The organism is Pseudomonas fluorescens (assembly GCF_000730425.1).
GTDB classification, from domain to species: Bacteria; Pseudomonadota; Gammaproteobacteria; order Pseudomonadales; family Pseudomonadaceae; genus Aquipseudomonas; species Aquipseudomonas fluorescens_X.
Map to the genome: position 1 here is coordinate 2574312 of NZ_CP008896.1, position 461373 is coordinate 3035684.

The 461373-nt window shown below is 60.5% G+C and carries 416 protein-coding genes, 5 tRNA genes, 1 other RNA gene, 10 pseudogenes and 1 riboswitch (1 of these 433 cut by a window edge); of the genes and pseudogenes, 197 read left to right on the plus strand and 235 right to left on the minus strand.

Going from position 1 to position 461373, the window contains the following annotated elements; genetic code table 11:
• From HZ99_RS11310 to HZ99_RS11320, 3 genes are all read left to right on the plus strand, one after another.
• Window positions 1-669: the 3' end of a TonB-dependent receptor gene (locus tag HZ99_RS11310; RefSeq protein ID WP_038443058.1), read on the plus strand. Its footprint begins 1350 nt before the window's first position; the window shows 669 of its 2019 coding nt (coding positions 1351-2019); its start codon lies off the left edge, out of view; the stop codon is at window positions 667-669.
• Between the two features lie 314 nt (window positions 670-983).
• A complete protein-coding gene (locus HZ99_RS11315) occupies window positions 984-2321 on the plus strand; it encodes a carbohydrate porin (protein WP_038443060.1) in 1338 nt (445 codons plus the stop codon).
• A 100-nt stretch (window positions 2322-2421) separates the two neighbouring features.
• Window positions 2422-4833, plus strand: coding sequence for a glucose/quinate/shikimate family membrane-bound PQQ-dependent dehydrogenase (locus tag HZ99_RS11320; protein WP_038443062.1), 2412 nt, complete (start codon window positions 2422-2424; stop codon window positions 4831-4833).
• 84 nt (window positions 4834-4917) lie between these two features.
• On the opposite strand, the gene HZ99_RS11325 is transcribed toward HZ99_RS11320, so the two are convergent.
• The 8 genes and pseudogenes from HZ99_RS11325 to HZ99_RS11360 form a co-directional block, all read right to left on the minus strand.
• Complete coding sequence (locus HZ99_RS11325; protein WP_038443063.1) at window positions 4918-7254, minus strand: putative bifunctional diguanylate cyclase/phosphodiesterase; 2337 nt, start codon at window positions 7252-7254, stop codon at window positions 4918-4920.
• Window positions 7255-7455: 201 nt separating this feature from the next.
• Window positions 7456-8631 (minus strand): ABC transporter substrate-binding protein, encoded by a 1176-nt coding sequence (locus HZ99_RS11330; RefSeq protein WP_038443064.1) that lies wholly within the window; start codon window positions 8629-8631, stop codon window positions 7456-7458.
• Window positions 8628-9608, minus strand: a complete 981-nt coding sequence (locus HZ99_RS11335; protein WP_038443065.1) for a CobW family GTP-binding protein — start codon at window positions 9606-9608, stop codon at window positions 8628-8630. The genes HZ99_RS11330 and HZ99_RS11335 overlap by 4 nt, the downstream gene beginning before the upstream one ends.
• A 125-nt stretch (window positions 9609-9733) precedes the next feature.
• Window positions 9734-10021 (minus strand): annotated as a pseudogene (locus tag HZ99_RS11340) (hypothetical protein); the annotation flags it as partial.
• Between the two features lie 13 nt (window positions 10022-10034).
• Window positions 10035-10784: an SDR family NAD(P)-dependent oxidoreductase gene (locus HZ99_RS11345; protein WP_038443066.1), complete on the minus strand. Its 750-nt coding sequence runs from the start codon at window positions 10782-10784 to the stop codon at window positions 10035-10037.
• Window positions 10785-10851: 67 nt separating this feature from the next.
• Entirely contained in the window at window positions 10852-11613 is a 762-nt protein-coding gene (locus HZ99_RS11350) for an SDR family NAD(P)-dependent oxidoreductase (protein ID WP_038443068.1), read from the minus strand.
• Between the two features lie 11 nt (window positions 11614-11624).
• A pseudogene (locus HZ99_RS11355) lies at window positions 11625-12965 on the minus strand (MFS transporter).
• A 26-nt stretch (window positions 12966-12991) separates the two neighbouring features.
• Window positions 12992-13870, minus strand: a complete 879-nt coding sequence (locus tag HZ99_RS11360; protein ID WP_010212857.1) for a polysaccharide deacetylase family protein — start codon at window positions 13868-13870, stop codon at window positions 12992-12994.
• A gap of 408 nt (window positions 13871-14278) precedes the next feature.
• Between HZ99_RS11360 and HZ99_RS11365 the strand changes: the two genes are divergently transcribed.
• From HZ99_RS11365 to cmoB, 6 genes are all read left to right on the plus strand, one after another.
• Window positions 14279-15268: a GntR family transcriptional regulator gene (locus HZ99_RS11365; RefSeq protein ID WP_038443070.1), complete on the plus strand. Its 990-nt coding sequence runs from the start codon at window positions 14279-14281 to the stop codon at window positions 15266-15268.
• 154 nt (window positions 15269-15422) lie between these two features.
• The gene (gene lon / locus HZ99_RS11370) at window positions 15423-17843 is read left to right on the plus strand and encodes an endopeptidase La (protein WP_038443072.1); all 2421 of its coding nucleotides are present in this window, start codon (window positions 15423-15425) and stop codon (window positions 17841-17843) included.
• Between the two features lie 190 nt (window positions 17844-18033).
• Window positions 18034-18426 (plus strand): protease inhibitor I42 family protein, encoded by a 393-nt coding sequence (locus HZ99_RS11375; protein WP_038443074.1) that lies wholly within the window; start codon window positions 18034-18036, stop codon window positions 18424-18426.
• A 1-nt stretch (window position 18427) separates the two neighbouring features.
• Window positions 18428-19084, plus strand: a complete 657-nt coding sequence (locus tag HZ99_RS11380; RefSeq protein ID WP_038443076.1) for a lysoplasmalogenase — start codon at window positions 18428-18430, stop codon at window positions 19082-19084.
• A 35-nt stretch (window positions 19085-19119) separates the two neighbouring features.
• Window positions 19120-19863, plus strand: a complete 744-nt coding sequence (cmoA, locus tag HZ99_RS11385; RefSeq protein ID WP_038443078.1) for a carboxy-S-adenosyl-L-methionine synthase CmoA — start codon at window positions 19120-19122, stop codon at window positions 19861-19863.
• Window positions 19860-20816, plus strand: coding sequence for a tRNA 5-methoxyuridine(34)/uridine 5-oxyacetic acid(34) synthase CmoB (cmoB, locus tag HZ99_RS11390; RefSeq protein ID WP_038443080.1), 957 nt, complete (start codon window positions 19860-19862; stop codon window positions 20814-20816). The genes cmoA and cmoB overlap by 4 nt, the downstream gene beginning before the upstream one ends.
• A 99-nt stretch (window positions 20817-20915) precedes the next feature.
• On the opposite strand, the gene tadA is transcribed toward cmoB, so the two are convergent.
• The 10 genes from tadA to lptF all read right to left on the minus strand — a co-directional run bounded on the left by tadA (window position 20916) and on the right by lptF (window position 31390).
• Window positions 20916-21413, minus strand: a complete 498-nt coding sequence (tadA, locus tag HZ99_RS11395) for a tRNA adenosine(34) deaminase TadA (protein ID WP_038443082.1) — start codon at window positions 21411-21413, stop codon at window positions 20916-20918.
• Window positions 21413-22795 carry a multicopper oxidase family protein gene (locus HZ99_RS11400; RefSeq protein WP_038443084.1) on the minus strand — a complete coding sequence of 461 codons (1383 nt, stop codon included), beginning with the start codon at window positions 22793-22795 and terminating at the stop codon, window positions 21413-21415. Before HZ99_RS11400 ends, tadA begins: the two co-directional genes overlap by 1 nt.
• A 202-nt stretch (window positions 22796-22997) precedes the next feature.
• Entirely contained in the window at window positions 22998-23741 is a 744-nt protein-coding gene (gene pdxJ, locus HZ99_RS11405; RefSeq protein ID WP_038443086.1) for a pyridoxine 5'-phosphate synthase, read from the minus strand.
• Between the two features lie 51 nt (window positions 23742-23792).
• Window positions 23793-24482 (minus strand): DNA repair protein RecO, encoded by a 690-nt coding sequence (gene recO, locus HZ99_RS11410; RefSeq protein ID WP_038443088.1) that lies wholly within the window; start codon window positions 24480-24482, stop codon window positions 23793-23795.
• Between the two features lie 166 nt (window positions 24483-24648).
• Window positions 24649-25551 carry a GTPase Era gene (era, locus tag HZ99_RS11415; protein ID WP_029297473.1) on the minus strand — a complete coding sequence of 301 codons (903 nt, stop codon included), beginning with the start codon at window positions 25549-25551 and terminating at the stop codon, window positions 24649-24651.
• Complete coding sequence (rnc, locus tag HZ99_RS11420) at window positions 25544-26233, minus strand: ribonuclease III (protein WP_029297476.1); 690 nt, start codon at window positions 26231-26233, stop codon at window positions 25544-25546. The genes era and rnc overlap by 8 nt, the downstream gene beginning before the upstream one ends.
• A 154-nt stretch (window positions 26234-26387) precedes the next feature.
• The gene (gene lepB, locus HZ99_RS11425; protein WP_038443092.1) at window positions 26388-27242 is read right to left on the minus strand and encodes a signal peptidase I; all 855 of its coding nucleotides are present in this window, start codon (window positions 27240-27242) and stop codon (window positions 26388-26390) included.
• 5 nt (window positions 27243-27247) lie between these two features.
• Window positions 27248-29047 carry a translation elongation factor 4 gene (gene lepA, locus HZ99_RS11430; RefSeq protein ID WP_038443094.1) on the minus strand — a complete coding sequence of 600 codons (1800 nt, stop codon included), beginning with the start codon at window positions 29045-29047 and terminating at the stop codon, window positions 27248-27250.
• 152 nt (window positions 29048-29199) lie between these two features.
• Entirely contained in the window at window positions 29200-30279 is a 1080-nt protein-coding gene (lptG, locus tag HZ99_RS11435) for an LPS export ABC transporter permease LptG (RefSeq protein ID WP_038443096.1), read from the minus strand.
• Window positions 30272-31390 carry an LPS export ABC transporter permease LptF gene (gene lptF, locus HZ99_RS11440; protein WP_038443098.1) on the minus strand — a complete coding sequence of 373 codons (1119 nt, stop codon included), beginning with the start codon at window positions 31388-31390 and terminating at the stop codon, window positions 30272-30274. Before lptF ends, lptG begins: the two co-directional genes overlap by 8 nt.
• Window positions 31391-31671: 281 nt before the next feature.
• On the opposite strand from lptF, the gene HZ99_RS11445 reads away from it, so the two are divergent.
• The 5 genes from HZ99_RS11445 to rlmF all read left to right on the plus strand — a co-directional run bounded on the left by HZ99_RS11445 (window position 31672) and on the right by rlmF (window position 38344).
• On the plus strand, window positions 31672-33162 hold the full coding sequence (locus HZ99_RS11445) for a leucyl aminopeptidase (protein WP_038443100.1): 1491 nt from the start codon (window positions 31672-31674) through the stop codon (window positions 33160-33162).
• Between the two features lie 64 nt (window positions 33163-33226).
• Complete coding sequence (locus HZ99_RS11450; protein ID WP_038443102.1) at window positions 33227-33655, plus strand: DNA polymerase III subunit chi; 429 nt, start codon at window positions 33227-33229, stop codon at window positions 33653-33655.
• A gap of 7 nt (window positions 33656-33662) precedes the next feature.
• Window positions 33663-34046 (plus strand): hypothetical protein, encoded by a 384-nt coding sequence (locus HZ99_RS11455; protein WP_038443104.1) that lies wholly within the window; start codon window positions 33663-33665, stop codon window positions 34044-34046.
• A 206-nt stretch (window positions 34047-34252) separates the two neighbouring features.
• Window positions 34253-37099, plus strand: a complete 2847-nt coding sequence (locus HZ99_RS11460; protein WP_038443106.1) for a valine--tRNA ligase — start codon at window positions 34253-34255, stop codon at window positions 37097-37099.
• A gap of 228 nt (window positions 37100-37327) precedes the next feature.
• The gene (gene rlmF / locus HZ99_RS11465) at window positions 37328-38344 is read left to right on the plus strand and encodes a 23S rRNA (adenine(1618)-N(6))-methyltransferase RlmF (RefSeq protein ID WP_038443108.1); all 1017 of its coding nucleotides are present in this window, start codon (window positions 37328-37330) and stop codon (window positions 38342-38344) included.
• A 77-nt stretch (window positions 38345-38421) separates the two neighbouring features.
• Here the strand turns inward: rlmF and HZ99_RS11470 are convergent, their stop codons facing one another.
• Complete coding sequence (locus HZ99_RS11470) at window positions 38422-38703, minus strand: HU family DNA-binding protein (RefSeq protein ID WP_038443110.1); 282 nt, start codon at window positions 38701-38703, stop codon at window positions 38422-38424.
• 396 nt (window positions 38704-39099) lie between these two features.
• Between HZ99_RS11470 and yejK the strand changes: the two genes are divergently transcribed.
• Together yejK and HZ99_RS11480 are read left to right on the plus strand one after the other, a co-directional pair.
• Entirely contained in the window at window positions 39100-40104 is a 1005-nt protein-coding gene (yejK, locus tag HZ99_RS11475; RefSeq protein WP_038443112.1) for a nucleoid-associated protein YejK, read from the plus strand.
• A pseudogene (locus HZ99_RS11480) lies at window positions 40104-40510 on the plus strand (glutaredoxin family protein). Before yejK ends, HZ99_RS11480 begins: the two are co-directional and overlap by 1 nt.
• 72 nt (window positions 40511-40582) lie before the next feature.
• Here HZ99_RS11480 and HZ99_RS11485 read toward each other — a convergent pair.
• The 5 genes from HZ99_RS11485 to HZ99_RS11505 form a co-directional block, all read right to left on the minus strand.
• Window positions 40583-41512, minus strand: a complete 930-nt coding sequence (locus HZ99_RS11485) for a glutathione S-transferase family protein (RefSeq protein WP_038443115.1) — start codon at window positions 41510-41512, stop codon at window positions 40583-40585.
• An 81-nt stretch (window positions 41513-41593) separates the two neighbouring features.
• A complete protein-coding gene (locus tag HZ99_RS11490) occupies window positions 41594-41878 on the minus strand; it encodes a GIY-YIG nuclease family protein (protein ID WP_038443118.1) in 285 nt (94 codons plus the stop codon).
• A 36-nt stretch (window positions 41879-41914) separates the two neighbouring features.
• Window positions 41915-42385 (minus strand): nuclear transport factor 2 family protein, encoded by a 471-nt coding sequence (locus tag HZ99_RS11495; RefSeq protein ID WP_038443121.1) that lies wholly within the window; start codon window positions 42383-42385, stop codon window positions 41915-41917.
• Window positions 42386-42482: 97 nt separating this feature from the next.
• Window positions 42483-43118, minus strand: a complete 636-nt coding sequence (locus tag HZ99_RS11500; RefSeq protein WP_038443124.1) for a response regulator transcription factor — start codon at window positions 43116-43118, stop codon at window positions 42483-42485.
• 206 nt (window positions 43119-43324) lie between these two features.
• The gene (locus HZ99_RS11505) at window positions 43325-44062 is read right to left on the minus strand and encodes a response regulator (protein ID WP_235205586.1); all 738 of its coding nucleotides are present in this window, start codon (window positions 44060-44062) and stop codon (window positions 43325-43327) included.
• Window positions 44063-44507: 445 nt separating this feature from the next.
• Here HZ99_RS11505 and HZ99_RS11510 point away from each other — a divergent pair, with 445 nt between their 5' ends.
• From HZ99_RS11510 to HZ99_RS11545, 8 genes are all read left to right on the plus strand, one after another.
• Window positions 44508-45137 (plus strand): DUF1120 domain-containing protein, encoded by a 630-nt coding sequence (locus HZ99_RS11510; protein ID WP_038443127.1) that lies wholly within the window; start codon window positions 44508-44510, stop codon window positions 45135-45137.
• A 47-nt stretch (window positions 45138-45184) separates the two neighbouring features.
• A complete protein-coding gene (locus HZ99_RS11515) occupies window positions 45185-45799 on the plus strand; it encodes a DUF1120 domain-containing protein (protein WP_038443129.1) in 615 nt (204 codons plus the stop codon).
• Window positions 45800-45839: 40 nt separating this feature from the next.
• Entirely contained in the window at window positions 45840-46460 is a 621-nt protein-coding gene (locus HZ99_RS11520) for a DUF1120 domain-containing protein (protein ID WP_038443132.1), read from the plus strand.
• A gap of 90 nt (window positions 46461-46550) precedes the next feature.
• Window positions 46551-47177 carry a DUF1120 domain-containing protein gene (locus HZ99_RS11525; protein ID WP_038443134.1) on the plus strand — a complete coding sequence of 209 codons (627 nt, stop codon included), beginning with the start codon at window positions 46551-46553 and terminating at the stop codon, window positions 47175-47177.
• Window positions 47178-47204: 27 nt separating this feature from the next.
• Window positions 47205-47903, plus strand: a complete 699-nt coding sequence (locus HZ99_RS11530; RefSeq protein WP_038443137.1) for a fimbria/pilus chaperone family protein — start codon at window positions 47205-47207, stop codon at window positions 47901-47903.
• A gap of 127 nt (window positions 47904-48030) precedes the next feature.
• Window positions 48031-50460, plus strand: coding sequence for a fimbria/pilus outer membrane usher protein (locus HZ99_RS11535; RefSeq protein WP_181883235.1), 2430 nt, complete (start codon window positions 48031-48033; stop codon window positions 50458-50460).
• Window positions 50461-50470: 10 nt separating this feature from the next.
• Window positions 50471-51613: a DUF1120 domain-containing protein gene (locus HZ99_RS11540; protein WP_051903152.1), complete on the plus strand. Its 1143-nt coding sequence runs from the start codon at window positions 50471-50473 to the stop codon at window positions 51611-51613.
• Window positions 51614-51624: 11 nt separating this feature from the next.
• Window positions 51625-52275, plus strand: a complete 651-nt coding sequence (locus HZ99_RS11545) for a DUF1120 domain-containing protein (RefSeq protein WP_038443140.1) — start codon at window positions 51625-51627, stop codon at window positions 52273-52275.
• On the opposite strand, the gene HZ99_RS11550 is transcribed toward HZ99_RS11545, so the two are convergent.
• From HZ99_RS11550 to HZ99_RS11575, 6 genes are all read right to left on the minus strand, one after another.
• Window positions 52272-53552 carry a CynX/NimT family MFS transporter gene (locus HZ99_RS11550; RefSeq protein ID WP_038443143.1) on the minus strand — a complete coding sequence of 427 codons (1281 nt, stop codon included), beginning with the start codon at window positions 53550-53552 and terminating at the stop codon, window positions 52272-52274. The genes HZ99_RS11545 and HZ99_RS11550 overlap by 4 nt on opposite strands.
• Window positions 53542-54201 (minus strand): FadR/GntR family transcriptional regulator, encoded by a 660-nt coding sequence (locus HZ99_RS11555; RefSeq protein WP_038443145.1) that lies wholly within the window; start codon window positions 54199-54201, stop codon window positions 53542-53544. Before HZ99_RS11555 ends, HZ99_RS11550 begins: the two co-directional genes overlap by 11 nt.
• A gap of 194 nt (window positions 54202-54395) precedes the next feature.
• Window positions 54396-55160 (minus strand): amino acid ABC transporter ATP-binding protein, encoded by a 765-nt coding sequence (locus HZ99_RS11560; RefSeq protein ID WP_038443148.1) that lies wholly within the window; start codon window positions 55158-55160, stop codon window positions 54396-54398.
• An 11-nt stretch (window positions 55161-55171) separates the two neighbouring features.
• Window positions 55172-56269: an amino acid ABC transporter permease gene (locus HZ99_RS11565; RefSeq protein WP_038443151.1), complete on the minus strand. Its 1098-nt coding sequence runs from the start codon at window positions 56267-56269 to the stop codon at window positions 55172-55174.
• Between the two features lie 10 nt (window positions 56270-56279).
• Entirely contained in the window at window positions 56280-57461 is a 1182-nt protein-coding gene (locus tag HZ99_RS11570) for an amino acid ABC transporter permease (protein ID WP_038443154.1), read from the minus strand.
• 72 nt (window positions 57462-57533) lie between these two features.
• Window positions 57534-58565, minus strand: a complete 1032-nt coding sequence (locus HZ99_RS11575) for an amino acid ABC transporter substrate-binding protein (RefSeq protein WP_038443156.1) — start codon at window positions 58563-58565, stop codon at window positions 57534-57536.
• A 345-nt stretch (window positions 58566-58910) separates the two neighbouring features.
• Between HZ99_RS11575 and HZ99_RS11580 the strand changes: the two genes are divergently transcribed.
• From HZ99_RS11580 to HZ99_RS11590, 3 genes are all read left to right on the plus strand, one after another.
• Window positions 58911-59567 (plus strand): alpha/beta hydrolase, encoded by a 657-nt coding sequence (locus HZ99_RS11580; protein WP_038443159.1) that lies wholly within the window; start codon window positions 58911-58913, stop codon window positions 59565-59567.
• 96 nt (window positions 59568-59663) lie between these two features.
• Window positions 59664-61124: an ATP-dependent RNA helicase RhlB gene (rhlB, locus tag HZ99_RS11585; protein ID WP_038443163.1), complete on the plus strand. Its 1461-nt coding sequence runs from the start codon at window positions 59664-59666 to the stop codon at window positions 61122-61124.
• Window positions 61125-61263: 139 nt separating this feature from the next.
• Complete coding sequence (locus HZ99_RS11590) at window positions 61264-62403, plus strand: NAD(P)/FAD-dependent oxidoreductase (RefSeq protein ID WP_038443166.1); 1140 nt, start codon at window positions 61264-61266, stop codon at window positions 62401-62403.
• Between the two features lie 83 nt (window positions 62404-62486).
• Here HZ99_RS11590 and moaE read toward each other — a convergent pair whose 3' ends face one another.
• The 5 genes from moaE to HZ99_RS11615 form a co-directional block, all read right to left on the minus strand.
• Window positions 62487-62936, minus strand: a complete 450-nt coding sequence (gene moaE, locus HZ99_RS11595) for a molybdopterin synthase catalytic subunit MoaE (protein ID WP_038443169.1) — start codon at window positions 62934-62936, stop codon at window positions 62487-62489.
• A 2-nt stretch (window positions 62937-62938) separates the two neighbouring features.
• Window positions 62939-63181: a molybdopterin converting factor subunit 1 gene (gene moaD, locus HZ99_RS11600; protein WP_038443171.1), complete on the minus strand. Its 243-nt coding sequence runs from the start codon at window positions 63179-63181 to the stop codon at window positions 62939-62941.
• On the minus strand, window positions 63178-63651 hold the full coding sequence (gene moaC / locus HZ99_RS11605) for a cyclic pyranopterin monophosphate synthase MoaC (RefSeq protein WP_038443174.1): 474 nt from the start codon (window positions 63649-63651) through the stop codon (window positions 63178-63180). The genes moaD and moaC overlap by 4 nt, the downstream gene beginning before the upstream one ends.
• 104 nt (window positions 63652-63755) lie before the next feature.
• A complete protein-coding gene (locus HZ99_RS11610) occupies window positions 63756-65150 on the minus strand; it encodes a PhoH family protein (protein WP_038443177.1) in 1395 nt (464 codons plus the stop codon).
• Window positions 65151-65497: 347 nt separating this feature from the next.
• On the minus strand, window positions 65498-66622 hold the full coding sequence (locus HZ99_RS11615; protein WP_038443180.1) for a polysaccharide deacetylase family protein: 1125 nt from the start codon (window positions 66620-66622) through the stop codon (window positions 65498-65500).
• A 207-nt stretch (window positions 66623-66829) separates the two neighbouring features.
• Here HZ99_RS11615 and yaaA point away from each other — a divergent pair, with 207 nt between their 5' ends.
• From yaaA to HZ99_RS11680, 13 genes are all read left to right on the plus strand, one after another.
• A complete protein-coding gene (gene yaaA / locus HZ99_RS11620) occupies window positions 66830-67609 on the plus strand; it encodes a peroxide stress protein YaaA (RefSeq protein WP_038443183.1) in 780 nt (259 codons plus the stop codon).
• 868 nt (window positions 67610-68477) lie between these two features.
• Complete coding sequence (locus HZ99_RS11625; protein WP_038443186.1) at window positions 68478-69794, plus strand: nucleotide sugar dehydrogenase; 1317 nt, start codon at window positions 68478-68480, stop codon at window positions 69792-69794.
• A gap of 157 nt (window positions 69795-69951) precedes the next feature.
• Complete coding sequence (gene alg8, locus HZ99_RS11630; protein WP_404942432.1) at window positions 69952-71433, plus strand: mannuronan synthase; 1482 nt, start codon at window positions 69952-69954, stop codon at window positions 71431-71433.
• Between the two features lie 38 nt (window positions 71434-71471).
• Window positions 71472-72641 carry an alginate biosynthesis protein Alg44 gene (locus HZ99_RS11635; protein ID WP_038443192.1) on the plus strand — a complete coding sequence of 390 codons (1170 nt, stop codon included), beginning with the start codon at window positions 71472-71474 and terminating at the stop codon, window positions 72639-72641.
• 17 nt (window positions 72642-72658) lie between these two features.
• The gene (gene algK, locus HZ99_RS11640) at window positions 72659-74170 is read left to right on the plus strand and encodes an alginate biosynthesis TPR repeat lipoprotein AlgK (RefSeq protein ID WP_404942433.1); all 1512 of its coding nucleotides are present in this window, start codon (window positions 72659-72661) and stop codon (window positions 74168-74170) included.
• Entirely contained in the window at window positions 74167-75654 is a 1488-nt protein-coding gene (locus tag HZ99_RS11645; RefSeq protein WP_038443197.1) for an alginate export family protein, read from the plus strand. The genes algK and HZ99_RS11645 overlap by 4 nt, the downstream gene beginning before the upstream one ends.
• On the plus strand, window positions 75654-77243 hold the full coding sequence (gene algG, locus HZ99_RS11650; RefSeq protein WP_038443200.1) for a mannuronan 5-epimerase AlgG: 1590 nt from the start codon (window positions 75654-75656) through the stop codon (window positions 77241-77243). The genes HZ99_RS11645 and algG overlap by 1 nt, the downstream gene beginning before the upstream one ends.
• 11 nt (window positions 77244-77254) lie before the next feature.
• Window positions 77255-78703 (plus strand): alginate O-acetyltransferase, encoded by a 1449-nt coding sequence (locus tag HZ99_RS11655; protein ID WP_038448056.1) that lies wholly within the window; start codon window positions 77255-77257, stop codon window positions 78701-78703.
• A gap of 8 nt (window positions 78704-78711) precedes the next feature.
• Entirely contained in the window at window positions 78712-79821 is a 1110-nt protein-coding gene (locus tag HZ99_RS11660; RefSeq protein ID WP_115284361.1) for a mannuronate-specific alginate lyase, read from the plus strand.
• 232 nt (window positions 79822-80053) lie between these two features.
• Complete coding sequence (locus HZ99_RS11665; RefSeq protein ID WP_038443205.1) at window positions 80054-81586, plus strand: MBOAT family O-acyltransferase; 1533 nt, start codon at window positions 80054-80056, stop codon at window positions 81584-81586.
• Window positions 81587-81597: 11 nt separating this feature from the next.
• On the plus strand, window positions 81598-82788 hold the full coding sequence (locus HZ99_RS11670) for an alginate O-acetyltransferase (protein ID WP_038443208.1): 1191 nt from the start codon (window positions 81598-81600) through the stop codon (window positions 82786-82788).
• Between the two features lie 16 nt (window positions 82789-82804).
• On the plus strand, window positions 82805-83458 hold the full coding sequence (locus HZ99_RS11675) for an alginate O-acetyltransferase AlgF (protein WP_038443210.1): 654 nt from the start codon (window positions 82805-82807) through the stop codon (window positions 83456-83458).
• Between the two features lie 150 nt (window positions 83459-83608).
• Window positions 83609-85060: a mannose-1-phosphate guanylyltransferase/mannose-6-phosphate isomerase gene (locus HZ99_RS11680; protein WP_038443213.1), complete on the plus strand. Its 1452-nt coding sequence runs from the start codon at window positions 83609-83611 to the stop codon at window positions 85058-85060.
• 125 nt (window positions 85061-85185) lie between these two features.
• On the opposite strand, the gene HZ99_RS11685 is transcribed toward HZ99_RS11680, so the two are convergent.
• Complete coding sequence (locus HZ99_RS11685; RefSeq protein ID WP_144243176.1) at window positions 85186-87966, minus strand: dermonecrotic toxin domain-containing protein; 2781 nt, start codon at window positions 87964-87966, stop codon at window positions 85186-85188.
• A 202-nt stretch (window positions 87967-88168) separates the two neighbouring features.
• Between HZ99_RS11685 and HZ99_RS11690 the strand changes: the two genes are divergently transcribed.
• On the plus strand, window positions 88169-88633 hold the full coding sequence (locus tag HZ99_RS11690) for a hypothetical protein (protein ID WP_038443216.1): 465 nt from the start codon (window positions 88169-88171) through the stop codon (window positions 88631-88633).
• 20 nt (window positions 88634-88653) lie between these two features.
• Window positions 88654-89466 (plus strand): SDR family oxidoreductase, encoded by an 813-nt coding sequence (locus tag HZ99_RS11695; protein WP_038443218.1) that lies wholly within the window; start codon window positions 88654-88656, stop codon window positions 89464-89466.
• 103 nt (window positions 89467-89569) lie between these two features.
• Here the strand turns inward: HZ99_RS11695 and HZ99_RS11700 are convergent, their stop codons facing one another.
• From HZ99_RS11700 to HZ99_RS11715, 4 genes are read right to left on the minus strand one after another with little or no spacing between them, the layout of a single operon-like run.
• The gene (locus HZ99_RS11700) at window positions 89570-90430 is read right to left on the minus strand and encodes an HlyD family secretion protein (protein ID WP_038443220.1); all 861 of its coding nucleotides are present in this window, start codon (window positions 90428-90430) and stop codon (window positions 89570-89572) included.
• A gap of 10 nt (window positions 90431-90440) precedes the next feature.
• A complete protein-coding gene (locus HZ99_RS11705; RefSeq protein WP_029297878.1) occupies window positions 90441-90641 on the minus strand; it encodes a DUF1656 domain-containing protein in 201 nt (66 codons plus the stop codon).
• Window positions 90631-92814, minus strand: a complete 2184-nt coding sequence (locus HZ99_RS11710; protein WP_038443224.1) for an FUSC family protein — start codon at window positions 92812-92814, stop codon at window positions 90631-90633. The genes HZ99_RS11705 and HZ99_RS11710 overlap by 11 nt, the downstream gene beginning before the upstream one ends.
• 11 nt (window positions 92815-92825) lie before the next feature.
• A complete protein-coding gene (locus HZ99_RS11715) occupies window positions 92826-94337 on the minus strand; it encodes an efflux transporter outer membrane subunit (protein ID WP_038443226.1) in 1512 nt (503 codons plus the stop codon).
• Between the two features lie 181 nt (window positions 94338-94518).
• Here HZ99_RS11715 and HZ99_RS11720 point away from each other — a divergent pair, with 181 nt between their 5' ends.
• The 5 genes from HZ99_RS11720 to HZ99_RS11740 all read left to right on the plus strand — a co-directional run bounded on the left by HZ99_RS11720 (window position 94519) and on the right by HZ99_RS11740 (window position 98916).
• Window positions 94519-95487, plus strand: a complete 969-nt coding sequence (locus HZ99_RS11720) for a LysR family transcriptional regulator (RefSeq protein ID WP_038443228.1) — start codon at window positions 94519-94521, stop codon at window positions 95485-95487.
• A gap of 85 nt (window positions 95488-95572) precedes the next feature.
• Window positions 95573-96547, plus strand: coding sequence for a 2-hydroxyacid dehydrogenase (locus HZ99_RS11725; protein ID WP_038443231.1), 975 nt, complete (start codon window positions 95573-95575; stop codon window positions 96545-96547).
• Between the two features lie 136 nt (window positions 96548-96683).
• On the plus strand, window positions 96684-97586 hold the full coding sequence (locus tag HZ99_RS11730; protein ID WP_038443234.1) for a chemotaxis protein CheV: 903 nt from the start codon (window positions 96684-96686) through the stop codon (window positions 97584-97586).
• Window positions 97587-97589: 3 nt separating this feature from the next.
• A complete protein-coding gene (locus HZ99_RS11735) occupies window positions 97590-98072 on the plus strand; it encodes a GNAT family N-acetyltransferase (protein ID WP_038443237.1) in 483 nt (160 codons plus the stop codon).
• A gap of 100 nt (window positions 98073-98172) precedes the next feature.
• The gene (locus HZ99_RS11740) at window positions 98173-98916 is read left to right on the plus strand and encodes a YkgJ family cysteine cluster protein (protein WP_038443240.1); all 744 of its coding nucleotides are present in this window, start codon (window positions 98173-98175) and stop codon (window positions 98914-98916) included.
• Between the two features lie 17 nt (window positions 98917-98933).
• Here the strand turns inward: HZ99_RS11740 and HZ99_RS11745 are convergent, their stop codons facing one another.
• The 3 genes from HZ99_RS11745 to HZ99_RS11755 form a co-directional block, all read right to left on the minus strand.
• The gene (locus HZ99_RS11745) at window positions 98934-100508 is read right to left on the minus strand and encodes a PAS domain-containing methyl-accepting chemotaxis protein (protein WP_038443243.1); all 1575 of its coding nucleotides are present in this window, start codon (window positions 100506-100508) and stop codon (window positions 98934-98936) included.
• Window positions 100509-100606: 98 nt separating this feature from the next.
• Complete coding sequence (locus HZ99_RS11750) at window positions 100607-101818, minus strand: transporter substrate-binding domain-containing protein (protein ID WP_051903154.1); 1212 nt, start codon at window positions 101816-101818, stop codon at window positions 100607-100609.
• A 138-nt stretch (window positions 101819-101956) separates the two neighbouring features.
• Window positions 101957-102190, minus strand: a complete 234-nt coding sequence (locus HZ99_RS11755; RefSeq protein ID WP_038443245.1) for a hypothetical protein — start codon at window positions 102188-102190, stop codon at window positions 101957-101959.
• 215 nt (window positions 102191-102405) lie between these two features.
• Between HZ99_RS11755 and HZ99_RS11760 the strand changes: the two genes are divergently transcribed.
• The 6 genes from HZ99_RS11760 (at window position 102406) to HZ99_RS11785 (ending at window position 111989) form a co-directional block, all read left to right on the plus strand.
• The gene (locus tag HZ99_RS11760; protein ID WP_038443248.1) at window positions 102406-103572 is read left to right on the plus strand and encodes an efflux RND transporter periplasmic adaptor subunit; all 1167 of its coding nucleotides are present in this window, start codon (window positions 102406-102408) and stop codon (window positions 103570-103572) included.
• Complete coding sequence (locus HZ99_RS11765) at window positions 103569-106664, plus strand: multidrug efflux RND transporter permease subunit (protein ID WP_038443250.1); 3096 nt, start codon at window positions 103569-103571, stop codon at window positions 106662-106664. The genes HZ99_RS11760 and HZ99_RS11765 overlap by 4 nt, the downstream gene beginning before the upstream one ends.
• A gap of 9 nt (window positions 106665-106673) precedes the next feature.
• The gene (locus HZ99_RS11770) at window positions 106674-107351 is read left to right on the plus strand and encodes a heavy metal response regulator transcription factor (protein ID WP_038443253.1); all 678 of its coding nucleotides are present in this window, start codon (window positions 106674-106676) and stop codon (window positions 107349-107351) included.
• The gene (locus HZ99_RS11775; RefSeq protein ID WP_038443255.1) at window positions 107341-108705 is read left to right on the plus strand and encodes a heavy metal sensor histidine kinase; all 1365 of its coding nucleotides are present in this window, start codon (window positions 107341-107343) and stop codon (window positions 108703-108705) included. The genes HZ99_RS11770 and HZ99_RS11775 overlap by 11 nt, the downstream gene beginning before the upstream one ends.
• 380 nt (window positions 108706-109085) lie before the next feature.
• A complete protein-coding gene (locus HZ99_RS11780; protein WP_038443257.1) occupies window positions 109086-110408 on the plus strand; it encodes an OprD family porin in 1323 nt (440 codons plus the stop codon).
• Window positions 110409-110492: 84 nt separating this feature from the next.
• Window positions 110493-111989: a sensor domain-containing diguanylate cyclase gene (locus HZ99_RS11785; protein ID WP_038443259.1), complete on the plus strand. Its 1497-nt coding sequence runs from the start codon at window positions 110493-110495 to the stop codon at window positions 111987-111989.
• 149 nt (window positions 111990-112138) lie between these two features.
• Here HZ99_RS11785 and lpxC read toward each other — a convergent pair whose 3' ends face one another.
• From lpxC to rsmI, 18 genes are all read right to left on the minus strand, one after another.
• Complete coding sequence (gene lpxC, locus HZ99_RS11790) at window positions 112139-113050, minus strand: UDP-3-O-acyl-N-acetylglucosamine deacetylase (protein ID WP_029297841.1); 912 nt, start codon at window positions 113048-113050, stop codon at window positions 112139-112141.
• 112 nt (window positions 113051-113162) lie between these two features.
• Window positions 113163-114356 (minus strand): cell division protein FtsZ, encoded by a 1194-nt coding sequence (gene ftsZ, locus HZ99_RS11795; protein ID WP_029297839.1) that lies wholly within the window; start codon window positions 114354-114356, stop codon window positions 113163-113165.
• A 65-nt stretch (window positions 114357-114421) separates the two neighbouring features.
• A complete protein-coding gene (ftsA, locus tag HZ99_RS11800; protein WP_029297837.1) occupies window positions 114422-115681 on the minus strand; it encodes a cell division protein FtsA in 1260 nt (419 codons plus the stop codon).
• Window positions 115682-115696: 15 nt separating this feature from the next.
• On the minus strand, window positions 115697-116563 hold the full coding sequence (locus tag HZ99_RS11805; protein ID WP_038443260.1) for a cell division protein FtsQ/DivIB: 867 nt from the start codon (window positions 116561-116563) through the stop codon (window positions 115697-115699).
• 4 nt (window positions 116564-116567) lie between these two features.
• The gene (locus HZ99_RS11810; protein WP_038443261.1) at window positions 116568-117551 is read right to left on the minus strand and encodes a D-alanine--D-alanine ligase; all 984 of its coding nucleotides are present in this window, start codon (window positions 117549-117551) and stop codon (window positions 116568-116570) included.
• Entirely contained in the window at window positions 117548-118999 is a 1452-nt protein-coding gene (murC, locus tag HZ99_RS11815) for a UDP-N-acetylmuramate--L-alanine ligase (RefSeq protein ID WP_038443263.1), read from the minus strand. The genes HZ99_RS11810 and murC overlap by 4 nt, the downstream gene beginning before the upstream one ends.
• On the minus strand, window positions 118992-120062 hold the full coding sequence (murG, locus tag HZ99_RS11820) for an undecaprenyldiphospho-muramoylpentapeptide beta-N-acetylglucosaminyltransferase (RefSeq protein WP_038443265.1): 1071 nt from the start codon (window positions 120060-120062) through the stop codon (window positions 118992-118994). Before murG ends, murC begins: the two co-directional genes overlap by 8 nt.
• Window positions 120052-121275 (minus strand): putative lipid II flippase FtsW, encoded by a 1224-nt coding sequence (gene ftsW, locus HZ99_RS11825; RefSeq protein WP_038443267.1) that lies wholly within the window; start codon window positions 121273-121275, stop codon window positions 120052-120054. The genes murG and ftsW overlap by 11 nt, the downstream gene beginning before the upstream one ends.
• On the minus strand, window positions 121272-122618 hold the full coding sequence (gene murD / locus HZ99_RS11830; RefSeq protein WP_038443269.1) for a UDP-N-acetylmuramoyl-L-alanine--D-glutamate ligase: 1347 nt from the start codon (window positions 122616-122618) through the stop codon (window positions 121272-121274). Before murD ends, ftsW begins: the two co-directional genes overlap by 4 nt.
• Window positions 122619-122624: 6 nt before the next feature.
• Window positions 122625-123707: a phospho-N-acetylmuramoyl-pentapeptide-transferase gene (gene mraY / locus HZ99_RS11835; RefSeq protein WP_038443271.1), complete on the minus strand. Its 1083-nt coding sequence runs from the start codon at window positions 123705-123707 to the stop codon at window positions 122625-122627.
• Window positions 123707-125077, minus strand: a complete 1371-nt coding sequence (locus HZ99_RS11840) for a UDP-N-acetylmuramoyl-tripeptide--D-alanyl-D-alanine ligase (protein WP_038443272.1) — start codon at window positions 125075-125077, stop codon at window positions 123707-123709. Before HZ99_RS11840 ends, mraY begins: the two co-directional genes overlap by 1 nt.
• Complete coding sequence (locus HZ99_RS11845) at window positions 125070-126533, minus strand: UDP-N-acetylmuramoyl-L-alanyl-D-glutamate--2,6-diaminopimelate ligase (RefSeq protein WP_038443274.1); 1464 nt, start codon at window positions 126531-126533, stop codon at window positions 125070-125072. Before HZ99_RS11845 ends, HZ99_RS11840 begins: the two co-directional genes overlap by 8 nt.
• Window positions 126533-128275: a peptidoglycan D,D-transpeptidase FtsI family protein gene (locus HZ99_RS11850; protein ID WP_181883264.1), complete on the minus strand. Its 1743-nt coding sequence runs from the start codon at window positions 128273-128275 to the stop codon at window positions 126533-126535. The genes HZ99_RS11845 and HZ99_RS11850 overlap by 1 nt, the downstream gene beginning before the upstream one ends.
• On the minus strand, window positions 128275-128568 hold the full coding sequence (ftsL, locus tag HZ99_RS11855; protein WP_038443277.1) for a cell division protein FtsL: 294 nt from the start codon (window positions 128566-128568) through the stop codon (window positions 128275-128277). The genes HZ99_RS11850 and ftsL overlap by 1 nt, the downstream gene beginning before the upstream one ends.
• Window positions 128565-129512, minus strand: a complete 948-nt coding sequence (gene rsmH, locus HZ99_RS11860) for a 16S rRNA (cytosine(1402)-N(4))-methyltransferase RsmH (protein WP_038443278.1) — start codon at window positions 129510-129512, stop codon at window positions 128565-128567. Before rsmH ends, ftsL begins: the two co-directional genes overlap by 4 nt.
• A complete protein-coding gene (mraZ, locus tag HZ99_RS11865) occupies window positions 129509-129964 on the minus strand; it encodes a division/cell wall cluster transcriptional repressor MraZ (RefSeq protein ID WP_003171868.1) in 456 nt (151 codons plus the stop codon). The genes rsmH and mraZ overlap by 4 nt, the downstream gene beginning before the upstream one ends.
• A 354-nt stretch (window positions 129965-130318) precedes the next feature.
• Window positions 130319-130672: RNase P RNA component class A (gene rnpB, locus HZ99_RS27460), an RNA gene on the minus strand.
• Window positions 130673-130767: 95 nt separating this feature from the next.
• A complete protein-coding gene (rsmI, locus tag HZ99_RS11870; protein ID WP_038443280.1) occupies window positions 130768-131640 on the minus strand; it encodes a 16S rRNA (cytidine(1402)-2'-O)-methyltransferase in 873 nt (290 codons plus the stop codon).
• A 219-nt stretch (window positions 131641-131859) separates the two neighbouring features.
• On the opposite strand from rsmI, the gene HZ99_RS11875 reads away from it, so the two are divergent.
• The 4 genes from HZ99_RS11875 (at window position 131860) to HZ99_RS11890 (ending at window position 135318) form a co-directional block, all read left to right on the plus strand.
• The gene (locus HZ99_RS11875) at window positions 131860-133671 is read left to right on the plus strand and encodes a penicillin-binding protein activator (RefSeq protein ID WP_038443282.1); all 1812 of its coding nucleotides are present in this window, start codon (window positions 131860-131862) and stop codon (window positions 133669-133671) included.
• A complete protein-coding gene (locus tag HZ99_RS11880; RefSeq protein WP_038443283.1) occupies window positions 133671-134042 on the plus strand; it encodes a YraN family protein in 372 nt (123 codons plus the stop codon). Before HZ99_RS11875 ends, HZ99_RS11880 begins: the two co-directional genes overlap by 1 nt.
• A gap of 104 nt (window positions 134043-134146) precedes the next feature.
• On the plus strand, window positions 134147-134740 hold the full coding sequence (locus tag HZ99_RS11885) for a phosphoheptose isomerase (RefSeq protein ID WP_003171862.1): 594 nt from the start codon (window positions 134147-134149) through the stop codon (window positions 134738-134740).
• Window positions 134737-135318 carry a BON domain-containing protein gene (locus tag HZ99_RS11890; protein WP_038443284.1) on the plus strand — a complete coding sequence of 194 codons (582 nt, stop codon included), beginning with the start codon at window positions 134737-134739 and terminating at the stop codon, window positions 135316-135318. The genes HZ99_RS11885 and HZ99_RS11890 overlap by 4 nt, the downstream gene beginning before the upstream one ends.
• Window positions 135319-135386: 68 nt before the next feature.
• On the opposite strand, the gene HZ99_RS11895 is transcribed toward HZ99_RS11890, so the two are convergent.
• From HZ99_RS11895 to HZ99_RS11930, 8 genes are all read right to left on the minus strand, one after another.
• Complete coding sequence (locus HZ99_RS11895; RefSeq protein ID WP_029297808.1) at window positions 135387-136148, minus strand: OmpA family protein; 762 nt, start codon at window positions 136146-136148, stop codon at window positions 135387-135389.
• A gap of 166 nt (window positions 136149-136314) precedes the next feature.
• On the minus strand, window positions 136315-136959 hold the full coding sequence (locus HZ99_RS11900; RefSeq protein ID WP_038443286.1) for an MBL fold metallo-hydrolase: 645 nt from the start codon (window positions 136957-136959) through the stop codon (window positions 136315-136317).
• Window positions 136960-137116: 157 nt separating this feature from the next.
• Window positions 137117-139318 (minus strand): OsmC domain/YcaO domain-containing protein, encoded by a 2202-nt coding sequence (locus HZ99_RS11905; protein ID WP_038443287.1) that lies wholly within the window; start codon window positions 139316-139318, stop codon window positions 137117-137119.
• A gap of 72 nt (window positions 139319-139390) precedes the next feature.
• Window positions 139391-142129 (minus strand): LuxR C-terminal-related transcriptional regulator, encoded by a 2739-nt coding sequence (locus HZ99_RS11910; RefSeq protein ID WP_038443289.1) that lies wholly within the window; start codon window positions 142127-142129, stop codon window positions 139391-139393.
• A gap of 277 nt (window positions 142130-142406) precedes the next feature.
• Window positions 142407-143771, minus strand: a complete 1365-nt coding sequence (locus tag HZ99_RS11915) for a DUF1329 domain-containing protein (protein ID WP_038443291.1) — start codon at window positions 143769-143771, stop codon at window positions 142407-142409.
• 28 nt (window positions 143772-143799) lie between these two features.
• Complete coding sequence (locus tag HZ99_RS11920) at window positions 143800-145674, minus strand: DUF1302 domain-containing protein (protein ID WP_038443292.1); 1875 nt, start codon at window positions 145672-145674, stop codon at window positions 143800-143802.
• A gap of 335 nt (window positions 145675-146009) precedes the next feature.
• A complete protein-coding gene (locus tag HZ99_RS11925; protein WP_038443294.1) occupies window positions 146010-147692 on the minus strand; it encodes a fatty acid--CoA ligase in 1683 nt (560 codons plus the stop codon).
• A 146-nt stretch (window positions 147693-147838) separates the two neighbouring features.
• Window positions 147839-148468, minus strand: a complete 630-nt coding sequence (locus HZ99_RS11930; RefSeq protein ID WP_038443296.1) for a LysE family translocator — start codon at window positions 148466-148468, stop codon at window positions 147839-147841.
• Window positions 148469-148552: 84 nt separating this feature from the next.
• Between HZ99_RS11930 and HZ99_RS11935 the strand changes: the two genes are divergently transcribed.
• The 3 genes from HZ99_RS11935 (at window position 148553) to HZ99_RS11945 (ending at window position 151393) form a co-directional block, all read left to right on the plus strand.
• Window positions 148553-149518 (plus strand): 2-hydroxyacid dehydrogenase, encoded by a 966-nt coding sequence (locus HZ99_RS11935; protein ID WP_038443297.1) that lies wholly within the window; start codon window positions 148553-148555, stop codon window positions 149516-149518.
• 31 nt (window positions 149519-149549) lie between these two features.
• The gene (locus tag HZ99_RS11940; RefSeq protein WP_038443299.1) at window positions 149550-150548 is read left to right on the plus strand and encodes a class I SAM-dependent methyltransferase; all 999 of its coding nucleotides are present in this window, start codon (window positions 149550-149552) and stop codon (window positions 150546-150548) included.
• Window positions 150549-150599: 51 nt separating this feature from the next.
• Window positions 150600-150719, plus strand: a riboswitch (yybP-ykoY riboswitch).
• An 89-nt stretch (window positions 150720-150808) separates the two neighbouring features.
• Entirely contained in the window at window positions 150809-151393 is a 585-nt protein-coding gene (locus HZ99_RS11945; protein ID WP_038443301.1) for a TMEM165/GDT1 family protein, read from the plus strand.
• A 101-nt stretch (window positions 151394-151494) separates the two neighbouring features.
• On the opposite strand, the gene HZ99_RS11950 is transcribed toward HZ99_RS11945, so the two are convergent.
• Window positions 151495-152310 carry a M48 family metallopeptidase gene (locus HZ99_RS11950; RefSeq protein ID WP_038443302.1) on the minus strand — a complete coding sequence of 272 codons (816 nt, stop codon included), beginning with the start codon at window positions 152308-152310 and terminating at the stop codon, window positions 151495-151497.
• A gap of 1298 nt (window positions 152311-153608) precedes the next feature.
• Between HZ99_RS11950 and HZ99_RS29585 the strand changes: the two are divergent.
• Together HZ99_RS29585 and HZ99_RS29590 are read left to right on the plus strand one after the other, a co-directional pair.
• Window positions 153609-153809 (plus strand): annotated as a pseudogene (locus HZ99_RS29585) (HAMP domain-containing protein); the annotation flags it as partial.
• Window positions 153810-153923: 114 nt separating this feature from the next.
• The gene (locus HZ99_RS29590) at window positions 153924-154667 is read left to right on the plus strand and encodes a methyl-accepting chemotaxis protein (RefSeq protein ID WP_404942457.1); all 744 of its coding nucleotides are present in this window, start codon (window positions 153924-153926) and stop codon (window positions 154665-154667) included.
• A gap of 40 nt (window positions 154668-154707) precedes the next feature.
• On the opposite strand, the gene HZ99_RS11960 is transcribed toward HZ99_RS29590, so the two are convergent.
• Genes HZ99_RS11960 through HZ99_RS11970 form a run of 3 tightly spaced genes read right to left on the minus strand, consistent with a single transcriptional unit; the run spans window position 154708 to window position 155824 of the window.
• Window positions 154708-155328 carry an SOS response-associated peptidase gene (locus tag HZ99_RS11960; RefSeq protein ID WP_038443304.1) on the minus strand — a complete coding sequence of 207 codons (621 nt, stop codon included), beginning with the start codon at window positions 155326-155328 and terminating at the stop codon, window positions 154708-154710.
• Between the two features lie 37 nt (window positions 155329-155365).
• Window positions 155366-155626, minus strand: a complete 261-nt coding sequence (locus tag HZ99_RS11965) for a putative signal transducing protein (RefSeq protein WP_038443305.1) — start codon at window positions 155624-155626, stop codon at window positions 155366-155368.
• 15 nt (window positions 155627-155641) lie between these two features.
• Complete coding sequence (locus tag HZ99_RS11970; protein ID WP_038443306.1) at window positions 155642-155824, minus strand: CPXCG motif-containing cysteine-rich protein; 183 nt, start codon at window positions 155822-155824, stop codon at window positions 155642-155644.
• Window positions 155825-155967: 143 nt separating this feature from the next.
• Between HZ99_RS11970 and HZ99_RS11975 the strand changes: the two genes are divergently transcribed.
• Complete coding sequence (locus HZ99_RS11975) at window positions 155968-157131, plus strand: 1-acyl-sn-glycerol-3-phosphate acyltransferase (RefSeq protein ID WP_181883236.1); 1164 nt, start codon at window positions 155968-155970, stop codon at window positions 157129-157131.
• 63 nt (window positions 157132-157194) lie between these two features.
• Here the strand turns inward: HZ99_RS11975 and HZ99_RS11980 are convergent, their stop codons facing one another.
• Window positions 157195-157452, minus strand: a complete 258-nt coding sequence (locus HZ99_RS11980; protein WP_038443308.1) for a hypothetical protein — start codon at window positions 157450-157452, stop codon at window positions 157195-157197.
• Between the two features lie 183 nt (window positions 157453-157635).
• On the opposite strand from HZ99_RS11980, the gene HZ99_RS11985 reads away from it, so the two are divergent.
• Complete coding sequence (locus tag HZ99_RS11985; RefSeq protein ID WP_038443309.1) at window positions 157636-157845, plus strand: hypothetical protein; 210 nt, start codon at window positions 157636-157638, stop codon at window positions 157843-157845.
• Between the two features lie 57 nt (window positions 157846-157902).
• Here HZ99_RS11985 and HZ99_RS11990 read toward each other — a convergent pair whose 3' ends face one another.
• Window positions 157903-158490: a YajG family lipoprotein gene (locus HZ99_RS11990; protein WP_038443310.1), complete on the minus strand. Its 588-nt coding sequence runs from the start codon at window positions 158488-158490 to the stop codon at window positions 157903-157905.
• 169 nt (window positions 158491-158659) lie between these two features.
• Here HZ99_RS11990 and HZ99_RS11995 point away from each other — a divergent pair, with 169 nt between their 5' ends.
• Together HZ99_RS11995 and mqo are read left to right on the plus strand one after the other, a co-directional pair.
• Window positions 158660-158896 (plus strand): hypothetical protein, encoded by a 237-nt coding sequence (locus tag HZ99_RS11995; RefSeq protein ID WP_038443311.1) that lies wholly within the window; start codon window positions 158660-158662, stop codon window positions 158894-158896.
• A gap of 732 nt (window positions 158897-159628) precedes the next feature.
• Window positions 159629-161137 carry a malate dehydrogenase (quinone) gene (mqo, locus tag HZ99_RS12000; protein ID WP_038443312.1) on the plus strand — a complete coding sequence of 503 codons (1509 nt, stop codon included), beginning with the start codon at window positions 159629-159631 and terminating at the stop codon, window positions 161135-161137.
• A 96-nt stretch (window positions 161138-161233) separates the two neighbouring features.
• On the opposite strand, the gene HZ99_RS12005 is transcribed toward mqo, so the two are convergent.
• The 3 genes from HZ99_RS12005 to HZ99_RS12015 all read right to left on the minus strand — a co-directional run bounded on the left by HZ99_RS12005 (window position 161234) and on the right by HZ99_RS12015 (window position 162651).
• Window positions 161234-161521, minus strand: coding sequence for a PA4642 family protein (locus HZ99_RS12005; RefSeq protein WP_038443313.1), 288 nt, complete (start codon window positions 161519-161521; stop codon window positions 161234-161236).
• A 101-nt stretch (window positions 161522-161622) separates the two neighbouring features.
• Window positions 161623-162090, minus strand: coding sequence for a WbuC family cupin fold metalloprotein (locus HZ99_RS12010; protein WP_038443314.1), 468 nt, complete (start codon window positions 162088-162090; stop codon window positions 161623-161625).
• Window positions 162091-162093: 3 nt separating this feature from the next.
• Window positions 162094-162651, minus strand: a complete 558-nt coding sequence (locus tag HZ99_RS12015; RefSeq protein WP_025856323.1) for a hypoxanthine-guanine phosphoribosyltransferase — start codon at window positions 162649-162651, stop codon at window positions 162094-162096.
• A 163-nt stretch (window positions 162652-162814) separates the two neighbouring features.
• Here HZ99_RS12015 and upp point away from each other — a divergent pair, with 163 nt between their 5' ends.
• Complete coding sequence (upp, locus tag HZ99_RS12020; RefSeq protein ID WP_029291751.1) at window positions 162815-163453, plus strand: uracil phosphoribosyltransferase; 639 nt, start codon at window positions 162815-162817, stop codon at window positions 163451-163453.
• A gap of 2 nt (window positions 163454-163455) precedes the next feature.
• Entirely contained in the window at window positions 163456-164730 is a 1275-nt protein-coding gene (locus tag HZ99_RS12025) for a uracil-xanthine permease family protein (protein ID WP_038443315.1), read from the plus strand.
• A 103-nt stretch (window positions 164731-164833) separates the two neighbouring features.
• Here the strand turns inward: HZ99_RS12025 and hisC are convergent, their stop codons facing one another.
• From hisC to HZ99_RS12075, 10 genes are all read right to left on the minus strand, one after another.
• Entirely contained in the window at window positions 164834-165886 is a 1053-nt protein-coding gene (gene hisC / locus HZ99_RS12030) for a histidinol-phosphate transaminase (RefSeq protein WP_038443316.1), read from the minus strand.
• Between the two features lie 3 nt (window positions 165887-165889).
• Window positions 165890-167206, minus strand: a complete 1317-nt coding sequence (hisD, locus tag HZ99_RS12035; RefSeq protein WP_038443317.1) for a histidinol dehydrogenase — start codon at window positions 167204-167206, stop codon at window positions 165890-165892.
• A gap of 127 nt (window positions 167207-167333) precedes the next feature.
• A complete protein-coding gene (gene hisG, locus HZ99_RS12040) occupies window positions 167334-167969 on the minus strand; it encodes an ATP phosphoribosyltransferase (protein WP_003188599.1) in 636 nt (211 codons plus the stop codon).
• A 154-nt stretch (window positions 167970-168123) separates the two neighbouring features.
• Complete coding sequence (gene murA, locus HZ99_RS12045; protein ID WP_029291769.1) at window positions 168124-169389, minus strand: UDP-N-acetylglucosamine 1-carboxyvinyltransferase; 1266 nt, start codon at window positions 169387-169389, stop codon at window positions 168124-168126.
• 23 nt (window positions 169390-169412) lie between these two features.
• Entirely contained in the window at window positions 169413-169652 is a 240-nt protein-coding gene (locus HZ99_RS12050) for a BolA family protein (protein ID WP_010567702.1), read from the minus strand.
• A gap of 114 nt (window positions 169653-169766) precedes the next feature.
• Window positions 169767-170072 (minus strand): STAS domain-containing protein, encoded by a 306-nt coding sequence (locus HZ99_RS12055; RefSeq protein WP_038443318.1) that lies wholly within the window; start codon window positions 170070-170072, stop codon window positions 169767-169769.
• Entirely contained in the window at window positions 170069-170722 is a 654-nt protein-coding gene (locus HZ99_RS12060; RefSeq protein WP_038443319.1) for an MlaC/ttg2D family ABC transporter substrate-binding protein, read from the minus strand. Before HZ99_RS12060 ends, HZ99_RS12055 begins: the two co-directional genes overlap by 4 nt.
• A gap of 11 nt (window positions 170723-170733) precedes the next feature.
• Window positions 170734-171201: an outer membrane lipid asymmetry maintenance protein MlaD gene (gene mlaD, locus HZ99_RS12065; protein WP_038443320.1), complete on the minus strand. Its 468-nt coding sequence runs from the start codon at window positions 171199-171201 to the stop codon at window positions 170734-170736.
• Window positions 171201-171998, minus strand: a complete 798-nt coding sequence (mlaE, locus tag HZ99_RS12070; protein ID WP_038443321.1) for a lipid asymmetry maintenance ABC transporter permease subunit MlaE — start codon at window positions 171996-171998, stop codon at window positions 171201-171203. The genes mlaD and mlaE overlap by 1 nt, the downstream gene beginning before the upstream one ends.
• On the minus strand, window positions 171998-172807 hold the full coding sequence (locus HZ99_RS12075) for an ATP-binding cassette domain-containing protein (protein WP_038443322.1): 810 nt from the start codon (window positions 172805-172807) through the stop codon (window positions 171998-172000). Before HZ99_RS12075 ends, mlaE begins: the two co-directional genes overlap by 1 nt.
• Window positions 172808-173094: 287 nt before the next feature.
• On the opposite strand from HZ99_RS12075, the gene HZ99_RS12080 reads away from it, so the two are divergent.
• The 10 genes from HZ99_RS12080 (at window position 173095) to HZ99_RS12125 (ending at window position 180105) form a co-directional block, all read left to right on the plus strand.
• Window positions 173095-174069: a KpsF/GutQ family sugar-phosphate isomerase gene (locus HZ99_RS12080; RefSeq protein WP_038443323.1), complete on the plus strand. Its 975-nt coding sequence runs from the start codon at window positions 173095-173097 to the stop codon at window positions 174067-174069.
• Window positions 174070-174594, plus strand: coding sequence for a KdsC family phosphatase (locus HZ99_RS12085; protein ID WP_038443324.1), 525 nt, complete (start codon window positions 174070-174072; stop codon window positions 174592-174594).
• Window positions 174595-174602: 8 nt separating this feature from the next.
• Window positions 174603-175175: an LPS export ABC transporter periplasmic protein LptC gene (lptC, locus tag HZ99_RS12090; RefSeq protein ID WP_038443326.1), complete on the plus strand. Its 573-nt coding sequence runs from the start codon at window positions 174603-174605 to the stop codon at window positions 175173-175175.
• The gene (lptA, locus tag HZ99_RS12095; RefSeq protein WP_038443327.1) at window positions 175162-175695 is read left to right on the plus strand and encodes a lipopolysaccharide transport periplasmic protein LptA; all 534 of its coding nucleotides are present in this window, start codon (window positions 175162-175164) and stop codon (window positions 175693-175695) included. The genes lptC and lptA overlap by 14 nt, the downstream gene beginning before the upstream one ends.
• Window positions 175695-176420: an LPS export ABC transporter ATP-binding protein gene (lptB, locus tag HZ99_RS12100; RefSeq protein ID WP_029291791.1), complete on the plus strand. Its 726-nt coding sequence runs from the start codon at window positions 175695-175697 to the stop codon at window positions 176418-176420. The genes lptA and lptB overlap by 1 nt, the downstream gene beginning before the upstream one ends.
• 184 nt (window positions 176421-176604) lie before the next feature.
• A complete protein-coding gene (locus tag HZ99_RS12105) occupies window positions 176605-178098 on the plus strand; it encodes an RNA polymerase factor sigma-54 (RefSeq protein WP_038443328.1) in 1494 nt (497 codons plus the stop codon).
• Between the two features lie 75 nt (window positions 178099-178173).
• Entirely contained in the window at window positions 178174-178479 is a 306-nt protein-coding gene (gene hpf, locus HZ99_RS12110) for a ribosome hibernation-promoting factor, HPF/YfiA family (protein WP_032860085.1), read from the plus strand.
• Between the two features lie 12 nt (window positions 178480-178491).
• Window positions 178492-178956, plus strand: coding sequence for a PTS IIA-like nitrogen regulatory protein PtsN (ptsN, locus tag HZ99_RS12115; protein WP_038443330.1), 465 nt, complete (start codon window positions 178492-178494; stop codon window positions 178954-178956).
• Window positions 178957-178958: 2 nt separating this feature from the next.
• The gene (gene rapZ, locus HZ99_RS12120; RefSeq protein ID WP_038443332.1) at window positions 178959-179816 is read left to right on the plus strand and encodes an RNase adapter RapZ; all 858 of its coding nucleotides are present in this window, start codon (window positions 178959-178961) and stop codon (window positions 179814-179816) included.
• Window positions 179817-179832: 16 nt separating this feature from the next.
• The gene (locus tag HZ99_RS12125; protein ID WP_038443333.1) at window positions 179833-180105 is read left to right on the plus strand and encodes an HPr family phosphocarrier protein; all 273 of its coding nucleotides are present in this window, start codon (window positions 179833-179835) and stop codon (window positions 180103-180105) included.
• A 76-nt stretch (window positions 180106-180181) separates the two neighbouring features.
• Here HZ99_RS12125 and HZ99_RS12130 read toward each other — a convergent pair whose 3' ends face one another.
• The 6 genes from HZ99_RS12130 to pmbA all read right to left on the minus strand — a co-directional run bounded on the left by HZ99_RS12130 (window position 180182) and on the right by pmbA (window position 185451).
• Complete coding sequence (locus HZ99_RS12130) at window positions 180182-181075, minus strand: ZIP family metal transporter (RefSeq protein ID WP_038443334.1); 894 nt, start codon at window positions 181073-181075, stop codon at window positions 180182-180184.
• Window positions 181076-181106: 31 nt separating this feature from the next.
• Complete coding sequence (locus HZ99_RS12135; protein ID WP_038443336.1) at window positions 181107-181718, minus strand: superoxide dismutase; 612 nt, start codon at window positions 181716-181718, stop codon at window positions 181107-181109.
• A 1-nt stretch (window position 181719) separates the two neighbouring features.
• A complete protein-coding gene (locus HZ99_RS12140) occupies window positions 181720-182163 on the minus strand; it encodes a hypothetical protein (protein WP_038443338.1) in 444 nt (147 codons plus the stop codon).
• A gap of 27 nt (window positions 182164-182190) precedes the next feature.
• Entirely contained in the window at window positions 182191-183567 is a 1377-nt protein-coding gene (locus HZ99_RS12145; RefSeq protein ID WP_038443339.1) for a class II fumarate hydratase, read from the minus strand.
• Window positions 183560-183955 carry a hypothetical protein gene (locus HZ99_RS12150; RefSeq protein ID WP_038443340.1) on the minus strand — a complete coding sequence of 132 codons (396 nt, stop codon included), beginning with the start codon at window positions 183953-183955 and terminating at the stop codon, window positions 183560-183562. The genes HZ99_RS12145 and HZ99_RS12150 overlap by 8 nt, the downstream gene beginning before the upstream one ends.
• Before the next feature lie 149 nt (window positions 183956-184104).
• Window positions 184105-185451, minus strand: coding sequence for a metalloprotease PmbA (gene pmbA / locus HZ99_RS12155; protein WP_038443342.1), 1347 nt, complete (start codon window positions 185449-185451; stop codon window positions 184105-184107).
• A 108-nt stretch (window positions 185452-185559) separates the two neighbouring features.
• Here pmbA and yjgA point away from each other — a divergent pair, with 108 nt between their 5' ends.
• Window positions 185560-186081 carry a ribosome biogenesis factor YjgA gene (gene yjgA, locus HZ99_RS12160; protein ID WP_029291815.1) on the plus strand — a complete coding sequence of 174 codons (522 nt, stop codon included), beginning with the start codon at window positions 185560-185562 and terminating at the stop codon, window positions 186079-186081.
• Window positions 186082-186126: 45 nt separating this feature from the next.
• Here the strand turns inward: yjgA and tldD are convergent, their stop codons facing one another.
• From tldD to mreB, 8 genes are all read right to left on the minus strand, one after another.
• Window positions 186127-187569 carry a metalloprotease TldD gene (gene tldD / locus HZ99_RS12165; RefSeq protein WP_029291818.1) on the minus strand — a complete coding sequence of 481 codons (1443 nt, stop codon included), beginning with the start codon at window positions 187567-187569 and terminating at the stop codon, window positions 186127-186129.
• A 16-nt stretch (window positions 187570-187585) separates the two neighbouring features.
• Window positions 187586-188434, minus strand: a complete 849-nt coding sequence (locus HZ99_RS12170; protein WP_038443344.1) for a carbon-nitrogen hydrolase family protein — start codon at window positions 188432-188434, stop codon at window positions 187586-187588.
• Between the two features lie 48 nt (window positions 188435-188482).
• Entirely contained in the window at window positions 188483-192298 is a 3816-nt protein-coding gene (locus HZ99_RS12175; protein WP_038443345.1) for a YhdP family protein, read from the minus strand.
• A gap of 75 nt (window positions 192299-192373) precedes the next feature.
• Window positions 192374-193831 carry a ribonuclease G gene (rng, locus tag HZ99_RS12180; RefSeq protein WP_038443347.1) on the minus strand — a complete coding sequence of 486 codons (1458 nt, stop codon included), beginning with the start codon at window positions 193829-193831 and terminating at the stop codon, window positions 192374-192376.
• A 69-nt stretch (window positions 193832-193900) separates the two neighbouring features.
• Window positions 193901-194497, minus strand: coding sequence for a Maf family protein (locus HZ99_RS12185; RefSeq protein WP_038443349.1), 597 nt, complete (start codon window positions 194495-194497; stop codon window positions 193901-193903).
• 50 nt (window positions 194498-194547) lie between these two features.
• A complete protein-coding gene (gene mreD, locus HZ99_RS12190) occupies window positions 194548-195036 on the minus strand; it encodes a rod shape-determining protein MreD (RefSeq protein ID WP_038443350.1) in 489 nt (162 codons plus the stop codon).
• A complete protein-coding gene (gene mreC, locus HZ99_RS12195; protein WP_080727708.1) occupies window positions 195036-196121 on the minus strand; it encodes a rod shape-determining protein MreC in 1086 nt (361 codons plus the stop codon). Before mreC ends, mreD begins: the two co-directional genes overlap by 1 nt.
• Before the next feature lie 138 nt (window positions 196122-196259).
• Window positions 196260-197297, minus strand: a complete 1038-nt coding sequence (gene mreB, locus HZ99_RS12200; protein ID WP_002555108.1) for a rod shape-determining protein MreB — start codon at window positions 197295-197297, stop codon at window positions 196260-196262.
• Window positions 197298-197507: 210 nt separating this feature from the next.
• On the opposite strand from mreB, the gene gatC reads away from it, so the two are divergent.
• The 6 genes from gatC (at window position 197508) to HZ99_RS12230 (ending at window position 202740) form a co-directional block, all read left to right on the plus strand.
• Window positions 197508-197795: an Asp-tRNA(Asn)/Glu-tRNA(Gln) amidotransferase subunit GatC gene (gatC, locus tag HZ99_RS12205; RefSeq protein ID WP_038443355.1), complete on the plus strand. Its 288-nt coding sequence runs from the start codon at window positions 197508-197510 to the stop codon at window positions 197793-197795.
• Window positions 197796-197811: 16 nt separating this feature from the next.
• On the plus strand, window positions 197812-199263 hold the full coding sequence (gene gatA, locus HZ99_RS12210) for an Asp-tRNA(Asn)/Glu-tRNA(Gln) amidotransferase subunit GatA (RefSeq protein ID WP_038443356.1): 1452 nt from the start codon (window positions 197812-197814) through the stop codon (window positions 199261-199263).
• A gap of 10 nt (window positions 199264-199273) precedes the next feature.
• On the plus strand, window positions 199274-200719 hold the full coding sequence (gene gatB / locus HZ99_RS12215) for an Asp-tRNA(Asn)/Glu-tRNA(Gln) amidotransferase subunit GatB (protein ID WP_038443358.1): 1446 nt from the start codon (window positions 199274-199276) through the stop codon (window positions 200717-200719).
• A gap of 160 nt (window positions 200720-200879) precedes the next feature.
• Window positions 200880-201251: a septal ring lytic transglycosylase RlpA family protein gene (locus tag HZ99_RS12220; protein ID WP_038443360.1), complete on the plus strand. Its 372-nt coding sequence runs from the start codon at window positions 200880-200882 to the stop codon at window positions 201249-201251.
• A 44-nt stretch (window positions 201252-201295) separates the two neighbouring features.
• The gene (locus HZ99_RS12225) at window positions 201296-202360 is read left to right on the plus strand and encodes a calcium/sodium antiporter (protein WP_038443361.1); all 1065 of its coding nucleotides are present in this window, start codon (window positions 201296-201298) and stop codon (window positions 202358-202360) included.
• Window positions 202357-202740, plus strand: a complete 384-nt coding sequence (locus HZ99_RS12230) for a carboxymuconolactone decarboxylase family protein (RefSeq protein ID WP_038443363.1) — start codon at window positions 202357-202359, stop codon at window positions 202738-202740. Before HZ99_RS12225 ends, HZ99_RS12230 begins: the two co-directional genes overlap by 4 nt.
• A gap of 82 nt (window positions 202741-202822) precedes the next feature.
• Here HZ99_RS12230 and HZ99_RS12235 read toward each other — a convergent pair whose 3' ends face one another.
• Window positions 202823-203764: an AEC family transporter gene (locus tag HZ99_RS12235; RefSeq protein ID WP_038443365.1), complete on the minus strand. Its 942-nt coding sequence runs from the start codon at window positions 203762-203764 to the stop codon at window positions 202823-202825.
• 268 nt (window positions 203765-204032) lie between these two features.
• Here HZ99_RS12235 and HZ99_RS12240 point away from each other — a divergent pair, with 268 nt between their 5' ends.
• Window positions 204033-205190, plus strand: coding sequence for a phosphatidylcholine-hydrolyzing phospholipase (locus HZ99_RS12240; protein ID WP_038443367.1), 1158 nt, complete (start codon window positions 204033-204035; stop codon window positions 205188-205190).
• 317 nt (window positions 205191-205507) lie between these two features.
• On the opposite strand, the gene HZ99_RS12245 is transcribed toward HZ99_RS12240, so the two are convergent.
• The 7 genes from HZ99_RS12245 to rplM all read right to left on the minus strand — a co-directional run bounded on the left by HZ99_RS12245 (window position 205508) and on the right by rplM (window position 210396).
• Window positions 205508-205924, minus strand: coding sequence for a ClpXP protease specificity-enhancing factor (locus HZ99_RS12245; protein WP_038443368.1), 417 nt, complete (start codon window positions 205922-205924; stop codon window positions 205508-205510).
• 17 nt (window positions 205925-205941) lie between these two features.
• On the minus strand, window positions 205942-206559 hold the full coding sequence (locus HZ99_RS12250) for a glutathione S-transferase N-terminal domain-containing protein (protein ID WP_038443369.1): 618 nt from the start codon (window positions 206557-206559) through the stop codon (window positions 205942-205944).
• 150 nt (window positions 206560-206709) lie between these two features.
• Complete coding sequence (locus HZ99_RS12255; protein ID WP_038443371.1) at window positions 206710-207489, minus strand: cytochrome c1; 780 nt, start codon at window positions 207487-207489, stop codon at window positions 206710-206712.
• Window positions 207489-208700, minus strand: a complete 1212-nt coding sequence (locus HZ99_RS12260; protein WP_003188526.1) for a cytochrome b — start codon at window positions 208698-208700, stop codon at window positions 207489-207491. Before HZ99_RS12260 ends, HZ99_RS12255 begins: the two co-directional genes overlap by 1 nt.
• Window positions 208700-209293: a ubiquinol-cytochrome c reductase iron-sulfur subunit gene (gene petA, locus HZ99_RS12265; RefSeq protein ID WP_038443372.1), complete on the minus strand. Its 594-nt coding sequence runs from the start codon at window positions 209291-209293 to the stop codon at window positions 208700-208702. The genes HZ99_RS12260 and petA overlap by 1 nt, the downstream gene beginning before the upstream one ends.
• A 267-nt stretch (window positions 209294-209560) precedes the next feature.
• Window positions 209561-209953 (minus strand): 30S ribosomal protein S9, encoded by a 393-nt coding sequence (gene rpsI, locus HZ99_RS12270; protein WP_003171743.1) that lies wholly within the window; start codon window positions 209951-209953, stop codon window positions 209561-209563.
• Window positions 209954-209967: 14 nt separating this feature from the next.
• On the minus strand, window positions 209968-210396 hold the full coding sequence (gene rplM, locus HZ99_RS12275) for a 50S ribosomal protein L13 (RefSeq protein ID WP_029291908.1): 429 nt from the start codon (window positions 210394-210396) through the stop codon (window positions 209968-209970).
• Window positions 210397-210644: 248 nt separating this feature from the next.
• Here rplM and HZ99_RS12280 point away from each other — a divergent pair, with 248 nt between their 5' ends.
• Window positions 210645-211685, plus strand: a complete 1041-nt coding sequence (locus tag HZ99_RS12280; protein WP_038443374.1) for an NADP(H)-dependent aldo-keto reductase — start codon at window positions 210645-210647, stop codon at window positions 211683-211685.
• 97 nt (window positions 211686-211782) lie between these two features.
• Here the strand turns inward: HZ99_RS12280 and HZ99_RS12285 are convergent, their stop codons facing one another.
• A complete protein-coding gene (locus HZ99_RS12285; protein ID WP_038443376.1) occupies window positions 211783-212919 on the minus strand; it encodes an acyl-CoA dehydrogenase family protein in 1137 nt (378 codons plus the stop codon).
• A 220-nt stretch (window positions 212920-213139) separates the two neighbouring features.
• Here HZ99_RS12285 and HZ99_RS12290 point away from each other — a divergent pair, with 220 nt between their 5' ends.
• Window positions 213140-214060: a GlxA family transcriptional regulator gene (locus HZ99_RS12290; RefSeq protein WP_181883265.1), complete on the plus strand. Its 921-nt coding sequence runs from the start codon at window positions 213140-213142 to the stop codon at window positions 214058-214060.
• A 129-nt stretch (window positions 214061-214189) separates the two neighbouring features.
• Here the strand turns inward: HZ99_RS12290 and zapE are convergent, their stop codons facing one another.
• The 3 genes from zapE to HZ99_RS12305 form a co-directional block, all read right to left on the minus strand.
• On the minus strand, window positions 214190-215284 hold the full coding sequence (gene zapE, locus HZ99_RS12295) for a cell division protein ZapE (RefSeq protein WP_038443380.1): 1095 nt from the start codon (window positions 215282-215284) through the stop codon (window positions 214190-214192).
• A gap of 79 nt (window positions 215285-215363) precedes the next feature.
• Window positions 215364-216722 carry a tryptophan--tRNA ligase gene (locus tag HZ99_RS12300; protein WP_038443381.1) on the minus strand — a complete coding sequence of 453 codons (1359 nt, stop codon included), beginning with the start codon at window positions 216720-216722 and terminating at the stop codon, window positions 215364-215366.
• A 24-nt stretch (window positions 216723-216746) separates the two neighbouring features.
• Window positions 216747-217376 (minus strand): alpha/beta hydrolase, encoded by a 630-nt coding sequence (locus HZ99_RS12305; protein ID WP_038443383.1) that lies wholly within the window; start codon window positions 217374-217376, stop codon window positions 216747-216749.
• Between the two features lie 147 nt (window positions 217377-217523).
• On the opposite strand from HZ99_RS12305, the gene HZ99_RS12310 reads away from it, so the two are divergent.
• Window positions 217524-217961 carry a YhcB family protein gene (locus HZ99_RS12310; protein ID WP_038443385.1) on the plus strand — a complete coding sequence of 146 codons (438 nt, stop codon included), beginning with the start codon at window positions 217524-217526 and terminating at the stop codon, window positions 217959-217961.
• 182 nt (window positions 217962-218143) lie between these two features.
• Here the strand turns inward: HZ99_RS12310 and HZ99_RS12315 are convergent, their stop codons facing one another.
• Together HZ99_RS12315 and HZ99_RS12320 are read right to left on the minus strand one after the other, a co-directional pair.
• Window positions 218144-218704: a response regulator transcription factor gene (locus HZ99_RS12315; RefSeq protein ID WP_029291924.1), complete on the minus strand. Its 561-nt coding sequence runs from the start codon at window positions 218702-218704 to the stop codon at window positions 218144-218146.
• Window positions 218697-219959, minus strand: coding sequence for an ATP-binding protein (locus HZ99_RS12320; protein WP_038443386.1), 1263 nt, complete (start codon window positions 219957-219959; stop codon window positions 218697-218699). The genes HZ99_RS12315 and HZ99_RS12320 overlap by 8 nt, the downstream gene beginning before the upstream one ends.
• A 226-nt stretch (window positions 219960-220185) precedes the next feature.
• On the opposite strand from HZ99_RS12320, the gene HZ99_RS12325 reads away from it, so the two are divergent.
• The 11 genes from HZ99_RS12325 to HZ99_RS12375 all read left to right on the plus strand — a co-directional run bounded on the left by HZ99_RS12325 (window position 220186) and on the right by HZ99_RS12375 (window position 236988).
• Complete coding sequence (locus tag HZ99_RS12325; RefSeq protein WP_038443388.1) at window positions 220186-220896, plus strand: SIMPL domain-containing protein; 711 nt, start codon at window positions 220186-220188, stop codon at window positions 220894-220896.
• 567 nt (window positions 220897-221463) lie between these two features.
• Window positions 221464-224271, plus strand: coding sequence for a hypothetical protein (locus HZ99_RS12330; RefSeq protein ID WP_235205587.1), 2808 nt, complete (start codon window positions 221464-221466; stop codon window positions 224269-224271).
• A 113-nt stretch (window positions 224272-224384) separates the two neighbouring features.
• The gene (locus HZ99_RS12335; RefSeq protein WP_038443389.1) at window positions 224385-225986 is read left to right on the plus strand and encodes an ABC transporter substrate-binding protein; all 1602 of its coding nucleotides are present in this window, start codon (window positions 224385-224387) and stop codon (window positions 225984-225986) included.
• A 258-nt stretch (window positions 225987-226244) separates the two neighbouring features.
• Entirely contained in the window at window positions 226245-227873 is a 1629-nt protein-coding gene (locus tag HZ99_RS12340) for an ABC transporter substrate-binding protein (RefSeq protein ID WP_038443391.1), read from the plus strand.
• A 363-nt stretch (window positions 227874-228236) separates the two neighbouring features.
• Window positions 228237-229781, plus strand: coding sequence for an ABC transporter substrate-binding protein (locus HZ99_RS12345; protein ID WP_404942458.1), 1545 nt, complete (start codon window positions 228237-228239; stop codon window positions 229779-229781).
• Between the two features lie 170 nt (window positions 229782-229951).
• On the plus strand, window positions 229952-231355 hold the full coding sequence (locus HZ99_RS12350; protein WP_038443394.1) for an OprD family outer membrane porin: 1404 nt from the start codon (window positions 229952-229954) through the stop codon (window positions 231353-231355).
• Window positions 231356-231436: 81 nt separating this feature from the next.
• On the plus strand, window positions 231437-233032 hold the full coding sequence (locus HZ99_RS12355; protein WP_038443395.1) for an ABC transporter substrate-binding protein: 1596 nt from the start codon (window positions 231437-231439) through the stop codon (window positions 233030-233032).
• A 73-nt stretch (window positions 233033-233105) separates the two neighbouring features.
• Window positions 233106-234116, plus strand: coding sequence for an ABC transporter permease subunit (locus HZ99_RS12360; protein ID WP_038443397.1), 1011 nt, complete (start codon window positions 233106-233108; stop codon window positions 234114-234116).
• Between the two features lie 10 nt (window positions 234117-234126).
• The gene (locus HZ99_RS12365) at window positions 234127-235038 is read left to right on the plus strand and encodes an ABC transporter permease subunit (protein ID WP_038443398.1); all 912 of its coding nucleotides are present in this window, start codon (window positions 234127-234129) and stop codon (window positions 235036-235038) included.
• 10 nt (window positions 235039-235048) lie between these two features.
• A complete protein-coding gene (locus HZ99_RS12370) occupies window positions 235049-236017 on the plus strand; it encodes an ABC transporter ATP-binding protein (RefSeq protein ID WP_038443399.1) in 969 nt (322 codons plus the stop codon).
• Window positions 236017-236988, plus strand: coding sequence for a peptide ABC transporter ATP-binding protein (locus tag HZ99_RS12375; RefSeq protein WP_029291946.1), 972 nt, complete (start codon window positions 236017-236019; stop codon window positions 236986-236988). The genes HZ99_RS12370 and HZ99_RS12375 overlap by 1 nt, the downstream gene beginning before the upstream one ends.
• Window positions 236989-237085: 97 nt before the next feature.
• On the opposite strand, the gene HZ99_RS12380 is transcribed toward HZ99_RS12375, so the two are convergent.
• The gene (locus HZ99_RS12380) at window positions 237086-237343 is read right to left on the minus strand and encodes a hypothetical protein (protein WP_038443400.1); all 258 of its coding nucleotides are present in this window, start codon (window positions 237341-237343) and stop codon (window positions 237086-237088) included.
• 361 nt (window positions 237344-237704) lie between these two features.
• On the opposite strand from HZ99_RS12380, the gene HZ99_RS12385 reads away from it, so the two are divergent.
• Window positions 237705-239963, plus strand: coding sequence for a TonB-dependent siderophore receptor (locus tag HZ99_RS12385; protein WP_038443401.1), 2259 nt, complete (start codon window positions 237705-237707; stop codon window positions 239961-239963).
• 109 nt (window positions 239964-240072) lie between these two features.
• On the opposite strand, the gene HZ99_RS12390 is transcribed toward HZ99_RS12385, so the two are convergent.
• Window positions 240073-241656, minus strand: coding sequence for a peptide chain release factor 3 (locus HZ99_RS12390; protein WP_038443403.1), 1584 nt, complete (start codon window positions 241654-241656; stop codon window positions 240073-240075).
• A 408-nt stretch (window positions 241657-242064) separates the two neighbouring features.
• On the opposite strand from HZ99_RS12390, the gene HZ99_RS12395 reads away from it, so the two are divergent.
• The 5 genes from HZ99_RS12395 (at window position 242065) to HZ99_RS12415 (ending at window position 247186) form a co-directional block, all read left to right on the plus strand.
• Window positions 242065-242817 (plus strand): ABC transporter permease, encoded by a 753-nt coding sequence (locus tag HZ99_RS12395; protein ID WP_404942434.1) that lies wholly within the window; start codon window positions 242065-242067, stop codon window positions 242815-242817.
• A gap of 20 nt (window positions 242818-242837) precedes the next feature.
• Window positions 242838-243731, plus strand: coding sequence for a glycine betaine ABC transporter substrate-binding protein (locus tag HZ99_RS12400; protein WP_038443406.1), 894 nt, complete (start codon window positions 242838-242840; stop codon window positions 243729-243731).
• A 12-nt stretch (window positions 243732-243743) separates the two neighbouring features.
• Window positions 243744-244397, plus strand: coding sequence for an ABC transporter permease (locus HZ99_RS12405; protein WP_038443408.1), 654 nt, complete (start codon window positions 243744-243746; stop codon window positions 244395-244397).
• Entirely contained in the window at window positions 244394-245551 is a 1158-nt protein-coding gene (locus tag HZ99_RS12410; protein ID WP_038443409.1) for a betaine/proline/choline family ABC transporter ATP-binding protein, read from the plus strand. Before HZ99_RS12405 ends, HZ99_RS12410 begins: the two co-directional genes overlap by 4 nt.
• Window positions 245552-246022: 471 nt before the next feature.
• Window positions 246023-247186, plus strand: a complete 1164-nt coding sequence (locus tag HZ99_RS12415; protein ID WP_032861941.1) for a type III PLP-dependent enzyme — start codon at window positions 246023-246025, stop codon at window positions 247184-247186.
• Window positions 247187-247295: 109 nt separating this feature from the next.
• On the opposite strand, the gene HZ99_RS12420 is transcribed toward HZ99_RS12415, so the two are convergent.
• Complete coding sequence (locus tag HZ99_RS12420; RefSeq protein WP_038443410.1) at window positions 247296-248042, minus strand: tetratricopeptide repeat protein; 747 nt, start codon at window positions 248040-248042, stop codon at window positions 247296-247298.
• A 2-nt stretch (window positions 248043-248044) separates the two neighbouring features.
• Window positions 248045-248725, minus strand: coding sequence for a Fe2+-dependent dioxygenase (locus tag HZ99_RS12425; protein ID WP_038443412.1), 681 nt, complete (start codon window positions 248723-248725; stop codon window positions 248045-248047).
• A 215-nt stretch (window positions 248726-248940) separates the two neighbouring features.
• Here HZ99_RS12425 and HZ99_RS12430 point away from each other — a divergent pair, with 215 nt between their 5' ends.
• A complete protein-coding gene (locus HZ99_RS12430) occupies window positions 248941-251238 on the plus strand; it encodes a TonB-dependent receptor (RefSeq protein WP_038443414.1) in 2298 nt (765 codons plus the stop codon).
• Window positions 251239-251373: 135 nt separating this feature from the next.
• Window positions 251374-253896, plus strand: coding sequence for a PepSY domain-containing protein (locus HZ99_RS12435; RefSeq protein WP_038443415.1), 2523 nt, complete (start codon window positions 251374-251376; stop codon window positions 253894-253896).
• A 105-nt stretch (window positions 253897-254001) separates the two neighbouring features.
• Here the strand turns inward: HZ99_RS12435 and HZ99_RS12440 are convergent, their stop codons facing one another.
• From HZ99_RS12440 to ptsP, 4 genes are all read right to left on the minus strand, one after another.
• Window positions 254002-255543, minus strand: coding sequence for an alkaline phosphatase D family protein (locus tag HZ99_RS12440; RefSeq protein ID WP_038443417.1), 1542 nt, complete (start codon window positions 255541-255543; stop codon window positions 254002-254004).
• A gap of 145 nt (window positions 255544-255688) precedes the next feature.
• The gene (locus HZ99_RS12445; RefSeq protein ID WP_038443418.1) at window positions 255689-257386 is read right to left on the minus strand and encodes a PTS fructose-like transporter subunit IIB; all 1698 of its coding nucleotides are present in this window, start codon (window positions 257384-257386) and stop codon (window positions 255689-255691) included.
• Between the two features lie 11 nt (window positions 257387-257397).
• Window positions 257398-258339, minus strand: coding sequence for a 1-phosphofructokinase (gene pfkB / locus HZ99_RS12450; protein ID WP_038443420.1), 942 nt, complete (start codon window positions 258337-258339; stop codon window positions 257398-257400).
• A complete protein-coding gene (gene ptsP / locus HZ99_RS12455) occupies window positions 258340-261198 on the minus strand; it encodes a phosphoenolpyruvate--protein phosphotransferase (protein WP_038443421.1) in 2859 nt (952 codons plus the stop codon).
• A gap of 283 nt (window positions 261199-261481) precedes the next feature.
• Between ptsP and cra the strand changes: the two genes are divergently transcribed.
• Both cra and HZ99_RS12465 read left to right on the plus strand, forming a co-directional pair.
• Window positions 261482-262477, plus strand: a complete 996-nt coding sequence (gene cra, locus HZ99_RS12460) for a catabolite repressor/activator (protein WP_038443423.1) — start codon at window positions 261482-261484, stop codon at window positions 262475-262477.
• Between the two features lie 2 nt (window positions 262478-262479).
• Entirely contained in the window at window positions 262480-263283 is an 804-nt protein-coding gene (locus HZ99_RS12465; RefSeq protein WP_038443424.1) for a TatD family hydrolase, read from the plus strand.
• On the opposite strand, the gene HZ99_RS27760 is transcribed toward HZ99_RS12465, so the two are convergent.
• From HZ99_RS27760 to HZ99_RS12485, 6 genes and pseudogenes are all read right to left on the minus strand, one after another.
• Complete coding sequence (locus tag HZ99_RS27760) at window positions 263203-263643, minus strand: hypothetical protein (RefSeq protein ID WP_080727709.1); 441 nt, start codon at window positions 263641-263643, stop codon at window positions 263203-263205. The two genes, HZ99_RS12465 and HZ99_RS27760, sit on opposite strands and share 81 nt — an antisense overlap.
• Window positions 263644-263772: 129 nt before the next feature.
• Window positions 263773-264702 carry a methyl-accepting chemotaxis protein gene (locus HZ99_RS29595; protein ID WP_404942459.1) on the minus strand — a complete coding sequence of 310 codons (930 nt, stop codon included), beginning with the start codon at window positions 264700-264702 and terminating at the stop codon, window positions 263773-263775.
• A pseudogene (locus HZ99_RS29600) lies at window positions 264679-265770 on the minus strand (methyl-accepting chemotaxis protein); the annotation flags it as partial. The pseudogene HZ99_RS29600 and the gene HZ99_RS29595, both read right to left, overlap by 24 nt.
• Before the next feature lie 213 nt (window positions 265771-265983).
• Window positions 265984-266820: a regulatory signaling modulator protein AmpE gene (gene ampE / locus HZ99_RS12475; protein WP_038443427.1), complete on the minus strand. Its 837-nt coding sequence runs from the start codon at window positions 266818-266820 to the stop codon at window positions 265984-265986.
• Window positions 266817-267380 carry a 1,6-anhydro-N-acetylmuramyl-L-alanine amidase AmpD gene (gene ampD / locus HZ99_RS12480; protein WP_038443429.1) on the minus strand — a complete coding sequence of 188 codons (564 nt, stop codon included), beginning with the start codon at window positions 267378-267380 and terminating at the stop codon, window positions 266817-266819. Before ampD ends, ampE begins: the two co-directional genes overlap by 4 nt.
• Window positions 267381-267442: 62 nt before the next feature.
• Window positions 267443-269602, minus strand: coding sequence for a DUF1631 domain-containing protein (locus tag HZ99_RS12485; RefSeq protein ID WP_038443430.1), 2160 nt, complete (start codon window positions 269600-269602; stop codon window positions 267443-267445).
• A 269-nt stretch (window positions 269603-269871) separates the two neighbouring features.
• On the opposite strand from HZ99_RS12485, the gene nadC reads away from it, so the two are divergent.
• Entirely contained in the window at window positions 269872-270720 is an 849-nt protein-coding gene (nadC, locus tag HZ99_RS12490; protein ID WP_038443431.1) for a carboxylating nicotinate-nucleotide diphosphorylase, read from the plus strand.
• 67 nt (window positions 270721-270787) lie between these two features.
• Here the strand turns inward: nadC and HZ99_RS12495 are convergent, their stop codons facing one another.
• From HZ99_RS12495 to HZ99_RS12510, 4 genes are all read right to left on the minus strand, one after another.
• Window positions 270788-271093 carry a DUF6388 family protein gene (locus tag HZ99_RS12495; RefSeq protein WP_038443433.1) on the minus strand — a complete coding sequence of 102 codons (306 nt, stop codon included), beginning with the start codon at window positions 271091-271093 and terminating at the stop codon, window positions 270788-270790.
• Window positions 271094-271229: 136 nt separating this feature from the next.
• Window positions 271230-271302 (minus strand) — tRNA-Thr (locus tag HZ99_RS12500).
• Window positions 271303-271341: 39 nt separating this feature from the next.
• Complete coding sequence (locus tag HZ99_RS12505) at window positions 271342-272748, minus strand: O-antigen ligase family protein (RefSeq protein ID WP_038443434.1); 1407 nt, start codon at window positions 272746-272748, stop codon at window positions 271342-271344.
• A gap of 77 nt (window positions 272749-272825) precedes the next feature.
• Window positions 272826-273236: a pilin gene (locus tag HZ99_RS12510; RefSeq protein WP_038443435.1), complete on the minus strand. Its 411-nt coding sequence runs from the start codon at window positions 273234-273236 to the stop codon at window positions 272826-272828.
• A gap of 203 nt (window positions 273237-273439) precedes the next feature.
• Here HZ99_RS12510 and HZ99_RS12515 point away from each other — a divergent pair, with 203 nt between their 5' ends.
• From HZ99_RS12515 to yacG, 4 genes are read left to right on the plus strand one after another with little or no spacing between them, the layout of a single operon-like run.
• A complete protein-coding gene (locus tag HZ99_RS12515) occupies window positions 273440-274660 on the plus strand; it encodes a type II secretion system F family protein (RefSeq protein ID WP_038443437.1) in 1221 nt (406 codons plus the stop codon).
• Between the two features lie 2 nt (window positions 274661-274662).
• Entirely contained in the window at window positions 274663-275535 is an 873-nt protein-coding gene (locus HZ99_RS12520; protein ID WP_038443439.1) for a prepilin peptidase, read from the plus strand.
• On the plus strand, window positions 275532-276155 hold the full coding sequence (gene coaE, locus HZ99_RS12525; protein ID WP_038443440.1) for a dephospho-CoA kinase: 624 nt from the start codon (window positions 275532-275534) through the stop codon (window positions 276153-276155). Before HZ99_RS12520 ends, coaE begins: the two co-directional genes overlap by 4 nt.
• A complete protein-coding gene (gene yacG, locus HZ99_RS12530) occupies window positions 276152-276355 on the plus strand; it encodes a DNA gyrase inhibitor YacG (RefSeq protein WP_038443442.1) in 204 nt (67 codons plus the stop codon). The genes coaE and yacG overlap by 4 nt, the downstream gene beginning before the upstream one ends.
• On the opposite strand, the gene HZ99_RS12535 is transcribed toward yacG, so the two are convergent.
• The 3 genes from HZ99_RS12535 to HZ99_RS12545 form a co-directional block, all read right to left on the minus strand.
• Window positions 276352-276567, minus strand: a complete 216-nt coding sequence (locus HZ99_RS12535) for a hypothetical protein (RefSeq protein WP_038443443.1) — start codon at window positions 276565-276567, stop codon at window positions 276352-276354. The genes yacG and HZ99_RS12535 overlap by 4 nt on opposite strands.
• A gap of 63 nt (window positions 276568-276630) precedes the next feature.
• On the minus strand, window positions 276631-277320 hold the full coding sequence (locus tag HZ99_RS12540; protein WP_038443445.1) for an energy-coupling factor ABC transporter permease: 690 nt from the start codon (window positions 277318-277320) through the stop codon (window positions 276631-276633).
• Complete coding sequence (locus HZ99_RS12545; RefSeq protein WP_038443446.1) at window positions 277317-277784, minus strand: hypothetical protein; 468 nt, start codon at window positions 277782-277784, stop codon at window positions 277317-277319. Before HZ99_RS12545 ends, HZ99_RS12540 begins: the two co-directional genes overlap by 4 nt.
• 102 nt (window positions 277785-277886) lie before the next feature.
• On the opposite strand from HZ99_RS12545, the gene HZ99_RS12550 reads away from it, so the two are divergent.
• The 3 genes from HZ99_RS12550 to HZ99_RS12560 are packed head-to-tail and all read left to right on the plus strand — an operon-like array spanning window position 277887 to window position 280088.
• Window positions 277887-278516, plus strand: coding sequence for a DUF1780 domain-containing protein (locus HZ99_RS12550; protein ID WP_038443448.1), 630 nt, complete (start codon window positions 277887-277889; stop codon window positions 278514-278516).
• 39 nt (window positions 278517-278555) lie between these two features.
• Window positions 278556-278729: a DUF3094 family protein gene (locus HZ99_RS12555; RefSeq protein WP_038443450.1), complete on the plus strand. Its 174-nt coding sequence runs from the start codon at window positions 278556-278558 to the stop codon at window positions 278727-278729.
• A 60-nt stretch (window positions 278730-278789) separates the two neighbouring features.
• On the plus strand, window positions 278790-280088 hold the full coding sequence (locus HZ99_RS12560) for an NAD(P)/FAD-dependent oxidoreductase (protein ID WP_038443451.1): 1299 nt from the start codon (window positions 278790-278792) through the stop codon (window positions 280086-280088).
• 130 nt (window positions 280089-280218) lie between these two features.
• Here HZ99_RS12560 and HZ99_RS12565 read toward each other — a convergent pair.
• The 7 genes from HZ99_RS12565 to rluD all read right to left on the minus strand — a co-directional run bounded on the left by HZ99_RS12565 (window position 280219) and on the right by rluD (window position 285338).
• A tRNA-Pro gene (locus HZ99_RS12565) sits at window positions 280219-280295 on the minus strand.
• Window positions 280296-280391: 96 nt separating this feature from the next.
• A tRNA-Lys gene (locus HZ99_RS12570) sits at window positions 280392-280467 on the minus strand.
• Window positions 280468-280472: 5 nt separating this feature from the next.
• Window positions 280473-280549 (minus strand) — tRNA-Pro (locus HZ99_RS12575).
• A 9-nt stretch (window positions 280550-280558) separates the two neighbouring features.
• Window positions 280559-280634, minus strand: a tRNA-Asn gene (locus tag HZ99_RS12580).
• A gap of 300 nt (window positions 280635-280934) precedes the next feature.
• A complete protein-coding gene (gene clpB / locus HZ99_RS12585) occupies window positions 280935-283499 on the minus strand; it encodes an ATP-dependent chaperone ClpB (RefSeq protein WP_038443453.1) in 2565 nt (854 codons plus the stop codon).
• A 154-nt stretch (window positions 283500-283653) separates the two neighbouring features.
• Window positions 283654-284379 carry a peptidoglycan editing factor PgeF gene (pgeF, locus tag HZ99_RS12590; RefSeq protein WP_038443455.1) on the minus strand — a complete coding sequence of 242 codons (726 nt, stop codon included), beginning with the start codon at window positions 284377-284379 and terminating at the stop codon, window positions 283654-283656.
• Window positions 284376-285338: a 23S rRNA pseudouridine(1911/1915/1917) synthase RluD gene (gene rluD / locus HZ99_RS12595; RefSeq protein WP_029292014.1), complete on the minus strand. Its 963-nt coding sequence runs from the start codon at window positions 285336-285338 to the stop codon at window positions 284376-284378. The genes pgeF and rluD overlap by 4 nt, the downstream gene beginning before the upstream one ends.
• A 149-nt stretch (window positions 285339-285487) precedes the next feature.
• On the opposite strand from rluD, the gene HZ99_RS12600 reads away from it, so the two are divergent.
• Window positions 285488-286513, plus strand: coding sequence for an outer membrane protein assembly factor BamD (locus HZ99_RS12600; protein ID WP_038443456.1), 1026 nt, complete (start codon window positions 285488-285490; stop codon window positions 286511-286513).
• 125 nt (window positions 286514-286638) lie between these two features.
• Window positions 286639-286869: a PP0621 family protein gene (locus tag HZ99_RS12605; protein WP_038443458.1), complete on the plus strand. Its 231-nt coding sequence runs from the start codon at window positions 286639-286641 to the stop codon at window positions 286867-286869.
• 105 nt (window positions 286870-286974) lie between these two features.
• Here the strand turns inward: HZ99_RS12605 and thiO are convergent, their stop codons facing one another.
• The 5 genes from thiO to pilV are packed head-to-tail and all read right to left on the minus strand — an operon-like array spanning window position 286975 to window position 290261.
• Window positions 286975-288075 (minus strand): glycine oxidase ThiO, encoded by a 1101-nt coding sequence (gene thiO, locus HZ99_RS12610; RefSeq protein ID WP_038443460.1) that lies wholly within the window; start codon window positions 288073-288075, stop codon window positions 286975-286977.
• A gap of 59 nt (window positions 288076-288134) precedes the next feature.
• Window positions 288135-288533 (minus strand): type IV pilin protein, encoded by a 399-nt coding sequence (locus HZ99_RS12615; protein WP_038443462.1) that lies wholly within the window; start codon window positions 288531-288533, stop codon window positions 288135-288137.
• A 12-nt stretch (window positions 288534-288545) separates the two neighbouring features.
• A complete protein-coding gene (locus tag HZ99_RS12620) occupies window positions 288546-289037 on the minus strand; it encodes a pilus assembly PilX family protein (protein ID WP_051903155.1) in 492 nt (163 codons plus the stop codon).
• A 34-nt stretch (window positions 289038-289071) separates the two neighbouring features.
• Window positions 289072-289779, minus strand: coding sequence for a PilW family protein (locus tag HZ99_RS12625; RefSeq protein ID WP_038443466.1), 708 nt, complete (start codon window positions 289777-289779; stop codon window positions 289072-289074).
• Window positions 289776-290261, minus strand: a complete 486-nt coding sequence (pilV, locus tag HZ99_RS12630) for a type IV pilus modification protein PilV (RefSeq protein ID WP_038443468.1) — start codon at window positions 290259-290261, stop codon at window positions 289776-289778. Before pilV ends, HZ99_RS12625 begins: the two co-directional genes overlap by 4 nt.
• A gap of 203 nt (window positions 290262-290464) precedes the next feature.
• On the opposite strand from pilV, the gene HZ99_RS12635 reads away from it, so the two are divergent.
• Window positions 290465-291043 (plus strand): GspH/FimT family pseudopilin, encoded by a 579-nt coding sequence (locus tag HZ99_RS12635; RefSeq protein ID WP_038443470.1) that lies wholly within the window; start codon window positions 290465-290467, stop codon window positions 291041-291043.
• Here the strand turns inward: HZ99_RS12635 and ispH are convergent.
• The 6 genes from ispH to murJ form a co-directional block, all read right to left on the minus strand.
• Window positions 290997-291944, minus strand: a complete 948-nt coding sequence (ispH, locus tag HZ99_RS12640) for a 4-hydroxy-3-methylbut-2-enyl diphosphate reductase (RefSeq protein WP_032861885.1) — start codon at window positions 291942-291944, stop codon at window positions 290997-290999. The two genes, HZ99_RS12635 and ispH, sit on opposite strands and share 47 nt — an antisense overlap.
• A gap of 159 nt (window positions 291945-292103) precedes the next feature.
• Window positions 292104-292541, minus strand: coding sequence for an FKBP-type peptidyl-prolyl cis-trans isomerase (fkpB, locus tag HZ99_RS12645; protein ID WP_181883266.1), 438 nt, complete (start codon window positions 292539-292541; stop codon window positions 292104-292106).
• 7 nt (window positions 292542-292548) lie between these two features.
• Window positions 292549-293058, minus strand: a complete 510-nt coding sequence (gene lspA / locus HZ99_RS12650) for a signal peptidase II (RefSeq protein WP_038443474.1) — start codon at window positions 293056-293058, stop codon at window positions 292549-292551.
• The gene (gene ileS, locus HZ99_RS12655; protein ID WP_038443476.1) at window positions 293051-295882 is read right to left on the minus strand and encodes an isoleucine--tRNA ligase; all 2832 of its coding nucleotides are present in this window, start codon (window positions 295880-295882) and stop codon (window positions 293051-293053) included. Before ileS ends, lspA begins: the two co-directional genes overlap by 8 nt.
• 13 nt (window positions 295883-295895) lie before the next feature.
• Entirely contained in the window at window positions 295896-296834 is a 939-nt protein-coding gene (ribF, locus tag HZ99_RS12660) for a bifunctional riboflavin kinase/FAD synthetase (protein WP_038443477.1), read from the minus strand.
• Between the two features lie 118 nt (window positions 296835-296952).
• Window positions 296953-298491, minus strand: coding sequence for a murein biosynthesis integral membrane protein MurJ (gene murJ, locus HZ99_RS12665; protein ID WP_038443480.1), 1539 nt, complete (start codon window positions 298489-298491; stop codon window positions 296953-296955).
• Between the two features lie 253 nt (window positions 298492-298744).
• Between murJ and rpsT the strand changes: the two genes are divergently transcribed.
• Window positions 298745-299023, plus strand: coding sequence for a 30S ribosomal protein S20 (gene rpsT, locus HZ99_RS12670; protein ID WP_016967023.1), 279 nt, complete (start codon window positions 298745-298747; stop codon window positions 299021-299023).
• A 189-nt stretch (window positions 299024-299212) separates the two neighbouring features.
• On the opposite strand, the gene HZ99_RS12675 is transcribed toward rpsT, so the two are convergent.
• The 5 genes from HZ99_RS12675 to rplU all read right to left on the minus strand — a co-directional run bounded on the left by HZ99_RS12675 (window position 299213) and on the right by rplU (window position 302956).
• On the minus strand, window positions 299213-299677 hold the full coding sequence (locus tag HZ99_RS12675) for a CreA family protein (RefSeq protein WP_038443485.1): 465 nt from the start codon (window positions 299675-299677) through the stop codon (window positions 299213-299215).
• Between the two features lie 12 nt (window positions 299678-299689).
• Window positions 299690-300808, minus strand: coding sequence for a glutamate 5-kinase (gene proB / locus HZ99_RS12680; RefSeq protein ID WP_038443487.1), 1119 nt, complete (start codon window positions 300806-300808; stop codon window positions 299690-299692).
• Window positions 300809-300931: 123 nt separating this feature from the next.
• Window positions 300932-302155 (minus strand): Obg family GTPase CgtA, encoded by a 1224-nt coding sequence (cgtA, locus tag HZ99_RS12685; protein ID WP_029292050.1) that lies wholly within the window; start codon window positions 302153-302155, stop codon window positions 300932-300934.
• Window positions 302156-302349: 194 nt separating this feature from the next.
• Window positions 302350-302607, minus strand: a complete 258-nt coding sequence (rpmA, locus tag HZ99_RS12690) for a 50S ribosomal protein L27 (protein ID WP_029292052.1) — start codon at window positions 302605-302607, stop codon at window positions 302350-302352.
• Window positions 302608-302641: 34 nt separating this feature from the next.
• Window positions 302642-302956, minus strand: a complete 315-nt coding sequence (gene rplU, locus HZ99_RS12695; RefSeq protein ID WP_003176051.1) for a 50S ribosomal protein L21 — start codon at window positions 302954-302956, stop codon at window positions 302642-302644.
• Between the two features lie 239 nt (window positions 302957-303195).
• Between rplU and HZ99_RS12700 the strand changes: the two genes are divergently transcribed.
• The 3 genes from HZ99_RS12700 (at window position 303196) to HZ99_RS12710 (ending at window position 305152) form a co-directional block, all read left to right on the plus strand.
• Complete coding sequence (locus HZ99_RS12700; RefSeq protein ID WP_038443490.1) at window positions 303196-304164, plus strand: polyprenyl synthetase family protein; 969 nt, start codon at window positions 303196-303198, stop codon at window positions 304162-304164.
• A 201-nt stretch (window positions 304165-304365) separates the two neighbouring features.
• On the plus strand, window positions 304366-304707 hold the full coding sequence (locus HZ99_RS12705; RefSeq protein WP_038443492.1) for a zinc ribbon domain-containing protein YjdM: 342 nt from the start codon (window positions 304366-304368) through the stop codon (window positions 304705-304707).
• 187 nt (window positions 304708-304894) lie between these two features.
• The gene (locus HZ99_RS12710) at window positions 304895-305152 is read left to right on the plus strand and encodes a hypothetical protein (RefSeq protein ID WP_038443494.1); all 258 of its coding nucleotides are present in this window, start codon (window positions 304895-304897) and stop codon (window positions 305150-305152) included.
• A 153-nt stretch (window positions 305153-305305) separates the two neighbouring features.
• On the opposite strand, the gene HZ99_RS12715 is transcribed toward HZ99_RS12710, so the two are convergent.
• The gene (locus HZ99_RS12715) at window positions 305306-305923 is read right to left on the minus strand and encodes an FKBP-type peptidyl-prolyl cis-trans isomerase (RefSeq protein ID WP_038443496.1); all 618 of its coding nucleotides are present in this window, start codon (window positions 305921-305923) and stop codon (window positions 305306-305308) included.
• A 147-nt stretch (window positions 305924-306070) separates the two neighbouring features.
• Entirely contained in the window at window positions 306071-306559 is a 489-nt protein-coding gene (locus tag HZ99_RS12720; protein WP_029292073.1) for a TIGR00645 family protein, read from the minus strand.
• Between the two features lie 164 nt (window positions 306560-306723).
• Here HZ99_RS12720 and HZ99_RS12725 point away from each other — a divergent pair, with 164 nt between their 5' ends.
• Window positions 306724-308544, plus strand: coding sequence for a hypothetical protein (locus HZ99_RS12725; RefSeq protein ID WP_038443498.1), 1821 nt, complete (start codon window positions 306724-306726; stop codon window positions 308542-308544).
• Window positions 308545-308585: 41 nt separating this feature from the next.
• Here HZ99_RS12725 and HZ99_RS12730 read toward each other — a convergent pair whose 3' ends face one another.
• A complete protein-coding gene (locus tag HZ99_RS12730; protein ID WP_038443500.1) occupies window positions 308586-308909 on the minus strand; it encodes a hypothetical protein in 324 nt (107 codons plus the stop codon).
• A 280-nt stretch (window positions 308910-309189) separates the two neighbouring features.
• Window positions 309190-311628, minus strand: coding sequence for a Lon protease family protein (locus HZ99_RS12735; protein WP_038443501.1), 2439 nt, complete (start codon window positions 311626-311628; stop codon window positions 309190-309192).
• 265 nt (window positions 311629-311893) lie between these two features.
• On the opposite strand from HZ99_RS12735, the gene HZ99_RS12740 reads away from it, so the two are divergent.
• The 4 genes and pseudogenes from HZ99_RS12740 to HZ99_RS12755 all read left to right on the plus strand — a co-directional run bounded on the left by HZ99_RS12740 (window position 311894) and on the right by HZ99_RS12755 (window position 315020).
• The gene (locus HZ99_RS12740; protein ID WP_029292080.1) at window positions 311894-312382 is read left to right on the plus strand and encodes a DUF3015 domain-containing protein; all 489 of its coding nucleotides are present in this window, start codon (window positions 311894-311896) and stop codon (window positions 312380-312382) included.
• Between the two features lie 91 nt (window positions 312383-312473).
• The gene (locus HZ99_RS12745; RefSeq protein ID WP_038443502.1) at window positions 312474-314327 is read left to right on the plus strand and encodes a DUF4105 domain-containing protein; all 1854 of its coding nucleotides are present in this window, start codon (window positions 312474-312476) and stop codon (window positions 314325-314327) included.
• A 34-nt stretch (window positions 314328-314361) separates the two neighbouring features.
• Window positions 314362-314544 (plus strand): annotated as a pseudogene (locus tag HZ99_RS12750) (chorismate mutase); the annotation flags it as partial.
• A 119-nt stretch (window positions 314545-314663) separates the two neighbouring features.
• A complete protein-coding gene (locus HZ99_RS12755; protein ID WP_038443503.1) occupies window positions 314664-315020 on the plus strand; it encodes a hypothetical protein in 357 nt (118 codons plus the stop codon).
• A 103-nt stretch (window positions 315021-315123) separates the two neighbouring features.
• Here the strand turns inward: HZ99_RS12755 and gdhA are convergent, their stop codons facing one another.
• Both gdhA and ettA read right to left on the minus strand, forming a co-directional pair.
• A complete protein-coding gene (gene gdhA / locus HZ99_RS12760) occupies window positions 315124-316461 on the minus strand; it encodes an NADP-specific glutamate dehydrogenase (RefSeq protein ID WP_038443504.1) in 1338 nt (445 codons plus the stop codon).
• Window positions 316462-316811: 350 nt separating this feature from the next.
• On the minus strand, window positions 316812-318476 hold the full coding sequence (gene ettA / locus HZ99_RS12765; protein ID WP_038443505.1) for an energy-dependent translational throttle protein EttA: 1665 nt from the start codon (window positions 318474-318476) through the stop codon (window positions 316812-316814).
• Window positions 318477-318761: 285 nt separating this feature from the next.
• On the opposite strand from ettA, the gene HZ99_RS12770 reads away from it, so the two are divergent.
• Window positions 318762-322613: a bifunctional diguanylate cyclase/phosphodiesterase gene (locus HZ99_RS12770; protein WP_038443506.1), complete on the plus strand. Its 3852-nt coding sequence runs from the start codon at window positions 318762-318764 to the stop codon at window positions 322611-322613.
• A gap of 217 nt (window positions 322614-322830) precedes the next feature.
• Complete coding sequence (glyA, locus tag HZ99_RS12775) at window positions 322831-324084, plus strand: serine hydroxymethyltransferase (protein WP_038443507.1); 1254 nt, start codon at window positions 322831-322833, stop codon at window positions 324082-324084.
• A gap of 189 nt (window positions 324085-324273) precedes the next feature.
• Here the strand turns inward: glyA and yjiA are convergent, their stop codons facing one another.
• The 3 genes from yjiA to HZ99_RS12790 all read right to left on the minus strand — a co-directional run bounded on the left by yjiA (window position 324274) and on the right by HZ99_RS12790 (window position 327663).
• Window positions 324274-325233 (minus strand): GTPase, encoded by a 960-nt coding sequence (yjiA, locus tag HZ99_RS12780; protein ID WP_038443508.1) that lies wholly within the window; start codon window positions 325231-325233, stop codon window positions 324274-324276.
• A 150-nt stretch (window positions 325234-325383) separates the two neighbouring features.
• Window positions 325384-325581 carry a YbdD/YjiX family protein gene (locus HZ99_RS12785; RefSeq protein ID WP_038443509.1) on the minus strand — a complete coding sequence of 66 codons (198 nt, stop codon included), beginning with the start codon at window positions 325579-325581 and terminating at the stop codon, window positions 325384-325386.
• 15 nt (window positions 325582-325596) lie between these two features.
• A complete protein-coding gene (locus tag HZ99_RS12790) occupies window positions 325597-327663 on the minus strand; it encodes a carbon starvation CstA family protein (protein ID WP_038443510.1) in 2067 nt (688 codons plus the stop codon).
• Window positions 327664-327836: 173 nt separating this feature from the next.
• On the opposite strand from HZ99_RS12790, the gene HZ99_RS12795 reads away from it, so the two are divergent.
• Window positions 327837-328205 (plus strand): PilZ domain-containing protein, encoded by a 369-nt coding sequence (locus HZ99_RS12795; RefSeq protein ID WP_038443511.1) that lies wholly within the window; start codon window positions 327837-327839, stop codon window positions 328203-328205.
• Between the two features lie 56 nt (window positions 328206-328261).
• Here the strand turns inward: HZ99_RS12795 and radA are convergent, their stop codons facing one another.
• The 3 genes from radA to HZ99_RS12810 all read right to left on the minus strand — a co-directional run bounded on the left by radA (window position 328262) and on the right by HZ99_RS12810 (window position 331855).
• Window positions 328262-329629: a DNA repair protein RadA gene (gene radA, locus HZ99_RS12800; RefSeq protein ID WP_038443512.1), complete on the minus strand. Its 1368-nt coding sequence runs from the start codon at window positions 329627-329629 to the stop codon at window positions 328262-328264.
• Window positions 329630-329664: 35 nt separating this feature from the next.
• Complete coding sequence (locus HZ99_RS12805; RefSeq protein ID WP_038448061.1) at window positions 329665-330195, minus strand: ankyrin repeat domain-containing protein; 531 nt, start codon at window positions 330193-330195, stop codon at window positions 329665-329667.
• Window positions 330196-330313: 118 nt separating this feature from the next.
• Complete coding sequence (locus HZ99_RS12810; RefSeq protein WP_038443513.1) at window positions 330314-331855, minus strand: catalase; 1542 nt, start codon at window positions 331853-331855, stop codon at window positions 330314-330316.
• Window positions 331856-332144: 289 nt separating this feature from the next.
• Between HZ99_RS12810 and mscL the strand changes: the two genes are divergently transcribed.
• Window positions 332145-332561: a large-conductance mechanosensitive channel protein MscL gene (mscL, locus tag HZ99_RS12815; protein WP_038443514.1), complete on the plus strand. Its 417-nt coding sequence runs from the start codon at window positions 332145-332147 to the stop codon at window positions 332559-332561.
• Between the two features lie 57 nt (window positions 332562-332618).
• Here the strand turns inward: mscL and HZ99_RS12820 are convergent, their stop codons facing one another.
• A complete protein-coding gene (locus HZ99_RS12820; RefSeq protein WP_038443515.1) occupies window positions 332619-333395 on the minus strand; it encodes a ferredoxin--NADP reductase in 777 nt (258 codons plus the stop codon).
• A gap of 295 nt (window positions 333396-333690) precedes the next feature.
• Here HZ99_RS12820 and HZ99_RS12825 point away from each other — a divergent pair, with 295 nt between their 5' ends.
• Entirely contained in the window at window positions 333691-334401 is a 711-nt protein-coding gene (locus tag HZ99_RS12825) for a helix-turn-helix transcriptional regulator (protein WP_038443516.1), read from the plus strand.
• A gap of 165 nt (window positions 334402-334566) precedes the next feature.
• Complete coding sequence (locus HZ99_RS12830) at window positions 334567-335691, plus strand: methyltransferase (protein ID WP_038443517.1); 1125 nt, start codon at window positions 334567-334569, stop codon at window positions 335689-335691.
• Between the two features lie 50 nt (window positions 335692-335741).
• On the opposite strand, the gene HZ99_RS27770 is transcribed toward HZ99_RS12830, so the two are convergent.
• From HZ99_RS27770 to HZ99_RS12840, 3 genes are read right to left on the minus strand one after another with little or no spacing between them, the layout of a single operon-like run.
• On the minus strand, window positions 335742-335909 hold the full coding sequence (locus HZ99_RS27770; RefSeq protein ID WP_065942821.1) for a DUF2474 domain-containing protein: 168 nt from the start codon (window positions 335907-335909) through the stop codon (window positions 335742-335744).
• 12 nt (window positions 335910-335921) lie between these two features.
• Window positions 335922-336929 carry a cytochrome d ubiquinol oxidase subunit II gene (cydB, locus tag HZ99_RS12835; protein ID WP_038443518.1) on the minus strand — a complete coding sequence of 336 codons (1008 nt, stop codon included), beginning with the start codon at window positions 336927-336929 and terminating at the stop codon, window positions 335922-335924.
• A 3-nt stretch (window positions 336930-336932) separates the two neighbouring features.
• Window positions 336933-338372 (minus strand): cytochrome ubiquinol oxidase subunit I, encoded by a 1440-nt coding sequence (locus HZ99_RS12840; protein ID WP_038443519.1) that lies wholly within the window; start codon window positions 338370-338372, stop codon window positions 336933-336935.
• Between the two features lie 345 nt (window positions 338373-338717).
• On the opposite strand from HZ99_RS12840, the gene HZ99_RS12845 reads away from it, so the two are divergent.
• Window positions 338718-339950, plus strand: a complete 1233-nt coding sequence (locus HZ99_RS12845) for an MFS transporter (protein WP_038443520.1) — start codon at window positions 338718-338720, stop codon at window positions 339948-339950.
• A gap of 14 nt (window positions 339951-339964) precedes the next feature.
• On the opposite strand, the gene HZ99_RS12850 is transcribed toward HZ99_RS12845, so the two are convergent.
• Window positions 339965-340411 (minus strand): DUF4879 domain-containing protein, encoded by a 447-nt coding sequence (locus HZ99_RS12850; RefSeq protein WP_038443521.1) that lies wholly within the window; start codon window positions 340409-340411, stop codon window positions 339965-339967.
• A 211-nt stretch (window positions 340412-340622) separates the two neighbouring features.
• On the opposite strand from HZ99_RS12850, the gene HZ99_RS12855 reads away from it, so the two are divergent.
• A complete protein-coding gene (locus HZ99_RS12855) occupies window positions 340623-341918 on the plus strand; it encodes an NCS2 family permease (protein ID WP_029292147.1) in 1296 nt (431 codons plus the stop codon).
• A complete protein-coding gene (trmA, locus tag HZ99_RS12860; protein WP_038443522.1) occupies window positions 341915-342994 on the plus strand; it encodes a tRNA (uridine(54)-C5)-methyltransferase TrmA in 1080 nt (359 codons plus the stop codon). Before HZ99_RS12855 ends, trmA begins: the two co-directional genes overlap by 4 nt.
• 67 nt (window positions 342995-343061) lie before the next feature.
• Here trmA and HZ99_RS12865 read toward each other — a convergent pair whose 3' ends face one another.
• From HZ99_RS12865 to HZ99_RS12875, 3 genes are all read right to left on the minus strand, one after another.
• Entirely contained in the window at window positions 343062-345812 is a 2751-nt protein-coding gene (locus HZ99_RS12865) for a TonB-dependent receptor (RefSeq protein ID WP_038443523.1), read from the minus strand.
• A 184-nt stretch (window positions 345813-345996) separates the two neighbouring features.
• Window positions 345997-346983 carry a FecR family protein gene (locus HZ99_RS12870; protein ID WP_038443524.1) on the minus strand — a complete coding sequence of 329 codons (987 nt, stop codon included), beginning with the start codon at window positions 346981-346983 and terminating at the stop codon, window positions 345997-345999.
• Between the two features lie 62 nt (window positions 346984-347045).
• Window positions 347046-347567 (minus strand): RNA polymerase sigma factor, encoded by a 522-nt coding sequence (locus HZ99_RS12875; protein ID WP_038443525.1) that lies wholly within the window; start codon window positions 347565-347567, stop codon window positions 347046-347048.
• A 271-nt stretch (window positions 347568-347838) separates the two neighbouring features.
• Between HZ99_RS12875 and HZ99_RS28555 the strand changes: the two are divergent.
• Both HZ99_RS28555 and HZ99_RS12880 read left to right on the plus strand, forming a co-directional pair.
• Window positions 347839-347952 (plus strand): annotated as a pseudogene (locus HZ99_RS28555) (type II 3-dehydroquinate dehydratase); the annotation flags it as partial.
• A complete protein-coding gene (locus HZ99_RS12880; RefSeq protein WP_038443526.1) occupies window positions 347949-348797 on the plus strand; it encodes a shikimate dehydrogenase in 849 nt (282 codons plus the stop codon). The pseudogene HZ99_RS28555 and the gene HZ99_RS12880, both read left to right, overlap by 4 nt.
• 82 nt (window positions 348798-348879) lie before the next feature.
• Here the strand turns inward: HZ99_RS12880 and HZ99_RS12885 are convergent, their stop codons facing one another.
• Both HZ99_RS12885 and quiC read right to left on the minus strand, forming a co-directional pair.
• Window positions 348880-349557, minus strand: a complete 678-nt coding sequence (locus HZ99_RS12885) for a TetR/AcrR family transcriptional regulator (protein ID WP_038443527.1) — start codon at window positions 349555-349557, stop codon at window positions 348880-348882.
• A gap of 71 nt (window positions 349558-349628) precedes the next feature.
• The gene (quiC, locus tag HZ99_RS12890; protein WP_038443528.1) at window positions 349629-351524 is read right to left on the minus strand and encodes a 3-dehydroshikimate dehydratase QuiC; all 1896 of its coding nucleotides are present in this window, start codon (window positions 351522-351524) and stop codon (window positions 349629-349631) included.
• A 254-nt stretch (window positions 351525-351778) separates the two neighbouring features.
• Between quiC and HZ99_RS12895 the strand changes: the two genes are divergently transcribed.
• Window positions 351779-353113 (plus strand): MFS transporter, encoded by a 1335-nt coding sequence (locus HZ99_RS12895; RefSeq protein WP_038443529.1) that lies wholly within the window; start codon window positions 351779-351781, stop codon window positions 353111-353113.
• Window position 353114: 1 nt separating this feature from the next.
• Here HZ99_RS12895 and HZ99_RS12900 read toward each other — a convergent pair whose 3' ends face one another.
• On the minus strand, window positions 353115-353993 hold the full coding sequence (locus HZ99_RS12900) for a DMT family transporter (RefSeq protein ID WP_038443530.1): 879 nt from the start codon (window positions 353991-353993) through the stop codon (window positions 353115-353117).
• Window positions 353994-354184: 191 nt separating this feature from the next.
• On the opposite strand from HZ99_RS12900, the gene HZ99_RS12905 reads away from it, so the two are divergent.
• The 3 genes from HZ99_RS12905 to HZ99_RS12915 all read left to right on the plus strand — a co-directional run bounded on the left by HZ99_RS12905 (window position 354185) and on the right by HZ99_RS12915 (window position 356632).
• Window positions 354185-354598, plus strand: a complete 414-nt coding sequence (locus HZ99_RS12905; protein ID WP_038443531.1) for a hypothetical protein — start codon at window positions 354185-354187, stop codon at window positions 354596-354598.
• Window positions 354599-354766: 168 nt separating this feature from the next.
• On the plus strand, window positions 354767-355654 hold the full coding sequence (locus HZ99_RS12910; protein ID WP_038443532.1) for a neutral zinc metallopeptidase: 888 nt from the start codon (window positions 354767-354769) through the stop codon (window positions 355652-355654).
• The gene (locus tag HZ99_RS12915) at window positions 355655-356632 is read left to right on the plus strand and encodes a hypothetical protein (protein WP_038443533.1); all 978 of its coding nucleotides are present in this window, start codon (window positions 355655-355657) and stop codon (window positions 356630-356632) included.
• A gap of 40 nt (window positions 356633-356672) precedes the next feature.
• Here the strand turns inward: HZ99_RS12915 and HZ99_RS12920 are convergent, their stop codons facing one another.
• The 3 genes from HZ99_RS12920 to HZ99_RS12930 all read right to left on the minus strand — a co-directional run bounded on the left by HZ99_RS12920 (window position 356673) and on the right by HZ99_RS12930 (window position 358838).
• A complete protein-coding gene (locus tag HZ99_RS12920) occupies window positions 356673-357260 on the minus strand; it encodes an HAD family hydrolase (RefSeq protein ID WP_038443534.1) in 588 nt (195 codons plus the stop codon).
• Window positions 357257-358126: an acyl-CoA thioesterase II gene (gene tesB / locus HZ99_RS12925; RefSeq protein WP_038443535.1), complete on the minus strand. Its 870-nt coding sequence runs from the start codon at window positions 358124-358126 to the stop codon at window positions 357257-357259. The genes HZ99_RS12920 and tesB overlap by 4 nt, the downstream gene beginning before the upstream one ends.
• 142 nt (window positions 358127-358268) lie before the next feature.
• Window positions 358269-358838, minus strand: coding sequence for a GNAT family N-acetyltransferase (locus tag HZ99_RS12930; RefSeq protein WP_038443536.1), 570 nt, complete (start codon window positions 358836-358838; stop codon window positions 358269-358271).
• 76 nt (window positions 358839-358914) lie between these two features.
• On the opposite strand from HZ99_RS12930, the gene HZ99_RS12935 reads away from it, so the two are divergent.
• The gene (locus tag HZ99_RS12935) at window positions 358915-359835 is read left to right on the plus strand and encodes a histone deacetylase (RefSeq protein ID WP_038448062.1); all 921 of its coding nucleotides are present in this window, start codon (window positions 358915-358917) and stop codon (window positions 359833-359835) included.
• 174 nt (window positions 359836-360009) lie between these two features.
• Window positions 360010-361245, plus strand: a complete 1236-nt coding sequence (locus HZ99_RS12940) for a TIGR03862 family flavoprotein (protein WP_038443537.1) — start codon at window positions 360010-360012, stop codon at window positions 361243-361245.
• Window positions 361246-361365: 120 nt separating this feature from the next.
• On the opposite strand, the gene HZ99_RS12945 is transcribed toward HZ99_RS12940, so the two are convergent.
• Together HZ99_RS12945 and yedA are read right to left on the minus strand one after the other, a co-directional pair.
• Window positions 361366-362697 carry a DEAD/DEAH box helicase gene (locus HZ99_RS12945; protein ID WP_038443538.1) on the minus strand — a complete coding sequence of 444 codons (1332 nt, stop codon included), beginning with the start codon at window positions 362695-362697 and terminating at the stop codon, window positions 361366-361368.
• A gap of 48 nt (window positions 362698-362745) precedes the next feature.
• Window positions 362746-363642, minus strand: a complete 897-nt coding sequence (gene yedA / locus HZ99_RS12950) for a drug/metabolite exporter YedA (protein ID WP_038443539.1) — start codon at window positions 363640-363642, stop codon at window positions 362746-362748.
• Between the two features lie 160 nt (window positions 363643-363802).
• Here yedA and HZ99_RS12955 point away from each other — a divergent pair, with 160 nt between their 5' ends.
• Window positions 363803-364261, plus strand: coding sequence for an Lrp/AsnC family transcriptional regulator (locus HZ99_RS12955; RefSeq protein ID WP_038443540.1), 459 nt, complete (start codon window positions 363803-363805; stop codon window positions 364259-364261).
• 63 nt (window positions 364262-364324) lie between these two features.
• On the opposite strand, the gene HZ99_RS12960 is transcribed toward HZ99_RS12955, so the two are convergent.
• The 3 genes from HZ99_RS12960 to HZ99_RS12970 form a co-directional block, all read right to left on the minus strand.
• The gene (locus HZ99_RS12960) at window positions 364325-364936 is read right to left on the minus strand and encodes a PolC-type DNA polymerase III (protein WP_038443541.1); all 612 of its coding nucleotides are present in this window, start codon (window positions 364934-364936) and stop codon (window positions 364325-364327) included.
• Between the two features lie 25 nt (window positions 364937-364961).
• Window positions 364962-365438: an NYN domain-containing protein gene (locus tag HZ99_RS12965; RefSeq protein WP_038443542.1), complete on the minus strand. Its 477-nt coding sequence runs from the start codon at window positions 365436-365438 to the stop codon at window positions 364962-364964.
• A gap of 119 nt (window positions 365439-365557) precedes the next feature.
• Window positions 365558-366274, minus strand: coding sequence for a DUF2076 domain-containing protein (locus HZ99_RS12970; RefSeq protein WP_038443543.1), 717 nt, complete (start codon window positions 366272-366274; stop codon window positions 365558-365560).
• Between the two features lie 169 nt (window positions 366275-366443).
• Here HZ99_RS12970 and HZ99_RS12975 point away from each other — a divergent pair, with 169 nt between their 5' ends.
• From HZ99_RS12975 to HZ99_RS29610, 7 genes and pseudogenes are all read left to right on the plus strand, one after another.
• On the plus strand, window positions 366444-367106 hold the full coding sequence (locus HZ99_RS12975) for a YciC family protein (RefSeq protein WP_038443544.1): 663 nt from the start codon (window positions 366444-366446) through the stop codon (window positions 367104-367106).
• A gap of 72 nt (window positions 367107-367178) precedes the next feature.
• The gene (locus HZ99_RS12980) at window positions 367179-368267 is read left to right on the plus strand and encodes an endonuclease/exonuclease/phosphatase family protein (protein ID WP_038443545.1); all 1089 of its coding nucleotides are present in this window, start codon (window positions 367179-367181) and stop codon (window positions 368265-368267) included.
• Between the two features lie 508 nt (window positions 368268-368775).
• The gene (pycTIR, locus tag HZ99_RS12985) at window positions 368776-369702 is read left to right on the plus strand and encodes a Pycsar phage resistance system effector protein PycTIR (protein WP_010562503.1); all 927 of its coding nucleotides are present in this window, start codon (window positions 368776-368778) and stop codon (window positions 369700-369702) included.
• An 80-nt stretch (window positions 369703-369782) separates the two neighbouring features.
• Window positions 369783-371327, plus strand: a complete 1545-nt coding sequence (pycC, locus tag HZ99_RS12990; RefSeq protein WP_003127475.1) for a Pycsar phage resistance system uridylate cyclase PycC — start codon at window positions 369783-369785, stop codon at window positions 371325-371327.
• Window positions 371324-372097, plus strand: coding sequence for an E2 domain-associated cysteine-rich protein (locus tag HZ99_RS29605; protein WP_073624886.1), 774 nt, complete (start codon window positions 371324-371326; stop codon window positions 372095-372097). The genes pycC and HZ99_RS29605 overlap by 4 nt, the downstream gene beginning before the upstream one ends.
• A gap of 319 nt (window positions 372098-372416) precedes the next feature.
• Window positions 372417-372590, plus strand: coding sequence for a hypothetical protein (locus HZ99_RS29005; protein ID WP_016712140.1), 174 nt, complete (start codon window positions 372417-372419; stop codon window positions 372588-372590).
• Between the two features lie 75 nt (window positions 372591-372665).
• Window positions 372666-373031: pseudogene (locus tag HZ99_RS29610) on the plus strand (AAA family ATPase); the annotation flags it as partial.
• Between the two features lie 290 nt (window positions 373032-373321).
• Here HZ99_RS29610 and ltrA read toward each other — a convergent pair.
• Both ltrA and HZ99_RS13005 read right to left on the minus strand, forming a co-directional pair.
• Window positions 373322-374590, minus strand: a complete 1269-nt coding sequence (gene ltrA / locus HZ99_RS13000; protein WP_010562502.1) for a group II intron reverse transcriptase/maturase — start codon at window positions 374588-374590, stop codon at window positions 373322-373324.
• 519 nt (window positions 374591-375109) lie between these two features.
• Window positions 375110-375620, minus strand: a pseudogene (locus HZ99_RS13005) (IS5-like element ISPst7 family transposase); the annotation flags it as partial.
• A gap of 342 nt (window positions 375621-375962) precedes the next feature.
• Between HZ99_RS13005 and phnC the strand changes: the two are divergent.
• The 6 genes and pseudogenes from phnC to HZ99_RS13035 form a co-directional block, all read left to right on the plus strand.
• On the plus strand, window positions 375963-376790 hold the full coding sequence (gene phnC, locus HZ99_RS13010; protein WP_003118432.1) for a phosphonate ABC transporter ATP-binding protein: 828 nt from the start codon (window positions 375963-375965) through the stop codon (window positions 376788-376790).
• Entirely contained in the window at window positions 376787-377650 is an 864-nt protein-coding gene (gene phnD / locus HZ99_RS13015) for a phosphate/phosphite/phosphonate ABC transporter substrate-binding protein (protein ID WP_010562501.1), read from the plus strand. The genes phnC and phnD overlap by 4 nt, the downstream gene beginning before the upstream one ends.
• An 8-nt stretch (window positions 377651-377658) precedes the next feature.
• Entirely contained in the window at window positions 377659-378486 is an 828-nt protein-coding gene (gene phnE / locus HZ99_RS13020; protein ID WP_010466252.1) for a phosphonate ABC transporter, permease protein PhnE, read from the plus strand.
• 8 nt (window positions 378487-378494) lie between these two features.
• Window positions 378495-379505 (plus strand): phosphonate dehydrogenase PtxD, encoded by a 1011-nt coding sequence (ptxD, locus tag HZ99_RS13025; protein ID WP_003127732.1) that lies wholly within the window; start codon window positions 378495-378497, stop codon window positions 379503-379505.
• Window positions 379499-380368: a LysR family transcriptional regulator gene (locus HZ99_RS13030; protein ID WP_003127731.1), complete on the plus strand. Its 870-nt coding sequence runs from the start codon at window positions 379499-379501 to the stop codon at window positions 380366-380368. The genes ptxD and HZ99_RS13030 overlap by 7 nt, the downstream gene beginning before the upstream one ends.
• 107 nt (window positions 380369-380475) lie before the next feature.
• A pseudogene (locus HZ99_RS13035) lies at window positions 380476-380781 on the plus strand (IS5/IS1182 family transposase); the annotation flags it as partial.
• A gap of 97 nt (window positions 380782-380878) precedes the next feature.
• Here the strand turns inward: HZ99_RS13035 and tnpB are convergent.
• The 6 genes from tnpB to HZ99_RS13055 form a co-directional block, all read right to left on the minus strand.
• A complete protein-coding gene (gene tnpB, locus HZ99_RS29220) occupies window positions 380879-381214 on the minus strand; it encodes an IS66 family insertion sequence element accessory protein TnpB (protein WP_010562499.1) in 336 nt (111 codons plus the stop codon).
• Entirely contained in the window at window positions 381211-381528 is a 318-nt protein-coding gene (gene tnpA / locus HZ99_RS27775; protein ID WP_010562498.1) for an IS66-like element accessory protein TnpA, read from the minus strand. Before tnpA ends, tnpB begins: the two co-directional genes overlap by 4 nt.
• Before the next feature lie 59 nt (window positions 381529-381587).
• Window positions 381588-382082, minus strand: a complete 495-nt coding sequence (locus HZ99_RS27780) for an inositol monophosphatase family protein (protein WP_017340928.1) — start codon at window positions 382080-382082, stop codon at window positions 381588-381590.
• Window positions 382082-382384, minus strand: a complete 303-nt coding sequence (locus HZ99_RS13045; protein ID WP_003298444.1) for a hypothetical protein — start codon at window positions 382382-382384, stop codon at window positions 382082-382084. Before HZ99_RS13045 ends, HZ99_RS27780 begins: the two co-directional genes overlap by 1 nt.
• A gap of 90 nt (window positions 382385-382474) precedes the next feature.
• Window positions 382475-383875 carry a DEAD/DEAH box helicase gene (locus tag HZ99_RS13050; RefSeq protein WP_003127305.1) on the minus strand — a complete coding sequence of 467 codons (1401 nt, stop codon included), beginning with the start codon at window positions 383873-383875 and terminating at the stop codon, window positions 382475-382477.
• Window positions 383872-384450 (minus strand): hypothetical protein, encoded by a 579-nt coding sequence (locus HZ99_RS13055; RefSeq protein WP_003127304.1) that lies wholly within the window; start codon window positions 384448-384450, stop codon window positions 383872-383874. Before HZ99_RS13055 ends, HZ99_RS13050 begins: the two co-directional genes overlap by 4 nt.
• 104 nt (window positions 384451-384554) lie before the next feature.
• Between HZ99_RS13055 and HZ99_RS13060 the strand changes: the two genes are divergently transcribed.
• Both HZ99_RS13060 and HZ99_RS13065 read left to right on the plus strand, forming a co-directional pair.
• Window positions 384555-384776 carry a helix-turn-helix domain-containing protein gene (locus HZ99_RS13060; RefSeq protein ID WP_010562496.1) on the plus strand — a complete coding sequence of 74 codons (222 nt, stop codon included), beginning with the start codon at window positions 384555-384557 and terminating at the stop codon, window positions 384774-384776.
• Window positions 384777-384933: 157 nt separating this feature from the next.
• Window positions 384934-385911 carry an IS5 family transposase gene (locus tag HZ99_RS13065; protein WP_033902000.1) on the plus strand — a complete coding sequence of 326 codons (978 nt, stop codon included), beginning with the start codon at window positions 384934-384936 and terminating at the stop codon, window positions 385909-385911.
• Window positions 385912-386039: 128 nt separating this feature from the next.
• Here the strand turns inward: HZ99_RS13065 and HZ99_RS13070 are convergent, their stop codons facing one another.
• From HZ99_RS13070 to hrpB, 4 genes are read right to left on the minus strand one after another with little or no spacing between them, the layout of a single operon-like run.
• The gene (locus tag HZ99_RS13070; protein WP_038448063.1) at window positions 386040-387125 is read right to left on the minus strand and encodes a hypothetical protein; all 1086 of its coding nucleotides are present in this window, start codon (window positions 387123-387125) and stop codon (window positions 386040-386042) included.
• A complete protein-coding gene (locus tag HZ99_RS13075) occupies window positions 387122-389050 on the minus strand; it encodes a hypothetical protein (RefSeq protein ID WP_003132543.1) in 1929 nt (642 codons plus the stop codon). The genes HZ99_RS13070 and HZ99_RS13075 overlap by 4 nt, the downstream gene beginning before the upstream one ends.
• Entirely contained in the window at window positions 389047-390513 is a 1467-nt protein-coding gene (locus HZ99_RS13080; protein WP_003132541.1) for a site-specific integrase, read from the minus strand. The genes HZ99_RS13075 and HZ99_RS13080 overlap by 4 nt, the downstream gene beginning before the upstream one ends.
• Before the next feature lie 55 nt (window positions 390514-390568).
• Window positions 390569-393073, minus strand: coding sequence for an ATP-dependent helicase HrpB (gene hrpB / locus HZ99_RS13085; RefSeq protein WP_038443546.1), 2505 nt, complete (start codon window positions 393071-393073; stop codon window positions 390569-390571).
• A gap of 135 nt (window positions 393074-393208) precedes the next feature.
• On the opposite strand from hrpB, the gene HZ99_RS13090 reads away from it, so the two are divergent.
• Together HZ99_RS13090 and HZ99_RS13095 are read left to right on the plus strand one after the other, a co-directional pair.
• Window positions 393209-393628: a hypothetical protein gene (locus HZ99_RS13090; protein WP_038443547.1), complete on the plus strand. Its 420-nt coding sequence runs from the start codon at window positions 393209-393211 to the stop codon at window positions 393626-393628.
• A 15-nt stretch (window positions 393629-393643) separates the two neighbouring features.
• The gene (locus HZ99_RS13095; protein WP_038443548.1) at window positions 393644-394537 is read left to right on the plus strand and encodes a cation diffusion facilitator family transporter; all 894 of its coding nucleotides are present in this window, start codon (window positions 393644-393646) and stop codon (window positions 394535-394537) included.
• On the opposite strand, the gene HZ99_RS13100 is transcribed toward HZ99_RS13095, so the two are convergent.
• A complete protein-coding gene (locus HZ99_RS13100) occupies window positions 394534-395523 on the minus strand; it encodes a DUF6515 family protein (RefSeq protein ID WP_038443549.1) in 990 nt (329 codons plus the stop codon). The genes HZ99_RS13095 and HZ99_RS13100 overlap by 4 nt on opposite strands.
• Window positions 395524-395940: 417 nt before the next feature.
• Between HZ99_RS13100 and HZ99_RS13105 the strand changes: the two genes are divergently transcribed.
• Window positions 395941-396420, plus strand: a complete 480-nt coding sequence (locus HZ99_RS13105; protein ID WP_003176264.1) for an Lrp/AsnC family transcriptional regulator — start codon at window positions 395941-395943, stop codon at window positions 396418-396420.
• A gap of 227 nt (window positions 396421-396647) precedes the next feature.
• Window positions 396648-396857: a DUF2788 domain-containing protein gene (locus tag HZ99_RS13110; RefSeq protein WP_038448064.1), complete on the plus strand. Its 210-nt coding sequence runs from the start codon at window positions 396648-396650 to the stop codon at window positions 396855-396857.
• On the opposite strand, the gene HZ99_RS13115 is transcribed toward HZ99_RS13110, so the two are convergent.
• The 4 genes from HZ99_RS13115 to HZ99_RS13130 all read right to left on the minus strand — a co-directional run bounded on the left by HZ99_RS13115 (window position 396852) and on the right by HZ99_RS13130 (window position 403296).
• Entirely contained in the window at window positions 396852-397487 is a 636-nt protein-coding gene (locus tag HZ99_RS13115) for a pseudouridine synthase (RefSeq protein ID WP_038443550.1), read from the minus strand. The genes HZ99_RS13110 and HZ99_RS13115 overlap by 6 nt on opposite strands.
• 70 nt (window positions 397488-397557) lie before the next feature.
• A complete protein-coding gene (gene amn / locus HZ99_RS13120) occupies window positions 397558-399057 on the minus strand; it encodes an AMP nucleosidase (protein WP_169851182.1) in 1500 nt (499 codons plus the stop codon).
• Between the two features lie 134 nt (window positions 399058-399191).
• A complete protein-coding gene (locus HZ99_RS13125) occupies window positions 399192-400838 on the minus strand; it encodes an acyl-CoA dehydrogenase family protein (protein WP_038443551.1) in 1647 nt (548 codons plus the stop codon).
• Window positions 400839-400926: 88 nt separating this feature from the next.
• Window positions 400927-403296, minus strand: coding sequence for a hybrid sensor histidine kinase/response regulator (locus HZ99_RS13130; protein ID WP_038443552.1), 2370 nt, complete (start codon window positions 403294-403296; stop codon window positions 400927-400929).
• Window positions 403297-403581: 285 nt separating this feature from the next.
• Here HZ99_RS13130 and HZ99_RS13135 point away from each other — a divergent pair, with 285 nt between their 5' ends.
• The 4 genes from HZ99_RS13135 to HZ99_RS13150 all read left to right on the plus strand — a co-directional run bounded on the left by HZ99_RS13135 (window position 403582) and on the right by HZ99_RS13150 (window position 407103).
• Window positions 403582-404379, plus strand: coding sequence for a hydroxymethylpyrimidine/phosphomethylpyrimidine kinase (locus tag HZ99_RS13135; protein ID WP_038443553.1), 798 nt, complete (start codon window positions 403582-403584; stop codon window positions 404377-404379).
• Window positions 404380-404397: 18 nt separating this feature from the next.
• Window positions 404398-405021 carry a thiamine phosphate synthase gene (thiE, locus tag HZ99_RS13140; RefSeq protein WP_038443554.1) on the plus strand — a complete coding sequence of 208 codons (624 nt, stop codon included), beginning with the start codon at window positions 404398-404400 and terminating at the stop codon, window positions 405019-405021.
• Between the two features lie 17 nt (window positions 405022-405038).
• A complete protein-coding gene (hemL, locus tag HZ99_RS13145; RefSeq protein ID WP_038443555.1) occupies window positions 405039-406322 on the plus strand; it encodes a glutamate-1-semialdehyde 2,1-aminomutase in 1284 nt (427 codons plus the stop codon).
• A 226-nt stretch (window positions 406323-406548) separates the two neighbouring features.
• Window positions 406549-407103, plus strand: coding sequence for a tetratricopeptide repeat protein (locus HZ99_RS13150; RefSeq protein WP_038443556.1), 555 nt, complete (start codon window positions 406549-406551; stop codon window positions 407101-407103).
• A gap of 89 nt (window positions 407104-407192) precedes the next feature.
• Here HZ99_RS13150 and HZ99_RS13155 read toward each other — a convergent pair whose 3' ends face one another.
• Window positions 407193-407519 carry a DUF1820 family protein gene (locus HZ99_RS13155; RefSeq protein WP_003215457.1) on the minus strand — a complete coding sequence of 109 codons (327 nt, stop codon included), beginning with the start codon at window positions 407517-407519 and terminating at the stop codon, window positions 407193-407195.
• 132 nt (window positions 407520-407651) lie between these two features.
• Between HZ99_RS13155 and miaB the strand changes: the two genes are divergently transcribed.
• The 5 genes from miaB (at window position 407652) to lnt (ending at window position 413075) form a co-directional block, all read left to right on the plus strand.
• The gene (miaB, locus tag HZ99_RS13160) at window positions 407652-408980 is read left to right on the plus strand and encodes a tRNA (N6-isopentenyl adenosine(37)-C2)-methylthiotransferase MiaB (protein ID WP_038443557.1); all 1329 of its coding nucleotides are present in this window, start codon (window positions 407652-407654) and stop codon (window positions 408978-408980) included.
• A gap of 225 nt (window positions 408981-409205) precedes the next feature.
• Complete coding sequence (locus HZ99_RS13165; RefSeq protein ID WP_038443558.1) at window positions 409206-410210, plus strand: PhoH family protein; 1005 nt, start codon at window positions 409206-409208, stop codon at window positions 410208-410210.
• Window positions 410203-410661 carry an rRNA maturation RNase YbeY gene (gene ybeY / locus HZ99_RS13170; protein ID WP_038443559.1) on the plus strand — a complete coding sequence of 153 codons (459 nt, stop codon included), beginning with the start codon at window positions 410203-410205 and terminating at the stop codon, window positions 410659-410661. The genes HZ99_RS13165 and ybeY overlap by 8 nt, the downstream gene beginning before the upstream one ends.
• 42 nt (window positions 410662-410703) lie before the next feature.
• The gene (locus tag HZ99_RS13175; protein WP_038443560.1) at window positions 410704-411543 is read left to right on the plus strand and encodes an HlyC/CorC family transporter; all 840 of its coding nucleotides are present in this window, start codon (window positions 410704-410706) and stop codon (window positions 411541-411543) included.
• An 8-nt stretch (window positions 411544-411551) separates the two neighbouring features.
• Window positions 411552-413075, plus strand: coding sequence for an apolipoprotein N-acyltransferase (gene lnt / locus HZ99_RS13180; protein WP_038443561.1), 1524 nt, complete (start codon window positions 411552-411554; stop codon window positions 413073-413075).
• 51 nt (window positions 413076-413126) lie between these two features.
• Here the strand turns inward: lnt and HZ99_RS13185 are convergent, their stop codons facing one another.
• Complete coding sequence (locus HZ99_RS13185) at window positions 413127-413888, minus strand: YdcF family protein (protein WP_038443562.1); 762 nt, start codon at window positions 413886-413888, stop codon at window positions 413127-413129.
• An 84-nt stretch (window positions 413889-413972) separates the two neighbouring features.
• Window positions 413973-414290 (minus strand): hypothetical protein, encoded by a 318-nt coding sequence (locus HZ99_RS13190; protein WP_038443563.1) that lies wholly within the window; start codon window positions 414288-414290, stop codon window positions 413973-413975.
• 262 nt (window positions 414291-414552) lie between these two features.
• Between HZ99_RS13190 and leuS the strand changes: the two genes are divergently transcribed.
• From leuS to HZ99_RS13215, 5 genes are all read left to right on the plus strand, one after another.
• Window positions 414553-417159, plus strand: a complete 2607-nt coding sequence (gene leuS, locus HZ99_RS13195) for a leucine--tRNA ligase (protein ID WP_038443564.1) — start codon at window positions 414553-414555, stop codon at window positions 417157-417159.
• Between the two features lie 90 nt (window positions 417160-417249).
• Complete coding sequence (gene lptE, locus HZ99_RS13200) at window positions 417250-417855, plus strand: LPS assembly lipoprotein LptE (RefSeq protein WP_038443565.1); 606 nt, start codon at window positions 417250-417252, stop codon at window positions 417853-417855.
• A 39-nt stretch (window positions 417856-417894) separates the two neighbouring features.
• A complete protein-coding gene (gene holA / locus HZ99_RS13205) occupies window positions 417895-418932 on the plus strand; it encodes a DNA polymerase III subunit delta (RefSeq protein ID WP_038443566.1) in 1038 nt (345 codons plus the stop codon).
• 236 nt (window positions 418933-419168) lie between these two features.
• A complete protein-coding gene (gene arfA / locus HZ99_RS13210; RefSeq protein ID WP_003176285.1) occupies window positions 419169-419333 on the plus strand; it encodes an alternative ribosome rescue factor ArfA in 165 nt (54 codons plus the stop codon).
• A 61-nt stretch (window positions 419334-419394) separates the two neighbouring features.
• Complete coding sequence (locus tag HZ99_RS13215; RefSeq protein ID WP_038443567.1) at window positions 419395-420720, plus strand: lytic murein transglycosylase; 1326 nt, start codon at window positions 419395-419397, stop codon at window positions 420718-420720.
• A gap of 60 nt (window positions 420721-420780) precedes the next feature.
• Here HZ99_RS13215 and HZ99_RS13220 read toward each other — a convergent pair whose 3' ends face one another.
• From HZ99_RS13220 to HZ99_RS13280, 13 genes are all read right to left on the minus strand, one after another.
• Window positions 420781-421701 (minus strand): S66 peptidase family protein, encoded by a 921-nt coding sequence (locus HZ99_RS13220; RefSeq protein WP_038443569.1) that lies wholly within the window; start codon window positions 421699-421701, stop codon window positions 420781-420783.
• 72 nt (window positions 421702-421773) lie between these two features.
• Entirely contained in the window at window positions 421774-422775 is a 1002-nt protein-coding gene (lipA, locus tag HZ99_RS13225) for a lipoyl synthase (protein WP_162473202.1), read from the minus strand.
• A gap of 25 nt (window positions 422776-422800) precedes the next feature.
• Window positions 422801-423448 carry a lipoyl(octanoyl) transferase LipB gene (lipB, locus tag HZ99_RS13230; protein ID WP_038443571.1) on the minus strand — a complete coding sequence of 216 codons (648 nt, stop codon included), beginning with the start codon at window positions 423446-423448 and terminating at the stop codon, window positions 422801-422803.
• Window positions 423448-423723 (minus strand): DUF493 domain-containing protein, encoded by a 276-nt coding sequence (locus tag HZ99_RS13235; protein WP_015886061.1) that lies wholly within the window; start codon window positions 423721-423723, stop codon window positions 423448-423450. The genes lipB and HZ99_RS13235 overlap by 1 nt, the downstream gene beginning before the upstream one ends.
• 85 nt (window positions 423724-423808) lie before the next feature.
• The gene (locus HZ99_RS13240) at window positions 423809-424966 is read right to left on the minus strand and encodes a D-alanyl-D-alanine carboxypeptidase family protein (protein WP_029292257.1); all 1158 of its coding nucleotides are present in this window, start codon (window positions 424964-424966) and stop codon (window positions 423809-423811) included.
• A gap of 183 nt (window positions 424967-425149) precedes the next feature.
• Window positions 425150-426145, minus strand: a complete 996-nt coding sequence (locus tag HZ99_RS13245) for a septal ring lytic transglycosylase RlpA family protein (protein ID WP_038443573.1) — start codon at window positions 426143-426145, stop codon at window positions 425150-425152.
• Window positions 426145-427155: a lytic murein transglycosylase B gene (gene mltB, locus HZ99_RS13250; RefSeq protein ID WP_038443574.1), complete on the minus strand. Its 1011-nt coding sequence runs from the start codon at window positions 427153-427155 to the stop codon at window positions 426145-426147. Before mltB ends, HZ99_RS13245 begins: the two co-directional genes overlap by 1 nt.
• 17 nt (window positions 427156-427172) lie before the next feature.
• Window positions 427173-428276, minus strand: a complete 1104-nt coding sequence (gene rodA / locus HZ99_RS13255) for a rod shape-determining protein RodA (RefSeq protein ID WP_051903312.1) — start codon at window positions 428274-428276, stop codon at window positions 427173-427175.
• Window positions 428277-428307: 31 nt separating this feature from the next.
• Window positions 428308-430203: a penicillin-binding protein 2 gene (gene mrdA, locus HZ99_RS13260; RefSeq protein WP_038443577.1), complete on the minus strand. Its 1896-nt coding sequence runs from the start codon at window positions 430201-430203 to the stop codon at window positions 428308-428310.
• A gap of 15 nt (window positions 430204-430218) precedes the next feature.
• Window positions 430219-430686: a 23S rRNA (pseudouridine(1915)-N(3))-methyltransferase RlmH gene (gene rlmH / locus HZ99_RS13265; RefSeq protein WP_003185785.1), complete on the minus strand. Its 468-nt coding sequence runs from the start codon at window positions 430684-430686 to the stop codon at window positions 430219-430221.
• A 9-nt stretch (window positions 430687-430695) separates the two neighbouring features.
• Window positions 430696-431190 carry a ribosome silencing factor gene (gene rsfS / locus HZ99_RS13270; protein WP_032861691.1) on the minus strand — a complete coding sequence of 165 codons (495 nt, stop codon included), beginning with the start codon at window positions 431188-431190 and terminating at the stop codon, window positions 430696-430698.
• 70 nt (window positions 431191-431260) lie between these two features.
• Entirely contained in the window at window positions 431261-431905 is a 645-nt protein-coding gene (nadD, locus tag HZ99_RS13275; RefSeq protein WP_038443580.1) for a nicotinate-nucleotide adenylyltransferase, read from the minus strand.
• On the minus strand, window positions 431905-433170 hold the full coding sequence (locus HZ99_RS13280; RefSeq protein ID WP_038443581.1) for a glutamate-5-semialdehyde dehydrogenase: 1266 nt from the start codon (window positions 433168-433170) through the stop codon (window positions 431905-431907). Before HZ99_RS13280 ends, nadD begins: the two co-directional genes overlap by 1 nt.
• 177 nt (window positions 433171-433347) lie before the next feature.
• Here HZ99_RS13280 and HZ99_RS13285 point away from each other — a divergent pair, with 177 nt between their 5' ends.
• Window positions 433348-434031, plus strand: coding sequence for a DNA-3-methyladenine glycosylase (locus HZ99_RS13285; RefSeq protein ID WP_038448065.1), 684 nt, complete (start codon window positions 433348-433350; stop codon window positions 434029-434031).
• A 211-nt stretch (window positions 434032-434242) separates the two neighbouring features.
• Window positions 434243-435559, plus strand: a complete 1317-nt coding sequence (locus HZ99_RS13290; RefSeq protein ID WP_038443582.1) for a bifunctional DedA family/phosphatase PAP2 family protein — start codon at window positions 434243-434245, stop codon at window positions 435557-435559.
• Between the two features lies 1 nt (window position 435560).
• Here the strand turns inward: HZ99_RS13290 and HZ99_RS13295 are convergent, their stop codons facing one another.
• The 4 genes from HZ99_RS13295 to HZ99_RS13310 all read right to left on the minus strand — a co-directional run bounded on the left by HZ99_RS13295 (window position 435561) and on the right by HZ99_RS13310 (window position 437561).
• A complete protein-coding gene (locus HZ99_RS13295; protein WP_038443584.1) occupies window positions 435561-435767 on the minus strand; it encodes a hypothetical protein in 207 nt (68 codons plus the stop codon).
• 106 nt (window positions 435768-435873) lie between these two features.
• The gene (locus HZ99_RS13300; RefSeq protein WP_038443586.1) at window positions 435874-436464 is read right to left on the minus strand and encodes an LON peptidase substrate-binding domain-containing protein; all 591 of its coding nucleotides are present in this window, start codon (window positions 436462-436464) and stop codon (window positions 435874-435876) included.
• A gap of 21 nt (window positions 436465-436485) precedes the next feature.
• Complete coding sequence (locus HZ99_RS13305; RefSeq protein WP_038443587.1) at window positions 436486-437202, minus strand: LrgB family protein; 717 nt, start codon at window positions 437200-437202, stop codon at window positions 436486-436488.
• Entirely contained in the window at window positions 437199-437561 is a 363-nt protein-coding gene (locus HZ99_RS13310) for a CidA/LrgA family protein (protein WP_038443588.1), read from the minus strand. Before HZ99_RS13310 ends, HZ99_RS13305 begins: the two co-directional genes overlap by 4 nt.
• Before the next feature lie 205 nt (window positions 437562-437766).
• Here HZ99_RS13310 and HZ99_RS13315 point away from each other — a divergent pair, with 205 nt between their 5' ends.
• The 3 genes from HZ99_RS13315 (at window position 437767) to HZ99_RS13325 (ending at window position 440750) form a co-directional block, all read left to right on the plus strand.
• Complete coding sequence (locus tag HZ99_RS13315; RefSeq protein WP_038443590.1) at window positions 437767-438222, plus strand: MaoC family dehydratase; 456 nt, start codon at window positions 437767-437769, stop codon at window positions 438220-438222.
• 138 nt (window positions 438223-438360) lie between these two features.
• Window positions 438361-440079, plus strand: coding sequence for a C13 family peptidase (locus HZ99_RS13320; RefSeq protein WP_038443591.1), 1719 nt, complete (start codon window positions 438361-438363; stop codon window positions 440077-440079).
• Window positions 440080-440108: 29 nt separating this feature from the next.
• Window positions 440109-440750: an oxidoreductase gene (locus HZ99_RS13325; protein WP_038443592.1), complete on the plus strand. Its 642-nt coding sequence runs from the start codon at window positions 440109-440111 to the stop codon at window positions 440748-440750.
• 117 nt (window positions 440751-440867) lie between these two features.
• Here the strand turns inward: HZ99_RS13325 and HZ99_RS13330 are convergent, their stop codons facing one another.
• The 5 genes from HZ99_RS13330 to HZ99_RS13350 all read right to left on the minus strand — a co-directional run bounded on the left by HZ99_RS13330 (window position 440868) and on the right by HZ99_RS13350 (window position 446807).
• Window positions 440868-441152, minus strand: a complete 285-nt coding sequence (locus HZ99_RS13330) for a YceK/YidQ family lipoprotein (RefSeq protein ID WP_038443594.1) — start codon at window positions 441150-441152, stop codon at window positions 440868-440870.
• A complete protein-coding gene (ubiX, locus tag HZ99_RS13335; protein ID WP_038443595.1) occupies window positions 441145-441774 on the minus strand; it encodes a flavin prenyltransferase UbiX in 630 nt (209 codons plus the stop codon). The genes HZ99_RS13330 and ubiX overlap by 8 nt, the downstream gene beginning before the upstream one ends.
• Window positions 441771-443120 (minus strand): UDP-N-acetylmuramate:L-alanyl-gamma-D-glutamyl-meso-diaminopimelate ligase, encoded by a 1350-nt coding sequence (gene mpl, locus HZ99_RS13340; protein WP_038443597.1) that lies wholly within the window; start codon window positions 443118-443120, stop codon window positions 441771-441773. The genes ubiX and mpl overlap by 4 nt, the downstream gene beginning before the upstream one ends.
• A gap of 266 nt (window positions 443121-443386) precedes the next feature.
• The gene (locus tag HZ99_RS13345; protein WP_144243177.1) at window positions 443387-444496 is read right to left on the minus strand and encodes a hypothetical protein; all 1110 of its coding nucleotides are present in this window, start codon (window positions 444494-444496) and stop codon (window positions 443387-443389) included.
• Between the two features lie 388 nt (window positions 444497-444884).
• Window positions 444885-446807 (minus strand): sigma-54-dependent Fis family transcriptional regulator, encoded by a 1923-nt coding sequence (locus HZ99_RS13350; protein WP_038443598.1) that lies wholly within the window; start codon window positions 446805-446807, stop codon window positions 444885-444887.
• A 291-nt stretch (window positions 446808-447098) separates the two neighbouring features.
• On the opposite strand from HZ99_RS13350, the gene HZ99_RS13355 reads away from it, so the two are divergent.
• From HZ99_RS13355 to HZ99_RS13405, 11 genes are all read left to right on the plus strand, one after another.
• Entirely contained in the window at window positions 447099-448619 is a 1521-nt protein-coding gene (locus tag HZ99_RS13355) for an aldehyde dehydrogenase family protein (protein WP_038443600.1), read from the plus strand.
• A 201-nt stretch (window positions 448620-448820) separates the two neighbouring features.
• A complete protein-coding gene (gene eat / locus HZ99_RS13360; RefSeq protein WP_038443601.1) occupies window positions 448821-450254 on the plus strand; it encodes an ethanolamine permease in 1434 nt (477 codons plus the stop codon).
• Window positions 450255-450306: 52 nt separating this feature from the next.
• Complete coding sequence (locus HZ99_RS13365) at window positions 450307-451701, plus strand: ethanolamine ammonia-lyase subunit EutB (RefSeq protein ID WP_038443603.1); 1395 nt, start codon at window positions 450307-450309, stop codon at window positions 451699-451701.
• Window positions 451698-452537, plus strand: a complete 840-nt coding sequence (gene eutC / locus HZ99_RS13370; protein ID WP_038443604.1) for an ethanolamine ammonia-lyase subunit EutC — start codon at window positions 451698-451700, stop codon at window positions 452535-452537. The genes HZ99_RS13365 and eutC overlap by 4 nt, the downstream gene beginning before the upstream one ends.
• Window positions 452538-452642: 105 nt before the next feature.
• Entirely contained in the window at window positions 452643-453101 is a 459-nt protein-coding gene (locus tag HZ99_RS13375) for a GNAT family N-acetyltransferase (protein WP_038443606.1), read from the plus strand.
• Between the two features lie 283 nt (window positions 453102-453384).
• A complete protein-coding gene (locus HZ99_RS13380) occupies window positions 453385-454041 on the plus strand; it encodes a DedA family protein (protein ID WP_038443607.1) in 657 nt (218 codons plus the stop codon).
• A 6-nt stretch (window positions 454042-454047) separates the two neighbouring features.
• Window positions 454048-454860, plus strand: a complete 813-nt coding sequence (locus HZ99_RS13385) for a zinc-dependent peptidase (protein ID WP_038443608.1) — start codon at window positions 454048-454050, stop codon at window positions 454858-454860.
• A gap of 111 nt (window positions 454861-454971) precedes the next feature.
• Window positions 454972-455499 (plus strand): inorganic diphosphatase, encoded by a 528-nt coding sequence (ppa, locus tag HZ99_RS13390; RefSeq protein ID WP_003176323.1) that lies wholly within the window; start codon window positions 454972-454974, stop codon window positions 455497-455499.
• A gap of 225 nt (window positions 455500-455724) precedes the next feature.
• Window positions 455725-456498 (plus strand): LexA family transcriptional regulator, encoded by a 774-nt coding sequence (locus HZ99_RS13395; RefSeq protein ID WP_038443609.1) that lies wholly within the window; start codon window positions 455725-455727, stop codon window positions 456496-456498.
• A 371-nt stretch (window positions 456499-456869) separates the two neighbouring features.
• Entirely contained in the window at window positions 456870-458111 is a 1242-nt protein-coding gene (locus tag HZ99_RS13400; RefSeq protein ID WP_038448067.1) for a tyrosine-type recombinase/integrase, read from the plus strand.
• A gap of 163 nt (window positions 458112-458274) precedes the next feature.
• Window positions 458275-459288 (plus strand): hypothetical protein, encoded by a 1014-nt coding sequence (locus HZ99_RS13405; RefSeq protein ID WP_038443610.1) that lies wholly within the window; start codon window positions 458275-458277, stop codon window positions 459286-459288.
• Window positions 459289-459491: 203 nt separating this feature from the next.
• Here the strand turns inward: HZ99_RS13405 and HZ99_RS13410 are convergent, their stop codons facing one another.
• Window positions 459492-460970 carry a YfjI family protein gene (locus tag HZ99_RS13410; protein WP_038443611.1) on the minus strand — a complete coding sequence of 493 codons (1479 nt, stop codon included), beginning with the start codon at window positions 460968-460970 and terminating at the stop codon, window positions 459492-459494.
• Between the two features lie 12 nt (window positions 460971-460982).
• Window positions 460983-461318, minus strand: a complete 336-nt coding sequence (locus HZ99_RS29430; RefSeq protein ID WP_327154184.1) for a helix-turn-helix transcriptional regulator — start codon at window positions 461316-461318, stop codon at window positions 460983-460985.
• Window positions 461319-461373: the final 55 nt, after the last annotated feature.

A 461373-nucleotide genomic window follows, 5' to 3' on the forward strand; every position in this document is an offset into this window, starting at 1 on the left:
GCTCACGTCGCCACCGGCACCTATGAAGTGGGCGATGCCAAACTGTCGAAAGAAAAAGCCGTGGCCAGCGACCTGGCCCTGCGCTTTGACAATGGCACCCACAAGGGCAGTTTTGGCGTGTTCTACAGCCACTTCTCCAATTACATCGGCCTGTTGAACAGCGGTCGTACCTTGAATGACGAGGGCGAAGAAGACGCCGATGGCATCCCGGAGTACACCTACTCCGGCGTGCGTGCACGTTTCGTCGGTTTCGAAGCCCAGGATCACTGGAAACTCGGCGAAGGGGCCTACGGCAAGTTTGCCCTGGAGCTGTCGGGCGACTACACCCGCGCCACCAACCTGGAGACCGGTGAAGCCTTGCCACGCATTGCGCCGCTGCGGTTGAACAGTGGTTTGTTGTGGGAGCTGGACCGCTGGCAGGCACGCATTGACGTCGAACATGCTGCCGGCCAGGGCCGTGTACCTCGCAACGAAAGCGGGACTGATGGCTACACCACCTTGGGCGCCAGCGCCGGTTATCGCTTCAATGTGGGCGGCAGCCAGTGGCTGGCGTTCGTCAATGGCGAAAACCTGACCAACCAGACCGTGCGCTATGCCAGCTCGATCCTGCGCGACATTGCCCCGGCACCGGGGCGCAGTGTGCAGGTGGGCTTGCGTACCACCTTCTAACAGACGCTGCTGTTAAACCCTGTGGGAGCGGGCTTGCTCGCGAATGCGTCGGGTCAGCCAATATCTGTGTGGGCTGACCCGACGCATTCGCGAGCAAGCCCGCTCCCACATTGGTTTTGCGGTGCTTGCAGGCACTGTTACCAAATCCGAAAGAATCCATCTTGCGATTAGCCCTTTCTCTCCCCGAGTCAGGGCTTTATGCTTGTCTGCAACAAACTGAAACGTTTCACCTTTCAGCCAAACCTGACGAGCGCCCATCCCCCGGCCTCCGTTTGCGTACTAAAACCAAAAACCATTAAGACCTGCCCTTGCCTATGCCTGCTTTCCCAACACTGCGCCTGTGCGCTGCGCTGCTGCCTTTGTGCCTGATCACCTGTGCCCGGGCCGCCCCTGCCTTTGACCGTGAGTCGCCGTGGATGCTGGGCGATTTCGGCGGGACCCGGACAGCGCTGTCCGAGCAAGGCTACGACGTCAAGATCGACTACACCGGCGAGATGGGCAGCAACCTGCACGGCGGCTCGGACCATGACCGCACCGCCCGCTACAGCGACCAATGGGCCTTCGGCAGTCACCTGGATCTGCAGAAGATCCTCGGCTGGCACGACGCCGAGTTCCAACTGACGATCACCGAGCGCAGTGGCAACAACATCAGCAACGACCGCATCAACGACCCACGGGTCGGCGGCTTCACCTCGTCCCAGGAAGTCTGGGGGCGTGGCCAGACCTGGCGCCTGACGCAGCTGTGGTACCAGCAGAAATTCTTCGACCAGAAGCTCGATATCAAGGCGGGGCGTTTTGGCGAAGGCGAAGACTTCAACAGCTTCCCCTGCGACTTCCAGAACCTGGCGTTCTGTGGCTCCCAGGTGGGCAACTGGGTCGGTGGCATCTGGTACAACTGGCCGGTGAGCCAATGGGCGCTGCGGGTCAAATACCACCTGACGCCTGAGCTGTACGCACAGATCGGCGCCTATGAACAGAACCCGTCCAACCTCGATCGCGGCAATGGCTTCAAGCTCAGCGGCAGCGGCACCCAGGGCGCCCTGCTGCCGGTGGAGCTGGTGTGGACGCCGAAGATCCATGGCCTGGCGGGTGAATACCGTGCCGGTTACTACTACAGCAGTGCCAAGGCCAGCGATGTCTACAAGGACCGCAACGACCAGCCCGCCGCCGTCAGTGGCGAGGCCTATCGCAGCGCCTCCAGCAAGCACGGTGTGTGGCTGGGCGTGCAGCAGCAGGTCACAAGCCTGGCCAGTGACAATAGCCGTGGCTTGAGCGTGTTCGCCAACGCGACGATGCACGATAAGAAGACCAACGCTGTGGATAACTATGTGCAGGCCGGCGTGGTCTACAAAGGCCCCTTCGATGCCCGCGCCCGGGACGATATCGGCTTTGCCGTCGCCCGCGTGCACGTCAACCCGGCGTATCGCAAGAACGCCCAGGCCAGCAACCAGGCCCGCGCGGTCTACGACTTTGACGACGCCGCCTACCTGCCAGTGCAACACACCGAATACAGCGCCGAACTCTATTACGGCGTGCACGTGAGCAACTGGCTGACGGTGCGCCCGAACCTGCAGTACATCCGTCATCCGGGGGCGGTTGCCCAGGTGGATGACGCGCTGGTCGGCGGGATCAAGCTGCAAGCGTCCTTCTGAATCGCAATAAACCCAATTAGCCCTGAACCAAGCCTGCGCGCAAACGTCATCTACAGTGAACAAGCGCGGGACTACCTTAAACGTCACGGAGAATCACACTATGAGCACTGATGGTGCTTCAAGTCCAAGCCGCCTGCTGCCCAGGCTGCTGGGGATCTTGCTGCTGATCATGGGCCTGGCCTTGTTGGCCGGGGGCATCAAGCTGAGCATGCTCGGCGGGTCGCTGTACTACCTGCTGGCCGGTATCGGCATCACCTTGACCGGCGTCCTGCTGCTGGCCACGCGCCGCGCGGCGCTGGGCCTGTACGCAGTGGTGCTGTTCGCCAGTACCGTATGGGCCCTGTGGGAAGTCGGCCTGGACTGGTGGCAGTTGGTACCGCGCCTGGCCCTGTTGTTTGGCTTGGGTATCGTCATGCTCCTGCCGTGGTTCCGCCGCCCCTTGCTGCGTGGGCAACCTGCTCCGCTGGGCACCGGTGCGCTGAGCGTGGCCGTGGTACTGGCCGGTGCAGCGGCGGTGGCTAGCCAGTTCACCAACCCCGGTGAAATCAAGGGCCAGCTGGATCGCGATGCGGTGCCGGGCATGACCAATGCCGCCCCGGCCCAGCCCGATGGCGACTGGAACTCCTATGGCCGCTCGGCCTTCGGTGACCGTTACTCGCCCCTGGCGCAGATCACCCCAGAAAACGCGCACAAGCTGGTGCCGGCCTGGACCTACCGCACCGGCGATCTGCCTGGCCCGGGCGACCCCGGTGAAACCACCGCAGAAAACACCCCGCTGAAAGTCAACGGCATGCTCTATGTGTGTACGCCCCACAGCCAGGTGATTGCCCTTGACCCGGACACCGGCAAGGAAATCTGGCGTTTCGACCCCAAGCTCTCGACGCAAAAAGCCGCGAACTTCAAGGGCTGGGCCCACATGACCTGTCGCGGTGTGTCGTATCACGATGACGCCGCCTATGCCGCCACCGAGCAAAGCCCGGCCACCGACGCCGCTGCGCCGGCGGCCAATGCCTGCCCGCGTCGCATCTTCCTGCCGACTGCCGACACCCGGCTGATCGCCCTGAACGCCGACACCGGCAAGATGTGCGAAGACTTCGGCGACAAAGGCCAGGTCGACCTGGGCGCCAACATCGGCACCTTCGCCCCAGGTGGCTACTACTCCACCTCGCCGCCAGCCGTCACCAAGAACCTGGTGGTGATTGGCGGTCACGTCACCGACAACGTCTCCACCGACGAGCCGAGCGGCGTGATCCGTGCGTTCGACGTACACACCGGCAAACTGGTATGGAACTGGGACAGCGGCAACCCGGACGACACGACGCCGATTGCCGAAGGCAAGACCTACACCCGCAACTCGCCCAACATGTGGTCGATGTTCGCCGTCGATGAAAAACTCGGCATGCTCTACCTGCCGATGGGCAACCAGACCCCGGACCAGTTCGGTGGCTACCGCACGCCTGCGTCGGAACTGCACGCTGCCGGCCTCACTGCGCTGGATATCGACACCGGTAAAGTGCGTTGGCACTACCAGTTCACCCACCATGACCTGTGGGACATGGACGTGGGCGGCCAACCGAGCCTGATCGACATCAAGACCGCCGCCGGCGTGAAACAAGCCGTGATGGCCTCGACCAAGCAAGGCAGCATCTACGTGCTGGACCGGGCGACCGGCGAGCCGGTGGTGCCGATCAACGAAATCCCTGTGCCGCAAGGCGCGGTGGCTGGTGATCACACCTCGCCAACCCAGCCCAAGTCCGACCTCAACTTCATGCCACCGCCCCTCAAGGAACGTGACATGTGGGGCGTGACCCCGTTCGACCAACTGCTGTGCCGGATCGACTTCAAGTCCCTGCGCTACGACGGCCCGTTCACCCCGCCGTCGCTGCAAGGCTCGATCGTCTACCCAGGCAACTTCGGCGTGTTCGACTGGGGCGGCATCTCGGTTGACCCGATACGCCAGATCGCGTTCGTCAACCCAAGCTACATGGCGTTCAAGTCGACCATGATCCCGGCGGAAAAAATCGCCGCCATGGGCCCGCGTGTCAGCGAGACCGAAGGTGTGCAGCCGAACAAAGGCACCCCTTATGGCGTGGTCCTGGAGGCGATGCTCTCGCCGATGGGCCTGCCATGCCAGGCGCCAGCCTGGGGTTATGTGGCCGCCGTGGACTTGACCACCAACAAGACCATCTGGATGCACAAGAACGGCACCGTGCGTGACAGCTCGCCAGTGCCAATCCCCCTGAGCATGGGCGTGCCAAGCCTGGGCGGGACCTTCACCACCGCCGGTGGCGTGTCCTTCCTCAGCGGTACCCTCGACCAGTACCTGCGTGCCTATGACGTGAAAAACGGCAAGCAGCTGTGGGAAGGCCGCCTGCCTGCAGGCGCGCAAACCACCCCGATGACCTACACCGGCAAGGACGGCAAGCAATACGTGCTGGTCGTGGCGGGCGGTCATGGTTCCCTGGGGACCAAGCAGGGTGACTATGTGATGGCGTTCAAGCTGGCCGACTAAGCCTGCCAGCAACAAAAAAGCCCCGGGATTCCGGGGCTTTTTATTGGCAACTGTAGGAGCTGGCTTGCCGGCTCCTACAGGGGGTCACACGATACTGCGCTCGCGCCGCATCCACATCTCAAAGGCCATGGCATTCAATGGCCGGCTGATCAGGTAGCCCTGGGCCGTGTCGCAGTTCCACTGTTTGAGCAGCTTCAGGCTCGGCTCGAATTCCACCCCTTCGGCCACCACCTTGAGCCCCAGGTTGTGGCTCATCTCGATGGTCGAACGCACGATCACCCCATCGCCGCTGGTGCTGTCGAGGTTGCGCACAAACGACTGGTCGATCTTCAGTTCCTGCACCGGCAAGCGCTGCAACTGGGCCAGGGACGAGTAGCCGGTGCCAAAATCGTCCACCGACAGGCTGATGCCACACCCGCGCAGCTGCTCAAGGATTCGCAAGGCCTGTTCCGGGTTGTGCATGATTGCGCTTTCGGTGATCTCGAAGATCAATTGCCCGGCCAACACCCCATGCAGTTCCAGCAACTGCGTCACACGCGGTGCCAGCCCTTCGTCGCCCAGGTCGTCCACCGAAATATTCACCGACAGCTGTACTTGCAGCCCGCGCAGGCTCCACTCCGCCAACTGGCGGATGGCGGCTTCGATCACCCAATGGGTCAGGCTGGCCATGCTGCCGGAGCGTTCGGCCAAGGGGATGAATTCGGCGGGGGACACCAGGCCCAGGGTCGGGTGCTGCCAGCGCAACAGGGCCTCGGCCTGGCGCACATAGCCGTGGCGCAGATCGAGCTTGGGCTGATAGCACAGGAACAATTCGCCTTCGATGGCAGCTCGACGCAGATCGCGGATCAGGCTGATCTGGCGTTGATGGGCCAGGTCGCGGTCCCGTTGATAGATCTGCAGATAGCCGGGCAGCGCGGCGGCATCGTGGCGGGCAATGGCGGCGCGGCTGATCAGTTCTTCGACCTGCTGGCCATCTTCGGGGTAGGCGGCAATGCCCATGCTCACTTCGTGGCGCAGCTCGTCACCGCCGACCCGCTGCGGTTCGGTCAGCAGGCTGTACAGGTGATCGGCGCGGGCCACGGCACTGTCGAGCTGGGTGTTTTCCAGCAGCACGAGGAACTCGCTGCCGGTGATACGCGCCGCCGAATCCCCCGCCTCCAGGCTAGACAGCAGGCAGCGGCTGGCTTCACGCAGCATTTCCTCGACGCCCTGGGGGCCGAAGCCTTCGTTGATCAGCCGGTAGTTTTCAATCCCCAGGTACAGCAACACCACCGGCCGCCGCGCACTGATCGCACTCCCCAGGCGCTCCATGGCCAGGGCGCGGTTGGGCAGCCCGGTCAGGGCATCGTGCAAGGCGTTATGGGCCAGTTGCCGTTCGCGCACGGCGATACCGCCCTGCATCGCATTGAAGGCACGGGCCAGCAGGCCGAACTCATCTTTGCCGCGCACCGTGACCGGCGTGCGGTAATCACCCGCGCCGATGCGCTCGGACGCCTGCACCAGAGCATCGAGCGGGCGCGATACGCGGCGCGCCATCAACAGTGCGCCCACCAGCGAGACCATCAAGGCCGCCAGGGCAATACCGAGAAATTGCCGATCCAGCGGCGCGAATGATTGCAGGGCATGGTCCAGCGGGCTTTGCAGCAAGGCCATGACTTGCCCGCCATCCCCGGTGTTGGCCAGAGGCACGACTTTGCTCAGAAAACGTTGGCCACGAAACTCGATCATCTGCCCCTGCGCGGCGCTGCTGGAGTCTTGCAGCATCTGGATGATGGCCGGGCGATCCCCCAGTGGCTGGGTGCTGAACAAGGTGCCCGGTTGCCCGTTCTCGACGCTCATCAATGACACTTCCAGGTTGCTCAGGGAGCGCAGTTCACTGACAAACGTCTCATTCATGGCAAACCCCATGACCACCCGCGCCACGGGCAACGGATTGAGCACCTCCTCCTCGACCAGCAAGAAAGGCCGGCCAGCCAGGGCCACGATCAGGACTTGCAGGGAGTTGCGCCGGGCCCGGCGCAATGCCTTGGCGTAGGGGAAGGCTTGCTGGCGGGGAACCTCAGCCAGGGTACTGGCAATAACCTGCCCGTCGAGCCCCAGCACAAACACCTCGCTGCCCCGCACGCCCGTGCCATGGCGCTGCAAGACAGCAAGAATCTGTGACGGCTGGCCTGCGGCAACGGCCCGGCGAAACTGTGCGTCCACCGTCAGCCAGTCCAGGCCGTACTGCAGGCGCCGCCCACGCAGGTCCAGAAGGCGCTCGAACACCCGGCTGCCGGTCTCCAGTTGCACTTGTGCCTGGTTCTCCACCGCACGGGTGGTAGCCACTTTCACGGCGAAGTACACCGCACCCACCACCACCAGCAGCAGCAACGCCAACACCCCGGTCAGGCGCGTCTGGAAAGCGTGGCGCCATTTCATCCGCTTGCCTCCTGGCAACGTGCCCGCGCCCCAGCTCAAGCGTCCTTTTGTCATACGCATCCCTCGCGACGGCAGACCCGGCGTCAAAAAAATGCCCTTTCATCAGGGCATTCGGACATCCAGATTAGTCTTCGCAGAGAAGAAGTAAAACCTAATAAATGCGGGAGGTTGGCTGACATTATTTTGACGACAAATCACCGTCTAAACGGCCCGGGCACGCATGAAATCGCCCCAGCGGCGTACCAGGTAGTTGTGCTCGTCCATCACCGAGTTCCACACCGCGATATGTCCCATGCGCTGCTCGTAAGAGCCGCCATCGCGCACTTCGCCAATGTCGATCAGTGGCAGGCCATCGCTGCCCGGCAACTCTTCGCGGGCAGGCAAACCGGCGTACCAGTAGTCCCACTCGGCGCTGCTCAGGTGGTCGCGGCTACGGGCCGGGTTACCGATGTAATAGCCCTGGCGAGCCATCACCGCGCCGGGCCACCCCGACAGCCACCAGTTGAGGTAGGCATAGGCCGCATCCAGCACCGGGCCTTTGGCGTGACGCGACAGCGACAGGCCGCCGAACCAGGCGCGATAGCCTTCACGGGGCACTGCCAGACGGTATTTGACCCCGGCCCGATGCAGGCGCATCAAGGTGGGCGACCACAGGCTCTGGATATCGATACTGGGGCTGAGCATCAATTGCGCCGCTTCCTCGTCGTCGGACCAGAACGCGGCGAAATGGCCTTCCTTCTGCTTGCGCACGAGGATGTCAGCCAGCACATCAATCTCTTCGATGCTCATGTTGCCGATGTCGTTGAAGCGGGCCAGCCCGGCGCCCTGCACTGCCAGCGCCGCATCCAGGGCACCGATGGCGGCGTCGCTCTGCAGTGCGGTGCGGGCGCGCAAGGCGGGGTCCAGCAACCAGCCCCAGCTTTCGTTGCTGCGGCAAAAGCCTTCGGGCAAGCGCTCGGGCCGGTAGGCAAAACTGTCGGCATTGTGGGTCAGGGGCAACATGCTGATGCGCTCGGTGACGTTGCTGCCCAGGCTGCCATCGTGCTGCACGAACAGGCGCTCGCTGGGCACGCTGCCGCTGCCCAGGCGGTCGTTGGCGCTCAGGCGCCCGCGCTTGGGCAGGTCATTGATTTCATGCCACAGGGCGATGCGCCGGGTATCAATCGGCTGGATCGCCCGTGCCGGCCATACAAAATCGACGTTGTGAAACCACTGGTCGTAGAGGTCGTAGCTATCCGGCTGCATCACCGCAATGCGTTGCGCCTGTTCCACATCGTGTACCTGGTACACCAGGCGGATGCCCAGTTCCTGTTCGGCGCGCACGTGCAGGGTTTCAAGCAAGGTGACCGATGTGCCCAGCACACGCAGGGTAATCATGCTGCAAACCGCCGCGAAAAGACTTCAAAGGAGCGGCGCAGCAACGCCGGGTCAAGGCCACGCAGGATAAACACCAGGCGCGACTGACGCTCCGTGCCCGGCCATGCGGGCAAATGAACCGGGGCATGCAGGCAGTGCTGCACACCATGAATGACAATGGGAGCTGAGCTGGCGTTCACGTTGAGCAGTCCTTTGACGCGAAGAATGCGTTCGCCGTGGCATCTTAACAGCATCGACAACCAGACCCCGAACCCCACCCAGTCCAGGGGCTGGTCGAAGGTCAGGCAACAGACTTGCGCAGCGCCGTGGCTCGACGGTGTGGAAGACGCCTGGTGCAACTTCCAGCGCCCGACTTCCAGCGCGGGGGCGGCGCTGCGCAGGCCTTCGCCCAGGAGCAATTGGTCGCCGCTCTGCACCTCGTCGGTCTGGATAATCGGCGTGCCGCTGTTCAGTGCAGCCAGATGCAGGCGCAAGCCATCGCAGCTCTCCACCAGGTCGGTCTTGCTCAGCAACAAGCGATCGGCCGCGGCTACCTGCGCCAGCCATTCCGGATGCAAGCGCTCTTGCAGCGCGGCGTGGCTGGCGTCGACCAGCGTCACCACCAGGCCGATATGAAAGCGCCCACGCAGTTGCACGTCGTTGTTCAAGGTGGCGAGGATCGGCGCCGGGTCGGCCAGGCCGGTGGTTTCCAGGATCACCCGTTTAAAGGCCGGGATCTCCCCGCGCTCGCGGCGTTGCAGCAGGCCCAGCAACGCGTCCTTCAACTCGCCACGAATGGAACAACAGATGCAGCCGCTGGGCAGCAGCACCGTGTCGGGGGCGACTTCTTCGACCAGCAGATGATCGATGCCAACATCACCGAATTCATTGATCAGCAACGCGCTATCGCCGAGGCTTTCGCCCTGCAGCAAACGCTTGAGCAAGGTGGTCTTGCCGCTGCCAAGGAAGCCGGTGATCACATTCAGCGCAATACTCATCGTCAATGCTCGCCCGCAGGAGCCGGCTTGCCGGCGGTGGCGCCCTCAAGGCTGGCGCTAACCCCATGAACGCCATCGCCGGCAAGCCGGGCTCCTACAGGGCAGTGTCGATCTGGCAGATCGTGTTCCAGGTGGTCGAGCAACTTGGGGTCCAGAGGATCCAGCGGGCGGCCGAGCATGCGTTCTGCCGCGCGCCACAACGGGTCCAGGCCGCTGGCCAATTCCTGCTTGCCGGTGGCGCCGAGCAGCAGGTAGGACGCGCCCTGGAAGTCTTCGACCTTGAGCCGGAATACCGCCAGCACCTGGTTGATCGCGGCAATCCGGCGCAAGCGTTCGCGGCGCCTGGGCAACTCGTCGCCCAACGGATCACTCCAGTGCAGGTCTTCGCCCAGCAGTCCACACAGTCCGCACATGGTCAGGCCCCGGTCATGGCATGACATCGCCAGCGTTCGGCCCCAGCGTCTGCCCAACAAACAGATTGCCGCCTGGCTCGCTGGCCAGCAGCACAGCCGTCGGCGCCACCTCATCAGCCAGGCCGAACCGCCCCAGGGGCAACTCGGCAGCCTTGGCGCGCTTCCAGGCCTCGCTGATGCCGCCCACCAAGGGCGTCTCGATGGGGCCGGGCGCGATGGCGTTGACCAGCACGTTGTCCTTGGCCACTTCCAGGGCCAGGGATTTGGTAAAGCCAATCACCCCGGCCTTGGCTGCCGCGTAATGGGAGAGTTCGGCGCCCCCCTTGATTCCCAGTTGCGAGGCAATGTTGATAATCCGCCCCCAACGCTGGGCAAGCATATGGGGCAAGGCGCGCTGGCTGGCGATAAACACGCTGGTGAGGTCCACGCGCAGCATGTCGTTCCACTGCTCGATGGACAGGTCGACACAGCGCGCCTGGGTCAACATGCCAGCGTTGTTGACCAGGATATCGATACCGCCAAAATGCCTGACACAGGCATCGACACTGGCCTGGGCGCCGTCGACAGTGCCGACATCGGCCAGGCATTCGAGTACCTCGGCGCCAAGGTGGCGGCAGGTGGCGGCGGTTTCGGCCAGTGTCGCGGCATCGCGGTCGGCCAGCAGCAGGCGTGCACCTTCGGCGGCATAGGCACGGGCTATGGCGGCGCCGATACCGCTGCCGGCGCCGGTGATGACCGCGCGGCGGTGGGTGAGTTGGGGCATAAAAATCCTCCTGAATTCATTACACACCCCGTGGGAGCCAGCTTGCCGGCACCTGCGAGGCCAGGGATCAATCGGGCCAGCGCACAGTCAGGCCGCCATCGATGACGATGCTCTGCCCGGTCAGGTAGCTGGACGCCTCGCTGGTCAAGAACTGCACCAGCGACGCCACCTCATCCGCCCGCCCGACCCGGCCCAGCGGGATGGCCCGCGCGGCTTTGGCCAGGCCTTCGGGGCCGAGGGAGTTCTTCGCGTCCAGCGACTGCGGCGTCTCGATAAGCCCCGGGATCACTGCGTTGCAGCGAATCCCCAACGGCGCCAGCTCCACTGCCAGCGAGCGGCACAAGCCCGGTACACCCGCCTTGGCTGCGGCGTAATGGGCGTGCTCCTGCCAACCGTACACACCACCGGCAATCGACGAGATCGCCACCAGCGCCCCGCCCTCTTTCATATGCCGGGTGGCCGCGCGAAAAGTGCGCATCACCCCGGTCAGGTCGACGTTGAGCATCTCGTTCCACAGTGCGTCGGTCATCTCCAGCAAGGGCGCGCGGCGCAACAGGCCCGCATTGGCCACCGCATAGTCGAGACGGCCAAAATGCTGGATCGCCTGCGCCGCCAGGTTATCCACAGACGCGCTATCCCCCACGTCCAGCGGCAACATCAGGCATTCGCCACCGGCTGTTTGCACCAGGCCGACGGTGGCTTGCGGGTCATGGGGGTCGGCCGGGTAATACCCACCCACCACCGCCACGCCGCTGCGGGCATAGGCCACGGCAAGGGCTTGGCCGATGCCGCTGGCAGCACCGGTGATCAAGGCAACTTTACGCTTCATCGAAACACTCCTTACTGGACAGTTTCCGGGCGCACATGGCGGGCGGCAAACATCAGCGCGCCGGAGAGGAAGCACGGCAGCGCACCGAAATACAGGGCGGCGGTCTGCCAGTCGCTGCCTGCGGACAACACCTGGGTCGCGCCAAAGCCTGCGACCACCGCACCCAGCGGCCCCATGGCATGGATAATCGCGCCGCCGGTGGCGCGGATGCTGGTAGGGAAACTTTCACTGATAAAGAACAGCGCCGCCGAGTACGGGCCAATCAGGAAGAACAGGCCCAGGCTGTACAGCCCGACCACCATGGCTATATTGCTCGGGCCGTAGAGCATGCCGGCAAACGCCAGGCCGCCGAGCATCCAGCCCAGGCCGATGACATTGCGCCGACCGATCCTGTCGCCCATCCAACCGTGGGCCAGGTAACCGCAATAGCCCACCAGGTTGGACAGCACGAGGATGATCAGCGAGTTCTCGAACGAGATGTGGTGCACGCTGATGATCACCGAGGTGCCAAGCACGCTGAACACCTAGATCGCCGCCCAGTTGAGCAGGATCGCCGCGCCGATCACCAGGGTCGCCCGGCGTGCCGGGCCACGGAAGGCGGCCTTGAGGCCGGCCTTGCTGTGTTCGTCGTAGTCCACGCCGTAGGTCAGCGCAACGTTCTGTGCCTCGCTCACCGCCCCGCTTTTGCGCAGTTGGGTGATGCGCTGGTGGATCTGGAACTGCGGGCTCTCCTTGAGCTTGCGCGCCATGATCGCAATGACGATGGCCGGGATCGCGGCGAAGATAAAGCAGCCCTGCCAGCCGATGATCGGCAACAACAGCGCCGTCAGGCCCGCGGCGATCAGCGCGCCCACCGGCCAGCCGCCTTGCACCAGGCTGTAGATAAAACCACGACGCTTGGCCAGCCTGGGGTCGTCGGAGGCCGCGTACAGTTCACTCAAGTAGGTGGCGTTGACCGTTTCCTCGGCATAGCCCAGGCCGCTCAGGGAACGGATAAGGATCAGCGGTGATTTGCCCCACGCGCCGCCAATGGCAGTCAGGGCCGAGCACACGGCAGAGCCGGCGACGGTGAAGATAATCCCGGTGCGTCGCCCCAGCTTATCCACCAACGGGCCGATGGCCAGGGCGACGACAGCGGTCCCCACCGCCACCCAGGTCGCGATCTCGGCTTGTTCCACCTCGCCCCAGCCAAAATGCCGGCCGATTTCCGGCAGCAGTGTGCCGAACAGGATGAAGTCATACACCGCAAACACCCAGGCAAAAAACGCAATCCAGGTGGCGAAGCGCACTTCCTTGGTAGTCAGTTGCCGGGGTTTCCAGCCAGTCAGGTCGAGCTTGTTATAGATAGACATGGATCGCGCCTCGATGGGGCAAAGGGTCAGGTACGGGGTTGGCGGCGGATAAAGTCGTCGGCGATTTCATCGAAGGTGACGAAGCGCACGCCGGCATGGCTCTGGATGTGTTCGATCAGGCGTTCGAGCATCAGCAGCACTTGCGGGCGACCGGACACGTCGGGGTGGATGGTCATGGTGAACACGGCGTGTTCGTGCTCGCGGTAGACCCAGTCGAACTGGTCGCGCCACATTTCTTCAAGGTGGCGCGGGTTGACGAAGCCGTGGCTGTTGGGCGCCTTCTTGATGAACATCATCGGTGGCAGGTCGTCGAGGTACCAATTGGCGGGGATCTCCACCAGGTCGGTTTCCTCGCCACGCACCAGGGGTTTCATCCAGGTGTCGGGGTGCTGGCTGTAATCGATCTTGGTCCAGCTGTCGCCCTTACGCACGTAGTAGGGGTGGAAGTCGTTGTGCATCAGGCTGTGGTCGTACTTGATGCCTTTTTTCAGCAGCAACTCGTTGGTCACCTTGCTGAATTCCCACCATGGCGCCACGTAGCCTGTGGGGCGCTTGCCGGTGACCTGGGTGATCAACTCGATGGACTTGTCGAGGACGATCTCTTCCTGCTCGGCCGTCATGGCGATGGGGTTCTCATGGCTGTAGCCATGGACGCCGATTTCATGGCCGGCGTCGGCCACCGCCTTCATCTGCTCGGGAAAGGTTTCCATCGAATGGCCAGGGATAAACCAGGTGGTGCGCAGGCCATAGCGCTCGAACAGCTTGAGCAGGCGCGGTGCACCGACTTCACCCGCGAACAGGCCGCGGGAAATATCGTCGGGTGAGTCTTCACCGCCGTAGGAACCGAGCCAGCCGGCGACCGCGTCAACGTCGACGCCAAATGCACAGAGGATGTCTTTAGCCATGGTGTGTCTCCTTGAAGAGTGAGCGCGCGCGTCGCGGCCGCTGGCAACGTCCTCAGCCATCGAAGGGATGCCTGATATCGGGCTCAACAAACGTACATATTAATAAAATGTACATTTAACAGAGGCAGATTCCGTGCCAGCCTTCCAGCGCGCTCAAATCTGGGATCAGACGATATGGCCAAGAGCTACGGGATAGAGGGTGTTGAGTCTGGGAAAAAAATCTTGCACAGCATTCGCGATGAGCCTTCAACCAAATAATGTATATTTTATTAATAAATACATTTTGGTGCAGAAAGGTAACACTCCCCCATTCCAGGCCCCAAAAAAGTGCCGCCGATGTGGCACAGAGTGACAGGCGCATCTATGAGAGAATCCCCGGCCACCGTCCTACATGCCCCAGAGAAAGCAATGAAAGCAGTGTCCGCCCCGGCCTCCCGTTACGCGATGATTCACCAGCTGTTGCGTGATGCGATCGTCAGCGGCACCGCGCGCCATGGGCTGGTCTTGCTGGAGGCGCCGCTGGCCGAATTGTTCGGGACCAGCCGCGTACCGGTGCGCAAGGCGCTGGACCTGCTGCACGGCGAAGGGTTGATCTGCCGTTTCGATGGCCGCGGCTACCTGATCAACCCCGAAGGCCTGGACCTGGAGCCGCTGCGCCTGCCCCTGAGCCATGGGCACCTGGGCCTGAACGGCGACGATGAACTGGTGGACACTCGGCCCCTGGGCGAGCGGATCGTCGAGGAAATCGGTGCGGCGCTGTCCACCTGCATTGCCTTCGGCCATTACCGCCTCGATGAACAGGCCGCTGCCGATCACTATGGCGTCAGCCGCGCGGTGGTGCGTGAGGCCCTGATGCGCCTGCGCGACCGGGGCCTGGTGGAAAAGGAACCGTACTCGCAATGGCTGGCCGGGCCGCTGACGGCCCGGGAAGTCACCGAAGACTATGAACTGCGTGCTTGCCTGGAACCACAAGCCTTGCTCCAGAGCGCGCCTGGCCTGGCGCGCGAGGTGCTCGAAGCCATGTTGCAGCGGGTGATCGACGCGCAAAACAGCGCCCATTGCAGCCTGGAGGAGATTGAGCAATTGGAGGCCGACCTGCACCAGCACTGCCTGGCCGGCCTGCAGAACCGCAAAATCGCCGCCCTGATCCGCCAGGGCCAGAGCCCGATGATCATTAGCCGGATTTTCTACCGTTTGCTGGGGATCGGCGCAGATCCGGCGATGCTCGCCGAACACCGGCTGATCCTGGAGTTGCTGCTGCATGGGGCGTTTGATGCAGCGGCGCTGAACCTGCGCGAGCATTTACAACGGGCGCGCCAACGGATGTTGCAGCGGTTGAAGGTATTGTCGGTGTTGCCCGAGCAACCATTGCCCGCCTACCTGCATAAAATCAGCTGAATACCCCCTGTAGGAGCTGGCTTGCCGGCGCCCACAAGGGGGCGGGCTTATCTGCCGGTAAATATCATGCAATTTGTTGCTAACCACGCCGCGCCATTGAAACCACCGCTCACCCGCCCCATCTAACCTCCATACTTCACTATGCAGGTGCCCCATGAGCGACCAGCAAGAATTCCCCGATATCGACCTCAACGACTACGCCGACCCCGAAAACGCACAAACGTCGTCGTCCAATACCGGCCTGGCCCTGCCCGGGCAGAACCTGCCGGACAAGGTCTATATCATCCCGATCCACAACCGGCCATTCTTCCCGGCGCAAGTGCTGCCGGTGATCGTCAATGAAGAACCCTGGGCCGAAACCCTGGAGCTGGTGAGCAAATCCGACCACCACTCCCTGGCCCTGTTCTTCATGGACACCCCGCCCGAAGACCCGCGGCATTTCGATACCTCCAGCCTGCCGCTGTACGGCACCCTGGTGAAGGTTCATCACGCCAGCCGTGAAAACGGCAAGCTGCAATTCGTCGCCCAGGGCCTGACCCGCGTACGCATCAAGACCTGGCTCAAGCATCACCGCCCACCGTACCTGGTGGAAGTCGAATACCCGCACCAGCCCAGCGAGCCGACCGACGAGGTCAAGGCCTATGGCATGGCGCTGATCAACGCGATCAAGGAACTGCTGCCGCTCAACCCGCTGTACAGCGAAGAACTGAAGAACTACCTCAATCGCTTCAGCCCCAACGACCCATCGCCCCTGACCGACTTCGCCGCCGCGCTGACCTCGGCCACCGGCAACGAGTTGCAGGAAGTGCTGGACTGCGTGCCGATGCTCAAGCGCATGGAAAAAGTCTTGCCGATGCTGCGCAAGGAGGTGGAAGTCGCGCGCCTGCAAAAGGAAATCTCCGCCGAGGTGAACCGCAAGATCGGCGAGCATCAGCGTGAGTTCTTCCTCAAGGAACAGCTCAAGGTGATCCAGCAGGAACTGGGACTGACCAAGGACGATCGCAGCGCCGATGTCGAGCAGTTCGAGCAACGCCTGGAAGGCAAGGTGCTGCCGGCCCAGGCCCAGAAACGCATCGATGAAGAACTGAACAAGCTGTCGATCCTGGAAACCGGCTCGCCGGAGTACGCGGTAACGCGCAATTACCTGGACTGGGCCACCTCGGTGCCGTGGGGTGTGTATGGCGAGGATAAACTCGACCTCAAACACGCACGCAAAGTCCTGGATAAACACCATGCGGGCCTGGATGACATCAAGAGCCGCATCCTCGAATTCCTTGCCGTGGGCGCCTACAAAGGCGAGGTCGCCGGTTCCATCGTGCTGCTGGTGGGCCCGCCGGGCGTGGGCAAGACCAGTGTCGGCAAATCCATTGCCGAGTCCCTGGGCCGGCCGTTCTACCGTTTCAGCGTCGGCGGCATGCGTGACGAGGCCGAGATCAAGGGCCATCGCCGCACCTATATCGGCGCCCTGCCAGGCAAGCTGGTACAGGCGCTCAAAGATGTGGAAGTGATGAACCCGGTGATCATGCTCGATGAGATCGACAAGATGGGCCAGAGCTTCCAGGGCGACCCGGCCTCGGCCCTGCTGGAAACCCTCGACCCGGAACAGAACGTCGAATTCCTCGACCACTACCTGGACCTGCGCCTGGACCTGTCCAAAGTGCTGTTCGTGTGTACCGCCAATACCCTGGACTCGATCCCTGGCCCCCTGCTCGACCGTATGGAAGTGATTCGTCTCTCGGGCTACATCACCGAAGAAAAGGTCGCCATCGCCAAGCGCCACCTGTGGCCAAAACAGCTGGAAAAGGCCGGCGTGGCCAAGAACAGCCTGAGCATCAGCGACGGCGCCCTGCGCGCGCTGATCGATGGCTATGCCCGCGAAGCCGGGGTACGCCAACTGGAGAAACAACTGGGCAAGCTGGTGCGCAAGGCCGTGGTCAAGCTGCTGGACGAGCCGGACTCGGTGATCAAGATCGGCAACAAGGACCTGGAAAGCTCCCTGGGCATGCCAGTGTTTCGCAACGAGCAAGTGCTGTCGGGCACCGGGGTCATCACCGGCCTGGCCTGGACCAGCATGGGCGGCGCCACCTTGCCGATCGAGGCGACGCGCATCCACACGCTCAATCGCGGCTTCAAGCTTACCGGGCAGTTGGGTGAAGTGATGAAGGAGTCCGCCGAAATCGCTTATAGCTACATCAGCTCCAACCTGAAGTCGTTTGGCGGTGATCCGAAGTTCTTCGATGAGGCCTTCGTGCACCTGCACGTGCCGGAAGGCGCCACGCCCAAAGACGGCCCGAGTGCCGGGGTGACCATGGCCAGTGCGTTACTGTCGCTGGCACGCAACCAGCCGCCGAAAAAAGGCGTGGCCATGACCGGTGAACTGACCCTGACCGGGCATGTACTGCCCATTGGTGGCGTGCGTGAGAAGGTGATTGCGGCGCGGCGGCAGAAGATCCATGAGCTGATCCTGCCAGAGCCCAACCGTGGCAGCTTTGAAGAATTGCCGGAGTACCTCAAGGAAGGCATGACCGTGCACTTTGCCAAGCGGTTTGCGGATGTGGCTAAAGTGTTGTTCTGAGAAACCTCTAGCGTCTGTAAGGGCCTCATCGCGGGCAAGCCCGCTCCCACATTTTGATTGGTGAATACATTCAAGTGTGGGAGTGGGCTTGCCCGCGATGGCACCGGTACAAACAACATAAAACCCTGCTGTAACACCTTGTCTCATCTTCGGTTATGCTCGCCCTTCGTCGCCAATAAACGGAGCCTTCATGACCGCTGCCCGCCTGCTTCTTCCGCTAAGTCTCGCCCTGCTCGCGGCTTGCGCCAGTGCACCGAAGCAAAACGTCACCGTCGATCAACAGAGCGCCTGCCCGCTCAAACTCACGACCGGGCAAAGCCTGACCCTGACCTTGCCAAGCAACCCCACCACCGGTTACCGCTGGGCGATCCAGGATTCAGCCGGCGGCGTGCTGCGCAGCCTCGGCCCGGAGGTCTACAGCAACCCCGAGGACGCCGGCGTGGTCGGGGCCGCCGGGCAATCCACCTGGCGCTTCCAGGCCTTTGCCGCAGGCAGTGGCCGCCTGCGCCTGACCTCCCAACAACCCTGGGCCCCGGAAGTGAACCCGGTGGACACCTTTGACTGCGCCATTACGGTGAACTGATATGCCATGGATGATTCTTGCGTTGATGGGTGCTGGCACTTTTATCTACGGCCTGAGCACGCACTCCACCTTGCTCTGCCTGTTGGTCAAGCCGCTGCCGGTGCTGGCACTCTTGGGCTGGCTGCATGATGCGCCGCCCAGCGACTATCGACGCTGGATCAGCCTGGGGTTGATTTTCTCCGTAGTGGGCGATGTGTTGCTGGCCTGGCCCGGCGACCTGTTTATCTTCGGCCTGGGCGCGTTTCTGTTCGCGCACCTGGCGTACCTCAAGGCCTATTTCAGCGACTGTCGCCGCGCAGCCCTGCCGGCCTTGATCCTGGCGCTGGTGGTGGGCGCGATCTTGCTGAGTATCTTGATCTCCCATGGCCTGGGCGACTTGCTGATCCCGGTGGTGGTGTACGCACTGGTCATCAGCGCCATGCTCTGGCGTGCGTTGGCCCGACTGGGCAGCGATGTGCCCAAACGCTCGGCACAGCTGGCGGCAGCCGGGGCGGCGTCGTTTGTGTTTTCCGACACTCTGATCGGGATCAATCGCTTTGTAGTGACCTTTGATGCCGCACCGTATCTGTTGATCATCACGTACTGGTTGGGCCAGTGGGGTATCGCGGCATCAGCGTTCCATCAGACAACCCGCGCATCCACGGACCAAGTTGGCTAAAATGCCGGCCTTTTCCCCTTGTCGCCGGAACAGTCGTGAGCAAAGAACCCGATCGCCTATTCGCCCAGCCCTTGCCCCAGGTGCCGGACTTCGCCTTTAACGAGGACGTGGTGCGGGTATTCCCGGACATGATCAAGCGCTCGGTGCCCGGTTACCCGACCATTGTCGAGAACCTCGGCGTACTGGCGGCGCAGTTTGCCCAGCCGGGCAGCGTGCTCTATGACCTGGGCGCATCCCTGGGCGCTGTAACCCAGGCCTTGCGCCGCCATGTGCGCACGGACGGTTGCCGGGTGATTGCAGTGGATAACTCGGCGGCAATGGTCGAGCGCTGCCGCGAATACCTCAACGGCCAGGACTCGATGTTCCAGGAGCTGTTGCCGGTGGAAGTGATCGAAGGCGATATCCTCGCCCTGCAGTTCCAGCCGGCGTCGGTGGTGGCACTGAATTTCACCCTGCAGTTTATTGCCCCCGACGAGCGCCTGGCGCTGCTCGGACGGATTCGCCAGGCACTGCTGCCCGGTGGAGCGCTGATTCTCTCGGAAAAACTGCGTTTCAATGACCCAGAAGAACATGCGCTGCTCACCGACCTGCATGTGGCGTTCAAGCGCGCCAATGGCTACAGCGAACTGGAAATCGCCCAGAAGCGCAGCGCCATCGAACATGTCATGAAGCCCGACAGCCTCGAAGAACACCGCGAGCGCCTGTTGGCCGCCGGGTTCTCGAAAGTCGTGCCGTGGTTCCAGTGTCTTAACTTTGCCTCGTTGATTGCCTTGCCATGATTGATCTGTCGCCCCTCGCCCGCCATCTGGTCGGCACTCCCCTGGCCGTATGGGCCCAGGGCCTGCAAGCACAACTCGATGCAAAAATGGAAAAAGGCCATGGCGACCTGGCGCGCTGGCAAAGTGCGCTGGACGCCCTGCCCAAGATTCTGCCAAGCGAAGTCGACCTGCTGAACGACCTGACCCTCGACACCGATTGCGATGACGCAACCCGCACGCAGATGCATGCCGCGTTGATGGGCCTGAGCCCGTGGCGCAAAGGCCCGTTCAAGCTGTTCGGGGTACATGTGGACACCGAATGGCGCTCGGACTGGAAATGGTCGCGGGTCGCGCCGCACCTGGACCTTGCGGGCAAACGCATCCTCGATGTGGGCTGTGGCAACGGCTATTACATGTGGCGCATGCTTGGCGCCGGCGCCGACAGTGTGATTGGCGTCGACCCCAACTGGCTGTTTTTCTGCCAGTTCCAGGCGGTGCAGCGCTACCTGTCGGCACCTAACGCCTGGCACCTGCCGTTCCCGTTTGAAGATTTGCCGCCGAACATGGAAGGTTTCGACACCGTGTTCTCCATGGGCGTGTTCTACCACCGCCGCTCGCCTATCGAGCATTTGCTGGCGCTCAAGGACTGCCTGGTCAAGGGCGGCGAACTGGTGCTGGAGACGTTGGTGATCGAGGGCGATCAACAACAGGTGCTGGTCCCCGAGGACCGCTACGCGCAGATGCGCAATGTGTGGTTCCTGCCATCGGTGCCAGCGCTGATGCTGTGGCTGCGCCGTGCTGGCTTCAGCGATGTGCGTTGCGTGGATGTAAGCGTGACCACGGTCGAGGAACAGCGTGGCACGGAGTGGATGAAGTATCAGTCCCTGAGCGACTTCCTCGCCCCTGAGGATCACAGCAAGACGATTGAAGGGCTGCCGGCGCCGATGCGGGCGGTGATCATCGCCAAGAAATAACCCATGTCCTGTAGGGGCCGGCTTGCCGGCGATAGCGGTGATTCAGGCCGCCATCGCCGGCAAGCCGGCTCCTACATTGATTGGTTTTTTACATTGAGATCAGGCGCTGGGCTTGGCCCTTCTGGCCTTGAAGAACTCACTCAGCACCGCCCCGCACTCCTCGGCCAGCACCCCGCCTTCGTACACCACCCGATGGTTCAAGAAGCCCTGGGTAAAGAACTGCCCCTGGCTTTGCGCAACCCCCGCCTTGGGCTCCAACGCGCCGTACACCACCCGGGCAATGCGTGAATGCACGATCAGCCCGGCGCACATGCTGCACGGTTCCAGGGTCACATACAGCGTGCTGCCCGGCAGTCGATAGTTGCTGACAGCCCGGGCCGCCGCGCGGATGGCGACCATCTCGGCATGGGCGCTCGGATCGCTGCCGCTGATCGGGCAATTGAAGCCGCGACCGATGATTTCGCCACCCTGCACCAGCACCGCGCCCACCGGTACTTCACCCAGTGCTGCACCTTGGGCGGCGAGGGCCAGGGCTTCGCGCATGAAGTCCTGGTCACGGCTGCGGTCTATAATCGCCGTCGGGCGAATCTGGCGCATCACGCCACCTCGATGGCGGCCATCAGGCCGGTTTCCATATGGTCGATCACATGGCAATGGAACATCCACACCCCAGGGTTATCCGCCACCAACGCCACACGGGCCCGCTCGTTCTTGCCCAGCAGGTAGGTATCGGTGAAGTACGGCGTGACCTTGTGGCGATTCGAGGCGATGACCTTGAAGCTCATGCCATGCAAGTGGATCGGGTGCTGGTACTGAGTCATGTTCTTGAGTTCAAAAATGTAGCTCTTGCCCAATTGGAGCTTGGCAATCGGGCGGTCGGCGCAGGTCTTGTCGGTGATGTCCCAGGCCTGGCCGTTGATCTGCCACAGGCTCGGCGGCTTGCCGTTTTCGACGTTGACCGAAACCGAGCCGACCCATTCGAAATTGAAGTTGAGTTTCTCGGCAGTGGCCAGGTCCGGCTCGGCAATCGGGTTGGCCGGCAAGGCAGGCGGCCACTCGCCAGGGGCATCGGCGTTGGCCACCGAGCGGAAAGTACCCAGGCGCACCGGGCCGTTGCGAATCGACAGTTCTTCACCGGCCGGCGGGGCCTTGATCGCCAGGCAGATGCGCATGCCCGGGCCCAGCCAGTATTCCTTGCCCAGGGGCCGTGGCTCGATGGGGTTGCCGTCCAGCGCATAGATCTGAGCGTCGACGTTGGGGATATTCAGGCGATAGGTCAGGGTGTTATCGAGGTTGAGCAGGCGTACGCGGGTGATTTGCCCGGCGGGCAGGTCAATCACCGCCTGGGGCACGCCGTTGATGGTCGACAGGCGCCCGGCCGTACCGCCACGGGCGGCTTCGCGGGGGATGCTGAACTCGACAAATTCACCCTGTTCGTCGATATGCCAGTTTTTCAGGCTCAGGGTGCGCTCATGCTTGAAGCCAGTGGGCTCGCGCTCCTCGACAATCAATGGGCCGACCAGGCCACGGCCCAGCTCTTCGCTGCTGCTGACATGGGGGTGATACCAGTAGCTGCCGGCATCGGGCACGCGGAATTGGTAGTCGAAGTACTCGCCGGGCAATACCGGCAGTTGCGAGACATAAGGCACGCCGTCCATTTCCAGGGGCAGGCGGATGCCGTGCCAGTGGATGGTGGTGGCGACCGGCAGGTGGTTGATAAAGCGCACCCGCAGCCATTCGCCCTGACGCACGCGCAACTCGGTGCCCGGCGCCGAGGGACCGAACGCCCAGGCCTGGGTGGTGTGCCCCGGCACCAGTTCCACGTCCAGGGGCGCAGCGATCAACTCGTAATCGCGCCCGGCGCTGGCGTCCGCGACTTTCCCCAGCCAGTAGCGGTAGGCACCACCGGCACCGACGCCCACCACTGCCAGGCCGGCGAGGCCACCAAGGATTTGTCGACGGGAAAAGGATCGGGACACAACAACCTCACGTATCTGCGCGGGCGCAGGGCCCGCAAAGGGCAAATACGATACACCCCCGCAGGCTAAACAGTAAGGCTTCGCATTGCCGCATGTGGGAGCGGGCTTGCTCGCGAAAGCGGTGGGCCAGTCAATATCTCCGCTGACCGACACGCCGTCTTCGCGGGCAAGCCCGCTCCCACAGGGGGATTGCGGTGTGGCTTCAGGCCTTTGCAGCAGCCAGGATCAGCGCTTTCATCTCGGCCACAGCACCTTTGAAACCGACGAACAACGCATGGGCCACCAGCGCGTGGCCGATGTTCAGTTCGTTGATGCCTTTGATCGCAGCCACCGCTTCAACGTTGTGGTAGTGCAGGCCGTGGCCGGCATTGACGATCAAGCCTTCCTTGAGGCCACAGGCCACGCTGTCGATGATGCGTTGCAGTTCGTCGGCAACTTCGGCCGGGGTGGTGGCATCGGCATAGCGTCCGGTATGCAGTTCAATGGCCGGTGCGCCCACGCGGCGCGAGGCTTCAATCTGCCGCTCGTCGGCATCGATAAACAGCGAGACTTCGCTACCGATCTGCGACAGGCGCTCGACCGCCGCTTTGATCCGCGCTTCCTGGCCAGCCACATCCAGGCCACCTTCGGTGGTCAGTTCCTGGCGGGTTTCCGGGACCAGGCAGATATGCGCCGGGCGGATGCGCTCGGCGAAGGCCATCATTTCTTCGGTGATGCCCATCTCGAAGTTCATGCGGGTCTGCAGCACGTCCTTGAGCACCAGCACGTCGCGTTCCTGGATGTGCCGGCGGTCTTCGCGCAGGTGCACGGTGATACCGTCGGCGCCGGCTTCTTCGGCATCCAGTGCGGCCTTGACCGGATCAGGGTAGCGGGTGCCCCGGGCCTGGCGCAGGGTGGCGACGTGGTCGATGTTGACACCAAGAAGAATGCGATTGCTGGTGGTCACGGAAGCGCTCCTGAAAAGGGAAAGAATCGGCGCACAGCATACACGGGGATGTCAGGGCTTTCGAAACAACTCGCGACTGACCAGTGGCCGGCCGCCCAGATGCACGGCCAACGCCTGACGCATCAGGCGCTTGGCAGCAGACAGGGCGCCGGGGGCGCTCCAGTCGGCCTCGGCCATGGCCAGCAACTCGGCCCCCTGGAACAGGCCGGGCTGCAGCAGGTAGACACGCTCAAGGCCAGCATCCACTTGCAGACGATACATGCCGTCACTGGCGATGGGCTCGCCGTGCAGGTCATTGTTCAATTCAAAGCCGTAGCCCAGATCGTCGAGCAGGCGCCATTCAAAGGCTCGCAGCAGCGGCTCCAGGGGGCGGCCTTCAGCCAGGGCCAGCAAGGTGGCCGCGTAGTGATCGAAGACCCCAGGGTGTGGGTCTTCAGCGGGCAGCAGGCGGATCAGCAGTTCATTGAGGTACAGGCCGCTGAACAGCGCCTCGCCATTGAGCCAGGCAGAGGTGCCGACGCTTTCCAGGCGGCCGACATTTTTCAACTCGCCCTTGCCGCGAAACTCCACGTCCAGAGCCACGAATGGCCGCGCCTGCGTCCCCGCCTTGCCCCGCGCACTGCGCAATACCGCGCGCAGGCGGCCTTGGGGCGTGAGGAAGTCCACCAGGGCGCTGGTCTCGCGGTAGGCGCGGCTGTGCAGGACGTAGGCGGGTTGGCTGGGAGGTGGGGATTGGGACATTGGGTTCTCGCTGACGAAACACGGTCTTGAAAACTACGACGATCCAATGTGGGAGCGGGCTTGCTCACGAATGCAGTGGGCCAGCCAACGCATCCGGTGACTGACCCACTGCATTCGCGAGCAAGCCCGCTCCCACATTTTGTCCTGCGATGTGACTGGAAACTGCTTACAGGTCGCCGTAACCCAGGGAGCGCAGCGCACGCTCGTCATCGGACCAGCCACCCTTAACCTTCACCCACAGGTTAAGCATGATCTTGGAATCGAACAGCAATTCCATGTCCTTGCGCGCTTCGGTGCCGATGCGCTTGATGCGCTCGCCCTTGTCGCCAATGATGATTTTCTTCTGGCCGTCACGTTCGACGAGGATCAGCGCATGGATATGCAGGGTCTTGCCCTGCTGCTTGAACTCTTCGATTTCCACGGTGATCTGGTACGGCAGCTCGGCGCCCATCTGGCGCATGATTTTCTCGCGTACCAGTTCGGCGGCGAGGAAACGGCTGCTGCGGTCGGTGATCTGGTCTTCCGGGAAGAAGTGCTCGTTCTCCGGCAGGTAGCCGGCGATCACCCGCTCCAGGGCCTCAAGATTGTGCCCGTGCTGGGCCGAGATTGGCATGATCTGGGCGTTCGGCAGTTGTTCCTGCAACCAGCTCAGGTGCGGCATAAGCTCGGCTTTGTCTTCGATTCGGTCGGTCTTGTTCAAGGCGACGATCAACGGGCCGGTGACGTACTGCACGCGCTCCAGCACCATCTGGTCTTCATCGGTCCACTTGGTGCGATCGACTACGAAGATCACCACGTCGACGTCTTTCAACGCCGCCGAAGCGGTCTTGTTCATATAGCGGTTCAGGGCTTTCTCGCCACCTTTGTGCATACCTGGGGTGTCGACGTAGACCGCTTGCACATTGCCTTCGGTCTTGATGCCCAGCATGTTGTGGCGGGTGGTCTGCGGCTTGCGCGAGGTGATCGCCAGCTTCTGCCCCAGGATATGGTTGAGCAGCGTGGACTTGCCCACGTTCGGGCGGCCGACGATGGCAACATAGCCACAGCGTGTTGCGGTTGAATCAGTCATGGCCATTCTCCACGCCCAGGGCAATCAGTGCTGCAGCGGCCGCTACCTGTTCGGCAATACGACGGCTCACACCCTGACCTCGGCTTTTTTCGTTCAATAAGGTGACTTCGCATTCGACGAAGAACACACGGCAATGCGGCTCACCCTGGATATCCACCACTTCGTAGCGCGGCAGTTCGCAGCCGCGCGACTGCAAAAATTCCTGCAGCCGGGTCTTGGGATCCTTGTTGGTATCCACCAGGGTCAGGCTGTCGATTTCCGACGCCAGCCAGGCCATGACCCGCTCCTTGGCCACTTCCATTCCAGCATCGAGGTAGATCGCACCGATCAGGGCTTCCAGGGCATCGGCCAGGATCGACTCGCGGCGGAAACCGCCGCTTTTCAACTCGCCGGAACCCAGGCGCAGGTATTCGCCCAGGTCGAAGCCACGGGCCAATACGGCCAGGGTCTCACCTTTCACCAGGCGCGCGCGCAGGCGCGACAGCTGGCCTTCACGGGCCAGGGGGAAGCGGTTGAACAGGGCTTCGCCAGCGGCGAAGTTGAGGATGGCATCACCGAGGAACTCCAGGCGTTCGTTGTTGCGCCCGGCAAAACTGCGGTGTGTGAGGGCAAGGACCATCAATTCCTGATCCTTGAAGGTGTAGCCGAGCTGACGCTCAAGACGACTCAAAGAAACGCTCACGGTTTACCTACTTTCAGTACGTGGCGGCAAGGGCCATCGACGATTAACGCTGTGTTCAAATTCAAATCCTGGCAATGCTGCGTGTTGCTCGAGGCCGGACCAATGTCCAAGCCCCAGAAAAGCATTCGGCGCTGTGTTCACAGCGCCGCATGGATTACTTGATCAGCCCCACCCGCGAGAAGTTCGGCAGGTGGCTGAGTTTGGGTTCCGGCCAGCTCATCCAGACCGCGAAGGCCTTGCCGACGATATTCTGGTCGGGAACCATGCCCAGCAGTTCCTTGGGAATGCTTGGGTCATCCCAGTAGCGGCTGTCATTGGAGTTGTCGCGGTTGTCGCCCATCATGAAGTAGTGCCCGGCAGGCACTGTCCACTGGTTGTCGGGCAGCGAACGGTAGCGGCTCATTTCCTTACGGATCTGGTGCTCTACCGCCCCGAGTTTTTCCTGGTACAACTCGGCGCTGCCCAGGGTGTTCGGCTCGGAACCGATGAGTTTCTCGGCCACCGGCTCGCCATTGACGAACAGGCGCTTGTCGCTGGTGTAGCGAATCACGTCACCCGGCAGGCCGACCACACGCTTGATGTAGTTGACGTTCGGGTCGCTTGGGTAGCGGAACACCATCACATCGCCGCGCTGCGGGTCACCCACCTCGATGATTTTCTTGTCGATCACCGGCAAGCGGATCCCGTAGGAAAACTTGTTCACCAGGATGAAGTCACCCACATCCAGGGTTGGCTTCATCGAGCCCGAAGGAATCTGGAACGGCTCGACCAGAAACGAGCGCAGCACCAGCACGATGAACAACACCGGGAAGAACGACTTGCCGTATTCAACCAGCAAAGGTTCTTTGTTCAGCTTCTCGATCACCACGCCATCGGGCTGGCTGACGCTGCCCTGATAGGACGCGATGGCCGCCCGACGGCGCGGGGCGAAGAACAGCAGATCGAGCAGCGCCAAGAGACCACAGACGGCAACGGCGATGACCAGCAACAGCGGGAAATTTAGTGACATAGGACCTAACTATCCAACCTGAGCACCGCAAGGAAGGCTTCTTGTGGAATTTCCACGTTGCCCACTTGCTTCATGCGTTTTTTACCGGCCTTTTGCTTTTCAAGCAGCTTGCGCTTACGGCTTACGTCACCGCCGTAGCATTTGGCCAGTACGTTCTTTCTGAGTGCCTTGACGGAAGTCCGCGCAATGATCTGCCCGCCAATGGCGGCCTGGATCGCGACGTCGAACATCTGGCGCGGTATCAGTTCCTTCATCTTCTCGGTCAACTGGCGACCCTTGTAGTGCGCATTGTCCTTGTGGACGATGAGCGCCAGGGCATCAACCTTGTCACCGTTGATCAATACATCAAGCTTCACCAGATTGGCCGATTGGTAGCGGTCGAAATGGTAATCCAGCGAAGCATAGCCGCGACTGGTGGATTTGAGACGGTCAAAGAAGTCCAGGACCACTTCGTTCATCGGCAAATCGTAGGTCACTTGTACCTGGCTACCAAGGAACAGCATGTCGTGCTGTACGCCACGCTTTTCGATACACAGGGTAATAACGTTGCCCAGGTGTTCCTGCGGCACAAGAATATTGGCCCGCACGATCGGTTCACGCATGTCTTCGATGGACGACAGATCCGGCAGCTTGGACGGGTTGTCGACGTAAATCGTTTCACCGGTTTTCAGCGCCAGCTCAAAAATAACGGTTGGCGCGGTAGTGATCAGGTCCAGGTCGTACTCGCGCTCCAGGCGCTCCTGGATGATCTCCATGTGCAGCATGCCCAGGAACCCGCAGCGGAAGCCAAAGCCCAGGGCGTCGGAGCTTTCCGGGGTGTACTGCAACGAAGAGTCATTGAGGGTCAGCTTCTGCAGGGCTTCGCGAAAGTCCTCGAAGTCATCGGAGCTGACCGGGAACAGGCCGGCGTACACCTGCGGCTGGATGCGCTTGAAGCCTGGCAGCACGTCGACATCAGGCGTCGAGCTCAAGGTCAGGGTGTCACCGACCGGCGCACCGTGGATGTCCTTGATACCAGCAATGATGAAGCCCACTTCACCGGCCTTCAGGTCAACGGTGGCGGTGTGCTTGGGGTTGAATACACCGACGCTGTCCACCAGGTGGATCTTGCCGGTGGACTTGACCAGGATCTTGTCGCCCTTCTTCACCCGGCCATGGCGCACACGTACCAGGGACACAACGCCCAGGTAGTTGTCGAACCAGGAGTCGATGATCAACGCTTGCAGCGGATCTTCGATGTTGCCGGTAGGGGCGGGAATGGTCTTGACCAGGCGCTCGAGTACTTCGTCGACGCCCAGGCCGGTCTTGGCACTGCACTCGACGGCGTCGGTGGCATCAATACCGATGATTTTTTCGATTTCTTCCTTCACCCGGTCCGGATCGGCCTGCGGCAGGTCGATCTTGTTCAGCACCGGCATGACTTCCAGGCCCTGCTCGATGGCGGTGTAGCAGTTGGCCACGGACTGGGCTTCTACGCCCTGCCCCGCGTCCACTACCAGCAGCGCCCCTTCACAGGCCGCCAGGGAACGGCTGACTTCGTAGGTAAAGTCGACGTGGCCCGGGGTGTCAATGAAGTTCAACTGGTACTTGATACCGTCTTTGGCGGTGTAGTACAGGGTGACGCTGTGGGCCTTGATGGTGATCCCGCGCTCGCGTTCGAGGTCCATGGAGTCCAGGACCTGGGCTTCCATTTCACGCTCGGCAAGGCCGCCGCACATCTGGATGAATCGATCGGCCAGCGTCGACTTACCATGGTCAATGTGGGCGATGATGGAGAAATTGCGGATATGACTCAAATCACTCACGGATCAACACTCAAAAAGGCTGCAGGCAGATTGCCCGCTGAAAAATAGCCGGGAATTGTACCTGATGCTCAGGCCAGACGTCATCTTTGACGACCAATAACAAAAATGCCCCGTTCTTGCGAATGGGGCATTTTTTGCTCGACAGGCGCGGATCAACCGGCCCGGCGCAGCAGCCAGAACCCGGCCAGGGCACAGATACCGGTCGGCACCAGCACCGCAAACAGCGGCGAGAAGCCAAATACCAGGCTCGACGGCCCCAGCAAGTCCTGGGCAATGCGGAAGGTGAAACCTACCAACACCCCGGTAAACACGCGCTGGCCCAGGGTCACCGAGCGCAGCGGGCCGAAAATAAATGAAATTGCCATCAATACCAGGGCAGCGGTCACCAGGGGCTGCAATACCTTGACCCAAAATGCCAGCCAGTAGCGGCCATTGTTCAGGCCCTGCTCCTTGAGGTAGTGGATATAGCTCCACAAACCGGAGATCGGCAGGCTTTCCGGGATCATCACGACGGTATTGAGCAGTTCGGGCTTGAGCGCAATGTCCCAGGCCTGCGTCGGCTCATTGATCACCTCGGTGCTGGCCTCGGTGCCTTTGCCGGGATTGCGGAAATGGGTGGTGGTGACATCGCTCAACACCCACTGGTTGTCACTGAACTGCGCGCGCTTGGCAAAGCTCGACGAGAGCATGTGGCGCTCTTCATCAAAGCGATAACGGGTAACACCCACCAGCAAGCCACCGGGTTGCACCGCGTTGATGTGGATGAATTCATCGCCCTGACGGTGCCACAGGCCCCGTTTGGAACTCTGGGCGTCACCCGAGCCCTGGGCCAGCGCGCGGTTGGCCTGGGCCGTGGTTTCTGCCGGTGGCGCCACGTACTCGCCGATCAACACGCTGGCAGCCATCAAGAGCAACATGGGTTTCATCACGGCCCAGACGATGCGGGAAATGGAGACCCCCGCCGCGCGCATGATAGTCAGTTCGCTGTTGCTGGCCAGGCTGCCCAGGCCGATCAGGCAACCGATCAGCGCGGCCATTGGCATCATGTCGTAGAGCCGGCGCGGGGCGGTCAGCGCCACGTAGCTCAGCACGTCGGTGACCGTGTAGGTCTCGGTGACGTTGCCCACTTCATCAATGAAGGCAAACAACGACGCCAGGCCGAGGATGATGCCCAATACCGCCAGGATGGCGACCAGTACACTGCTACCGATGTAGCGATCCAGCTTACCCACGAGCCATCTCCTTCATGCCGCGACGGCTCTGCATTTTCAAACGAACCGGTTCCCAATACAGCAGGCCCAGGCCAATCATCAGGAAGACACCGTGGACCCACCACAGCCCCACGATCGGCGACACTTTGCCCTTCTCCAGGGCGCCACGGGCAGAAATCAGGATGGTCAGGTACGCCATGTACAGCAGGATCGCCGGCAGCAGCTTGAGGAAGCGGCCCTGGCGCGGGTTGACCCGGGACAGCGGCACAGCCATCAAGGTGACGATAAACACCAGCAGCGGCAGGGAGATACGCCATTGCAGTTCGGCGATCGAACGCAACTCCTTGCTGCCGATCAGGGCGCTCGTCGGGATAGCGTCGCGGTCGGTGACCTCATTGCTGACTTCCGGCCGGGCCAGCATGACGCCGTAGGTGTCGTACTTGATGGCGCGGTAGTCGGCCTGGCCGGGGCTGCCATCGTAGCGATAGCCGTTTTCCAGGATCAGGTAGCGACTGCCGTCCGGGCGTACTTCCTGGCGCCCGCTATCGGCCACCAAGACGGAAATGCCACGGTCTTTCTTGTCCTGGCCCAGGCGCTTCTCGGAAATGAACACACCGCCGAGGTTGCTACGGTCGTCGGACATGCGCTCGGTGTAGGTCACGCGGGTACCGTCGTTGAGTGCCTGAAAGCGCCCCGGCTCCAGGGTGTCGAATTCGGTCATCGCGTCCTGTTTGTTGAGCACCAGTTGGAACTGCATGAGGCCCTGGGGCGCCAGGCTCAGGCTCAGCCAGGCCACCACCAGCGCCACGCCGGTGGCCGGAACCATGGTCATGGCCAGAAGACGCTGCTGGCTCATGCCGGTGGCCGACAGCACAGTCATCTCGCTTTCGAGGTAGAGCCGGCCATAGGCCAGCAGGATCCCGAGAAACAGACCCAGGGGCAGGATCAGTTGCAGGAATCCTGGCATGCGAAAGCCCATGATCAGGAACAATGAACTTGGATCCAGGGCCCCCGAGGCGGCCTGGGCCAGGTATTTGACGAAACGACCACTCATGATGATGACCAGCAACACCGCACTCACGGCACTCAGGGTCAGCAGGACTTCGCGGGACAGATAACGGAAGACAATCAAACCAGACACTCCAGGGTTGTCAGGCTAAGGCGGCCAAACAAGCAAGCATATCAAGTCGCCCCGTTGACACGGGCCGGCGAAAAAGATGGCGCATTATCCTGTGATTGTCGGCGCCTGTCACGGAGCTTGCTCACACCGGTGCACAAAGCTGGCGTCAAGGGTTGTCAGGCTCAGGCGGCGCGGTACAAACTGCGGGCTTTGTCGCGCTCGCCCAGGCGAGCCCTGCCTACAGGCCGGAGTACAGACTCCAGGCTCCTTGACCTTATATAAGGGACCCGAACATGGAATTGGTTGTAAAAAGCGTTAGCCCCGAAACGTTGAAGACCGCCACCCTCGTGGTTGCCATTGGCGAAGGCCGCAAGCTCGGCGCGGCCGCCAGACAAGTCGACGAACTGAGCGGTGGCGCCATCAGCGCCGTGCTCAAGCGTGGCGACCTGGCCGGCAAGGTCGGGCAGAGCCTACTGCTGCAAAGCCTGCCTAACCTCAAGGCCGATCGCGTCCTGCTGGTTGGCGTGGGCAAGGAGGCCGAACTGGGTGACCGCCCGTTCCGCAAGATCATCAGCGCCATCCTCGGCACCCTCAAGGGCCTGGGCGGCAGCGATGCGGCACTGGCGCTGGACGATGTCGTGGTCAAGGGTCGCGACAGCTATGGCAAGACCCGCCTGCTGGCCGAAACCCTGCTCGATGGTGGCTACACCTTCGAGCAGTTCAAGAGCCAGAAAGCCGAACCCCGCGCCCTGAAGAAAATCACCCTGCTGACCATCAAGGCCGCCCAGGCCGAGGTTCAGCGCGCCGTCACCCACGCCCAGGCCATCGCCGCCGGCATGGCGTTCACTCGCGACTTGGGCAATATGCCACCTAACATCTGCCACCCAACCTACTTAGGCGAGCAGGCCAAGGCACTGGGCAAAGCGTTCAAGGGTCTGAAAGTCGAAGTTTTCGATGAAAAGAAGATCAAGGAACTGGGCATGGGCTCGTTCTATGCCGTGGGCCAGGGCAGCGACCAGCCGCCACGCCTGATCGTCATGCAATACAACGGCGGCAAGAAAACCGAGAAGCCGTTCGCCCTGGTCGGCAAAGGCATCACCTTCGACACCGGTGGCATCAGCCTCAAGCCCGGCGCCGGCATGGATGAAATGAAGTACGACATGGGCGGTGCCGCCAGTGTCTTCGGTACCCTGCGTGCCGTGCTGGAACTCAAGCTGCCGATCAACCTGGTGTGCATCCTGGCCTGCGCCGAGAATATGCCGAGCGGCGGCGCCTCCCGTCCGGGCGACATCGTCACCACCATGAGCGGCCAGACCGTGGAAATCCTCAACACCGACGCCGAAGGCCGCCTGGTGCTGTGCGATGCCCTGACCTATGCCGAGCGCTTCAAGCCGCAGGCGGTGATCGATATCGCCACCCTGACCGGCGCCTGCATCGTCGCCCTGGGTTCCCATACCTCGGGCCTGCTGGGCAACAGCGACGAGTTGGTCGAGCAATTGCTCAGCGCTGGCAAGGCTGCTGACGACCGCGCGTGGCAACTGCCGCTGTTCGATGAATACCAGGAGCAACTGGACAGCCCGTTCGCCGACATCGCCAACATTGGCGGGCCCAAGGCCGGCACCATCACCGCCGCCTGCTTCCTGTCGCGCTTTGCCAAGAACTTCAACTGGGCCCACCTGGATATCGCCGGTACCGCCTGGACCAGCGGCGGCAAGGACAAGGGCGCTACCGGTCGCCCGGTACCGCTGCTGACCCAATACCTGCTGGATCGCGCCAAGGCCTAAACGCCCTCTGTAGGAGCCGGATTGCCGGCTCCTACGGTTTTTTGCGTGCTTCTCTGGAAATGTAATGACCCAAGTCGACTTCTATATATTGCCCAGCGCCGCCCCGTCGGCTCGCCTGGACTTTGCCTGCAAACTCACGGAAAAGGCCTGGCGCATGGGCCATCGCATCTACCTGCATTGCAGCGATGCCGCCCAGCGTGAAGACCTCGATGCCCGCCTGTGGCACTTCAAGGGCGAGAGTTTTGTGCCCCACGGCCCTGCAGAGTCGGAGCCAGAGGGGCGGGTGGTACTGGGCTTGGGCGACAGTTGTGGGGATCACCATGACCTGTTGGTCAACCTGGACCTGAAAGTGCCAGCCTTCGCCAAGGGCTTTGCCCGCGTGGCAGAAGTGGTGGTGGAAGAACCGGCTATTCGTCAGGCCGCGCGGGAGAGTTTCCGTTTCTACCGCGAACAGGGCTATTCTCTGCAAGATCACCGATTACAGCGACTCTGAGCACATGATGGACACTTCCAATCCGCTAAAACCGTCTGACCACCTGCTGGACGACCTTGAGTCGATCCGCCAGTTGCTGGGTGATGACAACCTGCAACCGCCGCTGCTGACCGATACCGTCGCAGAAGAGGTTCAGATTCCCCTGCTGTTCGATATGGTCGGCGCCAAGCCTGCCGCCGCCGAGCCTGTCGAACCGCCCGTCGTCCAGGCAGAGCCCGCCGCCGAGAAAGCCCCCGACGCCCTGCTGCTGCACCTGGACAACGAACTGCGCGCCGCTGCACAGTTGATCATGCAGGACGTGATCGACGACTTTGCCCCGCATATCGAAACCGAGATCAAGCGCCGGATGGATGCGCGCATGGAGCGGTTGCTCAGCCAATACCAATCCTGATTCCAATCCCCTTGCAGGAGCTGGCTTGCCAGCGATAGCGGTGGATCAGTCAACGATATGCTGACTGACATACCGCTATCGCTGGCAAGCCAACTCCTACAGGGGGCGGCATTAACCTTAAGCCCGTCTTCGTCTCGCCCTCTCCCCTCTCCCCCGTTATACTTGTCGGCTTTCCTGAATAAATGCCAACTAGGGTCCCGCCGCGCATGGATAAGACCTACCAGCCGCACGCCATTGAAACTTCCTGGTACAACACCTGGGAATCCGAGAATTACTTCGCCCCCCAAGGCGCGGGTGATTCCTACACGATCATGATCCCGCCGCCGAACGTCACCGGCAGCCTGCACATGGGTCACGGCTTCAACAACGCGATCATGGACGCCCTGATCCGTTTCCGCCGCATGCAGGGGCGCAACACCCTGTGGCAGCCGGGCACCGACCACGCAGGTATCGCCACCCAGATGCTGGTGGAGCGCCAACTGGAAGCCACTGGCCAGAGCCGTCACGACCTGGGCCGCGAGAAATTCCTGGAAAAGATCTGGGAATGGAAGGATCAGTCCGGCGGCAATATCAGCCGTCAGATCCGTCGCCTCGGCTCGTCCGTAGACTGGAGCCGCGAGCGTTTCACCATGGACGACGGCCTGTCGGAAGCGGTGAAGGAAGCCTTCGTACGCCTGCATGAAGATGGCCTGATCTACCGCGGCAAGCGCCTGGTCAACTGGGACACCAAGCTGCACACGGCGATTTCCGACCTTGAAGTGGAAAACCACGACGAGAAAGGTTTCCTGTGGAACCTCAAGTACCCGCTGGCCGACGGCGCCAAGACCGCCGAGGGTAACGACTACCTGATCGTCGCCACCACCCGTCCGGAAACCATGCTCGGTGACGCCGCCGTGGCCGTTAACCCGAACGATGAGCGCTACCAGGCACTGATCGGCAAGTTCGTCGAACTGCCACTGGTCGGCCGACGTATCCCGATCATCGCCGATGATTACTGCGACCCTGAATTCGGCACTGGTTGCGTGAAAATCACCCCGGCCCACGATTTCAACGACTATGAAGTCGGCAAGCGCCACAACCTGCCGCTGCTGAACATCTTCGACAAGAATGCCGCCGTTCTGCCGGCCTGCCAGGTATTCAACCTCGACGGCACGCTGAACGACAGCATCGACGGCAAGATCCCGGCTGAATACGCCGGCCTCGACCGTTTTGAAGCCCGCAAGCAGATCGTTGCCGCGTTCGATGCCGCCGGCCTGTTGGTCAGTGTGGATGACCACGCCCTGAAAGTGCCGAAAGGCGACCGTTCGGGCACCGTGATCGAGCCGTGGCTGACCGACCAGTGGTATGTGTCCACCAAGCCATTGGCCGAGCCTGCGATTGCCGCCGTGGAAGATGGCCGCATCCAGTTCGTGCCCAAACAGTACGAAAACATGTACTTCTCGTGGATGCGTGACATCCAGGATTGGTGCATCAGCCGTCAACTGTGGTGGGGTCACCGCATTCCGGCCTGGTACGACGAGTCGGGCAAGGTCTATGTCGGCCGCGATGAAGCCGAAGTGCGTACCAAGAACAACCTGCCTGCAGACCTGGTGTTGAATCAGGACAACGACGTCCTCGACACTTGGTTCAGCGCCGGCCTGTGGACCTTCTCTACCTTGGGTTGGCCGGAAAAAACCGAGTTCCTCGAAAAATTCCACCCCACTGACGTACTGGTTACCGGCTTCGACATCATTTTCTTCTGGGTTGCCCGGATGATCATGCTCACCATGCATTTGGTGAAGAACGACGACGGCACCCCGCAGGTTCCGTTCAAAACCGTGTACGTGCACGGCCTGGTACGTGACGGCCAGGGCCAGAAGATGTCCAAGTCCAAAGGCAATGTCCTGGACCCGCTGGACATCATTGACGGCATCGAGCTCGAAGCGCTGGTACAGAAGCGCACCTCGGGCATGATGCAACCGAAAATGGCGAAGAAGATCGAGAAGCAGACCCGCGACGAGTTCGCCGACGGCATCGCCAGCTACGGCACCGACGCCCTGCGCTTCACCTTCTGCTCGCTGGCCTCCACTGGTCGCGACATCAAGTTCGACATGGGCCGCGTCGAAGGCTATCGCAACTTCTGCAACAAGATCTGGAACGCGGCACGCTATGTGCTGGACAAGGGTGAAGACTGCGGCCAGAACGGCGAAGCCTATGAACTGTCCCTGGCTGATCGCTGGATCATCTCGCAGTTGCAGCGCACCGAAGCCGAAGTGACCCGCCAACTTGACCAGTTCCGCTTTGACCTGGCCGCCCAGGCCTTGTACGAATTCATCTGGAACCAGTATTGCGACTGGTACCTGGAACTGTCCAAACCCGTGCTGTGGGACGAAAACGCGCCGATCGAGCGCCAGCGCGGCACCCGTCGCACCCTGGTGCGCGTGCTGGAAGTGGCGCTGCGCCTGGCGCACCCGTTCATGCCGTTCATCACCGAAGAAATCTGGCAGCGCCTGGCGCCACTGGCCGGTATCGAAGGCAAGACCATCATGCTGCAACCTTGGCCGGTGGCCAATGAAGCACGCATCGACGAGGCTGCCGAAAGCGATATCGAATGGCTCAAGGCCCTGATGCTCGGCACGCGCAATATCCGCGCCGAGATGAACATCGGCCCGGGCAAGCCTTTGGCGGTGTTTGTGAAGAACGCCAGTGCCGAGGACCTGCGCCGTCTGGCCGAGAACGACGCCCTGCTCAAGAAGCTGGCGAAGCTGGAGTCGATCACCGTCTTGGCCCCTGGCGCCGAAGCACCGCTGTCCGCTACCGCCCTGGTTGGCGAGATGGAAGTGCTGGTGCCGATGGCCGGCCTGATCGACAAAGGGGCCGAACTGGCGCGCCTGGATAAGGAAATCCTGCGTTTGCAGGGCGAAGTGCAGCGTGTGGGCGGCAAGCTGTCCAACGCCGCGTTCGTGGACAAGGCCCCGGCCGAAGTCATCGACAAGGAACGCGCCAAGCTGGCGGAAGCCGAACAGGCGTTGGGCAAGCTGGCAGAGCAACATGCGCGGATTTCCAGCCTGTAAGGGCCACCCCGCGTAAAAAAGAGACCTTCGGGTCTCTTTTTTTTGCTGTTGAAAACCCAATCAATGTGGGAGCGGGCTTGCTCGCGAATGCGGTATATCAGACACACACCCCATAACTGACACACTGCATTCGCGAGCAAGCCCGCTCCCACATTTAACCGAGATCAACATTCGGAATGTGTGACAATACCCACCACTTTTGAAGCAACCCCAGAATCGACGTAGCCCATGACCGCCCCCAGCACGCCAAAACCTCCGCGCAAGAAGCCGAAAACCGCCACCACGGCCAAGCCCGTCGTGCCGCGCAAGGAGGCGACCCTGCACCCGCGCAACCGTCACCAGGGCCGTTACGACTTTCCGGCGCTGATCAAGACCACGCCAGAACTGGCCCAGTTCGTGATCCTCAACCCCTACGGCAAGGAAAGCATCGACTTCGCCAGCCCGGACGCGGTGCGCGTGTTCAACCGGGCGCTGCTCAAGGCGTTCTATGGCGTACAGCACTGGGATATCCCGGCTGACTACCTGTGCCCACCGGTACCGGGGCGTGCCGATTACGTGCACTTTCTCGCCGACCTGCTGGCCAGCGTCAATGACGGCAAGATTCCCCGCGGCTCAATCGTCAAGGTGCTGGATATCGGCATGGGCGCCAACTGCGTCTACCCGTTGATCGGCTACATGGACTATCGCTGGAATTTCCTCGGCTCCGAGATTGATCCCATCGCGGTCGCTGCCGCCAAGGCCATCGTGCAATCCAATGACCTGAACAAGGTCATCCAACTGCGCCAGCAGACCAACCCCAAGCACATTCTGCTGGGGCTGCTGGAGCCGGGTGAGCGCTTTGACCTGACCATGTGCAACCCGCCCTTCCATGCCTCCATGGACGAAGCGACCAAAGGCAGCGAACGTAAGTGGCGTGCCCTGGGCAAGGCCGACCCCAAGCGCAAACTGCCGGTCCTGAACTTCGGCGGGCAATCGGCAGAGCTGTGGTGTGAGGGCGGTGAAGCGCGGTTTGTCACGCAATTGATCGCCGAAAGCGCGCATTTCGCCCATAAAGTGCTGTGGTTCAGCACCCTGGTGTCAAAAGCCTCCAACCTGCCTGCCATCGAGACCGCGCTGAAAAAGGCCGGCGTCCTGGAAAGCCAGGTGGTGGAAATGTCCCAGGGCCAGAAACAGAGCCGTTTCGTCGCCTGGACCTTCCAGACCAAGAACGAACAGCAGATCTGGCGCCAGCGCTGGGTGCGCTAAGGCATCTACAGATAAAAACGCAGGCAACAAAAAACCGTGCCCGGATCGCTCCGGTGCACGGTTTTTTTTGCTGCGTCTTACTTGTTGATCGAGTCGGTCAGGCCTTTGGCCACAACCAGCTTGATCACTTTCTTGGCAGCGATTTCGATGGCAGCGCCAGTCGAAGGGTTGCGGCCGGTACGGGCTGGGCGCTCGGTCACTTTCAGTTTGCCAACACCTGGCAGAGTGATTTCGCCACCGTTGTCCAGCTGGTCACCAACGATCTGAGCCAGTTGCTCCAGTACTGCACGTACTTGAACCTTGGTGGTATCAGTGGATTCGGCGATATCAGCGATCAGTTGGTCTTTAGTCAAAGCCATTGTGGTGTTCCTTCCCTATCAAATTCATTTGGATTGCAGAGTGCAGTGTCAGCCATCGAGCCCGACCGTCATGGCCTGGCACCCCTGGCCATAACCGCGAGAGATCGGGGTTATAGATGCTTGAAACGGGGTTTGGTTCGACCTGACAAATGCTGAATGCACGCTTAACGCCGATACATCGCGTAAGACGGGGCAAAACTAGCACAGAGACGGGGAAATATCCGCCTCTACCTACCCATTTGGTCAGCTTTATCGCTCTAAACCGTGAAAAAAAGGCATATGAGCCGTCAGAGGCCTCCCGAAACCGCTTCAAACGACGCCGCGACCAACGGGTGCGGTACACTGGCGACTTTTTCCGGGAGGCCAACCGCTCCCGCTCAACCAGCCGAGAAGCCCATGCCGATCCGTCATTGCATCGTCCACCTGATCGACAAAAAACCCGACGGCACGCCCGCAGTTCTCCACGCCCGCGACTCTGAATTGGCCGAGTCCGCTGCCATCGAGAACATGCTCGCCGACCTCAACGAGAGCTATAACGCCAAACAAGGCAAGGCCTGGGGTTTCTTCCATGCCGAGTCCGGCGCGCACCCGTTCAGTGGCTGGTTGAAGGAATATTTCGAGGGTGGCAAGGATTTCACCGCCTTCAGCCGGATTGCCGTGGAACACCTGCAAAAGCTGATGGAGGAGTCCAACCTGTCCGTCGGCGGCCATGTGCTGTTTGCCCACTATCAACAGGGCATGACCGATTACCTGGCCATCGCCCTGCTGCACCACAGCGAAGGCGTGGCGGTGACCGATGAGCTGGACGTGACGCCTTCGCGTCACCTGGACCTGGGCCAGTTGCACCTGGCGGCGCGGATCAACGTGTCCGAATGGCAGAACAACAAGCAGTCCAAGCAGTACATCTCGTTTATCAAGGGCAAGAACGGCAAGAAGGTCTCGGAGTACTTCCGCGACTTTATCGGCTGCCAGGAAGGTGTCGACGGCCCGGGCGAGACCCGTACCCTGCTCAAGGCCTTCAGCGACTTCGTCGAGAGCGAAGACCTGCCGGACGAGTCCGCCCGCGAGAAGACCAAGACCCTGGTGGACTACGCCAGCAGCCAGGCCAAGCTCGGCGAGCCCATGGGCCTGGAAGAACTGTCGGGGCTGATCGATGAAGACCGGCCCAAGGCGTTCTACGACCATATCCGCAACAAGGATTACGGCCTGTCGCCGGAAATCCCCGCAGACAAGCGCACCCTCAACCAGTTCCGCCGCTTCACCGGGCGCGCCGAAGGCTTGTCCATCAGCTTTGAAGCACACTTGCTGGGCGACAAGATCGAATATGACGAAGCCGCCGGCACCCTGATCATCAAGGGTTTGCCGACCCAACTGACTGACCAGCTCAAGCGTCGCAACTGATGCTCGGTGGAGTCCTGAAGAAAGTCCTGCTGGTGTTGCTGGTGGTGGTGGCGATCCAGAACTGGGGCAAGATCGAGCGGGTGTTCAACCCGTCGCAGGTGGTGCCGGAGCAAGTGCGGGCCACTGCCCGGGTGACGCTGTACACCACGCAGTGGTGCGGGAGCAAGTGCGGGCCACTGCCCGGGTGACGCTGTACACCACGCAGTGGTGCGGGTACTGCAAGCAGACCCAACGGTTCCTGGATCAGAAGGGCATTCCCTACAAGACCGTGGATATCGAGAAGGATGCCCTGGGGCGCAAGACCTATGAGGCCCTGGGAGGCGGTGGGATTCCATTTGTGGATGTGAATGGCACGCAGATCCGCGATTACAACCCGGAGGCCATCCTGTCCGCCCTGAACCTGTAGGAGCCCGGCTTACCGGCGATGGCGATCTTGAGGACGCCATCGCCGGCAAGCCGGGCTACTACAGAGGGTGTGTCAGGAAATGCGGAACCCCAAGCGCGGAAAGTGCACATGCACGGTGCCGGCGCGCTCATCCTCGCGACGCAGGATCAACGCCTCGCGACCGGCAAACCGCAACTCGCCCACTACCGGGTCGACACCATAGTCGGTCGCGGCGATGGTCACTTGCTGGCCCACCTTGAACCCGTTGGGATCTTCAAATACCTCATCCGGCAGCGCCGCAGGCACGGCATTGCGGGCGATTTCCAGCGCCTGTGCGGCACTCATCTCGCTGGCGGTGCCATGCCCAAAGCCCAGTACCCGAGCAAGCCAGGCGCTGACCGCCGGATAGTTATCCACCAGCGGCGACGTCACCGGCGAGCCTTTGAGGAACCACAACGGGTGGGCCATGGCGAAATCAGCAATCGACGGCTCGCCAAACAGGAAATCACCCGGCTGGCGCTGCAACTGCTGCTCCAGGCGCGCGATGATCGCCGGCCATTGGTGCTTGGCCGTATCCAACTGCACACGCGTGGCCGAACCGCTGCCGAACATCGCCGTACGGTCAGCGACCAGCACCTGGAGCATCTGCGGCGGGACCTTGGCAAATTTCACCGCCAGGGATTCGGGCTGGAATACCAAGGCTACGGCATGGGAGAACACCACCGAATCAGCCCAGGCGGCAAAGCTCTGGCGGACCAGCTCCTGGCCTTCGGGAAACAGCGGTGGCGTAGCTTTTTCTTGCTCCAGGCGGCGGGCAATCAGCGCGGTATCACAATAAATATCCGCACCGACCTGCAGTACCGGGGTTTTACGGTAGCCGCCAGTCAGGGCCGTCAGGTCAGGTTTTGGCATCACCGGGGGAATGGTCACCGAATGCCAGGACAGCCCTTTAAAGCCCAGGAGCAGGCGGGCTTTCTCAGCGAAAGGGGATTGCGGGTAGTGATGCAGGATCAACTCAGACATGCCGGACTCCGCTAGATGAAGGAGCGGCCAGAGTATCGCGCAACAACCCTACAGCCTAGACATTGGCCTGATGGGAACTGATCAGTCAGATTGATAAGCCCGGGCCAGACACTCCTTGGCGCTTTTCTTGAGCTTTTTTATCAGGCGTTCCTGACGCAGGGCCTCGCCCTTGCTCGCGCAGGCCTCGGTATACACCAGCGCTACCGCCGGGCTGGAGAGAAAAAACCGCGCGCCCTTGCCGCTCTGATGCATCGCAAAGCGGCGCAGCGGGTCGTTGCTGATCCCGCAATAGAGTGAGCCATTGGCCGCCCGGACCAGGTAGACAAACCAGGGTTTGGGCACGACGGGTTCAGGTGGGCTGTTCACGAAAGGTTCTGGCAAACGAAAAGAGCGCCAATCTTATCAACGACTGGCCTGGAACGCTTTCAAGCCTTTCAACGCCTGGGCACGCACCGCGTTGCGTACCAGCGGCGTCCAGCCCAACAGCAGGCCCTTCGCACCGAGCGCCTGGCGCGACCAGCGCCACAGGTCGAAGCGATCGTGGTGCTCGCAGATCCTGCCATCGCGAAATACAAACCGTGCCTGGATATCGTTGACCACGGTATTGCCGGTCTGGCTGAACAGGTAGGTTGCCACCCAATGGGCGCTGCCAGTGGTGTCGTCGCTGCGCACCTGGTCGAAGGTCAGGGAAAAGTCCTTGGCCCGGGTGGTGAGCATGCGCCACATGTCGCCGGCATCACGCCCGTGCAGTTCGCCGAACGCCGGATCACTGAACACGACATCGTCGGTATAGCAGGCGCTCATGGCCTCGGCGTCCAGGCGCTGGAAGGCACGGTAGAACTCGGTGATCAGGGCGTCATGGGTGTCGCTCATGGGTGGCATCCGACAAAGGGGAGAAAGGCACCTAAGATAGTGCGCAAATGCCCGCAACACTATCGGTATTGACCCCCGCAATGTCAGGGGTACGGCCCTAGGGCACCATGCCGCAGCTGCGAGCATAGGCGAACAGATCCACGTCAGTGGAGATACACAGTCGACTCATGGCCGTGCTTTTCTGTTTACTGATGGTGGAGATGCTGCGATTGACCCGGGCGGCGATCTGGCTGACGGTCATGCCGCTGGCCAGCATGCGCACCACTTCCCGCTCCTTGCCTGACAATTGCGGCTGTTGGGATTGGTCACCGGTCCCCGCCTCCAGCAACTGGACCCGCAGGCACTCACTGGCAAACGTCTGGCCGGCGCTCACCGCCTTGATAGCGAGCGGCAGCTCCTTGGCCGAAGCGCTTTTGGCTACGATCGCCCGGGCGCCATGGGCGAACGAGGCCCGCAACGTGGCCACATTGGCAAACATCGTCACCAGGATCACCGGCAAGCTCGGGTATTGGCGTTGCAGCAGGCTCAATAAACCATATCCATCCGCCTGCTGCCCTCCCGGCATAGCGAAATCGGTAACCAGCACATCGCACGGCGTGGTACTCAACAACCGGAGCAGCTCATCCGGGCCATTGGCTTCGCCAACCACCTTGCAACTGCGATTTGCCTCGATCACAACCCTTTGCCCGATACGGATAATGGGATGGTCGTCAGCAATAATTACTCGAAGCATAGATACCCACGGATGATGGCAACTTGAATCCGCGCAAAATACCCCTGACAGCTTTCAGCAACAACCGCTAACAATGAAGGGTTTGCAGTCCCCCCCAGTGTTTTGTAGTGCCTTATTTAAGACCTACAGAACAAAAGGAAAAAACCTACATCAAAAAATCAGTCAAAACTCAAAAAAATCCTACGCCTCCATCCCGCCATAACGTTTTACAACTTGCCCAGATAAGCCAGGTAAACACTCAAGTCGCGCTGAAAGGTTTCCAGGCCCGAGCGGTTCCCAGCAACGCCATAAGCACGTACCTGCTCAATCAACAATGCGCCCTGGGATTCCAGCTCCGTACATCCCAAAAATGCCAGGCTGCCTACCAGCCGATGCAATCGTTCCGAGGTCAGCCCAGGGTCCAGCGCCAGTTGGGCATGGGCCAGGGTGACACTGTCGTCCCGGGCCTCTTGCAGCAGGAGAGCGAGCATCTGGTCCACAACCGCGGCACTGCCGAAGAGCTTGATCAAACCCGCCCGGGTTGGCTGCGCCGCCGCCATGCAGTAAGAAGATGCCTCAGGCAACCAGCGCAGCAAGACCGCTTCCAGTTGCTCCAGTGACAGCGGCTTGGCTAACCAGGCGTCCATACCCGCATCACGACACCGTTGCGGATCGTCGTGCATCAGGTTAGCGGTCAAGGCGATGATCGGCACACGTCGATGCCCATGCTGATGCTCCCGAAGGCGCACTTCCCGCGCCATGGCATATCCATTCATGTTCGGCATCTGGCAGTCGCTGATCACCAGGTCAAAGTGGCGACGCTCCATGGCGATCAACCCTTGGACACCGTCCGAAGCCATCTCATGATCGAGCTTGAGTATTCGCAGAAACTGGCCCATCAGGGCCCGGTAGGCCGAATGGTCCTCCACCACCAGCACGGCCACAGAGACATCGCTCGCGAACACACTCGTTCACCCCATTCTGCGTGTCGATCCTTCAGTGCCCGGACTCAAGACGCCTCCACCGTGCAGGCGGCATGGCACTGACGCAACGGCCGAGGGGAAACGCTGTGCAGCGCCTGGATATCTCCATGTAACCGTCATCGCGCAGCAAAAATACTCAAATGAATGCCCTCGCAGCGATACAACAACTACGAAAAATCCAATTTTCCTACATCAATCCAGACTTTATTCCGACATTCCCCCTCAGCAGTCGTTGAGCACGGCATTGTCGTAAAAGTTGTATTCACGCCGTCCAGGCCAGCCGATAGATTGCGCCCCACCCCACTAGAGGGTACGAGGCTCGCCACTTGCGCCAGCCCGAATAACGATGCGCCCGAACCCCACCCCCATCCAGGAGTGGTGTTGCCCTGCCCCCCATCAAGTCGCTCTTACACTGGAACAACCTGAAATGCACAAGTCCCTAACCCTGTTGAGCACCGCCCTGTTGCTCGCCACCGCTTCATCCACGTTCGCCGCCAGTTCGGTGGACCTGGCCGTCAAGGGCCTGATCACCCCCAGCGCCTGCACACCCAGCTTACCGGCTGCCGGTATTGTCGATTACGGAAAAATCTCGGCCAAGGATCTCAACACTGACAAGCCAACCGTCCTAGAAAGGAAAACATTTCAACTGATGATCAATTGCGAGGCCTCGACGCTGCTCGCCATCAAACCCGTCGACAACCGGGCAGGCACCTCGATCAGAAACTATGGCTTCGGCCTGGGCTTGATCAATGGTGACGAAAAGTTGGGGATGTACAACTTGCTCTTTGTGGACTCGGCCGCTGATGTCCCATCAATCCTGCTGCACTCCATTGACGAGGGCAACGTCTGGAGAACGCTTTGGGATGACGACATCGTCGCCCCGAGCTACTGGGTCGCCTTTGGCAGTCTGGGACCGGACGCCTATACACCCCACCCGGTGCAGCAAGCCACGATCGACGGGCAAGTGTTGGCCGTCATTGCCCCGGCAAACACGCTGACGCTGACCAACGACGTCGCGATGGATGGCTCGGCAACCTTTGAGGTGCTGTACCTGTAACGGTGCGCGCGACACCACTGACCCTACTCACAAAGGTTCTTTCATTTATGAGCACTTTTATTCCACGGCTGTTGGTGACGTTCGTATTGGCGCCGTCGGCCTTTGCCGTCAGTACCACAGACCTTGCAGTGAAAGGGGCAATCACGCCCAATGCCTGCGAACCAATGATCTCCAGTGGCGGGGTGGTGGACTTTGGAAAGATGTCGGCCAAGTCGCTGAATGCAGACCAGCACACCGATCTGCCCAGGCAGATACTGACATTGAGCGTGAGGTGCGAAGGCCCGGCCTTCTTCACCCTTAACACGATCGACAACCGGGCCGGCTCCTCTGCCAACCACCATCACTGGCATGGGCTGGGCATGACACCCAGCGGCGAAAAACTCGGTGGCGCAGGCTTTGGCCTCTATAACGCAGTCGCCGACAGTGAGCCCGTACAGACCATCGTGTCCGAAGACGGTGGAGCGACCTGGGCCACCGCAGTGTTACTCAGCCACACCGGCCTCACCGCCGTGGCGCAGGCTGGTACCTCGGTACCGCGCGCGGTCAAGGAACTTGACGCCGAACTGCGTCTTTACACGCACATCGCCCCCGCCAACGGTTTGTCTCTGGTCGACGAAGTCCCCATCGACGGTCACGCCACGGTGCAATTGAAATACCTGTGACCCGCTTTAACCAGCCTCCATTGAAAGGAATTCGCACGCCATGAACCACACACTTCGCGTTCTCGCCACTGGCCTGTTGCTGACGAGCACCAGCTCAGCCTTCGCTGCTTCGACCGTCGACCTGACCGTCAAGGGTTTGATCACACCTAGCGCCTGCACCCCCAGCCTGTCCAGCGGCGGCGTGATCGACCACGGCAAAATTTCCGCCAAGGATTTGCGCCCGGACAACCCAACCCTGATCGGCACCCACACCCTGAACTTGTCCGTGAGCTGCGATGCCGCAATCCAGTTTGCACTGCATTCAATCGACAACCGCGCCGGTTCCTCCCTCTCCAGCACCAGCTTCGGCCTGGGGCTGATCAACGGCACCCAGAAACTGGGGTGGTACAACCTGACCCTGAACAATCCCGTGGCCGATACGGTGGCAGTGCAACCTATCGCCTCCACGGACGCAGGCAATACCTGGTACAGCGAAAAATTCTGGGATCCGGGCCTGTACATGTCGATTGCCGCGATGGACGACAGCAGCCAGCCATTGGCAACGAAGGATCTGCAGGTCGATTTGTTCGTGGAAACCGTGATTGCCAGGACCGATAGCCTGGACCTGAGCAACGAAGTGACCCTCGACGGCTCCGCCACCCTTGAAGTGAAGTACCTGTAGCACCATGGCCGCCCATGCCCTGCTTTACCCTCCCCGGCATGGGCGCGTTCCCACCGTCGGGCTTACTTCTCTTGCCCATGGCGCAAACCGATGAATACCTTTCCAAGTTTTTTCTGCGTTCTGCTGTACCTGACACTCGCAGGTCCGGCCATGGCCGCCGCCACGGTCGACATCACGGTGACGGGAAGGCTGACGCCCGATGCCTGCCATATCGCGTTGTCCAATGAGGGCAATATCGACCATGGCAAAATCCCTGCGCATCATCTGGCCCCCAATGAGTTCACCGTGCTGCCCACCCAGTATCTGGAGCTGAGTGTGCAGTGTGGCCGACCGATGCTGTTCGCCATCGTGGGCCTGGACAATCGTGTCGACTCCTCATTGGCCCCGGCGTTCTTCTACGGCCTGGGAAGAAACATCCATGCCCCGGTCGAACGCCTGGGTTCCGTGGCGCTGTCCTATCGCGACCCCGTTGGCGACTTGCAGCCCATGCAAGTCCTGGGCTCCGCCGACAATGGCGAAACCTGGGGCCCGGAACCCAATGCCTATCCCCACCGGGCCATGGGTTTTGCCCTGCCTGGGGATCGTCAGCCGGACTTTATCCGCCAATTGAACGCCCAGCTTCGCATCGACACCTCCATCAATTTCGCGCAGTACCTGACCTTGAACCAGGACGTGCCGCTAGACGGTTCCATCGTGCTGGACTTGCGCTACCTCTGACCTACCCCCCACGGGAAAAGACTCATCATGACCACTCAGTATTTAACCGGCGTCGCCTGCCTCGTGCTATTGCTGTTCGCCCATCAGGCCCGGGCGGACGGCATGGTCCCGGACACCTCCGTGGTGATCGTCTACCAGGCGCAAGGCGAGGCCAGTGTCTCGGTGACCAACACCGACAGCCAACTGGCCCTGCTGCATGTGACCCTGGAGGACATTCCCGAAGACCGCGAACCCTTGCTGGTGGTCACCCCTCCGCTGTCTCGGGTCGAAGCCTCCAAATCACAACTGGTGCGCTTCATCCTGCAAACCCGGCAGCCGCTGCAAACCCAGCGGCTCAAGCGAGTGATTTTTGAAGGCATGCCCCAGGGCCGGCCAGCCACCGAGGCCGGTCATGCACGGGTGGGCGTGACGGTGCGTCAGAACCTGCCGCTGATCATTCACCCTGAGGGCCTGGCGCGTAACCCGACTCCCTGGACCGACTTGAACTGGTCGCTGCGAGAAAACACCTTGCAAGTGCACAACGACACCCCCTACGTCGTACGTCTGGCCCAGGAACTGCGCCTGCTGCCCGGCGACGGCAAGGCGATGCTGCCACGTACCTATCTGTTGCCCGGAGAGCGCCTGAGCATGCCGGCCACAGGCGGCCCGGCCACCTCGGTAAGGTTTCAACCGGCGACTGTCTATGGCTTTGCCGTAGCCGCCTACGACGCCCCTATCACCCCCTGAAAAACCCAGGTGTCGCAGGATAGCCAGGCCCCTGAATAACGAAGTGACGGCGCCATGACCGCCACCGGGATGTGTGCAATGGCCGAAACGGACTCGGCCCGGCACCGCCATTAACCGAGTGCCTCTCGTGAAAACAGTACTGAGTTACCGTGACGGCGAAGCCGTGCCCGTTCGTCTCGTTTTGCCGGCGCTGTTACTGGCCACGGCCTTATTGCCGACCCTGGCCAGGGCCGGGACCGTGCAGGATGCGCACTTCGATGCCCAGACCCTGCACCAGCGCGGGATTGACCCGCAACTGGCCAGCCTGCTGCTTGACGCTCCGCGTTTCGCGGCAGGTCGTCAGGCTGTGAGCCTGACCGTAAACGGCCAACGCCGCGGCCGGCTCGAAGTGAATGTCGATGCCCGGGGCAATCTGTGCTTCGACCGCGCCCTGCTGGACGCAGCCAACCTGCGGGTACCGGACGACAACACTCGTTGCCACGACTTTCTCACCCGCTTCCCGCAAAGCCTGGTGGAACAGGATCCGGCCACCTTGACGGTAGCTCTGGTGGTGCCCACCGAAGCTTTGCGCCCGATACCGCAGGATATCTCCGGGTACCAGACCGGTGGCGTTGCCGGCCTGCTCAATTACGACCTCAGCGGTTTTTACAATCGCTACGGTGACGACTCCAGTCGTTTTGGATCGGCCAATACCGAGGTGGGGTTCAATGCCGGTGACTGGATCGTACGCAGCCGCCAGGTACAGACCTGGCAGGATGGCGTGTCACGCAGCACCCATCTGGAGGCCTACGCCCAACGCACCTTTGCCAGCCACCAAGCGGTGCTGCAGGCCGGGCAGATCAACCTCTACAACCCAGTGCTGCCCGGAGCGCAGATCACCGGGGTCCAGGTGCTTACCGAGGAGGCCCTTCAAGACCAGGGCCAAGGGGCGACCATTGATGGCATCGCCAATAGCCCGGCGCAGGTCGAGGTACGCCAGAACGGCGCGCTGATCCATTCCACCGTGGTTCCCGCCGGACCGTTTTCGTTGACCGATGTACGCCGCTTGAACACTCGTTCGGATGTCGAAGTCACGGTCAAGGAAAGCGTGGGGGGCGAGCGGCGCTTTACCGTGCCGGCGGCGATGCTCGGCCTGGGGCTGCCCGCACCGGGCTATTCGGTCGCTGCCGGGCGAGTGCGCAATGTCGGTGACGCCCATGGCGCCGACCCCTGGGTAGTCAGCGCAGGCTGGAGCGGTACGCTACACCCGCAACTGAGCCTGGGCAGCGGCATCCTGGCGTCCGGTGAATACCGCGCAGGCGGCTTGAGCCTGGGCTGGTTGCCGTGGTTGGACGGCCAGTTCCAGGTGTCCACCCAGGTCGCCGACGCCCGCGCCAGGGAAACAGTGCGCGGGCTGCAAACCGACCTGGCCTGGTCCCAGCGCCTGGGTGAGCAATGGTCCTTCAGTGCCGCCAACTCCTGGCGCAGCCCTGGCTATAGAGAGTTGGAAGAAGCCACCTACGAACCGCAAACCACCCGACAGCGCCAATCACGCTATCGCGACCAACAAAGCCTGAACCTGGGTTGGTCCCACCCCTGGCTGGGGGCGTTCAGTGCCGGGGTCTCACGCTCCAGCAACTTTGCCGGCGACAGCAGCAACCGCGCCCTGGCCTCATGGGGCACCAGCCTGAAGGCCGTCTCCCTGTCGGCCAGCGCCGAATGGCAGATGGGCGGACGCCAGCAGCAAGACAACGCAATCTACTTGAACATCAGCCTGCCCTTGGGCGAAAACCGTCGGGCGCGCAGTTGGCTGCGCAACTCCGACGGCGAACACCGCGTGGGCGTGGGCATGAACGAGCAGGTGAACGATCAATTGAGCTATCGCGTCAGCGCTGAACACGACAGCCGCGACCAGCAAGTGGAGACCACCCTCGGTCTGTCGGCGCTGCCCCGCTACAGCCAGCTGGACCTGAGCTATAGCCGCTCCGATGCGCAGCGCTCCAGCTATCAGGGCGGCGCCCGGGGCGGTGTGGTGGTACATGGCGGCGGGGTCACTCTGTCGCCGTATCCGGTACGCGATACCTTTGCCGTCCTCTCGGTCGGCGAGATCGGCGGCATTCAGGTCAGCACCCCCAGCGGCCCGGTCTGGACCGACTGGCAAGGCCAGGCCGTCGTCCCACAGGTGTCCGCCTATGGCCGCAGCCCGGTGGAAGTCCAGACGCGTTCGTTGCCACGTAACGCCGACATCAGTAATGGCCTGGCGCTGATCTCGGTAGGACGCGGCGCCGTGGATCGAGTGGATTTCGGCGTGACCCTGACTCGTCGCGTGCTGCTGACGGTCAGCACCGACCAGGGCGCTGCCTTGCCTCGCGGAGCCAGCGTCAGTACCGCCAGCGGCGAGTTTGTCACCCTGGTCCAGGAAGGCAGCCAGGTGTTCCTGCCCAATGTGCTCGACCAGCCCGTGCTGTGGATCAAAGCCCCTGGTATGGAACGTTGTGCCTTGCAATACGAACTGCCGCCCAAGGGCGACCCCCAGGTCTACTTCGAAACCGCATCGGCCCGCTGCCATACCCTTTGAGGAAACTGCCATGCCCCTAGATATCCGCTGGTTACAGCTCAGTACCCTAGCCCTGCTTACGGGCCTGTGCGGTATTGCCCAGGCCCAGGACGAGTGCCAGTTGAACCTGAGCGAACCGCTCCTGGATCTGGGACTGATGAACCGTATTGCCCAGAGCGCCAGTGCTTCCCAGCACCTGCTGGGCGAGCGCCACTTGAGCCTGACCCTCACCTGCCCGCACCCTCAGGATCTGAGTGTGTTCTACAGCGCCAGAGCAACGCACAACCAACGCCTGCAATTCACCGAGCATGGCAGCTATGACCTGCAAGTGCGTGACGCGCTGCTGGATGGCCGCCCCGTGGAACTGGGACTGCTGCCAGCCTTTGGCCAGGCACCTGTGGCCAACGGCGCGCAACTGGACTGGCGGGCCGGGCATGGGATCGCGCCTGTGCAAGGCGCCAGCATGCTGCATGGCAAGAGCCTATCCCTGCAATTGACCTTGCGGGCCTGGGCAGACATCGCCGCCACCCATGTCAGGGATGCGACGACCTGGGAAGTCACCGGGCTGTTCGATGCTCGCCACAGTGGGCGCTACCGGGAGTTGACGTTGCGTGCACATTTCGCACCGGTTGCCTGTACCCCTCACCTGTCCAATGGTGGCCTCGTCGACTACGGGACACTGCTGGCCAAGGACCTGAGCCCCACCCACGAAACCCCACTGCCCACCAAGACGCTACTGCTTTCTGTCAGTTGCGATGCTCCCACACGCTTCGCTCTGTTGATGCACGACAACCGCGATGGCACGGCCACCGGCGGGATCGACGAGACCGCCTACGGTCTGGACCTGGACAACAGCCGCAACAAGATTGGTCGCTACTACGTCAACCTGGACCCCGCTGACTTCACCGCCGACACCCTGCCCACGCTCTACCGCACCGACTCCACCAGCGGTGGCGTGGCCTGGAGCAGCGCCACGGCGCGACAGATCCCCATGGCCGCCCACAGCTACCTGGGCTTTACCGAGCGGGTTGCCAGCACCAACGGCCCAGTGGCCATCCAGAACCTGGCCGGCACCCTGCGGGTCAAGGCCTACCTTGTGCCCACCCAAAACCTGGACCTGCGTGAAGTCGTCTACCTCAACGGCTCCGGCACCCTCGAAATCAAATACCTGTAAGGACCCTCATCATGAAACGCTACCCCGTCGCACTGTGCAGCCTGCTCTACCTGCCGCTGATGCCCCATGGCCTGGCGGCGTCTGCCGTTGACCTGGGCGTCAAGGGGCTGATTACGCCCAGCGCCTGTACCCCGCAAATGTCCAACGGTGGATTGATCGACTATGGAAAGATTTCCCAGCAGGACCTGAACCTCGACAAAGGCACTCGCTTGCCGGCCAAACCACTGCAAGTGAGCATCAGCTGCAACGGCCCGAGCCGCTTCGCCCTGCGCATGCGCGACAATCGCGACGGCTCGGCCATGGTCAACAGCGAGATTTACTACGGGCTGGGGCTCGACAACAGTGGCAACCGTATCGGCCTGTACTCAGTGACGTTTGACCCCAGGCAGACTGTGGTCGACGGCAGCGCACTGATCTACGGCACCGAGTCCACCACCGCAGGCCTCGCCTGGCGCACCGCCAACCTCAACCCCATCGACATGGGTGCCAATAGTTACCTGGGGTTCACGGACATCGAAGGCAGCACGGGCGGGCCGTCGGCAATCCAAGTGCTGACCAGCACGGTCAAGGTCGAGACGGTGATCAACGCCAAACAGAACCTGGACTTGAGCACCGACACGCTGCTCGACGGCTCGGCCACCATGGAGGTGATTTATCTCTAGCGTTTTTCGCTGGTGACTTGCACATATCGCGCACGCCCGGCGCCCAGGCCGGCGACGATTGCAGCCAGGCCGATCAGCGCAAAAATCCAGCCGATGGCGGCCCAGCCTCCGGTCCAGTCATGCACCAGGCCGACCGCGAACGGGCCGAGGGACGCCAGGGTGTAGCCGATGCCCTGAGCCATGCTCGACAGGTTGGCGGCCACATGGGCATCGCGCGAGCGCAGGACGATCAGGGTCAGCGCCAGGCTGAATGTACCGCCCTGGCCCAGCCCCAACAAAATCGCCCAGCCCCACAGACCGTCGAGCGGTGCGTACAGGCATCCGAACAGGCCGCCGAGGGTCAACAGCATCACCACCACAATCGCCAGGCGCTGGTCTTTGCCGCGGGTGGCCAACCAGGGCGCCGCCAGGGAGCTGGCCAACTGCACGATGATGGAGCCAGACAGGGCCAACCCGGCTTCAGTCGCACTCAGGCCCCGACCGATGAGGATCGACGGCAACCAGCCGAACACGATGTAGGCCAGGGACGATTGCAGGCCCATGTACAACGTCACCTGCCAGGCCAGTGGATCACGCAGCAAACCCTTGACCCGGTACGCCACCTGGTGCGCCCCGTGTTGCTGGCCGACCTGTGGCAGCCAGAACAGCGCCGCCACCAGGGCGGGCAGCATCCAGAAGCCCAGGCCGATGCTCCAACTGTCCGCGAAGTAATGACTCAATGGCACCGTGGCGCCCGCCGCCAACGCCGCCCCCAGGCACAAGGCCATGGTGTACACGCCCGTCATCGCGCCGGCTTGCTTGGCGAAATCACGCTTGACGATGCCCGGCAACAACACGCCGATAATGCCGATACTGGCCCCGGCCAGCAGGCTGCCGGCGAACAGGCCAGCCTCACCGAACGAGCTGCGCAGAATGATGCCGGCGGCCAGGGTCAGCAAAATCCCCAGCACCACCCGCTCGGCACCAAAACGCCTGGCCAGGATCGGCGCCAGGGGTGCAAACAGGCCCAGGCATAGCACCGGCAAGGTGGTCAGCAGGCCGGCACTGGCAGCCGACAGCCCCAGGCTGCCGGACACCTCGCCAAGCAGCGGCGCCATGCTCGACAGCGCCGGACGCAGGTTCAGTGCCACCAGGATCAGGCCCAGCAACAACAGCCACGGGCGATGTACCTGCGGCGCAGTGTGCTGGACCACCTCGTCATCGGCCTCGGCGTCGATCAGCAACTCTTCAAGGGCATTGTCTGGGCGTGGCATGGCGCTCTCGGGTTCAAGGTTCATTGATCAACTGCCGGCACAGGGCCTTGGCGCGCTCCGGGTCCTGCTGCGCCACGGCATCGAGCAATTCGACGTGCAGGTCGAACACCGCCTGGCGGCGCGGCTTGATATTCAGGGTCTGGCGCAACTGGGCGCCGACGATGCTGGAAAAGTACTGGTACAGCTCGCTCAAGGCCGGGTTGTGGGCCGCATCCACCAGGTGTTTGTGAAACACCAAATCGCACTGGATGTAGTGCTCCAGGTCACCGTGATAGTGCTCGCCACTGGCCTGCAACGCTTGACGCAGACGCTGCAAATCCTCGGGGGTACGGCGCAACGCCGCCAGGCCGACGGCCTCGACCTCAAGGATCTGCCGTGTCTCCTGGGCCTGGACCAGGGTGCACTGGGACATGGCGCTCACCACCCCCAACGGATCGGTCATCGAACGCAGGTAGCTGCCGTCGCCCTGGCGGATCTCGATCAACCCGCAAAACGCCAACACCCGCATGGCCTCGCGCACGGTATTGCGGCTAATGCCCAGCTCGGCCGACAGCGCAGGCTCGGTGGGCAGGCGCTCGCCAATGGCCCACTTGCCCTGGGTGATGCGTTGGCGCAGTTGGTCCAGGGCCTGGTCGACCAGGGAGCGTTTAATCAGCGGGGCGATGTCTGGCATGGGCTTGGTACTTTCGTCCAATCATAGGATGAATTTTCGTACAGCCTATTCGCAGTTGCCTACCGAAGCAACGCACAGTGCAGATCGCTGTGGCGAAGCGGGTGACGAACGGGTTCTCTCGGTACGAGCGCGGCGAGCTTATGGCCCCAAAAATAAACCCGGCACCAGGCCGGGTTTATGCTCTCAACCATCAATCAATGCAAAATCTGACTCAAGAACAACCTCGTCCGCTCATTCTGCGGGTTGTCGAAGAAGTCATTGGGCGCCGCCTGTTCCACGATCTCGCCCTTGTCCATGAAGATCACACGGTTGGCCACCGTGCGCGCAAAGCCCATTTCGTGGGTCACGCACAACATGGTCATGCCGTCTTCGGCCAGGCCGATCATGGTGTCCAGTACCTCCTTGACCATCTCCGGGTCGAGGGCCGACGTCGGTTCGTCGAACAGCATGATTTTGGGCTTCATGCACAGGGCACGGGCGATGGCCACACGCTGTTGCTGGCCGCCGGACAGCTGCCCCGGAAACTTGTGGGCCTGCTCCGGAATACGCACGCGCTCCAGATAGTGCATGGCAATTTCCTCGGCCTTGCGCTTGGGCATCTTGCGCACCCACATCGGAGCCAATGTGCAGTTCTGCAGGATGGTCAGGTGCGGGAACAGGTTGAAGTGCTGGAACACCATGCCCACTTCGCGGCGCACGCTTTCGATCTGCTTGAGGTCGTTGGTCAGTTCTACCCCATCGACCACGATGCGGCCCTGCTGGTGTTCTTCCAGGCGGTTGAGGCAACGGATAGTAGTGGACTTGCCCGAGCCCGACGGGCCGCACAGCACGATGCGCTCCCCCTGCTGAACGTTGAGGTTGATGTCTTTCAACACATGAAACTGGCCGTACCACTTGTTGACGCCCTGCATCTGGATAATGCCTTCAGGGCTCACAGGCTGTTTGATCGCTTCGCTCATAACAACAACTCCTAACGCTTGTGGCCAGTGTCGAGCTTGTGTTCCAAATGGATGGAATAGCGCGACATACCAAAACAGAAAATCCAGAACACCAGGGCCGCGAACACATAGCCTTCAGTGGCCATGCCCAACCATTTCGGGTCGGCAGCGGCTTGCTTGACGCTGTTGAGCAGGTCGATCAGGCCGATGATGATCACCAGGCTCGTGTCCTTGAACAACGCGATCAGCGTGTTGACGATCCCAGGAATCACCAGCTTCAGCGCCTGGGGCAAGATCACCAACCCCATGCTGCGCCAGTAACCCAGGCCCATCGCCGCTGCGGCTTCGTACTGGCCCTTGGGAATGGCCTGCAACCCACCGCGCACGACTTCGGCCACATAGGCAGACTGGAACATGATCACACCAATCAGCGCCCGCAGCAGCTTGTCGAAATTCATGCCCTCGGGCAGGAACAGCGGCAACATCACCGACGACATGAACAGCACCGTGATCAATGGCACGCCGCGCCAGAACTCGATAAATGTCACGCACAACACACGGATCGCCGGCAGGTTCGAGCGCCGCCCGAGCGCCAGCAGGATGCCCAATGGCAACGCGCCGGCGATGCCCACGGTGGCGATCACCAGGGTCAGCATCAGGCCGCCCCATTTCGACGTCTCCACGGGTTCCAGGCCCCAGTAGCCACCCGTGAGAAGCACAAAGGCCAGCACTGGAAACACCAGCAAAAAACCCAGGCCGTAGAGCGGTTTGCGCGGCATGCGCTTGATGAACAGCGGCGCAGCACCGAGTACGGCCAACCATAGGGTGAGATCGACGCGCCAGCGCAGTTCACTGGGGTAATAGCCGTACATGAACTGGCCGAACCGTTGCTGCACAAACACCCAACAGGCGCCCTCCCTGGTGCAGTCGGCTTGCGTCGTGCCCACCCAATTGGCGTCCAGGAACGCCCACTGCAACAGCGGCGGCACGGTCAGGTAAACGAGGTAAACCGCAAGCAGGGTCAGCAGGGTATTGAACCAACTGGAGAACAGGTTGCTGCGCATCCAGGCGAGCACACCGGCGCTCATGTTGGGCGGCGGCATGTCGGGTTTGAAGATATGAACATTCATGGCCGCTTCCTCACCGCTCGATCAGCGCAATGCGCTTGTTGTACAGGTTCATCAGCAGCGAAATGCTGATGCTGATCGCCAGGTACACACTCATGGTGATGGCAATCACTTCGATACCCTGGCCAGTCTGGTTGAGCACGGTACCGGCAAACAGCGACACCATTTCCGGATAGCCAATGCCGGCTGCCAGGGACGAGTTTTTCGCCAGGTTCAGGTATTGGCTGGTCAACGGCGGAATGATCACCCGCAGGGCTTGCGGGAGGATGACCTTGCGCAACGTCGGCCCCGGGCGCAGGCCCAGGGAGCGGGCCGCTTCGGTCTGGCCATGGCTGACCGACTTGATGCCGGAGCGCACGATTTCGGCGATGAACGCGGCGGTGTATACCGTCAGCGCCAGGGTCAGTGCCAACAGCTCGGGGATCAATACCCAGCCGCCGACAAAGTTGAACCCTGCAAGCCTGGGCATCTCCCAATGCACCGGTGAGCCGAACACCAGGATGCTCAAGGCCGGGATCACGAGAAACAGCGCCAGGCCCGCCCAGAATGTGTGAAAGGGCACGCCCGTGGCTTCAAAGCGCCGGGTCGCCCAACGGCTCATCAACACGATCGCGACGATGGCCACTCCCACGCTGATCCAGAACGGCCAGAACCCATCCGCCGCGAGCGCTGCCGGCATATTCAGGCCACGGCTGCTGACAAAGAACATGTCCCCGAAGTTATGGCTGGCGCGCGGGCCAGGCATGGTCAGGAACACCGCAAAATACCAGAACAGAATTTGCAGCAGCGGGGGGATATTGCGGAACACCTCGATATAAAGGGTGGCCAGCTTGTTGATCATCCAGTTCGGCGAAAGCCTGGCGACACCAATCATGAACCCGAGGAGGGTCGCCAGGACCACACCAATGGCCGTCACCAGCAGGGTATTGAGCAGGCCGATCACAAAGACCCGGGCATAGCTGTCCGATTCGGTGTAGTCGATCAAATGCTGGGCAATGCCAAAGCCGGCACTGCGCTCAAGAAACGAGAAGCCCGAGGTGATCCCCCGGTGCTGCATATTGACCTGAGTGTTATGGACCAGATACCAGCCCAAGCCGACCACCGCCACGATGGCAATGATCTGAAATAGCCACGCACGCACTTTGGGATCGCTGAAGCTGAGCTTCTGCTTGGGTGCGCCGATTTGAGTTTGCATGAAGTGCCCCAGAAATAATGGAACAGAACATCACCCGGCGGTTGGCCCACCGGGTGATAGAACCATCAGTGATCAGCGCACAGGGGGTGCGTATTGAATGCCACCGTTGTTCCACAGCGCGTTCAGGCCGCGGTCGATTTCCAACGGGGTGCTCTTGCCCAGGTTGCGCTCGAACACTTCGCCGTAGTTACCGACCTGCTTGACGATCTGTACGACCCAATCCTTCTTCACCTTCAGGTCTTTGCCGTACTCACCGTCCGCACCCAACAGGCGCGCAATGTCCGGGTTCTTGGTGGACTTGGCTTCAGCTTCGACGTTCTTCGAGGTGATGCCGGCTTCTTCGGCGTTGAGCATGGCGTAGCCCACCCAGCGCACGATGGCCAGCCACTCGTCGTCGCCGTTACGCACGACCGGGCCCAGGGGCTCCTTGGAAATGGTTTCCGGCAGCACCATGTAGTCCTTCGGCGCAGCCAGCTTGCTGCGCTGGGCGAACAGTTGCGACTTGTCGGAGGTCAGCACGTCGCAGCGGCCGGACTCCAGGGACTTGGCGCTCTCGTCGGAGGTGTCGAAGGTGATCGGGGTGTACTTGAGGTTGTTGGCGCGGAAGTAGTCGGAAACGTTCAGCTCAGTGGTGGTACCGGCCTGGATGCAAATGGTTGCACCGTCCAGTTCCTTGGCGCTCTTCACGCCCAGCTTGTTGTTGACCAAAAAGCCGATGCCATCGTAGTAAGTGATAAAGCCCGGGAATTTCAGGCCCATGCCCGCATCACGGGAGCTGGTCATGGTGGTGTTGCGCGACAGGATGTCGACTTCGCCCGATTGCAGCGCGGTGAAACGCTCCTTGGCATTCAACTGGCTGAACTTGACCTTGGTCGCGTCGCCAAACACAGCCGCCGCCACGGCACGGCAGTAATCAGCGTCGATCCCGAGAATCTTGCCGCTGGCATCCGGCACCGAGAAACCCGGCAGGCCGTCGCTGACGCCACATTGCACAAACCCTTTTTTCTGCACCGCATCCAGGGTGGCGCCGGCCTGGGCCAGACCACTGATCCCCATTACGGTCGCCGCGGTCACGATGACCAGGGTGGACTTCAATACCTTCATTCAAACCTCCAGTTGCTCTTGTTGTGTCGGAGCTAGAACCTCTGCGCACCCTTGTGAGGCGATATCGACCCGTGTTGGCTTTTTTTGGGGTCAAGCGGCAAGAGGCTGTCGCTGTCATTGCAGCGGCTATCCCAGAGGCGGCAGTCACTGATAGTGTTACCGTCCTCAGATAGTTCTGACCTCGACCTACACATAGCAAGCGGCGTACCAGAGTGTCGGCTGAGCCGTTTCAGCTCAGGATCTATCGCAAAACAGTCAACCAGGCGACATCTTGTTAACCGAATCACCTTCCACGCACCGCCCCGACGCCCCTCAGCGGCGCGCGCGCACATTTTTGGAGCAAACATGACCGAACCCTTGATTCTTCAGCCCGCCAAGCCCGCAGACGCCTGCGTAATCTGGTTGCATGGCCTGGGTGCCGATCGCTACGACTTCCTGCCGGTGGCCGAAGCGTTGCAGGAAACCTTGTCGTCCACCCGCTTTGTCCTGCCCCAGGCCCCCACCCGTCCAGTGACCATCAATGGTGGCTACGAGATGCCAAGTTGGTACGACATATTGGCCATGAGCCCGGCGCGCGCGATCAGCCGCGAACAGCTGGATGAGTCTGCCAAAATGGTCACTGATTTGATCGAACAACAAAAAGCCGGCGGAATAGAGCCTTCGCGAATTTTCCTTGCCGGCTTTTCCCAAGGTGGCGCCGTGGTTTTGCACGCTGCCTTTGTAAAATGGCAGGGGGCCCTGGGTGGCGTGCTTGCCCTCTCCACCTATGCCCCCACGTTCAGCGACGAGCTGGAATTGTCGGCGAGCCAGCAGCGCATTCCGGCCCTGTGCCTACATGGCCAGTACGATGAAGTGGTGCAGAACGCCATGGGCCGTAGCGCCTACGAGCACTTGAAGCTGCGTGGTGTCACCGTGACATGGCAGGAATACCCAATGGGTCATGAAGTGTTACCCGAGGAAATCCGCGCTATCGGCACCTGGTTGACCGACCGTCTGGGCTGAAAGACCGCCATTGTGTAGCCGCATGACCAACGCACTACGCCGCGCCCGATTCTTGCATTACACTGGCCGGCGTACATTCCTTAACCAATTGATGAGATGACCGTGCTCAAAGCACTCAAGAAGATGTTCGGTAAAAGCGAGGCTGAACCACTCGCCCCTGTTCCCAGCGCCCCTGTCCAAGCTCCCGGCAGCCGCCACGATGGTAAACAGCCAGGCCGAACCGCGCCCGTTGCCTCGCCAAAACAGCCGCCCACGGCCCCTGCCGCCGCCGTGCCGCCCGCTGAACCCGCCCGCGTGGAAAAACCTCGCCGCGAACGTGCACCAAAACCCGTGGTGAAGCCATGGAAACTGGAAGACTTCGTGGTCGAGCCCCAAGAGGGCAAGACCCGCTTTCACGACTTCAAGCTGGCCCCGGAACTGATGCACGCCATCCAGGACCTGGGTTTCCCGTACTGCACACCGATCCAGGCACAAGTGCTGGGCTTTACCCTGGCCGGCAAAGATGCCATCGGTCGCGCCCAGACCGGTACCGGCAAGACCGCTGCGTTCCTGATCTCGATCATCACCCAACTGCTGCAGACGCCGCCGCCCAAAGAGCGCTACATGGGTGAACCGCGGGCGCTGATCATCGCCCCGACCCGGGAACTGGTGGTGCAGATCGCCAAGGATGCCGCCGACCTGACCAAATACACCGGCCTCAACGTCATGACGTTTGTGGGCGGCATGGACTTCGACAAGCAGCTCAAGCACCTGGAAGCGCGACACTGCGACATCCTGGTCGCCACGCCGGGCCGCTTGCTGGACTTCAACCAGCGCGGCGACGTGCACCTGGACATGGTCGAGGTGATGGTGCTGGACGAAGCCGATCGGATGCTCGACATGGGTTTCATCCCACAAGTGCGCCAGATCATTCGCCAGACCCCACCCAAAAACGAACGCCAGACCCTGCTGTTCTCCGCAACCTTCACCGAAGACGTGATGAACCTCGCCAAGCAGTGGACCACCGATCCATCCATCGTCGAGATCGAGGCAGAAAACGTCGCCAGCGAAAACGTCGAACAGCATATCTATGCCGTGGCCGGCGCCGACAAATACAAGCTGCTCTACAACCTGGTCAACGACAATGGTTGGGAGAGGGTCATGGTGTTTGCCAACCGCAAGGACGAAGTGCGGCGCATCGAAGAACGCCTGGTACGCGATGGCGTCAACGCTGCGCAGTTGTCGGGCGATGTGCCGCAGCACAAACGCATCAAGACCCTGGAAGGCTTTCGTGAAGGCAAGATCCGCGTGCTGGTGGCTACCGATGTGGCAGGGCGTGGGATTCATATCGACGGCATCAGCCACGTGATCAACTTCACCCTGCCGGAAGTGCCGGACGACTACGTGCACCGGATCGGCCGTACCGGTCGTGCGGGGGCTGCGGGTGTGTCGATCAGCTTTGCCGGGGAAGATGACTCGTACCAGTTGCCTTCAATCGAGGCGCTGCTGGGGCGCAAGATCAGTTGTGAGACGCCGCCGACGCATCTGTTGCGCGCCGTAGAGCGCAAACGCCCTTAAGCGGGCATAGCCTGGCTTGTGCAGGAGCTGGCTTGCCAGCGATAGCATCACCGCGGTCTCGATGTCCCGAGGTGCATGCATCGCAGGCAAGCCAGCTCCTACATTTGCGTTCGGCGCTTTCAGATCCAAGGAGGAACAGATGAACCAGGCCGACTACCTCATCATCGGCGGCGGCATTGCCGGTGCCTCCGCCGGCTACTGGCTGTCCCGGCACGCCCGGGTCATTGTGCTGGAACGTGAGTCTATGCCGGGCTATCACTCCACCGGCCGTTCCGCCGCCCTCTATATCGCTGCCTACGGCACGCCACAAGTGCGCGCCCTGACGCTGGGCAGCCGCGATTTCTTCGATCACCCGCCCGCAGGTTTTAGCGAACACCCGCTGCTCACCCCTCGTGGCGAAATATTGGTGGACTTTATCGGCGACCCCGACGAATTGCAGCGCCAGTACCTGAGCGCCAAGGCGCTGGTTGCGCAAACCCGCCTGCTGGATCTCGAAGAAGCCATGGCGATGCTGCCCATCCTGCGCCGGGAAAAAGTCCATGGTGCGATCTACGACCCGACGGTCTGCGATATCGACACCGACGCGTTGTACCAGGGCTATTTGCGAGGCATTCGGCGCAACGGCGGCGTTATTCATACCGACTGTGAAGTGCAAACGCTCAACCGTGATGACCAGGGCCAGTGGCAAGTGCGCACCTCGCAACAGCGCTTCAGCGCCCCAGTGATCATCAACGCCGCCGGTGCCTGGGCCGACACCATCGGCGACATGGCCGGCGCACAAAAAATCGGCCTGCAACCCAAGCGCCGCAGTGCCTTTGTGTTCGCCCCACCGGCTGAAATGGATATTCAGGGATGGCCGGAGTTGGCCGCCCTCGACGGCTCGTTCTACATGAAGCCCGATGCCGGGATGTTCCTCGGCTCCCCGGCCAATGCCGACCCGGTGGAGCCCCACGACGTGCAGCCTGAAGAGCTGGATATCGCCACCGGCATCTATCACATCGAAGAAGCCACCACCCTGAGCATCCGCCGCCCGGCACGGACTTGGGCAGGGCTGCGCAGTTTTGTCAGCGACGGCGACCTGGTGTGCGGCTTTGATCCGCAGGTAGAGGGTTTGTTCTGGATTGCAGCCCAGGGTGGCTACGGGATCCAGACCTCACCGGCCATGGGCCAGGCCAGTGCGGCGTTGGTGCGGGGTCAGCCGTTGCCCGAGGCACTGGTTACGATGGGGCTGAGCGAAGCGATGCTATCGCCAAAACGCCTGAACAAACACGATATCTAGACCTGCCGCTGGCCCAGTGCGAGAGTTGGGCTTACCCGCTCCCACATTTGAACCTCCAACGTCTCAAGATCGGTGCTCGCCAACTACTTCCAGCGGTCAGCGGCGACGTGATCGCTGGTGCGCCCTTCAACCCACCGCGCCCCTTCACTGGTGCTTTCCTTCTTCCAGAACGGCGCTCGGGTCTTCAGGTAGTCCATCACAAACGCACAGGCGTCAAACGCTGCCTGCCGATGGGCGCTGGCGGCGGCGACAAACACGATGGGCTCACCCGGCTCCAGGCTGCCAATGCGGTGCAGCACTTCCAGTTTGAGCAACGGCCAGCGCTGCTCGGCTTCGACGGCGATCTTGGCCAGGGCCTTTTCGGTCATGCCAGGGTAGTGTTCGAGGAACATTCCGGCTACATCCAGGCCATCATTGAAGTCGCGTACATAGCCGACAAAACTCACCACGGCCCCCACGCCGACATTGGCAGCGTGCATGGCGTTGACTTCGGCACCGGGGTCGAAAGGCTGGAGTTGTACGCGAACAGCCACGGTCAGCCTCCAGTCACGGGCGGAAAAAATGCCACTTCATCGCCGGGCTGCAACGGCTCGTCAAGGGCGCACAGCTCCTGGTTGCGCGCACACATCAGGCTTGCTTCGTTGAGCACCTCGAAGCCCGGATCAGCGGCCAACGCCAGGCGCACGGCATCGACCGTGGCGAAGTCGCCTTCGACTTCCAGGGAGTCCAGGCCCACCGCTTCGCTGTAGCGGGCAAAAAACAGTACGTTGATACTCATGCTTGATCCGCCTTGAAATGCCCGCTCTTGCCGCCGAGTTTTTCCAGCAGGCGAATGTTTTCGATGGTCATGCCACGGTCTACCGCCTTGCACATGTCGTAGATAGTCAGCGCAGCGACACTGGCGGCCGTCAGCGCTTCCATCTCCACGCCGGTCTGCCCGGAAAGCTTGCAACGGGCGATGATGTGCACGGTATTTTCCCCTTCAGCGGCCAGTTCTACCTTGACCCCGGTCAGCATCAGCGGATGGCACAGGGGGATCAGGTCGCTGGTCTTTTTCGCCGCCTGGATCCCGGCGATCCGCGCCACAGCGAACACGTCGCCCTTGGGGTGGGCGCCGTCGACGATCATTTGCAGGGTCTGGGGCAGCATGCGCACCCGCGCTTCGGCCACGGCTTCACGGAACGTCACGGTTTTTTCGGTGACGTCGACCATATGGGCACGGCCCTGGGAATCGAGATGAGTCAGCACGGGGATACTCCTGATCAGAAGCCCCGATTGTAAACCTGTGGGTCAATTTTGCGCAGAGCTGATTGTGCAGGAGCCGGCAAGCCGGCTCCTGCGGTAGGTCGTGGTTACAGGTGGGATTCGGCGTATTCGGCCAGAATCGAGCGAGGGACGCCCTGCAAGGCGATATGCACGCCGTTCGGGAAATCCTTGAAGCGTTCCGTCAGGTAGGTCAGCCCGGAGCTGGTCGCGGACAAGTAGGGTGTGTCGATCTGTGCCAGGTTGCCCAGGCACACCACTTTGGAACCGGCGCCGGCACGGGTGATGATGGTTTTCATCTGGTGTGGCGTGAGGTTCTGGCATTCATCGATCAAAATCAGGCTCTGCTGGAAGCTGCGACCTCGAATGTAGTTGAGGGATTTGAACTGCAACGGCACTTTGCTGAGGATGTAGTCGACGCTGCCATGGGTGTTTTCGTCATCCATGTGCAAGGCTTCGAGGTTGTCGGTGATTGCCCCCAGCCACGGCTCCATTTTTTCGGCCTCGGTGCCGGGCAAAAAGCCGATTTCCTGATCCAGGCCCTGCACGCTACGGGTGGCAATGATGCGGCGATAACGCTTGGTGACCATGGTCTGCTCGATGGCCGCCGCCAGGGCCAGGATGGTTTTGCCTGAACCTGCTGCACCGGTCAGGTTGACCAGGTGGATGTCCGGGTCGAGCAGCGCGTACAGCGCCAGGCTCTGGTACACGTCACGCGGTTTCAGGCCCCAGGCTTCCTGGTGCAACAGGGGCTCCTGATGCAGGTCGAGGATCAGCAGCTTGTCGACCTGGATTTCTTTGATCCAGCCCACAAAGCCTTGTTCATCGATGATGAATTCATTGATATGTACCGCCGGCAGGTTGTCGGTCAGTTGCACCTGGTGCCAGGTGCGCCCATGGTCCTGGCGGGTCTCGACCTTGCTGACGCGGTCCCAGAACGAGCCGGTCATGGTGTGATAACCACGGGACAGCATCGACACGTCATCGACCAATTGGTCGGTACTGTAGTCCTCGGCCGCGATCCCACACGCTCGTGCCTTGAGGCGCATATTGATGTCTTTGGTCACCAGCACCAGGCGCAGGTCCTTGTCGCGCGCATGCAGGTCGATCAGTTGGTTGATGATCTTGTTGTCGTTGAGGTTTTCCGGCAGCAGGCTGTTGGGTTCGCTGCGCTTGCTCATCAGGATCGACAGCAAACCCTTGGGCCCACCCTTGCCACGCTGGATCGGCACGCCGACTTCAACGTCGTCGGGCGACGCTTCGCCCAGGGTCTTGTCGATCAGGCGGATCGCCTGGCGGCATTCGGCGGCGACGCTATGGTGCCCGCTTTTGAGTTTGTCGAGCTCCTCAAGCACGATCATCGGGATGGCGACGTGGTGTTCTTCAAAATTGAGCAATGCGTTTGGATCGTGGATCAATACATTGGTATCAAGCACATAAAGGATTGGCTGGTCGGAAGAAGGGGTACGTCCATGATCATCCATACTCGGTCACCTTTGTGGGAGCCAGTCGACGCAATACCACAACAGTGCTGCGCCTCGATTCGACCACCGAATACACCTGAGGGACGTCAAGTGCATTGCCCACCTGAGGAGTCTGGGAAGACGCCACCTGTGACGCAGGTTTCGGCGATCTGTCTTCGTAATACCGCAAAACCCATGACAGGAAAAAGCACTTTGACGCTTTTTTGAAGTTTATTTTTCAGGATGACGAATAGCACTGGCGGGCTGCCACGCGCACCGCTAAAGTCGGAAGTCCGCCTGCATCGAAATGTCGCAGCAAATCACCCCAAAAAACCCTCATCCCCAACAAGGCCGGGCATTTTCGCTTCTCAGCGAAACGCCTCCCGGCAGTCCTGCCAGCCCAACCCACTTTGCGCCGTTGCCGAAAGCAACAGGGGCAAAGCGACCCGCGCCTTGTCCTGAGTGTCGTGGAACACAATCACCCCTTTGCGCCACAGCAACATCAGCGTCAGCACCCGCTGGGCCGACTCATCGGCCTTGAGCAGGCCGGGCTCATCCTGGGAGTCGATATCCCACAACGCCACTTGCAGGCCCTGGGCCTGAAAGAAGCCCTGGCTGTCGGCCCGGCGCTGGCCATAGGGCGGGCGGAACAGCGGCACGTAGTTTTCCGGCAGCAGGTTCTGGGTCAGCGATGCGTTGCGGGTGATGGAACTCTGCCAGTCGACCCAGTGGCTATGGGAACGATACTGCCAGCCCTGAATGCCCACGCACTGGCCCTCGTACAACGCCTGCACATCAGCGGCCGAGGTCTTTTCCAGACGCATTTGCAGACTGTTGCCGAGGGCAAAAAAGGTTGCCGTCATTTTCTGCTTGCGCAGATAGTCGGCCAGCCAGTCGGTTTGACCGTTGAGCGGTGCCGGGCCGCCATCGAAGGTCAGCAAAAACAGGCGGTCATTGAGCTCATCGCCATTGCGCTCGAAATCCCCAAAACGCGCCACTTCGCTGCTGATCTGCGGAAACAGGGCGGCCTTGCGCAGCAGTTCATCCAGGTAGCGCTGGTGAAACGCCCGGCTGGGGCCAGCCCAACCTATATAGAAGGATTGCTCCCTGACCTCGAACTTGCCGGCCTGCTCGCGCAGGTCGTCCATGTTGTCCACCAGGTAGCAGAACGAAGCATCCTGTTCGCAGCTTTGCTGGGCAAACCCGTAGTTCTCCAGCAACCGTTGCCAGAGACGGCGGCGCAGGTCGTCGATGGCACCCAGGTTGATGATCTTCAGCCCCAGGCGCTGCTTGAGGGCCGGTTCATCCAGAGCCTCGCTGGCCAACAGGGCGCTGGCGAACATAAGGATTTCGGCGCGTGACGCCACATCGAACAGCGCCGGGCTGCTGAGTTTTTCCGGCCAGGTACCGCGGTCCAGGCTCGCGACATCCACACTGGCCGCCTGGGCGCCCAGGCACGTCAGCCAGGCGCACAATAAAAGCGCAATTCGCACAACGGATCTCCCCTCCTGATTCGTCGGCCACTATAGCCGATACCCCCTTCCCTTGCCGGCGATGGCGTGCGAACGCTCACCTCAAACCCTGAGGGCCTCATCGCCGACAAGCCGGTTCCTACGCAGATTTCGTGGCTATTGGCCTGATAGGTGGAGTCGAACGCCCCAACCCCCTAGAATCCCCCGACGATTACAGGAGACGACTTCATGCTGATGGTGATTTCCCCAGCCAAAACCCTCGATTTCGAGACCGCGCCGGTGACCCAGCGCTTTACCCAGCCCCAATACCTCGACCATTCCCAGGAGTTGATCGAGCAGTTGCGCGAGCTGAGCCCGGCACAGATCAGCGAACTGATGCATGTTTCCGACAAGATCGGCGGCCTCAATGCCGCGCGTTTCGGCAGCTGGACGCCTGCCTTTACCCAGGCCAACGCCAAGCAGGCGTTACTGGCGTTCAAAGGCGATGTGTACACCGGCCTGAATGCCCAGACATTCAAGGAGGCCGACTTCAGCTACGCCCAGGACCACCTGCGTATGCTCTCCGGCCTGTACGGCCTGCTGCGCCCGCTGGACCTGATGATGCCGTACCGCCTGGAAATGGGCACCAAGCTGGCCAATGCCCGTGGCAAGGACCTGTATGCCTTCTGGGGCACACGTATCAGCGAATGGCTCAATGAAGCCCTGGCAGAGCAAGGCGATGACGTATTACTGAACCTGGCGTCCAACGAATACTTTTCGGCGGTCAAGCGCCCGGCCTTGAACGCGCGGATCATCAACACCGAGTTCAAGGACCTGAAAAACGGCCAGTACAAGATCATCAGCTTCTACGCCAAAAAGGCCCGGGGCATGATGAGCCGCTTCGTCATTGAAGAACGCCTCAACGACCCGGCCCAGCTCAAGCAGTTCGATGTGCAGGGTTATCGCTTCAGTGCCGAACAGTCCAAGCCGGATAACCTGGTGTTTTTGCGCGATCACGCACCGGATTGAGGCGGCACCCGGATTAAAATGTGGGAGCGGGCTTGCTCGCGAAAACGGTGTATCAGTCACCGGATAGATTGACTGAAGCACCGTTTTCGCGAGCAAGCCCGCTCCCACATTTGCCCTATATTCCTTCAGCAGAATCGTCATTAATTTGGCGCCAAAAATATTTCTTCAGAATTCCTAACGTTTCTTTCACTCGACATTCGTCAGTTTTTTTCGTAGTGGCACCACTTTTTTCAAACAGTAGTGGCATAAAACTATATCTGCGCACCAACTCCCCATAACCATTAGCCCAATCCGTTAGTGCTATCAATATAGTACTAGTGCCATCTTTGCCAATATTTCAAGAAATTTCAAAAAACAGGATGAGCGGCCAGGAACTATGCCTCCAAGTGCCGCTCATACCACCGGTAACGATTATCTCTGTTCTTGTGCGATATGACTTACACAGCGACCAACGGAAGTAGCCAAGTTGTCACATACAACTTTGATTCTTCGGTCTAATTATCAACTTTTTAGTTGAGGGCGGGCGATAAGGTTGCATGACCATCCCCTACAAGGCCAAGGCTGAGCCTACCCAAGCAGGTCAGTGAAAAACCCAAAGCATTGATACAAAAAGGCTTTCAGCCTATATCAAAGCATTGCGGCACTGACGCCAGCCCCTTCTCGCAGAAGGCTGGCTGCATTTAAGGGCAAGCCCCAACAACAAGGCCAAGTTGCGCACAACTTGAGTGCATTAGTTAGTCACTCGACTTTTAACATGCCTGCACATGGCAATGCCGTGTCTATTCACCGCATTTCCTAGTGCATGAGTGACGCTTGAAAACATGAACTCCGGCCATCTAATGGCGTGATAAAGATAGAGGTAAATGCGATGCGCATCAGCATATTTGGTTTGGGTTACGTGGGCGCAGTCTGTGCCGGTTGCCTGTCTGCACGGGGCCATGAAGTGGTCGGTGTCGATATTTCCAAGGATAAGATCGACCTGATCAACGCGGGCAAATCCCCCATCGTTGAACCGGGCCTGGGCGAGCTGCTGAGCCAGGGCATTGCCTCCGGTCGCTTGCGCGGCACCACTGACTTCGCCGAAGCCATCCGCGATACCGACCTGTCGATGATTTGCGTCGGCACGCCGAGCAAGAAGAACGGCGACCTGGAACTCAACTACATCGAAGCGGTATGCCGCGAGATCGGTTTTGTCCTGCGGGACAAGACCACCCGTCACACCATCGTGGTACGCAGCACCGTGCTGCCCGGCACCGTGGCCAATGTGGTGATTCCAATCCTCGAAGACTGCTCCGGCAAAAAAGCCGGCGTCGACTTCGGTGTCGCGGTCAACCCGGAATTCCTGCGCGAATCCACCGCCATCGCCGACTACGACCTGCCACCGATGACGGTCATCGGCGAATTCGACAAAGCCTCCGGCGATGTCCTGCAATCGCTGTACGAAGCACTCGACGCGCCGATCATCCGCAAGGACATCGCCGTTGCCGAGATGATCAAGTACACCTGCAACGTGTGGCACGCCACCAAAGTGACCTTCGCCAACGAGATCGGCAACATCGCCAAGGCCGTGGGCGTCGATGGGCGCGAAGTGATGGAAGTGGTGTGCCAGGACAAGACCCTCAACCTGTCCCAGTACTACATGCGCCCAGGCTTTGCCTTCGGTGGCTCGTGCCTGCCCAAGGACGTGCGCGCCCTGACCTACCGCGCAGGGTCCCTGGACGTGGAAGCACCGCTGCTCAACTCGCTGATGCGCAGCAACGAGTCCCAGGTGCAGAACGCCTTCGACATCGTCTCCAGCCACGACAAGCGCAAGGTTGCCCTGCTGGGCCTGAGCTTCAAGGCCGGCACCGATGACCTGCGCGAAAGCCCGCTGGTGGAGCTGGCGGAAATGCTGATCGGCAAGGGCTTTGACCTGAGCATCTACGACAGCAACGTCGAATACGCCCGCGTCCACGGCGCCAACAAGGACTACATCGAGGGCAAGATCCCCCACGTGTCGTCCCTGCTCAACTCGGACTTTGACGATGTGATCAACAACAGCGACGTGATCATCCTCGGCAACCGCGACGAGAAGTTCCGCGCCCTGGCCCAGCAAGCCCCGCACGGCAAGCAAGTGGTCGACCTGGTGGGCTTTATGTCCCGGGCCACCAGCGTCAGTGGCCGTACCGAAGGTATCTGCTGGTAACAGCGCTGATCGCCGGCAGCCGGCTCCTGCAGGTCGCGCATGTCATGTAGGAGCCGGCTCGCCGGCGATGGCGCCCTTCGAGGCGCCACTTGTAAGCCTGCTTAACCCCATCGGGCCACCCCACAGGCTCGCCCGAGACACCAGACGGATGCAGATTATGCACAGGCTAAAGCACGGCCTCCTTCAGGCCGCCGGTTGGCTGCTGTTTTTAAGCGTATTGATGTGCCTGGCCCTGGCATTGCCGGCGAGCACATTCGACTCGCAGTCCAGGCATTTCATTTTCCTGATTGGCGCCGTTGGTATCTGGCGCTACTCCATGGGCGCTACGCACTTTGTGCGCGGCATGCTGTTCCTCTACGTGGTCTACCCGCACCTGCGGCGCAAGGTGCGCAAATTGGGCACGGCGGCGGACCCGTCCCATGTGTTCCTGATGGTCACCAGTTTCCGGATCGATGCGCTGACCACCGCCCAGGTCTACAGCTCGGTGATTCGCGAGGCCATCGAGTGTGGCTTTCCCACAACCGTGGTCTGCTCGCTGGTGGAAATGTCCGATGAGCTGCTGGTCAAGGGCCTCTGGGAAAAGATGAACCCACCGGATCACGTCAAGCTCGACTTCGTGCGTATCGCCGGCACCGGCAAGCGCGACGGCCTGGCCTTCGGCTTTCGCGCGATCTCCCGCCACCTGCCGGACGACCGCGCGGTCGTTGCGGTCATCGACGGCGACACCGTGCTCGCCGAGGGCGTGGTGCGCAAGACCGTGCCGTGGTTCCAGCTGTTCGGCAATGTCGGTGGCCTGACCACCAACGAGTTCTGCGAAGTGCGCGGCGGCTACATCATGAGCGAGTGGCACAAGCTGCGCTTCGCCCAGCGCCACATCAACATGTGCTCCATGGCCCTGTCCAAGCGCGTGCTGACCATGACCGGGCGCATGTCGGTGTTCCGTGCCAGCGTGGTCACCGACCCCGGTTTTATCGCCGATGTGGAAAGCGACTCGCTGCAACACTGGCGCCTGGGCCGCTTCAAATTCCTGACCGGAGATGACAAGTCCAGCTGGTTCAGCCTGATGCGCCTGGGCTACGACACCTTCTACGTGCCGGATGCGGCGATCAACACCGTCGAGCATCCACCGGAAAAGAGCTTTATCAAGGCCAGTCGCAAGCTGATGTTCCGCTGGTACGGCAACAACCTGCGCCAGAACTCCCGTGCCCTGGGCCTGGGCATGCAACGGCTGGGCCTGTTCACCAGCGTGGTGCTGTTCGACCAGCGCGTGTCGATGTGGACCTCCCTGCTGGGCCTGACCGTGGCGATCATCGCCACCTTCAAGTACGGCGGTGCATTCATCCTCGTTTACCTTTTATGGATCGGTATCACCCGCCTGATCCTGACCCTGCTGCTGTCGTGCTCGGGCCACAGGATAGGCCCCGCCTACCCGGTGATTCTCTATTACAACCAGATCATGGGCGCGCTGGTGAAGATCTACGTGTTCTTCCGCCTCGATCAACAATCCTGGACCCGCCAGGACACCAAACTGACCCGCGATTTGGCCAGCTTTCAACGTTGGTTCAACACCTGGTCGTCTCGGACCATGACCTTCTCCGCCGGCAGCATTTTCGTCGCCGTGTTGCTGATGATGGTCTGACCCTGCCAAGCCTGAATTAACCAAGGAATTAGTACGCCATGAACAGCCAAGTAAACGCCAACGTTGTCCACGAATCCGAAGCCCAGCGCCAACACGCCCGGGTCAAAATCCCGGCCAAGCTGCGCTTCTTCGGCGCCGACCGCACGCCCATGGAAGTGCGGGTCATCGACCTGTCCGCCGGCGGCCTGGCGTTCAATGCCGCCCAGCAACCGCTGAAGGTCGGTGATGTGCATAAGGCGCGCCTGCAATTTGTCATCGACAACCTCGGCCTGGCGATGGACGTGGAGCTGATGGTGCGCTCCCATGACCGCCAGACCGGTCGTACCGGCTGCCAGTTCCAGAACCTGGATGCCCAGGATATTTCCACCCTGCGGCACCTGATCACTTCGCACCTGTCCGGCGACATCGTGACCATGGGCGACATGCTGGCAACCTTGCAACGCGACAACTTCACCAAGGCGCGCAAGGTCAAGGACAGTGGCAGCGGCATGAGCGCCTTGGGCCGCCTGCGCGCCGTAACCTTCAGCCTGGCGATCTTCGTGGTAGGCCTGGCGGCGTTCGGTTTTGTGTTCAAGTCGTTGTACGGCATGTACTTCGTCAGCCACGCCCAGGCCGGGTTGGTCAGCGTGCCGGGGATGAACGTCACCATGCCTCGCGACGGCACCGTACAAAGCCTGATCAAGGACCACGGCGTTGCCGCCAAAGGCGCGCCACTGGCGACCTTCAGCACCAGCATGCTCGACGTGCTCAAGGGCCACCTGGACGAAGACCAACTGCAACCGGCCAAGGTCGAAGAACTGTTCGGCAAGCAAATGACCGGCACCCTGACCTCGCCTTGCGACTGCATCGTCGCCCAGCAGTTGGTGGCCGACGGTCAATATGCGAGCAAAGGGGATGTGATCTTCCAACTGGTGCCGCGCGGTAGCCAGGCGAATGTCGAGGCGCGTTTCTCCTATCGCCAGTTCGCGGATGTGCGCCCAGGTACACCGGTGAGCTTCCAGGTCGCCGACGAAGAACAGACCCGCACCGGCACCATCGTCAGCAGCACCAGCCTCAACAGCGCCGACCTGTCTTCGGATATCCGCGTGCAGATCAAGCCCGACGCCCCGCTGGACAGCGCCTACGCCGGCCGCCCCGTGGAAGTGACCAGCGACCGTGGCCCGTCCCTGAACTGGCTGATCGACAAAGCCATGGCTGCTGGTTTGTAAGCGAGGACATGCCTGTGATGACTCTCTCAAAAACACCAAAATACCTGTGGGAGCGGGCTTGCTCGCGAAAGCAGTGTGTCAGCCAACACATGCATCAACTGACAGGGCCTCTTCGCGAGCAAGTCGAAGCGTCGAACCGCCGCTCCCACATTGGATCGCTGTGCACATTAACCCTTGCCGTCACATTGGCCGGTTGCGCCGGCCTGCCCGACCAGCGCCTGGCCAATGAAGCGCTCAAGCGTGGCGACACCGCCACCGCCGCGCAGAACTACCAGCAACTGGCGGACTTGGGTTACAGCGAGGCCCAGGTCGGCCTCGCGGATATCCAGGTCGGCAGCCGCGACCCGGCGCAAATCAAGCAGGCCGAAGCCACCTACCGCGCGGCCGCTGATACCTCGTCCCGCGCCCAGGCCCGTCTCGGTCGCCTGCTGGTGGCCAAGCCCGGCGCCACCGAGGCCGAACACCGCGAAGCCGAAAGCCTGTTGAAAAAAGCCTTTGCCAATGGCGAAGGCAACACCCTGATCCCGCTGGCCATGCTGTACCTGCAATACCCCCACGATTTCCCCAGCGTCAACGCGCAGCAGCAGATCGACACCTGGCGCACTGCCGGCTACCCCGAAGCGGGCTTGGCGCAGGTGCTGCTGTATCGCACCCAGGGCACTTACGATCAGCACCTGGATGACGTGGAAAAAATCTGCAAGGCCGCGCTCAACAGCACCGATATCTGCTACGTCGAACTGGCCACCGTCTACCAGAAGCGCGGCCAGCCGGAACAACAGGCCGAACTGCTCAAGCAGATGCAAGCCGGCTATGGCCGTGGCACCGTCACCGCCCAGCGGGTCGACAGTGTGGCCCGGGTGCTGGGCGATGCCTCCCTCGGCACACCTGACGCAAAAACCGCCCAGGCCCTGCTGGAAAACATCGCCCCCGGCTACCCTGCTTCCTGGATCAGCCTCGCGCAGTTGCTCTACGACTTCCCGGAACGGGGCGATGTCGAGCAGATGATGAAGTACCTGGACAACGGCCGTGCCGCCGACCAGCCCCGCGCCGAACTGCTGCTGGGCAAGCTGTACTACGAAGGCAAGTGGGTACCGGCCGATGCCAAGGCCGCCGAAGCCCACTTCCAGAAAGCCCAGGGCCAGGAAGTGGCGGCCGATTACTACCTCGGCCAGATCTACCGCCGAGGCTACCTGGGCCAGGTCTATCCACAAAAAGCCCTCGACCATTTGCTGACCGCTGCGCGCAACGGCCAGAACAGTGCCGACTTCGCCATCGCCCAGTTGTTTTCCCAAGGCAAGGGCACCCAGCCCAACCCCCTCAATGCCTATGTATTCAGCCAACTGGCCAAGTCCCAGGACACCCCGCAGGCCAATGAACTGGCCGCACAACTCGAACAACAACTGCCGCCCGCCCAGCGCGCCGAGGGCCAGCGCCTGCTGCAACAAGAGCTGGCCGCCCGTGGCGCCTTGAGCCAAAGCACGCTGCAACTGCACGCCCTGCAAGAAGAAGACGGCGAGGAATCCCTATGAAGCTCAATCCATTCGTCAAGGCCGGTATTGGCCTGACCTTCGCCCTGCTGTGGTCATGCCCGACCCTGGCCGCGCTGACCGAAGACAAGAACTTCGGCCTGGAAGTGAAAGTCACCGGCCAGTCCGAAGATGACCGCGACCTCGGCACCCAGCGCGGCGGCGACGTCAACGGTATCGGCCTGGATCTGCGCCCGTGGGTCTACGGTGAACGCGGTGCCTGGAGTGCCTACGCCATGGGCCAGGCAGTGACCTCCAGCGACATCATCGAGACCGACACCCTGCAACAGTCCGATGGCGACACCCCCGAGCAATCGAGCAACAACGACCGCAAGACCAAGAAGAACTACCTGGCCTTGCGCGAGTTCTGGATCGGCTACAGCGGCTTCACGCCCTACCCTGGCGAGATCCTCAAACTGGGCCGCCAGCGCCTGCGCAATGACGACGGGCAATGGCGCGATACCAATATCGAAGCGCTGAACTGGACCTTCGACACCACCCTGCTCAAGGCCAATGTCGGCGCGGCCGAACGCTTCAGCGAATACCGCACCGACCTCAAGGAACTGTCCCCCGAAGACAAGGACCGCCAGCATTTCTATGCCGACGCGGCCTACCAGTGGACACCCGGCCATTGGGTCGGCGTACGCGGCCACCACAGCCATGACGACGGCCAGCTCGACTACCCGCAACCAGGCGTAGCCGCCGACCCGCTGGACAAGCGCCAGAACGGCGACCTGACCTGGCTTGGCCTTGAGGCCAACAGCGACGCCTACAACTGGCGCAACACCAACACCGTCAACTACTGGGCCAGCGTCACCGGCATGCAGGGCGAGCGCAGCAAGGTCAATGCCCTCAACCCTGACGGCAGCCGCCCGGCCACCGCCAAGCGCAATAGTGACGTGGATGGCTGGGCGACCGACCTGGGCGTGCGCCTGCGCCTCGACCCGCAGTGGCAAGTGGGGGCGGCCTATGCCCGTGCCAGCGCCGACTACGAGCAGAACGGCCTGCAAAGCAACCGCTCGAACTTCACCGGCACGCAATCGCGGGTCCATCGTTTTGGCGAAGCGTTTCGCGGCGAGATGAATAACATGCAGTCCATGAGCCTGTTCGGCTCCTGGCAATTGCGCGACGACTACGACGCCAGTCTGGTCTACCACAAGTTCTGGCGTGTGGACGGTAACAAGCCGGTGGGCAGCAATGGCATCGATGCGGTGCAGAACACCTACGACGACGTCACCGGCGCCGTGTTGTCCAGCACCTCCCTGCCCCTGGAAGACGGCAAGAAAGACCTCGGCCAGGAGATGGACCTGGTGGTCACCAAGTACTTCAAGAAAGGCCTGCTGCCCGCCGCCCTCAGCCAGTCGATCGACGAACCGTCGGCCCTGGTGCGCTTTCGTGGCGGCGTGTTCAAACCGGGCGACGCCTATGGCAAGCAAGTCGACTCGTACATGCACCGCGCCTTTGTCGATGTGATCTGGCGTTTCTGATGGGAGCCTGCGCAATGAATCCTCACGCCCTCAATGGCTCGGCCCTCCTCGCTGCGGCAATGCTGCTGGCGTGCGCCCCGGCCTTTGCCAATGTCGAGCCGCAGGTCAAGGCGCCCACCCTCGCCAAGGAACTGCAACAGGCCAAGACCTACACCATCAGCAGCCCGCCCACCGCGCCGCTGGAGATGGCCAAACCGGCGCTGCCGGACCTCTCGGGCTACACCGCACAAGCCGTGGCGAAGAAAATCGTGCGCAGCCAGCCCGGCAAGGTCAGCGTGCGCCGGATGATGCAGGAAAACGCCCTCAAGGACTTTATCGGCGGCGACAACAAGATGGCCGAATGGGTGGTGCGCCAGCACGGCATCCCCCAGGCGATCTTTATCGACGACGGCTATATGAACCTCAAGGACCTGCTCAAAAAAGTGCCCAAGCAATACCTGAGCGAAACCTCGCCCGGCGTGTTCCTGGCCAGGCTGCCGATTGTGGTGGGCGAAAAGGGCATCCTCGAAATCGACCGGCAGACCCAGGAGTTGCGCCTGTCCCAGGAGGCCGGCTCGTTCCTGGTCAACGACGGCCAGCTGTTTGTACGTGACACCAAGGTCACCGGCTGGCGCGAAAAGACCAACGGCCCGGCGACCTTCCGCTCGTCCAAGGAGTTCCGCCCGTTCCTGCTGGCCTGGGGCGGCACCCAGACCTATATCGTCAACAGCAAGATGGCCAGCTTCGGCTATGCCAACAGTAAGTCCTACGGCGTGAGTATTTCCCAGTACACGCCGAACATGGCCAAGGTCCTCAAGCGCCCGGAACCCACCGGCTGGATCGTCGATTCCGAGTTCTCGGACATGTGGTACGGCTTCTACTGCTACGAGACCACCGGTTTTGTGATCAAGGGCAGCACTTACAAAGACAACATCGTCTACGGCATTGACCCCCACGACCGTTCCCACGGCCTGATCATTGCCGACAACACCGTCTACGGCACCAAGAAGAAGCACGGCATCATCATTTCCCGCGAGGTCAATGACAGCTTTATCTTCAATAACCGCAGCTACGACAACAAGCTGTCGGGCCTGGTGATCGACCGTAACAGCGTGAACAACCTGATTGCCGACAACGAGATCTACCGCAACCACACCGACGGCATCACCCTCTATGAGAGTGGCGACAACCTGTTGTGGGGCAACAAGGTGATCAGCAACCGCCGCCACGGCATTCGCGTGCGCAACAGCGTGAATATCCGCCTGTACGAAAACCTCGCCATGGCCAACGGCCTGACCGGCGTCTATGGCCATATCAAGGACCTGACCGATACCGACCGCGATATCGAACTCGACCCGTTCGACACCAAGGTTTCGCTGATCGTGGTGGGCGGCGAGCTGGCGGCCAACGGCAGTGGGCCGCTGTCCATCGACTCGCCGTTGAGTATCGAGCTGTACCGCGTGTCGATGCTCGCACCGACCAAATCCAGTGGCATCAGCTTCTCCGGCGTTCTGGGTGATCGTCAGGAAGAGATTCTCGACTTGCTGGTACGCCAGAAAAAAGCCGTGCTGATCGACCCTGTCGAACGCCAGACCCCATTGCAGGACTGAGGATGACCCTTATGCACCCACACATGATCAAGCTGCTCAGCCTCTCGGGTTTGACCCTCGGCATCCTGGCCGCCAGCAGCACCGCGCGCGCCGATGACGCCAAGGCGCCGAGCTTCACCGCCGAGCCGTGCTGCAACCTGTGCCCCGCAGCCTTTGATGCCAAGAACTACACCACCCGCTACCAGCAGAACTTCACCACGCTGGTGCAGGCCCAGGGCGACTGGCTGTTCCGTACCCAGGAAGACCTGCGCACCGAATTCGACACCACCCCGGCCGGCTACAAGCGCATGCAGCAGTTGCACGATGCGTTCAAGAGCAAGGGCGTGGAACTGGTCGTGGTCTACCAGCCGACCCGTGGCCTGGTGAACCGCAACAAGCTCAACCCGGCGGAGAAAGCACGTTTTGATTTCGACAAGGCCCTGGGCAACTACAAGACCATGCTTGGACGTTTTGCCAAGATGGGCTACGTGGTGCCGGACCTCTCGCCACTGACCAATGAACAACTTCCGGACGAACTGCCGGCCCACGACTTCTACTTCCGTGGCGATCAGCACTGGACGCCCTATGGCGCTCAGCGCACCGCGAAAATCGTCGGGGCCAGGGTGCGGGCCATGCCTGAATTCGCCGGGATCCCCCAGCGTGAATTCGAGACCAGGAAATCCGGGCGCATGGGCAAGACCGGCACCCTGCACAACATGGCCGGGCAACTGTGCGGTACCAGCTACGCCATCCAATACATGGACCAGTTCAGCACCGAACCCAAGGGCGAAGCCGCCGATGGCGACCTGTTCGGTGATTCCGGCAACCCACAGATCACCCTGGTGGGCACCAGCCACAGTGGCAAGAACTACAACTTCGCCGGCTTCCTGGAACAGGAAATCGGCGCCGACATCCTTAACGTCGCCTTCCCCGGCGGTGGCCTGGAAGGCTCGATGATCCAGTACCTGGGCAGCGAAGAATTCCAGAAGAGCCCGCCAAAGATTCTGATCTGGGAGTTCTCGCCGCTGTATCGCCTCGACCAGGAAACGACCTACCGCCAAATGATGGCGCTGCTCGACAACGGCTGCGAAGGCAAGCCGGCGCAGATGAGCGCCAGCACCACCCTCAAGCCGGGCAAGAACACGTTGATGGTCAACAGCAAGAACATGGACCTGCGCAACAGCCGCCATCAGGTCGACATTCGCTTCGCCGATCCCTCGGTGAAAACCCTGCAAGCCACCCTCTGGTACATGAATGGTCGCCACGAGGACATCAAGATCGACAAACCCGAAACAGCCGAGACAGACGGGCGTTTCGCCTTTGAACTGCGCACCGATGAGGACTGGTCCTCGCAGAACCTGCTGGCCGTGGAAGTGCAGGGCCCTGAAGCGGGTGCCGCCGCGCAGAAAGTCGAAGCGAAAATTTGCACACGCAACGTGTTCCCAAGCGGTGGTCAGCAGACCGCCCAACTTGGGCAATGAGGTTACCTATGCACAAGCGATTGATTCCAACGTTGCTGGGCCTGGCGATGTTCGCAGGCTCAGTCAACGCCGCCGCGCCACTGCGCCCGCCCCAGGGCTATTTCGCGCCGATTGAAGCGTTCAAGACCGGCGACTTCAAGAATGACTGCGACGCCATGCCGGCGCCCTACACCGGTCCGCTGCAGTTTCGCAGCAAATACGAAGGCTCCGACAAAGCCCGTTCGACTTTGAACGTGCAGTCGGAAAAGGCCTTTCGCGACAGCACCGCCGATATCACCAAGCTGGAAAAAGACACCAGCAAGCGGGTGATGCAGTTCATGCGCGACGGTCGCCCGGAGCAACTGCAATGCACCCTGAACTGGCTGGTGGGCTGGGCCAAGGCCGATGCGTTGATGTCCAAGGACTTCAACCACACCGGAAAATCCATGCGCAAATGGGCGTTGGGCAGCATGGCTTCGGCTTATGTGCGCCTGAAGTTTTCCGAGTCCCAGCCACTGGCCAAATACCCCCAGCAATCGCAGTTGATCGAAGCCTGGTTCAACAAACTGGCCGAGCAAGTGGTCAGCGACTGGGACAACCTGCCCCTGGAAAAAACCAACAACCATTCGTACTGGGCCGCCTGGTCGGTGATGGCTACGGCTGTCGCCACCAACCGTCGCGACCTGTTCGATTGGGCGGTCAAGGAATACAAGGTCGGCGCCAACCAGGTCGACGCCCAGGGCTATCTGCCCAACGAACTCAAGCGCCAGCAGCGGGCTTTGGCCTACCACAACTACGCCCTGCCGCCACTGGCGATGATCGCCAGCTTTGCCCTGGTCAACGGTGTGGACGTGCGCGGCGAAAACAACGGCGCGCTCAAGCGCCTGGGCGACACGGTGCTGGCCGGGGTCAAGGACCCGGACCTCTTCGAGCAGAAGAACGGCAAGGAGCAGGACATGCAGGACCTGGAGCAGGCCTCGAAATTCGCCTGGCTCGAACCGTTCTGCACCCTCTACACCTGCGCGCCGCAGGTATTGGAACGCAAGCACGACATGCAACCGTTCAAGACTTTCCGCCTGGGCGGCGACCTGACCAAGGTCTACGACCCGGCGCACGAAAAAGGCAACAAAGGTTCCTGACCGTACTCGGTCCAAATGTGGGAGTGGCGGTTCGACGCTTCGACTTGCTCGCGAAGGCGGTGTAACAGTCGCCTACTGTGTTGAATGACACACCGCCTTCGCGAGCAAGCCCGCTCCCACATTTCGAGCCGGTTTCGACAGTGAAAAGGTAGTACCGCCCTCCCCGGTTTTTCGTGGGGGGTTTGGGGGGGCCGTTGGCCCTTGACTGTTGGTTAAACATGGAGAGATCGGGATGGTTTTCTCGTCCAATGTGTTCCTGTTTCTGTTCTTGCCGATCTTCCTCGGCTTGTACTATTTGAGCGGGCAACGCTATCGCAATCTGCTGCTGCTGATTGCCAGCTACGTGTTCTACGCCTGGTGGCGCGTGGACTTTTTGGCGCTGTTCGCCGCCGTGACCCTGTGGAACTACTGGATCGGCCTCAAGGTCGGTGCCGCGGGCGTCAGGACCAAGCCGGCCCAGCGCTGGCTGCTGCTCGGCGTGGCGGTCGACCTGTGCATCCTGGGCTACTTCAAGTACGCCAACTTCGGCGTCGACAGCATCAACCTGATGATGAAATCAGCGGGCCTGGAGCCGTTTATCCTGACCCATGTGTTGTTGCCTATCGGGATCTCGTTCTACATCTTCGAGTCCATCAGCTACATCATCGACGTGTACCGCGGCGATACCCCGGCCACCCGCAACCTCATCGACTTTGCCGCGTTCGTGGCGATTTTCCCGCACCTGATCGCAGGCCCCGTGCTGCGCTTTCGCGACCTGGCCGACCAGTTCAACAACCGCACCCACACCCTGGATAAATTCTCCGAGGGCTGCACGCGGTTCATGCAGGGTTTTATCAAAAAGGTGTTTATCGCCGACACCCTGGCGGTGGTCGCCGACCATTGCTTCGCCCTGCAAAACCCCAGCACCGGTGACGCCTGGCTCGGCGCGCTGGCGTATACCGCGCAGTTGTATTTCGACTTCTCCGGCTACAGCGACATGGCCATCGGCCTGGGCTTGATGATGGGGTTCCGCTTTATGGAGAACTTCAAGCAGCCGTATATCAGCCAGTCGATCACCGAGTTCTGGCGGCGCTGGCATATCAGCCTGTCCACGTGGCTGCGCGACTACCTGTACATCACCCTGGGCGGCAACCGCAAAGGCACGCTGACGACCTATCGCAACCTGTTCCTGACCATGTTGCTCGGCGGCCTGTGGCACGGCGCGAACATCACCTACATCGTGTGGGGCGCCTGGCACGGCATGTGGCTGGCGATTGAAAAAGCCATCGGCCTGAACACCTCGCCCCGCCGCTTCAACCCGGTACGCTGGGCCTTCACCTTCCTGCTGGTGGTGATGGGCTGGGTGATCTTCCGTGCCGAAAACCTGCACGTTGCCGGGCGCATGTACGGCGCGATGTTCAGCTTTGGCGAGTGGTCGCTGTCGGAACTCAACCGCGCCAACCTCACCGGCCTGCAAGTGGCAACCCTGGTGGTGGCGTACGCCACGCTGGCGTTCTTCGGCCTGCGCGACTTCTACCGCAATCGCCCGGCCGACAAGGCCAAGCCGGCTGACCCGAGCCTGATCAAGGCGGTGCCTGGCGATCACCCCGGCAGCGTCCAGGAGCCCGGTTTCAGCGTCGGCAGCAACGCCGCCGTGCAACCGGCCTACTGGACTGCCGACTGGCCACGCTATGCCATGCGCGCGGTGATCCTGCTGCTGTTCGTGGCTTCGATCCTGAAACTCTCGGCGCAAAGCTTCTCGCCGTTCCTTTACTTCCAATTCTGAGGGAGCCGACCATGACCCGTTCATTCCGCATCCTCTACGCCGCGCTGTTCATGGCCTTGCTGGTGGCCCTGGGCGCGTGGTCGGTGCGCAGTTTCTTCGGTTTCAGCACCAACGCCGACGCCACCGTACTCAACGGTCGCTGGGCCAAGGCCATCGAGACCCACTACGACGACGAGTTCCCGATCAAGCGCCTGGGCACCAACCTCTGGGCGGCGCTGGACTACACGTTGTTCAACGAAGGCCGCCCCGGCGTGGTGCTGGGGCGCGATCACTGGCTGTACAGCAACGAGGAGTTCAACCCCGCCGTCAACCAGGCGCAGAACCTGCAAGACAACTACGCCCTGGTCGAAGGCGTGCGCCAGACCCTCAAGGCCAAGGGCGTGCAATTGGTGATGGCGATTGTCCCGGCCAAGGTGCGCCTGTACCCCGAGCACCTGGGTGACGTACAACCGGCGGGCATTCATGCCGGGCTCTACCAGGACTTCCATGCCCGGGTTGCCGCCGACAAGATCATCGCCCCCGACCTGCTGGGCCCACTGCAACAGGCCAAGCTCCATGGCCAGCAAGTGTTCCTGCGCACTGACACGCACTGGACCCCCGATGGCGCCGAAGTCGCGGCCAAGCAGTTGGCCAGCGTGATCAACGCCAAGACCCTGCTCAGTGGCGAACCCCTGCGTTTTGTCACCGACGCCGAGGGTATCGCCCCCCACAGCGGCGACCTGCGCCTGTTCCTGCCCCTGGACCCGCTGTTCGAAAACCTGATGCCGCCCAAGGAGCCCCTGCAAAAACGCGTGACCCACGCGGTGCAAGCCCAGGCGGCGGGCGACGACGCCCTGTTTGCCGACAGCGAGATGCCCGTGGCCCTGGTGGGGACCAGCTATAGCGCCAACCCCAACTGGAACTTCGTCGGCGCCCTGAAACAAGCCCTGGGCAGCGAAGTGGTGAACTACTCCGAAGACGGCCACGGCCCGATCCTGCCGATGCTCAGCTACCTGAAAAGCGATGACTTCAAGAACAGCCCGCCACAGGTGCTGATCTGGGAGTTTCCGGAACGTTATCTGCCTGTGAACAACGAAACCGGCGAGGCCGACCCCAAGTGGGTCGCGCAACTCAAACAAGCCGGTACGCGCCAACAGAACATGGCCATCAACACCCCAATCGACCACCCGAAATCCGAGACGCCCGACCGGGCGCAAAACTGAAAGAGAGGTAACTCACATGACGTTCACTACTACTTCGCGTCGTCTCGCCAAGACCCTGGCCCTGGCCGCCGGCATGAGTTTCGTATCGCTGCCCGCCTTCGCCGGCGACGCCGCCCTCTACGGCCCCGTCGCGCCAAAAGGTTCCAGCTTCGTGCGCCTGTTCAACGCCAGCAATCAGGAAGTCAGCGCCAGTGTCGGCAACACCGCCTTGAGCGATGTGGCACCGCTGGCCAGCAGTGACTTCAGCTTCCTGCCGGGCGGCGACTACAGCGCCAAGGTCGGCAGCCAGAACGTCACCGTCAAGCTCGCCGCCGATCACTACTACACCCTGGTCAACAGCGGCACAGGCCAACCGCAACTGATCGAGGAACCGCCGTTCAAGAACAAGCAGAAGTCCCTGGTACGCGTGCAGAACCTCAGCGACAAGGTCCTGAGCCTGAAGACTGCCGACGGCAAGACCGACGTGGTCAAGGCCGTGGCCGCCAAGGGCCGTGGCGAGCGCGAGATCAACCCGGTGAAGGTCAGCCTGGCGCTGTATGACGGCGACAAGAAGGTCGGCGACGTAAAGCCGGTGGCCCTGGAGCGTGGTGAGGCCGCGGTGCTGTATGTCACCGGTTCCGGCAGCAGCCTGTCGCCAGTGTGGGTCAAGCGCCCCGTGTCGACCCGCTGATTAGATTCTGAAATTGACGCTCCCCCTGTGGGAGCGGGCTTGCTCGCGAATGCGGTGGTTCATCAGCAGATGTGCCGACTGATACACCGTTTTCGGGAGCAAGCCCCCTCCCACAGGCTCTGACCCAAATCGATTCAAGGAGAAACACCCATGATCCCAGTAATCCTTTCCGGTGGTAGCGGCTCACGTCTTTGGCCGCTTTCGCGTAAACAGTTCCCTAAGCAGTTCCTGGCCCTGACCGGTGAGCACACGCTGTTCCAGCAAACCCTGGAGCGCCTGGTGTTTGAAGGCATGGACACGCCTATCGTGGTCTGCAACAAGGAGCACCGCTTCATCGTCAACGAGCAGCTGAGCGCGCGCAAGCTGGAGAGCCAGCGCATCCTGATGGAGCCGTTTGGCCGCAACACCGCGCCGGCCGTGGCGCTGACCGCGATGATGCTGGTCAACGAAGGTCGTGACGAGCTGATGCTGGTCCTGCCCGCCGACCACGTACTGGATGACCAGAAAGCCCTGCAGCGCGCCCTGGCCTTGGCCACCGTGGCCGCCGAGCGAGGCGAGATGGTGCTGTTCGGCGTGCCGGCCACGCGACCGGAGACCGGCTACGGCTACATCAAGTCCACCAACGATTCACTGCTGCCCGAAGGCGTCAGCCGCGTGCAGCAGTTCGTCGAGAAACCCGATGAAAAACGGGCGGTCGAGTTCGTCAAGAGCGGCGGTTACTTCTGGAACAGCGGTATGTTCCTGTTCCGCGCCAGCCGCTTCCTCGAAGAGCTGAAAAAGCACGACCCGGACATCTACGACACCTGCGTCCTGACCCTGGAGCGCAGCGAACACACCGCCGACACGGTAACGTTCGACGAAGCCACCTTCGCCTGCTGCCCGGACAACTCCATCGACTACGCGGTAATGGAAAAAACCCAGCGCGCCTGCGTCGTGCCACTGAGCGCCGGCTGGAGCGACGTGGGTTGCTGGGCCTCGTTGTGGGCGGTCAACGATAAAGACGCCAACGGCAACGTAACCAAGGGCGACGTGGTGATCCAGGACAGCAAGAACTGCATGATCCACGGCAACGGCAAGCTGGTCTCGGTGATCGGCCTGGAAAACATCGTGGTGGTGGAAACCAAGGACGCGATGATGATTGCCCACAAGGACAAGGTCCAGGGCGTCAAACAGATGGTCAACACCCTCAACGAACAGGGGCGCAGCGAGACCCAGAACCACTGCGAGGTCTACCGTCCGTGGGGTTCCTACGACTCGGTGGACATGGGCGGGCGGTTCCAGGTCAAACACATCTCGGTCAAGCCGGGCGCGTGCCTGTCGCTGCAGATGCACCACCACCGTGCCGAACACTGGATCGTGGTCAGCGGTACCGCCGAGGTGACTTGCGACGAGAACGTGTTCCTGCTGTGCGAGAACCAATCCACCTACATTCCGATTGCCTCGGTGCATCGCCTGCGCAACCCCGGCAAGATCCCGCTGGAGATTATCGAAGTGCAATCGGGCAGCTACCTGGGCGAGGACGATATCGAGCGGTTCGAAGATATCTACGGGCGCTCTACCCCGGTTGAACGTGGCGTGTCGGTGAAAACCATCGCGCAGTAACCCCGCAGAACAAAAAGCCCTCGCCCAGCCCATTGCGTCCCCTATCCGCAGTGGGTTGGGTGGGGGCTTTTTCTGGATGCCCCACAGCGCAGAATGGGGCGATCACTTCTTCAGCGTTGCTCCCCTCATTCGAAATAATCCTTGAAACTGTTGGGCCCCAGATACAGAAAGTTCGACGGTGTCAGCCTGATTTCTTTGGGCATTTTCAGTTCGACAAACGGGCTGCCAGCAGTCACTGGGCCTAAATCCGTCGGAGCCTGGTCCGAGCTGAATATCACCATGTAGTCGCCACTGCCCACATAGCGCTCATTCCCTAAAAACAACAGGTTCTCAACGTTTTCACTATTGAATTGCTGGCCGGGGGGGTTAACGTAAACGCCGCCCTTTGAACCTGCACGCCGCTCACCACGCGCCAGGTCATTAATGCTTCGCTCCCGAGCGATCGCCTCGGCGCCTTCCTTGCTGGTGTAGTGAATGTAAATGGGCTTGCCGTTGTAGGTGCCCGAGTCCACCAGCGTTTGCCAATCCTGATGATTGACCAATGGCTGATTCATTACCGAGCTCGATTCAGCCAGGCCTGGCCCGGCAGGCCGCTCCCGACCCGCGGCCACGCCCTTACCCTTTTTGTTGCCTCCCAGCATCCTGCTTGAGCGCCATTCGTTGTCAGCACCCGCTTCGACCGTCAGTACGGGTTTGCCGCTCTGGGGATCAATAATCTGGACATAGTTGTCGCTGAGTTTGAAATCACCTTTGATCTCATACGTCTTGGCGCTACCCGACTGATCGGTGTAACGAATAAACCAGCGATCGTTTCCCACTTCGTCCTTGTATTGATAAATCCCTTTGGCATTGACCGTACTCTTGGCGAGCAATTCGTCACCCTCCGCAACGGCGTAGGCACTGATGTTGCCCGCTTGTGATGGTTGCAGACGATTGGGCACCTCCAGACCAAGGTCTTCAACACCCCGTTCAGGTTCGGGCGCCGGTTCGAGGGGTGTTTCAAGGGCTGGCGTCTGCTCTTCGGGCAGCGTAAAGGGGTCTTCGGCTTTTGAGCTGACACCGACCGAAGAGAACAGCACGTTGAGCATCCCGTCGAATGTCTTCGACGCCCCGTCATGGCGTTCAGCCTGGGTGTCGCCCGAGGCTTCTTTTTCTGCGCCCAGTGCCAGTTCCGCAAGGCTTGTAACAGCTGCGGCAGCAGCGACCGGAACGCCCAGCGGGGCCAGTTTGACCAGCAGTCCTGCGCCGACCGAGAGGTCGTTGAGCCAGATATCACGGGTGACTTCGCTGTTGGATTTGATCGCAGTGTCTGCGTCACTTTTCATGCGCTGCTGGCTTAGAGCAGCCATGTGGCTGAACACATCGCCCTTGATCGCGACATTACTGCGGTCAATGACTTCTCCCTCCTGATGGCTGGCGTAGCCCGTACCGAGGTATTCAAACGACGTGTCGACGCCTTCTTTGGGGCGTGCCTCAGGGATCAGGAGCGTCAGCGGCACGACGGCATTCAAGAATGTCTGCCCAAGCCCCGGGGACTCCCTGTCCTGCCGATCTGCCAGCGAGAAGTGCGACTCCAGCGCTTTGAGCGACTGAGGCGTCTTGGCTTGGTCACTGACCCATTGATCCATTTTTTCCAGCGAAGCAAATTTCAGAAAGGCTGGCTGAGCGTCAGGAATATAGAGAATCTGCCCACCGTCCAGACGGCCGTTGACATATTTCGCCGGCCCCTCGCCGGGCAGGGTAAAACGCACAATGTCATTTGACTGGAAACCATTGATATCGAATGCATGGGCCTGGACATCGCCGGTGACCGGGGATTTTGCCTGCAGTTTTTCGACGGTCAGGGGCTGGACTTCAGACACCTCCTCACCGCAAACCGCCTTCATCAGTCGTTTGTAGTCGCTCCTGGAAAACTGATGCTCGGGAGGCTGCAACACGCGCTCGGCAGGTAGCTTGGCCTCCTGGGACTTGAGTTGCTCGCCTGCCCTGTAGATAAAGGTGCCTTTCTGGACAGTCCGATAGTCATCGCCGTGGTCTTTCCAGAAGTTGTCGATGCTTTGCGACACGCTCGCCTGGAAGTCGGATTGCCAAAGGGCCTTCATAAAATCGGAGGGGGCCAGGGGAATCTGGTTATGTGCGCCGTAGCCCGCTTCTTTGCTTTTTCCGGGCCCGTCTTTATACAACCCCGCTTGCGAGTCCAGATTGCCGGGCGTCCAATCGTTCTCGGAAAAGTTCTTCAATACCGCATCGGTCAAACTGATTGAAGAAGTGGGTTCCTCACTCATGTGCTCCCAGCCGGTCGCGGTTGCCGCCGGTTGGGCTGCGTTAAAACGATTCAGATAAGTCTTGTCGGCGTCCACAGAGGTGCCGGTCAATTTGAGGACGATTTCTTCGGCACGTTTTTTGGCTTGTGCGCGCACATCTGGAAAGGCCGCAGCCGTGTCCAATGCGATCTTTTTGAATTTGGTTTTCTCGGCATTGGCCTTGGCTATTCGCTCGGTAATGACGGCGTAAGCATTTGAAGTGCTGGTCGGTTCCAGGGAAGAGAGGGTCTGCCTGAGTTGGATGAGCTCTTCTCGGTTTTGCGGAATACTCCAGCCATTGGCTGTGATGTATTGCACTAGGCTGACTTCCAGTATCGGGCCGGAGTGCTGCGCACCGGGTGCCAGTTGTACCTTTGCGGTTTGCAGGGCTGGGAAAATACGCTCATTGGCTATACGCCCCGTCGTAATGCCTTCCTCCAGGCCCGCCAGGGTCAGTGTCAGCGAGTTACGGTTGTCCAGGTCACGGGGGCCTGCACCGGTGGTTGATTGCGTACCGGGTGTGGACGCTCTTGCGCGGCTTTGCTGGCTAGTCTCAACGTATTCATAGGCTGGAAAAGAATGACGCTGTATCGATAGGTTCATGGTTTTTGTCCCCGACAGACACGAAGGAATCCGCAGAGCAACTGTTGTCAGTCTGTGGCTGTATATCGGTATGTGATGCGAGCGATTCCATCAATTCCAGTGAAACAGTAAGGGAAGATGTCCCAGGACCATGCTCGCAACCCGATAGGCAGTTGCACCCTGTCAACGGTACGATGGTTCATCCATCCGCGAGGCTGCCTTCATGTTCTTCGGCGTTCTACTGATCATCACCTGGCTTATCCTGCTGCTGCGCTACCCGGCCAAGGCATTGCCGGTTTCCCTGGCGGCCGCCATCGGCCTGGGGCTGGTGGCGGTATGGGTGGTCTGGCTGGATAACCGCGAGGCCCAGCAACTGGCGCGCCTGGAACTGCGCATCCACTATGCTCCCGATCAGTGCCCCGCCGACCGCCCCTTGCAGCTCAAGCTCAACAACGGCAACGACGTGCCCCTGACCGAGCTGCGCTGGCGCGTCGCCGCCTACGCGCCGGGCGACACAGTGAACCTGGCCGACAACGTCTATGCTGCGCCCCGCTATCGCGGTCCCGGCGAGTTGCAGGCCGGCGCCACTTGGGAAGATTGTCTACCCGTGCCTCCCCTGCGCCCCGGCTATCGCCCGCAAACCCTGGAGTTTCGTGCCGAACGCCTGCAAGGCAGCTTCAGCGACTAACAACCACAAAGGATTGATCCATGCCCAACGTACTTATCACCGGTTGCTCCAGCGGCATTGGCCGTGCCCTGGCCGATGCCTTCAAGGTTGCAGGCTACGACGTGTGGGCCAGCGCCCGCCGCCCCGAAGACGTCACCGCCCTGGCAACTGCCGGTTTCCAGGCTGTACAGCTGGACGTCAACGATGGCGCGGCCCTGGCGCAATTGGCCGGACAGGTGGGCGAGCTGGATGTATTGATCAACAACGCCGGCTACGGCGCCATGGGCCCGCTGCTCGATGGCGGTACCGAGGCAATGCAGCACCAGTTCCAGACCAATGTGTTCTCCCTCGTCGGCGTGACCCAGGCACTATTCCCCGCCCTGCGCAAGCGCCAGGGGCTGGTGGTGAACATCGGCAGTGTTTCCGGGGTGCTGGTCACACCGTTTGCCGGCGCCTACTGCGCCTCCAAGGCCGCCGTGCATGCACTGAGCGACGCATTGCGCATGGAACTGGCACCGTTTGGCGTGCGGGTCATGGAAGTGCAGCCGGGGGCGATCAACACTGCCTTTGCCAAGAATGCCGGCACCCAGGCCGAATTGCTGATCAATGAACAATCACCGTGGTGGCCACTGCGCGAAAGCATCCGCGCCCGCTCCCAAGCCTCACAAGACAAGCCGACCCCGGCCAGCCGCTTTGCGGCGGATGTACTCAAGGCCGTGCAACAGAGCGAGCCGCCACGCCTGCTGCGCTCGGGCAACGGCAGCCGGGCGTTGCCGTTGATGGCGGCGCTGCTGCCCAAGGGGTTGCTGGAGAAGGTGTTGAAGAAGCGGTTTGGCTTGGATGGCCAGTTGTAGGTCTATTCAAAGACCGCAGCACCTGTAGGAGCCGGCTTGCCGGCGAAAATCGTCAACGCTCACGCCGGGCACCTGGTACCCCGTGGTGCCCGATGCCCTCTGTTTAGCCTTGTATCGGGTTCACGATCACCGTGCAGGTAATCCCCGCCGCCAACAACACCCCCTCTGGCACTTCATCGATATGAATACGCACCGGCACCCGCTGGGCCAGGCGCACCCAGTTGAACGTCGGGTTCACGTCGGCGATCAGTTCGCGGCTCTCGGGGTTGTCGCGGTCGTAAATACCGCGGGAGATGCTTTCTACGTGGCCCTTGAGGGTCTCGCCGCTCATCAGTTGCATATCGGCCTTGTCCCCGACCCTGACGCGGGGCAGCTTGGTTTCTTCGAAGAAGCCGTAGACCCAGAACGAGTTCTTATCGACTACCGCCATCTTGGCTTCGCCGATGCGCGCGTAATCGCCACGGTGCACGTTGAGGTTGGTGACGTAGCCATCAACCGCCGCTACAACCTGGGTGCGCTTGAGATTGAGCTCGGCAGCTTCCAGCTGCGCCAGGGCGTGCTGGTAGTCGGCCAGGGCCGAGTCGGCAATGTTGCTGGCGTCGTCGCGGTTTTCCTTGGAGATCACCAGGGCATCGAGGTCGGCGCGGCGATGGGCGTTGACCTTGCGCATCTCCCAGGTGGCCTTGCGTGAAGCCACCAGTGATTGCGCCTGCTTGACTGCGATGCGGTAGTGCTCGGGGTCGATCTGCATCAGCAGGTCGCCCTTTTTCACCAACTGGTTGTCGCGTACCGGCACGTCGACCACTTCGCCGGTCACGTCTGCGGCGACGTTGATGATATCGGCACGCACCCGGCCATCGCGGGTCCACGGGGTCTGCATGTAGTGCACCCACAACGTACGACCTATCCAGATCGCCAGGGCCAACACCAGCAGGGTTGCGAGCAGGCTGAAAAACTTTTTCATCGGGGCATTCTCAACGGTAGACGGTCAGCGCCATGGCGCCGAAAAGACAGGTGAACAGGCTCAGGCGCAACAGCGCCGGGTGCCAGAAAAAACGGTACAGGTCAAAGCCGGCAAGGAAGCGATCCAGGGCCCAGGCCAGCCCTGCCGCGATGAAAAACATCAGGGTCATGGTCGGCATGTAGATGCCGTGGAAAGCGATTTCACGGGGCATGAACGGTTCCTTCAGGCTTGAGCGCAGCCAGGGGCGATTGCGGGTCCAACAGGGACGTGCGGATAAAGTGCAGGTAGCTTTTCACCCGGCGCAGGGCCGAAGTATCGAAGTGCGGGGCGAAGGGTTCGTCGGTGGCCTGTACACGGCTGATGGCGTGATCCACCGCAATCAAGGCGCGCTCCAGGTTGCTCTGGCCTGGTTGCAGGAACAGCCGCACCAGCGAACGCCCCATCACCCGGATCGCCTGGCGCCACGGCTGGGACTCGGCATACGCCGGGTGCACCGGCAGGATTGCCTGCTCCTTGCGCAACTCGATAACGGCGTGGCCGACTTCCAGCACCACGAACATCCAGCGCAACAGGTTGCGTTGCACCTGCGGCTGGCCGGCGGCCAGGCCATAGGCCTGGTGCAGCAGGTCACGGGTGCGGCTTTCGAAACCCGAGGCCAGGCCCTTGAGCTTGCCGCTGATCGCATACACCACTTGCTCGCGCAGGTCGCGCTCCAGGCGGCGCCACAGCCAGGGACTGTTGGGCGGCAGGATGATCGCCCCCGCTGCGGCACACACCAGCATGCCGATGATCATGGCGATGTAGTCGTTGATAAAGGTGTAGGGGTTGTAGACCGTCAGGCTATCCGGCACGGAACCGGTGCTGAAGAAAATCAGCAGGCCCAGGCCGACCCCGGCGTAGTGCGGGCGCGACGAGAGAAACGCGCCGAGCACGATCACCGGCGCGAGCATCACACAGAGCAAGGGAAAGCCGTCGATCCAGGGGAAGACGAAGAACATCTCGACGAACCCCACCAGGGCGCCGATCAAGGTCCCGCAGGCCATCTGGAAGGCCATGCGCTTGGGGTTCGGCGTGGCGGCCGACAGGCCCACGGTCGCCGCCGCGATCAGGGTCATGGTGGCGCCGCTGGGCCAGGCGGTGGCCACCCAGTAACTGCCCAGCACCACCAGAATGAATGACGCGCGAATCCCCGAGGCGGCGCAGGCCAGCCAGTTGGTTTTCGGGGTGTAGGGTTCGTCCCAATGCTCGCGTTCGTGGCTGTGCTCGGCCAGGGAGGCGTGGGTCTGCGCATAGTTGTGCAGGTCATCGACAAAGCGGTACAGCAGCTCATAAGCGGTATGGAAATCCAACTGCTCGGCATCGCTCGGGTTGCTCTCCTGGAACCGCGCCCGCAGGCTGCGCACCTTGGCGGGCAAGCTGTCCTTGTAGGCACTCAGTTGGCTCACCAGGCGCGCGGCATCCGGGATGGTCAGGGCGCGCCCGCTGAAGCCATCAAGCCGTTCGGCCAAGTCCTGCAGGCCAGGCGTGATTGCGGCCACCACAGGGTCGGCAGCATCGCTGCGCAGGCGTTCAAGCAACTGGTGCAGGGCATTGAAGCGCGTGGTGATGCCCATGAATTCGCTGTTCAGACGGCTGAGCCGGCCATTGCGCCGACGCATATGCGGGTCTTCAAACACGGTGACGCTGCGCAGGCCTTCCAGGCCCACGGCTTCGGCGATAAACCGCACGTTGTTGCTTTCAAAACCTTCACGCTGGCTACGGCCACGCAGGCCGTCGGTCACGAACAGGGCGAAGGTGCCGAAGCGCTGGTACAACGCGTTGCGCATGGCTGCGCTGCTGGTTTGCGGCAGGATCGCGGTACTGACCAGGGTCGCGCACACAATCCCCAGGGAGATTTCCAGCACCCGCCATACCGCCGCCATAAAGGCACCGTCCGGATGGGCCAGCGCCGGCAGGCCCACCATCGCGGCCGTATAGCCCGCCAGCACAAAACCGTAGGCACGGAAGTTGCGGTTGCGCGTGGCGCCAGCCGTGCACACGCCCACCCAGATCGCCAGCGCGCCCAGGAACAACTCGGTGTTTTGCGCAAACAGGGCGATCAGCAACACCATCACCGCCGACCCCGCCAGGGTGCCGAGGAAGCGGTAGAAGCTCTTGGCAAACACCTGGCCGCTTTGCGGCTGCATCACGATAAACACGGTGATCATCGCCGTGCGCGGTTGCGCCAGTTCCAGGCGCATGGCCAGCCACAGGGTAAGGAACGCGGCGATCAGGACTTTGAAGATATACACCCAGGTCACGCCATCACTGCGCGCCCAGTCGAAAAAGCCACGGCGCCATTCCAGGGAATGCAGCCAACGCAGCGGTGCAGGCAAGGGAGTCATGGGAAACCTGATCAGTGATCGAACACGGCCAGGGCCGCCGGGGTCTTGCTCGCGAGGGTGGTGCCCGCTGCCGGCACATCGCTGCCTGCGCCAAGGCCACCGCCCAGGGCGGTGACCAGTTCGGCATGGGCACTCAGGCGCGCGGCCTGGACCTGCTGTTCGACCTGTTGCTGGCGAAACAGCAAGGTCTGGGCATTGAGCACATTGAGGTAATCGGTCAGGCCACGCTGGTAGGCGATCATCGCGATGTCATAGGTTTTGCGCGCCGAGGCCACCGATTCGGCGGCGAAGGTCTGCTGCTTGGCCATGGATTCACGGTGGATCAGTTGGTCGCTGATGCCCTTGAGCGCATTGACCAGGGTCTGGTTGTAGCGGGCCACGGCCATGTCGTAGCCGGCGCTGGCCTCGCCCAACTGCGCACGCAGGCGGCCACCGTCGAAGATCGGCAGGGTGATCGCCGGGCCGACGCTGTAGTTGAGCTTCTTGCCGGTGAGAAACTCCAGCATGCCGCCGCCGGTGGCAACGTAGCCAAGGCTGCCCACCAGGTCGACATTGGGGTAGAAACCCGCGTGTGCCACGTCGATCCCCCGGGCCTGGGCCGCCACTTGCCAGCGGCTGGCGACCACGTCGGGGCGCTGGCCAAGCAGCTCGGCAGGCAGTGCCGACGGCAGTTTCAGGGGCGCGCCCAAAGCCAGGGTCGGCCGCTGCAGTTTCGCGCCTTCCCCCGGGCCCCTGCCGGCCAAGGCCGCCAGTTGGTTACGAGTCAGGGCGATGTCTTCATCGAGAGCGTCCAATTGCCGGTGGGTCTCCGGCAACGGAGTCTGGGCCTGGCTGACTTCAAAGTGCGTGCCGATGCCACCGTCCAGGCGCTTTTGCGCCAGGTCGAGGATCTGCTGTTGCTGGGCCAGGGTGGCGGTGAGGATATCGCGCTGGGCGTAATGCAGCGACAGTTGGATATAGGCGCGCACCACGTTGTTCTGCAGTTCGAGCTGGGCCTGGCGCGCTTGGGCGACACTCATGTGCGCCAGGTCGACGGCGCGCTCGCTGGCGTTGCGCTCGCGCCCCCACAGGTCGAGGGCGTAGCTCAGGCCCAGGGCGGCGTTGTTGTCCCAGGTGCTGGCGTTGTCCAGTTTGCCGGGGCCGTAGAAGGGGTCGCTGGGCCAGTTGTGGCGCTTGAGGGCGGCCTCGCCGTGGATCTGCACGGCCTCGGCGGACTCGGCCAGCCCGGCCATGGCCCGCGCTTCACGCACCCGGGCGGCGGCTTCAGCCAGGCTTGGGCTGCCGTGCACGGCGAGGTTGATCCAACGATTGAGTTGCGGGTCGCCATAGGCCTGCCACCACTGGAGGGTCGGCCAGTGGGCATCCCGGGCGGCGCTCTGGATCGCGTCGTCGGTGGCCAGGGTATTGGCGGCGAGGCGCTTGCCTTGGGGGGCAATTCCTCCGGTTCCGATGCAGCCGCTGATTGCTAACGATAAAGCCCAAACACTGAGAGTCTTCAGCTCTCTGCTGATGCGACGCGGCACTGCTGCGAATTCCTGAGGTGGTGTGGCGGGGACGGTGCGGCAATTCTAGGGGGCGCGAGGAATGGCGATAAGGTGGGATTCCTGTGAATCTTTGTTACCGTTCAGGCGATAATCCATTGGTCGGGGTCACTCGCCCCCGTAACTTCGTGTCACAATTTGCCATCTCCCTTGAGAGCACCCCATGGACACTTTGCAAAACATGCGCGCCTTCAGTTGTGTCGCCGAAGCCGGCAGCTTCACCGCCGCCGCGGTGCAACTGGACACCACCACAGCCAATGTCTCGCGCGCGGTCTCCAATCTGGAGGCCCATCTGCAAACCCGCTTGCTCAACCGCACCACCCGCCGCATCGCCCTGACCGAGGCCGGCAAGCGTTATTTATTGCGCTGCGAGCAGATCCTGGCCTATGTCGAGGAAGCCGAGGCCGAGGCCAGCGACGCCCACGCACGGCCCGCCGGGCAGCTCAAAGTGCACACCATGACCGGTATCGGCCAGCATTTCGTGATCGACGCGATTGCCCGCTACCGCCGTACCCACCCCGACGTGACCTTCGACCTGACCCTGGCCAACCGCGTACCGGACCTGCTGGACGAGGGCTACGACGTGTCCATCGTGCTCGCCAGCGAGCTACCGGACTCGGGCTTTGTCTCCCAGCGCCTGGGGATCACCTACAGCATCGTCTGTGCCTCGCCGGCCTACGTCAAAGCCAACGGGTGTGCGCAGCGGCCCAGTGACTTGCTCAACCATGCCTGCCTGCGCCTGGTCAGCCCGGTGATCCTGCTGGACAAATGGGTGTTCAATGGCCCGGATGGCCAGGAAAGCGTGAGCATCAACAGCTCGCCCTTCCTGGTGAACTCGGCTGACGCAATGAAGACCGCGATCATCAGCGGCATGGGCGTCGGCCTGCTGCCGGTGTATGCGGCCATCGAAGGCCTGCGTAACGGCACCCTGGTGCGGATGATGCCGACGTATCGCTCCCAGGAGCTGAACCTGTACGCCATCTACCCATCGCGCCAGTACCTGGATGCGAAGATCAAGACCTGGGTCGAATACCTGCGTGGCTCGCTGCCCGAGATTCTCGCGGCGCACCAGGCGGAATTGGCGGCGTATGAGTTGAGTGGCAGTTTGGGGGCGGTGCGCCTGACCACGTAACTGCAGGCGCCGGCTTGCCCTGACATTCGCAGCGTGGAATGTTAGCTTGCTTGGCATTCTTCCCTGTCGATGAGCCTCACTTGCGATGAAAAAGACCGTCCTCGCCTTCAGCCGCATCACCCCCGAGATGATCGAACGCCTGCAACAGGACTTCGACGTCATCGTCCCCAGCCCCAAGCAGGGCGATATCAACGCGCAGTTCAATGAAGCCCTGCCCCACGCCCACGGTTTGATCGGGGTGGGCCGCAAGCTGGGCCGCGCGCAGCTCGAAGGCGCGAGCAAGCTTGCGGTGGTGTCCAGTGTGTCGGTGGGTTACGACAACTACGATGTGGACTACTTCAACGAACGGGGGATCATGCTCACCAACACCCCCGATGTGCTGACCGAAAGCACCGCCGACCTGGCCTTCGCCCTGCTGATGAGCAGCGCCCGCCGCGTGGCCGAGCTGGACGCCTGGACCAAGGCCGGGCAGTGGAAAGCCAGTGTCGGCGCGCCGTTGTTTGGTTGCGATGTACACGGCAAGACCCTGGGCATCGTCGGCCTGGGCAATATCGGCGCGGCCATCGCCCGCCGTGGGCGCCTGGGCTTCAACATGCCGATCCTGTACAGCGGCAACAGCCGCAAGACCGCACTGGAGCAGGAACTGGGCGCACAGTTGCGCAGCCTGGACCAATTGCTGGCCGAGGCGGATTTCGTGTGCCTGGTGGTGCCGTTGAGTGAAAAGACCAAGCATCTGATCAGCCATCGCGAACTGGGCCTGATGAAATCCAGCGCGATCCTGGTGAACATCTCCCGTGGCCCGGTGGTGGACGAGCCCGCACTGATCCAGGCCCTGCAAACCCAGGGTATTCGCGGCGCCGGGCTGGATGTGTATGAACGCGAGCCCCTGGCCGAGTCGCCGCTGTTCCAGCTGAGCAATGCCGTGACCTTGCCGCATATCGGCTCGGCCACCCATGAAACCCGCGAGGCCATGGCCAACCGTGCCCTGGACAACCTGCGCAGCGCCCTGTTGGGGCAACGCCCACAAGACCTGGTGAACCCACAAGTGTGGAAAGGCTGATCTTTAGTGTAGGAACCGGCTTGCTGGCGATGGCGTCCACGAAATAGCCATCGCCGGCAAGCCGGCTCCTACAGTTTTTGGCGTGAACGTCGATAACCCGCTATAGATTGTTATCGCCGATCCACAGAAGGTTTTTATGTCCACCACCAAAGCCCGCGCAGACTCTCTCTCGCTTCTGCTCTTTACCTTGCGCAGCGGCAAGCTGATGGCCATCAACCTGCTGAAAGTCAGCGAGATCATTCCCTGCCCGCCGCTGACCAAGCTGCCGGAGTCCCACCCCCACGTCAAAGGCATTGCCACCCTGCGTGGCGCGGCCCTCTCGGTGATCGACCTCAGCCGCGCGCTGGGCGAAATGCCCCTGCAAGACCCTGACGGCGGTTGCCTGATCGTCACCGATGTCAGCCGGTCCAAGCAGGGCCTGCATGTGCAGGCGGTAAGCCGGATCGTGCACTGCCTGAGCACTGACATCCGCCCGCCGCCCTTTGGTTCCGGTGGCAATCGTTCGTTTATTACCGGCGTGACCCAGGTGGACGGTGTACTGGTGCAGGTGCTGGACATCGAAAAAGTCATCCACGCCATCGCCCCCGCGCAGATCGAAGTAGCGCCCACGGACCTGACCATGGAAGAAGCCGAAGTGCTCGGCCATGCGCGCATCCTGGTGGTGGACGACAGCCAAGTGGCCCTGCAGCAATCGGTGCACACCCTGCGCAACCTCGGCCTGACCTGCCACACCGCCCGCAGTGCCAAGGAAGCCATCGACGTGCTGCTGGAGCTGCAAGGCACCGGCGGGCAGATCAATGTGGTGGTGTCTGACATCGAAATGTCGGAAATGGACGGTTATGCCCTCACCCGTACCTTGCGCGAAACCCCAGACTTCCAGGACCTCTACGTGCTGTTGCACACCTCCTTGGACAGCGCGATGAACAGCGAGAAAGCGCGCCTGGCCGGTGCCGACTCGGTATTGACCAAATTCTCGTCACCGGAGCTGACCAAATGCCTGGTGGTCGCGGCCCAGAGCGTGGCGCAAAAAGGTTTGTAAATAGTGACCGCGTATTACCAACTGCTACGCCGCGACCTCACCACCAGCCTGCCCGCGCCGCAGTGGCCTGCCGGCACCCGCCTGGATCACTATCGCCAAGAGCTGGGCCCGGCGATCCATGCGGTATTGCGCATGACCCAGGCACAGGGCGATGGCCACATCGCCAACCTGGACAACTGGCAGCAGCAATTCATTACCGACGCCGAATTCGACCCCACGCTGTGCCTGGTGGCCAGTAACGCCGATGGCATTCTCGGCGTGGCCCAATGCTGGACCAGCGCCTTTATCAAGAACCTCTCGGTGCACCCCTGCGCCCAGGGCCAGGGCCTGGGGCGCGCCCTGTTGCTGCACAGCTTCCAGGTGTTCAAGCAGCGCGGCGAACCCTATGTGGACCTCAAGGTGCTGGAGAGCAATCTGCGCGCACGCCAGCTTTATGAAAGCGCGGGCATGGTCTTTGTGCTGCGCGACGTGGTACGCGACGACTGACGGGCACTGGCGCATAACTTGCTTCCAGAGTCTGCGAACGGCGGATAGAGGTAAAAACCCGTCACCGTTCAAACGCGCCCTCTGACCTGGCCTGGTGACCATGAATACTCATTTTTCCTGCGTGGGTTGCGGCAAATGCTGCACCGACCATCACGTGCCCCTGACCCTCGACGAAGCCCGTATGTGGGCGGCGGACGGTGGCAATGTCATCGTCCTGGTGGAAGGTTTCCTGGGCAACGGCCTGGGCCTGCCACTGCTGCAACGTGAACATGCCGAACGGCGTTCGGTGGTGGTGCCCAGCGGCAACACCCAGGCGTTCGTGGCCATCACCTTTGCCGCGTACAACGCCGGGCGCTGCCGGAATCTTGACGAAGACAACCGCTGCGGCATCTATGAACGGCGGCCACTGGTCTGTCGCATCTACCCGATGGAAATCAATCCCCATATCCCGCTCAACCCAGCGGCCAAGGATTGCCCGCCGCAATCCTGGGAACAGGGGCCGGCGCTGATCGTCGGTGGCGAGTTGATGGACCAGGAACTGGCAGAGCTGATCCGCCGCTCACGCCAGGCCGACCGTGACGAGGTCCAGACCAAGGAGGCGGTGTGTGCCTTGCTCGGCATCCGCACCACTGCGCTCAAGGGCGATGGATTCACCGCCTACCTGCCAGACATGGGGGCCTTTGCCCAGGCGATCGAGTTGGCTATGGATCAGCCAACCACGGCCGGTGAGTGGGTGTTTCATGTGTCCGGCCTGGACATTGCCGAACAACTGCTCGATGCCGGGGCGCAAATAGCCACCGAAGCGCCGGCCAACTACGCGTTTATCTCGCTACGCGCCGCCTGAGCCGGCGCCTACAAGGGTTAGTGGCGTTTGCCCCAGAACTCTTCCGCCAGCCGCCGCAGGTCCTCCGCCAGTGCCGCCACGTCGCCCGAGCTGAGCTGGCTCTGCTGACCGGCACTGACGGTGGCTTCGCCGGCATTGCGGATACCCACGATGTTGCGATTGATATCCTCGCTCACCGCGCTCTGCTCCTCCACGGCGGCGGCAATCTGCTGGCTCATGTTGGTGATCTGGCTGACCCGCTGGCTGATGCCATCCAGGGCCAAAGCGGCACGCTGGGCATGCTCGACGCTGGCGCCGACATGTTGGCTGCTTTGCTCCATGGCCATCACCGCATCGCGGGCGCCGCCCTGCAAGGTGCTGATCATGCGCTGGATTTCATTGGTCGATTGCTGGGTGCGTTGCGCCAGGCCACGCACTTCATCGGCCACCACCGCAAAGCCACGGCCCTGTTCGCCAGCCCGCGCCGCCTCGATGGCGGCGTTGAGGGCCAGCAGGTTGGTCTGTTCGGCAATCGCCCGAATCACTTCCAGCACACTGGAAATATCCCCGCTGTGGCTTTCCAACTGGTGAATCACGCTGGTGGCCCTGGCCAGTTCCTGGGACAGACGCAACACCGCATCGCGGCTTTCGTCCACCCGCTGATGGCCTTCGCGGGTCTCGCTGCCCGCCTGGTCTGCGGCCTTCGAGGCTTGCTGGGCATGATTGGCGACTTGCGCCACGCTGGCCGCCATCTGCTGGATAGCGGTCGCCACCTGGTCTGTCTGGCTCTGCTGGCCCAGGCTGCTGGCGTGGCTGCTGTCCAGTTGCTGGACCAGGGCGGCGGCGTGGCCGGATAAACGCTGCGACGCATCGCCAATCCGACCGACCACGGCGCCCACCTGGGCTTCGAGCATCTGCATGGCAAATTCGATTTGCCCCAACTCATCCTCACGCCCGGTGTAGATCGCCTGGCTGACAGGATTGTCGGCAATCTGGCGCGCCCGCTCACCCAATTGCCTCAGGGGCCGCAACAACAGGTTGATGCCCAAGACCCCTGCCGCGCCTACCGCAGCCAGGCCCAGCACTTGCAGCGCCCACGAATAACTCGCCAACCCAGCCCCCACGCCCCAGGTCAGGGTGCAGGTCGCACCAGTGACCAACGACAGTTTCAAGGGTATCTCCAGTACCGGCCGCATGCGCCGAGTCCCCTCGCGCAAGCGGGTATAAGCGCGCTCCGCCGCCGCCACCCGCCGCGCATCGGGCTTGGTGCGCACCGACTGGTATTCCACCGCCACGCCCTGCCGGGTAACCGGCGAAGCATAGGCACTGACCCAATAGTGATCACCGTTCTTGCAGCGATTTTTCACCATGCCCATCCACGAGCGGCCGCCCTTGAGGGTCTGCCACATGTGGGCAAAGGCTGCCGAAGGCATGTCCGGATGGCGCAGCATGTTGTGTGGCGCCCCCAGCAGCTCCTCGCGGCTGTAGCCGCTGACATCGATAAAGTCCTGGTTGGCGTAGGTAATCGAACTGCCGAGGTCAGTGGTCGAGAGGATATTGGCGTCTTGGGCAATGTCCACACTTCGACCGGTGACCGGGAGATTGATCTTCATGGAAAGCGCGCTCGGGGGTTATTGAGGGAGTCGGCAAGGGGCACCGACTCTAAGCGCACCGGTTGAGCAAATACTGATCCAGCTCATGTTCCACGCATTTAATGGGTCGGTTCCACAGTTACAGGGCCATGATGGTCCTCGACCACGGCCATGCATTCGATCGCCACCCGCGCGCCACGCGGTAGCCGGCGCACGGCCAGCACGCTGCGGGCGGGTAACCGGCCTCGGGCGAAGTAGCCCAGGTACAGGTCGTCGACCAGGTTCAAGTCCTCCAGGTCGACCAGCATCAAGGTGCACTTGACCACCCGGTCCAGCGACGACTGATGACGTTCCAATAGATCACGCAACGTATTCATCACCTGTTTCATCTGTGCGCCTGTGCCGCCCTTCACCAGGTTGCGATTGGCATCCACTCCCGAAATGCTGGAGAGGTACAGCGTATTGCCCACCCGTACCGCCTCGGAAAAGGGCAGCTCCAGGTCACTGGGGTAATACTGCAACTCGTCCGTATCCTCAGTGCTGGCGACGTCGGGCTCCTGCTGCTGATACCCCTGGAGAATGCGTTGGTGCTCGCCGCTCTGCTTGAGCTGCTCCAGTGCGCGGTTCAGGTCGCTGTGCAATTGGCGGTCGGATTTGCGCACACCGATGGCCACGGCGGTGCCCATTTGCTGGCCGGTCACCGGCGGGCCGGCGAAGTCAAAATCCTGGCCCTGCTGGGTGTCGAGCAGTGCCTGGCGGATTTCAGCCGTACCTTGCAACGTTGCGTCAATGTCACCGGCCACCAGGCTGCGGATCAACTGATCGTTGAGCCAGAAGCTCTTGATGATCACCCCGGCCGGCGCCCATTGCGCCAGGGCGAAGGCTTCACGGTTGCTGCCGGTCAGCACTCCGACGCGCTTGCCCTTGAGGGCGCGTACCGTGGGCAGCAGGCCCGAATACTTGCGGGCGACCAGATGGGTGGTGAGGGGATAGAGGTCGTCGGTGAAGTCGACCAACTGTCGGCGCTGGGGGGTGGAGGCCATGCCCATGATTGCATCGAAACGCCGGCGTTCCAGGGCGTCGATGCTACGGTCAAAGACCTGGTCGACCCAGGTGCAGCGCACATCGAGCTGGGCGCACAGGGCATTGCCCAGCTCGATGTTCAAGCCCACCAACTGCCCCTGGGCATCGCGGCTTTCATAGGGCGGGAACAACGCGGAAATCGCGAAGCGGATTTCGCTGCGTGGCGCAGCACCGGCCATCGCCCCGACAACAAAGCCGCTCCACAGCAACGACCCAACGGATAACACGAAGATCTTTGCCAACGCCATGCAGACATCCCTTTCTTGAAAGATCCATGCCTTCAACCGGTACTTCTGCCAACCAGGCGCGGCGAAGGGGTAGCGGGCAAGCTTTCAAGAAGAGATCATGGGCCAACAAGGCGAAAAGTCAGCAATGGCTGTAGGCCGTCAGCGTTTACCCATCGAGCGACGAGTGCCGGGCGGCGCCATGCCAGGGGTTTTGGTGTGGCCGTTCTTCGCGCCGTTTTTGTACCACGGCTGATTGCTGTCTTTCGCCCCGGCCAGTTCACCCGGTTTGAAAGGGAATTTGAAGGCTGGGATCACCGGCTTGGCTTCACTGTCGAGGCTGTCTGGCTCAGCGAGTTCGGCGCTTTCAACGGGCGGTTGTGTCGGGCAGTTCATGGAAGCTCCGGAGCGTGCAAAAAATGACGCGGGTCCGACTTGCGGGCCACGCTGGCGCGCAGTATACCTGCGCGCCCTGGTTCTTTAACCACTGCCCGTACGAATGGTCGACCTTTGCTGACAGCGCCGTCAGTTAACGGTCACTTTGCTGACCGGGTTTGCAGGCTATAAATAGCCTCCACTCTTCCCACTTTCTGTCCGGACGCCGCGAGACCATGCCCATTCAACGCAAAACCACCTTGATTGTGCTTGCCTGCGTGGCCCTGGCGGTCGTGGCCTGGGTAGCAACCCGGCCAGCCAAGACCCAACTGGCCACCTCCAGTGCAATTCCGGTGCGGGTGGTCAGTGTCGCGCAACAGGATATCCCGCGTTTTGTCAGTGGGATCGGCTCGGTGCTGTCGCTGCACAGTGTGGTGATTCGCCCGCAAGTCGATGGCATTCTCACCCGTTTGATGGTCAAGGAAGGGCAATTGGTCAAGGCCGGCGATCTGCTGGCGAGCATCGACGACCGGGCGATCCGCGCCAGCCTCGACCAGGCCAAGGCCCAGTTGGGCGAAAGCCAGGCGCAGTTGCAAGTGGCGCTGGTCAATCTCAAGCGCTACAAGGCGCTGAGCATCGACGACGGCGTGTCGAAGCAGACTTACGACCAGCAGCAAGCCCTGGTCAACCAGCTCAAGGCCACGGCCCTGGGCAACCAGGCGGAGATTGATGCGGCTCAGGTCCAGCTTTCCTACACACAGATTCGCTCCCCCGTCAGCGGTCGGGTGGGGATCCGCAATGTGGATGAAGGCAACTTCCTGCGCACCAGCGATACCCAAGGCCTGTTCTCGGTGACGCAAATCGACCCGATCGCCGTGGAGTTTTCCCTGCCCCAACAGATGCTGCCAACCCTGCAAGGGCTGATCGCCGCGCAACACCCCGCCAGCGTCGATGCGTTCCTGGGCGCCGACACCGATGGCCCGGCGGCGGTCCTGCTCGGTGAGGGGCGCCTGAGCCTGATCGATAACCAGATCAGCGCCACCACCGGCACCATCCGCGCCAAGGCCGAGTTCAGCAATACCGCGCAAACGCTGTGGCCGGGGCAACTGGTGACGGTGAAGATCCAGACCGCCCTCGACAAAGCCGTCCTGGCGGTGCCGCCGACCGTGGTCCAACGCGGCATGGATTCGCACTTCGTGTACCGACTCAATGGCGACAAGGTGGACGTGGTACCGGTACACGTGGCCTACCAGAACAGCAACCTGACCATCGTCACCGGCGTGCAGCCCGGTGATGTGCTGGTCAGCGACGGCCAGTCACGCCTCAAGGCGGGCGCCCAGGTGCAGGTGATCAAGGAGCCCTCGCAGGTGATCCAGACCGCACAAGCGCAGGCCCAGCCATGAAGGGCCATGGCTCGGTATCGGCCTGGTGCGTCGATCATCCGGTCGCCACCTTGCTGCTGACCTTTGCCCTGGTGCTGCTGGGTTTGATCGCCTTTCCGCGCCTGCCCGTCGCGCCGCTGCCAGAGGCAGAGTTCCCGACGATCCAGGTCACCGCCCAACTGCCCGGCGCCAGCCCCGATACCATGGCATCCTCAGTGGCCACGCCCTTGGAGGTGCAATTCAGTGCCATCCCCGGCATGACCCAGATGACCTCCAGCAGTGCCCTGGGCTCCAGCCTCTTGACCCTGCAATTCACCCTCGATAAAAGCATCGATACCGCCGCCCAGGAAGTGCAGGCGGCGATCAACACCGCAGCCGGCAAGTTGCCCAGCGATATGCCCAACCTGCCAACCTGGCGCAAGGTCAACCCGGCGGACAGCCCGGTACTGATCCTGAGTATCAGCTCCGACAATATGCCCGGCACCGAGTTGAGCGACTATGTGGAAACCCTGCTGGCCCGGCAGATCAGCCAGATCGACGGGGTCGGCCAGATCAGCATCACCGGCCAGCAACGCCCGGCGATCCGCGTGCAGGCCTCGCCGGACAAGCTCGCCGCCATCGGCCTGACCCTGGCCGACATCCGCCTGGTGCTCCAGCAATCGAGCCTGAACCTGGCCAAGGGCGCGCTGTATGGGCGCGATAGCGTATCGACGCTGTCGACCAACGACCAGCTGTTCCACCCCGAGGAATACGGCGACTTGATCGTTTCCTATAGGGACGGTGCGCCCGTGCAGTTACGCGATGTGGCGCGGGTGATCAACGGCTCGGAGAACGCCTACGTACAGGCCTGGTCCGGCGATACGCCGGGGGTCAACCTGGTGATCTTCCGCCAGCCAGGGGCCAATATCGTTGACACCGTGGAACGCATCCTGGCCGAAGTGCCGCGTTTGCAGGCGATGCTGCCGGCATCGGTGGAGGTCAGCTCGCTGTCGGATCGCACCAAGACCATTCGGGCCTCGCTGCATGAAGTGGAAATCACCCTGCTGATCGCGGTGTTGCTGGTGGTGGCGGTGATGGCGCTGTTCCTGCGCCAGTGGTCGGCAACCCTGATTGTCTCCAGTGTGCTCGGGGTGTCGCTGGTCTCAAGCTTTGCCTTGATGTACGTGATGGGCTTCAGCTTGAACAACCTGACCCTGGTCGCCATCGTGATCGCCGTGGGGTTTGTGGTGGACGATGCGATTGTGGTGGTGGAGAACATCCACCGTCACCTTGAGGCGGGCCTGGACAAGCGTGAAGCCGCGATCAAGGGCGCCGGCGAGATCGGGTTTACCGTGGTCTCCATCAGCTTCTCGCTGGTGGCGGCGTTTATCCCGCTGTTGTTCATGGGCGGCGTGGTCGGTCGCTTGTTCAAGGAGTTCGCCCTGACGGCGACCTCGACCATCCTGATTTCAGTGGTGGTGTCCCTGACCCTGGCGCCAATGCTGGCCGGGCAGTTTATGCGCGCGCCCACCCACCACCCCCACGACAAGCCGGGCTTTGGCGAACGCCTGTTGGCCAGCTATGCCCGCAACCTGCGGCGGGCGCTGGCCCATCCCCGGACGATGCTCGCCATCTTCACCGTGACCCTGGGCCTGGCCGTGGCCGGCTACGTGTTGATTCCCAAGGGCTTTTTCCCGGTACAGGACACCGGCTTTATTCTCGGCACCAGCGAGGCGGCGGCCGATGTGTCCTACCCGGACATGGTCGCCAAGCACCAGGCCCTGGCCGAAATCATCAAGGCCGACCCGGCGGTGGAAAACTTCTCCCACTCTGTGGGTGTGACCGGCAGCAACCAGACCATCGCCAACGGCCGCTTCTGGATTGCCTTGAAAGACCGCGGTGATCGCGATGTGTCCGCCAGCCAGTTCATCGACCGGATCCGCGCCAAACTGGCCCAGGTGCCGGGGATCGTGCTGTATCTGCGTGCCGGCCAGGACATCAACCTCAGCTCCGGGCCCAGCCGCAGCCAGTACCAGTACGTGCTCAAGAGCAACGATGGCGCGACCCTGAACACCTGGACCCAGCGCCTGACCGAAAAACTGCGCGCCAACCCGGCCTTTCGCGACCTGTCCAACGACCTGCAACTGGGCGGCAGCATTACCCACATCAGTATCGACCGCCAGGCCGCCGCACGTTTCGGCCTGACGGCCACCGATGTCGACCAGGCGCTGTACGACGCGTTCGGCCAGCGCCAGGTCAATGAATTCCAGACCGAGACCAACCAGTACCAGGTGGTGCTGGAACTGGACAGCCAGCAACGGGGCAAGGCTGAAAGCCTGAACTACTTCTACCTGCGCTCGCCGTTGAGCGGTGAGATGGTGCCACTGTCGGCCCTGGCCAAGGTCGACCCGCCGAGCGTCGGGCCGCTGTCGATCAGCCATGACGGCATGTTCCCGGCGGCCAACCTGTCGTTCAACCTGGCGCCGGGCGTGGCCCTGGGTGACGCCGTCATCATGCTCGACCAGGCCAAGAACGAGATCGGCATGCCGAGTACCATCATCGGCAACTTCCAGGGCGCGGCACAGGCGTTCCAAAGTTCCTTGGCCAGCCAGCCGTGGCTGATCCTCGCGGCGCTGGTGGCGGTCTATATCATCCTCGGCGTGCTGTATGAGAGTTTCGTACATCCGCTGACGATCATCTCGACCCTGCCCTCCGCCGGTCTCGGCGCATTGATCCTGCTGTGGCTGTTGGGCCAGGATTTTTCGATCATGGCCTTGATCGGCCTGGTGCTGTTGATCGGCATCGTCAAGAAAAACGGCATCCTGATGATCGACTTTGCCCTGGAAGCCCAGCGCGTTCGTGGGCTGACGCCCGCCGATGCGATTTATGAAGCCTGTATCACGCGCTTCCGACCGATCATCATGACCACCCTCGCCGCGTTGCTGGGCGCAGTGCCGCTGATGCTCGGCGCAGGCGCCGGCGCGGAATTGCGCCAGCCCCTGGGGATCGCGGTGGTCGGCGGGTTGCTGGTGAGCCAGGCGCTGACGCTGTTCACCACGCCGGTCATATACTTGTACCTTGAGAAACTTTTCCACAGACCCAAACCGGCCCTCGGGCTGGCGACCACACATTGAGGCGGGGTCATGCGCGTCCTGATTATTGAAGACGAAGAAAAAACCGCCGACTACCTGCATCGCGGGCTGACGGAGCAAGGCTACACGGTGGATGTCGCCCGCGACGGTATCGAGGGCCTGCACCTGTCCCTGGAAAGCGATTACGCGGTGATCGTGCTCGATGTGATGCTGCCCGGCCTCGACGGCTTTGGTGTGCTGCGTGCACTGCGGGCACGCAAGCAGACCCCGGTGATCATGCTCACCGCCCGTGAGCGCGTGGAAGACCGCATTCGCGGCCTGCGCGAAGGCGCCGACGATTACCTGGGCAAGCCGTTCTCATTCCTCGAACTGGTGGCGCGCCTGCAAGCCCTGACCCGGCGCAGCGGCGGGCATGAGCCGGTACAGGTGACTATCGCCGACTTGTGGATCGATCTGATCAGTCGCAAGGCCAGTCGCTGCGGCCTGCGCCTGGACCTGACCGCCAAGGAGTTCTCGCTGCTCAGCGTCCTGGCCCGGCGCCAGGGCGAAATCCTGTCAAAGACGGCGATTGCGGAATTGGTCTGGGACATCAACTTCGACAGCGACGCCAATGTGGTCGAAGTGGCGATCAAGCGCCTGCGGGCCAAGCTCGACGGGCCGTTCGAGCACAAGCTGCTGCACACCATTCGAGGCATGGGCTACGTGTTGGAGAACCGCAGTGCCGAGTAACTCCATTGCCCTGCGCCTGAGCGGCATGTTCAGCCTGGTGGCGCTGGTGATTTTCCTACTGATCGGCGGTGCGCTGTACCAGCAGGTAGACCGTAGCCTGGGCTTGTTGCCGGGAGCGGAACTGGATGCGCGCTACAGTGTGCTGGAGTCGTCGATCACGCGGTTCAGTACGCCAGATCACTGGGACAAGATGACCAACAAACTCAAGCTGCTGGGGGAAGAGGACACGCGTATCCGGTTTTGGGTGGTGAGCAGTGACCCGACCTATGAATATGGCAACCCGGATGCACGCATCCGCGAGTTCGCCGCCGGCCCCACGGGCAAGCGTGATTTGTACCTGCCGGGCCACGCCTACCCGTTCAAGGTGCTGGTCAGCCAGTTCCCCGCCAAGGACCAGCGCCCGCCGCTGCGCTTTATGATCGCCGTTGACACCGCCAACTTCCGTGCTACCCAGCACCATCTGCTGATGGCCTTGATCAGCCTGGCGTCTGTCGGCGTGGTACTGGCTTCGCTGCTGGGCTTCTGGGTCGCGCGCATCGGTCTCAAACCTTTGATCAAGCTGTCGGCTGAAGCGCAAAAACTGGCTCCGCCTAAACTGTCCGGACGCTTGCAGTTGTCGCCATTGCCGCCGGAACTCGAGCAGTTCGTCAATTCCTTCAACTCGACCCTGGAGCGGGTGGAAACCGCCTACTCACGCCTGGAATCCTTCAATGCCGATGTGGCCCACGAACTACGCTCACCACTGACCAACCTGATTGGCCAGACCCAGGTGGCGCTGACCCGTGGCCGTTCGGCCGAGCACTACTTCGAAGTGCTGCAATCGAACCTGGAAGAACTGGAGCGCCTGCGCTCGATCATCAATGACATGCTGTTCCTGGCCAGCGCCGACCAGGGCAGCAAGGCCACCAAGCTGATAGAGAGTTCCCTGGCCGATGAAGTGGCGACCACCCTCGAGTACCTGGACTTTATCCTCGAAGACGCCCAGGTGCGGGTCACAGTGGTCGGCGATGCCCAGGCCCAGATCGAAAAGGCTCATTTGCGCCGGGCGCTGATCAACCTGCTGAACAATGCCGTGCAGCACACCTCGCCGGGGCAGGAGATCCAGGTACGGATTGAAACGCAGGAGCAGCAGGTGCTGATTGGCGTGACCAACCCAGGGGAGCTGATCGTCAGCGAACATCTGCCCCGCTTGTTCGAGCGCTTCTACCGCGTCGACGCCTCGCGCAGTAACAGCGGGGCCAATCATGGGTTGGGGCTGGCCATCGTCAAGGCGATTGCCTTGATGCATGGCGGGGATGTGTTTGTGCGCAGCGAGCACGGTGGCAACACCTTTGGCATCAGCCTGCCCGTATAAACACCTCGGCCTACTGTAGGAGCCGGCTTGCCGGGGATGGCGGCCAGTCAGTCAACTTATTCATCACTGATCCACCGCTATCGCCGGCGAGCCGGCTCCTACAGTTGATCTTCGCTGTCTTGACTGTTGCGATTTGGGCAACAGTCATTATCTTGTTACACTCTGTACCGTACCGCTCGCCTGCGCCAATATGTCGCATCGACGAGCGAGACGGCAAAGACAGCCGACCCGCCCTGCCATTTCCCTCGACTTATTTCCAGGGCTCTACACTGGGAATCTGTTTTAAAGCCGCTGACTTCAGCGGCTTTTTTTTGCCGTAAAAAAGGCCAGGAACACCCCACAACATTGGCCGTTTAGACTTATCCAAAGGAGCTCCTCCGGTGAAAACCGCGCTGACATTCACCCCGTTATTCCTCGCGATTGCAGTCACTATTTCCCCGCTCGCCCATGCCGCCGAAGCCCCACCCACCGACGGATTCGTCGAAGGCTCCAGCCTTACTATCAACACCCGCAACTACTACATGAACCGCGACCGCCGCGACATCCACACCGACGACAGCAAAGAGTGGGGCCAGGGTTTTCTCGGGGTCTTCGAGTCCGGCTACACCCAGGGCACCGTGGGCTTTGGCCTGGACGTCCATGGCATGCTCGGCCTGAAACTGGACGGCGGCGGCGGCACCGACGGCTCCAGCATCCTGCCCTACGGCAGCGGCAACGGCAAAGCGCCGGGCTCGTTCTCCACCGGCGGTGGCACCCTGAAAATGCGCGCCTTCGATACCGAACTGAAAGCCGGCGACCTGTTCCTCAACAACCCGGTGATTGCCGGTGGCATGACGCGCATGCTGCCCGAGACCTTTCGTGGTGTCAGCCTGACCAACCACAGCCTGGATGGCTGGATGTTCGAAGGCGGCCAGGCCAATTTTGCCAAGCTCTACAACCAGAGTGGCCACGGGCGCATCGGCACCAGCTATGGCACCCTGCCCAAAGGCCAGGACAGCCAGCACATGAACTGGGCCGGCGTAGCCTGGAGCGGCCTGCCAGGACTGACCAGCAACCTGTACGCCTCCGAACTCAAGGACGTGTGGAACCAGTACTACTACGACCTGGACTACACCTACGCGCTCAATGACCTGGTCAGCCTCAACCCGGGCCTGCACTTCTACCATACCCAGGACACCGGCAATGCCCTGCTGGGGGATATCGACAACAACACCTACAGCCTGCATTTCACCGTGGGCGTGGGCAATCACAGCGTCACGGCCGCGTACCAGCGGGTCAATGGCAACACCCCGTTCGACTACATCGCCCAGGGCGACAGCGTGTATCTGGACAACTCCCAGCAATACTCGGATTTCAACGGCCCCAACGAGCGCTCGTGGAAGCTCAAGTACGCCTATGACTTCGCTGGCCTTGGCATGCCCGGCCTGACCTCGGCGGTGTCCTACATCAGTGGCAGGACCGACCTGACCAAGGTCGACCCCAACAGCCGGGGCTACTCGGCCTGGTACAGCGCCGATGGCAAGAACGCCAGGCATTGGGAGCGCGATATCGACCTCAAGTACGTGGTCCAGGGCGGCAAGGCCAAGGATTTGGCGGTACGCCTGCAATGGGCAACCAACCGTGGCAGCAATGGCTACTCGGCGGTGGACCGCGATGTGGATGAGTACCGGGTGATCGTCGACTACCCGATCAATGTGTTCTGACGGCGAATTATCTTTTTTGCCGATGACTTAATTTCAGGCGCGCGCAACTAGACTGCCATCATCGTCACCGCCGAAGTCAGTCCGATGAGTCAACGCCGCGCCTTTAACCTGCCTGCACGCCCGGAGCTTTTGCTGATTCTGGGCAGTGGCCTCACCGTCACTCTGATTCTGATCATCGTCGCCGCGCTGCTGATCCGCGAACATGCCAGCACGTTACAGACCGCCCAGCGCTCCACCAGCAATATCACCCAGTTGATCAATGCCGATGTGCTGCGCAACGTCGAGCTCTATGACCTGGCACTGCAAGGCCTGATTGCGGCGGCAGGCAAGGACTTGTCGGGGCTGCCTGGCGATGTGCGGCACCAACTGCAATTCAGCCAGTCCACCGCGGCGCCCTATAAAGGTGAAGTGCTGTTGCTGGACGCCCAGGGCATAGTGCTTGCCGACTCGTCGACGCTGACGCCGACCCGACGCAACTTCGCCAACCGCGACTACTTCCAGGCCCATCAACAGAACGCCGATACCGGATTGTTTATCAGCCGCCCGTTCAAGATCCGCTGTGACTGCGAGCAGGTCTGGCGCATCGCCTTCAGCCGCCGCGTGACCGGGCCCGACGGCGAGTTTGCCGGGGTAGCCGTGGCGACCATGCGCCTGGCGTATTTCGACCAATTGTTCAGCAGCCTGACCATCGGCAGCGGTAACACCATCAACCTGCTGAACACCCAGGGCATCCTGCTGGCCCAGCAACCCCTGCTCGAATGGGACATGATCGACAAGGACCTGAGTTCGCGCCCCAACTTCAAGCGCATGCTGCAAGAGGGCAGCGGCAGCTTCCGGGCCATCTCCGCGCTCAGTGGTACGCCACGGCTGTACACCTTTAGCAATGTGGGCCAATTGCCGTTGATTGTGGTGGTCGCGTTGGCCAGCGACGATGTATTCGCCGCCTGGCAACGCGCCGCGTGGCTGACGGCGGGGGCCACCGGGGTGTTGTGCGTGGGCCTGCTCTGGCTGAGCTGGATGCTGCGCCTGGAGCTGCGGCGTCGCTACCGCGCTGAGCAGGTGCTGTCGGAACTGGCAGCCACCGACGGCCTGACCGGCCTGGCCAACCGCCGCATCCTCGACCAGCGCCTGGCCCTGGAATGGGAGCGCGCCCGCCGCTCGAGCGAGCCTTTGGCGCTGTTGATGATCGACGTCGACCACTTCAAGGCCTTTAACGACCGCCATGGCCATCTGGGCGGCGACGAAGCATTGCGCAGCGTGGCACAGGTGATTGGCAACCAAATCCGCCGCCCGGCCGACCTGGTGGCGCGCTATGGCGGCGAGGAATTTGCGGTAATCCTGCCCCATACCGATGCCAGCGGTGCCTGGATGATTGCCGAACACATCCGCCAGGGCATCCAGCACTTGCCTGCCGTGGGTGGCGATAGCCAGCCGATTACCGTCAGTATCGGCCTGAGCACCTGGGACAAACGCAGCAGCGCGTCGTTGGAGCAGTTGCTGCTCAGTGCTGACCGGGCGTTGTATGAGGCGAAAAACAGCGGGCGCAACCGCGTCGTCGATGCGGCTACACTGCTGCCTTGAATGTAGGAGCCGGCTTGCCGGCGATGAGGCCCTTGATCCTTGCACCGACCATCCGGCCGCCATCGCCGGCAAGCCGGCTCCTACAGTTTGCCAATAAAAAAAGGCCACCCGAAGGCAGCCTTTAAAAACTAAAGAAAGAGAGTTGTTACTTACACCGCCGCAACGGGACGCATGTAAGAGATCGGTGCGGTGCTGGCATCTTCGAAGGTCACGACTTCCCAAGCATCTTTCTGCTCAATCAACTTGCGCAGGAGCTGGTTGTTCAGTGCATGGCCCGACTTGAAGCCTTTGAACTCACCTATCAGGCTATTGCCCAGCAGGTAGAGGTCACCAATTGCATCGAGGATCTTGTGCTTCACGAATTCATCTTCATAGCGAAGGCCGTCTTCGTTCAGTACACCATCCGCGTCGACCACGATGGCGTTTTCCACGCTGCCGCCGAGTGCGAGGTTGTGCTTGCGCAGGTACTCGATGTCACTCATGAAACCAAAGGTACGGGCGCGGCTGACTTCTTTTACGAACGAAGTGCTGGAAAAATCCACGCTTGCACTTTGGGTGCGGTCACGGAATACCGGGTGATCGAAATCGATCTCAAAGCTCACTTTAAAGCCTTCGAACGGGACGAAGGTGGCGCGCTTGTCGCCGTCTTCTACTGTCACTTCCCGCAGAATGCGAATGAACTTCTTGGCTGCGTCCTGTTCCTCCAGGCCGGCAGATTGAATCAGGAATACGAAAGGTCCAGCGCTACCATCCATGATCGGGACTTCAGACGCGGAGAGCTCGACGTAGGCGTTATCGATGCCCAGGCCAGCCATGGCCGAGAGCAAGTGCTCCACCGTGTCCACTTTGACGTCACCGTTGACCAATGTGGTCGACATGGTGGTTTCGCCAACGTTTTCCGCGCGAGCAGGAATCTGCACCACAGGGTCCAGGTCGGCACGAACAAACACGATGCCGGTGTCGACAGGTGCGGGCTTGAGAGTCAGGTATACCTTCTCCCCGGAGTGCAGACCTACACCTGTGGCACGGATAATATTCTTCAGGGTGCGTTGTTTAATCATGGCTTGGACCGCTTCAGCGCAAATTGCGAACTGGTATCAACAAAGGCTGGCGATAATAGCAGACCAGACCTTTGCTGAACACCAATCACCTTCATAGCCCTGATACATTCCATTAATCGGCCTGACGACGCAGGAAAGCCGGGATGTCCAGGTAGTCCAGATCATCTTGCGGATTCGGGCTACGGGACGCTGCAGCACCGGCCTGGGCCTGGTTGCGCATCACGGTCGGACGATCCAGGTCACGGTAGTTCACCGACGGCATTTCCGGGCGCACAGGCGCTGGAGCAGCCGTCGAAGACGCCTGGCTGGTGTGAACGGTATTGTCGATGACCTTCACAGGCTTCTCGATTTTTGCGCCCAGGCCAGTGGCAACCACGGTCACATGCAGTTCGTCGCGCATGTCCGGATCGATAACGGTACCGACCTTGACCATGGCGTGCTCGGAAGCGAAGGCTTCGATGATGCTGCCCACGTCGGAGTACTCACCCAGGGACAGGTCGGGACCTGCGGTGATGTTCACCAGGATGCCGCGTGCACCTTGCAGGTTCACATCTTCGAGCAACGGGTTGCGGATGGCCGCTTCGGTCGCTTCGCGTGCACGGTTAGGACCGCTGGCGCAGCCAGTGCCCATCATCGCCATGCCCATTTCGCTCATGACAGTACGTACGTCGGCAAAGTCGACGTTGATCATGCCCGGGCGCTTGATGATGTCGGAGATACCGCGAACGGCACCGGCCAGTACATCGTCAGCCTTGGCGAAAGCCGACAGCAGGCTTGCGTCTTTACCGAGGATGGTCAGCAGTTTCTCGTTGGGAATGGTGATCAACGAGTCAACGCTTTCAGACAGCAGACGGATACCTTCGTCAGCGATCTGCATGCGCTTGCGGCCTTCGAACGGGAACGGGCGGGTCACGACCGCGACTGTCAGGATCCCCATTTCCTTGGCCACTTCGGCAATGATTGGCGCCGCACCGGTACCGGTACCGCCGCCCATGCCGGTGGTGATGAACACCATGTTGGTGCCTTGCAGCACTTCGGCAATACGCTCGCGGTCTTCCAGGGCGGCTTGACGGCCGACTTCCGGATTGGCGCCAGCGCCCAGGCCCTTGGTCACCGCAGTGCCCAATTGCAGGATGGTCCGTGCGCCGATGCTCTTCAGCGCCTGGGCATCAGTGTTGGCGCAGATGAATTCAACGCCTTCAATGTTGCTCTTGACCATATGGTTGACAGCGTTACCGCCGCCACCGCCGACACCGATTACTTTGATAACCGGGCTTGCGGGGATGTTGTCTACGAGTTCGAACATTTTCCCTCTCCTTTCATTTCTCTAGTTTTTTCGCCTACTGCTTGAAACGGTGTTGCGGTAAATCTTTAGAAATTGCCCTTCACCCAGGCTTGCAGGCGCTCCAGCAACGGCGCTTTGGGCTCGTCACTGCTGTAGCTTTCGCGGCTGCCAATACCCGACAGGGAAATGCCGTCGGTCTGCTTTTGCAGGCCGTACAACAGCAAGCCCACACCGGTGGAATAAATCGGGTTGCGCACCACGTCGCCCAGGCCCTTGACGCCATGGGGCACGCCCAGGCGGACCGGCATGTGGAAGATCTCCTCGGCCAACTCGACCGCGCCTTCCATCTTCGAGGTGCCACCGGTCAGCACGATGCCGGCCGGGATCAAATCTTCGTAGCCACTGCGGCGCAGTTCGGCCTGGATCAGGGTGAACAGTTCGTCGTAGCGCGGCTCGACCACTTCGGCCAGGGCCTGGCGCGACAGTTCGCGCGGTGGACGGTCGCCCACGCTCGGCACCTTGATGGTTTCGCCGGCACCGGCCAGCTTGGCCAAGGCACAGGCGTAGCGGATCTTGATTTCTTCGGCGTACTGGGTCGGTGTGCGCAACGCCATGGCGATGTCGTTGGTCACCTGGTCGCCGGCAATCGGGATCACGGCGGTGTGACGGATCGCACCCTCGGTGAAGATAGCGATGTCGGTGGTGCCGCCGCCGATGTCCACCAGGCACACGCCCAGTTCTTTTTCGTCGTCGGTCAGGACCGAGTAGGCCGAGGCCAGTTGCTCAAGAATGATGTCGTCGATTTCCAGGCCGCAACGACGCACGCATTTTTCAATGTTCTGTGCGGCATTCACCGCGCACGTCACCACGTGGACCTTGGCTTCCAGGCGTACGCCCGACATGCCCAGGGGCTCACGCACGCCTTCCTGGTTATCGATCACGTAGTCCTGCGGCAGGGTGTGCAACACACGCTGGTCAGCCGGGATCGCCACGGCCTGGGCAGCGTCAAGGACGCGCTCAAGGTCGGCCGAGCTGACTTCACGGTCGCGAATTGCCACGATGCCGTGGGAGTTCAGGCTGCGGATGTGATTGCCCGCCACACCGACGAACGCCGAGTGAATCCGGCAGCCGGCCATCAGTTGCGCTTCTTCGATGGCGCGCTGAATCGATTGCACGGTGGATTCGATGTTGACCACCACGCCCTTCTTCAGGCCCCGGGACGGATGCGTGCCGATTCCGACGATTTCCAGCGTGCCGTCGTCCGCGACCTCGCCTACCAGCGCCACCACCTTGGAGGTGCCGATATCGAGACCGACGATCATTTTGCCGCTTTGCACGTTTGCCATGGGTCCTGCCTCTTCTTAATTCTTCGCGACAGCGGGTTGCGCTGCCGTGGGCGCTGCCGGCTCGCGCCAGCGAACGGCCAGGCCGTTGGCGTAACGCAGGTCGATGCTCGCAATGTTCGTAATCTGTTCTTTCAGGGTCTTGTCGTAGATGGCAATAAAGCGGCGCATCTTCTCCACCAAGCGGTCGCGTCCCAGCAACAACTCGATGCCCGGGCCGGAACTGCCTGCCCCGGTGGTCAGGAACCAGCTGCCCCGCTCGCGCAATTCCAGGCGCGCAATGGAGAAGCCCAGTGGCCGCAGCATCTGGCTCAACGCCTGGTACTGCTGCATCACTTGCTGCTGTGCCCGTTGCGGTCCGAACAACTGCGGCAAATGCTCGTAGTTGGCCAGCTCGCGCGGGTTGAACGCCTGGCCCTGGTTATTCAACAGCGCCTCGTCACCCCAACGGGCCACGGGCAGTTGTTCTTCCAGGCGGATCGTCACTTGATCCGGCCACACGCGCCGTACTTCGGCGTGGGCAATCCATGGCATCTGTTCCAGTTCGGCGCGCATGCCTGCCAGGTCGATGGTGAAGAAGCTCGCCGCGACAAAAGGCGCGATCCGCTGCTGCACTGCTTGCTGGCTGATATAGCTCAAGTCGCCCTGCACGCTGATCTTGGTGATCGGCCGATCGGCATAAGGCAACAGGCGCTGCGCACCTTCATAGGTACCGAAGCCCAACGCCACCAGCAACACCGGCCAGAACAGGGCCTTGAGAAAACCAAAGTTGGCTTTCGGCAGGCGCGCCGACATCGGCTCTTTAGCCACCATTCGACTGGCACCACGCGGCACCGGCTTGCGGCCGGGAGCGGGTTGCTGATGACGAAGCGATGCGCCTTGCATGGTCTTAACCTCGTGCCTCTTCATTACCGGCGGCATTACCGGCCACATAGCTGGCCGCCAGAATCGCCAGCACCAACTGCTGGAAATCCAGGCCGGCTGCACGTGCAGCCATGGGGACCAGGCTGTGGTCGGTCATGCCCGGTGCAGTGTTGACTTCAAGGAACCAGAAATTCCCCTGCTCGTCCTGCATCACGTCTGCCCGCGCCCAACCGGCGATACCCAACGCCTCACAGGCTTTCGCCGTGAGGTCCATCAATTCCTGCTCTTTGGTTGCATCGAGGCCGCATGGGATCCGGTACTGGGTATCGGAAGCCAGGTACTTGGCGTCGTAGTCGTAAAAAGTGTGGGGGGTGCCCAATGCGATGGGTGGCAATACCTGGCCACGCAGGGTGGCGATGGTGTACTCGGGACCCTGGATCCACTGTTCCACCAGCACTTGCGAGTCGTAGGTACTTGCCGCTTTCCATGCGTCGATCAATTCGGCGGCCGAGTTCACTTTAGCCATGCCGATACTGGAGCCTTCATGGGCTGGTTTGACGATCAAAGGCAGGCCCAGTTCCTTGGCCGCAGAAATACAATCGTCTTCACTGCACAGAACGCTATGACGTGGCGTCGGAATTCCCAGGCTGTGCCACACCTGCTTGGTGCGCAACTTGTCCATGGCCAGGGCCGAGGCGAGGATGCCACTACCGGTGTAGGGAATGCCGGCGCACTCCAGCAGGCCCTGCATGCTGCCGTCTTCACCGCCACGGCCGTGCAGGATGATGAAGGCACGGTCGATTTTCTCGGCCTGCAGGCGGGCGAGGAAGTCGTCGCCCACGTCGATGCCGAATGCGTTCACACCAGCGCTTTGCAGCGCTTGAAGTACGGCATTGCCAGACTTGAGCGACACTTCGCGCTCAGCACTCTTGCCACCGAACAGCACGGCCACGCGGCCGAAGTCAGCAGGCGCGATGGTGGAGAACAGGGAGCCGTATTGAGTGGTCATTTCGACTTCCCCTGGGCCGCAGCTTTTACAAACAGGGGACTCGCCAGCAATTTAGGGGCAAGGCCGCCGATATCACCGGCCCCCTGGCACAGCAGGATGTCGCCGGCACGCAGCAGCGGCTTGACGACCGGCGCCAGGTCGACACCACGCTCGATATAGATCGGGTCCAGTTGCCCGCGCTGGCGAATGCTGTTGCACAGCTTGCGGCTGTCGGCGCCGGGGATCGGTTCTTCACCGGCCGGGTAGACTTCCATCAGCAGCAACACGTTGGCATCGGCCAATACATTGACGAAATCGTCGTACAGGTCGCGGGTACGACTGTAGCGGTGCGGCTGGTAGACCATCACCAGTCGGCGCTCCGGCCAGCCACCGCGCACGGCCTTGATCACGGCCGCGACTTCGGTCGGGTGATGACCATAGTCGTCCACCAGCATCACATCGCCGCCGTCTACCGGCAGGTGGCCGTAGACCTGGAAGCGCCGGCCCACACCGGCAAAACCTGACAGGCCTTCGACGATGGCTTCATCACTGACGCCCTCATCGGTGGCAATGCAGATGGTCGCCAGGGAGTTGAGCACATTGTGGTTGCCCGGCATGTTCACCGACACATCCAACGGCTCGCGATCAGGGCGCAGCACGGTGAAAAACGTCTGCATACCTTGCTGGCGAACATTGATCGCGCGCACATCGGCGTCTTCGCTAAAGCCATAGGTCACGGTCGGGCGCTTGACCAGCGGCAGGATTTCCCGCACTACCGGATCGTCCAGGCACAGCACGGCCAGCCCGTAGAACGGCAGGTTGTGCAGGAACTCGACGAAGGTTTTCTTCAGTTTGTTGAAGTCACCGTCGTAGGTCGCCATATGGTCGGCGTCGATGTTGGTGACCACGGCCACCAGTGGCTGCAGGTGCAGGAAGCTGGCATCGCTTTCATCGGCTTCGGCGATCAGGTAACGGCTGGTACCCAGTTGTGCATTGGTGCCTGCTGCATTCAGCCGGCCACCGATCACGAAGGTCGGGTCCAGGCCGCCGGCGGCGAACACCGAGGCGATCAGGCTGGTGGTGGTGGTCTTGCCGTGGGTACCGGCGACGGCGATGCCGTGGCGGTAGCGCATCAACTCGGCCAGCATCTCGGCACGGGGCACCACGGGAATGCGGCGCTCAAGGGCGGTGGCCACTTCCGGGTTGGAGGTGTTCACGGCGCTGGAGACCACCAGTACATCGGCTTGCGCGGCGTTCTCGGCACGGTGGCCGATAAAGATCTGCGCGCCGAACGATTCCAGGCGCTCGGTGACTGGCGAGGTCTTGAGGTCGGAGCCGGAGACCTGGTAACCCAGGTTCAGCAACACCTCGGCGATCCCGCACATGCCCACGCCGCCGATACCGACGAAGTGGATGCGACGGATACGGCGCATTTCCGGTTGCGGCATGGCTTTTTGATTCTCAACCATGGGCCACCTCCAGGCAGATATCGACCACGCTACGGGTTGCGTCGGGTTTGGCCAGGCGGCTTGCGGTACTCGCCATGCTGTTCAGTCGTTCGGGTTGCATCAAAACCTCGGTCAGGCGTGCGGCCAGGTCGGCGGCGCCAGTCGTTCTTTGCGGCAGCAGGAAGGCAGCGCCCTCCCCGGCCAAATATTCGGCGTTGCGGGTCTGGTGATCGTCGATCGCATGGGGCAAGGGCACCAGCAAGGACGGCAGACCGGCGGCAGCCAGTTCACTGACGGTCAACGCACCTGCGCGACAGACCACCAGGTCGGCCCAGCCATAGGCATGGGCCATGTCTTTGATAAAGGGCTCTACGATCGCCTCGACACCGGCCTCGCGATAGCGCTCGGCAGTCACTTCATCGTGGTTCCTGCCAGCCTGATGGAAGATCTCGGGACGTAACTCCACTGGCAGTTGCGCCACGGCTTCGGGCAGCAATTTGTTCAGCGGCTCGGCGCCCAGGCTTCCACCCAGGATCAGCAGATGCGCCTTGCGCCCGGCCAGGGCCTGGCGGGCGATGTCCATGAACAGTTCGGTACGCACCGGGTTGCCGGTAGTCCGTCGTTTGTCCATGGCCGCAAATGTGTTCGGGAACGCCTCGCAGACCCGTGCCGCCAAGGGTGCCAACAGGCGGTTGGCGGTGCCGGCCACGGCATTCTGTTCATGGACGATCACCGGCACGCCAGCCAGTCGCGCGGCCACACCACCGGGACCGGTGACATAGCCACCAAAGCCCAGAACGCATACCGGCTTGAGTTCAGCAATGACCTTGCGCGCTTGCCACACGGCCTTGAGCAACACGAACGGCGCCTTGAGCAGCGACAGCTTGCTCTTGCCGCGCAGGCCGCTGACGTTGATCAGGTGCAGGGGCAAACCGGCAGCCGGGACCAGTTCATTTTCGATGCCACGGGGCGTACCCAGCCAATGCACGGTGTAGCCACGGGCCTGGAACTCACGGGCACAGGCCAGCGCCGGGAACACGTGGCCGCCGGTGCCGCCGGCCATGATCAGCACGTTAGCGCCCATGGGTCGGCTCCTCGGCAAAATCACTCTCGCTAAATTCCATTTCTTCGCTGCCCAAATGGGTTCGACTCTCCCACTCGATACGCAGCAACAAGCCCAGACAGGCACAGCAGATCACCAACGAACTGCCGCCATAGCTGAGGAATGGCAAGGTCAGGCCCTTGGTCGGCAGCAAGCCGACGTTCACGCCGATATTGATCAGGAACTGGCCGATCCACAGGAAGGCCAGGCCGTACGCAACATAGGCGGCAAAGAATTGCTTGGCTTTCTCGGCCCACAGGCCGATGTACATGGCCCGCACACAGACGAACACAAACAGCCCGACGGTGGCCAGGGAACCGACCACGCCCAACTCTTCGGCAAGTACCGAGAACACGAAGTCGGTATGGGCTTCCGGCAGGTAGAACTGCTTCTGCACGCTGTTGCCCAGGCCCACGCCCAGCCACTCGCCGCGACCAAAGGCGATCAGCGCCTGGGTCAACTGGTAGCCGGAACCGAACTGGTCGGACCATGGGTCGGTAAAGGTGATCAGTCGCGCCATTCGGTAGGGTTGCGCCTGCACCAGGATCGTGACGGCCGCGACGGCCAGCCCGACCATCAGGGCAAAGCGGAACAAGCCCACCCCACCCAGGAACAGCATCGCGGCGGCCGCGCCCATCATCACCACGGTGGCGCCGAAGTCAGGCTCCATCAGCAACAGGCCAGCCATGGGCAGCAGCACAATGAATGGCTTGAAGAAGCCCATCCAGCTTTCCCGAACTTCTTTCTGGCGACGCACCAGGTAGCCGGCCAGGTAAATCACCACGAATACCTTGGCAATTTCCGAAGGCTGCACGTTGAAGGCACCAAAGCCGATCCAGCGCATGGACCCATTCACTTCGCGACCGATGCCGGGAACGATCACCATCACCAGCAGGCCGAAGGCGCCGATCAGCATCAGCCAGCCCAGGCGCTGCCAGGTGGCGATAGGAATCATCATGGTGACGATGCAGGCACCAAGGCCGATCACCAGGTAAATCAGGTGGCGGATCATGTGGTACAGGGTGTTGCCCGACTGTACCGCGGCCACTTCCGAAGAGGCCGAGGTGATCATCACCAGGCCCAGGCCCAGCAACGCCAGGCAACCGGCGAGCATCGGGAAGTCGAGGTCGACCCCACGCCCGGTAATGATCGGCGACGGGTACGGCTTGATGATGTTCTTCAGGTCCAGACTCATGCCAAACCCTCCACGGCACGAGCGAACAACTGGCCACGCTCTTCGTAGTTCTTGAACATGTCGAAACTGGCACACGCCGGCGACAACAGCACAGCATCGCCAGGCTTGGCGAGGGCGCGGCATTGGGCGATGGCGTCGTCCAGGGAGATGGCGCGCACTTGCGGCACACCGTCCCCCAGAGCGGCGGCGATCAAGTCGCTGTCACGGCCCATCAACACCACAGCGCGGCAATGGGCAGCCACCGGGCCCTTGAGGTCCTTGAAATCGGCCCCCTTGCCATCGCCACCGGCAATCAGTACCAACTGGCCGTCAATATCGGCGCCCAGGCCTTCAATGGCGGCGAGTGCGGCACCGACATTGGTGGCCTTGGAATCGTTGTAGTAGCTCACCCCCTCCAGATCGCGCACCCACTGGCAGCGGTGTTCGAGGCCGGCAAAGGTGCGCAGGCTCGACAGCATCGCGTCGAACGGCAAACCGACCGCATGCCCCAACGCCAGTGCCGCCAGGGCATTGGACTGGTTGTGGGCGCCACGGATTTTCAGTTCACGCACCGGCATCAGGTTCTGGAATTCGAAGGCCAGGTACTTCTCGCCGTTCTCTTCACGGATACCAAAGGCCTTGAAGTCAGGTTTGCTCAAGCCGAAGGTCCAGCATGGCAGGCCCTCGCCCATCAGCGGACGGCTCAGGGCATCCTGGCGGTTGACCACCACTTGCCGCGCACCACGGAAAATCCGGTGCTTGGCCAGGTGATAAGCCGGCAGGCCGCTGTAGCGGTCCATATGGTCTTCGCTGACATTCAGCACGGTGGCCACTTCGGCACCGAGTTGATCGGTGGTTTCCAGTTGGAAGCTCGACAACTCCATGACGTACAGCTCGATCCCGTCGCTGAGCAGGTCAAGCGCCGGCGTACCGAGGTTGCCGCCCACGGCCACGCGCTTGCCGGCTGCCGCTGCCATTTCGCCAACCAGGGTGGTGACGGTGCTCTTGGCATTGGAGCCGCTGATCGCCACGATGGGCGCCTTGGCGTTGCGCGCAAACAGCTCGATATCGCCGGACAACTTCACGCCACGCGCCGCTGCCGCCTGCAGTGCCGGGGTCGCCAGGGCCAGGCCAGGACTCACGTAGAGTTCGTCTGCACGGCACAGGAACTCGACATCCAACTCGCCACAACGCACTTCCACGTGCGGGTAGTCACGGCGCAGCGTGACCAGCTCCGGTGGATTTTCCCGCGTATCGGCCACGGCAAACGACGTGCCCCGGTTCGCCAGGAAGCGAACCAGGGACATGCCGCTCTTGCCGAGGCCGACAACGATGCGGAAGTGGTCTGAAGCGATCAGGGACACTCGTTTCTACCTCAGTTTCAGGGTGGCAAGGCCAACCAGCACAAGAATCACGGTGATGATCCAGAAACGGACGATCACCCGCGGCTCCGGCCAGCCCTTGAGTTCAAAGTGGTGATGAATCGGCGCCATGCGAAACACGCGGCGGCCGGTCAACTTGAAGGATGCAACCTGGATCACCACCGACAGGGTCTCCATCACGAACACACCGCCCATGATGAACAGGACGATTTCCTGGCGCACGATCACGGCGATAGTGCCCAGGGCCGCACCCAGCGCCAGCGCGCCGACGTCCCCCATGAAGACCTGGGCCGGATAGGTGTTGAACCACAGGAAGCCCAGCCCGGCACCGATCAGCGCACCGCAGAACACAATCAATTCACCGGCGCCCGGTACATAAGGGATCAGCAGGTATTCAGCGAATTTCACGTTACCCGACAGGTAGCAGAAGATGCCCAGGGCGCCGCCCACCATCACCGTCGGCATGATCGCCAGGCCATCAAGGCCGTCGGTCAGGTTGACCGCGTTGCTGGAGCCGACGATCACGAAGTAGGTCAGCACCACGAAGCCAATGCCCAACGGGATGCTGGCATCCTTGAGCATCGGGAAAATCAGAGTAGTTTCCACCGCGCTTGGCGCAGTCACATAAAGGAAGATCGCCGCGCCCAGGCCGAACACCGATTGCCAGAAATATTTCCAGCGACTGGGCAGGCCCTTGGAATTCTTCTCGATCACCTTGCGGTAGTCATCGACCCAACCGATGGCACCGAACAGCAGGGTCACCAGCAGCACGACCCAGACGTAGCGGTTATGCAGGTCGGCCCAGAGCAAGGTGCTGATGCCGATAGACGACAGGATCAACGCGCCCCCCATGGTCGGCGTACCGGACTTGGACAGGTGCGACTGCGGGCCGTCATTGCGCACGGACTGGCCGATCTGCAGGCTTTGCAGAGTACGGATCATCCATGGTCCCAGAAACAGCGACAAACACAGCGCGGTCAACACCCCCAGGATCCCGCGCAGGGTCAGGTACTGAAAGACCGCGAAGCCTTTGTGGAACTGTTGCAGATACTCAGCCAGCAGCAGCAGCATTAATGTTTCTCCGTACTTGAGCCACACAAGGCCGCGACGACGTTTTCCATCACCGCGCTGCGCGATCCCTTGATCAAAATAGTTGTGTGTTTGTCTTGTTCGGCCGCACCCAGCGCCTGGATCAATTCAGCCTGGGTCGTAAAATGCCGCGCGCCCGCGCCGAACGCGGCGACCGCATGGGCCATGTTCGGACCAACAGCGTAGAGGGCATCAACTTTGCCACTGGCGTAGGCTCCGACTTCACGGTGAGACTGTTCGGCCCACTCGCCCAGTTCGGCGATATCACCCAGCACCAGCACCTTGCGACCGTCGAAGCCTTTAAGCAGGTCAACGGCAGCGCAGACCGAGGATTGGTTGGCGTTGTAGGTGTCGTCAATCACGCGCATGCCGTTGGTCGCCAGTTGCGCCACGGTACGCCCCTTGACCGGCTGCACTGCGCCAAGGCCGGTGGCAATGCCGAACGGCGACACACCCAGGGCGTAAGCGGCAGCCGCAGCGGCCAGGGCGTTGCCAACGTTATGGTGACCCAGCAGGTTCAGTTGGACGTGCTCGTTACCTTGCGGGCTGTGCAGGGTGAAGGCCGGGCAGCCGCGGGCGTCGACGCAGATATTCGAGGCATGGAAGTCAGCGGCCGCATTGTGCATGGCGAAGGTCAGGACCTTGCGCCCGGCAGCACGCACACGCCAGGTTTCGAAGGCTTTGTCATCGAGGTTCAGTACCGCGGTACCGGAGGCGTCCAGGCCCTCAAGGATTTCACCCTTGGCCTGGACGATCTTTTCGGGGCCGCCAAACTCGCCAACATGGGCGGTACCGGCATTATTGATAATGGCGACATGCGGCCGGGTCAGGGCCACGGTGTAGGCAATTTCACCAATGCGTGAAGCGCCCAGCTCGATGACAGCGGCGGTATGTTCCGGGGCCAGTTCCAGCAGGGTCAGCGGTGCGCCGAAATCATTGTTGAGGTTGCCACGGGTCGCCAGCACCGGCCCGCGCGTACGCAGGATACCGGCGAGCAGTTCCTTGACCGTGGTCTTGCCACTGGAGCCGGTGATCGCGGCAACCGGGTTGCTGAACGCGGCACGGTTCAGCGCACCCAATTGACCAAGGGCCAGGCGGGTGTCGGCCACCAGCAACTGCGCCAGTGTCGAGTCCGCGACTTCACGCTGCACAAGGGCACCGACTGCGCCTTTGGCGGCCACCTCATTCAAATAGTCATGCCCATCGAAACGCGGGCCGGCCAGGGCGATAAACAGTTGCCCCGGCTTGATGTTGCGACTGTCGATACTGACGCCGTCGAAGCTGCAATCACTCGACAACACACGGGCCGACAAGGCCTGGGTCAGCTCACTGAACTTCATGGCCTTAAGCATGGGCCACCTCCCATGCAGTCAACGCGTGATCGGCCTCGACCAGATCTGAGAAGGCATGGCGCTCGCCGTTGATTTCCTGATAGTCCTCATGGCCTTTGCCGGCCAGGACTACCACATCATCAGCACCGGCGCTGGCGATCAATTGGGCAATGGCCGTGCCACGCCCGGCAACAAAGGTCACCAGGGAGGCGTCTTTGAAGCCTGCGCGAATATCGTCGAAAATCTGGCTCGGTGCTTCGCTGCGCGGATTGTCGTCGGTGACCAGCACGCCGTCGGCCAGGCGCTCGACGATCTCGGCCATCAGCGGGCGCTTGCCGCGATCACGATCGCCGCCGCAGCCGAACAGGCACAGCAACTTACCCTTGGCGTGGGGACGAAGAGCTACGAGCACCTTCTCCAGGGCATCCGGGGTATGGGCATAGTCGACCACCACCAGCGGCTGCGTCCCGCCACCCAGGCGCTGCATGCGCCCAGCCGGGCCTTCGAGCTTGGGCAGCACGCGCAGGATTTCATCCAGTGCGTAGTCCAGGCCCAGCAAGGCACCGACGGCCGCCAGTACGTTGCTCAGGTTGAAGCGACCGAGCAAGGTGCTGCGCAAATGGTGTTCGCCTTGAGGCGTCACCAGCGTGGCGCGCACACCCTCATCGTTGAACTGGGCTTCGCGGCAATACAGGTAGGCGCTGGAATCTTCCAGGCTGTAGCTGATCAGGCGCGATTCGCTTTTTTCTGCGGCCAGTTGGCGACCGAATGCATCGTCCAGGTTCACCACCCGGCATTTCAGGTCGGTCCAGGCAAACAGCTTGGCCTTGGCGGCGGCGTACGCCTCCATACTGCCGTGGTAGTCCAGGTGATCGCGGGACAGGTTGGTCATCACTGCCACGTCAAACGCCAGGGCGCTCACCCGCCCCTGGTCCAGACCGTGGGACGACACCTCCATGGCGACGGCCTTGGCCCCGGCCTTTTTCAAGTCGGCCAGGGTCGCCTGCACGGCAATCGGGTTTGGCGTGGTGTGCAAGCCGCTTTGCAGCGCGCCGTAGAAACCGGTGCCCAGGGTACCGACGATACCGCAGTGCTGACCCAGCAGGTCCAGCGCCTGGGCCACCAATTGGGTAACGCTGGTCTTGCCGTTGGTACCGGTGACGCCAATCAGGTTGAGCTGGCGGCTCGGGTCGCCATAAAAGCGCCCGGCGATATCCGACAGCTGCGCTGCCAGGCCCTTGACCGGAATCAACGGCACATCGGTGATCGGCAATACGGTGGCGCCTTCCACCTCATAAGCCACAGCCGCTGCGCCGCGCTGCAAGGCGTCGGCGATATGGGCACGGCCATCGAGCTTGCCGCCCGGCACGGCCAGGAACAGGTCGCCGGCACGTACATGGCGGCTGTCCAAACTCAGTTCGCGAATCAACAGGTCGCGGCCAGCGTGGGCGAAAATCTTGTTCAGGCTAAGAGACATCAGCCGCGCCCTCCATTGGCTTTTACAACTGCAGCCGGTGGTCCGGCGTTGGCTTGTTGGGTCGGCGGCAGGTTATCCGGCGTGATGTTCATCAAACGCAGGGTGCCAGACATGACTTTGCTGAATACGGGTGCCGAGACCAGGCCACCGAAGTAACCGGCCTTGCTCGGCTCATCGATGACAACAACGATGGCGTAGCGCGGATCACTCATCGGGCCGAAGCCGGCGAACAGCGAGCGGTAGGAGTTTTCGGCATAACCTTTGGTGCCCACCGACGTCTTACGCGCAGTACCGGACTTGCCGGCCACGTGATAGGCCGGCACCTGGGCACGGAACACGCCACGTGGCGCCTCGATCACTTGTTGCAGCATGGTCTGCATGGTCTTGGCGACGTTTTCCGGGATGACCTGTTCGGCCTTCGGCGCCTCGTCGACATGGATCAGGCTTAGCGGCACCATGCGGCCATTATTGGCCAGCACGGAGAAGGCGTGGGCCAGCTGGATCGCGGTCACCGACAGGCCATAGCCGTAGGACAGGGTCGCGGTCTCTGCCTTGCGCCACTCGCGGTAGTTGGGCAGGTTACCGACACGTTCGCCCGGGAAGTCCAGGCCGGTAGGCTGGCCCAGGCCGATTTTTTGCGCCAGGTGGTAGATGGCTTCGCCGCCGATATCAAAGGCGACTTTACTCATGCCCACGTTACTGGAGTTGATCAGGATGCCGGTCAGGTCCAGCACCGGGCCTTCACTGCGGGATACGTCGCGAATGGTGTATTTGCCCAACTGCAGGGTGCCTGGATAGACCTCGACCTTGTCGGTAGGCTTCCAGCGCCCGGACTCCAGGGCCGCGCTCATGGAAATGGCTTTCATGGTCGAACCCGGCTCGAACACGTCGATCATCGCGCGGTTACGCATCATCGCCGGTTGCAGGTTGCGACGGTTGTTCGGGTTGTAGGTCGGCTGGTTGACCATGGCGAGGATCTCGCCGGTCTTCACGTCCATGATCACCAGGCTGCCGGCTTTGGCGCCGTTCTCGATGATCGCGTTGCGCAGCTCGCGGTTGGCCAGGTACTGCAGGCGCAGGTCAATCGACAACGCCAAGGGCTTACCGGCCTTGGCGTTTTTGGTGACCTGGACATCCTTGATCAATCTGCCGCGCCGGTCCTTGATGACCTGACGCTTGCCGGGAACCCCGGCCAGCCATTCGTCGTAGGCAAGCTCCACCCCTTCGCGGCCATGATCATCAATGTCGGTGAAGCCAACCATATGGGCTGTGGTTTCGCCGGCCGGGTAGAAACGCCGGAACTCCTCGATGCCGTAGACACCGGGGATTTTCAGGTCGAGCACGCCTTGCCCCTGCTCAGGGGTGAGGCCGCGTACCAGATAGATGAATTCTTTATTGGCCTGGGCTTCAAGGCGTTCCTTGAGCGCCTTGGGATCCTGCCCGAGAGCGTGGGCCAACTCGGTCCACTTGTCCTTGGCCACTTGCAGTTCCTTGGCATTGGCCCACAGGGTGGTCACCGGCGTACTGACAGCCAGGGGTTCGCCGTTACGGTCGGTGATCAGGCCGCGATGCGCAGGAATCGGGATATGCCGCAGGCTGCGGGCATCGCCCTGGCCGATCAGGAAGTCGCGATCTACCACTTGCAGGTCAATGATGCGCCAGGCAATCGCGCCCACCATCAATGCGAGCAAGCCCAGCACGACGCGGAAGCGCCATGGGTAGAGAGCGCCTTCGAGTTTCATCATGGCGCCACCATGCGAACTTCTGCTGCGCCAGGAATGTGCATCTTCAGTTGTTCGGTGGCCAGCACTTCGATCCGGCTGTGGGCCGTCCAGGTGCTTTGTTCCAGCGTCAACCGTCCCCACTCCGCCAGCGCCTTGTCGCGCACGCTCAACTCGCCGTAAAGGCTATTGAGCAACTGACGGTTCCAGTGGGCGCTGTAGGACACCGCAATCGCGGACACCAGCACGCCGACATACAGCAGCATCATGAAGAAGCTACCGCCCGGAAGGGGCTTGGCGAATAGCTTGCTCACCGCAGCTTCTCCGCAACACGCATGACGGCACTGCGAGCACGTGGGTTGGCCTTGAGTTCGGCTTCGGAAGCGAACTGCGCTTTGCCATGGACTTTGATTTTCGGCACAAAGGCCTCGAAACGTACCGGCAGGTTACGCGGCAGGTTGTCGGTTTCACCCTTGACCAGGCGACGCATGAACAGTTTGACGATGCGGTCTTCCAGGGAATGGAAGCTGATCACCACCAGGCGCCCCCCCACTTCCAGGGACTCAAGGGCGGCCTCAAGGCCAGCCTCCAGGTCACCCAGTTCGTTGTTGACGTGAATGCGCAGGCCCTGGAATGCACGGGTCGCCGGGTTCTTGCCCTTCTCCCAGGCAGGGTTGGCGACCTTCAGCACTTCGGCCAGGTCGGCAGTGCGCTCGAACGGCTGGATTTCCCGGCGCTCGACTACGGCACGCGCCATGCGACCGGCGAAGCGCTCTTCGCCGTATTCCTTGAAGACGCGGGTGATTTCTTCGTGGGGCGCGGTGGCGATGAACTGCGCGGCGCTGATGCCACGGCTCGGGTCCATGCGCATGTCCAGCGGGCCATCATTCATGAAACTGAAACCGCGCTCGGGGTCGTCCAATTGCGGTGACGACACGCCCAGGTCCAGCAACACCCCAGCCACCTTGCCCGCCATGCCTCGCTCGGCAACTTCCGCACCCAGCTCGGCAAAGCTGCGCTGCACAACGACAAAGCGGCCGTCTTCGGCCGCTAGCGCTTGCCCGGTGGCAATCGCCTGGGGATCTTTATCGAACCCGAGGAGCTTGCCCTCCGGGCCGAGCTGGCTGAGGATCAACCGGCTATGCCCGCCGCGCCCGAACGTGCCATCCAGATAGCAGCCATCAGGGCGCACGGCGAGAGCCTCGACGGCTTCGTCAAGCAGCACGGTGATGTGGTTAAAGCCGCTATCAATAGTCACAGGATCAAATCACGCAGTTCATCAGGCATGGCGCCCGGTTGTTGAATAGCAGCCAGGTCAGCTGCAGAAACAGCATCCCAGGCATCTTCGTCCCACAATTGGAACTTGTTCAGTTGGCCTACCAGCATCGCGCGCTTATCGAGCTTGGCGTATTCGCGCAGACGCGGTGGAACCAGGAAACGACCGCTGCCATCGAGTTCGAGATCGACGGCATTACCAATCAGCAAACGTTGCAGGCGACGGTTTTCTTCACGCAACGAAGGCAGTGCGCGCAACTTGGTTTCAATCAACTCCCACTCATCGAGGGGGTAAACACACAAACATGGATCAACAGCATCAATCGTGATGATTAACTGGCCTGAACTTCGCGAAATGAGCTCGTCACGATACCGGCTCGGCATAGCGAGACGGCCTTTTGCATCGAGACTGATAGCGTTAGCTCCGCGAAACACAGATGCGCTTCTCCAAATTTTAGCGTTTTACGTTCAAAAAACCCACTTTGTGCCACTTTCCGCCACTTGCGCACACTATAGGAATGCGCCCACCACACCGTCAAGGCGCGGATTAAAGGAAAAGCCTTACAGAACGGAGATTTAGGAGCGCAAAAGGAGGAGAAACGAGAGTTCGGCGATGTTTTTGACTCAACAACCTCAAATAGCTCAAAGAGCTAGAGCTTGAACTTAAAGTAATTTATTAAGAGTAAGATTTTTTTGGTATTACGAAGACGCATCTGCCAATGATTTGGCAGGGAGGGATTCTTGCGTTACTACCTGGTTTCTACCCGAGACTCGCGCAGAAGGAAAAAGGTGGAGAGTCGATCTATAAGCCGGGTTCTGTCTTGAACAGTCATTCGTCTACGATGGCCATCACTGGACATCTTTAGCAACCTACCCGGTTCCAGCGCGGGCCACGCCTTGGAACCCTATTTGGTCTTGCTCCAAGTGGGGTTTACCTAGCCACGAACTGTTACCAGTCGTGCGGTGCGCTCTTACCGCACCTTTTCACCCTTACCGGCACCGAAGTGCTTAGGCGGTTATTTTCTGTGGCACTTTCCGTAGGCTCACGCCCCCCAGGCATTACCTGGCACTTCGCCCTATGGAGCCCGGACTTTCCTCCCCCCCCTAATTTTCATAGAGGGCAGCGACTGTCCAATCGACTCTCCGCCGCGAAGGTTAACGGCACGGCGGCCTTAGAACAAGTATTAAAAGACAGCATTGCCATCATGCTCCGACGTCGTGCACGTTAAACCCAGGAACTATTCGCTCTTTTGCTTATCCAGTGCAGCCTGATACAACACATTCTTGCGCACACCGGTGATCTCTGCGGCCAGGGCCGCGGCACGCTTGAGTGGCATTTCCTTGAGCAACAGATCCAGCACGCGCATAGCTTCACCACCCACGGCATCTTCACTTTCCGGCGCAGTCCAGCCCGCCACCAGCACCACGCACTCGCCACGCTGCTGATTGCTGTCGCCCTCGACAAAGGCGCGCAGCTCTTCCAACGGCAGGCCCTTGAGGGTTTCAAAGGTCTTGGTCAGTTCCCGTGCCAGCAGCGCCAGGCGCTGGCCACCGAAGACCAGCTCCATGTCTTGCAGGCACTCAAGGATACGGTGCGGGGCTTCGTAGAAGATCAGAGTGCGCGGTTCTTCCTTTAACAACGCCAGGCGCGCCCGGCGCCCCACGGCCTTGGCTGGCAGGAAACCTTCGAAGATAAAGCGATCGGACGGCAGACCTGCCGCCGACAAGGCCGCAATCAACGCGCACGCCCCCGGAACCGGGACTACATTAATACCGGCAGCACGCGCCTGACGGACCAAATGGTAGCCAGGATCGGAGATCAGCGGAGTGCCGGCGTCGGAGATCAACGCGATATCGTCGCCCGCCAGCAGGCGGGTAATAAAGCGGCTGCCCTCGTCCCGTTCGTTGTGTTCATGGCAAGCCGCCAAGGGCGTGGCGATACCAAAGTGCTGCATCAGACGCAGCGAATGCCGGGTGTCCTCGGCCGCAATCAACTTGGCTTCACGCAACACTTTCAACGCCCGCGCGCTGATGTCGTCCAGGTTGCCAATGGGCGTCGCCACCACAAAAAGCGAGCCAGCAGTGGAATTCAAAGGACCTGGAGCAGTCAAAGCGCACACCTCGATGATTGGCAAAAGCCATATTGTAGCGCGTAGACGTCAAGAAAATGCGTCATCGGGGTAGTGTCCATTGGGTCTGTTTGCGGCGGTTACTGACGCCCTGCAACATTTAAACGATCTAAATAGACGGTTTCACGCCACTAACATCGCGCCCCGGCCAGTGCTTGGGTACAATTCCACGCTAATTTGATCGGTATCAGGAACACTTACATGATCGCTTGCCTGCGGCTGTTCTCTGCCCTTTGCCTGGCTGCCCTGTTGGCGGCTTGCGCAAGCTCGCCCTCGTCAAGCCTTGGCGAACTCCCACGGACCCCGGATGCCACGATCGAGCAACTGCTCGAACAGGCGACTTCGGCCAAGACCCCGGAAAAAGCTGCACTGCTGCGCCTGAGCGCGGCTGACATGGCCTTTCACCAGAACAACCCAGGCCGCTCCGCGCAGATTCTCGCGCAAGTGCCTCTGGATAGCCTCAAGCCGGCCGCCCAGGTCTTTGCCAGCACCCTGGCTGCGGAACTGGCCATGACCCGCAACCAACCCAAGGCGGCGTTGACGGCACTGGACCACCCTAGCCTGCAAAACCTCAAGGAGCTGCCACCGGAGCAACAGGTCCGCACCGGCACCGTGCATGCCCGCGCCTATGAAGCCGACGGCCAGACCCTGGCCGCTGCCCGCGAACGCGTGGCCATGGCCCCGCTGCTGACGGGCGATGCAGCCGCCAGCAACCACGAAGCCATCTGGAGCCTGATTGCCGCCGTGCCTGGCGAGCAGTTGCAGGCCAGCGGCAACCCGATCCTCGATGGCTGGATCAGCCTGGCCCAAGCCGTGAAAAATGCCGGCACCCTGGAGCAGCAGCAAGCCGCCATCGACACCTGGCGGGTGCAGAACCCGGCGCACCCAGCCGCGGTGCAACTGCCCCTGCCGCTGACCAAGCTCAAGGAGCTGGCGAGCCAGCCGCTGAACAAGATCGCACTGCTGTTGCCACAACAAGGCCCGCTCGCCAGCGTGGCCAAGGCTTTGCGCGAAGGCTTCATGGCCGCGCACTATCAGGCGCAACAGGCCGGGCAGAATCCGCCGCTCATCGAGGTCTATGACAGCTCGCGAGTCAGTTCCATCGATGAGTTCTACAAGAAGGCCCAGGCGGACGGCGTGCAACTGGTGATCGGTCCGCTGGAAAAGCCGCTGGTCAAGCAACTCAGCGCGCGCCCGCAGTTGCCCATCACCACCCTGGCCCTGAACTACAGCGAAGGTGAGCAAGGTCCAGCCCAACTGTTCCAGTTCGGACTGGCTGCCGAGGACGAAGCCCGCGAAGTGTCGCGTCGCGCCCGCGCCGATGGCCTGCACCGCGCCGCGGCCATGGTGCCCAAGGGCGAATGGGGCGATCGCGTGCTCAAAGCCTTCCGCCAGGACTGGGAAGCCAATGGCGGCACCTTGATCGGGGTCGAACATGTTGACCAACCCGTCGCACTGGCCCAGCAGATCGCCGATCTGTTCAAGCTGCGCCAGAGCGAAGGTCGCGCCAAGAGCCTGCAAAGCACGGTGGGGGCTGATGTTGCGGCACAGCCATCGCGTCGCCAGGATATCGAGTTCATCTTCCTCGCTGTAACGCCGCAGCAGGCCCAGCAGATCAAGCCGACGCTGAACTTCCAGTACGCGGGCGATGTGCCGGTATATGCCACCTCCCATGTGTTCAGTGCCAGTGGCGACAAGAACCAGTACAACGACATGAACGGCATTCTGTTCTGCGAAACGCCGTGGCTGCTCAACACCACCGACCCACTGCGTAACCAGGTCACTGCACAATGGCCACAAGCCAATGGCAGCCTGGGCCGCCTCTATGCAATGGGCGTCGACGCCTACCGCCTGGCACCGCGCCTGGGTCAGCTCAAGGCGTTGCCAGATACCCGTATTGACGGCCTGTCCGGCAACCTGGGGATGAGCCAGAGCCAGCGGATCGAACGCCAGTTGCCATGGGCGAAGTTCGTCAGTGGCCAGATCGAACGCCTGCCTGATACCCCGCGCTGATGCCCCCACGCTCCAGCGCACAAAGCGGCAAGGATGCCGAACAACAAGCACTTGAACACTTGCAAGAACAGGGTCTGTGCCTGCTGACACAGAACTGGTTGTGTAAACGCGGCGAGCTTGATCTGGTCATGCTTGACGGCGATACAGTAGTATTTGTCGAAGTCCGCTACCGAAAAAACGCACAATGGGGAGGCGCGCTCGCCAGTATCGACGAGCGCAAACGCCAAAAGCTGATACTCGCCGCGCAGTTTTTCCTGCTCAGTGAACGTCGCTGGGCTGACGCCCCCTGCCGTTTCGATGTGGTTGCCATAGAAAGCACCGCCCACGGAACCGCCGGTCTGAACTGGCTGCGCAACGCCTTCGACGGCTGAGCACCACCGAGGCAGATCGGACATCTTCACCGCACACTTTTGCTCTTTGCTTTGCGGGCTGCACATTCGTGTGCCATACAGCCGCGCTACTTAAGGTCACACTGATGGACATGCAATCCCGAATTCGCCAGCTTTTCCAGGCCAGTATCGATACCAAGCAACAGGCGATGGACGTACTTGCACCGCACATCGAGCAAGCCAGCCAGGTCATGGTCAACGCCCTGCTCAACGAAGGCAAAATGCTTTCGTGCGGCAACGGTGGTTCGGCCGGCGATGCCCAGCACTTTTCCTCAGAGCTGCTCAACCGCTTCGAGCGCGAGCGGCCGAGCCTGCCGGCTATCGCCTTGACCACCGACTCGTCGACGATCACCTCGATCGCCAACGACTACAGCTACAACGAAATTTTTTCCAAACAAATCCGTGCCCTCGGCCAACCGGGCGATGTACTGCTGGCTATTTCCACCAGCGGCAACTCGGCGAACATTATTCAAGCGATCCAGGCCGCACATGATCGCGAAATGATTGTCGTAGCATTGACCGGGCGCGACGGCGGCGGCATGGCCTCGCTGCTGCTGCCCGAAGACGTGGAGATCCGCGTCCCGGCCAATGTCACCGCACGTATTCAGGAAGTCCATCTGCTGACGATCCACTGCCTGTGCGACCTGATCGACAGCCAACTGTTCGGGAGTGAAGAATGACCGTTAACCGTCTCAGCCTATTGGCCATCACGCTGTGCCTCGGTATCAGCGGCTGCACCTCGGCCATCACCGCGACCCGCGACACACCTATCCAGGACGACCGGGGCACGCGTACCTTTGGCAGCAAGATCGATGACTCACTGATCGAAACCAAGGTCGGCGTCAACGTCGCCAAGGCCGCTCCCGACCTGGGCAACGGTGCATCACGTATTGTCGTGACCAGCTTCAACGGTATCGTACTGCTCGCTGGGCAAACCCCACGCGCCGACCTCAAGACCCAGGCCGAACAGGCTGCCTCGACTGTGCAACGGGTGAAGAAGGTCCACAACGAACTGCAAGTCGCTCAGCCGATCACCCTGCTGGCAATCAGCAATGACGCCGTACTGACCACCAAGATCAAGGCGCAGATGCTCACCGACAGCGCGATTCCCGGTTCGCGGATCAAGGTCGTGACCGATAACGGCATTGTCTACCTGATGGGCCTGTTGACCCAACAGGAAGCCACCCGCGCGACCAACCTGGTGCAAGGTGTGTCCGGGGTACAGAAGATTGTAAAACTGTTCGAATACATCGACTGATCTGATCGCCAGCCACAAAAAAGGGCGCCGTGCATTGACTGCACGGCGCCCTTTTTATTGGCTGATGGTTACTGGTACTGCTGGTACGGATTGCCCTGGAACTGATTGTTCTGTTGCTGTTGCTGCGCAGGCTGGCCGTACTGCTGGCCCGGGATCGGGCCGAGGTTGACCTCTACACGACGATTCTGCGCACGACCATTGACGTCAGCGTTGCTGGCAATCGGATTATCCGGGCCGGCACCACGGGTGGTCAGGTTGGTCGGGCTGACACCTTGGGACGTCAGGTAATTGGCCACACTTTGCGCACGACGCTGGGACAGGTCCATATTGAGCTGGCGGCTGCCGGTGCTGTCGGTGTAGCCGACGATCTGGATGGTGTTTTGGTTGAATTGCTTGAGCGACCCAGCCAGGTTATTCAACGGGGTGTAGAAGCTGCTGGCGATAGCATCGGAGTTGGTGGCAAACGTAATATTACCCGGCATGATCAACTTGATCTGATCACCCTGGCGCTGCACCTCGACACCGGTATTGGCCATGCTTTCACGCAGTTTCTTTTCCTGCTGGTCAGCGTAATAGCCATAACCCGCAGCACCGATACCGGCCACTGCGGCGCCGATCAGCGCGCCCTTGCCACGGTTGTTGTGGTCAATGGCCGCACCGGCCAACGCCCCCGCCAGCGCACCGAGGCCGCCGTACTTGGCAGTTTTGCTCATGCCTTGCGAGCCGTTGTCCGCCTGTCCCTGGCTGCCATCGTAAGGATTAGGGGAAGCACAGCCCGACAATAGGGCTACCGCGGTAGCAACAACAAGCAGACGACGCGAAGTGAACATGAAGGAAGCTCCTACTTTTGCATTCTGTGATGCAGAGGACATTGGCAATGGACCTGTGCCGACTTTGGAACGCGACAAACGGCAAAAATTCCGTAGCGGGCCTCTACCCTGTAACAAAAGGTGGAGGCCGCTGCACCCACCTAAACCCTAGCAGAAGCTCACCACCTCACGCCCTGACAAACGGATTTTCACGCATTTCATCCCCCAGGCGTGTATCCGGCCCGTGCCCCGTTACCACGGTCGCGTCTTCGTCCAGGGTATACAGGCGCTGCTGGATCGAACGTACGATGGTCGCCTGGTCTCCGCCCCACAAATCTGTACGCCCTACCCCGCGCCGGAACAAGGTATCCCCGGCGACCAGCAGCTTGGCATCGGCAAACCAGAAACTCATGGAGCCCGGCGTATGCCCTGGCGTGTGCAACGCCACCCCACAGCCGCAGGCCAACTCTTCATCATCGGCCAACCAGCGATCCGGCGACGGCACCGGGGTGTAGGGCACGCCGAACATCTGGCATTGCATTTCCAGGTTATCCCACAGGAACTGATCTTCCTTGTGCAGATGCAGCGTGGCGCCGGTCTTCTCTTTCAACTGGCCGGAAGCCAGGAAGTGATCCAGGTGCGCATGGGTGTGGATGATACTCACCACCTTCAAGCCCAGTGCGTCGAGGCGCGCCAGGATCAGTTCATGGTTGCCGCCCGGATCGACCACAATGGCCTTCTTGCTGACCGGGTCGCCGATGATCGTGCAATTGCACTGCAAAGGGCCGACGGGGAAGGTTTCGCGGATCAGTCGGGGGGTTGTGGCTTGCATCACGGAGTCCTTGCTAACGGTTGGTCAAATTTTTTCACCCGGGCCACTGCAGGAGCCGGCTTGCCGACGAAGAACCCGAGAGCAACGCGGGGTATCAGGCTCCCCGCGTTATCGTTGACGATGTTCGCTGCGATGCGGCGGCCCGACAAGCCAGCCCCTACAGGGGAAGCGTCGACTTGGCGCGTGCGGCGTGCAGTTTTTTGTAGCTATCGATCAACCGCAGATGCCGGTCCAGGCCTTCGAGCTTCATGCTGGTCGGGGTCAGTCCATGGAACCGCACACGACCATCCACCGAGCCGATGGCGGCATCCATGCGCTCGTTGCCAAACATCCGGCGCAAATTGGCTTCGTAGTCTTCCAGCTCCAGGTCCTCGTCCAGTTGCATCTCCAGCACCGCATTCACCGCCTGATAGAACAGGCCGCGCTCGACAGTGTTGTCGTTGTATTGCAGGAACATCTCCACCGCCTCTTTCGCTTCTTCAAACTGCTGCAAGGCGAGATAGATCAGTAATTTCAACTCCAGGATCGTCAATTGGCCCCAGGCGGTGTTGTCGTCAAACTCGATGCCGATCAGCGTGGTGATGTCGGTGTAGTCATCCAGCTCGCTTTCCACCAGGCGCTCGACCAGCGCTTGCAGGCCGTCTTCATCCAGGCTGTGCAGGTTCAGGATATCGGCGCGGAAGAACAACGCCTTGTTGGTGTTATCCCAGATCAGGTCGTCAACCGGATAGATTTCCGAATAGTCCGGCACCAGGATGCGGCAAGCCTTGGCGCCGATATGCTCATAGACCGCCATGTAGACCTGTTTGCCCATGCTTTCAAGAATGCCGAACAAGGTGGCCGCCTCTTCGGCGTTGGAGTCCTCGCCCTGGCCGGAGAAGTCCCACTCCACGAACTCGTAATCGGACTTGGCACTGAAGAAGCGCCACGACACCACGCCGCTGGAGTCAATGAAGTGCTCGACAAAATTGTTCGGCTCCGTCACCGCGTGCCCCTCAAAGGTCGGCTGCGGCAAGTCATTCAGCCCTTCGAAACTACGCCCCTGGAGCAGCTCCGTAAGGCTGCGCTCCAACGCCACTTCCAGGCTCGGGTGGGCACCGAACGAGGCAAACACGCCCCCGGTGCGCGGGTTCATCAGGGTCACGCACATCACCGGGAATTCGCCGCCCAGGGACGCATCCTTGACCAGCACCGGAAACCCCTGCTCTTCGAGGGCCTGGATGCCGGCAAGGATGCCCGGGTACTTGGCCAGCACCTGGGCCGGCACATCCGGCAGTGCAAACTCGCCTTCGATGATTTCGCGCTTTACCGCGCGCTCGAAGATTTCCGACAGGCATTGCACCTGGGCTTCAGCCAAGGTATTGCCCGCACTCATGCCATTGCTCAGGTACAGGTTTTCGATCAGGTTGGAGGGAAAATACACCACCTCGCCGTCCGATTGACGCACGAACGGCAGCGAGACGATGCCACGCTCTTCGTTGCCGGAGTTGGTGTCGATCAGGTGCGAGCCGCGCAACTCTCCATCGCGGTTGTAGATCTTCAGGCAGTATTCGTCGAGGATTTCAGCCGGCAGCGCATCTTTGCGCCCAGGCTTGAACCAGCGCTCGTCCGGGTAATGCACAAACGCCGCGTTGGCGATGTCTTCACCCCAGAACTGGTCGTTATAGAAGAAGTTGCAGTTCAGGCGCTCGATAAACTCGCCCAATGCCGACGCCAGTGCGCCCTCCTTGGTTGCGCCCTTGCCGTTGGTAAAACACATCGGCGAATGGGCATCGCGGATATGCAGTGACCAGACATTGGGCACGATATTGCGCCACGAGGCGATTTCAATCTTCATGCCCAGGCCCGCCAGGATCGCCGACATGTTGGCGATGGTCTGCTCCAGAGGCAGATCCTTGCCCGCAATATAGGTCCCCGCATCTGACTTCGATGCTGGCATCAGCAACGCCTGGGCGTCGGCGTCGAAGTTTTCCACCTCTTCGATGACAAACTCAGGCCCGGCCTGTACCACCTTCTTTACCGTGCAGCGATCAATGGAGCGCAGGATGCCCTGGCGATCCTTATCGGAAATATCCGCAGGCAACTCGACTTGAATCTTGAAGATCTGGTTGTAGCGGTTTTCCGGGTCGACAATGTTGTTCTGCGACAGACGGATATTATCCGTGGGGATATTGCGCGTGCTGCAGTACAACTTCACAAAGTAAGCCGCACACAACGCCGACGAAGCCAGGAAGTAGTCGAACGGACCGGGGGCCGAGCCATCGCCCTTGTAGCGAATCGGCTGGTCGGCCACCACGGTGAAGTCATCGAACTTGGCTTCAAGCCGGAGGTTGTCGAGAAAATTGACCTTGATTTCCATGCGGGATTACCAGAATAGCGGAGCAAACGAATTGGCCGCCATTATCCGGCTTTTGCGGCGCAAGTCTCCCCCTTACCCCAACAACCCCATCTCCTGCGCCCGCGCAACCGCCTGGGTGCGACGCTCGACCCCCAGTTTGCTGTTGATATGACTGGCGTGGGTCTTGACGGTGTGCAGCGAGATAAACAGCTGGTTGCTGATTTCCTGGTTGGAGCAGCCTTGGGCGATCAACTGCAGCACCGCCAGCTCACGGGCGCTCAAGGTTTCGCTGGCATGGGTGATTTCGACCGGCTCGCGCGGGGCAACCGCCGGCAGCAAGGCCCACAGGCTTTGTCGCAACGCGTCATTCGGCGCCTGGCCCAGTTGCTCGCGTACCCAGTCAGGATAACGTTCCAGCAAACGCTGGAAAGGTTGCAACGCACCGCCGCTCGCCACTTGCAGTGCCCGGGCAAAAATCGGCCGGGCAGACGCGGCCTGGCCGCCATCCAGTAACAACAGCACATATTGGCTCAGAGCCATCACCGCGATCATCTGCTGGCCCTTGCCTTCAGCTTGGCGGGCGAGCGCATCGAGGCGGCGCTGGGCGCTTTCGGATTGGCCACGAATGGCATCCAGGGCTGCCTGCTGCAGTTCGATATGTTGCGGCAAATGCGGATGAAACTCCGGGGCGGCCGCGGCCTGCTCGCCGTTATAGGTTTGCCCCAGGCGGGCCAGCCAGGCGTCGGCCAGGTCTGTACGCCCCTGGGCCAGCCACAACTCGCATTTGATCAGAGTGATCATCGCCAGGTAGTAAATCGGCGGCACGTCCCAGATATGCATCAGCCGCTCGGCTTCGGCCAGTTCGGCAAACGCCTTGGGAAAGTCGCCACGGCGACCTTCATAGTTGGCGATGACACAGTGGCCGATCAACACGCTGATATCCCGGCAGGCGCGGGCTTCGGCAAGCCCCGCACGCAGGCGCAGCAGGCCGGTTTGCGGCTGACAACGCATCAGCAGCAGAAACCCCTCATACAACGATAGCCGCGCGCGCACTGCATACAGACGCTGGGATGCCAGGTCATGCAAGCGTTGCAGCCCCTCGCGCACTTCATCCAGAGCGCGCAGGATTTCCCCGCGCGCCTGCAGCACCCGCGCCCGATCGTAATGGGCCAGGGCCTCGAACAGTGGGTTGCCGACGCGCTGTGCCAGCTCCAGTGATTCGCGGTTCAAGCCCCGCGCGCGCCACAGGTCAGCATCGACGATGGCCAGGTTCGATAGGGTGGACAGACACATCAGGCGCTGGCCGTAACGCTTTTGCGGCAGGCTTTGCAGGGCTTCGCTGCAATACAGCTGGGTCAACTCACGATTGCCGCGCCCACGGGCAATGATGCCGCTGAGGGCCAGCCATTGAGCGAGCATCGACTTCTGCGCCGTGGCCGACGGTGCCGGCAGGAAACGGCTGAGATGGCTGGACAATTCCTCCGCCGCATCCAACTGGCAGGCCAGCCCCAGCGCCCAGCTGTAGAGCACGATCAAGCGTGGCGTGCTGATCAACAGACTGTCGGGCAGGTCCATCTTCCAGCGCAGGAGCATGCCGACGTTCTGTTCGGCCAGTAATTGCTCCTCGGACAGGTTCTGCACCAGGTTCGCGGCTACATCCAGATGCCCCGCGCGCAAGGCCTGCTCCACCGCCTCATCGAGCAGGCCCTGGGCATTGAACCAGCGACAGGCGCGCAAGTGCAGGCTGGCGGCCGGTAGCATCGCATTGGGTGAGCGCCGGGTGCGCAGCAAATCGGAAAACAGGTGGTGATAGCGGTACCAGTGGCCCTGCTCGTCCAGCGGTACCAGGAACACCTGATGGGCTTGCAGGTAACGCAAGATCTCCGCGCTGTCATGGGCTTCGCGCACCGCGTCGCAGAGCTCGCTGCAAAAACGTTCCTGGGAGGCGGTGTCGTAGAGGAAAGCCTGGACCTCTGGCGGCAAGCAGTCGATCACCTCTTCCAGCAGATAGTCACGGATCAGCCCTTCACCACCATGCAGGCCTTGGGGCAGGCCGGCCTCGCTGCCCGCCTCGGAGGCCGCCAGCAACCAGAAACGCAAACCGGCCACCCAGCCTTCACTGCGGCGGATCAGGTTATCCAGCGCTTCACCGCGCAATGAGCTGCTGTGATGGTCGAGCAAGGCCAGGGATTCGTCGTTGGTCAGGCGCAGGTCCTGCTCATGCAACTCCAGCAAATGCCGCGACAGGCGCAACCGCGCCAAATGCCAGTCGGGACGCTGGCGACTGGTGACCAGTACCAACAGGCCATCGGGCAAATGGTTGAGAAAAAATTGCAGGCAGCGATCCAGCACCGGGCCCTGGGCCAGGTGGTAGTCATCCAGTACCAGCAATAACGGCGTGCGCAGGGATAGATGGACAGTCAATTCGTCAAGCAGGCCATCGAGCCATTCTTCAAAGGCAAATGGCTGATGGCGTTGGCGCATTTTCAACAAGCCCAGGGCCTGAGTGCCTATCTGCGGGAAGTACTGCTGCAAACCTTCCAGCAAGCGCTCAAGGAAACGCCCCGGATCGCTGTCCCGCGAACTGAGGCCCAGCCACAGGCTTTGCCAGTGACCCGGCAACCCCTGGCAAAACTCTACCGCCAGCGAGCTTTTGCCGAAGCCCGCCGGGGCGCTGACCAGCAGCAAACGGCCCTCCAGGCCCATGCTCAAGCGCTCGCACAGACGTGGACGCAGCACATAGCCGTCGGGCAGCGGGGGTCGATAGAAGCGCCCTTCCAGCGTGGGGATTACCGCACTGGCAGGCCCTTGGATTCGGGACAGATCAGTCATCGCCGGGCTCTTGTAATAGGCTGTGGTCGGCACTGCAGATGTCCGCAGACTAGCGTTAAAACCCGTCGCTTTGTAGATCTTTGCAACATTTATCTGAAAAAGACTACAACAAGAAATAACCAGCCATTTTCCGGGTAGCCCAAAACAAATGTGGGAGCGGGCTTGTTCGCGATAGCGGTGGTTCAGTCACTGGTTGGTTGACTGAACCACCGCTATCGCGAACAAGCCCGCTCCCACACAAGCCCGCACCCACAGGCGCGGACTTGATTACCGCTGGTTAGCGAACACCCTCTTGGCGCAGGGCTGCCGGGGTGAAGTCTTTGGTGGTGGCAGTGAAGCCGAAGTCATAGGCCTTTTTCTCTTCGTTCTTCATGCCCAGGGCCAGGTAGCGGCCGGATTGCAGGTCGTAGAGGGTTTCCAGGGCATACCACGGTACTTGTTTGTCGTAGTAGTTCTCGCCATGGGCTTCGGCCACGCGCCACAGTTGGCCACGACCGTCGTAGTGGTCGATCACAGCCGCCTGCCAGGTGTCTTCGTCGATGTAGAAGTCACGTTTGGCGTAGATATGGCGCTGGCCTTCCTTCAAGGTCGCAACCACGTGCCAGACGCGGCGCAGTTCATAGCGTGCCAGGTCCTGGTTGATGTGGCCGGCCTTGATGATGTCGGCGTACTTGAGTTTCGGATCATCGAGCTTGTAGCTGTTGGACGCGATGTAGATTTCCTTCTTGCCCTCCAGCTTCCAGTCGTAGCGATCCGGCGCACCGTTGTACATATCGAGGTTGTCAGAGGTACGCAGGCCATCGGCAGCGGTACCCGGCCCGTCATAGGACACTTGCGGCGCACGACGCACACGGCGCTGACCGGCGTTGTAGACCCATGCCGCGCGTGGTTCCTTCACCTGGTCCAGGGTCTCGTGTACCAGCAACACACCACCGGCCAGACGCGCCGGTGCAGTGACTTGCTGCTTGAAGTAGAACAGGATGTTGCCCGGGTTTTTCGGGTCGTAGTCCTTCATCTTGTCGCGGAACACGAACTGATCCTGGAAGTACACCAGGCTGTACGAGCCGTTGGCCTGTGGCGTGGCCTGGGTTACCAGACGTGTCACGCTGCCACCGCGGTAGCGGGTGATGTGGTTCCAGATCACCTCGACCCCGCTTTTCGGGATAGGGAACGGAATCGCGGTCTCGAAGTTTTCCAGGCCGTTACCACCGCCTACCAGGTTGGTGCTGGTGGCGTTTTTCTTGATGGAGGCGAACACTTCTGCCGGCACGGTGGCGCCGCGATGGGTGGTATACACCGGCATCTTGAAGGTGTCGGGGTAGCGCTTGAACATCGCGTACTGCCCCGGCGCCAGCTTGTCTTTGTACTGTTCGACGTTCTGCGCGGTGATGGTGAACTGCGGTTGCTCGCTGGCATACGGGTTGGCCAGGAAGCCCTTGGCATCCACGGCGCCCGCGTTGGTTGGCAGGGCTTTCCAGGCCGGAATGGTGCCGGCGGCGTTGCCAGCCATTTCCGCACCCATCGGGGTCAACGTAGTGCCCAGCTTGGCGGCTTCATCCGCCGACACGGCCGCCATGACGCTGCTGGCCATGATCGACAGTCCCAGCACACCCACGTGCAACAGACTTTTGGTTACTTTCATATTCTGGTCTTCCTGAAATGCAGTGTACTTAGAAGTTCGCGCCGAAACTCAGGGCCACGAAATCGCGGTCAACCGAGGTGTTGTAGTCGCCACCAAAGAAGTTGGTGTAGGCCAGGCTCGCGGTGTAGGTGTTCTGGTACTCGGCATCCAGCCCCAGGCTCACCGCTTTGCGACCTTCTTCAAAGTTGCCGCCAGGGCCTGGCGAGTAACCGTTCACATCATGGGACCAGGCCACGTTAGGCTTGAGGTTCACCCCGGCGAAGACGTCCGGATATTCCCAGATTGCCCGGCCACGGTAGCCCCAGGAAGTGGCGGTGGTGAAGCCATCATTGTTGCAATTGGCCGTCCGGTTGCTGGCATCGGTGCCAGGTCCGGCACCGGCGATTGTGCCGCTGTTAAGCGTTGCACAAAGAGCTCCTCGCCCAGGACCAAATACCGGGTCACGCCCGTAACGTGCTTTGTTGCTGCTTTCCAGACCACCGACGTGGGTCACGCCCACCTCACCGACCAACGTCAAGCGGCTTGCTCCCATCACTTGATCGAAGAAGTGCGTGAAGGTTGTCTGGAACTGAGTCACTTCCTTACGCCGGTAGCCGTTCAGATCCTGATCAGCAGCGCCTTTGAGTGGCGAAGCCGCTTCCAGGCCAAGCAGCGGCGTTACGCCCGCATACAGAATATCGGTCGTGTTGAGTTGCACTGGCGCATTCGGCCGATAGCTCAACTCACCACTCCAGGCAGTCCCTGTCGCCAGCGTGGTGGAGAAGCTCAAGCCATACAACCGGATATCCTCTGGGTACTCGACAAAGTAGCTGGAGTTACCAGCCACAATGAGAGGACGCAATTGGCTGGCGCCGGGTACAGTCGTCAATGCGTTAGCGGCCCTATAGGTCGCAGCAGAGGCGCCCCTGGCGCTGAAAATCGGCGCACGGCTGTGATAGTTCATGAAATAAGCGCCGAACTCAGTGTCCAACGGCTCAAAGTTGTAGTGCATCGCCACGCCGAACTGGCCGCTATCGCGTGCGTCGCGATCAGGGCCGCGCTTGACCAGCACACCCTCTTCATTGATGTTCACACCAAACGCGTTCATCAGCGGCATGCCACCGCCCGCGGCGACCACTGAACGCTTACTGAGCAAGCGCAGGTTGTCACTGCAGCCGTCGGCAATAACATCCGGTTGAGAGAAGAACGTCCCGCAGTTATCAGTAACCGTCTGATCCCATTCCAACTGATAGAAGGCTTCTGCCGACAGGTTGTCGGTCAACGATTGCGACACGTAGAACATGTTGACCGGAATCAGGCCTTCCTTGATTTCGGCGCCCGGACGACGGAACGCAGACACGTCGATCGGGTTGACGGAGTTGATACCGCCGCCAATGAAGGTACTTTCACCCCAGCTCACCACCTGCTTACCGAACCGCACCGAACCCGGCGCATCGGCAATGGAATAGTTGTGGTAGACGAACGCATCGAGAATCTGCCCGCCTGAAGACTTGGCGCCCTCTTTGCGGTTGTGGTCACTGATGTCCTTGAACTCGCGGCTTTCATCCTTGAGTTCAAAGTCATACCAATACTTGCCACGCACAAACACACCGGTATCGCCGTACTTCAGTTCCAGGTCATGGATACCCTTGAAGATCTTCGAGAACGTCTCCCCACGCTTGAAATTCAAGTGACCGTCATCGGAGGTCTGCGACAGCCCCTTGCCACCGTTGTTGACACCGATCAGGTCGCGGTCGGGCTTGGCCGTGCTCCAACTGGCACCCACCGACAGGGAGGAGTCGAAGCTACCTTCGACCTCACCAATGTTGAAACTGACGCCGAATGCGGGCCCGGCGAGGGTCGAGGCAAGACTGACCGCCAGGGGTAATCTCGCCCGGCGCCAGAACTGATTTACTGAGGTCATCGACGCTACTCCATGTGCATTTTATTGTTATGGCAGTGAGCCTTTTCAAACACGCTTGTAACGGCCGGAATACAACGATTCCGATGCCAGACAGCCGCCGTACCACCCAGGACCGCAGCGCCGCATCCTTGAAAAACTCTGGGACGGACTATAGCCAGCAGGGGGTATTGCTTGATCCCTCTAAAGTGTGATTTGCATCACCAACCCGTCTGCAACAGCCCTTTCGCCATGTCAGCGAGGGCTGACGCGAAAGAGGATGGCTGAAATTTGCCAAATGACAAGGCAAAGGCTTGTGATAGAGCATTGCCGTGCCCGGGCGGGCACGGCGCAAGGGGTCAAAGCGTGGAGAGGAAGGTGCTGTTATTGGCCTGCCATTCGATGATGTCGATACGGATACGCTTTTTGTCCAGCTTGCCGACGCTGGTCTTGGGAATTTCCGTAACAATGGCAATCTGGCTTGGAATCGCCCACTTGCTCAAGTGGCCCTGCTCGACATACGGCTTGAGGTGTTCCTTGAGTTCGCGGGCACCAATCCCGTGGCCTTCGCGTACCACCAACAGCGCAAACGGGCGCTCGCCCCACTGCGGGTCGGCAATCCCGACCACCGCTACTTCGCGTACCGCCGGGTGACGGCTGACCAGGTCTTCGAGGGCGAGGGAGGAAATCCACTCGCCGCCGGTCTTGATCACATCCTTGATGCGGTCGCGAATATCGATCACACCAAAGGCATCGAGGGTGGCCACGTCGCCCGTGTGCATCCAGCCGCCTTCCCAGAGTTCGGCGCCCTTCTGCGGCTCATTGAAATAACCTTCGCTGAGCCATGGCGCGCGCAGCACCAGTTCGCCCTGGGACTCGCCATCGGCCGGCAGGAAGTTGCCGTCACCGTCAATGATCGCCGCCTCCACCAACGGCCCGGGCACCCCCGCCTTGATCCGGTAGGTGGTGCGTTCGTCTTCGCTGCCGGCCATCAGCTCTTCATTGAGGTGGGCACAAGACACCAGCGGCCCGGTCTCGGACATGCCGTAGGCCGCCGTCAATTGGATGCCACGGGCCTTGGCCGCTTCATACAGCGAACGGTTGAGGGCACTGCCACCGATGACGATCTTCCAGCCGCCAAAATCCACGCCCTGGGCAGCCTTGGCATTGAGCACCATCTGCAGGATGGTCGGCACGCAGTGGGAGAACGTGACCTTCTCCTTGCGCCACAGCTCTACCAGGTATTCCGGGTCGTAGCGGCCAGGGTAGACCTGCTTGAGGCCAAGCATGGTCGCTACATAAGGCAGGCCCCAGGCGTGCACATGGAACATCGGCGTGATCGGCATGTACACATCATTGGTGCCCAACAGCCGCACGCTGTCGACGCTGCCCATGATGGTCGCCACGCCGATGGTGTGCAGCACCAGTTGGCGATGGGTGAAATACACACCCTTGGGGTTACCGGTGGTGCCGGTGGTGTAGAAGGTGGTGGCCACCGAATGCTCGTCGAAGTCTTCGAAGGCGTACTGAGTGCTGGCGGCGGCCAGCAGGGTTTCGTACTCACCCACCAGGTTGGGCAGTTCGGCGGTTTTCTCGTCGCCATCGGTCAGCAGCAGGGTCTTGTCGACAGTGGTCAACTGCCCGGCGATGGCCTGGTACAGCCCGACGAACTCACTGTTGACCAGCACAAAGCGGTCCTCGGCGTGGTTCATCGTGTAGAGGATCTGCTCCGGCGACAGGCGCACATTGATGGTGTGGATCACCGCGCCAATCATCGGGATGGCGAACATGCACTCCAGGTAACGGTGACTGTCCCAGTCCATCACCGCCACAGTATCACCGGCCTTGACCCCGGCTGCGGTCAGCACATTGGCCAGGCGGGCCACGCGCTCGATCAGGGTGGGGTAGGTATAGCGCAGCTTGTCGCGATAGACGATTTCCCGGGTTTTCTCGTAGCGGGTGCCCGACATCAACAGGCGCTTGATCAACAGCGGGTATTGGTAGGCGCCTTCGGCGGGCGGGATAATACGAGTCTGCAACATACGAATCCCTTTTTATGACTGCACGGTCTTGGCTAAAGGATTTGCACTGTAGAGACCTTGCACGCCGGCCAAATCAGCCGAAGGAATGATTTGCAGAGCAGGACGAATGCTAGCTTTGCGCCAGCATTCGTTCGCGAATGACGCAATCAGCGGTCGGTGAACGCCACTTTCACGCCGATGGCAATCAGCACCACCCCCATGCTCCGGTCGAACCAGTGCCCCATACGCGCAAATCCGGCGCGCACGCGCTGCTGGCTGAACAACATGGCCACCATGCAGAACCACAGGGCGGTGGCCACGGCCAGGTACAGGCCATAACCGGCCTGGATCGCCAGCGGCGTGTGGGGGTTGATGACCACGGTAAACAACGACAGGAAAAACAATGTGGCCTTGGGGTTCAGGCCATTGGTCACAAACCCCGAAGTAAAGGCGCCGCGAGCGCTGCGTTCGCCCACTTCACGGTGCAATTGTTCTTCGCCGGCAGGCTTGGCCGGCTGCGCCCGCAATGCCTTGAAGCCGATATACAACAGGTAGGCCGCCGCCGCCCATTTCAAGGCGTTGAACAGCACGATGGACTGGGACACGATCAAGCCGATACCGAGCAGCGAGTAGCCGACGTGGAGGAAGATCGCCGAGCCGACGCCCAGCGCCGTCCAGGTGCCGGCGTGCCGGCCGTGAGTCACGCTCTCGCGTACCACCACGGCAAAGTCCGGCCCGGGACTGGCCACGGCCAGCAGGTGAATCAACGCCACGGTCAAAAACTCGGTGAGGTACATGCACACTCCAAGAAGTAACTGATTATTTCATCTGGTAGGCTCGGCAGATTACGCCTTCGAACCCAGTCGCAAAAGGTACAGTTGATGACGAACAATCGCCGCGCCGTCTTCCTTGATCACTCTTCCCTGGACCAGGGGGACCTTGACCTCAGCGAGCTGCGGGAAACGTTCAGCGATTTGCAGCTGTGCGAGCAGTCCTCGGCGGATCAGGTGGTCGAGCGCCTGCAAGGCGCACAGGTAGCGATCAGTAACAAGATCCTGCTCAACGCCCAGACCCTGGCTGCCTGCCCCGAACTGAAGCTGATCCTGATCGCTGCTACCGGCACCAACAACGTCGACCTGGCCGCCGCCCGCGCCCAGGGTATTACCGTAAGTAACTGCCAGGGCTACGGCACTCCATCGGTGGCGCAACACACCCTCATGCTGTTACTTAACCTCGCCACACGCTTGAAGGACTATCAAAAAGATGTCGACGCCGGCCTGTGGCAGCAAGCCAAACAGTTCTGCCTGCTGGATTACCCAATCGTCGAGCTGGAAGGCAAAACTCTCGGTTTGCTGGGCCATGGCGAACTGGGCGGCGCCGTCGCACGCCTGGCCGAAGCCTTTGGCATGCGTGTGCTGCTGGGAGCAATCCCAGGCCGCCCAGCCCGTGCAGATCGGGTACCACTGGACGAACTGTTGCCACAAATCGACGCCCTGACCCTGCATTGCCCGCTCAACGAGCACACGCGCCACTTCATCGGTGCCCGCGAACTGGCGTTGCTCAAGCCGGGCGCATTCGTGGTCAACACCGCACGCGGTGGCCTGATCGATGAGCAGGCCCTGGCAGACGCCCTGCGTAGCGGTCATCTGGGCGGCGCAGCCACCGATGTGCTGAGCGTCGAACCGCCAACCGCCGGCAACCCATTGCTGGCTGGCGACATTCCACGGCTGATCATCACCCCACACAGTGCCTGGGGCAGTCGCGAAGCGCGGCAACGGATCGTCGGCCAATTGACCGAAAACGCCCAGGGCTTCTTCGCCGGAGCACCGCAGCGCGTCGTCAGTTGATAAACTGCGCTCCTTTTTCAGGGAGCAGACTATGGATCCGCGCAGTGAAGTACTGCTTCGTCAGGCCGAACTTTTTCAAGGCAACGTGTTGCTGGCCGGCCTGCCCGCCGACGACCTGCTGGGGCGCCTGCCCAATGCCCATGGCTGGTGCTGGCATGCCGGCGACCAGGCGGCGCTGGATGCACGGTTTGCCGAGCGCAGCCATTTCGGGGTGACTGTGCCGGATCGCGCATTCGACACGGCGGTGGTGTTCCTGCCCAAATCCAAGGACCTGGCCGACTACATCCTCAAGGCCGTCGCTGCACGGCTACCGGGCGCCGAGCTGTACCTGGTGGGTGAAAAACGCGGCGGCATCGAAAGCGCTGCCAAACAACTGAACGCCTTTGGCAAACCACGCAAGCTGGACAATGCGCGGCACTGCCAACTGTGGCTGGCCACCGTGGCCGACGCCCCGGCGGCTCCCGAGCTGGCGAGCCTGGCCCAGGTGTTTGAAGTGCCCCTGGCCGACGGGCCGCTCAAGGTCGTCAGCCTGCCGGGCGTGTTCAGTCATGGCCGCCTGGATCGTGGGACGGCGCTGCTACTGGAGCACCTGGACAAACTGCCCAGCGGTCACCTGCTGGACTTCGGCTGCGGCGCCGGCGTGCTGGGCGCGGCGGTCAAGCGGCGCTACCCGCACAATACCGTGACCTTGCTTGATGTGGACGCCTTCGCCACCGCCAGCAGCCGCCTGACGCTGGAGGCCAATGGCCTGGAAGGCGACGTGCTGACCGGTGACGGCATCGATGCGGCGCCGATGGGGCTGGATGCGATTTTGAGCAACCCGCCGTTCCACGTCGGGGTGCATACGGATTATTTCGCCACGGAAAATCTGCTGCGAAAAGCACGCCAACATCTGAAAAACGGCGGCGAACTTCGGCTAGTTGCCAATAATTTCCTGAAGTACCAGCCGCTGATCGAAGAGCACCTGGGCGTGTGCGCCGTCAAGGCCGAGGGCCAGGGTTTTCGCATCTACCGGGCCAAGCGCGGCTGACGGGCGTTTGAAAAAGAAGGCTTGCCGAATGGATTTTGCCAAGGCAGAATCCGCTCCGTCCTAGGGGAGTAGTCTCCCACGAGCACCATGCTCGTCCGGCATACGTCAACATACTTGGTCAGCAGGCCATGGCGTATGCGACCCAGGAGTCCGCACAGACGGACCGGGGTTTGACAAGACCTATGACACGCACACCTTACCCGGGGCGGGAAGGCTGTACGTGTCATAGCCGTGTCGACCCGCCCCTGGAAACCTACCTGATGCTGGATTCACTGCTCGTTCCTACCGCAATCGTTGCCCTGGCCGAAATCGGCGACAAGACGCAATTGCTCGCGCTCATCCTCGCCGCACGCTTTCGCAAACCCTGGCCGATCATCGCCGGTATCATCGCTGCGACCCTGGCCAACCACGCCGCCGCCGGTGCCGTAGGTGCCTGGTTTGGCAGTTTCTTTTCGGATGCGGTGCTGCACTGGATCCTTGCCGCGAGCTTCTGCGCCACGGCCTTGTGGACCCTGGTGCCAGACAAGCTCGACGACGATGAAACCAGCACCTCGCGCAAGTTCGGGCCGTTCCTGACCACCCTGATTGCGTTCTTTATCGCGGAAATCGGTGACAAGACGCAGATCGCCACCGTGATGCTGGCAGCGCAATATCCGGAATTGTGGCTGGTCATTATCGGCACCACCCTGGGTATGCTGATTGCCAACGTACCCGTGGTGCTGGCGGGGAATTTCGCGGCGGAGAAGCTGCCATTGACCCTGATTCGTCGCCTGGCAGCTTCGGCGTTCTTCATCCTGGCACTGGTGGCGGTGTACAAGGCCATGCAAAGCAGCGGTTGGATCTGACATACACCTTGTGGGAGCCGGCTTGCCGGCGATGGCGCCCCTGAAATCGGTACATGACTCAAGGACCTCATCGCCGGCAAGCCGGCACCTACACAGGACGCTTACTTCTTGGCCTGCTGGTACAGCGGCATCACTTTGGGAATCGCCGCCTGCAACGAGGCGATCCGGCTGCTGGAGGCCGGGTGGGTGCTCATGAACTCAGGCGGCGCGCCTTCGGAAGCCTTGGCCATTTTGTTCCACAGTGTGATCGCGGCGTTCGGGTCGTAACCGGCGCGGGCTGACAGCTCCAGGCCAATCAGGTCGGCTTCGTTTTCATTGCTGCGGCTGTTGGGCAAGGTCATGCCGTAATTGGCCACGGTGTCAGCCAGGGCCATGCTGTCCTGGCCCAGGCCCAGCAATGCGCCAGCGCCCTGCTTGGCCATCTCGATGCCGTAGGCCTTGGACATGGCTTCGCGGCCATGCTCGCGCAGGGCATGGGCAATTTCATGGCCCATGACCGCCGCCAACTCGTCGTCGGTCAACTTGAGCGTGTCGATCAAGCCGCTGTAGACAAAAATCTTGCCGCCAGGACCGCAGTTGGCGTTCATTTCGTCGCTCTTGATCAGGTTCACCTCCCACTTCCACTGCGCCGCATCCGGACGGAAGGTGGGTGCCTGGGCGATCAGGCGCTTGGCAATAGCCTGCACGCGCTTGGCGTTGGCGCTGGTCTTGTCCACCAGCCCCTTACCGCTGGCTTCACCCAGGGTCTGCTGGTACGACTGCGCGTACATCTGGTCGACTTCCTGGCTCGACAGCATGCTGAACATGTACTGCTTGCGTTCCACGCCCACGGCACCGCCGCTGGTGGTGTTGACCGACTGGCAACCGGCGAGCAGCAAGGCTGCGCTCAATGCCGTTACCGCCAATGATTTTTTCATGCACATTCTCCCTGAAAACATGGCGCGTATCGTAGGCCCTCCCTTGTATCGGCGCCAGATACACCTGACGCTTAACCGCTAAATTTCAGAGACCGCCCACGCCGGCGACCATTCTATTTACGACATCCCGACACTTTTACCGGGCACCCCCTCATGCCTGCCGCGTCTGTGGCCGATATAAAAGGCAGATCATGTCCCCTGCGCCCGGAGCTTTCATGAAATTCAAGTCGATTCAGTTTTCTGTTGCGGCATTGGCCGGGGCCATTGTCCTGAGCGTCGTGGCGGCCCTGGTGCTGTACGCGCTGTTCGCCGGCGCACGGACCCAAGAGATGGTGCAGGAACGCACCCAGGCGCAATTCGAACAAATCATCGAACAACGCCTTACGGCATTGGCACAAACCCAGGCCACGTTGATCCAACGCGAACTGGAAGCGCCACTGGTGATCGCCAAAGGCCTGGCCACCACCAATGCGCTGATGGGCATGAAGGACGCAAGCGGCGCCGCCCCGTTGCAGGTCAGCCGTGAACAACTGATCAACCTGCTGCACGAAACCGTGGTCCGCAACCCGAAAATCCTCGGTTCCTATATTGCCTGGGAACCCAATGCCATCGACCACAATGACGCCCACTATCTGAACACCACCGTCGTCGGTGTAGAGCCCACCAACGGACGCTTCATGCCATGGTGGTTCCGCAACCAGGACGACAGCCTGGCCCTGGAAAAACTCGCTGACCTGACCGACCAGAAAATCCTTTCTACCGGCATTCGCGCCAGCGAGTACTACCTCTGCTCCAAGGAAACCCAGAAGCCCTGCGCCATTGACCCGGCACCCTATCGCGTGGGCAACACCACGGTGATGCTGGCCTCGTTTATCGAACCGATCATGATCGACGGCGCGTTCCAGGGCATCGTCGGGGCCGACCTGCCGGTCAATTTCATCCAGGAAATGCTCAGCGCTGCAGACCAGAAGCTGTACAACGGTGCCGGCGAGATAGCGCTGATTTCCAGCAACGGCCGCCTGGTGGCCTACACCAAGGACCCGGGAAAACTGGGAGAAAAGGCCAGCGACCTGCTCGACAAGAGTGAACTGGATAACCTCGGCCAGCTGAAAGTCGGCGACGTGCGCTACGACATCGACCAGGCAAACGGGCATATCGAGCTGTTCCTGCCTTTCAACATCGGCCAGACCGATGCGCGCTGGACCCTGATGCTGCAACTGCCCCTGAGCGCAGTGATGGCCGACCTGCACACCCTGCAAGGTGACCTGGACGCCCAGCGCAAGGCCGATATTTTCGGCATGACCCTGGTTGGCCTGCTGATTGCCGGCATCGGCCTGCTGGTGATCTGGCTGGTGGGCCACGGCATTGCCCGCCCGCTCAAGCAAATGGTGGCGATGCTCAATGACATCGCCCAGGGCGAAGGCGACCTGACGCGCCGCCTGACCAGTGACCGCGCCGATGAACTGGGGGCGATTGCCGCGGGCTTCAATACCTTCCTGATCAAGCTGCAGGGCATGATCACCCAGGTGGTCAGTTCGGTGCAGAAGGTCAGCGACTCGTCGGAGCACACCGCCGACATCGCCATCCGCACCAACCAGGGCGTGCACAAGCAAATGGTCGAAATCGACCAGGTCGCCACCGCTGTGCACGAGATGACCGCCACCGCCCAGGACGTAGCGCGCAATGCCACCCAGGCCGCACAGGCTGCCACCCACGCCGACCAGGCCGCGAGCCAGGGCATGCAGATCGTGCGCGACACCTCCACGTCCATCGGCGCCCTGGCCCTGGAGATCGGTAAGGCGGTGGGTGTGGTCCAGGCCCTGGCCAAGGACAGCGAGAACATCAACGCGATCCTGATTGCCATCCGCGGTATTGCCGAGCAGACCAACCTGCTGGCCCTTAACGCCGCGATTGAGGCCGCGCGGGCTGGCGAACAGGGCCGGGGATTTGCGGTGGTAGCCGACGAAGTACGCAACCTGGCGCAGAAAACCCAGAAGGCCACCGAAGAAATCCAGACCATGATCCAGCAATTGCAACAAGGCACGCAGGATGTAGTGCGGGTCATGGAAGACAGCCAGCAGCGTACCGATGAAAGCGTGCAACACGCCGCCAAGGCTGCAAAGGCCCTGGAGACCATTACCCAGGCCGTGTCGGTGATCAATGACATGAACACGCAGATTGCCAGCGCGGCGGAGGAACAGAGCGCGGTGGCCGAGGATATCAACCGCAATGTGATCAATATCGGGCAGGTGGCCAATGAAGTGGCGGGGGGTGCGGATGAGTCCAGCGCCGCCAGTGCGGGGCTGACTCAGTTGGCGGAGCAGCAGCGGCGGTTGATCAATCAGTTCAGGGTCTAAAGGTTTCGGCGCCCTTAAATCCTCCCGACAACTTCCAGGCTCAACCCGGGGTCAAACACTCCGGCCCATTGAGCTTCGGATCATTGACCAGGTTGGCCAGCACCCGCTCGCGCAACGCCGTGGGCTCACTGGCCAACAACCCCTGCAACACATGCAGAGGCGTCTCGGGATCCAGCCAGGCCGCCTGCCCCGCCGCATCCAGAATCAACGGCCGGCGCTGGCTCTGCGCGGCCTGGGTAACCACCGCGGCACTCAACCACACTTGCTCCTGCACTGGGTAAGCCTCCCAGATCGCCGCGAAAAACAGGGTCGAGCCCTCCCCCGGCGTCAGCCAGTACGGCCGCTTGCGCTGAGTGCCGCGCCATTCATAAAAGCCATTGGCCGGCAGCAGGCAACGGCGCAGGCGAAAAGCCTCGCGAAACATCGGTTGTTCCGCCAGGGTTTCGGCGCGGGCGTGGGCCGGGGTGCGGGACAGATCGGTCAGCCACGGCGGTGTCAGCCCCCAACGTGCCCGCGCCAGGGTGCGCTGGCCGTCGACGGCACGCTGGATCAGCACCGAATCATTGGGGGAAATATTCCACTGGGCCTGTTGATCCGTCGGGAAACCTGGCAAGGCAGCAAAGGCGGGGTTCCAGCGAAACAGGGCATAACGTCCACACATGGGGCAACACGACTCTTGGGTAAACCGGTCGACAAGCCTAACAGACCAGCACGTCGGGGTAGCTGTCGGGCTCATCGCCAGGCAGTGGTTGCGCACCGATATATGCCGTGATCAGCTCGCGGGCACAGGTGGCCTGGTCGTTCTCCACTTCCAGGCCCAGCAGGCCGAAAATCGGCAGCTCACCCGTGCCACCGAGCAAGTGGCGCCCCACCAGATGAGCCGCGATGCCTTCGCTGGCAAGCATTTGTTGCAACAACTCGCCTTCCATCAGGTTTTCCGGCTCGTAGATTCGTTGCATGGCCGCCTCCCCCCTTTATTCATTTTCACTGCGCACTTCGAGCATCCATTCGTCACCGTGAACCTGCAGGTCGAAAACGATCGGCCGACAGCACACCTGGCAGTCTTCTATATAGTTCTGGTCACCACCGGACAAATCCACGGTTGTCTCGATCTGTTCACCACAATAAGGACAATCGTACAGCGCAGCTTCGAGCATCGCGGTCTCCCAAGTGACTTGTGCGTATAATCGCCGGTCTATTTGCAGGGCTTTTTCGTTTGATGCCATTTGTTCAGACCCCGCCCTGTCACTTATCGATCCAAACCTTTACTTACCCTAGCCGTTTCTAACAAGAGAGCATGATGGGCGAATTCGATACCATCCGACCTTACAACGACAGCGAAGTCCCGGCAGTGCTGGCCCGGCTGTTCAGTGACAAGGCCTTTCTGGACATCCTGACCCACTTTCGCTTCCCGCGCTTTGCCGGTGCCTTTGGCTGGCTGCTCAAGCCGCTGATCGCCCAGAAGCTGCGCCGTGAGTTCGCCGGTGTCACCACCGTCGCCACCTTGCAGGACAAAGTCGAGTTTTACGTCGACCACACCATTGATCGGGCGACCGACGGCGTCACCTATACCGGGGTCGAGCAGCTCAAGTCCGGCACAGCCTATGTGTTTCTGGCCAACCACCGCGACATCGTGATGGACCCGGCCTTCGTCAACTATGCGGTGTACCACGCCGGCCTGCCAACACCGCGCATTGCCATCGGTGACAACCTGCTGCAGAAGCCGTTTGTCAGCGACCTGATGCGCCTGAACAAGAGTTTTATCGTGCATCGCTCCATCACCGGGCGGCGCGAGAAAATGGCGGCTTATCAGTTACTGTCGGCCTACATCAACCATTCGATCCGCAACGACTGCCAGTCGATCTGGATCGCCCAGGCCGAAGGCCGCGCCAAGGATGGGGATGATCGCACCGAATCGGCGATCCTCAAGATGTTCCATATGAGCCGCAAGGACGAACCGTTCGCCGAAGTCATCCTGTCGCTGAACCTGACCCCGGTGTCCATCAGCTACGAATACGACCCATGCGACGCGGCCAAGGCTCGCGAGTTGTATATCCGCGCCACCACCGGCACCTACGCCAAGGCGCCAGGTGAAGATGACGTAAGCATTGCCCTGGGCATTACCGGCTACAAGGGTCGGGTCCATATCAACTTTGCACTGCCCATCACCGAGCGCTTTGAAGACACCAAGCTGTTGGCCATCGAGATGGATCGGCAGATTCTTGGCGGGTATCGGCTGTTTCCAGTGCATTACCTGGCATATGCACAGTGGAGCGACGCGGACCCGCAATTGCAGGTGCCGGCGGCGGCCGAGGTATTCCCGACCGATGAGCTGGCCAAGGCGAAAGCGGAGTGGGAGCGACGGCTCAATGCCTGCCCGGCGGAACACCGTCCGTATCTGGTGCTGCAATATGCGACGCCGGTGCGCAATCAGTATCGGGTCAAAGCCGGGATTCCCCTCTAAACAACACGGCGCAATCAACTGTAGGCGCTGGCTTGCCAGCGCCTACAGTTGCTTTGGCGAGCTTTACAGTCGGGTGCTGGCCCAGGACAGCAGCAGTGCCAGGGCCAGACAGGCAAAGGCGATGCGGTAGCCGAGGCGATGGCTGCGCTCGGTACGCACATCCAGAAACAACATCGGCTGATCAATCGCCCGATCTTCACTTTGCGCGGCGAGCCGGGCCATCGCCCGCTGCTCCCGCAGACGGGTTACAAACAGCAACCCGGCGCCTGGGCAGGCAATCAACAATGCAGTGGTGTTTAGCAGTAATGCCGGCAGCGACATCAAAAACCTCGATGCAACAGTGACCAGGTATCTATCCAGATACAAACCTGGACGATCTGCGCCCTCCTGCGCACCACAGCTCCCTCCCCCATTGACGGCTAATGTATCGAGTAATTTACAGCGTCACCTGAACGTCACCTTAACAAGCCACTCTGTTGCCCTTCGAACATCCGGGAGCTTGTCATGTTGCACGCGCAGAACCAGGATCGGCTGTACCTGATCGCCCCAAGCGATGAGCAAGAGGCGCTGGTCGGCGCACTGGCATTCAATGTCCAGGACCGGCACTGGCTGGTGTATTGCGCCCTCGGCGGGCATCAGCATGCCGACCTGCCGGAGCTGGACCTATCGACTGGGGTGAGTGTGCTGAACTTTTATGTCGAAACAGCGGCATGAACGCCACAGACACAAAAAAGCCGGGCCCGTGACTGGGCCCGGCTTTTTTACAAGCGATTACTGCGAGCTGAGGATCTGGCCGATGCTGGGATCCTTGAACAGGCGCGTCAGGGCATCACTCAATACGTCACTGACCAGCTTGGTGTTGGTTTCCTGGTTTGGCGCCATGCCGAAGCGCTGGTCCAGGGACGCAGCGTAACGGCCACTGTAGCGGCGGTTCCCCGCCGATACATCAGAGCGGAAGGTCGCGCCGATGGTGGCCTCGGTCACGTACAGGCCTTCCTTGGGCGACTGGTACTTCAACTCGGCCAGGGTCACGGTCAACTGCGGCGCGCCTGGCGAGTTACTGGTCGGGGTGAAGCCCAGCAGGCGCACGGCCGCTTCGGCCTGGGCTTGCAGCTTGGGCAGTACATCGGCACCGGTCACCGTGATGGCACTGGTTTCCGGGTACAGGCCGCCACGGGTGCCCAGGGTTGGCGACGGACGACCATCAACCACACGCACCGAGACCGGCTGGCCATGGCCCACGGGCGCCAATTGGGTGGTGAGCTTAGGTTGCGGGCTGAGTTGCTGCGGGCTGTGGGCGCAGCCAACCAGGGTCAAGCTGGTCACAGTGATCAAACCGAACAACAGGCGTTGCAACATGCTTTTCTCTCCAGAATTCAGGTACCGACAGCCCGGCAGTATAGCGGCCCGTCGCGGCCGGGAACTAGGGCCAGTTGCAACGTCAGACCCAGGCCGCCTGCTGCCGTTCAGTGTCACCGATATGTCATGCCGGGCTGGCATGCTTGCCCCCATTATCAGGAGGCCAACCATGCTCAATTTTCTCTGGCGCTTTTTCGCTGCCACGCCCGCCCATCGCAACTTTGCCCTGCTCGACCAGCAAGGTCGCTGCCAGGCGTTCAAGCAGTGCCGCCAACCACCTGTAGGTGAGGGTTGGGTCGAAGTCCAGGAGATCCGCCTGAGTTGGATGCACCATCCCCTGCCCGCCCGCGCCCGCATCAGCCCGCGCCGCGCACGGTCATCGCACCGCCTGCCGTTGACCGCCTGACCGAAGCGCTAATAAAAGTCATAAAACACGTCCATTTCCCCGCAGTTCTTCGCTACAATCTCCCCCCGATTATAAGGACGTCTCCTGATCGGGCCTCGCAGCATCGCTAATGCCCAGGTATTAGCTCCCCCGCACCGCCCACAGAGAGCCGCCCACACAGATCGAGTGAAGCTGGCGAGCTGGCTGTTTTGTCTGCAAACCTGCGCCTTTACCGAATCTGCCAGAGCTGCCATTGCGCTCGGCCACTTGAGTTGTTTGCCCGTTATGCCGCGTGTCGGCAGTGGTTTCGGGCCAGGTGCCAGGCTGGGGCAGCCCTTTTTTGAGGTTCACGTCTTCAAAAGAGCGTGAAAAAACGGGTTTTCACAACTTCACAAGAGTGTGGCGAGCAAATGAATAGTTTTGCGTTTGTACAAGCACCATCAACGTCTGGCACTGCCCAACCACACAGGACCGAGTACTCCTCAAAAAACGGAGTTTGAAGCCTGTCCGCTACGGATTTGGTTGCACGATCGGACGTACTTGACCATAAGTCGAATTGCCACAGGGGCCCTGAAATGCGTTCATATGCAGATAAGGCCTGGTCGGCAGCGTCCGCTGAAGTTGCAAAAAAATTGCGAAGAATCGGACATGGCGATCCTGGCCATGGGTAACCTGGGGCATCACGTGAACCGCCCCGTCACTCCTGGCAGCCATGCCGTCAATTTGGTGCTGCAGATTTTGGAGACGCGTTAAATGGCGCATAACGAAGCAGTCGACGTAGTACTGGTAGGTGCGGGCATCATGAGTGCCACCCTCGCCGTACTGCTCAAGGAGCTCGACCCCGGACTCAAGCTGGAAGTCGTTGAGCTGATGGATTCGGGTGCAGCAGAGAGTTCCAACCCGTGGAACAACGCCGGTACCGGCCACGCCGGGCTGTGCGAGCTGAACTACACCCCGCAGGCTGGCGATGGTTCCATCGACATCAAGAAAGCCGTGCACATCAACACCCAGTTCGAGGTATCGAAGCAGTTCTGGGCGTACCTGACCAAAAAAGGCACCTTTGGCTCCTCCAGGTCCTTTATCAGTCCAGTGCCGCACCTGAGCTTCGTACAGGGCGAAAAAGGTGTGTCGTTCCTCAAGAAGCGCTTTGAAACCCTCAGCCAGCATCATGCATTCTCGGATATGCACTACACCGAAGACCGTGCAGAAATGGCCGAGTGGATGCCGTTGATGATGCCAGGCCGCCCGGCTGACGAAAAAATCGCCGCGACCCGCGTGATGAACGGTACCGACGTCAACTTCGGCGCCCTGACCAACCAATTGCTGGCGCACCTGAGCAGCTCGCCGGATGCCCAGGTCAAGTACAGCAAGCGCGTCACCGGCCTCAAGCGCAATGGCGCTGGCTGGACCGTGAGCATCAAGGACGTTAACAGCGGCAACACCCGCCATGTCGACGCCAAGTTCGTGTTCCTCGGCGCCGGTGGCGCGGCCCTGCCGCTGCTGCAAGCGTCGGGTATCGAAGAAAGCAAAGGTTTTGGTGGCTTCCCGGTCAGCGGCCAGTGGCTGCGTTGCGACAACCCCGAAGTGGTCAAGCAGCACCAGGCCAAGGTCTACAGCCAGGCGGCCGTGGGTTCGCCACCGATGTCGGTGCCGCACCTAGACACCCGCGTGGTGGATGGCAAGAAGTCCCTGTTGTTCGGGCCATACGCCGGCTTCACCACCAAGTTCCTCAAGTTCGGTTCGTTCCTTGACCTGCCCATGTCGATTCGCCTCGGCAATATCGGCCCGATGCTGGCCGTGGCACGGGACAACATGGACTTGACCAAGTACCTGGTCAGCGAAGTGATGCAGTCCATGGAGCAGCGCCTGGAATCCCTGCGCCGCTTCTACCCCGAGGCGAAAGCCGAGGACTGGCGCCTGGAAGTGGCCGGCCAACGGGTGCAGATCATCAAGAAAGACCCGAAGAAAGGCGGCGTGCTGCAATTCGGTACCGAGCTGGTCGCGGCGAAAGACGGCTCGCTGGCCGCGCTGCTGGGCGCCTCCCCCGGTGCTTCGGTGACGGTTTCGATCATGCTGGAACTGATCGAGCGCTGCTTCCCGGCCCAGGCCGCCGGCGAGTGGGCAGCCAAGCTGCAGGAAATCTTCCCGGCCCGGGAAAAAGTCCTGGAGACCGATGCCGAGCTGTATCGCAAGATCAGCGTGCAGAACAACATCAGCCTGGAGCTGGTTGAGCAAGGCAGCGAGGCCCAAACCTACGCTTGAGCCCCTGTAGGAGCGAGCTTGCTCGCGCCTACACAAGGGCCATGAAAAACGCCCCGCTCTCGTGCTGAGAGCGGGGCGTTTTTTTGCCTGGGTGATTCAGCCGCGGGCGATTTTGATCAGCTCGATGTACTCATCCGCGTTGCGCTGGTCCTTGATCAGGTCCACGAAGGTCTGGCCATGCTCATCCTTGCCGTCGAGATCCAGCCCGGCTTCCTTGAAAAAGCCCAGGAACCGCTCGAAATCGTCGATGCGCAAGCCGCGATAGGCCTTGATCAGTTTATGCAGGGAAGGAGAAGTGGCGTCGACCGGTTCAAAATCCAGGAACAGCTTGATCTGATCGTCGCCGATCTCGTCACCAATCACTTGTTTCTTATCTTTACGCATTGCCGACTCCAGCCTGCAGACATGTACACGGGAGTGGAAGTCTACCTGCGGGACTCGCGCTTGTGTAGGAGCCGGCTTGCCGGCTCCTACAGAGCAATTGGTCAATCGAACTGGGCCAGCATCCAGCGATGGTACTCAGCCGTGCCGGCCTCGCCCTCACGGGGTGCCCAGCTCGCCAGTTCACCCTCGCCTACCGGGCGATAAGGCCCGGCCTTACACTCGAACATTACGCTGTCGGGCTCAAGCACGACCAGGCTGTGGAAAACACCGGGCGATAGATCAACCCCCAGGCAATCTCCACCCGCCTGCAAGACTCGCCGCTCCAGGATTTCGCCTGACTCGCTGAAAACCAGAATGCCCAGGCGCCCCTTGAGTACCAGCAAGGTCTCGGCTTTGTCAGCGGTAAGGTGGCGATGGGGCTGCACATAGGTGTGTGGCTGCAAACCGACAGCCATGCGATGGCACGGCTCTTCCATCTGGTGGAAATTGACGTTCTGCCGGCCGCGGGGGTTGCTGGCGGCTTTCTCGGCCAATTCGGCAAACAACGACTGATCAAGAAAACGCGCCATGGTTTACATCCCCTTCACAGCAAAGATGCCATTGGCATTGCGCCAGTAGCCCTTGTAGTCCATGCCATAACCGAAAATATAGCGGTCGATGCACGGCAGGCCGACGTAATCGGCCTTCAGGTCCGGGCGGGCCTTGCGGTCGTGGTCCTTGTCGATCAGCACGGCGGTATGCACTTTGCGTGCACCGGCGTGTTTGCAGAAGTCGATGATCGCGCCCAGGGTGTGACCTTCGTCGAGGATGTCGTCGATGATCAGCACGTCGCGGTCAATGAACGACACTTCCGGCTTGGCTTTCCAGAACAGGTCGCCGCCGCTGGTTTCATTGCGATAGCGCGTGGCGTGCAGGTAAGACGCTTCCAGCGGGAATTGCAGATGAGTCAGCAATTTGCCGGCGAAAATCAGGCCGCCGTTCATCACACAGAACACCACCGGGTTGGTATCGGCCATTTCGCGGGTGATGTGTGCGCCGACCTTGGCGATCGCCTCTTCGACTTGCGCTTCGGTGTACAGGCAGTCAGCCTCGCGCATGATTTGACGGATATGCTCGAGATCAGCGGACATGGCGCTCTCCAGGGGTACTGTGGCAAGAAAAGCGGGCGAAGGTACGCCTCTGGGACGCAACGTTCAAGCCTTTATGGACTAACGTACTTGTTGTCTATAGGACAACACCCTCGGATAGATTAATCTAGGCCGGTTTTTTTGCCCGCTGCCGGAGCCTTTCCCCATGCCCATCCGTGAGATCCGCCACCCGCTGATCCGACACAAGCTCGGCCTTATGCGCCGCGCCGACATTAGCACGAAGAACTTCCGTGAGCTTGCTCAGGAAGTCGGAGCGTTGCTCACCTACGAAGCCACCAAAGATTTGCCCCTGGAAAATTACGAGATCCCCGGTTGGTGCGGTCCCGTCCAGGTCGAGAAAATCGCCGGCAAGAAAATTACCGTGGTACCGATCCTGCGCGCCGGTATCGGCATGCTTGAAGGCGTGCTGAGCCTGATTCCCGGTGCCAAGGTCAGCGCTGTGGGCGTAGCCCGCAACGAAGAGACCCTGCAGGCCCATACCTACCTGGAAAAACTCGTCCCGGAAATCGACGAGCGCCTGGCGATGATCATCGACCCGATGCTGGCCACCGGCAGTTCCATGGTCGCCACCATCGATTTGCTGAAGAAAGCCGGCTGCAAGGACATCCGCGCCATGGTGCTGGTCGCAGCCCCCGAAGGTATCGCCGCCGTAGAAAAAGCGCACCCGGATGTAGTGATCTATACCGCATCCATTGATGAACGCCTGAACGAGCACGGCTACATCATCCCGGGCCTGGGCGATGCTGGCGACAAGATCTTCGGCACCAAGCAGAAGGACGCGTGAGCATGCAGGATGAATTCAACGACCCGCTTTGGCGCCAGATCCTGTCTGGCGCACAGATGCTCTTCGTAGCATTTGGCGCGCTGGTGTTGATGCCGCTGATCACAGGTCTTGATCCAAACGTTGCACTGTTTACCGCTGGCCTGGGCACGCTGCTGTTCCAGGTGGTCACCGGGCGCCAAGTGCCGGTGTTCCTGGCATCGAGCTTTGCCTTCATCACCCCGATCATTCTCGCCAAGGGCCAGTTCGGCCTCGCGGCGACCATGGGCGGTGTGATGGCGGCAGGTTTCGTCTACACCTTCCTCGGCCTGGCCGTGAAGATCAAAGGCACCGGCTTTATCGACCGGTTGCTGCCGCCCGTGGTCATCGGACCGGTGATCATCTCCATCGGCCTGGCGATGGCACCGATTGCCGCGAACATGGCAATGGGCAAGTCGGGCGATGGCGCCGAGCTGATTCATTACCAGACGGCAATGATGATCTCGATGCCTGCGCTGCTGACCACGCTGATCGTGGCAGTGTTCGGCAAGGGCATTTTCCGCCTGGTGCCGATCATTGCCGGGGTACTGGTGGGTTTTGGCATGTCGTTCTACTTTGGCGTGGTCGATACCGCAAAGATCGCCGCTGCACCGTGGCTCGCCCTGCCCCACTTCACCGCGCCGGAATTCAACTGGCAGGCGATTCTGTTCATCGTCCCGGTAGCCCTGGCACCGGCCATCGAGCACATCGGCGGCGTGATTGCCGTGGGTAGCGTGACCGGTCGCGATTACCTGAAAAAGCCCGGCCTGCATCGCACGCTGCTGGGTGACGGCATCGCCACCACCACTGCCGGCCTGTTCGGCGGCCCGCCCAACACCACCTACGCCGAAGTCACAGGCGCGGTGATGCTGACCAAGAACTACAACCCGAAGATCATGACCTGGGCGGCGATATTCGCTATCACCCTGGCCTTTGTCGGCAAGTTCGGCGCGCTGCTGCAGAGCATTCCAGTGCCAGTGATGGGCGGGATTCTGTGCCTGTTGTTCGGCTCGATTGCCGCAGTGGGGATGAATACCCTGATCCGTCACAAGATCGACCTGGGCGAAGCGCGCAACCTGGTGATTGTGTCGGTGACCCTGGTATTCGGGATAGGCGGCGTGCTGATCGGCACCGGCACCGGCCCGGACGACTTCGGCCTCAAGGGCATCGCCCTGTGCGCGGTAGTGGCGATTGGCTTGAACCTGCTGCTGCCGGGCAATGATGGCTGGAAACACAAGAAGCCGGACGAACCGTTGCTGTAACACCGAACCTCTGTAGGAGCCGGCTTGCCGGCGATGGCGTCCTTGAGCTCAATGCTCAATTCAAGGGCCTCATCGCCGGCAAGCCGGCGCCTACAGGGGGTGTTTACAGCTGGCCGAGACCATCGATCAACGCCTGGTTCTGCTCAGGTGTACCGATGCTGATCCGCAGGAACTGGGCAATCCGCTCCTGCTTGAAGTGCCGCACAATCACCCCTTGCTCCCGCAGCTTGGCCGCCAGGCCGGCCGCGTCGTGCCGTGGGTGACGGGCGAAGATGAAGTTGGCGGCCGAAGGCAGCACTTCAAAGCCTTTCTCCTGCAGTTGCGAAACCACCTTCTCACGGCTGTCGATGACCAGTTGGCAAGTCTTCTCGAAGTATTCACGGTCTTCGAAGGCTGCCGCCGCGCCAACAATCGCCAGGCGATCCAACGGATAGGAGTTGAAGCTGTTCTTGACCCGCTCCAGCGCCTCGATCAGGTCCGGGTGGCCCACCGCCAGGCCCACCCGCAAACCGGCCAGTGAGCGCGATTTGGAGAGGGTCTGGGTGACCAGCAGGTTGGGGTAACGGTTCACCAGGCTGATGGCGGTTTCGCCACCGAAGTCGATATAGGCTTCATCGACCACCACGACCGAGTCCGGGCTGGCCTTGAGCATCTGCTCCACCGCGTCCAGTGCCAGCACGCAGCCGGTCGGTGCGTTCGGGTTGGGAAAAATGATCCCACCGTTGGGCCTGGCGTAGTCCGCCACCCGGATCTGGAACTGCTCATCCAGCGGCACCGGGGCCGAGGCAATGCCATACAAGCCGCAATACACCGGATAAAAGCTGTAGCTGATATCGGGGAACAGCAACGGCAGATCGTGCTGGAACAGACCATGGAAGATATGGGCCAGGACTTCGTCGGAACCGTTGCCGAGGAACACCTGGCTCCCATCTACCCCGTAATACTTGGCCACGGCCTGCTTGAGCAGGTCGCTGTTGGGGTCAGGGTACAAACGCAGGTTGTCGTTCAACTGCGCCTGCATCGCCGCCAATGCTTTGGGCGATGGGCCGTAGGGGTTTTCATTGGTGTTGAGCTTGACCAGCCTGGTCAGCTTCGGCTGCTCGCCGGGCACATAAGGCACCAGGTCCTTGACGAAAGGGCTCCAGAATTTGCTCATGTCTTACTCTCCCTTGACGATGCGGTATTCGGCGCTACGGGCGTGTGCGCTCAACGATTCGCCACGGGCCAGCACCGAGGCGGTCTTGCCCAGCTGCGACGCCCCCTGAGGCGAGCAGAAGATGATCGACGAGCGCTTCTGGAAGTCGTACACCCCCAGCGGCGACGAGAATCGCGCAGTGCCGGAGGTCGGCAACACGTGGTTGGGACCGGCGCAGTAGTCGCCCAGGGCTTCGCTGGTGTGGCGGCCCATGAAAATCGCACCGGCATGACGAATCGACGGCAGCCAGGCCTGTGGGTCGGCCACGGACAGTTCCAGGTGCTCGGGAGCGATGCGGTTCGCCACTTCGATGGCCTGCTCCATGTCCCGCACCAGGATCAATGCACCACGCCCATTGATCGATTTCTCGATGATCTCGGCGCGTTCCATGGTCGGCAGCAACGTATTGATGCTGGCCGCCACCTTGTCGAGGAACTCGGCGTCGGGGCTGACCAGGATCGCCTGGGCGTCTTCGTCGTGCTCGGCCTGGGAGAACAGGTCCATGGCGATCCAGTCCGGATCGGTCTGGCCGTCGCACACCACGAGGATTTCCGAGGGGCCGGCGATCATGTCGATACCGACCTGGCCAAATACATGGCGCTTGGCGGTGGCGACGTAGATATTGCCGGGGCCGACCACCTTGTCCACCTTCGGCACACTTTCAGTGCCATAGGCCAACGCGGCAACGGCCTGGGCACCACCGATGGTGAACACGCGGTCAACCCCGGCGATGCAGGCAGCGGCCAGCACCAGTTCGTTGATTTCACCGCGCGGGGTCGGCACCACCATGACCACTTCGGTCACACCCGCCACTTTGGCCGGGATCGCATTCATCAACACCGATGACGGGTACGAAGCCTTGCCGCCTGGCACATACAGGCCGGCGCGGTCCAGCGGCGTGACTTTCTGCCCCAGTACCGTACCGTCGGCTTCGGTATAGCTCCAGGAGTCCTGTTTCTGTTTTTCGTGGTAGCTGCGCACCCGCGCTGCCGCGACTTCCAGGGCTTGGCGTTGAGGCGCAGTGATGCGTGTCAGAGCCAGCTCCAGGCGCTCACGGGGCAGGATCAGGTCAGCCATGGACTTGACGTCCAGACCGTCGAACTGGCGGGTAAAGTCCACCAGTGCCGCATCGCCGCGCTCGCGCACGGCCTTGATGATGTCGAGCACCCGCTGGTTGACCGAATCGTCGGACACACTTTCCCAGCTCAGCAGATGATCCAGATGATGGGCGAAATCCGGGTCGGCAGCGTTGAGTCGGGCAATTGCAGTGGACGTGGTCATAGCGAGGGCCTCAATAGAATTGGCAAAAACTCAGGCGCCCTAAACTAGCAGTCGTTTCCGCTTGGGCACCTGAGAATTCTGGCTATGAGGCGGATAGACGGGCGCGACCCAAGGCCGCGCAGGTGAGTCAACCGCGGTGTCGAGACTCCACTGCCTTGCGCAGGGTGTCGATCAACGCCTGGATACGGGCATGCTGCATTTTCATCGACGCTTTGTTGACGATCAGGCGGGAGCTGATGTCGGCGATAAAGTCCTGGGGTTCCAGGCCATTGGCGCGCAGGGTGTTGCCGGTGTCGACCACGTCGATGATCTTGTCGGCCAGGCCGATCAGCGGTGCCAGCTCCATCGAGCCATAGAGTTTGATGATATCGACCTGACGGCCCTGCTCGGCGTAATAACGCTTGGCGACGTTGACGAACTTGGTGGCAACCCGCAGGCGGCCTTTTGGCTCGACGTCTCCGACACGGCCGGCGGTCATCAGCTTGCACAGGGCAATACGCAGGTCCAGCGGCTCGTAAAGGCCCTGGCCGCCGTACTCCATCAGCACGTCCTTACCGGCGACACCGAGGTCGGCCGCGCCATGTTCAACGTAGGTCGGCACGTCGGTAGCCCGCACGATCAACAGGCGAACGTCGTCCTGGGTCGTGGGGATGATCAGCTTGCGGCTCTTGTCCGGATTCTCGGTCGGCACGATGCCCGCTTCAGCCAGAAGCGGCAAAGTATCGTCAAGGATGCGGCCCTTGGACAGTGCGATGGTCAACATGGGAAACGTCAGTCCTTCATCAGGCTATTGCTGTCCGGTCGCAAACGGCGCCAGACACAGATCGAGGCCATTACAGCCTCGATTTGAAACAAATTCAGCCAAGGTGTGCAAGCGCACCTCGTGCGGGCGCGTCCCTGCGCCCGTGCAGCAGGGACTAGCCCGGTACGCGGCGAATTTTTGCGCCGAGCATCTGCAGCTTTTCTTCGATGCACTCGTAGCCACGGTCTATGTGGTAGATGCGATCGATCAGGGTGTCGCCGTCAGCGCACAGCGCCGAGATCACCAAACTGGCCGAAGCCCGCAGGTCGGTCGCCATCACCGGCGCGCCCTTGAGCTGTTCGATACCGGTGACGATGGCAGTGTTACCTTCGACCTGGATCTTGGCGCCCATGCGGTGCAGTTCATACACGTGCATGAAACGGTTTTCGAAAATGGTCTCGATCACCGCGCCGGTGCCTTCGGCAATCGCGTTCAGGGAAATGAACTGCGCCTGCATGTCGGTCGGGAATGCCGGGTACGGAGCGGTACGCACGTTGACGGCTTTAGGTCGCTTGCCGTGCATGTTCAGCTCGATCCAGTCTTCGCCGGTGGTGATTTCGGCACCCGCCTCGCGCAGCTTTTCCAGGACCGCTTCGAGGATGGTCGGATCGGTGTCCTTGACCTTGACGCGACCACCGGTGACGGCAGCGGCAACCAGGTAGGTACCGGTCTCGATACGGTCCGGCATCACTTTGTAGGTCGCCGAGTGCAGGCGCTTCACACCGTCGATGGTGATGGTGTCGGTGCCGGCGCCGGTGATGTTGGCACCCATGGCGATCAGGAAGTTGGCCAGGTCGACCACCTCCGGCTCGCGCGCGGCGTTTTGCAGGACACTGCGGCCATTGGCCAGGGCAGCGGCCATCATGATGTTCTCGGTACCGGTCACACTGACGGTATCAAAGAAGAAGTTGGCACCACGCAGGCCGCCTTCCGGCGCCTTGGCCTTGATGTAGCCGCCCTCGACGTCGATGGTCGCGCCCATGGCTTCAAGACCACGGATGTGCAGGTCCACCGGACGCGAACCGATGGCGCAACCGCCAGGCAGCGCCACTTCGGCTTCGCCGAAACGGGCAACCATCGGGCCCAGGACCAGGATCGAGGCACGCATGGTTTTCACCAGTTCGTACGGTGCGATCAGGGTCTTGATGGTGCGCGGGTCGATTTCGACAGACAGTTTCTCGTCGATCACCGGCTCGATGCCCATGCGACCGAACAGTTCGATCATGGTGGTGATGTCGTGCAGGTGCGGCAGGTTGGCTACGGTAACCGGGCCATCGCACAGCAAGGTGGCGGCCAGGATCGGCAAGGCCGAGTTTTTAGCCCCGGAGATACGGATTTCGCCATCAAGACGGGCACCGCCGGTAATAATCAATTTATCCATAAGAATCTCGACGCCTTGGGGGCTCAGGTGCGCTCGGCCCAGGCCGCGCGACTGAAAAATTTCATAGTGACCGCATGGATGCTGCCATCGGTGATCCACGGGTTCAAATGGGCATAGATCTGCTGCTGACGCTTGACCGGGCTCAATGCCGCCAGTTCATCGCTAATCACGTTCAGCTGGAAATTGCAGCCTTCGCCTTCAACTGCAACCTCAGTATTCGGCAGCTTTCCTTCAAGGAAGCTTTTAACTTCTAGGGCCTGCATGCTCAACCTCTATCGGCGCCCAGTGCGCGCGGGTCGCACATCATACAAAAAAGCCCCGCGCCTGCGAACCCCGCATAGCAGGACTCTGACGGGGGGCTTCTTCAATAATGTGTATTAAGGATGCGCCAACAGCTCGGTCAGACCAGAAACCTGGGCGATTTCCCGCATATCCTCGGGCAATGCGCGAATAGTGACAGGTTTGTTGACCTTTGCTGCGTCACGTAGGAAACACAAGAGCAATGACAAGCCAACACTGCTGGACTTCACCACCGACGAGCAATCGAGGACCAATACCGGCGCAGTGCTGGCATTGATCAGCGCCTGGCCCTGCTTGCGCAGTGCCGGCCCGGTGCTGTAGTCGAGCACGCCACTGAGGAGCAACTCGCCGGCCTGGCCTTGACGAACAGCCGATTCGATCATGGGGCCTGCTTCTCTGCTGCTTCTTCGGTCACTTCCTTGGCCTTGGCCACCTCACCGGCCCAACCATTGATGGTCTTGTCCAGGTCGTTGCCATTGCGCTGCATGGCATCGGCGAACTGATCACGGAACAGCTTGCCGATGTTGATGCCGTTGATGATCACGTTGCGCACCTTCCATTCACCGTTGATTTTCTCAAGGGTGTAGGAAACCGGATAAACCGAGCCATTGTTGCCCTTGACCTGCATGTCTACGCTGGTGCGGGTGCCGGACTCATCCTTGGCGGGGGAAACCACGATGCCCTGGTTGTTGTATTCCAGCAGGGCATTGCCATAGAACTGCATCAGGCTGCGCTTGAAGTTTTCCTGGAAGCGCTGCATCTGCTCGGGTGTAGCCTTGCGCGAGTACTTGACGGTCATGATGCTGCGGGAGATGCCGTCAGCGTCGACCACAGGGCCCACGATACCGTTGAGGGCATCGTAGAACGCGCTTGGGCTCTGCTTGTACTGCTCCTTGTTCGCGGCAAGGTCAGCCAGCAGTTCTTTGGTGGTTCTATCAATAATGTCATGCGCCGAAGGCGCCGCCACGGCGTTAGCCATCAATGGCAAGGCTGCCAACAGCACCAACAGGCCACGTCGCAAGGTAGAGATCATGAACAAACTCCTCATTTGGCGTCTTTACTAACCGTGTTAAGCAGGAATTTACCGATCAGGTCCTCCAGTACCAACGACGACTGTGTGTCATGAATGGTCGAACCATCCTTGAGCAAGGCTTCCTCCCCGCCCACGCTGATACCGATGTACTTCTCGCCCAGCAGACCCGCCGTGAGGATAGACGCCGTGGAGTCAGATGGCAGGTTATCTACCTTCTTGTCCACTTGCAGGGTCACTCGGCCGGTGAAACTGTCGCGGTCCAGATCGATTGCCGTGACCTTGCCGATGGTCACACCGGCCATGGTCACTTTAGCTCTGACCGTCAAACCGGCGATATTGTCGAAGTAGGCGTAAAGTTTATAGGTATCGGCGGCCGGGCTGGCCGACAGGCCGCTGACTCGCAGGGCGAGCAGCAGTAAAGCCAGGATGCCAGCCAGCAAGAAAAGGCCGACACCGATTTCCACAGTGCGGTTTTGCATCAGAAATCTCCAAACATCAAGGCGGTCAAAATGAAGTCAAGGCCCAGTACCGCCAACGAGGCGTATACAACGGTCTTGGTGGTGGCTCGACTGATCCCTTCTGAAGTGGGCTCACAGTCATAGCCCTGGAATACGGCGATCCAAGTCACGACAAAGGCGAAGACAATGCTTTTGATAATGCCATTGAGCACGTCACCGCTGAAAGTCACGCTGTTCTGCATGTTGGCCCAGTAGGAGCCCTCGTAGACCCCCAGCCAGTCCACCGCTACCCACGAACCGCCCCAGATCCCGACCACGCTGAAAATCATCGCCAGCAGTGGCAGGGAGATGAAGCCGGCCCACAGGCGCGGGGCAACAATGTACTTGAGCGGGTCCACACCGATCATTTCCAGGCTGGACAGCTGTTCAGTGGCCTTCATGTTGCCGATCTCGGCGGTCAAGGCCGAACCGGCACGCCCGGCAAACAGTAACGCCGTGACCACCGGCCCCAGTTCACGCAGCAGCGTCAGCGCAACCATCTGCCCCACTGCCTGCTCGGAACCATAACTGGACAGGATATTGAAGCCCTGCAACGCCAGCACCATGCCGATGAACACCCCGGAGACCACGATGATCACCAGGGACATCACGCCCACCGAGTGCAGCTGTTTGAGCAGCAGGCCAAAGCTGCCGCCGATACCGCCGCGGCCAAGCAAGGCGTGAAACAGGAAAATCGTCGAACGCCCGAGCACTTCGACGATGTCGATGCCGGAACGACCGAAAAGGCGAACCTTCTCGATTAAAGATGTCTTGCGCATCAGCGCTTCCCCAGAAGATCTGCGCGGTAATCCGCTGCCGGAAAATGAAAAGGCACCGGGCCATCAGGGTCGCCGGTCATGAATTGGCGGATCCGCGGGTTATCAGCATTCATCAACTCCTCAGGCGTACCCTGCCCCAACACCTGGCCATCGCCGACGACATAGAGGTAGTCGGCAATGCTCGCGGTTTCAGCCAGGTCATGGGAAACCACGATACTGGTGATGCCCAGTGCATCGTTGAGCAGGCGGATCAGGCGCACCAATACGCCCATGGCGATAGGGTCCTGGCCGACGAACGGTTCGTCATACATGAGGATCTGGGGGTCGAGGGCAATCGCGCGCGCCAGGGCGACACGCCGCTTCATACCGCCGGAGAGCTCATCGGGCATCAAGTCGATGGCACCGCGCAGCCCGACAGCTTGCAACTTCAGCAATACAATGTCGCGAATCATCTCTTCGGACAGCTGGGTGTGCACCCGCAGCGGGAACGCGACGTTTTCGAAAACGTCGAGGTCGGTGAACAGAGCGCCGCTCTGAAACAGCACCCCCATGTGCTTGCGCGCATCGAACAGGTCGCTGCGCGACAGGGTCGGCAGGTTCTGGCCATTGACCCAGACTTCCCCGGCGGTGGGGCGCAGTTGCATACCCATCAGACGCAGCAGGGTCGTCTTGCCACAGCCGGACGGCCCCATGATGCCCGTCACCTTGCCGCGGGGAATGCGAATATCGACGTTATTGAAGATGCTGCGCGTACCGCGCTTGAAGGAAAGGCCCTTCAGCTCGACCGCGTAGGCGTTATCGGCACTCATCTAAACTCCTTGGGATGCAGCTTCTCACTCAGACACCATGTTTGGGACAACTGCTTGCGACAGTTAGACACATGTGGACCGCGCGGACCGAACTGGCGGCGAACTATATCACTGCTGACATAAAGCGCCCAAGGCCGCAGCAGAGCTTGTTCAGAAACAGGACAGGTAAAAGCGCATTTGAACGTGATCTCGCATCCGAGTAGAACAAACCCTGACGAACTTGCGTGAGGGAATTGATCATTACCGCTATAATCGCCGACTTTTCGTCAGGCTATACGATTTCAGACATGAGCCAATCCAGCGACCTTATTCAATCCGCACAACGCACCATCCGCCTCGAGCTTGAAGCCGTAGAAGGCTTGCTGGCCCATATCGACGCAGATTTCGTACGCGCCTGCGAGATGATTCTGGCCAGCAAAGGCCGGGTTGTCGTGGTCGGCATGGGCAAGTCAGGCCATGTCGGCAACAAGATTGCCGCCACCCTGGCGAGCACCGGCACCACGGCGTTTTTCGTGCACCCGGCCGAAGCCAGCCATGGTGACATGGGCATGATTACCCGCGATGACGTGATTCTGGCCCTGTCCAATTCCGGCACCACCAACGAAATCGTGACCCTGCTGCCCCTGATCAAGCGCCTGGGGATCAAGCTGATCAGCCTGACCGGCAACCCGGACTCGACGCTGGCCAAGGCCGCCGAAGTCAACCTGAACGTACATGTGGCCCACGAGGCCTGCCCGCTGAACCTGGCGCCGACCTCCTCCACCACCGCCGCCCTGGTCATGGGCGACGCCCTGGCCGTGGCGTTGCTGGAAGCCCGTGGCTTTACCGCCGAAGATTTCGCTTTTTCCCACCCAGGTGGCGCCCTCGGCCGTCGCCTGCTGCTGAAAGTGGAAAATGTGATGCATACCGGCGATGAACTGCCCCAGGTACAACGCGGCACCCTGCTCAAGGATGCGTTGATGGAAATGACCCGCAAGGGCCTGGGCATGACCGTGATCCTCGAAGCCGACGGGCGCCTGGCCGGGGTCTTCACCGACGGCGACCTGCGCCGCACTCTGGACCGCACCATCGATATCCATACCGCGACCATCGATCAGGTCATGACCCCTCACGGCAAGACTGCACGCGCTGAAATGCTGGCGGCTGAGGCCCTGAAGATCATGGAAGACCACAAAATCGGCGCCCTGGTGGTGGTCGATGAGGCCGATCATCCGATTGGCGCCCTGAATATGCACGATTTGCTGCGCGCGGGAGTGATGTAAATGAACACCGACCTGTTGCAACGGGGCAAGGCCATCAAACTGGCGATTTTCGATGTGGATGGCGTGCTGACCGATGGTCGCCTCTACTTCCTCGAAGACGGTAGCGAATTCAAGACATTCAACACATTGGACGGCCAGGGCATCAAGATGTTGATGGCCTCTGGTGTGCAAACTGCGATTATCAGTGGTCGAAAGACTCCGGTCGTGGAGCGCCGCGCACAAAACCTGGGGATTCCTCACCTCTATCAGGGGCGCGAGGACAAACTGGTGGTCCTGGATGAGCTTCTTGGCAAACTCAACCTAAGCTATGAGCAGGTTGCCTATCTGGGCGACGACTTGCCTGACTTGCCGGTGATTCGCCGCGTCGGCCTGGGCATGGCCGTGGCCAATGCTGCGTCGTTTGTCCGCGAACACGCCCACGGCATTACCCAGGCCCGTGGCGGCGAAGGCGCTGCCCGCGAGTTCTGCGAACTGATCCTGCGAGCCCAGGGCAGCCTTGAAGCGGCCCACGCCGCCTACCTATAGAGCCTTCTATGCTGAGCAAAAAGATTCGCAACTTCCTGATATTCGGAGCCATCGCCGCACTGTTCCTCGCGGTGGGCTACTGGAATATCAGCCCGGAGCGCTTCCTCGACCAACCTGTTGCGCAGGTCGACCAGGGCGCCATCGACTATTACGCCACCAACGCCTACAGCGTGCAGTTCCTGCCTGACGGCAAGGTGCAGTACGAAATGACGTCGGACAAGGTCGAACACTTGAAGGCCTCGGAGGTCACATTGCTGACCAATCCGGACCTGAACCTGTATCGCGGCACCGAATTCCCGTGGCACGTCACCAGCAAGCGTGGCGAGGTCAACCCGGACGGCACCGAAGTGGAGTTGATCGACTCGGTACGCGTTGCCCGTACCGACGCCCAGAAGCGCGAGACCATTATTACCAGCAGTCGCATGACCGTATTCCCACAGAAGCAATATGCGCAGACCGAGCAAGACGTTAGAATCGACGGCGCTGGCGGTGTATCGACTGGCAAAGGAATGAAAGCGTATTTGAAAGAAAGCAGGATACACCTGCTATCGAACGTAAGAGGACAGTATGAGGCTCGTTAAAACCCTCCCTATTTTGCTCGGTCTGGGCGCAGCACTGGGAAGCGTGAGCGCCTGGGCTCTGCCGAACGATAGCCAGCAACCGATCCACATCTCGGCTGACGATGCGCAGTTGGATGACAAGAAAGGCATCGCGACCTACACCGGCGGCGTGATCATCACCCAAGGGTCGATGAAGATCACTGGCAACACGGTGACCCTGACTCGCACCCAGGCTGGCGATATAGACGTGGTGACTTCAGTAGGCAACCTGGCTTACTTTGAGCAGCAGCAGTCCGCTACCGATCCTGGCCCAATGAAGGGCTACGGCAAGACCATCCAGTATCACGCCCAACAGAACCGCATCGTGCTAATCGACCAGGCCAAGGTGCTGAGCCCCGATGGTAACTCCACGGAAGGTGAAAAAATCACCTATGACACCGTGAAGCAAGTCGCCAATGCCGGTCGCGCCAACGGCAACAAGGTCACTACACCACGTCCGCGCATCGACATGGTTATCCAGCCGAAGAAGAAGGCCCAGTAATGGCAACCCTGAAAGCCCAGCATCTGGCCAAGGCCTATAAAAGCCGTCAGGTCGTGCGCGACGTCAGCCTGTCGATCGACAGCGGCCAGATCGTCGGCCTGCTTGGCCCCAACGGTGCCGGCAAAACCACCTGTTTCTACATGATCGTAGGCCTGGTCCAGGCCGACCAGGGGCGTGTGTTGATCGACGACCTGGACGTCAGTCACCAGCCGATGCACGGTCGTGCACGGGCTGGTATCGGCTATCTCCCACAGGAAGCGTCGATTTTCCGCAAACTGTCAGTGTCCGACAACATCATGGCGATCCTTGAAACCCGCAAGGAGCTGGATCGTGACGGACGCCGCCAGGAGCTGGAAAGCCTGCTGCAGGAGTTCCACATCAACCATATTCGCGACAACCTCGGCATGAGCCTGTCCGGCGGCGAGCGTCGCCGCGTGGAAATCGCCCGCGCCCTGGCCACTGCACCGAAGTTCATCCTGCTGGATGAGCCCTTCGCCGGTGTCGACCCGATCTCGGTAGGCGACATCAAGCAGATCATCCATCACCTAAAGGCCAAGGGGATCGGCGTATTGATCACCGACCACAACGTGCGCGAGACCCTGGATATCTGCGAAACCGCGTATATCGTCAACGACGGTCAACTGATTGCCGAAGGTGATTCTGCCACTATCCTGGCCAACGAACTGGTCAAGGAAGTGTATCTGGGGCACGAGTTCCGCCTGTAAACACCGTAGTGCCAGGACATTCGCCATCAGGCGCGGGAGTCAATAAAAACCTCATTATTTTTATTGTTACCGCGCTCTAGGCAAAGCCCCCGATATCAGGCATATAATTTGCTTATGTTTGGCGCTCACGCGCCCTGTCGTGGATGGCGCATTGCGCCGGCGAATAAGGTGTTAAGCCCCTGCCATGAAACCATCGCTAGTCCTGAGAATGGGCCAGCAGCTGACGATGACACCGCAGCTGCAACAGGCCATCCGCCTGCTCCAATTGTCGACCCTGGACCTGCAACAGGAAATCCAGGAGGCCCTGGAGTCCAACCCGATGCTCGAACGCCAGGAAGAAGGCGACGACTTCGACAATGCCGACCCACTGGCCGACAACATAGAGCAAAAACCCAACACCGACGTCCAGGAACCGTCCTATCAGGAAACCGCCCCCACAGTGGATAACCTGGAAGAAGGCGAATGGAACGAACGCATCCCCAATGAACTGCCGGTGGATACGGCCTGGGAGGATGTCTACCAGACCAGTGCCAGCAGCCTGCCCAGCAACGACGATGACGAGTGGGACTTCACCACCCGCACCTCCGTCGGAGAGAGCCTGCAGAGCCACTTGCTGTGGCAACTGAACCTTGCCCCGATGTCCGACACCGATCGCCTGATCGCCGTGACCCTGATCGACTGCATCAATAATCAGGGCTACCTGGACGAGACTCTCGACGAAATCCTCGAGGCCTTCGATCCGGAACTGGACATCGAGCTGGACGAAATCGAAGCGGTCCTGCACCGCATCCAGCAATTCGAGCCTGCCGGTATCGGCGCACGCAATCTCAGCGAGTGCCTGTTGCTGCAACTGCGCCAGTTGCCCGCCAAGACCCCGTGGCTGGCCGAAGCCCAACGCCTGGTCACCGACTATATCGATCTGCTGGGCAGCCGCGACTACAGCCAGTTGATGCGCCGGATGAAGCTCAAGGAAGATGATCTGCGCCAGATCATTGAACTGGTGCAGAGCCTTAACCCCCGTCCCGGCTCGCAGATCGAGTCCAGCGAAGCCGAATATGTCGTCCCCGATGTAATTGTGCGCAAGGACAACGAGCGCTGGCTGGTGGAACTGAACCAGGAGTCGGTGCCACGCCTGCGAGTCAACCCGCAATACGCAGGTTTCGTGCGCCGGGCCGATACCAGCGCCGACAACACCTTCATGCGTAACCAGTTGCAGGAGGCGCGCTGGTTCATCAAGAGTCTGCAAAGCCGTAACGAGACGCTGATGAAAGTGGCCACCCAGATCGTCGAACACCAGCGCGGCTTCCTGGAGTACGGCGACGAGGCAATGAAACCGTTAGTGCTGCATGACATTGCCGAAGCCGTGGGCATGCATGAATCGACTATTTCCAGGGTGACCACGCAGAAATTCATGCATACCCCACGGGGCATATATGAGCTGAAATACTTTTTCTCCAGCCACGTCAGCACCTCCGAAGGCGGCGAATGCTCGTCCACGGCGATCCGCGCGATCATCAAAAAACTGGTTGCTGCGGAAAATCAGAAAAAGCCGTTGAGTGACAGCAAGATCGCTGGTTTACTGGAGGCACAAGGCATTCAGGTCGCCCGTCGAACCGTCGCCAAGTACCGCGAGTCCCTTGGGATCGCGCCTTCCAGCGAGCGTAAGCGGTTGATGTGACGGGCGGGCCACAGCGTTCCAGTGGCGGGTATTCCTACCCGCCGCTTTATGCACTGGCAACGAAGGAGAAGCTGTATGCAAGTCAACATCAGTGGACACCAACTGGAAGTGACCGAACCGCTGCGCGCCTACATCAGCGAGAAGCTCAAACGAATTGAGGGGCATTTCGACAAGATCACCAATGTGCAAGTCATCATGTCTGTCGAAAAGCTGAAGCAGAAAATCGAAGCCACCTTGCGTATACCCGGCGGGGAAGTAGTCGCCAATGCAGAGCATTCAGACATGTATGCCGCCATTGACGACCTCACCGACAAGCTGGATCGCCAAATCAAAAAGCATAAGGAAAAGCAGCAAAGCCTTCTTCAAGGCACAGGCCGCTAACACTCCCCACCCATGATTCGACTTGAAACCATCCTGACCCCCGGCCGTTCCCTCGTGAACGCGCCGGGCGGCAGCAAAAAGAAAGCCCTCGAACAGATTGCCAACCTGATCAGTCGCGAAGTGCCTGAACTGTTGATGCAAGATGTGTACGAGGCCCTGATCGCGCGTGAAAAACTCGGCTCAACCGGTTTTGGCAACGGCATCGCGATTCCTCATTGCCGCCTCAAAGGCTGTGAAACACCGGTAAGCGCCCTGCTGCACCTGGACACCCCCACTGATTTCGACGCCATCGATGGCGCCCCGGTTGACCTGCTGTTTGTGCTGCTGGTCCCGGAGGCAGCCACCGATGCGCACCTGGAACTGCTCCGGCAGATTGCCAGCATGCTCGACCGTGAAGAAGTACGTAAGAAACTGCGTAGCGCCAGCACCAATGAGGCGCTGTATCAGGTTGTCCTGGATGAGCAAAGCGGGCATTAATCATGCGTTTGATCATCGTCAGCGGACGTTCCGGCTCGGGTAAAAGTACTGCCCTCAACGTGCTTGAGGACAATGGGTTTTATTGCATCGACAACTTGCCGGCCGGCCTGCTGCCAGAATTGGCCGAACGCGCGTTGATCCATACCGAGCTGGCACAACCATTGGTGGCAGTGTCGATCGACGCACGCAACTTGCCCAGCCACCTCACGCGATTCCCGGAGTTGCTTGAAGAGGTACGCGCCAAGCATATCCATTGCGATGTGCTGTACCTGGATGCCGACGAAGAAACGCTGCTCAAGCGCTTCTCGGAAACCCGTCGCCGCCACCCGCTGAGCAGCCCGCACCGCTCGCTGGCGGAAGCCATCGAGGACGAGACCAAGCTGCTGGGGCCAATCATCGATTTGGCCGACCTCAAGATCAACACCACTAGCCTAAACCTTTACCAACTGCGTGATGCCATCAAGCTACGCCTGCTGAACCAGCCGGAACCCGGCACGGCATTCCTGGTTGAGTCCTTTGGTTTCAAGCGGGGCATGCCAGTGGACGCCGACCTGGTGTTTGATGTGCGCTGCTTGCCAAACCCTTATTGGAAACCGGAACTGCGCGATCAGTCAGGGCTGGACCAGCCAGTTGCCGAGTACCTGGCAGCTCAACCGGATGTTGAGGAGATGTTCCAGGATATCTCCAGCTACCTGCTCAAGTGGCTACCGCGCTTTGCCGCCAGCAACCGGGCCTATGTCACCATTGCCATCGGCTGTACCGGCGGGCATCACCGCTCCGTCTACCTGACCGAGCGCCTGGGCCAGGTCTTGCAGAAAACCCTCAAGAATGTCCAGGTTCGCCACCGCGACCTTAGCTGAAAGGAACACCTTCGCGATGCCCGCTCTGGAAATTGAAATCATCAACAAACTGGGCTTGCATGCCCGCGCCTCGGCTAAATTTGTCGGGGTTGCGGGCCAGTTTCCTTGCCAGATCCGCGCCGGGCGTACACCAGAATCCATGGTCGACGGCAAAAGCATCATGGCCATGATGATGCTGGCTGCCGGCAAGGGCACCACGATTCATCTGAAGACCGAAGGTGAGCAAGAACAGGAAGCGCTGGATGCACTGGTGAAGTTGATCAACAACTACTTCGATGAAGGCGAATAGCCCTCGCCCAACCTGAACCCCCTGCGTACGGGCTTATGTAGGAACTGGCTTGCCAGCTCCTACATTGGTTTGCGCGTCAGCCCAGCGCTGTATCCATGGCCATCATCAAGCAAAACCCGATGCACAAGCCAAGACTGGCAAGCTTGTCATGGCCGTTACGCCGCGACTCGGGGATCACCTCATGAGTCACCACCAATAACATCGCTCCGGCCGCCAGTGCCAGGCCCAGCGGCAACAGCATCTCGGCCAGGCTGACCAACCAGGCACAGAGCACGGCAAACACCGGCTCTACCAAACCCGAGGCAGCACCGATCAGGAATGCCTTGACCCGCGACATCCCGGCCCCTGCCAGTACCAACGCAATCACCAGCCCTTCGGGCACATCCTGCAAGGCAATGCCCATGGCCAGGCTATCCGCGTCGGGCATGCCGCCACCGGCAGAGACACCGACAGCCATGCCTTCGGGAATATTGTGGGCGATGATTGCAAACACAAAGAGCCAGATACGCGGTGGAATCACCGGTTTGTCAGGCGTACCCACCAGCATTTCCGGGCTGGCCCCGGAAACCTTGCGATCCACCAGGAACAAACCGAACGCCCCCAGCATGATGCCAAAGCTGATCAAGCCGCTGGAGGCCCAGGGCGTCAGCCCCAGGTTTTCGGCGGCGGCAATCCCCGGCACGACCAGGGAAAACGCCGTCGCCGCCAACATCACGCCAGCACCAAAACCCAATAGTGTGTCGCTGACCGCCAACGGCATCCTCCGGATCACCAGCACCGGCACCGCCCCCAACGCCGTGCCCAACGCACAGATCGCCCCACCTTGCAGCGCGCGCAGGATCCGCGGTTCCAGGTTCAGCCAGGCCAGCCCGTGGGCCACCAGCAATGCAGTTCCCGCCAATAGCAGCAGCGAGCCAAATGCATAGCGGAACATTCGCACGCTGCTGATCGCCAGTGTTTCAGTGCCCATAGTCGGCCTTAGGTCTTGTCATGAGAGTGCATTAAGCCAGTGCAGCCTGGTAGCGCTCAGCGACTTCCGGCCAGTTGATAACACTGTAGAAGGCATTGATGTACTCAGGACGGCGGTTTTGATACAGCAGGTAGTAGGCGTGTTCCCATACGTCCAGACCGAGGATAGGCGTATTGCCGCTCATCAGCGGGCTGTCCTGATTGCCACTGCTTTCGACCACCAGGGTCTTTTGTGGGGTCACACTCAGCCAGGCCCAACCACTGCCGAAGCGGGTCAGCGCGGCCTTGGTGAAGGCTTCCTTGAACCCATCAAAACCACCCAGTTGCGCATCAATCGCCTGACCCAGGGCGCCCTCAGGCTTACCGCCCCCCTTGGGCGACATGACCGCCCAGAACAACGAGTGGTTGGCATGCCCGCCCCCCTGGTTGATCACCGCAGCACGGAGTTTTTCCGGCAATTGCTGGACGCTGGAGACCAGTTTCTCGATAGGCCAGCCTGCGAACTCTGTGCCTTCGACGGCGGCATTGAGGTTATTGATATAGGTCTGGTGGTGTTTGGTGTAGTGAATCTCCATGGTTTGCGCATCGATATGCGGCTCCAGGGCATCGTAGGCGTAAGGCAAGGCAGGCAAGGTGTAGGACATATCAATGTGCTCCATAAAAAGGGCTGTTGCGGGTCGACGCATCCGTCTGCGTCCTATTGCTGCCCAGCAAGCGATGGGTACGGGGGTACTCGCCGTGATCGCTGATGAAATTCAACAGTTCGACGTAGGTCTTGCTGCTCTGACGCAAGGCCGCCTCACGCAAGGGCTGAGGTAGCCGAGTGTCCTGCATGGCCTGCAGCAAACGCTGGTGAATGGCGCAGAGGTATTCGGCGCTTTCTTCAGGCTGATTCAGACGCAGATGCAGGTCCGCCAGGTTGTGATGGGATATAACGCAGGCTGCCACCGCCTCGTCGGCATCACCCCAGCGCTCGAACAACACTTGAGCCAACGCCAGGGCTTGAAGGTAATGCTCGCGGGCATCCACCAGTTCGCCCTGCATAAAGCAGCGATTGGCCCGTTCGATCGTGCGTTTCCAGTGCTCCATGGTGAGCCTCCAAAGCAGGGTCGGTAATTACACGCCACCTGCCGTGAGCTTTTCCGGATCCAGGAGGACTTCCAGTTGGCTGCGGGGCAAGTCGGTGTGTTCGAGCGCCACATCAATCACCGGGCGGCCTTGTTGATAGGCTTTTTTGGCGATTTCAGCGGCCTTTTGGTAACCAATGATCGGGTTGAGTGCAGTGACCAGAATCGGGTTGCGCGACAGCGCTTCCTTGAGCTTGGGTTCGTTGACCTTGAAGCTGGCGATGGCCTTGTCCGCCAGCAAACGGCTCGAATTGGCCAGCAACTCCAGGCTGCCGAGCAGGTTCTGGGCAATGATCGGCAGCATTACGTTCAGCTCGAAGTTGCCGGATTGACCGGCGACCGTGATCACACTGTCGTTGCCGATCACTTGAGCCGCGACCATCGCGGTAGCCTCTGGAATCACCGGATTGACCTTGCCCGGCATGATCGACGAGCCAGGCTGCAGGCCTTCGAGCTCAATTTCACCGAGGCCTGCGAGTGGACCGGAGTTCATCCAGCGCAGGTCGTTGGCGATTTTCATCAACGATACGGCAATGGCTTTCAACTGGCCGGAGACGGCGACGGCAGTGTCCTGGGAGCCAATCAAGGCGAACAGGTTCTTGCCCGGCGTGAACTGGACCTGGGTCAGGCTGCTCAGTTGCTGACTGAAACGCACAGCAAACTCAGGATGCGCATTGATCCCGGTACCTACAGCAGTACCGCCCTGGGCCAGGGCCTGGAGGCTTGGCAGCAAGCCCTGCAGGTGACCGATATTGGCCTTGAGTTGCTGTGCCCATCCATCGAGGACCTGACTCATGCGCACCGGCATGGCATCCATCAAGTGAGTGCGCCCGGTCTTGATGAACGGGTGGACTTCTACCGCCTTGCGCTCGATGACCTCAACCAGATGCAGCAGCGCCGGCAAGGTCTGCTCATGCAGTACCAGTGCAGCGCTGACGTGAATCGTGGTCGGGATGATGTCGTTGCTGCTTTGCCCGCAATTGACATGGTCGTTGGGGTTGACCGGCTCGCCCAGCAGGCGGCTGGCCAGGGTCGCAATCACTTCGTTGGCATTCATGTTGGAGCTGGTGCCAGAACCGGTCTGGAAGATATCCACCGGGAAGTGCTGCATGAAGTCGCCTTCCAACAAGCCTTGGGCGGCTTCGACGATAGCCTTGCCCTGGCCTTCGCTGATTTGCTTGAGATCGACGTTGGCCTTGGCGGCCGCAGCCTTGGCCAGGATCAGGGCGCGAATGAACTGGGTCGGCATGCGTTGGTGGCTGATCGGAAAATTGTTCACCGCACGCTGAGTCTGGGCGCCATACAAAGCCTCTGCGGGGACTTGCAACTCGCCCATGCTGTCACGTTCGATACGGGTATTACTCATCGGAAGATCCTTGCACCAAGTCGGAGTGAGAAATAGAAGGCAACAATTGGCAGGTCGCCAATTGCCAGGCAAACGTCTGCCAGCGCTTGAGTCGGCAGGCACAGTGAGAGAGGTTTTCCAAGTCGCGCAGCGGACGCCAGGCCTGGTCCAGGCACGTAGAGCGCCAGTGCCAGGGCAAGGCGATATCGGTGGCGGTATCGATCAGCAAGCGGAACGAGGTCTCGGCAATGGTCCACGGGTGCGTGGCCGTACAGCAGGCCAGGTAGCGGCCTTCGTTCAGGTAATGCTCAATCAGGCGTGGCTCGTCAGGGTTGAGCCCGCAACGAATCTGGCGACTCATCCAGCGCCAGCTTTCCAGGTAGGGATCCTCGTGCAGGACAGAACTCATGATCCGCGCTCGCTCGATAATGATATTTATTATTAAATGATATTGAGAATCAAAACAAGCTATTGAACCTATAGCTTTGTCAACCTTGTGATATTCCAGGCAAAAAAAAGCGCCACCCCAGGGGCGGCGCTGTCGTGTAACAGTGGTGTTTAGCTGCCGGCGACGGTCATGCGCTCGATCAACACCGAGCCAGTGCGAATATTGCTGCGCAGTTCCAGATCGTTACCCACGGCAACGATCTGCCTGAACATATCGCGCATATTGCCGGCGATGGTCACTTCCTGGACGGCGAACTGAATCTCGCCATTCTCCACCCAGAACCCCGCCGCACCACGGGAATAGTCGCCAGTCACCATGTTCAAGCCATGGCCCATCAACTCGGTCACCAGCAAGCCACGACCCATGCGCCGCAGCAGCGCCGCCTGGTCTTCATCGCCATGGGTCACGAACAGGTTGTGCACGCCACCGGAGTTGGCAGTACTCGGCAAACCCAGCTTGCGCCCGGCATAGGTGCCAAGCACGTAGGACACCAACTCGCCCTTCTCGACAAACGGCTTGGCGTAGGTCGCCAGGCCATCACCATCAAAGGCCGAACTGCCCATGGCGCGCATCAGGTGCGGGCGCTCATCCAGGGTCAGCCACTCGGGAAACAACTTCTGCCCCAACGCGCCCTCAAGGAACGACGATTTGCGGTACAGGTTGCCCCCAGAAATCGCCCCCAGGAAGCTGCCGAACAGACCACCCGCCAACTCCGCCGAAAACAGCACCGGCACTTCGCAAGTTGGCACCGGGCGAGCGCCCAGGCGGCTCGCCGCCCGTTGCGCGGCGCGTTGGCCAATGCTCACCGGATCCGCCAACAGCTCACCCTGGCGACTCACGTCATACCAGTAGTCACGCTGCATCTGGCCATCGGCCTCGGCGATCATCACGCAGCTCAAACTATGCCGCGTCGACGCGTAGCCGCCGATAAACCCATGGCTGTTGCCATACACACGGCAACCCTGATGGGTGCTCAGGGTGGTGCCATCGGCATTCTTGATCCGGCTGTCGGTATCAAACGCTGCGGCTTCGCAGGCCAGGGCCTTTTCGATGGCCTGCTCGGGAGTGATATCCCAGGCGTGATACAGATCGAAATCTTTCAGGTCCCGCGCCATCAAGGCCGCATCCGCCAAGCCCGAGGCCTCGTCTTCAGAGGTGTGCTTGGCAATCGCCAATGCGGCGGCGACGGTTTCACGTATAGCTTCCGGGCCGCTGGCCGAGGTACTGGCAGAGCCCTTGCGCTGCCCCATATACAAGGTGATGCCAAAACCCTGGTCGCGGTTGAACTCAACGGTTTCCACTTCCCGCTGACGTACCGAAGTCGACAGGCCCTGCTCCAGCGACACTGCCACTTCACAGGCACTGGCACCCTGGCGCTTGGCCTCATTGATGATCTGCTCAACTTGTTCCTGCAGTGCCGGTAATGCTTGTGGACCGACGCTTTGGGCTGCACTCATGGTTTTCTCCACTCAAATTCTGCTTTCGGTTAAGGCCATCGAGCGACCGGGCCGGACAAGCGGCCCCCGACTGGTTATCATGGCGGCGTTTCTTTGCGGACTGCCACCATGGTTGATTCTTACGACGACTCCCTCGATGGGGAGAAAAGCAAAACCCAGGTCAAACGCGAGCTGCATGCTCTGGTTGATCTCGGCGAGCGCCTTACAACACTCAAGCCGGACTTGATTGCCAAACTGCCACTGACCGACGAAATGCGCCGGGCCCTGGCGGATGCACCCAAGCACACCGCGAACATTGCGCGTAAACGGCACATCATGTTTATCGGCAAGTTGATGCGCGACCAGGACACTGACGCCATTCTGACCTTGCTCGACCAACTCGATGCCTCTACCCGCCAGTACAACGAACGTTTCCATAACCTGGAACGTTGGCGCGACCGCCTGATCGGCGGTGACGACGCCGTCTTGGAGAAGTTCGTCCTGGACTATCCGGATGCCGACCGCCAGCAACTGCGCTCCCTGATCCGTCAGGCCCAGCACGAACTGGCACAGAACAAGGCGCCGGCCACCAGCCGTAAAATCTTCAAGTACATCCGTGAGCTGGACGAGACTCAACGCGGCCTGCGTTGATCCTCTTCCCCGGGTGGCGATCCTCGCCACCCGAAGCTCCACGTCTTACGACCCCGTGCCACCCACGGTGATCGCATCAATTTTCAGGGTTGGCTGGCCGACACCGACCGGTACCGACTGCCCATCCTTGCCACACATCCCCACACCGCTGTCCAGCGCCAGGTCGTTACCGACCATCGACACCTTGCTCATCGCTTCCGGGCCGTTGCCAATCAGGGTTGCTCCCTTGACCGGTGCAGTGATTTTACCGTCCTCGATCAAATAGGCTTCGCTGGTGGAGAACACAAACTTGCCGCTGGTGATATCCACCTGGCCCCCGCCAAGGTTGGCACAGTAGATCCCACGCTTCACCGAGGCAATGATCTCTGCCGGGTCGCTTTCGCCCGCCAGCATGTAGGTATTGGTCATGCGCGGCATCGGCAAATGCGCGTAGGACTCGCGACGACCGTTGCCGGTGCGAGCCACGCCCATCAGGCGCGCGTTGAGCTTGTCTTGCATGTAGCCCTTGAGCACGCCGTTTTCAATCAGCGTGGTGCACTCGGTCGGCGTGCCTTCATCGTCGACGCTCAGGGACCCCCGGCGACCGGCCAACGTGCCGTCATCGACGATGGTGCAGAGCTTCGAGGCGACCATTTCGCCCATGCGCCCGCTGTAGGCAGAGCTGCCCTTGCGATTGAAGTCACCCTCCAGACCATGCCCCACTGCTTCATGCAGCAATACACCGGACCAGCCCGAGCCAAGCACCACCGGCAGCGTACCGGCCGGCGCAGGAATGGCTTCCAGGTTGACCAGTGCCTGGCGCAATGCCTCGCGGGCATAGCCCATGGCACGGTCTTCGGTGAGGAAATAGCGATAATCCGTACGCCCGCCGCCGCCATGGCCGCCGCGCTCGCGACGGCCATTCTGCTCGACGATCACACTGACATTGAAGCGCACCAACGGCCGCACATCCGCCGCCAGGCTGCCATCGGTAGACGCCACCAGAATGCGCTCCCAGACCCCGGCCATGCTCACGCTCACCTGCTGGATACGTGGATCAAGGGCACGGGTCGCAGCATCCACACGCTTGAGCAACTCGACTTTTTCAGCGCGGCTGATCACTTCCAGCGGGTTGTCCGGGCCATACAACTGGGTCACGTCCTGGGTGCTGAAAGCCTGCACGGTACCGTTCTGCCCGGCACGGGAAATCGAACGCGCCGCGCGGGCGGCCAGGCCCAAGGCTTCAAGGGTGATCGCATTGCTGTAGGCAAAGCCGGTCTTTTCACCGGACTGCGCACGCACACCCACCCCTTGGTCCAGGTTGAAGCTACCGTCCTTGACGATCCCGTCTTCCAGGGACCATGACTCGGAGATCTGGCCCTGGAAATACAGGTCTGCGGCATCGATGCCCGGCCCGGCCAGATCGCCCAGTACGGTTTGCAGACTTTCGATGGTCACGCCACCGGGCGCCAGGAGGTGTTCACTGACTGAGGACAACAACTCGCTCATAGGTTCGGCCTTAAATTCATCGTTCTGAAGCAGGTCGCTGTGCGCCCTGCGAAAAAAAGCGCCGGTGGCCTGCCACCGGCATGCGCGCCCGTATCGACGCTTGTTCGCTGCTATCGCGCTCGGCCAACAACACCGCTTCGCCTTGATCCTGTTGTGCCAGTACACGTCCCCACGGGTCGACAATCGCCCCATGTCCATAGGTTTCCCGCGGCCCCGGGTGCACACCACCTTGTGCGGCCGCCAGCAGATAGCACTGGGTTTCGATGGCTCGGGCCCGAATCAGCACATCCCAGTGCGCAGCGCCGGTTACCGCCGTAAAGGCCGAGGGCGCGGTAATCAATTCGGCCCCCGCTGCACGCAATTCGCTGTACAGCTCCGGGAAGCGCAGGTCATAACAGACTGTCAGCCCCAGGCGCCCGACCGGCGTATCGGCCACCACCACCTGGTTGCCGTAAGCATAGTCGTCAGATTCACGATAACGACCACGGGCGTCAGCCACATCCACGTCAAACAAGTGCAGCTTGTCGTACCGCGCCACGACCTGCCCCTGCGCATCGATCAACAGCGAGCAGGCGTTGGACTTGGCATCGGGCTGATCCAGTGGGGGCAATGGCAATGTGCCGGCCACTATCCATAACTTGAGGTCACGGGCGGCCAGTTTCAACCAGGGCAGGATCGGCCCCTCGCCCAGCGCTTCCGCACGACCAATAGCCGCCACATCACGGCGACCCATGGCGGCAAAATTTTCCGGCAGGACCGCCAGTTGTGCGCCCCCTGCTGCCGCCTGCTCCAGCAAGCGTCGAGCCTGGGCCAGGTTGGCCAGAACATCGTTCTGGCTGACCATCTGGATTACCGCAAAAGACATGGGCCGATACTCCATAAAAAGCATGGGGCCATGCTACTCCACAGGCGCTTATTGTGGTTTTTCAAATGGCTTGTCGAAGGTGATTTTTGGATCTTTCCAGGGCCCTTCCACCTTGTATTGGACACTGGCGAAACGCGAGACCCGATCACCGATCAGCTTGTCGATCAGGAACAATGCGCCACCAATGGCCGGCGCCCCCACAATCAATGCGGCAATCGGCAGGTTGTTGGTCACCGGCAAGGTCACCAGCAACTTGGCATCAACCCGGTCGGCCACCAGGTCCAGGGTGCCGTTAAGCTCCAGATTGCTCGACGGCCCCGTGAGGATAATCGGCTCACGGGTCACAAACACACCATTGCTGGCAGCCAGCAGCCCCTTGACCCGGTCGTAGCTCAGGCCTTTGCCAAGCAAGTCCGAGAAGTCCAGGCGTAAACGCCGGCCAATCGAGTTGAAGTTCAGCAGGCCAAACACCCGCAACGCCTGGGCACCGCCCTCGACCTCGACGAACTGGCCCTTGCGGAATGATGCATCCAGGCTGCCGGAAAAACGCTTGGGACCCACCCAGGCAGGCGAACCCGGCCAGCGCCCGTCAACGTCCAGATGGAAGTCCTGGCTGGTCACCGTGGGCGCAAATCCCCAGCCCTTGAGCACATCGGCGATGTTCTTGCCATCCAGGCGCCCCTTGTACCAACTGCTGCTGGCACCCGGCGCTCCTTCCCAGCCCCCGGCCCCCTTGAGCTGCATGCCTTTCAGGCCCAGGTCGAGGCTGTTGAAGGCCATGCCTTTGGCAGTCGGGCGAACCTTCAATGACCAGGCACCGATCAAGTCGGGCCCCTGGAACAACTGGCCAATGGCAATATCCAGCGCCGGAATGTCCTTGGGATCGATGCCCGCCAGGGGATCAGGCGCGTTTTCATCGGCCTGCACCGTAGGATCGACCGCAGGCAACTTCACGTATTGCAGGTTGATGGCGATCGGGGCGCCCTTGGCATCCGGCAGCCCAACAGTGCCCTTGGCTTGCTGGCTGTCGAACTGCAGCCCCCAGGCCGCGGGCTTGCGATCCAATTGCAGGTTGACCTGATCGAAGCGGGTACCAAACCCCGTCAGCCTGCCGATCTTGAAGTCGGCACTGCTCAACAGTTGCTTGGCATTACCGCCCGGATCATTGCCCGTGTAGCGGTCCATCAATTTCTTCCAGGGATCGATATCCAGCTCCGACAGCACACCGCGAATGCGCAAGCCCTTGCCTCCCGGCAACAAGGCATCGCCATCACCGAGAAACAGCTCACCACGGCCCTGGGCAAAGTTGTCTGCCGGGGCGGCAAAGGTAAAGTTCGCCAGCTCGCCATAATCAAACCAGTACCGCCGCTCCGCGCCCTGCAAGGTCATGCGGAACACGCTGTCGCGGCCCTGGCTGGCCGGCATGCCAAATGGCGCGGGCAAGTCCACCATCACCCCCTTGAGACTGGAACTGACCCGCAGTTGGCTGTCGGCACCGTCCAGATCCAGTTGCAGTTGGTACGGGATATCCCCGGACACCGGCAACGGCTGGCTGACTTTCAACCAGTCAGTGAGCCGCTTGACCGTCACCTGGCCCCTGGCCGTGACCCGTGTACTGAGATTGCCAGGCTTGCCATCGGCAGCAATCTGCGCCGTGATGGGCTGGTCGAAGGCCTGGGCGCTGATGTTCTGGCCACTCAGGCCCTTGGCGCTGTCGAAGCGGAACTCGCCCTTTAGCTGGTTCAGGTCCAGCGGCGGCTCGGCCAGTTGCAGTCGAGCCTTGTCGGTCTTGAAGTCCACCACGATTTTCGGCTCGGTGCCCTTGGCCAGGGGAATATCCAGATCCAGGGAACCCTGCAGGTCGCCCTCGCCTTTCCAGCCTGCGAACGTCGACGCTGTGCCGATGGGCGCTTCCTGAAGGATCTTCAAGCCGTCCCCCAACCCGCCAGCAAAGCCACCCGTGAGCAGCAGATGGCTGTCCTGCCCGGCAAGCGCATGGGGAATATTGACGTAGATATCCTTGACCTTGGTGTCGAGCAATTGCCCCTTGCTGGCCAGGATGCGCACACCGGTCTCTTCGACAAACACTTCACCGGCCACCTTGCTGACATGGGGCCAGCCAGGCTGGAACGCCAGTTCGGCGTCATGCACCTTGAAGAACAGGCTGATATTGCGCGCAGCCGTCACCGCGTCGTGGTTCAGCGAGCCTTGATATTGGAAGAAACCTTCATCGACCGCGCCCTTGAGAATTGCCGTACGCAGCCACTCACCCAGGGCCGGGCTCAGGACTGCCGGCAGGTATTTGGGGGTAAAACGTCCATCGCCCTCGACCATGCCGACCCGCAGGTCCATGTAGTCTTCCTGGCTATGATCGAAATGCAGGCGAATCAGGAAATCCGCCGCGACCTTGCCCTCTTCCCCCAGCACCTTGATATAGGGCGCGATCAACGTGAAGCCTTGTTTGTCCAGCTTCCACGTCAGGCGCGCATTGGCCTGGATGTACTGCCAGGGCTTGGCGAAAATCGGGTCCAGGTGCAAGACAAAATCCTTGCTGTCCATGCGCAGTTCGCCCTGCCCCAGGTCGCCACTGATGCTGCCGGAGACATTGCGGGCCGCCGGCGCGCCGAAATAGGCGTCAAAGCCCACGCGGTCAAGGTTGGCAGCAAAGCTCACGCGCTGGTCGCCCGTCTCTTGGGGACGATAATCCACCAGCACATTGCGCAGCACACCCGTAGCCTTCAACGCTTCGACGGTCTTGGCAACCCCTTCGGGCAATGGCGCCAGGGCGTTGAGCAAGGGGGTAATCGGCGTCAGGTCCAGGCGGTCGGCCTGAAGCTTCCAGGTCTCCTGGGCCTTGTCGGTGGCCAGGGTTTGCAGCAATTGCAGGTGGGACTCCCAACGAGTGTCGCCCAGGTTCATGGCCAACGAATCGAAGACCACTTTCAGGCCGCTGTCACTGCGCTGCAGATAGGCCGTCAAGCCCAGATTCTGGATGCTCGCGGGTTTGCGCTGGGCATAACGGACCTTCACTTGCGGCGCATTGAGTCGGGCTGCAGCGCTTTGCAGCGTGCCATTGGCCCAAGTCAGCCAGAATTCACCGCCGGCTTTCAATTCGCTGAGTTTCCATTCCCTGGTCAACTTCGCCGGAATCCATTGTGCCCAATTGCTCTGGGGCAGGCTCAGGTAAGCCTGGACTTCACCGTCGCGCCATTGGCTGGCACGGATCCGCGTGCGCAGGCTCAGGGCCAGCGGCTGACCATCGGGCAGAGTCAAGCGGGCATCCAGTCGCTGGCGGGTAGTACCGGTTTGCAGGCTCAGGCCCACATAGGTCAAGGTCAGCGGCGCCTGCTCAAACGGCTGCAAGGTGACCTGGCTGTCCAGCAGCGAGACCTTCGCCACCGCCTGCATGCGCTTGAGCAACAGTTCCGGGTCCAGGGGCTGGTCATCCTGCACCGGCAGGCCTTGCAGTGCCCAACGGCCATCCTGGTCTTCCTTGACACTGAGCCGCAAGCCACTGACTTCCAGGTGGGCGACACGCACATCCCACGCCAGCAGGCTGGCCCAGACGTCGGGCACCACTTGTACCTGGTCCAGGCGCACGGCGCTGCTGCCCTCACCGACCATTACGTCGTGGGCCAACAGGACTGGGGCAAAGCCACTCCAGCGCCCTTCCAGGCTGCCGATGCTCAGGGGCATGTCGAGCGCCGCCTGCGCCTTGGCCTCGACTTCAGCACGGTACTCCGCCACCAATGGCGTCAGTTCACGACCCAGGCTGACGTAGACCGCCGCCAGTACCAACAGCAATGCACACAGGCCAAGGCCCCAACGGGTCAGTGCGGCAAAAAAGCGTTTCAGACGCTCCATGTCAGGCGACCCTCAAGGTAATAGTCGGACGGCAGATCAAGGTCTGCCGGTCTCGTTGAAAAGGACTGACGCGGATCAGAGCAGCACCACGTCGTATTGTTCCTGGGAATACATGGTTTCGACCTGGAAACGGATGGTGCGGCCAATAAAGCCCTCCAATTCCGCTACGTTGCCCGACTCTTCGTCGAGCAACCGGTCGACCACCTTCTGGTTGGCCAAGACTCTGTAACCCTCGGCCTGGTAAGCGCGTGCCTCCCGTAGGATTTCCCGAAAAATTTCGTAGCAAACCGTTTCCGGGGTCTTCAACTTGCCGCGCCCCTGGCAACTGCTGCACGGCTCGCACAGTACTTGCTCCAGACTTTCACGGGTACGCTTGCGGGTCATTTGCACCAGGCCCAGCTCGGTGATCCCGATGATATTGGTCTTGGCGTGATCGCGTTCCAGTTGCTTCTCAAGGGTGCGCAACACCTGGCGCTGGTGCTCTTCATCTTCCATGTCGATGAAGTCAATGATGATGATCCCGCCCAGGTTGCGCAGGCGCAGTTGGCGGGCAATGGCCGTGGCGGCTTCGAGGTTGGTCTTGAAGATGGTTTCTTCAAGGTTGCGATGGCCAACGAACGCGCCAGTGTTCACGTCAATGGTGCTCATGGCTTCCGCCGGGTCCACCACCAGGTAGCCACCGGACTTGAGCGGCACCTTGCGCTCCAGGGCCTTCTGGATTTCGTCCTCGACGCCATACAGGTCGAAAATCGGCCGTTCACCGGGGTAGTGTTCCAGGCGGTCGGCGATTTCCGGCATCAACTCGGCAACAAATTGTGTGGTGCGCTGGAAGGTTTCCCGCGAATCGATGCGAATTTTCTCGATCTTGGGGCTGACCAGATCACGCAGTGTGCGCAGGGCCAGGCCCAGGTCCTCATAGATGACGCTCGGCGCGCCGATGGTCTTGATCTGGGCACCGATCTGGTCCCACAGGCGCCGCAGGTAGCGGATGTCCATGAGGATTTCATCGGCACCGGCCCCTTCGGCGGCGGTGCGCAGGATAAAACCACCTGCTTCCTTGATGCCTTCAGCCGCCACGCAATCGCTGACCACCTTTTTCAGGCGCTCACGCTCGCCTTCGTCTTCGATCTTCAGGGAAATGCCGACATGGGCGGTGCGTGGCATATACACCAGGTAGCGCGAAGGAATCGACAACTGCGTGGTCAGACGCGCGCCCTTGGAGCCGATCGGATCCTTGGTGACTTGCACCACCAGGCTTTGCCCTTCATGCACCAGGGCGCTGATGCTCTCGACAGCCGGACCTTCGCGCAGGGAAATTTCCGAGGCATGGATAAACGCCGCACGGTCCAGGCCGATATCGACAAAGGCCGCCTGCATCCCCGGCAACACCCGGACGACCTTGCCCTTATAGATATTGCCAACGATCCCGCGCTTCTGGGTGCGCTCGACGTGCACTTCCTGCAAAACACCGTTTTCTACCACCGCCACGCGTGATTCCATCGGCGTGATATTGATCAGAATCTCTTCACTCATGGCTGGGTCTCGTTCAGGCGTTTTCACAATAGTGGCCGATCGCTTAAATGTGGCGCTGGAGTCACGCGTTCAGCGCACGGAAAGGTGTTGCCAACAGGGTATGCCGAAATGGCCCAGCAGTTCTGCTGTTTCGCAGACCGGCAGGCCAACGACTGCGGAGTAACTGCCATTGAGCCCGGCGATAAACACCGCCGCCAACCCTTGGATAGCATAGCCGCCTGCCTTGTCCTGGGGTTCCCCGCTGTGCCAGTAACTCGTTGCCTCGTGTGTTGAAACCTTGCGAAAGCGCACACGGCTGCTGACCAGGCGCGTTTCACAGCGCTGGCCATCGAGCACGGCAATGGCGGTGAGCACGTCGTGCTCACGATCAGAAAGGGCCAGTAACATGGCCAGGGCATCGGCCTGATCCACGGGTTTGCCAAGGATCCGGCCATCCAGGATGACGGCGGTATCGGCCCCCAGTACGCAGGCATTTGCACTATCGGCCAATGTCGCCAGGCCAGCGGCGGCTTTGCCACGGGCAAGGCGCTCGACGTAGGCAGCAGGCGACTCGTTGTCCAGGGGCGTTTCATCAATGGCGGCACTGACCACGGTGAACGGCACACCGATCTGGGTCAGCAGTTCACGCCGCCGAGGAGAGCCAGAGGCCAGATAAAGCGATTGCATTGCAGACTCTCCCTGCGGGTTCAATAACCAGGCAGAGCCGCGCGCCCCACTCAATTGATTTTATAGCGACGACATAACCCGCGCAGGCCAAAGCTGATCCACGGCCACAACAGCGCGCTGACCAGGGCCGGCAAGACCAGCGCCAGCGTCGGTTGGCGATTGCCGGTCAAGGCACTGAGCCATAGTTGCACCAGTTGAGCCAGGCCGAAAATCACCAGGATCACCAGGCACTGCTGCCACATCGGGAACATGCGCAGGCGCTGCTGCAACGACAGCACCAGAAAGGTAATCAGCGTGAGAATCAAGGCATTCTGGCCGAGCAACGTGCCATACATCACGTCTTCAGCCAGCCCCAGGCACATCGCGGTGACCATGCCGACCTTGTGCGGCAGGGCCAGGGACCAGAAGGCCAGGAGCAACGCCAACCAAAGCGGGCGCAGGATTTCCATGAATTGCGGCATCGGCGAAACGCTGAGCAGCATGCCGATGGCGAAGGTCAACCAGACGATCCAGCCATTGCGCGAATGAGTACCGGCCATTACTGCGCCCCCTGTCGAGTGGTTGCCGGCGCAGGTACCGCAGCCGGAGCGACCGCCGCTGGCTTGACCGGCCGTGCAGGCTGGGCCGCCGGTCTGGCGGGTGTCGCCGGGGCGGGCGCGGCAGTTGCAGCCGGCGCAGCCACGGGCGCTACCGGTGCTGCTGGCTTGGGCACGATTGCCGGAACAATCGGCGTCGTGGTGCCGTCTTGCTTGTCCTGTGCTTCCTGAGCCTGAGCGGCTTCGTTGGCGCGTTCTTCCGGTGTGCGTGTGTCGCTGAACACCAGCAACAGGTAACGACTACGATTCAGCGCAGCCGTCGGCACGGCGCGGACAATCGCGAAGGGCTGGCCGGAATCGTGGATCACTTCCTTGACTGTCGCCACGGGATAGCCCGCCGGGAAGCGCTGGCCAAGGCCGGAGCTGACCAGCAGGTCGCCTTCCTTGATGTCTGCGGTATCTGCCACATGCCGAAGTTCCAGGCGTTCCGGGTTGCCCGTACCGCTGGCAATCGCCCGCAGGCCATTGCGATTGACCTGCACCGGGATGCTGTGGGTGGTGTCGGTGAGCAGCAGAACGCGGGAGGTATAGGGCATCAACTCCACCACCTGGCCCATCAGGCCACGGGCATCGAGCACCGGCTGACCAAGGACCACGCCATCGCGCTCGCCCTTATTGATGATGATGCGGTGAGTGAAGGGGTTGGGGTCCATGCCGATCAACTCGGCCACTTCGACCTTTTCGTTGACCAACGCGGAAGAGTTGAGCAACTCACGCAGCCGAACGTTCTGCTCGGTCAGGGCCGCCAGCTTTTGCATGCGCCCCTGCAACAGCAGGTTTTCGGTCTTGAGCTTTTCGTTCTCGGCCACCAGCTCGGTACGGCTGCCAAATTGGCTGGCCACGCCTTGCCATAGCCGTTGTGGCAGGTCAGTGATCCAGTAGGACTGCATCAATACCAGCGACATCTGGCTACGCACTGGCTTGAGCAGTGTGAAGCGGGCATCGACCACCATCAGCGCGACCGATAGCACGACCAGCACCAACAAGCGCACGCCCAATGAGGGGCCTTTAGTGAAGAGCGGTTTAATAGGCCGCGCCTCCTGGGCAGATATTCTCTTTATTCATACGGCATCAAACCGGCCTGGATGCAGATTGAAGAAGATAAACGCCAACAGGCAGCACTGCAAAGTGCTGCCTGTTGGCGAAACATGGTGCAACCAACGATCTTATTCGCTGGAGAGCAGGTCCATGGTGTGTTTATCCATCATTTCCAGTGCACGACCACCGCCACGGGCAACGCAGGTCAGCGGGTCTTCGGCGACGATCACCGGCAGACCGGTTTCCTGGGCCAGCAGCTTGTCGAGGTCGCGCAACAAGGCGCCACCACCGGTCAGCACCAGACCACGCTCGGCGATATCGGAAGCCAGCTCCGGCGGCGATTGCTCCAGGGCGCTTTTTACCGCCTGAACGATGGTGGCCAGGGACTCTTGCAGAGCTTCCAGCACTTCATTGGAGTTCAGGGTAAAGGCACGCGGCACGCCTTCGGCCAGGTTGCGACCGCGAACATCGACTTCGCGCACTTCGCCACCCGGGTAAGCAGTACCGATTTCCTGCTTGATACGCTCGGCGGTGGATTCACCGATCAGGCTGCCGTAGTTACGGCGAACATAGGTGATGATCGCTTCGTCGAAACGATCGCCGCCAACCCGTACGGATTCGGCATACACCACGCCATTGAGGGAGATCAGGGCGATTTCAGTGGTACCGCCACCGATATCCACCACCATCGAACCGCGTGCTTCTTCAACCGGTAGGCCGGCACCGATGGCGGCAGCCATTGGTTCTTCGATCAGGAACACTTCGCGGGCACCGGCCCCAAGGGCCGATTCACGGATGGCACGACGCTCCACCTGGGTGGATTTGCAGGGTACGCAGATCAGCACACGGGGGCTGGGTTGCAGGAAACTGTTTTCGTGAACCTTGTTGATGAAGTACTGCAGCATCTTCTCGCAGACGCTGAAGTCGGCGATCACGCCATCTTTCATCGGGCGAATGGCGGCAATGTTGCCAGGTGTGCGGCCGAGCATGCGCTTGGCCTCGGTGCCCACGGCAACGACACTTTTCTGATTACCATGGGTCCGAATGGCCACAACCGATGGTTCATTCAGGACGATACCGCGCTCGCGCACGTAAATAAGGGTGTTGGCAGTGCCCAGGTCGATGGAAAGATCGCTGGAAAACATGCCACGCAGTTTCTTGAACATGGGAAAGGGACCCTAGGCAACGCGTGGGTAAAAAAGTGCGGCAAACTCTAACAACGACAGGGATTTTGGGCAAGGCGCCAATGTGCTAAATTGACCGACTTTCTGTGCACCTAACCCCACAATCGCGGCCTTATGACCGTAGAAATGCGGTAGTGTTCCGACAATCTAACACACGGATAGCTTCCGTTCTGTTTTCCACTGGAGAATCCCATGGCGCTTGAACGCTCCGACGTGGAAAAAATCGCTCATTTGGCCTGCCTTGGCCTCAATGAAGCCGATCTTCCACAGACCACCGCAGCCCTGAACAGCATTCTCGGGCTGGTCGACCAGATGCAAGCGGTGAATACCGACGGCATCGATCCCCTGGCTCACCCACTGGAAGCCAGCCAGCGCCTGCGCGCAGACATCGTGACCGAACGCAATAATCGCGAGGCCTACCAGTCCATCGCACCAGCGGTCGAAAACGGCCTGTACCTGGTTCCGAAAGTCATCGACTAAAGGGAAAGAGCCTTTCATGCATCAAATGACTCTGGCCGAGATCGCCCGCGGTCTCGCCGACAAAAAGTTTTCTTCCGAAGAGCTGACCAAGACCCTGCTGGCGCGTATCGCCGCACTGGATCCGAAGCTCAACAGCTTTATCAGCCTCACCGAGGAGCTGGCCCTGGGCCAGGCCAAGGCCGCCGACGCCCGTCGCGCCAACGGTGAAAGCGGCGCTCTGCTGGGGGCCCCCATTGGTCACAAGGACCTGTTCTGCACCCTGGGCATCCGCACCAGTTGCGGCTCGAAGATGCTCGACAACTTCAAGGCGCCCTATGACGCCACGGTCGTCGCCAAGCTGGCCGAAGCCGGGGCCGTGACCCTGGGCAAGACCAACATGGACGAATTCGCCATGGGCTCGGCCAACGAATCGAGCTACTACGGCGCAGTGAAAAACCCCTGGAACCTGGAGCACGTACCCGGCGGTTCGTCCGGCGGCTCGGCTGCTGCCGTTGCCGCACGCCTGCTGCCGGCCGCCACGGCTACCGATACTGGCGGCTCGATCCGCCAGCCTGCCGCGTTCACCAACCTCACCGGCCTGAAACCGACCTACGGTCGTGTTTCCCGCTGGGGCATGATTGCCTACGCCTCCAGCCTCGACCAGGGCGGCCCCCTGGCCCGCACCGCCGAAGACTGCGCAATATTGTTACAAGGCATGGCAGGCTTTGATGCAAAGGACTCCACCAGCATCGATGAGCCTGTTCCGGACTACAGCGCCAGCCTCAATACCTCGATCAAAGGCCTGCGTATCGGCGTGCCGAAAGAGTATTTCAGCGCCGGCCTCGACCCACGTATCGCCGAGCTGGTACACAACAGCGTCAAGGCGCTGGAAAAGCTCGGCGCGGTGATCAAGGAAATCAGCCTGCCGAACAACCAACACGCAATTCCGGCGTATTACGTGATCGCCCCGGCCGAAGCCTCCTCCAACCTGTCGCGCTTCGATGGCGTGCGCTTTGGCTACCGCTGTGAAGCCCCCAAAGACCTCACCGACCTGTACAAGCGCTCCCGTGGCGAAGGGTTCGGCGCAGAAGTGCAACGTCGCATCATGGTCGGCGCCTACGCGCTGTCGGCTGGCTACTACGACGCGTACTACCTCAAGGCGCAAAAAATCCGACGCCTGGTGAAGAACGACTTCATGGCAGCTTTTAATGAAGTCGACGTGATCATCGGCCCAACCACGCCGAATCCGGCCTGGAAACTCGGTGCCAAGAACGGCGACCCGGTGGCCGCGTATCTGGAAGACCTCTACACCATCACCGCCAACCTTGCGGGTTTGCCGGGCTTGTCCATGCCGGCCGGTTTCGTCGATGGCCTGCCGGTGGGCGTGCAGTTGCTGGCCCCGTATTTCCAGGAAGGCCGCTTGCTCAATGTGGCGCACCAGTATCAGCTGAATACTGACTGGCACACTCGCCCCCCAACCGGCTTCTGAGGAGAACACTATGCAATGGGAAGTTGTGATCGGGCTGGAGATTCATACCCAGCTCGCCACCCAATCGAAGATTTTCTCCGGTAGCGCCACCACGTTCGGCTCCGAACCCAACACCCAGGCCAGCCTGGTAGACCTGGGCATGCCTGGCGTACTGCCAGTACTGAACCAGGAAGCGGTGCGCATGGCGGTGATGTTCGGCTTGGCGATTGACGCCCAGATCGGCCAGCACAACGTGTTCGCCCGCAAGAATTACTTCTACCCGGACCTGCCCAAGGGCTACCAGATCAGCCAGATGGAACTGCCGATCGTCGGCAAGGGCTACCTGGATATCCCTCTGGAAGACGGCACGATCAAGCGTGTGGGCGTGACCCGCGCGCACCTGGAAGAAGACGCCGGCAAGAGCCTGCACGAAGAGTTCAACGGTGCCACCGGCATCGACCTGAACCGCGCCGGCACGCCACTGCTGGAGATCGTTTCCGAGCCGGACATGCGCAGCGCCAAGGAAGCCGTAGCCTACGTCAAGACCATTCACGCGCTGGTGCGCTACCTGGGCATCTGCGACGGCAACATGGCCGAAGGCTCCCTGCGTTGCGACTGCAACGTGTCGGTGCGGCCAAAAGGCCAGGTCGAGTACGGCACCCGCTGCGAGATCAAGAACGTCAACTCGTTCCGCTTCATCGAGAAGGCGATCAACACCGAAGTGCGTCGCCAGATCGAGCTGATCGAAGACGGCGGCAAGGTGATCCAGCAGACCCGCCTGTACGACCCGAACAAAGACGAAACCCGTGCCATGCGCAGCAAGGAGGAAGCCAACGACTACCGTTACTTCCCCGATCCGGACCTGTTGCCGGTGGTGATCGAGGATTCGTTCCTCAATGACGTGCGCGCTACCCTGCCGGAATTGCCACCGCAAAAACGCGAGCGTTTCCAGGCGCAGTTCGGCCTGTCGGTGTATGACGCCAGCGTCCTGGCGTCGAGCCGTGAGCAGGCCGACTACTTCGAAAAAGTCGTGAGCATCGCTGGCGACGCCAAGCTGGCGGCCAACTGGGTCATGGTCGAACTGGGCAGCCTGTTGAACAAACAGGGCCTGGAAATCGACGAAGCCCCGGTCTCGGCCGAGCAACTGGGCGGCATGTTGCTGCGTATCAAGGACAACACCATTTCCGGCAAAATCGCCAAGACCGTGTTTGAAGCCATGGCCAGCGGTGAAGGCAGCGCCGATGAGATCATCGACAAGCGTGGCCTCAAGCAAGTCACCGACAGCGGCGCCATCTCGGCCGTGCTTGATGAAATGCTGGCGGCCAACGCAGAGCAGGTCGAGCAGTACCGGGCGGCGGATGAAGCCAAGCGCGGCAAGATGTTTGGCTTCTTTGTAGGCCAGGCGATGAAGGCCTCCAAAGGCAAGGCCAACCCGCAACAGGTGAACGAATTGCTCAAGAGCAAGCTCGAAGGCTGATAGCAATGAATGGTCCGGGCGAGATTTCACTTGCGACTCGGACCCCATGTGGGAGCGGGCTTGCTCGCGATAGCGGAGGGTCAGTCAATGTATTTGGCGACTGAATCACCGCTATCGCGAGCAAGCCCGCTCCCACATTTGTCATGGGGACACCTTGAAAATGAAGCGTCTACTCGGCCTCTGCGCCCTGTTCTCCCTGCTCACCGGCTGCGCCAGCGGCATGATCGACCCCAACGGCTACGACGAAACCGGCACCGCGTCCTACTACGGCGCCAAGCACCACGGCAAGAAAACTGCCAGCGGTGAACCCTTCAACCAGCACGCCATGACTGCCGCCCACCGGCGCCTGCCATTCGGCACACGTGTACAGGTCACCAACCTTGCCAACGACAAATCCGTGGTGGTACGCATCAATGATCGCGGCCCACACACCCGTGGCCGGCTGATCGATCTTTCGCGCCAGGCTGCCGAGCAGTTGGGTATGCTGCGCAGCGGAACCGCGCGCGTGCGCGTGCAAGCCCTGAGCAACTGATTGACGGAGCCCTGACCATTTTCGGATTAAGCGCCCTCTCCCCCATGAGCCTGATCGAGCTGATCAGCGGCCTGCTGCTGCTGATTGCCGGGGCCGAAATGCTGGTACGCGCAGCCGTGCGCCTGGCCGCCAGCCTCAAGGTCAGGCCGTTGATCATTGGCTTGAGCATCGTTGCCTTTGGCAGCAGTGCGCCGCAAATCGCGGTCAGCCTGCAGGCCACCCTGGCCGGCAATACCGATATTGCCGTGGGCAGTGTGATCGGCAGCAGTATCTTCAATATCCTCGTCACCCTGGGCCTTTCAGCGCTGATCATTCCCCTGCGCGTATCGCGGCAACTGGTGCGCCTGGATATCCCGGTGATGATCGGCGCCAGCATGCTGCTGTTTGTCCTCGCCAGCGATGAAGCCCTGACTCCGCTTGACGGCCTGGCCTTACTGCTAGCCCTGCTCGCCTACCTGGGCCTGTTGCTGTACCAGACCCGCCATTCGCGGCGGCCGCGCACCCGTGACACAGTGGTGCAGGCGCCATGGCTGAGCAGTCTGCTGTGGATGATCGGCGGGCTCGCGCTGCTGGTGTTCGCCGGGCACCTGTTGCTGGGGGCGGCCGTGGAAGTGGCCAGCGACCTGGGCCTGTCCGAGCGGGTGATCGGCCTGACCATCGTTGCCGTCAGCACCTCCCTGCCATGTCTCGCCACATCACTGATTGCCGCCCTGCGCGGCGAACGGGAGATTGCGGTGGGTAACGTGATCGGCAGCAACCTGTTCAACCTGTTGGGGGTGCTGGGCTTTACCGCGTTGGTGGCACCGTCGCCCTTATCGGTATCGCCCAATGCCCTGGATTTCGACCTGCCGGTGATGCTCGGTGTGGTGGTGTTGTGCTTGCCGGTGTTTTACACCGGCTACCGCATCACCCGCGTCGAAGGCTTGCTGCTACTGGGGCTGTACCTGGCGTATGGGCTGCACGTGGTGTCGTTCACCACCGGCATGCCACTGGCCAATAAACTGGAACAACTGATGCTGTATTACGTCCTGCCAGCGCTGGTGGCTTTCCTGTTGTTCACCTCGCTGCAAGCCTGGCGCCGCCAACACAACAAGAGGGAGCCACAATGACCGATCAACCGAAATCCGGCGTGCAAATGCGCCGCCAGGTAATGGGCGATGTATTTGTCGACCGCGCCCTGGGCAATGCCACCGAGTTCACCCAGCCGTTGCAGGACTTCGTCAACGAGCATGCCTGGGGCGGCGTGTGGAACCGCGAAGGCTTGCCACTGAAGACCCGCAGCCTGATCACCCTCGCTGCGTTGACCGCCTTGAAATGCCCACAGGAGCTCAAGGGCCATGTACGCGGCGCGCTGAACAATGGCTGTACTGTCGAAGAAATTCGCGAAGCGCTGCTGCATTGCGCGGTGTATGCCGGCGTGCCGGCGGCGATTGATGCGTTCCGAGCGGCGCAGGAAGTGATTGAGGCGTATCAACCCGCCCAGCAGTGACTGCAAGAGAGCTATCGCGAGCATCCGGGCAAATGTGGGAGGCGGGCTTGCTCGCGATTGGCCCTAAAAGACAGCACCGACTTCAGATCCAGCCGCCCGCCTGCAACACAAAGATCCCGATATTGGTGGTCACTGCCGCCATCAAGGTGGTGATCACAATGATCGCCGCGGCCAACTCATAGTTGCCCTGGGCCGCGCGAGCCATGACAAAGCTGGCGGCAGCTGTCGGCGCGCCAAAATACAAAAACAGAATCCCCAGCTCCGGCCCCCGGAAGCCATACAGCCAGGCTCCCACGGTCGCCACGAGGGGCAGGCCGATCATCTTCACCAGGCTGGCGCTCAACGCGATGCTGCCACTTTGGCGCAATGCGGCCAGCGACAAGGTGCCGCCAATGCAGATCAGCGCCAGGGGCAGGGTCATATCGGCCAGGTACCTCCCGCTGGTTTCCAGCCAAGTGGGCAGGCCAATCTGAAAATAGGCAAACGGTGTAGCCGCAATCACACTGAGGATCAACGGATTGGCCAGTACGCTTTTGCAGATGCTCCACGGGTCCGACTTGATCACCGGGCTGTAGACTGCCAGCACAATGGTCGACAGGGTGTTGTAGAACAGGATCACCAGCCCCGCGAGGATCGCCCCCAGGGAAATCCCGTAATCCCCGTACATGCTGGCCGCCAGTGCCAGGCCGATCACCCCGTTGTTACCGCGAAACGCACCCTGGGCATAAATGCCGCGGTCTTCACGGGGGCAACGGAAAATCGCCCAGCCCCAGGCCAAGGCGAAGCTGGCGACCGTTGCTAGGGCGAAATAGATCAGCAGTTCTGGCTTGAGCGCCGAATGCAGGTCGGCGTGCAGAATCCCCAGAAACAGCAGCGCCGGCATGGTGACGTTGAACACCAGGGCTGACGCTGTGTGGATAAAGTTATCGTTGATCCAGTTGATGCGCTTGAGCAACACCCCCAGAAACAGCATGGCGAACACCGGCGCGGTGATGGTCAGGGTTTGCAGGAATATAGCCAGCATGCTGGGGAGAACCTTGGGTAAGCGTCGGTAGGTGGCTAATGATAAGCCAGTACGAACCGGTTCGCCTGGGTAACACCCATCAAATGCAGGAGCTGGCTTGCCGGCGATAGCGGTGTGTCAGCCACCAGGCTCATTGCTTCGCCAACCTGGTTTTTTTGATCGCTTACAGCGGGCACCTTGACGTAGGAAATTATTCCTCTATGATCAAAACAGCTGTATATACATACAGCAATCAAGGAAGATTCTTACGACATAGCAAGGAGCTAACATGTCTGAACTTAAATCGATCATCACCGCAAACCCCATCCCCTCCCTACGCTTCGAAGGTGGCGAGCACACCGCTATTGGCGACGACACCCAACTGCGCTTCGTGCAAGGCGAGCCTTCTATTCCGGGCGCTCAAGTCAAGCTTCACCTACCCAACGGCCTGGCCTTGACCTACGGCCAGATTATCTCCCTGGGCGGCGATTTCTACGGCGTTCCCGGCCAGCCCATCAGCGACGGCGCATCGCCAGCCGAGCGTGTCCAACGCTTTATCGCTGCCTTCAATTCCCTGGCTACGCTGCCGGCATCGCGGGAAGAAGCGGGAAAAATCCTCGCAGTCATGCAAAAGGAAATCAATGCGGTCAAGCAAGCAATCAAAGAAGGCAAGCAGGCCCATGAAGCCTATGACGTGCTGGGTGATACGTTGTCCGAAGAGTGGAACCGCATTACCGGTGGGGGTAGTGTTGTTTCGGCCATGGTTCCACTGGGGCGCTACCTGAAACTGGCAGCCGACAATGCTGATCACTTTGGCGAATGGGCGCTCTCAGCCTATCTGGCCGGGCATACTGCAGCCCTGCAACAAGCGGTAGTGGCCCATCAAAGCGGCAGCGACCAACAACTGGAACTGGCTTATGCCATGAACAGCTTTGCCGATCACTTTTTGACCGACCTGTTTTCCGCAGGCCACCTGCGCGTACCGCGCAAGCAACTGGCGGCCGTGGTGACGCCGGGTGAATTGGGGTCGCTGATCAGTCGCTTCATGCACGACGAAGACAGCAAGTTCGGGCTCAATGTGCGCAATGCCCTGGGCGACGAATGGCACGCCTATGGCGACAAGCGTTATTTCGATAGCAACGATGCCGCCAATCGCACCCAGGTCAAACGTGCAGTACAGGCGTCGGCCGATGAGATTTTCGAGGCATACATCAGCGGTATCGTCCCCTCCCCAGCTACGTTCAAGGCGCCGTTGCATGTGCCGGACCTGAATGCAGCGAACAATCCGGCGAATAACTTCGCGCCGCTGTTCAAAGCCGATGGGGACAAGGTTCTGCGGCGCAAGGACGTCAACAACCTGAATGACAAACAGTGGACCAATGATTGGTGGGGATGGAGTACGTATTTGCTGCTCAAGGACTACAAGCCGAACAACCCGCTGCCTTGATTTAGCCATGGCTCCCCTGTGTACGGATGGCTCGCGCATAGGGGACCGTTCGTTGTCATTGTGAGCTCTGACAGTATCAGCGATGCGTCAACAGCTCCTAGATTGGGGGCCATCACCGAGAGGCGCTGCCACCTTGGAAGCCCTTTAGCAGTCTAGAAACAGTGCTGCACGCCATGGTCTCTAAAAAATGCACCTTGGCTTCATTGCCTAAGCAGGTCGTACGATCACCGCCCACCATGGCTTTGTACCCGGCAAAAAAATGCCCCAGCCAAAGCCGGGGCATTTCATTCAGCACTCGCCCGCAGGCTCATGCTCCGTCACTTCACCACTTTCAAGCTTGGCCGACCGGTAGGGCGCGGCGGCTCGGAATCCGGCGGCGGCAGATCATCATCTTCAACTTCGATCGCTTCGTCGTCCTCAAGAGACGACTCCAGATCAAACACCATACCCTGGCCGTTCTCCCGGGCATAAATCCCCAGGATAGCGCCGATGGGCACATAGAGCGTATGGGGTACCCCACCGAAACGCCCTTCAAAGCTGACCGCCTCATTGTCCATGTGCAGTTGGCGAACGGCACTGGGCGAAACATTCAGGACAATCTGTCCGTCACTGGCAAAACCTTGTGGTACCTGCACCGCAGGAAACTCGGAATTGACCAACATGTGCGGGGTGCAATCGTTATCCACAATCCACTCGTAGAGCGCGCGGACCAGGTAAGGTCGACTGGAGTTCATCAACGGCTCCTTAAGCCTTAGCGCATATCGCGTTCGACACCAGACAGACTTGCCTGGAAAGCCTCACGCGCAAACTGGCGCTCCATGTAATCAAGCAGCGGCTTGGCAGGCCGCGGCAGTTCAATGCCCAGAATCGGCAAACGCCAGAGTATGGGTAATAGGCAGCAATCCACCAGGCTTTGTTCCTCGCTGAGGAAAAAAGGTTTATCGGCGAACAATGGAGAAACGCCGGTCAGGCTCTCACGCAATTCCTTGCGCGCCTGTACACGGGCCGTTTCTTTGCTGCGTGTATCCAGAATCAGATCCACCAGCCCACACCAGTCACGCTGGATCCGATGGATCAGCAGGCGGCTGTTGGCACGCGCCACCGGATACACCGGCAGCAAAGGTGGATGGGGGTAACGCTCATCCAGATATTCCATCACCACGGTTGACTCCCACAACGCCAGGTCACGATCAACCAGGGTGGGCAAGCTGCCGTAAGGGTTCACTTCGATCAGTTTCGGCGGGTGACGCCCTGCCTCCACACTGATGATCTCGGCGCTGACACCCTTCTCTGCGAGCACGATGCGTACTCGGTGGGAATAGTGGTCGGCGGGGTCGGAGTAACAGGCCAACCGGTTGGTCACGCCCATGGCGGTCCTCCTCGCTTGTTGAAATTATCGAAAGCTCAAAAACGAGCGCGCCCAGAAAGCATCTCCCGTAACACCTGGATCAACCAGAGCGTTACCCCTTCAGAGACGTCGCTGGGCGCGCAAGATTAACAGCAATTGCCTAAGGTTGGATCAATGCACATCCTTCCAGTATTCACGCTTGAGCAAATAAGCGAATACGAAGAAGAACGCCAGGTACAGCAACACATAGGTACCGATGCGTTGGTGCTCCAGTTTGACCGGGTTGGCGGAGTACGCCAGGAAGGTCACCAGGTTCTTGACCTTCTCGTCGAACTGCTCCTCGTTCAGCGCACCGCTCTTGGGCACGATGGTCAGTTGATCACATGCCTCGTGGGTCAACGGCGTGCCAGTCAGCGGGTCATATTGCTTCTTGCCGTTTTCCACGACTTGAACCTGCTTGCATCCTACCACCTGGCGACCTTGCAGGCCGACCAGCACGTTAGGCATACCGACGTTCGGGAAGACCTTGTTGTTCACGCCCCAGGGACGTGTAGGGTCTTCGTAGAACGACTTCAGGTAGCCATACAGCCAGTCGGTGCCACGTACACGCGCAACCAGGGTCAGGTCGGGCGGCGCAGCCCCGAACCAGGCCTTGGCGTCGACCGGTTGCATGCCGATGTTCATGTGGTCGCCAATCTTGGCACCGGTGAACACCAGGTTCTTGAGCATCAGCTCATGGGGGATACCCAGGTCATCGGCAACGCGCTCATAGCGCTGGAACTTGGCGCTGTGGCAACCCATGCAGTAGTTGGCGAACGTACGGGCGCCGTCTTGCATGGCGGCCTTGTCAGACACGTCGATGTCGACCTTTTCCAGTTCAACGCCTGCGCCGGAAGCAAAAGACAGAGCCGGCAGGGCAGCAAGAATCAATGCAGCGAATAATTTTTTCATCAGCCAGTCACCCTTTCCGGAACCGGTTTTGTCTTCTCGAGCCGGGTGTAGAACGGCATCAGAATGAAGTAGGCGAAGTACAGGAAGGTGCAGACCTGCGACAACAGCGTACGCTCAGGGGTTGGCGCCAGTACGCCCAGTACGCCCAGGATCACGAACGAGATGCAGAACACCCACAGCCAGATCTTGCTCAGCCAGCCTTTGTAGCGCATGGACTTGACCGGGCTACGGTCGAGCCATGGCAACACGAACAGCACGGCAATGGCTGCACCCATGGCGATGACACCCATGAGCTTGTCGGGGATCGCCCGCAAAATGGCGTAGAACGGCGTGAAGTACCAGACCGGAGCAATATGTTCCGGGGTCTTGAATGCGTTCGCCTGTTCGAAGTTAGGCTTTTCGAGGAAATAACCACCCATTTCCGGGAAGAAGAACACAATCGAGCAGAACACAAACAGGAACACCACCACGCCGACGATATCTTTCACGGTGTAGTAAGGGTGGAATGGAATGCCGTCCAGCGGAATGCCGTTCTCGTCCTTGTGCTTCTTGATATCCACACCGTCCGGGTTGTTCGAACCCACTTCGTGCAGTGCCAGGATGTGCAACACCACCAGGCCGAGAATCACGATCGGCAAGGCCACCACATGCAAGGCAAAGAAGCGGTTCAGGGTGATGCCGGAGATCAGGTAGTCACCACGGATCCACTGGGTCAGATCGTTGCCAATGACCGGGATCGCACCGAACAGCGAGATGATCACCTGGGCACCCCAGTAAGACATCTGGCCCCAAGGCAGCAGGTAGCCCATGAAGGCCTCTGCCATCAGTGCCAGGTAGATCAGCATGCCGAACACCCACACCAGCTCACGCGGCTTCTGGTACGAACCGTAGAGCAAGCCACGGAACATGTGCAGATAGACCACAATGAAGAACGCCGAAGCGCCGGTAGAGTGCAGCAGACGCAGAATCGAGCCGTACTCGACGTCGCGCATGATGTATTCGACGGAGGCAAACGCCTCTTCCGCCGACGGGGTGTAGCTCATGGTCAGCCAGACACCGGTCACGATCTGGTTGACCAGTACCAGCAATGCCAGGGAACCAAAGAAGTAGAAGAAGTTGAAGTTCTTCGGCGCGTAATACTTGCTGAGATGGTCTTCCCACATTTTGGTGGCGGGGAAGCGCGCATCCACCCAATCCATGAACTTGCTCATTACGCGCTCTCCTTATCGACACCAATGACAATCACGTCGTCAGATTCGTAGTTGTGCGGCGGAACCGGCAGGTTCAACGGTGCAGGCTGGGACTTGTAGACGCGACCGGCCAGGTCGTAATGGGAACCGTGGCAAGGGCAGAAATAGCCGCCGACCCAGTCCTTGCCCAGATCCACAGGCGCGACTTCCGGGCGGAAGGTCGGCGAGCAACCCAGGTGCGTGCAAAGACCGACCAGCAGCAGAATCTCTGGCTTGATCGAACGCACTTCGTTTTGGGCGTAGGCGGGTTGGTCGGAATTCTTGGACTCGGGGTCAGACAGCTGGCCCTCGATCTTCTTCAGATTTCCCAGGATTTCCTCGGTACGACGAACGATGAACACTGGCTGGCCGCGCCACTCAGCAATCATCTGCTGGCCTGGCTCGATCTTGCTGACATTCACCTTCACCGGTGCACCTGCGGCTTTCGCCTTGGCACTGGGAAACCATGACCCCACGAACGGGACCGCAGCCCCCACCGCTCCTGCAGCACCCACCACGGATGTGGCTGCTACCAAGAAGCGACGCCGGCCTGCATTCACGCCGTCATTGCTCATTCAGTCCTCTCCCATCAGCTTTTTGGCCTGTTAAATCAGGCGTCTACTAAGTATTAAATCTGAACTTATAAAAATTTTGCCGAATGGTAATGAAAAGCCCCACCTCTGACAAGGTAATTACCCGCAGCCTAGCCTCCAAGCCTTGTAGTATAGGGGGTCTACGGATGTGGCAAGTTGTCACACAGAAAAAACCCACATAAAACGCGGACAATAAAAAACGCCCAGCTCCGTGAGGAGGCTGGGCGTTTTTGTGGAACGTAAAGCGAATTAACGCTTCGAGTACTGCGGACGCTTACGCGCTTTACGCAGACCGACTTTCTTACGTTCAACTTCACGGGCATCGCGAGTCACGAAGCCAGCTTTGCGCAGAGCGCCGCGCAGGGTTTCGTCGTACTGCATCAGAGCGCGAGTGATACCGTGGCGGATTGCGCCAGCCTGACCACTTACACCGCCACCGATAACGGTGACGTAGATGTCGAACTTTTCAACGGTCTCGGTCAGTTCCAGCGGCTGACGAACTACCATGCGGGCAGTTTCGCGACCGAAGAAGTTGTCCAGAGTGCGGTTGTTGATCGAGATGTTACCAGTGCCCGGACGCAGGAAAACGCGTGCGGTTGCGGTTTTGCGACGGCCAGTGCCGTAATTTTGAGTCGCCGACATAATGAACTATTCCGTTAAAACTTCAGTTCTTGGGGCTGCTGAGCAGCATGAGGGTGAGCAGCGCCCGCATAGACTTTCAGCTTGCGATACATGTCGCGACCCAGTGGGCCCTTCGGCAGCATACCTTTAACCGCGATCTCGATCGGGGCTTCAGGCTTCTTGGCAATCAGGCCTTCAAAGTTCGAAGACTTGATACCGCCTGGGAAACCGGAGTGACGGTAGTACATTTTGTCGCTTGCTTTGTTGCCGGTTACACGAACCTGCTCAGCGTTGATGATCACGATGTAGTCACCGGTATCAACGTGAGGGGTGTACTCAGGCTTGTGCTTGCCACGCAGACGGCTGGCGACTTCAGTGGCCAGACGACCCAGGGTCTGACCAGCGGCGTCGACGACAAACCAGTCGCGCTGAACTGTTTCCGGTTTTGCAGTAAAAGTTGTCATTCTTTAATAGCCTCAGGGGCCGCCCTGTAAATTAGACGGCGGATCTTACTGAATAGTGCGTACTTTGACAAGTCAAAGGCAGCCGGATACAGACGCTATCGGGGGCTCGGGTCGGCGCGTCCGTTCAACGGCAAGATTCTTCGGCAGGCGGCGCATCACTTCCACTGCAGAAAGAGGTGGGCAATTATGCAGATTGCGAAAAAAAATTCAACCTGCTTTTATGATTGTTTTCCCCAAAGGAGTACCCGATGGATTATCGAAAGCTGGGCCGGACCGATCTGAACGTAAGCGCCATCTGCCTCGGGACCATGACCTGGGGCGAGCAGAACACCGAGGCAGAGGCCTTCGCCCAGATTGAACGAGCCAAAGGTGCAGGGATCAACTTCCTCGATACCGCCGAAATGTACCCGGTACCGCCCAAGGCCGACACCTATGCCACCACCGAACGCTACATCGGTAATTACTTCAAGAGCCGTGGCGACCGCGCCGACTGGATCCTCGCCAGCAAGATCGCCGGGCCAGGCAACACCATCGACTACATCCGCGACGGCCAGCTCAAGCACAACCGCAAGCATATCGTCGAGGCGCTGGACGCCAGCCTCAAGCGCCTGCAGACCGACTGGATCGACCTGTACCAATTGCACTGGCCGGAACGCAGCACCAATTTCTTCGGACAGTTGAGCTACAAGCACCAGGAAGAGCCCGACCTGACGCCGCTGGAAGAAACCCTCGAAGCCCTCGACGAACAGGTCAAGGCCGGCAAGATCCGCCACATCGGCCTGTCCAATGAAACGCCCTGGGGCACCATGAAGTTCCTGGCCCTGGCCCAAGCCCGCGGCTGGACCCGCGCGGTGTCGATCCAGAACCCCTACAACCTGCTCAACCGCAGCTTTGAAGTGGGCCTGGCGGAGATTGCCATCCGCGAGCAATGCGGCTTGCTGGCTTATTCACCCCTGGCGTTCGGCATGCTCAGCGGCAAGTATGAAGGCGGCGCACGGCCGGCCAAGGGGCGCCTGAGCCTGTACAGCCGCTTCAGCCGCTACTTCAACCCGCAATCGGAAGCCGCATGCAGTCGCTATGTGGCCCTGGCCCGCGAGCACGGCCTGGACCCGGCGCAGATGGCCCTGGCGTTTGTGACACAACAGCCGTTTGTGACCAGCAATATCATTGGGGCGACGACGCTTGTGCAGTTGGACAGCAACATCGCCAGTGCTGACCTGAAGCTGTCGAAAGAGGTGTTGCAGGGGATTGAGGCGATTCAGAAGGATCACCCGAATCCCGCGCCTTGATTGACCTTTAGACCGCCATCGCCGGCAAGCCGGCTCCTACAGGAGAATGCGCTCCAAATGTAGGAGCCGGCTTGCTGGCGATAGCATCACCAAAGACTCACAACGCCCGCGCAATGATCTCCTTCATGATCTCATTGGTCCCCGCATAAATCCGCTGCACCCGTGCATCCGCCCAGGCCCGGGCAATCGGGTACTCCCACATGAAGCCGTAGCCGCCGTGCAACTGCACACACTCATCGAGTACCTTGCATTGCAGGTCGGTGGTCCAGTATTTGGCCATCGCCGCAGTCGGTACATCCAGCTTGCCTTGCAGGTGCTGTTCCAGGCACTTGTCGACAAACACCCGGCCAATCTGCACTTCGGTGGCAATCTCCGCCAGTTTGAAGCGAGTGTTCTGGAAGTCCGCAATCGCCTTGCCGAACGCCTTGCGCTCGCGGGTGTAGTCCAGGGTCCATTGCAGCGCCGCTTCGGCCGAAGCCAATGCACCGATCGCCACAGTCAGGCGCTCCTGAGGCAGCTCCTGCATCAGGTAGGCAAAACCCATCCCCGCCTGCCCCAGCAGGTTCTCCTTGGGCACACGCACGTCCTGGAAGAACAGCTCGGACGTATCCTGGGCCTTCATCCCGACTTTCTCCAGGCGCTTGCCCTTGGCGAAACCTGGCGTATTGGCCTCGACCAGAAACAGACTGGTGCCCTTGGCGCCTGCCTTGGGGTCAGTCTTGGCGACCACGATCACCAGGTCCGCCAGGAAGCCGTTAGTGATAAAGGTCTTGGAGCCGTTGATCACATACTCATCGCCATCGAGCACCGCGGTGGTCTTGACCCCTTGCAGGTCCGACCCCGCGCCCGGCTCAGTCATGGCAATGGCGGTGACCATCTCCCCGGAAACCAGCTTGGGCAAGTACTTGTGTTTCAGCGCTTCGCTGCCGTAATGCAGGATATACGGTGCAACAATGTCCGAATGCAGGGAGAAGCCAATCCCGGTCAGGCCCAGGCGACCGATTTCTTCGATCACCACGGTGCTGTAGAGAAAGTCTGCACCCAGGCCACCGTATTCTTCCGGCAGATGGGAACACAGCATCCCCGCCTCCCCTGCCTTGCTCCAGAGGGCACGATCAATATGCCCCTGCTTCTCCCATTGCGCATGGAACGGCACCGCGTCCTTTTCGAGGAAGGTGCGCACGCTCTGGCGGAAGAGTTCGTGCTCGGAGCTGAACAAGGTTCTGGGAATCATGAGTCACCTGCGTCGATTGTCAGACAAAAACAAGATCTCAGAGCCTAAGCTGCACGGACCTCACAGGACACTGGACACATGCGACAAAAAATAAGACGATCCAGCCGTTAGTTGACCACTTTCCCCTATAAGAATAATCGAAATTATGTCTAGCCTCGTCTCCACGCCCTTGCGGCGCGTCAGCATTTTGGCCATTGATCGGGTGTTTGCTTCCACCCTCATGCAAGCCAAGGATTTTTTCCACCTCGCCAGCCTGCGTTACGGCAAACAACAAGGCCTGGGCCTCACCCCGGCCTTTGAAACCCGCCTGGTGAGCCCCGATGGGCAGTCGGTGTGCAGCTTCAGCGATGTGATCATGCCGGTGGACGGCGGCCTGGAGAATGCCGATATCATCGTGCTGCCGGCCTTCTGGGATGACTTCGAAGCCCTGAGCAAACGCTACCCGCAAATCCTGCCGTGGCTGCGCGAACAACATGCCCGCGGCGCTGTGCTATGCGGCGAGGCCACTGGAGTGTTCTGGCTCGCCGAAGCCGGCCTGCTCGATGGCAAGGAGGCGACCACCTATTGGCGCTTCTTCAACGCCTTCAGCGAACGCTTCCCCAGGGTCCAGCTCAATCAAGACAAGCACCTGACCGACGCCGACAACCTGTACTGCGCCGGCGGCACCACTTCGGCGTGCGATCTCTACATCTATCTGATCGAGCGTTTCTGCGGCGCCAACATCGCCCAGGCCGTGGCCCGCGACATCCTCTACGAAGTGCAGCGCAGCTACGCGCCGGGGCGCATCGGTTTTGGTGGCCAGAAGCTGCACCAGGACGTGATCATCCTGCAGATCCAACATTGGCTTGAAGAACACTTCGCCGACAAATTCCGCTTTGAAGACGTCGCCCGCGAACACGGCATGAGCATCCGCAACTTTATGCGCCGGTTCCAGACGGCTACTGGCGATAAGCCGCTGCACTATTTGCAACGGCTGCGGATCGAGACGGCCAAAGGCCTGTTGTCGGGCAGCCGCAAGAGCATCAAGACCATCAGTTATGAGGTGGGCTACGACGATGCGAGCTTCTTTGCGCGGCTGTTCAGGCAGCACACGGAGTTGTCGCCGAACCAGTATCGCCAGCAGTTCCAGCAGGCCGCCTGACTAAAGCCGGGCACAATCAAATGTGGGAGCGGGCTTGCTCGCGAATGCGGTGTGTCAGTTAACGAATAAGTCGACTGATACACCGCATTCGCGAGCAAGCCCGCTCCCACATTTTGGTTCGGTGTTTGCCTAAGGCTTGTGCGCCCGCGCCAGGAACTCGTGGGACTGCATTTCCAGCAAGCGGCTCAAGGTCCGTTGGAATTCGAAGTTCAAGCGACCGCCGGTGTAGAGGTCCTTGAGTTCGACTTCGGCCGAGATGATCAGCTTGACGTTACGGTCGTAGAATTCATCGACCATGTTGATAAAACGTCGGGCGATGTCGTCGGTGGTGACGCTCATTTGCTCGACGCCGCTCAGGATCACGGCATGGAAGATCTTGCCCAGCTCGATGTAGTCGTTCTGGCTGCGCGGGCCGTCGCACAGTTCGCGGAAGTCGAACCAGGCCACGTCGTCACAGGTGCGCAGGGCAATGATCTGGCGATTTTCGATCATCAACTTATCGTTTTCCACCGCCTGGGTGCATTCCGGCGTCAACGCGCGGAAACTCTTGCGCAGGCTCTCGTGGGCCACTTCGTCCAGGGGGAAGTGAAACAACTCCGCCTGCTCAAGGTGGCGCAGACGGTAGTCGACGCCGCTGTCGACGTTGACGATATCGGTGTGCTGCTTGATCAGGGCGATGGCCGGCAGGAAGCGCGCGCGTTGCAGGCCATCCTTGTACAGGCCATCCGGCACGATGTTCGAGGTGGCGACCAGGGTCACACCGTTTTTGAACAACTCTTCCATCAAGGTGCCAAGAATCATCGCGTCGGTGATATCGGATACGAAGAACTCATCGAAGCAGATCACCCGCGCTTCTTGGGAGAAGCGCTTGGCGATGATGGTCAGCGGGTTCTTCTCGCCGTGCAGGGTCTTCATCTCTTCATGCACGCGCTTCATGAAGCGGTGGAAGTGAGTGCGGGACTTTTCCTTGAACGGCAGCGCTTCGAAGAAGGTGTCGACCAGGTAAGTCTTGCCGCGCCCCACGCCGCCCCAGAAGTACAAGCCCTTGACCGGCACCTGGTCTTTCTTGCCAAACAGCTTGCTGAGCATCCCCGGCTTGCTCTGGGAAGCGGCGACCAGGTCTTCATACAGGCGCTGCAAGTGACGCACCGCCGTTTCCTGGGCAGCATCGTGGAAGAAGTCGGGGCGCTTCAGATCAGCTTGATATCGTTCTAGGGGCGTCATAATTTCGTTAGCAAGGCAACAAAAACGGGCCGTCACTGTAACGACGGCCCTGGATAATGGCAATCAACCCTTGGTCGGGTCAGTCCTCGATTGGCGTCAACGCCACGCGCACGGCTTCGATGGCGGCATCTCGCCCCTCAGCGCCTAAATAAATTACTGAGCTTTGGGCAACACATTCGCCTTCGAGCCAAACACTGAAACCAAGCTCATCACTGCGTATATCCAAGGTTTGGCCCGACTGCAATTGCTTGATCACCGCACCTGCTCTTCTACCATCGGCAAACTTGCTCGAAAGCAGCAGTTGCGAGCCATCAGCTGCAAGCACACGGAAGCGGAAACTATCACCCTCACGAAAACTGACAATACGCGAGCTTTTCGTAGATTTTGTCTTGGCGTTGCCAATAGTAACGCTGTAATGACTCTGGAACGAGCGCAGGCCCACCGCCTCACGCAGCTCTTGCAAGAATGGACCGGCGACGGCGCGGGCCTTCTTGGCGCCGACCAGCAGCAGGTCTTCCATGTCCGAAGGACGCGACATCAATTGATGGTAGCGCTCGCGGGCTTCGCCCAACTGACCGTCCAGAAGCTGGAACAGGCGGTTCTTCGCCTCGCCCCAACCCAGGCCATCGAGCAGTTCGCTGCGCAGTTGCTGTTCCTGTTCAGGGGTGGCGAACGCCTGGTACAAGGTGAACAGATGCGAGTTGTCCGGATCCTTGGCTTCGCCCGGCGCGCGCGAGTCGGTGACGATCCGCGAGATCGCGTCCTTCATGTCCTTGGCGGTGGTGAACAAGGGAATCGTGTTGTCGTAGCTTTTCGACATCTTGCGCCCATCCAGGCCCGGCAAGGTGGCGACGCTCTCTTCGATCAACGCCTCAGGCATAGTGAAGAACTCTCTGCCCTTGCCGAACAGGTGGTTGAAACGCTGGCCGATATCACGGGCCATTTCCACGTGCTGGATCTGGTCACGGCCGACCGGCACCTTGTGCGCGTTGAACATCAGGATGTCCGCCGCCATCAGCACCGGGTAGCTGTACAGGCCCATGCTGATCCCGGCATCCGGGTCTTCGCCGCTTTCCAGGTTTTTGTCCACCGATGCCTTGTAGGCATGGGCGCGGTTGAGCAGGCCCTTGGCGGCGACGCAGGTCAGCAGCCAGGTCAGCTCGGGGATTTCCGGGATGTCGGACTGGCGGTAGAAGGTCACCCGGTTCACATCCAGGCCACCGGCCAGCCAGGTCGCGGCGATTTCCATACGCGAACGCTGGATGCGCTGCGGGTCATCGCACTTGATCAGGGCGTGGTAGTCGGCCAGGAAGTAGAACGAATCGGCATTGGCATCCTGGCTGGCGAGGATCGCCGGGCGGATGGCACCGGCGTAGTTGCCCAGGTGCGGCGTGCCGGTGGTGGTGATGCCGGTGAGGATACGGGTACGAGTCGTCATGGGTAATCGCTTATCAGACTGCTATCAATTCGAGAGGCGTTGCAGCACCAGATCCTTGAGATCGGTGAGCTTGCCATGAAAAAAGTGCCCGCATTCTGCCACTTTCAGAAGCGTATGGGGGCGTTTCAGGGCTGCAGACCAGTCATAGACGGTTTGCGGGTCGACCACTTCGTCGGTTTCCGGCTGGATCACGGTCAGCGGGCAGCCCTGGGGCAGCAGGTCGGTATCGCGCAGACGCATCACCGCAGGGGCGACCATGAACAGGTGCGCGAGTTTTTCGCCCTTGGCTTCCAGGCGACCACCGAGGCTGGCAGCCACGTAACCGCCGAAGGAAAACCCAAGCAAGGTGATCGGCAAGTCAGGGTGTTTTTCCCGCAGCCAGGTCGCGGCGGCTTGGGCATCGTCCACTTCACCGGTGCTCATGTCGTGAGTGCCGGCGCTTGCACCCACGCCGCGATAATTGAAACGCAAAGTAATCAAACCCGCATCACGGGCGGTGCGTTGCAGGGTCGATACGACTTTATTGAGCATGGTCCCACCCTGCACCGGGTTGGGATGGCAGATCAGCGCCAGGCCACGTGGCTCGGGGTGATCCAGATACAAGGCTTCCAATTGGCCCACCGGGCCATCGATCAGAACGGGGGTTTCACGCATGAGCAAGGAATGAACTCCGTGACCTCTCAAGGGGTCGACTCGTCTAGCTAAAAGTCTGTGCATGGCATCATTGCGAGCTTAATCGCGGTATACAGCGCAGGTCCGAGCCGTTAACGTAAAGCAAAGCCGTTTATAGAGGAAGGACTCGTGGAACACTCGCTCTTAGTTTGGTTGTTGCCGACTCTTGCCCTGGTTGCCGGTGTCGCCATTGGATTCCTGGTCGCTCGCCTGCTGCCGAATGCCGCGCCTAACCGCACGCAGCGTCAGTTGGACGACATCCAGGAACGTTTTGACAGTTATCAGAACGAGGTTGTTACCCACTTCAACAGCACCGCGACCCTGGTCAAGAAGCTCACCCAGAGCTACCAGGAAGTACAGGATCACCTCGCCGATGGCGCCAACCGCCTGGCCCTGGATGACATCACCCGCCAGCGCCTGCTGGCCGCGCTGCATTCCGATGCTGCGCAAACCCCACGGGAACGCCTGACCCCGCCACGGGAAAACCAGGAACCACCACGGGACTACGCGCCAAAGACGCCGAACGCCCCCGGCATGCTGGATGAGCACTACGGCTTGAAGAAGTAAGACGTTTTCAAGCGATACAAAAAGCCCGGCTGATCGATGATCAGCCGGGCTTTTTGTTAGGTGTGCACAGATCAAACGTAGGAGCTGACTTGCCTGCGATAGCGCAATGTCAGTCAAGCGACCATCAACTGACCCACCGCTATCGCCGGCAAGCCGGCTCCTACATTGTGAGCATCTGGCTTTCAGCGCCGTACCGGGCGCTTCTGCAGCTTGCGCTGCAAGGTGCGGCGGTGCATGCCCAGGGCGCGGGCGGTGGCGGAGATATTGCCTTCATGCTCGGTCAGCACGCGCTGGATGTGCTCCCATTGCAGGCGGTCCACCGACATCGGGTTTTCCGGCACCAGGGTGTCGAGGTCGGCATGCTCGGAGAGCAGCGCGGCCAGCACATCATCGGCGTCGGCCGGCTTGCACAGGTAATTGCAGGCGCCACGCTTGATCGCCTCGACGGCCGTAGCAATGCTGGAATACCCGGTGAGGATCAGCACACGCATTTCCGGATCCAGTTCCAGCAACTTGGGCAATAGCACCAGGCCGGAATCACCGTCCATTTTCAGGTCCAGTGCCGCGTAGTCCGGCAGGTCAGCCTGGGCGATAGTCAGGCCTTCTTCGGCGGAGCCTGCGGTGCTGACGCGAAACCCGCGACGGCTCATGGCCCGCGCCATGACGCGGGTAAAGGTGGCGTCATCATCTACCAGCAGCAGGTGCGGCAGCTCTTCGCCTTCGACTTGGATCTCGTCACTCATCGATGTCTCCTCGTGCAGCACGGGGCAGGCGCAGCTCGGTGAGCGTGCCGCCTTCCTCATGGGGGTAAAGTTTCACCGAGCCGCCAGCGCGGGTCACGCTGGCTTTGCTCAAGAACAGGCCCAGGCCAAAGCCTTTGCCCTTGGTGGTAAAGAATGGCTTGCCGATCTGTTCGGCAATGGCCAGCGGCACGCCGGCGCCGTGGTCGCGAATACTGATGGTGAGATCTTCTGCATCCCAGTCCAACTGCACTTCCAGCCCTTCCGGGCACGCGTCGGCAGCGTTGTTCAGCAGGTTCAGCAGCGCCTGGGTCAAGTCCGGCGGTGGCGCCATACGTGGCACCGCGCCCTGCCCCAGCAAATGGAAACGGTAGCTGGCTTCGGGGCGCATCAAGTGCCAGCGATTCAAGGCTTCGTCCAGCCACTGAGTGACGTCTTGCATATCCACCGCCAGGCGCCGGTTGGCTTCAGCAGCGCGCACCAGTTGCTGCAAGGTTTGCTTGCACTGTTTGACCTGCTCCTGCAGCACGCCGAGGTCATCTTGCAGCGCCGGGTCGTGATGGTCCTGGCGCATTTCCTTGATCAGTACGCTCATGGTCGCCAGCGGCGTACCCAATTCATGGGCGGCACCGGCGGCCTGGGTCGCCACGGCCAACAGCTGCTGGTCGCGCAGGCCTTCTTCGCGGCGAATAGCGCGCAATTCCTCCTGGCGCCGCAGCTCTTCAGCCATGCGCGCCGCGAAAAACGTAATCACCGCCGCCGACAGCGCGAAGCTCAACCACATGCCGTAGATCTGCAGGTTTTCCCGGGCGATCGGGAAGGTTTCCAGGGGATAGAACTGCGCCAGCAACAGGGTGTAAAGCGCCAGGGCAATACCCGACAGGATCACCGAATAGCGCCACGGCAATGTCACTGCGGCGATGGTCAGCGGTACCAGGTAATAGGAGACAAAGGGATTGGTGGAGCCGCCGGAGAAATACAGCAACACACTGTGGATAAACAGGTCGCAGGCCAATTGCAGGGCGTATTCGAGCTCCGTTACCGGCCACGTGGTGCGCAGGCGGATGGCGGTGAACACACACAGCACCGTGGAAAAGGCCAGGGTCACCCACAGTTGCAACCAGGGCAGCGGCAGCAGCTCAAACCAATAGGCAAGCCCGACGGAACCGGCTTGTGCGGCCAGCACCAGGGTGCGGATAAACGTCAGGCGCCAGAGATTCTGGCGAGTGGCGGAAGTCAGTTGTACGGGGGCGAGCATGAGCTCTCCTGATGAGCGCTCCAGGCGGATCGCAGCAAGTATAAACGAAGCGACGGTACAGTCAGCGAGTCTGTGGCCCTTTGACGCAGGTCATGGCTTGATGGCGGGGCGCGGTGAAATTGACCGTTCGTCGGCATCGTACCCACATGTAGAGATTGTGTAACCCGCCGAACCCCAATCCCCCGTCTACAGTCTTACCGAACACGATCACCCTCAAGGAGCTTCCATGTCACGTTTCACTCGCAGTGCCGCCCTTATTGCCCTCAGCGTTGGCACCATTGCCAGCCTGCCTGCGCAGGCCGCCGATCAACTGCACTACAACCAGATTTCCCTGCGGGCCGAAGTCAGCCAGGAAGTGGCCCGTGACCAGATGATCGTCACCCTGTACACCGAGTCCCAGAACACCGACCCGGCCAAGCTGGCCGCCGAGATCACCACCACCATGAACAAGGCGCTGGCCCAGGCCCGCGAAGTCAAAAGCGTGACCTTGCGCCAGGGCAGCCGCAACAGCTACCCGATCTACGACAACAAGAACCAGAAGATCACCGGCTGGCGTGAACGCGCCGAACTGCGCCTGGAAAGCTCGGACTTTGCCGCGCTGTCCAAGCTCACTGGCGAGATGCTGGCCAACCTGAAAATGGACAGCATGGACTTCGCCATCGCCGACCCGACCCGCAAGGCCAGCGAAGATGCCCTGCTCAAGGAAGCAGTCGCCGCTTTCAAGGCCCGTGCCCAACTGGCCACCGACGCACTGGGTGGCAAGGGCTACAAGATCGTCAACCTGAACTTCAACACCAATGGCTATCCACAGCCTTACGCCCGTGGCGGCATGATGATGAAGGCGGCGGCGATGGATTCGGCGCCGACGCCTGAGGTCGAGGCCGGCACCAGCCAGGTCAGCATGAGTGCGGACGGGGTGATCGAAGTCTTGCAGTAATCGTCTCAGCCCATAAAGACGGCACAGCCTAATAGCTTGTGCCGTTTTTTTTGGCTTGCTGTTCGATCACAAGATCACCTGCCGCGCGATGCAGAATACGGAATAACCCGAACACTGTAGGCCTTTACTTACATCATCAATTACACCTAAAACCTAAGCATAAAAATTGAACTATTTCCCTGCTCGAAGCCACCTAATCAAGGCAACTTTAGCGAGCCCGCCACACAATTAACAGCCCCCCTTACAGGGATTACCCATGCGTTTATTTTGCGCTTCGGCGCAGAGCAACAAATCTAACTAGATAGACTTTATCCAAGGACAGGGTAGCCAGGCGCCATTAGGAAACTGGTGCACATACCTATGTCTGAAACATCGAAATAGAGACAATTTTATTCGGACTTTCATAGGGATGATGGGATCGCAAGCGTGAATCCATAGAAGATACACGACACATGATCCGACCCAGCATCAAGACACTGGCACCTGATAAAGCAATCTGCACATTGCTGCTATTGCCTGGCGACAGACGAATAACACTATGAAATCCGTGAATAAAACGAGGCCTCCATGAATATAAATCCTGCGTCAATTCTTGCGCACTCGGCAACAACCAATTCATTATCAGCCGTCAATCTATTGCCTGCGGATTTCACCTCCGCTGAAACTTCCACCTCCACACATCGTCGGCAGACTCGTGCAATCAGCAATATATCTTTTCCACAGAACTCAGCGGCGGGAGAGAAGAGTAGCTCGCTGAATACTGCAGCTCCTGAACTGGAAGTCCACAAAAGGGTTATCTACGGTTCAATCACCACGTCTATGCCCTCGGATGGCTACACCCTGCAAGAGCGCAAGCAGCGCATTGATGACTATGCTTCTCGCGTAACGACGCTGATTAAAGACATACCCAGCGACAACCAAGGCGAAAGGAGCGTTAGGTTCCAGAACGCCCGCCTGTTCATGGAACCCGCAGGCTACTTCAGCGGTGGTTTATTGGCCGCAGGCTATGACCCGCATGAAAAAATCACGGTGACGTTCTCTTCCTACACTGGAATGGGGAAACCGGAACATTTGAATAACACCTCAGAGCGTAGCTACTTTGCATGGGAAATTGCAGCGGGTGCTTTAGCACACGATAAAGTGCAACGGGGTGGCCCGATCAACTTCAACTTTATGAAGATAGATTCAAAGGATCAAAGTAAGGTCGATGATCTCGAGTCGTTGGGTAAAAACCTTCAAGATCATTGGGAAAATGATATAGCCTTCCCCATGCGCAACCCTTTGGGGCCACTGGCATTCCTCTCGGGAGAAGCGGATGCCTACGCGGTACGGGGGACCTTGCAAAGCCTACGTAGTGATACGCAGGCTTTTAAAAACTTGAGCACTGAAGGGCAGGAAGCGGTCGCCCGGACACTGGATAAGAACGGGCAAGTGATCATTCCAAATGTCTACGGCTACCCACTATCAGGCTATGCATTTATTGCATACACGCCCTATGACGGAAATTATAAAAACAGGCCCAACCAAGGATTGATGTTAGACCTGAAGAATGGCGCCATCCGTGAACTACATGGCGACGCAGACTTTGCAAGCTGGGCCAAAGACAACCGTGACAACTTGCTGAGAAGCTTCAACGCCGCAGATGTACAAGGAGGTAAGGATTCACACTGGCCAAGCGCGGGCTATGTGCTTGACGCTTTGCTTTCAGGCGCCAACTCCCATTTCCCCGGGTATCACAACGTGTTCTCAGATGAGGAGATACCAGCAGCACAGCTATTTAATTACACCCGAGCCCGGGGCAGTGACTATCAGTTGAAATCCGGCAGCCTTTACAGCGGCGTGGCCGCCCAATACCAAGCGGTAAATGCCAAGAATGCAGTATGGTCCGACCAAACTCAGGTGTTTGGTTCGTCACAGCAGAGCTGGAAGTCTGCGAAAGACTTCTGGGGCAATACATTCGGCTACATCCCCGTGATTGGCAACACAGGCAATATTGTCTTCGGCATCCATGACAGTCTCTACGGCATGACGGCGGAAGATCGTGTGGGGGGCACTGCAACAGCGATCATATCAGGCCTGCAACTGGCCCATGAACTCGCGCCAGACGCCGCCGAATCCGGGCTAGGTGAATCGATCAAACTCCCTGGTCTCCCAAATGCCAAAAATTACAGATGGCAGCAGAACCCGCGGACAAACGACTTTGAATTCGTGCACGCCCCCAAAGCCACAAAAAAAACCGATGGCGCCACCATTGCAATCGAGGGACAGCCTGCCAACCGCCTTCGCCCCAGCCAGGCTGCGCATATCAGCGAGCAGGCACTGCCCAACGGCGAGCAGTTGATTGAAAACACTACACCCAACACCAAGGGGATTTATCAGATCAAGGATGCAACCACTGGCGCAGACCGCTGGTTAATCCGCTATACCGACGCCACCGGCATCAGCAAGGTGTACGAGATCCGAGGGGATTTCAAACTGAGCAACAACTACGTGCAGATTATTGACCAGAAAACCAGGCTGCCCGTGATGACCGTCCACTCTTCGGGCAATGGTGAATGGGTATCGGCCAATGGAAACGGCGGCGGCAAATGGTTTTGGGAACGCACCCCTTCTCCCACCCCCAGCGATGACATGAAGTCCCCACCGTCCTTTGCCAATCACTTCCTCGATCTCGAAGGAAAACCAATGGCAGGGGCCAACAAGATCGATGATGTCTTGAAAATCAACGGGGGATCCGCTTACGAGTTCGCCAATAGCAATTTCGAGGATAAAGGCGTCATCAAAACAAACTTCAGGGTTTCCTGGAGCTTCGACGCGGCTGACTTTTCCGTTTTGCCTGGGGAAAAGGCAATGCCCACGGGGCACAGCTCAAGCCAATATTCAACCCCCTTTATGAAGGATTTAGGCCGTAACCCCTACACCGTCACCACCAAAGAAAATGGACTATCCGTTACCTACCCACTGGATGCCAAAGCGAAGTTGCTCGAGGCCCCCACGCAAGAGAGGCTGATGCAGTTCGAACGCGCAATTCCTGACCCCGACCTGCGTGCCCGCATTTCCGAGGTCGCCCATCAAGGCTCGATAGCCCCCGCCACCATTGATTTGAACGGGGGATCGGTACTGCAAGATGGCTACTACTTTGGCGCTGACGAAACTCAGTTTCACATCGATCACGACCCATCCAGCAATGTGACGATGGTCCGAATCACGTCCAAAGGGCACCTCTCCAACCCGGAAAACGATATCAACCGGGTGCCTGGTACGGAGGTGATTATCAAGCGAACGTTCACGATACGCGAAGGCAATGAGCTCGACAGCTTGTTCGCCATCGACAAGGAAGCACCCACCACTATCGAAGTAGTGGTCCTTCCGTAGCCTCAACAAACGGCTACAGCTCCCACTTACCCGATCCCCTGAACGGCGGTAACCTCGGTGACTGCCGTTTTTTGTATGAACCGCTTTATACACCTGCCATCTCAGGGGTCCCCATGGAAAGAAATGCCTTGAAAGCGCTGTTCCTCGCTGCGGGGTTGTTGGCATTTACGCCAATGGCCCACGCGGCCAGCACCCTGGTCTATTGCTCCGAGGCAAGTCCCGCCGGGTTCGATCCCAGCCAATACACCAGCGGCACCGATTTTGATGCCTCGGCCGAAACCGTGTTCAACCGCCTGACCCAGTTCAAACGCGGCGGGACCGAAGTCGAGCCTGGCCTGGCGACCCGTTGGGAGGTGTCCAAGGACGGCCTGGCCTACACCTTCCACCTGCGCGACGGGGTCAAGTTCCACACCACCGATTACTTCACGCCAACCCGCGACTTCAATGCTGAGGATGTGCTGTTCACCTTCCAGCGCCTGCTGGACGCCAACCACCTATTCCGCCAGGCCTACCCGTCCGAGTCGCCGTACTTCACCGACATGGGCCTGAACACCACCATCAAGAGCGTAGAAAAGCTCGATGAGCATAGCGTGCGCTTCAACCTCAATAACGTTGATGCCGCTTTCGTGCAGAACCTGGCCATGAGTTTTGCCTCCGTGCAATCGGCTGAATACGCCGCGCAGTTGCTTAAACAAGGCAAGGCCGCCGATATCAACCAGAAACCGGTGGGCACCGGGCCGTTTGTGTTCAAGCGCTACCAGAAGGACTCGCAGATTCGCTACGTCGCCAATCAACACTATTGGAAGCCTGAGGATGTGAAACTCGACAACCTGGTGTTCGCGATCACCCCGGACGCCGCGTCGCGCCTGCAAAAGCTCAAGGCCGGCGAATGCCAGGTCAGCGGCTATCCGCGCCCCTCGGATATCGAGGTGATGAAGCAGGATCCAAACCTGCGTGTGTTGCAGCAGGCAGGTTTTAACCTGGGATTCCTGGCCTATAACGTGACCCATCCACCGCTGGATCAGCTCAAGGTGCGCCAGGCCCTGGACATGGCCATCGATAAGCCAGCGATTATCGCCGCGGTGTATCAAAGTGCCGGGCAATTGGCGCAAAACGCTCTACCTCCGGCCCAGTGGTCTTATGACCCCAGCATCAAAGACGCGCCGCACGATCCGGCCAAGGCCCGGGCGCTACTAAAAGAAGCAGGGGTTGCACCAGGTACCACCATCAATCTGTGGGCGATGACCGTGCAACGTGCGTCCAATCCCAACGCGCGAATGTCGGCGCAGATGATCCAGCAGGATTGGGCCAAAGTCGGGATCACTGCCAACATCGTCAGCTATGAGTGGGGCGAATACATCAAGCGCGCAAAAAACGGCGAGCACGATGTGATGATTTACGGCTGGACCGGCGACAACGGTGACCCGGATAACTGGCTCGGCGTGCTCTACAGTTGTGCCGCGGTCAAGGGCAGCAACTATGCAAAATGGTGTGACCCGCAGTACGACCAACTGGTACAGAAAGCCAAGCTCAGCAACAACCGTGACGAACGCATCAAGTGGTATCAGCAGGCGCAAAAAATACTTAAGGATCAAATACCTATAACGCCAATTGCGAACTCGACGGTTTTCCAGCCCCTGCGCAAGGAAGTCCAGGACTTCAAGATCAGCCCGTTTGGCCTGACACCGTTCTACGGCGTAAGTCTGAATAAGTAACAGCCACGCCCCAACCGGGTGCGCCAGACACCTCGGTTGGGCCGATACGGTGCACTCAACGCACCGAAAAAAGCCCTCGGAAATGCAGTTTTGTGTCAAAAATTACATGAATGCGACATTCCTGTACGTTCGTACCACTCTTTGGCGCTTGTTACCTCTCAACATCTTGCATTGGGTATGGGGCCTGCATAAGTATCCGCAGGCCGACTCACGAGGTCGCCCTCAATTCCAAAAATGACAACAAATCATGAGGCCAACATGCTTAAACACGCAGTCCTTCCGTTTTTAGTCAGCGCCGGTTTAATGGCCGCTGCACCTTTCGCCCAGGCGGCGACTAATCTGGTGTTCTGCTCCGAAGGGAGCCCGGCCGGTTTCGACCCAGGCCAGTACACCACCGGAACAGACTTCGATGCTTCGGCCGAAACCATGTTCAACCGGCTCAGCCAGTTCGAGCGCGGCGGCACCGCCGTGATTCCTGGCCTGGCCACCAAGTGGGACGTTTCCGAAGATGGCCTGACCTACACCTTCCACCTGCGCGAAGGGGTCAAGTTCCACACCACGCCGTATTTCAAGCCGACTCGTGAATTCAACGCCGACGACGTGCTCTTCACCTTCAACCGGATGATCAATAAAGACGATCCATTCCGTAAGGCCTACCCCACCGAGTTCCCGTACTTCACGGACATGGGGATGGACACCAACATCAAGAACATCGAAAAAATCGACGACCACACCGTCAAGTTCACCCTTGGCACCGTGGACGCGGCGTTTATCCAGAACCTGGCCATGAGCTTCGCCTCGGTACAGTCGGCCGAGTACGCGGCCCAACTGTTGAAGGACGGCAAGCCCCAGGACATCAACCAGAAACCGGTGGGCACTGGCCCGTTCGTGTTCAAGAGCTACCAGAAAGACTCCAACATCCGCTTCACCGGCAACAAGGATTACTGGAAGCCTGAAGACGTGAAGATCGATAACCTGATCTTCGCCATCACCACCGACCCGTCGGTACGTGTGCAGAAACTCAAGAAGAACGAATGCCAGGTCACCCTCTTCCCGCGTCCGGCCGACCTCAAGGCACTGGGCGAGGACAAAGACCTGAAACTGCCGCACCAGGCCGGTTTCAACCTGGGCTATATCGCCTACAACGTCATGCCGGTGCTCAAGGGCCAGACTGCGGCCAACCCACTGGCCGACCTGCGTGTACGCCAGGCCCTGGACATGTCGGTCAACAAGCAGCAGATCATCGACTCGGTCTACCAGGGCGCCGGCCAGCTGGCGGTCAACGCCATGCCACCGACCCAGTGGTCCTATGACGAGACCATCAAGGACGTCCCGTACGACGTGGCCAAGGCCAAGGAGCTGCTCAAGGAAGCCGGTGTCAAGGAAGGCACCGAGATCACCCTGTGGGCCATGCCGGTCCAGCGCCCATACAACCCCAACGCCAAGCTGATGGCCGAGATGCTGCAGAACGACTGGAAGCAGATCGGCTTGAAGGTCAACATCGTCAGCTACGAGTGGGGCGAGTACATCAAGCGCTCCAAGGGTGGCGAGAACCAGGCCATGATCATCGGTTGGAGCGGTGACAATGGTGACCCGGACAACTGGCTGAACGTGCTGTTCGGCTGCGATTCCCTGGCCGGCAACAACTTCTCCAAATGGTGTGACAAGAAATTCGACGGCATCGTGAAAGAAGCCAAGGCCACATCGGATGTCGCCAAGCGCACCGAGCTGTACAAACAGGCGCAACACGTCCTCAAAGACGCAGTTCCCATGACACCTATCGCGCACTCGACGGTGTATCAACCCATGCGCAACACCGTGCAGGACTTCAAGATCAGCCCATTTGGCTTGAATTCCTTCTACGGGGTGAGCGTCAGCAACAAGTAGTGATCTCTGGCGGCGACGTTTCATAACGTCGCCGTTATTGCATCCGCCAAGACACTAGGAATCGGACTACGTTCGCAGGCGCTGCCCACCTACAGCTGCTAACTGCAAAGCTAGCGTCCGATCCCTACAAGGTCTGTCCGGTTCTGCGCATTTACGGCCCTGCCCTCGTTACCTAACGTCGAGGTAGGCAAATGCACCGCTCCGCGAAGGCACTTGCTGTGAAGGGGAGCAGTGATATCGCCAAGTCCTGTAGGGCCTGCGCACTCACTGACGAAAACGATAAACATGGATTGGGGGACCGTCATGCGCCATACCACCGTTCTATCCGCGATCTTGGGCACCAGCCTGTTGGCCGTCGCTTCGATGGGCCAGGCTGCCGAGAAGAAAAGCCTGGTGTTCTGCTCTGAAGGCAGCCCGGCAGGCTTCGATACTGCGCAATACACCACCGCCACCGACAACGATGCAGCCGAACCGATCTACAACCGCCTGGTTGAGTTTGAAAAAGGTGAAACCGGCGTGGTACCAGCGCTGGCCACCAAGTGGGATGTTTCGCCGGACGGCCTGACCTACACCTTTCATCTGCGCGAAGGCGTGAAGTTCCACAGCAACAAGGAGTTCAAGCCGACCCGTGATTTCAACGCCGATGACGTGCTGTTCACCTTCAACCGCATGCTTGACCCTGACCACCCGTTTCGCAAGGCCTACCCCACCGAGTTCCCGTACTTCAACGGGATGAGCCTGAACAAGAACATTGCCAAGGTCGAGAAAACCGACCCGCACACCGTGGTGATGACCCTGAACACGGTCGACGCCGCGTTTATCCAGAACATCGCCATGAGCTTCGCCGCGATCCTCTCGGCCGAATACGCCGGGCAACTGCTCAAGGCTGGCAAACCCAGCGATATCAACCAGAAGCCGATTGGCACCGGGCCGTTCGTGTTCCAGCGTTACCAGAAGGATTCACAGATCCGTTTCACGGGCAACAAACACTACTGGGACCCCGGCAAGGTCCAGCTCGACCAACTGATTTTCGCCATCAACACCGACGCCTCGGTACGAGTGCAAAAGCTCAAGGCCAATGAATGCCAGGTCACCCTGCATCCACGCCCGGCCGACGTCGACGCCCTCAAGGCCGACCCGAACCTGCAACTGCTGACCAAACCCGGCTTCAACCTCGGCTACATCGCCTATAACGTGCGGCACAAGCCCTTCGACCAGCTCGAAGTGCGCCAGGCCCTGGACATGGCGGTGAACAAGCAGAGCATTCTCAATGCCGTGTACCAGGGCGCGGGACAACTGGCAGTCAACGGCATGCCGCCGACCCAGTGGTCCTACGACGACAGCATCAAGGACGCCGCCTACAACCCGGAAAAAGCCAAGGAGTTACTCAAGGCCGCCGGGGTCAAGGAAGGCACCGAGATCACCTTGTGGGCCATGCCGGTCCAGCGCCCGTATAACCCCAACGCCAAGCTGATGGCCGAGATGCTGCAAAACGACTGGGCCAAGATCGGCCTCAAGGTCAAGATCGTCAGCTATGAGTGGGGCGAGTACATCAAGCGCACCAAGAACGGCGAGCACGATATCAGCCTGATTGGCTGGACCGGCGACAACGGTGACCCGGACAACTGGCTGGGTACCCTCTACAGCTGCGACGCCATCGGCGGGAACAACTACTCGATGTGGTGTGACCCGGCGTACGACAAGCTGATCAAGCAAGCCAAGGTCGTCACCGACCGCGAACAACGGACTGTTCTGTACAAACAGGCGCAGCAACTGCTCAAACAGCAGGTGCCGATCACCCCTGTCGCCCACTCGACGGTCAACCAGCCGTTAAGCGCCAAGGTCGAAGGTTTCAAAGTGAGCCCCTTCGGCCGCAACGTGTTCTCGGGCGTCAGTATCACCCCATAAGAAAATAACCGGATGCGCAGAGCGAAGTGGGCTCTGCGGCAAACGTGTAGCTGTAATTCGCGAAATGCCCTACGGCAAACGTTTGCAAAGGCTTGAAAAGTTACACACCCAATAGCCGGTTCACCTAATAAGACCGGCATTAAAAAAAGAGAACCAAAGGAGCTCCACCCATGAAACTGAGCAGCAAAGTGCTTCTGGCCATGGCCATCAGCAGCATCACGGCCACCGCCTATGCAGAATCCGTGAGCCAGGACTTCGTTCCGACCACGCTGGCCGGCACCAGCGCCCAAAGCGGGGCCAAAGGCTTTATCGAAGACTTCAGCCTGGGCGGCCAGACGCGTAACTGGTACTCCCACGAAAGCCTGTACCGTGGTGGCGCGTGGAAATACCAAAAGCATGGCAAGACCCTGACCGACCGTAACCGTACCAACTGGGTACAGGGCACTATCCTCAACGCCAGTTCGGGCTTCACCGAAGGCACCGTGGGCGTCAAGGCCGAAGTCGCGCTCTACAACGTCGTGGCCCTCGATCGCAGCCGACGTGATGTCAAGGGCAGTTCCAACCGGACCCTGGCCCACTCCAACGGTGATCCCGTGGACCAGTGGAGCAAACTGGGCCTGGCCAACGTGCAGTTCCGTGTCTCGAACACCACATTGACCGCCGGCCGCCAGAACTTCAGCAGCGGTATCGTCGACACCATCGGCAACCGTGCCTTGCCTTCCAGCTTCCAAGGTGTCAGCTTCAACAGCGAAGAGTTCAGCAACCTGTCGTTCCAGGGTGGCGTGTTCGACCGCGTTTCCCCACGTTCCGAGCAGAGCCTGTCGAAGTTCCGCAGCGAATACAGCCAACAAGGCGCACGCAGCGCAACAACCGACAAGGTCTACACCCTGGGCGCCAACTACCAGCCGTTCAAAAGTCTGAAAACCAGCTTCTTCGGCGCCAACGTCAAGGACTTCTGGAACCAGTACTACTTCGGCGCGACCCACGAGCTGGGTGATAGCCAGGTGCTGTCCCTGACCACCGGCCTGAACTATTACAAGACCGTCGACGAAGGCAAGAAGCTGATGGGCGAAATCGACAACGATACTTACTCGCTGTCGTTGGGCCTGGCGCACCAGGCTCACAGCCTGACCTTCTCCTACCAGCAAGTGAACGGTAACGAGTACTTCGACTACCTGCACGAAACCAACGGTATCTACCTGGCCAACTCCCTGACTTCGGACTTCAACGGCCCGAACGAGAAGTCCTTCCAGATCGCCTATGGCATCAACATGGCCGAATACGGCGTGCCAGGCCTGAAGTTCAACATCTACTCGGCGCGCGGCTGGGGCATTGACGGTACCCACTACACGGGCAACCGCAACGGTGCCTACGCCTACACCGGCATCGAAACTCAAGACGGCGAGAAGCACCAGGAATACGGCGTAGGCGCCGGCTACGTGCTCCAGAGCGGCCCGCTCAAGGCCACCGCTATCCGTGCGACCTACGTCGAACACCGTGGCAGCGAGTTCCAATCGGACGGCAGCGTCAAGGAATTCCGCCTGGTCACCACCGTCCCGTTCAACATCCTTTAATCAGCGCCAGGTAGACCGCGGGCTCAGGACGAGCCCACCGTCTACCTGTGTGTGGTTGAATCGTTTGCAGAGGGCTGTTCGATGAAAATGCTCCCGTTACAAGCCGCCATGACCGCTGCACTGCTGAGTGTGGCCCTGGGCATCTCGGCCAAGCCACTGGTGGTCTGCACCGAAGCCAGCCCGGAGGGCTTCGACCCGGTCCTGTACACCACGGCCGTCACCGCCGATGCCGCCGCCGAAACCCTGTTCAACCGCCTGGTGGACTTCAAGCCCGGCACCACCGAAATCGTGCCCGCGCTCGCCAAGTCCTGGGACATCAGCGATGACGGCCTGACCTATACCTTCCACCTGCGCGATGACGTCAAGTTCCACACCACCGACTACTTCAAGCCCACACGCAACCTCAATGCCGACGACGTGCTCTGGAGCTTCCAGCGCCAACTGGACCCGAAACACCCGTGGCACAACAAGTCCACCACCGGCTTCCCCTATTTCGAAAGCATGGGTTTCAAGGAACTGCTCAAAAGCGTCGAGAAGACCGATGACCACACCGTGGTCTTTACCCTGACCCGCCCCGAAGCGCCGTTCCTGGCCGATGTCGCGATGCCATTCACCGCCATTCATTCCGCCGAGTACGCCGACGAGCTGTTGGCTGCCAACAAGACCGGCGAGCTCAACAGCAAGCCGATCGGCACCGGCCCGTTCATTTTTACCCGCTACCAGAAAGACGCCCAGGTGCGCTTCAAGGCCAACCCGGAGTACTTCCGTGGCAAGCCACCCGCCGACCCGCTGATCCTGGCTATCGCGGTGGACAACAATGTGCGCCTGCAAAAGCTCAAGGCCAATGAGTGCCAGATCGCCCTGTATCCAAAACCCGATGACCTGCCGAGCATCAAGGCCGACCCGAACCTGAAGGTCACGGAACTGGCGGCGATGACCACCGCCTACACCGCCATGAACACCACCCACAAGTACATGAGCGACGCGCGGGTGCGCCACGCGATCAACATCGCATTCGATAAAAAAGGCTATAACGAATCCCTCTATGGCAAAGGCAATGCCGTCGACGCCACCGGCCCGTACCCACCGACCCTGCTGGGCTTCAACGACACACTGAAAAACCCACCCCGCGACCTCGACAAGGCCCGTGCCCTGCTCAAGGAAGCCGGCGTGCCGGAAGGCACCGAATTCAGCCTGTTCACCCGTAACGGCGGCGGCCCGACCAACCCCAACCCGATGCTCGGCGCCCAGCGCATGCAGGCGGACCTGGCGCAGATCGGCCTGAAGGTCAACATCAAGGTCATGGAATGGGGCGAAATGCTCAAACGCGCCAAAGCGGGCGAACATGACATGGTGTCCGCTGGCTGGGCCGGGGATAACGGCGACCCAGACAACTTCCTCACGCCTAACCTGAGTTGCGATGCAGCGAAAAACGGCGAAAACTACGCCCGCTGGTGTAACGAAGAGTTTCAGGGTTTGATCGACAAAGCCCGCGCCGTGTCTGAACCCGCCGAGCGCGCAACACTCTATGAACAAGCACTGGCCGTTTTCGACAAGGACCAACCGTGGATCCCCATGGCCTACCCGAAAATGTTCACCGCCATGCGCAAAAACGTCGAGGGTTATACCCAAAGCCCCCTGACCAACAATAACTTCGCCACCACCCAGGTGAAGTAATAAGAGACGCCCGGCACCGTCGAGGTTGACGGTGCCGGGCCTGCCTAACCGGCTGATTGAGGTAGAGACCACGATGTTTAGTTTTATTGCCCGCCGATTGGGGTTATTGATCCCAACGTTTTTCGGCATCACGTTGCTGACTTTTGCGTTGATTCGCATGATCCCTGGCGACCCCGTAGAAGTCATGATGGGCGAGAGGCGGGTTGACCCCGAGATGCACGCCCAGGCAATGGAACGCCTTGGCTTGAACAAACCCTTGTATGCGCAATACCTGGACTACGTCGGCAAGCTCGCCCAGGGCGACCTCGGCGAATCCCTGCGCACCCGCACCAGCGTGTGGACCGAGTTCAGCGCACTCTTTCCCGCGACCCTGGAACTGTCCATGGCCGCCCTGTTGTTCGCCGGCATCCTCGGGCTATTGGCCGGGGTGATCGCGGCACTCAAGCGAGGATCCCTGTTCGACCACGGGGTGATGGGCATCTCCCTGGCGGGGTATTCGATGCCGATTTTCTGGTGGGGCCTGATCCTGATCATGTTCTTCTCGGTGAGCCTGGGCTGGACCCCGGTTTCCGGGCGTATCGACCTGCTCTACGATATCGAGCCGCGCACGGGCTTCATGCTGATCGACACCCTGCTGGCCGACGAGCCGGACGCGTTCTGGGATGCGCTGCATCACCTGATCCTGCCGGCCATTGTGCTCGGCACCATCCCGCTGGCGGTGATTGCGCGGATGACCCGCTCCTCGATGCTGGAAGTCCTGCGTGAAGACTACATCCGCACCGCCAAGGCCAAGGGCCTGTCGCCGACACGCGTGGTGTTCGTGCACGGCCTGCGCAACGCCTTGATCCCGGTGCTGACCGTGGTCGGCCTGCAAGTGGGCACGCTGCTGGCCGGTGCGGTCTTGACCGAGACCATCTTCTCCTGGCCGGGTATCGGCAAATGGCTGATCGAAGCCATTGGCGCGCGGGACTACCCGGTCGTGCAAAACGGCATCCTGCTGATCGCCTGCCTGGTGATCCTGGTGAACTTCGTGGTGGATATCCTCTACGGCTTCGCCAACCCACGCATCCGTCACCAGCGCTGAGATCATGACCATGACCACACCTACTCCCGTGTCAGCAGTCGATCAAAGCCTGCTGTATCCGTCGCCGTACAAAGAATTCTGGCAAGCCTTCTCCAAGAACAAAGGTGCCGTTGCCGGCCTGCTGTTCATGCTGCTGATCGTGTTTTGCGCGATATTCGCCCCGTGGGTTGCCCCCCATAACCCCAGTGAGCAATACCGCGACTTCCTGCTCACCCCGCCGTCGTGGCTCGAAGGCGGACAGATGCAGTTCCTGCTGGGCACCGACGAACTGGGCCGTGACTTGCTGTCGCGCCTGATCCAGGGCTCACGCCTGTCGCTGCTGATCGGCTTGTCATCGGTGGTGATGTCGCTGATTCCGGGGATCCTGCTGGGCCTGTTCGCCGGGTTCTTCCCGCGTTTGCTCGGCCCGACCATCATGCGCCTGATGGACATCATGCTGGCCCTGCCGTCGCTGCTGCTGGCCGTGGCGATTGTCGCCATCCTCGGCCCTGGCCTGATCAACACCGTGATTGCGATTGCCATTGTGTCGCTGCCGTCCTATGTGCGCCTGACCCGTGCGGCGGTGATGGGCGAGCTGAACCGCGACTACGTGACTGCCGCGCGCCTCGCCGGTGCCGGCCTGCCGCGCCTGATGTTCGTCACCGTGCTGCCCAACTGCATGGCGCCGTTGATCGTGCAGGCCACGTTGAGCTTCTCCTCGGCGATCCTCGATGCCGCGGCCCTGGGTTTCCTCGGCCTTGGCGTCCAACCGCCGACCCCCGAGTGGGGCACCATGCTGGCCTCGGCCCGTGACTACATCGAACGCGCCTGGTGGGTAGTGAGCCTGCCTGGTTTGACCATTTTGCTCAGCGTGCTGGCAATCAACCTGATGGGCGACGGACTGCGCGATGCGCTGGACCCGAAACTCAAGAATGCCGCGTGAGGAGATTCCCATGTCACTGCTAGAAATCAAGAATCTCAATGTGCGCTTCGGCGACAAGACCGCCGTGCCCGTGGTCGATGGCCTCGACCTGTCGGTGGACAAAGGCGAAGTACTGGCCATCGTGGGCGAGTCGGGTTCGGGTAAATCCGTGACCATGATGGCGCTGATGGGCCTGATCGAGCACCCCGGCATCGTCACCGCCGACGCGCTGAACTTCGACGGCAAGGACATGCTCAAGCTGAGCAACCGTCAACGCCGCCAGATCGTCGGTAAAGACCTGGCGATGGTGTTCCAGGACCCGATGACCGCGCTGAATCCCAGCTACACCGTGGGTTTCCAGATTGAAGAAGTGCTGCGCCTGCACCTGAAAATGTCCGGTAAGCAAGCACGCAAGCGCGCCATCGAACTGTTGGAAAAAGTCGAGATCCCGGGCGCTGCCAGTCGTATGGAGGCCTACCCGCATCAATTGTCGGGGGGCATGAGCCAACGTGTGGCGATCGCAATGGCGATTGCCGGCGAGCCGAAACTGCTGATCGCCGATGAGCCGACCACTGCATTGGACGTGACCATCCAGGCGCAGATCATGGAACTGCTGCTGGCCTTGCAGAAAGAACAGAACATGGGCCTGGTGCTGATCACCCACGACCTGGCAGTCGTGGCAGAAACCGCCCAGCGCGTGTGCGTGATGTACGCCGGCCAGGCGGTGGAAGTCGGCCAGGTGCCGGGGTTGTTCGACGTGCCGGCCCACCCGTACAGCGAAGCGTTGCTGGCCGCGATCCCGGAACACAGCATGGGCGCAGCCCGTCTGTCGACCTTGCCGGGCATCGTCCCCGGTCGTTATGACCGCCCGCAAGGCTGTCTGCTGTCGCCGCGCTGCCCTTACGTGCAGGACAGCTGCCGCCAGACCCGTCCGACCCTGGACCCGCAAGCCCACAGCCTTGTGCGCTGCTTCTACCCCTTGAACCAGGAGGTGGCGTAATGGCCGTCGTTCTTACCGCCCGCGACCTGACCCGTCACTACGAAGTCTCCCGTGGCCTGTTCAAGGGCCACGCCACCGTGCGCGCGCTCAATGGCGTGTCGTTCGAGCTGGAAGCTGGCAAGACCCTGGCGGTCGTGGGTGAATCCGGTTGTGGCAAATCCACCCTGGCCCGCGCACTGACGCTGATTGAAGAGCCTTCGTCCGGTTCCTTGAAAATCGCCGGCCAGGAAGTCGCCGGTGCCGACAAGGCCCAGCGCAAGCAACTGCGCAAAGACGTGCAGATGGTGTTCCAGAGCCCCTATGCCTCGTTGAACCCACGGCAGAAAGTCGGTGATCAGTTGGGTGAACCGCTGCTGATCAATACCAACCTGTCCGCCGCCGAGCGCCGTGAAAAGGTCCAGGCGATGATGAAACAAGTGGGCCTGCGCCCTGAGCATTATCAGCGCTACCCGCATATGTTCTCCGGAGGCCAGCGCCAACGGATCGCCCTGGCCCGGGCGATGATGCTGCAACCCAAGGTGCTGGTGGCGGATGAACCGACCTCGGCCCTCGACGTGTCGATCCAGGCCCAGGTACTCAACCTGTTCATGGACCTGCAACAGCAGTACAACACGGCGTATGTGTTCATCTCCCACAACCTGGCGGTGGTGCAACACGTGGCGGATGACGTGATGGTGATGTACCTCGGCCGCCCGGTGGAAGTGGGCCCCAAGGAAGACATCTACGCACGGCCCCTGCACCCGTACACCCAGGCATTGTTGTCGGCCACCCCAACCATCCACCCGGACCCGAACAAGCCGAAAATCAAGATCGTCGGCGAACTGCCCAACCCGCTGAACCCGCCACCCGGCTGCGCCTTCCACAAGCGCTGCCCGTATGCGACCGAGCGATGCAGCAGCGAAGAACCCCTGCTGCGTGAACTGGACAACCGCCAGGTGGCTTGCCATCACGCGGAGCAGTTCGTCGCCTGAACCCTGTGGGAGGTGAATCGCGAGGATACAGAGTTGTACGGCCCCTCCCGCCAGATTGCGCATCAGTCTGGCGGGAGGGGCTTTTTTTGGCTACGGCCTAGGTCTGGCTATCACCCTCATCGTCCGGCTCATCGCTGTCCGGCTCGTCGGTACTTGAGTCATCGTCGTCCGCGCTGCCACCCTGGCCCTTATCGCCGGGCTCCGCCTCGGATTTGGCCAGCTGTAGATCCAGGCTATGCACTGCGGTCAGTGCCGCACCACTGTGCACCGGGTTATGCGCCCAGGCCGACGACACCCCCAGCGACAACAGCACCAGCACTTTTATCAACAGTACGACTCGTTGAAAGATCTTCATGGTTGATTCCGTCCAGTCAGTAGGTAAATCCCACGCGACAGCCGTTACCGCCGCCAACGTTGACGCTAGTCCCGATGCCGGGTTTGCGCCAGGTCCTCTCTACCCGGGTCTGACAGTTACAGCGCGGTGATGCTATCGCGGGCACGCCCGCCCCACATCAGCCCGCCATCAGTGCGACGGGAGGGCTTTTTTGTTTTTACAGAGCCCATCAAGGCCTGGTCAAAGTGTAAAAGTTGTAAATGACATTTACTTGTATTTGGTAATGAATAGCATTTCGGCGCATAAGTGCGCCGAATCCTGCTGGAAGGCAATTCGGGTGTACCTCGCTCAGTTTTCACCTTCCTTAAAGGATTTTGCGGACATGTCATCTCGATTCAGGCTCAGCCATTTCTCCCTGGCGTTTATCGCCGCCCTTTCGTCTCCCTCGCTGCTGGCGGAAACCCTGGAGCGAGAGCGCGACGAAGTGCCGATAGAAACCACTGACCTGCCCGTCGATGGCACCTCCCAAGCCCTGGAGCTGAGCGAAACGCGAATCCTGGGCACCGCTGCCGAAGAGCTCAAGCAAGCCCCAGGCGTGTCGATCATCACTGCCGAAGACATCAAGAAACGCCCGCCAACCAATGATCTGTCGGACATCATCCGTCGTGAACCCGGCGTCAACCTCAGCGGCAACAGCTCCAGCGGCAACCGTGGCAACAACCGCCAGATCGACCTGCGCGGCATGGGCCCGGAAAACACCCTGATCCTCATCGATGGCAGGCCGTCGACCTCGCGTAACGCGGTGCGTTATGGCTGGAACGGCGACCGTGATACCCGTGGCGAAACCAACTGGGTGCCGGCCGAGGAAGTCGAACGCATTGAAATCCTGCGTGGCCCGGCAGCTGCGCGCTATGGTTCCGGCGCGATGGGCGGGGTGATCAACATCATCACCAAGCGCCCGACCGACCAGTTGCGTGGCTCGCTGACCACCTACATGTCGCTGCCAGAAGACGATGCCGAAGGCATGAGCAAGCGCACCAACTTCAACCTCAGCGGCCCGTTGAGCGAGACGTTGGCGTTTCGGGTCTACGGCGGCCTGAACAAGACCGATGCCGATGACTCCAACATCAACCAGGCCGAACAGGCCTCCGCCGATTCGTTGGTGGCAGGCCGCGAAGGTGTCCGCAACAAGGACGTCAACGGCCTGCTCAGTTGGCAGTTCACCCCCGAGCAAACCCTGGACCTGGAAGCCAGCTACAGCCGCCAGGGCAATATCTTCGCCGGCGATACCATGCTCAACGGCGGCGGCGCGTTCGTTGACAGCCTGGTCGGCAAGGAAACCAGCGTAATCCAGCGCAGCAGTTTTTCCGCCACCCACCGGGGCGAGTTTGACTGGGGCTCGACCCTGGCATCGCTGAGCCACGACCTGACCCGCAACGAACGTCTCAACGAAGGCCTGGCCGGCTCCACCGAAGGTGCACCGTCCGCCACGGCGGGCCGTTTTGAATCACGCTTGCGCAACACCCGGGCCACCGCCGAGGTCAACCTGCCGCTGAGCTTCGGCACCGAACAAGTGTTGACCCTGGGCAGCGAATACCTTTACGAGTCGATGAACGATCCAGGTTCGCTGCGCCCACAAAACTACGACCCTGGTACCGGCGGCGTCCCAAGCATTCCGGGTGTCAGCCGCAACAGCACCAAGACCACCGCGTCGAGCTACGCACTGTTCGCCGAGGACAACATCGAGGTCGGCAGCAAGACCATCGTCACTCCCGGCCTGCGCTACGACCATCATGAAGAATTCGGTGGCAACTGGAGCCCGAGCCTCAACGCCTCGCACCAATTGACCGATGAGTTGAGCCTCAAGGGGGGGATTGCCCGTGCCTACAAGACGCCAAACCTGTATCAGTCCAACCCCAATTATTTGCTGTACAGCCGTGGTATCGGCTGCAACGCCGGCGAAACCAACTCGGGCGGCTGCTACCTGGTAGGCAACCCGGACCTCAAGCCGGAAATCAGCGTCAACAAGGAAATCGGCCTGGCCTTCGACAAAGGCACCTGGCGCACCAGCGCGACCTACTTTCGTAATGACTACAAGAACAAAATCAATGCCAGCAATCAGGCAGCCTACCGGCTCGACGGCGGGCGCCGCGTGCTGGAGTGGCAAAACAGCGGCGCGGCATTGGTGCAGGGGGTCGAGGGCAACCTGTTCATGAGCCTGCGCGACGACCTGGACTGGAACACCAACCTGACCTACATGATCGATTCCAAGGACAAGGACACCGGCGAGCCGCTGAGCGTCATCCCCAAATACACGGTCAACACCACGCTGGACTGGCAGGCTACCGACAAGCTGTCGTTCCAGGTCAGCGGTACCTACTACGGCAAGCAGGAGTCGCCCACGCTGAACTTACGTAGCGCCAACAACTACGACAGTAGCGCCCAGCAGGATGTCGACCCCTACGGTTTGATGGGCTTGAGCAGTGGCTACGAGTTCAACAAAAACCTGAGCGTGCGCGTGGGTATCGAAAACCTGCTGGACAAGCGCCTGTATCGCAAAGGCAATGCTAATGATGCGGGCGCGCAAACCTATAACGAACCGGGCCGCGCTTATTTTGCGTCGGTGACTGCGTCGTTCTAAAAAGGGCCCGTACCGATTGCAGGAGCGAACACGCTCGCTCCTGCAATCGGGCAGCGATAAAAAAGGGCGAAGCCATCACCGCTTCGCCCTTTTTTGTACCGCTCAGACCTTAATGGTGTTCGCGGGTCGCACGGAACTTCACATCCGGCCAGCGCTCTTCCATCAGCGCCAGGTTGACCCGGGTCGGGGCCAGGTAGGTCAGGTGACCGCCGCCGTCGATGGCGAGGTTTTCCACAGCCTTGTTGGAAAATTCCTCCAGCTTCTTCTTGTCGCTGCAATCAATCCAGCGCGCCGAGTACACGGTGATCGGCTCGTAGGAGCATTCGACCTTGTATTCCTCTTTCAAGCGGCTGGCCACCACATCGAACTGCAGCACACCCACGGCGCCGAGGATGATGTCGTTGCTGCGCTCGGGGAAGAACACCTGGGTGGCACCCTCTTCGGCCAGTTGCTGCAAGCCTTGGCGCAGTTGCTTGGACTTGAGCGGGTCGCGCAGGCGTACGCGGCGGAACAGTTCCGGGGCGAAGTGCGGGATGCCGGTGAAGCCCAACGCTTCGCCTTCGGTGAAGGTGTCGCCGATCTGGATGGTGCCGTGGTTGTGCAGGCCGATGATGTCGCCGGCAAAGGCTTCTTCCAGCTGCTCACGCTCCGAGGAGAAGAAGGTCAGGGCGTCGCCGATACGCACGTCCTTGCCCGTGCGCACATGGCGCATCTTCATGCCTTTTTCGTATTTGCCGGAGCAGATGCGCATAAAGGCGATACGGTCGCGGTGCTTGGGGTCCATATTCGCCTGGATCTTGAACACGAAGCCGCTGAACTTCTCTTCTACCGGCTCAACAGTACGTTCGTTGGCCACACGGGCCAACGGCATGGGCGCCCAGTTGACCACCGCATCCAGCACGTGATCGACGCCGAAGTTGCCCAGGGCCGTCCCGAAGAACACCGGGGTCAACTGGCCGTCGAGGAACTCCTGCTGGTTGAACTCATGGCAGGCGCCCTGTACCAGCTCCAACTGGTCGACGAAGCGGTCGTACTCGTCACCCAGGTGGGCGCGGGCTTCATCGGAGTCGAGCTTCTCGATAATTTTTACTTCAGTGCGTTCGTGACCATGACCGGCGGTGTAGACAATGATGTAGTCGTCGGCCAGGTGATACACGCCCTTGAAGTCACGGTAGCAACCAATTGGCCAGGTGATCGGCGCGGCCTTGATTTTCAGGACAGCTTCGATTTCATCCAGCAGCTCGATAGGATCGCGGATATCCCGGTCGAGTTTGTTGATAAAGCTGACGATAGGCGTGTCACGCAGACGGCACACGTCCATCAGGGCGATGGTCCGTGGCTCGACGCCCTTACCGCCGTCGAGCACCATCAAGGCAGAGTCCACCGCGGTGAGGGTGCGGTAGGTGTCTTCGGAGAAGTCTTCGTGGCCCGGGGTGTCGAGCAGGTTGATCATGTGTTCGCGATAAGGGAACTGCATGACCGACGTGGTAATGGAAATACCCCGCTGCTTCTCCATCTCCATCCAGTCGGAAGTGGCATGGCGATCGGATTTGCGCGATTTCACCGTGCCGGCCACCGCGATTGCCTTGCCCATCAGCAGGAGCTTTTCGGTGATGGTGGTTTTACCGGCATCGGGGTGGGAAATAATGGCGAAAGTGCGGCGTTTCGCGACTTCGGCGGCCTGGTGGGTCATGGGAAATCGCCTGGCAGGTGAGTCAAAAAAGGGCGGCGAGTATAGCGCAGATCAAGCCCCCCGGACCACCGTTCGCCCAACAACCACAAACCCCGTAGGAGCCGGCTGGCCGGCGATGGCGTCCGAAAGATCGCCGTTGATCTCAAGATCGTCATCGCCGGCCAGCCGGCTCCTACGGGGGAGAAAATCCCGATCAACGGTGGCTAAATGCTGCCAAGTATGGAACCTTTTAAAAGGTAGAGACGTCCACTCCCCTGCTACCGCACTCGTGACAGGGGCTGAAAAATCAGCAAGTTAGCCTGACGAGGCTGCGCTCATGGCTCGATCGCATACTGCATTGCCAGTATCGGCGAGCTGCTTTTCGCGAACTCATTCAAAGGCGGCCAGCAATGGCATTGCCGCCGGAAAATGTGTTCGCCGACAAAAGAAAAAAGGAGTCCGCCTGTGGCTATTCGCTATGGCAAAGGGCTGATAGGAGGAGCGGTTGTCGTCGCTCTCCTGGCCCTGCTGGTCCACTGGATCGGCATCAACACGATCGAGATGTACCGCGACGATTTGTTGTTTTACCTGCAAGCTCACCTGATTCTTGTACTTGTCTCCATGCTGGCAGCCCTGATCGTAGGGATCCCCGCCGGTATCCTGCTCAGCCGACCGAATATGGTCGGGCGCGCAGAACGTTTCATGCAGATCTTCAACATCGGCAACACCGTCCCTCCCCTGGCCGTACTGGCCATCGCCCTCGGCGTCCTCGGCATCGGCAGCGGCCCTGCGATCTTCGCCCTGTTTCTCGCCTCCTTGCTGCCCATCGTGCGCAATACCTACGAAGGCCTGAAAAACGTGCAGGGTTCCTTGAAGGAAGCTGCCGTCGGCATCGGCATGACCCCGCGCCAGGTGCTGTTTCGCGTCGAACTGCCCAACGCCGTGCCCATCATCATCGGCGGCGTACGGGTGGCCCTGGCGATCAACGTCGGCACCGCACCGCTGGCGTTCCTGATTGGCGCCAATAGCCTGGGCAGTCTGATCTTCCCCGGCATCGCCCTGAACAATCAGCCGCAACTGCTGCTCGGCGCCGCGTGCACCGCGCTGCTGGCCTTGCTGCTCGACGCGCTGGTAACCCTGGCCAGCCGCCTTTGGCTGGAGCGCGGGTTGCGTCCGTCCTAAGGCTGGGTAAAGGAATCGACATGAAAAAACTGACTTTGATATTGAGCTGCGCCCTGCTGTTTGCCGGTATTGCGCAAGCCGCTGAAAAACCGGTGATCCGCATCGGTGCCCGGGTCTTCACCGAGCAAACCCTGCTGGCGGAAATCACGTCCCAGTACCTGCGCACCAAAGGTTACGACACCCGCGTAACCGGTGGCCTGGGCAGCAACCTGGCACGCAGCGCCCAGGAAAGCGGGCAACTGGACCTGATCTGGGAATACACCGGCGTGTCCCTGGTGGCCTACAACCATATCGACGAAAAACTCGACAGCGAACAGTCCTACGCCAGAGTTAAAGAACTCGACGCGAAAAAAGGCCTGGTCTGGCTGTCGCCGTCGAAATTCAGCAACACCTACGCCCTGTCCCTGCCGGAAAACGTCGCCAGGCAATATCCGCAGATCAACACGATCAGCGACCTGACCAAGGCCTTGGCCGAGGACACCCGGGATAACCGCCTGGTGGCCCTGGACACTGAGTTTGCCAACCGCTCCGATGGCATGGCCGGCATGGTCAAGCTGTACGGCATGAACCTCACCCGCAAGAACACCCGGCAGATGGACGCCGGCCTGGTCTACACCGCGCTGCGTAACGGCCAGGTGTTTGCAGGGTTGGTGTACACCACTGACGGACGCCTCAACGCCTTCAAGTTGAAGCTGCTCGAAGATGACCTGCATTACTTCCCGGACTACACCGCGGCACCGGTGGTACGCCAGGTTTATCTGGATGCCCACCCGCAACTGGCCGCCGAGCTCAAGCCACTGGCGGCGCTGTTCGACGATGAAACCATGCGCCAGTTGAACGCGCGGGTCGACGTGGACCATGAAAGCCCGTCTGCCGTGGCCGCCGACTTCCTGCGCCAGCACCCACTCAACTAAAGAGGAGAAGACATGGAATTTCTGAACGCCTTTTCCCATCTTGACTGGGCCCAAGTCCTGCACCTGACCTGGCAGCACATCACCCTGGTCGGTATCGCCGTGATCCTCGCCATTGTCGCCGGCGTGCCCCTGGGCGTGCTGATGACTCGCTTCCCGACCCTGGCCGGCCCGTTGCAGGCCAGCGCCACGGTGCTGCTGACCGTGCCGTCGATTGCCCTGTTCGGCCTGCTGCTGCCGTTCTACTCCAAGTTCGGCCAGGGCCTGGGACCGATGCCGGCGATCACCGCCGTATTCCTCTATTCCCTGCTGCCGATCATGCGCAACACCTACCTGGCCCTGACCGGTGTCGAGCCGGGTATCCGCGAAGCCGCCAAAGGCATCGGCATGACCTTCGGCCAGCGCCTGCGCATGGTTGAGCTACCCATTGCCGTGCCGGTGATCCTCGCCGGTGTGCGCACCGCCGTAGTGATGAACATCGGTGTGATGACCATTGCCGCCACCATCGGCGCCGGTGGCCTGGGTGTACTTATTCTGGCTTCCATCAGCCGCAGCGACATGTCGATGCTGATCGTTGGCGCCGTGCTGGTCAGTCTCCTGGCCATCTTCGCCGACCTGCTTTTGCAATGGCTGCAACGCTCGCTGACTCCAAAAGGATTGCTCAAATGATCGAACTTCAAAACCTGTCCAAGACCTTCCAAAGCAACGGCAAGACGGTCACCGCCGTCAACGACGTGAGCCTGACTGTCAATGAAGGCGAGATTTGCGTGTTCCTCGGCCCCTCGGGCTGTGGCAAAAGCACCACGCTGAAAATGATCAACCGCCTGATCAAGCCCACCTCGGGCAAGATCCTGATCAACGGCGAAGACACCACCGACCTCGATGAAGTGACCCTGCGCCGCAACATCGGCTATGTGATCCAGCAGATCGGCCTGTTCCCCAACATGACCATCGAGGAAAACATCGTGGTCGTGCCCAGGCTGCTGGGCTGGGATAAACAGAAATGCCACGACCGCGCCCGCGAGTTGATGAGCATGATCAAGCTCGAACCCAAGCAGTATCTGCATCGCTACCCGCGTGAATTGTCCGGTGGCCAGCAGCAACGGATCGGCGTGATCCGTGCGCTGGCGGCCGATGCGCCGTTGCTGCTGATGGATGAGCCGTTCGGTGCGGTCGACCCGATCAACCGCGAGATGATCCAGAACGAGTTTTTCGAGATGCAACGCGCGCTGAACAAAACGGTGATCATGGTCAGCCATGACATCGACGAGGCGATCAAGCTGGGCGACAAGATCGCCATCTTCCGCGCCGGCAAGCTGTTGCAGATCGACCATCCGGACACCCTGCTGGCCCATCCGGCCGACGAATTCGTCAGCAACTTCGTGGGCCAGGACAGCACCCTCAAGCGCCTGCTGCTGGTCAAGGCCGAAGACGCCGCGGACAACGCGCCGTCGGTCAGCCCGGACACCCCGGTGGCCGATGCCCTGGAGTTGATGGACGAGCATGACCGTCGCTATGTGGTGGTCACTTGCGCCGAGAACAAGGCGCTGGGTTATGTACGGCGTCGCGACCTGCATCGTCAGACCGGGACCTGTGCCCAGTACCTGCGCGAGTTCAATGCCACGGCGGCGTTTGACGAGCACTTGCGCATCCTGTTGTCGCGCATGTACGAGTTCAACCGCTCATGGTTGCCGGTGATGGATGCCGAACGGGTGTTCTTGGGTGAAGTCACCCAGGAGTCGATTGCCGAGTACCTGAGCTCCGGCAAGTCCCGCGGGGGCAAGACCAGTATTGTGTCGCCTGCCGAGACTGCCCTGGCCTGACACCACTCTGTCAAAATTGTGGGAGCGGGCTTGCTCGCGAAAGCGGCGTGTCAGTCACTGAATGGGGTGCTGACCCACCGCCTTCGCGAGCAAGCCCGCTCCCACATTTAGTTCTGCTGGGTGTCCGGAAATAGCCTGATTCCTCCTCCTTGGGGAACATCAATTCGTCACACCTGTCGGTTACATAAGTAGCTGCACGGCGCCTCGCGACGAACGCGTGCAAAAACGCGACATTTTTAGTTGATCTCAAGCCCCTCACGCCCTAAAGTTCGCGCCGAACGTCCATGCTGGAAACGATCCATCCGGCTCAAGTACTGACGACGAGACAGCAAGGCCAAGGGAAGCGGTTATTCCCATGGCCTTTTTGCTTTCGGCGACATGCCTTGGGAAGTAGGCGAACCAAAGTGGGGATACGGAGGACGTTCATTTGCACCCATTGATCAATCTAGTTTGCCCTTAGGAGTTCCCAGCATGTCGATCAACGTCGAAGACTATTTCGCGCGCGCCACGTTTGACAAAATGAAGGCGTTCGCCGACAAGCAAGAAACCCCGTTCGTGGTGATCGACACCGCGATGATCAGCCAGGCCTACGACGACCTGCGCGCCGGTTTCGAATTCGCCAAGGTGTACTACGCCGTCAAGGCCAACCCTGCCGTCGAGATCATCGACCTGTTGAAAGACAAGGGGTCGAGCTTCGACATCGCGTCGATCTACGAGCTGGACAAGGTCATGGACCGTGGCGTCAGCGCTGACCGTATCAGCTACGGCAACACCATCAAGAAATCCAAGGACATCCGCTACTTCTACGAGAAAGGCGTGCGCCTGTTCTCCACCGACTCCGAAGCGGACCTGCGCAATATCGCCAAGGCTGCGCCGGGCTCGAAAGTCTATGTGCGCATCCTGACCGAAGGCTCGACCACCGCAGACTGGCCTTTGTCGCGCAAATTCGGCTGCCAGACCGACATGGCCATGGACCTGCTGATCCTCGCCCGCGACCTGGGCCTGGTGCCCTACGGCATCTCGTTCCACGTGGGCTCGCAGCAGCGTGATATCAGCGTCTGGGATGCGGCCATCGCCAAGGTCAAGGTGATCTTCGAGCGCTTGAAAGAAGAAGACGGCATCCACCTCAAGCTGATCAACATGGGTGGCGGCTTCCCGGCCAACTACATCACTCGCACCAACAGCCTGGAAACCTACGCCGAGGAAATCATCCGCTTCCTCAAGGAAGACTTCGGTGACGAACTGCCGGAAATCATCCTGGAGCCGGGCCGTTCGTTGATCGCCAACGCCGGGATCCTGGTCAGTGAAGTGGTGCTGGTTGCCCGTAAATCGCGCACCGCCGTCGAGCGTTGGGTGTACACCGATGTGGGCAAGTTCTCCGGCCTGATCGAAACCATGGACGAAGCCATCAAGTTCCCGATCTGGACCGAGAAGAAAGGCGAGATGGAAGAAGTGGTGATCGCCGGTCCGACCTGCGACAGCGCCGATATCATGTACGAAAACTACAAGTACGGCCTGCCACTGAACCTGGCCATTGGTGATCGCCTGTACTGGCTGTCGACCGGTGCGTACACCACCAGCTACAGCGCGGTGGAATTCAACGGCTTCCCACCGCTGAAATCCTTCTACGTCTGATCACCCTTCCCGGGAACGATCAGATCCCCTTGTAGGAGCCGGCTTGCCGGCGATGGCGCCCGAAAGATCACCGCTGATCTCAAGATCGTCATCGCCGGCAAGCCGGCTCCTACAGTTGTTCTGCGCGCTGTCGGTAGGCTTGGGCCATGGCGCGAATCTGCGGATCATTCGCCGTCGCCAGCGCTTTGTGTGCCACCCGCAAGAACTTCAGATTCCCGCCCTCCAGCGCCTTGTGTAGCCAGCCCAGCGCCGCCTCGACCTGGCCTTGATCCGCCAGCACCGCCGCATAACTGAATTGCCCGCGAAAATCCCCACCTTCAGCCGAGCGCCGATACCAATCCAGTGCCGCCGGCAAGTCTTGCGCGCAGAACTGCCCCTCCTCCAGGTAACGCCCCACCAGGTTCATCGACTTGGCATGCCCCAGCTCGGCAGCCTGGCGATAGCACACCAGTGCCTGCTGCTGGTCTTGCATCACGCCGCGCCCGGTGGCCAGCAGGTTGGCGTAGTTGTACAAGCCCCAATCCAGTCCGGCGTGTGCTGCCTGGCGGTACTCCCCGGCGGCGGCCGACTCATTGGCAGTGCAACCCCAGCCGTGTTCCAGGCAACGCCCCGCCATGTTGCGCGCCATCAAGTGGCCGCCCCGTGCCGCAATCTGGAACCAGCGCAATGCCAGTATTTCGTCGCGTTCAATACCGCGCCCTTCCAGGAGGATTTGCCCCAGCAATGCCTGGGCATCGAGCACGCCCTCCTTCGCGGCCATCAGGATCGCCTGGGCCGCACGGGCCGGTGATTCGTCGAGCATGGCCCGCAATTGTTCGCCGTCGAGGTGTTCTTCGCGGCGCAGATGAAAAGCCATGCTCAGACCTCGACCCAGCGACGCAACAGGTTGTGATAGGTGCCGGTGAGCTGGATCAATGCCGGGTGGTCCGGTACGTCACGGGTCAGTTGCTGTATCGCACCGTCCATTTCAAACAGCAACGTGCGCTGGCTGTCTTCACGCACCAGGCTTTGGGTCCAGAAAAACGAGGCATAACGTGCGCCACGGGTCACGGCGTTGACTTTATGCAGGCTGGAGCCGGGGTACAGCACCATGTCACCGGCAGGCAACTTGACCCGCTGCAGGCCAAAGGTGTCCTGGATCTCCAGCTCGCCACCGTCGTACTCATCCGGGTCGCTGAAAAACAGCGTGGAGGACAGGTCCGTGCGCACCCGCTCCGGGCTGCCCTTGGGCTGGCGCACCGCGTTATCGATGTGGAAGTCGAAGCTGCCACCTGCGGTGTAGCAATTGAGCAACGGAGGGAAGACTTTATGCGGCAGGGCCGCCGACATGAATTGCGGGTTTTGCCACAGGCGATCGAGCATGGCCGCACCGATTTCCTTGGCCAGTGGATGGCCTTCCGGCAATTGCAGGTTGTGCTTGGCCTTGGCCGACTGATGGCCGGCAGTGATTTTGCCGTCGGCCCAGTCTACCTGCTCCAGGGCTTCGCGGATGCGCAGGACTTCTTCGCGGGAGAACAGGCCGGGAATATGCAGCAGCATGAGGCGTTACCGGTGAGCAGAGGGGCGCCAATGGTATTGATTACTATTGACGCTGTAAAACCCTGATCCGATAGACAGACGTCTGAGCGGGCAAAAACCGTAAACCCAAATTGTAAATTTTGTAAATTGAATGCAAATAGTAATGCCTCTCAATTGCTATGCATAATTGTTTACAATATATTTCGCGCCCTAACATCCTTGGGGTAGGGAATTTCATGTCGCGCCACATTACAAAAACACCAAACAGTTCACCGCGCCTGCTGGCCTCGGCCATTGGCGTGGCTATCAGTGCCAGCTCCGTAGCCCATATGGCTCAGGCGGCCGAAGAGACCGAACAGAAAGGCGAGCGCAACAGCATTTCCCTGGGTGCCACCAGCATCACCGGCCAGGAACAGGACGCAACTTCCTACCAGACCGAAAAAGCGTCTTCGCAGAAATACACCGCACCGCTGGTCGACACCCCACGCTCCGTCACCGTGGTGCCGGCGCAAGTGCTCAAGGACACCGCCGCCACCTCGTTGCAAGACGCCTTGCGCACCGTGCCGGGCATTACCTTTGGTGCCGGCGAAGGCGGCAACCCCCAGGGCGACCGCCCATTTATCCGTGGCTTCGATGCCCAGGGCGACACCTACCTGGACGGCGTGCGTGACACCGGTGGCCAGAGCCGGGAAATTTTCGACATCGAGTCCATCGAAGTCAGCAAGGGCCCCAACTCCTCGTTCGGTGGCCGCGGCTCGGCCGGTGGCAGCCTCAACCTGGTGAGCAAGACCCCACAGGCACGGGACTTCCTCAACGGCGGCTTTACCTACGGCTCCGACCAGACCCGGCGCTATACACTCGACGTCAACCGCCAGTTCCTCGACAGCGCCGCATTCCGCCTGAACCTGATGAGCCACGAACAGAACGTGGCCGGTCGCGATGCGGTCAATTACGACCGCTGGGGCGTGGCACCGTCGCTGACCTTTGGCCTGGGCACCCCGACCCGCGTCAACCTCAGCTACTACCACATGGAAAGTAATGACCTGCCGGATTCGGGCATTCCCTACGGCTACAGCAACAACGCGTCGAATGCCGTCCATGGGCATGACAAACCCACCGACGGCGGCGACAGCAGCAACTTCTACGGCCTCAAGGATCGCGACTTCCGCAAGACCCGCGCCGATATCAGTACGTTCTCCATCGAGCACGACCTGAACGACAACATGACCCTCAAGAACACCCTGCGCCACGGCAGTACCGGCCAGGACTACGTGCTCACCCAACCGGACGACAGCCAGCACAACGTCAACCAGTTCGGTACCGTCTGGCGCCGGGCCAACACCCGCGTGTCCACCACCACGACCACCACCAACCAGACTGATCTGTTTGGCAACTTCCAGGCCCTGGGCTTCAAGCACAGCTACTCCACCGGCCTGGAATTTACCGGTGAAGAAACCCGCGTCAGCGGCTATACCGTCAGCCCTAACAGCAACCCTGCCGGCGGCTGCACACCCGGCAAGGTCGGCAACAGCGGCGGGCAATGCACCTCCCTGGGCAACCCGAACCCGGACGATGCCTGGACCGGCAGCATCGCCCGCAACTACCTGGGCACCAACACCAAGGCCACCAGCCGCGCCGCCTATGTGTTCGACACCATCGAACTCGATCCGAAATGGCTGCTCAATGTTGGCCTGCGCTACGACACCTTCGACACCGAGGCCAACACCAACGCTGCCACCGGCCGCACCAAGCTCAAGGACGACAGCCAGTTCTTCAACTGGCAGGCCGGCCTGGTGTGGAAGCCGATGGAAAACGGCAGCATCTACACCTCCTATGCCACTTCGGCCTCGCCACCTGGCGGCCTGGTGGGTGAAGGCGTGGACTCCAACACCCTCCCAAGCGGCATCAACACCAGCGACATGAAACCGGAAGAGACCGTCAACTACGAGCTGGGCACCAAATGGGACCTGTTCCACGACCGCCTGTCCCTGACCGCTGCCGTGTTCCGCACCGAGAAGAAAAACGCGCGCATCCTGGTGAACTCCAACACCTTTGAAAACGCCGGTGAATCCCGGGTCGATGGCCTGGAGCTTTCCGCCAGCGGCAAGCTCACCGAGCAGTGGCAGATATTCGCCGGCTACAGCTACCTGAAAAGCGAGCTGGTTGATCCTGGCAAAAACGGCAACCGCCAAAACGTCGTGACGACCGGCTCCAACAAAGGCAACGAAATGCCCAACACGCCGAAGAACTCCTTCAGCCTGTGGACAACCTATGACATCACCTCGAAGCTGACCGTCGGTGGCGGCGCGTTCTATGTGGACGACGTCTACGGCGATGCGGCCAATACCGTGTACGTGCCGTCCTATACCCGCTACGACGCCATGGCCAGCTACAAGCTGACCAAGAACGTCGACCTGCAATTGAACGTGCAGAACCTGACCGACAAAACCTACTACGACAAGGCCTATAGCGCGCACTTCGCCAACCAGGCAGCCGGTCGTACGGCGCTGTTGACCACCAGCTTCCACTTCTAAGCCGGTAGCCGTTTCATGCAAAAGCCCCGCGCATCGGATGCCCGGGGCTTTTGCATGTAAAAAAGAATGTTTCTCGACAACTCACGGCATAATGCGCGCCGTAAAAACCCTATCAGCTCAGCGAGGCCGTCCGACGTGTTGAAGAAGACCCTATTCCAGTTGCACTGGTTTTTCGGCATTACCGCCGGGCTGGTGTTGGCATTGATGGGGATTACCGGGGCTGCGTACTCGTTCCAGGATGAAATCCTGCGGGCGCTCAACCCGACGGTACTGACTGTGCACAAGCAGCCTGCCGGGGTGCTGCCGCCCGCTGAACTGGTGCGCAAGCTCGAAGCCACCGAAGGCAAGGCCGTGTCCATGCTGTGGGTGGAAAGCGAAAGCGGCAACGCCGCCCGCGTCTTCTTCACCCCGCCGCCGGGCGAGCGCCGCGGGCAGATGCGCTACTTCGACCCGTACACCGGCGACTACCTGGGCGATGCCGTCGGCCAGGATTTTTTCGGCCTGATGCTGCAACTGCACCGCTTCCTGGCCATGGGTGACACCGGCCGGCAAATCACCGGCGCCTGCACGCTGATCCTGGTTTTCTTCTGCCTTTCCGGCCTGTACCTGCGCTGGCCGCGCCAAGTGGCGAGCTGGCGCGCCTGGCTGGCCCTGGACTGGCGCAAGAAAGGCCGCAGCTTCAACTGGGACCTGCACTCGGTGTTCGGCACCTGGTGCCTGCTGTTCTACCTGTTGGCCGCGCTCACCGGCCTGTACTGGTCCTATGAGTGGTACAGCAAGGGCCTGACCAGGCTGTTGTCCGACGCGCCGCAAAGCGAGCGGGTGCGCAACCGCGGCCCGGCGCCTGCGGGCCCGGCTCCGGTGGCCAACTACGAGGCGATCTGGAGCAGCATCTACAGCACCGCCGGCCCTGACCTGAGCGCCTACAACATCCGTATGCCAGCCGTCGCCGGGCAACCGGCCACGGTCTACTACCTGTTGCAGAGTTCCCCCCATGACCGCGCGCTGAACCAGATCAACCTGGATCCAGCCACGGGCATCGTCAAAAGCGTGGAACGCTATGGCGACAAAAGCCTCAAGGCGCAGTTGCTGACCAGCATCTATGCGCTGCATGTGGGCAGCTATTTCGGCCTGGTGGGGCGGATCATGCTTACCGTCACTTCACTGTGCATGCCGCTGTTCTTTATTACCGGTTGGCTGTTGTACCTGGACCGTCGCCGCAAAAAGCGCCAGGTACGCGATGCGCGCAAGGGCCTGGGCGCCAACCCTAGCGATGCACCGCCCTGGCTGATTGGGTTCGCCAGCCAGAGCGGCTTTGCCGAGCAATTGGCCTGGCAGACCGCCGGCCAGTTGCAGGCCGCCGGGTTGCCGGTGAAGGTGCAGCCCCTGGGCAACGTGAGCCAAGACGACTTGCGCCAGTCGGAACATGCGTTGTTTGTAGTCAGCACGTTCGGTGATGGCGAAGCCCCGGACAGCGCGCGCGGCTTCGAGCGCAGCGTGCTGGGCCAAACGCTTTCGCTGCAGGGCCTGAACTACTCGGTGCTGGCCCTGGGCGATCGCCAATACCAGCACTTCTGCGGCTTTGCCCGGCGCCTGCACTTCTGGCTGACCAACCAGGGTGGCAACGCCTTGTTCGCCCCGGTCGAAGTCGACAGCGGTGACCAGGACGCCCTGCTGCACTGGCAACAGCAACTGGGCCAGATCACCGGCCATGCGCCGCCAGCGTGGGCCAGCGCCAGCTACGAAAACTGGACCTTGAGCCAGCGCACCCTGCTCAACCCTGACAGCAGCGGCTCAGGCGTCTACCTGCTGGGGCTCAACCCGCCCGCCCCGCGCGACTGGCTGGCCGGCGACCTGGTGGAAATCCTGCCCCGCAACGGCCCGTGGGCCGTCGAACATTTCCTCGACGGCCTGGGGATTGCCGGTACGGACGAAGTGCTGATCGATGGCTTGGCATGCCCCCTGGAACAGGTCCTTGCCGGTCGCCAATTGCCAGACAACCGCTCCCACCTGGTCGGCCTGCACGCCCAGGCCTTGGTGGAGGCACTGGTGCCCGTGGGCATGCGCGAATACTCCATCGCCTCGATTGCCAGCGATGGCGTGCTGGAGCTGATCGTACGCCAGGAACGCCACGCCGACGGCAGCCTGGGCCTGGGTTCGGGCTGGCTGACCGAGCACACAGCACTGGGGGCGGCGATCAGCCTGCGGTTGCGGCGCAACAGTGGCTTCCACTTGCCCACCGCCCCGGTGCCAATGATTCTGCTGGGCAATGGCACAGGCCTGGCCGGCTTGCGCAGCCTGCTCAAGGCGCGCATCACCGACGGCCAGCAGCGCAACTGGTTACTGTTCGGCGAACGCAACATCGCCCATGACTACCACTGCCAGGACGAGCTGCAAGGTTGGTTGGCCAGTGGCGACCTGGCGTTGCTGGACCTGGCGTTTTCACGGGACCAGGCAGAGAAAATCTACGTCCAGGACCGCCTGCGCGAATCCGCCGATGTGCTGCGTAAATGGCTGGCCGACGGCGCAGCCATTTATGTCTGCGGGAGTTTGCAGGGCATGGCGGCCGGGGTGGACCAGGTGTTGGTGGATGTGCTGGGAAGTGAGGCGGTGGAACGGCTTATCGAACAGGGTCGCTACCGTCGGGATGTCTACTGACCCCGCCCGCCTGTAGGAGCCGGCTTGTCGGCGATGGCGGCCTCAAGTCTCGTGCGGACTTCAAGGGTCTCATCGCCGGCAAGCCGGCTCCTACAGGGGAGGCCGTCAGGCGGGTTGGAGTTTGTGTTCGAACACCGATACGCCATCCAGGTCGCGCAACGTGACCGTCAGTTCTGCGCTCTGCCCATCAATCTGCACTTCCCCAAAAAACTGAAACCCCGCAAACGGCGACGTGTTTTGCGCCGGCGGGGCTTTTTCAAAGACCACTTGCGGGCCAAAGGTCTTGTCCAGCGGATTGGGCCCGAAACTCCCTGCGTTCAAGGGCCCTGCGACAAACTCCCAGAACGGCTCGAAATCCTGGAACGCCGCCCGGTCCGGGTGGTAGTGGTGTGCTGCACAATAGTGCACATCAGCGGTCAGCCACACATGGTTGCGCACCTGTTGCGCGCGCAGGAAGCCCAGTAACTCGGCGATTTCCAGCTCACGCCCCTGAGCCGCGCCGGGGTCACCGTTGGCCACCGCCTCCCAGCGCGGCACACCGGGGCTGACTTCGCCATCGGGCACGCCAAGGCCAATCGGCATGTCGGCGGCGATCACCTTCCATTGGGCCTTCGACGCCTTGAGCCCGGCCTTGAGCCAATCCAGTTGCGCCCGTCCCAGAAACGGTTTTACCGCGCCCAGGTTGTCGTCGTTGGCCCCGCGATAGCTGCGCATATCCAGCACAAACACATCCAGCAAAGGCCCGTAACCGAGCTTGCGGTAGATACGCCCGCCCTGGTCCGCCTGCTGCAGGCGCATCGGCGCATATTCCAGCCAGGCCTGGCGTGCGCGACCCACCAGGGTAGTGACGTCCTTGGTCTGGTAACGCTCGTCCAACTGCTTGCCGGGCGACCAATTGTTGACCACTTCGTGATCGTCCCATTGCCAGATCTGCGGCACCTGGGCATTGAAGCGGCGCACGTTTTCATCCATCAGGTTGTAGCGATAGTTGCCCCGGTAATCATCCAGGGTCTGCGCCACTTTGCTCTTGGCCTCGGTGGTGAGGTTGCGCCAGATGCGCCCGCCTTCGGTGGTCAGTTGCGCCGGCACCGGGCCGTCGGCGTAGATGGTGTCGCCGCTGTGGATAAAAAAGTCCGGCAGGCGCAGGCGCATGGCTTCGTAGATGCGCATGCCGCCAATGTCCGGGTTGATCCCGAAGCCCTGGCCGACGGTATCGCCGCTCCACACAAAACGGATATCGCGCCGTTGTTGCGGCACGCTGCGCAGGTGGCCGAACCAGGGCTCGCTGGCCACGCCGGTCTGTGCGTCCTCGAACTGCACACGGTAGAAGATCGCCTGGTCGGCCGGCAGCCCACTCAACTCGACGCGGGCGGTAAAATCGCTGCGGCTGTCGGCCAGGGGCGAGATGAATCGGCGCGGGTTGCTGAACAGGCTGCGGGTATCCCACTCGACCACCATCCGTGCCGGGCGGTCGCAGCGGCTCCAGATTATGGCGCGATCGCCCAGCAAGTCGCCGGACTGCACACCGTCGGTCAACTGCGGCCGGTCCTTGACCGAGGCAATCACCGCCGGCGCCAGCCCCGGCAGCAACAGGCCCGCGCCGACGCCCTGGATTACCCGGCGGCGGCCGAGGTTGAAGTGGCTCATGGGTTTGCCTCCAAGCTGCAAAAGGGCAACTAAACCACGGGCGGATGAAGCGCAGATGACATGGGCTGCGCATCATTCCTGCAGGCGTCGGCTTGCCGGCGATGGCGGCCTCAATTCAAGGGCCTCATCGCCGGCAAGCCGGCTTCTACAAGGGGCTCGCTTCGGGGCGCTTGATCACGGCGTACACCAACCCGGTGAGGACGCTGCCAGCGACGATCGCCAACAGGTACAACAGTGCATGGTTGATGGTGTTGGGGATCAGCATCACAAACAGCCCGCCGTGGGGGGCCATCAACTTGCAGCCAAAATACATCGACAAGGCACCGGTCAAGGCGCCGCCGGCGATGCTGGCCGGGATCACGCGCAGCGGGTCCTTGGCGGCAAACGGGATGGCGCCTTCCGAGATAAAGCACATGCCCAGGATCAGAGCGGCCTTGCCGGCTTCACGTTCGGTCTGGGCAAACTTGCGCCGGGCCAGGAACGTAGCGATAGCCATGCCAATCGGCGGCACCATGCCTGCGGCCATGGCGGCGGCCATCGGCGCGCCGCTCTGGGATGCCAGCAGGCCGACGGAGAACGCGTAGGCCGCCTTGTTGATCGGCCCGCCCAGGTCGGCGCACATCATGCCCCCCAACAGAATGCCCAGCAGCACCGCATTGGTGGTGCCCATGGTGCTGAGGAAGTCCGTCAGGCCAACCAGCATCTGCGCCACGGGCGGGCCGATCAGATAGATCATCGCCAGGCCCGTGACCAGGCTCGCCAGCAACGGGATGATCAGGATCGGCTTGAGCGAGGCCAGGCTCTGCGGCAACGGCACCGCGCGGGTGATCAGCTTGACGCTGTAGCCGGCGAGAAAACCGGCGAAAATCCCGCCGATAAACCCTGCGCCCAGAGTGCTGGCCAACAGGCCCCCGATCATCCCCGGCGCGAGGCCCGGCCGGTCGGCAATCGAGTAGGCGATGTAGCCGGCGAGCAGCGGCACCATCAGGGTGAAGGCGTGATCGCCGACCGCTCTGAGGGCCGCCGCCAGGGTGCCGGGCTCTTTGTAGGCGTGGATACCGAAGACGTAGGACAGGGCAATCAGCAAGCCCCCCGCCACCACCATCGGCAACATGAACGACACCCCGGTCAGCAGGTGTTTGTAGACCCCGGTTTTCTCCGGCTTGGCCGCCGCGCCACCGGCGGCGCTTTCCTGCTGGCCTTCGGCCAGGGCTTTATCGAGGATTGCGGCAGACTGCTTGAGCGCAATGCCGGTGCCACAGCGATAGATTTTCTTGCCGGCAAAGCGCTCGGTGGCCACTTCGATATCGGCGGCCAGCAGCACCACGTCGGCGTCGCGGATGGCTTGCTCGCTCAGGGGCGTGCGGGCGCCCACCGACCCCTGGGTTTCCACTTGCAGGTCATAGCCCTTGGCCTTGGCGGCCTGTTGCAATGCTTCGGCGGCCATAAAGGTGTGGGCCACGCCGGTAGGGCAGGCCGTGATGGCGACGATACGCGGGGTGGTTTTCGTCGTGGGTACCGCGGCTGTTGCCACATACAACCGGGCCTCTTCGGCGCCCCGTTGCAGCACCGCTTCAACGTCCTGCAACGCCTGGGCCGGAGTGCTCTGGTACACGCGCTTACCGACAAAACGCTGCATGTCCACGGGCGTGCTGGCGACCAGCAACACCCATTCGGCCGCGTCGAGGATGGCCTGGGACAGCGCGCGCTCGGGGTGGCTTGCATCCACCACTTCAACGCTGGTGCTCCAGCCCTGGCGCTGGGCGGCGGCGTCCAGCAAGCGGGCGCACAGCACACTGGTAACCATGCCGTTGGGGCAGGCGGTAACAATGGCTAACTTCATGACAAACCCTCTTATTGTTCTATCAGCGGGCGTATGTGCACACCGCTTTCGAGGTGCGCCAGTTGCGCACCGTCGCCAATACCGAAACCGATCTGCGTCACCGCCATTGCGCCAATCGCGGTGGCGCGGCGCAGGGTCTGTTCGGGCGCTTCACCGCTGAGCAGACCGTGCAGCATGCCCGCCAGCAACGAGTCGCCGGCACCCACCGTACTGGCGACGCTGACCTTGGGCGGTGTGGCGTGCAACGCCCCGTACGGGCTAAACCAGTTCACACCGTCGGCCCCATGGGACACCACCACATGTTCCACGCCTTGGGCGTGCAAACGCTCAGCCGCCCGGGCTTGCTGGGCGACGGTTTGCGTGGGGCAGTCGAGCGCTTCGGCGAGTTCTTCAGTGTTGGGCTTGATCAACCACGGAGTGGCCTTCAAGCCGGCCCGCAGCGCTTGGCCACTGGTGTCCAGGGCGACTTTCAAACCAAGGTCCTTGAGCGCCTCCAGCAAACCCTGAAACCATTGCAGGCTGACGCCACGCGGCAGGCTGCCGGCGACCACCACCGCATCGAACTCGGGGCCGATCACCGCGACCAGCTTGAGCAACTGTGCTTGCGCCTGCTCGCTCACCAGCGGTCCCGGTGCATTGATGTCGGTGACCCGGCCATCTGCCTCGGCAATCTTGATGTTGCTGCGGGTTTCGCCCGGCACACGAATAAACGCATCGCCAAACCCGCGGCTGGCGATCAGGGCCTCGAAAGCCTCGGGGTTTTGCGCGCCCAGAAATCCCCCCACGCTCACGCAGTGACCCAAATCAGCCAACACCTGCGCCACATTCACGCCCTTGCCGGCGGCATGGGTCAGCAGGGTTTCGCTGCGGTTGACCGCCCCCGGTTCCAGGCGCGCCAAACGCACCGTCAGGTCCAACGCCGGGTTCAACGTCAGGGTCAGAATGTTCGCCATTTACACCCCCTCCACAAGGGCACGCACTTGGGCAGGGGAACCCTGGGCCAGTGCTTGTTGCGCCAGGCCCCGGGCCTCGCTCAGGCTCAATTCGCGCACCCGCGCCTTGACCTCGGGAATGCTGCGCGCCGACACACTCAACTCATCCACTCCCAGGCCAACCAGCACCGGCACCGCCAGCGGATCCGCCGCCAACTCGCCGCACACGCCGACCCATTTGCCATGGGCATGGGCGGCGCGCACGGTGATGTCGATCAGTTGCAACACCGCCGGGTGCAGGCCGTCAGCCTGGGCCGACAGGGTTGGGTGGCCACGGTCGATGGCCAGGGTGTACTGGGTCAGGTCATTGGTGCCGATGCTGAAAAAATCCACTTCCCTGGCCAACACGGGCGCCAGCAGGGCCGCCGAGGGCACTTCGATCATGATCCCCAGTTGCAGGTCCGCCACGGGGATGTGTTCGCGCAGGCGCTCGGTCATGTCCCGGGCCTGGCGCCACTCATCGACGCTGCCGACCATGGGAAACATGATGCGCAGCGCACGACCGTGGGCCGAGCGCAACAGGGCGCGCAGTTGCGCCTCCATGATTTGCGGACGTTGCAGGGTCAAGCGAATGCCCCGGACACCGAGGAACGGGTTTTCTTCCTTGGCAATCGGCCAGTAAGGCAGCGGTTTGTCACCGCCCACATCCAGGGTGCGTACCACCAGCGGCCGCCCAGCCAGGCCGTCGAGCACACGGCGGTATTCGGCTTCCTGGGTGGCTTCGTCCGGGGCCTGGGAATGGGCCATGAACATCAGCTCGGTACGCAGCAGGCCAATGCCCTCGGCGCCCTGCTCGACGGCGGCGGCCACGCCGGCACTTTCGCCGATGTTGGCGAACACTTCCACGGCATGCCCGTCACGGGTCAACGCCGGTTCATGGCGCCGGGCAGCAGCGGCCCGCAGGCGTTGCTCACGGGTGTCGCGCTCCTGGGTGGCGCGCTGCAAGGTGCCGGCATCCGCATCCACATGCAGGCGCCCGCGCAGGCCATCGAGCAACAACGGGGTGCCCGAGGCCAGCAGCAACACCGCCGGCCCCGCGCCGACCAGCGCTGGAATCCCCAGGGCCCGGGCGACGATGGCACTGTGGGCCGTCGCCCCACCGCGTGCGGTCAGAATCCCGGCCACCCGTGTCGGGTCGAGACGCGCGACGTCCGAGGGGCCAACCTCGTCCATCACCAGAATGTAAGGCTCGTCAGGCACCTGTGGGGTTTGTATGCCGCACAACTGCGCCAGCACCCGTCGGCCAATGTCCCGTAGGTCGGCGGCACGTTCGGCGAGCAACGCGTCCTGCAGGGACGCCTGTTGTTGGGCAGCCGCCTCGATCACGCTCATCCACCCGGCTTCGGCGCTTTCGCCTTGTTTGAGACGGGTGTCGACGTCGTCGGTCAGCTCCGGATCGTCGAGCATTTCCTGGTGGGTGATGAAAATTTCGCGTATCGCCTTGGACGTGCTGCGCTCGATCAAGCCTTGGATATCGCCGCGCACATCGCGCAAGGCCGCGGATAAGCGCGCACGCTCGGCACTGGCCGACTCACCCCGCAAGGGATAGTCGAACGGCTGCACCACCTGGATATGGGCCGGGCCGATGGCAATCCCCGGGGCGGCGGCGATGGCCTGGATCAGGCTGCCGGAGGCCGGGGCACTGAGCAGCGGCTCACGCTCGAGCACCTCGGCCCGCGCACTGACAGCCGGCAGCGGCTCGACCTCTTCGCCAAGTCCCGCTTGCACCGCCGCCAACAGCGCCGGCAGGGCGTCGTCGGCAATGCCGGGCGCGGCGACAAATTCCAGCACTTGCCCGCGTCGGGCCCCAAGGCTGAGCAGCTTGCTCAAGCTCTTGACCGACACGGCGCCGCCCTGCCCGTCCACGATCCGCACGCGGATCTCGCCCTCGAAGCTTTTCGCCAGTTGGGCCAGGGCCTTGGCCGGCCGCGCATGCAGGCCATGGGCGTTGGCCAGGGCGATACGTGCGCTGGGCCAGTCGGCGGGCAACTCGCCACCCAGCACTTCGAGGACCGCACGGCTGCTGGTGGCGCGTCCCAGTTCCTGGCCGCGTCCTTCAATCAGCACGGCGCACAGGCGCTCAAGCAATGCCTGATGAGCTTCGCCGAGGCTGGCCAGACAGAACAGGCCGCTCAAAGGCTGGCCCAGGTAGCGCATGGGCTTGTCCGGGGTGACAAAGGCCAGCCCCGGGCGCTTCACCGTTTGCTCGCTGTGCAGCCACCACAGGCCATCGCCAAGGGGCAGGGCCTCGACTTGCTGCAACACGGCGGCAAAACCATTGCTCACACAGTCGGCCTGGCGCAACAGGCGCGCACCACGCCACACCAGCTCTTCAAAATCGTCGGCGGACACGCCCAGGCCGATCATCTGGGCATCCAACGCCAGCTCCTGGGGCGCACCTTGCAGCAGTTTGAGCAACGCATCGGCCGAGGTGGCACGGCACAGCGCCTGGCCCAGGTCGGTTTCGCCAAGGGCGCGGGTCAGCAGTTGCAGCAGGCGCAGGTGCTCATCGGACTGGGCGGCAATGCCAATCGCCAGGTAGACAATCTGGCCATCGCCCCAATCCACACCCTGGGGAAACTGCAGCAGGCGCACGCCGGTGGCGAACACCTGGTCGCGGGTTTCGGGGGTGCCATGGGGGATCGCAATACCTTGCCCCAGGAAAGTCGAGCCTTGCGCTTCACGAGCTTGCAGGCCGCTCAGGTAGCCCTCGGCGACCAGGCCATCGGCCACCAGTTTTTCGGCGAGCAGTTGCAAGGCAGCAGACTTATCCACAGCCCTCTGGCCCATGGATATCTGCTCTACGGTGAGCTCAAGCATGCCTTTCTCCTAGTTAGTGCGGGGAGCGCACTAGGTATTGTTTTGATTAAGCCGTGCAAAAATAACTGACTGAGCGGTCAATTGGCAGTAAGCACTCAGCGGCGATCATCGCAAAAATACGCCTGCTGAAACGTTTAATCTAGAATTTATGGCAGATTACTGGGTAATTCTGCATCCTTGAAGCACCACTCGGCGCTTGAGTTGCGACAATGGTCGGGTGCAGGAATCGGTTACGATTGGACAAAATGTCGGGGCAAGCTCTAAAAAACAAGGAAATCCCGGTTTGAAACTCAGTGATATTGCACGCATAGCCGGTGTGTCCGTGACCACCGCCAGCTACGTCATCAATGGTAAGGCCCAACAGCAACGGATCAGCAGCGCCACCGTCGAACGGGTGCGGGCGGTGGTCGAGGAGCACGGCTTTACCCCCAACCCCCAGGCCGCCGGGTTGCGCAGCCGGCACACCCGCACCTTGGGCTTTATCCTGCCGGACCTGGAAAACCCCAGTTACGCACGGATCGCCAAGCTGTTGGAGCAAGGCGCAAGGGCCCGTGGCTATCAGTTGCTGATCGCCAGCTCCGACGACGATGCCAACAGCGAGCGCCAGTTGCTGCAACTGTTCCGCGCGCGACGTTGCGATGCACTGTTCGTTGCCAGTTGCCTGCCCGCCAGCGATGACAGTTACCGCGAGCTGCAAGCCAAGGGCCTGCCGGTGATCGCCATCGACCGGGTAATGGCGCCTGAGCAGTTCTGTTCGGTGGTCAGCGATGACCGCCAGGCCTGCCAGCAGTTGACCAGCAGCCTGCTGCAACCGCTGCCCCGGCAGATCGTGTTGATCGGCGCCCGGCCCGAACTGAGCATCAGCCAGGAGCGCGCGGCGGGTTTCCAGCATGCACTGCAAGGCTTCAAGGGCGAGGTGCTGATCGAGCATGGCGAAGCCTTCAGTCGCGACTGTGGCCGCCAGTTGATGGAGGAACTGCTGCAACGCCTGGGGCATTTACCCGATGCGCTGGTGACAACTTCCTACGTCCTGCTGCAAGGGGTGTTTGACGCACTGCATGACTTCCCACTCAAGTCCCGGCCACTGCGCCTGGGCACCTTTGGTGACACCCAGTTGCTGGACTTCCTGCCGTTGCCGGTCAACGCCATGGCCCAGCAGCACGCACTGATCGCCGAGACGGCCCTGCGCCTGGCGCTGGCGGCGATTGAAGAGCAGGACTACCAGCCGGGTGTGCACGCCATTGGCCGGACCTTCAAGCAGCGGATACGCGAGCGATAGGCATGGAGCTGGTCGACAGCCACACCCACCTCGACTTCGAGGACTTCGATGCTGATCGCGACGAGGTGCTCAAACACAGCCGCCAGCTCGGCGTGCGGCGCATGGTGGTACTGGGGGTGTACCAGCGCAATTGGCAGCGGCTGTGGGACCTGACACAACAGGACCCGGACCTGCATGGGGCCTTTGGCCTGCACCCGGTCTACCTGGATGAACATCGTCCCGCCGACCTGATCGAGCTGGGCGATTGGCTGACCCGCCTCAAGGGCCACCGCCAGCTCTGCGCCGTGGGTGAAATCGGCCTGGACTACTTTCTCGAGCACCTGGACCGCGAGCGCCAGCAAACACTGTTTGAAGCCCAGTTGCAGCTGGCCGTGGACTTCCAGTTGCCGGCGCTGTTGCATGTGCGGCGTAGCCACGCGGCCGTCATCGCCACCCTCAAGCGCATCCGCCTGCCCCGCGGCGGGATCATCCATGCTTTTGCCGGCAGCCGCGAAGAGGCCCGCGAATACATCAAGCTGGGATTCAAACTGGGCCTGGGCGGTGCCCCGACCTGGCCCCAGGCCTTGCGCATGCACAAGGTCATCGCCCAACTGCCGCTGGATTCGGTAGTGCTGGAAACCGACTCGCCGGACATGGCGCCGGCGATGTACCCCGGCCAGCGCAACAGCCCACAGCACTTGCCGGCCATCTGCAGCGCCCTGGCCAATCAAATGGGCATCAGCCCTTCAGCGTTGGCCGAAGCGAGCACCCGTAACGCCTGCGAGCTGTTCAACTGGCCGCTCGATAACGGGGCTGACCTCCTGTAGCGCCAAAGTCATACGGTGCCGGTGGCGGGCGTAGCGCAGGGTGAGGAAGTGAATCAGGATCGCCACCAGCGACACGTTCAGTTGCCCGATCTTGCTGATCAAGCCTACCCACTCGACCACCAGGGCCACCAACAAGGCCACGCAAGTCAACACGAGCATGCTCGGGCGCAACAGAGCCAGGTTGTCCAGGGACTTCAACTGACGCAACTGCCTGGGACAGCAGAGCTGCAAGACTTTGTGACAATACGGACAATCAAAAGGCTCGCGGATAGCAATGGCATTGAGCTGCCAAGGCTTGAGTGCAAAGGTGATATCGCAATGGGCGCAATGCCCTTTCACGCCTGGGGTTGTCGCGGTCATGGCCCTGCCTCCCGGAAGCGCTGGATGGGGTGTGAAACAAATTCTCACCCAATCTCACTACAAAAAATGCTCACACGAGAAAACAGGACATGCCCTACAGATCAAAAAAACAATACCTACAGGCATGACTCACACGCGAAATGCACCGATCAGTTTTTTCAGCTCAATCACCTGTAGGGACAATTGCCGGCTAGCCTCTTCGGTCTGGTGCGCGCCTTGGGCTGCGTGCTCGCCAGCCCGATTGATCTCGACGATGTTCTGGTCGATGTCGTGGGCCACCGCGGTCTGCTGCTCCACCGCCGCGGCGATTTGCTGGTTCTGATCGACGATCATGCCCACTGCACCGAGGATATTTTCCAGGGCCGACTGGACTTTTTCCGACTGACCGACCGTACCGCTGGCCATTTTATGGCTGCTGCCCATGGCCTTCACAGCCGCGCCAACCCCCTGGTGCAACTTGGCGATCATCTGCTCGATTTCTTCGGTGGAATGCTGGGTACGCCGGGCGAGAGTGCGCACCTCATCGGCCACCACGGCAAACCCACGGCCCTGCTCCCCCGCCCGCGCTGCCTCAATGGCCGCGTTCAAGGCCAGCAGGTTGGTTTGTTCGGCAATGCTCTTGATCACTTCCAGCACGCTGCTGATGGATTGGCTGTCGATGGCCAACTGATTGATCACCAGCACCGACTGGTCAATCTCCGAGGCCAACTGCGCAATGCTGCCCTGCTGGGATTGCACCAGGCCACGCCCGCTGAGGGTTTCATCGTTGACGCTATGGGCACTGCTGACAGCCGCCGCTGCACTGCGCGCCACTTCGTGGGCGGTCGCTGACATCTGGTTCATGGCCGTCGCCACCTGCTCGATCTGGCTGCGCTGGCCCGACACCGCCTGGTTGCTGCGCGCCGACACCGATTCCACTTGCCCGGCCTGGTGTTCGACTTCACGGACGGTCTGCCCTACCCGCTCGATCAGGTCATGGATTTTGGCCACGGTGCCATTGAATACCTCGCCCAACTCACCCAGTTCATCGCGGCTCTGGGACTTGAAGTTGACGGTCATGTCCCCGGCGGCGACCTTATCCATCATCGCGCCCAGGCGGCGCAAGGTGGTGCGGGTCGAAGCGTAGAAGCCGCCGTACAGATAGAAAATCAACAGGAACACCGCCGCCAGCGCCGCGACCAGCAGCACCATGTGCGTACGATTCTGGGCCAGGCGCTGTTGCAATTGTTGGTCGAGGAAGGCCAGGGTTGCGTCGTCCAGTTGATAAGTCTTGGCCATCAAGGCGGTCACTTCATCGTAGAACGCTTGCCATGGCGTCTCCAGGGTCTGGGCCATCACCACCTGTTCCTCAAACAACTCGCTGCCCTGCTTGAGGCTGGCCTGGCTGGCTTGGGCCAGGGTATTGAGCGAGCCCTGGGCAGCCTTGCTGGAGCCCAGGGCGTCCTGCACTTTCAAGCCGTATTCCGCGTGGAGTTTTTCCAACTGCTGCAGCAGTTCGTCAAAGCGCGTACTGGACGATGAATCGAGAAAGCCCTGGCCCAGGGAGTACGCGCCCATGGCCCGGCCTTCGCCCAGGGTCTGGGTAACTTGCGGGGTGACGCTGGTCACCAGTTCGCTGAGTTGGCGCACATCGCCCTGCACATCACGGCTCAACCCCGACTGGCTGGCAATGATCTGGCTGAACATCTGTGCCTTGTTCAGCAATTTGTCGATCAAGGCACTTTTGCTTAGCAGTGAAGATTCGCCTCGCTGAGCCTTGAAGGCGGCGATCATCTCGTCACGCTTGCCCTCGAACACCGCGACTTGCTCGGGATCCGCCGTCATCGCCTGGAAGCCTTGCAGGCGTTCAAGCACGCGCTGTTCCAGTGCGCTGATCTGGCTTTCGATATCGCCCGCCTTGCCCGACTGGCCAAGCGTGGCGTTGATCTGCACTTGATTGTTCAGGGTTTCCAGGTCGCGGCGCAGGATCAGGCTGCTGCCCAGCAGGTCCAGGCTCTGCAACTCAACCTGCGTGCCCTGGAACTCACGCCAGGAGTCCCGTACCAGGTAATAGTTGGTCACCAGCATCGGCAGGAAAAACAACACACTGATCAAGCTGAACTTCATGCCGAAGCTCAGGCGATTCATCAACGCGATGGCGGGATAGAGCAAGCTCTTCACAGATGAACTCCCTTTTCTTTTATTTTTATTGAAGGCGCAGGGCAGCGGCAGAAAGCCACTATTGGGCGCGCTATCTGTATAGCTTAAATCGGCGGGGAGTTTTGTAACTTAAGGTTAACGTGATCGGCGGCACGGATCAGAACCAGCCCCTGTAGGAGCTGGCCTGCCCCATGACAACCATCAGGGCAAAACGGTCCAGATGGCAAACCCGGCGTACCACAACACGGCCGCGCGCAGCAGCAGTTCCCACAAGCGATCCAGGCTGTTGATGCCATCGGCCCCCACCACCGGTGGAGGGATCTCCCCTGCCACCAGTCCAACCTTTTCCACCAGTTGCGCCGCACTGATATCCCAGTTCAGCAACTCATGCAGCATCACCCGGCTGACTGCGACAAAATTGCCCACCAAGGCAAAGCTCGCCGCCAGCAACCGCACCGGCAGCCAGTCGAACGCATGGCGCAATTGCCCGGCGCGCTCGACCACCAGCGGGTTCTGCCCCTGTTCACTGGCCAGCGCCAGCAAGCGATAGGCCAGGGCCACGACTGGGCCAAGGAGGAAGTACCAGAAAATCACCGCGAAAAAGCTCTGGTAGGCCTGCCACAGCAAATGGCCCTGGACCCGCTCCAGCAGTTGCTCGCCACTGTCGGCGCCAATCGCCAGGTCGCGCTCGGCAACATGCTCAGCCGCTTGCAGGTCACCCCGGCGCCAGGCATCGCGAAACGGCCCCAACTGGCCGAGCAGGTCACCGCGGCCCAGGCTGTAGATCACCACCAACAGGTGCACCGGCAGTGCCAACAAGCCATAGGCCACTGGTTCCAGGACCAGCAGCAACAACCCCAGCAACGCCACCGGCAGCAATACCAGCAACGCCAGGATCAGCCAGGGTTGTTTGCCCAACCGAGGGCTCGACTCGAGCCGGGCCAGTTCGCGCAACCAACGACCATCACGCTGTAACCGCGAACGCAAGGCCGAGAACTTCTCGATCCATACCGCCAGCACCAACACCAGGAAACTCATTGTGCATGTCCTCCATGCTGCAAGGCGCCACGAAAACGCGCCCAATCAAAAGCCGGTCCAGGATCGGTCTTGCGTCCTGGGGCGATGTCACTATGACCGCAAATACGCTGGAGCGTGATGCCCGGGTAAGCGGCCAGCAATTGGCGACTCAGTTCGATCAAGGCGTGGTACTGAGCGTCGGTAAAGGGCTGGTCGTCAGTCCCTTCAAGCTCGATCCCCAGGGAAAAGTCATTGCAGGTCTCGCGCCCCTCGAAACACGAGACACCAGCATGCCAGGCACGGTCCTGACAGGAGACAAATTGCGTCACCGCGCCGTCGCGCTCAATCAGAAAGTGTGCGGACACCCGTAAGTCAGCAATACCTGCAAAGTAGGGATGTTCGGTGACATCCAGGCGATTCTGGAAAAACTCCTGCACTTTGCCCGTGGCGAACTGGGCCGGTGGCAGGCTGATGTTGTGCACCACCAACAGGGAAATCTCGCCGCCTGGGCGCTCATTGAAGTTGGGCGAAGGGCAATGGGCGACGCCCTGGCACCAACCGCTGGTGGGGTCCAACTGCATACCGGTTCCTTGCGCAAGACTTAGGAGCGTTCAGTATGCCGTGATCCGCCGGGTGGTTGCGATCACTTGGCGCGATTGAGTTGCCGCAGACTGCCGATCACCGACGCCAACGCGCGGTCGAACAACAGCGCGTCATCCAGGGTGCGCACCCCGCCACGCTTGAACTCCAGGGCCAGCTCCGTGCAGGTTTTTTCCAGGACCTTGAGGCCTGTGCGATTGACAAATATATAGCTGTTGGCCGGCGCGATAATCGCCGTCAACTTGCAGCGCAGGGTGTTTTCCTCGTCTTCACGGAACTCCACCCAAGTGCCAATGCGCAATTGCCGGACCTTGAGCAGATCCGGATCATCCTCCGCCAGGCTGACGGTCTGCGCCGGTGCCACGGCACCTGGCTCCTCGCGCACTTCGACCAGCGCCATGCTGGCAAGTGTGTCTCCTTGGAACGCTTGGGTATGCAGCGCCTGCAACTGGATAAAAAACTCCCGGGTGACAAAGGAATCAAACGCCGCCTCGCTCAAGCCCTCCCGCAGGGCCTTGAGCAGCACAGGCAATTGTTCCAGCAAGCGACGGCCGGCCTCGGTGTCGTCACTCAGGCCGACACTCCAGATCAAGTCATCCATGGCCCGCAGCCGGGCCTGCCATTGCGGCGAGTGTTGGCCGTGCTTGAGGCATTCGAGCAACAAGACCTGGCTCCACGCCTGCTGCAGAAACTGCACCACAAAATGCGGCAAGACCTTGCCCAGCAAGCGCTGATTGACGGCATCGGCGACCCGCTTGCGCGCCTGTTCAGTACGGGCGCGCCCTTCTTCGGCGTCGCGGGTACGCTGCTCAAGCAGCTCGCTGCGGCGGCGCTCGTCCTGGGTATAAGCGGTGAACTCCTGCAGGAGCACAGAGAAAATCGCCGGGTCATCGACAAAGTCGCTCAACAGGCGTTGCACCACCTGCTCGATACGCAGATACAGGCTGTCACGCTGATAGTCATCACGCTTGCCCCAGCCCATGGCGGCGGTCCCGATTTCATTGAGCAAGCGCCGCGCCGGGTGGCTGGCACGGCTGAAAAAACTCTTGTCCAGCACCGCTACTTTCAGCATGGGAATCTGCAGGCGCGCAATCAAGGCCTTGAGGGAGTCGGGCAAGGTGCGGTCGTCGAGGATGAACTCAAACAACATGGCGATCAGGTTGATCACATCCTCATCGGCATCTTCCACTACCCGCGACTTACCGCTCTTGACGCTGACCCGGGTGAGCAGTTCTTCCAATTGGCGGCGCAGGTCAAAATCGTCTTCGAGCGCAGGCTCCGGCACATATTGCTGCAAATGGGACAGCAGGCGCAGCAGGTCGCGGGTGGAAATCGGCTGGGCCTGGGCGCTGGCCTCCAGGGTCGGGGCCACACTGCCACGCACTGTCAACAGCAGTTCTTGCAGGGCGGCAAAGACTTGTTGCTCGGCCTCGTCTGCCTGCGGGTCGGCAGCCGGGGCCACCTCCACCGGCGGGCTGGCCCTGCTGGCGCGCTCGCCGGGACGCCGTGAAGGCACGGCCTTGAGCTCGGGCAGCACGCCGGTGGCGACCAGCAACTGATTGGCCTCGCCGTACAGCAGGTCGGCATCGCTGAGTACATACTTTTCAAACAGTTTCAAAATGATCAGCTTGACCCGGATCTCCACCCCCAGGCTGCGCCCGGCCCGCAGGAAGTACTCGCAGAGCATCGCCGGGCCGAGAGGGTTTTCCCGATCATCCAGGCGCTTGCCCAACAACGCCCCCAGGCGGGCGGTCAGTTGCCCCAGGGCCAGGCCGTCACGGTGCATGACCTTGTCGAGCATGGCCTCCAGGGCTACGGCTTTTTCCAGGTCATCGGCGCACGCGCCGGGTGCCGCATCGTAGGAGACCGTCGGCAATAGCAGCTCGCCTTGCCCGGCCAGCCCCAGGTTGGCGAATGCGGCGAAGAGCTGCTCCATGAACACACGCTCGAAGTTCTTGCGCTTGAGGCGCAGGTCGCGCATGGCTTCAAAGAAAATATTGTGGTCGGCGTTGTTGCGGGCCTTGTCGGCCATTTCAAACAGGGTGTCATCGGCATTATCGAACAGTTCCTGCAACCCCCGGTCGAGTTGCTGGGTGGCCTTGTCACGCACCTGGAGCACGATCACAGGCAGGCGGGCCAGCGGCGACGGCATCGCTTGTGCGGCGATCTTGTTGATCGGCACCACCTTTGCGTCATTGTGCATGCTGGCCTCCTGGAACGACGGGATTCGGTTTTGTGAACGATTACCGCAACCGCCCATGGAATACCGGGGGTAGCGCGCGGTTATCGGTAGATCACCGAGACGTCAAAGCTATGACGCCAATTGCAAGGCGCGAGATTATCTTGCAAATAGCCCCTGTAGCGCCAGCAAACTCTGTAGGCGCTTTGTAATCAGGCAGGTTATGCCCGCATACCTTGGGTTCAGCGCTGTCATGCCCCTATAATCGAGGCACTTTGTATGTGGAGCCCGCTATGCCGAATCTACGCCTCGCCGACCTCACCGCCGAAATCGAAGCCAACGTGCGCCGCGCACTGCTGGAAGACATCGGCAGCGGCGATATCACCGCGCAATTGATCCCGGCCGAACGGCTGGCCAAGGCCACGATCATCACCCGTGATGCTGCTGTCATCAGTGGCACTGCCTGGGTCGATGCCGTGTTCCGCCAGTTAGACCCGCGGGTTGCCGTGCATTGGCAAGTGCGCGATGGTGAACGCGTCAGCCCCAATCAGGCGCTGTTCCACCTTGAAGGCCCTGCCCGCTCATTGCTGAGCGGTGAGCGCAGTGCGCTGAATTTCCTGCAACTGTTGTCTGGCGTGGCCACGCGTGCGCAGTACCTGGCGGACTTTGTCGCCACCACCCAGGTCATGCTACTGGACACCCGCAAGACCCTGCCCGGCCTGCGCCTGGCGCAGAAGTACGCGGTGACCTGCGGCGGTTGCCACAATCACCGCATCGGCCTGTATGACGCGTTCCTGATCAAGGAAAACCATATCGCCGCCTGCGGCGGCATTGCCCAGGCCATTACCGCCGCCCACAAGATCGCCCCGGGCAAGCCGGTGGAAGTCGAAGTGGAAAGCCTGGAAGAATTACGCGAAGCCCTGGCGGCAGGCGCCGATATCATCATGCTGGATGAGTTGAGCCTGGACGACATGCGCGAAGCCGTACGCTTGAACGGCGGCAAGGCCAAGCTGGAAGCCAGCGGCGGGATCAATGAAAGCACCTTGCTGCCCATTGCCGAAACCGGCGTGGACTACATCTCCATCGGGGCGATGACCAAGGATGTGAAGGCGGTGGATCTGTCGATGCGGCTCAGTCTCTGAAACCGTCATCGCCGCCAAGTCGACACCTACAGAAGCCGGCTTGGCGGCGATGACGCCCGAGAAACGTTTAAACCACCAGATCGTTCATCTCGCAGTACTCTTGCCACTCGACACCCAACACTTCGGCCGCCTCTTTATGCAGCGCCAGGCGCGCCGCTTCGAACTCCTCAGGCGTGGACGTGTACTTGAGAGTCAGCTCCCAAGGCTGGAAACCCTGGCTTTCGGCTTCGTCCTCGAATGCCCACTGGATCTGGTCACGCTGGTCATCAGCACTCAGGTCCTTGATCTCTTCCTTAAGCTGCGGCGACTCCTCGAGGTATTTCTTGAGGGCTTCTGCGTGCCGCACTTCCTGGCTCATTGCTGTCGTGGTCATGTCGTTCTCTTAGATCGAGGAATGGGGATGCATCTGGGTCATCAAGGTTGCGCAGATACAAAAGAACGGGCACGAATACCGGTTCGTCTGGCCTTCAGAACCATTCTGGGATCATCTGAAAACTGTGGTGCCTTTTTGCCCGAGACAGGAGTCGAACCTGCGACCTTCGCGTTACGAGTGCGCTGCTCTACCAACTGAGCTACACGGGCGGTGGGCTAAAGCTAGCACTGCATTGGGCGCCCGGCAACTTACCGGATGTGCGGCGCAATGACTCCCTGGACCCAGAAACGTGGCTGCAGATGGCTTTTGGCAACGTCGATATAGTGCTGGCTGCGCTCAGTGGCGCCTGGCAGGTCGCGGTACACGACAAATACCAGCAATACCACGGCGAGCACAGTCGACACCTGCCAGGCCCGACGCAATAGCGGCATCGGCTCGGCAACCGGCGTGCGCCACGGATGCAATGCCATCAGCCAGCCCACCACCAGCGCCAACCAGAGTTGTGAATAGGGCATCACAATCACCCCATCGACCATGGCCTGCACCGTCGCACCTATCAGCGCGGCGAACAGGCACAGGCGCAGCAGGTCTTGCTGTGCGCCTGTCGTCCCCTGCCGATGGATGACCATCAACGTGGCCCAGCCGCCACGCAGTGCCAGCAGCGACACGCACACGGCCGAGGGCACGCCCCACTCACTGGCCCACTGCAGGATTGCCTGGTGCGGGTGGGCGGCAATCGGGTTAGGGATATCGGCAAAGTGCATCGGCCCGAAGCCCAGCCATGGCCGCTCGCGGATCATGTCCCAGGCCTGCCACCAGATCACTTCACGACCCGAAAGGCTGGTGGTGAGCCGCTCATTGGAAAGACTGGCAATTTCCAGCCCCAGGTAGCGGGCCAGGACCGTGAACAACAATCCGTACAAAATCAGCCCGCCACACAGCGCAGCCACCTGCCAGATCAACCAGCGGCGCCCCCCAGCCCCCAGGAAAGCCAGGACGATGGCGGCAACGCCAACGCCCAGCCAGGTGCCACGGGTGCCGCCACTGATTGCAATCAACCACCAGGCACACAACAGGGCGAACACTCCCCCACGCACCCACCGCGAGGTACTCGCGAGCAGCAGCGGCAACGCCAGCAAAGGCAGGGTAAAGGTCTGGAACTGGCCGTAGAAGCGCTTGTTGGAGAACCCGCCAAGCAGCAGATCGGTGTCCAGGGTCGGTTCGCCGCTGGTAAACGCCAGCACGCCAGCGTACCCATATTGCAGGGCCTTGATCAGGCACAGCAGCAATACAAACAGGATCAGCGCCCGATCCAGCGTTTGATCGCCATCGCGCCGCAGCCGGGCAAAAGCAGCGGCAATCGCCCCGCAGGTGATCATCAATGCCCACTCTGTCATCGCCCAGAGTGGCTGGTGGGCCTTCAACGAAGATATCAGGCCCAGACCAAAAACCAGCGCCAGGCCGATAGCGGTGGGCTTGTCGACCAGCCGCCCACCTGGAGTCACCAGGCCATAGAGCAACGCACACCCACCCACACCGACCTGCATCACACGCTGCCAGTCATGGCCACTGAAGGACAGGGTGATGCCCAGCAGCAAAAGGCTCAGCGCCAGCACCAGGAACACGCGTCCTCGCTGTTGCACGGATAACGTCATGGGCAACCTTTACTTCCCTGTGGAGTGCCCGGAAGCCCGTCACGCCCGGCTCCCGTCACTGATTTAGGTGGCCGGCCTCAATTGCCAGCCGCACAACCTTTTGCAACATACTGCTCGTCAGCGGTAGCGGTGCACTTCCACCCCTCACTGGCAGTGCGCGCCAGGGTAATGAACTTGCCCTGGATCGGCGCAGGCGCATCGAGGATTTCGCAGGCAATCGAGCCAGTCCCCGCAGCCACATCACCCGCAACGGTGATCACGCAGTTGGCGGTCGGGCTGGTGCCACCGATCAGCGCCAGCGTGGGTGCGGTGCCTTGGTTGAAGGTGTCTTCGAAGCCGGCCTTCAACGCCGAGACTTCCGCCAACCCCGCCGTGAATTTAGCCTTGGCCTGGTGCTTGGTATACATGGGCAAGCCAATGGTGGCCAAGATGCCAATGATCGCCACGACGATCAACAACTCGATCAAAGTAAAGCCGTTCTGACGCATCACACTCACTCTCCAGAATAGAACCCCATCGCAAGGCACATCCTGCGCCCTGCCCTCGACAACCGCGCCAGTGTACTCATCCGCGCCGGGCCCGGCCCTCACAAGACGCACAATCTGACATTTTTCACCGGCCCAATAACCTGACGGACACAGAGGCCTGACTAAGCTGTAGATCGTCACCTGCCGATGGGCTGCAGCCGCCAATGAACGATGTCACCGTCCCCACCACCGCCCTCTACGCCTGGGAAGGCACGTTACCCAATGGCCGTAATGTATCCGGAGAAGCCCGTGGCCATAGCCCCGCAGTGATCAAGGCACAGTTGCGCCGGCAAGGTATCAACCCGGTACGGGTACAGCTACGCTCCAGCCTCCTTTCTGGCCTGGGCAACCCAATCACCCCAGCCGATATTGCACTGTTCACTCGCCAACTGGCGACTCTGCTGAAGGCGGGAATTCCCCTGCTGCAAGCCTTCGATATGATTGGCGAAGGCTTTGACAGCCGGGCCATGCGCATGATGGTCCAGGGATTGAAGCAGGAGATTGCCGGCGGCAACAGCCTGACCGGAGCGCTGCTGAAACAACCACAGTATTTTAATGCCCTATATTGCAGCCTGATCGCGGCAGGGGAACAGGCCGGCACCCTGGAAACCCTGCTGGAACGGGTAGCCACCCATCTGGAGAAGAGCCAACGCCTCAAGGCCCGGATCAAGAAGGCCATGACCTATCCGCTGGTGGTCCTGCTCGTGGCTACGCTAGTCAGCAGCATTTTGCTGATCCATGTCGTGCCCCGGTTCGAAAGCCTGTTCGCCGGTATCGACACACCTCTGCCGCGCTTTACCCTGCTGGTGATCGTGCTGTCCGAATTCATGCAAGGCGCGTGGTGGATGCTGTTGCTGGCCGTGACCGCAATTGCCTGGGGAGTACGCCGCAGCTACCGCCGATACAGCGGTTTTCGCCTCTGGCTGGACGCAGGTTTGTTGAAACTGCCGCTGGCAGGCACACTGCTGAAAAAAACCGCAGTCGCCCGCTACGCCCGCACACTCGCCACCACTTTTGCCGCCGGCGTGCCGCTGACACAAGCGTTGGATTCGGTGGCCGGAGCCGCCGGCAACGAGCGATTCAAACGAGCGATCACACGTATGCGCCAGGACGTGGCAATAGGAATGCAATTGAATCGAACCATGACCGCCAGCGGCCTGTTCCCTGGCATGGCGATCCAGATGACAGCCATAGGCGAAGAATCGGGCGCGCTGGACAGCATGCTGGAGAAGGTCGCCGATCATTATGAAACAGACGTCGACAACCTGGTCGATAACCTGACCAGCCTGATGGAGCCGCTGATCATGGTCGTACTCGGCAGCATTGTCGGGGCACTGGTAATTGCCATGTACCTGCCGATCTTCCAACTCGGCACGGCGTTTTGAACATGACCCTGGACCAACTCCTGACCCTACACCCCTGGCTGTTTGTCTGGACCGCCCTGCTGCTGGGGCTGATCGTTGGCAGCTTCCTCAACGTACTCGTCTGGCGCCTGCCAAAAATGCTCGAACGGGACTGGCGCGCCCAGGCCCACGAAATACTCGGCCTGCCCCCGGAACCCTGTGGCCCGGCCTATAACCTGTTGCAGCCCAACTCCTGCTGCCCGCACTGCTCCCAACCGATTCGCCCGTGGGAAAACATCCCGGTGTTCAGTTATCTGCTGCTCAGGGCGCGCTGTGCGCGCTGTCACGGCTCCATCAGCCCGCGCTACCCGCTAACCGAACTGGCCTGCGGGCTGCTCTCGGCATTTATTGCCTGGCACTACGGCTTTGGTTGGCCGGCCGCTGGAGTCCTGTTCTTGAGCTGGGGCTTGCTGGCCATGAGCCTGATCGATGCCGACCACCAACTGCTGCCGGATGTGCTGGTGCTGCCACTGTTGTGGCTGGGGCTGATCCTCAACTACTTCGAGCTGTACGTAGCCTTGCCCGATGCCCTGTTGGGCGCAGTTGCCGGCTACCTGAGCCTGTGGTCGGTGTTTTGGCTGTTCAAGCTGTGCACCGGCAAGGACGGCATGGGCTATGGCGACTTCAAGCTGCTGGCCCTGCTCGGCGCCTGGGGCGGCTGGCAGATCCTGCCGCTGACACTGTTGCTGGCATCGCTGGTGGGTGCGGTGGCAGGGGTGATTCTGTTGCGCATGCGTAACGCGCAAACGTCGGTGCCCCTGCCTTTTGGCCCCTATCTGGCGATTGCCGGCTGGATTGCATTGCTCTGGGGTGGTCAAATAACCGACTTCTATTTGCAGTCTGTCGGTTTCAAATGACCACTTCTGTCGCAACACCCTGGATTCTTGGCCTGACGGGCGGCATCGGCAGCGGCAAAAGCGCTGCGGCCCAGCACTTTATTGACCTTGGTGTGGACCTGATCGACGCCGACCATGCCTCCCGTTGGGTGGTAGAGCCCGGCCGCCCAGCGCTGGCAAAGATTGCCGAGCACTTCGGCGGTGCGACCCTGTTGCCCGATGGCCAGTTGGATCGCGCCGCCTTGCGCAAGCGCATTTTCGAGGCACCGCAAGAACGCCTGTGGCTGGAGTCCCTGCTGCACCCGCTGATTGCCGACGAAATCCGCAACCATCTGGCCCGCGCTCGCTCGCCCTACGCGATCCTGGTGTCGCCGTTGTTGATCGAGTCGGGCCAATACACCATGACCCAGCGCATCCTGGTGATCGATGTGCCGCAATCAACGCAGATTCAGCGTACCCTGCTGCGCGATGGCATCAGCGAAGAACAGGTGCAAGCGATTCTCAAGGCCCAGGCCTCCCGGGAAGACCGCCTGCGCCATGCCGACGATGTACTGGTCAATGACCAGGACCTGGCCTGGCTACAGGCCGAGGTCGAGCGACTGCACCACTTTTACCTTACTTTGCGTGGAGGCCGAACATGAGCCAACCCTTGACCGTCGAATGCCCAACCTGCGGCGCGCCCGTGGAATGGAAAGCGAGCAACCTCAACCGGCCATTCTGCTCGGATCGCTGCAAACTGATCGACCTGGGTGCCTGGGCCGCAGAAGAACACAAGATCCCGGTGAGCCCGGACGCCGAAGACGAACTGTTCTCCGAAACCCTGCCACCACGCGCCCACTAAGGTCGCATAAAGCCGTAGTCCTGCTGGTCGTCGAGGTTTTCCGCGAGAAATTGCAACTCGTCGGCCAGGTCTTCGGTACTGCGCACGCCCTTGCTCTGCTGCACCACCGCACTGAGCAAGGCACGCAGGCTCAAGCCCGGGTCAAAGCCGATTTCCTGTGCCGCCTCCTGGCTTCTGCACAACTCCTGCCGTGCCCACTCGTAAACACTCATAATCGTGCTCCTGGAAGTTTCGCAGAGCATGCGGCCACTTTTGCGTCCGGCCGTTGATTTGGATCAAGGGCGTGAATTGTCGTCTTTCCAGGGCGCCGAGAGGTAACGCGTACGGTTGAACGTCTCAAGCCACTCCGGGCAAAACACCACCAGGGCACTGATCACCATCCCGTTGATGAAGGCTTCGGGAAAGATGATCAGCCACAGGTAACCGATAAAGTCCTCGATCCACTCGGGCATGGCGAAGCGACCGTCCAGCCATAGCAGGCCCAGGCCGCCCAACAGGCACAACAGCGCCGAAAGCGCAGCGGCAAAAAAACCGGAACAGAAGATATACACGAAGGGGTTACGCGGCTGCGCCCGCTCCACCAGCAACGCACACAGCTCGGTCACCAGTACCGGCAGGAGGATCAGCAGCGCGCCGTTGACCCCAACCGCCGCCAAGTCCTGGCGACCGAGCAGCACCAGGCCCAGTTGCGCCGTCAGCCCGCCAACAATTGCCAAGGGCCAGTCGAGCAGCAGGGTCACCGCGGTCATGCCGATAAAGTGGTAGGACACCCCGGTATCGAAGTCCCGACGCACCAGCCACAGCATGAACAGCGCGAACACCGTACCAAACAACAGGTGCTGGCGCCGCCGATCGGCAAACAGCTCGACCCAGGACGAGCGCAGGATCGCCCATACAATCACCGGCGCATACAGCAGCCAGCCCAGCCACAGGGTTTGCGGCGCCAGCACGGTGGCACTGATCACGGCCGTACCTGCTCCAGGGCCTGGCGCAGTTCGGCGGCAGTCGCATATTCATGGCGCGCGACCAGCTTGCCGTCCTCCAGTTGCAGCCACAGCACTTTATCCACAGGCGCTGGATAACGCACAGCGATCCGCGCATCACGGTCGAGCATCACCCGGTAGTTATAAGCCTGCATCGCCGGAACCGCGAAGAGCTTGGCAATGAGTCTCGGCATGCGCTGGATATCGGCGACAAACACCACGTGGCGCGCCTCCAGATACCCCTTGGGCTGGCCCTGCAATGCTGCATCTACCCGCTTGGCCGCGTCCATGCTGCGTGCCACCAGTAGAACCTGCGCCTGGTTATCCAGGGTATAGGCCTGGTCGAATTGATCGAGCAGGGTCCAGGGCGCCAGCCTCTCCCCCAGTTCAACCGCTTGTGCCCACAGGGGCAGAAAGCTCAGAAACACCGCAAGCAAAAGCCTCACCGCAAACTCCTTGTGCAAAACCGTCAACCGAACCGCCAGTCTACACCGAGCCTTTTCACACGGGACTTCCTGCGGTCATCATTTGAACGCTAAGCTGGAACTATGGATGACTCAGATTATTTGCGCCTGCTCACCATAGCGGCCGAACAAGCCAATGCGTTCCTGTCCAATGCCCGCAAATGGGAGCGTGAGCGTTGGGTCTGCCAGCGCCTGCTGCAAGGCCTGAATGTGCCCTACCGCGCCGAAGAGTTTCATGCCGCCGGTCAAGAACCGCCGGATGTGCTGTTTCGCGATGCCAGTTTCGAGGTGTTTTTTGTCCTCGACGAAGGCCGGCGCCTGAATGACGAATGGCGCGACGAACTGTTGCGCCGGCGCAGCGCTTTTTCCCTGAGCCAACTGGTAAGGCGTGAAGCCAAACCCAGGCGCATTCCCGCCCAAGAATTCCTGCTGCGCCTGGCTCCGACCCTACGCAAGAAAGCCCACAACTATAAAGAGCGCGGCATGGACCTGGGGGAGCTGGATATCATCGCCTTCGCTAGCCTCAAACGCGAAGTGCTGGACCTCAACAGCCATTTCCCACCGCCCACCGAATACCTGCGCCAAGGTTGGCGCTCTCTGTCATTGGTCGGTCCGACCTTTGCCCGTGTGCTGTTCGCCCATCCGGACGCACCGGATTTCTTGCGCAACAACCTGGGGCGCAGCATAGTGTTCGACGTGGGTATCAGCCTGTAACGTGATGCCCTTTTGCAACGTCTACCTGACGAGGCCTTTATGACCAGCCGCCTGAACCCAGACGACCAACAACATGTCGAAGAGTACCTGCAACTGTCCCAACACCAGGTTGAGCGCAAGCCTTTTCGGCCGTGGTTGCTCCTTGGAGTGGTGCTGGTTGTGGTGATTGGCCTGGGCCTTCTGAGCCGCCTTTTGAGTTATCTGACGCTATGAGCTGCCTGGCGCTCGCTCGGGTAACTGCACCGATTTCTTTTAGCCTTGCGAGATATCCCCATGACCCATCGTATTATTATCGTCGGCGGCGGCGCCGGCGGCCTGGAGTTGGCTACCCGCCTGGGTAAGACCCTGGGCAAGCGCGGTGTCGCCAGCGTCACGCTGGTCGACGCCAACCTGACCCATATCTGGAAGCCCCTGCTGCACGAGGTGGCCGCCGGGTCGCTGAACTCTTCTGACGACGAACTCAACTATGTTGCCCAGGCAAAATGGAACCACTTCGAGTTCCAGCTGGGGCGCATGAGCGGGCTTGATCGTGAACAGAAGAAAATCCAGCTGGCCGCGACCCTGGATGAGGAAGGTCGGGAACTGGTGCCTGCGCGCGTGTTGAGCTATGACACTCTGGTCATTGCCGTCGGCAGCACCACCAATGACTTCGGCACCGAAGGCGCGGCGCAGCACTGCCTGTTTCTTGACACACGCAAACAGGCGGAGCGCTTCCACCAGCAATTGCTCAACCACTACCTGCGCGCCCATGCCGGGCAAAGCGATGTGGTGGAACAGATCAGCGTGGCAATCGTTGGCGCTGGAGCTACTGGTGTCGAACTGGCCGCCGAGCTGCACAACGCGGCCCACGAACTGGCGGCCTATGGCCTGGACCGGATCAAGCCGGAGAACATGCACATCACCCTGATCGAAGCCGGGCCACGGGTACTGCCTGCCCTGCCAGAGCGGATCAGCGGGCCTGTGCATAAAACCCTGGAAAAGCTAGGGGTGACGGTCATGACCAACTCAGCCGTGAGCGAAGTCACTGCCGACAGCCTGATTACCAGCAGTGGCCAGGTGATTCCCGCCAGCCTCAAGGTGTGGGCCGCCGGGATTCGCGCGCCAGGTTTCCTCAAGGACATCGACGGCCTGGAGACCAACCGCATCAACCAACTGCAGGTGCTGCCAACGCTGCAGACCACCCGTGACGAGAATATCTTCTCCTTTGGCGACTGTGCAGCCTGCCCGCAGCCGGGCACGGATCGCAACGTTCCACCACGGGCACAAGCGGCGCATCAGCAGGCATCGCTACTGGCCAAATCCCTGAAACTGCGCATCGAAGGCAAGGCGCTGCCCAACTACAAGTACACCGACTACGGTTCACTGATCTCGCTGTCGCGTTTTTCGGCCGTGGGTAACTTGATGGGCAACCTGACCGGCAGCGTGATGCTCGAAGGCTGGCTGGCGCGGATGTTCTATGTGTCGCTGTACCGCATGCACCAGATGGCTTTGTACGGGTTCTTCCGCACGATGATGTTGATGCTGGGCAGCAAGATTGGGCGGGGCACCGAGCCACGCCTCAAGCTCCACTAACAACACGGTCCCGAATGGGGCTGGATCAATGTGGGAGATGGCTTGCCCCTCCCACATTTGATCGGCGGTACCTTCAGGTTTGCGCAGGCAAAAAAAATCCCCGTATCGTTCGATACGAGGACTTTTAATATGGTCGGGGTAAGGGGATTCGAACTCCTGACATCCTGCTCCCAAAGCAGGCGCGCTACCGGACTGCGCTATACCCCGGTAAAAAAAAGGCGACCTTTTCAAGTCGCCTTCTTCAATCAGGGCTTTTGGCCTCTGATCTTAAGATTCGATTCCAGCGTTAACTGGTTTCAAAAATGGTGGGTCGTGTGGGATTCGAACCTACGACCAATTGGTTAAAAGCCAACTGCTCTACCAACTGAGCTAACGACCCAAAAATGGTCGGGGTAAGGGGATTCGAACTCCTGACATCCTGCTCCCAAAGCAGGCGCGCTACCGGACTGCGCTATACCCCGGTTTGAAATTGGCTCCGTGACCAGGACTCGAACCTGGGACCCAATGATTAACAGTCATTTGCTCTACCGACTGAGCTATCACGGAACTACATATTTCAAAGTACTACGATGTTACTGACTACCTTCTCTTCGACCTGTCCGTATCGCTACGTTCGTGTCTCTGAGGCGCGCTATTCTACAATCTTAAAAACCCCTGTCAACCCTTTAAATTGCTTTTAAGACAATGATTTGCGCTTCTTTCTGATTTCTCCTTGGGGAGAAGAAACCCGTGGGCTGACGTTGCTGCGGGGCGCACTTTACAAGCCTTTGCCTTACAGTTCAACGCCCTATCGAAAAAAAAGGCCCCGCAATGCGGGGCCTCTGCTTACAACCACCCAACCCGGGCTTAGTGGAAGACGATTTCGTCGTTTTCCACGGCAGCCTTGACGTGGGTCCCCGGCATAAAGCTGCCCGACAGGATCAATTGCGCCAGCGGGTTCTCGATCCAGCGCTGGATCGCACGTTTCAAAGGCCGTGCGCCATACACCGGGTCGTAGCCGACGGCGATCAACTTGTCCAAGGCCTCGCTGCTCAGTTCCAGCACCAGCTCGCGCTCTGCCAGACGACTGCGCAGGCGACCCAATTGGATCTCGGTAATGCCGGCGATCTGATCCCGCGCCAGCGGCTCGAAGATCACCACTTCATCGACCCGGTTGATAAATTCCGGGCGGAAGTGACTGGTCAGTGCGTCCATTACCGCAGCACGCTGGCCTTCACGATCCCCGACCATTTCCTGGATCTGTACCGAGCCCAGGTTGGAGGTCATCACAATCACCGTATTACGGAAGTCTACGGTCCGCCCGTGGCTGTCCGTCAGCCGGCCATCTTCCAACACTTGCAGCAACACGTTGAACACATCCGGGTGGGCCTTCTCGACCTCATCCAGCAGTATCACCGAGTAAGGCTTGCGCCGTACGGCCTCGGTCAGGTAGCCGCCTTCCTCATAGCCCACATAGCCCGGTGGCGCTCCGATCAAACGAGCCACGGAGTGTTTCTCCATGAACTCGGACATATCAATGCGCACCATCGCCTCTTCTGTATCAAAGAGGAACTCGGCCAGGGCCTTGCACAACTCGGTCTTACCCACACCGGTCGGGCCGAGGAACATGAACGAGCCACTTGGGCGATTTGGGTCGGACAAACCGGCCCGGGAACGCCGTACCGCATTGGACACCGCCACCACGGCCTCTTCCTGGCCAATCACGCGCTGGTGCAACAGGCTTTCCATGCGCAACAGTTTGTCACGCTCCCCTTCCAGCATCTTCGATACTGGAATGCCGGTCCATTTGGAGACCACCTCGGCAATTTCTTCCTCGGTCACCTTGCTGCGCAACAACTGATTCTCGCTATGGCCATGCTGGTCGACCATTTGCAGGCTGCGCTCCAGGTCCGGGATCACCCCGTACTGCAACTCTGCCATGCGGTTCAGGTCGCCTTTACGGCGTGCAGCTTCCAGTTCCTGGCGCGACTGTTCGATCTTTTGCTGGATCTGTGCGGAACCCTGTACTTCGGCTTTTTCCGAGGTCCAGATTTCTTCCAGGTCCGAATACTCCCGTTCCAGGCGCACGATTTCTTCCTGGAGTTTTTCCAGGCGTTTCTTCGCCGCGTCATCGTCCTCTTTCTTCAGCGCCTGGGATTCGACTTTCAGTTGAATCAGACGGCGCTCCAGGCGATCCAACACCTCAGGCTTGGAATCGATCTCCATGCGAATCCGGCTGGCCGCTTCGTCGATCAGGTCAATGGCCTTGTCCGGCAACTGACGATCAGTGATGTAACGATGGCTCAATTTGGCCGCCGCAATGATCGCGCCGTCGGTGATCGCCACGCGGTGGTGGACCTCATACCGCTCTTTCAGGCCACGCAGGATCGCGATGGTGTCTTCCTCGCTCGGCTCTTCCACCAGGACTTTCTGGAAACGACGCTCAAGGGCCGCGTCTTTTTCAATGTACTGGCGGTACTCGTTGAGCGTGGTAGCACCCACACAGTGCAACTCACCCCGTGCCAATGCAGGCTTGAGCATATTGCCCGCGTCCATCGAGCCTTCGCCCTTACCGGCGCCGACCATAGTGTGCAGTTCGTCGATAAACAGAATGATCTGCCCTTCCTGCTTCGACAACTCGTTAAGCAAGGATTTGAGGCGCTCTTCGAACTCACCACGGAACTTGGCACCGGCGATCAACGCCCCCATATCCAGGGACAGCAAGCGCTTGCCCTTAAGGCCGTCCGGCACCTCACCATTAATGATGCGCTGGGCCAGGCCTTCGGCGATGGCGGTTTTACCCACACCAGGTTCACCGATCAGCACCGGGTTATTCTTGGTGCGACGCTGCAAGACCTGAATGGTGCGACGAATTTCGTCATCACGGCCGATTACCGGATCCAACTTGCCGTCTTCGGCGCGCTTGGTCAGATCGACGGTGTACTTGTCCAGGGCCTGGCGCGACTCCTCATGGTTGGGGTCATTCACCGCCTCGCCGCCGCGCAGGTTGTTGATGGCATTTTCCAGGGCCTTTTTGCTCACACCCTGGCCCAGCAACAACTTGCCAAGCTTGCTGTTGTCATCCATGGCAGCGAGCAGTACCAGTTCGCTGGAGATGAACTGGTCACCCTTCTGCTGGGCTAGGCGATCTGCCTGGTTGAGCAGGCGTGCCAAATCCTGGGACATATTTACGTCGCCCGTCGGATTCTGGATTTTCGGCAGTTGGTCGAGCTCTTTGCTCAACTCCTTGCGCAAGCTGTTGACGTCGAAGCCCACCTGCATCAACAGGGGTTTTATAGAACCACCCTGTTGTTCGAGGAGCGCCTGCATCAAGTGCGCGGGCTCGATGGCCGAATGGTCGAGGCCAACTGCCAGAGATTGGGAATCCGATAACGCCAATTGTAATTTGCTGGTTAAACGATCAATACGCATTAGTCACCTTCCTTTTGAGCAGGCCGGAGCTATGTGCGAGCGAGCTTGCTCGCGAGTAACGCATCCTGAATGAAGAAACCTGCCAGATGCCCTTATAGATGGGGGGGATTCTGGAAGATTCAAGCCGGCGATGCTTGATGTGGATCAGGGGAGTCTAGCGCTCGAGCCAGATAAGGGAGGCAAATCGACCCGTGCGCGGGTTACGCCGGTAAGAAAAGAAGCGCTGGTCGGTCACGGTGCACAAACCACCACCATAGACAGCAGTGATACCGCGTGCGGCCAGGCGCAGGCGCGCCAACTGGTAGATATCGGCCAGAAACTTGCCAGGGTTGTGGCTGGGAACGAAGGCCTGCGCCGCTTGTGGGTGTTGCTGCAGGAAGGCTTCACGCACTTCCGGGCCGACTTCAAAGGCCTTAGGACCAATCGCCGGGCCCAACCAGACCAGTACATCGGCAGGCGCAGCATCCAGGCTTTCAGCGGCAGCTTCCAGCACGCCCGCCGCCAAGCCGCGCCAACCGGCATGGGCCGCAGCGACCCGGGTCCCGGTCTTGTTGCAAAACAAGGCGGGCAGGCAATCGGCTGTCATCGCCGTGCAGGCGATACCGGGCGTGTCGGTCCAACTGCCATCGGCCTCGGCAATCTGTTTCGGATCGGCCTCGACCACGACCACACCATGGACCTGGCGCAACCAAGCTGGCTGGATATCGAACGCGGCCGTGAGGCGACGGCGATTCTCCAGCACAGCCTCATGGCTGTCCTGGACATGATCGCCAAGATTGAGGCTATCGAACGGCGCCAGGCTGACGCCGCCCGCACGGGTGGTGACGCAGGCTTTCACCCCGGCCGGCGCAGGCCAGTCAGGAATCAGCCAGTCATTCATCCGACAAAGGCCTCGCGGTCCTGCTTGAGTAGCGACAGCAACCAGACAAAGTCGTCTGGCAATGGCGACTCCCAGCTCATGCGCTCACCGCTCGTCGGATGATCCAGTTCCAGGAAACGCGCATGCAACGCCTGGCGCGGGAACGACTTCAGCGACTCGACCATGGTTACACTGGCGGCCGGCGGAATACGGAAGCGGCCACCGTAGGCCGGATCGCCGACCAACGGGAAGTTGATATGCGCCATATGCACCCGGATCTGGTGGGTACGGCCGGTTTCCAGCTTGACCCGCACATGGGTGTGGGAGCGGAAACGCTCCAGCACACGGTAGTGGCTGACGGCCTGCTTACCGCCCTCCATCACCGCCATGCGCTGGCGCTGCTGGCCGTGACGACCGATAGGCGCGTTGATCTTGCCACCGGCCACCACCACACCAATCACGATGCACTCATAGATGCGGCTGACGCTGCGGCTCTGCAATTGTGTGACCAACTGCGTCTGGGCCTGGATAGTCTTGGCCACCACCATCAGACCGGTGGTGTCTTTGTCCAGACGATGGACGATGCCGCAGCGCGGGACATTGATGATGTCCGGCACATGGTGCAACAAGGCATTGAGCAAGGTGCCATCAGCATGCCCGGCCGCCGGGTGAACCACCAGGCCTGCGGGTTTGTTGATTACCAGAATGTCGTCGTCTTCATAGACGATATCCAGCTCGATATCCTGGGCGATCCATTCTCCCTGGGCTTCCTGCTCGGCAGTCAGCTCAAGAACCGAACCGCCATGAACTATGTCTCGCGGGCGGATAACCGCTCCATCCACAGTCAGGCGGCCGTCTTTGATCCAGGCGGAAAGGCGCGAGCGCGAGTGCTCAGCGAATAGTTGTGCGGCGACTTGATCGAGGCGTTGGCCGCCCAATTCGGACGGCACCTCTGCGCGAAGTTCAATTTTATCGGACATGCTCAGACTAGGCGTGGCACAGCCTTTGGTTTCGGCTGCGCGCTTGTGGTTAAATACGGCGTCTTTTGCCCCGAGGCTTTCATCGGGGCGCTCATCATAACAGGACGGCCCCGCCCAAGACAGCGGCCGTCATAGGGACGCAAGCCGCCATGCAAGTGAAACACCTGCTGCTGATCGCCATCCTCGCCATGACTGCTGCTTGCTCGTCAACAAAGGACGTCGTCGACGAAAACCTCAGTGAAGTCGAGCTGTACCAGCAGGCTCAGGCCGACCTGGACAATAATAGCTACACAAGCGCCACGGCCAAGCTCAAGGCCCTGGAGTCGCGTTATCCGTTTGGCCGCTATGCCGACCAGGCCCAGCTCGAACTGATCTATGCGAACTACAAGAACGCCGAGCCGGAAGCTGCCAAGTCCGCTGCCGAGCGTTTTATCCGCCTGCACCCACAACATCCGAACGTAGACTACGCCTACTACCTCAAGGGCCTGACCTCGTTTGACCAGGACGTCGGCCTGCTGGCGCGCTTCCTGCCGCTGGACATGACCAAGCGTGACCCAGGCGCCGCGCGCGACTCCTATAACGAATTCGCCCAACTGACCAGCCGCTTCCCCAACAGCCGCTACGCCCCGGACGCCAAGCAGCGCATGATTTACCTGCGCAACCTGCTGGCGTCCTACGAAATCCACGTAGCCCACTACTACCTGACACGCCAGGCCTATGTGGCTGCCGCCAACCGTGGTCGCTATGTGGTGGAAAACTTCCAGGAAACCCCTTCCGTAGGTGATGGCCTGGCAGTAATGACCGAGGCTTACCAGCGCCTGCACCTGGACACACTGGCAGCTACCAGCCTGGAAACCCTGAAGCTCAACTACCCGGACCACCCTAGCCTGCAAGACGGCCAGTTTGTCCCGCAGGTTGCCGAAGCAGACAACCGCTCGTGGCTGAGCAAGTACACCCTGGGCCTGATCGAGTCCCGTCCACCGTTGCCGCCGGGCGAAACCCGCGCCAACCAAGACGTTCTCAAGCAGTATCAAGACGCCAAGGACGCCATTCCGTCCGAGCTCAAGCCACACGACGAAAACGGCGACGTGATCGAAGAAGAAGCACCAGAAGCCCTGGGCAACAACCAGGATCGCTCGTGGTTCAGCTACATGACGTTCGGTGTCTTTGACTGACCCTGTCTGGCAGCACAAGAAGGAGCCCCTCGGGGCTCCTTTTTTAATGGCGCGACTTTATTACCCTGTGCGCCACTGACATCCTTGGCTAAACTGCCCGATTCATTGTCGAGAAGCTGCCTGCCATGGTTCGTTTACTGTTCTGGATTGCCCTGATTGCTGCTGCGGTATGGTTCTGGCGCAAATTCAAGCGCCCCGCTTCGAGGCAGCAGCCCAGCGAACCAGGTGCTGCGCCCATGGTTCGCTGTGCCCACTGCGGCGTGCACTTGCCTCAGGACCGGGCATTGAGCCAGCGCCAGGACTGGTACTGCACCCAGGCGCATCTGGAACAGGGGCCGAAATCTATCGAGCGCTAAGCTCTGGAACTGTAGGAGCTGGCTTGCCAGCGATGAAGCTCAAAAGATCACCACTCAAACATCTACCGTCATCGCCGGCCAGTCGGCTCCTACGGGGTTCCACGTCTATATCCGACCAGCGGGCGCATAGGGGGCCGGGTCGATGATCGGCTCATGCCCCAGCAGCAAGTCCGCAAACAACTGACACGACGCAGGCGCCAATACCAGGCCATTGCGGTAATGCCCGCAGTTGAGCCACAGCCCTTCAAATCCTGGCACCTTGCCGATATAGGGAATGCCTTCGGGCGAGCCCGGCCGCAAACCGGCCCAATGCCCCACCACTTCGGCATCTGCCAGGGCCGGAATCAGCTCCACCGCCGAGGCCTTCAGGCTTTCCAGGGCCGGTTCGGTCGGTGTCTTGTCGAAGCCTTCATGCTCCAGGGTGCTACCAATCAGAATGTGCCCATCCCGGCGTGGAATTGCATAACGCCCTTTCGCCAGGACCATGCTCGAAAGAAAGTTCGAAGCACATTTGTACAAAATCATCTGGCCCTTGACCGGCTCCACCGGCAACGTCAGCCCCAGGCTGTCCAGTAATTCACCACTCCAAGCACCTGCCGCGAGCACGATCTGATCGCCACGCACCTCACCCTGCGCCGTACTGACCCCGACGATGCTGCCACCCTCCTGGATAAACCCCTGAACCGCGCAATGCTCATGCACGGTCACGCCAGGCAACGCCAACAATGCTGCCTTGAGGGATTTGACCAGGCGCGGGTTACGTACGTTGGCCACGTTCGCCATATAAACAGCCTGTGCAAACCCAGCCCCCAACACCGGCACCGCGTCACGGGCGGCCGACACATCCACTTTGCTCAATGGCCGGCCTTCCCGCGCCGCCCAGGCCAGGGCGTCCACCTCGTCGTCGAGATCCAGCCAATACAGGCCTGTGGTATGAACCTCGGGGTCCATGCCTGTGGCCGCAAACAGGCGCTGGGCCAATTGCGGATAGAAATCCTGGGACCAATGGGCCAGCGCCGTGACCGCCGGGCTATAGCGCCATGGGTACAACGGAGAAACAATCCCACCACCCGCCCAGGAAGACTCCTGCCCAACCGATGAACGGTCCAGCACGACCACTGCCTGCCCTAGCGTTGCCAGATTGAACGCCGTCAGCAGCCCGATAACACCACCACCCACAACCACGACTTGCTGTTGCTTGGTCATTGCTCGATCCAGCCCATAAAAAGAAAGGAGTGTCTCAAACACCCCGTCGCCCACCTGCCTCATCGCCCCCAGCACTCTTGACGCGTCGTGCCAGGCGCAGCGCCGGGATTAGTCCGCGCGCCAGTGCTGGACAAACTGAAATCACCACAAGGATCGCCCAACATCATGCCGACAACAGGCGTCGCAGTAAGGGTGAAATCCTGCGGATTCAGCATCGCTGTGATTCTATAGCGATCGTTGCCGGTGCTGACGCCGCCGGCATCAATAAAAGTGCCATTTCTCACGTAGTAGCGCTCCAGATATTGGGATTGCTCCATGAGCAACCCGACGATTTCTGCGCGGTAGGCCTTTTTCACATGGTTGGTGTAGCCCGGATAAATCACCGCAACCAATGTGGCAATGATCGCCAGCGCGATCAGCAGTTCGATCAGGGTGAATCCTTTGCAGTTACTGCTCATCGTGATGCTCACCTACTGAAGTTGTCGCCAGAGAATTCGTCGAAATCGCCCATCAGCTTCCGGGTCTACCCGCGCATAAATGCTTTCCAGGACAGTGCGCGACTGGCCGCTGAGCCCCACTGCGGTGACCCGATATAAAGTTGCCGGGGTCTCGGGAGGCAGATGTGCCAACCCGATACCGGGCCCCAGGTTTTGAATGCCGTAGACGCCCTCCTTCATGCCGACCCAGGCGATAGCCGAAACCGGATCTACGCCCGGCTGGCGGATGACATAAGCCTCGTTCGGCGGTGCGCAGGTGGTTAATGACTGGCAGCGAGGCAAACCAAAGCCTTGCACCTGTACAGCCGACTCGCCGCGCCTGAGCCCGCCTTCAGCAGCCTGAAACGATTGATTGCGATGCCTGAGGCTACCGGCGAGTTGCTCCTGCGACGTTGCAGCCTGCATTGATGACAGCCCGATAAGCGTCAATAACAACAGCAATACCAGACTGATCAACAGCACCATTCCACGCTGCCTGGCGGCCGATAACCGACGCACGCTATTCAAGGCGATTACGCACGGCAGCGACGGCGCTGTAGATCTGGTCTCGCACACGGCCTGTCGGGTCGCGGAGCGTCAACATCACACGCACACTGCGGATCAGCGATTCGTCGCCAGGGTAGCTGTCATACCGGGTTACAACGCTGGAGCCAGGCCGGCTGGCCACCCCGAAACTCAACTCGAACGCCCCCACGTTATCCAGCAGCACCGCCTTGGCCGGCGCTGCCTGCGTGCTGAGCTTCAACTGCCCTGACTCAAAGGTGTAGGTCAGTTTGCGTACAGGAAAAGCGATTTGCCCTGGCTCTGGCTTGGGTGGTACCCCCGAATAGGCCTGTGCGTTGTCGACACAATTGCTGAGCACGGTCCAGTCAGGTCGACTGCCCTGGCCAGCCACATCGCCGGTGACCAGTGTCAGGCTGGTTGAGGCGCCATTGACCACCACACTGACCGGCCTGGAAAAGTCAGCAGGCGCCTGAACAATCAACGGGAGGGACAGGCAGCCGAACATCCCCGCCAGGCGAATCTCCTGGGTCATCTTGCCCAGGATAAATCGCCCGTCATCCTGCAATAACGTCGCTGCGTGCTGGCTGGCAGCAGTGCTTCGGGCAGCCAGTACCACCTGAACGGCCGCCAGCACCACGATCAACCCCAGGGTCGCCGCCAGCATTGCTTCAACCAAGCCAAAACCCAGATTGCAGCGCCTCATCGCATAGGCCTCGGATCAACAGCGACGCGACTGGTCAAAGTAAATGTCTCGCGGGTATTGCTGGCCTTGGCTGCACGAGAATCATCCCAACTGATGCTGATGGTCACCTCATGCTGGTTGATCGCAATCGAACCTTTGGCGGTATCGCCAGCAAGGTGGCTGATATTGGCCTCGAAGTCGTGCAAGTCCAGGTCGCGGACGCTCGCGGCCAAGGTGCTCGCGGACAAGATGTCTCCGCTCCCCCAGGAGTAGTCAGCCCCTGCGTTGGCGCGGATCCGGTCGAGCATGTCATAGGCGATAAAACTCGCCTGGCTGATCATCCTGGAACTGTCGGTGTACTTGAGGGCATTGAGTTGGATCAGCCCTGCACCTAGCAGGCCAACGCCGAGAATCAGCAGCGAGACCAGCACTTCGATCAGGCTCATACCGAGCTGCCGGACAGCAACAGGGGGAGAACAAAACGTTACCGGGCAGGCTCGCATAGCCATCGTCATCCTTGTCGAGGGGCATCAAAACGGCCGAGATAGCCGTACGTTGCCCAAGACTAGCGCCGCTCTCGCGGCCGCGCTGCCCCTAGGAATAAAGGGAAATACTTTGGACAGAAAGGCCATCACTGCACAGGCCTGGAGCGCCGCTATAACTGTTATTGCCACAGCCGAACGGGCTGTCCACGGAGGGACGAGGTATGAAACAACGCGGTTTCACATTGATGGAATTGCTGCTCGATTTGATCGTCAGCGGCATTCTGGCGCAATTGGCGGTACCCGGTTTCAAGAGCCTGTTGGACTCACAAACGCGACTGAGCGCGGCGCAGGCACTGGCGTCCGGTCTGCGCTACGCCCGCACCCAGGCCATTGCGCGCAATCGAACTGTGATCATCCATGCGCTGGATGATGACTGGAGTCGAGGCTGGAGGGTGGTGGTGGATATGACTGGACGCGGCCATCTGGACGACGACAACCCGGTACTGCTGGAGCGTCAGGACAATGGGCGGATCCCCATCGTGGGCAACACCCCGGTGCGTACGCAGATTCGCTTCAGTGGGTTGGGCGAACCCCTGCTGGCTGCCGGGGGGTTTCGCGCCGGCACCGTGCATGTGTGCTCAACGGACCAGCCGCTGAGCCTGCATCAAGTGGTGCTGGCACCCACCGGCCGGATCAGCCTGCGCAGCGACAAGGCCGAGCAGGCCTTGTGCCGGGAGTACGATGAACCGGGGCTCAGAGCAGCGAACGAACCCGCAACTCCTTGGGCATGGAAAAAGTAATGTTTTCTTCACGCCCTGCCAGCTCGTCAGCACCTGTCGCGCCCCACGCCTGCAACTGCTGGATCACGCCACGCACCAGGACCTCCGGTGCCGAGGCGCCCGCCGTGATACCGATGCGCTCGACTCCGTCGAACCAGCTGCGCTGCAGGTCTTCGGCACCGTCGATCAGGTACGCCGGGGTGGCCATGCGTTCGGCCAGTTCCCGCAGACGGTTGGAGTTGGAGCTGTTGGGGCTACCTACAACCAGTACCACGTCGCACTCGTCGGCCAGTTGCTTGACGGCATCCTGGCGGTTTTGCGTGGCGTAGCAGATATCGTCCTTGCGCGGCCCACCGATGGCGGGGAAACGAGTGCGCAAGGCATCGATGACACGGCTGGTGTCATCCATCGACAACGTGGTCTGGGTCACGAATGCCAACTTTTCAGGGTTATGCACTTGCAGTTCAGCGACGTCTTTTTCGTCTTCCACCAAGTAGATCGCACCGCCATTGCTGGCGTCGTACTGCCCCATGGTGCCTTCGACTTCAGGGTGACCGGCGTGGCCGATCAGGATGCACTCACGGCCGTCTCGGCTGTAGCGGGCCACTTCGATATGCACCTTGGTCACCAGCGGGCAGGTCGCATCGAATACTTTCAGGCCGCGGCCTGCCGCTTCGGTGCGCACGGCCTGGGAAACACCGTGGGCGCTGAAAATGACAATAACGTCATCCGGCACCTGATCTAGCTCTTCGACAAAAATCGCGCCGCGAGCGCGCAGGTCTTCGACCACAAACTTGTTGTGGACTACTTCATGACGCACGTAGATCGGCGGACCGAAGACTTCCAGGGCGCGATTGACGATTTCGATCGCCCGGTCCACGCCGGCGCAGAAGCCACGGGGGTTGGCGAGTTTGATTTGCATGCTGTGCCTCGTGTCTTGCAACGCAAGAAATTGGATCTTGTAGGAGCTGGCTTGCCAGCGATGCAGACACCTCGAAATATCAGATAGACCGAGGGGATGCTATCGCCGGCAAGCCGGCTCCTACACAAGCCCGGTGCCGTCAGGAACCGGTTTCGTCAGTTAGAGCGCTTTAACGTCGATGATTTCAACATCAAAGGTCAAGGTCTTGCCGGCCAACGGGTGGTTGAAGTCGATGGTCACCTGAGTGTCATCAAACGTTTTGACCACGCCGGGCAGTTCAGTATTCGCCGCATCGTTGAAGATCACCAGCAAGCCTTCCGACAGCTCCATGTCCTGGAACTGCGCACGCGGGATGATCTGTACGTTTTGCGGGTTGGGCTGGCCAAAGGCGTTTTCCGGCGGAATCTGCAAGTTGCGTTTGTCGCCTGGTTTGAAGCCGAACAAAGCGGCCTCAAAACCCGGCAGCAGGTTGCCGTCGCCCACCTTGAAGGTAGCCGGGGCCTTGTCGAACGTACTGTCGACCGTGTCGCCGTTCTCCAGGCGCAATGCAAAATGCAAGGTGACTTCCGTGTTCTGGCCAATGCGCTGTTCGGCCAATACTTGTTCAGTCATTTACCGCTTCTCCGGGTTTGTTGCCCTTGAACATATCCAGCGCCAGCATGACTGCGCCAACGCAGATGGCGCTGTCGGCAAAGTTGAACGCCGGGAAGTAATGGCGGTTCTGCCAATGCACCAGAATGAAGTCGATCACATGGCCCAGGGCAATGCGGTCGTACAGATTGCCCAGCGCCCCGCCCAGCACCAGCGCCAGGGCGATAGCCAGCCAGGTGTCATTGCGGCCCAGGCGCTTGAGCCAGACCACCAGCACCACACTCACGACCACGGCGATCAGGGCAAACAGCCAACGCTGCCAACCGCCGCCGTCAGCCAGGAAGCTGAACGCAGCACCGGTGTTGTAGGCCAGGGTCCAGCTGAAGTAGTCAGGAATCACCACGATCTGCTGGAACATTTCCAGGGTGCCCTCGAAGTGAGCCTTGCTGACCTGGTCGATGACCAGGACCAGCAAGCTCAGTACGAGCCAGCCCAGACGTCCGAAACGGCTGGTTTTAGGCATAGTGGCGAACCTCCCCGGTACCGCTGATGTTGTCGACGCAACGACCGCAGATTTCCGGATGCTCCGGGTTCACGCCAACGTCTTCACGGCAGTGCCAGCAACGGGCGCATTTGGCGAAGGCCGACTTGACCACCTTGAGCTTGAGGCCCGGGACTTCGGTAGCGACCGCATCAGCCGGGGCCTGGGCGAATGGCGCCAGGCTGGCTGTCGAGGTGATCAGTACGAAGCGCAGTTCGTTGCTCAGCTTGCCCAGGTCGGCGGTCAGGCCGTCCTCGGCAAACAGCGTGACTTCGGCTTGTAGGTTGCCACCGACAGCCTTGGCCGCACGCTGGACTTCCAGTTCCTTGTTCACCGCAACCTTGACGGCCATCACGCCTTCCCAGTATTCGCGACCCAGTTCGAAGTCGGCCGGCAATTCGGTCAGGCCTTCATACCAGGTGTTGAGCATCACGGACTCGTTACGCTCGCCCGGCAGGTATTCCCACAGCTCATCGGCGGTGAAAGCCAGGATCGGTGCGATCCAGCGCACCAGCGCTTCGGAGATGTGATACAGCGCGGTTTGCGCCGAACGGCGGGCCTTGCTGTTGGCGCCGGTGGTGTACTGGCGGTCCTTGATGATGTCGAGGTAGAAACCACCCAATTCCTGCACGCAGAAGTTGTGGATCTTCGAGTAGACGTTCCAGAAACGGTACTCCCCGTAGTGCTCCTGCAACTCGCGTTGCAGCAACAGGGTACGGTCCACGGCCCAACGGTCCAGGGCGAGCATTTCCTCGGCCGGCAGGATATCGGTGGCCGGGTTGAAGCCGGTCAGGTTCGACAGCATGAAGCGTGCGGTATTGCGGATACGGCGGTAGGCATCGGCGCTGCGTTGCAGGATCTGGTCCGACACGGCGATTTCGCCCGAGTAATCAGTCGACGCAACCCACAGACGCATGATGTCGGCGCCCAACGTGTCGTTGATCTTTTTCGGCTCGATCACGTTTTTCAGCGACTTGGACATCTTGCGGCCCGTCTCGTCGACGGTAAAGCCGTGGGTCAACAGTTCGCGGTACGGCGCGTGGTTATCGATGGCGCAACCGGTCAACAACGAGGAGTGGAACCAGCCACGGTGCTGGTCGGACCCTTCCAGGTACAGGTCGGCACGCGGACCGCTCTCGTGCCCCATCGGGTGCGAGCCGCGCAGTACGTGCCAGTGAGTGGTACCGGAGTCGAACCACACGTCGAGAGTGTCGCTGATTTTGTCGTACAGCGGTGCTTCATCGCCCAGCAGTTCAGCGGCGTCCAGCTTGAACCAGGCTTCGATGCCTTCCTGCTCAACGCGCTGGGCCACCTCTTCCATCAGTTCGACGGTACGTGGGTGCAGTTCACCGCTTTCCTTGTTCAGGAAGAACGGGATCGGCACCCCCCAGTTCCGCTGGCGGGAGATGCACCAGTCCGGGCGGTTGGCGATCATCGAATGCAGGCGTGCCTGGCCCCAGGCCGGGACGAACTGGGTCTCTTCGATGGCTTTGAGCGAGCGTACACGCAGGGTGTCGCCGCTGGTTGGCTCTTTGTCCATGCCAATGAACCACTGCGCGGTGGCGCGGTAGATCAGCGGGGTCTTGTGGCGCCAGCAGTGCATGTAGCTGTGCTGGATCGTGGCGGTTTGCATCAGCGCACCGACTTCACGCAGTTTTTCGATGATCGGCTGGTCGGCCTTGAAGATGAACTGGCCGCCGAAGAACTCGAGCGAAGGCGCATAAACGCCGTTGCTTTGCACCGGGTTGATGATGTCGTCGTTGACCAGGCCGTACTTCTTGCAGATGACGAAGTCGTCCACACCATAGGCCGGCGAGCAGTGAACAATACCCGTACCCGAACCCAGTTCGACGTAGTCTGCCAGGTACACCGGCGACAGGCGGTCGTAGAACGGGTGGCGGAAGTTGATCAGCTCCAGCGCAGAGCCGGTGGTGGTGGCGATCACCGAACCTTGCAGCTCGTAGCGGGCCAGGCAGGCCTCGACCATCTCCTCGGCCAGCACCAGCAGACGGTCACCGACGTCCACCAGGGCGTAGGTGAATTCCGGGTGCACGTTCAGCGCCTGGTTGGCCGGGATGGTCCACGGGGTGGTGGTCCAGATCACGATGGCGGCCGGCTTGGCCAGGCTCGCCAGACCAAAGGCCCCGGCCAGTTTGGCGTCGTCGGCAATCGGGAACGCGACGTCGATGGTCGAGGATTTCTTGTCTTCGTACTCGACTTCCGCTTCGGCCAAGGCCGAGCCGCAGTCAAAGCACCAGTTCACAGGCTTGAGGCCCTTGAACACGAAACCGCCCTTGACGATCTCGGCCAAGGCACGGATTTCCCCGGCCTCGTTCTTGAAGTTCATGGTCTTGTACGGGTTGTCCCACTCGCCCAGCACGCCCAGGCGGATGAATTCGGATTTCTGCCCTTCGATCTGCTCGGTGGCGTAGGCACGGCACAGTTCACGGGTCTTGTCCGCGCCCAGGTTCTTGCCATAGGTCACTTCGACCTTGTGCTCGATCGGCAGGCCGTGGCAGTCCCAACCCGGGACATAAGGTGCGTCGAAACCCGCCAGGGTTTTCGAGCGCAGGATCATGTCCTTGAGAATCTTGTTCAGCGCATGACCGATATGAATCGTGCCGTTGGCATAAGGAGGGCCGTCGTGCAGGACGAATTTCGGACGATCCTTGCCAATCTCGCGCAACTTTCCGTACAGGCCAATACTGTCCCAGCGCTGCAGGATCTGCGGTTCGCGCTGTGGCAGGCCGGCCTTCATTGGGAAGGCGGTGTCCGGAAGGTTTAGCGTGGCTTTATAGTCGGTCATTTAAGGCTCTTCATTAGCGATGGGCGCTAGGTGCGGCTAGTGCACGGGCGGCGGCGACATCCGCATTGATCGCCGTTTTCAACGCCTCAAGGGAGGCGAATCGCTGCTCTTCACGCAGCTTTTGGTGGAAAACCACCGTCAAACGCCGGTCATACAAATCCCCGGCAAAATCCAAAAGGTGAACTTCCAGGTGGGCCTTGCCATCACCTGCAACCGTAGGCCTGACGCCTATATTGGCGACTCCGGACCATGGTTGGCCGTCGATATCGACACTCACCAGATACACCCCGGTCAGTGGCACGCGACGGCGCTTGAGTTGCACGTTGGCGGTTGGCGTGCCCAGTTGGCGCGCCAGCTTCTGGCCGTGCAGGACCCGCCCGGCAATCCGGAACGGGCGACCGAGCAAGCGCTCGGCCAAGGCGAAGTCGGCAGCGGCCAGGGCATTTCGCACCTGGGTGCTGCTCACGCGCAGGCCGTCCAGTTCGACGGTTTGTGCGGCTTCGACAGTAAAACCCTGGGTTACACCGGCCTGTTGAAGGAAATCGAAATCCCCTACCCGGTCGCAACCGAAGCGGAAGTCGTCACCGACCTCCAGATGTTGCACACCCAAGCCGTCGACGAGGATCCGGTCGACGAATTCGGTGGCGCTGAGACTGCGCAAACGCTGGTTGAACGCCAGGCACAGGACCCGGTCCACGCCTTCTTCGGCCAGCAGTTGCAGCTTGTCCCGCAGACGGGCCAAACGGGCCGGGGCCGTCTCAGGGGTAAAGAACTCACGAGGCTGTGGCTCGAAAATCACCACGCAGCTGGGCACGCCCAACTCGACTGCGCGCTCACGCAGCCGTGCCAGGATAGCCTGGTGGCCACGGTGGACACCGTCAAAGTTGCCAATAGTGGCGACGCACCCCCGATGCTCGGGGCGCAGGTTGTGGAGACCTCGAACCAGCTGCATAACGCGCTTCTTGCTCATAAAGTGGTCGATTATAACCACACCCGGCCCCGGACGACAGGCAACAGCACCGGCCAAATGACTCGAATCGAAAAAACAGCCGGCTTATTGTTGATTGCGATCAATTCAGCGCCTTGCGATTGAAATCCCGCAAACGGAAGCCCAGCAGCAGCAACATGCCAAAGTAGGCAATCACCCCGGCCACCACCAGCAGGCCCAGGCGCAGGAATCGCTCGAGCATCTGCCCTTCGGCCCACACAGGCATCCAGTGCATCAGCCCCAGCAACACTGCCGACATCACCGCCACCGCCAGCAGCAATTTGAGGGCAAACACACCCCAGCCCGGCTGCGGCTGGTACATTTTTTGTTTACGCAGCTGATAAAACAGCAGGCCGGCATTGATGCATGCCCCGGCGCTGATCGCCAGGGCCAGGCCTGCGTGAGCCAGCGGCCCGATGAATATCAGGTTGAACAACTGAGTGACCACCAGGGTGAAAATCGCGATTTTCACCGGGGTCCGAATGTTCTGCTGGGCATAAAAACCCGGCGCCAGGACCTTGATCACGATAATCCCCAACAGCCCTACCGAATAGGCAATCAGTGCGCGCTGAGTCATCAAGGCGTCGTGGGCGCTGAACTGGCCGTACTGGAACAGCGACACAGTCAGCGGCTCGGCCAGGATCCCCAGGGCCAGTGAGCACGGCAGCACCAAGACAAAGCACAGGCGCAGACCCCAGTCGAGAATGCGTGAGTATTCGTGGCGATCCTTGCTGGCATAGGTGCGGGCCAGGGTCGGCAGCAAAATGGTGCCCAGCGCCACGCCCAGCACGCCGGAGGGTAGTTCCATCAGGCGGTCCGCGTAATACATCCACGATACGGAGCCGGAGACCAGCAGCGACGCAAACGCGGTATTGATGATCAGGGAGATCTGACTGACCGAAACCCCCAGAATCGCCGGCAACATGTTTTTCATGACCCGCCACACGCCTGAATCCTTGAGATTCAGGCGCGGCAACACGAGCATGCCGATTTTTTTCAGGTGCGGCAGTTGATACAACAGTTGCGCCAGGCCACCAGCCAGCACCGCCCAGCCGAGCGCCATGACCGGCGGATCGAAGTACGGCGTCAGGAACAGGGCAAAGATGATCATGCTGACATTAAGCAGGGTCGGCACAAACGCAGGCACCGAGAAACGGTTCCAGGTATTGAGAATCGCGCCCGCCAGGGATGACAGGGAAATCAGCAATATATAAGGAAAGGTCACCCGCAACAGATCACTGGTCAGGGCAAATTTTTCCGGGGTGTTGGCAAAACCGGGGGCCGTGGCCCAGATAATCCAGGGCGCGGCCAGCATCCCGGCGATGGTCACCAGCATCAACACCAGGGTCAAAAGGCCCGAGACATAAGCAATGAATGTGCGGGTGGCCTCTTCGCCTTGCTGCGTCTTGTACTCGGCCAGGATCGGCACGAAGGCCTGGGAAAACGCACCCTCAGCGAAGATCCGTCGCAGCAGGTTGGGCAGTTTGAACGCGATAAAGAAGGCATCCGTGGCCATGCTTGCGCCAAAAATACGCGCAATGAGGGTGTCACGCACAAACCCCAGAACCCGGGAAATCATCGTGATAGAGCTGACGGCGGCCAACGACTTGAGCAGATTCATTGAAAGAGTTTTTGCCTATAGATAAAGAGCAGGCGAACAAAGCGCCTACTTATGCGATACTGCGCGCCTGCAACAGCACAGAGCCAAAGCTCGCGAGTTTACAGGTCAAGCGCCGGAAATAAATCACCCGCCTCTTCAGATCGACCACTCAGCAGTTCGCATCAGCCGCCCTTGACAAGACTTCAACTCATCGGCATGATTCGCGGCCTATTTTGTTTGCTATTTCCTAAAAAGTCTTTCGAGGAGCTCGACGGTGGCCAACACACCTTCCGCCAAAAAACGTGCAAAACAGGCTGAGAAGCGTCGCAGCCACAACGCCAGCCTGCGTTCCATGGTTCGTACCTACATCAAGAATGTAGTTAAGGCCATCGACGCAAAAGACGCTGCCAAAGCTCAAGCCGCTTACGTTCTGGCCGTGCCAGTTATCGACCGCATGGCCGATAAAGGCATCATCCACAAGAACAAAGCTGCTCGCCATAAAGGTCGTCTGAATGGCCACATCAAGGCTCTGAACCTTGCTGCTGCAGCCTAAGCGATAAGCTTGTTAAAAAACCGACCCCAGGGTCGGTTTTTTATTGCCTGATTTTTTTACAAACACCACAAAAAAACTGTGGGAGCGGGCTTGCTCGCGATTACGGCATATCAGTCAACCCATCTTTAACTGGCACACCGCAATCGCGAGCAAGCCCGCCCCACCGACAACAGAGCAGCGCTGTCAGACCTACTGCGCGCCAGGCCACGGCAGGATCGGAATCGCCGTCACCGCATTCTGCGGACTGCCTTCGATCAGGCGGTCGCTATACACCAGATACACCAGGGTATTACGCTTCTTGTCGAGGAAACGCACCACCTGCATGGTCTTGAACACCAAAGACGTGCGCTCCTTGAATACCTCGTCGCCATCTTTCAGCTCACCCTTGAAGCGAATCGGCCCCACCTGGCGGCAGGCAATCGATGCCTCGGCACGATCCTCAGCCAAGCCCAGACCACCCTTCACCCCACCCGTCTTGGCCCGCGACAGGTAGCAGGTCACGCCATCCACTTTGGGATCATCAAAGGCCTCGACCACGATCCGATCATTGGGGCCGACAAACTTGAAGACGGTCGACACCTGGCCAATCTCTTCAGCCGAAGCCAGCAATGGCATCGCCATCAGCAGCCCCAGCAATCCCTTCATTACGCGCATCGTAGTTTCCCTTTAGACCAGAATCAGGTTATCGCGATGAACCAGTTCCGGCTCAGCCATGTAACCCAAAAGACCGACAATCGACTCAGACGACTGCCCAATGATTTTCTGCGCTTCCAGGGCGCTATAGTTGGCCAGGCCACGGGCGATCTCACGACCGTCCGGCGCTACGCACACCACCATCTCTCCGCGGCGGAAGCTGCCCTGGACCCGCTTGACACCCACCGGCAACAAACTCTTGTTACCCTGGGACAACGCCGAAACAGCCCCCGCATCCAACACCAGGGTGCCACGCGTCTGTAAATGGCCGGCCAGCCACTGCTTGCGCGCCGCCAGCATGCCGCGCTCGGGCGACAGCAGCGTACCGATGCGCTCGCCAGCCTTGAGACGATCCAGCACCCGCTCCAGGCGCCCACCAACAATGATCGTGTGAGCCCCGGAACGGGCCGCAAGGCGCGCCGCGCGCAGCTTGGTCTGCATACCGCCACGCCCCAGCGCACCACCGACGCTGCCCGCTACCGCATCGAGCGCCGGATCATCGGCCCGCGCTTCATAAATCAACTGGGCATCAGGGTTGTTACGCGGGTCAGCGTCGAACATGCCATCGCGATCCGTGAGGATCACCAGCAGGTCAGCCTCCACCAGGTTGGCCACCAGGGCAGCCAGGGTGTCGTTGTCGCCAAAACGGATTTCGTCGGTCACCACAGTGTCATTCTCATTGATCACCGGGATCACCTTGAGCTCGACCAGGGCACGCAACGTGCTGCGGGCATTGAGGTAGCGCTTGCGGTCGGACAGGTCGTCATGGGTCAACAGAATCTGCGCGGTATGGCGACCATGCTCGGCGAAGCTGGATTCCCAGGCCTGCACCAGCCCCATCTGGCCAATCGCAGCAGCAGCCTGCAACTCATGCATTGCGCTGGGTCGCACGGTCCAGCCGAGGCGGCTCATCCCGGCAGCAACCGCCCCGGACGACACCAACACCAACTCGACACCCGCCTCATGCAAGGCCACCATCTGCTCAACCCAGACGCTCATGGCAGCACGATCCAACCCCTTGCCATCCGCCGTCAGCAGTGCGCTACCGATCTTTACGACCCAGCGTTGCGCACCCGTCACTTTGCTCCGCATCATCTTCAACCTTAGATTGAGGGCCACGCGACCCAGCGCCGCCCATAACGTTATTCGTGACTACCGATTTCCAGATACTAAAACGCCGCTCGATTGAGCGGCGCTTAAGTTTATCGCAACAGATCAGTCACGCACGTAAATGATTTCCGGACCATCTTCATCATCCACATCTTCCTCGTCCCAATCATCGTCACCGATATCATGGACCGACTTAACGCCACTGCGACGCAGGGCACGCTGGTCATCCAGCGCCTGCAATTGCGCGCGCGCCTCGTCTTCGATGCGCTGGTCAAGATCCGCCAGCTCGGCCTTGTAGGCCGGATCGGCAGCCAGGCGATCAGCACGATCTTCCAGGTAGCGCATGATGTCGCGGGTCAAGCGCTCAGTGCCTTCTTTGGCAATGGCAGAGATCACGTAGACCGGCCCCTCCCACTGCAGGCGATCAACGATTTCCTTGACCCGCTCTTCGTGCTCTTCTTCGAGGATCTGGTCGCACTTGTTCAGCACCAGCCAACGGTCACGCTCAGCCAGGGACGGACTGAACTTGGCCAACTCGTTGACGATCACTTCAGCTGCGTCCGGGGCACTGGTTTCATCCAGCGGCGCCATATCGACGAGGTGCAGCAACAGACGGGTACGGGACAAGTGCTTGAGAAAGCGAATGCCCAGGCCCGCGCCATCGGAAGCACCTTCGATCAGACCCGGAATGTCCGCAACCACGAAGCTCTTCCAGCGATCGACACTGACCACACCCAGGTTCGGCACCAGGGTGGTGAACGGATAATCGGCCACTTTGGGCTTGGCCGCAGACACCGAGCGAATGAAGGTACTTTTGCCAGCGTTTGGCAGGCCCAGCAGGCCAACATCCGCCAACACTTTCATTTCCAGCTTCAGGTCACGCTGCTCGCCCGGCTTGCCTGGCGTGGTCTGGCGTGGCGCACGATTGGTACTGGACTTGAATCGGGTATTGCCCAGGCCGTGCCAGCCACCCTGCACAACCATCAGCTTCTGGCCGGCCTTGGTCAGATCACCAATCACTTCCTGGGTCGCAGAGTCGATGATCGTGGTGCCGACCGGTACGCGCAGCACCAGGTCCTCGCCCTTTTTGCCGGTGCAGTCGGTGCTGCCGCCATTGGAGCCACGCTCGGCATCGAAGTGCCGGGTGTAACGGTAGTCGACCAGGGTGTTGAGGTTTTCGTCGGCCATCATATAGATGGAACCGCCATCACCACCGTCGCCGCCGTTGGGGCCACCGTTTTCGATGAATTTTTCGCGACGGAAACTCATGCAACCGTTACCGCCGTCACCTGCTTTTACTCGGATAGAAACTTCATCAACGAACTTCATAACAAAACGCCTCTCGCCGCATGGACGAGCCTAAGAAACCAAGACATAAGACTCTTGCAAAAATGAGCGCAGCGACCTCAATCAGCGACCGCAAATCCCGCTGCCTTCGCCCATCACGAACAGCTTTGCAAGAGACTCACCCCACAAACGAAAAAGCCCCGTCGCAAGACAGGGCTTTTCCAGCGAGCTCGCAATTAAGCCGAGACAACGCTCACGTAACGGCGGTTGAACGCGCCTTTTACTTCAAACTTGATCACGCCTTCGATTTTCGCGAAGAGGGTGTGATCCTTACCCATGCCTACACCGTAACCGGCGTGGAATTGGGTGCCGCGCTGACGCACGATGATATTGCCCGGAATGATTTTCTGGCCGCCATACATCTTAACGCCAAGGCGTTTGGCTTCTGAGTCGCGACCGTTACGGGTACTACCACCAGCTTTTTTGTGTGCCATGAGTCAATTCTCCTAGTGAGGAATTAGGCTGAAATTAAGCCTGAATACCGGTGATTTTGATCTCGGTGTACCACTGGCGGTGGCCCATACGCTTCATGTGGTGCTTACGACGACGGAACTTGATGATGCGGACTTTATCGTGACGACCTTGGGAGATCACTTCAGCCACAACGGTAGCGCCAGCAACAACTGGAGCGCCGATGTTCACGTCATCGCCATTGGCGACCAACAGAACGCGATCAAAAGTAACGGATTCGCCGGTAGCGATTTCCAGTTTTTCGATCTTCAGGTATTCACCTGGGGCGACCTTGTATTGCTTGCCACCAGTAACAATTACTGCGTACGACATGGTATTTCTCCGATAATCCTGCTCACCCAGCGCTTTATAAGAAGAGGTATTGGCTGGCATGGCTGCATGGGATGGACGTCCCGAATGCAATTGCGTAAGGCAGGTGCTGCCCAGGAAGTTCAGGGTGCGCGATTGTACGCAAGCTGTGGAAGGCTTGCAAGTAGCCGTCCATCGCGCCTTGACACCCGGGGGCGCGGGTCCTAGCATGCCGCGCAACCCTTCTGGAGCGACTGTCGCTGATGCAACCCCAAGCTTTCTACCGCGCGGTGGCGGACGATTTTAGCGCCGTCGACGGCATCATCAAGAAGCAGCTGACTTCTAAAGTGCCGCTGGTCTCCAAAATTGGCGACTATATTACTTCGGCCGGCGGCAAACGCCTGCGTCCTTTATTAGTGTTGCTGTGTGGCAAGGCCCTGGGCCGCGAAGGCGATGACCTGCGCCTGCTGGCCGCCACTATCGAGTTCCTGCACACCGCCACCCTGTTGCACGACGACGTGGTCGACATGTCCGGCATGCGCCGTGGTCGCGAGACCGCCAATGCCATGTGGGGCAACGCGCCCAGCGTGTTGGTGGGCGACTTCCTGTATTCGCGCTCGTTCGAAATGATGGTCGAGCTGGGCTCGATGCCGGTGATGAAGATCCTGTCCCAGGCCACGCGCATCATTGCTGAAGGCGAAGTGCTGCAACTGTCCAAGGTGCGTGACGCCAGCACCACCGAAGAAACCTACATGGAAGTGATTCGCGGCAAGACCGCTATGCTCTTCGAGGCCTCGACCCATAGTGCAGCCGCTCTGTGCGAGGCGAGCGCCGAACAGGCCGAAGCCCTGCGCACCTTTGGCGATCACCTGGGCGTGGCCTTCCAATTGGTGGATGACCTGCTCGATTATCGCGGCGACGCTGAAACCCTGGGCAAGAACGTCGGTGACGACCTGGCCGAAGGCAAGCCGACCCTGCCACTGATCTACACCATGCGCGAAGGCACACCGGAACAGGCAGCACTGGTGCGCAAGGCGATCCAGAAAGGTGGTATCGAAGATCTGGAAAGCATCCGCGCTGCCGTGGAAGCCTCGGGGTCGCTCGACTACACCGCGCAGTTGGCCCGTGACTACGTGGCCCGTGCCATCAAATGCCTGGAAGCCCTTCCAGCCAGCGAATACCGGGACGCCCTGGTGGAGCTGAGTGAGTTTGCGGTAGCCCGTACTCACTGAGAAATACCTGCGCCTGTGTGGGAGCGGGCTTGTTCGCGAATGCGGAGCGTCAGTCGCCCGATGTATTGACTGATCCTGCGCATTCGCGAGCAAGCCCGCTCCCACATTTGCTTTGTATTGCCAATTAACGACCGCGCCCCACCCCGACAAAACCCTATATAATGTGCGACTTTTAGCCATCCTGACTTTCAAGGAGCCTTAGTGAGCACGTTGCCACCCTGCCCAAAATGCAATTCCGAATATACCTACGAAGACGGCGCCCAACTGATCTGCCCGGAATGTGCCCATGAGTGGTCTGTCGGTGGCGAAGTCATCGCGACCAACGATGAGATCGTGAAGAAAGACTCCGTTGGTAACGTCCTGCAAGACGGCGACACCATCACCGTGATCAAGGACCTCAAGGTCAAGGGCACCTCGCTGGTGGTCAAGGTCGGTACCAAGGTCAAGAATATCCGCCTATGCGATGGCGACCACGATATCGATTGCAAGATTGACGGTATCGGCCCGATGAAGCTCAAGTCCGAGTTCGTCCGCAAGGTCTGACCTCCCCCCCCATCCCGTGCCCGCCGCGGGATGGGGCTTCACCCTCTGCACCGCCTCCAGTAGCAAAAGGCCAGCCCTTTTGACCTTGAACAATGCCCATATAGAAAAACCAGGAAATCGCCAATAGGGACTTGCTATTCTACGAATAAGAATTATTCTCATTGAAACCCTTCAAGGAGATGCGACCATGACTTATTTGATTGATGCCTGGCTGGACCGTCCGCACCCTTATCTGCGAATCCTTCATCGGGAAACCGGCGAAGTCTGTGCGGTGCTGGAAGAGGAAGCCCTGAATGAACTCCAGGACCAGGGCGACCTGGACGTCAACGGCCTGAGTTCCAGTGAACCCGGGGTGCTGAAGGAAGTGGTGAGGAATCTGTTTCTGTTCTGCTATGCCCGAGCGTTGCGCCCGGTGACGGAGCTCAATGGCAAGTTTCACCCATGAGCAACCGTGCAAAACCCTTCATGTCGAAGCGGGCTTGCTCGCGATGCAGGCAACTCGGGTTATCAGCAATACCGAGGTGATGCTATCGCCGGCAAGCCAGCGCCGACACAAACCCGACCCCGATAGAGAGTCAGGTGTAACCATCAGCAGGTCTTACAGAACGTCGAGCAGCTCGACGTCGAATACCAGAACGCTGTGTGGCGGAATGCTGCCAACGCCTTGTGCGCCGTAAGCCAGTTCGCTCGGCACGTACAGGCGCCATTTGCTGCCGGCATTCATCAGTTGCAGAGCTTCGGTCCAGCCCGCGATCACGCCGCCGACCGGGAATTCTGCTGGCTGGCCACGCTCGTAGGAGCTATCGAACACAGTGCCGTCGATCAGGGTGCCATGGTAGTGGGTACGCACCTGGTCTTCACGGGTTGGCTTGGCGCCGTCACCGGCGGTCAGCACTTCGAATTGCAGCCCGGAAGCCAGGGTAGTGATGCCGTCACGCTTGGCGTTTTCAGCCAGGAAGGCCAGGCCGGCGCCTGCGGCTGCTTCAGCCTTGGCTGCTGCTTCGGCTTGCATGATGTCGCGGATCACTTTGAAGCTGGCAGCCATTTGCTCCTGGTCAACGCGGCTTGGCTTGCCGCCGAACGCGTCCGTCAGGCCGGCCAGGATCGCGTCCAGGCTGACGCCCGGCGGCGGGTTGTCGCGCAGTTGGTCACCCAGCTGGCGGCCAATGCCGTAGCTGACGCGGGTTTCGTCGGTGGACAGATTGACTTCGGACATGGAAAGGCTCCGCTGTAGGACAACCTCAAAAACCTGCAAAAACGCAGTTTCTTGCGTGTCATCCAAACTAAAAGGGCGAGCAGACTAGCACACTCGCCCTACGCTTGATGAGCCCAAAATCCCGGTCCAACAGGCGCCGGGCGTGGATCAATGCTTGGTGACTTTATCCAGGTAACCCATGGCAAACGCCGAGATCACGAAAGTCATATGAATGATCACGTACCACATCAGGTGCTGTGGATCGACGTTCTTGGCATCCATGAAGATGCGCAACAGGTGGATCGAAGAAATCGCCACGATGGACGCCGCCACTTTCATCTTCAGCGATGAAGAGTCCATGGTGCCCAGCCAGTTGAGCTTTTCCTTGTTGTCATCGATATCCAACTGCGAGACGAAGTTTTCGTAGCCGGAAATCATCACCATCACCAGCAAGCCACCCACCAGGGCCATGTCGATCAGCGACAGTAGCACCAGGATCAGCTCCGACTCGGCCATCGCAAAGACGTTGGGCAACAGATGGATCACTTCCTGGAAGAATTTAAGCGCCAACGCCAGCAGCCCGAGAGACAAGCCGAAGTAGATCGGCGCTAGCAGCCAGCGGGAGGCGTACATTGCATTTTCGATAAAGCGTTCCATGGAGTCTCACACAGCTTGGCTAAAAATAGCGGCGAGTATACCAGCCGCGCACATCGCGCCATAACCACCCGGAAACTGACCTGTAGCGCTTCTGTAAGGCGATTTTTCTGCTAGTGTCGGCCTCATCAACGTGACTCGATGCTGCCGGACAGGAATCTCAAATAATGGATGTTCGATCTCCCTTGGCCAGTCTTGGCCTGTGTGCAGTGCTGCTGGCGGCGAGCGGCTGCTCCCCCAGCGAGGAGCACAAGCAAGCCACTCTCGAAGAAAGAACCGCCCAGTTCGAACAGTCCCTGGACACCATCCAGGACCCTCGCCTCAAGGAGGCCGTAGGCGAACTGGGCGGCTCCCTGCTGCTGCTGGAGCGGGCGCGCATCAAGCTCGACGCCAAGCCTGTCGAGACCGAGTACGGGGAAGACACCCTGGCCGTGCTTGCGCACTACCCTACGCCGCAGGCGCTGGTGGATACCTACATCAACGGGCTGTTCGTCCTGCGCAAGAACTCGCACTCGGACTACCTGACCGATCTGCAACCGGTGTTCCCGTTCAGTTTCAACATGCCGGACCAGTTTCCCTTCCCCCATGGGCTGGAATGGCAATCGGTGACCCTGAGCAATAACAAGACCATCCCGTTCCAGCCGGAATGGTCGGAAACCGACCCCGGCATTCAGTTAAGCCCCAGCAGCTCCAACCTGACCAACCCGGACGACCTGACCGTCACCTATCCGTTCATCGAAGGCATCGAGACCGACAACAAGAGCCAGCCACAGCCTGTCACCCTCAAGGGTCAGGTAAAGGTGATTGCGCCGAGTAAAGTCCTGGCCTTCGACCTGACCCGCAAAGACGTGGGCCAGAAACGCACCCAGGAAAACATCACGCTGACCCTGCTGGCCCTGGACAAAAACCACGCCGAGATCGAACTGACCAACGCCAGCCCCCTGGCGCCGCAAGTAGCGGATGAGTCGCCCAACCCGCTGCTGGTCCAGGCCCGGGACACCACCGGGCAGTTTCTTTCGCGTTCTGGCTCAATCAACGAGAGCACCGCCCAGGTGGCGTTCTACGAGAAACAACTTGCGCAGATGCGCAAGCAGACAACCTGGTCCGAGGCCTTTGAAAAGCAGCTGGAAGACGAGCAGAAAGCCTTTGAGCAAAAGCAGGCCAGCCACTACGCCAAGGTCTACTTCAACGGGGCGATCGATAGTCTGCGAGTCAGCGTGCTGGATTTCTCCAATGCGACAATCACCCGCAAGGACCTGGAACTACCGATACGTCGCTTCGACAAGAACAGCCTGGAAAAAACCGTGCAGGAGCTCCCCATGCCGGTCACCGTGTACGACGATCAGGCTGCACAGTGGCTCCAAAGCGCCAGCCTCACTGAAGACCAGTTGAAAAGCAGCATCATCATCAGCCAGTCAGTGGAGGACGCCAGCGCCGCCCATATCACCTTCGACCATCCCTTCACGTTCAACGACGACCTGATCGGCTCCACACGCACCAGCAGCGACGCCCCACTGACATTTTTCACCGCAAATGATCAAGGCAAGCGCGGCGAGCCCATCGAGTTGCCCACAGAAGCGTTTGAAGTCGACCCGTGGCGCGGCACGATCACTTACGACCTCAACTTGTTCCCGGAAAACCCGGCATTTGCCGTGGGATCGATCCCGCTGTTCCTGGCCACCATCGAGAAAAACACAGTCAACACCGCACAACTGCCCAAAGGACTGTCGATCAAGGGCAACGCATTGATTGTCGATCAGGCGCTCTTCCCTTCCGATAGCTGGCGATTCTTTGCCAAGGACGCCAGTGGCAACTACCTGAAGGAAATCCTTGGCGTCAGCCACCGCGCGGCTGAATACGGTACTGCCTTGTTTGATGTGCATTATTTTTATGGCCAACCGACCGAGCTTGAAACCTACCAGCGCACGGAGCTGAACACAGTGCAATACGGCTTCGAGGTCAAGCTGGACAAGCCCGAGACCAAATAACCTGTAAGAGCCGGCTTGCCGGCTCTTACAGTGGTTGCGGTTTACAGGTGCAAGGGCTGCTGAGGCCGCCCGCCATTGAGCTGGCGCAGGTGGGCCTGCAGGTGCAGGCACCATATCTGCGGGTCGTCTGCCAGCTCGTAGCCGTGCAGGGTCAAGCTTTGCACAATGGATTCAAGAATATTTTCCGCGACGAACGGCCCATGGAAGGGCCCTTGGGACTTGATGGTCGAGGGCTGCTCGCCAGTCATTCCGGCAGCAAACAGTAGCGTCCACATCCCGGTTTCCCCTGCAAGAGGGCGAATGGAGCATTCAATTCGGGTGACCAGGCCCAGGCACTGGCGGGTGAGGCAAAGGCTGCGCGGCATGGCGGCGACCCTCGGTAGATCCGGTGTTCGGCCTCCAGACATAAGGCCGTCTCTATCTCATGACTCCTGTAACTATCCCTTGAGCTGAGAATAGAAGAAAACCGCTACAAACCAAGGTTCTAGGGACCAACGGCGATTGGCCCCGAAAACCCAGCCAAAAATATGGCACCCTCTCTCTGTAGGAGTCGGCTTGCCGGCGATAGCGATTCATCAGCTACCGTCCTGCCAGCAGGTCAGGTGCCATCGCCGGCAAGCCGGCTCCTACAAGGGGAACGCGGCATCAGGTTGGCTTGGCTTCAGCCAGCGCCTGCTGCGCCAGTTCCTTTTCCGCTTCCTTGAGGTCTTCTTCGCTGATCATCTCGGCAATCGCCCGCAGACGCTCAACCACGCGGGCGTTGACGCTGCCCTCGGGAAATTGCCCTTCGGCATCCGGCTCACCGGCAGGCTCGCCCACCAACAGGCTCAGCGCCTCGTCGGCCTGGCGCACGGCATACACATGGAACTGTCCTGCGCGCACAGCCTGCAAGACCTTCTCATCGAGCATCAGCGTCGCAACGTTGGCCTGGGGAATGATCGCTCCCTGCTCGCCCGTCAAGCCACGAGCCTCGCAAAGGCGGAAGAAGCCTTCGATCTTCTCGTTGACCCCACCCACCGCCTGCACTTCACCGAACTGGTTGATTGAGCCGGTAATGGCAAAGCACTGCTTGAGCGGCGTCTTCGACAACGCCGAAATCAACGTGCAGGCCTCGCCCAGGGAAGCGCTGTCGCCATCGACGTAACCGTAGGATTGCTCCAGGGCGATGCTCGCAGAGATCGCCAGGGGGAATTCCTGGGCATAACGGCTGCCCAGGTAACCGGTGAGGATCATCACGCCTTTGGAGTGGATCGGCTGACCGAGGTTGACCTCGCGCTCGATATCGACAATACCGCTGCCGCCCGGATACACCGTGGCAGAGATCCGCGCCGGCACACCGAACGCCGAATCACCGACCTCCAGCACCGTCAGCCCGTTGCACTTGCCCACGGCCGCGCCAGCGGTGTCGATCAGGATCACCCCGGCGAGCATGTCGTCAAGAATCCGCGCTGAAACCCGGCCGGTACGCGTAGCCTTGGCCTTCAGTGCACGCTCGATATGCCCGGCGTCGGTGCGCTCGTCACCCGCCAGGTGACGAATGAAGTCCGCCTCGCTGACCAGTTGAAACAGGTCGCCGATACGCGCCGACAAACGTCCCTGGTGCTCTGCCAGCCGTGCACTGTAGGTCGCCAGCCGCGCCACCGCATCCGAGGTCAGCGGCGCCATGCCTTCTTCCGAGGTCCGGGTTTTCAGCAACTGGGCAAACTGCTCCAGGCTTTCATCGACCATCGGGATATCTTCATCGAAATCCACCAGCACCCGGAACATCTCCTGGAAGTCCGGATCCAGGTCTTGCAGGGTGTAGTACAACGAGCGGGCGCCGATGATGATGACCTTGACCTGCAACGGGATCACTTGTGGGTTGAGGGTCACGGTGGCCAGGCGGCCCAGTTCGCCCAGTGGCGACTCCATCTTCAGCTTGCGCGATTGCAGGGCGCGCTTGAGCGCGTCCCAGACAAACGGCTCGCTGAGCATTTTCTCGGCTTCCAGGATCAGGAAGCCGCCATTGGCGCGGTGCAACGCCCCCGGGCGCAGTTGCCGATAGGTGGTATAGAGCGCGCCCTGGTCGGTGCTGTACTCGATCCGGCCAAACAGGTTGTCGTAGGTCGGATGCGGTTCGAATACCACCGGGGCGCCGCCATTGAGCGCATGGCCCACTACCAGGCTCGGGCAGTACTGCTCTTCGAGCAGCTTGCGCGCCTGGGCGTCGGTTTTCGCGTCATCTACCAGCAACTCGACCACGGTCTTGAGCAGATAAACCTGCATCGCCTGCAGGTAGCCGCAGACGCCGGCGTTCTCGGCATACTTCTCCGACAGCGGCGCCAGCAATGGCTGCAAGGCCAGGGTGATGGTTTCTTCGTTGAACTGGCGCATCTGGTTGTTGGACTCGCGCTTCCACTGCGGCAGGCTGGCGAGTTCTTCGTTGAGGCGCTCTTCGAGCTCGGAAATATCGGTGTGAAAACGCTCACGGTCGGCTTCGGGCAGTTGCGAGAACTCAGCCTCGTCCAGGGCCTTGCCATCGAGCATCGGGGTAAAGGCGATATTGCTGCTGTCACGGTACAGCGCCACGTCCTTTTCCAGGGCCAGGCGCTCGATCACATCCAGGGCACGGTCATAGCGCTGGTTGAAGGCGCGGTCGATGGCACTTTTGCGTTGTTGATAGGTAGGGTGCTCGAACACCGCCGGGAAGGTGGCGACCAGATTATCGATCAAGCCACTGATATCGGCGATGAACGGGGCCGCACCGCCCGCCGGCAACTCCAGGGCCCGGGGCTCGCGAGGCTCGTCGAAGTTATTGACGTAGACCCAGTCTGCCGGGGTCTGCAAGCGCTTGCCTTCGGCCTTGAGGTAGCGCTTGACGAACGAAAAGCGACCGGTACCGGGCTCGCCCATGACAAATACGTTGTAACCGGGACGTGGCATGGCCACACCGAACTGCAACGCTTCAACCGCGCGTTCCTGGCCAAGCACACCGCGAAAGGGCTCCAAGTCATTAGTGGTCGAGAAGCTGAACTGTTCAGCGGAGAAAGGACGAGTCAGCGCTTCGGGCGCTAGACGCAAGCTGGCAGCAACAGGATCAGGCATCGGGCTTCCTTACATCAGGCGGGGCAATGGCGGCATTCTGGCGCCGTGCGTAGCTGGCTGGCAAGGCACGACTGAGGTAAAGCATAGACACGGGAGGCGGCGTGCAAAAAAACCGGTCTGCATTGATTGTTTTACAAAAACCCACGGAACCCTTGGAACGTGCCTAAACTCCAAACTGCGCGGGTTGGACTAATAACTGGCCCCTAGGGTGCTTTGCGGCATCTGAACCCTTGTCCATTGGTTTGCACACTAAGAGAACAAAGCTATGAAACGGATCCTTCTCGGTACTCTCTTCACCGTTGTCTCCCTCAATGCAATGGCCGAAGCGCCAGGTGGCCCGAACTGCGGTTGGGGCAACATGCTGTTCGAGGGTCAGCGCGGCACTCCCGCACACTTCCTGGCCTCAACCACCAACGGCACCTCCGGTAACGCCACCTTCGGCATGACGTCGGGCACCAACGGTTGCAGCACCAACAGCGCGTTGACTTACGGCGGCAAATCGTGGATTGCCATGAATGGCATGATGAACGAGCTGTCCGAAGACATGGCCAAAGGCAATGGCGAAGCACTGACTACCTACGCCGTGGTACTGGGCGTGGCTCCGGAAGATCGCGACCACTTTGCCGCAGTGACTCACGAACACTTCCAACAGATCTTCAGCAAGGCTGACGTGACGGCAGAAGACGTGCACTCCAACACCATCGCTGTTCTCAAGGGCGACGCCCGCCTGGCGAAATACGCGACCCAGGCTTAAGCTCGGCCTGCCCGCGCCTTACCCGGCGCGGGTTTTATTTTTTGGACCTGCCCGCTTTGGGTCTTTATTTATTCCGACTTAAGTTGCCCCTATGCTCAAACGCCTTGCCTGCCTGGCACTCTTCGCCTGCGCCCCGCTATCTGCGGCGCCGCACCTTGATGATCAACGTTTGCAGCCATTGGCCAATGATCCTTTCTGGCTCTCACTGGGGCACTACGAAGCCGGCAAGCTCAAAGGCTGGCGCAGCTATGTCAGCGACCAGAAATTCTTCCTCGCCAAAGACGGTGCACACCACCCGGACGCAGAACTCAAGGCCACCGTCGAGGCGCTATACGCCCCGGCCAGCCTCGGTGAAAAACATGCCCAATGCGTGTATCCGGCCCGTACCCGCTGGCTCAAGGACCAGTTGCAACTGACCGATCTGCCTGCCGTGGACTGCGCCGAGTTCAAGCAATGGTTCAAGGACGTCGCGCCCCACAGCGCAGTGATGATCTTCCCCGCGGCCTATCTCAACAGCCCGTCGTCGATGTTCGGCCATACCTTGCTGCGTATCGACCAGGCCGATGTGCAAAGCAACAAGACCGCCCTGCTCAGTTATGCAATCAACTTCGGCGCCTATATTGAAGGCTCGGACAACAGCATCCTCTACGCCTGGAAAGGCTTGATGGGCGGTTATCCCGGTCTGTTTGCCCTGGTGCCCTACCAGGAAAAACTCTCGGAATACCGCAGCCTGGAAAACCGCGACCTGTGGGAATACCGCCTGAACCTGACCCAGGTCGAGACCGAACGCATGGTCGAACATGTGTGGGAACTCAAGCAGATCCAGTTCGACTACTTCTTCTTCGATGAAAACTGCTCATACCGCCTGCTGGAACTGCTGCAAGTGGCTCGCCCCGGCCTGCGCCTGACCGAACAGTTCCCGCTCACCGCCATTCCCACCGACACGGTAAAAGCGGTGAAGGACGCGGGCCTGGTGGAAAAAATCGACTATCGCCCGTCCCGCGAACGCGAGTTACTGGAGCGCGCCAAGCCCCTGGACAGCGACGAGCAGCAATGGGTGCTTAAGGTCAGCGACGACCAGAAACAGCTGCAGGACCCGGCATTCAAGGCTATTGCCAAAGACCGCCAGGCCCTGATCATCGACGCGGCCTACCGCTTGGGCCGTTACCGCGCCAACGGTCTTGAGCGCGACAGCGAACGCTCCCAGCGCAGTTTCGAGCTGCTGCGGGCGATCAACCAGAACCCGGCACCCGACCTGCAGATCGAGCGCCCTGGCCTGCCCGAGAACGGCCACGAATCGCGCACCTGGCAAGCCGGCATCGGTACTCGGGGCGACAAAGCCTTCGGCGAGTACGGCCTGCGCATGGCTTACCACGACCTCAACGACAACGCCGAAGGCTTCCCCCTGGGCGCACAGATCGAGATCCTGCAAATGAAATTGCGCCAGTACGAAGGCAACAACTGGCAATTGCAGCAACTGGACCTGGCCACCATCCGCTCACTGACCCCGCGCAATGAGCTGCTGCAGCCACTGTCCTGGCAGGTCACCGGCGGCCTGGAGCGGGTGCCGGGCAAACACGATGACGAAACCCTGGTCAGCCACGTCAACGGCGGCGCCGGCGGCACCTGGCAACTGCACGACGACATGCTCGGCTTCGCCCTCGGCACCGTGCGCGTGGAACATAACAACGACTTCAGCGAGTTCATCTCCCCGGCGGCCGGTTTCAACACGGGGCTGTTGTGGAAAAACCCATTGGGCAACCTGAGCCTGGAAGCCAAGGGTGACTTCTTCATCAATGGCGAAGTACGGCGCAGCATCAGCCTCAATCAGCAGTGGGAAATATCGCGAAACCTCGGTGTGCGCCTGACTGCGCAACGGGAGTTCAGCCACTTGGCGACGCCGGTGAATGAAGTGATGCTTGAAGTGAAGTGGTATCACTACTGACCCACTTCTACCGCCACATACCGTTTAGAGGTAAAAAGACAGCGATGAGGTCAAGGCCCCCCAGCGGGTCGAACAAGTGATCAACAAGGTTCGCGATTTGGCACAAACCCTTGGCGCCAACCCCGACGTCACTGAACAGGTATATCGCGCGATGATTGCTGCCTTCATCCAGCAGGAACTGGCCGAACACGCTGCGTTCGCGCAACCCTCGGCATAACCTGGCCCGCCACGGAAGATTTGCTGTCCAAACAAATTGCTCACCCGGCTTTCACGTCTACCCGACGAATCCCCTTCTAGACTTCCCTTATCTGCCGCTCAACGGCCTGGGAGTATGAGATGTGGCGGTTCGCTGTGATGCTGGGTGTGGTAATGGCGCTTTCAGGGTGCCAGTCCACCCGCGATGAGTTACTGGCCAAGGGTTATCCACCGGCCTTTGCCGACGGTTTTGACGATGGCTGCAACAGTGGGCGCCAGGCGGCGGGGGTGATCACCGGGGAATTTCGCAAGAACGTCCCACGCTATCTGAAAGACCGCGCGTACGCCGAAGGTTGGGAAGACGGCTTTCGCCAATGCAAGGCCATGCGCGAGAGCGAAGATCGCAATGACTATAAGGACCGGCATTGGGACGAACGTGAACGCGCCTGGCAGCAGGAGAAGGATCGCGATGCCGCCAGGGCCTACCGCCGCCAATAAAACCACACACCCTGTAGAAGCTGGCTTGCCAGCGATGGCGACCGAAAGATCATCCGCCCTCATCGCCGTCAAACCGGCTCCTACCGTTGCTCAGCGTTATGGCTTAGACGATGCCCTGCGCCAGCATCGCATCGGCCACTTTCACGAAGCCGGCGATGTTCGCGCCTTTGACGTAGTTGACCCGGCCATTCTCCTCACCGTAGTGCACGCAAGCGTGGTGGATCGACTGCATGATGTTGTGCAGTTTGCTGTCCACCTCACCAGCGGTCCACAGCAGGCGCATGGCGTTTTGTGACATTTCCAGGCCACTCACGGCCACGCCGCCAGCATTGGATGCCTTGCCCGGGGCAAACAGAATGCCCGCGTCGATAAAGATATCCACAGCCTCAAGGGTCGTTGGCATATTGGCGCCCTCGGCCACACACATGCAGCCGTTGCGCAGCAAGGTGCGCGCGGCCTCGGCGTCCAGTTCGTTCTGGGTCGCGCATGGCAGGGCGATGTCACATGCCAGTTCCCACGGGGTCTTGCCGGCGCGAAATTCCAGGCCGTAACGTGTGGCCAGTTCGCTGATGCGCCCGCGTTGCACGTTTTTCAGCTCCAGCAACGCCGACCATTGCTCCTCGCTCAAGCCACTCTCGCAGTACAAGGTGCCTTCGGAGTCGGACAGGGAAATCACCTTGCCGCCCAGGTCCATGACCTTGCGCGCCGCGTATTGCGCGACGTTGCCCGAGCCGGAAACCGCCACGCGCTTGCCTTCGACACACAGGTTCTGGCGCTTGAGCATCTCCTCGGCGAAGTACACACAACCAAAGCCTGTGGCTTCCGGGCGGATCAGGCTGCCGCCGTAGCTCATGCCCTTGCCGGTCAGCACCGAAGTAAATTGGTTGCTCAGGCGTTTGTACTGGCCAAACAGAAAGCCGATTTCCCGGGCGCCCACACCGATATCGCCAGCCGGTACGTCTACGTCCGCGCCAATATGGCGGTACAACTCAGTCATGAACGACTGGCAGAAACGCATGACCTCCGCGTCGCTCTTGCCCTTGGGGTCAAAATCCGAGCCCCCCTTGCCACCGCCCATGGGCAGCGAGGTCAGAGAGTTCTTGAAGGTCTGCTCGAAGGCGAGGAACTTCAACACCCCCAGGTTCACCGATGGGTGGAAGCGCAGCCCACCTTTATAGGGGCCGATGGCACTGTTCATCTGGATACGGAAACCGCGATTGACCTGGACCTTGCCCTGGTCATCCACCCACGACACCCGGAAGGTGATGGCGCGTTCCGGCTCGCAGATGCGCTCCAGGATGCCTGAGGTCAGGTAGTGAGGGTTGGCTTCAAGAAACGGCCACAGGCTACGTAGGACTTCTTCTACGGCCTGATGGAATTCCGGCTGGTCCGGGTCGCGTTTTTTGAGGCGGGCAAGGAAGGATTCGACGGATTCGATCATGAAAAGTCTCGGCAGATTTATTGTCGTTAATGGCGAATTGCCACGGACTTTATCAATTCATGTCGCACCGCGACAGGGCAAAATGTCGCTTTTGTGAATTTAAATGGTGCATTAGATATAAATAACTGAGTCTTAACGCCCCAAAAAGGGTATTTCGGCTTAAAGCATGCACCACTGGTTAAACCGCTTTCGCGAGCAAGCCCGCTCCCACATTCGACCGCACTCCAAGGTTGAAACTCGATCAAATGTGGGAGCGGGCTTGCTCGCGAATGAATTCAACGCGGTATCCCCGAAACACAGGCAAAAAAAACGGAGCCCGAAGGCTCCGTTTTTCAAACCACCGGCCCGATTCAGGCCAGTTTCTTGTGCCGTACACGGTGCGGCTGGGCGGCCGCTTCGCCCAGGCGCTTCTTGCGATCGGCCTCGTACTCGGTGTAGTTGCCTTCGAAGAACACGGCTTGCGAGTCGTCTTCGTACGCCAGGATGTGCGTGGCGACGCGGTCAAGGAACCACCGATCGTGAGAGATCACAATGGCGGCGCCCGGGAAGTCCAACAGGGCTTCTTCCAGGGAGCGCAGGGTTTCAACGTCGAGGTCGTTGGACGGTTCGTCGAGCAGCAGAACGTTGCCGCCCTCTTTCAGGGTCAGGGCCAGGTGCAAGCGACCACGCTCACCACCGGACAGGTCCTTGACGAACTTCTGCTGGTCGCCGCCCTTGAAGTTGAAGCGGCCCACGTAGGTGCGCGACGGAATTTCATAGTTGCCGATACGGATCTGGTCGGAACCATCGGAAATCTGCTGGAACACCGTCTTGCTGCCGTCGAGATCTTCACGGCTCTGGTCGACACAGGCCAGTTGCACGGTTTCACCGACTTCGATGGTGCCCGAATCCGGTTGTTCCTTGCCCATCAGCATGCGGAACAGCGTGGATTTACCCGCACCGTTACCACCGATCACACCAACAATGGCGCCTTTAGGCATCGAGAACGACAGGTTGTCGATCAACACGCGATCGCCATAGCCCTTGCAGACGTTCTTGAACTCGATGACCTTGTCACCCAGGCGCGGCCCGGCCGGGATGTAGATTTCGTTGGTCTCGCTGCGCTTCTGGAATTCCTGGGACTGCATTTCCTCGAAGCGTTGCAGGCGGGCCTTGGATTTCGACTGGCGCGCCTTGGCGCCTTTGCGCACCCATTCCAGCTCGTCTTTCATGGCCTTTTCATGGGCCGACTGTTGCTTGGATTCGGCGGCCAGACGGTCGGACTTGGCTTCCAACCAACCGGAGTAGTTGCCCTCGTAAGGGATACCGGCGCCACGGTCGAGCTCCAGGATCCAGCCGGCGACGTTGTCCAGGAAGTACCGGTCGTGCGTGATCGCAACCACGGTGCCCGGGAAGTCATGGAGAAAGTGTTCCAGCCAGGCTACGGAATCGGCGTCCAGGTGGTTGGTCGGTTCATCGAGCAGCAGCATGTCGGGGGCCGACAGCAGCAGGCGGCACAGGGCCACACGACGCTTCTCACCACCGGACAAGTGCTCGACCTTGGCGTCCCAGGCCGGCAGGCGCAGCGCGTCGGCGGCGACTTCCAACTGGCGCTCCAAGTTGTGACCGTCACCCGCCTGCAGGATGGCTTCGAGCTTGGCCTGTTCGGCGGCCAGCTTGTCGAAGTCGGCATCCGGTTCGGCGTAGGCGGCGTAGACCTCGTCCAGGCGGGCCTGGGCGTCCTTGATCACGCTGACGGCTTCCTCGACCACTTCACGCACAGTCTTGGACGGGGCCAGGATCGGCTCTTGCGGCAGGTAGCCGATGTTCAGTTCGGGCATCGGGCGGGCTTCGCCTTCGAACTCGGTGTCGACGCCGGCCATGATTTTCAGCAGCGTGGACTTACCCGAACCGTTGAGGCCGAGCACGCCGATCTTGGCGCCTGGGAAGAAGGACAGCGAAATGTTCTTGAGGATTTCCCGCTTCGGTGGAACAACTTTGCCCAACCGATGCATGGTGAAAACGTATTGAGCCATGGTGAACCTAGCGTCAGTGACTGATGAATTGAGCGGGCGAAGCCCGTGCCAGGCCATGCGCGGCGCGGGCCGTTGATCGTGATCAATGCCCGCGTGCGGAAAAAGCCTGATTGTCTGGGGCTGGAACGCCCTCGCGTAACCGGCAAAGCTACCTCAATGCGCTTGACCCGTCCAGCCAAGCGGGACTGGCACTTTGCCACAACTCAAGGCATGCTAGCCGCCCTCCGGGCGTCCGGCTTATAGTGCACGTCGCGCGCCAGTCCAGCCAAACCGCAGGATCACAGCTTGACCAACGTAACAAAGCCAAGCCCCTTGCGCGCAGCCCATATTGCGCCGGGCGCCCCCCTGCACGGAACCCTCAAGGGCGCGTTGGCGACGCTGGTCCTGTTGCTGCTCGCCTTGTTGTTCTGGCAACTGCTGGACCAATTGCAGCAAAACCAGAAAAACCAGCAGCAATACACCATCGACTACAGCGCGGACCTGGCCGAACAGATCAGCCTGAACATGGCCCTGAGCGCGCAAATTGCCCTCAACCTGCTGCCGATCCTCGAACCGCCGCGCAACGATGAACAGCAGCAAGCGCTGATGCGCAGCCTACAGCGCTCGCTACCGGAACTGCGCAGCGTCGCCCTCCTCGCCCCCAGCGGCGCGGTCATCAGTGACAGCGCCGACAACAGCCAGGACAGCGCCTGGCTCGAGGAGCTGGTCAAGCGCAGCCATGCCCAATCCTATTACCTGAGCAATAACAGCGACGGTTCCATCATCTACCTGCTGCTGCACCAACCCAGCGGTGGCACCAAAATGTACTGGGCGTTGCGCCTGGCCCCCAGTTACCTGGCCAACCTGACACGCCAGGACGGCCAGGGGCCACGCCCGATGTGGGTGATTGAAAACCAGTTGAACCACCGGATTGTCAGCCGTGACAGCGGCATGCCTAGCCAGTGGTCCACCGGGCTGACCCCGGAAGAGCTGAACAAGACGGTGCTGGTCACGCCCTTGAGTAAAAGCGACTGGCAACTGCGCGGGCTGTTTGATCGCGCCGCCGTGCTGGAGCAACTGCTGCCGGCGTTTATCGGCAAGTGCCTGCTGGGCCTGGCCTTTTCGCTGATCCCAGTGCTGGTGCTGCTGAACATGCGCCGCCGCCAGCGCCAGGTCAACGAAGGCCGGCGCCGCTACCAGGATATTTTCGACGGCACCGGCGTGGCCTTGTGCGTGCTCGACCTCTCGGGCCTGCGCGGTTTCTTCGACAAGGCCCAGTTGCACACCCGCGAGCAATTGCAGGACTGGCTGCACAACAGCCCCGAGCAACGCCAGCAACTGCTCAAGGAACTGCGCATCACCGAGGTCAATCAGGTGGCGGTGCGCCTGCTGAATGTGGCCTCCTGCGAACAGGCATGGGACCGCTTGATAGACGGCTGCCCCTTGAACACTTCGGCCATTGGCTATCAAGTGCTTGAAGCGGTACTGACCCAACAAAAACAGCTGGAGCTGGAGATTCAACTCAGCGACATCCAAGGCAACGACCAATACCTGTGGCTGGTGATGCGCCTGCCGGAAGAACAGCACGACTATAAGGCGGTGATCCTTAGCATCAGTGATATCACCAGCCGCAAGATGATCGAGCTGTCGCTGGTGGAGCGCGAAGGCTTCTGGTCGGACGTGGTGCGTACCGTACCGGATCACCTCTATGTGCAGGATGTGATCAGCCAGCGGATGATTTTCAGCAACCACCACCTGGGCCACACCCTGGGCTACAACAAACCAGAACTGCAGCAGATGGGCGAGTACTTCTGGGAGATCCTGCTGCACCCCGAAGACGCCGAGTACTATCACGAACTGCGCCAGCAACAGCGCACAGCCGGTTACCTGGCGCAGTTGCAATGCCAGTTGCGCTTTCGTCACCGCAACAACCAGTGGCGGCGCTTCGAGATCCGCGAACAGGCCCTGGCCCGGGACAAGAGTGACCAGGTCACACGGATCATCGGCGTGGCCAAGGACATCACCGACCAGATAGAGGCCAGCGAGTCCTTGCGCGACAGCGAGCAGCGCTACCGCATGCTGGCCGAAAGCATCAGCGATGTGATTTTCTCCACCGACAGCAAGCTGGCCCTCAACTACGTCAGCCCGTCGGTGAATGCCGTGCTGGGTTATGAAGTCGATTGGATCTTCAAGAACGGCTGGCAATCGACCATCGCCAACCCGCAGCAACTGACCGGCATCTACACCCTGGTGGAGCGGGTCAGCCGCGCCCTGGACCAGCCCGAAGCCCTGGCCTTGCTGCGCGACGACATGCAGACCCAACTGTTCCTGTTCGATTGCCTGCGGGCCGATGGGCGCAAGGTGCCGATCGAACTGCGCCTGGTGCTGGTGTGGGACGAGCACGGCGCGTTCGAAGGCATCCTCGGCGTGGGTCGCGATATCAGCCAGCAACGCCGCGCCGAGAAAGACCTGCGCATGGCGGCCACGGTGTTCGAACACTCAACCTCGGCGATCCTGATCACCGACCCGGCAGGCTATATCGTGCAGGCCAACGAAGCCTTCAGCCGCGTCAGCGGTTATGCCGTGGCCGATGTGCTGGACCAACTGCCGAACATGCTCACCGTCGACGAGCAGCAGGAAGCGCACCTGCGTTATGTGCTCAAACAACTGCACCAGCACAGCACCTGGGAAGGTGAAGTGTGGCTCAAGCGCCGCAGCGGTGAGCATTACCCGGCCTGGGTCGGTATTACCGCCGTGCTCGATGACGAGGGCGACCTGGCCAGCTATGTGTGCTTTTTCAGCGATATCAGCGAGCGCAAGGCCAGTGAGCAACGCATCCACCGCCTGGCCTACTACGACGCCCTGACCCATCTGCCCAACCGCACCTTGTTCCAGGACCGCCTGCACACCGCGTTGCAATCAGCCGAACGGCAGAAGTCGTGGGTGGTGCTGATGTTCCTTGACCTCGACCGCTTCAAGCCGATCAACGACTCCCTGGGCCACGCCGCCGGCGACCGCATGCTCAAGGAAATGGCGACCCGCCTGCTCGGCTGCGTGGCCGAAGACGATACGGTGGCGCGCATGGGCGGTGACGAGTTCACCTTGCTCCTGCAACCGCGGGTCAGCCGCGAAATGGCGCTGAACCGGGCAATCCATGTGGCCGAACAGATCCTCGCCAGCCTGGTGAAGCCGTTTGTGCTGGAAGGCCGCGAGTTTTTTGTCACCGCCAGTATCGGCATCGCCCTGAGCCCTCAGGACGGCAACGAACTGAGCCAACTGATGAAAAACGCCGACACCGCGATGTACCACGCCAAGGAGCGCGGCAAGAACAACTTCCAGTTCTACCAGGCCGACATGAATGCCAGCGCCCTGGAGCGCCTGGAACTGGAAAGCGATCTGCGCCACGCCCTGGAGCAGAACGAGTTCGTGCTGTATTACCAGCCGCAGTTCAGTGGCGATGGCAAACGTTTGACCGGCGCCGAAGCCCTGCTGCGCTGGCGTCATCCACGCCGTGGGCTGGTGCCGCCGGGGGATTTCATCCCGGTGCTGGAAGAGCTGGGCCTGGTGGTGGATGTGGGCGACTGGGTGATCGACGAGGCATGCCGCCAACTCAAGACCTGGCACCAGAGCAAGGTGCGGGTCCCCAAAGTCTCGGTGAACATTTCGGCACGGCAGTTCTCCGACGGGCAGCTGGGCACGCGGATCGCCACCATCCTCAAGGAAACCGGCCTGCCGCCGGCGTGCCTGGAGCTGGAGCTGACCGAAAGCATCCTGATGCGCGAGGTCAACGAGGCCCTGCAGATCCTCGCCAGCCTGAAAAACCTGGGCTTGAGCATCGCTGTGGACGACTTCGGCACCGGCTACTCCTCGCTCAACTACCTCAAACAATTCCCTATCGATGTGCTGAAGATCGACCGCACTTTCGTTGACGGGCTGCCGTCCGGCGAGCAGGACGCGCAGATCGCCCGGGCAATCATTGCCATGGCCCACAGCCTGAACCTGGCGGTGATCGCCGAAGGCGTGGAAACCCATGAACAACTGGACTTCCTGCGCGAGCATGGCTGTGACGAGGTGCAGGGTTACCTGTTCGGGCGGCCGATGCCGGCCAATCGGTTTGAGGCGCAGTTCTGTAATGATGCGCTCTACATGTTTGACTGAAGTTTTGCAGTGAGGCTGATGGCCTCTTCGTGAGCAAGCCCGCTCCCACTCGCAAATCAAATGTGGGAGCGGGCTTGCTCGCGAAGGCGCCCTCAAATACGCCATCCATCTCTGGATGAACGCCACTTGTCCGCGACATGATGTCCTTTCATATGCCATCTAAAACCCATTGGGTTAGAATGCCCCTCTTTTCTGCCCCCGATCCTTGAGGACCGCCATGTTCAGCCGTGATTTGACTATTGCCAAGTACGACGCCGATCTCTTTGCCGCCATGGAGCAAGAAGCCGTGCGCCAGGAAGAGCACATTGAGCTGATCGCTTCGGAAAACTACACCAGCCCTGCGGTGATGGAGGCTCAAGGTTCGGTTCTGACCAACAAGTACGCCGAAGGTTATCCGGGCAAGCGTTACTACGGCGGTTGCGAATTCGTCGACATCGTCGAGCAACTGGCCATCGACCGCGCCAAGGAGCTGTTCGGTGCCGATTACGCCAACGTCCAGCCACACGCCGGCTCCCAAGCCAACGCGGCCGTTTACCTGGCCCTGCTGCAAGGTGGCGACACCATCCTGGGCATGAGCCTGGCCCACGGCGGTCACCTGACCCACGGCGCCAGCGTTTCGTCCTCCGGCAAGCTGTACAACGCTGTGCAGTACGGCATCGACGGCAACGGCCTGATCGACTACGACGAAGTCGAGCGCCTGGCGGTCGAGCACAAGCCAAAAATGATCGTGGCCGGTTTCTCTGCCTACTCGCAGATCCTCGACTTCCCACGTTTCCGTGAAATCGCCGACAAGGTTGGCGCCTACCTGTTCGTCGACATGGCTCACGTGGCCGGTCTGGTGGCCGCTGGCGTCTATCCGAACCCAGTGCCTTACGCTGACGTCGTGACGACCACTACCCACAAGACCCTGCGCGGTCCCCGTGGCGGCCTGATCCTGGCTCGCGCCAACGCCGACATCGAGAAAAAACTGAACTCTGCCGTCTTCCCAGGCGCCCAGGGCGGCCCGCTGGAACACGTGATCGCCGCCAAGGCGATCTGCTTCAAGGAAGCCTTGCAGCCTGAGTTCAAGACTTACCAGCAGCAAGTGGTGAAAAACGCCCAGGCCATGGCCAGTGTGTTCATCGAGCGCGGTTTTGACGTGGTTTCCGGCGGTACTGAAAACCACCTGTTCCTGCTGTCGCTGATCAAGCAGGACATCTCCGGTAAAGATGCTGACGCAGCCCTGGGCAAAGCCTTCATCACCGTGAACAAAAACTCGGTACCGAACGACCCACGTTCGCCGTTCGTCACCTCGGGCCTGCGTTTCGGCACCCCGGCTGTGACCACTCGTGGCTTCAAGGAAGCAGAGTGCAAGGAACTGGCTGGCTGGATCTGCGACATCCTGGCAGACCTTTCCAACGAAGCCGTGATTGACGCGGTACGTGAGAAGGTCAAGGCCATCTGCAAGAAGCTGCCGGTATACGGCGCTTGATTGCAGTTGCTTGAATGAAAAAGCCCGGCTCTTGAGCCGGGCTTTTTCATGCCGATTTGAACTTGGAATGCCGATCAAAAGGTGGGAGCGGGCTTGCTCGCGAAGGCGACCTGTCAGTTGACGCATGTGCCGACTGATACACCGCTTTCGCGAGCAAGCCCGCTCCCACATTTTTAACTGCATTTCAGGTCAGGATTGGTAAACCCGGGTAAAGCCTGCGCGGATTTTGTCTTCCGGCAATTCGTCGGCAATAAACACAATCACGCTTTCCCGCGCCTCGCCTTCGGCCCATTCGGTATCCCAATCGAAGCCGTAGAGTTTGAGCACGCCCTGGAACACCATGCGCCGGTCTTCTCCGGCAATGTTCAGCACGCCTTTGTAGCGCAACAATTGCTTGCCGTGTTCCTCCAGCAGTTCGTTCATGAATTCACTGAGGCGATCGATATCCAGCGGCTGGTCGGTGCGCAGCACCAGGCTGGAAATACGGTCGATGGACGGTGCCTGGCTAACCGGGCGCAGGGCCATGCCTGCATTGAGGTTGAAGCCGCGCACATCCAGCAATTCGGCGAGGTCAATCTTGCCGTGCTCCACCACACGAATCGGCGCACGCCGGTTGATGCGGGTCAGGCGCTGGCTGAGCGCGTCGAAACGGGCGTCGTCTACCAGGTCGCGCTTGCTTACCAGCAGGCGGTCTGCAAAGCCGATCTGCGCCTGGGCAATGGTCTGGGTCAGGTGGTGCTCGGCGTGGGCCGCGTCCACCAGGGTGATGATGCCGTCGAGAAGATAGCGCTCGCGCAGTTCTTCATCGATAAAGAAGGTCTGGGCCACCGGCGCCGGGTCGGCCAGGCCGGTGCATTCGATCACCAGGCGGTCGAAGGCGATCTCGCCGCTGTCCAGGCGTTCGAGCAGCAGGTACAGGGCCTTGGTCAGGTCGGTATGGATGGTGCAGCACACGCATCCGTTGGACAGGGTCATGACTTGCACCGGCTCATCGCCCAACAGCTGGGTGTCGATGCCGGCGTCGCTGAATTCATTTTCTATCACGGCGATTTTCAAGCCGTGTTCGGCCTTGAGCAGGTGACGCAACAAGGTGGTCTTGCCTGCGCCGAGAAAGCCGCTGAGGACGGTGACGGGGATGGGAGAGGACAAAAATATTCTCCTTGAGGAAACACAACGCAAATGTGGGAGCGGGCTTGCCCGCGATTGCGATCTCACATTCAACATCTCTGTTGACTGACAGTCCGCCATCGCGGGCAAGCCCGCTCCCACAGGGGATCACATAGGCCCAACCCTATTGGGTCAACAGCACTTGGGCCCGCCCTTGCCGCCGTAACGGGCTTCCTGACGTTCCCGGAAGAACGTCTTGTAGTCCATCACCGGCTTGTCCGGGTGCTTGGTTTGCATATGCTCGACGTAGGTGTCGTAGTCGGGCATGCCGACCATCAGGCGCGCGGCCTGACCGAGGTATTTACCGAGGCGACCGATGTCATTGAACATGCTTGCAACCCTCTATCACGCGTCCGGCATGGCTTGGAATGGCGCTTCTTTATCCGTACGTTCCTTGCTGCCCCAGGCGGCTACGCCGACTTTGATCGCATAGAACAGGATGCTGAAGACCACGAACAGGAACAGCACCGTCAGTGTCGCGTTGGTGTAGGCGTTCCAGATCACGTGCTGCATCTGGTCGATGTTCTTCGCCGGGGCAAGGATCTGCCCGTTGGCCAGCGCATCGCTGTACTTCTTGGCCAGCGACAGGAAGCCGATTGCCGGGTTGGCGTCGAACAGCTTGATGAAGCCTGCAGTGGTGGTGCAGATCAGCAGCCACACAGCCGGCAACAGGGTGACCCAGATGTAGCGCTGGCGCTTCATTTTGATCAGGACAACGGTGGCGAGCATCAGCGCGATACCGGCCAGCATCTGGTTGGAGATGCCGAACAGCGGCCACAAGGTATTGATGCCACCCAGCGGATCGATGACGCCCTGGTACAGCAAGTAGCCCCACATCGCCACGCAGCCCGCCGTGGCAATCAGGTTGGCGGTCCAGGACTCGGTACGCTTGAGCGCCGGGACGAAGGAGCCGAGCAGATCCTGGAGCATGAAGCGACCGGCACGGGTACCGGCGTCAACGGCGGTCAGGATGAACAGCGCCTCGAACAGGATCGCAAAGTGGTACCAGAATGCCATGGTGTTTTCACCCGGCAGGACACTGTGCAGGATCTGCGCGATACCAACCGCCAGGGTCGGCGCACCGCCAGCACGGGCCAGGATAGTGGTTTCACCGATATCGTTGGCCACCGCCTGCAGCGCTTCCGGGGTAATCGCAAAACCCCAACTGCTGACGGTCTGCGCCACGGTCACCACATCACTGCCAACCACGGCAGCCGGGCTGTTCATGGCGAAGTACACACCCGGTTCGATCACCGAGGCGGCGACCATGGCCATGATGGCCACGAAGGACTCCATCAACATACCGCCGTAGCCGATGTATCGGGCGTTGGTTTCGTTGTCCAGCAGTTTGGGCGTGGTGCCCGAGGAAATCAGGGCGTGGAAGCCAGAGACCGCACCACAGGCGATGGTGATGAACAGGAACGGGAACAGGCCGCCCTTCCACACCGGACCGGTGCCGTCGATGAACTGGGTCAGCGCGGGCATTTTCAGGTCAGGCATGGTGACCAGGATGCCAATCGCCAGGGCGATGATGGTGCCGATTTTCAGGAAGGTCGACAGGTAATCGCGCGGCGCCAGGATCAGCCATACCGGCAATACCGCCGCCACGAAGCCATAGCCGACCAGCATCCAGGTGATCTGGATCCCGGTGAAGGTGAAAGCCTTGGCCCATACCGGGTCAGCGGCAATCTGCCCGCCCAGCCAGATCGAACCCAGCAGCAACAGCACGCCAATGATCGAGATTTCGCCGATGCGGCCCGGGCGGATGTAGCGCATGTACACGCCCATGAACATCGCAATCGGGATGGTCGCCATCACCGTGAAGATGCCCCACGGGCTTTCGGCCAGGGCCTTGACCACGATCAGCGACAGTACCGCCAGGATGATGATCATGATCAGGAAACAGCCAAACAGCGCGATGGTCCCGGGAATACGGCCCATTTCTTCGCGGACCATGTCCCCCAGGGAACGGCCGTTGCGACGGGTGGACAGGAACAGGACCATAAAGTCCTGCACCGCCCCCGCCAGCACCACGCCGGCAATCAGCCACAGGGTGCCGGGCAGGTAGCCCATCTGCGCAGCCAATACCGGGCCGACCAGCGGCCCCGCGCCGGCAATGGCGGCGAAGTGGTGACCAAAGAGAATATGTTTGTTGGTCGGCACATAGTCCAGACCGTCGTTGTTGAGCACTGCGGGGGTGGCCCGCCGTGAATCGAGTTGCATCACATTATTGGCGATGAACAGGCTGTAGTAACGATATGCCACCAGATAGATGGCGACTGCCGCGACAACAATCCACAAGGCGTTGATCGCCTCGCCGCGCCGCAAAGCCACTACGCCCAGGGCGCACGCTCCTACGATTGCCAGCAACAGCCAGGGTAGATGGCGTAGCAGGCTATTATTATTTTTCATTTTTATATTCCAGCCAGGTTGGACAGAAAGACAGCCAGTCCGAGTTTAGCGCGCTGCGCCCTAAAGACCAGCCCCCTACGTTGGTCTAGAGCCTTGCCGGGGTGAAAAAAGCAGAAATAACGTCGCCATGATGGCGCAAGGCTACAATCCTTGTACCTACAGAGGGCTTCACCATGAGCGACCAGCCATCCGATCGACGCCGTTTTCGGCGGATTGCCTTCGATGCCAGGACCGAACTCAAGCAAAACGGCCAGCAATGGCCGGTGCAACTGGTGGATTTATCGCTCAAGGGGCTGCTGGTGCAAAAGCCAGCGCCGTGGCTGGGCAGGGGTGACGAGCCGTTTGATGTGGACATTCATCTGGACGCCGAGACCGATGTGCATATGCAAGTGCGGTTAACCCATGACGACCAGGGTCAACTTGGGTTTGTCTGCGAGCATATCGACCTGGATTCGATCACCCATTTGCGCAGGCTGATCGAGCTCAACCTGGGGGATGAGGAGGAATTGCATCGGGAGCTGGGCGAACTGCTCAACATCTAACCAGCTCCCTGTAGGAGCCGGCTTGCCGGCGCCTACAGGGGTTGTGGTGTTGCGGGTTACTCGAATAGCGCATCCAGGGCCTGTTCCAGGCGCGTCACCGCAATAATGTGCAACCCCGGCGGCGCCTCCTTCGGCGCATTGCCTTTAGGCACGATAGCCCGCTTGAAGCCATGCTTGGCCGCCTCCTTCAGACGCTCCTGGCCGCTGGGCACTGGACGCACTTCACCCGACAGGCCCACCTCGCCAAACACCAGCAGGTCGTGGGGCAGTGGCCGATTGCGCAGGCTCGACATCACTGCCGCCATCAATGCCAGGTCCGACGCGGTTTCCAGCACCTTGACGCCGCCGACCACGTTGAGAAACACGTCCTGGTCGTGGGTGGGAATCCCGCCGTGGCGATGCAGCACCGCCAGCAACATCGCCAGGCGGTTCTGATCCAGGCCCAGGGTCACGCGGCGGGGGTTGGCCAGATGGCTATCGTCCACCAGGGCCTGGACTTCCACCAGCATCGGCCGGGTGCCCTCCCACGTCGCCATTACCACGCTGCCCGGCACCTCTTCCTGGGCGCGGGTCAGAAAGATCGCCGAAGGGTTGGAGACTTCTTTCAGCCCCCGGTCCGTCATGGCAAACACCCCCAGTTCGTTGACCGCACCAAAACGGTTTTTCACCGCCCGCAACAGACGCAGGCGCCCGTCGGACTCCCCCTCGAAATACAACACCGTATCGACCATATGCTCCAACACGCGCGGGCCGGCCAATGCGCCTTCCTTGGTGACATGGCCCACCAGGAAAATCGCCGTGCCACTCTGTTTCGCGTAGCGCACCAGCAAGGCTGCACTCTCGCGCACCTGGGACACCCCACCCGGCGCCGACTGCAGTTGCTCGGTGAAAATCGTCTGGATCGAGTCGATCACCATCACCTTGGGTTTTTCCACCCGGGCGGTGGCAATGATGCTTTCGATACAGGTTTCGGTCATGACCCGCAGTTGGTCCTGGGGCAAGCCCAGGCGACGCGCGCGCATGGCCACCTGTTGCTGGGATTCTTCGCCAGTGACGTACAGGGCCGGCATGCGGCTGGCGATGCTGCACAGGGTTTGCAGGAGGATGGTCGATTTGCCGATGCCCGGATCACCGCCGATCAGGACCACCGAGCCATCCACCAGGCCGCCACCGAGCACCCGGTCAAGCTCGCCGGAAGCGGTGGAGAAGCGCGGGATTTCTTCGACACTGACTTCAGCCAGGGTCTTGATCTGGGCTTGCTGCCCGGTCCAACCAGAGCGGCCGCTGGGCGCCGCCGCACCGCCGCTTTCAATCATGGTTTCAGTGAGGGTGTTCCACGCACCGCACTCGCCACACTGGCCCGCCCATTTGGGAAAGGTCGCGCCGCACTCCGTGCAGCCGTACATGCGCTTGGCCTTTGCCATCCGAGAACCTCCAACCGAAAAACCGCGATGATAGCTCAGCGTGGCGCTGCGGTACGGATTTCACCGTTGGCCAATCGTGTAGCGCTGTTGCCCAGCGGGTCTTCAGCCTCCAGGTCCGCGCCCCGGGCCTTGAGTGCGTCGAGCAACTCGACACGTTTGAACAGCCCGGCGTACATGGCCGCCGTCTGTCCTGCACCATTGCGTTGGTCGGGATTGCAGGCCGTGCCCAGCAAGCGCCGGGCAATGCGCAGCTCGCCCTTGAAGATCGCGCCCATCAGCGCCGTATTGCCGCGTTTGTCCTGGACACAGGCATCGGCCCCCGCTGCCAGCAGTCGCTCCACCGCCGGCCCCTGCCCGTGGTAGGCCGCCAGGATCAACGCGGTGTAGCCCTTGTCATCCACCGTATTCAGGGAATAGCCGGACTCGATAAAGGTGTTGAGCATTTCCACGTCGCCGCGCCGGGCGGCGTCGAAGTAATAATCCTGTAACTGCGCCTTGAGGGCCTGCGGGTCAGCGAACACGCTCAAGGACCAGCAGGCCAATAGTGCCCCTATAAAGCTACGCATCATCAACATCCTCTGTAGCCCTGTAAGAGCCGGCTCGCCGGCGATGAGGCCCGTGGAGCCCGTTGCGACCTTCAGGCCGCCATCGCCGGCAAGCCGGCTCCTACAAGGAAATGTTGCGTTAGTCGGTCAGTTTTTCCGCCAGCGCCTTGACCCGCGCCAGGTCGCCCTTGGCAACCTTGGCCACGCCAGTGCCGTATTCCGGGTCGGCTTTGTAGAGGAACGACAGGATGATGTGCTTGCTGACATCATCGGTGGTCGCCAGGGAGCCACCGAAGTTGTCGATCAAGTCCTGGCGTTCCTTCTTGTTGAAGGAGCGGTACAAGTCGCCCGCCTGCTTGAAGTTCTGCTCGCGCTGAATCTTCGCCTGCTGGGTGCTGCCGGCCAGTGGCATCTGGCTGTAGCGCGCACTTTGCGGTTCTTCCCGAGGAGCCAGGCGGCTTGGCTGATAGTTCACGCCGCTGGTGGTCTTGCCGAAGTTCATCGCGCCATCCTGGTTGCCGTTGTTGACGGTGACCCGTGGAGCGTTGATCGGCAATTGCAGGGCATTGGCCCCCAGGCGATATATTTGCGTATCCGAGTAAGAGAACACCCGGCCTTGCAGCAGGCGGTCTTCCGACGGCTCGATGCCCGGTACCAGATTCGCCGGGGCCATGGCCACCTGCTCGGTTTCCTGGAATACATTGCCCGGGTTACGGTTCAGTACCATTTGCCCGACTTTGCGCTCGGGAACATCGGGCCAGATCTTGGTGGCGTCCAAGGGGTCGAAATCAAACTTGGCCAGTTCTTCGGGCTTGAGCACTTGTACATACAAGTCCCACTTGGGGAAGTCGCCCTTGTTGATATGGGTGACCAGGTCGTTGGTCATATGGCTGTAATCACGGCCCTGGACCTCGACAACTTGCTTGGGGTCCAAGTTCTTGATGCCTTGCAGGCTCTTCCAGCGAAACTTGACGTAGTGCACCTCGCCCTTGGCGTTGATCAACTTGTAGGCATGTACACCATTACCGTCCATCTCCCGATAACTGGCAGGAGTGCCGGAGTCTGAATACAACTCGGTGAGGGTGCGGGTGGACTCGGGAACATGGGAGAAGAAGTCAAAACGGCGGGAGTCATCATCCAGGTTAGTGCGCGGGTCCGGTTTGAACGCATGCACCATGTCCGGGAACTTGATCGCATCGCGAATAAAGAAGGTCGGGAAGTTATTGCCTACCAGGTCCCAATTACCTTCGGTGGTATAGAACTTGGTGGCGAAACCACGCGGGTCGCGCAGGGTTTCCGGAGAGTGATTGCCATGGACTACGGCGGAGAAACGCACAAACACCGGCGTGCTCTCACCTGCGGCAAACACCTTGGCCTTGGTCAGGTCGCTGAGGTTATCGGTGACGGTGAAGGTCCCGTGGGCGCCGGTGCCGCGGGCATGTACCACACGCTCCGGGATGCGCTCTCGGTCAAAGCGCTGCAGCTTCTGGATCAGTTGTACATCCTGCAGCAGGACCGGGCCGTTGGCGCCTGCGGTCTGCGAATTCTGGTTGTCGCCCACTGCCGCGCCATTATCGCGCGTCAGGTTGGCGGCACTGACCGACAACGATAATAGGCTGGTACTGGCAATCAACAGCAGATTGCGCGCAGCAATAGACCTGCGGCTAATAAGGTTTTTCATCATGCAATCCTCTGGTTTTTGTTAAATGCACTTTTACAGGTGCTTGCCAGAGGCTAGTGACCCTGGCGCCAGAAGATAAATAGAAAACTCACACCAGCCCGATTGAAAAAATAATGTGGTAAGCCACTGAAATAGCGGGTATTTCGCGCGCGATTGATGGCACTTTGCAAACTATTTGCGTTTTTATGTGTCGATTACAGCGAACAGTGTTAACAGTTGTGTCGAGCAAGTCACTGCAGACTGACTTACACTGAGTTCCTCTCCTCTCAACTGTAACAAGGAATAACCTATGGGCGTGATCAGTGAGTTCAAGGCCTTCGCGGTCAAAGGTAATGTGGTCGACATGGCGGTCGGTATTATCATCGGCGCCGCCTTCGGCAAAATTGTTTCATCCTTTGTAGGCGATGTAGTGATGCCTCCAATCGGCCTGTTGATCGGCGGCGTGAACTTCGGCGACCTGGCGGTAACGCTCAAGGCAGCCCAAGGCGATATCCCGGCAGTGGTCCTGGCGTACGGCAAGTTCATCCAGAGCATCATCGACTTCGTGATCGTCGCATTCGCGATCTTCATGGGCGTCAAGGCCATCAACCGCCTCAAGCGTGAAGAGGCCATTGCACCTAGCCTGCCACCTGTGCCGACCAAGGAAGAGGAACTGCTGGGGGAGATCCGCGATCTGCTCAAGGCCCAGAACAGCAAGCCTCTGTAGCCGACCCGCGACACCTGTCGGCCACACAAAAGGCGCCCCTTATCGGGCGCCTTTTTTCTACCAGTAGTTTTCTACCGCCACCTGCCCTGGCCGACGCGTCAGGCTCAACTGCATGTCGCGCTGTTTGAGCAATTGCCGGGTGTCATCGATCATCTGTGGATTGCCGCAAATCATTACCCGCGAATGCTCTGGCGTCAGGGCTACGCCAGCCGCGCGTTCCAGCTCGCCATTTTCGATCAGGGTAGTGATACGCCCATTCAATGCGCCCGGGTGCTGCTCACGGGTCACGATGGGCAGGTAGGTGAGTTTATGGGCGTACTCGCTCAGGTACTCACGCTCGCCCAATTGCTTGATAAGTGTCTGGTAGGCCAGTTCCCGCGCCTCCCGCGCACTGTAGACCAGGATGATCCGTTCGAACTTCTCCCAGACTTCAAAGTCCTGCAGGATCGACAGAAAAGGCGCAATGCCGGTACCGGTGCCCAACAGCCACAGGTCGCGGCCATCGATAAATCGATTCAGGGTCAGGAAGCCGGTGGCCTGGCGCTCCACCAACAATTCATCACCTACGCGCAGGCGGCTCAGCTCACTGGTGAACTCGCCACCGGGAACCACAATGGAGAAAAACTCCAGGAACTCATCAAAGGGTGACGACACCACCGAATAAGCACGCCATACCAGACTGCCATCGGGCTTGGTCACGCCCAGGCGAACAAACTGCCCGGCGGTAAAACGAAAACCCGGGTCGCGGGTGGTACGCAGGGTAAAGAGGCTGGGGGTCAACGACTGCACGTCGATCAGGGTCTGGCGTGTGAATTTTTCCGCACTGGCCGTCATGGAAGGCTCCGGTCTACAGGTAACCCCTAGTGTCACCCAAAGTGGCGCCCGGAAACACCGCCGGTTTGTAGTGACATCTCGTCGGACAGGCCTGCGGGCCTCGGATTCAGACGTTCTGGAGAAACGCCGCACCCAGGTTCCCTGGCGTTTACACCCCTGGCAAAACTGATAAAAACCGCTGCACTAAGTGCGAAATATCCCACCCCGGCTTTAGATGCTGTCCTACACTCGATCCGGTGATGTTATAGGAAGTACGTCATGCACAAATCGGTATGAACCCCATGGAGAGTTATCGATGGTCAACTGGCGCAACACACGTCTCCCCCGACTGGAAGGTGAGGATGAGGTGACCACAATGTTCGAGGCGGCCCTGAACATTACCTATGAGTTAGGCTTCGAATACTGCGGATTTACCATGGGCTCCAATGCCATTTATCGACCGATCCAGAACATCAACCTCAACAACTATCCAGATGAATGGAACACCCTCTACAAAACACAGCACTACATCGAGCTGGACCCGCTGGTCAGTCACTGCAAGCACAATGTGCTACCGATTGTCTGGGAGGAAAAAACCTTTTCAGCAGTCCCTGATATGTGGGCGCATGCACAAACCCATGGGCTGAGTCATGGCTGGGCCCAGTCGGTGCATGACTTCCGCGGTTTTTTCAGCATGATCAGCCTGGGGAGACGCAATGGCCCTGTGCAAGCCCATGAACTCTATGAAAAGACCGGCCAGGTACTGTGGATATGTCATGCCCTGCACACCGTTGCGGCCCAGAACTACGTCAAGGAACCGGACTTCCAGTGCCCCACCAAACTTACCAGTCGCGAAACCGAGATCCTGCAATGGTCGGCGCTGGGCAAGACCGCTGCCGATATCGCCACGATTTTGTGCCTGTCAGAGCGCACCGTGGGTTTTCATATCAGCAGCGCGATGAGAAAGCTTGGGGTCAACAATAAGATTGCCGCCGTGATCACCGCCGTAAAACATGGCCTTTTTTAAGCACCGCCGGTTAAAAACACCGAATGTAATCCGTTGGAAAAAAACGTAACATTTACGGCCAGTTCTGAGTGATGACGCCGCCCATCAACGCTCGCGTCGCAGTCCACTCAGAAGGTTCCTCGGCCAGCCGGGAACACCCGTCGATTATCCAGAGTTTCCCCCGCCATGCCCCTGCTCCAAAGCCCCTTCGCCGAACTCGACCTGATCCGCCAGCCCGAGCAGCAGAATGAACCGCTGCAAGCGTTCGATGCCGCCGACGAATATCTGCTCGCCTACCTCGCCGAGCAGCAACCGGCCAGCAGCACCCGCGTGCTGGTACTCAATGACAGCTTTGGCGCACTGGCGGCCAGCCTTGAGGGGCATGCGCATGTCACCACCAGCGGCGACTCGTTCCTCGGCACCCAGGCCCTGCAAAAAAACCTGGTGCGCAATCACAAGACCTTCGATGCCGTGACCGTTGTACCTGCCAGCCAGATTCCCAGCGGGCCATTCGACCGCGTATTGATCCGGGTACCTAAAACCCTGGCGTTGCTGGAAGAACAACTGATCCGCCTGCAAGGCCAATTGGCGCCCGGTGCTGAAGTGATCGCAGGCGCGATGGTCAAGCATCTGCCTCGGGCTGCCGGTGAACTGCTGGAGCGTTACATCGGGCCGATGCATGCTTCACTGGCGGTTAAAAAGGCACGCCTGCTGATCGCCACCCTGGCCGATCGGCCACAGGCCACATCGCCCTACCCTACACATTACCGCCTGGATGCTCCGCCCATCGAGCTGCTCAACCACGCCAATGTGTTCTGCCGCGAAGGCCTGGACATCGGCACCCGCGCTTTCCTCCCGCACCTGCCGCAAAACCTGGGCAGTGCCCGCGTGGCAGACCTGGGTTGTGGCAACGGGGTATTGGCCATTGCCAGCGCCCTGCAAAACCCCCAGGCGCACTACACCCTGGTCGACGAGTCTTATATGGCCGTGCAATCCGCGGCCGAAAACTGGCAGGCGGCACTGGGTGATCGGGCAGTGACCATTCGCCCCGGCGACGGCCTGGAGGACCAGGCACCGCAATCCTTGGACGTCGTGCTGTGCAACCCCCCTTTCCACCAACAGCAGGTAGTGGGCGATTTCCTCGCCTGGCGCATGTTCCAGCAAGCCCGTGAAGCGCTGGTGGTCGGTGGCGCCTTGTACATTGTCGGCAACCGCCACCTGGGTTATCACAGCAAGCTGGCGCGCCTGTTCCGCGGTGTCGAGCAGGTGGCAGCAACCCCCAAGTTTGTGATTCTCAAGGCCCGTAAATAATCCCAGGCAAAAAAAACCCTCCATCAAGGAGGGTCAAGACTGCATGGGATTTAGTGAGTGCTCAGGCCGGCTGCGTTCATAAACATGCGCATCAGGCTGGCCACCACGAACAGGGCCAGGACACTGCCGGTCCAGATCATCGCCAGCCAGCCCAGGCGCTGCCAGAGCGGCTTTTTCTCGGCCTGTTCGATGTCGTCCAGTGAAGGTTTACCGCTCATGGTGCAAGCCTCCTAGTGATAGCCGTCTTCATGGGTCACCTTGCCGCGGAACACGTAGTAGCTCCAGAAGGTGTAGCCCAGGATGAATGGGATGATGAACAGCGTGCCCACCAGCATGAAACCCTGGCTTTGTGGCGGCGCGGCGGCATCCCAGATCGAGACCGACGGCGGGATGATGTTTGGCCACAGGCTGATGCCAAGGCCACTGTAGCCCAGGAAGATCAGCACCAGCGTCAACAGGAACGGCGCGTAATGGGCATTGCGGGCCACGGCACGCACCAGCGCGTACATGGTCACCAGGACCAGGATCGGCACCGGCAGGAACCAGAACAGGTTCGGCAGGGTGAACCAGCGCGAGGCGATATCCGGATGGGCCAGCGGTGTCCAGATACTGACAATGCCAATCACCGCCAACACCACGAACGCCAGCGGCCGCGCGAGATTGTGCATCTGTTCCTGCAACTTGCCTTCAGTCTTCATGATCAGCCAGGTGCAGCCCAGCAGCGCATAGGCAACGATCAAGGCCACGCCGCAGAACAGGGCAAACGGCGTGAACCAGTCCAATGAACCGCCGGCGAACTGGCGGTCGACCACCGGGATGCCCTCAATGAACGCCCCCAGCGCCACGCCCTGGAAGAAGGTGGCTGCCAGCGAACCACCGATGAACGCCTTGTCCCACAGGTGGCGCTTGTCGTCCTTGGCCTTGAAGCGGAACTCAAAGGCCACGCCACGGAAGATCAGGCCGATCAGCATCAGGATCAGCGGCAGGTACAGCGCCGAGAGCACCACCGAATAGGCCAGCGGGAACGCGCCGAACAACGCCGCGCCCCCCAGGACCAGCCAGGTTTCATTGCCGTCCCAGACCGGGGCGACAGTGTTCATCATCACATCGCGATCGGTCTTGCCAGGGATGAAGGGAAAGAGAATGCCAATCCCCAGGTCAAAGCCATCCATGACCACGTACATCATGATGCCGAAGATGATGATCACGGCCCACATCAGCGGAAGATCAATACCCATGACTCAAATCCCCTTGTTCAGAGTGTCGCCGTGATCGGCGTCGCCACTGTCATCGGCCGCCGACAATGGACGCGCCGGGGTGCGTTTCTGCCCGGGCCCGCCGTGGGTCGGTTCGGTGCTTTCGTGGGTCACCGGACCTTTGCGCACCAGGCGCATCATGTAGCCCAGACCCGCGCCGAACAGGACAAAGTACACCACCACAAACAGCACCAGGGTGATGCTCATCTGCATCACACTATGGTTGGACGAGGCGTCCGCCGTGCGCATCAACCCGTAGACCACCCAGGGTTGGCGCCCGATTTCGGTGGTAAACCAGCCCGCCAGGATTGCAATCAACCCCGACGGGCCCATCCACAGCGTCAGATAGAGGAATGGTTTGTTGGTGTACATCTTGTCGCCCTTGCGCAGCCAGAGGCTGAACAGGCCGGTAAGAATCATCAGCATGCCCAGGCCGACCATGATCCGGAACGACCAGAACACGATGGTCGAGTTGGCGCGGTCCTCAGGCGGGAACTCCTTGAGGGCCGGCACTTGCTTGTCCAGGGAGTGGGTGAGGATCAGGCTGCCCAGGTAGGGGATTTCCACCTTGTACTTGGTTCGTTCTTCCTTCATGTCCGGCCAGCCGAACAGGATCAGCGGCGTGGGCTCATTACCGATGTTTTCCCAGTGACCTTCGATGGCCGCAATTTTTGCCGGCTGGTGCTTGAGGGTATTGAGGCCGTGGAAGTCACCGATGACCGCCTGGATCGGCGCGACAATCAGCGCCATCCACATCGCCATCGACAACATTGTACGAATCGCCGGGCTGTCTTTGCCTCGCAGCAGGTGCCAGGCCGCCGAGGAGCCAACAAAGAACGCAGTGGCGACAAACGCCGCCGTGGCCATATGCGCCAGGCGATAGGGGAACGAAGGGTTGAAGATCACCGCCAGCCAATCGGTCGGGATCACCTGGCCATTGACGATTTCAAAGCCTTGCGGTGTCTGCATCCAACTGTTGGAGGCGAGGATCCAGAAGGTCGAGATCAATGTACCGACGGCCACCATCACCGTGGCAAAGAAGTGCAGCTTGCGCCCGACCTTGTTCCAGCCGAACAGCATCACCCCAAGGAAGCCCGCTTCAAGGAAGAACGCGGTGAGCACTTCATAGGTCAGCAAGGGCCCCGTGATGGAACCGGCGAAGTCCGAGAAGCGGCTCCAGTTGGTGCCGAACTGATAGGCCATGACCAGGCCCGAGACCACACCCATGCCGAAGTTGACGGCAAAGATCTTCGACCAGAAGTGGTAGAGGTCACGGTAGGTATCGTTGCGGGTCTTGAGCCACAGGCCTTCCAGTACCGCAAGGTAACTGGCCAGGCCAATGGTGATGGCCGGGAACAGGATGTGGAACGAGATGGTGAATGCGAATTGAATTCGGGCGAGATCTAGCGCCTCCAAACCGAACATAAGTCTTCCTCTGTCAGGTAATACCGGTTGCAGCCGGGGAGGCCTGCACCTACTGCCCCCACGGATATGGAGTGTGGCGAATTGCAATTCGTTCTTTTTCTGACCGACCACGTAGGGATTCTGGCTTGATGCCCGCCATCTCAACGCCGCAATCAGCATTGATCTGGATCAAGCAACGGTGAAAGAGTAGCCCCATTTTCCGGGTTGGACCGTGTGGTCTTTTGCCGCGTGGCAGGTTGCCTCAGTGAAATAGATGCTTTGCTAAGGATATTGGCTTGTTAGCAACTATTTGTTACAGCTTGATGCTAATCTCACCGCTTCCCAGATTCAGTCCAGCCCGTGCCGATGCCCAGTGAAACCCCGCTGCTGTTACGCCATCACCGTCCGTTCATTGCGTTTTGGCTGGCACGGATCTTTACCGCCAGCGGCTTCCAGATGCTCACCGTGGCGATCGGCTGGAACCTCTACCAACTGACCGGCAATGTGCTGGACCTGGGGTTGGTAGGCCTGGTGGAATTTGTCCCAAGGGTGCTGTTCATGCTGCATACCGGGCATGTCGCCGACCGCTACGAACGGCGCCGGGTCGCCGCCATTTGCCAGACGTTGCAGGCGTTGATCGCCCTGGCGCTGGTCATCGGCAGCCTGACGGACAATGTCACCCGCGAGATGATTTTTATCCTCGCCTTCCTGCTGGGCTCGGCCCGCTCCTTTGAACTGCCCACCACCCAGGCGCTGTTGCCGAGCATCGTGCCCAGCGCCCTGTTTCCGCGGGCGGTGGCGGCGGCACAATCGGCCCAGCAATCGGCAACCATCGTCGCACCGGCCCTGGGCGGCCTGCTCTATGCCTTCGGCAGCGCCTGGGTGTATGGCCCCACCGTAGTGCTGTACCTGATTGCCTGCATGCTGACCCTCAACCTGCCCGCCCGGCAGACCCCTCTGAACAAGGGCAAGGCCACCCTGGACTCGTTGCTGGCGGGGATTCGTTTTATCCGCAGCCGGCCGGACATCCTCGGCGCGATTTCCCTGGACCTGTTCGCCGTGCTGTTGGGCGGTGCCACGGCGTTGCTGCCGGTGTTTGCCAAGGACATTCTGCTGACCGGCCCCTGGGGCCTGGGGCTGCTGCGCTCGGCGCCGGCGGTTGGGGCGCTGTTGATGTCATTGTGGCTGGCGCGGTTTGCCGTGGACCGCCACGTGGGCCGCGTGATGTTTACCGCCGTCGGGGTATTTGGCGTGGCGACCATTGCCTTCGGCCTGTCCACCTCGTTCTGGTTCTCGCTGGCGGTGCTGGTCGTGCTGGGGGCGGCGGACATGATCAGCATGGTGATCCGCGCCTCTTTCGTCCAACTGGAAACCCCCGATGAAATGCGCGGGCGGGTCAGTGCGGTCAATGGCTTGTTTATCGGGGCGTCCAATCAATTGGGCGAATTCGAGTCCGGCGTCACCGCCCACTGGCTGGGCACGGTACCCGCCGTGGTACTGGGCGGGGTCGGCACGCTGGTGGTGACCGGGGTGTGGATCAAGCTGTTCCCGACGCTGGCCAAACGGGACCGTATGCATACGCCGGTCGAGGCACCGTAACCTTGTAGGAGCCATCACTGGATGCGTAACTGAGTCACCAGGGTATTGCGCGGCGCGTTGATCGACGTATTGCTGTACTCGAACCAGCCCGCTGCACGAACATCCACGTCAAACACATAGATGTAGCCCATCAGCGTACCGGCACCATTACACGCCTGGCTGATGGAGCCCACCTGGCAAATCGCCGTCTTTTGCCCCGCAAGCCGCGTCCCATCAAAGGTGGCGATGGAGTTATTGCCCAGCCCCACCTCCATCACCGAGATCCGCGTCAGCCCACGGTGCTGGCACTGCCGGGTGCTGTCGGCGCCCTCGGCGAGGGACTCGTTGCACGCCTGGGACTGCACCTGGAACACCCGCACCTCGCTCAAGGCCGGTGCAGGCGCGCCCCACGCCGGTGCCGCCGCCAGCCACAGGCCGATACAGGCGAACGGAGCTAGACTCCACGCGATGGCTTTTTTCATGCTCTGAATGACCCTGGACTGAACGTCGACGGAGTATGCCTTATGGCCACATTCAACAAAACCGAGGCCGGGCGCCACAGGCCGTCGACCTGCTGGTATGATGCGCCGCTTTTTCCGATCCTCTGTAGAAAACACGCAGCGCTTGGCGCAGTTTGTGCTTTGACTTTGAGGTCAACAAATCACGGCGCCAAACGCGCCACAGGGAGCAGGCATGCTGGAAAAGCTGTTTCAACTCAAGGCACACAACACCAACGTGCGTACCGAGATTCTGGCCGGTATCACGACATTCCTGGCCATGGCCTACATCCTGTTCGTCAACCCGAGCATCCTCGGCGAGACCGGCATGGACAAGGGCGCGCTGTTTGTCGCCACTTGCCTGGCGGCGGCCATCGGCTCGACGATCATGGGCCTGATCGCCAACTACCCGATTGCCCTGGCACCGGGCATGGGCCTGAACGCCTTCTTCACCTACACCGTGGTCCTGCACCTGGGCCATACCTGGCAAGTGGCACTCGGTGCGGTATTCATCTCTGCCGTGCTGTTTTTCCTGCTGTCGATCTTCCGCATCCGCGAATGGATCATCAATGCCATCCCCCTGCCCCTGCGCTCGGCGATTGCCGCCGGTATCGGCCTGTTCCTCGCGCTGATTGCCCTGCATAACGCCGGGATCGTGGTGAGCAACCCGGCGACCATGCTGGGCATGGGCGACCTGGCGAAGCCGGCGCCGATCCTGGCCACCCTGGGTTTCTTCCTGATCGTGGCCCTGGAAGCCCTGAAAGTGCGCGGCGCCGTGCTGATCGGCATCCTCGCCGTGACCGTCGCGGCCATCGCGCTCGGTGTCACCCCGTTCGGCGGCGTGGTATCGATGCCACCGTCCCTGGCCCCGACCTTCCTGCAGCTGGATATCGCCGGCGCCCTCGACGTGGGCTTGATCAGTGTGATCTTCGCCTTCCTGTTCGTTGACCTGTTCGACAACTCCGGCACCCTGATCGGCGTCGCCAAGCGCGCCGGCCTGATGGGCAAGGACGGCCACATGCCGAAAATGGGCCGCGCCCTGATCGCCGACAGCACCGCGGCCATGGCCGGTTCGCTGCTGGGCACCTCGACTACCACCAGCTACATCGAATCGGCTGCCGGTGTGAGTGCCGGTGGCCGCACCGGCCTGACCGCCATCGTGGTGGCGATCATGTTCCTGCTGGCGCTGTTCTTCTCGCCGCTGGCGGCCAGCGTCCCGGCGTTTGCCACCGCACCTGCGTTGCTGTTTGTCGCAGTGCTAATGACTTCGGGCCTGGCGGAAATCGACTGGGACGATATTACTGTTGCCGCACCGGTGGTGATCACCGCCCTGGCGATGCCCTTCACTTACTCCATCGCCAACGGCATCGCCTTCGGCTTCATCGCCTGGACCGGTATCAAGCTGCTGACGGGCCGCTACCGTGAACTCAACCCAGCGCTGGTGATCCTGTCGATCCTGTTCGTGATCAAGCTAGGCTGGTTCCCCGCATGACTTTCGATGCAACAAGTTACGCCCTGCAACTGCAAGAAAAGGTCACGCGCTTGCGTGACCTGCTCGCACCGTTCGACGCGCCCGAGCCGCAGGTATTCGATTCGCCCTTGCAGAACTTCCGCCTGCGCGCCGAGTTCCGCCTGTGGCGCGAAGAAGGCCAGCGCCACTACGCGATGTTCTCCCAGGATGACAAGCGCACGCCGATCCTGATCGAAGAGTTCCCCATCGCCAGCCTGCGCATCAACCAGTTGATGCCGCAGCTCAAGGCCGCCTGGCAAGCCAGCGCCGCCCTGAGCCACAAGCTGTTCCAGGTGGAATTCCTCACCACCCTGGCCGGCGACGCGATGATTACACTGTGCTATCACCGCCCGCTGGACGAGCATTGGCATACGGCGGCCAACAAGCTGGCTGCCGACCTGAACGTCAGCATCATCGGCCGCTCCAAAGGCAAGCGCGATGTGATCGGCCGCGATTACGTGGTCGAGCAACTCGATGTCGGCGCTCGCACCTTCAGCTATCGCCAGCCCGAAGGCGCCTTCACCCAGCCCAACGGCACGGTGAACCAGAAGATGCTCAACTGGGCCTATGACGCCCTGGGCGATCGCAACGATGACTTGCTGGAGCTGTATTGCGGCAACGGCAACTTCACCCTGCCCCTGGCGACCCGCGTGCGCAACGTGCTGGCCACCGAGATCAGCAAGACGTCGGTCAACGCCGCCCTGAGCAACCTCGATGAAAACGCAGTGGATAACGTCACCCTGGTGCGCCTGTCCGCCGAAGAACTGACCGAAGCCCTGAACGACGTGCGGCCGTTCCGGCGCCTGCACGGCATCGACCTCAAGAGCTACGCGTTCGGCAGTGTGTTCGTCGACCCGCCCCGCGCAGGCATGGACCCGGACACCTGCGAGTTGACCCGGCGCTTCGAGAACATCCTGTACATCTCCTGCAACCCCGAAACGTTGGCGGCGAACATCGCGCAGTTGCACGATACGCACCGCATCACCCGCTGTGCGATGTTCGACCAGTTCCCGTGGACCCACCATATGGAATCGGGCGTGTTGCTGACCCGGCGCTAACCCCTCACGCTACAGCGATGCAAAATGTGAGGTTTAGGTGGGAGCGGGCTTGCCCGCGCCCACACAATCAAAACCTGTATTCGAGCATCCCGCTCAACGTACGGCCCCGTGCCAGGCTGAGGTTGTTGGCATCGCCCATGGCCACGAAATAGGCTTCGTCGGTGGCGTTTTCCAGGGCCAGGCCGAGGTTCAAGTGGTCGGTCATCCAGTAACTGGCGTACAGGTCGTAGAGGGTGTATTGCGGCCACAGTGCCTGGTCGATGAAGTCGTAGCCATGCTGGTCGAGGTTGGCGCCATTGCCCGAGCTGTAGCGCACCCGCACCCCGGTATCCAGGCGTTTTTCCAGGAAGCACGCGCCCAGGGTCAGTGAGCCGCGATCAGCCGGCATATAGGTGGCGTTGCCCATGATCCGGCCGCAGCTTTCCTTGTTGTTGGCCACTTCGTCGTCCAGCACTTCATAAGTCGTGACCGGCCTGATCCCCGGGCGACCATCCGGGCGAATGTAGGACTCGATACGCGTGGTCCTCGGCCCGCTGGTCTTGGCCCCGCCCATGTAATAGTTCTTCGAGCAGAAATCGTTGCTGCCGATCATATGGGTGTAGCTCAGGTTGGCGTAGGCCCGCCCCATGTCGTAGTTGAGTTGGTATTCCACACCGCGAAAGCGCGTCGCATTGGTGTTGTTGACATAGGCCATGGTCCCGAGAAAGCCGCCGACACTGGTCTCTGGCAAGCTGACGCTATGGTTGAGAAACGAGAAATTCTCGATCTTGGTATCGAAGTAGGCGACCTTCATGCCCAGGCGGTCGTCGTTGAAAAACAGCCCTTCCTTGAACACGTTGACGCCCATTTCCCAATCCCGCGACTCTTCGGCCTTCAGATAAGGGTTGGGAAACACCCGCTCTGACGAGCTGCCGCCATGGGGTCGACCGGTCATGAAGGTCTCCGTGACTGCCGGCGGGCGCCAGCCCTTGCCCCAGCGCGCATAGAGTTGCATCCACTCAAGCCCAGGCTTGATACCGATGCCGAAGGTGGGCGAGAAGTGCCCCTCTTCATTGTCGATATCAAACACCTCGGCCACCCGCTTGGCGCCCACCAGGCTGTTGTAGAAACGGTCACGCTTGTAGAGGGTCATCCCGGTCTGGCCTTCAAGCCGGTAGCGGTCGTACCGCAGGCCGGCATCCAGGGTCAGCCAGTTGTCGTATTCGTATTGCAGGTTATTGAACAGGCTGGCGATGGTGCGCTTGCCGCCCGGAGTGGCGCCTTCGGCGTACGGCAGCAGGCCCTGGAGGTTGACCGCCTCGACTTTGTTGCTGCGCGGTTTGAATTCGTCCTGGTACATCTCCAGGCCGTAGTTCCAGCTGACTCGCCCCAGCGTCTTGAAATCGAAGCGCGAGGTGTTGTCGGCCTGCAAGCCCCAGGTGTCGGTCTGGAAGTGATCGGTGTAGCCGCCGACCTCGTTGCCCGTGCCCGGCGTCGCCAGGTTCGGCGCATTGGTCCGCTCCAACTGCGTCGTGACGTAATACACCTTGGCCTTGAAGTCGATCAGTGGGTTGTCCGGGGTGTAGTTGTAGTCCAGCGCGACGTTCTTGGCGTTGAGGTTGTTCTTGCTCACACGCTGGTAGTAAACGCTTTGCGCATCATCGGCGGTATAGGCCCAGGCATCGTTGCTGTCGCTGTCGCTTTGCAGGTAGCTCAGTTGCACACGCTGATCGTTGGGCAGGTTCAGGCCCAGCTTGACGATCTGCGAGCGGGTCACGCTGCCCATATCGCCGACTTCGCTGTTCAACCAATCGTCAAATGCCTCGGGCTGGGCCTTGCGCGCGCGCAGGTTGGTACCGAGTTTCTGGTCGTTGTGGGTGCCTGCGCGGTAATCGCCAAAATGCCGCTCGCTGTACCCCAGCAGCACATCGCCGCGCTCGTCGCCGAAGGCAAACACGCCGCTGCCATTGAAGTGAGTGCCATTGCCCAGCTTGCCGATGCCATTACCCGCGCGCAGGCGCCCGCCGTATGCCTTGCCATCGGCCAGAAACTCACTGGCCTCCAGCGTCTTGAAAGACGCAATACCGCCAAGCACCGCCGCACCGCCCATGCCTGACTGGCTGCCTTTGTCGATCTCGATGCTGGAGACAAATTCAGGGTCGATCACCATCGTGCCATTGCGCTGCTGGTGGCCGTTGACGTTGAAGTTCTGGCGCATGCCATCGATGTTCATATTGACCCGACCGTAGTCCTGCACCCCGCGGATATTCACCGACAGGCCAGGGTCACGCTGATTGACGGCGGTATAGACGCCGGCGGTTTCTTCCAGCATGTCGGCGGCGTGCCGGGGTGGGCGTTTGTCGATCTGCTCGCGGGTAATCACCGCCACCGAGCGCGGGGTTTCATACACCCAGTCACTGGGTTTTCCGTGGGTATTGGCGTTGATGGTGGTGGTGCCGACGGTCAACGCACCATCCTGTTGGCCACTGACGCGATTGAGGGTGACCTGGCGCTCGCCGGTAAAGCGATACTCCACCGGCGCGCTGCCCAACAAGCGTCCCAGGCCTTCCTGAACACTGTACTGGCCCTTGAGCGCGGTGCTGCTCAGGCCTTGCAGGCGCGGGCTGTCGAACAGCACCTGCAAACCGGCCTGGTCGGCAAAGGCCAGGACTGCGCCACCCAGGGGCTGGGCGGGAACATCGAACATCAGCGTTGCAGGCTGCGAAGCCCCAGCCACGGGGGCGGCGGCGTGGGCCTGCCCTGCCGTGGCAAACAGGCCCAAGTGAATGGCCAGGGCCAACCGGCTGCCGGTGATGCGCCCTTTGATGATTGCAGACATCGTTGTGATCCCTTCGCTGAGCGTTTTTTGTTTATGCGAATACTTCTCGATTAGCAAGACGCGTCAGGTACAGGGACTCAGTAAGTGTTTTTGAAAATTGTTTAAGGGGCGACCAGAAATGCAGGATTTTGTAGGAGCCGGCTCCTACACAAAGGCAGTCGTCTGCACGGGGGTTTGCGGTGTGTCAGTAGATCAGGCTGACACCCGCCAGATCCAAGCGCCGCACCTGCAATTCTTCGGTCAAGGTGCCCAGTGCCGTATCCAGCATGTCGAGGCGCACCACCGCGCTGACTTCACGCTTGCCCAACTTGGCATTGGTCAGCACCACCCGGCCGGGGCGATAGCGATTGAGTTCTTCAACCACCTTGGCCAGCGGCTGGCGATCGAACACCAGCACCCCACGCCGCCAACTGGTGGCCCGGGCCAGGTCGAGGCCAGGCAGGTCACTCACCCCCGCCTGCGCACTGTAGCGGGCGGCCTGCCCTTCCCGTAGGACCGTGGTGTGCGGCCGCTCTTGCAGCGTCACTGCCACACTGTGTTGCAACACGCCCACCCACGCCTGGTCGTCGGTCTCGCGCCCGACCACAAAGCGGGTGCCGAGCGCTCGGGTTTGCCCGCCAGCACTCTGCACCACGAATGGCCGGGTCTCCTGCCCGACCATGGGGGCCACGTCAAAAATCGCCGAGCCGGCCAACAGGCTGATCCGCCGCTGCTCGCCATCGAAGTCCAGGCGGATGGCGCTGGAGGAGTCCAACTCCACAGTGCTGCCGTCCACCAGGCGCACCATGCGCACTTCGCCCTTGGCGGTCAGGTAGTCGGCCTGCATCTGCAACAAGGCTTGCGGCCCCTGCAACCAGCCGACTGCGGCGACCACCAGCAACAGCGCGACACTCGCAGCCACACGCCAGGGGCCTCGACGCCGGGCGCGACGCAGTGGCACACCCGCCGACGGTGGGCGCAGGCGATGCACGGGTGTGTCCAATTGCACCTCACCCAGGGCCGCCCAGGTCAGCCGGGCAAACTCCAGTTCTGCGGCGTGACGGCTGTCGCTGGCCATCCAGCGCTGCAGTTCGACGTGTTCTTGCGCATCCAGCCCACCGGCATGCAAGCGCACCGCCCAATCGGCGGCGACCTCAGTAATGCTGGGTGGGTGCGACTCCTGGCTATTCACGTGTGAGTCTCGAATTCTCGTTGTATGAAACTGTGACGTTTGAGCAGCGCTTTTTCCGTAATTCATTTAACAGATGGCGTCACATCGCCCTCCCGCAGACGCTGCATGACATGTGCCAGCGCCTTGGCCAGATGCTTTTGCACTGAACTGTCGGAAATTTCAAGGTGCCGTGCGACCTGAGCGTGGGTCATGCCCTCGACACGGTTAAGGCGGAAAATCTGCTGGGTACGCTCCGGCAACTCGGCCAACGCCTGCTTCAATGCCTGTCGTTGTTGTTGCGCCATGGCCTGAGCCTCCAACCCGGCCACTTCATCTTCAATCGCGGCCAGCGCTTCATGGGGCACAGAGTCGGTCTTGCGCCGTGCCTCCTGGCGGATGTGGTCGATCAACAGGTTGCTTGCCGTGCGGTAGAGATAACCCTGGGAGTTGTCGATCGGCTCGCCGGAGGGCTTTTGTGCCAGGCGCAGGAAGCTCTCCTGCACCAGATCGGCCGCCAACTGAGGGTCCCGCACCTTGCGCAGCAGATACCGACGCAGGGTATCGGCATGCTTGAGAAACAGGCCCTTGAGATCCACGTCCGACAAACCGACTCCCTGGGGTGCAAAGGAAACAGGCGGGCATCTTAAGCGTTGTCGAGAATGATTTTCAATTGATATCAGCGCTTGGGCAGCGCCGGCAGATTTTATTCAACGTTCGATAATCGAACGGTTATCCACGCCACGGCACTTGGTCAATTGACCAAATTAACCATTCAGTACATTTTGTCCTCATCAACAAAAACAACACTGGAGATACCCCATGCCGCCTGTTGTGCGGGTCCTCAACGGCCCTAACCTGAACCTGCTCGGTAGCCATGAACCCTTGCGCCATCACTCCTTTGTTTCCCCTATCGCCGAGGCCGTGCTCGCCGGCTTTGGCAGCCATGGCTATCACCTGGCCCTGGAGCATTTCAGCCGGGTGCTCAAATGAAACCACGTATCCTCGCCGGCCTGATCGGTGCCGGCATCCAGGCTTCCCGCACGCCGGCCCTGCATGAGCAGGAAGGCGACTGCCAAGGCTTGCGCTACCTGTATCGCCTGATCGACCTGGATCAGTTGCAACTGGACAGCAGCACCCTGCCCGAGCTGCTCAAGGCCGCCGAGCAGATGAACTTCACCGGTCTGAACATCACCTACCCGTGCAAGCAAGCGATCCTGCCATTGCTCGATGAACTGTCACCCGAAGCCCGGGGCATCGGCGCGGTCAACACCGTGGTCTGGCGCGACGGCAAACGCATCGGCCACAACACCGATTGCCTGGGCTTTGCCGAAGGATTTCGCCGTGGCCTGCATGACGCCCCGCGCCAGCGTGTGGTGCAGATGGGGGCCGGTGGCGCGGGCGCGGCGGTCGCCCATGCGCTGTTGGCCGAAGGTGTCGGGCAGTTGAGTCTTTTCGATGTGAACACTGACCGTGCCCACGGCCTGGCGGCTAACCTCAACCAGCATTTTGGCGCTGGCCGGGCATGTACTGGCAATGATCTGGAGCGCGCAATGGCGGCGGCTGACGGCCTGGTCAACAGCACGCCCATGGGCATGGCCAAGCTGCCGGGCATGCCCGTACCAGCAGCGTTGTTGCACGCGGATCTATGGGTCGCCGAGATCGTCTACTTCCCGCTGGAAACCGAACTGCTGCGCACGGCCCGGGCCTTGGGCTGTCGCACGCTGGATGGGGGCAATATGGCCGTGTTCCAGGCGGTGAAAGCGTTTGAGTTGTTCAGCGGTAAGCCGGCAGATGCGCAGCGGATGCTGCAACACTTTCAACAGATGAACGACTGACCTCGTAGGAACCGGCTTGCCGGCGATGAGGCCCGTGAATTCTGCGGTGATTTTGAGGGTGCCATCGCCGGCAAGCCGGCTCCTACAGGTGCATGTCTGCCTGCAGGTAACGCAGCACCGACTCACAGATCATCGCCCGATGCCGCTGCTTGATCACTTCATCCGACAACTCGGTCTGAAAAATCTCACTGAAGGTATGGCGGTTGGACACCCGGTAAAAGCTGAACGAATTGATCAGCAAATGCACATCCAGCGGCTCCAGCCCCGAGCGGAATACCCCCTGCTCCGCACCCCGGCGCAAGGTTGCGCCCAGCGCTTCAAGGATATTGCTGTTCATCGCCTTGATCGCATCCGACTGTTTCACATACTCGGCGTTGTGAATGTTCTCGATGCTGACAATCCGCACGAAATCCACATTCTGGTCATGGTGGTCGAAGGTGAACTCCACCAGGCGCCGGATCGCCTCCCGCGGCTCCAATTCGGTGAGGTTCATCCGGGTCTCGGTGTTACGGATATCGCCGTAGAGCTTTTCCAGGACCTCGACGTACAGCTGCTCCTTACTGCCGAAGTAGTAATAGATCATGCGCTTGGAGGTGTGGATGCGCTCGGCGATGGCGTCCACCCGCGCTCCCGAAAGCCCCTGCTGCACGAACTCGACAATGGCTTCTTGCAGAATGTTCTCGCGGGTCTTTTGCGGGTTGTTCTTGCGGCTCTTGCGCGGCGCCACGGGGGTGGCGGGCAATTCGGACGTCGGGGTCATGGTGCGCTCACGGCCATCTATGCAGGCCGTGATTATGGGCCGCCACGCCTTACGAAGGAAGCGCCAACGCCCTACAACTTGGCCTGGCGCAGTGCACCGCTGCGCGACTTGGCCATGGCCGCCAGGCGCACCGCCACATTGGCGGCGCCATAACCGGCATAACCGTTTTTGCGCTGGATAATCTCGAAGAAAAACCGCCCCTCGAAGGGCTCGGTGTACACATGAAACAGCTCACCGCCCTGGGCATCACGGTCGTACAACACGTTGTAGTACGCCAGTTCGCTGAGGAACTGATCGTCGAAATCAAAACGCGCCGCCAGGTCATCGTAGTAATTGAGCGGGATATCCAATAGCGGCACGCCCGCCTCCTTGGCCCGGCTGACCTCGGCGAAAATATCCGCGCAATCGAAGGCAATATGATGCACACCTGAGCCGCGATAGCTCGATAACGCATGGGAAATCGCCGTATTGCGGTTCTCGGAGATATTCAGCGGCAGGCGGATCGAACTGCACCGGCTACGCAGCGCCCGGCTCTTGACCAGGCCGTAGGGGTCCGGCAGCACCACTTCATCGTCGGCCTCGAAATCCAGCAGGCTCTTGTAGAACAGCACCCAACTGTCGAGGCTGTCGGCTGGCAGGGCCATGGCCATATGGTCGATGCGCAGCAAGCCGCCGGCGCTGTCGCGAGTGGCCTGCAGGTTGAAATCGGTGTTGTAGAGCCCGCCCGCGTGCGGGTCCACCAGGTAGATCAGGCTGCCGTCCGGCGCGCGGACCGCCGCCAGTTCCAGCTCATTGGGCCCGACCAGGCCGCGATAGGGCTGACCCTTGTAGGCCACCGCCCGTTCCAGGGCCTTGGCGCTGTCCTTGACGCGAATTGCCGTGGCGCACAACGAGGGGCCGTGGGCCTCGAAAAAGTTGTGGGCAAAGGAATAAGGCTCGCAGTTGAGAATCAGGTTGATATCACCCTGGCGCAGCAGGCTCACGCTCTTGGAGCGATGCTGCCCAGCCTTGACGAACCCCAGGCGTTGCAGCCATTGGGTCAGCCGGGCGCCAAGGTTTTCATCCACCGCGAACTCAAGGAATTCAATACCGTCGTACTCGCTGGCAGCCGGGGTCTCAAACAGAACATCCGGCGGCGTGGCCTGTTGCAGCAGGCGTTGGCGGGTCTTCTCTTCCAGATACAGCAGCGAACGCAAGCCATCCGCCGCGTTGGCCCGGGTGGGCGCGGCGCGAAAACCATCGTTGAAAATCTCCAGGGACAACGGCCCGCGGTAGCCACTCTGGATGATCGGTGCCAGAAAACCCGGCAGGTCGAACTCGCCCTGGCCGGGGAAGCAGCGAAAGTGCCGGCTCCACTCCAACACGTCCATGGCCAGGATCGGTGCATCGGCCATTTGCACGAAGAAAATCTTGTCACCAGGGATCTGGGCGATAGCCGTCGGGTCGCCCTTAAGCGACAGGGTATGAAAACTGTCCAGCAGCACCCCGAGGCTGGGGTGATCGATCTCGCGCACCAGTTGCCACACCTGTTGCCAGGTGTTGATGTGCCGGCCCCAGGCCAGGGCCTCATAGCCAATACGCACGCCACGGCGGCCGGCGTGCTCGGCCAGCAGGTTCAGGTCATCACGCAGGATCGAATGCTCACCGGTGGCGTCCGCCGAGGCATTGCTGCACACCAGCACCAGATCGGTCCCCAGTTCCTGCATCAGGTCAAACTTGCGCTCGGCCCGCTCCAGGTTGCGCGCCAGGCGCTCGCGGCGACATCCTTCAAAGTCGCGAAACGGCTGGAACAAGGTGATGGCAATGCCCAGGTCGGCACACATCTGCCGCACTTCACGGGGGCTACCGTCGTAATACAGCAAGTCGTTCTCGAAGATTTCCACCCCATCGAACCCGGCCGCTGCAATGGCTTCGAGCTTTTCCGGCAGGGTGCCGCTCAGGGAAACAGTGGCGATGGAACGTTGCATGGGGTGACTCCCGGCAATGAAGGCTGGTCTTGTTTGCGGCAAATTATTGGCCGCGCGCGGTCAGGCAGCAATTTAAAATGTACCAACCGGTTAGTTTTATGGGCGATTATCGAACAAAATGACGATGGGTGAATTGACGATTTTTTAGCCGGTGCGCACCATCGATTGCGCATCCAGGGCCGTTATTTATCGGCGTACACCTGCGATCACCACCCAGAACGCATCATAAAAATTTCAAAAAACGGGTACCTCTCATGCCTTCGCAAAATTCCGCCGTGGCCCCGCGCCCCGGCAACCCGCAAGCGGCCATTGGCGACAAGATTCGCGGCGCCCTCGCCGTCGGCAAAACCCGCTGGGGCATGCTGGCCCTGGTGTTTTTCGCCACCACCTTGAACTACATCGACCGTGCCGCCCTGGGCGTGATGCAGCCGATCCTGGCCAAGGAGATGAGCTGGACGGCGATGGACTACGCCAACATCAACTTCTGGTTCCAGGTCGGCTACGCCATTGGTTTTGTCTTGCAAGGCCGGCTGATCGACCGGGTCGGCGTCAAGCGCGTGTTCTTCTGCGCCGTGCTGCTGTGGAGCATCGCCACCGGCGCCCACGGCCTGGCGACCTCGGCGGTGGGGTTTATGGTCTGCCGCTTTATCCTCGGCTTGACCGAAGCAGCCAACTACCCGGCCTGCGTCAAGACCACCCGCCTGTGGTTCCCCGCCGGGGAGCGCGCAGTGGCCACCGGCATCTTCAACGCCGGCACCAACGTCGGCGCCATGCTCACACCGATGATGTTGCCGCTGGTGCTGCATGTATGGGGCTGGCAGGCCGCTTTCCTGTGCATGGCTGCGCTGGGTGGAATCTGGCTGATGTTCTGGGGCCTGAAGTACTACAACCCCGAAGACCATCCGAGCGTGAAGCAATCGGAACTGGACTACGTGCAACAGGAAGCCGAGCCGGAACAATCCCGCGTGCCGTTCAGCCGCATCCTGCGCATGCGCGGCACCTGGGCCTTCGCCATTGCCTATGCCCTGACCGCGCCGGTGTTCTGGTTCTATCTGTACTGGCTGCCGCCCTTTCTCAACCAGCAGTACAACCTGGGGATCAACGTGACCCAGATGGGTATCCCGTTGATCATCATTTACCTGACCGCAGACTTCGGCAGCGTGGGCGGCGGGATTCTGTCCTCGTTCCTGATCGGGCGCGGCATGCAGCCAATCAAGGCGCGCCTGCTGTCGATGCTGCTGTTTGCCTGCTGCATCGTCGGCGTGATCATGGCCGCAGGCTCCAGCCAACTGTGGGTCGCGGTGTTCGCCATCTCCCTGGCCATCGGCGCGCACCAGGCCTGGACCGCCAATATCTGGAGCCTGGTGATGGACTACACCCCCAAGCACATGATGAGCACGGTGTTTGGCTTTGGCGGGATGTGCGCGGCTATCGGCGGGATGTTCATGACGCAGATCGTCGGCCATATCCTGACCGTGACCCACAACAACTACACCGTGCTGTTCACCCTGATCCCGGCGATGTACTTCATCGCCCTGACGTGGATGTACTTCATGGCCCCGCGCAAGATCCCCACCGTCGCCGCCTGATTCAACGCCGCCGCTGCTGCCAGGCAGCGGCCAGGCCGCTCAGGCAGATCACCCCGATCCCGACCACCGTGGTCAGGTCCGGGGTGTGATTGAACACCAGCCAGCCCAACAACCCCGCAAACACGATCTGGCAATAGCCGAATGGCGCCAGCAAGGCCGGCGCAGCGAAGCGGAAGGCCTGGGTCAACATCAAATGCGCGGTCATCCCGCAGGTGCCCAGGGCCAACATCAACAGGCCATGGCCCACGGTCGGTACGTCCCAGAAAAATGGCACCAGCGCACTCATCACCAGGGTATTGCACAGGCCAGCGAAGAAGTTGCTGGTGGTCGGGCTGTCGTATTGGCTGAGAATGCGGGTCAGCAGTTGGTAGAAACAGAAGAACAACGCCGACACCAACGGCAGCAACACCGCCGGGGTGAACAACTCACCGCCCGGGTGCACGATGATGAGCACCCCGACAAAACCGCAGATCACCGCCAGCCACTGGCCGCGTGTCACCTGCTCGCCCAGCAGCGGCACCGACAGGGCCGTCACCAGGATCGGCGCGAGGAAGTTCACCGCCGTGGCTTCCGCCAACGGGATGTAATGCAGGGCTGTGGTAAAGAACAGGCTGGTGCCCAGCAGGCACAAGGCCCTGGCAACCTGCAACAACGGGCGCTTGCTGCGCAGTACACGCAGGCCCGATTGCGGCAGGAAAATCCCCGCCATCAACAACGTATGCACCATATAACGGGCCCACACCACCATCACGATAGGGTAGAAGCCGGCCAGGTATTTGGACAACGCGTCATGGCTGGAAAACAGAAACGTCGCCAGCACAATCAGCACGATGCCCTTGAAGGGATGGTTGACGCCGGAAAGAGGGGTGCTGAGGGTCATTGAATTCTCGTGCGTGACAGGCTGAAATGACCGCCGCAAGCAGTGGCACTCAACACGCTAATCTAGAGCGGGTGGTGCATCGGTCTCAAGAGCATAACCAAACAGCGGGCGATCAGCGCACTAATTCGCCCGAACCCAGTCCAACCCTGCACGCCAGCCTGCCAGTGCATATTTTTTAACCAAGGCCCCCGATGAAAAAAAACCTGTTGATCCTTTCGACCCTCGCCCTGCTAAGCGCCTGCGATAAAGCCCCCGAGGCCCCGAAGCCGGCGCCGCCCTCGGTGCAGGCGACCCTGGTACCGGAAACCCTGCCCACCGACAAATGGGTCGGCCAGTGGGTCGGCGTCGAAGGCCTGCACCTGACTGTCAGCAAGGACGACAGCATTGGCCGCGGGCATTACCTTTTGACCATGCAATACGGCCTGGATACCGATGCCACCGGCACCTTCAAGGGCGAGGCTGGCGAAGGCGGCATCACCTTCAACCGCCCGGACGGCCCGCAAGTGCTGCGCGCCGGCGACGGCGCCGCCACCGGTTTGAAATGGCTGGCCGATAAAAAAGATTGCCTGGTGGTCAATACGGGCGAAGGGTATTGCCGCCAATAACGGCCATACTCAATCACAACCCCCACTGCAGGAGCCGGCTTGCCGGCGATAGCGGCCGATTTAGCGCTGCGGGGCGTCAGGTAACCAACATCATCGTTGACGACCATCGCCGGCAAGCCGGCTCCTGCAAAAACGCGGTGCAAACAAGTACATCAAGAGGATTGCCCCATGCTATGGAAAAAGGGTCGTCGCAGCGACAACGTGGTCGACGCGCGCAATGACAGCGGCGGTGGCGGCGGCATGCGCTTTGGGGGCGGCAAGGGCTTGAGCCTGACCGCCATCGTACTGATCGTCGGCATCGGCCTGCTGACCGGCCAGGACCCGATGCAGATCCTCGGGCAACTGAGCGGCCAGATGACCGAGCAAGCCCCTTCGGTCAGCCCGCAAACCCGCCAGGCACCGCCAGCCAACGATGAGCAGGCAGACTTCGTGCGTGCCGTGCTGGGCGACACCGAAGACACCTGGGGCCAGGTGTTCCAGGAAAACGGCCTGGCCTACAAGAATCCCAAGCTGATCCTGTTTCGTGGGCGAGTAAATTCCGCCTGTGGCGGCGCGACCTCCGCCAGCGGCCCGTTCTATTGCCCGGCCGACCAGCAGGTTTACCTGGACCTGGATTTTTTCCGGGAAATGTCCCAACGCTTCCAGGCGGCCGGCGACTTTGCCCAGGCCTATGTGATTGCCCACGAAGTCGGCCACCATGTACAAACCCTGTTGGGGATTTCATCGAAGATTCAGGTCGCGCGCCAGCAAGGCCGGCAGATGCAAGGCGATGGTGGCCTGCTGGTCCGCCAGGAGCTGCAGGCTGACTGCTTCGCCGGGGTCTGGGCCAATCGTGCGCAAAAGCGCCTGAACTGGCTGGAGCCGGGCGACATCGAAGAGGCGCTGAACGCCGCCAACGCCATCGGTGATGACCGCTTGCAGCAACAGGGCCAGGGCCGTGTGGTCCCCGACTCGTTCACCCACGGCACTTCGCAACAGCGGGTCCGCTGGTTCAAGACCGGGTTTGCCCAGGGCCAGATCAGCCAATGCGACACCTTTTCGGCCAAGAGCCTGTAAATGAATACACGGTACGGATGGCTACTGGGCTTGCTGATCACCGGCTCCAGCGCCACCCTGGCCGCCGGGCAGGCGGTCAAGGTGATCAGCCCCGAACGGTTCACCCTGCAGGCCGGCGACCTGAGCCTGGGCCTGAGCCAGGACTGGCGCCAGCCGCTGCCACAAGTCACCCAGGCGTTGATCATCGTCCATGGCCGGTTGCGCAACGCCCAGACCTACCTCAAAAGCGCCGAAGACGCCGCCGCCCACGCGGGACAAGGCGCCAGCACTCTGGTGATTGCGCCACAGTTTCTCAACGATGCCGATATCCAGCGCCATCACTTGGGCGACAGCGTGCTGCGCTGGCACGGCAATGCCTGGATGGCTGGCGAGGCGTCAATCGGCCTTGGCCAGATCAGTTCCTACGGCGCCCTCGACCAGATCATCAAGCACCTGGGCAACCGCACACTGTTCCCGGCCCTCAAGGAAATAGTCATCGCCGGGCATTCCGGTGGCGGCCAGGTGGTACAACGCTTTGCCCTGACCGCCCATGACCACCCGGCCCTGCAGGCGGCGGGGATCAGCCTGCGCTATGTGATCGCCAACCCGTCGTCCTACGCCTACTTCAGCCCGCAACGACCGGTGCAATTGGCGCCGGCCAGTTGCCCGGATTTCAATGACTGGAAGTACGGCATGCAAAAACTGCCGGCCTACGCCAACGGCCAAAGCCCCGAACAATTGGAAAAAGCCTACGTCGCGCGTGACATCACCTACCTGCTGGGCCAGCAGGACACCGACCCCAACCACCCGGCCCTGGACAAGAGCTGCGCAGCCGAGGCCCAGGGCGCTTATCGGCTGATTCGCGGGCACAACTATTTTGATTACCTCAAGCTGCGACATCCGCAGTTGAGCCAGAGGTTGGTTGAGGTGCCAGGCGTTGGGCATGACGGCGACAAGATGTTTACCTCGCCGCAGGGGCAGGCGGCCCTGTTCCACTAATCCGTCAGACAAAACCCACATTTGATTTTTGATGCTTGGTTTAGATCATCTGGCGCAATGCCGCGCAGTCCCTGGCGTGCCAATCGGCCAATCCCGGCCATGGGTTTTCAGGCAGGTTGACCAACACCGTCTGCGTCCCCGCCGCCCGGCCGCAATCGAGGTCAAAGCGATAGTCCCCCACCATCACCATCTGGCTGGGTGCCACCTCCCAGGCCCGCGCCAGTTTCAGCAGGCCACCGGGGTCCGGCTTGGGCGGGGCGTCGTCACGGCCCAATACATCTTCCACGGCAAAACAGTCCGCCAGGCCGATGGCCTGCAAGGTGATGTGCGCCAACGCCTGAGCATTGCGCGTCAGGATCCCCAGGCGACAGCCCCGTGCCGCCAAGTCCCGAACCAGTTCCACCGCGCCCGTGGCCGCCGTTGAGCCCAGCGCCAGCTCGCGCTCATGTTCCAGCAACCAGGCATGCTTGGCTGCGGCTTCTGCCGCAGGCAATGCCGCCAGGTGGGTGAGGATGTCATCGACAAGCGGGATATCCAGTGCCACGCGGATCGCCGCAAAGTCATGCACGGCCACGGTGAGCGTACCGTCCATATCAAACACCCAGTGTTTGACGTGCGCCAGGCTCACGCCCAGTCCTTGCGATGGCGGATCAAGCCTTCCTGGGTCACCGAGGCCACCAGTTGGCCGGCGCGGTTGTACACGCTGCCACGGGAAAACCCACGGGAATTGCCGGCCCACGGGCTGTCCATGGCGTACAGCAACCAGTCATCGGCGCGCAGGTCGGCGTGAAACCACAACGCATGGTCCAGGCTGGCCACTTGCATATCCTTCTGCCACACGGTCTTGCCATGGGGCAGCAAGGAGGTGGTCAGCAGGCCGAAGTCCGAGGCGTAGGCCAGCAGGTATTTGTGCAACGCCGGCAGGTCGGCCAGGGCGCCATCGGCACGGAACCACACGTATTTGATCGGATCGCTCGGCTGTGGGTTGAACGGGTCCTTCTCAGTCACCGGGCGCACTTCGATCGGCTTGGGGCACAGCAGTTTTTCACGCATGGCTTCGGGAATCAGGTGCGCGCGCTGCTGGGTCAGCTCCAGCTCCGACGGCAGGTTCTCCGGGCCCACCACCACCGGCATGGTGGTCTGGTGCTCGAAGCCTTCTTCGTCGTACTGGAACGAGGCGCTGCAGGTGAAGATCGGGTTGCCCTTCTGGATCGCCGTCACCCGGCGCGTGCTGAAGCTGCCGCCATCGCGTACCCGGTCCACTTGATAGACCACTGGCAGCCCGGCATCCCCAGGGCGCAGGAAATAGCCATGCAACGAATGCACATGCCGCGCTTCTTCGACAGTCTGGCTGGCCGCCGACAGCGACTGGCCCAATACCTGGCCGCCGAACAGTTGGCGAAAGCCCAAGTCCTGGCTGCGACCGCGAAAGAGGTTTTCTTCAATCGGTTCCAGGGTCAGCAAGTCGACCAGATCTTCCAACACTTGGCTCATACACTCTCCTCAGAGCAGCACTGTTTCTACTGTAGGCGCTGGCTTGCCAGCGATGGCCTGCGCAAGGCAATCACGTAAAGCAGAAGGTGCCATCGCCGGCAAGCCGGCTTCCTACAGGGATTTATTCATTATTCCCGCCTGCCTATCCGTGCAGCGTATCCAACCATTGGGCGCGGGTGATGCGGTACAACACATGATGGCGCAGCGGATCATCCGCCGCGAGCCTGGGGTGTTGAAAATCTGCCGCCGGATCGTAATGCATGCCAATGGCCTGCATGACTTTCTGCGACGCCAGGTTGGCCTCGGTGGTGAAGGCCACAATCGCCTCCAGTTGCAGGCGGTCAAAACCACAACGCAATGCGGTCCAGGCCGCCTCGCTGGCGAAGCCCAGGCCCCAGTGCTCGCGGGCCAGACGCCAGCCAATCTCCACCGCTGGGGCGAAGTCAGCTTCAAAGCCGACATTCATCAAGCCCGTCAGGCCGATAAATTCGCCACTGTCTTTGCGCTCCAGAGCCCACAGGCCAAACCCGTACTCGGCAAAATGCCCCCGAATTCGCCCGATCAATGCGGCGCTTTCCAGGCGATCCAGGGGCGCCGGGAAATAACGCATCACCTGCGGATCGGCGCACATCCGGGCAAAGGCCGGCAGATCGCTGTCGCGCCATTGACGCAACACCAGGCGTGCGCTTTCCAACTCCAGTATCGGCTCCATCGTTCCCCCTCCCTTGCCATGTGCGTGAGTGTACAGCGCTGTTAAGATCCGTCGCTGGTTCCTGTCAGAAATTGCCATGCCTTTGCCACTGATCTACCACGACGACTACAGCCCCGAGTTCCCGGCGGATCATCGCTTCCCCATGGTCAAGTTCCGGCTGCTGCGCGATCACCTGGTCGACAGCGGCCTGACCCAGGACAGCCAGCTGCTGCGCCCCGAGTTATGCCCGGCAGACATCCTCGCCCTGGCCCATGAGCCTGGCTATATCGAACGCTATATGAGCGGTGAGTTGTCCCGCGAAGACCAACGGCGCCTCGGCCTGCCCTGGAGCGAAGCCCTGGCCCGGCGTACCGTGCGTGCGGTGGGTGGGTCGTTGCTGGCCGCCGAACAGGCCCTGGAACACGGCCTGGCCTGCCACCTCGCGGGCGGCACCCACCACGCCCATTACGATTACCCGGCGGGCTTTTGCATCTTCAATGACCTGGCGGTGATCAGCCATTACCTGCTGGCCAGTGGGCGGGTCAACCGGGTGCTGATCTTCGACTGCGACGTGCATCAGGGCGATGGCACCGCACGCATCCTCCACGACACGCCGGATGCCATTACCGTGTCCCTGCACTGCGAAAAGAACTTCCCCGCGCGCAAGGCCACCAGCGACTGGGATATCCCGCTGCCCATGGGCATGGGCGATAGCGACTATCTCAAGGTGGTGGACGACGCCCTCAACTACCTGCTGCCGCTCTACCAGCCCGACCTGGTGCTGTATGACGCGGGTGTCGATGTGCACAAGGACGACGCCCTGGGTTATCTCAAGCTGACAGACGCAGGCGTCGCCGCCCGTGACGAAAGCGTCATGCGCCACTGCCTGGGCCGCGATATTCCGGTAATGGGGGTGATTGGTGGCGGCTACAGCAAGGATCGCCCGGCCCTAGCCCGCCGCCACGGCATCCTGCACCACAGCGCCCAGCGGGTCTGGACGTCATCAGGCTGTCATTGAAGTGTGGGCGCGTTACCCACAATGCCTGTGGAACGGCCTGTGGATAACTTGAGCGTAAGCACCTGTGAGGCAGGCATTACTTAGCCTGTAGGAAGATGTACGTTTTTTGATCAGGCAGTTTTACGGTCCTCGGGTAGAATGCTCGGCTTACTTCGCCGAACCGCAGTCAACGCCATGCCCCAGATCCCTGCCCAGCCCCATCACGTCTCTATCATCGGCGGCGGTCCCGCCGGGCTGATGGCCGCCGAAGTCTTGAGCCAGGCCGGGGTCCGAGTCGACCTGTATGACGGTATGCCGTCGGTGGGCCGCAAGTTCCTGCTGGCCGGGGTTGGCGGCATGAACATCACCCATTCCGAGGCCTACCCGGCGTTCCTCTCACGCTATGCCGAACGGGCACCGGACATTGCCCCGCTGCTGCGTCAGTTTGGCGCCGAGGCCTTGTGCGAATGGATCCATGGCCTGGGGATAGAAACGTTTGTCGGCAGTTCCGGACGCGTGTTTCCCACCGATATGAAAGCCGCGCCGCTGCTGCGCGCCTGGCTCAAGCGCTTGCGCGACCAGGGGGTAGTTATCCACACCCGTCATCGCTGGTTGGGCTGGAATGCGGACGGTGGCTTAATTATCCACAGCCCCGATGGCGAGAAAACGGTCCACAGCGATGCCGTACTGCTGGCTCTCGGTGGTGGCAGTTGGCCGCGCCTGGGCTCCGATGGTGCCTGGCTCACGTTGCTGGAAGACAAAGGCGTGCCCTGCGTAGCGCTGCAACCGAGCAACTGCGGCTTCGAGGTGGAAGGCTGGAGCGACTTGATGGTCGGCAAATTCGCTGGCGCGCCGTTGAAAAACGTCGCCATCGGCCTGGGGGATGACAAGCCTCGACTCGGCGAATGCGTGATCACCGCCACCGGCATCGAAGGCAGTTTGATCTACGCCCTGTCGGCGCCGATTCGCGAAGCCATCAACCGCGACGGGGCAGCCACCGTGCATATCGACCTGCTTCCGGGCAAGCCGCTGGACAGGGTACAGGCGGCACTGGCCAAGCCCCGGGGCTCACGCTCAATGAGCAAACATCTGCACAGCCACTTGGGGCTCGATGGGGTAAAGGCCGCGCTGTTGCGCGAATTGGCGCCCGCCGAACATTTCAGCGCCCCACAGCAATTGGCTGCCGATATCAAGGCTCTGCCGCTGACCCTGGTGAAAACCCGGCCAATGGATGAAGCGATCAGCACCGCAGGCGGCGTGCCGTTTGAAGCGCTGGATGAGCGCTTGATGTTCAAGCAATTGCCGGGGGTGTTTTGTGCCGGGGAGATGCTGGACTGGGAGGCACCGACCGGCGGCTATTTGCTGACGGGGTGTTTTGCCAGCGGGCGGGCGGCGGGGCGCGGGGTGTTGGAATGGCTAAAGCACCGGTAGGTGCAGTGGGCTCAGGTCCGCCATCGCAGGCAAGCCAGCTCCCACATTTTGAATGTGTTCACAGATCAAAATGTGGGAGCTGGCTTGCCTGCGATGAGGCCCTGATGGGCGCCCAAAAAATTACTTCTTCTTACGCGGCCCGGTATTGAACACCGGCACCTTGCGCACCGGCTTGATCGACGGCTCTGCCGCCACTTCCCCGCTTTCTACCCACTTGCCCAGGTTGCGCTTGCCGCCACCACCCGAGGTCTTGGGCTTCTTCGGCTTTTTCGGCTTCTTCACCACCTGGCCACTGGCATCGGTGTCCGGCACGCGGTGTTCCGGTTCGAAGCCCGCTTCCATGTTGCGGGTCAGGGTTTGGCGGGTCAGCATCTCGATGGCCGAGAGCATGTTCACCTCATCGGCACACACCAGGGAAATCGCCTCACCGGTGTTGCCCGCCCGTCCAGTGCGGCCGATACGGTGGATGTAATCCTCGGCGACAATCGGCAGGTCAAAGTTGACCACCATCGGCAAATCTTCGATATCCAGGCCACGGGCCGCCACATCGGTGGCCACCAGGATCTGCACATCGCTGGCCTTGAAGCGGTCCAGGGCACGTTGGCGCGTAGCTTGTGGCTTATCACCGTGGATGCCGTCGGCATTGATCCCCAGGCCTTGCAGCTTATCTACCAGCGCATCCACGCCATTGCGGGTCTTGGCGAACACCAGCACCTGCTTCCACTTGCCCTTGCGCATCAGGTGCACAAACAGCTCGGCCTTGCGCTTCTTGTCCACCGGCACCACCCACTGCTTGACGGTGTTGGCGGCAACGTTGCGCGGGCTGACTTCGACGCTCAACGGGTCATTGAGCATCTGCCCGGCCAGCAGGCGGATATCATCGGAGAACGTCGCGGAAAACAGCAGGGTCTGGCGCTTTTTCGGCAGCATGCGGTAGATGTTCGCCAACTCTTCCGAGAAGCCCAGGTCGAGCATGCGGTCGGCTTCATCCAGCACCAGGGTTTGCAACTGATTGAGTTTCAGCGCGTTCTGACGGAACAGGTCGATCAGGCGGCCAGGCGTAGCCACCAGCACGTCGACACCCTTGCGCAGCTTCATCATCTGCGGGTTGATGCTGACGCCGCCGTACACCGCGTAGGTGGTCAGCGGCAGGTGTTCGGCGTACTGGGCAACGCTGGCGTGAACCTGTTCGGCCAACTCGCGGGTGGGGCACAGGATCAGCGCGCGCACCGAGTTGGCGGTGACTTTGGGCCCTTCCAGGGTCAGCCGTTGCAGGAGCGGCACGGCAAAGCCTGCGGTCTTGCCGGTGCCGGTCTGGGCCGCAGCCATCAGGTCACGACCGGCCAACACCGCCGGAATGGCTTGCGCCTGCACCGGCGTCGGGGTCTGGTAGCCAAGCGCCTCAAGGGCGCGCAGCAAGGGTTCGATCAGGCCAAGTGTGGCGAAAGTCATGTGTTTACCGTAGGAAAAATTCAGCGCAAGGGCGTAATGCGCGGCAGTTTACCTTATTTCCGGCTTCGGCTTACGCCACTGGGGCAGGCTGATCAACAGCACTGCGCTGATGATCACGAGCATCGCCAGGGCTTCTTCCAGGCCGATGGTCTCGCCGACAAACACAATCCCCAGCAATACCGCCACGGCCGGGTTGACGTAGGCATAGCTGGTGGCCGCAGCTGGGCGCACGTGCTTGAGCAGGTACATATAAGCGTTGAAGGCGATGATCGAGCCAAACACGGTCAGGTAAGCCAGGGCCAGCCAGCCTTCCACCGGGGGCATCGCCTCCAGGTGCTCGCCCTTGAGGGCGCTGCCGATCAACAGCACCACGCCGGCGACCAGCATTTCGGCGGCGCTGGCCATGGCGCCCTGGGGCAACGGCAAGTGCCGGCTCCAGACCGAACCAAACGCCCAGGAAGCGGCGGCGAACAACAGCAGCCCAGCGCCCAGCGGGCTCGACTGCAGGTTGGAGCCCATATTGAGCATGGCGATACCGATCATCCCCAGAATCACCCCGGCCCATTCCAGACGGGTATTACGCGCGCCCCAGAAATAGCCACAGAGCAAGGTAAACAGCGGCACCGTCGCCACGGCCAGCGCGGCGACGCCGGAGGTCACGCCGGTGTGCTCAGCCACACTCACGGCGCCATTGCCGAACGTCAGCAGCAAGATGCCGATCATGCCAGCGGCTTTCCACTGCCCCCAAGTCGGCGCCGGCACCCCGCGCCAGCGCAAGTAGCCATACATCAGCGCCCCCGCCGTACAAAAGCGGATCCCCGCCAGCATCAACGGCGGCCAGTACTCAACGCCAATGCGGATAACCAGGTAGGTAGAGCCCCAGATCACGTACAACGCAAAAAAAGCGGCGATCAACGGTAAGGGAAAACGACGTGGGCCAGGCATGGGCAGCTCTGCGGCAAGACAAGGGATGGCTATTTTAGGAATCCACACCCGTAAACATAAGTTACAAAACCTGTTTAAAGTGCCCATACACTTTTCAAATCATGGTTATCAGGGCTATAAGCCTTGCATTCGAAAGCCCCCTATTGCCAGAGCCTTATTAATGGACAAATACGACCGCATGCTCCTCAGTGCCCTGCTGGAGGATGGCCGCGCCACCTACGCGCAACTGGCCCGCACGGTAAACCTCTCCGCCCCGGCCGTGGCCGAACGCGTGGCCAAGCTGGAAGCCAGTGGTGTGATCACCGGTTACCAGGCCAAGGTGGATCTGTCCAAAGTCGGTTTGCCGATCCAATGCGTGATCGAACTGCGCCTGACCAACCACGGCAGCCAGAAAGTCTACGACGCCCTGGCCGAAATCCCCGAGCTGACCGAATGCCACCGGGTCACCGGCGACCCGTGCGTGATCATGCAGGCGGCGGTGGGTTCGATGCCGGAATTGGAAAACCTGATCAACCGCGTGGCGAAATTCGGCTTCAGCAAGACCTCGATCATCCTGTCGAGCGCCATCGAGCGGCGGGTGCCGCTGGGGCAGTTGGAAGGGAAGAATGGCGGTGCCTGAACCGCTCCCGTCGCCGGCAAGCCCACTCCCACATGTTGATCGTTGTTGCGCTCTGGAGTGAGATCAGAACCCGCGATGTTTCTTCAGGTGATCGGTGATCTTCGCCGCCGGCACTTTCTGCAGGCTGCACAGCAGATCATGGGACAGCTCGCGCAAGCCGTGGGTGTGGCGCAGTTCCTGGGCCAAGTGGGCGGTAAGGTTGGCTGCCATTTGCGCGTCCGCCATTGCCCGGTGAGCCTTGCCGGTGTGGGGCAACTGGGCGTAGGAAGTCAGGGTGCCGAGTTTGTGGTTCGGTGCGCTAGGCATCAACCGGCGTGCCAGGAGCAGTGAGCAGGCAAATTTTTGCAGGCGGGTACGGCGGATCAGGCCCAGTTCAAAGTCCCAGAACTTCTGGTCGAACGCGGCGTTATGGGCCAGCAGCGGTGTGGTGCCGACGAACTCATTGACCTCGTTCATCACCCGCTCTGCCGGCGGTGCGCTGCGCAGCATGGCGTTGCTGATGCCCGTCAGTTGCTCGATAAACCCCGGCACGCGTACGCCGGCGTTCATCAGGCTCTGGTAGCGATCCACGATCTGGCCGTGCTCCAGGATGACCACGGCGATTTCCGTGGCCCGGCAATGGCTGCTCGGCGAGATGCCGGTGGTTTCAAAGTCGATGACCGCTATACGTTCCAAACCTGTTCCAACCCCATTTGAAAATCTATTTGAGCAACAACGCGCCTTCGATGGGCACGTAGCGGCTGGCCGCGCGGATCAACGAGTTGGCCGTGAGCCCCGGCACACCATAGGCCACGGCCTCGACGCCATGCTTATGAATGATGCGCTCGAGCAGCATGTCGAAGTCGCCATCCCCCGAGGCCAGCACCACTTCGTCGACATGGGCGGCGGCGTCCATGATGTCGATGGTGATGCCTACGTCCCAGTCGCCCTTGGCCGAGCCGTCGCTGCGCTGGATGTACGGCTTGAGCTTCACGGTAAAGCCCAGGTTACGCAGGATCTGCTGGAACTGCTGCTGCTTGCTGTCGCCACGGTCGATGGCATAGGCATACGCCTCGACGATTTGCCCGCGCTGGCTGATATCGGCCCACAAGGCCGCGTAGTTGAAGTGGCAGCCATAGGCCTGGCGCACGGTGTAGTAGAGGTTCTGGACATCGGCGAACACTGCTATTTTTTTCACCGCATATCCTCATGGCCCCGGGGACGTGATGGCCCGTAAAGGCCGCCAGTATGCCAGCGAAGAGGAGGTTTCCGAGAAAAATCAGACCGGGGCGACAGCGCGCCCCGGTTCAGTGAGCATCAGACGAAGGAATCGTCGTCGCCAAAGTAGGAGGAATCGTCGGCATAACCGCCGTCGGCGAAGTTGTCCGTGCTGTCATTGCCGGCGAAACGTTGATCATCGTTGCCCCAGCCACTGTTGTCACTGGCAGGCGCCGGCTCTTCGCGGATGATCTCTTCCACCACCTGCGGCTGCTGGTTATGGCTGAACAGGCTGCTGATGCCTTGTGCCAGCATCACACCACCGGCCACGCCGGCTGCGGTTTTCAAGGCTCCACCGAGAAAGCCACTCCCTGCGGGCGCTGCCTGCTGGGGTTGCTGATAGTTCTGTTGCGGCGCAGGCGCGCTGTTGAAGCCCGGCCGGGTCGGCTCACGCCAACCACCCGCGCCCGATGCCGGCGCGCTGGGCGCAGGCTGCGGCTCACGGGCGCTGCCACCAAAGATGCTCGACAGGAAACCACCACCGCCCGCAGCCGGCTGCGTTGACCTGGCCTGTTGCAATTGATCCTGCAATTGCTGGATGTGCTGCGCCTGCTCCTTGTTCTGCGCATCCAGGCTCTTGATCGCGGCTTCCTGCACCAGAATCGCCTGGGTCATGAAATACCCGGCGGCCGGTTGGCGAGTGATGTGCTCCTTGATCCGCGCTTCTGCCTGGACGTCGCGGGGGGCTGAGTCCGTTTCGGCTTGCTGCAACCGAGAAAACAGTCCATCGATCAGGGTTTGCTCTTCGCTGTTCATGGCGACCTCGTTAGATTGCCGGTAAAAGTCCGCGTCCCGCCCGCAATGGGCAAGGTACGCCACCAGTAATGGGGCTGGCCCGCGGCGTTTCAATGATCTTTACCCAAGGTTTACGTTTGCCGGTGATCGGTTAAAGTGTCCGCTGCTTTTTCCGCCTGCGATGACTTTGATGAATCCGTTGACCGTTCTGCGCGACTCTTTCTACTTTTTCCAGCGCAACCTGGGCGCCATCGTGCAGCTTTGCCTGCCGCTGGTGGTTCTGGAAGCGGTCCTGCAACAAGTGCTCGACCGTTCGCTGGGCCCGGATGCGTTCCCTGGCTACGGCATGTTCGTGGGGTTGCTGGTGTACCCGCTGTACACCGCTGCCCTGATCCTGTTCCTCGACGCCCGCAGCCGTGGCGAGTCGCCTCGCACCGCCGACGTACTGGCCATGGCGCTGGCCCTGTGGCCACGCTATGCACTGTTGACCGCCATGAGCACCCTGCTGATCCTGCTGGGGCTGTCACTGTATTTCCTGCCGGGGCTGTGGTTGATGGTGACACTGGCCTTCGCCGAGTATCTGCTGGTACTGCGCGGCATGCCGGCGCTGGCGGCGATGAAGGAAAGTTTCCGTCTGACCCGGGGGCATTTCCTGCGCATCCTGGTCTGCCTGTTGTGCGTGATGACTCCACTGTGGCTGCTCAAGGGCGCCAGCGTCGCGGCCTGGCCCGACCTGCAGAACCCGCTGCTGGCAGTGCTGATCGACAGCGTCCATAGCTTCTTGCAGTTGTTTACCAGCGTGGTGCTGTTCCGCCTGTTCATGCTGATCGCCGGTGATGCAGACGCCCGCTAACATGCCCCTTGGGCTCCCGGCCACCGCTCGGGTATGCTCGGGGCCTGTCCAGCAGCGCCATAAGGCGAGCCGATGACCCGTTTACTACGAATAACACTGGTGAGCCTGCTGATCCTGGCAGGCCTGCTGACCGCCCTGGTCTACAGCCTGACCTGGCGCCCCGCCGACAAAGAAACCCTGCCTGTAAGCTGCGAGGCCCCGCGCGCGCCGACGCTGCTGCCCGGCCAGGCGCTCAAGGTGATGACCTGGAACGTGCAGTACCTGGCGGGCAAGAACTACGTGTTCTGGTACGACACCCCCGACGGCAGCGGCCCGGACAAACGCCCCACCCTTGAAGACATGGCCTCCAGCCTGGACGAAGTGGCGCGGGTGATCCGTGACGAACAGCCAGACGTGCTCTTGTTGCAGGAACTGGACGAAGACGCCAAGCCGTCCCACTACCAGGACCAACTGGCGCTGCTCCAGGAGCGTCTGGTAGACCTCTACCCATGCAGCGTCCAGGCCTTCGACTGGAAGGCCGATTTCGTGCCCGACTGGCATATTTTCGGCAGCGTCGGCCGCAAGCTGGTGACGCTGAGCCGCTACCAGATCGAACACGCCGAACGCCTGCAACTGCCGGTGGCCTCGGCCAATCTGATCAGCCGCCAGTTCCAGCCCAAGCCTGCCTTGCTGCTCAGCTACCTGCCGCTGAGCGACGGTGGCCAACTGGCAGTGCTCAACACCCGCCTGGACAACCCCGCCCCCGGCCACAGTGCGGTGCGCGAACAAGTGCAGGCAACCATCAAGCTGCTGGATAAATTCGAGAGCCATGGCACGCCCTGGTTGATTGGCGGGGACTTCAATCTGCTGCCGCTGGGGCAATTCCTGCGCTTGGACGCTGGCAAGCGTGGGCAGTATTCGCCGGACAGTGAACTGCATCTGCTGTGGGACAAATACCCGATGGTCCCCAGCAACAGCCAATCCAGCGGGATTGACCGGGCGCAGTGGCTGACTCACTTCCCCAATGACCCAAGCCTCGATGGGCCGGATCGCACGGTGGATTATCTGTTCTATAGCCCGAGGCTGAAGAAGGTGGAGGCGCGGGTGAGGCAGGACGATACGTTGCGTATTTCCAATCACCTGCCGGTGATCGCGCGGTTCCTGCTGCCCGCGGCGCAATAACCCACAACACACAACCCAATGTGAAATAGGGTTTGTGTAGGAGCTGGCTTGCCTGCGCCTACAGTTAGATCTTCATCGGGATTACTTGCGCGGCTTGATCCGCGCAGTCGCCTCCGCCACCAAGGGGTCATCCGGCCAGTAGTGTGAGCTATCAAATTACGTTCCTTCGATTGACACCGCCAAATCGCCCGTAATCCCTACCTATGATGCTATTTCGGCGACTCCCCATTGACCGTCAAACTCACCCCCATTGATTGACAAAAACTGACGCCAATCAAGAGAAGGTTTGACAGGTGTACCAGAGCACGTCAGGTCTTACAGCACAAAATGTTTGACACTGAACATTCGGCCCACTACTCCCGAATGCAATCAAACAGAGTTTGAACCTGCGTCCCTGAGCGCCCGCCATGCCCAGATCTTTTCTTCAGCGCCCCTTGAAAGGGTGACGCACGTCCCCATTTCTCTGTGAACGCCCCCGCAACCTCTTCGCAAGGGAATGCTCACCATCATGACTACTGGGAAGTTGATCGATCGCTTTGAAGGGCCGTCAGGCCGCGCCGTTCTTGAGGAAGTACTGCTTGAGCAGAAGCTGGTACTCGGAAATCAAGACCTAGCACGCCGCCTCGCAGAGGTAGGAACGCTGGAGGAGATCGCTAAGGATGCTGTGCTCATTACCGAGGACGCGGAGGACTCCGAGGTTTATTTCATCATCACAGGGCATTTCCAGGTGAAGGTCCATGATCGTGAAGTCGCAACACGAGGGGGCGGCGATCACGTCGGAGAAATGGCTGCTCTGGTCCCAACAGCGAAGCGCTCTGCTACTGTACTGGCCACCGAGCCCTCGATTGTCTTGAAGGTCAGCGCGGCAGACTTCAAGTCCATTGCGGACGCGTATCCCTCGGTTTGGCGACAGGTCACTCGGCAACTGGTCGATCGACTACACCAGCGAAACGACATGGTGCTTCCTGCCCATCAGTCATCCCACGTATTCATCATTTGCTCGGTCGAGGCACTCCCTATTGCCCGGGCAATCGAGAATAACCTTGAGCACGACAAGTTCTTCGTAAAGACCTGGACACAAGGCGTTTTCCGCGCATCGCAGTACGCCCTTGAAAGCCTCGAAGAGCAACTGGACGAGTGCGATTTTGCCATCGCAATCGCACAGCCGGACGACTCCGTCACAATGCGCGAGGAAACCAAGAATACGCCGCGCGACAACGTCATTTTCGAGCTTGGCCTGTTCGTAGGACGACTTGGCAGGGCACGAACCTTCCTTCTTGAGCCTAGGGGTGACGAGGTACATCTGCCGTCAGATCTGAAAGGGCTGACAACCATCGGATATCGCCTAACGAAAAGTGAAGACCAGCTGCCCTCCAGCCTATCTCCAGCCTGCAATCAGCTACGCACCATTTTCAACAAGCTAGGACCGAAGTAACGGATATCTGTCAACAAGCAAATTTGGCATGCGCTTGCCTACCGCATTGCAGCGCGCCCAATCACCCGAAGGAGTGATCGATGAGCAAGAGCTGGAACCATGATCGCGCTGCAAAACACATAGACCAGAAGATCGCTGATGTTGAGGAAATCACCATCAAGGATTACGTGCGCGACATGTCGTTGGAATCGATTCCTACCAGTACCGCGTACCGCGTGGATGGGGTCCACATGTATGCGGACATCATGAATCTCGAGGACATGCTGAACATCACTGCAGTCGAGGGCACAGAGTGTCACAAGCGCACGCTGCGCTTTCTTGACCAGCACTACCGGGCAGTCAAGCGAATTCTCAACAAGGTTGATGCGCGCCGCGTCGACTTCCACAGTCAGCGGCTGCACTCCCTTTTCACTAAGCCGTACAACACTGAGTCCGGCGCTGAGACCAAGCGTGTTCAACGCGCCGTTGCGACTGCGCAATTGATCATTGACGTGCTTGCAGAGACGGGCGACGACGATGAGCAAATCCCAGCAGCCAAGGTTCGAATTGGCATCGATACCGGCCTAGCTCTTGCTGTAAACAATGGCCGCAGCGGGTACCGCGAACCCTTGTTCCTGGGCGATCCAGCGAACCATGCCGCGAAACTGGCCAGTAATAACAAGGCCAGGGGTATCTATCTGACCAACAATGCTCGTAAGGCCATCGGCCTTGCGGAAAGCGATGAGCCGGAAAAATCTGCCCTAACCGCGATAGAGATCAAGGCATGTCAGGATGCGGCCAAGCTGGATGTCACGTCCGACGAGATCGTCGAGGAGTGGCGTGAGGATCTGAAAAAGAACCCCATTGGCGGTTACCAGTTTTCCCGCCAAACCCCACCCCTGCGTGATATGGACATTTACTCGCTGACTCCGGCCAACTCGAAGCGACAGGAGATGGTGAGCCTCTACGCCGATATTGATGGCTTCACAGCCTACGTGGCCGATCACATCAACGAGAAGACCGACGATGTCGTGCGGACTTTGCATGTCATCCGCTCCGAGCTGGAGCGGGTCGTGACTTCCGACTTCGAAGGGCGCCGGGTGCGCTTCATCGGAGACTGCGTGCAAGCCCTATCCTGTGACGGCACCGCGCATACTACTGACGAAGAGAAGTCAGTATCCGAGGCCACACGGCTAGCAGGTGCACTGCGCAGCAGCTTCAATCTCGCAATTGAGCGGCTGAACGCCGAAGGTATTGAAACCGGCGACCTCGGCCTCGCGATTGGCTTCGATCTGGGCCCAATAGCCGTCACGCGCCTGGGCGCCAAGGGTAATAGAGTTAGGTGCGCTATCGGGCGTAGCGTGATCGAGTCTGAGAAACGCCAATGCGCGTGTTCGGGGGTGGAAACCGCGATCGGGCAAGTAGCTTACGACGCAGCATCGAAAGCTGTGCAGAACCTGTTTGGGAAGAGTCGTAAGACATCACACCTGGACTACAACGAAGCTACCGAAGCCCTGGCAGATGATGGGGACGCATCTGCGAAGCAAGCTCGCTCGGAAGCCTATGCGGGTTCCGCCGCCATCATTCGCGCAGATGAGCGTCAGGTGCAGCCCCACTCCCGCCAGAAAGTAGACGGCAGCCGTTGAGCACAGCGCTCGACCTGATTGCACAGGTCGCCCCAGATTTCGGGGGTACCTGTGTAACATCCGTTCCGCAGACAGCAACGCTTGATCTTCCGATTCGGCTGGTGGACGGGAGAACGCTCCCCTACAAGCTGCATTTACGCCAAGACGGTGAATGGATAGAAGCACGCGAAAGCACACCACATCACTTGCCAGGCTTTTGCCCGGAACGGCACATCAATTATGATGGTACGTTCTGTCTGTTTTACGCGGGCGCCAATCCGCTTCCTGTCTCAGACGAGCCGTCCGCTCGTGCCTGGCTTGAGACAATCTACAAATACCTAAAGCTTCAAGAGCGCGCTCGCACTCTGCGCAGATGGCCGAATGGTTCCGCGTGGGCACACGGCGACGCAGCTCGACATCAACTGCGAGCGCAGAAGGCTGCGAGCGCAATCAGTGGCAAAATCGCTAACGATCTTGCGGTAAATCAGCTAGGGCTCAAGCGCAGAAAGTCCAAAGAGCGACCTATCTTGGATGTGATCTCCGGAACAGTGCCTTTGTTTAGCGTGTGGGAAAAGTCCCGGCGGGTAATCAACCAAAAAAGGCGCTGCTTCTGCGGCCTGTATGGACGCCGCCGTCCTAAACGAATTCGACGCTGCCATGACCATGCAAAGCAGGCTACCGAACTGGCTTTCGCATTGCGGGACTGGGAAGAGGCTGAGCGGCAATATTGGGACTCCATGCACGGCAAGCCTTGCTGTGGTTCCTGCGATAGCTGCCCACTCAGCCCATAAGTCCCGGTGTAATTCGGGCTGGTCCCCAGGCGAGTCGGCATCTGGACTAGCAGCCCGCCGCTCATACCGGGGACGTTTCGTCTGATCAGGCAACTGGCAGGAGCAACAACAGGATCTTAACCCTGAGCAGTCGAAGGCCATGATGACCGGCCGGTACCCCGTTTTTAGTACTTGGCAGAAGTAACGGCCAGGCCACGGGGGCCTACCTCAAGATGCTCCTAAAAGAGAAAATAAATTAATGTACGCCAGGGCTTCCAGCCCCTCCCCTTCGAACATAACATCACGTCACGTTACAAACCTAAGCCAGGTGCCCATGCCTATGAAAACTAGCAATCGCGTTGTGATCGAGGTTGATCCTGCCCAAAAGCAGCAGATCTACGCCGCACTCAAGGCGCGTGGGTTGACCATGCGTGAGTGGTTTCTGCAGCAGGTGAGTCAGGAGCTTTCCATTCCGCAGCCCACCCCACCCTCCAGTCAGTCGAGCAACGATTAAGTATTTCTCAGGGAGTCGAGCAGATGCTCAAGACAGTCAAGCAGGCATGCACATTCAACCCCATCATTCGCGACTACCCAACTAGGCGAAGAGGAAGCCATCAAGCCCTACTGGGTCAATGGCCCTCGCGCGGTCGATCAGGCTGGCTGGAAGAAAATTATCGGGGACAAACCGACCCTGATCATGCTCGATGAGTTGCCGCCCTACCTTGAAAACGCGAGCACTACTGTCATCGGCGGCGGTACGCTGGCTACCGTGAGCACCTACACACTCAGCTGCCTGATGAGCGCCGCTCTGGAGTTACCGCGTTGCTGCATTGTGATTGCCAACCTATCCGGCAGCTATGTGGCTCAGACCAAGGCAATTGCCGAAGCAATCTCTAACCTCCAGCAAGAAGCCAGTCGCCAAGCGAGCACCATCACCCCCGTGCAGTTGGCGGGTACCTGTTCATCCCTAGCGCCTCTCCGCCTTGATGCTGGCAGATTCAGTCTGGCCTCGCGGTTCGACCTACCGAAATATCGGCGGTTACATTGTCCCCAGAGCTTCAGACCCGGCTGTTACCGGCCACGCCTGTCTGGGTAGGGAACGAGTGGTGGAACAGTCGGTTCCGTCGGGCGTTAACCTGCGGAACAGAAACCCATGCGACTTTCAGGTCGCACTGCCGAAATGGTGAGTCGGCCGCGGGAACTGCCCCCGCAGCCGCTCGCAGAACCGTACGTGACACTCTCGCGTCATACGGCTCCCGTTATCCAACCTTGCTGCCCGGTCACTCGCCAGTGATGAAACAGCCGGGGTACCACAGTCCGCATCTTGTCCAGCCATTGGCTAATGCGCCGCTTGCGCCTATGAAGGGCCTTGTATTTTCGTCGGGCCCAGCGTTCAAGCGCGCGGTCAATGTGCTGGAAGATGCCAAGCATGGCTGTCCGATAGAACGAGCCATAGTATTGCCACCACCCCTGTATCACTGGATTGTAGAGCCGAGCCACGTCGACCAGCGTCACGTGGGTTTGGCGATTGAGTCGCCACCTGCGTACCGCTTGCCGCATCCGCTTTAAGGCATCCGCACTCGCTCCCGGAAGGAAGCTCGTGAAGAGCTGGTCTTGTTTGCTGAGCGCCTTCCTCGGCCTAAAGGTGAAGCCGAGGAAGGTAAAGCTCACATGCGGATAACCTGCGCGACGGTTACTGTCCTTGCAGTACACGACTTTCGATTTCTCCGGGTGCATCGTCAAGCCACAGGCAGCCAGCCGTGAAGCAATGGAGCGCATCACGTACTCCGCTTGCTTTCGACTGCGGCAGTGCACCACCGCATCATCGGCGTAGCGGGCAAACGGGCAGTTGGGGCTGGTACGTTGCATCCAGGTGTCGAAGGCATAGTGCATGAACAGATTCATCAGGAGGGGACTGAGCACTCCACCTTGCGGGGTGCCGCGTTCGCGTGGGACGCGCATGCCGTCATCCGTTTCGAACGGCGCAACCAGCCACCGCTCGATGTACAGAAGTATCCAGTCCTCCTTGATGTGCAGGCGCACCGCCTTCATCAGCAACCCATGATTGATCTGATCGAAGGCTGCCTTGATATCAAACTCCACCACCCAGTCGTATCGCCAGCAGCGCTCACGCGTGATCGCCACCGCCTGCTTCGCTGATCGTCCCGGCCGGTACCCATAGGAGTCCGAGTGGAAGATCGAGTCCAGCTCCGGCTCGATGAGAAGCTTGACCACGGTTTGCGCGACACGATCACCAACCGTGGGCACTCCCAGCTTGCGCGTGCCTCCCGATGCCTTGGGAATTTCTACTTGCTTGACCGGAGGCGGGAAGTACGACCCCGACGACATCCGATTCCACAGCTTGTAGAGATTCTTAGACAGATCCCGCTCGAAATCGGCGATGGTTTCATCGTCGATGCCGGCAGCACCGCGGTTGGCCCTGACCTGCTGGTAGGCGTCCCATACCGTGCGTTTCGCTATGTCATAAGGTTTCGCCGAGCTCACGCCACTCATCCCCGGAGGTTGGCAACGCTCGTCGGCCGGATAACGCCGCCCCTTCGCTCCACCTCCATTACAGAGGCTTCATCGCTACTACGGGAAGCTCCGCCCCTCGTTCCAGCATCGGTATTCTTCCTCATGGTGTTGGCCATTTGTCATTTTCCTTCGCATCTGGAACAAGGTTCTCACGTTCCGTACCAAAGCCTGTATGAAGATCATGCCGCCTATACACCGGCTGCCATCGGGTCCGTAAGCAGGTAACGCCCCGACTTGTCCTGAAGCCAGTACTCCACCTCAGTTTCGGCAGCACCTTGGGCATAACGATGCGTCATCGGACGGTTTGCTTTCGCTCATCTTCTCCATACTCACCTGCCATCCTCAGGGATGACTTTTCCTCGGTCGCTCACCACCACACCTTTTGGATGCAGCAGCACCGGGTGGTTTGAAGTCCGCTCCTGCAAGCCGACTTCGGAAGGCCTACTTCCATCTTCGGCACAGCAGCACAGGTCATCTGACCTGTGTTCGTGACACACAATACTGGTTTCCCTTCTTGGTCTGGTGCATTTCCGGGTCGCGCTTGCCGTCCTTGTTCTTGGTCGAACTGGGCGCATTGATCAGCGTTGCATCGACGATGGTGCCCTGGCGCAGCGACAGGCCGCGGTCGCCCAGAGCCATTGATGACAGCGAGGATGCCGGCCGCCAGCTCGTGTTTCTCCAGCAAGCGGCGGAAGTTGAGAATGGTGGTTTCGTCGGGGATGCGCTCCAGGTTCAGCCCGGCAAACTGGCGCAGGATCGTGGTTTCGTACAGCGCTTCCTCCATCGCTGGATCGCTGTAGCCGAACCAGTTCTGCAGCAGATGCACACGCAGCATCGCCATCAACGGGTAGGCCGGACGGCCACCTTCACCCTTCGGATAATGTGGCTCGATCAAAGCAATCAAGCCCTTCCACGGCACCACCCGATCCATCTCGATCAGGAACAACTCCTTGCGGGTTTGCTTGCGCTTGCCAGCGTACTCGGCGTCGGCGAAGGTCATCTGCTTCATCGGGAAACTCGGTGGGTGGAATCCGGGTATTTTGCCAAAATCTGGAAGTCTTCTTCAGAGTTTCCCTAGTGTGCGCTCTCTTGCTTGGATGGCATTACGTTCTGGCCCAACGTTACTGTAGCGAATCCGCAGCAGTATCAATCAAAGCCTCCTGTATCCCGCGTGAAGAAAGACGCTACGTTGCGCCCGTTCTTCCACGGCTTCGCTTGCCGCCCCGCTACGGCAGATTCGAAGTATTCATCGAAATGTCATCCTTTAGAAACAGTGCGTTAACAAGGAATTTCTACCCTTTGCATCGCGAACCGCAATTGTGCGGCCAGCAATATTGCGAAAGGTGATCAAATGACGCCCCATCCGATACAGGACGCCGTGCTGCGGGTCGACCGGTTGAGCGTCGTCTATCCAGGCGGCGTGACAGCCCTACGCGATACCTCGATTGCATTTCGGCGTGGTGAGTTCACCGTGCTGCTTGGTCTCTCGGGCGCAGGCAAGTCGACCTTGCTCCGTAGTCTCAATCGACTCGTCACGCCCACTGGCGGCAGTGTCACCAGCGAACTCGGTGAACTCGGCAGCGGCTCGGCCTTGCGTCAGCATCGTCGGCGTACCGCCATGATCTTTCAGCACCACCAGCTAATCGAACGTCAAAGCGCACTGGCTAATGTGCTTACCGGTCGGCTGGCCTTTCACAACACGCTCCGCTCGCTGTTTCCTCTGCCGCGTGCCGATCAGGAGATTGCGCTCAGTTGCCTCGCTCGGGTCGGTCTGGCAGACAAGGCGCTAAGCCGGGTGGACAAACTGTCCGGTGGCCAGCAGCAGCGGGTAGGCATCGCGCGTGCGCTAGCGCAACAGCCGGCGATCATTCTGGCCGATGAGCCGGTAGCCAGTCTCGACCCGGCCACTTCGGTCCGTGTTCTCGGATTGCTGCGCGACATCTGCAAGGAAGACGGCATCACCGCCATCGTTTCGCTGCATCAACTCGAATATGCCCGCCGCTTCGCCGATCGCGTCGTCGGGCTGGCCGATTCTCAGATCGTTTTCGATGCCGCGCCCTCGGAACTCACCGATGCGCAGCTTGAGCGCATCTATGCAGGCCGCTCTACGACTCAGCCAGCGAATGCTCCGGCTGAACCACCTGTCATGCTCGAACCTTCACTGGAGATGTCCCGATGAAACGCTTATCCGCGCTCTTATTGACTTGCTTGCTGTCCGCTGTTTCAAGTTTGTCCGCCCTAGCGGCCGATGCCGATCCGGATGTGCTAAAGGTTGCCCTGCTGCCGGACGAAAACGCCTCCGAGCTGATCAAGCGTAACCAGCCGCTGAAGGATTATCTGGAAGAGCATCTGGACAAGAAGGTGCAGCTGATCGTAACCACCGACTATTCCTCGATGATTGAGGCGATGCGCTTTGGCCGTATCGACCTGGCGTATTTCGGTCCGCTGTCCTACGTCATGGCCAAAAGCAAAAGCGACATCGAGCCCTTCGCTGCCATGGTCATCGACGGCAAGCCGACCTATCGCTCGGTGATTATCGCCAATGTGGCGTCAGGCGTGAATGAGTATGCCGACCTTAAGGGCAAGAAGATGGCCTATGGTGACCGGGCATCGACGTCCAGCCATTTGATTCCCAAAGCCGTGCTTCTTGAGACGGCCGGTTTGACGGGTGGGCAGGACTACGAACAACATTTTGTGGGCACGCATGACGCCGTTGCCGTCAACGTGGCGAACGGCAACGCCGATGCGGGTGGGCTGTCGGAGGTAATTTTCAATCACGCAGTCGAACGTGGCCTAATCGATCCGAGCAAGGTGAAAGTACTTGGTTACAGCGGCGAATACCCCCAGTACCCCTGGGCGATGCGCTCGAACCTGAGCCCCGAGCTGAAAACCAAGGTGCGGGATGTATTCGTCGGTATCGACGATCCCGAAGTGCTGCGCAACTTCAAGGCCGAGGCCTTCGCGCCAATCACCGACGCCGACTACGATGTGATCCGCAACATGGGATCGCTGCTCGGCCTCGACTTCGCCACGATGTGAGCACCGATATGTCTACTCATTACGACGTGCAGGCGCTGCCTGCAGAGCAACGCGAGCACATCCTTCGAGGCTTCGGCCTCGGTTGGTGGCGCCAGCTGGGGCAGGTGGCGATTGTATTCGGAGTGGTGCTGTTGGCCTGCTGGTACGTGGGGCTGCTCGATGCCACCACGCTGCTGAACGGGCTGCCCTCCATCGCGACCCTGGCAGGCGAGGCCATGCCGCCAGACTTTTCGGGCTATCGAAGCTGGATTCGCCCCTTGATCGACACCTTGGCGATGAGCATCGCCGGTACGGCCATCGCAGTGGTGTTCTCGCTGGTGGTGGCCTTCGTTGCAGCGCGCAATACGGCGCCGCACCCCCTTGTGTTCGGTGTTGCCCGGGTGCTGCTCAATGCCCTGCGGTCGGTGCCGGAGCTGATCATGGGCATCATCTTCGTTGCAGCCGTAGGGTTCGGCGCCTTGCCGGGCGTGCTTGCCCTGGGTCTGCATTCGGTCGGCATGGTCGGCAAGTTCTTCGCCGAGGCCATCGAGCACGTCGACGAAGCGCCGGTGGAAGCCGCTCGGGCGGCGGGGGCTACGCCGATGCAAGTGCTGCTGCACGCGGTTTTGCCACAGGTGACGCCGCAGTTCGCCGACGTGGCGATCTACCGCTGGGAATACAACTTTCGCGCCTCCACCGTGATGGGCATGGTTGGCGCCGGCGGTATCGGCTTCGAACTCATGGGCTCGCTGCGCATCATGCAGTACCAGGAGGTTGCAGCAATCCTGCTGGTCATCCTGGCCATGGTCACGCTAGTAGACGCCTTCAGTGGCGTGCTGCGCAAACGTTTCAAATAGGACAAACCATGCTGCCGAAACTCGTTATAACTCACCGAGTACACGATGAGATCCTGCAACTGCTGGCGCCACATTGCGAGCTGATGACCAACCAGACCGACAGCACGCTGCCGCGCGAGGAAATTCTGCGCCGCTGCCGCGATGCTCAGGCGATGATGGCGTTCATGCCCGATCGGGTCGATGCAGACTTTCTTCAAGCCTGCCCTGAGCTGCGTGTAGTCGGCTGCGCGCTCAAGGGCTTCGACAATTTCGATGTGGACGCCTGTACTGCCCGCGGGGTCTGGCTGACCTTCGTGCCTGATCTGTTGACGGTCCCGACTGCCGAGCTGGCGATCGGACTGGCGGTGGGGCTGGGGCGGCATCTGCGGGCAGCAGATGCGTTCGTCCGCTCTGGCAAGTTCCAGGGCTGGCAACCACAGTTCTACGGCACGGGGCTGGATAACGCTACGGTCGGCATCCTTGGCATGGGCGCCATCGGACTGGCCATGGCTGATCGCTTGCAGGGATGGGGCGCGACCCTGCAGTACCACGAGGCGAAGGCTCTGGATACACAAACCGAGCAACGGCTCGGCCTGCGCCGGGTGGCGTGCAGCGAACTCTTCGCCAGCTCGGACTTCATCCTGCTGGCGCTTCCCTTGAATGCCGATACCCAGCATCTGGTCAACGCCGAGCTGCTTGCCCTCGTACGGCCGGGCGCTCTGCTTGTAAACCCCTGTCGTGGTTCGGTAGTGGATGAAGCCGCCGTGCTCGCGGCGCTTGAGCGAGGCCAGCTCGGCGGGTATGCGGCGGATGTATTCGAAATGGAAGACTGGGCTCGCGCGGACCGGCCGCGGCTGATCGATCCTGCGCTGCTCGCGCATCCGAATACGCTGTTCACTCCGCACATAGGGTCGGCAGTGCGCGCGGTGCGCCTGGAGATTGAACGTTGTGCAGCGCAGAACATCATCCAGGCATTGGCAGGTGCGCGCCCAATCAACGCTGCGAACCGTCTGCCCAAGGCCGAGCCTGCCGCATGTTGAATCCGGTCTGGCTGAAGAGCCTGGTAGCGATCGTTCAAACAGGCAGTTTTCAGAGCGCGGCGAGGGCGTTGGGGCTGGCCCAGCCGACGGTGTCGCAGCACTTGCAGAAGCTTGAAGAGCAGGTCGGCGTAACGCTGGTGCAGCGCAGTCGTAGCGGCTGCCAGCCTACCACACGGGCGCTGGCCTTCATGCCGCATGCGACCGCCTTGCTCGACATGCACGCCCGGGCGCTAGAAGCCCTGCATGGCAATCGTGAGCGCGTCGGGGCCAGCTCCAACATCGGCACCTACCTTCTCCTGCCATTCGTGCGCAACTATCTGACGACCGCAAATGAGAGGGGCGAGGTGGATCTGCGCATCGCCGCCAACCCGGATGTGGCCGACCAGCTACTGGCGGGCCAGCTCGACGCCGCGATCATGGAATGGTGGCTACCTCACCCCGACTTCGAACACCGCCTCTGGCGGGTCGAGCCGCTGGTGCTTATCGTCAGCCCCGACCATGCGCTGGCTGAAGCAGGGTGCATAGAACGTGATCGTCTGGTGGACCTGCCGATGCTGGGAGGTGAACCGGGTAGCGGTACCGGACGGCTTCTGACCGAATACTTTGGCGAACTGGGCGTGCCTCGCAGCGGTATGCAGCTAGGCAGCACCGAGGCAGTCAAACAAGCAGTGAGGGCGGGACTCGGCGTGTCGTTGGTGATGGCTTCCGCAGTACAAGACGAAGTTCGCAGTGGCGCGCTGGTAGCTCTTCCCATCCCGGGGCTTGAAAAGCGTCTCCAACTGATCTGGCGCAAACCTCCCGGAAATCTGCACCCGCCGGGATTTGTGCGGCACTTATTGGAGGAGGCAGATCTAGCTGGATAAGGTGATGGATGGTTGCGATCCAGCGCTTGGCTTGTCAGCCTAGGGAAACTCTGAAAAAGACTTTCTGATTTGGCAAAATACCGCGACCCCACCCACCGAGTTTCCCGATGAAGCAGATGACCTTCGCCGACGCCGAGTACGCTGGCAAGCGCAAGCAAACCCGCAAGGAGTTGTTCCTGATCGAGATGGATCGGGTGGTGCCGTGGAAGGGCTTGATTGCTTTGATCGAGCCACATTATCCGAAGGGTGAAGGTGGCCGTCCGGCCTACCCGTTGATGGCGATGCTGCGTGTGCATCTGCTGCAGAACTGGTTCGGCTACAGCGATCCAGCGATGGAGGAAGCGCTGTACGAAACCACGATCCTGCGCCAGTTTGCCGGGCTGAACCTGGAGCGCATCCCCGACGAAACCACCAGGTGTCAGTTGGTCGAGATTGGGCGAGGAAGTCATGCCGCTGATTGTGCCAGAGCAGGCGATCAGCGCAGATAAAGCGATGGGCTAATGGCCGGCGCTACAGCACTGTGATCGCACCGGCTGCACCAACCCGCTGCCAAGGTAAACCGAGCACCAAAGCCTGAAGCTGCTCGGTGTCGAGTTCAACTTCCGAGCCGCGGTGGATGCCTGGCCAGTGAAACTTGCCCTGGTTCAATCGCCGCGCGGCCAGCCAGATCCCTACACCGTCATGCACCAACACTTTCATGCGGTTGGCGCGGCGGTTGGCGAACAGATAAGCACAGTGCGGCTTCGCCGCACCGAATACCTCCACTACACGGGCCAATGCGGTCTCGGTGCCGGCGCGCATGTCCATCGGCTCAGTGGCAAGCCAGATGCTATCGATGCGGATCACGGGGCAAGCCCCCGGACAAAGCGGGCGCAGCCGTCAGGATCGGACACTGGCCATTTCACTGTGACTGACTGCTCGCCAAGCGATAGCTCAATAATCACCGATGCTGCAGTCGGCCGTTTGGGCGTAGCCCTCAATGGAACGAACGCCGGCAACGCCGCGGGTAGCTGATCTCGGTAAAGCGGTAGCCATTTTCGAATGACGTTGGCGTTGATGCCATGGCGGATGGCAACGCTGGAGACGGTCGCACCCGGTTGTAGGCATTCCTGAACGACCTGGACCTTGAACGGTTCGGGGTAAGAGCTTCGTTGGCGCATGGAAATCCTAACGTTAAGGACGAACGCGTCCGCTTAAAAATACGCGGACACCATCGCCCTTAATGCTGGAGTTCGGAAGGTGACTTGGCTGGACGCTTACCCAAGATCGCAGATTGCAGGTCATTATTCACGGGACGACCATTACGCAGTAAAGCCGGTGCACCCTCAGCCCATGCTATGCAGTCAGGACCACTAGGCGTGACGGGGGCGTAAACCACGCCCAGCACTGGCGTTGCGTTATGCAGCAATCCGATAGAAATGGCAGAGCCCGGCCGACGATTGAGGAAGTCGCCTGTTCCATCATTGGGGTCAACAACCCAACTAAATGGGTGGCCTGATAGCTCGCAGCCCGTTTCTTCTCCGACAAAATCGCAATTAAGGATGTGCTTCAGTCGCTGTCGCAGAAGTACCTCGATTTCAACATCGACGTCTGCCTTAAAGCCACTGCCCCTTGGGCCGTCTGGTCTATTAAGCTCTGACTCAATAAGTAGGCCTGCTTCGTAAGCAAGCTGCATGACGGGTTCAAGAAGATCGCTCAGCCGCAGTCCTGTCATCAGCTCTTTTCCCAGTAGTTACCCTTGCTGACCAAGCCAAAATCCTCAGAGGAAAATGGCTGCTCATCATCGAACATGCCATTGACCATACACTCCCGACGCAATCCACTCAGCACCCTGAAAAAGCAGGGCTCGCAGAGATGCACCCGATAGTGCTTTCCGTCATGCTGTGATCCATATCCCCATTGGGCTTCAAGCTTGCCGTATTGAAGGCCATAGCCAGGGATACGAGTTCCAGAGCGGCACACGTCGCAGATCACATCCTCAACGACATCGACCAATGCCTGCGACCTAACCTCCATACGCACCTCACGATTACGTTCCACGCGGCACCGGCCGGTTATGGATTCATGCACACCGGCATCATTCGAGCAGCCTCGACTGGCTGAGCATCAGAAACAAGCCAGTAGCTGCTGCCGGTAATGCTGGGAAAAGCTGACCTGGTAAGCGGGCTCATTTGCAAAGCCACCCAGCGAAATGATGTTCGTAGCCTGCGACCCAATACCAGGTTCTGCGCCACCTAACCCAGCATCGCCGATACCCTTGACATGGCCCGAAGCACCCATCGGTTCAGGCCTTGAGTCTGGATTAAATCCAGGCATCTGCACATCTCTCAAAACGGCCAGGTCATCCGGCAAGTCATCTGCAATTCGCTCCGCAAAGCCCTGAAGCTTCGGTTCTGCCAGCATGAATAGCCAAGCCTGGTCATCCGATTCACCTGTGCGTCGCAGTACCCGTCCCAGCACTTGCCGGTAATGCAGTTCGGTGCGGATACGGCTGAGATAGCAGCACACTTGCAGGCGTGGAATGTCGGTGCCTTCGCTGATCATTCCTACGGCGACAATCCAGCGGCAGGTGTTGCTGCGGAATGCATTGATCACTTGCTGCGCATCCGGGGTTTTGTTGGTCACGATACGGCACTCTTCACCCATTGTTTCCAGAGCCTGGGCTATTTGCTGAGCGTGTTCGATGTCGGTAGCCACCACCAAGCCGGCGGCATCAGGCTTGATCTGGCGTAGCTCGTTGAGCTTGCTGTAGCCAAGGTCGAGGATTGGATTGATCACGTCGTCATGGCGCAGCAGTTCCTCATAGGTGACAGGTGACTCCCCCAAAAGCTTGGCGATGCTGGGAAACAGCCTGACGGAGCTATCCGCGCCAAGTTCTTCAGTGAGTTTCACCTTCTGATTATCGAGCAACACAATGCGAGGGGATCGGCACACGCCGTCGGCAATGGCGTCTTTCAAGCCATAGCGGTAATCGCAGATCAAATGCCCTTCGGGCGACGAATAGCGAGCCAAGGCAATGGCCTTGTCGTCCGAACGCCAGGGCGTGCCAGACAGGGCCAACGTGAAGACAGCGCGATCCTGTATCCGGTGCAGTATCTGCTGCCCCCAGGCATTGCTGAGGAGCGGATCGTGGCCGGCGCAATGGTGGATTTCATCGAAGACCACAAGCACCCGGTAGTCATCAAGAAGCTGCCAGAATCCCTCATCACGGTATTCCATGGCCTGATAGGTATAGGCCGCCCCCACGGCACCCATCTGGCCATCGAGACGTCTGCCTAGCACTTCCGAAAAAGTCGAACGAAAACCCTCCACGACCTGGCAGGACGGCGCAAAGCACAGCACCAGGTCAATTCTGTCCTGCTGAAGCAGTCGGCTGGTCAGCTCCGCGGCCATGCGCGTCTTCCCGGCTCCCGGCGTTGCCTGGCAGAAGAAGTGCTGCGTGACGGTAAGGTGCTCCAACGCCTTGGTGATGCAGCTGTTCTGCCAGCTGCGTAGCGATCTGCTCATCGTGGCGCTGCGAGCGTTTTGAGGGTCTTTTCTATGGCGCGTAAATGGCCCAGAAGGCGAGAACTGCGATCCCTGGCCTCCAGGTAATCGCCTTCAACCTTGTCGCGCAAATGCGGCATCTCGTCCAGAAGCAGCTTGAATCGCTCTGCCTCGCCCATTGAAGTGAGAAAGTCCAAGCGGATTTCCTTGTGGAGCGCCTCCAACTGCAAATCCGTATTGGCCGGCAAAGCCTCCACGTCGCGTACCGCCGTGTCTGGTTCGGGCACTCCGGCAGCCATAAGGCTGCTCTCAAAACCGTTGTCGATCAGTTCCAGTTGTAGGTGTGCCGGAATCGGCTGCAGGTGGTAGACCTGTCCTCGGACACGACGGTCCTCGTCCAGTGCAACCCAGCCCGCGCGCACTAGTCGACGGATCTGCTCATACACATAGCGTCGCACATCGGCGATACGGAAATGTGTGCCATTCAGGCGAGCAGCATAGGCATCGCGCAGTTCACGGGTCGTAAAGGTTGTACGCCCTGGCTCCTGAAGCAGCTCATACAGACGCCTGTCGAAGATAAACGAGGCCGATTTCATTGAGGCACCAGAAGAGTTAGCGCGAAAGAAATGCGGATTATAATCCGTGGCCTGTGCGTCCGCAAACGCACGATAGTGCCGCCTCAAGTTGAATTGAGACGGTCATGGATAAGTTGGCGAAAGCGTTAGGGGAACGCATCCGAGTGCAGAGGAAGGCCTGCCGGATTTCCCAGGATGCACTGGCGCTGGCGTGCAATATCGACCGCAGCTACGTAGGGCGGATCGAACGTGGCGAGGTCAACATCACCGTCGAGAAGCTGTATCGCATCGCAAGCGTGCTTGCATGCGATCCATGCGGCCTACTGCCTCAGGCGTCAGAGCTTTAGCCCACCTGATCGACGCTGGCGCTCAAGAAGGCTTGAAATTGCATTAATGCTGTCGGCCCTAACCTCATTATCCAGACTACTAGCTAGGGAAACTCTGAAAAAGACTTCCAAATCTGGTGAGATACGGCTGTCCCACGAACTGAACGGTTGAGCCCCGATGAAGCAAATGTCTTTCGCTGATGCCGAGTACGCAGGCAAACGTAAGCAGACCCGCCGTGAGCGTTTCCTGATTGAGATGGATCAGGTCGTGCCCTGGAAAGGCCTGATTGCGTTGATCGAGCCGCATTATCCGAAGGGTGAAGGCGGTCGTCCGGCGTATCCGTTGATGGCCATGCTGCGGGTTCATCTGATGCAAAACTGGTTCGGCTACAGCGATCCGGCGATGGAAGAGTCCCTCTACGAAACCACGATTCTGCGCCAGTTTGCCGGGCTGCATTTGGATCGGATTCCGGATGAAACCACGATCCTCAACTTCCGCCGGCTGTTGGAAAAACATGAGCTGGCCGGTGGGATTTTGCAGGTCATCAACGGCTATTTGGGCGACCGAGGTTTGCTGCTGCGTCAGGGAACTGTGGTCGATGCGACGATCATTCATGCGCCCAGTTCGACCAAGAACAAGGACGGTAAACGCGACCCCGAAATGCACCAGACAAAGAAAGGAAATCAGTACTATTTCGGGATGAAATCGCACATCGGTGTCGATGTTGAATCCGGTCTGGTACATAGCGTGGTGGGCACGGCGGCGAATGTGGCGGACGTGACTCAGGTCGATCAGTTGCTGCATGGCGAGGAAACTTACGTCTCTGGCGATGCCGGTTACACCGGCGTGGAGAAGCGTGCGGAGCATCAACATCGCCAGATGATCTGGTCGATCGCAGCGCGCCCCAGCAGCTATAAGAAGCATGCAAAAAAGAGCCTGATCGGTCGCATGCGCCGCAAAATCGAATACGCGAAAGCTCAAGTCCGGGCCAAGGTTGAGCATCCATTCAGGGTGATCAAGCGCCAGTTTGGTTATACGAAAGTCCGCTTCCGAGGCTTGGTGAAAAACACCGCGCAGCAGACCACACTGTTTGCCTTATCGAACCTGTGGATGATGCGAAAACGACTGTTGAATGCAGGCGAGGTGCGCCTGTGATGTGGACAATGAGCCCTGAAAAGGTGCTATTCCGCAAAAAACAGTGAACTGACAGGAGGAAAGGTCTGATTTTCGATTAAGTCGGTGTTTTTTGAACCTCAGACAGCGAGGCCGTTAAAAACGGCTGCTTACTTCAGACCTTCCCTAAACTTCGTGGTAGTCGATAATATGTGTACTGATTGCGGTTGATCGCGCATAAAACCTTGATCATCAACCACTGAACATCTCACGACTTGATCAGATAAGCAGTTATAAGACATACGCATCACCTCTTGATCACGCATGCCGGTATATAGGTGTATCACCATTCTCACCACATACTGCATCTTGAGAAGGACTCGCTGCAGCTTTCTCTTTTCGGAACAGGCAAACTCACCGACAAAAACCGCAGCCAGACCATATTCCTCTATTGCTTGCTGAATACCGGGGCGATAGCGCGACTTACCACCAACCCCCAAAGATTTTTGACGGTGCGGAGTAAGACCGAAATACTCATCAGCAAAGCACGATATAAATGAATCAATATTCCCAACACCCAAGTAAAGATGATCGAGCAGGTCGCCACAAATATTTATTAAATTCAAATAAAGGCGTGTCGGAATTACCGGATGCTGTTTAGAATCAGGTCTTCTCAAATCAAAAACTCTTGGATTCAGCACAACATACCCTAGGCGTTCCTCGCCCACACTAATCAATCCGTGCAATATCCCACTAAGAACCGTCTTGTCAAAATTACTTTCACTAACAAAAGCCGCTAGATAAACAGGCACGGTAAAAAGCTGCTGCAAGGACAGCACACCAACCATTGACTTCTTTTTCTGCGCATAGCAGAACTTCATAGCGATGCGCAGCACAACCCAATATGAAATAATCGTAGATGCACTCAGCTTACCAATCCGCCCACCGCCAGCGAAATAAATAAGACAATACAGAAGATATTTGGCTTCTTCGATCAGCGCTTGCTGATCATGACCATAATCACCGAACACCATATCGAAGCGTATTCGGCCAATTTTTTTTGCACTCAGCCTGTACGGGTTAAAGTCCCATACAGACTCGCCGTACACTGCCGTTGCATTGCCATACTCAGTGCGACAGATAACAAAATCCGACGCGGGCTTCCCATACAGCTGAGCCGCACTATCTGGCTGGCTGGTGACTGGAAACTGGCCGCTAGAAAAAAGACTACCTATCGACTGAACAGCAGCACTCAAAATACGATCCCCATTTTTTCATAGCGACCCAACCGGACTTCCCAAAACTTAGTTAACTCGCCGTATTCAAACACCTTAGCTTTAACCTTTTCGACTGTCTGTTTCACCGAGCTAGAGCGCTCACTAAGAGCATCGACTATAAACTCGATCCGGATAGATAACTCTTTGAAAAGTGCCTCAGTATGCGCTGCATCGGGGGCCGATTTACGCACGGCATTGACCACGTATTGCAAACTCAGAATTTTATGCAGATCCTCCTCATCGCCGTGACATAAATAGTTTTCGCAGTACAAACAACCATATTGGGTGCGGCAGTTCGGCTCTATAATCAATCCCACATCAGTGGCAGACGTCGGCTTATTGAAATCCTCGCAGTGACCCGCCGCTATTGCGACACTACTTGCTACAGCCTTGCGGCTTCGCTCACGCACAACATGAGCAGCGTGGCGTATTGCATCCCAAAACAGGCTGAACTCGGATTGCTGCTGTTCAGGTGTTGCCTCTGCATAGGTAGAAAGATTCACCGCTTCGGTGTGATTGAGGGATGCCGCTACCGTGGACGGCGACAAACGTGCAGAGTGCATTTCAGTGCTTTTGTGCTTGCGTATTTTACGAGTTGAAAGTCTTGGTACAGTCGGATCAAGAAAGACCCCGCTAATAAACTCATAAAATTTTTCTAAGGAGCTTGTCACGTTAAGATCACCAAAGCTTTTGCAAGTTCTAAGCTGACCAGACGTAGGCATTGCAAAGAATAGTCGCTCATGTCTCGCACCATCCAAAATCCACGCACGCAGCTTTAAATACTCTTTCAGCAGCGACAAACCCGAGCCCCGCCCAATGTTGTAAAGCGTTGACTTTCCGCCAGCCCGAAATTTCACAGCCGACAACTCTTTCTTGAGAGGGGACTTTTCAACTTTGAGTGCGTCTTCGTAACTAAACTGCTCAAATTCAGCCGGAGTGGCACCTGTAATCATAAAAAAAAGGATAGCATAGGCTTTCGCCGCAAGACTCGCTAGATTAAGACGATGCCAGTTGCGCCCATCTTCATTAGCCGCATCCAAAGATGCCTGGGAGCTTCTTAGTTCGCGCGCGACATTATAATTTCTCGGCTTTTTTCGGCCAAGCCTCTCGAAGGCCGCGAAGTATTCTTCGGCCGTAGCAATTCGCCGCTCAGCTGAGTTATATGAAGGAGCAGCATCCTTAAATGGGCTGCTCGCGCCTCGGTTGGACGGAAATATAACAACTTCATAATCTCTAACTCCAACCACGAGCGGGTAAGGTTTTTTATTCAAGATAAAATCACTGCACTGCTGGGCAATGGCAAAGCAAACATCTCTATACAACTCGACATGAGCAGCGCCTGCTGTTGCAGAACCTCTATCTGGAACAATCCTTACTGCACCAGCAAGAATATGGACACTATTATCTGGATAAAGTAATTTGATCAGGCTGGATGCTCTAGTTTGGTAGCTTGACGCGGTCCGGGGCTTCAGCTTTTTATCGGATATTTTTTGATTTAGATGCGCTGTATAATCTCGATATGCCTTTTGAGCATCCACGCTACTGGAAAATATTTCTCGGTAACCCTCAGCGTTCAACCAATCAATAAAATATTCGGTATGGAAGAAATTTGCCAAGACTGACTTATCACGCAGACCGACAAAAGACTCCAAAACTCTCACAATCAGCTCACGACGACTTTCAACGAACGACTCAATCACCAATGGCGTCCCGCGATCATCATGAACACTTTTATTCTTACCACGAATGAGATATGCAAAACTACCAATATCTAACGGCTTCTTTTTAACCTTAACGGTCAGCTGCAATCGCAAACGCTCAGGTTCGGAAAACTCCTGAACCAACTCATTTAGCGTAATAATTTTTGTATTTTCGCGATGCTCTAACAGCTGCCGACTACTCATTCTTGGACCGTCAATTTCATGACTTCGTAGTTACCGTTAAACAATTTCTTCTCCCACACCTCTTGGGCGATGACTTTTTCGTGAGTCATATTGAATAACTTTAGATAGTTTTCAGTTGTTTCCCTAGACTCGTGATGCATACGTTTTTGAATAAAATCAATATCCTCCCCTAATTTCAAAACGCCTTCTTGAACCAACGGTTGCAGGCGCTGGTAGAGTTGATAGGCAAAAGTCGCTCGCAGCCAGTGATATGTAAAATCTTTTGGAAATTGGCTAGAAGCTGTACTCTGCAATTTTCGCTTTATTGTTTCCGTCACCTGCCCTGTCTGTGGCGACCTAACAATTGCGTAACGCGGATCATTTGAAGCCATGTAATAACAATTGCCTTGATCGGAGAGAAACAAATACATATCGTCCTCTTCTATCAACAGACCGGGATGACTGACTTCTAATTGAGCACGAAATTTTTCCCGCCGTCTCCTCATCATCGGACTACGTGCAAGCGTGACCAATTCTTCAGCAAGTTGCTTTGGAACATACAGAACTTGAGTTTTGTCAAATTTCGTATCAATGCCTGTGCGCGGGCCGGCATGCAATTTATAGGCACATTCCGGCACTAGTTTGTCTTCTGTAAATCCTTTCAAATGCTTCAAGCGTATGGTCAAAACACTTTGCTTACGAGCTCCAGTCATCAGAGACGTGAGAAGAATCAACCGCTCAATCGTTGACCATTTCTTTTCATTAATGGCCTCCAAAAGCGCGCCTAACTCAAGATTGGAGAGAGGTCGAAGATCCTCGCCATCTTCACGCACGAATCCCAAAGGAACGGAGCTACTAGGCGGCGTACGCCGCGTTTGGCTGCGCTTTTCAGCATCGATGATTTTCGCGCCTTTTGGGCTCTGCACGATAAGCCGCACTTGCTTGATCGTATCAACACGCTTTAGATCGAGGTAATGCCAATGCTCGGAAACGTACTTATAAAAGTGATAGACCGCAGCGGTATATTGATTGATGACCTGATTACTGCGACGGCCTTCTTTAATCAGGTGATAGAAGTACTTGTAAGTCGGGCGAAGCGAAGGACGGGCACCGGAAAAGTCGAGCCAATCCAGATTGTTATCCTCACAGAATAGGAGGTAATCCAACAGTTTACTGGCACGACGCCTAACATCATCAGTGCGTCGACTTGCAGGAGCCCTATCACGCATGAGACTCAGCAAGTAGTCGTTCGCTTCGTGCCAAGGGTTGCCATTAGCACTAAACAAAAATGGGAAATTGAACAGGGCACGGTCATTCCCTGAACCGACTTCATCGCATTTATAAAGCAGATTGGATTCAGCCCCCTCAAGCGCTGACTCAATAGAGCCGCGAGGCGCTTCACTGACATGCAGGATAGCGAAGGCATCCTGCAAATTCGGGATGAGAATCAGACGACCTTCGTGACGCGGATTGGTGTAGGACATTCGCCCCCCCTGATGAATCAGTCAATCCTATATGTTATGCGTCAGTTTACAATCGCTACCTGTCAATCTTTTTGTTGTTAAGCGATTCAACCCAAGGGTCTAACTTATGGAATAGCTTGGGGTACCGTCCCTTCAGATCCTTCTTCACCTCGGCGTAGGTACTGCGCCAGAAGTTCGCCAGATCCTGGGTCACCTGCACCGGCCGGCGCGCTGGCGACAACAGGTGCAACTTCACCACCTGCCGGCCGCCGGCAATGCGTGGGGTATCGGCCAGGCCGAACAGCTCCTGCAGGCGCACCGCCAGAATCGGCGGTTGTTCGCTGTAGTCCAGGCGTACCGATGAGCCCGACGGCACTTTCAAATGATGGGGCGCCAGCTCGTCCAGGCGCTGGGGCAGCGGCCAAGGCAACAGGTTATGCAGGAAGCTGGAGATATCCAGGCTGGCGAAATGACTCAAGCGCGAGACCTTGCCCAGGTATGGCATCAACCAATGCTCCAGGCCGGCCAGCAGGGCGCTGTCGCTGACGTCGGGCCATTCGCTGGGCTTACCGGCGTCCAGTTGGCGCAGCAGCATCACACGCGCCTGCCACTGGCGCAGTTCCGGGGTCCAGGGCAGCAGCTCCAGGCCTTTGCGCCGCACCAGGTTGACCAGCGCCTGGCTGCGGGCGGACTCGTCGAGGCCGGTCAACGGCTCGCGGCTGAGGACCAACTCACCGACCTTGCGCTGGCGTTCGGCGCGCAACACGCCCTCGCGTTCGTCCCAATCCAGTTGGTCGAAGCTGCGCACTTGCTCGGCCAATACCGAATCGAACAGCGCCGGATCAAAATCCGCCGCCAGGTAGATCCGCTCTTCACGCTGGCCCTGGCGACTGCCCAGGTCGGCGATCACCAGCCACGGCTGTTTCATCAGGCTATCGGCTTCGGCAAACAGCGCCGCACGGCCATTGGCCAGGCGATATTCTGCACCGCCGGCACGGCGTTGCTGGGCCACCCGATCCGGGTAGGCCAGCGCCAACAACACACCGAGCCAGCGTGGGTGTTCGGGATCGACCACCGGCTGCTCGGCCTTGCCTCTCAGATAACCGCGGTATTGCCGGGCCAACTGCCTGGCCCGCTGTACGCCACCTTGGGTGCCACGGGCACGCTCCTCGCCAGACAACAATGCCAGGCGACTGTGCAAATCCGCGCCCGCCCCGCGCAGTATGTCGCGCTCGCCCAACAGCGCGGCGACATCACAGGCCATGTTTGCCAGCCCCAGGTCCTGGCCGCGCAACAACAAATGCGCGATACGCGGGTGCGCCGGCAGGCTGGCCATTTTTTGCCCGTGGGTGGTCATGTTCGCGCCCTTCAACGCGCCCAAACGCTCAAGCAGATCCTGGGCCTGGGCATAAGCGGCGGTGGGCGGCACATCGAGCCACACCAATTGCGCCGGCGTCACGCCCCAGCGTGCCAGTTGCAGAGCGAGGCCGGCCAGGTCCGCCGAGAGAATTTCTGCGCTGCCATAGGCCGCCAGTGCTTCATGCTGGTCTTCGGACCACAGGCGATAACAGACGCCAGGCTCCAGACGTCCGGCTCGGCCAGCGCGCTGGGTGGCGCTGGCACGGGAGATACGCTGGGTGTCGAGGCGGGTCATGCCACTGCCGGGGTCAAAACGCGGGACCCGCGCCAGCCCGGCGTCAATCACCACCCGCACGCCATTGATGGTCAGGCTGGTCTCGGCAATGTTGGTGGCCAGCACCACCTTGCGCTTGCCCACCGGCGCCGGGTCGATGGCTGCCCGCTGGGCTGTCAGGTCGAGTTCGCCATGCAGCGGGCATAGCAGCACATCGCTGCGCTCTGCGAGGGCGTCCGCCAACTGTTGATTGACCCGGCGAATCTCCGCCTGCCCTGGCAGGAACACCAACACACTGCCGGCTTCGTCGTGCAGGGCTTCAAGGATGGTCTGCACTAACCGAGGCTCGATAAATTCACCGGACTGGAACGGCCGCCCCCAGCGCATCTGCACCGGGTACATGCGACCTTCACTGCGCAGGATCGGCGCGTCATTCAACAGGCCCGACAAACGTTCGCCTTCGAGGGTGGCGGACATCAGGAGGATTTTCAGCGGCTGCTCGTCACGAAACAGCTCGCGGCCATTGAGGCTCAAGGCCAATGCCAGATCAGCGTCGAGGCTGCGCTCGTGGAACTCGTCGAAAATCAGCAGGCCTACGCCATCCAGCGCCGGGTCGTCCTGCAGGCGGCGGGTGAGGATGCCTTCGGTGACCACTTCGATGCGGGTGTCGGGGCCGACCTTGCTGTCCAGGCGGATCCGGTAGCCGACGGTCTCCCCAACCTTTTCCCCCAGCTCACTGGCCAGCCGCTCGGCAGCGGCGCGGGCGGCGAGCCGGCGCGGTTCAAGCATCAGGATGGTTTGCCCGGCCAGCCAGGGTTCATTCAACAGCGCCAACGGCACTCGCGTGGTTTTACCGGCGCCGGGCGGTGCTTCGAGCACGGCTTCATGACGCGTCGCCAGGGCGTCACGCAAGGCGGGTAAAACTTCATCGATTGGCAACGAATTCATACTGGCTCCAAGGCAGAGCGGCGAGTATAACGGCGAACTGCCGGATATCGATGGAGCGCCGGCTCCTATGTTAGAGCGGTGACGCCCGGTAGATCTGCTTTATAGTCACAGCCTACAAGTGTTCAGGAGAGTCCCATGCGTATTGCTTCCCGTGTCATCGGCGGTGTTCTGGCCGTCACCCTGCTGAGCCAACTGACGGCCTGCGGTTCGATTTTCTATCCTGATCGCCGTGGCCAGATCGACGGCAAGATCGACCCGGCGATCGCCGTGCTCGATGCGGTCGGCCTGCTGTTTTATGTGATCCCCGGCCTGATCGCCTTCGGCGTGGACTTCGCCACCGGTGCGATTTATTTCGAGCCCGGCAAAAGCGCACAAGTAGCCCCAGAGAAACTGCAACAAGCCATCGGCGCCGACGGCCAGGTGGATAACACCCAACTGCAAACCATCATCGAGCACGAAACCGGCCGCAGCCTGCCACTGGACGACCCGCGCCTGATCCAGTTCAAGGGCAGTGTCCAGCAACTGGCCATGCTCGGCCTGCAACCTGCTGCGTAAGGATTTGATCGCCCCATGAGCACCAGCACCGAACACGCCCGGCTTTTGCGCCTGGCCACCCGCGCCTCGGTCGGCGTGGCCAGCATCCTGATTATCGGCAAAGCCGTCGCCTGGTGGTTCAGTGGCTCGGTAAGCATGCTCGCCGGGCTGACCGATTCGCTGCTTGACGGCGTGACGTCGCTGCTCAACCTGCTGGCGGTGCACTACGCGCTGCGCCCGGCGGATGATGACCACCGCTATGGGCATGGCAAGGCGGAATCCCTGGCGGGCATGGCCCAGGCGCTGTTTATCGCCGGCAGTGCGGTGTTGATTGCCTTCCAGGCGTACCAGCGCCTGCTGCATCCGGAACCGGTGGGTGCGCCCTGGCTGAGTATCGCGGTGATTGTGCTGTCGCTGGCCCTGACCATGGCGCTGCTGGTCCTGCAACACCGGGTGATCCGCGAAACCGGCTCGAACGCGGTGCGCGCCGACTCGCTGCATTACCGTTCGGACCTGTTGCTCAATGGCAGCATTCTATTGGCGCTGGTGCTGGCGGCCTTCGGTTTGCATCAAGTCGATGCCTGGTTTGGCCTGGGGATCGCCGCCTACATCCTGTGGAGTGCGATCCTGATCGCCCGGGAAAGTTTTTCCGTGCTGATGGATGAAGAACTGCCAGTGGCGGTCAGCCAGCACATGCTGGAGCTGGCCCGTAGTGTGCCCGGCGTATTGGGCGCCCATGACTTGCGCACACGGATTTCCGGCAACCACTGGTTTGTGCAGTTGCATCTGGAGTTGCCGGGAGAGTTGAGCCTGTCGGTGGCCCACGGCATCAGTGACCAGGCCGCCGATGCCATCCATCAAGCCTACCCACGGGCCGAGGTGCTGGTACACACCGACCCGCAGGAAGTGGTCACGGGCAACAAGGCCTAGTAAGTCACCTGATACCCGCGGCTGCTCAAGCAGTTGCCCTGGGCCTGGCGGTAGGTTTGCACCACCGCAGGTGCCGGCGCGTAGGTAACCGTCTGGGGGTCGAAACCACTCTGCTGCACCGCCCAGCGATAACAATCGTAGCCATCTTGCTGCACCTGGGCGGGCGATTGGCCATTGGCGGGATACGCCACCACGTCATACCCGTTGCCCTGGGGCGCCGGCTGTGGCGGCAGGCTGGCCACCGGCGGTTGCACCACCACGTACTGCTGGGTGCTGGTCTCGTAGCTGTAGTAGGCGCCGGCAGCGAGGAAAAACAGCGCGCTGCCCACCCACACTTCCCGCGCATAGTCCGGCAGGTAATGCACACGAATCCCGTAGGGCGGCGTGACCACTACGTAGCGCGGGCCTTGGGGCCGGTACCAATAGCCCCCCGAGAAGAAATAATCCTGGCCGCGATAAGGCACGCGGTAATTACGGTCGGGGAAGCGGTCCACCGTGTAGCCGGGCCGATACTGCGGGCCGGGGCCCCAGCCATTGCCGTGGCCGTCGGGGCGGCCTGGCCAGCGATTGTCATTGGGATGGCCATCGTAGCCAGGGCGCGAACCGGGGCCGCCGGCTTGCCAGTGCTGGTTGCCATCATCGCGCCGAGGAATGTCGCGGTAGTTGCCCTGGCGCGGTTCCTGGGTCTGGCCGACGGTGTCGGGCCGGCCCTGGATCGGCAGATTGCTCCCCGCCTGCGATGCCGGGCGCGGAGCTTGACCGCCTTGAGGGCGAGCCTGCCACTGGCCATTTTGGCCACCGCGCTCACCCTGTTGGCGGTGCTCAGGAAGCGGCGGATTGCTCTCCGGCCCCCGCTCACGCTGCCCACCCCCGCCCTGCGGGCCTTGCCCCTGGCGTGGAGAGTTGTCTCGTTCGTCGGCCATCACCTGCGTGCCGAAGGTGACCATCAACACCCCTACACCTGCCAAACGCCAGATGCGCTTCATGCTATTCCTCACTGCGGATTAGGGCCTGTGCATGAGACTGGAAAAGCCGGGCCCGGTTCTGCAACAGGTTATCAGTCACCTGAACAATTTTCGCCGGCAAAAGAAAAGGGGCGACCCGTCGGTCGCCCCTTGAGAACTTCGTCCTGGCTCAACGCTTATGACGTTGGCTCACCTCACGCCGTCTTGTGGACAGTGTGCAGCCCGGGGGCCGGCACAACCCGGTGGGGTTGGCGGGCCGCAGCCGGCCTGATTGGGCGGGCTGCAGTGGACTCTATGTCCGGGCAGTGATTCTGTTGGTAATCATAGGCGCGAGGCGCCGGCAGATGATTGCGAAGATTGCGTCAATAAACAGTGCTTGCGCAATTTTTAACCCTGGATAGATAATTCGCAGCAATAGTTACGACAAAGGCCAGCCCCATGAGCAAACTTGACCGATACGACCTGAGTATTTTGGCGGAATTACAGCGCGACGCGAGGATCTCCAACCAGGAGCTGGCCGAGCGGATCGGCCTGTCGCCATCACCCTGCTCACGCCGGGTCAAGCAATTGGAAGACGACGGCTACATCTCACGCCAGGTCGCCCTGCTCGACCGCAAGATGCTCGGTCTGAGCCTAACGGCCTACGTATTGATCGGTATGGACCGACACACACCCGAGCGTTTCGAGAACTTCGAAGCCGCCATCCGCACCTTGCCGCAAGTGCTGGAATGCAGCCTCGTCACCGGGATGGATGCCGACTATCAGCTGAAAGTGGTGGTGCCGGATATGGATCACTATCAAAAACTGCTGCTGGGGCACCTGACCCGGATCGAAGGTGTGACCAGCGTGCGCTCCAGCTTTGTGCTGAACCAGGTGCTCAACAGCACCGAGTTGCCGTTGACTCACCTGCGTACCTAAGACTCACCACCAAACCCATGTAGGAGCTGGCTTGCCGGCGATAGCGGACTGTGTGCTGGCCTATCAGCGACTGAAACACCGCTATCACAGGCAAGCCAGCTCCTACATTTTGAGCGTGTTCAGGCGGTGACACCAGGGTGCGACGCACCGACGCAGGTCAACTGTGCACCGGCCGCCTTGCCTTATACTTCGCCCCTGCCTTTGTCGGAAGTTGCCCAATGAATTCGATTGACCCTGTGCTGTTTGAAGAATGGATGATGACCGGACTGGTCACCCTCCTGATTATTTTCATGGGTTTTATCGTCTGGGACCTGGCGAAGAAATCCAAGGCCGGGCGCTTTGGTTCGCTCATTCTGTTCTTCGTGCTGGGCCTGGGCGTGGCCGCGTTCATCATCAAGAGCGTAGTGATCGGCCTGATCGAATCCGGAGCGTTATAAGCGCGCCGGCACTTCGCGGTACTGGCCCTGGTCGAGACCTTCAATCGACCAACCGCCGATTTTCACCCGCACCAGGCGCAAGGTCGGCAAGCCCACGGCGGCGGTCATGCGCCGCACCTGGCGGTTGCGCCCCTCGCGAATCACCAACTCCAGCCAATAGGTCGGCACGTTTTTACGAAACCGCACCGGCGGGTTGCGTGGCCATAGGGTCGGCTCATCCAGTCGCCGGGCTTCAGCCGGCAGGGTCATGCCATCGTTCAACTCCACGCCTGCGCGCAGGCGTTGCAGATGCTCCTCAGTGGGCTCACCCTCCACTTGCACCCAATAGGTTTTCGCCAGTTTGTGCTTGGGGTCGGCAATCCGAGCCTGTAACTGGCCATCGTTGGTCAGCAGCAACAGGCCTTCACTGTCCCGATCCAGGCGCCCGGCCGGGTAGATGCCGGGAATATCGATGAAATCCTTGAGAGTCGCACGCCCACCTTCGTCACTGAACTGGGTCAGCACATCAAAGGGCTTGTTGAACAGGATCAACTTCGGCTCGGCCGGCGGCGCTTTGGCGAGACGGCGAGCAGCGGTATGCACAGGTTTCACGCCAGGGCGGCGCGAATCGGGACGGGCAGGACGGGACATGGCAACGGAACATCTAACGGTCAGGACCGACCATGCTAGTGGCCTGACCGTTAAATAACCACCCCGCTATTCAGCGGAACGGCGGCTCGTCAAAGCTGCGCAGTTTGCGTGAGTGCAGTGAGTTGAGTTCGGTGCGCAACAAGTCCACCGCCTCAATGCCGATTTTCAAGTGCTGGCTCACGGCCCGCTCATAGAACGCGTTGGCTGAACCTGGCAACTTGATTTCACTGTGCAGCGGCTTGTCCGACACACACAGCAATGTGCCGTACGGCACCCGCAATCGGTAGCCTTGGGCGGCGATGGTGCCGCTTTCCATATCCACCGCCACGGCGCGGGACAGGTTGATCAGCGGCCGCTCCTGGGCCCAGCGCAGCTCCCAGTTGCGGTCGTCGTAGGTCAACACGGTGCCGGTGCGCAGGCGCTTTTTCAGCTCCTCACCCTTCTCGCCGGTGACATTGGCCGCCGCTTGCTGCAACGCCATCTGCACTTCGGCCAGGGCCGGGATCGGGATGTTCGGCGGCACCACACGGTCCAGAATGCCGTCGCGACGCATATATGCGTGGGCCAACACATAGTCGCCAATGGTCTGGGATTGGCGCAGGCCACCGCAGTGGCCAATCATCAACCAGCAATGCGGGCGCAACACCGCCAGGTGGTCGGTGATGTTCTTGGCATTGGACGGGCCGACACCGATATTGACCAGCGTCACACCATGGCCGTCACTGGCCTGCAAGTGGTAGGCCGGCATCTGATAGCGGTGCCAGACCACGCCTGCGGCAATGGCAGACGCTTCGCCATGGTCCATGCCTTTTTCGATGATCACGTTACCCGGCAATACCATGCGGATAAAGCGTGGATCACTGCGCAACTGCTCCAGGCCATGGACGATGAACTGGTCGACATAACGGTGGTAGTTGGTCAGCAGAATCCACGGCTGCACATGCCGCCAATCACTGCCGGTGTAGTGCACCAGGCGGCGTAGAGAGAAATCCACACGGGCCGCGTCGAACAGCGCCAGGGGTAGCGGGTCGGTGTTTTCCCAGTCGTACAGGCCATCGGCTATGCCATCGGTGGCGGCCGACAGGTCGGTACTCGGGAACACCCGCGCCAGGGTCGCGGCTGTCACGCCGGAGCCAGCCAGCTCGTCGCCCTGCTCCACCACATACGGGTACGGGATGTTCTGCTGGCTGACGCCCACTTCCACCGTCACGGTGAAGTCGTGCATCAGCGGGACCAGTTGCTCCAGCAAGTATTTGCGGAACGCCGCCGGGTGGGTGACGGTAACACTGTAGGTGCCCGGCAATTGCACCTTGGCATACGCCCGGGTGGTCTGTGGGACTTCGCCATGGCAGTGGTAGGTCAGACGCAATTCCGGGTAGCGAAACAACGCACGTTGTGCGGCGTCGGGCTCGACGCGGTCCTTGAGGTATTGCTTGAGAGCCTGGTTGAGCGCGCCGGTAGCACGCTCATGCAGAGCGGCCAGCCGGTCCACGGCCTCTTCGGCGGTTTGAACGACAACAAAAGCTTCGGTCACGGTAAGCATCCTGTGTTCTGACGTGCAGGCCTTCATCTTGCCTGCATCGCTGCCAGACGCAAACTCTGAATTGGCATGCCTGGTTATCCATAGGCTGACCTACCCAATCTCTGAATTGGAATGCGTTCAAATGTGGGAGCTGGCTTGCCAGCGCCTACATGTGATCGTGTTTACTCAGGGGTCGAGCGGGCGACGATGGCCTGCACATCCACACCCCGCGGCAAGGTGCCGTATACCCGCCCCGACGACTCACCCAAGCGACTGGCCATAAACCCATCGCTGACACTGGCATTGCCCGCCTCCAGCAACAACTTGGCCTGCAACGCCACGGCGATATCCTCAGTCAGTTGGCGCGCCCGGTACTGGATGTCCTGGGTGTCCATAAATGCCAACTTCAGTTGCTCGATATGCCGCGCCAGACGTTTATCGCCATGCCCATCGCCCAACTCGGCAAACAATGTCTCCAGCACCCCGGGCTCTTTCGACAAGGCCCGCAGCACGTCCAGGCATTGCACGTTGCCTGAACCTTCCCACGTCGAGTTGACCGGCGCCTCACGGTACAAGCGCGGCAGGATACTGTCTTCGACGTACCCGGCGCCGCCCATGCATTCGGCGGCTTCGTTGATCATCGCGGGGGCACGCTTACAGATCCAATACTTGCCAACCGCCGTCACCAGCCGTGCGAACTTGGCCTCCTGCTCGTCATCCAGATGATCCAGCGCCCGCCCCATGCGCAAGCTCAAGGCCAGGGCCGCCTCGCTTTCCAGGGCCAGGTCGGCCAGCACGTTCTGCATCAAAGGCTGTTCACTGAGGACCCGGCCACCCACCAAACGATGGGCGCAATGATGGCTGGCCTGGGTCAATGCCTGGCGCATCAAGGCGCTGGAACCGACCATGCAATCGAATCGGGTCATCGCCACCATCTCGATAATGGTCGGTACGCCACGGCCTTCTTCGCCGACCATCCAGGCCAGGGCACCGCGAAATTCGACTTCGCTTGAGGCGTTGGAGCAGTTGCCGAGCTTGTTTTTCAGGCGCTGGATATAGAACTGGTTACGTGTGTCGTCCGGGCGCTGCCGGGGCAGCAGGAAGCAGGTCAGGCCCTTGTCAGTCTGGGCCAGGGTCAGGAAGGCGTCGCACATCGGCGCCGAGCAGAACCATTTATGCCCCACCAATTCATAGGGCTGGCCAGGGCCGCCGGCGCCTACGGGATAGGCACGGGTGGTATTGGCACGCACATCGGTGCCCCCCTGTTTTTCGGTCATGGCCATGCCGATGGTCGCGCCGGCCTTATGGGCGATGCCAACATTGCGCGGGTCATATTCGGTGTTGAGGATTTTTGGCAGCCAGGTATCGGCCAAATCCGGTTGCAGGCGTAGGGCCGGTACGCAGGCGAAGGTCATGGTCAGCGGGCAACCCGTACCGGCTTCGGCCTGGCTGTGCAGGTAGGTCATGGCCGCGCGGGCGACATGGGCACCCGCCTGGGGATGGGCCCAAGGCAACGACGGCAGGCCATGTTCAACGGCGGTGCGCATCAGCTCATGATAGGCCGGATGAAACTCCACCAGGTCTATGCGGTGACCATAGCGATCATGGCTGCTGAACACCGGCTTGTTCTGATTCGCCAGGAACCCCGCCGCCATCAACGGCCCTCCCGCCAACGCGCCATAGGCATCGATACGCGCCTCGGCCCAGCCCGCGCCAAAGCGCCGCGACCACTCCTGCAGGGGCACGTCGAGGCGATACAGATTGGCGCCGTCCAATGACGGCGGCTGGTTGGTAACGTCGTGGGTTTCAGCGAACAGGTGCAGATTCATGACGGGCCTCCTGATAAAAGGCCACGTTCATTGAGGCCTTGAATTCAGTTAAGCATCGTCACCAGGCTTAAAAAAGTGGCATATACGCCTATATGCCGGCGCTTTCGCCCTCTAGCGGGCACAGCAGGCGCCGTCGCAAGACGGCCTGCAACAGCTCGAACCGCACAGGTTTGAGCAACTGCTCGGTAACACCGACGCCGTGACAATGCTGGCGTGCGCTGCCTTGCAGGGAGTCGCTCAAGGCGATCACCGGCAGCTCGCCGCAGCCAGGCAAGGCCCGGACCTGGCAACACAGAGTGAAGCCATCCTCGGTCACATCCAGCAACACCGCATCAAACGTCCCATCCTGCAGCATCGCCAGGGCCACGGGGCCACTATCCGCCACTTTCACCCGGTAACCGAGCTTGAGCAGCATGCCACGCAAGACCAATTGCGTGACGCTGTTGTCGTCCACCAGCAGCACCGTGCAGTCCTGTGGCTCGCGATGCAAGCCCACCGCCCTGGCCGGCTCCGGCGGCACCGCAATGACGGGCACCTCCAACTGGAAACGGCTGCCTTTGAGCGGTTCGGAATGATGGGTCAGGCGCCCGCCGAGCAATTCGATCAACTGCCGGCAGATCGCCAGGCCAATGCCCAGGCCGCCATACTCGCGAGTGGTCGAGCCATCCACCTGGAAGAAACGCTGATACAGGGTTGCCTCATCCAACTGCGCAAAACCGATTCCGGAGTCGGTGACAATAAAGGTCAAATGCAGATGGCCATCAGCACGGGGCACGCCCACCACGCGCACGCGCACCGCACCTTCGTGAGTAAACTTGAAGGCGTTATCCAGCAGGCATTCCAGGCACTGCATCAGTTTGCCAGCATCGCCCTCCAGCCGATCCGGCAACTCGCCTGCCACATCAATGGAAAACTCCAGGCCCTTGGCTTGAGCATTACCCAGGAACTGCTGGCGCAAGGTGTCGAGCACCCCGCGCAGGCTGAACACCTGCGGTTGCGCGCCAAGGCGGCCGGCTTGCAGTTCGGTGAGGGTGAGGATGCCGTTGACCATGCGCATCATGTCCCGCGCCGAGCCCGCGGCGGTTTGCTGGTACTGCGCCAGGTCCCCGGCCAGGGGCACGGTCTGCATCAATTCCAATGAGCCGATCACCCCATTCATCGGGGTACGCAGCTCATGGGTCAGGGTGGCGAGGAATTCGTCTTTCAACAGGTTGCTGTGGGCCAGTTGCTGGTTGAGCACTTCCAGTTTCTGGCTGGCATCAAACAGGATTTGCGCCTGCTGTTCGCGCATCGCGTTGATCCGATCAGCCAGGGCCAGGGATAACAGGGCGACTTCGACGGCCGAGCCGATCTGGCTGGAATACATGGTAAAAAACACATTCGGCAGGTAGCCCAGCACCATCATCGTGTTGACCACCCCACCGATCAGGAACGCCGACCAGGCGATGATGAAATACCGTGCCACGCGCTGGCCGCAGCACCAGGCCTTGATCCCGGCGACAAAGATGGTCGCGGTAAAAATCAGCGCCAGTGCGGTCGCCAGGCGCAGGGCCAGGGCATAGCTGGTCATCAGCGACAACAACATCACCACCCCACCGGTACCCACCAGTACCAGCAGCAGCCGGTCAAGCCAGCGACTGTAGAGGGCGGTATGCAGGAAGCTGCGGGCAAACAGGCTGCCGAACAACGCCGACGCGCCGATCAGAAATGGCGTCGCGGCATTCGCCCACCAGGGGTTGTCGGGCCAGAAATACTCCACCGCCGCGCCATTCACCGAGAGCTGGTACATGCCGAACGAGGCAATATAGAGGATGTAATAGAGGTAGCTGGTGTCGCGCACGCTGAGGTAGATGAACAGGTTGTACACCAGCATCCCCAGCAGCACGCCGTAAATCAGGCCCAGCACATACAGGCGCAGCGGTTGCTCCTCCAGGTACGCAGTGCTCGACCATAGGGTCAGCGGCGCCTGGATCGAGCCTTCGCTTTGCAGGCGCAGATAGAGGGTTTTCTGCTCACCCGCCTTGAAGTCGACATCGAACAAGTAGTTGTTCTGGCGAATCTCCCGGCTGGCAAAGGGCAATGCATCGCCGGTGCGCCCGGCCAGGCGGTAGCCACCGGCACCGTCAGGGACGTACAACTCAAGATGATCAAGGGGCGGATAGGCCAGCTCCAGCAGCCAGGCGCGCTGAGCGTGGGGATCCTTGGGCAGGTAATGCAGGTCGACCTTGAGCCAGAACGCCGAGCGTGAATAGCCGGCATTGAGGGTGTCTTTATCATGGCGGATGTAGCGACTGGCCATTGCTGTGGAACGGGCATCGGTGAGGGTGACGCTGCCACTCGGATCTTCGAGCACTTGCATGACCCGGCCCAGGGGTAGGCTTCGGGTAGCTTCATTGAACTCGACGGCGCTAGCCAGCATCGGCAGCCCGCACAAGAGAAACATCAGCAAATAGCGCATAGAGCCCCAGCGTGGCCTGTCCGGTTATGTCAAAAGCCCCCATTCCTTTTGAGAAGACGTATACCGGCGATACATTAAGTTGTTTGGATCCACTCTAGCATAGCCGGTAAAGGCCAAAAGACACCATTGATATAATTTTTTGAAAGGCTCTAGAACGGGCCTTACAGCGAAATTACGACTAAAAACGGATGATAGCTCATGGCCATTTTCCCGGGTGTTTCGACCAAAAATACAAGCGCTGCCCAACGGCCACGCTAAAAGCGTTTGGTGGTAAGCTCGCGCACCATGAATATCTACAGCTCTCGCCCCGTTGTCCTCTGTCTCTCCGGCCATGATCCCAGTGGTGGCGCCGGCTTGCAGGCAGATATCGAAGCCCTGCTCGCCCAAGGCTGTCACGCAGCCCCGGCCGTGACTGCGCTGACCGTGCAGAACACCGTGAATGTCAGCGATTTCCGCGTGCTCGACCGCGAGTGGGTGCTGGCCCAGGCCAACGCCGTGCTTGGCGACTCTGAAGTTGCGGCGGTCAAGCTGGGCATGCTCGGCTCCACCGTGATGGTCGACACCGTGGTCGAACTGCTCCAGCAGCACCCGCACCTGCCGGTGGTCTGCGACCCGGTGCTGCGCGCCGGCGGCGGTGGCAGCCTGGGCAAGGATGAAGTCGGTTATGCGATGCGCGAGCGGCTGTTGCCGTTGTCGCTGATTGCCACACCCAACCTGCCTGAAGCGCGCATCCTCGCCGAACTGCCCGACGGCACGGCAGACGAATGCGCCGAGAAACTGCTGCCGTTTATCAAGCACCTGTTGATCACCGGCGGCCACGGTGACGAGCATGAAGTGCACAATCGCCTCTACAGCCGCGACGGCACGCGCCGCACCTTCACCTGCCAGCGCCTGCCCGGCAGCTATCATGGCTCCGGTTGCACCCTGGCCAGCGCCCTGGCCGGTCGCCTGGCCCAGGGCGAGGGCCTGGCCAGCGCCGTGGAGTCGGCACTCAACTACACCTGGCGCACCCTGCGGGACGCCGAACAACTGGGCCAGGGGCAATTTGTGCCGCGTCGCCTGCCACTGGATTTCTGTTCGTAATATCAAGGGGCCTGCTCGATGAAACTACGTGGCCTGTACGCCATTACCGATAGCCAACTATTGGCCGGCAAGTTCCTGTCCTACGTCGAGGCCGCGCTGGAAGGCGGCGTGACCTTGCTGCAGTACCGCGACAAAAGCAGCGATGACGCCCGACGCCTGCGTGAAGCCGAGACACTGCGCGAACTGTGTTCGCGCTACAAGACCCAGTTGATCATCAATGACGATGCCGAGCTGGCCGCACGCCTGGGCGTCGGCGTTCATCTGGGCCAGACCGACGGCCCGCTGACCCCGGCCCGGGCATTACTGGGGCGCCATGCAATCATTGGCTCTACCTGTCACAGCCAGGTCGAACTGGCCGAGCAGGCTGCGCGTGAAGGCGCCAGCTATGTTGCCTTTGGCCGTTTTTTCAATTCCAGTACCAAACCCGGCGCCCCGTCAGCCACGGTCCACATGCTCGCCCAGGCCCGCGCCCGCCTGCAGGTGCCGATCTGCGTGATCGGTGGCATCACCCTGGAAAACGCTGCGCCCCTGGTGGAGCACGGTGCCGATCTGCTGGCGGTGGTCCACGGCCTGTTCGGTGCCGACAGCACCCAGGAAGTGACGCGCCGCGCCCGCGCCTTCAACGAACTCCTCAAATCCTGAATTCAGAGAGCCTGCCCATGTCTCGTTCCGAAACCCTGTTTGCCAATGCCCAGAAACATATCCCCGGCGGTGTGAACTCCCCCGTGCGTGCGTTCAAGAGCGTTGGCGGTACCCCGCTGTTCTTCAAGCACGCCGAAGGCGCCTACGTCACCGACGAAGATGACAAGCGCTACGTGGACTACGTCGGTTCCTGGGGCCCGATGATCCTCGGCCACAGCCACCCCGACGTGCTGGACGCGGTGCGCAAGCAACTGGAGCACGGCCTGTCCTATGGCGCACCAACCGCCATGGAAACCGAGATGGCTGACCTGGTGTGTTCAATCGTGCCGTCGATGGAAATGGTGCGTATGGTCAGTTCCGGCACCGAAGCGACCATGAGTGCAATTCGCCTGGCCCGTGGTTTCACCGGCCGCGACAGCATCATCAAGTTCGAAGGCTGCTACCACGGCCACTCCGACAGCCTGCTGGTCAAGGCCGGCTCCGGCCTGCTGACCCAGGGCGTACCGAGTTCGGCCGGCGTACCTGCGGCCTTTGCCAAGCACACCCTGACCCTGCCGTTCAACGACATCGCAGCCGTCGAAAAGATGCTCAGTGAAGTCGGCCAGGACGTGGCGTGCATCATCGTCGAGCCGGTTGCCGGCAACATGAACTGCGTGCCACCGGCGCCTGGTTTCCTCGAAGGTTTGCGTGAACAGTGCGACAAGCACGGCGTGGTATTGATCTTCGACGAAGTGATGACGGGTTTTCGCGTCGCCCTCGGCGGCGCCCAGGCTCACTACGGCGTAACGCCGGACCTGAGTACCTTCGGCAAGATCATCGGCGGCGGCATGCCGGTGGGCTGCTTCGGCGGCAAGCGCGAGATCATGCAGCACATCGCGCCACTGGGCCCGGTCTACCAGGCCGGCACCCTGTCCGGTAACCCATTGGCCATGGCCGCCGGCCTGACCACCCTGCGCCTGATCAGCCGCCCGGGCTTCCATGCCGAACTGAGCGACTACACCACGCGCATGCTGGACGGTTTGCAACAACGCGCCGATGCGGCGGGCATCCCGTTCGTCACCACCCAGGCCGGTGGCATGTTCGGCCTGTATTTCAGTGGGGCCGACGACATTGTCACCTTTGACGATGTGATGGGCAGCGATGCCAACCTGTTCAAGCGCTTCTTCCACCTGATGCTCGAAGGCGGCGTGTATCTGGCGCCGAGTGCCTTTGAGGCTGGTTTCACCTCCATCGCCCATGGCGAAGCCGAGCTGAAACTGACCCTGGATGCTGCCGAGCGTGCCTTCGCTGCACTGAAGTAAGAGAGCCACAACCTGACGTCGCCCCTGGCGGCGTCAGATTTTGCTACCTTGCTTACAGAGATTTCCGCGTTTTTTCGAGAAATCACCTGCAATCCGGCAGATAACTTGCCCACGCAGCAGAAAAACGAGTAAAGACTTTGTAAGCAGAGGCCTGCTTATTTCATAATGCGCGCTTATTGGATCCCCACGTGGCTCCACGCGCCCCGTCAGAGGTAAGTCGATTCCCATGAAACGCACCGGCCGCACCCTGGTTCTGGGCTGCCTGTTGCTCCTTCAACCGCTGCTTGCACATGCACAAGCGGGCGGCAACTCGTTGTTGATCCCAGCGATGGGTCGTTGCACCCTCAATACTCAGCCCGATAGCCAGGCCGAGGCGCTGAGCGCCTGCCAGATCCTGGCCGATGGCGGGGATGCGCAGGCGCAATACGAGTTGGGCGAATTCTTCTACGACGACAAAAACCCTGCCCGTGATCTGAACAAGGCCTTGAGCTTCTTCGAGAAAGCCTCGCTGCAAGGCCATGCCCAGGCACAATTCAAGTTGGGCAGCATGTTCTTCCATGGCGAGGGCGTACCGGCCAATAACGTGCAGGCGTACATTGTGCTGAAGATGGCGGCGGTCAACGGCGCCGAAGATGCGCTGGATACCGCTGACGAAGTGGCCGAGCACATGCAGCGTGATGAGCTGGAAGTGGCGACCCAGGTGCTGGGGCAGATTTTCCGCAATTACTTGCAGGAGTTGCAGAGTGCGGATGGGCGTTCGCCCTTCTCCCCGCTGCCCTGAGTTTGCCTAACCCCTTCTGCTCCTACCTTTGAATGCGTTCCCCTGTGGGAGCTGGCTTGCCTGCGATTGGCGCGAGGTGGTCTGACACCCTACTTCTCAGGCATCGGCATCGGAAACGGCATGACATTGCTCATGCCCCGCGCCTCGCTGATCTTCGGCGTACCCAGGCGCTCGACTTCATCGATGCGCACAATCGAATGCATCGGCACAAAACTGCGCACCACGCCTTCAAACTGGGCCTTGAGTTTTTCTTCGCCTGGATCGACGACCAGTTGCGTACGCTCGCCAAAGACGAACTCTTCTACTTCCAGGAAGCCCCACAGATCACTTTGATAGATCTGCTTGGCGTACATTTCGAACACCTGGCCCTGGTTAAGGAAAATCACCTTGTAGATTGGAGCTTCACGTTTGGTCATGGGGGGCGGGCAGCACATCGGCGGATATAAATGAGGGCGCGAACTATAGCATGGCACCCGATGCACAGTGCTAGGAACCAATGGGCATGCCCCCTATAATGCGCGGTTCTTTACCACCAATTGACGATTCCCATGGCCAAGAAGCTTTACATCGAAACCCACGGTTGCCAGATGAACGAGTACGACAGCTCGCGCATGGTCGATCTGTTGGGTGAACATCAGGCCCTGGAAGTCACGGCTCGCGCCGAAGATGCCGACGTGATCCTGCTCAATACCTGCTCGATCCGCGAACGTGCCCAAGACCGGGTCTACTCCCAACTGGGCCGCTGGCGTGAACTGAAACTGGCCAACCCGGAGATGGTGATCGCCGTCGGCGGTTGCGTAGCCAGCCAGGAAGGCGCCGCCATTCGCGACCGCGCGCCCTATGTCGATGTGGTCTTCGGCCCGCAGACCCTGCACCGCCTGCCGGAGATGATCGACGCTGCGCGTATTACCAAGTTGCCGCAGGTGGACGTCTCGTTCCCGGAAATCGAAAAATTCGACCACTTGCCCGAGCCCCGCATTGACGGCCCGAGCGCCTATGTGTCGGTGATGGAAGGTTGTAGCAAGTACTGCACCTTCTGCGTGGTGCCTTATACCCGTGGCGAAGAAGTCAGCCGACCGTTCGACGACGTGCTCGCAGAAATCATCCACCTGGCCGAAAACGGCGTGCGCGAAGTGACCCTGCTGGGGCAGAACGTCAACGGCTATCGGGGCCAGACCCACGATGGGCGCCTGGCGGACCTGGCCGAGCTGATTCGCGTGGTCGCGGCAGTGGACGGTATCGAGCGCATTCGCTACACCACCTCGCACCCGCTGGAGTTCTCCGACAGTCTGATCCAGGCCCACGCCGAAGTGCCGGAACTGGTCAAGCACCTGCACTTGCCGGTGCAATCAGGCTCGGACCGCATCCTTTCGGCGATGAAGCGCAATCACACAGCCCTGGAGTACAAGTCCAAGCTGCGCAAACTGCGCGCTGCCGTGCCGGGTATCTGCATCAGTTCGGACTTTATCGTCGGTTTTCCCGGCGAGACCGAGAAAGACTTCCAGCAGACCATGAAGCTGATTGAAGATGTGGGTTTCGACTTCTCCTACTCGTTCGTCTACAGCCAACGTCCCGGTACACCGGCCGCCGACTTGCTGGACGAAACGCCAGAAGCATTGAAAAAGGAGCGCCTGAACGCCCTGCAACATCGCCTCAACCAACAGGGCTTCGAGATCAGCCGACAAATGGTCGGTTCGACCCAGCGCATCCTGGTCACCGATTACTCTAAGAAAGACCCCGGCGAGTTGCAGGGACGTACCGAGAACAATCGGATCGTCAACTTCCGCTGCGATAACCCGACGCTGATCGGCCAGTTCGCCGATGTGCACATCGATGCGGCGCAACCGCACTCGCTGCGCGGCTCGCTGCTCCAGTAACCCATCAATACTCCTGACTGATGGAGATCAAAATGTGGGAGCGGGCTTGCTCGCGATAGCGGTGTATCAGTCAATGCATCTGTCACTGATCCACCGCTATCGCGAGCAAGCCCGCTCCCACATGGGAACCGCGCAGCATTCCGATAACTTAAGTGCTTTCGCACACCGTCAGCTGGCGTTATCCTCTATTTCACCTAAACAGCCAAAGGGCGGCTAAAAGCAACCTTGAACGCACCCATAGCAGAACCCCATCGTTTTCTCCTCGAGCCGTTTGAGGCTCGTCGTTTCGCCAATCTGTGCGGACAGTTCGACGAGCACCTGCGTCTGATCGAACAACGCCTGAGCATCGAGATCCGCAATCGCGGCAATCAGTTCGAGCTCATTGGTGACCCCCAGCACACCACGTCTGCAGAAAACCTGCTGCGTCGCCTCTACCGCGAAACCAAGGGTAGCGAGCTGTCGCCGGAAACCGTGCACCTGTACCTGCAGGAATCAGCCGTACAAGACCTGGCCAACAACCCGGTGGCCGAAGCCAGCGTGGCGCTGCGTACCAAAAAAGGCATGATTCGCCCACGGGGCTTGAATCAGCAGCGCTATGTCAAGGAAATCCTCGGCAACGACATCAACTTCGGCATCGGCCCGGCCGGTACCGGCAAGACCTACCTGGCGGTGGCCTGTGCGGTAGACGCACTGGAGCGCGAACAGGTACGACGCATCCTGTTGGTGCGCCCAGCCGTGGAAGCGGGCGAAAAGCTGGGTTTTTTGCCCGGCGACCTGGCCCAGAAGATCGACCCGTACCTGCGCCCGCTGTACGACGCGCTGTATGAAATGCTCGGCTTCGAATACGTGGCCAAACTGATCGAGCGCCAGGTGATCGAGATCGCCCCGCTGGCCTATATGCGCGGCCGTACCTTGAACAACAGCTTTATCATCCTCGACGAAAGCCAGAACACCACGGTCGAACAGATGAAGATGTTCCTGACCCGGATCGGTTTCGGCTCCACGGCGGTGATTACCGGTGACATCACTCAGGTCGACCTGCCAAAAGGCACCAAATCGGGCCTGGGCCAGGTGATCGAAGTGCTCAAGGACGTGCCGGGCATCAGCTTTACCCATTTCATGCCCAAGGACGTGGTGCGCCACCCGTTGGTCCAACGCATTGTCGAGGCCTACGAGCGCTTCGAACATCGCGACGACGGACTGTCGAAGGACAACCGCCGCGATGCTTGAGCTTGACCTGCAACTGGCCACCCAAGCCCCAGCCCCCAGCGAAGCGCAGTTTCGCCAATGGTGCTCACTGGCCCTGCGCCAGCGCACCGCTGACTCGGAACTGACCATTCGTCTGGTGGACGAACCTGAAGGCCGCGAACTGAATCACACATGGCGCCAGAAAGACTACGCGACCAATGTGCTGTCGTTTCCCGCCGATGTACCGGACGAACTGCTGGATATCCCGCTGCTGGGTGACCTGGTGATCTGCGTCGCGGTAGTGGAGCGTGAGGCAAAGGAACAAGGCAAGGACCTTGAGGCCCACTGGGCCCATCTGGTCATGCACGGCTGCTTGCATCTGTTGGGCTACGACCATATAGATGATGAAGAAGCCGAAGAAATGGAAGCACTGGAACGAACGTTGCTTGCAGAGTTGGGGCATCCCGACCCGTATGCAGACGACGAACACTAATCGACACTCAACTGAAACAATCAAGGATTTAGAGTAATCGCTATGAGCGAAGACCGATCGAGCAACGGGCAAAAGTCATGGCTGGGCAAACTGACCCAGGCTTTTGCCCACGAGCCGAAAAACCGCAAGGAGCTGCTGGAGCTTCTGCGCGAGGCCCATCAGAACAAGTTGCTGGACAGCGAAGCGCTGGCCATCGTCGAAGGCGCCATCCAGGTGGCTGACCTGCAAGTACGGGACATCATGGTCCCGCGCTCGCAGATGATCAGCATCAAGGCGACCCAGACCCCACGGGAGTTCCTCCCGGCCGTGATCGATTCGGCGCACTCGCGCTACCCGGTGATCGGCGAAAACCATGACGAGGTCATGGGTGTCCTGCTGGCCAAGGATCTGCTGCCGCTAATCCTCAAGGAGAACGGTGACAGCTTCAACATCAAGGATCTGCTGCGCCCAGCCACGTTCGTGCCTGAATCCAAGCGCCTGAATGTGCTGCTGCGCGAGTTCCGCGCCAACCACAATCATATGGCCATCGTCATTGACGAATATGGTGGCGTCGCCGGCCTGGTGACCATCGAAGACGTGCTGGAACAGATCGTCGGCGATATCGAAGACGAACACGACGTCGAAGAAGACAGCTACATCAAGCCACTGCCCAGCGGTGACTTCCTGGTCAAGGCGCTGACACCGATCGAGAACTTCAACGAGTTCTTCGACAGCGAATTCTCCGACGATGAGTTCGACACGGTCGGCGGCCTGGTGATGAGTGCATTTGGCCATCTGCCCAAGCGTAACGAAACCACCGAGATCGGTGCCTATCGCTTCCGCATCCTGAATGCCGATAGCCGACGCATCCATTTGATCCGCCTGACACCTATTGCCCGCTAAGGACTGATATGCGCCGTCTCACCGCACCCGGCTGGCCCGGTAACCTGCTGGCCGTGGTGGCCGGTGCTATCACCACCCTGGCGTTGGCGCCGTTCGATATCTGGCCGCTGGCGCTGGTGGCGGTCGGGATGTTCTATGCCGGGATGCGCCAGCTGACACCACGCCAGGCCTTCGGGCGTGGCTGGTGCTTCGGTTTTGGCCTGTTTGGCGCAGGTACCAGCTGGATCTACTACAGCATCCATCACTTTGGCGGCGCTTCGGTGCTTCTGGCCGGGCTGTTGATGCTGGCGTTCACCGCCGCGATCGCCCTGTTCTTTGCCCTGCCCGCCTGGCTCTGGGCACGCTGGCTCCGCCGTAACGAAGCGCCCCTGGCCGATGCCCTGGCGTTTGCTGCGCTGTGGGTGGGCCAGGAAGCATTTCGCGGCTGGTTCCTCACCGGTTTCCCCTGGCTGTACTCCGGTTACAGCCAACTCGACGGGCCGCTGGCCGGGCTTGCGCCGCTGGGCGGGGTGTGGCTGATCTCGTTTGCCCTGGCCCTGAGCGCTGCACTGATCGTCAACCTGCCACGTTTGCTGGCGGCCAAACGCAACGTGTTTGTCGGCGCCGGCCTGGTACTGCTGGTGGCACCGTGGGCCATTGGCCTGGCCCTCAAGCACCATGCCTGGACCAGCCCCGCTGGCGATCCACTGACCGTCGCGGCGATCCAGGGCAATGTCGAGCAGAGCATGAAGTGGGACCCGGCGCAGCTCAATGCGCAACTGGCGCTGTACCGCGACATGAGTTTTGCCTCCAAGCGCGTGGACCTGCTGATCTGGCCGGAAACCGCCGTGCCGGTGCTCAAGGAGTCCGTGGAGGGCTACCTGGGGATGATGGGCAAGTTCGCCGCCGACCGGAACGCCGCGATGATCACTGGCGTGCCGATCCGCCAGGAAGTGCGCCATGAAAAGCGCTATTTCAATGGCATCACCGTGGTCGGCCAGGGTGATGGCACCTATTTAAAGCAGAAGCTGGTGCCTTTTGGCGAGTACGTGCCGCTGCAGGATGTACTGCGCGGCCTGATTGCGTTCTTCGACCTGCCGATGTCGGACTTTGCCCGCGGCCCTGAAGACCAGGCACTGCTGCAAGCCAAGGGTTATCAGGTCGCCCCGTACATCTGCTACGAAGTGGTCTACCCGGAGTTTGCCGCCAGCCTCGCTGCCCGTAGTGACTTACTGTTGACCATCAGCAATGACACCTGGTTCGGCACCTCCATCGGCCCCTTGCAGCACCTGCAAATGGCCCAGATGCGAGCCCTGGAAGCCGGGCGCTGGATGATTCGCGCCACCAACAACGGCGTGACCGGCCTGATCAACCCGTTCGGGCAGATCACCGAGCAGATCCCGCAGTTCGAGCGCGGCATTCTCTATGGCGAGGTCGTGCCCATGCACAACCTGACGCCTTACCTGCAATGGCGTTCGTGGCCGCTGATCATCCTGTGCCTGGGCCTGTTTGGCTGGGCGCTGCTGGCCGCACGCATGGCCAAGACTGTCTAAACAACACAAAACCCAATGTGGGAGCCCGATCCCACATTTTGATTTGCGGCGTTAACGATAAAACAGCCGGTAACCTACCTGCCCCACCGCCTCATTGATCAACTGCCCGCTCTGCCAGATCGACTTGAACTCTGGCATCCAGCCGCCCAACGGCCGGGCATTGTCCACCCCCAGGAAGCCGACCGGCGCCGGCACCACGCTAAAGCCGGCCTTCTCGAAGCTCCACACCGAACGCGGCATGTGCCAGGCCTGGGTCACGACCACCACGCGCTTGATACCCTGGGGCAGCAGGATCTCGGCACTCATCTGTGCATTTTCCCAGGTAGTGCGGCTGCGCTCTTCCTTCCAGCGCACGGCCACGCCAAAATCTTGCTCCATCGACACCGCCATCAACTGCGCCTCGCTAGGCGGCGTGCCATAGTGCAGGCCACCAGTAGTCAATACCGGCAACCCCGACGCCTTGGCCAATCGCGCTGCATAGCGCTGGCGCTCCAGGCCGACACCAGTCGGCTGATCAGCGCCCCAGGCCGGGTCACCGCGTTCACGGCCCGAGCCCAGCACCACAATGGCATCGGCCCGTTGCGCCAGGCTGGCCCATTCGTCCAGTGCCAACGGCGGATCGGTTTCCAAGGCGCGCGCGCCCCACTCCACCACCGCCGGCAAGCTGATCAACCACATACCGCCAAACCCCAGGGCAAAGCACACACCGGCCAGGCGTGGACGGGTGCGACGGAACCACCAGGCAAGGGCCAGCAGCAGCAAGAGAATGCCGGGTGGCAGCAATAACTGTTTGATGAAATAACGAATAGGCATCGGGCATCTCCAAAGATGCCCGAAGCCTAAGGTGTAACGGGGTTTAGCGACAATCTTTACAAGCGGCGGATAACACTGATCAGGTTACTTGAATCGCACAGACCGTAGCTTTTCCGGGCTGCGACCGGCCGACAAGTCCTTGAGCCATACCACCTTGGAAGATCGCACCGGCTCCCTGGCGGGCACAGGTGCCAGCCATTGCGGGATTGGGCGCGCGCTCAAGTTCAAGTAGGCCTTGATCACTTCAAACTCTGCTGGGCTCAAGCCTCGCAGTTCCAGCTCATCAGGCCGCTCGTCACGCAATAGGCCTGCGGTTCTTGCTGCGTCCAGTGCTCGACCCAAGCGGTCGATCAGTCCTTCATACACTTCCGGCTTCGTTCTCATTCGCTGCGAATCAACCATCCCCTCACCTCATTAAAGATAAGTCTCACTCCCCAATAAACAGCGTAGCTGCGCTGACGCAACCAACCGCGCGCCGCGACCAACGGCCTGTGCTGCGCAATCAGGGTTTCCCTCGATAGAGTGGGGTCATGTATGCTACGGCGCTTCCTGTAACTCCACTTCCCGCAGGGTTTGGGCACGGACGCGCCGCTTTTTGGTGTCGATCAACCCGGACAATGCACCGAAGAGGATTAGGCCACCCCTATTCAGTTCAAAAGTAGCCATGCACGAACAATATCAGCCCCGTGAAATAGAAAATGCCGCCCAAACGTTCTGGGATGAGCAAAAGTCCTTTGAAGTCAGTGAACAGCCAGGCAAGGAGACTTACTACTGCCTATCGATGTTCCCTTACCCCAGCGGCAAACTACACATGGGGCACGTGCGTAACTACACCATCGGCGACGTAATTTCCCGCTACCAGCGCATGCTCGGCAAGAACGTCCTGCAACCTATGGGTTGGGACGCCTTCGGCATGCCCGCGGAAAACGCCGCGATGAAAAACAACGTAGCGCCCGCCAAGTGGACCTACGAAAACATCGCCTACATGAAGACCCAGCTGCGCAGCCTGGGCCTGGCCGTGGACTGGTCCCGCGAAGTGACCACCTGCAAGCCGGACTACTACCGCTGGGAACAATGGCTGTTCACTCGCCTGTTCGAAAAAGGCGTGATCTACAAAAAAAACGGCACCGTGAACTGGGACCCGGTCGACCAGACCGTCCTGGCCAACGAACAGGTGATCGACGGTCGCGGCTGGCGTTCCGGCGCGCTGATCGAGAAGCGCGAAATCCCGATGTACTACTTCAAGATCACCGCCTACGCCGATGAACTCTTGTCGAGCCTCGACGATCTGCCAGGCTGGCCTGAGCAGGTCAAGACCATGCAGCGCAACTGGATCGGCAAGTCCAAGGGCATGGAAGTACAGTTCCCCTACAATGTCGACTCCATAGGCGTTGCCGGCACGCTGAAAGTCTTCACCACCCGTCCAGATACCTTGATGGGCGCGACCTACGTCGCCGTGGCCGCCGAACACCCGCTGGCCGCCCAGGCCGCACAGAACAATCCTGAGCTGCAGGCGTTCATCGCCGAATGCAAAGGCGGCAGCGTGGCCGAAGCCGACGTCGCCACCCAGGAGAAAAAAGGCCTGCCGACCGGCCTGTTCGTCGAGCACCCGCTGACCGGCGAAAAACTGCCGGTGTGGGTCGCCAACTATGTGCTGATGCACTACGGCGATGGCGCAGTAATGGCAGTGCCCGCCCACGACGAGCGTGATTTCGAGTTCGCCACCAAGTACAGCCTGCCGATCAAATCCGTGGTGCGCACCAGCTCCGGCGAAACCAACCCGGCCCCGTGGCAGGACGCCTATAACGAACACGGCACCCTGATCAACTCCGGCGAGTTCGACGGCCTGGACTTCGCTGGTGCCTTCGACGCCATGGAAGTGGCACTGATCAAGAAAAACCTCGGTGCCTCGCGCACCCAGTTCCGCCTGCGCGACTGGGGCATCAGCCGCCAGCGCTATTGGGGCTGCCCGATCCCGATCATCCACTGCCAAAGCTGTGGCGACGTGCCGGTTCCGGAAGACCAACTGCCGGTGGTACTGCCCGAAGACGTGGTGCCGGACGGCGCCGGTTCGCCGCTGGCACGCATGCCCGAGTTCTACGAGTGCAGCTGCCCGAAATGCGGCCAGCCTGCCAAGCGTGAAACCGACACCATGGACACCTTCGTCGAGTCCTCGTGGTACTACGCCCGCTACGCCTCGCCGCACTATGAAGGCGGCCTGGTGGAAAAATCCGCGGCCGACCACTGGCTGCCCGTGGATCAGTACATCGGCGGCATCGAACACGCGATCCTGCACCTGCTGTACGCGCGTTTCTTCCACAAGCTGATGCGCGACGAAGGCCTGGTCAGTTCCGACGAGCCGTTCAAGAACCTGCTGACCCAGGGCATGGTCATCGCCGAGACTTACTATCGCCGCGAAACCAATGGCGCCTACACCTGGTTCAACCCGGCGGACGTGGAGCTGGAGCGTGACAGCAAGGCCAAGGTGATCAGCGCCAAGTTGAAATCCGACGGCCTGCCGGTGGAAATCGGTGGCACCGAGAAGATGGCCAAGTCGAAGAACAACGGCGTCGACCCCCAGTCGATGATCGACCAGTTCGGCGCCGACACCTGCCGCCTGTTCATGATGTTTGCCTCGCCACCCGACATGAGCGCCGAATGGTCCGACTCCGGCGTCGAAGGTTCGCACCGCTTCCTCAAGCGTGTCTGGCGCCTGGCCCATGCCCATATCAGCCAGGGCTTGCCGGGCAAACTGGACGTGGCATCGTTGAATGACGAGCAAAAACTTATTCGCCGCAGCGCCCACCTGGCCATCAAGCAAGCCAGCCAGGATGTGGGCCAGCATCATAAGTTCAACACAGCCATCGCCCAGGTGATGACCCTGATGAACGTGCTGGAAAAAGCGCCACAGGCCACCGAGCAGGATCGCGCCCTGGTACAGGAAGGCCTGGAAACCGTCGTGCTGTTGCTGGCGCCGATTACCCCGCACATCAGCCACGACTTGTGGAACCACTTGGGCCACAGCGGTGCGGTGATCGATGCACCATGGCCCGCAGCCGATGACAGCGCCCTGGTACAGGACACGCTGCAACTGGTGATTCAGGTCAACGGCAAACTGCGTGGTCAAATCGATATGCCTGCCAGCGCCAGCCGTGAAGAAGTCGAAGCGGCCGCACGCAGCAATGAGAACGTGCTGCGCTTCACCGAAGGCCTGACGATCCGCAAAGTGATCGTGGTGCCCGGCAAACTGGTCAATATCGTCGCTAGCTAATCGGATCGGGCGCCAGGGCAAGAGCCCCGGCGCCGAACAAAACCTCCAGGGCCTCGATAAGGCCCACATGGTTTCAAGGGGAGCAATAAAATGATCAAACGCAACCTGCTGGTTATGGGCCTTGCCGTACTGCTGAGCGCTTGCGGCTTCCAGCTGCGCGGCACCGGCACCACGGAACTGGCGATCAAGGAACTGGATGTCAGCGCGCGCAACGCCTATGGCGACACCGTGACCCAACTGCGCCAGACCCTGGAAAACAGCGGCGTCAAAGTCTATAGCGGCGCCGCCTACAAATTGGTGCTGATCGACGAGAAAGAGACCCAGCGTAACCTCAGCTACGCCAGTGCTGGCCGTTCTTCAGACATCGAGTTGAGCAGCGTGCTCCTGTTCCAGATCCAAGGCCACGACCAGTTGCCGCTGATCAGCGACAAGCTGCAAGTGCAGAAAGTCGTAACCCATGACGGTAACAACCTGGTCGGCTCCGACACCGAGGTCAATCAAGTACGCAGTGAAATGCGCCGTGACCTGGTCCAGCGGATGGTCCTGCGCCTGCAGATGATCAACCCGACCCAACTCGACGCCCTGCAGCAGACGGCCGACGCCAAGGCCAAGGCAGATGCCGAGGCGCTTAAAGCCGCGCAGGACTATGAAAACAGCATACCCAAGCAATCGCCTGTTGAAGTCCCTGTCGAGTAAACCAGGCGGGGCGCGTCATGCGCCCCGTCCATCCAGCCTATGAAACTTGCCCCCGCCCAACTCGCCAAGCACCTGCAAGGCAACCTCGCGCCTGTGTACATCGTCAGTGGCGATGATCCGCTGTTGTGCCAGGAAGCCGCCGACAGCATCCGCCAGGCTGCACGCCAGCAGGGTTTTGATGAGCGCCAGGTGTTCAGCGCCGATGCCAGCTTCGATTGGGGCACCCTGCTCCAGGCCGGGGCCAGCATGTCGCTGTTTGCCGAAAAGCGCCTGTTGGAGCTGCGCCTGCCTTCGGGCAAGCCCGGCGACAAAGGCGCAGCGGCGCTGATGGAATACTGCGCACGCCCTGCCGAGGACACGCTGCTGCTGATCAGCCTGCCCAAGCTCGATGGCAGTGCGCAGAAAACCAAATGGGGCAAGGCGCTGGTGGACGGGGCACACACCCAGTTCATCCAGATCTGGCCGGTCGACAGCAATCAGTTGCCGCAATGGATTCGCCAGCGTCTGTCGCAAGCCGGGTTGTCTGCCAGCCAGGACGCGGTCGAGCTGATTGCCGCGCGGGTTGAAGGCAACTTGCTTGCCGCCGCCCAGGAAATCGAAAAGCTCAAGCTGATGGCCGAGGGTGGCCAGATCACCGTCGAGACGGTCCAGGGCGCGGTGGCCGACAGTGCACGCTTTGACGTGTTTGGATTGGTGGATGCGATCCTCAACGGCGAGGCAACCCACGCCTTGCGCATGCTCGAAGGGCTGCGCGGTGAAGGGGTCGAGCCGCCGGTGATTCTCTGGGCCCTGGCGCGGGAGTTGCGGCTGCTGGCCAATATCGCCCTGCAATACAGCCAGGGCACGCCATTGGACAAGGCCTTCAGCCAGGCCCGCCCGCCGGTATGGGACAAGCGCAAGCCACTGATGAGCAAAGCCCTGCAGCGGCACTCGGCGCAACGCTGGGCGCAACTGCTGCTGGAGGCCCAGCGCATCGATGCACAGATCAAGGGCCAGGCTGCCGGGTCGCCGTGGATGAGTTTGAGCCGCTTGTCGCTGCTTATGTCAGGCCAGCGCCTGGCACTCCCCGCCGAATAACAAATCCCCCAGAGCAACACAAAACCAATGTGGGAGCAGGCTTGCTCGCGAAGACGGTGTGTCAGTCAATGGACCAGGTGACTGATACTGCCCTTTCGCGAGCAAGCCCGCTCCCACACAAGCCGGCATTTCACATTCAGGCCGAGGCCATGTCCTACATCGCGCAGGGCTGGACAGCCGGCCAACTTCGGCAGATTATTCGCAGCGCATTACCCACCCATCGGAGAGTACCAATCATGAGCAAAAAGCCATCCAAGCATGGCCCCAACAAGGCCAAATCCATCATTGCCCAGCCGTTGTTCCGCAGTCGCCAGGAACGAGCCGGCAAAGGCAAAGGCAGCTACCGCCGCGAAGCCTTCCAGTCTAACAGCTGGGAGGCTTCTTACTTTCTGGCTGCCTGAAGGCAAGCGCCCCTCTGGCATGATAAGGTCTGCACCTGATTCGTATTTCCTGGACCTGTGCATGCCCTCTAGTCTTTCCCGTCGTTGGCACCTTCGCCAATTGATTGCTGCCTCCAGCCTGATCCTGTTAGTCGCCTGCGCCGAAAAACCTACCGCCGCCGACGCTCAGCCCCTGCCCGCGCTCCAGACAGCAGCGGTTGCCGCTCCCGCCGTGGTTGCGCCACTGGCCGTGACCAATCTCGATATCCAGCCGACCCAGACCTTCGCCGAATGGCAGGCAGGTTTTCGCGTCGAAGCCCTGAAAGCCGGCATCACCCCTGCGGTATTCGACAGTGCATTCGCCAACGTCACCCCTGACATGGCAGTCATCCGTGCCGACCGCAGCCAGCCGGAGTTTTCCCGCCCGGTGTGGGAATACCTCAATGGTGCCTTGTCGCCGCTGCGCGTGCGTAACGGCCAGGCCTTGCTGATCAAGCATGCGGACATCCTGCAAAGCATCGAACAGCGCTATGGCGTGGATCGCCAGGTATTGGTCTCGGTGTGGGGCATGGAAAGCAACTTCGGCTCGTTCCAGGGCAATAACTCGGTGATCCGCTCCCTGGCGACCCTGGCCTACGAAGGCCGCCGCCCGGCATTCGCCCAGGCGCAGTTGCTGGCCGCACTGCAAATCATCCAGCACGGCGATATCCCGGCCGAGCAGATGCGCGGCTCCTGGGCCGGTGCCATGGGCCAGACCCAGTTCATACCGACCACCTACAACACCCACGCCGTGGACTTCGATGGCGACGGTCGTCGCGATATCTGGAACAGCTCGGCCGACGCCCTCGCCTCCACCGCGCACTACCTGCAAAGCTCAGGCTGGCAGAAAGGCCAACCGTGGGGCTTTGAGGTGCGGCAATTGCCGGCAGGCTTCGACTACGCCCTGGCGGATGGCGTGGTACGCAAGCCGATAGGCGAATGGTTGAAACTCGGCCTGCAGGTGCCCGCCGGCGCCAGCGTGCCACCCAACGTAGACACGTTGCCCGCTGCCCTGCTGCTGCCGGCAGGTCATCGTGGCCCGGCCTTCCTGGTGCTGGATAACTTCCGTGCGATTCTCAAGTACAACAACTCGTCGTCCTACGCCCTGGCGGTCGGGCTGTTGTCCGAACGATTTGGCGGCGGCGGGGTGATTCGCGGCGATTGGCCAACGGATGAACTGCCGCTGACCCGCTCCCAGCGTATCGAGTTGCAGACGGTGTTGAGCGCCAAGGGCTATGACGCTGGCAACCCGGATGGGATTATCGGCGCCAATACGCGCAAGGCGATTCGCGCGGCGCAGCAGTCGCTGGGTTGGCCGGCGGATGGGTATCCGACAGTGAAGCTGCTGGAAAGCCTGCTCAGCCGCTAATCCATTTGCTGGCGATGGCGGCCCTGAGATCGCTATCGCCGGCAAGCCGGCTCCTACAAGTCAACGCAGGACGACATCCTGCTCCAACACCACCCGCTGTTCCCCCGCATCCAGGCGCACCAGGGCGCCCATTGGCAAGGTCAGGTTCGGGTCACAATGGCCGCTGCGCCAGCCGGACAGGACCGGGATGCACAACGGTGCGAAGGTCTGTTTCAGCAGCCGCTCCAGCGCCACGCTCTCCACGCCGGCCACATCCCCCACCAGCACGCCGCGTACCTGCGCCAGCTTGCCCGCCAGGCGCAAATGCGTCAGCAGGCGGTCGATACGATAGATCGGCTCGTTGACGTCCTCGATAAACAGGATGACGCCCTCGGCATCGATTTCGAACGGCGTGCCCATCACCGCTGCGATCATCGATAGGTTGCCACCCAACAGGCGCCCACAGGCGATGCCCGGTTCAAGGGTGGTCAGCGGGTAGGCCACTGGGTGTGCCAGCACGCTGCCAACGCCCAACTGGCCACGCAGCAGGCCGAACAGTGAGGATTCGGTGGGTTGTTGCTTGTCGCCGAGCAGGTCGGCATTGAGCATCGGACCGTGGAAGGTCACAAAACCGGCGTAGCGGCTGATCGCCAGGTGCAGCGCGGTGATATCGCTGTAGCCAACGAAAGGCTTGGGATTGGCCGCCAGCAGCTCGAAATCCACATTGTCGAGCAAGCGTGGGGTGCCGTAGCCACCGCGCAGGCAGAAGATGGCGTCGATATCGGGGTTGGCGAAGGCCGCGTGCAGGTCGCGCAGGCGCACTTTGTCGCTGCCGGCCAGGTAACCATCGCGTTCATACACGCCCGGGAATATGTGCAATTCATAGCCACGGGCACGCATCCATTGCCCGGCCTTTTCAACGTCCAGCGCCGCGGGGCCGGCGGGAGCGATGAGGCCGATCACGCCTTCGGCGCGCAGGGCGGGGACAGGTTGGGTTGTCATCCGTGATTCTCCCTCTCTACAAATAAACCGCTCCCACACAAGCCCGCATTCCACATCGATTCTGCGTGCGGCTTAGGAAACCAGGCTAGCCTTGACCAGCTTGGCCTGCTCGTCGGCGTGGTACGAGGAACGCACCAACGGGCCCGAGGCGACGTTCTTGAAGCCCATCTTGTAGCCTTCTTCGGCAAACCAGGCAAAGGTGTCCGGATGCACGAAGCGCTGCACCGGCAAATGGCTGCGCGACGGCTGCAGGTACTGGCCGAGGGTCAGCATGTCGATGTCGTGTTCGCGCATGCGCTTCATGACTTCGATGACTTCATCGTCGGTTTCGCCCAGGCCCAGCATAAGACCGGACTTGGTGGGGATGTGCGGCATCATCTGCTTGAATTTCTGCAGCAGGGTCAGCGACCACTGGTAGTCCGAGCCCGGACGCGCGGCCTTGTACAGGCGTGGCACGGTTTCCAGGTTGTGGTTGAACACATCTGGCGGCTCGGCGGCGGTGATTTCCAGGGCGACATCCATACGGCCACGGTAGTCCGGGACCAGGGTCTCGAGCATCACGTTCGGTGACAGTTTGCGGATCTCGCGGATGCAGTCGGCAAAGTGCTGGGCACCACCGTCGCGCAGGTCGTCGCGGTCTACCGAGGTGATCACCACGTACTTGAGTTTCAGGTCGGCAATGGCGATGGCCAGGCTTTCCGGCTCGTTGACATCCAGTGGCTTGGGCCGGCCATGGCCAACGTCGCAGAACGGGCAACGACGGGTGCAGATGTCACCCATGATCATGAAGGTGGCGGTGCCGCCGGAGAAGCACTCGCCCAGGTTCGGGCAGGAGGCTTCTTCGCATACGCTGTGCAGCTTGTGTTTGCGCAGCAGCGCCTTGATGCGGTCGACTTCCGGCGAAACCGGGATGCGTACGCGGATCCAGTCAGGCTTTTTCGGCAGCTCGGTGGTCGGAATGATCTTCACCGGGATGCGTGCAACCTTCTCGGCGCCGCGCAGCTTGACGCCGGCTTCCACCTTGGCACGCGGAGCCGGGGCCGGACGCTCGGTAATGTCCAGCGTCGGGATCATGGTTTGCACAACATCAGTAGTCATATCAGTCGATTCCGCCCGTCAGGGTCGTCTGCTCAGCATAGTCGAGGTGTTTGACGAGCTGCGCGCGCAGCCGGGCACTTACCTCGGCAAATTCTATGGGTGTTGCGTGATCGCTCAACTGGGTCATGGCCAAACCGGCGTAACCACAGGGATTGATCCGGCGAAACGGTGCCAGGTCCATGTCCACGTTCAGGGCCAGGCCGTGAAAGGAACAACCATGACGGATGCGCAGGCCCAGGGAGGCGATTTTTGCGCCGTCGACATACACACCTGGAGCATCGGGCTTGGCCGCCGCAGTCACGCCGTAGCCGGCCAGCAGCTCGATCAGGCAGTTTTCCATGCGACTGACCAGCTCACGCACGCCATAACCCAGCTTGCGCACATCCAGCAGCAAGTAAGCCACCAGTTGGCCGGGCCCATGGTAAGTCACTTGGCCACCTCGGTCGACCTGCACCACCGCAATATCACCCGGAAGTAGTAGATGCTCAGCCTTGCCAGCCTGGCCCTGGGTGAATACCGGCGGGTGCTCCACCAGCCAGATTTCGTCGGGCGCCGAGCTGCCGCGTTCATTGGTGAAGCGCTGCATGGCATGCCAGACAGGCTCGTAAGCCATCTGGCCGAGCTCGCGAAAGCCCAGGACCTGTGACATCACAACACCATATGTACGAAACCGGTGGCTCGCAGTTCGCTGTTGATGTTGTAGAGCTGGTCTTGATCAGTCGCAACGATGTGCAACTGGATCGTGGTGTATTTGCCGGTAGAACTGGATCGCTCATCCACGCGCTGATCGTTGATCGTTGCGTGCTTGCGCACGATTTCAAGGATCAGGTCTTTACGGCCGACACCGGTATCGCTGATCACCTTGATGGGATAGTCCACCACCGGGAATTCGATCTTTGGCGCCTTTACTTCTTTATCGGTCATGGCGTAACGGCCTCGTAAGCGGTAAGCCGTGGCGACGGGCAAAGCCCCGCGTCGGATCAACGCGGGGCTTTGCGGGTGCACACAATCAGTTGAACAAGCCGTAGAAGAATAGACGGATGCTATCCCACACGCGGCGGAAGATACCACCTTCCTCAACAGCGTCGAGGGCGATCAGATCGGCGCTGTGTACGACTTTGTCGTCCAGCTTCACTTCGACTTTACCGATCACATCGCCCTTGGCGATTGGCGCGGTCAGTTGTGGGTTCATGGTCATGCTGGCAGCCAGTTTCTTCAACTGGCCTTTAGGCATGGTCAGGGTCAGGTCATCCGCCAGGCCGGCCTTGACTTGACGCTCGGTGCCTTTCCAGACCGGAGCCTGGGCCAGCTCAGCGCCCTTCTGGTAGAAGGTCTGGGTTTCGAAGAAGCGGAAACCGTAGGTCAGCAGCTTCTGGGTTTCGGCAGCACGGGCCTGTTCGCTATTGGTGCCGAACACCACGGCGATCAGGCGCTGGCCATCACGCACAGCCGAGGACACCATGCAGTAGCCGGCTTCGTCAGTGTGCCCGGTTTTCAGGCCATCGACGGTCTTGTCGCGCCACAGCAACAGGTTGCGGTTAGGCTGCTTGATGTTGTTCCAGAAGAATTCTTTCTGGGAGTAGATGGCGTAGTGCACCGGATCGACGCGAATGATCGCGCGCGCCAGGATCGCCATGTCATGGGCCGACGAGTAGTGGTCTGGGTTCGGCAGGCCGGTCGGGTTCATGAAGTGACTGTTGGTCATACCCAGGTCAGTCACGGTTTTGTTCATCATGTCGGCGAACGCATCTTCGCTGCCGGCAATGTGCTCGGCCAGGGCGACGCTGGCGTCGTTGCCGGACTGGATGATGATGCCGTGCAGCAGGTCGCTGACAGTCACCTGGGAGCCGACTTTGATGAACATCCGCGAGCCGCCGGTACGCCAGGCGTTTTCGCTGACGGTCACCGGATCGTTTTCACCGATCTGGCCGCGACGGATTTCCAGGGTCGCGATGTAGGCGGTCATCAGCTTGGTCAGGCTGGCCGGCGGAAGGCGCTGGTCACCGTTGTTTTCGACCAGCACGTTGCCGCTGGCGGCATCCATGAGCACGTAGGACTTGGCAGCCAGTTGCGGTGGCGCTGGCATCATTTCGACGGCCCAGGCAGCAGGCGCGATGATCAGCGGGACAAGCAGGCACAGGCGTTTGGCTAAGGTGGTGATGTTCATCCGTCTCTCGAAATTGCTTATGGAAACTTGCCCTCGCGGGCAAAACTATTCAGACAGCCCGTTGCCAGGCTGTCGCGTATTCAGTTGCCCGCTCAACCCTTGCCTTCGGGTTTTTATTATTCGACGAGCCTGCAACCAGGGCTCCGGCACGCAAGCGCGCCAGCACCCTAGATCCGCTACTGCTTATTCGGCGCTGACCAGGCTGGGCTGACCCAGGTTGGCCAGTCGCACGCTGTTCTGCACCTGGGCAATCTCGCCCGCCGAGCCGATGGGGCCCAGGCGTACCCGATGCAGGGTCTGCTGGTTACGCACGATGGAACTGATAAACACTGGCGCGCTGACCATCCCGCTGAGCTTGGACCTTAACAGTTCGGCCGCATCCGGGTTGGCGAAAGCGCCGACTTGCAGGTACTGCCCGCCCGCTGCACTGCCCGGCGCAGCCTGTGGCACGGCCACGACTGGCGCGGCGTGCTGCTGGGGCGGCGGCGTCCACTGCTCGACCTTGCCCGCCGAAGCGGTGATCTGCGGTTGTGCGCTTTGTGGTTCGTTGAGCATCAACGGCGCCGGCTTGCCTCGCTGGGCCCAGTACTGGGCCGGGTCAATGCCTTCGACCTTGACCCGCGCGGTGCCGGACTCGGCATAGCCGAGTTTTTTGGCGGCGGCGTAGGACAAGTCGATGATTCGGTCGGAATAGAACGGACCACGGTCGTTGACCCGCAGGATCACCACGCGGTTGTTGTCCAGGTTGGTCACGCGTACGTAGGCCGGCAGCGGCAGGGTCTTGTGCGCCGCGCTCATGCCGTACAGGTCATACACCTCGCCGTTGGCGGTGTTCTGACCGTGGAACTTGGTGCCGTACCAGGACGCCGTGCCCGACTGCACGTAGTTCTTGGACTCTTGCAGCGGGAAGTAGGTCTTGCCCAGCACCGTGTAGGGGTTGGCTTTATAGTTGCCGGTATGCAGGGTTGGCGTGGCATCCGGGATACGCGAGACATCGACGTCCCACCACGGCGCGCCGTCCTTGTGGGCCCGGTTGATATCCAGCCCCGGTTGCGCGCGGACTACCGGGCCACTGGCCTTCTGCGCCGGTGCACGGCTGGTGGAGCAACTGACAACCAGCAAGGACAATGCGGCCAGCGCCACCAGCTTGAGCGATTTATTGATCGGCGATACCGGCATTACTTGACGCCCCGTGCTTGAACCAGCATGTCTGACAGCTGATGCACGGCCATGGCGTACATCACACTGCGGTTATAACGCGTGATTGCGTAGAAATTCTTCAGGCCCATCCAATATTCCGGACCGTCTGCACCTTCCAGGCGGAAGGCAGTAACCGGCATATCATCGCGCAGCGCATCATGACTTGACCAGCCCAGCGCCCGCAACTCCCCGACGGTTTTCACCGGTTCTATGCCCTGGGTCAAGCCCTCATCGGCGCGATCGCCCGTGACATCGGCACGGATCACCACCGGCTCGCCAGCAACCCAGCCATGGCGCTTGAAGTAGCTGGCAACGCTGCCGATGGCATCGTCGGGGTTGCTCCAGATATTGATATGGCCGTCACCGTCAAAATCCACGGCATAGGCGCGAAAGCTGCTGGGCATGAACTGCGGCAGCCCCATGGCCCCGGCGTAGGAGCCTTTGAGGGTCAGCGGGTCGACCTGTTCTTCACGGGTCAGCAGCAGGAACTCACGCAGTTCCTTGCGGAAGAATTCGGCGCGGGGCGGATAATCGAAGCCCAGGGTCGACAAGGCGTCGATCACCCGGAAACTGCCGGTATTGCGCCCGTAAAAGGTTTCAACGCCGATGATCGACACAATCACCTGGGCCGGCACGCCATATTCCTGCTCGGCGCGGGCCAACACGGCCTCGTGCTGCCGCCAGAAATCCACGCCTCGCGCCACCCGGGCGTCGGTGAGGAACATCGGGCGATATTCCTTCCACTGCTTGACGCGCTCGGCAGGCCGGGAGATGGCGTCGAGGATCGACTGCTTGCGCTGGGCCTCGCGGAACACGCCCATCAGTTGTTCGCCGGCGAAACCATAGTCACGCGTCATCTCACCGACAAATTCGGCGACCTGGGGCGAGCCGTCGTAATCGCCGGCCAAGGCTTGCTGTGAAACGCCAAAGGCGCCCAACAGGCCCAGACAGGACGCATACCGAGCAGCCCAGCCGCGCATTGATTGCATTGACATCTTCACCTTATTCAAACCTGTGCGATCCACTTGCGATGGGTATGGATCGACATCAAAACCCCAAACGCTGACAGTAATGTCACCAGCGAAGTTCCGCCGTAGCTAATGAACGGCAACGGCACCCCAACCACCGGCAGCAGGCCACTGACCATACCGATGTTGACGAAAACGTAAACAAAAAAAGTCATTGTCAGCGCACCGGCGAGCAATTTGCCGAACAGCGTCTGCGCTTGTGCGGTAATCACCAGGCCACGCCCGATCAACAGCAAGTAGATCAGCAGCAGTGCGCAGATGCCCACCAGGCCGAACTCCTCGCCCATCACCGCAATAATAAAGTCGGTGTGGCTTTCCGGCAGAAAGTCCAGGTGCGACTGGGTGCCCAGCAACCAGCCCTTGCCAAACACGCCGCCGGAACCGATGGCGGCCTTGGACTGGATGATATTCCACCCGGTGCCCAGCGGATCGCTCTCGGGGTCGAGGAAGGTCAGGACCCGCTGCTTCTGATAATCGTGCATGAAGAAGAACCACATGGCGACAGCCACCGGCACGGTCGCCACCAGCACACTGACAATCCAGCGCCAGCGCAGGCCGCCCATGAACAGCACGAATGCACCGCCGGCAAGGATCAGCAGGCCGGTGCCGAGGTCCGGTTGGCGCACGATCAGAATGAACGGAATGCCGATCAGGATCAGGCTGATCCCCACGTGCTTGAGCTGCGGCGGCAAGGTGCGCTTGGCCAGGTACCAGGCGATGGTGGCCGGCATCAGGATCTTCATGAATTCCGACGGCTGGAAGCGAATCACGCCGGGAATATTGATCCAGCGGGTGGCGCCCATGGCGTTATGCCCCATGACATCCACCACCACCAGCAGCAGCACCCCGGCGACATACCCCAGCGGCACCCAGCGCGCCATGAAGCGCGGCTCCAACTGGGCGATGACGACCATCGACAACAGGCCCAGGCCGAACGACGACGCCTGCTTGATCAACAGGTCCCAGTTCTTGCCGCTGGCCGAGTACAGGACGAACAGGCTGCCGGCCGCCAGGGTCAGCAGCAGGATCAGCAAAGGGCCATCAATGTGCATGCGCTGCAACAAGGTGGCGCGGCGACGCATCACATCTTCACTGGAGAGGATGCGGTCAAAGTTACTCTTCACGGGCCGTAGCCTCCGCGCTTGAAGGGTTGGCAAACTCAGGCCTGAGCTTGCCGTCCTGGCCCAGCAACCACGCGTCCATGATCTGGCGCACCACCGGGGCGGCCACGCCGGAGCCGGACTCGCCGTTCTCGACCATCACCGCCACGGTGATTTTCGGGTTGTCGGCCGGGGCAAAACCGACGAACAAGGCGTGGTCGCGATGGCGCTCCTGAACCTTGGAGCGATCGTACTTCTCACCCTGCTTGATGGCCACCACCTGGGCGGTACCGCTCTTGCCGGCAATCCGGTACTGCGCGCCAACGGCCGCCTTGCGCGCCGTGCCTCGCGCACCGTGCATCACTTGTTGCATGCCGCGGTTGACCTTGGCCCAGTCAGACGGGTCACGCAGGATGATGTCCGGGATCGGATTTTCGTCCACCGGCTTTTCACCCTCGATGGTCTTGGCCAGGTGCGGTCGAATCCATTTACCCTTGCTGGCCACCAGTGCCGTGGCCTGGGCCAGTTGCAAGGGCGTGGCCTGCATGTAGCCCTGGCCGATCCCCAGGATCAGGGTTTCGCCCGGGAACCAGGCCTGACGGCGCGTGGCGCGCTTCCACTCTCGGGAAGGCATCAGGCCCGGGGATTCCTCAAACATGTCCAGGGACACTTTCTGGCCCAGGCCAAACTTGCCCATGTAGGCCGACAGGCGATCAATCCCCAGCTTGTGGGCCAGGTCATAGAAGTAGGTGTCGTTGGAACGCATGATCGCTGTATCCAGGTCCACATAGCCGTCGCCGGTACGGTTCCAGTTACGGTACTTGTGATCGTAGTTGGGCAGCATGTAGTAACCCGGATCGTAGACCCGGCTGGAAGCGGTAACGACACCGGCATCCAGGCCGGCAATCGCCACTGCTGGCTTGATGGTCGAACCCGGCGGGTAAAGACCGCGCAGCACCCGGTTGAACAGCGGTCGGTCAATGGAGTCGCGCAACTCGGCATACGCCTTGAAGCTGATCCCAGTGACAAAAGGATTAGGGTCAAAACTCGGCTGGCTGACCATGGCCAGTACCTCACCGGTGTTCGGATCCAGCGCAACCACCGCGCCACGACGGCCGCCAAGGGCCATTTCCGCCGCTTCCTGCAGCTTGATATCCAGGCTCAGGACGATGTCCTTGCCGGGAATCGGGTCGGTACGCTTGAGCACACGCAGCACCCGGCCACGGGCGTTGGTCTCAACCTCTTCGTACCCTACCTGACCGAGCAGCTCCGACTCGTAGAAACGTTCGATACCCGTCTTGCCGATATGATGCGTGCCCCTGTACTTCACTGGATCGAGGGATTTCTGCTCTTTTTCGTTGATCCGCCCCATATACCCGACCGAGTGGGCAAAGTGCGCTCCCTGCGGATAATGGCGGACCAATTGCGCCACCACTTCCACGCCCGGCAGGCGGAACTGGTTCACTGCGATCCTGGCGATCTGCTCTTCGGTCAGCTCAAACAGGATCGGCACCGGCTCAAACGGTCGGCGCCCCTGTTTCATGCGCTTTTCGAAAACAGCCCGATCTTCGGGGGGCAGTTGCAGAACGTCGACGATCACATCGAGAGTCTGCCGCCAATCACCGGAACGCTCCCGGGTCATGCTCAGGCTGAAGCTGGGCCGGTTATCCGCGATCACCACACCATTGCGGTCGAAAATCAGGCCACGGGTCGGCGGAATCGACTGCATATGCACCCGGTTGTTTTCTGACAATGTGGAGTGATATTCGTACTGGATCACCTGCAGGTAGTACAGGCGGACAATCAATACGCACATCAGCGTCACCACTGCGATCGCGCCAAAGATCACGCGCGCGCGTACAAGACGTGCGTCTTTCTCGTGGTCCTTGATGCGGATCGGCTGGGTCATCAGGCAGGGCGCAGACTATTTGTGGTAAGGGTGCCCGGACAGGACTGTCCAGGCGCGATACAGCTGTTCACCAATCAGGATCCGCACCAGCGGATGGGGCAACGTCAGGGGCGACAGCGACCAGCGCTGGTCGGCCCGCGCGCAGACTTCCGGCGCCAGCCCCTCGGGGCCGCCGACCATGAAGTTGACGGTGCGCGAATCCAGGCGCCAGCGATCCAGTTCCACCGCCAACTGTTCGGTGCTCCAGGGCTTGCCGTGCACCTCAAGGGTGACGATGCGCTCGTTGGGACCGACCTTGGCCAGCATCGCCTCGCCTTCCTGACGGATAAAGCGCGCCACATCGGCGTTCTTGCCCCGGGTGTTGAGCGGTATTTCCACCAGTTCCAGCGCCAGCTCGGATGGCAGACGCTTGGCATACTCATGCCAGCCTTCTTCCACCCACTTGGGCATGCGTGAACCGACAGCAATCAGACGCAGGCGCACAGCCGTTCCTTATTCCTGGTCTTTGTTGAGCTTGTCGAAGTGCGCGTGGCCGACTTCAGGGCTGTGGTGCTTGCCATCGGCAGCACGGCTCTGCTCGGCACCTTTCCACAGGCGCTCCAGGTCGTAGAACTGGCGGGCGTTGCTGGTCATCATGTGTACGATCACGGTGTCCAGGTCAGCCAGCACCCAGTCGCTGTCGCCCTTGCCTTCTTCACCCAATGGCTTGACGCCCTGGGCTTTGACGGCTTCGCGAACCTTGTCCAGCATCGCGCCGATCTGGCGGTTGGAAGTACCGGTGGCGATGATCATGAAGTCGGTGATGCTTTGCTTGTCACGCACGTCCAGGACCTGGATGTCCTGGGCCTTCACGTCTTCCAGGGCGGCGACGGCCAGCGCTACCAGCGCTTCACCCTCAGGAGCCGGGACCAGCAAGGCTTCCACCGGCAGCGGTGCGCTCTTGAATGTGCCTTTGCGTTTAACTTTGCTTACGTCTTTGTTCGTCATATAAAACTCGCTTTGCTCATTAGTTCGGGCGCTTCAATACACGACTATTCGTGCCTTCAAGCGCGCCTTTTCAGTTCGACGCACGGTAAAGCCCGTGCGCATCGATGTAGGCCAGGACCGCGTCAGGCACCAGGAAACGTACCGACTTACCGCTGGCCAGCAGTTGACGGATCTGGGTGGCCGACACCGCAAGCGGGGTCTGCCAGACGAATGCAATATTCCCGCTCGGCCCGGTCAGGGCCTGCGGGTCACTTACCGACCGCGCCGCCAACAGGTTGCGCAAGGCATCCGGCGGTTCGCTGTCGGCATCCGGGCGTTGCAAAACCAGGATGTGGCAATGCTGGAGCAACTCTTCCCAGCGATGCCAAGTGGGCAGTGCGCAAAATGCGTCCCAGCCCAAAAGCAGAAACAACTGGTCATCGGCGGCCAGCTCGGCCCGCGTCTGTTCCAGGGTGTCGATAGTGTAGGACGGTTTGTCGCGCTTGAGCTCCCGGTCGTCCACCACCAACGGGGCAATCCCGGCTACCGCGCACTGCACCATCGCCAGGCGCTCCTGCGCGCTGACCTGCGGCATGTCCCGGTGCGGCGGCCTGGCATTGGGGATCAGCCGCAGCTCTTCCAGCCCAAGGGTATCCGCCACTTCCAGGGCACTGCGCAAATGGCCGATGTGCACGGGGTCGAAGGTACCGCCGAGCAGCCCGATGCGTTTACCCATCAAGTGCGCACATGACCGTCACCAAAGACCACGTACTTCTCGCTGGTCAGGCCCTCCAGGCCAACCGGGCCACGGGCATGCAGCTTATCGGTGGAAATCCCGATTTCCGCTCCCAGGCCATACTCGAAGCCGTCGGCAAAACGTGTCGAGGCGTTGATCATCACCGAAGCGGAGTCCACCTCGTTGAGGAAACGCCGGGCATCGCTGAAATGCTCGGAAACAATGGCATCAGTGTGCTTGGAGCCGTAGGTGTTGATGTGTTCGATGGCCTGGTCCAGATCATCGACGATACGAATCGACAGGATCGGCGCCGTGTACTCGGTATACCAATCCTGCTCGGTGGCTTCGATCACATCGCTGCCCAGCAGTGCCCGGGTGCGCTCACAACCACGCAGCTCCACGCCCTTGTCACGGTAGATCGCAGCCAGCGGCGGCAACACGCGCTCGGCAATGCCGGCGTGGACCAACAGGGTCTCCATGGTGTTGCACGGCGCATAGCGGTGGGTCTTGGCGTTGTCGGCAATGCGGATCGCCTTGTCGAGATCGGCCGCCACATCGATAAACACATGGCAGACGCCATCCAGGTGCTTGATCACCGGCACCTTGGCATCACGGCTGACGCGCTCGATCAGGCTCTTGCCACCACGTGGCACGATCACGTCGACGAACTCCGGCATGGTAATCAGCGCACCGACGGCGGCGCGGTCGGTGGTTTCCACCACTTGCACCACTTCGGCCGGCAACTCGGCCAGGGCCAGGCCTTGCTGGATGCAAGCGGCGATGGCGCGGTTGGAATTGATGGCCTCGGAGCCGCCGCGCAGGATAGTGGCGTTGCCAGACTTCAGGCACAGGCTCGCGGCGTCGATGGTCACGTTCGGGCGCGACTCGTAGATGATGCCGATCACACCCAGGGGCACTCGCATCTTGCCGACCTGGATCCCCGACGGCAGGTAGCGCATGTCGCGGATTTCACCGATGGGGTCAGGCAGCTTGGCCACCTGGCGCAGGCCTTCGATCATGTCATCGATGCGTGCCGGCGTCAGCGCCAGGCGATCCAGCAATGCCGGCTCCAGACCATTGGCCCGACCGCTGGCCAGGTCCTGCTCGTTGGCAGCAGTCAGCTCGGAGCGCGAGGCATCCAGAGCATCGGCGGCCGCCAGCAACGCACGGTTCTTCTGTGCGGTGCTCGCACGGGCGATCAACCGCGAGGCCTGACGGGCAGCGCGACCCAGGCGGGTCATGTAGTCAAGAACGGACTCAGTCATGGTCTGGTGGGGTCTTGGCAAAGAGGAAAGCGGCAGATTATAGCTGTCGCGCCGTCCTACGGACAGCGGTGAGGGGCGGATGGTCGAAATGAACTGTAAAAATGCGACGTTCAGCGGTGATTAAGCCTGGAGTTGATATCATCCTGTCACATTTGACCTGTGCAACCGTCCATCGTCATGTCCAATTCCACCGCCAAGATCCCCGCCAACGCCCTGCCCGACGGCTTTTTCGACCGCGACGCGCAAACGCTCGCGAAAGATTTGCTGGGCAAAGTCATCCGCCATTGTGTCGGCGATTTGTGGCTGTCGGCACGAATTATTGAAACCGAAGCCTATTACTTGGCCGAAAAAGGCAGCCATGCGTCCCTCGGCTACACAGAAAAGCGTAAGGCTTTGTTTCTGGATGGCGGCCATATCTATATGTACTACGCTCGCGGCGGCGACTCCTTGAACTTCAGCGCCCAGGGTCCGGGCAATGCCGTGTTGATCAAGTCTGCCTACCCGTGGGTGGACGAAATGTCAGGGGCCGCAAGCCTGGCGCAAATGCTCCTGAACAACCCCGACGCCCGTGGCCGCCCGCGCCCGGCCCAGAAGCTCTGCGCCGGACAGACCCTGTTGTGCAAGGCCCTGGGCTTGAAAGTGCCGACGTGGGACGCCAAGCGCTTCGACCTGGAGCGGCTCTACGTCGAAGATGTAGGCCTGGTACCCACGCAGATTATCCAGACCACCCGCCTGGGCATTCCCGGCGGGAGGGATGAACACCTGATGTATCGCTTCGTCGATACGAGCTTCGCGCCCTATTGCACACGGAACCCGTTGCGACGCGGTCAGGTCGAAGGCCGCGACTACGTTTTGATTTGAATATCTGAAACAACCGCTCCTGCTGCAAATGTCATCTGCAATACCCTAGAGCCCCTGTAGGAGCTGGCTTGCCAGCGATAGCGGTGAATCAGGCAACATCACGGTTACTGTCCTGATGCTATCGCTGGCAAGCCAGCTCCTACAGGGGATCGCCGGTGTTTTGAACGATGCGTTGCCAAGCCCGGAGCGGTTCATTGATGGAGTTGATTGTATGGGCCCATGGCTCGATGGCATTACCGGTTGGCTGACCCTTAACCCGCAATGGCTGGCAGCGGCGGTGTTTATCGTCGCGTTTGTGGAATGCCTGGCCATCGCCGGGATTATCGTACCGGGCACGGTATTGATGTTTGCAATTGCCGCACTGGCCGGCAGCGGCGCGCTGTCTCTGGGTGAAACCCTGCTGCTGGGTTTGCTCGGCGGGCTGCTGGGCGATGGGGTTTCCTACTACCTGGGCCGGCATTTCCACCAGAACATCCGGCGCCTGCCAGGCCTGCGCCATCATCCCGAGTGGATGGACGGGGCCGAGGCCTATTTTCAGAAATACGGCATTGTCAGCCTGCTGGTGGGTCGCTTCATCGGCCCACTGCGTCCGATGCTGCCCATGGTTGCCGGGATGTGCGACATGCCCTTCCCGCGCTTTGCCGCCGTCAGCGTACTGGCAGCCTCCGGCTGGTCAATAGCCTACCTGCTGCCTGGCTGGGCCGCTGGCGCGGCGTTTCGCCTGCCGTTGCCCGAAGGGTTCTGGTCCGAGGCCGGGGTGGTTGCCGCCTGCCTGGCCGTATTGTTCGGCATCGCCCTCAACAGTACCCTGCGCGGTCACCGCCGGGCCACGCTGTGGATGGGCTGCGCCAGCCTGGCACTGTTGATCGCGATGTTTATCGGTTATCCGTACCTGAACCATTTTGACCAGGGCTTGATGGCACTGGTCCAGGAACATCGCAGCCCTGCCATGGACCGGGCCATGGTGATGATCACCCAGCTCGGCGAATTCAAGAAAATGTTCGTTGCCAGCGCCGTGCTGACTGGCCTGCTGTTGCTGGCACGGCAATGGCGCCAGGGGATTTTCGTCGGCGCCACCCTGCTGGGGGCCGCCTTGATCAATACCGGGAGCAAGCTGTTCTTTGCCCGCGGGCGCCCGGAAATCCTCGTCGACCCGCTGACCAGCTTCAGCATGCCCAGCGGCCACGCCTCTGGCGCATTTGCGTTCTTCCTGGCGCTGGCAGTGCTGGCCGGCCGCGGCCAACCGACTCGCATGCGTCTGGCCTGGCTGCTGCTGGGGGCGATCCCGGCCGCGGCCATTGCCCTGTCGCGGGTGTATCTGGGCGCTCACTGGCCAAGCGATATCCTCGCCGGCACGTTACTCGCAATGACGGTTTGCGCCTTCAGCCTGACCTTGAGCCAGCGCCACAGCCTGCTACCGCCCATGGCGCCAAAGGTGTGGTGGCTGGTCGTGCCGGGGTGCGTGGCAGTCCTGGGGTTCTTCGCCCTGACCGGAACCTCCCACGCCATGCTGCGCTACGCCTATTGATCTACGCAGGGCCGACCCAATCCGCGGGAGCGTTACGCCGCTCAACATAGCGCTCCCGACGCTCCAATAACATTTCATCGGCAATTTCGGCAGCCCGTTCGGCAATGTACTCCGGACCACGGTCGCCGGCCTGCTGAATGAGCTGTGTGGTAACACTGACAAAAAAAGCATCCCAGACCGGCTGCTCCGATGGCGACAATCGAATCATGTTCGTTCCTTGGTAGTGGTGGTGAAGCTCCACTATTTCAGGCAAAACGCACACGGCAACGCGGAAAAATCCGAAACCTCCACGGAAAAATCCGAGGCCATCAAGCTCATGGGAACAGCTCGCCTTGCAACTCATCCAGCAGCAATTGAATGGCGTCCAGCCGTTGCTGGGGATCGTCAAGTTGCAGCAACTCGATTTTGTCGGCGTCGATAAACGGCAACAGATAAGCCAGGCGGTTGCCCAGCTCCTGCTGCCCTTGCACGTCAGCGCTCATGTCCAGCGAGGCGACCATCGGGTGTTGCGCCAAGGCTTCAAGCAGCGCCAGCAGATCGGCATCTTCCTCATCCAGCGGGCGCTCAGGCTGTTCATCCAGCCACTCGACATCCGCTATCAGCAGTTGATCGCGCTGCACATCCGCCTCCAGCACCCGAAACCTGCGCCCGCCTTCGACACGAATCCCCAGCAAGCCGTTGTCCTGCTGCTTGAAATCACGAATCAGCGCTTCGCAACCAATCACTGCATAGCCGTCCGGCGCCAGGCCGACTTCCCGGCCATCAAGGATGCAGACCACGCCGAAGCCTTCGCCCTTTTTCATGCAGCGACCGATCATGTCCAGGTAGCGTGCCTCGAACAGCTGCAGGTCGAGGGTGCAACCAGGAAACAGCACCGTATTGAGAGGGAACAGCGCCAGACTCATATAGCGTTCCTTAAACCCTGCTTAAATCGCCAAAGACACCGCCAGTGGCAGGAACACTGCCGTGGCCACGCCCATCAAACTCATCGCCAATGCGGCAAAGGCGCCGCACTCCTCGCTTTCCTGCAAGGCCACCGAAGTGCCGACTGCGTGGGCGGTCATGCCCAGGGCCATGCCCCGCGCCTCCGGGCTGTGTACCCCCAGGCGCGACAGATAGGCTGGCCCGATCATCGCACCGATCACCCCGGTGATCAGCACGAACACCGCCGCCAGCGCCGCCACACCGCCGATCTGCTCGGCCACCAGCATGGCGATGGGCGAGGTCACCGACTTGGGCGCCATGGTCATCAGCACCATGTGTTCGGCGCCAAACCACCAACCAAGCCACACGCACAAGCCGGTGGCAAACACGCCACCCACCACCAGCGTAGTAAAAATCGGCCAGAACAACTGGCGAATCCGCCGTAGGTTCAGATACAGCGGCACCGCCAGTGCCACGGTGGCCGGGCCCAACAGGATGCTCATGATCTCGGTGCTCTTGCGGTACTCGACGTAGGTCAACCCGCAACCCAGCAGCACCCCGATCACCAGCAGCATCGACACCAGCACCGGCTGCAGGAAGATCCAGCGGGTCTTCTCGAACCCCGCCAGCACCAATTGATAGGCGCCCAGGGTAATGCCGATGCCAAACAATGGATGGTGAATCACCGCTGCCCACGCGCCCGGCCAATCGAAGGTCATTGTTCCTCCTCCCGCCGCGCCTGACGCTTGACCAGTTTTTGCATCATCACACCCACAACGCCCATGGCGATCACCAGCGACAAGACCAGCGCCCCGACGATGGCCCAGAAGTCGGCGGCAATATCCTTGGCGTACACCATGACGCCCACCGCAGGCGGCACCAGCAGCAACGGCAGGTACCGCAACAGGCTGCCAGCCGCCAGGCTCAATGGCTCTCCGACCTCGCCGCGCCATACCAGGTACGCCAGCAGCAATAGCAGGCCGACAATCGGCCCCGGCAAGACCGGCAGGAACAAGTGATTGATCGCCGTGCCGAGCAATTGAAACAACACCAACCATGTAAGACCGCGTAACAACATCCGCCTTCTCCCCAAAAGCCCCGGGCATTATAAGCATGGCGCCCCTATGAACTGGCATTCGCCAAAAGCATGGTGGGTTGACCGGGCCATTTGCCCATGATGATCTACATTGGTTCTCTGCAATCCACCTAAAACAACAACACCCCTGCCGGCACCGGCGTGCCCGCGCCGGCAGGGAGAGATCGATGAACCAAGGAGAGTCGCAATGCCCTTCGTACCCGTAGCGCAACTCAATGATTATGTCGGCAAGGAACTGGGACGTTCCGCATGGCTCACCATCGACCAGGAGCGCATCAACCTGTTCGCGGAAGCGACCGGCGATTTTCAGTTCATCCACGTCGACCCGGCAAAGGCCGCCCAGACCCCATTTGGCAGCACCATCGCCCACGGTTTCCTGTCACTGTCGCTGATCCCCAAGCTGATCGAAGACATCCTGATCATGCCCGAGGGCTTGAAGATGGCGGTCAACTACGGCCTCGACAGCGTGCGCTTTATCCAACCGGTGAAGGTCAATTCCAAGGTACGCCTGGCGGTGGCCCTCACTGACGCGACCGAGAAAAAGCCCGGCCAGTGGTTGCTCAAGGCCACCTGCACCCTGGAAATCGAAGGCCAGGAAAAACCCGCCTACATCGCCGAGTCGTTGTCCCTGTGCTTCGTCTGATATACCTGTAGGAGCCGGCTTGCCGGCGATAGCGCCAGCAAGCGCGCCATCGCCGACAAGACCTTATTCACACACAGACCACTAGGTATAGTTTCCCCCGCTGCGGCATACTCGGCGCTCAATTATCCGGATCCCGCTATGCGCCCAATCGTCCCCCTTGCTCTCGCTTTGTTGCTCACCGCTTGCGGCGACGGCGAATCCCTGTTGCCGCCCGACGCCCGGCTGCCGGACGGTGGGCGTTATCGTGGGGATGTGGTCGATGGGCTGCTGCAAGGCCGGGGCCGGGTGGATTACCCCAATGGCAGCTGGTACGCCGGGCAATTCGACAAGGGCCAGTGGCACGGCCAGGGCGAATGGCATGGCAGCAATGGCGAAGTCTACAAAGGCCAGTTCCAGCAAGGCCTGTTTGATGGCCAGGGTACCCTGACCACCGCGGCCAACACCTACGTCGGCGGTTTCAAGCAAGGCCGGCGCAATGGCGAAGGCACCCTCAAAGAAGGGCAGATGACCTATCGCGGCGAGTTCAAGGACGACCAGTATTCCGGCCTCGGGCGCCTGGAGCTGGCGGACGGCAGTCAATACCAGGGGCTGTTCGCCCACGGCAAACCCAACGGTGAAGGCCAACGCAACGACGACAGCGGCAACCAGTTCAGCGGGCGCTTCGTCGATGGCCAACTGGAAGGCAACGGCACCTTCAACAGCGCCGAAGGCGACATGTACATCGGCCACTTCAAGCAGAACCAGCTCAACGGCAAGGGCCGCTACGAAAACGCCGACGGCGATGTGTGGACCGGCGAGTTCCGCGAAGGTGCCCTCAGCGGCAAGGGCGAACTGACCGGCGTGGATGGCAGCCATTACATCGGACAATTCAGTGACTGGCGCTTTACCGGTGAAGGGCGCCTGAATCTTAGTGATGGCAGTTTCTATATCGGTGGCTTCGACAACGACAGCTATCACGGGCAAGGCACCCTGGTGCTCACCGATGGCACAGTGCAGGCCGGGACTTGGGCCAACGGCCTGCGCGTGCGCGATGCCGACGGCAAGCTGTTACCCGACATGCTTGAAGTCGGGGTGCTGGCCCAAGGCCGCCTGCTCGATGACGCCCTCGCCGCCGTGCCGGCGTCCACCCCGGCGGTCGAGCTATACACCCTGGTGGTGGCCGGTGACGGCAAGCAAAGCGTATTCCTGCGCGAGGCTGACTATGTCAGTAACCTGCTGACCACGCGTTTCGGCGCTCGCGGGCAGATCCGCCTGGTCAACCACCGCGACCATATCGCCGACCGCCCGATGGCGACCCGCGAAAGCCTGCGCCGCGCCGTGCAGACCCTGGCCGAGCGCACCGGCCCCGAAGACCTGGTGTTTATCTACCTGACCAGCCACGGCACCCACGAACACCAGTTGGTGCTCGACCAACCCCGCATGGAGCTGGCCGACCTGCCGAGCGACGAACTGGCCGCGGTGATGGCGCCGCTGAAAAACCGCGACAAGGTCATCGTGATTTCAGCGTGCTACTCCGGTGGATTTATCCCGGCGCTCAAGGATGAGCACACCCTGATCATGACTGCCTCCCGCGCAGATCGCGTGTCGTTTGGCTGTTCGGAAGAAGCCGACTTCACCTACTTTGGCGATGCCTTGTTCGCCCAGGCCCTGACCCAGACCGACGACTTGCAGCACGCTTTCAAGCTGGCCCAACGGCATGTGACCGAACGCGAAATGGCTGACAACTTCGAAGCCTCCGAACCACAGATCTGGGCCCCCAAGAGCGTGATCGCACGCTGGCAATTATTGCGAAAACAGCAGGCACGAAAGGCGCTGGAAAGCGTCTCTATCATTAGCAAGGAAGCCAAGAGCAACTAAGCTGAAACTGTACCAAGGGGGGAAACACCATGTACTTGACGCCTCAGCACATAGTGCTTGCCGGAGCCTCGGGCTTGACCGGGGAACACCTGCTGGACCGCCTGCTCAATGAGCCCACCGTCACCCGCGTCCTGGCGCCCAGCCGCCGTCCGCTGGCCGAACACCCACACCTGGAAAACCCGGTCGGCGATCCAACAGTGCTCCTGCCACAGCTGAGTGGCCAGGTGGATCTGGCCTTTTGCTGCCTGGGTACCACCCTGAAAAAGGCGGGGTCGGAGGAGGCCTTCCGCGCTGTCGACCTAGATATGGTGGTGGCCTTTGGCAAGCGCGCCCGGGAGATGGGCGCGCGGCACCTGATCGTCATCAGTGCGATTGGTGCAGACCCGAAATCCTCGGTGTTCTACAACCGGGTCAAGGGTGAAATGGAGCAGGCCTTGCAGGCTCAAGGCTGGCCACAACTGACCATCGTGCGACCTTCGCTGCTGCTGGGCGAGCGCCTGGAAACACGCCTGGCGGAAAAGCTCGCAGGACCGTTGTCGCGGCTGATTCCCGGTAAATACCGCGGCATCGAAGTGTGCGAACTGGCCCGGGCCATGTGGCGCCTGGCGCTGGAAGAGCAGGATGGGGTGCGGATTGTCGAGTCGGATGAGTTGCGCAAGTTAGGCAAGTGAATCTGCGGTGACCGAGCAGGCCTCATCGCAGGCAAGCCAGCTCCCACATTGATCTGCAAGTGTAGGAGCCGGCTTGCCGGCGATGAGGCCCACCCAGCTCCCATCAATCACTACAGGCTACAGCCCACCCGTCGCATTAAACCCAACCCCTAATACCGTCAACGCCGACAGCGGCAACAGCAGCGTGTCGAGCAACGCGCTGGCCGGCAGGTCAAGACCCGGGTAGCTCGGTGCCTCGGCACCAAAGCAGTCCATGGCGCAACAACCGCCCTGCATCGCATACAAGTCCAGGCGCGTCCCCGCATACACCACCGGCGCACCGGGTTTGGCCGCATCCAGAGTGCGCGCGGTAGCACAGCCCACCAGTTGCAGCGCCAACACGATCAGCAGGGCTTTATTCATCGCTGCTCAAATGGTGCTCACCCCAGCGTGGCAGCATGTCCTGAGGGATATTCAGCAGATTGAGAATCCGCGCCACCACAAAATCCACCAGGTCATCGATGGTCTGCGGCTGGTGATAAAACCCCGGCGACGCCGGCAGGATGGTCACCCCCATATTCGACAGCTTGAGCATGTGCTCCAGATGAATGCTCGAATACGGCGCCTCCCGTGGCACCAGGATCAACTGACGGCGCTCCTTCAAGGTCACGTCCGCCGCGCGCTCGATGAGGTTGTTGCAAGCGCCGGTGGCGATCGCCGACAAGGTGCCGGTGGAACACGGCACCACCACCATCGCCGCCGGCGCACCGGAACCGGAGGCCACCGGAGACATCCAGTCTTCCTTGCCATAGACCTTGATCTGCCCCGCCGCCGCCCCGGTGTATTCGGTGAGGAAGGCCTGCATCATCTGCACCTTGGGCGGCAGCGAGACGTCAGTCTCGGTCGCCATGACCAATTGCGCGGCCTTGGAAATCAGGAAATGCACTTCGCGGTCTTCACGCACCAGACAATCCAGCAAGCGCAACCCGTAAGGCGCGCCAGACGCACCGGTCATCGCCAGGGTGATGCGCTCCGGCCCACTCATTGCAGCGCCTCGGCAAGTTTGCCGTGCAGGCCGCCGAAGCCGCCGTTGCTCATGATCACCACGTGGGTACCGGGCTTGGCCTGGCTCTTGACCCGCTCGATGATGCCTTCCAGCGAATCGCTGACAATCGACGGCACGGTGCAGAGCCTGGCCACGGCCTCCAGGTCCCAACCCAGGTTGGCCGGCGCATACCACACCACTTGGTCGGCATCGTTGACGCTTTCCGGCAGGCCGTCGCGGTGCGCGCCCAGCTTCATGGAGTTGGAGCGTGGCTCGATAATCGCGATCACCGGCGCATCGCCGACGCGCTTGCGCAGGCCGTCAAGGGTGGTCGCAATCGCCGTGGGATGGTGGGCAAAGTCATCGTAGATGGTAATCCCGTTCACTTCGGCGACCTTTTCCATCCGCCGCTTGACGCTTTTGAACGCACTCAACGCAGCAATGCCCATGGCCGGCACCACGCCAACATGGCGCGCCGCCGCGAGGGTGACCAAGGCGTTGGCGACGTTGTGCTGGCCAGTCATGTCCCAGTCGACAATCCCCTGGGGCTCACCCTCAAACAGCACTTCGAACCGGGAGCCATCCTCGCGAAGCAACTTGACCTGCCACTGGCCGCCCGCCCCCGTGGTTTGCACCGGTGTCCAGCAACCCATCTCGATCACGCGCTGCAAGGCAGGCTCAGTGGTGGGGTGGATCACCAGGCCTTCGCTGGGAATGGTGCGCACCAGGTGATGGAATTGCCGCTCGATGGCCGGCAGATCGGGGAAGATGTCTGCGTGATCGAACTCCAGGTTGTTCAGGATCGCTGTGCGTGGGCGGTAGTGAACGAACTTGGAGCGTTTATCGAAGAAGGCGCTGTCGTATTCGTCAGCCTCGATCACGAAGAACGGCGTGCCACCCAAGCGCGCCGACACCGCGAAATTCTGCGGCACGCCGCCAATCAGAAAACCGGGGCTCATGCCCGCGTGTTCCAGTACCCAGGCCAGCATGCTGCTGGTGGTGGTCTTGCCATGGGTACCGGCCACCGCCAGCACCCAGCGGCCTTGCAGCACATGATCAGCCAGCCATTGCGGGCCGGAAACATAAGGCAGGCCTTTGTTCAGCACGTATTCCACGGCAGGGTTGCCACGGGACATGGCATTGCCGATCACCACCAGGTCCGGCACCGGATCGAACTGCGCCGTATCGTAGCCTTGGGTCAGCTCAATGCCCTGGGCCTGCAATTGCGTGCTCATGGGCGGATAAACATTGGCATCGGAGCCGGTGACATGATGGCCCAGCTCTTTGGCCAGGACCGCCATCGAACCCATGAAGGTGCCGCAAATACCGAGAATGTGAATGTGCATAGTCGACCTCGTAAAACATCGAGGCAGGTTAGCGCAGGGTGGAAATATTCGCACTCTTTTAGCGATTAGCGTGCGCTCTTTTCCATCAGCGATCACTGATAAACAGCCGGTGGCTTTTTTCTGAAATTTTCCCGCATTTCAATGAATTGAAATCAGGCTCGGCATTTGCAGAGCGCCCCCTAAAACGCCGAGCACTGATAGTGCGTGCCTTCAGCAACAGGTACAACAGTGTTTAAACTGCCGGTTCAACAGCAAGCAGTCCACTTTCAAACCGTCTCTTCTTTGCCCTGAGTCTCCAATTCTCGAATGGCAACCATCCTCCCAATTCCCTTATTGATCGCCTCATTCCTCTTATCAAGTGCATCCAATCGATCCGTAACTCTTTGAGACCCGGGCGTCGGGTCACCTTTATAAGGTTTAAAAACAAAATCAAACTCTGCCGCGATCACACTCAAGTTTTTTTCTGCTGCATCGTAGAGTTTCTCAAGGTTATCGAGACGCTTATTTGTTTCAGTTGGCCAGTTCGGACTTTTTCCAAGAGCCTTGGCATCTCCCCCCTCCGCTAGCGTCTGGATTGTGTTGGTCGCATACAAAAGCTTTAGTTCGGAGTTTTCCAAGCGCAACTTAGTCGTTGCGACATCGTCCACTCCCGCACTACTTGCCGCCGCTACGGCGCCATTGGCTAGCTGACTGGGGGCCGGCAGATGAGCCGGAGGAAGTAACGGGGTACTGGCGCTAAAGCTGCCTTTGATACTTTCACCACTCCAGACAGACCCCGCGTAAGCACCAATACTTAACGGAGTGCTGACAAGCCCATTTACAGAAGCATTGACAAAAGCATCACGGACGACGGTTTTAAGTGAAGGGCCGGTTTTAAATACACCTGCCTTGACCAGGCGGTCCGCTGCAATCAAATTGGTTGCCACATCACCGAAGGTCTTGGGTTGTGCAACAACGGGCTTGGACGGCCCACTCAATAGCAAGCCTGGGTGCTGCGACTTGTGGACGATTTCCCTGAAGCTAGATATCCCCTTGCTGTTCTGAACGCCAACGGCTGGACGGGGAGTCACCTGTGGCTTGGGGGTAAACGTTCCTGCCGTCCCGAAAGATGGAACCGTGGGGTTCTTTGGCACGGGTTTGGGAAATACCCTGGGAAACGCCGGGAATTTAAATCCTCTTTTTTCACGCTTAGCCCCCTTGGACGAGTTTTCTCCCGCCGCATTCACATCCCTGGATGCCGGGGCATCCCGACTGTCTGCTGACTCGCTCCAGCCCGTCGTACTTTTTGTACCGGCGGGCGTAGGGTGACTGAGTAAATCAGCCGATGAATCTTTAACTTGCAATAAAACTAAAGCAGGAGAGTTGGCAATATTCATACTTTCACCTCTATAGCAAATAAATATATCCCTTACGCATCATTACACAATCCATTCATTCCAAAAGCCGCCCCTCACAGAACAACCCATCCTTCCCTTCCCTCCAAGTACAAAAAAACAAATCCCAGCCCCATAAAACACACAACAAAATCATTAAAACCCATACTTACGAAATAAAAAAACTAAATAAGTACCACACCAAAACCGTCCCTGCAAAAAGCCTAAAAGACTGAACAGGTATCTAACAAAGAACAATATTTCATTTATCAGGCACGACAAAACCTAGGCAATACACCCACTAATTGCACGCACTCTCAGGCCAAAATCGCCGAATGCGGGCAAGCCATCCTTGAAAGGAGTAGGTAAGCAGGAAGTATTGCCGTTTTACTCAACCTGCGGAGCGTAAAGCGATTCCATGCTTGCGTAACTTGCGGTAGAGCGTATTACGGCTGACGCCCAGTTGCTCCGCGACAATGCTCATATGCCAGCGCTGCTGCTCCAGCATGGCAAGCAATACCAGACGCTCGGCATCCGCCAAAGGCTGCTTGCCCCGGTGCTCGGTGATTTGCGCCTGGGAAGGCGACTGACGAATCATCGCTGGCAAATCGTTTAATCCTATACACCCAGCTTCACACAATGCGGCCAAGGTACGCAGCACCGTACGCAATTGTCGGACGTTACCCGGCCAGGAGAAGTCCAACAGCGCCTGGCGGGCCTCAGCATCGAGCGCTATCACCTGCCCCTCTGCTTCCTGTGCCAGTAAAAAATCCAGCAACTGCGACTTGTCACTGCGCTCACGCAACGGCGGCAATGCCACTTCCAGGCCGTTGAGGCGATAGTACAAATCCTCACGGAAGGTGCCGTCGGCCACCCGCGCCAGCAAGTCACGGTGGGTTGCACTGATGATGCGCACATTCACCGCTTGCGGTTCGCCACCAATGGGCACCACCAGCCGATCCTCCAGTACCCTCAATAACCGAGTCTGCAAGGCCAGGGGCATGTCGCCGATTTCGTCAAGGAACAAGGTGCCACCATCGGCCTGTTGCAACTTGCCGCGCATGCCCTCCTTGCGGGCGCCAGTGAAGCTGCCGCCGCGATAACCAAACAACTCGCTCTCGATCAGGCTTTCAGGGATCGCCGCGCAGTTCAGCGCGACAAAGGCCTTGTCGGCCCGCTGGCTGGCGTGGTGCACCGCCTTGGCGAAGGCCTCTTTGCCGGAACCGGTTTCGCCATTGATCAGCAACGGCACATCACGCTCGAAGACCCGCAAAGCCTTGCGAAAATCGCTTTGCAGCCGCTCATCCCCCAGGCAAATACCCGGCATACGTGGCCGCTCAATCTTGGGCGGCGCCTGTACCAGGGGGCTCGGCGCCCGACGTGCCTCACCACGCAGAACCGCAAACAGGCTGCGCCCATCACGAGTGCGCAGGGGCCAACTGGCGCTGGCGTTGGCACTGGCGCGTGCGAGCAAGTCATCCAGCCGACAGTCGAAAAACATCTCCACCGGCAGGCCCAGCAAGCGCCCGCGTGGCAGGCCCAGCAAGTTCTGCGCGCTTTGGTTGAGCGCACAGATCCGCCCTTCGCCATCGAATGCCAGCAACCCTTCGCTGAACAGGCCCACGGATTCGGCCTGCAAGTGAAAACGCAGTAACCAGTGATGTTCGAAGTGGCGCAGGAAATAGCAGCTCTCGATCATCTTCGCCGAGAGATTGACCAGTGCCATGGTATGGAACTGGCTCTGGCGCGACACCGCTTCGCGGGCCGACGATACGTCGAGCACTGCCAGTAAATCGCCATGGGGGTCGAACACCGGGCTGGCGGAACAGGTCAGCCCCGTATGGCGCCCGCGAAAATGTTCGTCGCGATGAATGGTCAAGGCCTGACGCTCCACCAGGCACGTACCGATGCCGTTGGTGCCTTCGCAGGCCTCGCTCCAGTCGGCGCCGAGCCACAGGCCGGCCTGCTCGAAGACCTTGCGCTCGCTGGGCGCGGTGACGCAATTGAGGATCACCCCCCGCGCATCGGTCAGCAGCACGGCGTGGCCGGCGCCGGAAAGCTGTTGATGCAGGTTGTTCATTTCAGTGCCGGCGATGTGCAGCACTTGTTGCAGACGCTCGCGGCTTTCCAGCAGGCGATCATGCTCCAGCACCGTGGGGGCGATGCCCAAGGCCGGGTCGAGGTGATAGTCCTCCAGGCAGCGCAGCCAGGAGCGGGCAATCGATGGGTCGCTGCCGGGCCCGTGCAGCGGATCCTGGCCACGGGTGACGGTCAGGACCTGCCGGGCATGTCGGCTGAAATGATCGTTGTGCATATTCTTATTGTTCTCCTGTTGCGCGGGACACGCCGCCGACCGGGACAACCAGCATCCTCCAGGCCTTGGCGCATTGCAATCCCGGGGCGACCCATGGGTCACGTTCTGTATCGCTTATGGCACAAAGTGTCACTCAGACTGTATCGATCGTGCCACAGCAAAACCTTGCCGCAACCCCCAAAGCCTTGATTTACCTGGCCCACAAGGCACTGGCCCGACCTTTGCTCTACGCTTTATCAAGCGCAGCCACGCTGCACTCCAATAAACATAAGAAGTCAGGAGATACCCACCATGCGTTACGCACACCCCGGTACTGAAGGCGCTATCGTTTCGTTCAAGGCCAAGTACGGCAACTACATCGGTGGCGAATTTGTTGCTCCGGTCGATGGCAACTATTTCACCAATACTTCACCGGTGAACGGCAAACCCATCGCCGACTTCCCGCGCTCCACGGCCAAGGATATCGACAAGGCGCTGGACGCCGCCCACGCCGCCGCTGACGCCTGGGGCAAGACCTCGGCCCAGGACCGCTCGCGGGTGCTGCTCAAGATTGCCGACCGCATCGAACAGAACCTGGAACTGCTGGCCATTACCGAAACCTGGGACAACGGCAAGGCAGTGCGCGAAACCCTCAACGCCGACATCCCCCTGGCCGCTGACCACTTCCGCTACTTCGCCGGGTGCATCCGCGCCCAGGAAGGCAGCAGCGCCGAGATCAACGAACACACCGCCGCTTATCACTTCCACGAACCCCTGGGCGTGGTCGGGCAGATCATCCCGTGGAACTTCCCGCTGCTGATGGCCGCCTGGAAACTCGCACCGGCCCTGGCCGCCGGTAACTGCGTGGTGCTCAAGCCCGCCGAGCAGACCCCACTGGGCATCAACGTGCTGATGGAAGTGATCGGCGACCTGCTGCCACCTGGCGTGTTGAACGTGGTCCACGGTTTCGGCAAGGAGGCAGGCGAAGCCCTGGCCACCAGCAAGCGCATCGCCAAGATCGCCTTCACCGGCTCCACCCCGGTGGGCTCGCACATCATGCATTGCGCGGCCGAGAACATTATTCCGTCCACTGTCGAGCTGGGCGGCAAGTCGCCGAACATCTTCTTCGCCGACATCATGAAAGCCGAACCGCAATTTATCGAAAAGGCCGCTGAAGGCCTGGTACTGGCATTCTTCAACCAGGGCGAAGTGTGCACCTGCCCATCCCGTGCGCTGGTGGAAGAGTCGATCTACGACGACTTCATGAAAGTGGTGATGAAAAAAGTCGAGTCGATCAAACGTGGCGATCCGCTGGACACCGACACCATGGTCGGCGCCCAGGCGTCCGAGCAACAGTTCGACAAGATCCTGTCGTACCTGGAAATCGCCAAGGGCGAAGGCGCCGAGCTGCTGACCGGCGGCAAGGTGGAGAAACTGTCCGGTGACCTGGCCAGCGGCTATTACATCCAGCCGACCCTGCTCAAGGGCACCAACAAGATGCGCGTGTTCCAGGAAGAAATCTTTGGCCCGGTAGTGAGCATCACCACCTTCAAGGATGAAGCCGAAGCCCTGGCGATTGCCAACGATACCGAATTTGGCCTGGGCGCAGGCTTGTGGACCCGTGATATCAACCGTGCGTACCGCATGGGCCGGGCGATCAAGGCCGGGCGTGTGTGGACCAACTGCTATCACCTCTACCCGGCACATGCGGCGTTTGGTGGCTACAAGAAGTCTGGCGTGGGTCGCGAGACACACAAGATGATGCTGGATCACTATCAGCAGACCAAGAACCTGCTGGTGAGCTACGACATCAATCCATTGGGCTTCTTCTAACCCTCTAGAGGGTAAGCCGCTCCTGCATTTGAAATGCAACCGACTGTAGGAGCTGGCTTGCCAGCGATAACAATTTCACCTTCAGCCAAGAGGCTGGCTTGGCCGGCCCTATCGCTGGCAAGCCAGCTCCTGCAGTGAACTTCGCCAAGCCTTGCTACCTCATCCGGCACAAAAAACAATAACAATGAAAGGTACTTCCCCATGCCTAGCGAACCCACCAGTTCCTCGGTCGACTTCGAAAAAGTCGGCTCCGAATACTTCCAACAACGCGAACTGAAAAAAGGCGCAGCCGGCTGGGTACTCCTGGTCGGCCTCGGTGTTGCCTATGTGATTTCCGGCGACTACGCCGGCTGGAACTTCGGCCTGGCCCAAGGCGGCTGGGGCGGGATGTTCCTGGCCACATTGCTGATGGCAACCATGTACTTGTGCATGTGTTTTTCCCTCGCCGAACTGTCCTCCATGATCCCCACCGCCGGCGGCGGCTATGGCTTTGCCCGCAGCGCGTTCGGTCCTTGGGGCGGATTCCTCACCGGCACGGCGATCCTGATCGAATACGCCATCGCCCCCGCCGCCATCGCGGTGTTTATCGGCGCCTATTGCGAGTCGCTGTTCGGCATCGGCGGCTGGATGATCTACCTGGCGTTCTACATCATCTTTATCGGTATCCACATCTTTGGCGTCGGTGAAGCGCTGAAGCTGATGTTTGTGATCACCGCCGTCGCCGCGATTGCCCTGGGCGTGTTCCTGGTAGCGATGGTGCCGCACTTCAACGTCGCCAACCTGCTGGATATCCCGGTGACCGAGGCCAAGGGCGCCAGCAGTTTCCTGCCGTTTGGCTATGTCGGCGTCTGGGCGGCGATTCCTTATGCGATCTGGTTCTTTCTCGCCGTCGAAGGCGTGCCCCTGGCCGCCGAAGAAACCAAGAACCCCAAACGCGACCTGCCCCGTGGCCTGATTGGCGCGATCGTGGTCCTGACCAGTTTCGCCCTGCTGATCCTGGTGATAGCCCCCGGCGGCGCCGGCACCCTGGCACTGGTCAAGTCCGGTAACCCGCTGGTGGAGTCCCTGGCCCTGGCCTACGGCGGTTCGACCTGGATGGGCAGCTTCGTCAACCTCGTGGGCCTGGCCGGGTTGATCGCGAGTTTCTTCTCGATCATCTACGCCTACTCCCGGCAGATCTTCGCCCTCTCCCGCGCCGGCTACCTGCCGCGCAAACTGTCGCAAACCAATAAAAGCAAGGCACCGGTGCTGGCCCTGGTCATCCCCGGGATCATCGGTTTTGGCCTGTCGCTGACCGGCCAGGGCGACTTGCTGATCCTGGTGGCTGTGTTTGGCGCGACCATTTCCTACGTGCTGATGATGGCCGCGCATATCACCCTGCGCATCCGTCGCCCCAAAATGGAGCGGCCATACCGCACGCCGGGCGGCATATTCACTTCGGGCCTGGCCCTGATACTGGCCTGCATCGCCGTGGTGGCCGGCTTCCTGGTGGATCCACGGGTGGTGATTGGCGCGGCGATCATCTATGGAGTATTAATTGCTTACTTTGCTTTCTACAGTCGGCATCACTTGGTAGCAGGCACGCCGGAAGAAGAATTCGCGGCAATCCAGGCCGCAGAGGCCGCCTTGCACTAAACGCTGTAAACCGCGATGCGGGCCACCGCCCGCGTCGTCATGGAGAGTCTGTATGGCAAGTTTTTCCCACTCGGTCGGTGCACTGACCTACCGTTTCGATAGCCTCAAGGACGTGATGGCCAAGGCCAGCCCCGCCCGCTCCGGGGACTTTCTCGCCGGCGTCGCCGCACAGAACGATGGCGAACGTGTTGCGGCGCAGATGGCCCTGGCCAATATCCCGTTGAAGCACTTCCTTGAAGAGGCATTGATCCCTTACGAAAGCGATGAAGTCACCCGGCTGATTATCGACACCCATGACCAACAGGCCTTTGCCGTGGTCAGTCACCTGACCGTCGGCGGCCTGCGCGACTGGCTGCTCAGTGACGCAGCTGACGAACACAGCCTGCACGCCCTGGCGCCCGGGCTGACCCCGGAAATGGCCGCCGCCGTGTCGAAGATCATGCGCGTGCAGGACCTGGTGCTGGTGGCACAGAAGATCCGCGTCGTCACCCGGTTTCGCGGCACCATGGGGCTGCGCGGGCGCCTGTCCACCCGCCTGCAGCCCAACCACCCGACCGATGAACCGGCGGGTATCGCCGCGAGCATCCTCGATGGGCTGCTGTACGGCAACGGCGACGCCATGATCGGTATCAACCCGGCCACCGACAGCATCGCCTCGATCTGCGCCATGCTGGAAATGCTCGACGCAATCATCCAGCGCTACGAGATCCCGACCCAGGCCTGCGTGCTGACCCACGTGACCACTTCCATCGAAGCCATCAACCGTGGCGTCCCCCTGGACCTGGTGTTCCAGTCGATTGCCGGCACCGAAGCGGCCAACGCCAGCTTCGGGATCAACCTGAGTGTGTTGCAGGAGGGCTACGACGCGGGCTTGAGCCTCAATCGCGGGACCCTGGGGCAAAACCTGATGTATTTCGAAACCGGCCAGGGCAGCGCTCTGTCGGCCAACGCGCACTTTGGCATCGACCAGCAAACCTGCGAAACCCGCGCCTATGCGGTGGCCCGGCATTTCAAGCCGTTTCTGGTCAATACCGTGGTCGGCTTTATCGGCCCCGAGTACCTCTACAACGGCAAACAGATCATCCGCGCCGGCCTCGAAGACCACTTCTGCGGCAAGCTGCTGGGTGTGCCCATGGGTTGCGACATCTGCTACACCAACCACGCCGAAGCCGACCAGGATGATATGGACACCCTGCTGACCCTGCTGGGCGTGGCCGGGATCAATTTCATCATGGGCATCCCCGGCTCCGACGACATCATGCTCAACTACCAGACCACCTCCTTTCATGACGCGCTCTACGCCCGGCAAACCCTGGGGTTGAAGCCCGCGCCGGAATTTGAACAGTGGCTGGCGAAGATGGGCATCTTCACGCAAGCCGATGGCAAGGTGCAGTTTGGCAACAACCTGCCACCGGCCTTCCGCCACGCCTTGGCGCAATTGGGATGAAGGAGCCTCCAGTGCAGATCGACACACCTCAAAGCGACAACCCGTGGCTGGAACTGCGGCGCCTGACCCCAGCGCGGATTGCCTTGGGCCGCACCGGCACCAGCATTCCCACGGGAGCGCAACTGGACTTCCAGTTCGCCCACGCCCAGGCTCGGGACGCGGTCCACCTGGCGTTCGACCATGCCGGGCTGAGCACCCAGATGGCCGAGCGCGGCCGCGACAGCCTGTTGCTGCACAGCGCCGCGCCCGACCGCCACAGCTACCTGCAACGCCCGGACCTGGGGCGGCGCCTGAGCGATGAGTCGGCACAGACCCTGCGCGACTACGCCATGGCCAACCCTGGCGGGGTGGACCTGGCGGTGGTGGTGGCCGACGGTTTATCGGCGTTGGCGGTGCATAAACACACCGTGCCGTTTCTGACCCGCATGGAAGAACAGACCCACGCCGAAGGCTGGTCGCTGTCACCGGTGATTCTGGTGGAGCAAGGCCGGGTGGCAGTCGCCGATGAAATCGGCCAGTTGCTCGGCGCCAAAATGGTGGTGATCCTGATCGGCGAACGGCCGGGGCTCAGTTCGCCGGACAGCCTGGGGCTGTATTTCACCTACAACCCCAAGGTGGGCCTTACCGACGCTTACCGCAACTGCATTTCCAATGTGCGCCTGGAGGGCTTGAGCTACGGCATGGCAGCACACCGCTTGTTGTACCTGATGCGTGAGGCCTGCCGGCGACAGCTGTCGGGGGTCAACCTTAAGGATGAGGCACAGGTTCAGACGCTGGAAACGGATGATCCGGACTTGATGAAAGGTAACTTCCTGCTCAGCCCGCCAAAGGAGTGATGCCAGCACGATTGCGATTTTTCGCCGCTTTAGGCAGCATCAAGCAGCGGGCGCCCGAGTAAAGGACCGTTTGCCGTCGTATTCCTATAGAAGTTGAGGCCTAGCATGCGGATCACTCAAGCGACTCTGGAACACCTGGACCTGTTGACCCCATTATTCGTCAAATACCGCGAGTTCTATGGCGCACTGCCCTTTCCGGACTCATCCCGGGCCTTTCTGGAAAAGCGCCTGCGGCGCAAGGAATCGGTGATCTACCTGGCCCTGGCGGATGATGACGACAAAAAATTAATGGGCTTTTGCCAGCTCTATCCGAGTTTTTCCTCGCTGTCGTTGAAACGGGTGTGGATCCTCAATGACATCTACGTCGCCGAAGACGCCCGACGTCAACTGGTAGCGGACAACCTGATGCGCACCGCGAAAAAGATGGCCAAGGAAACCAATGCCGTGCGATTGCGCGTGTCGACCAGCAGCGACAACGCCGTGGCACAGAAGACTTATGAGTCCATAGGCTTTCGTGAAGACACCGAGTTCAAGAACTACACGCTGCCGATCAGTGAAGACTAAAAGGCATCCCCACCCAAGAGGAGCCGGCTTGCCGGCGATGGCGGTATGTCTTTCCCATTGATGCAAGCTGATACACCGCTATCGCCGGCAAGCCGGCTCCTACAGGTTGGGCCGTGTGATTCTCACGACATCCCCCGCTACAAAACCAACACGCTTTTCACCATTCAGTCCGTATAATGCCGACCTTTTAGGGTTGTAAGAAAAACGGCATACACGCGTAGCCTTATTGCCCGAAGCCTCCGCACAGGCCCGCAGAGTCGGGCCATTCACACAGGTGCCATCCATGGATTTCAACCCGCTCGACCTTATCCTGCATCTCGACGTGTATCTCGACCTGCTGGTAACCAATTACGGTCCGTGGATCTACGCCATCCTGTTCCTGGTGATTTTTTGCGAAACCGGCCTGGTGGTCATGCCATTTTTGCCCGGCGACTCTCTGCTGTTTATTGCCGGCGCGGTAGCCGCAGGTGGCGGCATGGACCCGGTCCTGCTTGGTGGCCTGCTGATGCTGGCGGCGATCCTCGGTGACAGCACCAATTACGTGATCGGCCGAACCGCCGGGGAACGCTTGTTCAGCAACCCCAACTCGAAGATCTTCCGCCGCGACTACCTGCAAAAGACCCACGACTTCTACGACAAGCACGGCGGCAAAACCGTAACCCTGGCGCGCTTCCTGCCGATCCTGCGCACCTTCGCGCCATTCGTCGCCGGCGTCGCCAAAATGCCATACCCGCGCTTCTTCGGCTTCAGCGTGCTGGGCACCATCCTCTGGGTCGGCGGCCTGGTCACCCTCGGCTACTTCTTCGGTAACGTACCGTTCATCAAGAAAAACCTGTCGCTGCTGGTGGTGTTCATCATCCTGCTGTCGCTGGTGCCGATGATCATTGGTGTGGCCCGCAGCCGCTTCGGTCGCACATCATCCGAAGCCAAGCCGCACTGATCGGCCGTGTGGTCCCTCAGCGCCTGGCGTCGCCGGCGTATCCTGGCCAGACATCCCGTTGCCGATGACACTTGGCAGCGGGTACGCCATCACCTGACCTTCCTCGACGGCATCAGCACCGAGCAGGATCAATGGTTGCGTGAAGCCAGCGTGCTGTTCCTCGCCGAAAAACACCTCACGGCCCTGCCCGGCGTCGAACTGCATCAGGAACAACGCCTGCTGCTCGCTGCCCAGGCCCAGCTGCCACTGATGAACCTGGGCGCGCTGGATTGGTATCAGGGCTTCCACGAAATCATCCTCTACCCCGATGACTTTCGCAGCCCCCAGCGCCATCGCGACGCCAGCGGCGTGGAACATGAATGGGATGGCGAACACAGTGGCGAAGCCTGGCAACAAGGCCCGGTGATACTCGCCTGGCCGGGCGTACTGGCCAGTGGCAATTGGGAAGGCTACAACCTGGTCATCCATGAACTGGCGCACAAGCTCGACATGCTCAATGGCGACGCCAACGGTCTGCCACCGCTGCACAACGATATGCGCGTACAAGCGTGGGCCAGCGTGATGCAGAGCGCTTATGACGACCTCAACCGCCAGCTCGACCACAACCCCGACGCCGAAACCGCCATCGACCCTTACGCGGCAGAAAACCCGGCGGAATTTTTTGCGGTCACCAGCGAATATTTTTTCAGCGCCCCGGATTTGCTCATCGGCAGTTATCCACAGGTCTACGAGCAACTGAGCCACTTTTACCGCCAGGATCCACTGGCCCGCCTGAAACATCTGCAAGCCAGCGACCCACGCTATCAGACTGAAGACTAAGTACCGTACGACGTCTGGCGCGTGGCATCGGCGCAGGAATATGCCTATAATCGCCGCCACTTTTAGGCCAATCCGGCCAATTCACTTGGCCAACTACGGGGGCAACGCCCAATGAGCTACAGCAAGATTCCGGCTGGCAAAGACCTGCCGAACGACATCTACGTCGCCATCGAGATTCCGGCCAACCACGCGCCGATCAAATACGAAATCGACAAAGACAGCGACTGCCTGTTCGTTGACCGTTTCATGGCCACCCCGATGTTCTACCCGGCCAACTACGGTTTCATCCCCAACACCCTGGCTGACGACGGTGACCCCCTCGACGTGCTGGTCGTGACCCCTTACCCGGTCACCCCAGGCTCGGTCATCCGCGCCCGCCCGGTGGGTATTCTGAACATGACCGACGACGGCGGCGGTGATGCCAAAGTTATCGCAGTGCCACACGACAAGCTGTCCCAGCTGTACGTCGACGTGAAGGAATACACCGACCTGCCACCGCTGTTGCTGGAGCAGATCAAGCACTTCTTCGAGAACTACAAAGACCTCGAAAAAGGCAAATGGGTGAAGATCGACGGCTGGGGTAACGCAGACGCCGCCCGCGCCGAGATCATGAAGTCGGTAGCCGCCTACAAAGGCTGATACCCGCTGCTCATTGCTACGGCAATCAAAAAAGCCCCGATCATTCGGGGCTTTTTTTGTGGGAAAATCGTAAACATCAAGTTCAAAAAATAAACAACCCAGCAACTAACGTTTAATAATAAAGATTTAAAACCTGACTTTACTTGCAATAAGGAAATACTTACATACAGCAACTCAACACATAGTTTATTTGATCTTACTTTCCGGCAAGTAAACTCTGCGTTTATGAATACATCAGGTGATCGTTTAAGAACGTTACTTCGGGAAGTTCATCTTTCCGCTTCCGACTTCGCCAAGAATCGCGACGTCACGCCCCAGCACGTGAACAACTGGTTCAAGCGTGGCGTGCCCATGGCCCGGCTCGACGAAATAGCAGAACTGCTATGCGTCACCAGCCGCTGGCTGCGCACCGGCGAAGGCCCCAAACACCCGCCGACCAACTACCCACTGGAAGGCCCAAACACTGGAAACAACGCTGCCGCACGTGAAGACTGCGGCCACTACCGTTGCGGCCACAACAGCGGCCCCGAAAAAATCGACGTGGAGATCCCCCTCCACGCCTCCTTCAACGCCCAGGAAAGCCTACGCCTCTCCCTGCACACCCTGGAACAACTCAACGTCACCGCCGAACGCGCCTTGGGGGCCTATATGGTCGGCAACAGCATGATCGAGATCATCCAGGACGGCGCCATCCTGGCCATCGACCGCGGCCGCACCCAAATCATCGACGGCGAAATCTACGCCCTCGAACACGACGGAATGCTGCGTATCAAATACCTCTACAACCGCCCCGGCGGCGGCCTGCGCATGCGCAGCCACAACGGCAACGAACACCCAGACGAACTCCTGACCTACGACCAACGCTTTGAACAAAACGTCCAGATCCTGGGTTGGGTCTTCTGGTGGTCCACCCTCAACAACCGCCGCCCACCGGTCCCGCTGGATGACCATCTGATCGGCTACGACAGCGCTAAACCAGACCAGACGCTGGAAAACTGAAAGGAGTGTAAGTATCATGCGCGGCACATTTGGCAGGGGTTGGCGTAAAGCCAACACACCCCGCCCGGCGACGCGGAGGAGTTCCCGCTGATGCCCCTCTCTATCACTTTGGGCGCAAGCTTGAGTGAACGATTGAAGGCTGGTGAGGTTTACCAAAAATAAACTTAACCAGTCCCCGAGAAGCCGGCCACAAGCCGGCTTTTTAATTGTCCGAAATAATCCTATCCCATCCAAGAGCCCACCTGATAGCCTAGCTAATACAGGGGGTTTAGGCATCCCCTTGTCCAATGGCGCTCAACGCCATTTGACCTCATCCGACGATGAAGTGGGGGGACAAGTGGGGGGACAAAAAGGACGACTGGGGAAATCCAATGGGTAAGCTGAATCCGAAACAAGTCGAAAACCTGACCGAACCTGGCACCTATGAGGATGGTGACGGACTAAGGTTGGTCGTCAAATCTACCGGACGTAAATCCTGGCTACTTCGCTTCCAACTGGCAGGCCGTCGCAGAGAAATGGGCCTGGGTTCATTCCCAGAAGTAGGCCTCAAGAAAGCCAGGCAAGAAGCCAGTGCTAAACGCAGCCAATTGAGCGACGGTATAGATCCTCTAGCTGCTCGCGACATTGAGCGCGCTGCCCAGCTCGAAGCACAACGAACCAGCGAGGCGAAGCAGCTGAAGTTCGAGACGCTCGCGAAAGAATACTGCGAAGCACATGGGGGCGCCTGGTCAGAAAAGTGGCGTAAAGGCTGGCTACGGAAACTGGAGCTGTATGCTTTTGACCACATCGGCAAGTTGTCAGCCGAGAAGATCGGTACTCCACAGGTCCTCAAGGTGTTGCAACCCATCTGGGCCGCCAAAACCAGAACCGCCGACGAAGTACGTGGCCAGATTGAACAAGTTCTGGACGCTGCCAAGGCACGCAACCTGCGAGAGGGTGAGAACCCCGCTCGCTGGCGTGGGCACTTAGACAATCTGTTGAGTCGTGCTGAAAAGAAAAAGGCTCGAAAGCGTGAGCACTTTGATGCTTTGCGGTGGCAGGACGTGCCAGCATTGATGGCCAAACTCAGTACAAACACAACGCCAGCGTCCTTGGCAGCCCAACTGCTGATCATGACCAGCGCACGCGCCCATATGGTGAGGTTCGCGCGCTGGGATGAGTTTGACCTGGAAGCTGGCACTTGGTCTCTGCCAGATGAGCGCATGAAGATGCGAGTGGCCTTTGTAATCCCACTTGCCGATCAAGTCATGGTGCTGGTTCAAAGCATTCCAAGAACACCTGAAAGCCCTTTCCTCTTCCCTGGTCAAGGCAAGACAGGAGTGATGCACGCGAATGCTATACGCACCCTTCTGCATGGCATGAAATATGACCACATCACTCGGCACGGTTTTCGTTCTTCATTTCGAGATTGGTCAGGTGAGTGCACAAATTTTCCTCGCGAAGTCTGCGAGATGGCGCTCGCTCATGACGAGCGCGACCAAACCGAGGGAGCCTACTCTCGCACTGACTTTCTCGACAAGCGACGCGCCCTGATGACCGGATGGGCTAATTACTTGACCTCTAAGGAGCCGCCGCAAGCAATCACTCATGAGCAGCAGGCAGCCAAAGTGTAATGATGGCGCTTACGGGCAACGCAGCTACCACAACTTTGAGAAAGCCCATGATAAAAATAGATACCCGCTTGTACGAGAGCATCACATGCCCACGCCAGCTCGGAGATTCTCCGCAATCTAAGCATCGCTGCTACCCTGTCGCTTCAATTTCCAGGATAGGAATGTGATTGTGTCGTTCCGGAATTACAGCGAGACAAACCCAGAAAGGCCTAATTTAGGCACTTTGAAGATGCTGCTCACTCAAGCTAAAAATGTCGTAGAGAGCGTGTTCAATCAGCTAGGAACCCCTCCACCTGCACGAAATCAACAATTGCAGGCGCTGTATGAAAGGATGGGCAGTTTTGAGATCCAGCCTCACCAGGACAAACAAGTCGATCTGATTATCCGACAGGGCCAGGTCGCGATTGAAGAACAGTTGATTGAGCATGCCGACACTGCCCTTCGTCAAGCAGTCTATGTGCAGTTTATCCACGACAAACACCTGCCACCACAGAGTACGTCGGGCCCAACCGCCGCCTATGAGCATCACTTACAGGAAATGATCACGGCCTTGATGCTGGCCAATCGTCACCTGGCGATGCTAGAAGCACTCAAGAACCTAGAGGGCAAACACTATGGTGTACGCGCGGCCCGGGGAGGCCACGCTAAAAACCAGCAACCCTCCAGCAAGATGACTTCCCAACTTATTCGCACCATGGTCAAGGGCATGCTCTACAACAAACCTGACCTCGCGAATAGTAATAAGACCGAAGTAGCCGATGCGATGGCCACGCGCATTTATAAAGCCAACCGCGAATTTGAAATGCTTGATATCACTAATATCAACGATTTGAAGCATGAGGTTCGCGAACTTCTGTTCGACTTTGCCAACATCGGTAAACGCGGCAACCGGCGGCAGACAGACCGCCAAAGACTCGGGCATATCCTGCGTCATTCATTTCCCACGCGAGATACGGAAGAAGCGCGCCAGATGGATGTCGACGCAGCACGCACCAGGGGGCGGATTGAAGGAGTGAGAACAGCGTTAGCTCTGCAACTTAAGCAGCGCTTTGGAGCGCTGCAGGGGTCAGCAATTGAAAAGCTGGAGACCACTGACGACCTGGATCAACTGCAAATCTACCTGGAGCGGCTAACAGAGGCCCGGTCTATAGATGACGTCATCCAGAACAGCGAATGAACGATATTTATCTAAATGAAAACGCCACCATGATGGATGGTGCTCTCGATGCACACGAAACGGCAAGTCTTGCACTAGCTCTGTAACGAGTTACGCCTACGGGCTACTAATTAATGATCGAGAGGCGGGATAAATAGGCATCAGAGCAATCCACCGGGAGCCATCTCGGCACCACAAGACTTCTTGGGCGCCGCCCCCCCCCCCTAAAGTGAAGTCGTCAAAGGAGTCAGAACACTTCTAGTATTCATTTTGCTCATCGAGTGCTCAGGAAATATATCAAGGTATGTGACATTTTTAGACTTTGACAGCAAAACCTTTCCTTGCGCCCAAAGCACCTCAATAGCAGGGTCCAGCCGCTTTAATTTTCGCAACTGACTGGGCCCCCTTTGTAGAATTGAGTTCTTCACCACAAACCTCTCGCCGGCCTCTCGCTTTAACTGCAACCAAGCATCCAACTCCTGGGCATCGACCTCTTCTTGAGGCGGCGATGAAAACATCCGTAAAAACTCGTCAGAGTACCAAAAGCAAACTTCGATAGCTGCCTCCAAGGTTTCCACAGCTATTTCTCCATCTTTTTTTTCGAAGAAATGAAATATAGCAGCGACTCTGGCGATATTATCTGCCAACTTGGACGCATGATCCCCCATACCAAAATATCGCCCTCCCGGTCTAATCTGCGCCTCCACCCCATTAAAAATACTGACCCACCGGTGAATCGCCGCCTGAGAAAACCTAACCACCAACTTCGGCTTCTTGGGGTCAGCTAGAAACTCAACACTGTTCTTAAGTATCTCGCCGACGCGCTCAGAAAACCTGTCACAACAATCCCAAGGCGCGGCGCCTTCCGTAATAAACCGAGTCCCCTGAGTAGACTCTGGACTGCAAACCAAAAACCTCGCCCACAAGCCAGACCCACGTGATTTTTCACCGTTTTTCTCCATATAGCTAAAAAATGAACTTTCTTGAACCATTAACGATACCGTCAACCGCCCTCTGACTTCATAACTTTCAGCCGACACACGATCAACCGTTATGGCATCCCCGCTCCATAGCGCATTCTGTTTTGAGAGGTCATTGAATGCCTTACCCGTCAGCACGCCACCGCCCTCACTGGAGATAAGTCCAGCTACTGGAATGTTCTGGTGCAAGCCAAGAAACAACGCCTCTGACGTAGCATCTTCGTACAGCAACTTGAAGCGCCTAGGTTTGATCGGCGTACAGGCTTGATGCTCCATGAGTTGTTTATCCGGATCACCCCCCTCCGCTTGATCCAATAGAAGAGCTTCTTTCAAGATAGCCTTTCGACGAGCATCCCAGATCGACTGTTTCGCACGCCAATCAGAGAGCTCTGATTGATAAATCACATCCATCTCATCCTGAAAGCGCCGAACTCCTCCCATAAATACATTCTCTGCGGTCGACTTTCGCTCCCCAGAGTTGGCCACCGTGAGCACCATTAGTGATACCGGACCGATTTGGCCATTTGGTTTACAGACATCAATTGAACCTTGAGCCGCAGTCGCCATGGCTGGCAACGCAGCTGAATAAATAAGTGCTCGCGGGGCCATTATATTGCGCTCAGCTTCATCTACTGCGGCCCCGATAATCGGCAAAGCCATAGACCTTGGAAATGCTCGACCTGGAACAGGAAGCCAACTTGACACACCATTAGAAAAACTCATAAACCACCCCTCTCAAGAATTCACGCTGTAAACATTTCGGCTTTCTGCAATTCGGGACTCAATCCACCGACAAACATCTTCCTCAATCCAACCTACAGCTGACGCCCCCAACTTAATCGGTCTGGGAAAACTGCAGTCGTACCTGGGCGACATTGGATTTAAGCGATCGTAGATGGTCGACGTACTCAGCCCGAGACGCTCTCGCAACTGCCGCATGCGCAAAATTCTTAGCATTAGTTTATTACTGTTTTCTTTGATCATTTCTACACCCTCTTCGGCTACGGATTCGATGAGAAGGACTTTAAAGCCCCTGCCACCCCTAGTCGTCGAAGGTGCTAAACGCCACATCCACCCTAAGCAGATCTATAGACATCACCGTGCATTTGTGCTTGTCGATTTCACC

Excerpts from the sequence above, each read along its gene's own strand:
- HZ99_RS11315 (WP_038443060.1), top strand. The coding sequence starts at position 984 with ATGCCTGCTTTCCCAACACTGCGCCTGTGCGCTGCGCTGCTGCCTTTG.
- HZ99_RS11320 (WP_038443062.1), top strand. The coding sequence starts at position 2,422 with ATGAGCACTGATGGTGCTTCAAGTCCAAGCCGCCTGCTGCCCAGGCTG.
- HZ99_RS11325 (WP_038443063.1), bottom strand. The coding sequence starts at position 7,254 with ATGAAATGGCGCCACGCTTTCCAGACGCGCCTGACCGGGGTGTTGGCG.
- HZ99_RS11330 (WP_038443064.1), bottom strand. The coding sequence starts at position 8,631 with ATGATTACCCTGCGTGTGCTGGGCACATCGGTCACCTTGCTTGAAACC.
- HZ99_RS11335 (WP_038443065.1), bottom strand. The coding sequence starts at position 9,608 with ATGAGTATTGCGCTGAATGTGATCACCGGCTTCCTTGGCAGCGGCAAG.
- HZ99_RS11345 (WP_038443066.1), bottom strand. The coding sequence starts at position 10,784 with ATGCCCCAACTCACCCACCGCCGCGCGGTCATCACCGGCGCCGGCAGC.
- HZ99_RS11350 (WP_038443068.1), bottom strand. The coding sequence starts at position 11,613 with ATGAAGCGTAAAGTTGCCTTGATCACCGGTGCTGCCAGCGGCATCGGC.
- HZ99_RS11360 (WP_010212857.1), bottom strand. The coding sequence starts at position 13,870 with ATGGCTAAAGACATCCTCTGTGCATTTGGCGTCGACGTTGACGCGGTC.
- HZ99_RS11365 (WP_038443070.1), top strand. The coding sequence starts at position 14,279 with ATGAAAGCAGTGTCCGCCCCGGCCTCCCGTTACGCGATGATTCACCAG.
- lon (WP_038443072.1), top strand. The coding sequence starts at position 15,423 with ATGAGCGACCAGCAAGAATTCCCCGATATCGACCTCAACGACTACGCC.
- HZ99_RS11375 (WP_038443074.1), top strand. The coding sequence starts at position 18,034 with ATGACCGCTGCCCGCCTGCTTCTTCCGCTAAGTCTCGCCCTGCTCGCG.
- HZ99_RS11380 (WP_038443076.1), top strand. The coding sequence starts at position 18,428 with ATGCCATGGATGATTCTTGCGTTGATGGGTGCTGGCACTTTTATCTAC.
- cmoB (WP_038443080.1), top strand. The coding sequence starts at position 19,860 with ATGATTGATCTGTCGCCCCTCGCCCGCCATCTGGTCGGCACTCCCCTG.
- tadA (WP_038443082.1), bottom strand. The coding sequence starts at position 21,413 with ATGCGCCAGATTCGCCCGACGGCGATTATAGACCGCAGCCGTGACCAG.
- recO (WP_038443088.1), bottom strand. The coding sequence starts at position 24,482 with ATGTCCCAATCCCCACCTCCCAGCCAACCCGCCTACGTCCTGCACAGC.
- era (WP_029297473.1), bottom strand. The coding sequence starts at position 25,551 with ATGACTGATTCAACCGCAACACGCTGTGGCTATGTTGCCATCGTCGGC.
- lepB (WP_038443092.1), bottom strand. The coding sequence starts at position 27,242 with ATGTCACTAAATTTCCCGCTGTTGCTGGTCATCGCCGTTGCCGTCTGT.
- HZ99_RS11445 (WP_038443100.1), top strand. The coding sequence starts at position 31,672 with ATGGAATTGGTTGTAAAAAGCGTTAGCCCCGAAACGTTGAAGACCGCC.
- HZ99_RS11450 (WP_038443102.1), top strand. The coding sequence starts at position 33,227 with ATGACCCAAGTCGACTTCTATATATTGCCCAGCGCCGCCCCGTCGGCT.
- HZ99_RS11455 (WP_038443104.1), top strand. The coding sequence starts at position 33,663 with ATGGACACTTCCAATCCGCTAAAACCGTCTGACCACCTGCTGGACGAC.
- HZ99_RS11460 (WP_038443106.1), top strand. The coding sequence starts at position 34,253 with ATGGATAAGACCTACCAGCCGCACGCCATTGAAACTTCCTGGTACAAC.
- rlmF (WP_038443108.1), top strand. The coding sequence starts at position 37,328 with ATGACCGCCCCCAGCACGCCAAAACCTCCGCGCAAGAAGCCGAAAACC.
- HZ99_RS11470 (WP_038443110.1), bottom strand. The coding sequence starts at position 38,703 with ATGGCTTTGACTAAAGACCAACTGATCGCTGATATCGCCGAATCCACT.
- yejK (WP_038443112.1), top strand. The coding sequence starts at position 39,100 with ATGCCGATCCGTCATTGCATCGTCCACCTGATCGACAAAAAACCCGAC.
- HZ99_RS11485 (WP_038443115.1), bottom strand. The coding sequence starts at position 41,512 with ATGTCTGAGTTGATCCTGCATCACTACCCGCAATCCCCTTTCGCTGAG.
- HZ99_RS11495 (WP_038443121.1), bottom strand. The coding sequence starts at position 42,385 with ATGAGCGACACCCATGACGCCCTGATCACCGAGTTCTACCGTGCCTTC.
- HZ99_RS11500 (WP_038443124.1), bottom strand. The coding sequence starts at position 43,118 with ATGCTTCGAGTAATTATTGCTGACGACCATCCCATTATCCGTATCGGG.
- HZ99_RS11510 (WP_038443127.1), top strand. The coding sequence starts at position 44,508 with ATGCACAAGTCCCTAACCCTGTTGAGCACCGCCCTGTTGCTCGCCACC.
- HZ99_RS11515 (WP_038443129.1), top strand. The coding sequence starts at position 45,185 with ATGAGCACTTTTATTCCACGGCTGTTGGTGACGTTCGTATTGGCGCCG.
- HZ99_RS11520 (WP_038443132.1), top strand. The coding sequence starts at position 45,840 with ATGAACCACACACTTCGCGTTCTCGCCACTGGCCTGTTGCTGACGAGC.
- HZ99_RS11525 (WP_038443134.1), top strand. The coding sequence starts at position 46,551 with ATGAATACCTTTCCAAGTTTTTTCTGCGTTCTGCTGTACCTGACACTC.
- HZ99_RS11530 (WP_038443137.1), top strand. The coding sequence starts at position 47,205 with ATGACCACTCAGTATTTAACCGGCGTCGCCTGCCTCGTGCTATTGCTG.
- HZ99_RS11540 (WP_051903152.1), top strand. The coding sequence starts at position 50,471 with ATGCCCCTAGATATCCGCTGGTTACAGCTCAGTACCCTAGCCCTGCTT.
- HZ99_RS11545 (WP_038443140.1), top strand. The coding sequence starts at position 51,625 with ATGAAACGCTACCCCGTCGCACTGTGCAGCCTGCTCTACCTGCCGCTG.
- HZ99_RS11550 (WP_038443143.1), bottom strand. The coding sequence starts at position 53,552 with ATGAACCTTGAACCCGAGAGCGCCATGCCACGCCCAGACAATGCCCTT.
- HZ99_RS11555 (WP_038443145.1), bottom strand. The coding sequence starts at position 54,201 with ATGCCAGACATCGCCCCGCTGATTAAACGCTCCCTGGTCGACCAGGCC.
- HZ99_RS11560 (WP_038443148.1), bottom strand. The coding sequence starts at position 55,160 with ATGAGCGAAGCGATCAAACAGCCTGTGAGCCCTGAAGGCATTATCCAG.
- HZ99_RS11565 (WP_038443151.1), bottom strand. The coding sequence starts at position 56,269 with ATGAATGTTCATATCTTCAAACCCGACATGCCGCCGCCCAACATGAGC.
- HZ99_RS11570 (WP_038443154.1), bottom strand. The coding sequence starts at position 57,461 with ATGCAAACTCAAATCGGCGCACCCAAGCAGAAGCTCAGCTTCAGCGAT.
- HZ99_RS11575 (WP_038443156.1), bottom strand. The coding sequence starts at position 58,565 with ATGAAGGTATTGAAGTCCACCCTGGTCATCGTGACCGCGGCGACCGTA.
- HZ99_RS11580 (WP_038443159.1), top strand. The coding sequence starts at position 58,911 with ATGACCGAACCCTTGATTCTTCAGCCCGCCAAGCCCGCAGACGCCTGC.
- rhlB (WP_038443163.1), top strand. The coding sequence starts at position 59,664 with ATGACCGTGCTCAAAGCACTCAAGAAGATGTTCGGTAAAAGCGAGGCT.
- HZ99_RS11590 (WP_038443166.1), top strand. The coding sequence starts at position 61,264 with ATGAACCAGGCCGACTACCTCATCATCGGCGGCGGCATTGCCGGTGCC.
- moaD (WP_038443171.1), bottom strand. The coding sequence starts at position 63,181 with ATGAGTATCAACGTACTGTTTTTTGCCCGCTACAGCGAAGCGGTGGGC.
- HZ99_RS11610 (WP_038443177.1), bottom strand. The coding sequence starts at position 65,150 with ATGGATGATCATGGACGTACCCCTTCTTCCGACCAGCCAATCCTTTAT.
- yaaA (WP_038443183.1), top strand. The coding sequence starts at position 66,830 with ATGCTGATGGTGATTTCCCCAGCCAAAACCCTCGATTTCGAGACCGCG.
- HZ99_RS11625 (WP_038443186.1), top strand. The coding sequence starts at position 68,478 with ATGCGCATCAGCATATTTGGTTTGGGTTACGTGGGCGCAGTCTGTGCC.
- alg8 (WP_404942432.1), top strand. The coding sequence starts at position 69,952 with ATGCACAGGCTAAAGCACGGCCTCCTTCAGGCCGCCGGTTGGCTGCTG.
- HZ99_RS11635 (WP_038443192.1), top strand. The coding sequence starts at position 71,472 with ATGAACAGCCAAGTAAACGCCAACGTTGTCCACGAATCCGAAGCCCAG.
- algK (WP_404942433.1), top strand. The coding sequence starts at position 72,659 with ATGACTCTCTCAAAAACACCAAAATACCTGTGGGAGCGGGCTTGCTCG.
- HZ99_RS11645 (WP_038443197.1), top strand. The coding sequence starts at position 74,167 with ATGAAGCTCAATCCATTCGTCAAGGCCGGTATTGGCCTGACCTTCGCC.
- algG (WP_038443200.1), top strand. The coding sequence starts at position 75,654 with ATGGGAGCCTGCGCAATGAATCCTCACGCCCTCAATGGCTCGGCCCTC.
- HZ99_RS11655 (WP_038448056.1), top strand. The coding sequence starts at position 77,255 with ATGCACCCACACATGATCAAGCTGCTCAGCCTCTCGGGTTTGACCCTC.
- HZ99_RS11660 (WP_115284361.1), top strand. The coding sequence starts at position 78,712 with ATGCACAAGCGATTGATTCCAACGTTGCTGGGCCTGGCGATGTTCGCA.
- HZ99_RS11665 (WP_038443205.1), top strand. The coding sequence starts at position 80,054 with ATGGTTTTCTCGTCCAATGTGTTCCTGTTTCTGTTCTTGCCGATCTTC.
- HZ99_RS11670 (WP_038443208.1), top strand. The coding sequence starts at position 81,598 with ATGACCCGTTCATTCCGCATCCTCTACGCCGCGCTGTTCATGGCCTTG.
- HZ99_RS11675 (WP_038443210.1), top strand. The coding sequence starts at position 82,805 with ATGACGTTCACTACTACTTCGCGTCGTCTCGCCAAGACCCTGGCCCTG.
- HZ99_RS11680 (WP_038443213.1), top strand. The coding sequence starts at position 83,609 with ATGATCCCAGTAATCCTTTCCGGTGGTAGCGGCTCACGTCTTTGGCCG.
- HZ99_RS11685 (WP_144243176.1), bottom strand. The coding sequence starts at position 87,966 with ATGAACCTATCGATACAGCGTCATTCTTTTCCAGCCTATGAATACGTT.
- HZ99_RS11690 (WP_038443216.1), top strand. The coding sequence starts at position 88,169 with ATGTTCTTCGGCGTTCTACTGATCATCACCTGGCTTATCCTGCTGCTG.
- HZ99_RS11695 (WP_038443218.1), top strand. The coding sequence starts at position 88,654 with ATGCCCAACGTACTTATCACCGGTTGCTCCAGCGGCATTGGCCGTGCC.
- HZ99_RS11700 (WP_038443220.1), bottom strand. The coding sequence starts at position 90,430 with ATGAAAAAGTTTTTCAGCCTGCTCGCAACCCTGCTGGTGTTGGCCCTG.
- HZ99_RS11705 (WP_029297878.1), bottom strand. The coding sequence starts at position 90,641 with ATGCCCCGTGAAATCGCTTTCCACGGCATCTACATGCCGACCATGACC.
- HZ99_RS11710 (WP_038443224.1), bottom strand. The coding sequence starts at position 92,814 with ATGACTCCCTTGCCTGCACCGCTGCGTTGGCTGCATTCCCTGGAATGG.
- HZ99_RS11720 (WP_038443228.1), top strand. The coding sequence starts at position 94,519 with ATGGACACTTTGCAAAACATGCGCGCCTTCAGTTGTGTCGCCGAAGCC.
- HZ99_RS11725 (WP_038443231.1), top strand. The coding sequence starts at position 95,573 with ATGAAAAAGACCGTCCTCGCCTTCAGCCGCATCACCCCCGAGATGATC.
- HZ99_RS11730 (WP_038443234.1), top strand. The coding sequence starts at position 96,684 with ATGTCCACCACCAAAGCCCGCGCAGACTCTCTCTCGCTTCTGCTCTTT.
- HZ99_RS11740 (WP_038443240.1), top strand. The coding sequence starts at position 98,173 with ATGAATACTCATTTTTCCTGCGTGGGTTGCGGCAAATGCTGCACCGAC.
- HZ99_RS11745 (WP_038443243.1), bottom strand. The coding sequence starts at position 100,508 with ATGAAGATCAATCTCCCGGTCACCGGTCGAAGTGTGGACATTGCCCAA.
- HZ99_RS11750 (WP_051903154.1), bottom strand. The coding sequence starts at position 101,818 with ATGGCGTTGGCAAAGATCTTCGTGTTATCCGTTGGGTCGTTGCTGTGG.
- HZ99_RS11755 (WP_038443245.1), bottom strand. The coding sequence starts at position 102,190 with ATGAACTGCCCGACACAACCGCCCGTTGAAAGCGCCGAACTCGCTGAG.
- HZ99_RS11760 (WP_038443248.1), top strand. The coding sequence starts at position 102,406 with ATGCCCATTCAACGCAAAACCACCTTGATTGTGCTTGCCTGCGTGGCC.
- HZ99_RS11765 (WP_038443250.1), top strand. The coding sequence starts at position 103,569 with ATGAAGGGCCATGGCTCGGTATCGGCCTGGTGCGTCGATCATCCGGTC.
- HZ99_RS11770 (WP_038443253.1), top strand. The coding sequence starts at position 106,674 with ATGCGCGTCCTGATTATTGAAGACGAAGAAAAAACCGCCGACTACCTG.
- HZ99_RS11785 (WP_038443259.1), top strand. The coding sequence starts at position 110,493 with ATGAGTCAACGCCGCGCCTTTAACCTGCCTGCACGCCCGGAGCTTTTG.
- lpxC (WP_029297841.1), bottom strand. The coding sequence starts at position 113,050 with ATGATTAAACAACGCACCCTGAAGAATATTATCCGTGCCACAGGTGTA.
- ftsZ (WP_029297839.1), bottom strand. The coding sequence starts at position 114,356 with ATGTTCGAACTCGTAGACAACATCCCCGCAAGCCCGGTTATCAAAGTA.
- ftsA (WP_029297837.1), bottom strand. The coding sequence starts at position 115,681 with ATGGCAAACGTGCAAAGCGGCAAAATGATCGTCGGTCTCGATATCGGC.
- HZ99_RS11805 (WP_038443260.1), bottom strand. The coding sequence starts at position 116,563 with ATGCAAGGCGCATCGCTTCGTCATCAGCAACCCGCTCCCGGCCGCAAG.
- HZ99_RS11810 (WP_038443261.1), bottom strand. The coding sequence starts at position 117,551 with ATGACCACTCAATACGGCTCCCTGTTCTCCACCATCGCGCCTGCTGAC.
- murC (WP_038443263.1), bottom strand. The coding sequence starts at position 118,999 with ATGGTTGAGAATCAAAAAGCCATGCCGCAACCGGAAATGCGCCGTATC.
- murG (WP_038443265.1), bottom strand. The coding sequence starts at position 120,062 with ATGGGCGCTAACGTGCTGATCATGGCCGGCGGCACCGGCGGCCACGTG.
- ftsW (WP_038443267.1), bottom strand. The coding sequence starts at position 121,275 with ATGAGTCTGGACCTGAAGAACATCATCAAGCCGTACCCGTCGCCGATC.
- mraY (WP_038443271.1), bottom strand. The coding sequence starts at position 123,707 with ATGCTGCTGCTGCTGGCTGAGTATCTGCAACAGTTCCACAAAGGCTTC.
- HZ99_RS11840 (WP_038443272.1), bottom strand. The coding sequence starts at position 125,077 with ATGCTTAAGGCCATGAAGTTCAGTGAGCTGACCCAGGCCTTGTCGGCC.
- HZ99_RS11845 (WP_038443274.1), bottom strand. The coding sequence starts at position 126,533 with ATGTCTCTTAGCCTGAACAAGATTTTCGCCCACGCTGGCCGCGACCTG.
- HZ99_RS11850 (WP_181883264.1), bottom strand. The coding sequence starts at position 128,275 with ATGAAACTCGAAGGCGCTCTCTACCCATGGCGCTTCCGCGTCGTGCTG.
- HZ99_RS11875 (WP_038443282.1), top strand. The coding sequence starts at position 131,860 with ATGATCGCTTGCCTGCGGCTGTTCTCTGCCCTTTGCCTGGCTGCCCTG.
- HZ99_RS11880 (WP_038443283.1), top strand. The coding sequence starts at position 133,671 with ATGCCCCCACGCTCCAGCGCACAAAGCGGCAAGGATGCCGAACAACAA.
- HZ99_RS11885 (WP_003171862.1), top strand. The coding sequence starts at position 134,147 with ATGGACATGCAATCCCGAATTCGCCAGCTTTTCCAGGCCAGTATCGAT.
- HZ99_RS11890 (WP_038443284.1), top strand. The coding sequence starts at position 134,737 with ATGACCGTTAACCGTCTCAGCCTATTGGCCATCACGCTGTGCCTCGGT.
- HZ99_RS11895 (WP_029297808.1), bottom strand. The coding sequence starts at position 136,148 with ATGTTCACTTCGCGTCGTCTGCTTGTTGTTGCTACCGCGGTAGCCCTA.
- HZ99_RS11900 (WP_038443286.1), bottom strand. The coding sequence starts at position 136,959 with ATGCAAGCCACAACCCCCCGACTGATCCGCGAAACCTTCCCCGTCGGC.
- HZ99_RS11905 (WP_038443287.1), bottom strand. The coding sequence starts at position 139,318 with ATGGAAATCAAGGTCAATTTTCTCGACAACCTCCGGCTTGAAGCCAAG.
- HZ99_RS11910 (WP_038443289.1), bottom strand. The coding sequence starts at position 142,129 with ATGACTGATCTGTCCCGAATCCAAGGGCCTGCCAGTGCGGTAATCCCC.
- HZ99_RS11915 (WP_038443291.1), bottom strand. The coding sequence starts at position 143,771 with ATGAAAGTAACCAAAAGTCTGTTGCACGTGGGTGTGCTGGGACTGTCG.
- HZ99_RS11920 (WP_038443292.1), bottom strand. The coding sequence starts at position 145,674 with ATGACCTCAGTAAATCAGTTCTGGCGCCGGGCGAGATTACCCCTGGCG.
- HZ99_RS11925 (WP_038443294.1), bottom strand. The coding sequence starts at position 147,692 with ATGTTGCAGACTCGTATTATCCCGCCCGCCGAAGGCGCCTACCAATAC.
- HZ99_RS11930 (WP_038443296.1), bottom strand. The coding sequence starts at position 148,468 with ATGTACCTCACCGAGTTTTTGACCGTGGCGTTGATTCACCTGCTGGCC.
- HZ99_RS11935 (WP_038443297.1), top strand. The coding sequence starts at position 148,553 with ATGACGAACAATCGCCGCGCCGTCTTCCTTGATCACTCTTCCCTGGAC.
- HZ99_RS11940 (WP_038443299.1), top strand. The coding sequence starts at position 149,550 with ATGGATCCGCGCAGTGAAGTACTGCTTCGTCAGGCCGAACTTTTTCAA.
- HZ99_RS11945 (WP_038443301.1), top strand. The coding sequence starts at position 150,809 with ATGCTGGATTCACTGCTCGTTCCTACCGCAATCGTTGCCCTGGCCGAA.
- HZ99_RS11950 (WP_038443302.1), bottom strand. The coding sequence starts at position 152,310 with ATGAAAAAATCATTGGCGGTAACGGCATTGAGCGCAGCCTTGCTGCTC.
- HZ99_RS29590 (WP_404942457.1), top strand. The coding sequence starts at position 153,924 with ATGGTCGAAATCGACCAGGTCGCCACCGCTGTGCACGAGATGACCGCC.
- HZ99_RS11960 (WP_038443304.1), bottom strand. The coding sequence starts at position 155,328 with ATGTGTGGACGTTATGCCCTGTTTCGCTGGAACCCCGCCTTTGCTGCC.
- HZ99_RS11965 (WP_038443305.1), bottom strand. The coding sequence starts at position 155,626 with ATGCAACGAATCTACGAGCCGGAAAACCTGATGGAAGGCGAGTTGTTG.
- HZ99_RS11970 (WP_038443306.1), bottom strand. The coding sequence starts at position 155,824 with ATGCTCGAAGCTGCGCTGTACGATTGTCCTTATTGTGGTGAACAGATC.
- HZ99_RS11975 (WP_181883236.1), top strand. The coding sequence starts at position 155,968 with ATGGGCGAATTCGATACCATCCGACCTTACAACGACAGCGAAGTCCCG.
- HZ99_RS11980 (WP_038443308.1), bottom strand. The coding sequence starts at position 157,452 with ATGTCGCTGCCGGCATTACTGCTAAACACCACTGCATTGTTGATTGCC.
- HZ99_RS11985 (WP_038443309.1), top strand. The coding sequence starts at position 157,636 with ATGTTGCACGCGCAGAACCAGGATCGGCTGTACCTGATCGCCCCAAGC.
- HZ99_RS11990 (WP_038443310.1), bottom strand. The coding sequence starts at position 158,490 with ATGTTGCAACGCCTGTTGTTCGGTTTGATCACTGTGACCAGCTTGACC.
- HZ99_RS11995 (WP_038443311.1), top strand. The coding sequence starts at position 158,660 with ATGCTCAATTTTCTCTGGCGCTTTTTCGCTGCCACGCCCGCCCATCGC.
- mqo (WP_038443312.1), top strand. The coding sequence starts at position 159,629 with ATGGCGCATAACGAAGCAGTCGACGTAGTACTGGTAGGTGCGGGCATC.
- HZ99_RS12005 (WP_038443313.1), bottom strand. The coding sequence starts at position 161,521 with ATGCGTAAAGATAAGAAACAAGTGATTGGTGACGAGATCGGCGACGAT.
- HZ99_RS12010 (WP_038443314.1), bottom strand. The coding sequence starts at position 162,090 with ATGGCGCGTTTTCTTGATCAGTCGTTGTTTGCCGAATTGGCCGAGAAA.
- HZ99_RS12015 (WP_025856323.1), bottom strand. The coding sequence starts at position 162,651 with ATGTCCGCTGATCTCGAGCATATCCGTCAAATCATGCGCGAGGCTGAC.
- upp (WP_029291751.1), top strand. The coding sequence starts at position 162,815 with ATGCCCATCCGTGAGATCCGCCACCCGCTGATCCGACACAAGCTCGGC.
- HZ99_RS12025 (WP_038443315.1), top strand. The coding sequence starts at position 163,456 with ATGCAGGATGAATTCAACGACCCGCTTTGGCGCCAGATCCTGTCTGGC.
- hisC (WP_038443316.1), bottom strand. The coding sequence starts at position 165,886 with ATGAGCAAATTCTGGAGCCCTTTCGTCAAGGACCTGGTGCCTTATGTG.
- hisD (WP_038443317.1), bottom strand. The coding sequence starts at position 167,206 with ATGACCACGTCCACTGCAATTGCCCGACTCAACGCTGCCGACCCGGAT.
- hisG (WP_003188599.1), bottom strand. The coding sequence starts at position 167,969 with ATGTTGACCATCGCACTGTCCAAGGGCCGCATCCTTGACGATACTTTG.
- murA (WP_029291769.1), bottom strand. The coding sequence starts at position 169,389 with ATGGATAAATTGATTATTACCGGCGGTGCCCGTCTTGATGGCGAAATC.
- HZ99_RS12050 (WP_010567702.1), bottom strand. The coding sequence starts at position 169,652 with ATGCAGGCCCTAGAAGTTAAAAGCTTCCTTGAAGGAAAGCTGCCGAAT.
- HZ99_RS12055 (WP_038443318.1), bottom strand. The coding sequence starts at position 170,072 with ATGATCGAATCGGCTGTTCGTCAAGGCCAGGCCGGCGAGTTGCTCCTC.
- HZ99_RS12060 (WP_038443319.1), bottom strand. The coding sequence starts at position 170,722 with ATGATCTCTACCTTGCGACGTGGCCTGTTGGTGCTGTTGGCAGCCTTG.
- mlaD (WP_038443320.1), bottom strand. The coding sequence starts at position 171,201 with ATGCAAAACCGCACTGTGGAAATCGGTGTCGGCCTTTTCTTGCTGGCT.
- mlaE (WP_038443321.1), bottom strand. The coding sequence starts at position 171,998 with ATGCGCAAGACATCTTTAATCGAGAAGGTTCGCCTTTTCGGTCGTTCC.
- HZ99_RS12075 (WP_038443322.1), bottom strand. The coding sequence starts at position 172,807 with ATGAGTGCCGATAACGCCTACGCGGTCGAGCTGAAGGGCCTTTCCTTC.
- HZ99_RS12080 (WP_038443323.1), top strand. The coding sequence starts at position 173,095 with ATGAGCCAATCCAGCGACCTTATTCAATCCGCACAACGCACCATCCGC.
- HZ99_RS12085 (WP_038443324.1), top strand. The coding sequence starts at position 174,070 with ATGAACACCGACCTGTTGCAACGGGGCAAGGCCATCAAACTGGCGATT.
- lptC (WP_038443326.1), top strand. The coding sequence starts at position 174,603 with ATGCTGAGCAAAAAGATTCGCAACTTCCTGATATTCGGAGCCATCGCC.
- lptA (WP_038443327.1), top strand. The coding sequence starts at position 175,162 with ATGAGGCTCGTTAAAACCCTCCCTATTTTGCTCGGTCTGGGCGCAGCA.
- lptB (WP_029291791.1), top strand. The coding sequence starts at position 175,695 with ATGGCAACCCTGAAAGCCCAGCATCTGGCCAAGGCCTATAAAAGCCGT.
- HZ99_RS12105 (WP_038443328.1), top strand. The coding sequence starts at position 176,605 with ATGAAACCATCGCTAGTCCTGAGAATGGGCCAGCAGCTGACGATGACA.
- hpf (WP_032860085.1), top strand. The coding sequence starts at position 178,174 with ATGCAAGTCAACATCAGTGGACACCAACTGGAAGTGACCGAACCGCTG.
- ptsN (WP_038443330.1), top strand. The coding sequence starts at position 178,492 with ATGATTCGACTTGAAACCATCCTGACCCCCGGCCGTTCCCTCGTGAAC.
- rapZ (WP_038443332.1), top strand. The coding sequence starts at position 178,959 with ATGCGTTTGATCATCGTCAGCGGACGTTCCGGCTCGGGTAAAAGTACT.
- HZ99_RS12125 (WP_038443333.1), top strand. The coding sequence starts at position 179,833 with ATGCCCGCTCTGGAAATTGAAATCATCAACAAACTGGGCTTGCATGCC.
- HZ99_RS12130 (WP_038443334.1), bottom strand. The coding sequence starts at position 181,075 with ATGGGCACTGAAACACTGGCGATCAGCAGCGTGCGAATGTTCCGCTAT.
- HZ99_RS12135 (WP_038443336.1), bottom strand. The coding sequence starts at position 181,718 with ATGTCCTACACCTTGCCTGCCTTGCCTTACGCCTACGATGCCCTGGAG.
- HZ99_RS12140 (WP_038443338.1), bottom strand. The coding sequence starts at position 182,163 with ATGGAGCACTGGAAACGCACGATCGAACGGGCCAATCGCTGCTTTATG.
- HZ99_RS12145 (WP_038443339.1), bottom strand. The coding sequence starts at position 183,567 with ATGAGTAATACCCGTATCGAACGTGACAGCATGGGCGAGTTGCAAGTC.
- HZ99_RS12150 (WP_038443340.1), bottom strand. The coding sequence starts at position 183,955 with ATGAGTTCTGTCCTGCACGAGGATCCCTACCTGGAAAGCTGGCGCTGG.
- pmbA (WP_038443342.1), bottom strand. The coding sequence starts at position 185,451 with ATGAGTGCAGCCCAAAGCGTCGGTCCACAAGCATTACCGGCACTGCAG.
- yjgA (WP_029291815.1), top strand. The coding sequence starts at position 185,560 with ATGGTTGATTCTTACGACGACTCCCTCGATGGGGAGAAAAGCAAAACC.
- tldD (WP_029291818.1), bottom strand. The coding sequence starts at position 187,569 with ATGAGCGAGTTGTTGTCCTCAGTCAGTGAACACCTCCTGGCGCCCGGT.
- HZ99_RS12170 (WP_038443344.1), bottom strand. The coding sequence starts at position 188,434 with ATGTCTTTTGCGGTAATCCAGATGGTCAGCCAGAACGATGTTCTGGCC.
- HZ99_RS12175 (WP_038443345.1), bottom strand. The coding sequence starts at position 192,298 with ATGGAGCGTCTGAAACGCTTTTTTGCCGCACTGACCCGTTGGGGCCTT.
- rng (WP_038443347.1), bottom strand. The coding sequence starts at position 193,831 with ATGAGTGAAGAGATTCTGATCAATATCACGCCGATGGAATCACGCGTG.
- HZ99_RS12185 (WP_038443349.1), bottom strand. The coding sequence starts at position 194,497 with ATGCAATCGCTTTATCTGGCCTCTGGCTCTCCTCGGCGGCGTGAACTG.
- mreD (WP_038443350.1), bottom strand. The coding sequence starts at position 195,036 with ATGGCCGGTACTCATTCGCGCAATGGCTGGATCGTCTGGTTGACCTTC.
- mreB (WP_002555108.1), bottom strand. The coding sequence starts at position 197,297 with ATGTTCAAGAAACTGCGTGGCATGTTTTCCAGCGATCTTTCCATCGAC.
- gatC (WP_038443355.1), top strand. The coding sequence starts at position 197,508 with ATGGCGCTTGAACGCTCCGACGTGGAAAAAATCGCTCATTTGGCCTGC.
- gatA (WP_038443356.1), top strand. The coding sequence starts at position 197,812 with ATGCATCAAATGACTCTGGCCGAGATCGCCCGCGGTCTCGCCGACAAA.
- gatB (WP_038443358.1), top strand. The coding sequence starts at position 199,274 with ATGCAATGGGAAGTTGTGATCGGGCTGGAGATTCATACCCAGCTCGCC.
- HZ99_RS12220 (WP_038443360.1), top strand. The coding sequence starts at position 200,880 with ATGAAGCGTCTACTCGGCCTCTGCGCCCTGTTCTCCCTGCTCACCGGC.
- HZ99_RS12225 (WP_038443361.1), top strand. The coding sequence starts at position 201,296 with ATGAGCCTGATCGAGCTGATCAGCGGCCTGCTGCTGCTGATTGCCGGG.
- HZ99_RS12230 (WP_038443363.1), top strand. The coding sequence starts at position 202,357 with ATGACCGATCAACCGAAATCCGGCGTGCAAATGCGCCGCCAGGTAATG.
- HZ99_RS12235 (WP_038443365.1), bottom strand. The coding sequence starts at position 203,764 with ATGCTGGCTATATTCCTGCAAACCCTGACCATCACCGCGCCGGTGTTC.
- HZ99_RS12240 (WP_038443367.1), top strand. The coding sequence starts at position 204,033 with ATGTCTGAACTTAAATCGATCATCACCGCAAACCCCATCCCCTCCCTA.
- HZ99_RS12245 (WP_038443368.1), bottom strand. The coding sequence starts at position 205,924 with ATGAACTCCAGTCGACCTTACCTGGTCCGCGCGCTCTACGAGTGGATT.
- HZ99_RS12250 (WP_038443369.1), bottom strand. The coding sequence starts at position 206,559 with ATGGGCGTGACCAACCGGTTGGCCTGTTACTCCGACCCCGCCGACCAC.
- HZ99_RS12255 (WP_038443371.1), bottom strand. The coding sequence starts at position 207,489 with ATGAAAAAATTATTCGCTGCATTGATTCTTGCTGCCCTGCCGGCTCTG.
- HZ99_RS12260 (WP_003188526.1), bottom strand. The coding sequence starts at position 208,700 with ATGAGCAAGTTCATGGATTGGGTGGATGCGCGCTTCCCCGCCACCAAA.
- petA (WP_038443372.1), bottom strand. The coding sequence starts at position 209,293 with ATGAGCAATGACGGCGTGAATGCAGGCCGGCGTCGCTTCTTGGTAGCA.
- rpsI (WP_003171743.1), bottom strand. The coding sequence starts at position 209,953 with ATGTCGGCGACTCAAAATTACGGCACTGGCCGTCGCAAAACCGCAACC.
- rplM (WP_029291908.1), bottom strand. The coding sequence starts at position 210,396 with ATGACAACTTTTACTGCAAAACCGGAAACAGTTCAGCGCGACTGGTTT.
- HZ99_RS12280 (WP_038443374.1), top strand. The coding sequence starts at position 210,645 with ATGGATTATCGAAAGCTGGGCCGGACCGATCTGAACGTAAGCGCCATC.
- HZ99_RS12285 (WP_038443376.1), bottom strand. The coding sequence starts at position 212,919 with ATGATTCCCAGAACCTTGTTCAGCTCCGAGCACGAACTCTTCCGCCAG.
- HZ99_RS12290 (WP_181883265.1), top strand. The coding sequence starts at position 213,140 with ATGCAAGCCAAGGATTTTTTCCACCTCGCCAGCCTGCGTTACGGCAAA.
- zapE (WP_038443380.1), bottom strand. The coding sequence starts at position 215,284 with ATGACGCCCCTAGAACGATATCAAGCTGATCTGAAGCGCCCCGACTTC.
- HZ99_RS12300 (WP_038443381.1), bottom strand. The coding sequence starts at position 216,722 with ATGACGACTCGTACCCGTATCCTCACCGGCATCACCACCACCGGCACG.
- HZ99_RS12305 (WP_038443383.1), bottom strand. The coding sequence starts at position 217,376 with ATGCGTGAAACCCCCGTTCTGATCGATGGCCCGGTGGGCCAATTGGAA.
- HZ99_RS12315 (WP_029291924.1), bottom strand. The coding sequence starts at position 218,704 with ATGAGTGACGAGATCCAAGTCGAAGGCGAAGAGCTGCCGCACCTGCTG.
- HZ99_RS12320 (WP_038443386.1), bottom strand. The coding sequence starts at position 219,959 with ATGCTCGCCCCCGTACAACTGACTTCCGCCACTCGCCAGAATCTCTGG.
- HZ99_RS12325 (WP_038443388.1), top strand. The coding sequence starts at position 220,186 with ATGTCACGTTTCACTCGCAGTGCCGCCCTTATTGCCCTCAGCGTTGGC.
- HZ99_RS12330 (WP_235205587.1), top strand. The coding sequence starts at position 221,464 with ATGAATATAAATCCTGCGTCAATTCTTGCGCACTCGGCAACAACCAAT.
- HZ99_RS12335 (WP_038443389.1), top strand. The coding sequence starts at position 224,385 with ATGGAAAGAAATGCCTTGAAAGCGCTGTTCCTCGCTGCGGGGTTGTTG.
- HZ99_RS12340 (WP_038443391.1), top strand. The coding sequence starts at position 226,245 with ATGCTTAAACACGCAGTCCTTCCGTTTTTAGTCAGCGCCGGTTTAATG.
- HZ99_RS12345 (WP_404942458.1), top strand. The coding sequence starts at position 228,237 with ATGGGCCAGGCTGCCGAGAAGAAAAGCCTGGTGTTCTGCTCTGAAGGC.
- HZ99_RS12350 (WP_038443394.1), top strand. The coding sequence starts at position 229,952 with ATGAAACTGAGCAGCAAAGTGCTTCTGGCCATGGCCATCAGCAGCATC.
- HZ99_RS12355 (WP_038443395.1), top strand. The coding sequence starts at position 231,437 with ATGAAAATGCTCCCGTTACAAGCCGCCATGACCGCTGCACTGCTGAGT.
- HZ99_RS12360 (WP_038443397.1), top strand. The coding sequence starts at position 233,106 with ATGTTTAGTTTTATTGCCCGCCGATTGGGGTTATTGATCCCAACGTTT.
- HZ99_RS12365 (WP_038443398.1), top strand. The coding sequence starts at position 234,127 with ATGACCACACCTACTCCCGTGTCAGCAGTCGATCAAAGCCTGCTGTAT.
- HZ99_RS12370 (WP_038443399.1), top strand. The coding sequence starts at position 235,049 with ATGTCACTGCTAGAAATCAAGAATCTCAATGTGCGCTTCGGCGACAAG.
- HZ99_RS12375 (WP_029291946.1), top strand. The coding sequence starts at position 236,017 with ATGGCCGTCGTTCTTACCGCCCGCGACCTGACCCGTCACTACGAAGTC.
- HZ99_RS12380 (WP_038443400.1), bottom strand. The coding sequence starts at position 237,343 with ATGAAGATCTTTCAACGAGTCGTACTGTTGATAAAAGTGCTGGTGCTG.
- HZ99_RS12385 (WP_038443401.1), top strand. The coding sequence starts at position 237,705 with ATGTCATCTCGATTCAGGCTCAGCCATTTCTCCCTGGCGTTTATCGCC.
- HZ99_RS12390 (WP_038443403.1), bottom strand. The coding sequence starts at position 241,656 with ATGACCCACCAGGCCGCCGAAGTCGCGAAACGCCGCACTTTCGCCATT.
- HZ99_RS12395 (WP_404942434.1), top strand. The coding sequence starts at position 242,065 with ATGTGTTCGCCGACAAAAGAAAAAAGGAGTCCGCCTGTGGCTATTCGC.
- HZ99_RS12400 (WP_038443406.1), top strand. The coding sequence starts at position 242,838 with ATGAAAAAACTGACTTTGATATTGAGCTGCGCCCTGCTGTTTGCCGGT.
- HZ99_RS12405 (WP_038443408.1), top strand. The coding sequence starts at position 243,744 with ATGGAATTTCTGAACGCCTTTTCCCATCTTGACTGGGCCCAAGTCCTG.
- HZ99_RS12410 (WP_038443409.1), top strand. The coding sequence starts at position 244,394 with ATGATCGAACTTCAAAACCTGTCCAAGACCTTCCAAAGCAACGGCAAG.
- HZ99_RS12415 (WP_032861941.1), top strand. The coding sequence starts at position 246,023 with ATGTCGATCAACGTCGAAGACTATTTCGCGCGCGCCACGTTTGACAAA.
- HZ99_RS12420 (WP_038443410.1), bottom strand. The coding sequence starts at position 248,042 with ATGGCTTTTCATCTGCGCCGCGAAGAACACCTCGACGGCGAACAATTG.
- HZ99_RS12425 (WP_038443412.1), bottom strand. The coding sequence starts at position 248,725 with ATGCTGCTGCATATTCCCGGCCTGTTCTCCCGCGAAGAAGTCCTGCGC.
- HZ99_RS12430 (WP_038443414.1), top strand. The coding sequence starts at position 248,941 with ATGTCGCGCCACATTACAAAAACACCAAACAGTTCACCGCGCCTGCTG.
- HZ99_RS12440 (WP_038443417.1), bottom strand. The coding sequence starts at position 255,543 with ATGAGCCACTTCAACCTCGGCCGCCGCCGGGTAATCCAGGGCGTCGGC.
- HZ99_RS12445 (WP_038443418.1), bottom strand. The coding sequence starts at position 257,386 with ATGAAGTTAGCCATTGTTACCGCCTGCCCCAACGGCATGGTTACCAGT.
- pfkB (WP_038443420.1), bottom strand. The coding sequence starts at position 258,339 with ATGGCGAACATTCTGACCCTGACGTTGAACCCGGCGTTGGACCTGACG.
- ptsP (WP_038443421.1), bottom strand. The coding sequence starts at position 261,198 with ATGCTTGAGCTCACCGTAGAGCAGATATCCATGGGCCAGAGGGCTGTG.
- HZ99_RS12465 (WP_038443424.1), top strand. The coding sequence starts at position 262,480 with ATGGAGCTGGTCGACAGCCACACCCACCTCGACTTCGAGGACTTCGAT.
- HZ99_RS27760 (WP_080727709.1), bottom strand. The coding sequence starts at position 263,643 with ATGACCGCGACAACCCCAGGCGTGAAAGGGCATTGCGCCCATTGCGAT.
- HZ99_RS29595 (WP_404942459.1), bottom strand. The coding sequence starts at position 264,702 with ATGACCGTCAACTTCAAGTCCCAGAGCCGCGATGAACTGGGTGAGTTG.
- ampE (WP_038443427.1), bottom strand. The coding sequence starts at position 266,820 with ATGAGTTTCCTGGTGTTGGTGCTGGCGGTATGGATCGAGAAGTTCTCG.
- ampD (WP_038443429.1), bottom strand. The coding sequence starts at position 267,380 with ATGCAGTTGGACCCCACCAGCGGTTGGTGCCAGGGCGTCGCCCATTGC.
- HZ99_RS12485 (WP_038443430.1), bottom strand. The coding sequence starts at position 269,602 with ATGCACAATGACGCAAAGGTGGTGCCGATCAACAAGATCGCCGCACAA.
- nadC (WP_038443431.1), top strand. The coding sequence starts at position 269,872 with ATGCCGAATCTACGCCTCGCCGACCTCACCGCCGAAATCGAAGCCAAC.
- HZ99_RS12495 (WP_038443433.1), bottom strand. The coding sequence starts at position 271,093 with ATGACCACGACAGCAATGAGCCAGGAAGTGCGGCACGCAGAAGCCCTC.
- HZ99_RS12505 (WP_038443434.1), bottom strand. The coding sequence starts at position 272,748 with ATGACGTTATCCGTGCAACAGCGAGGACGCGTGTTCCTGGTGCTGGCG.
- HZ99_RS12510 (WP_038443435.1), bottom strand. The coding sequence starts at position 273,236 with ATGCGTCAGAACGGCTTTACTTTGATCGAGTTGTTGATCGTCGTGGCG.
- HZ99_RS12515 (WP_038443437.1), top strand. The coding sequence starts at position 273,440 with ATGAACGATGTCACCGTCCCCACCACCGCCCTCTACGCCTGGGAAGGC.
- HZ99_RS12520 (WP_038443439.1), top strand. The coding sequence starts at position 274,663 with ATGACCCTGGACCAACTCCTGACCCTACACCCCTGGCTGTTTGTCTGG.
- coaE (WP_038443440.1), top strand. The coding sequence starts at position 275,532 with ATGACCACTTCTGTCGCAACACCCTGGATTCTTGGCCTGACGGGCGGC.
- yacG (WP_038443442.1), top strand. The coding sequence starts at position 276,152 with ATGAGCCAACCCTTGACCGTCGAATGCCCAACCTGCGGCGCGCCCGTG.
- HZ99_RS12535 (WP_038443443.1), bottom strand. The coding sequence starts at position 276,567 with ATGAGTGTTTACGAGTGGGCACGGCAGGAGTTGTGCAGAAGCCAGGAG.
- HZ99_RS12550 (WP_038443448.1), top strand. The coding sequence starts at position 277,887 with ATGGATGACTCAGATTATTTGCGCCTGCTCACCATAGCGGCCGAACAA.
- HZ99_RS12555 (WP_038443450.1), top strand. The coding sequence starts at position 278,556 with ATGACCAGCCGCCTGAACCCAGACGACCAACAACATGTCGAAGAGTAC.
- HZ99_RS12560 (WP_038443451.1), top strand. The coding sequence starts at position 278,790 with ATGACCCATCGTATTATTATCGTCGGCGGCGGCGCCGGCGGCCTGGAG.
- clpB (WP_038443453.1), bottom strand. The coding sequence starts at position 283,499 with ATGCGTATTGATCGTTTAACCAGCAAATTACAATTGGCGTTATCGGAT.
- pgeF (WP_038443455.1), bottom strand. The coding sequence starts at position 284,379 with ATGAATGACTGGCTGATTCCTGACTGGCCTGCGCCGGCCGGGGTGAAA.
- rluD (WP_029292014.1), bottom strand. The coding sequence starts at position 285,338 with ATGTCCGATAAAATTGAACTTCGCGCAGAGGTGCCGTCCGAATTGGGC.
- HZ99_RS12600 (WP_038443456.1), top strand. The coding sequence starts at position 285,488 with ATGCAAGTGAAACACCTGCTGCTGATCGCCATCCTCGCCATGACTGCT.
- HZ99_RS12605 (WP_038443458.1), top strand. The coding sequence starts at position 286,639 with ATGGTTCGTTTACTGTTCTGGATTGCCCTGATTGCTGCTGCGGTATGG.
- thiO (WP_038443460.1), bottom strand. The coding sequence starts at position 288,075 with ATGACCAAGCAACAGCAAGTCGTGGTTGTGGGTGGTGGTGTTATCGGG.
- HZ99_RS12615 (WP_038443462.1), bottom strand. The coding sequence starts at position 288,533 with ATGAGCAGTAACTGCAAAGGATTCACCCTGATCGAACTGCTGATCGCG.
- HZ99_RS12620 (WP_051903155.1), bottom strand. The coding sequence starts at position 289,037 with ATGGTGCTGTTGATCAGTCTGGTATTGCTGTTGTTATTGACGCTTATC.
- HZ99_RS12625 (WP_038443466.1), bottom strand. The coding sequence starts at position 289,779 with ATGAGGCGCTGCAATCTGGGTTTTGGCTTGGTTGAAGCAATGCTGGCG.
- pilV (WP_038443468.1), bottom strand. The coding sequence starts at position 290,261 with ATGCGAGCCTGCCCGGTAACGTTTTGTTCTCCCCCTGTTGCTGTCCGG.
- HZ99_RS12635 (WP_038443470.1), top strand. The coding sequence starts at position 290,465 with ATGAAACAACGCGGTTTCACATTGATGGAATTGCTGCTCGATTTGATC.
- ispH (WP_032861885.1), bottom strand. The coding sequence starts at position 291,944 with ATGCAAATCAAACTCGCCAACCCCCGTGGCTTCTGCGCCGGCGTGGAC.
- lspA (WP_038443474.1), bottom strand. The coding sequence starts at position 293,058 with ATGCCTAAAACCAGCCGTTTCGGACGTCTGGGCTGGCTCGTACTGAGC.
- ileS (WP_038443476.1), bottom strand. The coding sequence starts at position 295,882 with ATGACCGACTATAAAGCCACGCTAAACCTTCCGGACACCGCCTTCCCA.
- ribF (WP_038443477.1), bottom strand. The coding sequence starts at position 296,834 with ATGCAGCTGGTTCGAGGTCTCCACAACCTGCGCCCCGAGCATCGGGGG.
- murJ (WP_038443480.1), bottom strand. The coding sequence starts at position 298,491 with ATGAATCTGCTCAAGTCGTTGGCCGCCGTCAGCTCTATCACGATGATT.
- HZ99_RS12675 (WP_038443485.1), bottom strand. The coding sequence starts at position 299,677 with ATGCGCGTAATGAAGGGATTGCTGGGGCTGCTGATGGCGATGCCATTG.
- proB (WP_038443487.1), bottom strand. The coding sequence starts at position 300,808 with ATGCGGAGCAAAGTGACGGGTGCGCAACGCTGGGTCGTAAAGATCGGT.
- cgtA (WP_029292050.1), bottom strand. The coding sequence starts at position 302,155 with ATGAAGTTCGTTGATGAAGTTTCTATCCGAGTAAAAGCAGGTGACGGC.
- rpmA (WP_029292052.1), bottom strand. The coding sequence starts at position 302,607 with ATGGCACACAAAAAAGCTGGTGGTAGTACCCGTAACGGTCGCGACTCA.
- rplU (WP_003176051.1), bottom strand. The coding sequence starts at position 302,956 with ATGTCGTACGCAGTAATTGTTACTGGTGGCAAGCAATACAAGGTCGCC.
- HZ99_RS12700 (WP_038443490.1), top strand. The coding sequence starts at position 303,196 with ATGCAACCCCAAGCTTTCTACCGCGCGGTGGCGGACGATTTTAGCGCC.
- HZ99_RS12710 (WP_038443494.1), top strand. The coding sequence starts at position 304,895 with ATGACTTATTTGATTGATGCCTGGCTGGACCGTCCGCACCCTTATCTG.
- HZ99_RS12715 (WP_038443496.1), bottom strand. The coding sequence starts at position 305,923 with ATGTCCGAAGTCAATCTGTCCACCGACGAAACCCGCGTCAGCTACGGC.
- HZ99_RS12720 (WP_029292073.1), bottom strand. The coding sequence starts at position 306,559 with ATGGAACGCTTTATCGAAAATGCAATGTACGCCTCCCGCTGGCTGCTA.
- HZ99_RS12725 (WP_038443498.1), top strand. The coding sequence starts at position 306,724 with ATGGATGTTCGATCTCCCTTGGCCAGTCTTGGCCTGTGTGCAGTGCTG.
- HZ99_RS12730 (WP_038443500.1), bottom strand. The coding sequence starts at position 308,909 with ATGCCGCGCAGCCTTTGCCTCACCCGCCAGTGCCTGGGCCTGGTCACC.
- HZ99_RS12735 (WP_038443501.1), bottom strand. The coding sequence starts at position 311,628 with ATGCCTGATCCTGTTGCTGCCAGCTTGCGTCTAGCGCCCGAAGCGCTG.
- HZ99_RS12740 (WP_029292080.1), top strand. The coding sequence starts at position 311,894 with ATGAAACGGATCCTTCTCGGTACTCTCTTCACCGTTGTCTCCCTCAAT.
- HZ99_RS12745 (WP_038443502.1), top strand. The coding sequence starts at position 312,474 with ATGCTCAAACGCCTTGCCTGCCTGGCACTCTTCGCCTGCGCCCCGCTA.
- HZ99_RS12755 (WP_038443503.1), top strand. The coding sequence starts at position 314,664 with ATGTGGCGGTTCGCTGTGATGCTGGGTGTGGTAATGGCGCTTTCAGGG.
- gdhA (WP_038443504.1), bottom strand. The coding sequence starts at position 316,461 with ATGATCGAATCCGTCGAATCCTTCCTTGCCCGCCTCAAAAAACGCGAC.
- ettA (WP_038443505.1), bottom strand. The coding sequence starts at position 318,476 with ATGGCTCAATACGTTTTCACCATGCATCGGTTGGGCAAAGTTGTTCCA.
- glyA (WP_038443507.1), top strand. The coding sequence starts at position 322,831 with ATGTTCAGCCGTGATTTGACTATTGCCAAGTACGACGCCGATCTCTTT.
- HZ99_RS12785 (WP_038443509.1), bottom strand. The coding sequence starts at position 325,581 with ATGTTCAATGACATCGGTCGCCTCGGTAAATACCTCGGTCAGGCCGCG.
- HZ99_RS12790 (WP_038443510.1), bottom strand. The coding sequence starts at position 327,663 with ATGAAAAATAATAATAGCCTGCTACGCCATCTACCCTGGCTGTTGCTG.
- HZ99_RS12795 (WP_038443511.1), top strand. The coding sequence starts at position 327,837 with ATGAGCGACCAGCCATCCGATCGACGCCGTTTTCGGCGGATTGCCTTC.
- radA (WP_038443512.1), bottom strand. The coding sequence starts at position 329,629 with ATGGCAAAGGCCAAGCGCATGTACGGCTGCACGGAGTGCGGCGCGACC.
- HZ99_RS12805 (WP_038448061.1), bottom strand. The coding sequence starts at position 330,195 with ATGCGTAGCTTTATAGGGGCACTATTGGCCTGCTGGTCCTTGAGCGTG.
- HZ99_RS12810 (WP_038443513.1), bottom strand. The coding sequence starts at position 331,855 with ATGAAAAACCTTATTAGCCGCAGGTCTATTGCTGCGCGCAATCTGCTG.
- mscL (WP_038443514.1), top strand. The coding sequence starts at position 332,145 with ATGGGCGTGATCAGTGAGTTCAAGGCCTTCGCGGTCAAAGGTAATGTG.
- HZ99_RS12820 (WP_038443515.1), bottom strand. The coding sequence starts at position 333,395 with ATGACGGCCAGTGCGGAAAAATTCACACGCCAGACCCTGATCGACGTG.
- HZ99_RS12825 (WP_038443516.1), top strand. The coding sequence starts at position 333,691 with ATGGTCAACTGGCGCAACACACGTCTCCCCCGACTGGAAGGTGAGGAT.
- HZ99_RS12830 (WP_038443517.1), top strand. The coding sequence starts at position 334,567 with ATGCCCCTGCTCCAAAGCCCCTTCGCCGAACTCGACCTGATCCGCCAG.
- HZ99_RS27770 (WP_065942821.1), bottom strand. The coding sequence starts at position 335,909 with ATGAGCGGTAAACCTTCACTGGACGACATCGAACAGGCCGAGAAAAAG.
- cydB (WP_038443518.1), bottom strand. The coding sequence starts at position 336,929 with ATGGGTATTGATCTTCCGCTGATGTGGGCCGTGATCATCATCTTCGGC.
- HZ99_RS12840 (WP_038443519.1), bottom strand. The coding sequence starts at position 338,372 with ATGTTCGGTTTGGAGGCGCTAGATCTCGCCCGAATTCAATTCGCATTC.
- HZ99_RS12845 (WP_038443520.1), top strand. The coding sequence starts at position 338,718 with ATGCCCAGTGAAACCCCGCTGCTGTTACGCCATCACCGTCCGTTCATT.
- HZ99_RS12850 (WP_038443521.1), bottom strand. The coding sequence starts at position 340,411 with ATGAAAAAAGCCATCGCGTGGAGTCTAGCTCCGTTCGCCTGTATCGGC.
- HZ99_RS12855 (WP_029292147.1), top strand. The coding sequence starts at position 340,623 with ATGCTGGAAAAGCTGTTTCAACTCAAGGCACACAACACCAACGTGCGT.
- trmA (WP_038443522.1), top strand. The coding sequence starts at position 341,915 with ATGACTTTCGATGCAACAAGTTACGCCCTGCAACTGCAAGAAAAGGTC.
- HZ99_RS12865 (WP_038443523.1), bottom strand. The coding sequence starts at position 345,812 with ATGTCTGCAATCATCAAAGGGCGCATCACCGGCAGCCGGTTGGCCCTG.
- HZ99_RS12880 (WP_038443526.1), top strand. The coding sequence starts at position 347,949 with ATGAAACCACGTATCCTCGCCGGCCTGATCGGTGCCGGCATCCAGGCT.
- HZ99_RS12885 (WP_038443527.1), bottom strand. The coding sequence starts at position 349,557 with ATGACCCCGACGTCCGAATTGCCCGCCACCCCCGTGGCGCCGCGCAAG.
- quiC (WP_038443528.1), bottom strand. The coding sequence starts at position 351,524 with ATGCAACGTTCCATCGCCACTGTTTCCCTGAGCGGCACCCTGCCGGAA.
- HZ99_RS12895 (WP_038443529.1), top strand. The coding sequence starts at position 351,779 with ATGCCTTCGCAAAATTCCGCCGTGGCCCCGCGCCCCGGCAACCCGCAA.
- HZ99_RS12900 (WP_038443530.1), bottom strand. The coding sequence starts at position 353,993 with ATGACCCTCAGCACCCCTCTTTCCGGCGTCAACCATCCCTTCAAGGGC.
- HZ99_RS12905 (WP_038443531.1), top strand. The coding sequence starts at position 354,185 with ATGAAAAAAAACCTGTTGATCCTTTCGACCCTCGCCCTGCTAAGCGCC.
- HZ99_RS12910 (WP_038443532.1), top strand. The coding sequence starts at position 354,767 with ATGCTATGGAAAAAGGGTCGTCGCAGCGACAACGTGGTCGACGCGCGC.
- HZ99_RS12915 (WP_038443533.1), top strand. The coding sequence starts at position 355,655 with ATGAATACACGGTACGGATGGCTACTGGGCTTGCTGATCACCGGCTCC.
- tesB (WP_038443535.1), bottom strand. The coding sequence starts at position 358,126 with ATGAGCCAAGTGTTGGAAGATCTGGTCGACTTGCTGACCCTGGAACCG.
- HZ99_RS12930 (WP_038443536.1), bottom strand. The coding sequence starts at position 358,838 with ATGGAGCCGATACTGGAGTTGGAAAGCGCACGCCTGGTGTTGCGTCAA.
- HZ99_RS12935 (WP_038448062.1), top strand. The coding sequence starts at position 358,915 with ATGCCTTTGCCACTGATCTACCACGACGACTACAGCCCCGAGTTCCCG.
- HZ99_RS12940 (WP_038443537.1), top strand. The coding sequence starts at position 360,010 with ATGCCCCAGATCCCTGCCCAGCCCCATCACGTCTCTATCATCGGCGGC.
- HZ99_RS12945 (WP_038443538.1), bottom strand. The coding sequence starts at position 362,697 with ATGACTTTCGCCACACTTGGCCTGATCGAACCCTTGCTGCGCGCCCTT.
- yedA (WP_038443539.1), bottom strand. The coding sequence starts at position 363,642 with ATGCCTGGCCCACGTCGTTTTCCCTTACCGTTGATCGCCGCTTTTTTT.
- HZ99_RS12955 (WP_038443540.1), top strand. The coding sequence starts at position 363,803 with ATGGACAAATACGACCGCATGCTCCTCAGTGCCCTGCTGGAGGATGGC.
- HZ99_RS12970 (WP_038443543.1), bottom strand. The coding sequence starts at position 366,274 with ATGAACAGCGAAGAGCAAACCCTGATCGATGGACTGTTTTCTCGGTTG.
- HZ99_RS12975 (WP_038443544.1), top strand. The coding sequence starts at position 366,444 with ATGAATCCGTTGACCGTTCTGCGCGACTCTTTCTACTTTTTCCAGCGC.
- HZ99_RS12980 (WP_038443545.1), top strand. The coding sequence starts at position 367,179 with ATGACCCGTTTACTACGAATAACACTGGTGAGCCTGCTGATCCTGGCA.
- pycTIR (WP_010562503.1), top strand. The coding sequence starts at position 368,776 with ATGACTACTGGGAAGTTGATCGATCGCTTTGAAGGGCCGTCAGGCCGC.
- pycC (WP_003127475.1), top strand. The coding sequence starts at position 369,783 with ATGAGCAAGAGCTGGAACCATGATCGCGCTGCAAAACACATAGACCAG.
- HZ99_RS29005 (WP_016712140.1), top strand. The coding sequence starts at position 372,417 with ATGAAAACTAGCAATCGCGTTGTGATCGAGGTTGATCCTGCCCAAAAG.
- ltrA (WP_010562502.1), bottom strand. The coding sequence starts at position 374,590 with ATGAGTGGCGTGAGCTCGGCGAAACCTTATGACATAGCGAAACGCACG.
- phnC (WP_003118432.1), top strand. The coding sequence starts at position 375,963 with ATGACGCCCCATCCGATACAGGACGCCGTGCTGCGGGTCGACCGGTTG.
- phnD (WP_010562501.1), top strand. The coding sequence starts at position 376,787 with ATGAAACGCTTATCCGCGCTCTTATTGACTTGCTTGCTGTCCGCTGTT.
- phnE (WP_010466252.1), top strand. The coding sequence starts at position 377,659 with ATGTCTACTCATTACGACGTGCAGGCGCTGCCTGCAGAGCAACGCGAG.
- ptxD (WP_003127732.1), top strand. The coding sequence starts at position 378,495 with ATGCTGCCGAAACTCGTTATAACTCACCGAGTACACGATGAGATCCTG.
- HZ99_RS13030 (WP_003127731.1), top strand. The coding sequence starts at position 379,499 with ATGTTGAATCCGGTCTGGCTGAAGAGCCTGGTAGCGATCGTTCAAACA.
- tnpA (WP_010562498.1), bottom strand. The coding sequence starts at position 381,528 with ATGCGCCAACGAAGCTCTTACCCCGAACCGTTCAAGGTCCAGGTCGTT.
- HZ99_RS27780 (WP_017340928.1), bottom strand. The coding sequence starts at position 382,082 with ATGACAGGACTGCGGCTGAGCGATCTTCTTGAACCCGTCATGCAGCTT.
- HZ99_RS13045 (WP_003298444.1), bottom strand. The coding sequence starts at position 382,384 with ATGGAGGTTAGGTCGCAGGCATTGGTCGATGTCGTTGAGGATGTGATC.
- HZ99_RS13050 (WP_003127305.1), bottom strand. The coding sequence starts at position 383,875 with ATGAGCAGATCGCTACGCAGCTGGCAGAACAGCTGCATCACCAAGGCG.
- HZ99_RS13055 (WP_003127304.1), bottom strand. The coding sequence starts at position 384,450 with ATGAAATCGGCCTCGTTTATCTTCGACAGGCGTCTGTATGAGCTGCTT.
- HZ99_RS13060 (WP_010562496.1), top strand. The coding sequence starts at position 384,555 with ATGGATAAGTTGGCGAAAGCGTTAGGGGAACGCATCCGAGTGCAGAGG.
- HZ99_RS13065 (WP_033902000.1), top strand. The coding sequence starts at position 384,934 with ATGAAGCAAATGTCTTTCGCTGATGCCGAGTACGCAGGCAAACGTAAG.
- HZ99_RS13075 (WP_003132543.1), bottom strand. The coding sequence starts at position 389,050 with ATGAGTAGTCGGCAGCTGTTAGAGCATCGCGAAAATACAAAAATTATT.
- HZ99_RS13080 (WP_003132541.1), bottom strand. The coding sequence starts at position 390,513 with ATGTCCTACACCAATCCGCGTCACGAAGGTCGTCTGATTCTCATCCCG.
- hrpB (WP_038443546.1), bottom strand. The coding sequence starts at position 393,073 with ATGAATTCGTTGCCAATCGATGAAGTTTTACCCGCCTTGCGTGACGCC.
- HZ99_RS13090 (WP_038443547.1), top strand. The coding sequence starts at position 393,209 with ATGCGTATTGCTTCCCGTGTCATCGGCGGTGTTCTGGCCGTCACCCTG.
- HZ99_RS13095 (WP_038443548.1), top strand. The coding sequence starts at position 393,644 with ATGAGCACCAGCACCGAACACGCCCGGCTTTTGCGCCTGGCCACCCGC.
- HZ99_RS13100 (WP_038443549.1), bottom strand. The coding sequence starts at position 395,523 with ATGAAGCGCATCTGGCGTTTGGCAGGTGTAGGGGTGTTGATGGTCACC.
- HZ99_RS13105 (WP_003176264.1), top strand. The coding sequence starts at position 395,941 with ATGAGCAAACTTGACCGATACGACCTGAGTATTTTGGCGGAATTACAG.
- HZ99_RS13115 (WP_038443550.1), bottom strand. The coding sequence starts at position 397,487 with ATGTCCCGTCCTGCCCGTCCCGATTCGCGCCGCCCTGGCGTGAAACCT.
- amn (WP_169851182.1), bottom strand. The coding sequence starts at position 399,057 with ATGAAGGCCTGCACGTCAGAACACAGGATGCTTACCGTGACCGAAGCT.
- HZ99_RS13125 (WP_038443551.1), bottom strand. The coding sequence starts at position 400,838 with ATGAATCTGCACCTGTTCGCTGAAACCCACGACGTTACCAACCAGCCG.
- HZ99_RS13130 (WP_038443552.1), bottom strand. The coding sequence starts at position 403,296 with ATGCGCTATTTGCTGATGTTTCTCTTGTGCGGGCTGCCGATGCTGGCT.
- HZ99_RS13135 (WP_038443553.1), top strand. The coding sequence starts at position 403,582 with ATGAATATCTACAGCTCTCGCCCCGTTGTCCTCTGTCTCTCCGGCCAT.
- thiE (WP_038443554.1), top strand. The coding sequence starts at position 404,398 with ATGAAACTACGTGGCCTGTACGCCATTACCGATAGCCAACTATTGGCC.
- hemL (WP_038443555.1), top strand. The coding sequence starts at position 405,039 with ATGTCTCGTTCCGAAACCCTGTTTGCCAATGCCCAGAAACATATCCCC.
- HZ99_RS13150 (WP_038443556.1), top strand. The coding sequence starts at position 406,549 with ATGAAACGCACCGGCCGCACCCTGGTTCTGGGCTGCCTGTTGCTCCTT.
- HZ99_RS13155 (WP_003215457.1), bottom strand. The coding sequence starts at position 407,519 with ATGACCAAACGTGAAGCTCCAATCTACAAGGTGATTTTCCTTAACCAG.
- miaB (WP_038443557.1), top strand. The coding sequence starts at position 407,652 with ATGGCCAAGAAGCTTTACATCGAAACCCACGGTTGCCAGATGAACGAG.
- ybeY (WP_038443559.1), top strand. The coding sequence starts at position 410,203 with ATGCTTGAGCTTGACCTGCAACTGGCCACCCAAGCCCCAGCCCCCAGC.
- HZ99_RS13175 (WP_038443560.1), top strand. The coding sequence starts at position 410,704 with ATGAGCGAAGACCGATCGAGCAACGGGCAAAAGTCATGGCTGGGCAAA.
- lnt (WP_038443561.1), top strand. The coding sequence starts at position 411,552 with ATGCGCCGTCTCACCGCACCCGGCTGGCCCGGTAACCTGCTGGCCGTG.
- HZ99_RS13185 (WP_038443562.1), bottom strand. The coding sequence starts at position 413,888 with ATGCCTATTCGTTATTTCATCAAACAGTTATTGCTGCCACCCGGCATT.
- HZ99_RS13190 (WP_038443563.1), bottom strand. The coding sequence starts at position 414,290 with ATGGTTGATTCGCAGCGAATGAGAACGAAGCCGGAAGTGTATGAAGGA.
- leuS (WP_038443564.1), top strand. The coding sequence starts at position 414,553 with ATGCACGAACAATATCAGCCCCGTGAAATAGAAAATGCCGCCCAAACG.
- lptE (WP_038443565.1), top strand. The coding sequence starts at position 417,250 with ATGATCAAACGCAACCTGCTGGTTATGGGCCTTGCCGTACTGCTGAGC.
- holA (WP_038443566.1), top strand. The coding sequence starts at position 417,895 with ATGAAACTTGCCCCCGCCCAACTCGCCAAGCACCTGCAAGGCAACCTC.
- arfA (WP_003176285.1), top strand. The coding sequence starts at position 419,169 with ATGAGCAAAAAGCCATCCAAGCATGGCCCCAACAAGGCCAAATCCATC.
- HZ99_RS13215 (WP_038443567.1), top strand. The coding sequence starts at position 419,395 with ATGCCCTCTAGTCTTTCCCGTCGTTGGCACCTTCGCCAATTGATTGCT.
- HZ99_RS13220 (WP_038443569.1), bottom strand. The coding sequence starts at position 421,701 with ATGACAACCCAACCTGTCCCCGCCCTGCGCGCCGAAGGCGTGATCGGC.
- lipA (WP_162473202.1), bottom strand. The coding sequence starts at position 422,775 with ATGATCCCGACGCTGGACATTACCGAGCGTCCGGCCCCGGCTCCGCGT.
- lipB (WP_038443571.1), bottom strand. The coding sequence starts at position 423,448 with ATGTCACAGGTCCTGGGCTTTCGCGAGCTCGGCCAGATGGCTTACGAG.
- HZ99_RS13235 (WP_015886061.1), bottom strand. The coding sequence starts at position 423,723 with ATGACCGATAAAGAAGTAAAGGCGCCAAAGATCGAATTCCCGGTGGTG.
- HZ99_RS13240 (WP_029292257.1), bottom strand. The coding sequence starts at position 424,966 with ATGAACATCACCACCTTAGCCAAACGCCTGTGCCTGCTTGTCCCGCTG.
- HZ99_RS13245 (WP_038443573.1), bottom strand. The coding sequence starts at position 426,145 with ATGCCGGTATCGCCGATCAATAAATCGCTCAAGCTGGTGGCGCTGGCC.
- mltB (WP_038443574.1), bottom strand. The coding sequence starts at position 427,155 with ATGCAATCAATGCGCGGCTGGGCTGCTCGGTATGCGTCCTGTCTGGGC.
- rodA (WP_051903312.1), bottom strand. The coding sequence starts at position 428,276 with ATGCGTCGCCGCGCCACCTTGTTGCAGCGCATGCACATTGATGGCCCT.
- mrdA (WP_038443577.1), bottom strand. The coding sequence starts at position 430,203 with ATGACCCAGCCGATCCGCATCAAGGACCACGAGAAAGACGCACGTCTT.
- rsfS (WP_032861691.1), bottom strand. The coding sequence starts at position 431,190 with ATGACGAACAAAGACGTAAGCAAAGTTAAACGCAAAGGCACATTCAAG.
- nadD (WP_038443580.1), bottom strand. The coding sequence starts at position 431,905 with ATGGGTAAACGCATCGGGCTGCTCGGCGGTACCTTCGACCCCGTGCAC.
- HZ99_RS13280 (WP_038443581.1), bottom strand. The coding sequence starts at position 433,170 with ATGACTGAGTCCGTTCTTGACTACATGACCCGCCTGGGTCGCGCTGCC.
- HZ99_RS13285 (WP_038448065.1), top strand. The coding sequence starts at position 433,348 with ATGTCCAATTCCACCGCCAAGATCCCCGCCAACGCCCTGCCCGACGGC.
- HZ99_RS13290 (WP_038443582.1), top strand. The coding sequence starts at position 434,243 with ATGGGCCCATGGCTCGATGGCATTACCGGTTGGCTGACCCTTAACCCG.
- HZ99_RS13295 (WP_038443584.1), bottom strand. The coding sequence starts at position 435,767 with ATGATTCGATTGTCGCCATCGGAGCAGCCGGTCTGGGATGCTTTTTTT.
- HZ99_RS13300 (WP_038443586.1), bottom strand. The coding sequence starts at position 436,464 with ATGAGTCTGGCGCTGTTCCCTCTCAATACGGTGCTGTTTCCTGGTTGC.
- HZ99_RS13305 (WP_038443587.1), bottom strand. The coding sequence starts at position 437,202 with ATGACCTTCGATTGGCCGGGCGCGTGGGCAGCGGTGATTCACCATCCA.
- HZ99_RS13310 (WP_038443588.1), bottom strand. The coding sequence starts at position 437,561 with ATGTTGTTACGCGGTCTTACATGGTTGGTGTTGTTTCAATTGCTCGGC.
- HZ99_RS13315 (WP_038443590.1), top strand. The coding sequence starts at position 437,767 with ATGCCCTTCGTACCCGTAGCGCAACTCAATGATTATGTCGGCAAGGAA.
- HZ99_RS13320 (WP_038443591.1), top strand. The coding sequence starts at position 438,361 with ATGCGCCCAATCGTCCCCCTTGCTCTCGCTTTGTTGCTCACCGCTTGC.
- HZ99_RS13325 (WP_038443592.1), top strand. The coding sequence starts at position 440,109 with ATGTACTTGACGCCTCAGCACATAGTGCTTGCCGGAGCCTCGGGCTTG.
- HZ99_RS13330 (WP_038443594.1), bottom strand. The coding sequence starts at position 441,152 with ATGAATAAAGCCCTGCTGATCGTGTTGGCGCTGCAACTGGTGGGCTGT.
- ubiX (WP_038443595.1), bottom strand. The coding sequence starts at position 441,774 with ATGAGTGGGCCGGAGCGCATCACCCTGGCGATGACCGGTGCGTCTGGC.
- mpl (WP_038443597.1), bottom strand. The coding sequence starts at position 443,120 with ATGCACATTCACATTCTCGGTATTTGCGGCACCTTCATGGGTTCGATG.
- HZ99_RS13345 (WP_144243177.1), bottom strand. The coding sequence starts at position 444,496 with ATGAATATTGCCAACTCTCCTGCTTTAGTTTTATTGCAAGTTAAAGAT.
- HZ99_RS13350 (WP_038443598.1), bottom strand. The coding sequence starts at position 446,807 with ATGCACAACGATCATTTCAGCCGACATGCCCGGCAGGTCCTGACCGTC.
- HZ99_RS13355 (WP_038443600.1), top strand. The coding sequence starts at position 447,099 with ATGCGTTACGCACACCCCGGTACTGAAGGCGCTATCGTTTCGTTCAAG.
- eat (WP_038443601.1), top strand. The coding sequence starts at position 448,821 with ATGCCTAGCGAACCCACCAGTTCCTCGGTCGACTTCGAAAAAGTCGGC.
- HZ99_RS13365 (WP_038443603.1), top strand. The coding sequence starts at position 450,307 with ATGGCAAGTTTTTCCCACTCGGTCGGTGCACTGACCTACCGTTTCGAT.
- eutC (WP_038443604.1), top strand. The coding sequence starts at position 451,698 with ATGAAGGAGCCTCCAGTGCAGATCGACACACCTCAAAGCGACAACCCG.
- HZ99_RS13375 (WP_038443606.1), top strand. The coding sequence starts at position 452,643 with ATGCGGATCACTCAAGCGACTCTGGAACACCTGGACCTGTTGACCCCA.
- HZ99_RS13380 (WP_038443607.1), top strand. The coding sequence starts at position 453,385 with ATGGATTTCAACCCGCTCGACCTTATCCTGCATCTCGACGTGTATCTC.
- ppa (WP_003176323.1), top strand. The coding sequence starts at position 454,972 with ATGAGCTACAGCAAGATTCCGGCTGGCAAAGACCTGCCGAACGACATC.
- HZ99_RS13395 (WP_038443609.1), top strand. The coding sequence starts at position 455,725 with ATGAATACATCAGGTGATCGTTTAAGAACGTTACTTCGGGAAGTTCAT.
- HZ99_RS13400 (WP_038448067.1), top strand. The coding sequence starts at position 456,870 with ATGGGTAAGCTGAATCCGAAACAAGTCGAAAACCTGACCGAACCTGGC.
- HZ99_RS13410 (WP_038443611.1), bottom strand. The coding sequence starts at position 460,970 with ATGAGTTTTTCTAATGGTGTGTCAAGTTGGCTTCCTGTTCCAGGTCGA.
- HZ99_RS29430 (WP_327154184.1), bottom strand. The coding sequence starts at position 461,318 with ATGTGGCGTTTAGCACCTTCGACGACTAGGGGTGGCAGGGGCTTTAAA.